We start from the raw sequence: 461,373 nt of genomic DNA on the forward strand, positions 1-461,373 counted from the left end.
AACTGGTGGGAGAGTAGGCCGCCGCCTTCTTCGAGGATCCCGATCATTCATTTGGTCGGGATCCTTTTTTTTGATCACATTGTGGGAGAGCCGCTGACTTTTTCGAAAGACCCCGAGAGAATTCTTGGTGTCTTTTTTGTTTGCAAAAACCAGTAATGTAGATCCACGCCTTTGGCGTGGTTCATTCCTGCAGCTGCTTATTCTGTACTGCGCTTGAATGCACAGGCAGTCATTGAATAGGCCGCCGCCTTCTTTAAAAGCACTTATCAATTCGTTGATAGGTGCTTTTTTTTTGTTTTTAAACATAGCTTGACCCTTACCTCGCAAGAAGTCAGTCGGGATTCTCTGAAAGCTATTTTTTTATTCAGCAGTAGCTTATAGACTTATACCCTAAACCAATACATTGCATGTAATTTTCTCATTTCGGAGCGTTGAAAGGGAAAAACAAGACGAATAAAAGACTGGCACTTTACATTATATGACTAAGGTCATAAATAACCAATACCGATTCGTTTAACTTAGATAAGTAATTCCAAAACTACTATACTACATGCGACTAGAAGTAAAACCTGAGGCTTTAAGACGAGTATTGGACCCATCGACCATCAATTGGAAAAAACTAAAACAAAAACGTACTTCAAGACCTTTAATAGGACAAGAAAGAGCACTAAAAGCATTGGAATTTGGAATAGGCAATAAAAGTGGAGGCTTTAATATCTATGTTTCCGGATATCCTGGAAGTGGTAAACTTAAAGCGGTAAATCACTATCTGGAAGAAAAAGCACAATTTGAGACCTCACCAGGGGATTGGTGTTATGTAAATAATTTTAAGGACTCCTACTATCCAAAAAAACTCAATCTCCCTAAAGGCGGGGCTCAAATTTTCAAAGCGGAAATAAATAACCTCATTGAAGAAGCACAAAAAGTTTTATTAAACGCCTTTGATAGTAAGGAGTATGCGGAAAAACGGCAAGATATAATAGACGCCTTTAAGAATGAAGAGAATGAGCTGTTTAAGGACCTTAACAAAAAGGCTCTTGCAAATAGATTCATGATAAGACGGACCCCTATAGAAATTCTGGTAATTCCTACAGATGAGAGCGGTCACCCTTTAAGTGATAAGAAATTTAATCAGCTCAATAAAAAAACACAAGATGAGTTGTTGGAAAAACAGGACAGATTTAAGGAGGAGTTGCTATCATTGCTTCGAAAAAACAGGGACCTGGAACGGGAAAGTAGGCGCAATTTAGGGGAATTAGATAAGAATGTTGCACTTTATGCCATAGACTCACTTCTCCATGAATTACTGGAGAAATACAATGCCTATAATGATGTCATAACTTATCTGGAAAATGTAAGGAACGATATTATAGAAAATTTACCTCTTTACCTGGATGCTTCATCAACTCAGGATACTTTCGACCTAAAGATGGATCCAAGATTCATTAAATACCAGGTAAATGTTATCACAGATAATACAAAACTTAAGGGCGCCCCTATAATAATGGAACTCAATCCCACCTATAATAACCTGTTCGGCAAAGTAGAACATGAATCGTATATGGGCAACCTTTTGACGAATTTTACATTAATAAGGGGAGGTTCTTTACATCGCGCTAACGGGGGCTACCTAATTGTACCGCTCAAGGAACTGCTTTTGAACTATTTTTCATGGGATAGCTTGAAAAGAGCTTTGAACAATAATGAGATAGTGATAGAGGATGCAGGAGAACGCTTTGGTTTTCAAAATACCAAAAGCCTGAAACCTGATCCAATTCCACTTGATGTGCAAATTATATTGATTGGGTCACCAAAATGGTACTATTTATTGTACGAATTGGATGAAGATTTTAAGGAGCTCTTTAAAGTTAAGGCGGAGTTCGATACAACTATGGAATATAATGCGGCTAATATTAAGGAATTCGCTTTGGTTACCTACAAGATTCAAAGAGAGAATAAGTTACTGCCGATAAGTGATAGCGCCTTAGCCTTTCTCATTGAGCAGGCATCAAGAATTGCACAGGACCGTAGTAAAATTTCAATCAAGTTCGGGGAGATAAAAGACCTGATGCACGAAGCGAATCATTACGCCCAGATAGGGAACGAATCAACCATAAGTGAAGAGCAAATCAATAAAGCTATTGATGCCCGGTATTATCGCTCTAATCTCATTCAGGAAAAAATAAATGAAATGATTCATAAAAAAACGCTGATGATAGCCCTTACAGGGTCTGAAATAGGTCAAATTAACGGGATTTCCGTAATTGACCTGGGAGATATTGTATTTGGAAGACCCAATAAAATAACAGCCAGTGTAGCCTCGGGCAAATCAGGGTTGGTAGATATTGAGAGAGAAGCCAAATTAGGCGGCCCTATTCATACAAAGGGGGTACTTATTTTACAGGGTTTTCTAAGGGAAATGTATGCACAGAATAAACCTATGAGCCTTTTTGGCAGTCTTGTCTTCGAGCAAAGTTATTCTGAAATTGAGGGTGATAGCGCCTCTAGTGCAGAGTTGTATGCGATTTTATCAAGTCTCTCTCAGATACCTATAAAGCAGGGTATTGCTGTTACTGGATCTATAAATCAGAAAGGAGAACTGCAAGCCGTTGGCGCCATAAACCAAAAAATTGAGGGTTTCTATGAGGTTTGCAGGCAAGCCGGATTTGATGGCGAACAAGGGGTACTCATTCCCAAAAATAATCTTGGGAATTTAATGCTAAAGAAAGAGATTCTGAGCAGTGTCAAAGAGGGCAAATTTCATATTTGGGCAATAAGTTCTATCGATCAGGGAATCGAAATTCTTATGGGTCTACGGGCAGGTAAACGACTTAAAGACGGGTCATTTTCAAAAGAGTCCTTACATTACCTGGTAGACCGGAGAATAACACAGCTCAATGAAAATATCCAAACAAATTCGGTGAGTGAGAGGAAGCGCTGATGCCGCGTTTATTTTAAGAACTTATTGTATTCATTGAGTTCATAAATACAATATGAATACTGCCGGTAATACCGGGGAAACTAAACCCTGGGAAGATCACCCTCGCCTTTTAACGGGAGATTAGAGTTCCCCATTAAATAGGTGTCCACATGATAAGCAGCCTGTCGCCCTTCTGAGATAGCCCATACTATTAAGGATTGTCCTCTGCGCTGGTCTCCGGCAACAAAAACTCCCGGAACATTGGTCTTATAGTTTTTTACTGAAGCTTTTATATTCGTTCTCGGGTCAGCCTCCAGGCCTAGTTGCTCGGCAATAGTCATTTCAGAACCGGTAAAGCCCATAGCCAGCAATGCCAACTCACAGGGCCATTCCTTTTCTGTACCTTCAATTTCTTTTAAAACAGGTCGCTGCCCAGGTACTTTCTCCCACGCTACATTTACAGTAATCAGGCTTTTTAAATTTCCATTTTTATCCCCAATAAACTCTTTGGTTGAAATACTGAAAAATCGTTCTGCTCCTTCCTTATGCGATGAGCTGGTACGCAGTCTCATGGGCCAGAAAGGCCATGGCTGGTCTTCAGGTCGTTCTGCAGTAGCTTTACCCATTATTTCAAAATTGGATACTGAAGTCGCTCCCTGTCTGAAAGAGGTACCTATACAATCAGAACCTGTATCACCTCCGCCAATAACAATAACATTTTTATTTGTAGCTTTTATTTCCTCCCCGGAGAATTTCAATCCATCAACTCTGCGGTTATTTTGTCCTAAAAAATCCATTGCCTGTACCACTCCTTTTAAATCAGCGCCTTTTATAGGTAAATTTCTTCGAACAGTGGCTCCGCCACATAATACGACCGCATCAAAATCATTTTGTATTACCTGGGCCTCAATATCAATTCCTATATGAATACCACATTCAAATTCAATACCTTCTTCTTTCAAAATTTCAAGCCTTCGGTCTATAACATGTTTCTCCATTTTAAAGTCGGGAATCCCATACCTTAACAAACCACCAGGTTTTTCATCCCGTTCAAAGACAGTAACAGAATGTCCGGCCCGGTTAAGTTGCTGAGCTGCCGCTAAACCGGAAGGTCCCGAACCTACAACGGCAACTTTTTTACCTGTTCTCGTTTCTGGAGGATTGGCCACAATCCACCCTTTTTTGAAAGCGGTCTCAACAATATTCTTTTCAATATTTTCAATAGACACCGGATCTTCATTGATTCCAAGTACACAGGCTTCCTCGCAGGGAGCCGGGCATAATCTTCCGGTAAACTCAGGAAAATTATTCGTCGCATGTAAAATTTCTGCAGCCTTTTCCCACTTGCCTTTATATACGGAATCATTAAAATCGGGAATTAAATTACCCAGTGGACAACCACTATGGCAAAACGGAATACCGCAATCCATACATCTGGCACCCTGATTTTTGAGTTCTTTTTCCTTCATAGGAAGTGTAAACTCTTTATAATTCTGAATGCGTTCATCTACCGGAGCATATTTCTCCACTTTTCTATCGAATTCCAAAAATCCTGTTATCTTTCCCATCTATCGATTATATTGTTTCTAATTTTTCTCTTTCCAGACGAATTAGTGCCTGCTTGTATTCTTCAGGAAATATTTTAATGAATTTGGGAAGGTTATCTTCCCAATTCTCAAGGATTCTCTGAGCGAGCGGACTTAAAGTCGCGTTGTAATGATTTTCAATTAATTCCCTAAGTTCCTTTATGTCATAATCTTCTTCAACCGCCAGGAGGTTTAATGCCTCCATATTACACCTTTTCTCAAAAGTCTTTTTCTCATTAAAAATGTAGGCGATACCCCCACTCATACCTGCTCCAAAGTTTCTGCCAACTTCCCCGAGTATTACAGCTACGCCACCTGTCATGTATTCGCATCCATGATCTCCAATACCTTCTACGACTGCATGCCCCCCGGAATTTCTTACGCAAAAACGTTCACCGGCTTTACCGTTTATATATGCTTCACCTGAAGTGGCACCATAAAGTGTTACATTTCCGGTTATGATATTATTTTCCGGTTGTAGTGTTGATTTATCCGGTACTTTTATGATCAACTTAGCGCCCGATAGTCCCTTCCCTAAATAGTCATTTGTATTTCCATTGACCACCATAGTAATTCCTTTGGTAGCAAAAGCCCCAAAACTTTGCCCTGCAGAACCTGTAAAATTCAGTTTCAAGGTGTTTTCAGGAAGTCCTTCAGCACCATATATTTTGGATATTTCATTACTGATTATTGCACCTACTGCCCTGTCTGTATTGTGAATTGGAAAATCTAAAGATATTTTTTCCTTTCTAAACAGTGCGGGATGTGCTTTCTCTATAATCTCAAACTCTATAGATTCATTAATATGATGTTGTTGTTTTTGGGTATTGTACAGTTTCGTGTTCTTTGGAACATCAATCTGATGAAGAATAGGCGTCAGGTCTATCCCAGCTGCTTTGTAATGATCAATTGCCGCATTTCTATCTAGTTTTTGTACCTGGCCTACCATTTCCTTAACGGTACGAAAGCCTAACTGAGCCATTATTTCTCTTAATTCCTCTGCTACAAAATACATGTAATTGACTACATGTTCCGGCTTGCCTTTAAACTTCTTTCTCAGCTCAGGATTTTGTGTTGCAATGCCCACAGGGCAGGTATTTAAATGGCAAACACGCATCATAATACATCCTGAGGCCACCAGAGGAGCTGTTGCAAATCCAAATTCTTCAGCTCCTAAAAGACAGGCAATTGCCACATCTCTTCCGGTTTTTAATTGTCCATCGCATTCCAGGACTATTCTGTTTCTCAGATCATTCAGTACCAGAGTCTGCTGTGCTTCGGCAATTCCCAATTCCCAGGGAAGGCCTGCATGTTTGAGTGAAGTCAATGGCGATGCCCCGGTTCCACCGTCAAATCCGGAAATAAGAATTACATCTGCTTTGGCTTTGGCAACTCCGGCAGCAACTGTTCCTACACCAACTTCCGAGACTAGTTTTACGTTGATCCTGGCCTTGCGATTTGCAGATTTAAGATCATAAATTAATTGTGATAAATCCTCTATGGAATAGATATCATGATGTGGTGGAGGTGAAATAAGACCTACATATGGGGTTGAATTTCGTGTTTTAGCGATTGCCGGGTTTACCTTTGGACCGGGTAGTTGGCCTCCTTCTCCCGGTTTGGCACCCTGCGCCATTTTAATCTGTATCTCCTGAGCATTAGTAAGATAATCTGAAGTAACACCAAACCTTCCGGAAGCAACTTGTTTAATTGCGCTGTTGCGCCAATCTCCTGTTTGGTTTTTATAGAATCTGTCGGCATCTTCTCCGCCTTCCCCTGAATTGCTTTTCCCCCCGATCCTGTTCATGGCAATTGCCAGATTTTCATGAGCCTCTTTACTAATGGAACCATAGGACATAGCACCAGTCTTAAATCTTTTAACTATATCCGTCCAGGGTTCTACTTCTTCAATAGGAATTGGGTCATAATTTGAAAATTCGAACAAACCGCGGATGGTCATTAAATATTTGGATTGTTCATTTACCATTTTGGCAAATTCTTTATAGGTGTCTGGCTCATTATTTCGAACAGACTTCTGAAGTTTGGCAATAGATAAAGGATTGAACATATGTTTTTCCCCATCACGCCTCCAACGGTATTCACCTCCTATTTCAAGATCTAAATTAGCAGCAACATGCTGATCCTGATAGGCCTTTTTATGTCTTTTGGATATCTCTTTTTCTATTTCATACAATCCAATACCCTGTATACGTGTTGGTGTATTCGGAAAATATTTATCCACAACTTTGGTGTTAATCCCAATACATTCAAAGAGTTGAGAACCCCGGTATGAATTTAGAGTAGAGATACCAATTTTATTCATAACTTTTAAAATACCCTTGCCAATGGCCTTATTGTAGTTTTTAATGGCCTCATCAAAAGAGTATTCCGTAATATCATGTTCTTCAATTTGTTCTGCAATTATCTCATTTACCAGATAGGGATTAATTGCACTTGCTCCAAACCCGAACAACAATGCAAAATGATGGACTTCCCTTGGCTCTGCAGATTCTATAATGATGCTTAATTTGGAACGTTTCCCCAATCGCTGAAGTCCGCTGTTTACATAAGAACAGGCAAGTAATGCAGGAATAGGCGCCTTGTCTTTGTTGGAGTTTCTATCAGATAAAATAATAATGTTTGTTCCTTTATCTATGGCTTTCTCTGCTTCTCCTAAAATGTTTTCAAGAGCTTCCTCCAAACCATTATGTCCCCTGGAAATATTATAGAGAATAGGAATGGAAACGACTTTATAGTCAGGGCTGGCATCGTAGTTTTTGATTTTATCAAGATCTTCTTTGGAAATAACAGGATTTTGGATTTTTAACTTTCGACAACTCAATTCAGTAATGTCAAAAATATTATAATCACTTCCCAACGTAAGCGAAATATCTGTTATTAATTCTTCGCGAATACCATCTAATGGTGGATTAGTTACTTGTGCGAAAAGCTGTTTAAAATAATTATACAAAAGCTGAGGCCGCTCAGATAATACTGCGATAGGGGTGTCTGACCCCATTGAACCTATGGGTTCTTTTGCATGTTGCCCCATAGGAAGAATGATTGTATTTATGTCCTCCAGGGTATAGCCAAATACTGCTTTTCTTTTCTCCAGAGAAGCTTCATTTAGAAAAAGAGGGCAATCATTATAGGGGATATTTTTCAGGTGAACCAAATTGGCGTCCAACCACTTATTATAAGGATGCTTCTTTGCTATTTTTTCTTTGATCTCTTCATCATTTATAATTCTTCCGGCTTCCATATCAACCAGAAACATTTTTCCCGGTTCAAGTCGGCCGTGATATTCAATATTCTCAGGTGCTATTTCTACCACTCCTGTTTCAGAAGACATAATTACATAACCATCTTTTGTAACCGAGTAACGTGATGGTCTGAGGCCATTTCTGTCTAATACAGCACCTATGTAACTACCATCTGTGAAGGGGATAGATGCAGGGCCATCCCAGGGTTCCATCACACAGGAATTGTATTCATAAAAGCCGCGCTTCGCTACGGACATTTCCTGGTTCTTTTCCCAGGCTTCGGGAACAAGCATCATCATTACTTCAGGAAGAGACCGCCCGGTCATTAGCAACAATTCTACTACCATATCCATAGAAGCAGAGTCAGATTTTCCGGGTAATATTATAGGGAGGATATTTTTTATTTCTTCTCCAAACAGATTGCTTTTTAATAGGCTTTCCCGGGATCGCATGCGCATAACATTACCTCTTAGCGTGTTGATCTCCCCGTTATGACACATATACCTGAAGGGTTGGGCCAGATCCCAGGTGGGAAAAGTATTGGTGGAAAAACGTTGATGAACCAGGGCTAATCTTGTAACCACCCTCGTATCCATTAAATCTTTAAAGTAGAGCTTAATATCATTAGGCATTAACAGCCCTTTGAAGATGATTATTTTTGTTGAAAGACTGGGAACATAGAAAAATTTACTTTCTGATAATTTTGAGTTTATAAGGGTATGTTCCGTTACTTTACGAGCGATATACAGTTTAAGGTTAAAATCAAAATCCTTTTGATCCTTATTTTCTTTGCCAACAAAGATTTGCTTAACAAAAGGCTCTGTTTCAACAGCGATTCTTCCGGGAATAGCCTTGTTAACAGGAACATTTCGCCATCCTAATAATTGTAATCCCTGCTTTTTTATGTTTTCTTCGAAGACAGAGACGCAATAGTCTCTTTGATTTTCCTTTTTTGGTAAGAAAACATTACCCACGGCATAATCACCTGCTTTAGGAATTTTGAAATCACATTCATCCAGGAAGAACTGATGTGGAATATCAATCAGGATACCGGCACCATCTCCTGTTTTACCATCGGCACTGACAGCGCCCCTGTGCTCCAATTTATCCAGAATTTCGAGCGCCTTGTGAATGATATCATTCGACTTTTTTCCCTTTAGGCTGCAAATAAATCCAGCTCCACAGTTATCATGTTCAAATTCAGGTAGATACAAGCCTTGTCTTTTCATCATCTTTATTACGGTATTTATTCAAAAATATCATTTTTAACGAAATATATACATCATTTAATAAGATAGTGCGCAAAATATTTAACGTTTACAATAAAACGTTAAAAAATATTTAATTTGAAATATTTATGCCTCGTAAATTGAGATTATAATAAAAATGGAGGTAAGCAGGTCTTGAGATTACATAGCTAAGGGGTGACTCACCTTGGGTGAGTAATTATCCTAAGCCTAACCCCATCTTTAAGCATAAAACAGGAGTATAATTTTTTGAAATACAAAGGATACCCCTAAAAATATCAGGGCTTATGGGAAGTGTGCTGATAAATTGCTCTATTTTTTTAGAATACTTCTGGAGATTACTATTTTTTGAATCTCTGATGTCCCCTCGTATATTTGGGTGATTTTGGCATCTCTCATCATACGCTCAACATGGTATTCTTTAACGAATCCGTTTCCTCCAAATATTTGCACCGCCTCCACAGTAGTTTCCATGGCAACTTGTGAGGCATAAAGCTTGGCCATTGCACCAGAAATATCGTAATCATTATCCTGATCTTTGTCCCAGGCCGCTTTGTACACCAAATATCTGGCGGCTTGAATTTGCGTATGCATATCTGCCAGTTTAAAGGCAATAGCCTGATGGTTGGATATCTCCGTACCAAATGCTCTGCGTTCTTTTGAATAGTTTTTGGCAAGTTCATAGGCTCCGGCCGCAATTCCCAAAGCCTGTGCAGCAATACCAATTCTTCCACCGGCAAGGGTTTTCATGGCAAATTTAAAACCAAAACCATCCTCGCCAATTCTGTTTTCCTTGGGTACTTTTACATCGTTGAATAGTAAAGAATGAGTATCACTCCCTCGTATTCCTAATTTATTCTCTTTAGGCCCTATTTCAAATCCCGGCATTCCTTTTTCAACTATCAGGGCATTAATCCCCTTGTATCCTTTTTCAATATGGGTTTGAGCAATTACCAGGTAAACGGATGCGGAACTTCCATTAGTGATCCAATTTTTCGTCCCGTTCAGGACATAATGGTCCCCTTTATCAATCGCTGTGGTTTTTTGAGATGTGGCATCACTACCTGCTTCCGGTTCTGAAAGGCAGAAAGCACCAATAATTTCACCTGAGGCTAACTTTTTCAGGTATTTTTCTTTTTGCTCTTCGGAACCAAAAGTCTCTAAACCCCAACATACCAAAGAATTATTTACGGATACTACAACAGAGGAGGATGCGTCAACTTTGGAAAGTTCCTCCATGGTTAAAACGTAAGACAATGTATCTAAACCACTGCCGCCATATTCCGGATCTACCATCATCCCCATAAAACCAAGTTCCCCCATTTTTTTGACTTGCTCGGAAGGGAATTGCTGTGTTTCATCACGTTCAATTACACCCGGTAATAATTCGGCATGGGCAAAATCTCTGGCCGCCTGCCTAATCATTTCTTGTTCTTCGGTTAGTGTGAAATTCATTGCTGTAAGTTTGTTGAAAACATTACAAAGATACAAGACTGCTGGAAAATATGTATGGATACACAGGCTTATTTATAAAAGTGAAAGCCTTTACAAAAGAGATATCTTTTGCGACCAAGTATGATCTAAAAAGCTTTTAAAGTAGCACAATATTTTTATATTTGTCTAAGGTCTGCTTATTACCTAAACTATCATATAATTATGAGACAACACTAGCTTCATTTGAATTACTATTAGTACACATTTTTAATTCAGGTCACTTAATTAGTTAAAACACAAATGAAAAAGCTATTAAAAATATATGAAAACAAACCGCCAGAGATAGTCTTTAACTGGAAGGATTCGGAAACTGAAGCTGAAGGTTGGGCCGTTATAAATTCTCTGAGAGGTGGTGCAGCAGGTGGAGGCACCAGAATGCGCGAGGGATTGGATATGAACGAAGTGCTATCCCTGGCAAAAACCATGGAAGTTAAGTTCACGGTATCTGGTCCGCCAATTGGAGGAGCGAAGTCGGGAATAAATTTCAACCCTCATGATCCCAGAAAAAGGGGCGTTTTAGAAAGATGGTATGCAGCGGTTGCCCCCCTGCTTAAAAGTTACTATGGAACAGGCGGGGATTTAAATGTAGATGAAATTCATGAGGTGATACCAATTACAGAAGATGTTGGCGTATGGCACCCGCAGGAAGGTGTGTTTAACGGCCATTTCAAGCCTACAGAAGCCGATAAAATAAATAGGATAGGACAGCTAAGACTCGGAGTAATCAAGGTTTTGGAAAGTAATACCTATTCCCCTGATGTTAGCAAAAAATACACCATTGCCGATATGATAACAGGTTTTGGTGTAGCAGAAGCCATTAGGCACTACTATGATATCTTTGGAGGCACCGTGATAGGTAAGCGGGCTATTGTACAGGGATTTGGGAATGTTGGATCTGCGGCAGCTTTTTATTTGGCCCAAATGGGGGCTAGGATCGTGGGAATAATTGATCGTGTAGGCGGGGTTATTAATGAAGATGGTTTTTCATTCGAAGAAATAAAGACCTTCTTTTTACATAAAAAAGGAAATACATTAATTGCAGATGCAGATAAAATGATTCCTTTTGATGAAATGAATGAGCGTATCTGGAGTTTGCCTACAGAAATTTTTGCGCCATGTGCGGCTTCCAGATTGATCACCCAGGAGCAAATCGCTCAAATGATAGATACAGGCCTTGAGGTTATTTCATGTGGTGCAAATGTACCGTTTGCAGACCCTGAAATATTTTTTGGTTCAATTATGGAGTATACGGATGAAAGGGTAAGTCTTATCCCGGACTTTGTTTCAAACTGTGGAATGGCCAGATTATTTGCCTATTTCATGGAGCGAAGAGTGGGCATGGATGATGAATTGATTTTTAATGATACTTCAGATACCATTCGAAAAGCAATTTTGAATATCTTTAAGGAAAATGTAACAAAAAAGAACATGAGTAAGACGGCATTTGAAATTGCCCTTAAACAACTAATCTAAAACCAACCAGTATGGAGACCATTATTATTATTGTATTCTTAGCAGGCTATTTGGCTATTACCCTCGAGCATAATCTGAAAATAGACAAACTTATTCCCGCTTTGGCCATGATGGCAATCTTATGGGCCGTTATTGCATTGGCTCATATGCCTGTTTTTGAGGTTAATACCGACTTAAAGGAATTGGAGCCCTCACACATAGATGAAATGCTGTTGCACCATTTAGGTAAAACTGCCGAAATCCTTGTTTTCCTTTTAGGGGCAATGACTATTGTGGAGATTATAGATTATTTTGATGGATTTGCCACTATAAAAGGCTATATACGGACCAGGAAAAAATCAAAATTATTATGGCTTTTTTCTATTCTGGCCTTTATACTTTCTGCAATTATAGATAACCTTACAGCTACCATCGTTCTGGTGACTATATTACAAAAAGTGATCAAAGATCGGGAGGTAAGGCTTTGGTTTGCGGGGATGATAATAATAGCTGCGAATGCAGGAGGGGCATGGTCTCCTATTGGGGATGTTACGACAACAATGTTATGGATTGGCAATAAGGTGTCTGCACTACAACTTATTGAACATGTGCTGGTGCCGTCCATAGTTTGTATGGTTGTACCCGTTCTATTTGCTTTGAGGTACAAGGTATTTAAAGGAAATATTGATGCAGAATTGGAAGAAGAAAAAGCAAAATCCCCTTTTGGAGCTACTATGTTATATCTGGGGTTAGGTTCTATTGTATTTGTTCCTTTTTTTAAGACCATTACTCATTTACCACCTTATGTGGGGATGATGCTTTCACTGGCTGTTGTAGCTGCGTTTGCAGAAATATATACGAGCGCAAAGTTCAGTATTTCCAGTGTGGATGGAGCCGAGAGTCAGGAAGGAGCTCACCATAGCGCTGTGCATTCTTCCTTGTCAAAAATAGAACTTCCAAGTATACTTTTTTTCCTGGGGATACTTTTGGCGGTAGCCGCTCTGGAATCTTTAGGGATGCTATTTCATTTTGCAGGTGCACTAGATACTGCCATGCCCTTTCTTGGAACTGAAGCAGCAGACGGAACTGTTTCAGATTTAGTAATACTGATACTGGGGATTGGTTCCGCCGTCATAGACAACGTACCTTTGGTTGCTGCAAGTATGGGGATGTTTTCAATACCATTAGATGATTCTGTCTGGCATTTCATTGCCTATTCTGCAGGAACAGGTGGTAGTATGTTAATTATAGGATCTGCAGCGGGTGTTGTAGCCATGGGTATGGAAAAAATTGATTTTTTCTGGTATTTCAAAAAAATAGCATGGCTGGCGTTCCTTGGTTTTATTGGCGGCGCGGTCGCATTTGTACTAATGCGAAATTTAGTGTTAAACGCATAATTTAATCGATATTAAACCGTTATAAGGGCAACTTTTAATAGGGAAAAATATGGTATTGTTACAGGATCTTGTTGATGAGACACAAGTTGGGGAACTTGTTTCAGAAGAAAAAACGCTTTCAGTGATTGATCTCATCTTTAATGGGGGAGCAGGGAGTATTATAATTATCTCCGTTTTATTTGTGATGCTGGCGGTTGGATTATATATTTATTTTGAACGTTTATTAGCCATAAAAGCGGCTTCACAAATAGATAAGAATTTCATGAATCAAATACGTGATCATGTTATGAGCGGTAAACTGGAAGCGGCCAAAATATTATGTGCCCAAACAGATTCACCCGTGGCGAGGTTAACAGAAAAAGGAATATCCAGAATTGGCAAGCCCCTGGATGATATCAATACAGCCATTGAGAATGCGGGAACCCTGGAGGTTTACAAACTGGAGAAAAATGTAAATGTCCTTGCTACCATTGCAGGTGCAGGACCTATGATTGGGTTTTTAGGAACCGTTATTGGTATGATTTTAGCATTCCATCAAATGGCCAGCAGTGGGGGTCAGGCAGAAATGGGTGCTTTGGCATCTGGAATATACACAGCCATGACTACTACAGTTGCTGGCTTAATTGTTGGTATTGTGGCTTACATGGGCTACAACCATCTTGTAAATCGTACGGATAAAGTAGTGCACAAAATGGAGGCAAATGCTGTGGAATTTCTCGATTTACTCAACGAACCTGTTTAAGACAGTCTTATGAAATTTAAAGGAAGAAATAAGATCAGTCCGGAATTTAGCATGTCCTCAATGACGGACATTGTATTCCTGCTACTGATTTTCTTTATGTTGACAGCTAATTCACCTAATGCGCTGGATCTCCTTTTGCCCAAGGCGAAAGGAAAATCAACGAATACCCAAAATGTATCCGTCACGATTAATAAAAATCTGGAATATTTTGTGAACAGTGAGAGAATAAACGGAGAATATATAGAAATTGAACTAAAAAAAGCACTTGAGGGCCAGGAAAAGCCCACTATTATTCTAAGGGCAGAAGAAAGCGTTGCCATTAAAGAAGCGGTTAACGTGATGGATATTGCCAATAGGAATAGTTACAAGGTGATCCTGGCTGTGCGGCCCAATTAATGTCGTTTTTAGACACGAGACACAAGAAAAAATCATTTACGCTTACAACCATTTTGTTAAGCGTGCTCCTCCTTTTACTTTTTTATATTGGTCTTACTTATATGGATCCACCTATTGAGAACGGAATCACCGTAAATTTTGGGACGATGGAATTTGGTATGGGAGAAAAGCAACCCGTTAAGAAAATAAAGTCTCAGCCTGCGGAACCCGTGAAAGAGTTAGAGGAGGAAGTAGTAGAAGAAAAGCCTGCAGCTCAACCGGAAGAAGTAGCCGAGGAGGATGTTACGGAAAAAGCTACGGAGAAAGTACTTACACAGGAAGACGAAGAATCTATAAAAATTAAGCAACAGGCGGCTGCCAAGCGCGAGGCTGAAGAAGCGGCAAGAAAAGCCCAGGCCAAAGCCGAACAATTGGCCAGGGAACAAAAGGCAGCAGAGGAAAAAGCGCAACAGGAAAAAGAAGCCAAAAAGAAAAAGCTGGATGAACTTATGGGTGGCCTTAATGAATCTGATGGTGAGGTTCAGGGTAGCGAGGGTGATGATAACAGAGCAGGGGATAAAGGACAACCCGATGGGGATCCATATGGCACAAGCTATTATGGCAGCCCCGGTTCGGGAAGCGGGACAGGCGGATATGGACTTAATGGACGTTCCCTAGTGAGTAAGGGAAAGGTTCAACAGGAATGTAATGAAGAAGGAAGAGTAGTTGTTAAAATCACCGTAGATAGAAACGGTAAGGTGGTAAGTGCCACTCCGGGAGTAAAGGGTACTACCAATAGTCATCCTTGCTTATTGGAACCTGCGCAAAAAACGGCATTGCTGCACAAATGGAACCTGGATTCCAAAGCACCCAGCCAACAGATAGGGTTTGTCGTGGTCAATTTTAAATTGGGGGAATAATAAATGACCTACAAGGAGACCCTGGATTGGATGTTTGCTCAACTTCCAATGTACCAGCAAAAGGGGCCAAAAGCCTATAATGGTAAATTAGACAATAGCCTCTCTTTGGCTGCACATCTTAAAAACCCACATCTAACTTTTAAAAGTATTCATGTGGCGGGGACAAATGGCAAGGGCTCCAGCAGCCATATGCTGGCATCTGTCTTGCAGGAAGCAGGGTATAAAGTAGGTTTGTATACTTCTCCGCATATGAAGGATTTCAGGGAGCGGATTAAGATTAATGGAAAACCTATTAGTGAAAAGAGTGTCATAGAATTTATAGAAAAGAATAAGGCATTTCTGGAAAAGAATAAACTTTCTTTTTTTGAGATGAGCGTGGGGATGGCATTTGATTATTTTTCTAAGAAAAAGGTATCCATTGCGATTATAGAAGTAGGTCTGGGCGGACGTTTGGATTCTACTAATATTATAAAGCCTGAAGTTTCTTTGATTACCAACATTGGTTTAGACCATACAGACATACTGGGTGATACACTGGCAAAGATAACAAGGGAAAAGGCGGGCATTATAAAGCCTGGTATTCCCGTTGTGATTAGTGAATGTCAGGATGAGATTGCTCCTATTTTTGAAGAAATTGCGAAGGAGAGAAATTCAGATATAGTCTTTGCTGAAAAGGAAGATCTTAAGCTGTATAAAACGTCACTTTTAGGCAGCTATCAAAACAAGAATATGAAAGGGGTGTTGGCCGCCATTAAACGGCTTAAAGGGTTTGCTATTAGTGAGGAGCATATTAAAAGCGGACTTATGAAAGTGGTGGAGAATACCGGGCTTCTGGGAAGGTGGCAGGTACTTCAGGAAAATCCAAAAGTTGTGTGTGATACGGCTCATAATAGTGAAGGCCTTACTCTGGTGCTGGAACAGGTAAAACGGCAGGAATTTAAAACGTTACATATTGTTCTCGGTTTTGTAAAAGAGAAAAACCTGGATGTGATATTGCCTTTATTTCCTAAAGATGCCATCTATTATTTTGCCCGACCCGATATTCCAAGGGGTCTGGATGTAGAAATTTTAGGAAAGAAAGCCACTGAAGCCGGTTTAAAAGGGTCAATCTATGATTCCATACCGAATGCATATAAAGCAGCGCTAAGCAAAGCGGCTAAAGATGATTTTATCTATATAGGCGGGAGTACATTTACGGTTGCCGAGGTACTGTGATTTTTTCTTATTTTTTGTTTTAGGTAACAAAAAACTATTCTATATTTGCATCCCCTTAGGGGCTCTTAGCTCAGTTGGTTCAGAGCACCTGCCTTACAAGCAGGGGGTCACTGGTTCGAATCCAGTAGGGCCCACATCATTCAGAAAATCCGCACGGTACCGTGCGGATTTTTTATTTTCCGGAGAATGTCAAACTTGTTTGAACATTCGGAGGGAAATAAAAAATATCCGGCTGCGCAGTATGCCGGAATTTACTAACTGCAGGATTGGTTTCCCGATGGATCACCGAATAGAATGAGGTAATCCAGCTTTCGGAGGGAAATAAAAAATATCCGGCTGCGCAGTATGCCGGAATTTACTAACTGCAGGATTGGTTTCCCGATGGATCACCGAATAGAATGAGGTAATCCAGCTTTCGGAGGGAAATAAAAAATATCCGGCTGCGCAGTATGCCGGAATTTACTAACTGCAGGAGTGGTTTCCCGATGGATATGCAATCCAGTAGTTTTCACATAACTATCAACGAGTTACATGTTATTTTTATATAACTCTTTTTTTATTTGTACAAAATTTTAGAATTATTATAAAATATTCCAATTATGATCAAAAGATGGAAGGTTTGAATTGGGGCGACTTCACATTCAATATATAGGATTTAGTTAGATGGGATTCCTATTGAATATCAGTTATGCTTATATGATCATTAATGTTGATGTAATTATGCTCGTCTTTTTTGCACTTCACTTGGTAATTCACCAAATCTTTTTCTGAAATCCGCAGCAAATTGCCACATGTGCCAGAAGCCGTATTTTGCCGCAACACTGGAGATCAGTTGCTCCTTTGATTGTAAAAGTTCTTTTTTGACCTCATTTAGTTTTATGGCTTTGATATACTCAATAGGCGAGACCTGGTATTTCTCCTTAAATACATAATCAAGTGTCCTTTCGCTCACATGGGCATTTCTACATAATTGATCAATTCTAATAGCTTCTTCCAGATGATTCTGTATGTAGTCAATGGCCGAAGAAAGGGCGCGGTCTCTTTTTTATTTTTAATATATTAATAGTTATCATTTTACAAGTTCAACCTCTAATCTTCCAGCATCTGGGCTGTCTTTTCTGTTGGATACCCTGATGGAAATTCGAGTTTACCAATTTTAGATTTAATCAATGCTGCTATAAGGGGCTTTAGATTGATACTCATTTTGAGGTTAAAAGATTTGGGTTGAATAGTAAATTAAGCACGAAAGTATTGCTTTTGAATCTTTGACGGGCCCTATAGTCAAATCCATATTTGAAGTTGATCATCATTCGCTCACTAATGGGCCAATAGCTCACGTTGAAAAAGAGGACACTTTTTTTGTCGTGATAGCTTGGGTCCCAAAATACATCTTCACCCCTGTCATCACTTACCTGCCAGTTGTGTCCACCAAATATCCCGACTTCAAACTTTGTGGATAAAAACTGGCTGACTCCATATTCCAAAGTCAAACGATCCCCTGGCCTAAGGTCAGAATCCTTTGCCTTCGAGTTCTTTTCATAGGTCAGACCCAGCATGAAAGCAGTCGACTTGTTCTCAACAGGGTAATAATATCCAAATCCCTGGAATTGGTGAGTCCAGTAACCCAGGCCTATATTGTCATCTGCGCCTGTTTCGTATCGGCCTGTGGGCGCATATATGGTATAGGTGGTGGTGAAGTCCATTTTACTGCCTCCCCAGCTCAATCCGAGGGGTACGAAGATCAGGTCACCAAATCCCGAAACCCTTGTGGAGATTTCCCGGGTGTATGTGGTATCCAGCACAATTCCAGGCCTTTCTGTGACCATCGATACCTCGGCAGTAACGTAATTTGGAGCGATCCCAACGATGTATCTTGCGTTGCCAAGGAAGGAGATTTGAGGCGATGCCCAAGCGACAACGGGGGCACTACCGAAACCATTCAGACCGGGCTCAACTTCAACATCCGGAAGTGAAGGATGCAGATCACTCAAAGGAATGTTTTTAAATTCCTTTCCATCCCTGTCAACGTACGTGTTGCTGCTCACGGCAAAGTTATACCATAAAAAGAACAACCCCGAGGGAGGATGAGCCATGTCCCTTGTACTTAAAAGTCCCGGATAGTAATGACCGGACTGCATGGGTGATGCCTGCTGGGCGATAACATTTGTGCTCGATATGAAAATGAAAAGGACGCAACTCTTTAGTACTAGCCCTGACCATCGAAAAAAATTCTTTTTCATTCTGTATTGATTATACTCCTCTATGTGTATTTCGCAATCATATGGAATAATCCTTTTAGTACTTATTGATGATAGATCTATAGATCATCAATCTATTTGAAGACTATTCGGGAATACTGATTGTTACCTTGTTGACATGACCAGTGAATCTCGAGTCTTCCAAATCCTTAAAGACTTCATTCGCTACCTGTGTAGCATCATCCATTCCAACATCTGCAGTTTCATCTCCTGAGAAAACAGCAGGTTCGGTTTTATCGACACGACCTTCAGCAACTTTTTTACCATCTACATATAGTATAGCATTACCTCCTTTACCAGTCCCACCACCATCATAATCAAACTGTAGCTTGATTTCGGCTTTGGGGCCTGTTAATCTTGTGTCAGACTTGATTGTATAACTTTCCAAACCGAAATAATTGTACGTGTAGGTAGGTTTACCATTATCCATGTAAACAGCCCAGCCACCGAATTTACCTCCTTGACAGAGAATAATCCCTCGGTCATTGCCTTTAAGGTTTACATCAGCAACGATGGTTTTTGATTTGTTTTTCACATTCAAAAAGGCATTTTCCATGATACCTTCCATCCCATGAGACAAGGTAAGTGATTTACGGTCGCCCATTAGATCAGGTCTTCCGGCAAGTTCAGCATTGAATCTTTCATACAAGCGATCATCCAATGGATATACATTATTGGCAATAGCTTCTTTTTCAAACAACGCTTTCATTTCTTCCAGCTTCTCAGGATATTCCGCAGCCAGGTTATTGGTAAGGCTAAAGTCTTCTTTAACATTGTACAGATCCCAAACATCTTCCTGCAACGTATTGAGTGGCTTATTTTTCCATGCCGGTCTGTGAATCACGCGTGCCAGCCACCCCTCATGATAGATGCCTCTATTTCCTGCGATTTCAAAATATTGAGTGGTATGGCGCTCAGTAGCATTTGCATCTTCAATGGCATAAAGCATGCTTACACCATCCATTGGCTTTTGCTCCACCCCATTAATTGTTTTAGGAACTGGCAGCTTAGTTGCTTCCAATATTGTTGGAACTACATCATTTACATGGCTAAACTGGGTTCTGATTTCTCCTTTTGCACTGAAACCTTTTGGCCAGTGTATTACTACGCCATTTCGTGTACCTCCAAAATCACCAGCAATCTGCTTGGTCCATGAAAAAGGAGCGTTGGTTGCAACAGCCCAACCAGCAGACATATGAGGGAAAGAATTAGGTCCGCCCCAATCATCGCCGCGCTTCAACATCCCATCAATCGTTTCTGCACCAAATATTCCATTAAGGCTTACTAACTCGTTATAGGTTCCTTGCATACCGCCCTCAGCACTTGAGCCATTATCTCCCATGACATATACAAAGAGGGTATTATCTAATTCGCCTATCTCGTCAATGGCATTCACTAATCGCCCTACTTCAACATCGGTATGTTCAACAAAACCGGCAAAAACTTCCATTTGAATTGCAAATAACTTTTTCTCATTTGCACTTAACGATTCCCAGTCTTTAATGTCCTCGGGTATTGGAGCTAATTCGGCATCTTGAGGTATTATACCCAATTTTTTCTGTCGTGCAATGGTTTCTTCTCTTAGTTTTTGCCAACCATCATCAAATTTCCCATTGTATTTATCTATCCATTCTTTAGGAGCATGGTGAGGGGCATGAACAGCACCTGGTGCATAATAGATCATAAATGGTTTGTCAGGTGTTAAGGCTTGTTGGAATTTCACCCACTTAATTGCCTCATTTGTCATGTCAGTGGTAAAATGATAATCGGGATCATCTTTTTTATGAACCTTAGTAACACCGTCGAAAATTACGGGATCCCATTGATTGGTCTCACCGCCAATAAAACCATAAAATTTATCAAAGCCGGAGTTTGTCGGCCAACGAAAGTAAGGACCGGAAACAGAAACTTCCCAGGTAGCTGTTTCGTGCCATTTACCAAAGGCTGCTGTACTATAGCCATTTTGGCGTAATATCTCAGCGCCGTATTTTGCATTATCTGGTCGTATACCCTGGTTGCCAGGGAAACCAGTGGCTATTTCCATTACCGAACCAACATTCACATTGTGGTGATTTCGTCCCGCAAGCAATGCTGCTCTTGTAGGTGAACAGAGGGCGGTGGTATGAAACTGATTAAACCTGACACCATTATCGGCCAGACGATCAAACGTTGGTGTATTTATGGCTCCGCCGTAAGTAGAAGTTGCTCCAAAACCAATGTCATCAATTAAAACCACAACCACATTAGGGGCACCTTCTGGCGCCTTCACTTCAAAACGTTCAGGTTTGGTTGCATTCCTTGCATCCATTTCTGTAATGGCAGCCATAGCCGGAGGCTGGATAGGTAAATTGGTTCGGTCTAATTTGTCCTTTTCCCCTTTTGAAACATTTTCAGCTGTATTAGACTGATCGTTACAACCGGCTACTAACACCTGAAGTAAACCTGCTGTCAATAAGACAATTATTGAAGTTTTCATTTAAAAGATTTTTAAGTTAATGCTATTGCTTTAGTTAAAGATTCTATGTCCGATATTACATCATTGTTCAAAGTTTTATCTCCAAACGAACTTAAGTCCACCCTCGAAGTTCCAGTCGTATGGTCTGTCGCCTCCAAGACCGAGCCCTGGTCTCACATACACGCTGGCTCCGGGCAGGGGTTTTATCATATAACCCCATTCCAGTTCTATTAAGGTGGGGTAGGCGTCTCCCTTATGATCAATCACAACCTGGGGGTCAACGATAAGCCAATTTGAGCCTTTGCCGAGAATCCATACAAAGTACAAATCAATCTGACTGCGACTAATTTCATTATTCTCACCTCCATCGACATCAAACAAATACTGGTATCCGGGTGCGAATAGACTTCCCTTTCCTAATAAGCCGGGGAAAACAAAGAATAATGTAGGAGCAAGCACATTGGACCCGAATCCAAGTGCGTCATTGCTTGAGGTGTTAAAAGTAGCTTCCAGTCCCGGAACGATGATGAGGTTTTTGCTTCCATAGGCCATCCACAAAATACGAGCGTCTATGTCACCGATTCCAGAGACGTTTGAATTATTGAATAAGCCCTCTCCGGGAGTGTCCAAATTCAGGTCCCGGTAACGGAAACGCATCCTGGCTCCGAATTTTTTCCCAAGATCATGAACCAGACCTTCATTCTCAATGCCGGCAACTTTAGCCACATCTCTACCCAACGGCCAGCGAAATTCAAGGACATTTGTTAAATAGGACCCATTCGAATTTGGTAGTTTCGCCATTTCAAAATAGAATCTCGCATCGTAAGTGAAGTTAGCGGGATTGGTTCCGGTATTATCTTTTTCTTCCTGGGCATATCCAACACTGAATGTAAATAAACCAATCAGTAGAAGGATTGTAAACTTAATTAAATTCATTTCTAAGGATATAAATTAACGCATTAATTCTCCGGTTTATATGGATCTTTTTGTCCTGTCTTAATGCCGGGATATTTTTTTAAAGAAATTATATGTTCTGTTAGTTGACCAAGCGCAGCTTTAGGAACCCAGGTATGGGGAAAGAGTACATTGTTTTTTTCTTGCGGGTCGGTATAGAGATTGTAAACCCTTGGCATGGTGTAGGTATCTAATTTACCATTCCATGCACTTTGTTCTTTAAAATGAAGTTTCCAATTTTTCCATTTTACCGCAAAAATATCATTACCCATATAAACAATAAATCCATCACGCCCCGATTCCTTTCTCTCTCCCAAAAAGAAATCAGACATTTCAATGCCATCAATAACACGATCTTCCGGAATGCTACCTCCTGTTATTTTTGCTAATGTTGGAAATAAATCCATAGCATGCACTATTTCATCGCTCACAGAATTAGCCTGAACTTTATTAGGCCAGCGTATAACAAAGGGAACACGCAATGCGCCTTCAAAACTTGAAAACAAGGTGCTTCTCCATGGTCCAGCTGAACCGTTGATAGCGCCTTCAATAGTAATGCTGGTGTTTTGAAAATCAAGAGCTTCAGGTCCATTATCGGCAGTAAAAATAAATATGGTATTTTCAGCTATACCTAACTTATCAATTTTTGCGAGTAATTCACCTGTATAATCATCAATTTGTGTTAACAAGTCAGCCCAGGGGCCATTGCCGGTTTTGCCATCATAATCAGGATGTGGCATGGTTGGAAAGTGAGTGGCTGTATAGGGCAAATAAATAAAGAAGGGCTTTTCAGCTTTTGTCTGGCGCTCCATGAAATCCATTGCTTTATCTGTTAAATCCCTATCAATTAATGGTCTATAATCTAAACGATAAGGTCTTACTTTCTTAGGAGTTTCCCCTTTTTTAGCTTCCATTACATACGTTTCCGGTAGCCCACTTTCAGCAAAACCACCCAAAGAAGTATAAGCTGACTCATCAGTAGAATTTGGAATTCCATACCATTCATCAAAGCCCTGATCGGTTGGGAACCTGCCTTCTGTTCTACCCAGATGCCATTTACCATACATTCCGGTAGCATAACCTACATCTGAGAGCATTTCGGCCATAGTTATTTCCCATTTTACCAGACCATATATACCTTCTCCCAAAGGAACGGTTGCGTTTCCACTTCGGATAGCATATCGCCCCGTCATTATAGCGGACCGGGAAGGAGTACATTGTACTTCCACATTAAAATTAGTTAAGCGTAAACCTTCAGAGGCTAGTTTATCAAGTTTTGGTGTTGGTGCCCCGCGGGTTATACCTCCTCCATTAAAACCAGGCTCTCCATAACCAAAATTGTCAAGGAATACCAGAACAATATTCGGTTTTTCCTGCGCAAGAGAACTTATAGTACAAAAAAAAGTCAAAATTAAAGTTGCTAAAGTCTTCATGGGAATATGATTTTTATAAATACAAAGCTCAAGTTAACAAGTTCTTAACGAAGTAGGTATTTAAAAACCGAAAATAAGTATCAAAAAAACGAACGGATTATATGCTAAAATGTTTAAAGAAGAACTAATCAAAAGAAATTATTTTTGGTCAATTCAACTGTTGAGGATGGTAATTCTCCAAAAAGATTTCTATAATCTCTGCTGAAACTGCTCATATTTGTAAACCCGGCGTTAAAAGCAATCTTTTTAATCAAAGATTCACCCTTCGAGTTAAGAATAGCCAATCTTGCCCTATGCAGTTTTCTTTCTTTAAGAAACTGCATGGGTGTGTAATTCCGGTGTTTTCTAAAAATTAACTGCAGATTGCGGGGTGTAGTATTTACTTTTTCAGCAATTTCATGAATACTAAAATAAATTTCCGGATTTGCATCAATCAGCATCTCGACATTCTTCAAAAATTTTATGTCAGGAGACACTTTTTGTTTTATTTTAACCTGCATAAAATCCGCAATTATTTCAGTCAGAAACAATTTTGCTACTTCCTTTACACTTGACATGAAATGTAACGATTCTCCAAGATGAGGATAGCATTTTAAAGCACTCATTTTACTTAAAATAAGGTTGTAAATCAGCTTGACCTTACTATTTGATTTGTTCATTTCAATACTGGATATATCAACACTCTTAATATTATAATTTTTTAGCAAGAGGGATTCAATCTCATCATAGCTCATTGTAATGATTAAATCATTAACTAAACTGGTTTCAGTGGCATATTTTATGGAATCTGCGGGTAAGAATAGGCACCCTCTTTCAGGGGTGCATTCACTAAACAGTTTATTCGAAACATAAGTCGTATATTTCCCCTTAAAGGGGATGGAAAAGACACAGGATCTTAGGTTGATAATCTCTAACTCTGCCAGATTCTTAGTCTTATTATTGCCTAAATAAAATCCTTTGGATAGTACGCCATGACCCTCAGAACTAAAATTATTTGAAAGCACTCTTGACTTTACCAATGATCCCGGAAGCAAAAATTCCAAGGACTTGGAAAACTGCTCCGCAGAGTCTGTATATTCTGTCAAAATGTAATTTTCCATAAGAGCAAATCAACTTTCCCAAATTTAATAATTCTTAGAAACTTCAAATTATCGCATGATTCAACGTGATATGTCGCTGGTGTTGAATGGATCCTAATGAAATCAAATTATAATTGTTAGAAGTTGTTCAATTTTATTCATAAAAGAAGATACAAAAAAAATGACCACCGATAACTAAAATCTTATGAACTTGGGTTACTCGTAACTGAGATAGAAGTAAAAACGAAAAAAGTGTGTAAGTTACATTATTATGTCTGAACTATATGTTCACTTAAGGTTTGAAAATTATTCTAATAGTTATTTATTAAGACTTATTTATTAATTTGGTGAGTATATTCACCAAATAACCTTACTTATGGTGAATTAAAACACTAATAAGTCATGATAGAGCGGCCTTTAGAGCAGAAAATAGTTCAAAAAACAAATATGACGCGCATACGTCTTCTAATTTTCTACCATATCTAAGGCCTTCGTCCACCAAAATGGCTACATGAAAGCGAGGCAGGCAATCTAACATGATCAGTTTTCGGATGGGTATTTATATTTTATTCTTCCAGAGCAGCATTTGCAGCGGCATTCATTTCTTCTTCAGACAACCATCCGCCCCCTAATGCCTTGTAAAGATTAACATAAGAATTGAAAAGTTTTTGAGTGGTTTCAGACAGACTTAATTCTGCTTCAAAGGCTTGTCGCTGGCTTTCAATTAATTCTAAAAAACTGGTAACGCCTTTGTCGTACCTCTCTCCCGATAAATACTGGGCGTTCTGAGCTGCCGCAACATGATCTGTTCTGGCCTGTCTTTCTTCTTTTAAAGTGCTAATTGCAATAAGGGCATCCTCTACTTCCCGGAAGGCTGTAATCACAGTACGTTCGTATTCATAAAGGACCTGTTCGGTTATCTTACGTTCAATTTCTACGCGCCTTTTATTTTTACCGAATTCAAACAAGGGACCTAAAACACTTCCCCCAATAGCAAATGCCGCCGGATTGGAAGTCAACGTTGAGATATCATTGCTTGCTACTCCCAGCAGTCCCGTAAGACTGATTGAAGGAAATCTTCGGGCGACCGCTACACCAATACGAGCTGTCTGCGCATGCAACAAAGCTTCAACCTCTAGGATGTCAGGACGTCTTTCCATCAGCATCGAAGGGAGGCCCACGGGAATATCGGGGGGAAGTTGTTGCTCGCTTAACTCCACCCCTGTTGCAATGGGGCCTGGGCTTCTGCCTAATAAAATACCTAAAGCATTCTCTGTCTGGGCGACGGATCTTTGGAAAAGAGGAACAGCGGAGGCGGCAATGGCCCTTTGAATTTGCGCCTGGTTTAAATCAATTTCCGCGACAATACCGCTATTATATCTGGCCTGGATGATGTTTAATGAAGCTTGTCTTAATTCTAAGGTTTTTCTGGAAATATACTCCCGCCATTTAAAGTCCAGTAGCTGATAATAGGTGGTGGCAATAGCTGATATCAGGCCTATTTGTACCGTGCGCTGCCCGTATTCTGTAGCTACCAATTCTGCTTTTGCCGCTTCATTTGCCCGTCTGAATTTCCCCCAAAAATCCAGTTCCCAACTCAAGGTGCCAAATCCTGTAAAAATATTGCTGGCCCCAAAATCTTGTGTTGGAGCCCCAGCTATTACATTGCCTCTTTGGGCTCCTAAATTATAACCAATTTTTGGGCCAAGATCTGCTTTGGTAAAGCCCAATTGTGCCATGGCCTGATCTATCCTTGAAGAGGCGATAAGGGCATCTTTGTTTTCCTCTAAACCAATTTCAATTAAATCGGCCAAAACAGGATCATCAAACAATTCCCACCAACTGATATTGAGCACAGAATCGGTCATTGCCAATTGAATACTGTCATAGCGGTAAACTGCCGTGGAGTCTATTTCTGTTCTTTGCGTTTTAAAAGCTGGGCCTACCTTACAGGCATTAAATAAAAAGAGGGTACTTAAAGCAATAAGTATAAAGGAAATTTTGGTTTTCATTTCTTTTATCTTTTTCATCTTAGTCCTTGGTTACAGTTGAGGTTGCCAATTCTTTATCTCGCTTTTTCTCATATCCGGCAAGCTTGCCAATAAGAATATATAGCATAGGGTAGAAAAATACACCTAAGAGCGTGGCCAAAGACATACCCCCCAAGAGTGCCATTCCCATAACTTTTCTGGCTTCCGCTCCCGAACCAGAAGCAATAACCAGAGGAAAAACCCCTAAAATAAAAGAGAAGGCCGTCATTAGAATAGGTCTGAACCTGGATCTTGCTGCTTTTAGGGCAGCATCATAAAGACTCGCTCCGCTTTTAAATTCATCATGTGCAAATTCCACAATTAAGATGGCATTTTTCGCAGCCATACCAATAAGCATTACAAAGGAAACCTGGGCAAATATGTTATTTTCAAATGTGGGACTAAATAATCGTGCCACCCATAAGAAAATGAGGGCTCCAAAAATAGCGAAGGGCGTGCCAAGTAATATGGAAAATGGTAAAGACCAGCTTTCGTATTGTGCGGCCAGGATCAGAAATACAAATACTAAGGAAAAAGTAAGTATGATCATGAGAGATCCTGAAGACTTTTTCTCCTGATAGGACATGGCATTCCAACTATAGTTCATGTCCGGAGGAAGCACTTCATCGCCTACCTCTTCCAGGGCTGCCATTGCCTGGGCTGAGGTATAGCCAGGGGCAGGACTACCCGTGACCTCAACAGACCTGTATAAATTAAATCTGTTCGTATAATCCGGGCCAGAAACGGGCCTTACGCTGGCAATTGTAGCTAGGGGAACCATATTGCCCTCGTTGTTTTTAATAAAAAAATTATTTATCTGCTCTTCGTTTACCCGATACTCTGGTTCTGCCTGGATATAGGTTTTATAGAGTCTTCCAAATCTGGTAAAATTATTGACATAGGCACCTCCCATAAAAGCCCCAATAGTGGTGTAGAGATCATTTAGGGAAACGCCTAGTTTTAATGCTTTCTCTTTATTGATATCCAAAAATCTCTGTGGCACATTAGCCTGGAAGGTCGTAAAGGCAGTTCCTATTTCTGGTCTTTCATTGGCGGCCTTTATGAATTTCATGGTGTTTTGCCCCAGGTATTCCGGGGTATTACCCGCTCTATCCTGGATCATTAGGCTAAAACCAGAACCATTACCCAGGCCGGGTAAGGCCGGTGGGCCAAAGGCAAATACCTGGGCCCCTTTTATTTTTTGGGCAAACTCAATATTCAGATTATTAATTACCTCCTTGGCTGTTAAGTCCCTGTCGCCCCATTCTGTGAGGGTTACAAACATAAATCCATTATTAGGAACTGCGGAACCTGCCAATATACTATATCCTCCAAGGGTGGTTAAATACTCTATATCAGGATTATTTAGAATGATTTCTTCCGCTTGTTTTGCAATGACATCTGTTCTTTGAATAGATGCCGCATTGGGGAGTTGTATATTAACATAGAAAAACCCCATATCCTCTTCGGGTATAAATCCGCCAGGTACCAGACTTCCGAACAAACCTGCACCCAGGGTCATTACCAGAATAAAAATGACACCTCTTTTTAGTTTTCGGGAAACTACATTGGTAAAACTCATATAGGAATCGGTTGACTTGTCCATTCCCTGGTTGAATTTATGGAAGAATTTCCCCAACAATCCCTTATATGGCTTAGGTTCTTTTAACAGTAATGAACATAAGGCCGGACTTAGGGTCAAGGCATTTACAGAAGATACCAGTACTGAAACCACTATGGTAATAGCGAATTGCTGGTAAAGCAATCCGGTTATTCCTGCCATCCCGGCAACAGGGATAAAAACTGCTACCAATACTAAGGTAGTTGCAATAATGGGCGCCGTTACCTTACTCATGGCATCCAAAGTGGCTTGTTTGGCATTCATCCCCTTAGCAATATTTACCTGCACCGCCTCAACCACCACAATGGCATCATCTACGACAATGCCAATTGCCAGGACAAGTCCTAAAAGGGATAAGACATTTATTGTAAAACCCAGTATGGGAAAAAAGATAAAGGCCCCTATTAGGGAAACAGGAATGGCTAAAGTTGGAATTAGGGTAGCACGCCAATCTTGTATAAAGATAAATACTACCAATACAACCAGTAAAAGAGCAATAAACAGCGTTACTACAATATCTTTAATACCTGCTGTAATGGGTAAGGTGGAGTCAAGGGCTACATCATATTTAATGCCTTCCGGAAAATTCCTGGAAAGATCTTCCATCTCTACTAATAAATTCTCCGCCAATTCAACGGCATTAGATCCTGGAGCCTGGTAAACCGCTATAATGGCACAGGTTTCTTTATTCATTCTTGGGATCATCGCATAGGTTTCAACTCCAAGATTAACTGTGGCAATATCTTTTATTTTTACTTGAGATCCATCGGTATTTGTTCGTACCACGATATCCTCAAAAGCCTCAACCGAATTAAATCTTTCAGGCAAACGCACAGTATAGGTAAATTCGGTGCCAGGGGGTGCCGGCTCCGCTCCAAATTTGCCTCCCGGAACAATAACATTCTGTGCGTTTATGGCATTTAGAATTTCAGGAACCGTAATACCCATTTTAGAAAGTAAATCGGGTTTCACCCAAATTCTCATCGAATATTCAGAAGTTCCTAAAATATCAACCCGACCAATTCCTTTAATTCTTGATAACTGATCTTTTATATTTATCAAAGCATAATTACCCAGGAAATCCTGATCATAGCCACCGTCAGAAGTAAGTGTCATTGCCATCATAATATTTGGCAGGGACTTTTGGGTTGAAACCCCAAATTTCGTTACTTCCTGAGGAAGCTTTGCGGAAGCAGCAGAGACCCTGTTCTGTGCCAAAACGGTATTCATATCAGGGTCTGTACCTACATCAAATGAGATGTCAATAACCATAGAACCATCATTGGCGTTGGTAGATTTCATGTAGATCATGTTATCTACCCCATTGATTTGCTGTTCTAAAGGAGTAGCAACAGATTCTTCAACACTTATTGCATTGGCTCCTGTATAGTTGGCTCTTACCTGTACAATTGGAGGTGTAAGGTTGGGATATTGTTCTATGGGTAAACCTATCATGGACACACTACCCACGATGACAATAACAATGGCAATAACAATAGCCACAATGGGTCTCCGAACAAAGAAGTTACCTGAGTTTTCAGCCATAGTTTTCTTAATTTTCTGGAGTTTGACTTTTAAACTCTGTAACAACAGGTGAGATTACCATTCCCGTGGCCACTTTTTGTAATCCATCAATTACAATCATTTCATTTTCCTCAAGTCCTTCTGTAATCAACTGCAGATCACCTAGAGCCCCACCAATTTTTACCTGTCTGGATTTGACAACGTTACCTTCTTCGACAACGTATACGGAATATTGCCCCTGTAATTCAGTTACACATTTTTGTGGTACAAGAATTGCACCTTCAGCGACCTCAAATTCAACACGTACTTTTGCATACATTCCAGGTCTGAGCAGTCCTTTCTGATTATTAAATGATGCCTGAACCAAAATGGATCCTGTATTGGCATCAATGGCTCTGCCAAGGAATTCTACACTTCCTTTTTCTTCATAGGTCGTCCCATCGGCGAGGATCAATTCCAAATTATTGCTGTTTTTGGCATTTTTGCGGTCTATGGTTCCGTCTTCGGAGATTGTTTGATTAAATTCTCTTGCTATAGTTAGATACTCCGCCTCCGTGAGAAAAAATTCAACCCTTGTTTTATTGATATCGGAAACAACATTTAGTATAACAGGGTTGGGCTCACGTCCTACAAATTCACCCGTTCGAGCCTCTGTTTTGCCTATAAGGCCATTTATGGGAGAAAGTATTTTGGTATAACTCAGATTAATTTCGGCCATTCTTAAGTTGGCATTGGCGGCCTCTAAAGAAGCTACAGCTGCATCCCTGCTTGCCTGGGCAGCATCTAAATCACTTTTACTGACCGCATTGATCTCGGCCAAAGGTTTGTATCTGGCGAGTTCATTTTCTGCGTTTACCAGGTATGTTTGGGCTTCGGCAACCATACTTGCTTTGGAAGCAACGGCTTCAATATAAGGTTGAGCATCAATTGTATAAAGTAGTTGTCCCTTTTTTACAGGAAACCCTTCCTCGAAATGTACGCCTTCTAAGTAGCCTTCTGCTCTTGCTCTAATTGGAATATCCTGAAACCCGTAAATCTGTCCAACAAAATCTCTTTTAAGGGGAACATCTTTTTTTGCGGCTTTGATGACTTGGATTTCCGGTATGGGTGCAGTTTTTGCACTCTTTTCCTTACAGGAGGTAAATGAAAGAAAGCCTGCCATTGTAAAAACTGTAAGGAGAAAAAAGTATTTGCGGTTCATAGAAAAGCTGGTGTAAATTATAGTGTAAAATCAACTAAAATCGCGTTAAAATATAACTTCTTCTTGAAAACTAGTTGAAAATAAAGATATAAAGATATTCAATTTACATTCTTATACAATACGATAATTGGAAGCTTCCTTATCATTTAGGAAGACTTAATAAATAATAATCAACTGATTAATATCATACTAAACACTTTTATTACTCGGTAAATTTGGACTTTTGACAGAATACCGTATTTCCAACATTGTAAAGTTGCAACAGGGTATTATAAGCCTCCTGAAATAGAGAAAACCTTTTGAAGGCGCAGAGGGTTGGCATATGGAACAAAAATCAAGAGATGTTCAGAAAGCCTAAAATTAGGGTATATTTATATTGGAACACTTAAGATGGAATACTATATTTGATATAAATTAAGGGCTTCCTGAACCTTGAGAGATTTTATTGCGGGTCGGGATTTATTCTTACTATTTCTACTGCAATAGAGTTGTGAAATAGATTTTATTAATTAATATTAAAGTTGATAAAAATGAAAAGTATACTTCCCGTTATTGTTTTTTTAGTTGCTTTTGGTTCATTGTTTTCTCAGAATGAAGATAATAAGCACCCAATACTCAAGGATAGATTTTTTATTGGACCTGGCTGGTATTTCCCTGCCAGAGATGTGAAATTTGGAGTAGAGGGTAGTATCAATACAGATCAAATTGAAAATTTTGAAGACATTGACTTTGACGAGACCTTAGGTCTTGATAAGGGGGAGAATACCTTTAATTTAAATTTCACATGGAGGTTTTCCAGGAATAAATTTTGGTCTGTGCGAGGAGAATATTTTAAAGTTGGAACTTCAAGAAATGTGACTTTGGATGAAGAGATAGAATGGGATGATATTGTATATCCGGTAGGTGGTGAAGCCAAAGTGTCTTATGAGCTTGGCTTATACAGAGTCTTCTTCGGGAGGGTTATAAGTACCGGACAAAAGCATGAGTTAGGAGGTGGGCTTGGTATTCATGGGCTTAATGTCAAGGCTTCTGTAGAGGGAGAAGGCTTTATTGGCGATCAATCAGCGGGCGTCAGCAGAAGTGAAGTAAAGGCATTTCTTCCCTTGCCTAACATTGGATTCTGGTATATTTGGGCGCCTACGAACAGATGGGCATTTTCGGCTGGTGTAGACTGGTTTGGGATAAAAATTGATAATATATCCGGGGGTTTATGGAATATTAGTCCGGGAGTTACTTTCCAGATAATAAGGAATCTTGCAGTGACCGCAAATTATCAGTTTTTAAATTTTAATGCGAATATAGACGAGAGTGATTTTAAAGGCAGTTTTGATTTGACATTCAGTGGCCCATCCTTTCGTATTGTAGGTAACTTTTAAATCAAAACGGATTTAAATTTTAAGCATAAAGTTGAGGATGATGAAATATCATCCGATTTCCGTGGTGACGCAAAGCGCGACCATGATTTCATGCTTCTAATATTTGGTTTGGTAAGTTGAAGATTTTAATTAAAATGAAACCTTGACATTATGGTAATAGATGATAAAAAAAGAGTTTAACAGGTTCTCATTTTTTGTAATTTCGCACATTATATGAATTAAAATAAAAAATACTTAAAAATGAAAACAAAAACTATTTTACTCGTTATTGGAATGATTTTAATGATGAGTCCGGCATTTTCACAGTCTTTTGACGCCTATCTTGAGGTTGTAAGGGATGTGTTAAAAACCGAGAAGAAGGCTGCAGTAGCCGAAACCATGACACTTAGTGATGCTGAGAGTGGTCCTTTTTGGTCGCTATACAATGAATACAATGCGGAATTGTACAAGGTTCATACAGAACGAGTTAATATTATTAAGGATTTTGCCGCCAATTATGAGTCAATGACAGATGAAAAAGCCGATGCCCTTGTGAATCGTTCATTAGCTTACCAGACAAAATTGCTCAAACTGAATAAGAGTTATTACAAAAAGTTTAAAAAGATTCTACCGGCATCAAAAGCAGCCCTTTATTTTCAGGTCGAAAGTAAAATAGAGGCATTAATTGATGCAGAACTTGCGACTGAAATTCCACTTGTTAATACCAACTAAATTCATTGAAAGTAGTGTTCTATTTGTTATACGATTAATTGTATTCTGTTTAACGCAGCTATTTTAGCTGACTTATAACAAATAGTTCATTTAAAGGCGCTTGAACTGTGATCTTTAAAATCAATTTTCGTAGCCATAAATATCTCTTGGCTTAGCCTTATCGCTCAATTCACTTTCAAATTCCAAATCGTAGCGGATACTTATTGCAGTATCTGGCGGCGCATAATAATAAATGATCCAGGCATCGGATTCTCTGGTGCCAATACAACCGTTAGAACTGGCATTTCCAAGAGTTTTAGGATTGGTTGTTGGATGTATCATCTGCCCATTTCGAATTCCGTTTATCTCTGTCTCTATCCATGGTATTTGTGGCATTAGGGTGGTTTTATCATCATCTCTTTTGGTCAGATAAAAGCGTTTAAGGGTTACAGGGTTATAAAACTCCGGATTCCTTACAAGTCTGATGATCTTTCCTTTTCCGGTAATAGTTCTTAAGTCGGTAATTTTGTCACCCATGGCCAAATATTTTTTTGCATTTTTTCCTACTCTCACCGAAAAGGTATATAGAAGGCTGGTATCCTGATAAATTCGAAGTTTAAACTCCGGGATATTTACATCGAGATATGTTTTTTTAAAAGCATCCATAACGTAGGCCGCCGACAGGGAATCCGGGATCATTATAGAATCTGATGGCCGTAATACGAACAGCTTCCGCTGATCATAAACAAAGGAATCTCGTGCAGTCATTCGATAGTAATCTGTATTAGCCAGCGTGTCTATTATCCAGGGATTAGCGCGCACCAGCAGGTGTTCTGATAAAGGGTATGGGACCAAAGAGTCGTAGGCGTTCACCAAAGAGTCCATGTATTCAAAATACTCACTTATTTTAATATCACGGGTTATCCGGATCCAACGGGCTGCATTGAGCTTTTCGGTAGAATCTCGTGCATGTTCAACAATTCCGGTTTGGTAGGCTTCTGACCAATTATTTGAGCTGAAGGCAGGCTTGACTGAAACACTTATACATACCATAAAAATCCCAAATAGAACTACAGGTTTTAGAGTCATCGCTATTATGGTTTAATTTCTATTTCATTTTGTCTTAGAATTACCTGAGACATTGTAAAATTAGTGCACAACTGAGGATGCCCCTATGAGCAACATCAGTCCGTTCATATGACTTATATCATTTATAAGATATAGTATTAAGGGTATATTTGAAGTAAATAGTCCACAAGGTAAAAAGCACCTATGAGTACGGTAAAACCAATATCGGGTGGAATAAAGCAATTCTTCATAGAGATAGGGGAGCTGGCATATTTTGCCGGCCGCTTTTTTAAAGAATTGTTCAGGCCTCCTTTTGAGTTTAAGGAGTTACTCAGGCAATGTTATCATATGGGTAACCGCTCCCTGGTTCTGGTAATGGTTACAGGGTTCATTATTGGGCTGGTGCTTACCCTGCAATCCAGGCCTACCCTTATTGAATTTGGTGCAGAATCCTGGATGCCGAATATGGTCGGTATTTCTATTGTTCGTGAACTGGGACCTGTAATCACGGCACTGGTTTGTGCGGGGCGAATTGCTTCAGGTATTGGAGCTGAATTAGGTTCTATGCGTGTTACTGAACAAATAGATGCCATGGAAGTATCAGGAACAAATCCGTTTAAATATTTGGTTGTTACAAGAATCTTGGCAACTACGCTTATGCTGCCATTGCTTGTAATTATGGGAGACGCCATTGCGCTATACGGATCTGCACTGGTTGAAAATTTTAAGGGAAATGTCTCATTCCTGCTCTATTTTAATCGTGTTTTTGATGCATTGGATTATCGGGATTTGATTCCTGCAACTATAAAATCTTTCTTTTTTGGTTTTGCTATTGGCCTGGTGGGCTGTTTTAAGGGCTATTACAGTAAAAAGGGTACTGCCGGGGTAGGTCTAGCTGCCAACACGGCGGTAGTATTTACCTCCATGCTTTTGTTTGTGATTGATTTTATAGCCGTTTTTGTTTCTGACATTTTTTACGACCTGTGATGATAGAAGAAAAAGAAAGTTCCAATAATATCATGATGGACGACCGTGAAGTCATAATCCATATCAAAGATCTTTATAAGAGCTTTGGTAAGAACCATGTACTCAACGGCTTTAATATGAAACTGTACAAGGGGGAAAATTTGGTGGTCATGGGGAAATCGGGTTCAGGAAAATCTGTAATGATCAAATGCCTTGTAGGATTAATGCAACCCGATAGTGGTTATATCTCAGTTATGGGAAATGAGATAAAATTGTTGGATAGGCCCACACTTGATATTCTGCGTTCTGAAATTGGTTTTTTGTTTCAGGGGAGCGCTTTGTATGATTCTATGACAGTAAGGGAAAACTTGGAGTTTCCTATGCGCCGGCATAAAGAGAAACTGGGTAACATCTCAGATACAACACCTTTAGTAATTGAGGCTTTAGAGAGTGTGGGTCTTGCAGATGCCATTGATCTAATGCCGGAGGAACTTTCCGGTGGAATGAAAAGGCGGGTAGCTTTGGCTCGTACCCTGATTCTTAAACCTAAAATTATTTTGTACGACGAACCAACCAGTGGTTTAGATCCTATAACTGCGAAAGAGATTATTGAATTAATGCGAAGTATTCAAAAAAAATATGGCACATCCTCCTTGATTATTACACATGACGTGGACTGTGCACGTGTAATTTCAGAGCGTATGATTCTACTCGTAGATGGTATTAATTATGCTGAAGGTACTTATGATGAACTTGTTCAATCTAAAGACCCTAAGGTAGAAGCATTTTTTAAAAAATAACGACATGGAAAGAACAAACTTGGAAAAATTGAGATTGGGTGTTTTTGTTATCCTTGGGACCAGCTTTCTGGTTATAGCCGCCTATCTTATTGGAAACAGGCAAAATATGTTTGGCAATACCTTTATGATCCATGCAGTTTTTAAAAATGTAAATGGGTTAGAACCGGGGAACAATGTGCGTTACTCAGGGATAGGCGTTGGGACTGTGAAAGATATAAAAATGGAAAATGATTCTACGATAGATGTAGTAATGATCATTCAGGAAAATATGTTAAAGCATATTAAAAATGACGCTATAGCTACGATAGGATCTGATGGATTAGTGGGCAGTATGATCGTAAATATTGTTCCTGGAAGTGGATCGGGAGAAATGATAAAGTCTGGAGATGAAATTATTTCTTATAGTCGTATTGGGGCTGAAGATATGATGAGTACCTTAAATGTAACTTCTGAAAATGCTGCACTTCTTACTGCTGATTTGTTAAAAGTAACAGAGGCTTTAACAAAAGGTAAGGGAACTTTAGGTCGCCTCCTTAATGATACCCTTATGGCCAAAAATCTTGAGCAGACCATCTTGAATCTGAAACTGGCCAGTGCCCGTGCCAATAATACGCTGGAGGAAGTAAACAGATTTGTTAACGCAGCCAACTCTGAGAATTCTGTGGTTGGTGTTTTACTGCGCGACTCCCTGGCCGGACTCGAAATAAAACAAATTGTTCACAATCTTGAATCGGCCAGTGACAGGATGCAGAAGTTAACGGTTAATTTGGATAGTGTGGTTACCGGCATTTCGGAGGGGGAAGGAGCGTTAAATTACTTAACCAAAGACACCATTCTGGTTCAGCGACTGGAAGCGACCATGAAAAGTATAGAAGAAGGTACAGCCAGGTTTAACGAGAATATGGAGGCTTTTAAGCATAATTTTTTAACCCGGGGTTATTTTAAAAAAATGGCCAAAGAAGAACAAAAAAGAGCCAAAATGGAGGAGAAAAAAAATGAATAGAATTCATATTTTAGTTAGTATCAATTGCATGGCTGTCTTATTATAGTCTTCCATTTTTCAGGGGCGGCTCTTCTAATGTCGGAAAGGTAGATTTCATGATGTTTTCCCGAAAGCTTGTACCCATTATCGATAATGAAATCATGAACTTTTTTGATGGTGGGACCTTCTTCCGAAAATGGTCCTATATGTAATGTTTGTGCCGCTTTGCCCTCTGTAAAAGCTTCAAGACGAATTTTAGATAATGCTTTTGGATTCTTTTTCTTTCTAACCTCCTCAATGGCTCTAGTTACCATTTCACCCGTCACCACTTCTGGTTGCATCATCATAGCGGTCCATTTCCAATCTTCCTTTTTGTTTGGATCAAACTTTGACATATCGTCTACCCACCAAAGCCCCTCTAGTGGCATAACACCGTAATCAATACCTGACTCTCCTTTTTTAATCATGAATTTTAAGGTATAAGACAAGGAAAAGAGAGCCTCTATCGCTTCTTTATAGGCTAAAGAAGTATTTGGATCACCAGTTCCATCTATCATTAAAAAATTCATTTTAGGGATATCTCTAAATTCAATTTTGAGGGGAGATGGTTTGTAGAGATGTTTCAATTCTTTTTTGTAATCAACCTTATCCATCTAATGGCCGTTTGAAGTAAATATTCTATTAATTTTAAAAATAGTCAGGCTCCTAAAATCGAACCCTTTAATTCAAATGAGGTCTAAGAACCGTTTTGTTCAATATTAAGCCGTCTTTTGTCTTTTAAGGCCCAGTAGATGCCTTTAACGCCCGCAACCCATTTGTCATATAAATAAATGAGTGTTATTTCTTCAATTGTTTCTAAAACCCCTAAAATGATCATTACATAAAACAACCAATAAACGGGGCCAAAGAATAATAACCATAGTATAAATATCCCTTGAATAACAGCAGATAATTTTGCCAGATAGGTATGAAAGGCAGTGGCTTTTCCATATTTTCGAAAAGCAAGTATCATTTGTAAAATATAGGGCACAAAAGCAATTAAAATTAAGGGATAGTTCTCCCTCATAAAATTGGTTTCAAAAATTATCAACCCTATTAAACCAACCACTAGAGTCATTTGATCGCCGTAGGAGTCTAATTGAGAACCACGTGCACTTGTAATCTTAAGTTTTCTTGCTAAAAAACCATCAATAGCATCCGTAGAATAGCTAACCAGTAAAAGCCAGGTAAATATTTCGCGTTCATTCCACCATATTAAAATAAGCAGAAAAGGTACCGCAGCTATGCGGTAAAATGAAAACCAATCTGCGATATTAAATTCTTTAAATTTTGGCATTACCCAGTATTTAATTTTTTTAAAAGCACTTTAAAAGATTTGTATAAAAACTTAAATCTAGTGCCTATAAATTATATCTTAAGGATATCCGTTGGAGTTTCTATCAATATGGTAATATTTCCACGGAGCGCTATAGGCTGTTTCATTATTTCGGGGTTGTGTCTAATCATTTTTATCCAATCACGAGATGAAAATTCATGAGCTTCAAATTTAGAGGTATAGGCCGGATGATTTTGGTTAACCAAATCTTTTATTTCCATTCCTAAACGATCTGCTAATTCGGCGATTTGAGTCCCGGTGGGTGGGTTTTTTAAGATATCTATCTCATGTATAGGCCAACCTTCTGATTTAGCATAGGCCAAAGTTTGCTTGGCCCTTTTGGACCTGGAACTATAAAACAGGGTGATTTGCCTGTCTGAAGTAGCTATTTCGCCCATAATATGATTCTTTGTTGAGTTATATAAAATTAGTTCATTTGGCTAATAGCGCGCATGACAATTGTCATATTGTGGTTTTCTTACAGGATATGACTTAGGTCATTTTTAGTTGTTTTTCTTTTTTATAGATTCATCTTGTTATTTCAATTAATTCTAAATGCATATCCTATGAAAACTATACTCTGTGCCACGGATTATTCAGATAATTCAATTTCAGCACTCAAGTTGGCCAATGTGTTTTGTAAAAAACTAAAAGCCGAGCTTCATGTTGTTCATGTATTTGATATTTCAGCTACTTTTATTAGTACAGTCAGTTTGGCATATGCCCGCTTGGAAGAAGCAGCCTTTAATAATCACCGGGAAAAGCTGGATGCTTTTTGCTGGAAGCATTTAAATTTGAAAGATGCTGACAAGAGCCCTGTTATTTCTGTGGTTGAGAATAGTATTGAGTCAGATGGGATTATGGGAAAGGCTGAAGAAATAAAAGCGGATCTGATAGTAGTTGGGATGACCGGAAGTAATATTGTAAAAGACCTGATTATTGGCAGCACAGCGACTGCATTGATAGAAAAATCCTCTGTTCCTGTACTATCTGTTCCTAAAAATGCACGGATTACTGAAATAAATACCATTGTATACGCAACGGCCTTTGAGGAAGCAGATGTCCCGGCTATTGCAAAGATTACTGAGTTTGCATCTGCCTTCAATACCGAAATTAAATTAATTCATGTTTCAACCAAAAAAGAATATGCTGCCGAAGATCAAATGCTTTGGTTTAAGGAAATGCTTAAAGAAAAGGTTACGTATAAAAAGATCAGTTTTGAATTTAGATTATCAGATGATATTTTCAGTACCTTAAAAGACTATTTAAAAGAGGTAGATGCAGATATTCTTGTAATGCTGGAAAGGGAGGGTCATGCCTTAATTCCGAATCTTTGGCATTTTGATTTGGTAAAACGCATGAAATTGGAGCGACTTGTTCCATTGTTAAGCTACCAAAAAACAGTATTGGAAATTCATGATCATTGACCGCGAATCATCTTATTTGTAATCGTATAAAAGAAAAGTATAGGCAATACTTCTCAAAAAAGGTTAGCGGAGAATCAATGCTAAACATTTGGTTCGGTCAAAACCTAAACAAGGCATTCATAGGGGTATTTTTAACAGGCATTTCCTCGGCCTCCAGAAAGTAGACATTTCCACCTTGGAGAAAAGTATATATGGCAGCCATATTTAATAAGGAGATATTTCGCATTTCTTTACGGGAATCAATAATTAAGCATCCTTTAGCACTGTTATAGGTGCCAAAAACATCTTCTTTTTGCTGCACAAAGAGGGTATCTATTTTTCCTTTGACAGCTGCCGAAAAAATTTCCGAGGGGCGAAAGGAAGTTTTAGAAGTATGAATTTTGGCGATAAACTTTGCCAGTTTTACACGCTTTGTATTTTCAAAATAATATTGAACGAGACCCCAGGATTCTTTGTGCAACTCATTCGTACCTTTAAATTCAGGATCACCACTTAGATGGGTATCCCATAAATTAGGGTGTGAATTTATTTTCTTGTAAATAGGATACAATTCATCGGTACATGCCAAAATCAATGGAGCCTTTTTATTTGACAGCATTTCAGTAACACTTTGATTTATTTGTCTAAAGAAGCTAACCAGTTCTTTTTTTTGGTCTTCCTTGCCTTCTCCCTGGCCATGAAATGACCCGGCCGGATACATCATATGACCTGTTCTGTTTTGTAACATCTTTTGCTCAAAATCATATCCCACAACTTCTTCTAATTGTTTGGGAATTATTTTATTAATTTGAAGTTCCCGGAAGTTATTTCTGGAACCCTTGTATAATTTCACATAGTCGCGGCTTAATTCCAGAAGATAGTAAATACCGTTGTTGTGAAACAAAGGAAGTAACGGGATTAAGTAAAAATGATCGGCAACATAGGTTTTTATATCAAAAGGGAAAGGTAATTTATAGTACCTGAATCCGAGATCTTTATCTAAAAATATTGCCAGACCTTCTGAGGGATTTCTCCAGAGACTTAGATCGAAAATAAGATTCCGGATTGGTTCAAGATATGAATTTATTTTAGTTTCATGATACCCGTATTCAACCAATACTGCATGTACTTTTTTCAGACAAGATTTTAAATTAGATTGCCCTAAGTCTTCATTCTGTTCTTTACCTTTTTTATACATTGGCAAGTAAATAGAAACGCAATGCTGATTCCTTATTGCAGCTAGCTGTTCAAAAGCTTTTTTTGTAAATGTGTGTGCTAAAAAATTAACCATGACCCTAATTTTTCTCAATTTATTAAATCATGCTGAAGTACGAAATGACAAGGATCAGGGAAGTTGAGTTAATTCATGATTTTGAATGCAAATTTGTCTTAAGCATAAGAAATTCGCTTACGTTATTTACATCAATTGCACCAATTAGTTTGTTGGTTTTGTCTGTAACAGGAAAGAAACGTTGCTGCTCATTGTTGATCATAGCAAAGAATTCTTTTAACTCATCCAAAGCGCTCATAGTATTATATTTTGTGTTCATAATTGTCCTTACTTTAATTGAACCATTTTGAGCATTTTTAATAATGTCTTTATGATTTAAAATGCCAACTATTTCCCCATTTTCTGTAACTACAAAATCTTTTTCTGTACCGGTTAATAGTATTTCAAAAACATCTTCAAGACTATTTTCGGGATGTAATAGCGTAATATTAGTCAACAAGGCTTCCTTTACAAAATGCCCTTCGACCAGGGATTTCTGTTTGACCATTTGATTTTCACTATAGGCAGCTAAATAAATGAAGAGCGCAATTAATATCAGGAAGGGATTGAAAAACAGACCCAGCATGAAAAAAATTACAGCTAAAGCCTGCCCCAATCCTGCTGCTATTTGGGTAGCTCTGGTCCTATCCATGGTAAAAGTCAGCAAAGCCCGAAACACACGACCGCCGTCCATAGGAAAAGCGGGGATTAAATTAAAGACCACCAGCATCACATTGGCTATAAAAAGATAAAATAAAAGAGTCTCCATACTAGGTGCTGATAATAACTGTATCAAACTATCGGCATCCAGGCCAAAATAATTTTTCATAGGTACCACCAGAAAGAGCAATATTGCAATTATCACATTTACAGCGGGCCCCGCTAAAGCTACAATCAATTCCTGCCCTGGCTTTTCAGGCATTTTTTCTAAAGATGCCACACCACCAATGGGTAACAATGTAATTTTTTTGGTATCTATATTAAATCGCTTCGCAGTTAGTGCATGTCCTAATTCATGCAGTACTACGCAAAAGAAGAGCAAAAAGATTAAAATAATATTCATCAAGGCGGTATTCGTAGTTCCGCCGCGTTGTATATCAAGGAAAACTACCCAGATCAATAAAAGCGTAAAGGTCCAATGCACCTCTATTCTAATTCCGGCAATTTTCCCGAGTTTTAATGCACCTTTCATCTTTTGGTTTTTCATGAAATTATTCAGATACAGGATTTTTAACAATGACCATGGTCATTACTTACTTATTATTTGAATTGTAATTTTAAGGATAGTACTCTTCAAATCATCTCTTATGGACACATTACAGCAAGATAATTATGTACTCCTGGACAATTTAACTTCAATCTGGGATCAAATTTTCACTGTAGCTCCTTTGGTCGTAATTGGGACAAAGGAAAAGCAAGGTTATGATCTAGCCCCAAAACATATGGCTATGCCCTTGGGTTTTGGCAATTATTTTGGATTTGTCTGTACGCCAAGGCACAATACATTTAGCAATGTGTTGGCCACAGGTGAATTTACCGTGAGTTTTCCAAAACCCGATCAAATAATCACAACTTCGTTGAGTGCCAGTCCACGATTGGATTGTATTTCAAAATCAGAAGGGATAGTTGAAGCGTTGCCTGTTTTAAAGGCCCCTTCAATGGATGCACCGATATTAGCTGACGCCTATTTTTATTTGGAGTGTGGGTTACATAAAATTATTGATGGCTTTGATGATTATAGTATTATAACTGGAAAAATTAAGTCGGCTTATGCCCATAGAAATTATATAAAAGCTTCGGAAATGGATGAGCAGGATCAAATTTCAAAAAACCCCTTACTTGTATATATTGCCCCGGGCAGGTTTGCTAAGATCACGGAAACAATTGCTTTCCCCTTTCCAAAAAATTTTAAGCGATGAAAACCCCGGAGAAAATAGCGGGCCATACCAAGGAGTATCTTTTGACTAATAAAGAACAAATGATTCTCTTTTTAAAAGAATTGGTTAGTATTGAATCGCCCACGGACAAAATTAATTCCCAGCACCAAATATTGGCTTATCTAAGAGATAGATTTATTGCTATGGGTTATTTGGTAATTCATATGTCAGGCAAAAATACCGGCGGTTATTTGTATGCAAGACCCAAAAATAGAAAGAAAGGTTTACCCCTTCAGCTTTTGATAGGTCATTGCGATACTGTTTGGCCCTTAGGAACAATAAAAAATATGCCCCTAACTTACATTAGAGGTAAGATAAAAGGGCCTGGTGTTTATGATATGAAAGCTGGTATTACCCAGATGGTTTTTTCCCTAATGGCGATCAGGGAGATGAACATAACAGCAAAAGTGGAACCTGTAATATTCATAAATTCTGATGAAGAAACAGGAAGCAGAGAGTCTACTAATGCGCTTAAAAGATTGGCAAAACTTGCAAACCGGGCCTATGTTTTGGAACCCCCTTTAGGATTGAATGGAAAATTAAAAACAGCAAGAAAAGGATTAGGTCGCTTTACTATTACCGTTCGCGGCAAGGCAGCGCATGCCGGATTAGACCCTGCCAAAGGCGTGAGTGCCATAGTAGAATTATCCCAGCAAGTCCAGAGGCTTTACGCTATGAATGATCTGGATAGAGGGATCTCTGTAAATATAGGAATGATTGAAGGGGGTATCTCACCCAATGTGATTGCACCTTTAAGTAAAGCTGTTATTGATGTTAGAGTCCTTAAAGAAGCAGATGGGGATATGATTACAAAAAAAATAAAAGCCCTAAAGCCAATACATAAAGATGTTGTAATGGAAATAGAAGGGGGTATTGGCAGACCGCCTATGGAAAAAACTCCTCGTAACCAGCTTTTATGGGAAATGGCAAAGAAACAAGGACAACAATTGGGGCTGGATCTGGAAGAAGCAACTGCCGGGGGAGGTTCAGATGCCAATACAACAAGCCTTTATACTGCCACTCTCGATGGTCTTGGAACCCCCGGAGATGGAGCACACGCAGCGCACGAGTATATTTTACAGAACAAGCTTATTGAAAGGACATCCCTTTTAACGCTCTTGTTATTATTAGAACCTTTAAATGAAAAAACATGAACCATCAATTCATTTATACATCACTAACTAGAATTTCCGATTTGGCTGAAATCGAATTCAATTTAGAAAAACTTGATAGGGCCCAATGGGCAACCGGCGATTATGTTGTGAGTAAGATTCTGGACCCGGGAAGTAACACACTAAATTTAGAGCTTACTACGGGCAGAATGCGGGGAGTAATTGGAGGAGAATCAATCGTAGGTGCATTGGGGGAGCGTTATGCAACTCTTGAAGCGACAGGGACATGGCGCAAAGTTAAAGCCGACCTTAAGATGCATGTTTTGACCGGAGCTGGTCTTATGGGAAAATTAACCTCAAAATCTATTTTTTTGCCAAATATGATGGAAGTAAATTATACAGGCCATGCATTCAGAAATGGTAAAAAACTTACCATGAACGATTTTGTGGAATCAGGTGAGCCAATTCCATTTAATACACCCGTGATCCTATTTGTAGGGACTTCCATGTCTGCAGGTAAAACAACTTCTGCCAGAATAGTAGCCAATCTTTTTAAAGTTGCCGGATACAACGTAGTTGGTGCTAAGCTCACCGGTGCCGGACGTTATAAAGATATTCTGGCCATTAAGGACGTGGGCGCAAATGCGGTTATGGATTTTGTGGATGTTGGACTGCCATCTTCAATTTGTCCGGTAGACATTTACAGGACAAAGTTAGATCAGCTATTGAGCAGAATTCAGCATCAAAATGCCGATGTAGCCATTATTGAGATAGGCGCATCGCCTTTGGAGCCCTATAATGGTGATCTGGCTATTAACGCTTTGAGAGACCATATAAAATGTATTGTTCTTTGTGCTTCGGATCCATACGCTGTATACGGATTAATGGCAGCGTTCGAAATTATTCCGGACATTGTGACCGGGATTACATCTAATACGTTGGCAGGAGTTAATATGGTTAAAAAACTTTGTAATGTTAATGCTCTGAATTTGATTGATTCTTCAACTTCTGAGGAGTTAAAGGAAGTGCTGTCTGCAAAGACCGGTTTTGATTTATCAGAAAATACAATGGCTTATAGTAATTAAGGCCTTTGACTGACAAATATCATACTGTACTAATCACTTAGTTTTTATCTTAGAAATGAAAATTAAAATTGAATAAACCATGAAAGCTTCAGAAAAGAATATTTGTCAGAGTTGTGGAATGCCAATGAAAAATATGACAGATTTTGGGACCGATAGCGATGGAAGTATAAATTCAGAGTATTGCCACTATTGTTATGAAGAGGGAGAGTTTACCGATAAGGGGATTAGCCTTGAAGAAAAAATGGCAAAGAATATGAATATTGCCATTAAAATGGGAATGTCAGAAGTTGATGCAGCCAAATTGGCAAGTAGAACACTTCCTGCCCTTAGGCGCTGGCGGAAATCAAACAAAGCTAAACAAGTAGAAAAATAACACTGCGCAGATATCAATGGAAACGGTTTCACTTAATGAACAGCGAAGAACACGCTTCACATTCCTTCAAATTCTGGAAGGAGTAGAGGGTATTCTTATTATTACTGCAGCCTACTTAACCTTGTTTTTTAAACCATTAAGGGACCGATGGGGTATGAATAGTAAGGAGGCAAGCGCTTCATTTCCGGGAGATCATCTCGTGCCGCAACCACGCTCAGAGTTTGTTCATGCGATAGAAATAAATGCCCCGGCGAGTTTTGTATGGCCATGGGTTGCCCAACTAGGGCAGGGTAAGGGTGGTTTTTACAGTTATGAGGCATTAGAAAACATACTGGGTTTACACATCTATAATGCCGATCAAATCTTACCGGAATTTCAACAACCTAAAATAGGGGATTTAATACCCTTTGGCCCAAAGGATGCTTATCCACTTGTAATTTGTGAACATGGCAAAGCTATGGCGATTGAAAATTGGTACGATTTAAATAAAAATTCCGTCTACAATCAGGCATTAGAATCTCCTATGAATTATTTGCATCTCAGTTGGTTGTGGATGGTTGAACCAATTGATGAACATAGGTCAAAGTTTATCTCTAGAAATAGAGTAGATTTCAAACCTACCTTTAAAAACAGTTTGCTATTTGGGCCTTTGGGCGAACCTGTTGTATTTGCCATGGACAGGAAAATGTGTTATGGGATAAAAAGAAGAGCGGAGAATTTATATAGGAATTCTTCACGATAGCCATTCTCTCTCTCAGGTTTTTTATAAACTCGGAATATGATAGGCTTATGAAAATAGATATACTTCCGGTAGTTCCTAAACCTTCTGTATTGCTCTTGCCACTTGTAGGAATGGGTATATTTGTTGTTTTATATGTTTTGGCGGCCATTAATTATCCCGGGGGTTCATGGATGGTATTGGATCAGGAAGGATTCAGTTTTTGGAACAACTACCTATGTGATTTATTGGACTTATATGCCATAAACGGGGATTTAAATCCTGCGCGGTTTTTTGCCAGGGGTTCACTGGCAGTGCTTTGTGTAAGTCTGATTTTATTGTGGTATTATTTACCAGGACTTTTTTCAAATAAAAGCACCAATCTCATTGTCATGTGGCTTGCAGGGATTCTGGCTTTAGCAATTACTATGTCTCTCACATCAGGAACTCATGATATTACAGTTCGTATCGCGGGTTTTTTTGGGGTAATTGCCTTTATCAGCTGTTTTGTTGAATTATACAAGGCGAAATATTTCTCACTTTTGATTTTGGGTATTATATGTCTGCTGATTTTCTTGGGAAACTATTATATATATGAAACCGGGGCTATGATAAGAAGCCTACCGGTTATCCAAAAAGTAACCTTTATCTGCTATATTCTGTGGTTTGCCTTTCTGGATATATCCTACTACAAATTTTTAAAACTTAAACAAGATAAAATTAAGGTAAACCATTAATAAAACCCTGATATCCAGAGCTTTTATTAAATTAATTAGTGTATTTGTATCAATATCTTTTGACGCTTATATGTTTTGTTTCGGGCCATATATTTTGTAACTTTAAAAGGGTCTCGTTTTAACCTGAAGGTGAACTCCATCTTGCATTAATAATCGGAGGATCAAGCTTTAATTGGATTAGAAAAACAAACGAAGAGTAGATATAAGGTATTATTTACGGGAAAATAAAAATAATTTAAAACTATCGGTATGAGCGCACTATTTGTTTTCACCATTGTATTCCTGTTGTTTCTATTTGCAGGAATAAGAATTGTCTTTGAGTATAAAAGAGCATTAAAATTTCGATTCGGAAAGTATGTGAAGACCTTACAGCCTGGCTTCAGGTGGATAATACCCATAGTGGATACAGTTCAGACTGTGGATATTAGGGTTATTACCATAAATATTGTATCCCAGGAAGTAATGACGGAAGATAATGTGCCCTGCAGCATAGACGGAGTGGTTTTCTTTAAGATTAATGATCCGGAAAAGGCGGTCCTGGAAGTCGAGGAATTTTCCTTTGCAATTACACAGCTTTCTCAGGCAGCATTAAGGGATGTATGTGGAAAAGTAGAGCTGGATACCATTTTATCAAAACGTGAAGAAATGGGCAAAAATATTAAGAGTATCGTTGAACAGGAAACTCATCAATGGGGTATTGAGATCATAGATGTAAAAATCAAAGATATTCAGTTGCCTGAAAACATGAGACGAATGATGGCCAACCAGGCAGAAGCTGAAAGATCAAGAAGAGCCAGGATAATTCTTGCGCAGGCCGAAGAGCAGGCTGCAGGCAAATTACTGGAAGCAGGATTACAAATAGATAAATCGCCTTCTGCAATTAAGCTGAGGTTATATCAGACATTATCCAATATTGCTGCAGAGAAAAATTCTACCATACTCTTTCCGTTTCCTGAAGAAGTATTGCCCAGAACACCCAAAAAAGAAGATTCCTAGAAAAATTTCTTGGAAATATGGAATGTGATTTAGTAATATGAGTTCTAATTGACATTCTCTGTAGTATAATCTCTTTTTGTGGCCGGGAATTGACTAAGTATTATGATTAACACTCCCAGAATTGTATAGGAGAAGTGTAGATTATTATAAACAATCCCAAAGTAGAGTTGCATATTAATCCACAGAATAAGTAATATCCCAATGTAAAAGGAAAAGGCGTTGGACCAATGAAATTTCTTATCCCAATTGATCTTCCGGGCCCAATTCAGCCATTTCCTGGTTAGTAATCCGTACAAAGTAATTAAGGGTATCAGGCCTAAAACTACTAACAGGAATAATCCGGGAATCAAAAAATTCTTAAATGGTGTATTTTTGAGTACATCTATAGAAAGACCAATACCATTGCCTGAAGGATCATTTAAAAGACTCAAGCCCGAAGGAATTGCACTAATAGCTTGAAAAAAAATTAATAAAATAAGAAGATTAGAAGAGATTGATCTTTTCATTATTAATATGTGCGATTCTTATACAAATAAATCATCCCCCATAAACCATAAACGGTTATTAATGTTAATATGATAGGAAAGGAAATGTATTTATCAGGATTCAATACAATTGCGTCTGTTTCGATAGAAATAGTATATAGGTGCACTATGGGCCAATAAACCGAGATGGCCAAACCTCCAAACATAATAAAAGCTCCCCATTTTTTTTCTTTAATTAGTCCCAGTACTCCAAGAACCAGCATGGGGATATAGAATATGGTATCTCCAAAGGCGAAACCCTTGGCAAAAGCTATTCCAACGTTACCAATTTCATTTTCTGATTCTTGTAATCCCAGGTCTATGGCCAAATTATAATCTATTAATGATAAAGTTTGGCCTGCAGTCAAAAAGAGAATTAAAACAAGTGTCGTTGAAATTAAAATCCAAAATCCGACACCTTTTTTAGTATTCATAACTGGATTTATAATCGTTGCTGCAATCTCTTATTTTTCTAATTGGGCAAATAGTACCATGTAGTTATGACCAGCTTCTTTAGCACATTTGGGGCAGTAGGCATAATGCACATAATATCTTTCAGCTTTTTCTTTGCGCTTCTGCAAATAAGAATCCATCTGCTTTATGAATTTTGGGATATCATTATAGGCACCATCAAATACCTTACCCCTGAATGTTCCGGAAAGTGTTGTGTTAACGGCGTTTGGCACATTGTCGGTTACGGAGAGATAGATTTCTGACATAAAAGCATGTGGGTCCGTAAATAATACCAGGATATTTTCTTTATCGGCTGCTAGTTTTTTAGAATCCTCCGCCAGTTTCATCATTTTGGTAATTCTATTTCCTATCATTGGAGGCAATGGAATATGAAAAAAAGTAGGCACGGTAGCCTTAATAAACTTTTTATCATCCCAAGCGAATGTCTTTTCATTCCATTTTTCAGGATGAAATTTTGGGCAACATTCTTGTTTTTCCACTTCCATAACGTATAATTTTAAAAGTACCGGTCAAGGGCTAACAGATTAGTTTTCCTGGAGCAGTTCTTTTTTTAATATATTTCTAAAACGCACAATACTTAAATCCAGGATGCAAAAAGCGGTATCTTAAGCTATAATTTTCAGTTATTAGATCAATAGGATTTATTGTTCCCTCGTACTGAGGGACCTCAATTAGGTTTGGGGATATTCCAAAAGTCTTCGGCTTCCTTTTCCATTTTTTCAAGCCTGGTGTAATAATCCGGGAATTCTTTTAAATGTGCCCAGGCAATTTTTCCGGTAAGGTACTTGTCGTCATTAGTGACATTGGTTTCAGGAAACCTTGTTCCATGTTCAAATTCTACATTAATTCCATCAGTAAATTCATCCAAGCTTACTTCTTCCCAATTGATTCCAAGAGATTGTCCTATCTCTTTGGCATCTTTTCTATTCATTTTTTTCATTTTCATTGTAGTTTTAATTTCAGTTTTTATATTTCCCATGGGATATATTTTACACATCAAAGCAACCTGTCTTTATTTTTTGCTATTAGTGATATTATCGGTTTCTAATTGGACTAATGGCTGCTTCAGGTAGTTCCGATATTTTTGCAATCCTTGATTAATCATTTCTACCCCGGCTTTACTGGTTATTGTTGCTCCGGAGATACCATCAATCATGTTGACACCTTCAATTAATACCACACCGTTCTGTTTTAGCCCAAAGTCCTTTAAATCAGGGTCCAGTTCTATTCCAACAAATTGATTTTCAAAAGAGCTCTGCGTGATTGCGGCACCATATCCTTCCGATTCCGCCATATGTTCAAACTGGAGCTTCATAATTTCTTTCCTTTTATTGTCAATGATGATTTTCGCCCAGATGGCTCCGATATTTCCTCTGCTTTGGATAACCAGGATCACCTCATCAGATCCAAGAATTTCAAATAAGGGCAGCTTAGAAGTCGACCTGCCCTTTACAAGGTTTTTATAAATCTTCGTATTTTTTTCCGAATCGGAAATAACAACTTTGCCATTTTCATCAATAAACTTAAAACCCAATAAACTGGAAATATCAGAGGTATCAGTATAAGGTATATTTGCAAAAACCAGCAACTCCTTTACAACAGGAGAAATTTGCTCAGTAACATACACTGCTTTGACAGGCTGCTCCAACTCATGTTTTTCCCTGCAGTTCCAAATTAATGCAGGTATTAGTGCTAATGCTAATTTGATTCCGGTATCTTTTAGTATGGTGTTCATTTAGCTACTTTTAACCAGCCATCAATCCACCGTCTATCACATAAGTGCTTCCGTTTACATATTTGCTTTCATCTGAAGCAAGATAAAGCACCAGATTAGAAATTTCCAAAGCTTCTGCATATCGGCCATAAGGCACGATGGCTTCAAAACCTTTTTGAACCTCGGCTGAATTATCCGGAGAAATATCCGTTTCTATTCTTCGCATCATTTGGGTGTTAACTGGTCCCGGATGTATGGTATTTACTCGTATTTTTCTATCGGCAAATTCTAAGGCCGACACTCTCATTATACCAATAACGGCATGTTTACTTGTTACATAGGCTCCTAAACCCTTAAATCCTTTAAGTCCGGCTACCGAGGATGTGATAATCACAGATCCACCTTCAACCATCTTCGGAATTACATATTTACACCCATACCATATTCCCTTAAGGTTAACGGCTATTACCTTATCAAATACGTCATTGGGATAGTCTTCAATAGAACTGGAGGCTCCTTCGATTCCCGCATTATTAAAGAACAGATTTATTTTGCCAAATTTGGACAAGGTTTCAGCAGTATATCTTTCTACATCAGCAGGATTAGATACATCGGCGACACAATAGTCCAAATGAGAAGAATTTAGTTCTTTGGAAGTCGATTCCAGCTTTTCTTTATTTATATCCACGAGCATAACACTTGCCCCTTCCTTAAGAAACAACGCGGCAGTACTCTTGCCTATTCCGGCAGCTCCTCCGGTAATAATGGCGACTTTATCTTTTAATAGTTCCATCATTATATTTATAATTCAAGTTTTCGTATTTCCCATGTATTCGTTGAAGATTTTACGGCCAAAGTGTTAACCGATAGAAATTTTGCACGAAGTTCAGGCAATTCATAACGTCTTACGGACATCGAAATTCCATCTCTCTTATTAATAAGTAGCATAATATCGCCGGCAGTATCCAGGAGAACTTCACTAAATTTATAATCATAGATATTCAATTGAAAATTGTTTTTTCCTCTAAAGTCTTTGGTGACAAGAATGCCAACGGCATATCCTTCATTGAATTCAGTTAGATTCAGATATTCGGGTTCAATTACTATTTTGCCCTCGGTATTTATAAAGCCATAAGTAGGAATCTCCTCTTCTTCCATTATTTTTTTTATCATACATCTGCCATTTTTAAATTGAGGAAAACGGATTGAACTAACATCGTTTACTGAGGTAGCAGGTAAATTGTTCCAAACAAGATCGTCTCTAAATTCTATTGCTAATTGGCCTTCTTTATTAATAAACCCCCATTCATTACCTTTCCTTATTGCTGCTAATCCTTCACTAAATGGCGCTATTTCATCAATGCCTGTAAGCCCCTGTGCAAAAAGGAAAAAGGGTAGTATGAACAAAGCGAAAAGCGGGAATATTTTTTTCATAAGATTTTATATTAAAGTGTTAATATCAGCAGCAAAATTACGCTGCCCATAGCTGGTATAAAATGACCTTCGTCATCCCAAAAACCCAAGAATAGCTATCTGTGCCTGGTATGTTGAACAGCCATAGGAATGTATATCTCTTCTTATGTTTTAGAACATAATATTGGAATAAATCATACTCTTTAGGTCTTTTGGAAGGCCATCCCTAATATCTTCCATCTCGCCCAGGGAAATATATTTTCTCAAATAAATAAAGGTAGTATCTATATATTGCTCGGCCACTTCATCACTGTATTCAAAATCATTAACAGCTGAAGGACCGTCGTGTTTTCTTACCAGGTCTATAAATTCAGCCATATGCTTTATTTTCAACTTCTTTTTATTTCTAAGAGTCCAGCCGTTTACATAAACTGCTTTTAAGAACATGGGCAGTTGCGCAATTAATTGCAAAGATTCCTCGGTTGAAATTATATCGCGTAAGCTGTGAAGAATAGCAGATAATATTCTACCTGCTTTATCTCTATTGGTGCCAAGATTCATTTCCTTGGTGTATTCTTTAAGGAAGGTATTCCCTTCTGTAGCATATTGATTAAAATTTAGTGCCATGATTATAGTTTTTATAAGTGAACTATAAAGATGAGCAGTAGCAATGCCATTACAAATGATCTTGGTCACTTGAACCATAATTAGTAAGATTTTAATTCTAAATCAGCAAATGCATCTTTTCTAAAAGATTCTACTGATTAATATCATAGTTATCATCTCTGATGCTCAGTAAATTTGAGATTGAGATATAAATACCATTATTATGAACATACTTCTTCCTACAGATTTTTCTAAAAATTCCGGGAACGCCATTAGTTATGCCATGGAGTTATTTAAAAATGAAAAATGTAACTTTTTCTTCCTGCATACGTATACCCCCTCATTTTACCGGATGGATTATATGCTGGGGGGGCCTATGTTTAGTGCTATTCCCGATTCTGGCGTTGATATTTCACTGGCCGGTCTAGAAAAAACACTTAAAGATGTTAAGAAATCTTATAAAAATCCAAATCATAGCTATAATATCATTTCAGCCTTCAATACACTTACAGATGAAATCAATGAAGTGACTATAGAGAAGGAAATTGATATGGTGGTGATGGGAACTCAAGGTGCAACCGGGGCTAAAGAGATATTTCTTGGGTCAAATACGGTTTATGTTCTCCGAAAGGCTATTGCACCGGTTTTGGTAATACCGGAAAACTATACCTTCCAAAAAATTGAAAAAATATTGCTTCCATCAGACTATTTGACAAATTATAAGGATAACGAATTGAGTACTGCTATAAAAATGGTCAAAATGAATAAAGCAAAACTTATTGTTTTACATGTAAAAGAGGAGTACGATCTGACCGCCAGTCAGGAGGAAAATAAGATGGCGCTATATCGTCGTTTAGATGGTTTGTCAACGACCCTTACAGAATTAAAAGGTAGTTTAATGCCAAATGCAATTTTAAATTATGTCCAGAAGAATGGGATTGATCTCCTTATGATGATGAATAGAAAACATTCATTTTTTGAACGAATTTTTGAAAAACAAAATGTAGATCAAATAGGTTTTCATATAAAAATACCCTTCCTGGTCATTAGAGATACAGCCAAGGTGGTTAAATAACAGTTACAGATGAAAAATGTTTTATTGCTTACCGATTTTTCAAATAATGCATGGAATGCGATTTTCGCAGCTCTGAAAATGCACGAACATATAGAATGTCATTTTTTGCTTTTAAATACGTATGAACCCAGTTTTGCAAATATTCTTGGAGACAAGAGTAAGGAAAGATTGGGGGTAATCTACGACTCTCTTGCAAAAAATTCTTCAATTGAACTTGACAAGATATTACAATATTTAGAAAAAAATCATGTAAATAAAAACCACACTTTTGAAAAACGTTCTGTATCCAATGATATGGTAAATGCGGTAAAGGAAATTTGTAATGAAAAAGATATTGACCTAATTGTCATGGGAACTAAAGGGGCTACGGGAGCCAAAGAAATTTTTATGGGAAGCAATACAGTAGAGCTCATTAAAATGATAAACAGCTGCCCCATATTTGCCGTTCCAAGTAAACATGATTTTAAAGGCTTAAATAAGATTTTGTTTCCTACAGAGTATACAAGACCCTACACAAAATATGAACTGAAGCCGCTTATAGAACTGGCAACAACTTGGAATTCAGAAATATTAATAGTTCACATAGCACAGGAATTTTCGTTAAATGATGAGCAACTTTCTAATAAAAAAGTTTTGATCAAACGTTTGGGTAACGTTGAGCATTCCTTTCACAATATAGAGATTGAGGTGAGTGTGGCTGATTCAATTAGTAAGTTTGCGATAGAGAGCAGAGCAGATATTATTGTTTTAATTAATTATGAGCATACTTTTATAGAGAAACTAACCCGTGAAGCTGTGGTAAAAAAAGTGGGCTTTCATACACAAATACCATTGCTGGTTCTGCCGCAATGAGCAGGGTAATTTAGTGTCAGCTACAATATGATCAAATAATAATATAGTATAATGATTCGAATAGTTTTACCTACAGATTTTTCAAAAAACGCATGGCATGCAATAAAATATGCAACATTTCTTTTTGAACAATCACCTTGTACTTTCATTATAATTCATGCACACCAGGTTAGTCCATCGGGCTTAATAAGTGCAATAAACAAAGAACATGATACCAGACTTCATGAGATTACGGCCAAAGAATCTGAAAGAAAGCTTAATAAAATAGTAAATCATTTAAATAAAATAAATAAGGTTGCAGAACACCAATTTGAAGGTGTACTGGTTGCCGATTCTTTATTAAATGCTATTGGTCGTGAAGTAATAGACAAAGATGCCGACTATATTATTATGGGAACCCAGGGAGCTTCTGGTTTAGGTGAAATTTTTATGGGTAGTAATACAGTTAGTGTTATAAAGAATATTAACTTTTGTCCGGTTATTGCGGTTCCCAATTCTTATGATTTTAGCCCTTTTAATGAAATTTTATTTGCCACAAATTTTAAACACCTGTATCAACGTGTCGAATTACAGCCATTGCTGGATCTTGCCAAACTTCGTAAGGCCAGAATTAATGTTATTCATATCAATGAGGAAAAGGAATTAAACGAGGAACAACTACAATTAAAGAAATTGCTGCACAATTTATTAGGAGAGAAGGACAGTGTTTTTGAAGAATTTGACTATCATCCGAACATTGCTTTAAAAATCAACGATCTGACTGAAAAGAAAAACGCAGGGTTGATAGCAATGATAAATTCTCAGTATAGTTTTTTTAAAGGGTTAACGCACGAGCCAGTGGTCAAAAAAGTAGCGTTTAAAACAAAGATCCCCTTTTTGGTCCTTCCGGAAGTGGAGTAATTTCTTTTATTCAGCTTCGCAAATTCAAAAAATAAAAACCTTTTTAACTATTTATAAGCCTTAATCAATCCTTAAACTATTTATAAGGATAGATTATCGTTTGAGTAAACAGAATACCATAAATTTGCACTTTGAAAATTCTGGTATCAATGAGCAAAGCCATTTATGTAGCTACTACCGAGCCCAATAGCGGTAAATCGATAATATCCTTAGGACTGATGCATTTATTATTGGGGAAAGCTGCTAAAGTAGGGTACTTCAGGCCAATAATAGATGATTACGGACCCGGGGAGAAGGACAATCATATTAATACGGTGATTTCCTACTTTGGAATACAAATGGAATATAATGAAGCCTATGCTTGCACGAGAAGTGAGGTAATCCATAAATACAATCAGGATAAGAGTGATGAGGTATTAGACAAGATCATAGAAAAGTATAAAGCCATTGAATCTCGTTTTGATTTTGTATTGGTTGAGGGAACCGATTTTTCTGGGGAAGGATCAATTATAGAATGGGACATTAATGTTTACATGGCGAAAAACCTTGGAATCCCCACAGTTATTCTGGCAAGCGGTGTGGGCAAAACCTTGGAAGAATTGGTTGATAACCTTTACCTCGCTTATGATTCCTTTACCAATAAGGGTGTTGAAGTTTTGATGGTAGTTGCCAATAAAGTAGAACCTCAAAATGTAACCCTGGTAACCAATGGTCTTTTAAAAGCACTTCCGGCCGAAGTGCTAATTGGCACTATTCCTTTAAATCCGGCCCTGGGTAATCCCACCATGAAAGAGATTGTTAAAGAACTGGAAGGAGAGGTTCTTTTTGGTCATAACTTTTTAAATAATCAGGTGAGTAATTTTAGTGTGGGGGCGATGCAATTACGAAATTATCTCACTCATTTTAAGGAATATGGTTTGGTTATAACTCCAGGTGATAGATCTGATATTATTCTGGGAGCTTTGCAGGCCAACCTATCTTCAAATTACCCAACCGCTTCAGGAATTGTTCTTACGGGGGGACTTGTTCCTGAAGATCCGGTTATTCAGTTAATCGAAGGTCTCTCGGAAGTAGTTCCTATCATCTCGGTTCAGGGAGGTACTTTTTCTATTGCGAATAAGGTTGGTGCAATACGTCCTAAAATATACGCGGAGAATAAACAAAAAATAGAGGGATCAATTCAGGACTTTACAAGATTTCTGCCTATAAATGCTTTAGCTGAGCGTCTAATAACCTTTAAAGCAAACGGGATTACTCCACGAATGTTCCAGTATAATCTCCTTAAAAGGGCCCAAAGTGTCAAAAAGCATATTGTTTTGCCGGAAGGTACAGATGAACGCATACTTCGAGCAGCTAAGGAACTAATCGATGCAGATGCTGTTAAATTAACTCTTTTAGGCGATCCGGTACAGATAAAGGAAAAGGCAAGACAATTGGATTTGCTACTTGATTTTGAAAAAATTAGCATTATAGATCCTATAAATTCAATTTATTTTGAAGATTATACCAATACGCTGTACGAATTACGCAAGCATAAAAATGTAGATAAGGCCATGGCACAGGATCTTATGGCAGATATCTCTTATTTTGGAACAATGATGGTCTATAAAGGGAATGCAGACGGCATGGTTTCCGGGGCTGTTCATACCACCCAACACACTATTAGACCGGCGCTTCAGTTAATTAAGACCAAACCTAATGTATCTATCGTTTCTTCCGTGTTTTTTATGTGTCTGGAAGATAGGGTTTCGGTTTATGGCGACTGTGCAATAAATCCGAATCCGAATGCAGAACAATTGGCTGAAATTGCAATTACATCTGCCGCCACCAGTTTGGCATTCGAAATAGATCCCAAAATAGCCATGCTTTCCTATTCTTCCGGAACTTCAGGCTCAGGGGAAGATGTAGAAAGAGTGCGCGAAGCTACTCAGATTGTTAAAAAGAGAGCACCTTATCTTAAAGTTGAAGGCCCAATTCAATACGATGCCGCAGTAGATAAAATTGTAGGTAAAACAAAAATGCCTGACTCTGAAGTAGCCGGACAGGCAAGTGTTTTTATTTTTCCGGATCTTAACACGGGCAATAATACATACAAAGCAGTGCAGCGAGAAACCGGTGCCCTGGCTATTGGACCAATAATTCAGGGACTAAATAAACCTGTAAATGATCTGAGCAGGGGAAGTACAGTTAATGATATATTTAATACAGTTATTATAACTGCCATCCAGGCCCAGGCATTATAATTTAATTATTTCAATGAATATTCTAATTATTAATACAGGGAGTTCATCTATAAAGTTTCAGTTAATGCATATGCCATCAGAAAGCGTTTTGTGTTCTGGCATGGTAGATAGAATAGGACTGGAAAATGGAAATTTGAAGTATACAAAGGTTGATTACGAAACTAATGAAATACAGCAGTTTTCATCCCACAGAAAAGGGCTTAATCGGGTTATAGAACTACTTTTGGATCCTGCAAACGGAGCTATTACCGACGTAAATGAAATAGATGCCGTTGGGCACAGGGTAGTCCATGGGGGAACTGCTTTTTCTGAAACTACAATTATTACCCAGGAAGTAAAAGATAAGATTGGAGATTTGAGTCAGTTGGCTCCATTGCATAATCCACATAACCTGGAAGGGATATTGATTGCTGAAGAATTATTTCCAAATGCCAAACAGGTTGCGGTCTTTGATACCGCCTTTCATCAAACTATTCCCTTGAAGGCTCGTAAATATGCAATACCGGATGAATTATACACGAAACACGGAATACAGCTTTACGGCTTCCACGGCACTAGTCATAAATATGTTACAGAAAAGGCCATAAGCTTTTTAGATAAAAAAGTGGCTAAGATTATTAGCATTCATCTAGGTAATGGCTGCAGTATTACTGCCGTCTATAATGGAAAAAGTATGGACCATAGTTTGGGTTTTGCTCCCTCAAATGGACTTATTATGGGTTCCAGAAGTGGAGACATTGATCATTCTATGATTTTTTACCTTGTAGAATCGCTGGGCTATAGTTTGCGGGAAGTAAATGATTTGCTCAATAAGAAAAGTGGAATGCTAGGACTTACCGGGTATAGTGATTTACGTGAAATTCAGGCTAAAGCTAATGAAGGTGATGCCAAATGCCGGTTAGCCCTGGAAATGAATGCCTACAGGATCAAAAAATATATTGGAGCCTACAGTTCTGTCTTGAATGGACTGGATGTCTTAATTTTTACAGCGGGGATAGGTGAAAATTCCAGTTATCTTAGGGAACTTGTCTGTTCTGAGATGGACTTTCTTGGAATTGATTTGGACATGCAGAAGAATGCGCAAAAATCCCATGGAATTAGGGAAATACAAAATGACTCATCAAGAGTAAAAATTTTGGTCATTCCTACGAATGAGGAATTGGAAATTGCAAAGCAAACCTTTGACTTGCTCAAAACCTCCTGATATAAAAAAATACGCTAAAATTTCTATGTGAAATGATCTTAATCATTTCGTATAGAAAGTCTATGTCTTAACTTGATCCATTATTAATATTAACCTAAAAAAAATTTATCATGTCAGACAACAGTAGTAATGTTTTGTTAGCTCTTTTAACAGGGGCAGCAATAGGAGCAGGTATAGGAATTTTATATGCACCTGACGAAGGGATTAAAACCCGAAAAAAAATTAAGGATAAGGCACTTGAAACCAAGCACGATCTAACAGAACGAATTTCTCATGCCAAGGATGAACTCACCAAAGTAGCAGACGAGAAGAAAGAAGTTTTTGAACAAAAGTTAGAGGATACCATCTCTACAATGAGTTACAAAGCAGATGAAATTATTGTTCAATTAGAGCGTAAGCTTGAAGAGATCAGAAAGAAAAATGCACAATTACAGAAGTAGGCTATTATGGCTTTTGAAGGATTAAGACAAAATATTTCTGAATTAGACGAAAATGTCAGCTCCTATGTGGAGCATAGCATAGAATACGCCAAGCTTAAAAGTTTTAAGATATCCATGGTTTTGGTTACCTTTTTGGCCAAAGTGTTGTTGGTTGGTACAATAGTTATTTTGGCTTTGATATTTTTGAGCTTGGCGGCTTCTTTTGCCTTGGGTCACGCAATGGATAATACCATTTATGGATTCGCTATAATTGGGTTTTTATATCTGTTGTTTGCCATTATAGGTTATCTATTTCGCGATAGGTTAAATAAACCTTTACTGCAATTGTTTTCTAAATACTTTTTTGAAGGACCATGATAGGAAAATACAACTCGTTTAGGGAAATTGATGAAGATTTGAAAATCCTCGCTCTTGAAAGAGAGATCAACAAGGAGTATACGAAGTATAGTTTGCAAGAACTTAAAACGTATTTCTATCCCTTTAATTTAATTAGAAGTTTTGATGGTTTTGTTGCCAAAGTGATGATTCCCTTTATTTTAACTAGGGTTTTTAAGAAAAAAAGACTGTCAGAATAGCAATTTATAAAGATTTCTAAAAATGCCATAGGTGTTTAAACTAATACTTATGGTCATTTTTTTTTTGAAATTTATACTCTATTTATATCTTTTTGTTTTCTAAATTTCTTGTGAGTAAAAAGGTACCTTTACTGTTATTAAGTAAATTTCATGAATACGGGTTTAGTATTGTCTGGGGGAGGATTTAGGGGTATTGCTCACATAGGAGTAATAAAGGCTTTGGATGAATATGGCTTCGAGATTACTCATATTTCAGGAACCAGTGCTGGTGCGATAATTGGCGCATTATATTCAGGGGGTGTAGATTGGAAACAAATCCTCGAATTTATAAAGCAGATAAATATATTTAGTATTAACAATTATGCGGTTGGCAAACCCGGCTTTGTTGATACTGAAAAATTTTATAACAAGTTCTCTGAATTCTTTTCTGCCGATAATTTTGAGAGTCTGAAAATTCCTTTATTCATCACTGCAACTAACATTCTGGATGGTAGTTTAAAGGTTTTTTCTGAAGGAGAGCTTATTCGGCCATTATTGGCGTCAGCGGCATTTCCAGGGGTTTTTACGCCAATAAAAATAGCAGATTCGTATTATGTAGATGGAGGAGCGTTGAACAATTTCCCTGTAGATCTGATTAAAAACTATTGTGATCAGATCATTGGGGTTTATGTAAATCCCTTTCTTAAAATAGAGTTAGATGAATTAAAACATTCTTACAATGTCCTGGAGCGTGCTTATAAGATACGCTCAGCTATGGATGCACTTTCTAAATTTGGAGATTGTAATCTGGTAATTTCACCTAAGGATTTAATCAATCACAGTACATTTTCAATAAATGATGTGGATGCTGTTTTTGATTTGGGGTATCAGGCGGCTATAAAGGCTTTGAAAAATCCGGATAATCTTCAATTGCCAAAAGAAGATAGCTAAAAACGGTTTATGGAGTCTTTATTCTAAATTATGGAAAAAACAATGCCCTCATTCAAGACCTTATACTACATGGACGATTAAAAGATCTTAGAAAAAGGGCATTTTTACTAAAAAATGAAATTTTAACTAATTTCAATTACTTTTGGTTTTGGTTTTAGAGCCACTTCTTTTTTTGCTAGTTTAAAGCTTAGAATTCCGTCACTGTATTTGGCTTTAATTTCCTCTTCTTTTACATTTTCTGGTAAAAGCAAGGATCTTTCAAATGCATTATAACTAAATTCTTTTCTGGTGTAATCTTCATCCTTTTCTTCTTTACTAACCTCTTTTTTTGCAGAAATATTGAGGTATCCTTCATCAATGGTGATTTCAAAATCTTTCTTAGCGAAGCCAGGTGCTGCCAATTCAATTTCAAAGTGGTCTTCTTTTTCCATAATATTTAAAGCAGGTTCTCCGGATCTTGCATTCCAGAAACGATCGTTTACTAATCCACGATTCCAAAATTTGTCGTCAAAGAAATTCTCCATGTCAAAAAAATCGGAAGTAATTAGGTTTCCAAAAGGTCTTGTCCTTTTTTTAAATTTAACTAGTGACATAATATTAGATTTTAGGTTAAACATTAATTGAGACACGAATGTAAAGAGTACATCTAATTTTCGGAATGATATTGATCAGTTGCATGCCATTTTTTTCATTTTCTAAATAATCAAGGCCATAAAACTTTGAAATAAATTATCTGAGAACTTTTAAAATTATAAATGAATTTCTTAAAATATCATATTGCTGTTATCATGTAATATTTGCCTTCAGATTCAAAATTTCAGAGAATTTGAATATATTCGTAACCTATGGATTACTTTATCATTACCAGTATACTGGTATTTATATCTGCATTGTTTGGTTATCTCAACATAAGATACATTAAGCTGCCAAACACAATAGGGCTAACCGTAATTACTATATTTTTCACTCTTGGGATTTTTGCACTTAGCTATTTTGATGATACTTTATTAAACGCAGAACGCTACATCATAACACAAATAGATTTCAGGTCTGTACTGCTTGATATTATGCTTAGTTTTTTGCTTTTTGCCGGGGCTCTGCATACCGATTTACAAAAACTAAAGGAACTAAAATGGCCTATACTGTTTTTTGCAACTTTTGGTGTTCTGGCATCCACTTTGCTCATAGGTACTGTTGTATATTTTTTGCTACAGGGAATAGGATTAGAGGTGCAACTTATTAATTGTCTTCTTTTTGGAGCCCTTATATCTCCAACAGATCCAATTGCCGTTTTAGGGATATTAAAAAAAGCTGATGTGCCTAAAAAACTGGAAATTAAGATTGTAGGTGAATCGCTTTTCAATGATGGTGTTGGCGTAGTAATTTTTCTGACGATTTTCGGATTGGCTAATGGAACCGGTGGAGACTTTTCTTTTACGAGTGTTCTTACTCTTTTTGTACACGAGGTTGGGGGGGGATTACTTCTTGGGGCCTTATTGGGCTGGATTACATTTAAGCTAATGAGATCTATAGACGATTATAATATTGAAGTCATTATAACTTTGGCCACAGTTATGACAGGCACCGTTGTTGCACAATACCTGCACGTTTCTGCACCATTGGCTATGGTGGTTGCAGGATTAATCGTTGGTGGAAATGAAGCACGGCGACATGCAATGTCTGCAGTCACAGAAAATTATGTGGACAAGTTTTGGGAGCTGATAGATATTCTTTTAAACACCATACTCTTTGTCCTTATAGGAATGGAATTATTGGTTTTGGACCTTGAATTCGAATTTGTACTGGCAGGACTCCTTGCGATTCCTATTGCCTTAGTTTGCAGGTATGTCTCCCTGGTTATTCCGGTAAATTTGTTTAAGACACGTCTGGATTTTGTTCCCAATACCAACCTTATAATGACCTGGGGAGGGTTACGTGGTGCAATATCCATAGCACTCGCACTAGGCCTCACGGCAGAAATGCATAGAGAATTATTTTTGGTTATGACCTACACGGTAGTAATTTTCTCCATAGTTGTTCAAGGGCTTAGTGTTGGAAAATTGGTTAAAATACTCAGAAGAAAGAATGACGGGATTTAGCGGATTATAGGGCTATTTCCAATAGAATAGGGCAATGGTCAGAACCAAAGAATTCGGGAAGGATCTTTGAAGATTTTACTTTTGACATTAAAGAATTACTTACCAAAAAGTAATCTATTCGCCAACCATTATTCCGTTCACGTGCTTTAAAACGATAACTCCAATACGTATAGGCTACTTCATCAGGATTGAAATATCTGAATGAATCGACAAAACCTGACGTAATGAAATTGTCCATTCCATCAATTTCTATTTGCGTGTAACCTGCGGTTTTATTGTAGTTCGATTTATCATTTTTTAAATCGATAGCCCGATGGGCAACATTGAAATCCCCACATACAACTACCGGTTTTATTTTCTCCTTTTCTTTCAAATAATTGAGAAAGTCTGCATCCCACTGGTGGCGATAAGGCAATCGGTCTAATTGCTGGCCCGAATTGGGGACATAAACATTAATTAAATAAAAATCAGCATACTCAGCGCAGATTATTCTTCCTTCCGAATCATGTTCGGATACAGCCATATCAAAGCTGACCGCAATAGGTTTGTATTTACTTAAAATCGCGGTGCCGGAGTATCCCTTTTTTTCTGCCGAATTACAATAAAGATGATGATCTTTTAGGGGTAATAAAGCTTTTTCTACCTCAATATCCTGTGCCTTGGTTTCCTGAATACATAGGACATCAGGATCCAAGACATTTATAGACTCAAAAAATTCTTTTTTAATGATGGCCCGGATGCCATTTACATTCCAAGAAATGATCTTCATTTTACAAAATTTAATTTGAATAAAAATAACACACTTTAGTCATATAGAGGCATTTATTAGTTCTCCTTAAAAACCTGAAACTAAAATGGCTCTTAAAAATTCTTTTCTTAATGTTCTTGCTTTATAATTTATGATTGATCCCGATAATTTTACGATATTGCAGCCTCTTTTAGTAAGTGGTTTAATAACGAACCTTTATACTAATCCCAGGAGTGTTAGCTCAGTTGGTTTAGAGCACCGCCTTGACAGGGCGGGGGTCGTTGGTTCGAATCCAATACACTCCACACGCAAAAAGCCACGCCATAGGTGTGGTTTTGTCTTTGAGGGAAATTACGCCGAACTTGTTTGGCGGAAAATGACCGAAAATAGAAAACAGTTTTAAAGGTACTTTTTGCTTGAATACAGGTACACCAATCCTGGTTCATCTTTTTTAGATAATCCAATGCACTCCACAGAAATTACTGGTTTATAGATAATCCAGAATTCTTTCCAGGGCCATGCCCCGGGATCCCTTAATAAGGAGGTTCCCTTTTTTTAACTTATTACTTTTAAGGAAGCTGGATAAGTCATCAAAAGTTGCAAATTTTGTGAAGTCAGAATTCGTTTTGTAAAAATTCTTTCCTATCAAAAAAACCCTGTCGAATTTCATCCCTGCGACGAGATCAGCAATTTTTTGATGTTCCTCATTGGCTTTTTCACCTAGTTCAAACATATCACCCAGAAAAACAGTTTTTTCACTCCCTGGAAAATTCATAAAGTTTATCAGGGCCGCTTCCATACTATTCGGATTTGCATTATAAGCGTCAAGAATAATGTGATATTCCTTCTTATCTATAATCTGTGAACGATTGTTTTGCGGAAGGTAGGCTTCAAGCGCATTTTTTATATCCTCTAATGGAACATTAAAATATTTTCCCATAAGCACTGCAGCACAACAATTAGTAAAATTATAACTGCCTATCAGCTGAGTGTTAATTTCGGTTTTTTCTGCTTCCAGCTTAACAAAAGGATGTGCTCCCAAATAATTTATCCTATAATAATTAGCATCAGAAGTGCTAAAGCCAAATTTACCGGGGTAACTTCTTAATTTTTTTTCCTGAATTACATCATCTGCATTTAAAAAAATAAATTTTTTGTTCACAATAAGATGGTCGTAGAGTTCACTTTTACCTTTTATAACACCCTCTACACCTCCAAAGCCTTCCAGATGGGCTTTCCCAAAATTAGTGATATAGCCATAATCGGGTTGGGCAATATTGCATAAAAATTCAATCTCTTTTCTATGATTAGCACCCATTTCAATGATGGCGAATTCTGTATCTTTTTTAATGCTAAGTAGCGAAAGAGGAACTCCAATATGGTTATTTAAGTTACCCTTGGTTGCAATTGTCTTAAATTTTTTAGATAACACCGAGAATATCAATTCTTTAGTGGTGGTTTTTCCATTACTCCCGGTGAGTGCAATAAGCTTTGCATTACAATAATTTCTATGATAGCTTGCTAACTGCTGAAGGGATTTTAAGACATCATCTACTAGCACAAAAGCCTCGCCTTTTACATACTTTTCTTCGTCTATAACAGCATATGCCGCACCATTCCTTATGGCTTCAGACGCAAATTTATTACCGTTAAAATTTGGACCCTTAAGAGCGAAGAAAATACAATTATGTTGAATGTTACGGGTATCAGTGGAGACCTGAGGATACTTTAAAAAAAGTTGGTGCAATTTCTCAATTGTCATAAAACAAATATATAAAAAAGCCCCGATGCTAACATCAGGGCTCAATTCATATTTTATAGATAAAACTATTTGGCTTTTTTGCCTCTTACCGTTTTATTTTTGGTCTTTGCTTTAGAGCCAACTCTGGACATAGCACATCTGAATCCGATATAGTCCGTGGCCATATACTGAGGTAAAAATCTTCTTTGGGCGGGATCTAACCAGTATGCTCTATCTTTCCATGACCCACCTTTGTATATTCTCACTTCATCATTAATTAGTGTCGACCTATTATTGCTTTTGTCATACTGACGAACAATTAGTCCGGCAGAATCACGCTCTACTTTGTGTTTAGGAGAATCATACATCTTTCGAGCCGGATCCTCTTCATCATCCCCTGCAAAGCGGTCAAAGAATCTGGATGAAGCAGCATCACCATCCCTGTAGCCTCTGTTGTCACTATCTGAGAAATTGGTTCTCAAATAGGTTTCCTGTTCATCTACCGGTACCATTTTTATTTCTCCAGGTAGATTTACAGCTACGAGTTTGCCATTGGGTAAGGTGTCAAAAATTACACTGTCTCGAAGAATAGTTACTTTCCCATCTTCGCCAATGGCCGTTTTCATATAAATATTACCTCTGTAGTAATTGAAATCACTTATTTGATCATCCACAATTGGGCGATAAACATCGGCAACCCATTCCGCAACGTTACCTGCCATATCGTATAGGCCAAGATCATTGGGTTTGTAAGATTTTACCTGTGCGGTGATATCAGCACCGTCATCGGACCACCCTGCAATACCGCCATAGTCACCTTTTCCCTGCTTAAAGTTTGCTAACTGATCACCTCTGCCAACACGCTGGCCGTTTCTGGTATAGTCGCCTTCCCATGGATATTTTTTTCTACCCCTGTAATTATTGTATTCCCTTGTTCCTTGTAAGGCAGCAGCGGAATACTCCCATTCGGTTTCCGTGGGTAGCCTGTAAGCGGGCATAATAATACCAGTACTTCTTGTGGCAAAGTTAGAAACAGAATCTTTTTTCATTTTGCCTTGTAATGAATCTATTTGTCCATTATATACAGATTCGGGACGGTTTAGATAGGCTTCAGTACTAAAAGTACCTTCCACCTCACCGGACATTGCCTGGTATTTAGCATTCTGAGCCAAATAGCCTTCTTTTTCCAGCATTGCTTCATTTACCCTGTCTGTTCTCCATTCGGCAAACTGAACAGCTTGTATCCAATTTACACCAACTACCGGATATTCTGAATATGCCGGGTGTCTAAGGTAATTATTCGTCATGGTTTCATTAAAACCTAATCGGTTTCTCCATACTAAAGTATCCGGAAGAGCACCTTTGTAAATATTGGCATATTTAGGGTTTTCTGGTGGGTATACCGCTTTAAGATAATCGAGGTACTCCTTATACATTACATTGGTTACTTCAGTTTCATCCATATAAAATGATTGAACATGCTGTGAGCTAGGAGTATTATTCCAGTCATGCATTACATCATCCTGTACCTTTCCTTTTGTGAATGTACCTCCTTCTACAAAAACAAGTCCCGGACCTGTTTCTTGTTCTTTAAAGTCAGAATTGTACTGAAAACCACCCTCTTTGGAGTTTATTTTCCAGCCTGTAGCTCTTGAAACATTCTTTGATGATGAGGAAGACTTTTTACAACTATTAAATGTAAAACTTCCCATTATCACTGCACAAGAAAGTACAACTTTGATCAACTGTTTTTTCATCTGTATTTAGGACTTAAGTTCAATATCAAACAACATTTAGCGCAATTTGATAGCATATTTAAATAAAATTGTGTCGGTTTCGGCTTATAAAACGGTGATTATCACATAATATTTTATAGTTCCGAAAATATTTTTGCCCATTTGCACAGGCAAGATTTATTGGGACCTTGTCCATTTGGATAACGGCCCAAAACATAATATAGTATGGATGGAAACATTTCTTTTAAATTATTAGGGATAATCTCTGCTTCACTTCTTTTAATCTAATGAAGTTAGAATTAAATTGTAATCTAAATAAAGTACTGATATTCAGCTTTATTAGACCAAATTGAAAAATAAAACACCTCTAAATGCAAGATATTTTTGAAATGCTCGTTACTTAACAAGTAATAAGACAAAATATAGTAGATGATTAGTTAACAATGATTTACAATTTTGGACTAATTGAATGTTACATGACGAAAATGAGAAAATTAGTTGTTCTAGCCTTATTTGCCCTAGTTTTTAAGATATCTGCACAGGAGCAGAATAGGGTAATAACTACCGCAGTTCCGTTTTTAACTATAGCTGCAGACGCAAGGTCTGGTGGCTTGGGAGATATGGGCGTTTCCACGTCTGTCGATGCATTTTCGCAGCAGTGGAACCCTGCTAAGTTTGCATTTGCGGAAAGAAAAATGGGTATAGGTTTAGGTTACACTCCTTATCTGGAAAGCATTATTACAGATGTCTCCTTATTAAGCGGAAGTTTTTATAATAAAATAAACGATAGGAGCGCTTTTGCGTTCAGTTTGCGTTATTTTACTTTAGGTGAAATAGAATTAAGACAATTTGCCGGAGACCCGGGCACCATAGCCAAACCCAATGAATTGGCTTTAGATGGTTCATACGCATTAAAATTAAGCGATAAATTCTCTATGGCTATTGCAGGAAGATTTATTAATTCAAATCTTAAATTACCTGAAAATGGGGATGTAGATTCACAGGCAGCAAGTTCATTCGCAGTAGATGTTGCGGGTTACTTTCGCTCCAGGGAAATAGCTTATAATAGTTTTGATGGAAGATGGAAAGCTGGCTTTAATATCTCAAACCTTGGAGGTAAAATGCAATATGATGAAGGTGGTCAAACCAATTTTTTACCAACAAATTTAGGTATAGGCGGAGGTTTTGATTTTATTTTTGATCAGGATAATGTGCTGGGTTTAAATTTGGAATTCAACAAACTCTTAGTGCCTACGCCCCAGGATTTTAATGACGATGGGGTAATAGATTCTGCAGATAACGAGATATATCAGCAAATTGGATTTTTTGAAGGTGTGTTTAAGTCATTCGGAGATGCACCTGATGGGATTAAAGAAGAACTGCAGGAAGTAACCTGGGCATTAAGTGCCGAATACGCCTATCAGAATGCTTTTATGTTTAGAACAGGTTATTTTCACGAAAGTGAATTTAAAGGATCAAGACAATTCTTTACACTTGGAGCTGGATTTAAATTTAAATCAGTTCAGATAGATCTTTCATATCTCTTCTCGACTTCAAAAGTGAAGAACCCTCTTGAAAACACGTTGCGTTTTGCGCTCACATTTAATTTAGGGGAGGAATATTATAATGATTAATAAAAATTAGATAAATAAAAAAACCTGTCCCCCGGACAGGTTTTTTTATTTAGGCAAGAAGCAATTTTTGCACAGCTATCTAAAATAAAGTACATTTAATTTTAACTCCGGTTAGCCTGGATATTTATCTCATTTTATGGAAAAACGCAGGATTTCCTTTGATTTATTGGTTTTTGATACTTTGGATGAGCTTTCGAAAAGCGAAAAAGCACTCATGCAAATTGCAGTGGAAGCCAGAGAAAATGCCTATGCTCCATATTCACAATTCATGGTCGGAGCAGCTATTCTTCTGGCTAATGAGGAAATCGTAATAGGTAATAATCAGGAAAATGCCTCTTACCCTTCTGGCTTATGTGCAGAGCGGGTTGCTATTTTCCAGGCAGGTGCAAAATATCCCAAAGTTGAAATAAAAACAATTGCCATTAGTGTATCATCTAAAACCCATATTGTAGACAGGCCTGCAGCGCCTTGTGGAAATTGCAGGCAAGCCATTGCTGAATATGAGCAAAAACAAAATTCACCAATAGCTATTATAATGATGGGGGCTTCAGGTAAAATATTTAAATGCGAATCCCTGGAAGATATCCTTCCTTTGGCATTTGGAAGTTCCTATCTAAAATAATCTTTATTTATTCTCGTGAAGAACTTAGATTTAACCACAAGTTCTTTTTTTATACTTCATTTATACCTTTTTTATCATTTTTTTTTCACTATTGATTTAATGTGTATTTTTGTTTTCCCTTGATATTCCTGAACTATTCACATCTGAATTTTTCAGCAAAAAACAAGTACACTAAAAAGAAAATTATTTGATGAAAAAAGCCACCAAAGAGGTATACCTAAAATGGTACGAAGAAATGTTGTTCTGGAGAAAGTTTGAAGATAAACTGGCTGCCGTATATATTCAACAAAAAGTTCGTGGATTTTTGCACCTGTATAATGGTCAGGAAGCTGTTTTAGCAGGAGCCTTACATGCAATGGACCTTACGAAAGATAGAATGATTACAGCCTACAGGAACCATGTTCAGCCGATAGGAATGGGTGTAGACCCCAGAAAAGTAATGGCGGAATTATATGGAAAAGTAACTGGTACTTCTAAAGGAATGGGTGGTTCTATGCATATTTTTTCAAAAGAACATAGGTTCTATGGAGGTCATGGTATAGTTGGAGGGCAAATACCTTTGGGTGCCGGATTGGCTTTTGCCGATAAGTATTTTAAAAGAGATTCAGTAACTCTCTGCTATATGGGTGATGGTGCTGTAAGACAAGGCTCACTGCATGAGACCTTTAATTTGGCAATGCTCTGGCAATTACCGGTCGTATTTGTTTGTGAGAATAACGGTTATGCGATGGGAACTTCTGTGGCAAGAACTGCTCACACTACAGATATTTGGAAACTTGGATTAGGATATGAAATGCCTAGTGCCCCTGTTGATGGTATGGATCCATTAACGGTAGCTGAGGAAATGAGTAAGGCAATAGAAAGAGCAAGAAGTGGTGGAGGACCTACATTCCTGGAAATGAAAACATATCGTTACAGAGGACATTCCATGTCCGATGCTCAACACTATAGGACAAAGGATGAGGTTGAAGAATATAAGAAGATAGATCCTATTACCCAGGTTCTTGATGTTATTAAAGAGAAGAAATACGCCTCTGAAGAGGAAATTAAAGCGATTAATGATAGGGTGAAAAATCTTGTGAAAGAGTGTGAGAAATTTGCAGAAGAGTCTGAATATCCTCCGGTAGAACAGCTTTACGATATGGTTTATGAACAAGAAGACTATCCCTTTGTACAACACAAATTATAACTAAATGGCTGAAGTAATAAATATGCCCAGATTAAGCGATACCATGGAAGAGGGTACCGTTGCAAAATGGTTAAAAAATGTTGGCGATAAGATTGAAGAGGGAGATATCTTGGCTGAGATAGAAACAGATAAGGCCACCATGGAATTTGAATCCTTTCACGAAGGCACCTTACTGCATATTGGCATTGCTGAAGGAGATGGCGCGCCGGTTGATACATTATTGGCAATAATAGGGGACGAAGGAGAAGATATTTCGTCTCTATTAAACGGTAACCAGGGAATATCAAATAATAAAGTTGAAACTGTTGAGGAGACAATGACCTCAGAAAAAACAGAAGATCCTTCAGTAAAAGCAGAAAGTAATATTTCAAGTGAAATTCCGGAAGGCGTTGAGATTATTAAAATGCCACGTCTCAGTGATACTATGGAAGAAGGTACTGTTGCCACTTGGTTAAAAAAGGTAGGAGATGAAGTGGAAGAAGGCGATATACTGGCCGAGATTGAAACAGATAAGGCAACCATGGAATTTGAATCCTTTTACTCAGGGCAACTTCTTTATATAGGAATTAAGGAAGGTGAATCGGCACCTGTTGATGAAGTATTGGCCATAATTGGTCCGGCCGGAACAAATGTTGAGGCAGTATTGCAGTCCAAACCTTCTTCAAAGACGGAAACAACTGCGGATACCGAGACAAAGAAAATAGCTCCTCAGGAAGCAACAAATGAAGAGAACAAAGAGGAACAACCATTAAATTCAGGACAGCGGGTATTTGTTTCTCCATTAGCGAGAAAGATTGCTACGGAAAAGGGAATAGATCTTATGGCTGTTAAGGGTAGCGGAGATCATGGAAGGATTGTTAAGCGAGATATAGAAAATTTTGTACCGTCTAAGGAAGTAATTGCTCCTGCTGCGGTAGCTGAAACCAAAACAACTCCGGAGAGTCAAGTAACTGTACCGCAAATCCTTCCAACCGGTGAAGAACATTTTGAAGAGGTGAAAAACTCTCAAATGCGTAAGGTAATAGCCAAACGATTGAGTGAATCTAAGTTTACGGCTCCTCATTATTACTTAATGATTGAGGTTGACATGGATAATGCCAAGGCTTCCAGGGAAAAGATCAATAGTCTTCCGGACACCAAAGTTTCGTTTAATGATATGGTGGTCAAGGCCTGTGCCATGGCGCTTAAAAAACATCCTCAGGTTAATACATCCTGGAATGGAGATACTACCCGATATAATCAGCACATTCATGTGGGTGTGGCTGTGGCAGTAGACGACGGTTTGGTAGTGCCTGTATTAAAATTTACAGATCAGATGAGCTTAACGCAGATTGGAACTTCGGTTAAAGATTTGGCGGGTAGAGCTAGAATTAAAAAATTAACTCCTGCCGAAATGGAAGGAAGTACTTTTACGGTTTCTAACCTGGGTATGTTTGGTATTCTTGAGTTTACATCAATTATAAATCAACCTAATTCTGCCATTCTCTCAGTAGGCGCTATCGTTGAAAAGCCTGTTGTTAAAAGCGGACAAATAGTCGTAGGAAATACCATGAAGATTAGTCTGGCTTGTGATCATAGAACGGTTGATGGCGCAACAGGTGCACAGTTTTTAGAGACCCTAAGGGCTTATCTGGAGAATCCTGTTACCATGTTAGCTTGATAAAATAAAATCTATTTCTTGAAAAAACGTTTGACTTTGCATAGTATAAGGTATCCCAAATACTTAGGGTACCTTTTATTATTTAGAATACAATTAAAGCATGTAATTTTACTTTTAGTGCTATCTTTTTTAACGGCCTGTGGTTCTTTAAAAAAGGCCCAATCCACTAATGCCCCTGCTGGCCCGGACGGGCTTAAAGGAAATTTGGGAAATACTTTAGCGGAGAACAATGCTAAGGAAACCGAGACTGCTACTGTAAAGAAAATTCCAAAAAGTAAATTTTCAGATAGCACCAGAGTGCTCGGAATAATGAACTTTTTGGCATCTGATGCCTTAAAAGGTCGGGATTCAGGAAGTGAAGGGATAGAAAAAGCTGCGGAATTTATAGAAGGTATTTTTGTTCAAAATGGATTAAAGCCTTATTTCCGGACATTTAAGGACACCTTAACCAATTTTGAAAAGCCGGCTTATAATATTGTTGGCGTTCTGAAAGGAACCGATAAGCAACTTCAAAATGAATATATTATTATTGGGGCGCACTATGATCATATTGGAGAACTAATAGCCGAAAACGGTGATGCTATTGCCAATGGTGCTAATGACAATGCCTCCGGGACAACTACAGTACTGGAGCTGGCAAGGTATTTTGGGAATTCTAAAAGTAATAAAAGAAGCCTAATCTTTGCCCTGTTTAGTGCCGAGGAGAAGGGTTTACTTGGATCCAATCATCTGGCCAAAAAATTGAAGGAAGAAGGGCTTAACCTCTATCTGATGCTTAATTTCGAGATGACAGGTGTTCCCATGGTAGATAAGGACTATATGATGTATGTTACAGGTTATGATAAATCCAATCTGGCAGAGGAAACTAATAAATATGCCAATAAAAATTTAGTTGGTTTTTTACCCACGGCAAAAGAATTTGGCCTTTTTCAAAGATCGGATAATTATCCTTTTCACAACGAGTTTAATATTCCTTCACAGACCTACTGCACTTTTGATTTCACCAATTTTAATTTCTACCACAAGGTGGGTGATGAGGTAGACCAAATGGATTTTGAACATATGGCCCAGCTCATAAATAATATGATACCTGTGTTGGAAGGATTTTCAAATTCCCCCGAACAAGAAATAAAGTATTATTAAATGGCAAATGTTATAATTACAGGATGTAGCAGGGGTATTGGATACGAATTGGCCCGCCTTTTTGCCCAAAGTGGACATAAGGTTTTGGCCCTTTCCAGAAACGATAAGCCTGTTAAGGAATTAAATGAAGTCAATATTACTGCATTTCCTTTTGATATTTGCAAAGACAAAGATTTTGTAAAGCTTGAATATTTTTTAAAAGATAATTGGAAAACAGTAGATATCCTCATTAACAATGCCGGACAATTATTAAACAAGCCTTTTCTTCAAACAACCAGAAAGGAATTTGAAGAAATATATAAAGTAAATGTATTCGGTGTTGCGGAACTTACCAGACTGCTCATTCCGAAAATGACCAAAGGTGGGCATGTTATAACCATTAGTTCAATGGGTGGTGTACAGGGTAGCGTTAAATTCCCCGGGCTTGCGGCCTATAGTTCCAGTAAAGCCGCAGTTATTACACTAACCGAATTATGGGCTGAAGAATTTAAAGAAACTGGACCTTCGTTTAATGTGCTTGCCATTGGAGCAGTCCAGACAGAAATGTTGGAAGAGGCTTTTCCGGGGTATAAAGCACCTATAACGGCAAAGGATATGGCAGATTATATTATGGATTTTGCATTAAAAGGTCAGCGCTATTACAATGGGAAACTATTACAGGTAAGTAGTACTACCCCTTGATTTAGGGAATATTTTACTTTCTTAAATTTATTTTGTCTCTTTTGCTTTACAAAAAAGATCTTTATTGCAGGGCTAAAAACAATAAAAACTATTTTTACTTCAATGAACGCAACATTGTTAAAATACCTTCCTGAGAATGCGGTCACGCCTTGTCTTGAACTTATAAAGGCAAATGATGTAAACCTAAAAATAGTTAACCAGAGGGTAACCCGCCATGGAGATTATCGCCTCATGCCCGATGGTTCGCATCAAATTACCGTTAATGCAACTTCTAATAAATATCGTTTTTTAATAACACTTATTCATGAAATTGGACATTTGGTAGCTTTTGAAAAATTTGGAAGAAGAATAAAACCTCATGGCATGGAATGGAAGCAGACTTTTCAGTACCTCATGCTTCCATTTATTAGACCGGAAATATTTCCTTCCTCACTTTTACCAATCCTTGCAAAACATTTTAGAAACCCCAAAGCCAGCAGCACTACAGATGCTCATTTGTCCATAGCTTTGAAAGCTTATGATATTCCTACTGATAAAATTCAAGTTTTTGAATTACCTTCCGGAAGTGTTTTTAAGTTGTATAACGGGAAGTTATTTAAGAAGGGGCAAAGAAAAGTAAAAAGATACGAGTGTGTTGAAATCTCATCGGGAAGGGTATACCTGTTTCAACCCCATGCGGAAGTTGAGGTTGTAATTAATAAATAAGAAATGAAAAAAAATAAAAACTACTATGCGGTTTTAATGGCTGGGGGAGTAGGTTCGCGGTTTTGGCCGGTTAGCACATCTGCATACCCAAAACAATTCCATGACATGTTGGGTGCCGGTGATACGCTTTTACAGAAAACCTTTAGTCGTCTCAACAACTTTATACCTGCAGAAAACATTCTTATTCTTACTAATGAAAGGTATAATGAGCTTGTTTTGAGTCAGCTTCCTATGATAAGCTCTAATCAGGTGATTTTGGAACCTGTAATGCGCAATACAGCCCCTTGTATTTTATATGCAGCTTTAAAAATAAAAAAAATGAATCCTGAGGGATTAATGATTGTGGCTCCCAGTGACCATTGGATAGAAGATGAAAAGGCATTTGAGCTCAATGTTAAGAGTTGTTTTGATAAATGTGAAAGGGAGGAAGTAATATGCACCCTTGGTATAAAGCCTACTTTCCCTAATACGGGATTTGGTTATATTGAATTTGAACAAATAGGATCGCAAGAATCAAGTTCAGGCTTATTTGCAGTCAATCAATTTAGAGAGAAACCGGATTATGAGACAGCTCAGTCATTTTTAAAACAAGGGAATTTTCTTTGGAATGCCGGCATTTTTATCTGGAGCGTCAGAACTATTTTAGAGGCGTTCAAGGAATTTCAATTGGAGCAATATGAGTTGTTCAATTCCGGATATGAGATTTTTAATACTTCAGGAGAAAAAGATTTTATCGATAAAAATTATCCAAAAGCAGATAATATTTCAATCGATTATGCCATCCTTGAAAAAGCCAGGGAAATATTTGTTCTTCCCGCTACTTTTGATTGGAATGACCTGGGTACCTGGGGTTCGTTATATCATAAACTCGGGAAAGATGAAGATGACAATGCTATTGTTAGCGGTAAAGTTTTAAGTGAGGATGCTTCGGGAAATATGATTCGATTACCAAAAGATAAAATTGCGGTTATTGATGGATTAAAGGATTATATAATTGTCGATAAAGAAGGAGTTTTAATGATTTACCCCAAGTCAAAGGAACAATCTATAAAAAGTGTTTTGGCAGAAGTAAAAAAGCGATTTGGAGACCAATACATATAATTATGAATGAAGATTATGATAATAAAAACCCATTATCCGATACTGATGAGAATCTTAGCGGAGAACAAGCGAAAAAGGATTTTCAGGGATTTTTAGGAAGTACCAAAAAATTTCTTACGGACCTTTTAAACATACGTAAGGATACCGATCAGGAGGCCACAAAGGAAGCTATTATTGCCGACATACCTTTTAAAGGGCATACGATTTGGATATTGATATGTTCAATATTCATAGCTTCTATTGGTCTAAATGCTAATTCTACGGCTGTTGTAATTGGAGCTATGCTTATTTCTCCTCTGATGGGTCCTATTTTAGGGGTGGGCATGTCCATTGCCATAAATGACATTGATACGCTTAGGCGTTCTTTGAAGAATTTTACGGTAATGGTCGTCATTAGTATACTTACAGCATATTTATTTTTTGAATTTTTTCCGTTAAGAGATGAATCCTCTGAGTTATTAGCCAGGACAGAGCCGGATATAAGAGATGTACTAATCGCATTTTTTGGCGGTTTCGCTTTGGTTATAGCCAGAGCAAAAAGGGGAACGGTAGCTACCGTAATTTTTGGGGTGGCTATTGCAACGGCTCTAATGCCACCTTTATGTACGGTGGGATTCGGACTGGCAATTGGTAATTGGGAGTATGCAACCGGGGCTATTTACCTTTTTATCATCAACACTATTTTCATTGCCGTTGCCACAGTTATTGTTCTTAAGCTCCTCCGTTTTCCAATGGTTAAATACATTAATTCGAAAAAGAGACGATTTTTAGCCAGGATCACTACTTTAATAGCTCTATTGGTTATGATTCCGGCCATAATTACCTTTTATAACGTATGGCAGAAATCGCGATATATGAGCCAGGCACAGGATTTAATTCAACAGACTATTGAAGTATATAAATTTAAGGATAGGGGAAGGTATTTAGATAACCTTACAGAAATTAACTATAACAGGAATGGCGAATCTACAATTGAATTAGTTTGTATGGGAGATGAGCTTATACCTGACAATGTTATTACCAGCTGGATAGCGCAAAAAAACACATTTTCCAGACTGGAAAATACGGAATTAAAAATTGTTCAGGGAGGCAGGGATGATTCTGAAATTAAGTTCAATTATATTAACGAATTATACGAATCCAAAAAGGCGGAACTATTAAATAAAGATGAACGCATAAATCTTCTGGAATCTGAATTAGCTAAAATGAGTAAGCTTACCACAAAGCAAATTCCATTTCAACAGATCAGTGCCGAAGCTAAAACTAATTTTGAAAATCTGGATAGCCTGGGGTTTGCTTATAAAATAACAACCGACTTTACCAAGATTGATACAATACCAATTTTCGATGTAGTATGGAAAAAAGACGCAAAGCGGAGAGATATTAAAGAGGATACTCAAAAACTAAGTAAATGGTTAAAGTTGCGATTGAATGATAATAGTGTCCAGGTAAAGCAATAAGCAGGTTAGTTTCGCTCTTCTATATACATTTGCCTGACCTTTTTAAATAACTCTGAAGAATAGACAAAATTAGTAACCGCCTTATTGTCGGTTTTAAAAATTTCATCCTTTGTACCTTCCCATTCTTTGATACCATGCTGAAGGAAGATTATTTTTTCACCAATTTCCATAACAGAATTCATGTCATGGCTATTAATCACAGTAATAATGTCAAATTCTTTTGTGATCTCATTAATTAGGTTATCTATTAAAATAGCGGTTTTAGGATCCAGGCCTGAGTTTGGCTCATCGCAAAATAAATACTTCGGATTCATAACTATTGCCCTGGCTATAGCGACTCTTTTTTGCATGCCTCCTGAAATTTCAGCCGGGTATTTCTTATGGGCATCTATGAGGTTTACCCTCTTAAGTACAATATTTACTCTGTCTTCCATTTCAGATCGGGACTGCTGGGTAAACATATCCATTGGGAACATTACATTTTCTTCAACCGTCATCGAATCAAATAATGCACTTCCCTGGAATACCATTCCCATATCCTGCCTTAAATCTCGTTTTTCTCTTCCAGACAACTTCGAAAACATTCGGCCGTCATAACTAATTGTTCCTTCATCTGGTACAACTAAACCCAAAAGACACTTCATAAATACTGTCTTACCAGAGCCACTTTGTCCTATAATAAGATTGGTTTTTCCTTTTTCAAAAGAAGTAGTAATGCCCTTTAATACATGGGCATCTCCAAACGATTTATGCAGGTTTTCTACTTCTATCATCAGCCTAGTAATAGTTGGGTAAGAACAAAGTTGGTTATAATAATGACCACACTGGTCCAAACAAAAGAGGTTGTACTCGCTTTTCCAACATCCAGGGCCCCTCCTTTCATATAATAGCCGTGAAAGGATGGAACAGTAGCAATTATAAATGCAAAAACCACAGATTTAATAAAGGAATAGGTTACATGGAAAGGGATAAAATCTAATTGTATTCCTTGAATAAATTCTGTAGAAGTGCTGTGATTTCCCAATATATTGGCAATTAGCCCTCCAAAGATTCCCAGGTACATAGCAATAGCCACTACAAAAGGATAAAGAAACATGGCTATTATTTTAGGGAACACCAAATAATTAAGAGAATTTACCCCCATAACTTCCAAAGCATCTATCTGTTCGGTTACACGCATTGTCCCTATACTGGAGGTGATATAAGAGCCCACTTTCCCTGCCATTATGATAGATGTGAATGTTGGGGCAAACTCAAGAATTACAGATTGTCTGGTAGCAAATCCAATCAAGTCTTTCGGAATAAATGGATTTGTAAGATTTAAGGCCGTTTGGATAGCAACAACTCCTCCCATAAAAATGGAAATGAAGATAACGATCCCCATTGAACCATATATTAGTTCATCAATTTCCTTTAAAATTAAAGATTTCATTATTGACCACTTTGTAGGTTTTTTAAAAACCTCGCGAACCATAAGGGAATAGCTGCCAATTGATGAGATATAATTCATAAAACTATGCGATACGTCTAGCTGTAAAAATAGTAATATTAGGCTTCATTTAACCTTCATTTAAAATTTTAAAACTTAATTTAGGGATTTTTAAAACCAGAATTTATATATAATGTTTTTCAAAAGCTATTTCACCTCGATTTTATTAATTGGGTTCTTTTTAAATTCTTCAGTAGTAACAAGTCAAAGAAGAGCTAAAGAATCTGCTAAAATAGAAGATTCTGCTCCCCTAAAAACCACTCCGAAATTAATTGTGGGTATTGTCGTGGATCAAATGCGTTATGACTACCTGACACGTTTTTGGAACCATTATGGCGATGATGGGTTTAAACGCCTGGTTAATGAGGGTTTTAATTGTAAAAACAACCACTTTAATTATGCACCTACCAGTACCGGCCCGGGACACGCATCTGTGTACACAGGTGCTACTCCGTCAATACATGGAATTATTGGAAATAACTGGTATGATAAAGAAACTGATAAACCGGTCTATTGTGCAGCCGACGATTCTTACGAGACAGTTGGAGCCACTACAGCTGCAGGAAAGATGTCGCCACATAGGATGACCGTTACTACTATTACGGATCAATTGCGCCTGCACACACAAATGAAAGGTAAAGTTGTTGCCATTGCGCTGAAAGACAGAGGCGCTGTACTTCCCGGTGGTCATACGGCAAATGCCGCTTACTGGTTCCTCGGTGGAGGAGAAGGGAAATGGATCAGTAGTAACTATTATATGCAGAACTTACCTAAGTGGGTCGTAGATTTTAATTCTTCTAAGGTAGTAGAGAAATATAAGAAGCCCTGGAATACTATTGAGGATATTACTTCTTATGAGGAAAGCGGTCCTGATAATAATACTTATGAGGGTTTGTACACAGGAGAAAGCACTCCTACTTTTCCACATGACCTTCCCGGTTTATGGGATAAGAATAGTAAATATGAACTGCTAAAGGTTACACCTTTTGGAAACAGTATTACTACTGATTTTGCAATAGATGCAATCAAAGGGGAGCAGCTGGGTACAGACAATATAACAGACTTTTTGGCTATTAGTTTTTCAAGTACAGATTATGTAGGACATTGGTTTGGTGTAAATTCGAAAGAAATACAGGATACTTACATACGTTTAGACCGTGATTTGGAACGACTATTAAAGTATTTGGATTCCAAAGTGGGAGCCGGGGAATATACCGTTTTTCTTACTGCGGATCATGGGGCAATTAATGTTCCGGCCTATTTGAAAGATCAAAGAATACCATCGGGATATATTAATAGGGCTGAAATACAATCAGAATTGGGAGAATTTATCAAATATAAGTATGGTTCCACAGCGTTAATTAAAAATTATTCTAACAACCAGCTTTTTCTTGACCATAAGATTATTCAAAATTTAGACCTAAATCCAAAGGAAGTCCAGGAGACATTGGCCAATGAATTACTATCGTACAATACCTTTGAAAAGGTATACACCGCCTATCAAATGCGAAATAATGAGTACACCACCGGAATTCCATACATTATTCAAAACGGATACAATATGAAACGCTCTGGTGATATTTTAGTGGTGCCTAAACCTGGAATTATTGATTATAGTAAAACGGGATCCACACACGGATCTGCTCAGATTTATGATACCCATACACCACTTCTTTTTTATGGAAAAGGAATTATACCGGGATCAACGGCTCTTAGAACAGAAATCCCGGATATTGCACCTACCATAGCTACTTTATTAGGGATTGCATTTCCTAACGGGACTACTGGTAAGCCTATTACACAGGTATTAGAATAATTTATTAAAAATATTTTGCCACCTTAGTTTACGAATAAATTCGCCTTCTTTTTTGGAAACCAAAAAGGGAAGATTCTTTTTTTTGGCTTTGTTATACCCTTTTATGGTATCTATAAATAATATCGTCTTTTTTCTTTTTAAAGCAATCTTTAGTGAGGCAATCAAACTAATCCAATAACCATAACGCATCCGATACATAGCTTCACCTTGCAGATAACGCGCCTGTTTGTTGTAGGATGCTCCCAGAGGTCGCAAATGCTTTATTTTTAAGGAATCATCTGTAATCACCTTAAAATCATTGTACTGTGCCAAAAGTTCATCAACAGTATCCCAGCCTATGGAATTTTTTAAGCCACCTATTGCATTAAAACACTCTTTGGTATAGCTTTTAAAAGCACCCCGAACATGATCTTTGTTCATTGGGTGATTTAGTTTCCACACTCCTTTGGTATCTTGTTCATAAGCAAATCCACCTAATATCCCGGCTCTTGGATCTGAAATTATTAGTTCAGATATTTTTTCAAAGTAGTTTTCCGGGAGTATAATGTCAGCGTCCAGTTTTACAATAAAATCGTATTGGTCGTCTAACAGTGCAAATCCTTCATTAAAAGCTTCCACAACTTTAGCCCCGGGCATATGAAGGGTAGAAGAGGATCTGTTAACTTTTATAATATGGTTGTTTCGGGAGACAAATTCATCTATAATAATCTCGGTTTTGTCTGTAGAATTATCATTGACAACCAAAACTCTCTTTGGTTGAATGGTTTGCGATAGAACAGCATTGAGTGTGTCAGCTATGTATGATTCTTCATTATGTGCACAGATTACAATATAATAATTCACAATAGTAAGTTATAATTATTTCGGCGCAATATTTCCAGTGCTTTCGGGTAGGCTTTTTCGCTCGGCATAAACAATATAATAACGAGGAGTAAAAGTGCGTAATAAAGGTCTAATTCCTAATTTCTTTACAGGATTAGTCCAGCTAAATGTGTCTTTTATCTCCCAACCGGCTTTTTCAAGCAACCAATTAAACTGCCAGGCCTCAAATTCATGATAGTGTCTGTCCCAGGGGTCAGTTTTACTCCTGTACGCTGGGGCAAACCAAAGGCGCAATGGGACACTGGCTATAATTTTATCTGCCTTAATTGCTCTCAAAATATTGTAAGGCGCTAACAGGTGTTCAAAGATTTCGAATGCTGTAACTACATTGGCATTCGAATTCTGTACGAAGTTAAAATCCAAATCCAGGTCTTCACCGTTTGTATTTTCCACCTTATAGCCATGCTGCTTCATTATTTCAGAAAATGGGTTAGTAACCCCTAAATCTAATATGGCTTCCTGAGTAGTTATGTGTTTTTGAAGAAAGGCAAGTGTATTCTTATACCTTTTTCCAGGAAAAGTTTTTTCATACATATTTTCAGCATCTATGAACTATGGCGTTGATATTCATGCCTGCGCCAACACTGGCAAAGATAACAACATCTCCTTTTTCTATTTGCTGATTTTCTATTTTTCCGGTTTTAACCATATGAAACAAGGTTGGAACGGTTGCCACGGAACTATTTCCCATTTCATGAATATTCATTGGCATAACTCCTTCAGGCATTTCCAAATTATAAGACTTGTAAAATCGTTTGACGATCGCCTCGTCCATTTTTTCATTGGCCTGATGAATAAATATTTTTTTTACATTTTCAATGGGTATTCCGCTTTTTTCCAAAGAATTCCTCATGGCATTTGGAACATGATTTAGCGCAAATTCATAAATTTTACGCCCATACATTTTAATATATTGAGTTTTGCTGGTACAAGCTTTATTATGCGATTCGCCAAAAAATAGATAAAAGGCTTCTTCATTGGTATATGTAGCGGAAGTATGTGCAAGGATCTCACCGGAATCTTCCGAGTCTTCAATAATACATGCTCCCGCTCCATCTGAATAAATCATGGAATCCCGATCGTGCTGATCAATTACCCTGGAAAGTGTTTCCGCTCCAATTACGAGACATTTTTTTGCTATTCCACTTTTGATAAAAGCATTTGCCTGAATTACTCCTTCAATCCAGCCCGGACAACCAAATAGCATATCATATGCAACACATTTGGGATTTTTAATTTTTAGGAGATGCTTTACTCTTGTAGCTAAACTGGGTACGGTGTCACTCTGGGATTGCCCATAGCTTACGTCTCCAAAATTATGTGCAAAAATGATATAATCCAGTTCTTCCGCATCAATTCCGGCATCTTCAATAGCATCACGGGCTGCAAAGAATCCCAAATCTGAAGTATTCAGTTCTTTTTTGGCATAGCGCCTTTCAGCAATACCGGTTATTGCCTTAAATTTTTCGATAATAACCTCGTTTGTATAATCAAAAGGAATGCCTTCACTGGTAAGAAAATTGTGGTGCTCAAAATCTTTATTTTGAGTAGTGATAGACGGTATATAACAACCTGTTCCGCTAATTCCAATACTCATGTTTAATGGAGTTGTATAAGTTTTTGCCAAACTACTAAAAAATAGTGTTCTACTATGCGCGCATAGTACTTAATTACGATGTTCAGAACAAACAAACAATATGAAATTAATTCTTAAGCTTTTATGTAGCCTTTAAAATCCCTGATTATTGGCAAAACTAGGCTTCCATATATGCTTCAATTGGAGCACAGGTACATATTAAATTACGATCTCCATAAGCATCATCAACTCTTCGAACGCTGGGCCAAAATTTATTTTCATTAACAAAGGGCAGTGGAAATGCTGCTTCTTGTCTTGAATATGGGAAATCCCATGAATCATTGGTCACCATATGCAACGTATGTGGTGCATTTTTTAATAGATTGTTTGTATCATTTGCAGAGGCCTGATCAATTTCTGCCCGGATTGATATCATAGCATCACAAAATCGATCTAATTCATCAAGATTTTCACTTTCCGTAGGTTCTATCATAAGGGTTCCGGCTACAGGAAAAGATACTGTTGGAGCATGAAAACCATAGTCCATCAATCGTTTGGCGATATCAGCAACCTCTATTCCGTTTTGTTTAAATGGTCTGCAGTCTATTATCATTTCATGTGCTGCCCGCCCTTGTTCCCCGGTGTAAAGAACATCGAATTTTCCACTCAACCTGTTCTTTATATAGTTTGCATTAAGAATAGCAATCTTTGTAGATTCGGTTAAGCCGGCTTCTCCAAGCATCTTTATATAACCATAAGAAATTAAACAAACCAATGAACTGCCCCAGGGAGCCCCTGAAATTGCCGTAATGGCTTTTTCACCACCAGTTTTTATTACCGGATTGCCAGGGAGGAAAGGAACCAATTGCGCGGCAACACAAATAGGCCCTACTCCGGGTCCTCCGCCTCCATGTGGGATGGCAAAAGTTTTGTGTAGGTTGAGATGGCAAACATCAGCTCCAATAGTTGCTGGATTTGTTAATCCTACCTGAGCATTCATATTGGCACCATCCATATAAACCTGTCCCCCATGGTCGTGAATAAGCTGTGTTATTTTTTTAATGGAGGATTCAAAAACTCCATGTGTTGAAGGATAGGTAATCATTAATGCAGCCAAATTTTCTGAATGCATTTCTACTTTCTCCTCAAGGTCAACCATATCTATATTTCCCCGATCATCTGTTTTAGTTACAACAACCTTCATTCCGGCCATTACCGCCGAAGCCGGATTAGTCCCATGTGCCGAAGCCGGGATTATACAAATATTTCTATGAGTTTCGCCTCTGGATTCATGATATGCTCTTATGGTCATTAATCCCGCATACTCGCCTTGTGCGCCGGAATTGGGTTGCAGAGAAGTACCCGCGAAACCCGTTATTTCAGTTAAATCGTTTTCTAAATCCCGGAGGATTATTTGGTAACCCTCTGCCTGCTCAACCGGGACAAATGGATGAATGTTTCCCCATGCAGGCATACTCAAAGGAAGCATTTGACTTGCAGCATTCAATTTCATAGTGCAAGAACCCAGTGAGATCATAGAATGATTTAGTGCCAGGTCCTTCCGTTCTAATTTTTTAAGATAACGCATTAATTCCGTCTCTGAATGATGTGAATTGAAGACCTCGTTTTCCAGGAAGGGGGTGTTGCGTGTTAACGAATTTGGAATAACATCCTTTGTTTTCTCATCAAAAGAATTAATTTCTTTGGATCCAGTGAATTCACTAAAGCAATTGTAAATTAGTTTAATATCGTCTTTGCTCGTTACCTCATTGACCGATATGGAAACGGTATTATTATCAATATAATTAAAATTAATACCATTTTTTTCCGCTATCAATTTTAAGGACTTGGCATCAGGGACCCGCACCCTGATGGTGTCGAAAAAGGCGGTGTTCAATTGTTTAAGTCCTTGTTGTTCAAGTAACTGACCTAAAAGTTTTGCATTATGATGGACTTTATTTGCAATGTATTTTAATCCTTTTGGCCCGTGATAAACCGCATAAGCCCCTGCCATCACTGCAAGTAAAACCTGGGCTGTACAAATGTTAGATGTGGCTTTATCTCTTTTAATATGCTGTTCTCTTGTCTGTAAAGCCATGCGCAAAGCCTGATTGCCGTCTGTATCTCTGGTAAGCCCTATGATTCTTCCAGGGATATTTCTTTTATAAGCTTCCCTGGTGGCAAAAAAAGCAGCATGTGGGCCCCCATAGCCCAAAGGGATTCCAAATCGTTGCGTGGTTCCAACAACTACATCTACTCCAATTTCACCAGGCGGGGTTAATAAAACCAAACTGAGTATATCTGCCGCTACAGCAACTTTTATCTCTTTATCCCTGGCTTTTTGAACAAAACTTTTATAATCATTTACCTGGCCATATTTCCCGGGGTATTGCAACAAAGCGCCGTAAAAACTCTCACTAAACTCGAATGTTTCATGATCTCCGGTTACCAATTCAATTCCAAGGGGTTTTGATCTGGTTTGCAATAGTGAGAGGGTCTGCGGGAATACTTCATTAGAAACAAAAAATTTAACCACCTCATTTTTCTTTTGTTCCCTGGTCCTCAAATCAAAAAGCATGGTCATCGCTTCGGCAGCTGCAGTACTTTCATCTAAAAGCGAAGCATTGGATAGCTCCATCCCGGTAAGATCGCATATCATGGTTTGGAAGTTTAATAAGGCTTCCAAGCGCCCTTGTGCAATTTCTGCCTGATATGGCGTATAAGCTGTATACCATCCTGGGTTTTCAAGAATATTCCTTTTAATAACAGATGGGGTAATACATTCGTTATATCCCAGACCGATATAAGTTTTGTATACCTTGTTTTTTAGAGAAAGGGAATTAATATGTGACAGGAATTCATGTTCACTCATTTCCCTATTGAGGTCTAAAGGTTTTTTAAGTCTTATTTCACTGGGAATAGTTTCATTTATAAGCTGGTCTATACTTTCTACGCCAATGGTTTCAAGCATTTTGGGCAGATCTTCTTTTCGTATACCTATATGTCTTGAAGCAAACAGGTCTGTCGTCATAATTCCGGATTTTATAGCTAAAATAATAGTGAACAAAATTAGGGATTAATTCTTGTAAAATAATCTATTTCAAAGCGCAGTGGCCTAAAGTTTTTAACTAAAAAGATACGTTATGAACAGTTTGGCTATTTTTGTTTAATGGGGTGGTTGAACCGTATTTTTAATTTTTATCTGGATGCCAGTATTCATGTGGCGCTTGCGGTAATAAGCCTGGTATTGATCACAAACCTGTACTTAAACATTATACCCGGGCAGCATCTAATTCTTTTCGTTTTTTTTGGAACTATACCGAGTTATAATTTTATTAAATACGGGGTTGAAGCCAAAAAATATATTCTGGTAAAGAATAGCTATCACAGGCAAATACAAATTTTCAGTTTTATATTTTTGACGCTTGCGGGGTATCATTTCTTTTTTTTGAGTTATGCGGTATGGTTCATTTGTTTTGTATTGGCCCTACTTGTAGGATTGTATGCCTTGCCGGTTTCTTCAAAGCACAAGAATTTAAGGAATTCGGGCATCTTAAAAGTATTGCTGGTGGCGTTGGTTTGGACAGGCACTACGGTCGTAATTCCTGTAATATCTTCGACTATTTCTTTTTCATGGGATATTGGACTTCTAATACTCCAACAGTTTATTTTAATTCTCATATTGTTAATTCCATTTGAGATAAGGGATCTTGAATATGATGAATTGAATCTTAAGACAATACCGCAGCGCATCGGAGTATCTCAAACCAAAAATCTTGGTCTTTTCTTGTCTCTTATTTTCTATTTGATAACATTTCTTAAGGACGATTTAAGTCGGTTAGAAATTATTGGAAAGACAATACTCTTTTTGATTTTAATAATTATGCTGCTTATGACGCGCAGAAATCAATCAAAATATTTTGCCTCTTTTTTTGTAGAAAGCATTCCGATATGTTGGTTGGGGATCCTAATAGTCCTGGAAAATTATCTTTAGATATTATGTTCAAGCTTTTCTTTCATTTTTTCCTTTTCCAGATCAGAAAGGTTATGCAAATTGGCTTTATCACAAAGTATAGTTAGTTTTTTGTTCTTCCTGGAAAATGCAGCGCAGGTTTTACAGTATAAAAGGTGAAAACCTAACTTGATTTGTTCAAGAAGTGTCGCTTCTTTGTATTGTTTTTTATTGCAAATTGTACTTGCTTTCTCGCAACTAATCATAATTTAAACCAATTTTCACTCAGGCAACCCATAAGATTCGTTCTCGCTCTGTGTACCATTACCCAAAGGTTAGACGGATTTATACCAAGTTCATTACAGATATCTTCCGTGCTTAATCCTCGGATAGTTTTCATGACAAATACGGCAGATTGCTTTTTTGGTAGCTTAGAAATACATTCCTGTATGGCTAGTCCCAATTCTTCATTTTCTATAGCATCATTTTCAAGTGTACTAAAGGGATCTGCCACATTTTCTTCCAGCCAATCTCCCGCTGAATCACTTTGACTGCTATAATTAATTCGTACTTCGGCCTTACCTTTTTTCGAATTAATTTTTCTATAATAATCTATGACCTTTCGTTTTAAAATAGCAATAAGCCAGGTGCGTTCCGTTGCGGCTCCCTGAAAATTTTTAGCCGATTTTAAACCGGCCAGGAATGTTTCCTGTACCAAATCCTTAGCGATCTCTGCATCGCTCACCCGCGCCACGGCATAGTTGAAGAGATAGTCAGCGTAATTGTCTACCCATGAAGTAGGATTTAAATAATTTTCTGTCATTTTGATACTTGTGGAACCCAAAAATAAATTAATTTTAATGAAAATATTAATTTAAAGTGTAATACACCCAATTATGAAAAATATCGGCTATCTCATTCTTTTGTTATTTACTCAAATAAGCTGCACTCAAACTAAGTCCATGTCAATCACAGAATTGACACCGGAAGATGTTGAAAATGCCGTACTAGTTGATGTTCGTACCCCGGAAGAGTATGCAGAGGGGCATCTTGATAATGCAATCAATATTAATTGGTATGATGAGAATTTTATGGATGAATTCAAGGCCATAGAAAAGGGAAAAACCATTTATGTCTACTGTAAAAAAGGGGGACGCAGTGCGAGTGCCGCCGAAATGCTCAACTCATCCGGGTATAAAGATGTAATAGACTTGTTGGGCGGCTATGATGCATTGGAAGAAAACAAATAACCTAAGCCGTCTTTTTTATTAATCCGGCACGCTCTAAAAGAGCTTCAATTTCAGGCTCTCTGCCCCTAAAGCGCTTATAAAGGACCATTGGCTTTTCAGTTCCTCCTTTGGAAAGAATGTCAGCTCTAAATTTTTCAGCTACCTCTCTGTTGAAAAGTCCTTTTTCTTTAAAATAATCAAACGCGTCGGCATCCAATACTTCGGCCCATTTATAGCTGTAATAGCCTGCGGAATAACCACCCTGAAAAATGTGGGCGAAAGATACACTCATGCACGTCTCCGGGTTATTAGGGTAAAGTAAAGTATCTTCGAAAGCTTTAACTTCATGTTGCTTCACATCTGAGATACCGGAGGGATCAGATGCATGCCAGGACATATCCAGGAAACCAAAACTCAATTGGCGCATCGTGGCCATTCCCTCCTGAAATGTTGCAGATTTCTTTATGCTTTCAACGAATGACATAGGAATAGGTTCTTCTGTCTCATAGTGCCTTGCAAATACTTCCAAAGCTTCTTTTTCATAACACCAATTTTCCAATATCTGACTGGGTAACTCAACAAAATCCCAGTATACGGAAGTACCCGATAAGCTTGGATAGATCGTATTGGCAAGAATGCCGTGCAGTGCATGTCCGAATTCATGAAAGAGCGTAGTAACTTCATTAAAAGTTAAAAGGGACGGTTTATTTTCCGTTGGTTTGGTAAAATTGCAAACGATGGAAATCTGAGGTCTTTCATTTTTGTTATTCAATATGAATTGTGGCTTAAATGAAGTCATCCAGGCACCAGCACGCTTCCCTTCCCTTGGATGAAAATCGGCATAGAAGAGGGATACAAATTTATTGTCACTATCATAAATTTTATAAGTTTTAACTTCGGGATGATACTTGTCTACATCAAATACTTCTTCAAATGACAATCCGTATAGTCTTTTGGTTATCATAAATACTCCTTGAATAACATTTTCCAGCTTAAAGTATGGTTTCAGTTTTTCATCGTCAAGGTTAAAGCGTTTTTGCTTTAATTTTTCAGAGTAAAAAGATCCATCCCAGGACTGTAGCTGCTCAATGCCATCCAGTGCTTTTGCAAACTCTGATAGTTCTTTGAATTCCTGTTTAGCTGCTGGCTTTGCCTTAATCAACAATTCCTTTAAAAATTCGTATACTTTTTCCGGGGTCTCTGCCATTCGCTCTTCTAAAATGAAATTCGCGTGGCTTTTATAGCCTAATAAATTGGCTCTTTCATGTCGAAGATTGGCAATTTGGAGAACATTAGCCTGATTGTCAAGTTCATCGTTGTGGAACCCTTTGCTCCCAAATGCCATTGACAACTCTTTTCTGAGTTCCCTGTTGCGTGCATATTTCATAAATGGAATATAGCTTGGATAATCCAAAGTAATAAGCCATCCTTTTTTGCCTTTATTTTTTGCTAACTGCGCCGCAGCATCTTTTGCACTTTCCGGAAGCCCGTCAAGGTCATCTTCGTTTGTGAGGTGCATTTCATATTTATTTGTCTCTTTTAAAAGGTTTTCGCCAAATTTTAATTTTAGAGTTGCAAGTGCTGCATCAATTTCCCGAAGGCGTTTCTTTTCTTCTTCATTGAGGTTTGCGCCATTTCTGCTAAAATTTTTATACTTTTTATCAAGCAAGGTGTATTGTTCTGCTGTAAGCGGGTATTTGTCTTTATTCTCAAAGACTTTTTTTACTCTTCTGAATAATTTTTCATTTAGGGTAATGTCATTATTAAACTCGGACAGCAAAGGAGATACTTCCTGGGCAATCTTCTGGATAGTGTCATTTGTTTCTGCAGAATTCAGGTTAAAAAACAGACTGGCAATACGTTCCAAATGTTGCCCTGTGAATTCCAAAGCCTCAATAGTATTCTCAAAGGTGGGTTCTTCTTCAGAATTGGTAATCTTATCAACTTCTTTACGAGCATTTTCGATGGCCTGATTAAAAGCCGGCATAAAATGTTCATTTTTAATACGAGAAAAGGGTGCGGTATCAAATGGGGTTAATAAAGGATTCATATATAGACCGATGTTTATTACTTTATTTATGAAGAGGTTTTAATCTGCAGAGGACAAAAAGGCTTAAATTTCCTATTTAGGTTTATTTATTTCCTGAGCACCTTTAATTACTTTGTCCTTTAGACCTTCTTTGTATAAAAGAATTTTATCCAGTACACACTGATCACTGCTGCCTATGATTTGGGCTGCAAGTATACCTGCATTTTTTGCGCCATTAAGAGCAACGGTAGCCACCGGAACGCCCCCGGGCATCTGTAAAATAGACAAAACCGAATCCCAGCCATCAATGGAGTTACGGCTTTTAACCGGAACCCCTATTACCGGCAGAGGAGAAAGTGAAGCTACCATTCCAGGTAAGTGGGCAGCTCCACCGGCACCTGCTATGATAACCGAATATCCATTTTTATGAGCTTGTTTGCTAAATTCATATAATTTATCCGGCGTTCTGTGGGCAGATACAATATCAACTTCAACTTCAATATCAAATCCCTTTAAAATATCAACGGCTTCCTGCATAATGGGCAGGTCACTTAAGCTACCCATAATTACTGCTACTTTGCTCATATTTTTATTATTTGCTTATTACTCTAATCGTTTTTTTTACTTTTTCGGCTATTTTACGAGCCTCATTTATATCGTCATGTATAATAGTTACATGTCCCATTTTCCTAAACGGTCGTGTTTCCTTTTTACCGTAAATATGAGGTGTAACGCCGCTAAGTTTAAAAACCTCTTCAATATTTTGATAAACGACTTTTCCGGTATACTTTTCTTCACCAACCAAATTAACCATAACCCCGGCCAATTTACTTTCTGAACTTCCCAGAGGAAATCCCAGAATGGCTCTAAGGTGCTGTTCAAATTGATTTGTATAGCTGGCCTCTATACTGTAATGACCGCTATTATGGGGTCTGGGAGCTACCTCATTGACTAAAATTTCATCCTCTGAGGTTTGAAACATTTCAACTGCCAGAAGGCCTACATGCTGTAATTTTTCAGACAGCATTAAAGCAATCTTCCTTGCTTTAAGAGCAACTTTATGGTCAATTCTAGCCGGGCATAAAACATATTCAACCTGATTGGCTTCCGGATGAAACTCCATTTCCACTACCGGATAATCGATTACTTCACCCTGGACATTTCTTGATACTATAACGGCCAGTTCATTTTTAAATGGAATAAGATCCTCAGCAATACATTCTACATTAGGAAGGTTTTCAAGATCATTTAAGGAACGCACAATTTTTACCCCTTGCCCGTCATATCCAAATTGGGCACTTTTCCATACAAAAGGAAATGCAATACCTCCATGAGCAACACTATCCTTTATTTCACTTGTATATGCAAATCTGGAAAAAGGTGCCGTAGGAATTTGATTGTCAATATAGAATAACTTCTGTTTGGCTTTATTTTGAATCGTGCGAAGGACCCTTGTAGAAGGATAAACCGTTTTACCTATTCCTTCCAACTTTTCAAGGGCATCTAAATTTACATTTTCAATTTCAATAGTAAGTAAATCTACGTCTTTTCCAAAATTGTAAACTACATCGAAATCCATCAGGCTGCCCTGGACAAATTCGTTACATGCAATTTTGCACGGTGCCTCAGGTGATGGATCAAGTACTTTGGTATAAATGTCAAACTTCCTTGTTTCGTACAGGAGCATTTTGCCCAACTGACCTCCTCCAAGAATGCCCAGCTTAAAATCAGAAGAAAAGAAATTCATGAACTTATACTTTCTCAGGTGAATAAGATTATTTTGACTGGCTACAAAAATACATCTAAATGTTAGAATCTGCCGCCCTAAGCCTAAAAAAGAGAAAGCAAAATGCTATCTTTGCCATCCTATAAAACCTATACCATTGATAAAGCTGCATGACAAATTGTTTAAGCCATTTCTTAAGGAAGAAGAAATACAACTTGCAATTAAAAGAATTGCCGCTGAAATTGCCAGGGACTATAAAGATGAGGTGCCCATATTTGTGGGGGTTCTTAACGGGGCCTTTATGTTTATTTCCGATTTATTGAAGTATTATCCCTATCCATGTGAGGTTTCATTTGTAAAATTAGCTTCATACAGGGGGCTGATATCTACAGGGATTGTAGAAACACTTTTAGATCTTCCCGAAAATTTACAGGGGAGAAGTGTGGTTATTGTGGAGGACATTATTGACACCGGGAGGACCCTTCAGGAATTAGTCCATTTATTTTCAAAGACCAATGTCAAGGAGTTTAAAATCGCAAGCCTGTTTTATAAACATGAAATTTACAACGGAGAATACCCTATTGACTACATTGGAATAGATATTCCTGATAAGTTTATTGTGGGTTATGGGTTAGATTATAAAGAACAGGGAAGAAATTTAAGAGATGTATACCAACTAAACCAAAACCATATGATTAATCTTGTACTTTTTGGAAAACCTGGAGCAGGTAAGGGAACACAAGCTGCTTTTTTGAAGGATCAATATAATTTAATGCATATTTCTACCGGAGATGTTTTTAGATATAATATTAAGAACAATACCGAGCTGGGTAAATTAGCACAAACCTATATGGATAAGGGCGATCTTGTTCCAGATGAGGTTACTATTAAGATGTTAAGGGATGAAGTAGAAAAACATCCAGAAGCTAACGGATTTATTTTTGACGGTTTTCCCAGAACCGTGGCCCAGGCAAAAGCACTGGATAATTTGATGGATTCAAAGGAAATGCAAATTGACGCAACTATTGCCCTAGATGCCAATGATGAAGAGCTTATACAACGCTTATTGGAAAGGGGTAAAATAAGCGGCAGAACTGACGATCAGGACGAGGATAAGATTAGAAATCGCTTTGAAGAATACAATCAAAAAACAGCTCCTCTTAAAGAGTATTATCAATCTCAGGATAAATTCTATAGTGTAAACGGTATTGGAGCTATAGAAGAGATTACAGAGCGCCTTAGTAGTGTAATACAGGCACTACAGGTCGAAGGGTGATCTGAACACGAATATAGACCAGATTATACTGCTGCTTTTTTTATTTTAAAATGAATCTTGACCGATGACCGAAGGGAATTTTGTGGACTATGTAAAGATGTATGTTACCTCAGGTAATGGGGGTAAAGGATCCATGCATTTGCACAGGGAAAAATTTATAACCAAAGGCGGGCCCGATGGAGGTGATGGTGGTAGAGGTGGTCATATCATTATTCGTGGCAATGAAAACCTTTGGACACTTATTGGGTTCAAATTTAAACGGCACTATAAGGCCGGGCATGGTGAACATGGAAGTAAAAACAGAAGTACGGGTGCTGATGGAGAGGATGTATATTTGGACGTACCTTTAGGAACGGTTGTGCGCGATTTGGAAACCAATGAAGTGCTATTTGAGATTACAGCACACGGAGAAGAAAAAATTGCGGCTGAAGGAGGTAAAGGAGGTCTTGGGAATTGGCACTTCAGAACAGCTACAAACCAAACCCCCAGGTATGCACAACCTGGGATTCCCGGGCAAGAAAAACAATTTACCCTTGAACTTAAAGTTTTGGCAGACGTAGGGCTGGTTGGATTTCCCAATGCGGGAAAATCTACACTGCTGTCGGTAGTAACATCCGCAAAACCTAAAATAGCCGATTATGAATTTACAACACTAAAACCTAACTTGGGAATTGTCAAATACCGGGATTTCAGGAGTTTCGTAATGGCAGATATTCCGGGTATAATAGAGGGTGCTGCCGAAGGTAAAGGATTAGGACATTATTTTCTAAGACATATTGAACGTAATTCCATCCTGCTGTTTTTGATACCTGCAGATAGCAAAGATATCAGCAAAGAGTATGAAATTCTTTTAAATGAACTAAAAAGGTACAATCCTGAACTTTTGGATAAAAACAGATTGGTAGCCATCTCCAAGTCAGATATGCTGGATGATGAGTTGATTGCGGAAATGAAAATTGAATTGGATAAAGATTTGAAAGAGACCCCTTATATTTTCATCTCCTCGGTATCAGAAATGGGTCTTAATGACCTAAAAGATAAGCTTTGGGAGCTGTTAAACGATTAAACGATGCAATTTTAAACTTCCCTGTTTTTTTTCTTTATTTTTATATAAAATCGCCTATGAGAAATATTTGGATCTTGTTGGTTGTTCTATGCGCTATTTCCTGCAGTACGGTAAGGGTAAACTATGATTTTGACAAATCTGTAGATTTTACCAATTACAGCACTTATAATTATTATCCTGAAATGGAGACCGGCCTAAGTGATTTGGATTCAAAGCGACTTTTTAATGCGATTGATTCAACTATGCAATTGCGTGGAATTTTGTTATCCGAAGAACCGGATTTTTATATCAATATTCAAAGCAAATCTTTTATAACTTCTAATAATAGTACAGTAGGGGTTGGAATAGGCGGTACAAGTGGTAATGTAGGAGGAGGTGTATCTTTAGGAGTTCCATTAGGGGGCTCTAATCTGGAACGAGAGCTAATTTTTGATCTGGTGGATAGCCAAAAGGATGCCTTGTTTTGGCAAGCAATAAGTCTCAGTAATTTTAATGAGAATAGTTCACCGAGTACCAGGGAAAAGAAGCTTTATGAAATAGTCGCCAAAGTATTTTCAAAGTATCCCCCGGTCATAAAAAAGGCCAAAAAAAAATAGCATAAACTTCCTTGTTTAAGCACACATACTATTCTATATTTTTAAGGATCGTATGAGTATATGAAAAACTTCTGTCCTAACAGTACTCTGTCAAATGGTATGTCTGAAACAACGGTGCGATTTATCTTTTTAGCTATAAATAACGGCCGGATTTAAAAGAATTAGTAAAAGTGCAGGCACTATACCTTAGGTAGTCACAGCGACATTGGAGCTACCAATTTACCTCAATCTCGCATAATTTTTTAAGGATTCAAATTTGTTTACGACATAATAGCTGAGTAAAAATAAATAATGTGAGACCCTTCATATTCCTTTTCATTTTTATGTATTCTATTGGTTTAGATGCGCAAATAGTTCCCGCTGAAATAACCTATTCAATAGGTGCCGGGAAATATAAGCGCGCCACTGAATTATTGTTACAACAGCCCAACCTGTATTCTAATCCTGTTCTATTGGATAAGCTGGGTGAAACTTATGCATATCAGGAAGAATGGGACAAGGCTATCGAGATTTATAAAGAACTTACCATCTTAGTTACGGATAACCCTGCCTACTTTTTTAAGTATGGTGGTGTTTTAGCGAAAAAAGCACAAAGTAGTAATCTCTTTGTTGGACTTACTCTTTTAGCGCGTATAAAATCGAGCTTTAATAAAACCCTTGCTCTAGACCCATATCATATTGGAGCGCACTGGGCTATGATAGATCTTTATGTGTCATTGCCCGGAATAGTAGGCGGAAGCTATAACAAGGCTTATGAATTGGCGCAAGAACTCAAAAAGATTTCACCTATCGACAGCTATTTGGCCCTTGGTTATGTCTATGAATATGACGATGAACCAGCTAAGGCCAAGACAAGTTATCTTGAAGCGTTGGCTTTGGTAAAAGAGGATAAGGAATTTGAAAGAAATCAATTAAATTATCAGCTAGGTAAGGTGTGCAGTGATTATGGCATTCAATTGGATACAGGAATTGAATTTATGACCAGATATATTGAGAACCATTCCATTAAAGATGGCGTTCCTTTGGAGTGGGCTTATTTTCGAATGGCACGTTTGTACCGGAAAAAAGGGAACAAACAGAATTCTTTATCTTGGATAAATAAGGCCCTTGAAAAACGAACTGGTTTTAAAAGAGCACAGGAAGAAAAACAAATAATTCTTGCCTTAAAAGGATAAATCTTTTGCTTTAATATAATGAATAGGGCTGTATTTTAAAGTGATTTTAATAAACCCCCATCTATAGGAATATTTGTTCCTGTTATATATGATGCTTTTTCCGAAGCCAGAAAAGCTACCAAATATCCATATTCATTGGGATCTCCTATGCGTTTCATAGGTACCTGATCTTCCATAGCCTTGCGGACTTTATCTACAGGGATCCCCATTTGTTCCGCTTTCTTTTTATTCAAATCTGTGATCCGCTCCGTGTCAAAATAGCCCGTTAAAATATTGTTTACCGTAATTTTATCTGAAGCAACCTCATTGGCTAATGATTTTGCCCATGTAACCACTGCGGCCCGGATAGTGTTTGAAAGCGCCAAATAACCCAATGGTTCCTTTACAGATATAGAGGCCACGTTAATTATACGCCCCCATTTATTTTCCATCATGTGTTTTAAAGCCAGTTGAGTAGTATATACAACAGATTTAAACAGCAGATCAAAGGCCTCCTGATAATCAGAAATATTCTTCTCTAAAGCACTGCCGGAAGAGGGTCCCTGCGTATTATTTACCAGGATGTCTATCTTATGATTTTCAAAATATTCAGAGATTTTTTTTTGGTAACTATCAAAATCCGTAAAATCTACAACCAGATAGTTATGAGGAGGGCCTTCATTATGCGTAAGCCCTCTTACAATAGATTTTAATTGATCTTCACTTCTGGCCATAAGCGTAACACTGGCACCACTTTCCGCCAACTGCTCGGCAATTGCTTTACCTATGCCACGGCTGCTGCCACCAATTAAAGCTCTTTTACCCTGTAAAGAAATCTGCATAAAACTACTTTTTGAAAATCTTTAAACCTGAATGTTATTTAAATATTTATATGTATTCCTCCCTAACCGGGCTAAAGATATCCATTAACTTACATGGTGTTAAAGCCTTACCGCTATGCGGGGCAAAGGGAGGTATAACCACAAGATCATCCGGTTTGTAGAGTTTGGTAAGTCCATTGACTGTAAACTCAAAAGTACCTTCTAAGACTTGCATTATTTGTTCATTTTTATGAGAATGCTCCGGTACTGAGGCACCCTCTTCCACATCCCAATAGGCGAGAGTCATATTTTTTGTATGTATCATTTTACCATGATAACCAGGCATAATTTCCTGAAATGTAACTTCTGAGAGTTTTATAGTCATAATTGTCTGGACCAAATATTTTCAACAACTGGCTTAGGAAGCTGCTTCGATTCCTTTACGAAGATAAAAATAATAACATGTTTAAAGAAGGTTTGAGATGCTCTTTTCAATTCCTATCTTTAGCATCTAATTTTGTTGTAAATGCGCATACATTTTATTGCTATTGGGGGAAGTGCCATGCATAACCTGGCCCTGGCCCTGTATCAGAAAGGATATATTGTTACCGGCAGTGATGATGTAATTTTTGAACCCTCTAAAAGCAGATTGGCAAAACAAGGAATCCTCCCTTCTGAGTTTGGATGGTTTCCCGATAAAATAGATGCTTCTTTGGATGCTGTTATCCTTGGAATGCATGCCAAGGCGGACAATCCTGAATTGTTAAAAGCCAAACAGCTAGAACTAAAAATCTACTCATATCCGGAATTTCTCTATGAACAATCTAAACATAAAACACGTGTTGTAATTGGAGGAAGTCATGGCAAGACTACCATTACTTCGATGATCCTTCATGTAATGAATTATCATGGGAAGGAGGTAGATTATATGGTTGGTGCTCAATTGGAAGGATTTGACCGCATGGTGCATCTTACCGAGGAAAACGATTTTATAGTTTTAGAAGGGGATGAGTATCTTTCCTCACCTATAGACAGGCGGCCAAAGTTTCATTTGTACAGGCCCAATATTGCCCTGCTAAGTGGCATAGCCTGGGACCATGTCAACGTTTTCCCCACTTTCGAAAATTATCTGGAGCAATTTCGGATTTTTGTGGATAGCATAGTTAAAGGGGGGAGCATTACCTATAATGAGGAAGATGTAAATGTTAAAAGTATCGTTGAAGCCTCTGCAAATTCCATACGGAAACTTCCCTATTCTACCCCAGATTTTTTTGTTGAACACGGAAAGACTTTTTTAAATACCGGGGAAGGCCCAATGCCCCTCGAGATTTTTGGCCGGCATAATTTAAATAACCTGGCAGGGGCAAAGTGGATTTGTCAGAACATGGGGATTGATGAGGAGGATTTTTATGAGGCCATCACTTCATTTAAAGGTGCTTCAAAGCGGCTCGAAAAGATAGGCGAAAGGGATAATACTATAATCTTCAAAGATTATGCTCATTCCCCGAGTAAAGTGGCAGCAACCACAAAGGCGGTAAAAGAACAATTCCCGGATCGAAAACTGATTGCTTGTTTAGAACTACATACCTATAGCAGTTTAAATGCCGAATTTTTAAAGGAATATAGAGGGGCTTTAAAAGAAGCGGATGTATCTGCGGTATTTTATATTCCTGAATCAGTCAAAATAAAGGGTTTAGAGGAAATAACAAAAGATCAGATAGCGCAGGCATTTCAGCAGCAAGACATTAATATTTTTACCAATAGTGCTGCTTTTAAAGAATTTCTTTTTCAACAGGATGTTACGAATAGTATCCTATTATTCATGAGCTCCGGAAACTATGGTGGCCTGGATTTGAATGAGGTCGTAAGCATCATTAAAACTAGCTAAGCCTGTTTATTCAATTATCAACCTCCTTTAAGTACGTCTGTTAGACCCCAAATTGCCTGAGATGGTGATCTAAATGCTTGTATTCCAGTTTTCCCCATTGCTCGGGGGTGAAATCACCAAAAATTGGATGTGCATTCCAGTCTGTTCTATCGCGCAGGGCATATAACTCATTAATTAGTTCGAGCAATTTTTTATGTTCCACCTCAAATTCTTTTTCTTCTTTAGCCTTGGCAAAAGGGGTGGTCGGTAAGTTTTTTCGCCAGGGTTTATCGCTGTACATAGACTTTTTAAAAAACCAGCGAATAATAGGATTTCCCCGTTTGTCATATTTTTTATTCTTAATTGCCGCTTTTACGAATATTTGGCAATGCCATAGCATTTGACCAACGCTCATTTTACCCCATGAACCTTCTGATTCAGGACTTAGTTGATTAAAGCGCTCTACAACTTCTTTATATGTAAATTCATCAAAAATTGATTTCATGAATTCTTATTTAGGATTTTATGAATGAAATTTACAATAATTTTTTTTGTTGATTATCTTTAGGGCATGCAACAAAAATCTTCTTCTTTTTCCATTAAGAATTGGTCTGACGATGACAAACCAAGGGAGAAATTAGTGCATAAGGGGCGTTCAGTTCTTTCTAATGCCGAGCTTATTGCCATTTTAATTGGTTCGGGGACCAAAAATGAAACTGCCGTCGCTCTTTCCAAAAGAATTTTGGCCTCAACAAATAATAGCCTAAACGAATTAGGTACGGTATCCATAAAGCAATTAATGAAGTTTAAAGGCATTGGCGAGGCCAAGGCGGTATCTATTGCAGCGGCATTGGAGATAGGTAGAAGGAGGCAAAATGAGAAGGTAAAAGAGAAGGCGCAGATCTCCAGTAGTAAGGCAGTTTTTGAACTTCTGCAACCTTTGGTTGCCGACCTTCCTCATGAAGAGTTCTGGATTGTTTATTTAAATAACTCAAATAAGGTTATTCATACGGCTCAATTGAGTAAGGGAGGTATAACCGGTACCTTGGTGGACGTTCGTTTGGTAATGAAACAAGCACTGGAAATCGGGGCAGTGTCCTTAATATTAGCCCATAATCATCCTTCAGGGACGCTTAAAGCGAGTGAGGCCGACAAAAAAATTACTAATAAACTACAGAAAGCTTCTGAAGCCATGGATATCAGGGTACTGGATCATGTAATTATTACCCAAAACAAATACTATAGCTTTGCTGACAATAATTTGATATAATTATGCTTTTGATATATACCCATAAAATTACTCCGCGTTTCAGTTATACTATGAAGCAGGTTTTCACCAGGATACTTGGGATAGATATCATTTTCACTACAAAGGTTGAGGATTTTATTAAACATACTGGCCCTAAGATCACTTATAGCAAACAGCCATTACAGAATGAGTTTTTTGTCAGAAGTAATGAATTGCTATTTGTACATGGGATAAATGATTTGCAAATAACGGTTGAAGACTGGGAGGGTACCCCATGTTTTTTCAGGACAAAAGAGCCTAGTGTTATTCCTTATGATATTTTTTCGGCAAGCTTTTATCTTTTAGCGAGATATGAAGAATATTTACCATACTTAAAAGATACACATGGCAGGTTTCCGCCATTAGAAAGTATAGCTTCTACTAATAATTTTTTACAATTGCCGGTTGTAGATATTTGGGCATACAGATTTCTTGATAAGCTTAAAGAACGTTTTCCTGCTATAGTTAGTAAAAAACGAAAGTTTCAACATACTTCAATAATTGATGTTACTTCGTCACACTGTTTTGCGCACAGAGGCCCCGTCAGAAGCATAGCGGGCTTGTTGTATGACCTGGGAACTTTAAAATGGAAACGTGTAGTACAGCGCACATCTGTATGGCTAAAGATCATAAAAGATCCTTATAATAATTACGAAGACTTAATAGAAATTCAGAAAAAATATCAAATAAAAAGTATCTTCTTTTTTCAGTTCGCAAATTATTCAACCTATGATAAAAATGTTTCCCCCGAAAACAACAATTTTAAATACCTAATCAAATCTGTGGCAGACTATAGTGTAGTAGCTTTGGCAGCTTCTTATAGTTCTTTTAGGGATGTTAAATTATTAAAGGAAGAAAAAAAGAGGTTATCTAACGTTGTAAACAGGCCAATAAATTATTCAAGGATGAGATATAACAGGGTAGATGTTCCTCATACCTACAGAAACCTTGTAGAAGCAGAATTTACAGATGATTACACCATGGGATATACTCATGAAATGGGCTTTAAAGCAGGTACATGTACGCCTTTTTACTTCTATGATATTGCCATTGAAGAAAAGCAACCCATTAAAATTCACCCATTCGCTGTTCATGACTATGCTTTACGTAATTCCAATTCTGAAGAAGAAGCACTAGAGAAGATCCGTATGTATTATGATCAGGTAAAAAAGGTTAATGGACACTTTATAACTATTTTTTCTAACGAATTATTGGGTGGAGACCAGGCGATTAACTGGTTAGATTTATACAATAAAGTAATACAGAAGTATCATGTATAGCCAAAGTATTTCGGATATATTTTTTGATTTAGACCATACACTTTGGGATTTTGAAAAGAATTCGGCATTGACATTCCAAAAAATCTTTACTGAAGTAGAAATAGATGTCAATCTCTCTGAATTCTTAGAAGTTTACATACCTGTGAATCTCGCATTCTGGAAATTATATCGCGATGATAAAATTAAGAAACCGGAATTGCGTTTTCAAAGGCTAAAAACAACTTTTGATGCCATAGGCTACGACATTGAAGATGAAGTTATAGATATATTATCGACGGAATATATCACGAACCTGGCCACATACAATAACCTGTTGCCATATACAGTTGAAATACTAAATTATCTGAAACCCAAATACAAGCTACACATTATTACCAATGGATTTGAAGAAGTACAGACCAGAAAATTGGTAAACTCAAATATTTTCGGATATTTTGACCAGGTTATTAATTCTGAAATGGCAGGAGTAAAAAAACCGAATCCCGAAATTTTTGAACTCGCATTAAAAAAGGCTAATACTGCACCTGATAAGTCCCTAATGGTTGGCGATAATATAGAGGCAGACATACTTGGGGCGAAAGCTGTAGGATTCCATGCCTTACATTTTAACGCTCATAATGATCTGAAACATGAACATTGCGTTATGATCCATAGTTTGCGTGAAATAAAAAACTATTTATAGAGTTATATAAGGGAGAATAATATAGGAGGCAATACCTATTTAGGTGGTTTCAATAAATAATTAACCATTATAAAACTGGTATATAGCAATGAAATATATCCCAAAATATCTACTTCCCATTCTTTTTTGTGCTGGAATATTAAGTTCCTGTGCGGAGAAACAGGATTTTGATCAAGTTGATAATCTCGATATCACCCCAACCGCAGAAGCTAGTATTCTTTATGTAGAAACTCCTGAGAGCATTATTAATGAGGTGAACGGAATAAATATTTTCTCCCAAATATTTAATTTCGACGCATTTAACGAACAGTTTTTCGCTGATAATGTCTTAGATGGTGTTGTAACGTATGAAGTGGAAAATACAACAAGTAAACCTCTGGATATCACTTTTGAATTTTTGGATGATGCAGGGAATTCTTTGGATTCTGAAAATTTTAGTGTTAATGCCGCTCCAACTGCAATATTACGACGTGAAATTGCTTATGGACCCGCAGGCAGAAGCCTCGATATTATTAGAAATACCTCTGCAATTAGAGTTAGTGCCATAAATTTAGGTGATAACACCAGTGTTTCTGCTTTGCCTAACCCAACCGTTTTCTTAAGATCAAGCGCTAAATTCAGGATTGGACTAAAATGAAAAGTAGTCTATTTCCCTTAATTATCCTTTTTACGGGGTATATCTCCTCCTATGCACAAAATAAAGCGGTATTGTATGATTTTCAGGAGATTCCACAGGCTTTGATGGTTAATCCGGGGATGAATACATTTTATAATTGGTATGCCGGGGTCCCTTTTATATCGGGTATTTATGCGGCGGGAGCCACCAGCGGGCTTACGGTAAATGATATTTTTGCTGCTGATGGGCTGGATATTAATCAGAAAGTAAGGGATCGTGCAGTAAATGCATTAAGTAAACGCGATGAAGTAAATGGAATCTTTCAGGTGGATATATTAAACGGTGGATTCCGTGGACAAAAAGACCCGGCTAATTTCTACTCATTTGGAATGTATGTTGAAGGCTACGCCCTTAATTATTGGCCAAAAGATCTCGCAATTTTAGCTTACGAAGGTAATGCCGACAGATTGGGACAAAGATTTGATCTAAATGATCTCAATGCCAGTGGGCAATTTATAAATGTCTTTCATTTCGGAATTAATAGACAGATAAAAAATAATCTCACTTTGGGTGCCCGGATCAAATTGTATTCAGGAATTTTGGATTTTAATTCCACAAATAATAGCGGTTATTTCGAGACCATAGTGGGTGAGAATAATTTGTTGAGGAACACTTTGGTTTCAGATATGCGATTAAGAAGTTCTGGCCTTGATGCGCTCTTAGATGCCAGTGATAATGGTGGGGGGATAGGAAGTTTACTAACTAAAAGAGGATTTTTTGGCGGTGATCCCGGACTTGGTTTTGATTTAGGAGTCACTTATAATCTTAATAAACAAACAGTAATCACCGGCAGTATTTTGGATATCGGATTATTATATCACACCTCTGACGTAACAAATTATACGCTTGAAGGGGCTGCCTCAGTTGAAGGGGTAGAAATTATTTTGCCAGAAGCGCTTAGCGATCCCAATGCTGATTTTTGGGAAGATCTGGTGAATGAAATTGAAGAATTAATACCGTTTGAAGAGAACAGTAAGAACTATGTAACTTTAAGGCCGATAAAATTTTATTCATCCATACGTTATAATTTTGGGAAACAAGGCGAGCCAACTGCGGCTTGCGATTGTGATAATCAGCCTGATAGTGGTGATAGATCTTTATATTACCTCAATAGTTTAGGAGGGCAATTGTATGTGATAAACAGACCAAGGGGACCGCAGTTTGCGGTAACGGCATTTTATCAGAGAAGATTTGCTAAAGTCCTGGCGCTAAAAGCAACGTATACGGTTGATAAGTTCACCGCTTCCAATATAGGTTTGGGCATGAGCCTCCAGGCCGGACCTGTGAACCTCTATATTATGGGTGATAATTTATTGTCTTACGGCAATATAGCTGACAGCAACTACGCTTCTTTACAATTAGGATTAAATATCATATCTTGGGAGAGAAACTGATATATAATTTAAATGAAGAATATTTTTTCCTGCCTGTTTTTAGTTTTTACATTTTCATATGGACTGCAAGCGCAATTAAATGACTATAAATATATAATTGTACCAAAAATATTTAAGGGTTTTAAGGATGAAAACCAATACAAAACAAGTACTCTTTTAAAACATCTTTTCACAAAAAAAGGATTTGAGGCCTACTATGAAGATGAATTGCCATCAGACCTTAATGCTAACAGGTGTCTTGGTCTCCTGGTACAATTGAATCATAAAACCAGTATGTTCTTAACTAAAGCTTCCATTACGCTCGAGGATTGTAATTCCAATGAAATCTATACAAGCCTGGAAGGAAGGAGTAAAGAAAAAGATTACATATCGAGCTATAAAGAGTCGATTGAGCTGGCTTTTGCATCAATCAGTGCCCTTCCTTACACCTATAACCCTGTTCAGAACAAAAGTGTCACTGCCAATGCCACAATACCCAAGGCAGAGGAAAAAAGTGCGCCGCCGGTGACTACAGCGGAACCGACACCTATCCCTGTCAAGGAGAATTTAAAGCAATCTGAAATAGCCGCAAATCCAAAAACTGTGGCGGTTGAAAATACAGCGGTCGCGGCAGCGACCTTAAGTACTCTTACCGAAACTTCAGCGCCACCAGTATTGTATGCGCAACAAATTCCCAATGGTTATCAACTGGTTGATAGTACTCCAAAAATTCGTTTGAAAATATACAGTACCTCCGTGCCGGAGGTCTATATTGGCGCAAATGATAAAGGAAATGGCATTGTGTATAAGCGTGGATCCCAATGGTATTTTGAATACTACGTTTCCGACAAATTAGAAGTTGAAGAATTTGCCATCAAATTCTAGTACTTCTTTCCCCATCGTTTTTCGAGAAATTCTTTGAGCGCTATCTCTCTTTTATTATTTCCGGGAATATAAAAGGAAGTCCCTTTTATTTGTTCAGGTAAGAATTCAAGATCCGTAAAATTATCCTCAAAGTCATGAGCGTATTTATAGTTTTCACCATAACCCAAATCTTTCATTAACTTGGTAGGCGCATTCCTCAATGGTAGTGGAACGGAAAGGTCTCCGGTTTCCTTAACATACTCCTGTGCCTTTTTGATAGCCATATAACTCGTATTGCTTTTTGGAGAAGTTGCCAGATAAATGGCACATTGGCTTAGCAGTATTCGGGCCTCAGGATACCCTATAGTGTTAACTGCCTGAAAAGTTGAATTGGCGATAACCAATGCGGTAGGATTGGCCATACCAATGTCTTCAGACGCCGATATTAATAAACGTCGCGCTATAAACTTCACATCTTCACCACCTTCAATCATTCTGGCAAGCCAATAGACGGTGCCATTCGGATCACTACCGCGGATAGATTTAATAAAAGCGGAAACTATATCGTAATGTTGTTCTCCTGTTTTATCATATAATACGGTGTTTTTCTGAACCTTTTGCATCACCAGTTTATCTGTGATAATAATATCTGTTTTATCTTCAGAGGAGACGACCAATTCAAATATATTAAGCAGTTTTCTGCCATCACCACCTGAAAGGCGCAAAAGTGCTTCTGTTTCTTCAAGCTTAATATTTTTTGACTTTAGCATGATATCTTCAGCCATGGCTCTTTGTAATAATGCTTCTAAGTCTTCTTTCCCAAAAGAATTAAGTATATAAACCTGGCAACGCGACAAAAGAGCAGGAATTACTTCAAAACTTGGATTTTCTGTAGTTGCCCCAATAAGCGTAATCCATCCTTTTTCTACTGCACCCAGTAAAGAATCCTGCTGCGATTTACTAAAACGATGGATTTCATCAATAAACAGAATTGGATTTTTAGAAGTGAATAAGCCTCCACTTTGCTTTGCTTTATCTATTACTTCCCGGATATCCTTAACACCGCTGTTTATGGCGCTCAATGTATAAAAGGGTCTTTCACTTTCATTGGCAATTATATGCGCCAAAGTGGTTTTCCCGGTTCCTGGCGGTCCCCAAAGAATTAGTGAGGGAATATTTCCTTTTTTTATTTGGAGGGTCAAAGAACCATCCGCACCAACTAAATGACGCTGACTAATATAATCCTCTAGAGTTTTTGGGCGTACCCGTTCTGCAAGTGGTTCGTTCATATGATAAATGTAATAAATACGTTTTTACCTTGTACGATAACTTAATTTATAATAAAGTTGGTTATTCTATAAACAAAAAGATTGCCCTGACAATTTATCATGTTTTGTATATGTGGCCAATAATTTGAAGAAATAAAATGTAATTTAAGCATATGTCGGAGGAAACCTATTTTAAATTTTCGAATAAAGTACTTCTTGTACCCATGATTGCGGTACTATTAATATGGACCGTTTTTTGGGTGGAGATTCGATTTCAGATTAATTTAAATCAGTACGGTATATTTCCAAGAACTTTAATCGGATTAAGAGGAATGCTTTTTAGTCCTTTTTTGCACGGTTCAATAGAACATCTTTACAATAATACCATACCTATTGCTATTCTAACCGCTTCATTGGTCTATTTTTACAGAGGTATCTCCTTTAAAGTACTGTTGTGGGGAGTACTACTTTCCGGTTTGTTAACCTGGATTATTGGTAGACCGTCCTATCATATTGGCGCTAGTGGCGTAATATATGTATTGGCTAGTTTTATTTTTTTCAAAGGGATATTTACCAAACATTACAGGCTTGTGGCCCTTTCATTGATGGTTGTATTTATTTATGGAAGTTTATTGTGGTTTATATTTCCACTGAAGGATAATATTTCCTGGGAAGGTCATTTGTCCGGGTTTATTACAGGTTTAGCCCTTGCTCTTTTTGTGAAGGCTAAAATACCCACAACCAAAAAGTATGCCTGGGAATTGGAAAGTTATAATGAAGAGGAGGATGAGTTTTTAAGACACTTTGATGAACATGGAAATTTTATTGAAAGTAAAGATGAGGTTTTAGAATCAGAGGAAAAACCCTTTAAAATAACGTACCATTTCAGAGAAAATAAAACTAAAGACAAGCCCAATTAACTTACATTGTCCTTTGTCTTACTGCTTCATACAAAAAAACACCACAGGCCACAGATACATTTAGAGAGGCAATTTCACCCATAAGAGGCAGCTTTGCTTTTTGATCCACAGTTTTAAGAATTGAAGGAGATATCCCAGTATCCTCGGAGCCCATAATAATGGCACAAGGAACCTTAAAATTTACGTTGTAAATACTGTTTTCCGTTTTTTCAGTAGCGGCAATTACCTGAATTCCTGATGCTTGAAGATAAAAGACTGCGTCTTTCAGATGATCAATTTTGGCAATAGGAACCTTAAAGGCAGCCCCTGCCGAGGTTTTTATCGTGTCATCAGTTACAGGTGCGGCTCCTTTTTTTTGAATGACAATTCCATCTACACCGGTACATTCAGCAGTTCGTATAATAGCACCAAAATTTCTGACGTCCGAAAGTTGGTCTAAAAGAAGAAACAAAGGAGCTTCCTTCTTTTGCACAACCTCTTCAACAAGAGTTTCAAAGTTGTAAAATTCAATCGGCGAAATATTGGCAATAACGCCCTGGTGGTTATTTCTGGTAAGTCTGTTGAGTTTTTCAATAGGGACATAGGAAAAACTAATTCCATTTTCCCGGATCAAGGCTTCTAATTCTTTATAAAGACTACCGCCAAGCCCTTTTTGAATAAATATTTTATCTATAGAGCTTTTAGAATTAATAGCTTCAATAACGGCCCTTATGCCGTAAATACGAGAAGTTTTTTGCATGTCTTAAAGTTAGCTGAATACAATCCATTTTTATAGACTGTTTTGACTTATTCAAAGGATATTTCCCTGATAATATTACTGATATCGATTCAAAACTCGGTGGTAATAATTTAGAAGTTTTGGTAATTAAAACCCAAGCGCTTCAATTTCCGGGGCATCTTTATTGTAATGATAGCCTCTCCAGAAAAAACCCTCCGAGCGTAGTTTCCAAACAACTTCACCATCTTCTGTGACTTCCCAAAAACCAAAATCTCCTTCGGTGATTAATCTATTCCCATTAGGTAGTGTCACTGCTCCGGAAACTTTTGGCGAATACAATTCGGGATCTGTAAAACTCCAGACTATCTCGGGTTCATTGTTCATATTGGGTAGTAATTCAAAGGTATTGGGAAATTGCAGTTCATAAACCACAGATTGTTCGGTATTGTTCATATTGTTGACAAAAATCAACATATTCTTTTTTCCTGAAACTTCAGTATCTATTAAATTAGGAAAATGGTTGTTAAAGAACAATCGATCACCCATAGAATTATTGTAAGCTAAAGGATTGCCAAAACGGTAGACCAAATCGCCACCTTTTTGATAATTCCCTCCTGCAGAAGAGGCGGCTTCAGAAGTATTTGTGCTATGATCTATGACCCAAACTTCATGAAAAAAGTTGACACTCATAAAAATCAGATCATTAACTTCATCATAGGCTATGCCGTTAGAATGCATAATATCACCGTCTTCCTGTTGTTGGGTATAATTAAAATTTATCAATTGAGGATTATCTGATATGATTCCAAAGTTTTCCTTGGTATCATCATAGTCCTGAACGAGATGGTCCCATGAATGCCATTCCCATACAATCTGATCTGTCTTAGGATCTATTTCAATAATTGCCTCAGTATAAAGGTCGCGGTTATGGACCGAACCATTTTCAATGGCTTCCTGAACGGGCATTCGTTCCCAGACCAGGGCAATTACATTGCCATTTGGCAGTAATTCCACATCATGGTGGGTAATGTAGTCTTCCGTAGAATATTCGAAGTTCCAGTCTATTGAGCCATCTCTATTAATAAACTGAATCTTTCCTCCTTTGCCTCCGTAGGTAATCAAAGGCGTATCAGCCTCAAGTATCGCAAGTAATCTGTTATCTGGCAAAAGGAAGACATCATTCCCAATATTATTACCCAATGGCCACTCAAACAATAAATTGGCATTTTTGTCAATTAGGAATGCCCTGTTACTATTAGCGTCATTAACAAGTATATAGCTATCAAAAACAAGATCTGGATTTATAAAATCTGTACTAGCGTCAAAACCTGTCGCGGTATCCTCGTCTTCTGCTGAATTTGAATCGTCTGTTGAATCCGGATCTTCCGTAGTTTCGGGTTCAATACTAAATGAGTCATCATTTTTACAAGAAAAGACGCCTAAAGTCAGAAAAATGAGCAATATAAGTGATGTAAGTTGCTTCATAAAAATAAAATGTGCTCTAATTTAAGTCATATAAATGAAAATGTGATCCTAATTAACAAAAGAAAAAGCTATAGTAAATTATTTGCATAATTTACTATAGCTTTTAAAACATAAATCTGGAAGTATTTTCGGAATAACCGAAATACTTCCAGATTATAAAATTAAATTAGTTAACACATGGCGCGGGAGCGGGTCCGTAACTACCATAAGGTCCATCAGGGGATGTAAGGTCAAAGGTATGTTCTCCCTCGAAAGATCCACTTGTATATGAAATTATCAATTCTGCTCCATCCGGAACATCAATTTCATAAATAGCTTCAAAACCCTGTCCTCCAGAAACTGTATAGTCAGTACCACTTCCATCAATTTCAAAAGTAAGGAAAGCGCCATCCCAACCGTCTCCATAGCTATCCTGTAAATTAGCTATCCAGGTTCCGCCAACAGTGGCATCCGTAATTGGGGCGCACTTTATCAAAACCACAAAATTAAATGCCTGTAGCTGTTCGGGCTGCCCTGTAATACTGGCACTAAAATTTTCAAAAGTCCAAACTTTGCCATCCTTTCCTGTAGCAGTACCCAAAAATCGAACGAAATCGCCGGCAGAAATATCTGCTGTAGTTAGTCCTAACGCTGTGGCAATTTCATCATAGGTAATGGATATATCAGTCGGAAAACTGCTTAAAGAAACCAAATCTGCAGGACCTGCTATAATATCTCCTCCGCGTTCAAGCTGAACCGTAAGGTCCCAGGAAGCTACATTACCGAGCCGATCATTGACGGTCGCGCTGAAAACAGCTTCGGGTACATCAGTAACCGGAACAATGCTCTGATAACCATTAATTCTGACATAGGCCGCTTTGTTGGCATCCCCTATATGGACGGTAAGCGGGTCTTTATCCTCATCCTCGCAGGAAATAAATGCAAGGGAAACTGCAAGTAAACCTAAAATGATTTTATTTATATTTTTCATATTTTTCATTTTTTAAAAGATATATTAATTTACAAAACCTGGAGGATTAGTATCCCAAAATACAGGGGTATCCGGATTGGCTTTCTGCTTAATGTTGGTATTATTATCAGAAGCACCCTGTGGATACCACATAGATCGTAAAAATGGACCTGGATTTTCTACAACAAAGGCAGGAGTAAGGTTATCTGGTTGTCCTGTCCTTCTGTATGTATTGTAGGCTTCCATACCATTACACCAGGAAGCAATAAACACCTGTTCTGCAATGATTCGTAATTTTCCGGTGGCATCAGCCGTATCATAAGCACTTAGGATATTTGCAATGTGGGCATCTATTATGGCAGGAGTAGCTTCAAATCCGCTACCTACCGCTAAAGAGGCGCCAAAGGCTGCTACTTTTTCTATAGACTGTCTCACACCGGCTTCCAAATAGGTCCTGGCGTCACCTGCTGTTGACAAAGTCAAGGCAGCTTCGGCCAGCATTAAATTTGTATTTGCAGCAAGGAGGAAAGGCGAAATTCCAGCGCCAGCCAGACCCTCACTTACCGCTGCAGAACCTGATACGAGCCTAAAAGAATCATCATCAAAAGGACCACCAATAGGATATACCCCATGGAGTGTACGGAAAGCGTCATCTGGTGGAATTCCGTCATCATCCAGGTGATTTCTACCCCACAAGCCATTATAACCATTAGTAGCTGGTACTAAACAGTATTGTGGAAAATCAGCCCACCAGGATGGTATACTTACATCAGTAACACATTCCTTTGTGATAACATCGGCTCCGGAATAATCACTTTGCTGTCTGTAAAAGTAATACCTGATTCGCGGATCTACATTATTGTATTGATTCGCCATTAAATCCATAAAATAGTTACAGGTGTAGAAATCGGAAGAAGGACCTGCACCATCGTAATTGGCATCAAAATAAGGATGTCTACTATCTGGAGCTGCATTATTTGTGCCCCACTGAAACTGCATGTCGTCAGCAAAATCCAATATTAACTGTCCTCCACCTACAAGGCTGTTTATTGTGGCAGCAGATTCTGCTGTATTAACAAGTCTGCTTTGTACTGCCAGTTTCAACCTCATGGTATTAGCTGCCTTTATCCATTTTTCTTCGTCACCACCGTAGAACAAGTCATTGGTAGGCAAAGCTATTTCTGATTTCTGCAAATTGCCGATAGCAGTCACTAAAAGTTGGTCTGCAGCTTCATAAATAGAAGCTCCGGAATCTACAATAGGATTGAAAATTCCTTCTTCACCTCGCGCTGCTTCAGAATAAGGAACGTCTCCAAATAAATCAACTAGGTTGGTAATCACATAAGCTTCCAGGATCTGACCTATTGCAATATGTGTAAAGCGTCCGCCTTCTTCCGCTACGGGATTCATGGTTCTTATATCTATTAAAACCCCGGAATAAGCATCATCCCAAATCTGATCAAAATCACCCGGGTCATAATTTTCCCGGTAAGTTGGCCCAAATCCGTGTTGAATACGAACCGGCTCCATCCCAAACTGTGCCAAACCATTTTCGGCACGTCCTTCGGTACCAGAATGAAGGTTTGCAACTTTAATCTGAATAGCATTCAGGAAAAAGTCAACATCTGCCTGAGCTGGGTTTAAAAAGTTTGGATCCGGTTGAACGCTAAGATCAGTGGTTTCGCATCCATTTATTAGTAACATTGATGTGGCAACAAATGCCAAACCAATAAACTTATACCTATTTCTCATAATATTCTTTATATTTTTCATTTCTTATCTATTAGAAAGTAGCTCTTACAGTTAATCCCAATCGTCTTGAAGAAGGACCGGTAAAGAAATCAATACCTTGTCCGTTACCTACACCTGTACTTGAGGAGTTCGTATCATATCTTACATTTTTTGGCATATTTACAGCTTTAAACCATAAATTTTGGCCTGAAAGTGAGAAAGATAAACTTCCAAAAAATGTATCTCTCAACCAATCTGATGGTACACTATAAGCTAAAGAAGCTTCCTGTAGTCTTATAGTAGTTCCGTCAAAAACAGATAAATTGTTTGCACCCCCTCCAAAATAAGTATTGAAGCCTAATTCTGTGGCGCTAATTGCCGTTTGATTAGGTTGGCCATCGGATTGTCTGACAGCAGGTAAAACATACTGAGATTCTCTGTCTATAGGATCGTTAGCATCAACAGTTCCCCGGCCTATCAATGCTGCTGAGGTTACTGAATATATATCTCCACCATGTCTGTATTGTAAATTAGCAGACAGTGTGAAATTTTTGAATGATACGGTAGGTATTAATGCTGCTGTCCAATCCGGGTTAGGATCACCTATTTCAGAAATAGTATTTTCAACAAGGTAGCGACCGGCATCATTAACCAAATCGTTTCCATCAGCATCTTGAAGAATTGTCGTTCCTAAAAACACACCAAATGGTCTTCCTTCTACTGCGTAGTTAGATGCTTCTCCTGCAATGCCCGAGGTTAGAAGAATATTGGCGGTACCTTCAGCCAATTTCGTAACCGTGGTTTCTATGGCAGAAAAGTTACCCGCTATATTAAATCCAACTGCGTGTTCAAATGGTTTAATAATATCAATGTTCGTGTCTATTTCAAGACCTTTAGATTGAATTTCACCAATGTTAACTGTGGTACCTGTAAAACCAGTAGAAGTATCTAGTGGGCGACTTGTGATCAAATCTGTGGTCTTCTTGTCGAAGAGACTCACATTTAAGTTCCAGATGTTAAAAAGGCGAGTGTCTATTCCTATTTCAAGTTCCGACACACGTTCAGGTTTTAGAGCAGCGTTACCCAAAGAATTGTCTACCGTATTTGAAGAAACAATATTTCCATTTAAGTCTACAAGGTTTCTTGCATTGAGTCCTAATACACTTCTTGTATTATATGGTGTAGGGAATCCTGCTGAGGAACCGTAACCAAATCGAAATTTCATATAAGAAAGTGCTTTTCCTTGCATTGAATCCCACAGGGATGTTGGAATAAAAGAAACACTGGCTCCCGGATAGAACAAGGAATTATTTCCCGATTCCAGGGTAGAAGACCAATCGTTTCTTCCAACGAGGTTCACATACATCCAGTCCTGATACCCGAATGTTAAATCCAGATATGCACCAACCAAATTTTCCTCAGCACTTTGACTTAAACTTGGATTACCGGTCCTTACAAATGAGTTTTGCGATGAAGGAGTGGTAAAGTTAAAATGCTCCAGTACACCAAAAACAAGCTGTCCTGTACTTTCAATACCATCTGATGTAAATTCATCACGTCTGGCATTTAAACCAAAGATTGCCTTAAGATTAAGGTCATCAGTAATGTTTTTATCAGCAGAAAGGATAATATCATGGTTCCAAACCGTATTCCTAATTGTACGGGTCCTTAGCAAACCTAAAGGTTGACCATCAACACCCCCTTTATTTTGGCCATAGGAATTCAATTCTGTATAGGTATCTAATCCCAATCTATAGGAAAGATTCATCCAATCGTTAATTTCATATGCAATGCCTGCATTCCCTATAAAACGGTCTGTGTCCTGACTGGTTTTAACATTATCAACAGTCCAATAAGGGTTTTGGATATCATTTCCAGATCTGTAGTATACACTTCTGCCATCAGCTGCCTGATAAGGAAGGTTGGTAAGGTCTACACTACGAGGAGTATATAAAATATCCCCGAAGACGGAACCACCATTAAAGGCGGCGCCACTACCTGTACTTGGTGCTACCGGAGGTGATCTATAACCTGTACGCACAAAGTTAAATACTCCGTTGACACTGAATTTGTTATTTAATTTGGCATTTCCACCTAAGCTGAAGTTATTTCTTAATACGCCGTTTCCGGGTGTAATCCCTTTATCTTCTGTTCTTCCATAGTTAGCATTAAAATTAACTTTTTCACTACCACCTCTAAGATTCACCGAGAGAGAGCTTACAAAACCAGTTCTGAAAAAATCCTGAACACCATTATATGGCTTATAAGGGTATTCACTGGCAAGAAGATCTTCATAACCAGCTGCCAATGTAGGATCAGCCAGGAAATTTAAAGGATGTCTAAGTAAAGCATCGCCAGAAGGATTTCCCAAAAACTGACCTGCTTGAGAGATAGCGTCATCATCCGTTCTATCGAACCTTGGACCCCAGTTACTAAAAAAGAAACCGAATCCCTGATGGAAACCACCACCGTAATTATCCTGATATTTAGGAAGGACGGCCTCCGAATAGAACATTGAAGAACTTACCGTAACTTCTGTTTTACTTGGTGCATCACCCCGAGCAGAACTTTTGGTAGTAATCAATATTACCCCGTTACGTCCTCTGTTACCATATAGTACTGTAGCACTTAGGCCTTTAAGAACACTCACTTGTTCAATAGTGTTTGGATCTATATCTAAAAACCTACTGGAGGCAGTATTGCCATCCAGGATAGATCCCTGGTTATTGGTACCTGAATCAATTGGCACACCGTCAACAACAAAAAGTGGCTGGTTAGACTGTGTTACCGAAGAATATCCCCGAATAATGATGTTAGTACCGGAACCGGAAAGACCATTACTTGCAGTAATATTAACACCCGCAACTTTACCTTGAAGAATCCTACCTAAGTCTGATTCGGGTCTTGCTGCTACTTGTTCCTCACTTACGGTTGAAACAGAATAACCCAACGACCTTTCTTCCCTTTCAATACCTTGAGCAGTTACTACAACTTCTTCAAGAGCCTGGGCATCTTCTTCCATCTGTACATTAATACTGTTACTTGCACCAACGACAATTCTTACATCTCTTTGTCCAATGTAGGAGAAGAGTAACGCCTGGCCTTCACTGGCTCTGATTGCGTAATTACCATCGAAATCGGTCTGGGTACCAGTTGTTGTACCTTCAACAAGGATGTTTACACCAGGTAACGGTAAACCTTCAAAGTCAGTAACCGTACCTGAAATCGCCTTGTCTTGCGCAAATGATAAATGCACAACAAACGCCAAAAGCAGCGTCAAGATTCCATTTAAATTTGTTCTCATTTTTTAATTATTTGAATTAGCTAACCACGAAAATCCAAATTTCATGTTAATAAACCAAACTTATTTTAATAAAACTTTAAGAAGAGAGACAGAAAAAAAACAATTCAACATCCTATTGTTAAAAATATATGTTAAAAAAATAAATAATAAAGCCTATAACTCTTAATAAAACAATAATCAAGTGAATTCTTTAGAAAAGTATTGTCAACTTGACAATTATATGGTGTGTTGAAATTAAATTTAATACTTTATATAATAAGGTATAGGGCGTAGTAAAATTAAATACTAAAAAGGCTTCTTTTCATCAATTTAACCCGCCAATAAAAGGAACTAAAAAAAATTCAGAGAAAATTGTGAGATAGCATTTGAATTATAATGAATAATTACTACATTTGCCAGCCCTTAAATGAGGGTAGTATTTATACATATATATTAGTATGCCAACAATTTCACAATTAGTACGAAAAGGAAGGGCCACAATTACCAAGAAGAGTAAATCGGCTGCTTTGGATTCGTGTCCCCAGCGAAGAGGGGTTTGTACGCGGGTTTATACCACGACACCTAAGAAACCAAATTCTGCAATGCGTAAGGTTGCAAGGGTAAGGTTAACCAATGGTAAGGAGGTAAACGCTTACATTCCCGGCGAAGGTCACAATCTCCAGGAGCACTCGATAGTATTGGTTAGAGGCGGAAGGGTGAAAGATTTGCCAGGAGTTAGATATCATATTGTCCGAGGGGCTTTAGATACAGCAGGAGTTGCTGGAAGGACCCAAAGAAGATCTAAATACGGAGCAAAACGCCCTAAAAAGTAATCTAAACTTGTAAGAAGAAGAGATGAGAAAAAGACAGGCGAAAAAAAGACCACTATTACCGGATCCAAGGTTTAATGACCAACTGGTAACACGTTTTGTGAATATGTTAATGTGGGATGGAAAGAAATCAGTTGCCTTTAAAGTTTTCTACGATGCGATGGATATCGTAGAAGAAAAGAAAACTGATGAAGAAAAATCTGCACTGGAGTTATGGAAAGAAGCTCTTTCCAATGTAATGCCACACGTAGAAGTTAGGAGTAGAAGAGTAGGTGGTGCAACATTTCAGATCCCTATGCAAATAAGACCAGATAGAAAAATTTCAACTTCTATGAAATGGCTTATAAGCTTCGCTCGAAAGCGTAATGAAAAGTCTATGGCTCAAAAATTGGCCGGAGAAGTATTGGCAGCTGCCAAAGAAGAAGGTGCTGCTGTTAAAAGAAGAGTAGATACTCATAAAATGGCGGAAGCTAATAAGGCGTTTTCCCACTTTAGATTCTGATAGATAAAATGGCAAGAGATTTAAAATATACAAGAAATATAGGTATTGCAGCGCATATTGATGCAGGTAAGACCACCACTACCGAACGTATTTTATTTTATACAGGCGTAAGTCATAAAATAGGTGAAGTGCATGATGGTGCTGCTACTATGGACTGGATGGCACAGGAGCAGGAACGTGGAATCACAATTACATCTGCTGCTACCACATGTACATGGAATTTCCCACTAAGGAACGGACAAATACTTCCTGAAACTAAACCGTACCATTTTAATATTATTGACACCCCCGGACACGTTGATTTTACTGTTGAAGTGAATCGTTCCCTGAGGGTGTTAGATGGTCTGGTTTTTCTTTTTAGCGCTGTTGATGGAGTTGAACCTCAGTCTGAAACCAACTGGAGATTAGCGGACAATTACAAAGTGCCGCGTATTGCCTTTGTAAATAAAATGGACAGACAGGGAGCCAACTTTATGATGGTTTGCAATCAGGTAAAGGAAATGTTGAAATCCAATGCTGTTCCTATTGTTTTGCCAATAGGTGATGAGGCAGATTTTAGAGGTATAGTTGACCTGGTTAAGAACCGTGCCGTAATCTGGCATGATGAAGATTTTGGCGCTACTTTTGATGTCGTTGATATTCCTGAAGAAATGAAGGAGGAAGTTCACGAACACCGCGCTGCCTTAATTGAAGCGGTTGCGGAATACGATGAAAGTTTGATGGAGAAATTCTTTGAAGATGAAGACTCTATTACAGAAGATGAGGTACATGCGGCTTTGAGAGCAGCAGTTATGGATATGAGTATTATTCCAATGGTCTGCGGTTCTTCCTTTAAGAATAAAGGAGTACAGTTTTTGTTGGATGCAGTATGTCGTTACCTTCCTTCACCAATGGATAAAGAAGGAATTATAGGGATAAATCCGGATACCGGAAAAGAAGTCTTGAGAAAACCGGATACCAATGAACCCTTTGCAGCTTTGGCATTTAAAATTGCAACGGATCCGTTTGTCGGACGTTTGGCTTTCTTCAGGGCATACTCTGGTAAATTAAATGCCGGATCGTACGTGCTTAACAATCGTTCCGGGAATAAGGAAAGGATATCCAGGATTTATCAGATGCATTCCAATAAGCAGAATGCCGTAGATTCTATAGCGGCTGGTGATATTGGTGCGGCTGTTGGTTTTAAAGATATTAAAACAGGGGATACGCTTTCTGATGAAAAACATCCAATTATTCTGGAAAGCATGAATTTTCCTGATCCTGTTATCGGGATTGCAGTAGAACCAAAGACCAAAGCTGATGTTGACAGATTGGGAATGTCATTGGCTAAATTGGCCGAAGAGGATCCGACTTTTGTCGTAAAAACGGATGAAGCTTCGGGCCAGACCATTATTTCTGGTATGGGCGAGCTACATCTTGATATTATTGTGGATCGATTAAGAAGGGAGTTTAAAGTTGATGTCAACCAGGGAAAACCTCAGGTTGAATACAAAGAAGCGATTACTCGAAGCGCTGATCACAGGGAAACCTATAAAAAGCAAACAGGAGGTCGCGGTAAATTTGCAGATATCGTATTTACAATGGAACCAAGGGAGGATGGAAAATCCGGATTGGAATTTGTAAATGTGATCAAAGGGGGTAATATTCCCAAGGAATATATTCCTTCTATAGAAAAAGGATTTAAAGAGGCTATGAAGAATGGTCCTTTAGCCGGATTTGAAATGGATAGTATGAAAATTACACTTAAGGATGGTTCTTTTCACCCTGTGGATTCTGATTCGCTATCTTTTGAACTGGCTGCTAAAATTGGATATAAAGGAGCGGCCAAGGCTGCGAGAGCGGTACTTATGGAACCCATAATGAAGTTAGAGGCACTTACGCCCGAAGAGAATATGGGAGATATTGTAGGAGACCTTAATCGCAGGAGAGGGCATGTTACTAATATGGACGATAGAGCAGGCGCTAAGGTTATAAAGGCTGAGGTACCTCTTTCGGAGATGTTTGGTTATGTAACTGCGCTTAGGACACTGTCTTCTGGTAGGGCAACTTCAACCATGGAATTTTCACATTATGCAGAAACCCCTTCTGGTTTGGCTGAAGAGGTAATAAAAGCAGCAACAGGTGTAACCGCCTAAATTTTAGTATTATGAGTCAGAAAATTAGAATAAAACTAAAATCGTACGATCATAATCTGGTAGACAAATCTGCCGAGAAGATTGTGAAAACGGTAAAATCGACTGGTGCTGTTGTTACAGGGCCAATTCCTTTACCAACACATAAAAAGATATTTACGGTTTTGCGCTCACCTCATGTGAACAAAAAATCTAGAGAGCAATTCCAGTTAAGTTCATATAAAAGACTTCTGGATATTTATAGTTCCTCATCGAAAACAATTGACGCACTAATGAAGCTGGAGCTTCCAAGTGGTGTTGAGGTGGAGATAAAAGTGTGATAGACCATTCCGTTTCGGTTTGAAACGGTTAACATGTCCGGAGCGTTTCGCAAAGGAAAAACGGCAACAAAAATATATTCGGGATCGAATTGTTTTTGATCCTGTTTTTTTTGGAGAAAAAAATAGTGTAATAGTAATTAATAATTAATAGTAATAATATGTCTGGGTTAATAGGAAAAAAAGTAGGCATGACCAGCATTTTTGACGACAACGGGAAAAATATTCCCTGCACCGTCATAGAGGCTGGACCTTGCGTAGTTACCCAAGTCAGAACCGAAGAGGTAGACGGGTACAATGCCCTTCAGCTTGGTTTCGATGACAAGGCAGAAAAGCGTGCTAATAAGGCCGAAATGGGCCATTTTAAAAAAGCAGGTTCTTCCACCAAAAAGAAAGTCGTTGAATTCCGGGATTTTGAAGGAGATTTTAAATTAGGTGAGACCGTTGGTGTCGATGTATTTGTTGAAGGCGAATTTGTTGATGTATCGGCCACATCGAAAGGGAAAGGATTCCAAGGAGTGGTAAAGAGACACGGTTTTGCAGGGGTTGGACAAGCAACTCACGGTCAGCATAACAGACTGAGAGCTCCTGGTTCAATTGGTGCTGCTTCATATCCCGCAAGAGTGTTTAAGGGAATGAAAATGGCAGGAAGAATGGGCGGTGGTAAAGTTACCGTTCAAAACCTTAGAGTTTTAAAAGTTGTTCCGGAAAAGAATCTTTTAGTTTTAAAAGGTTGTGTACCCGGTCATAAAAATGCTTACTTAACTATAGAGAAGTAATGAAGGTAGCAGTTTTAGATGTTAAAGGAAAAGAAACTGGACGAAAGGTAGACCTGTCGGACGCAGTTTATAAAATAGAACCCAACAAACATGCAATTTATTTGGATGTTAAGCAGTACATGGCTCATCAAAGGCAAGGTACCCATAGCGCTAAAGAAAGAGCGGATATAGTTGGAAGTACGAGAAAGATTAAGAAACAAAAGGGAACCGGTACCGCGCGGGCGGGAAGTATTAAATCCCCGATATTTCGTGGTGGTGGAAGGATTTTTGGGCCTAGACCAAAAGATTATAGTCAAAAACTCAATAAGAATGTTAAGAGGCTGGCGCGAAAATCTGCTTTAAGTCTTAAGGGTCAGGATGAGGCGATTATGGTTGTAGAAGACTTCAATTTTGATTCTCCAAAGACCAAAGATTTCATTCAGGTTTTGAAATCCTTAGGATTAGAAAACAAAAAGTCTTTGTTTGTGTTGGGTGATTCAAATAATAATGTATATTTGTCGTCGCGTAATTTAAAAGGTTATGAAGTCGTAACTAATTCAGAATTAAGCACTTACAAAATTCTTAATGCAAATCAAATCGTTCTTCTCGAAGGTTCTTTAGAAGGAATTGAAGCGAACTTAAATAAATAGGTTAGACATGAGTGTGTTGATAAAGCCAATTATAACGGAAAAAATGACAGCGGATAGCGAGTTGTATAATCGCTATGGTTTTGTTGTGAATCCTAAGGCCAATAAACTACAGATCAAAGATGCCGTTGAAGCGGCTTATGGCGTTTCAGTGAAAAAAGTTCGAACAATGAATTATGGACCTTCACGCAAAACCCGTTTTACAAAAACCGGGGTTCAGCACGGGAAATCTAATGCATTTAAGAAAGCCATTGTTGATGTGGAAGAAGGAGAAGTAATCGATTTTTACAGTAATCTATAAAGACACCAAATGTCAGTTAGAAAATTAAAACCGATCACTCCAGGACAGCGTTTTAAAGTAGTAAACGGGTTTGACGCCATTACTGCTGATAAGCCGGAGAAAAGCTTGCTTGCTCCGATAAAAAGGTCTGGAGGTAGAAACAGTCAAGGAAAAATGACCATACGCCATAGAGGTGGTGGGCATAAAAGAAGGTATCGAATTATTGATTTCAAACGGGATAAGCAGGACGTTGCTGCAGAAGTAAAGTCTATCCAGTATGATCCAAATAGAACCGCTTTTATTGCCTTAGTGGAATACGCAGATGGTGATAAGAGATATATTATTGCCCAAAACGGTTTACAGGTAGGACAGAAAATTTCCTCCGGAGAAAATGCAGCTCCAGAGATAGGTAATGCTCTTCCCTTAAGTAAAATTCCATTGGGAACTATTATTTCTTGTATTGAATTACGTCCTGGTCAGGGTGCGATAATGGCGAGAAGTGCTGGAACTTTTGCTCAATTAATGGCAAGAGAAGGAAAGTATGCCACTATAAAATTGCCATCTGGCGAAACAAGATTAGTACTTGCAAATTGCTTAGGTACTATTGGGGCAGTCTCAAATTCAGACCAACAGTTGATTGTTTCAGGTAAAGCTGGAAGAAGCAGATGGCTGGGCAGGAGACCAAGAACAAGACCGGTTGCTATGAACCCTGTAGATCATCCAATGGGTGGTGGTGAAGGTAGAGCCTCCGGGGGACATCCAAGATCTAAAAACGGAATTCCTGCTAAAGGGTTCAGGACTAGATCCAAGAACAAGGATACAAATAGGTATATATTAGAACGTAGAAAGAAATAAAAAGTAGAAAGAAATGGCACGTTCACTAAAAAAAGGACCATACATACATCACAGTTTGGATAAAAAAGTCCAGATGAATATAGATTCTGGTAAGAAGTCTGTAATAAAAACCTGGTCCAGGGCATCGACAATTAGTCCTGACTTCGTAGGTCAGACCATTGCAGTTCACAACGGAAGACAATTTGTTCCCGTATATGTAACTGAAAATATGGTGGGACATAAATTAGGCGAATTTTCTCCAACAAGATCTTTCCGAGGTCATGCGGGTGCAAAAAATAAAGGTAAAAAGTAAGTAAGCTATGGGAGTTCGAAAAAAACAAATGGCCGAAAGACTAAAGGCTGAAAAACAAAAAATGGCATTTGCTAAATTAAATAACTGTCCTACTTCACCAAGAAAAATGCGATTAGTTGCAGATTTGGTACGTGGAGCAGAAGTAGAAAAGGCACTTGCTATTCTTAGATTCAGTCCTAAAGAAGCCTCCCGTAGGTTAGAGAAGTTATTGCTTTCAGCAATCGCTAACTGGCAGGCAAAAAATGAAGAGGTAAATATTGAAGAAGTCGAGTTATTTGTTAAAGAAATAACAGTAGACAGCGGACGTATGTTAAAAAGATTAAGGCCGGCCCCTCAGGGCAGGGCTCATAGAATAAGAAAACGTTCCAACCATGTAACCTTGGTATTGGGATCTAACAATAATACACAAAGCTAGAATTTTTAGTATGGGACAAAAAACAAATCCAATCGGAAATCGCCTAGGAATAATAAGAGGTTGGGAATCCAACTGGTATGGAGGAAACGATTATGGCGATAAACTAGCCGAAGACGATAAGATAAGAAAGTATGTTCATGCACGTTTGGTGAAGGCTAGTGTATCCAGGGTAATAATTGAGAGAACTTTAAAGCTTATAACCGTGACCATTACAACAGCCAGACCTGGTATTATTATTGGGAAAGGTGGTCAGGAAGTGGATAAACTGAAAGAAGAGCTTAAAAAAATTACAGATAAAGAAGTACAGATTAATATTTTCGAGATAAAGAGGCCTGAAGTTGATGCAAATCTTGTAGCGGCAAGTGTGGCGCGACAGATCGAAAATAGAATTTCATACAGGAGAGCTATTAAAATGGCAATTGCGGCGGCAATGAGAATGAATGCTGAAGGAATTAAAATTCAGATAGCCGGAAGGTTGAATGGAGCGGAAATGGCAAGGTCAGAATCTTACAAAGATGGTAGAATTCCTTTATCGACATTTAGAGCCGATATAGACTATGCAATTCACGAGGCTCATACAACTTATGGTAGATTGGGTATTAAAGTTTGGATCATGAAGGGCGAAGTATTTGGAAAAAGAGAACTTTCTCCGCTAATTGGGATGTCAAAAGGACAGTCTAAAGGAAAGCAGCATGATGCAGGCAAAAAACAACGTCGCAGAAAGTAATAATTAAAGAAGAAGTTAGAGATTATGTTACAGCCAAAAAGAACGAAGTTTCGCAAAGCGCAGAAAGGACGTATGAAAGGGAATTCCGGTAGAGGAAATCAACTTTCTAATGGGATGTTCGGGATTAAATCTTTGGATTCCTGCTTTCTTACTTCCCGCCAGATAGAGGCGGCTCGTATTGCTGCGACCAGGTATATGAAAAGACAAGGGCAATTATGGATTAAAATATTCCCGGACAAGCCTATTACCAAAAAGCCTTTAGAGGTTCGTATGGGTAAAGGTAAAGGAGCCCCGGAATATTTTGTAGCCGTAGTTAAGCCGGGAAGAATAATGTTCGAGGTTGCTGGTGTGCCCATGGACATAGCTAAGGAAGCTTTAAGGCTTGCAGCACAAAAATTACCAGTAAAGACAAAATTTGTAGTGGCCAGGGATTACGAAGCGGCATAATTTTTATAATTAGGATGATGAAACAATCAGAAATAAAAGAATTATCGGTAGAAGAATTGAAGGAAAAAATGGCTCATTTTAAGAAGCAACACGCAGATCTTAAAATAGCCCACGCTGTCACTCCACTGGAAAACCCCCTTCAAATTAGGAAGGCAAGAAGAACTGTGGCGCAATTAGCTACTGAATTAACAAAAAGGGATAACCAATAATTGGTTCTGCTTTATGGAAAAAAGAAATTTAAGAAAGGAAAGAGTAGGCGTTGTAACTAGCAACAAAATGGAGAAATCTATTGTGGTTTCTGAAGTTAAGCGCGTTAAGCATCCTATGTATGGTAAGTTCGTACTGCGAACAAAAAAGTATGTTGCACATGATGAGACCAATGACTGCAATATTGGGGATACTGTTAAGATAATGGAGACACGTCCATTGAGTAGAACCAAATGTTGGAGACTGGTTGAAGTCTTAGAAAGAGCCAAATAATTATGTTACAGCAAGAATCGAGATTAAAAGTAGCAGACAATACAGGTGCCAAAGAGGTGTTAACCATACGGGTACTTGGTGGTACAAAGAGGAGATATGCATCGGTTGGTGACAAAATTGTTGTTACTGTTAAAGAGGCTACCCCAAACGGTGGTATAAAGAAAGGTACAGTTTCAACGGCCGTTGTTGTAAGAACAAAAAAAGAAGTAAGGAGACCGGATGGTTCTTATATTCGTTTTGATGATAATGCCTGTGTTTTGTTAAACCCTACGGGTGAAATGAGAGGAACCCGAGTTTTCGGACCTGTTGCCAGGGAGTTGCGTGATAAGCAATTCATGAAAATTGTTTCATTAGCTCCTGAGGTGCTTTAAAATATTGTAAGATGAAGTTAAGAATAAAAACGGGAGATACAGTTAGGATAATTGCAGGTGACCATAAAGGAACCGAAGGCAAAGTTACTGTTGTAGACCGTGAAAAGAATAAGGCGATTATAGAAGGTGCCAATATGGTATCTAAACACGAAAAACCGAGCGCACAAAACCCTCAGGGAGGAATAGTGAAAAAAGAAGCTCCTATACATTTATCTAACTTATCACTTATTGATTCCAAATCTGGTGAAACAACAAGAGTGGGCTATGAGGTAAGAGATGGTAAGAAAGTACGTTTTTCTAAAAAATCTAACGAAGTAATTTAGTTATGGCTTACGTTCCAAGATTAAAGCAAGAATATGGAGAGCGCATTGTTAAGGCTCTCAAAGAAGAATTTGGTTACAAAAATGTAATGCAAGTACCTAAGCTACAAAAAATTGTGCTCAGCAGGGGTATTGGTGCAGCAGTAGCCGATAAAAAATTGGTAGATCATGCCTTAGATGAGTTAGCCCTAATCACTGGTCAAAAGGCTATAGCAACGATTTCAAAAAAGGATGTTGCAGCTTTTAAACTCAGAAAGGGTATGCCGATAGGGGCTAAAGTCACTCTTAGAGGTGAGCGCATGTATGAATTTTTAGACAGATTAGTTACTACTGCGTTGCCAAGGGAAAGGGATTTTCAGGGAATTAGAGCTACAGGTTTTGATGGAAGAGGAAATTACAATCTTGGTATAACAGAGCAGATTATATTTCCAGAAATTAATATTGATAAGATCAATAGGATTAATGGCATGGATATCACTTTTGTAACTAGCGCTGATACAGATAAAGAAGCAAAATCATTGTTAACCGAATTGGGATTACCTTTTAAAAAGAATTAGTATGGCTAAAGAATCAATGAAAGCCCGTGAAAGAAAAAGGGCGAAGGTTGTAGCAAAATATGCGGAGAAGAGAAAGGCTTTAAAAGAAGCCGGCGACTATGAGGCTTTGCAAAAACTGCCAAAAAATGCTTCTCCTGTTCGTATGCACAATAGATGTAAACTGACAGGCAGGCCTAAAGGGTATATGAGAACTTTTGGTATTTCTCGTGTAATGTTTAGAGAAATGGCTAATCAAGGATTGATTCCCGGTGTTAAAAAAGCAAGTTGGTAACCCAATATAAAAGTTAAGAAGATGTTTACAGATCCATTAGCAGATTATTTAACAAGAATTAGAAACGCCAGTAGTGCGGGTCATCGGGTAGTTGAAATTCCGGCTTCTAATTTGAAAAAAGAGGTAACTAAAATATTATTCGATCAAGGATATATTTTGAGTTATAAATTCGAGGAGAATGAGGTACAGGGAATTATTAAAATTGCCTTAAAGTATGATAGGCTGACCAAAGAACCGGTGATTAGAAAGATTCAGCGTATAAGTACGCCAGGCCTTAGAAAATATGCCAGTTCCGGAGATATGCCAAGAGTGCTTAATGGCTTGGGAGTTGCTATTGTTTCTACTTCTCATGGAGTTATGACAAGTAAGCAGGCTAAGCGAGATAATGTTGGCGGAGAAGTTTTATGCTACGTTTATTAAGAAATAAAGAGATAGGAAAATGTCTAGAATAGGTAACAATCCAATAGAAATTCCGGAAGGAGCCACAGTTGAACTGCAGGATAATATTATTACTGTAAAGGGGAAATTGGGCGAACTAACTCAGGAATATTCATCGGTTTCCATAAAAGTTGAAGATGGTCAGGTTTGGGTAACAAGACCTTCTGAATCAAAAGAACATAAAGCCAAACACGGCCTGTACAGATCCTTGATTTCCAATATGATTTTGGGAGTGACCAATGGATGGACTAAAGAGCTTGAATTGGTGGGTGTAGGTTACCGCGCAGGTAATCAAGGTCAAAAGTTAGATTTGGCTTTGGGTTTCTCTCATAATATTGTTTTGGATTTAGCTGCTGAAGTTAAAGTTGAGACTATTTCTGAGAAGGGTAAAAACCCAATTATAAAGCTTACCTCACATGACAAACAATTGGTAGGCCAAATTGCGGCTAAAATAAGATCATTCCGCAAACCTGAACCTTACAAAGGAAAAGGTATAAAATTTGTCGGAGAACAATTAAGAAGAAAAGCAGGTAAATCCGCTTAAGAATTGAATTATGGGATTATCAAAAACTGAAAGAAGAGCGCGCATTAGAAAAAGGATAAGAAAAGTATCCATTGGCACAGCTGAGAGGCCTAGATTGTCTGTTTTTAGAAGCAACAAAGAGATTTATGCTCAAATAATTGACGATAATAATGGAACTACTTTAGCTTCCGCTTCTTCTAGGGATAAGGAACTGAGTAAGGCAAAAGGTACCAAAGTTGAGATTGCCAACCTGGTAGGTAAGGCAGTAGCTGAAAAAGCGAAGAAAGTCGGTATAGAAGCTGTTGCTTTTGATCGTGGCGGTAATTTGTATCATGGCAGAGTAAAATCATTGGCCGAAGGTGCCAGAGAGGCCGGTCTAAAATTTTAATAGGAAATATGTTCGGGAATTACAAAAATGTAGAAATTGTTAAACCGGGAGGTCTTGAACTAAAAGACAGATTGGTTGGTGTTCAAAGAGTTACTAAAGTAACTAAAGGGGGTAGAGCTTTTGGTTTTTCTGCGATCGTGGTTGTAGGTGATGAGAATGGTGTAGTAGGTCATGGTCTTGGGAAGTCTAAAGAAGTAGCTACCGCTATAGCTAAGGCTATTGAGGATGCTAAAAAGAACTTAATTAGAATACCACTGAGTAAAGGCACTTTACCGCATGAGCAAAAAGGAAAGTTTGGCGGAGCACGGGTGTTTGTTAAACCTGCTTCACATGGTACAGGAGTAATTGCCGGAGGGGCGGTTAGAGCCGTATTGGAATCAGTTGGCGTACAGGACGTTTTGTCCAAGTCTCAGGGATCCTCTAACCCGCATAATGTCGTAAAAGCTACATTTGATGCTTTACTGCAATTGAGGGATGCCAGAACTGTAGCAAAACAAAGAGGTGTTTCGTTGGAAAAAGTCTTTAAAGGATAAGTAGCAAGAGTATGGCAAAGATTAGAGTTAAGCAGGTAAGAAGTAGCATTAAAAGGCCACAAAATCAGAAAAGAACACTGGAGGCACTTGGATTGCGTAAGATTGGCCATGTTGTGGAACATGAAACCACACCCAATATTATGGGAATGATCAATAAGGTTAAACACTTAGTTTCTACGGAAGAAGCATAAAATATATTTGTAATGAATTTAGGGAATTTAAAACCAGCCAAAGGGTCTGTTCACAAAGCCGGGAAAACCATAGGCCGAGGCCAGGGTTCTGGCAAAGGAGGTACTGCAACAAGAGGACATAAAGGTGCTAAATCAAGATCCGGGTATTCCAGGAAGATTGGTTTTGAAGGAGGTCAAATGCCTTTGCAAAGACGTGTGCCCAAGTTTGGTTTTACCAACATTAACAGAAAAGATTATCAGGGTATAAATCTGAATAAACTTCAGGAGCTTGCAGATAAAGGATTGGTTAAAAAAACAGTCACTGTTAAAGATCTTGTAGATAACGGAATGGCTCATAAAAACGATTTGGTTAAGATATTAGGCGGTGGTGAACTAAAAGCGTCTCTTAAAATAACCGTACATAAATTTACTGCAACTGCGAAAGCTGCGATTGAAGCTGCTGGTGGTGAAGCAATAAATTTATAAGTAAAGAAGATTATGAAGAAATTTTTTGAGGTTATATCAAATATCTGGAAAATAGACGAACTGAGGGGCAGAATTATTGTAACCTTAGGTCTGCTGCTTGTGTATCGTTTTGGTGCTCAGGTTGTTCTTCCCGGTATTGATACTTCTCAATTAGCAGAATTATCTTCAAATACAGAACAAGGTATTTTAGGTATTTTAAATGCTTTTACCGGTGGTGCATTTGCCAATGCTTCTGTATTTGCTCTTGGTATTATGCCCTATATCTCTGCATCTATTGTAGTTCAATTAATGGGAATCGCGGTGCCTTATCTTCAAAAACTGGATAAGGAAGGTGAAAGTGGAAGAAAAACAAAAAATCAGATAACGAGATGGCTTACCATTGGTATCTGTATTGTTCAGGCTCCCGCGTACCTTTATAGTCTGAGCGCCCTGGGTGTTCCGGATAGTGCATTTCTTTTAGGTAAAGGCTTGAATTTTATCGTGCCTTCGGTAATTATTCTGGTAACAGGTTGTGTTTTTGCTATGTGGTTAGGAGAAAAAATTACAGATAAAGGAATTGGAAATGGTATTTCTCTTCTTATTATGGTAGGGATTATTGCCACTATGCCGCAATCTTTTGTTCAGGAGTTTATTTCCAGAACCGCTAATAATACTGGTGGACTGATGTTTATGCTTATAGAAATTATTCTTTGGTTTCTTGTTATTCTGGCCAGTGTTCTGTTGGTTATGGCAACGAGGAGAATACCGGTTCAATATGCAAGGAGGTCAGCCTCCGGTGGATATGAAAAAAACATTGCCGGTTCCAGACAATACATTCCCTTGAAATTGAACGCTTCAGGAGTAATGCCCATAATTTTTGCGCAGGCTATTATGTTCGCGCCGGGCTTATTAGGAAGAACTTTTAATAATACGGCAGTTGGCCAATGGATGGAAGTACAGTTCCAGGATATTTTTGGATTGGCCTATAATATTTTATTTGCATTATTGATTATAATTTTTACATATTTCTATACGGCCATTACAGTTCCAACGAATAAAATGGCCGATGATTTGAAACGCAGTGGTGGTTTTATACCAGGCATTAGACCAGGTAAAGAAACAGGAGATTTTCTTGATAAAATAATGTCATTAATTACCTTGCCGGGATCCGTTTTCCTTGCCTTATTGGCAGTTTTACCTGCCTTAGTGGTTAAGTTAATGGATATTCAGGCGGGATGGGCCTTGTTTTATGGAGGTACATCACTTTTAATTATGGTAGGGGTAGCTATTGATACTGTACAGCAAGTTAATTCTTACTTGTTGAACAGGCATTATGATGGATTGATGAAATCAGGTAAAAACCGAAAAGTTGCATAAGTTATGGCCAAACAAGCACCCATAGAACAAGACGGTAGTATTATAGAGGCTTTGTCCAATGCAATGTTTCGTGTGGAACTTGAAAACGGTCATGTAGTTACTGCTCATATTTCCGGGAAGATGCGTATGCATTATATAAAATTGTTACCCGGAGATAAAGTAAAACTGGAAATGAGCCCATACGATTTAACAAAGGCTAGAATTACATATAGATACTAACAAAGACGAAATGAAAGTTAGAGCATCCATAAAGAAAAGAAGTGCTGACTGCAAAATAGTACGCAGAAAAGGCACATTGTACGTAATTAATAAAAAGAATCCTAGATTCAAACAAAGACAAGGGTAATTATGGCAAGAATTGCAGGTGTAGATATACCAAAACAAAAAAGAGGTGTCATAGCACTTACCTATATTTTTGGTATCGGTAAAAGCAGGGCACAGGAGATATTAGAGAAAGCTCAGGTAAATCTGGATAGCAAAGTATCAGACTGGAACGATGATGAAATTGGTCGTATTCGTGATGCTGTTTCCTCCTATAAAATAGAAGGGGAACTTCGTTCTGAAAATCAGTTGAATATTAAGCGTCTGATGGATATTGGCTGTTACAGGGGAATCCGCCACAGATCTGGACTTCCACTTAGAGGACAGAGAACCAAGAATAATTCCAGGACCAGGAAAGGGAAAAGAAAAACGGTTGCAAATAAGAAAAAAGCAACTAAATAAATAGCATAATATGGCAAAGACAAGTACCAAAGCAGCTAAAAAGCGCAAGGTAATCGTTGAATCGGTTGGTGAAGCCCATGTAACGGCTTCCTTTAATAATATAATAATTTCTTTGACCAACAAAAAAGGCGATGTTATTTCATGGTCTTCTGCTGGTAAGATGGGATTTAGAGGTTCCAAAAAGAATACTCCTTATGCCGCTCAGGTGGCCGCTGAAGAATGCTGTAAAGTAGCTCATGAAGCGGGATTGAGAAAGGTGAAAGTTTATGTAAAAGGACCGGGTAACGGAAGAGAATCTGCAATTCGTTCTATTCACAATGCCGGTATTGAAGTTACCGAGATTGTGGATGTAACACCATTACCCCATAACGGTTGTAGACCACCTAAAAGAAGAAGAGTTTAATTAAGTAACATATTTATAAAAGGTTAATTCACAGGAAGTGCAATTACGATTATCGAAGGATAAGCCTTAATTCATAATCACATTTCCAAATTAAAAGAAGATGGCAAGATATACAGGACCTAAATCAAAGATCGCACGTAAATTCGGCGAAGCAATTTTCGGAGACGACAAAGCCTTCGAGAAAAAGAACTATCCCCCGGGACAACACGGTAATAACAGACGTCGAGGTAAAAAATCCGAGTATGCTATCCAGTTGATGGAAAAGCAGAAAGCAAAATATACCTATGGAATATTGGAGAGACAATTCAGGAACCTCTTTGCAAAAGCTAACAGGAGTAAAGGCGTAACTGGTGAAGTACTGCTCCAATTATGTGAAGCACGTCTTGATAATGTAGTTTACAGGATGGGGATTGCAAATTCCAGAAGAGGTGCAAGACAACTAGTTTCCCACAGGCACATTACTGTTAATGGTGAATTGGTAAATATTCCTTCTTATTCCTTAAAAGCTGGTGATGTCGTAGGGGTTAGAGAAAAATCAAAATCACTTCAGGCCATACAAGATGCACTTTCTGCAAATAGCAGTGTGTATGAATGGATGACATGGAACAATGATAAAATGGAAGGGAATTTTGTTTCCATTCCAGAAAGAATTCAGATTCCGGAGAATATCAAAGAACAATTAATCGTGGAGTTATACTCTAAATAAAAACAACACAAATCCGACTATGGCATTATTAAATTTTCAGAAGCCCGATAAAGTTATAATGATAGATTCTTCAGATTTCGAAGGCAAATTTGAATTTCGCCCTTTGGAACCTGGTTATGGTTTGACTGTTGGGAACGCCTTGCGAAGGGTATTGCTTTCTTCTTTGGAAGGATTTGCAATTACATCCGTAAGAATTGATAAAGTAGAGCATGAATTTTCGGTTATTGAAGGTGTTGTAGAAGATGTCACCGAGATCATTCTAAACCTTAAACAAGTTCGATTTAAAAGACAAATTGAAGATGTTAATGAGGAAACCGTTTCCATATCTGTAAGTGGTAAGGAACAACTTACTGCAGGAGATTTTCAAAAATTTATCTCTGGTTATCAGGTGTTAAACCCGGACCTTGTTATTTGCAACATGGATCCGAAGGTGAGCATAAATATGGAGATAATCATTGAAAAAGGTCGTGGTTATGTACCTGCGGAAGAAAATAAAAAGTCTAATGCACCTTTGGGAAGTATAGCTGTCGATTCAATTTTTACTCCGGTAAAAAATGTAAAATACAGCATTGAAAACTTCCGTGTTGAGCAAAAAACGGATTATGAGAAATTGGTATTTGAGATCGTTACCGATGGTTCTATTCATCCAAAAGATGCATTGACGGAAGCGGCTAAAGTACTCATACACCATTTCATGTTGTTTTCTGATGAGCGTATTACTCTTGAAGCTGATGAAATAGCGCAAACAGAGACCTATGATGAAGAATCTCTGCATATGCGTCAGCTTTTAAAGACCAAACTTGTGGATATGGATCTTTCTGTCAGGGCATTAAATTGTTTAAAAGCTGCGGAAGTTGATACATTAGGAGATTTGGTTTCGTTCAATAAAAACGATTTAATGAAATTCAGGAACTTTGGTAAAAAATCATTGACAGAATTGGAAGAGCTGGTTATAAACAAAGGCCTCAATTTTGGAATGGATCTTTCAAAGTACAAATTAGATAAGGATTAATTTATCAATAAAGACGGGGCTTTTCCTGTTTTTAGTAAGCATTTATATAAGTAACGATGAGACACGGTAAAAAAGTCAATCACTTAGGTAGAAAGTCAGCTCATAGAAAAGCTATGTTGGCTAACATGGCTTGTTCTTTGATTGAACATAAAAGAATTAATACAACTGTGGCAAAGGCTAAAGCCTTAAAGCAGTTTATAGAGCCATTAATAACTAAATCAAAGGCGGAGAATAATCAGACTACAGAAAAAGGAACACACAACAGACGTATCGCATTTAAAAACCTTAGGGATAAGTATGCGGTTACAGAATTATTTGGAAGTGTTTCTGATAAGGTAGGTGAGCGACCAGGAGGTTATACCCGAATTATTAAATTAGGAAATAGGCTTGGCGATAACGCAGATATGGCAATGATAGAACTTGTAGACTATAATGAGATTTACAATTCTGAAAAAATTGCTAAAAAGAAAACTACAAGAAGAAGTAGAAGAGGAAAAAAGGCCGATGAGGTGGCAGTTGAAACTGCTAAGGAAACAACAGTAGCTGAAACCGCTAAGGAAACAGCAGTAGCTGAAGAGACTGCAGAAGCAGCAGTAGTTGAAGAGACTGTGGAAACAGTAGCGGAAGAAATAAAGGAGACAGAGTCTGTAGAAACCGAGGAGGCGACTCAAGAAATTGAGGAGGTTAAAAAACCAAAGGCAGCTAAAGAAGAAGCGTCAGAACCTGAAACAACTGAGCCAGAAGATTCCGAAGAAGAAAAAAATGATTCAAAAGCATAAATTGTTTATAAAATCATTAATATTTAATAAAGGATAGACCTAAAAGTCTATCCTTTTTTTATGTTTATTTGTGAAATGTAATCTTATTTAACACTATGAAGTATCAATCAAAAAAAAGAGCACTATTATTATTGGAAGACGGCACTATTTTCTTTGGTAAGGCAGTAGGCAACAAAGAAGGAACTGCTTATGGAGAAGTTTGTTTTAATACCGGGATGACTGGATATCAGGAAATATTTACAGATCCTTCTTATTTCGGTCAACTCATGGTTACTACAAACGCACACATAGGTAATTATGGGACCAACAGGGATGAGGTTGAATCCGGTTCGGTAAAAATAGCGGGATTGATATGTAAGAATTTCAGCTATGAGTATTCAAGACCGATTGCAGACCAAAGTCTGGAGGATTTTTTGGAAGCAAGCAACCTGTTTGCTATTTCCGATGTAGATACCAGAGCCCTGGTAAGCCATATACGAGATCAGGGTGCTATGAATGCGGTGATCTCAACCGAAGTTGAAGACATAGACAGCTTGAGGGAATCCTTAAAAAAAGTACCCAATATGGAAGGATTAGAGCTTGCTTCGAAAGTATCAACCACAGAACCTTATTTTTATGGAAATGAGAATGCTCAATACAAAATAGCAGCCTTGGATATTGGAATAAAAAATAATATTTTACGTAATCTGGCTAAAAGAGATGCTTATATAAAAATATTTCCCTACAATGCTACCTATGAAGAAATGAACGACTGGCAACCTGATGGGTTTTTTATTTCCAACGGGCCCGGGGACCCGGAACCTTTGCATGAAGCTGTCGAGGTAGCTCGTAAGATCATGGCTAATGATAAACCTTTATTTGGAATTTGCCTCGGTCACCAGGTTATCGCATTGGCTAATGGTATATCTACTTATAAAATGCATAATGGGCATAGAGGGATAAACCATCCGGTACTGAACCTTTTAACAGGCAAAGGTGAAATTACCTCTCAAAATCATGGGTTTGCCATAAGCAGGGATGAAACGGAGTCTAATCCGGAAATTGAAATTACCCATGTCCATCTAAACGACAAAACAGTGGCAGGTATCAGGGTAAAAAATAAAAATGTTTTTTCTGTTCAATATCATCCTGAAGCTAGTCCGGGACCTCATGATGCAGAATATCTTTTTGATCAATTTTTTGAAATGATCACTTCCAATGTTAATAAAGATACATTGGTTTAAGGAATTGTTATATTCCGGTCTTTGTGAGGCCCGATATAGCATTGGGTCCATACTCCTTTTGTATCTTTGTCAAATAATTCAACCTTAAAATTTAACAATATGAGTACCATAATTGATGTGCATGCAAGGCAGATTCTCGATTCCAGAGGAAATCCGACCGTAGAAGTAGATGTTATAACCGAAAATGGCGTTTTAGGACGCGCAGCAGTTCCTTCCGGTGCTTCTACCGGTGAACATGAAGCTGTTGAATTACGTGATGGAGGGAAGGCCTTTATGGGTAAGGGAGTAACGAAAGCTGTGGAAAATGTAAATAATATATTAGCCAAAAAAATAATTGGGATGTTGGTTTTTGATCAAAACCTAATAGACCATACCATGATAGAACTTGATGGTACTCCGAATAAATCTAAATTAGGAGCCAATGCAATCTTAGGAGTGTCTTTAGCAGTTGCCAAAGCAGCTGCTAATGAGCTGGGAATGTCTTTGTACAGATATGTAGGTGGTGTTAGTGCTAACACTTTGCCGGTGCCTATGATGAATATAATTAATGGTGGCTCGCATTCAGATGCGCCCATAGCCTTCCAGGAATTTATGATTATGCCAATCAAAGCAAAGAGCTTTTCGCATGCTATGCAAATGGGGACGGAAATATTTCATAATCTTAAAAAAGTATTGCACGATAGAGGCTTAAGCACTGCGGTAGGTGATGAAGGTGGGTTTGCGCCTACATTGGATGGTACCGAAGATGCGATAGAGACTATTGGACTGGCTGTTAAAAATGCGGGATATTCTTTTGGTGATGAGGTTATGATTGCACTTGATTGTGCAGCAGCAGAATTCTATGAGAATGGGAAGTATGATTATACCAAATTTGAAGGAGATTCTGGTGCCATTCGGACCTCAGAAGAACAGGCAGCTTATTTAGCTGATCTCAGTAAAAAATACCCTATTATATCCATTGAAGACGGGATGGATGAAAACGACTGGGATGGCTGGAAGACATTAACTGATATGATTGGTGATAGCGTTCAATTAGTTGGAGACGATTTGTATGTTACTAATGTTGAGAGATTATCAAGGGGAATCAAGAATGGCATTGCCAATTCAATACTAATAAAAGTTAATCAGATTGGCACACTTACAGAAACTATTGCCGCTGTGAATATGGCTAAAAATGCGGGATATACTTCCGTAATGTCTCACAGGTCAGGTGAAACTGAAGATAATACTATTGCAGATTTAGCCGTAGCACTTAACACCGGTCAGATAAAAACAGGTTCGGCTTCCAGAAGTGATCGTATGGCTAAATATAACCAATTGTTGCGGATAGAAGAAGAACTGGGTGATGTGGCCTATTATCCGCAGGAAAAAGCATTTAAGTTAGGATAGAGATAATCCTCAATATTATAAAAGCCTTTCTTAGATAGAAAGGCTTTTTTTTTATAAAATGAATACATCAAAGTAATTCTATAACATATCTTGAATTAGAAGACTATTTTAATGAGAAATATTCTGTGTGGAAGTACTAAGGGAATCTAAATAAAAATAGTTATTTGAACATAGAAGCAGCTATTATTTAGATCAATTATTTTTCTTCAAGTTTTACACTTCTTATTCCCCTCAGTAATTGTTAACGTCCTTCCTTTTTCTTAAATTTACAACACCGTTCTATTAATCAAAATCAAGCATATGTCCGAAAAAGCTACATTGCAAGTTAATGGGGAAAAGTATGAATTTCCTGTTGTCGAAGGTACTGAAAATGAATTAGCCATTGATATTAAAACCTTACGTTCGTCTAGTGGTATTATCACCCTGGATCCCGGATATAAGAATACGGGTTCCTGTGAAAGTGCCATTACTTTTTTAGATGGGGAGAAAGGTATTCTAAGGTATCGTGGCTATGCTATTGAAGAATTGGCGGAGAAAGCAGATTTTCTTGAAGTTGCATACCTGCTCATTTTTGGAGAATTACCAAACGAGGAGCAACTAATAAAATTTGATAAGGATATTAAAGCAGAGTCACATGTAGATGAGGAAATGAAAAAAATCCTTGATGGATTTCCAAAATCGGCGCATCCAATGGGTGTTTTATCATCTTTGACCAGTGCTCTGATCGCTTTTAATCCAAGTTCTGTAAACGTCACTTCAGAAGAGGATATGTATCATGCAATAGTTCGGATTTTAGCTAAATTTCCTGTCCTGGTTGCCTGGACACTCCGCAAGAAAAAAGGTCTGCCACTGGAATATGGAAGTAGTTCATTGGGTTATGTGGAAAATATTCATAAAATGATGTTTAGAAGGCCTGATCAGGATTATCATAAGAATGAAATCGTAATTGAAGCTTTGGACAAACTATTAATTCTTCATGCAGATCATGAGCAGAATTGTTCTACATCTACTGTTAGAATAGTTGGTTCTTCTCATGCAGGATTATTTGCTTCCCTGTCTGCTGGCATATCTGCACTTTGGGGCCCTTTACATGGGGGTGCTAATCAGGCCGTGCTGGAAATGCTTCAAGCTATTGATGAGGATGGAGGTGACACCAGAAAATATATGGCCAAGGCCAAGGACAAAAACGACCCGTTCAGACTTATGGGATTTGGACACAGGGTGTATAAGAATTTCGACCCCAGGGCTAAAATTCTTAAAAAAGCGGCTGATGAGGTTTTGGGAGATCTTGGTATTGAGGATCCCATATTGGATATTGCCAAGGGTCTGGAGAAAGAAGCTTTGGAAGACCAGTACTTTGTAGATCGGAAGTTGTATCCCAATGTAGATTTCTATTCTGGAATTATCTACCGGGCTTTAGGAATACCTGTAGATATGTTCACGGTAATGTTTGCTTTGGGCCGTCTTCCGGGATGGATAGCCCAATATAGAGAAATGAGGCTAAGAGGTGAACCAATTGGAAGACCACGGCAGATATATATCGGAGAAAATTTAAGACCTTTTAAAGAAGTTAACAAAAGATAGACTTACATAGACAATACAAATGCTGCATTTAAACGTCTATGATGAGACATCCAGGTTAAGATCTGTTTTATTGGGAACAGCTCAAAGTAGTGGTCCTGTTCCAAAGCCGGAAGACGCTTATGATCCTAAATCTCTGGAGCATATCCTGGCAGGTACATATCCCCTTGAGAAAGATATGATTACTGAAATGGAGGCATTTGCCGCTGTTTTAATGAAATATGGTGTAGAAGTTTACAGGCCCGAGATAATAGCTGATTGTAACCAGATTTTTTCTAGGGATATTGCATTTGTTATAGAAGATAAACTCATCAAAGCAAATATACTTCCACATAGGGAGGAGGAATTTCAGGCCATTCTTCATGTTCTTGAATTTATTGCCCTGGAAAACATATTATATCCACCGAAGGAAGTTCATATAGAAGGCGGGGATGTAATGCCATGGAAGGATTACATTTTTATTGGCACCTATACCGGTCATGATTACCCGGATTATATTACGGCAAGAACCAATTGGGAAGGTGTGGAATACATCAGAAAGATGTTTCCTCACAAAAAGGTTAAATCCTTTGAATTGCGCAAATCAATCAGTAATCCAAAAGAAAACGCCCTGCATCTCGATTGCTGTTTTCAACCCATTGGACATGATAAGGCCATCATTCATAAAAATGGATTCCTGATCGAAGAAGAATATGAATGGCTGGTTTCACATTTTGGCAGGGAAAATATCTTTGAAATCACCGGCGATGAAATGTATCACATGTTTAGCAATGTATTTTCCATAAGTCCGGATGTTATTGTCTCCGAGAGAAATTTTACAAGGCTGAATAATTGGCTTAGAGATCAGGGTTTTACTGTGGAGGAAATACCATATGCCGAGGTCTCTAAACAAGGCGGGTTGTTAAGATGCAGTACCATGCCTTTAGTCCGGGACTAATACTTTTGTTCTGCACATTCTTATAATTCTTAATGTACTACAAGAATTGATCGGTTAAATTTGCCCATTAAAAATTACTTTTACCTCTTTTTAATTTTTGGCACTTCTGTTTAAGAATTTGATTAATGATTAATATCTTTTGCCAAACAGTACTGCTATACCATAAGTTGAAATTTGTAGCAAAATGATTTGCGAATTGGTTACTTTTATCCAGAATTTTTAAGAAGCTAATGGAACAGATTACCAACACCATTTTGATGATTCGCCCGGTACAATTTCGTATGAACGAACAGACCGCGGTGAATAACTATTTTATGGAAGATATCGACATCAAAAACAGTACAATTAACCTAAAGGCACAGCAGGAGTTTGATACCTTTGTTGATGTTTTAAGGGCTAAAGGAATTGAGGTAATAGTAGTTGAGGATACGCCTGAGCCTGATACACCCGATTCAATTTTTCCAAACAACTGGATTTCTTTTCATTCAAATGGTACGGTAGTCATTTATCCGATGTTCGCCGAAAATCGCAGAAAGGAGCGAAGAGAAGATATACTTGATATTCTTGAAGCCAATGGTTTCCGGATAGAGCATATAATAGACTATACTTCTGCGGAAAAAGAAGGACTTTTTTTGGAAGGTACAGGAAGCATTTTAATGGACCGTGTAAATCAAAAAGCGTATTGTGCACTTTCTGACCGGGCGCATGAAGAATTGGTAATTGAGTTTTGTGAAGACTTCGAATGTACTCCTGTTATTTTTACTGCAAATCAATCTGTTAATGGAGAGCGATTACCTATATACCATACCAATGTTATGATGTGTTTGGGAGAGTCCTACGCCGTAATTTGTTTAGAATCTATAGATGATAAGAATGAAAGGAAAAACGTTGTAGATCATCTTAAACAAGACGGGAAAGAGATTATCAGCATCACTGAGGAACAAATGCATCACTTCGCAGGAAATATGCTCCAGGTAGCCGGAGCGTCAGATCAACGATATCTGGTAATGAGTTCTGCGGCTTATAACAGCCTCCGACCGGATCAGATTAGTATTTTGGAAAAGTATAACCCTATAGTGCATAGCACTTTAGACACCATTGAGACCTGCGGTGGCGGTAGTGCACGTTGTATGATGGCAGAGGTATTTTTACCAAGACCTTAATGTTAAAACGCTTTAGCCTCACGAATTCTTATTTATTACATCTTTCATAAATAAGGTTATCCTAATTACCATAAAAAGGGCAAAGATGTTATAAGAGTAATTTTTGAACTGCCACAAGGACATCAATATGTGGTTTGGAATGACCTAATAAAATGTCCAGTCTGTCAGGAATATTTATCCGGGATCCTATTCGCCCAATTCTACCAGGTCTGATTATTTTAACAAATACAGCTTATTTATCAGAAACTGTAAATTCTCGAATAGCTTTATTGGGTTCCATAATATCATATCCTTCCCAGAATTCAGGATTGTAACTGGAAAGGTATGTGGCTTTAACAGCTTCATTTTCAACCGAATTGGAAAATTCCCCAGTGCTAATTAGCTTGGAATCAAAGACTACTAATTCGTATTTTTCGGTATTGAAATTAATAATATCCAGCTCCATAGACAATTCATTTTGCTTCCTTCTTCCCTTTACATACTTGTTTTTCTCTATTACACTCAAAGGCCTTCTTACACCCATTTTACGCCCGAATACCTTATCAATAAATCTTAAATCGTACTTATTATTACTTCCCTTACTGAAAATAGTGGTTCCTTTATAGGTGATTTCTTCATAGGAGAACCCCAATAATTTTATTCTTTTCAATGAATTTACGTTCTCATAGTCTATTCGCATTATTGCAAAATCTTCTATGTTTACATAGATTGTTCCTCTAAAGTCTTCAGACCTTTTTGGATCAAATGCTATCACATATACGCCCTCGTCTTCTATGGCTGTATATCCTTTTAGTCTAAATTCATAGCGGTTAGATTTGTCAATAAAATTTAGCTTGGTCTTATCATTGTAGAAGAGTTCAGAATATAGATCGTGCAGTTGATTTTTTTTGGATGACAGAAAATGTTTATTGCCCTCATCTTTGAGTTCATCTTCTATCTCAGCAGTCTCGTCTGAAGAATCGAATATTGAATCTAACTCGACTTTTTGACCAAACCAGCCCGATTTAATTTTTAGATAGGAATCGGGTTTTACATTTTCTTTAAAAATACGCTCTAATTTAGCCGAAAGAGCTTCCATAGACCCTTCATTATTTTTATCGTATAATTCAGCGGCCTTTTCTATATATAAGCGGTGCTCGTCTGGTTTTCTGTAAAAATCACACAGACTTTCTGTATAGTAGGACGCATTTCTTGGCAAAATGGAGATCACACTATCCAGAAATTTTTTATTAAGCTCTTCAATGGTCGATTTTTCAAACTCAATATCTAGCTTAGTCATGGTATTTAGGCTGGATTGCCTAAAGAACAAGCGCTGTTTTATGGGTTCTCTATTGTAGTTTATCGGTAAATTTTCTTTTACTTTTTCAATGATTTCATCAACACTGAGATCATTGTTAAATAGATATACTTCATTTAGTTCAATAGCCTTTGGTTCTATATATATAACACTATCCAAAGCAGCCTTGAAGTGGATTGCTGTTTTTTTATAACCCATACTGGATATATAGATGGAATCTTGCTGTTCCAGCCTGGAGCTCAGATTTATACTGAACCTGCCTTCCTCATTCGTGATAATACCGCGATTTTCGGCAAATTGTACCGTTGCATATGGAATGCCTTCGTTTGTTTTGGTGTCTACTACCCTGGAGGAAATAGATTGGCCATATATTGATATAGAAGCAAGTAGGAATATGTGAATAAAAATGTTAGATATGGGTTTGCTCATAAGTAATATTCTTGATTAATATTTCAACTAAGACGAAGTAACCTTATAAAACGTTACTAACTTTTATAATTAATTATGCTTTTGCCAGATTTTTTATCATTCCTCCAAAAATGAAATAATGAAAAGGTAGTACACTATACCAGTATAGCCTGCCTTTTAGCCCTCTTGGCCTAAAGGTAGCCGTCTGATGCAATACATTGTCTTCATCAATTCTAAATTCTAACCAGGCTTCCCCGGGCAAACGCATTTCCGCAAATAACAGAAGTCGTTTGTTTTTTTTATCGGCTAATAGAACTCGCCAAAAATCCAGGGCATCTCCTGGAAAGATTTTATCAGGATGTGTACGCCCGCGTCTTAGTCCAACACCACCTGTAAGTTTATCTATAAACCCCCTGAACCTCCATAACCAATTGGCATAGTACCAACCATTATCTCCGCCAATCTTCCATATATTCTTTAAAACCGCTTCCGTATCCTGCACTTTTAGTTTTTTCTCGTCTTTAAGAACACCGTATTTAGGTACCTGGATAAACTTGCCCAGATTTTGATTTAACCTTCCGCTAATCATACTATCCTTCCAGCTACTTACAACCTGGTTTTGTTCAATTTTTATAAAGGCCATATCTATCGCCTCCTCATAAGTATGGGTTTTTATCCCCAATAATTGTTCCAGTTGGTTGTCCTTTGCCACTACTTCAATTTTCATGCTGTCTACAAGGTTTAAAGCCAATTTATAAGAAGTTGAAGTAATAAAATACAACCAATAAGAAGATAACTTAGGGGTCATTACGGGAACAGTAATAATCCAGTTTTTAAAGCCCCTTTTCCGAGCGTAACGCTGTAGCATTTGCTTGTAGGTAAGGACATCCGGGCCGGCAATGTCAAAAGATCGATTGTATGTTTTTCTGTTACCCAGCACACCGGTCAGAAAAAGCATGACATCCCTAATAGCAATAGGCTGGGTTTTTGTGAGGACCCATTTAGGTGTAATCATAACCGGTAACTTTTCACAGAGGTCACGAAGTATTTCAAAAGATGAGCTCCCGGATCCTATAATAATCCCTGCTCTGAGTACAGTAAGGTTATATTCACCTTTAGATAATATCTCCTCAACATTTTTCCTGGACCAAAGGTGTTTTGACAGATTCTCATCATTTACGATACCGCTTAGGTAAATGACCTGTTCTACCTTGGTTTTATTTATATAGCTGTTAAAATTATGCGCTGTCCTGGCTTCCATTTCATCAAAATCGCGGATGGATGAGCTCATGGAATGAATTAGAAAATAAGCAACATCAATATCTACCGGTATTTTTCCTTCCTCAACAGCGTCTAAAAAATCGATTTCAATAATTGTAACCTTAGCGCGCGTCTCAGCATCTATGGAAAGGCGTTCCTTGTTGCGGACGGCACAAATTAATTCATGTCCCTCATTCAGAAGCAGCGGCAATAAACGCATTCCAATATATCCGTTAGCTCCGGTTATTAGTATTTTCATAGGTTATAAATCTTCAATAGAGGTTGGTAGGTTGTCCGCTTTAAAATCCAGTATTTTTTTAAAGAACTTCTGAATAGCTTTGGTATCTGATTTCACTTTTATAAAGTAATGGTCGCGAAAGATTGAATATATAGCAAAATCACCTTTATAGATGGTAAGTTTATAATATGGAATTACCAGTGCATAGGTCTCTAAAAGGGATCGAAATCGCACAATTATCCCTTTTGGACGCATTTCCACGTTACAACTATTCAAATTATTATCTAAAAGAAGGAGATTTCCAATTTCTATACTGGTTTCGGTTATAAATAGTTTGGGAGATCCTATTCCATTCATCGCCCACCGTTCTTTTAATGTAAAGGGTTTACCTACTTCACTATCAATTCTCCTTGTAAGATCGCTGTTATTATAAGATACGTTTACCAGCATGGTTTTAATTTATTCTATATTCTATTCAATGACAGTACTTCCTGAATGTAGCAATTTTCAACAAAGTTGACGAAAACTCCATATTTTTGTAAACACCAAAGGCTACGAGCTATAAAAGTCTAAAAATTCATTAGTTTTGCAGCCTTAATTGGGGAAATTTTATGAATATTCAGGAGGTTATCGAGAATAAGGTGATAGAGGCAGTAGCTTCTATGTATGATATGACATTACCCTCTGTTGAATTTCAACCTACCAGAAAAGATTTTGAGGGAGATATTACCGTAGTTGTTTTTCCCATGCTTCGCTATATAAAGGGTAATCCCGAGCAAATTGGAATTCAAATAGGCACCTATTTGGAGAAGGAACTAAATGAGGTTAAGGAATTTAATGTAATTAAGGGATTTTTGAACTTAGTGATTACTGATAATTACTTCAAGAAATTTTTTAATTCCATAAAAAATGAGGAAAGTTATGGACGCAAGCCGGAGCAGGATAGAAATGCGATCTTAGTAGAATATTCTTCACCCAACACCAATAAACCGCTGCATCTTGGTCATATCCGGAATAATTTACTTGGTTATTCTGTGGCAGAAATTCTAAAAGCTGACGGGAATAGGGTATATAAAACACAGATCATTAATGACAGGGGTATACATATCTGTAAAAGTATGCTTGCCTGGCAAATGTTTGGAAATGGGGAAACTCCTGAGAGTACAGGATTAAAGGGCGATAAATTGGCCGGCTTGTATTACGTAAAATTTGACAAGGTCTATAAGGAAGAAGTGGAGAAGCTTGTGGCAGCCGGAAAGGATAAAATAAAGGCCGAACGCGAAGCTCCAATGCTTCTAAAAGCCCAGGAAATGCTTCGCAAGTGGGAAGCCGGAGATGCTGAAGTAGTGAAGCTTTGGAAGAAAATGAATAGCTGGGTGTATGCAGGCTTTGATGAGACTTACGCAAATTTGGGAGTAAATTTTGATAAACTCTATTACGAGAGTGAGACTTATTTGTTGGGGAAAGATGTTATTGCCGAAGGGATAGAGAATGGAATATTTTACACGAAGGAAGACGGGAGTGTATGGATAGACCTCACCGATGAGGGACTGGATGAGAAAATTGTTCTTAGGGCAGACGGTACAGCTGTGTATATGACACAGGATATTGGCACCGCTATTCAGCGTGTAAAAGATTTTCCGGATATTGGAGGAATGGTATATACCGTGGGCAATGAACAAGATTATCATTTTAAGGTATTGTTCCTGATCCTAAAGAAGCTCGGTTATTCCTGGGCGCAACATTTATACCATCTGAGTTATGGGATGGTTGACTTGCCGGAGGGAAAAATGAAAAGCAGGGAAGGTACTGTGGTTGATGCGGATGATCTGATTGACGAAATGACCAATACTGCTGCCCAAATCTCTGAGGAATTGGGGAAACTGGATGATTACTCTGAAGAAGAAAGAAAAAAACTATATCGCATCATTGGCCTGGGAGCATTAAAGTATTATATATTAAAGGTTGATCCAAAAAAGAGAATTTTATTTAACCCTGAGGAATCGGTGGATTTTCAGGGAAATACGGGCCCCTTTATTCAATATACTTATGCCAGGATTCAATCTATTCTTCGCAAAGCAAACCTGAGTGCAGATGATCTTGTAAAAAAACTAGGTGAGAGTGTTGGGCTACATCCAAAAGAAAAGGAATTAATAAAACTACTGGAAATCTATCCTGATACTGTAAAACTTGCCGCTGAAAATTACAGCCCGGCCTTAATTGCCAACTATACGTATGATCTGGTTAAGGAGTTCAATTCATTTTATCAACAGGTCTCTATATTAGGTGAATCGGAGGAAGAGATAAGGGTATTTAGAGTACAGCTTGCAAAGAAAGTGGGAGAGGTAATTAAATCTGCTTTTAAGCTGCTTGGTATTGAAGTTCCTGTTAGAATGTGAAACACCGAAACTAAAGTGATATATACCGGTAGTTGTAAAAACCTTCTTGCATTTTTATTAATAATTTGAACCGTAAAGGCTCAAAAGGATACCCTAAAACTGACATTGGGCGTGAATCCTAAGGAAACACTTTCAATGGTCACTATTTCGTCCTGATCGTTTAGTCTGTAGTAGGTATTTAAAATGTTTTCCTTATTCAGAATATTTAAGATGGATACACCTGCTGTGGCCTTTACCCTTTGTGAAATACCAAAGTTGTAAATAGCGGAGGCATCAGCCCTTAAGTAATCAGGTAGCCTGCTGCTGTTTGGTTCCTGATAATTAATAGATACTGGAAAAGTTGTAAAATCAATTCCGTCTGCTCCTTCCTGGGGCTTTGTAAAAGGTTTACCCGTTCTGTAATTAATTCCTATTCCAATTTTTAGATTTTCATAGGTATAGGTACTTGCAAAGGTTAGTGTATGCCGTATATCCAGATTATTAGGAAAAACATTAGGTACGATATCCTCGAAGGTATAATTATTTAAATTATAGGCATAGCTCAACCACGTACTGAAAAGATTGTTTTTGTGGTTTATTAAAAATTCCAACCCTTTCACATCGTACTTTCCAATTTCACCATTGAACTGATTTTGGTTCTGAAATCCCTGTGTTACCGTACTGATTCCATTTACTTCTTTATAATACCCTTCCAGGCCAACAAACCATTCTCCCTTATCATAATTTATACCCATAGAGCCTTGTTTACTTTTTACAATGGGCAAATTTGGATTTCCCGGAACCGTATCATTCTTATTGTTTGATAACATCCAGCGCCTTTTTTCTATCCCAAGAAAATTCTGTTCCAAATCAATTATTTGATTTGTGGTCTGGTTCTTAAATTCCCCTTTTACTTCCAATTGAAGATTTGGGTAGAGCGAATAACTTAGGTTTAAACGGGGTTCAGCAATAAATTCATCAAAATATTTCACATTTGCTATATAATTTAATCTGCCTCCACCTCTTGCAATTAATCTCTTATTGGGTGAAGCATATGAAATTTCACTGTACAAAGAATTTGTGCGTATGACGCCCTTAATGTTGCTTTCATAAGGAGGTTGTGTGACATCGGTAAAGTTGGTGATGCCAACTTCTGAAAATTGATATCCATTGAGCCAGTTTAAAGTAGGGGTGAGTTCGTAATTTGTATTTAATTTTATAGAGGTCTCTATTACCTCATTTCTTTGATCAAGAATTTGTTGTCCATTGTTTATCCGGTTCTCAGAATCAAGGTTATAGTTAGAATAATAAGCATTTAACTTTGTTGAGAACCTGTCTGTCCATTTACTTTCAAGATTTCCTCCAAAAGAAAGATTGGTTTGATTCAGATTGCTCTGGTCTGTTCTTGATGAACTTACAGTCGTTTCCGTGTATTCAAGATTGTTGTTGATATTAATAAAACTAAAGCGTGCCTTATGTTGATCGTTGATATCATATAATACTTTAGCGGTAAAATCATAGAAATAGAATGTTTCATCCTGATTTATATCAACATCGCTGTTTGGGTTAGGACTCCCTTCAACTTCGGTATCCTGAAAGGCTCTTTTAGAAAACTGCTTATAGGTTGGGGTGTTTAATATATCAGTAATGGAACGCCTCGCTGAAATTTGCAGCGCTAATTTATTTGAGATTGGAATCTGACCAAAGAGGTCTCCGCTGATCATGTTAATGCCCGCTCCACCAAAGAAATTACCTGCAATTTTATTTTTCGATTGCATATTAATGATTCCGCTAACCCCGTCTCCATATTCAGCGCTCGTCCCATCTTTTATTATGGTTACATGTTCGGTTAAATAGGGGTTAAAGGCAGAAATTAATCCGAAAAAATGACCGGATTGATACATTTTAATATCATCCCAAAGAATAAGATTTTGATCGTTTGTCCCTCCTCTGATATTAATATCTGATACGGTCTCATCTATACTTTTTATTCCAGGAAGGGCTTGCACGGTTTGAAGAACGTCGGGTTCTAAAAGTCCCGGGAGGATACCAAAGTCTTCAGTGTTGAGGGTAATACTGCCATCCGTTTGTTTGGTAAGTCCTGTGGTCAAAAATTTATAGACCACAACCTCATCCAGCTGTTGGTAGTTTAGGCTGAATAATAGGGTAGTACAGGGGTTTTTACTTACCAGATCCTCGGCAGTTACGTATTTTGGTTTAAAACCTATATGTTTTATTAGAATAGAGGCTTTCCTGGGGATGTTATTTAGAGAAAACCGGCCGTTTATGTCCGTTACCGTAGAAATGCTGCTGCCCAATACTTCTACAGATGCTCCTGAAGTGGTATTCTCACTGTAATTATCCAGGACAAATGCACAGATATCCACCGTAGTACTTTTGGAGAGCGTATAGTAGCGTTCACTGAGCTTCTTAATGATTAATTGAGTCTGATTCTGAATATCATTTAAAATATCCTGAAGAGAATTACCTTCAGGGGTATCTACAAGTAAAGGCTGAAGGTCCTCATCAACGTAAGAAAATTTTACATCAAAATCTTCCTCTAACTGACGGATATAGGAAACCAGACTAATATTTTTTGGGAAGGTGGCTACCTGTGCCCTGCCTGAAAAAAAGGCAAACAAAAGTATTAGGTATAAAAGTAGTATACTATTATGGCGCGTTTTCGGCATAGAATAGCACGTTGTTCCCCTCTAATTCATACTTTATCTGAGAAGGAGTACTGATACTCTGTAACGCCAAATTTATGTTTGTGTTGCTAAAAGAGCCTGTAAATAATTGCTCAAGATTAACATTTTGAGTTTTAATCTTAACGTCGTATTGTCTTTCAAACTCATCAAGGACATAATTCAACGGTATACTTTTAAAAGTACTTTCATTACTCATCCAAGAAGGAGTAGTGTTTACGGGGGATTCTGTTTTCAATACACTACCGTTAATTGCTATAAAAGAATTCCCGGCAGGAAGTTTTGTTTCTTCACCATTAAAAATGACGCTTACCAGGCCTTCATAACAGGTAACCTCAAAAAATCCTTTTCTGTTTTCAACATTAAATTGAGTACCCAATACGGTAACTAAACCATCATTGGTAGCAACCGTAAATTTTTGACCTTTAGCAACCTTAAAAAAAGCTTCCCCTCGCAGGGAGATATTTCGTTCTTTATCCCAGTTCTTTTCACTATAGGTTATCCTGGAATCGGCATTTAAGATAATCTCAGAATTATCCGGAAGCCTTACTTCACTGCGTTCTGCATATTGAGTAGAAACAGATTCATCTAAAGTTGATATATAAAAGTAAGACGCTATAAAAATAACTGCTATGGCAGCTGCAAGGCGCCATAACTTCCTTAAAGGATTCAACGTAATTACTTTAACATCTTTATTAAGCTTATTATTGTTGAGATCATTCAAGGCCTTATCCATATCAAAATCCGGTGCTTCCAAAGTACCACTGACCTCCATTAACTTCTCATAAGAAGCATACTCTGCAGATTTTTTAAATACTGCGAGTTCGTCCTCTGAGAGGTCATTATTCAGCCATTTTGCTAAGTAATTTTCTTGCATGATTTCTAGCTTTATAACATTAAAACAATTAATTCTTAAAAAACCCTACCCTCAAGGTTAAAAAAATTCTATATCACCTGGATTTTAGTCCCGGATATGACCGCTAAATACCTTCTATTTGATCTCTTAGTGCTTTTAAGGCCAGATGCATGCGCTTTTCAATAGCTTTTACACTTACACCCTCCATCTCTGCTATTTCTGCATATTTTTTGCCATCAATCCTATTTAATAAAAAAGTGGTTCTCTGATTTTCAGGAAGATTATTTAAGGCTCGATCCAGCTTTTCTTTATACTCTTTTTCTTCCAGCAAGAATTCCGGCGATTCATAAGAGGTGTTATTTGACCGGTCGGCATACTTTAAACGGACCTTTTCCGCTTTGATAACATTTAAATAAAGATTATTAGCGATCGTATACACATAAGACTTTGCTTTTTCAGGACTTACTTTAGCACAATTCTCCCATAACTTAACAAAAGCTTCCTGAACTACATCATATGCTTTCTCTTCGTTTCCGAATTTATAATATATATAGTTAAAAACCGTTTTGGAATTGGTTTTGAAAAGGCTGCTGAACACTTCCTCTTCACATACATTGTCCATAATTTTTAAAGTTCTTACAAATGGTTCTATTCCAAAGATATTTTAAAAAAAATTAAAAATGGAGTAGGGTATTTCAAATTCTAATTGTTTTAAAGTTGTACGAACAACAAAAAAATCCAAATCGTTATGAAAAAGTTTTTTAAATATTCATTGCAAACCCTACTTCTTGTAATGGCATTTTCATTTAATGCCTGTCAGGAAGCATTTGAAGAATTACCGCAACCAGATGAACAGCAGACTATAATTGCTAGTTCCTCTACAGCGAAGCTTATAGAAAATACTGCTTCCAATGACGGCTCCTTCGATAATATTGTAGATGGTGCAAGCTGTTTCGCTCTTGAATTTCCATATACCGTCAAGGCAAATGGAGTTACGATTACCATTGAATCTGAAGAAGGACTGCGCTTAATTGAAGAAATATTTGACGAATTAGAAGGTGATGAAGATATTCTTGAGATTATTTTCCCAATAGTCATTAAGCTTGCTGATTTTACCGTTATGGAAATTGAGGGTATAGATCAATTACGCGATTTAGCCAAGGACTGTATTGAAGGCGGACAGGATGATGACATAGAATGTATAGATTTTGTATACCCAATTACCATATACACTTTTGATCTCAATGAGGTTGAAACAGGTTCAGTTACTGTAGAGTCTGATAAAGACCTTAGAACATTTTTTGCCGGCCTGGACGAAAATGACCTGATCGGAATCGACTTTCCAATAGCCATGGAGCTTTACGATGGTACAAAGATTGAAGTGCGGAGTAATGCTGAACTGGCCAATGCACTTGAAATGGCTAAAGATGCATGTGATGAGGATGACGATAATGATTATAACGATGATGACTTTACTCAGGCGCGTTTGGAAAATCTATTGGTAGAATGTCCATGGTTGATTCATGAGGTGGAAAGAGATGAAGTAAATCAGACAGATCAGTACTTTGAATACTTAATGAATTTTACTGAAGATGGTGGTGTTACGGTTAAAGATAGAATGGGTAACAACATGATGGGAACCTGGAGTACACGAGTTACAGATTATGGAGTACTTATTAAACTTGAGTTTGATGTATTGGTCGATTTTAACCTTGAATGGTTCGTATACGAACTAGGAGAAGGTAAGATTAAACTCTATGCCGAAGGTGGAAACAGGATTATAATGAATATAGCTTGTGATCTTTTTAATACCGAGCCTACTACCTTAAGAGAGATCCTGAAAGAATGCAGCTGGGTTATAAAAAAGGTAAAAAACCAGGGTGAGGAAATTGACAGATTACTGGGTTATGAGTTTAACTTTTTACCAGAAGGTGTAATAACACTTGGTAACGGCGAAAACATATCTGAAGGGACATGGGAAATTACCACAAATGAACAAGGAAGGCTTGTGATGGCAATTACCATGGGATCAGAACCAGGAGTAAGTTTTGAATGGCCATTAGCTGACCTGAGAAATGACAGATTGAAGTTTGAAGTTGAAGATATAGGTTATGAATTGGTATTGCAGAGAGTTTGTGATGACAATAATAATGATGGTGATGTTCTTGAGATCAGAAACTTTATGATGGGCGGTGACTGGGTGGTTACCCTTTATGAAGACGGTGATATGATTGAAACGGGAAATTATGCCGGATATACCTTCAATTTCATGGCGAATCATCTAATAACTTCAACACTTTCAGAAACGGGTGTCTCGTATCCGGGTCTGTGGCGAGTGCTTAGAAATAGCGATTATGAACTTAAAGTATACCTGAACTTCGGCGATGTAGATCCTCTTGCTGAGCTTACAGAAGATTGGGAATTGGTTTCTATTACAAATACTCAAATAGTACTTAAGGATGTTAGCGGTGATAATGCCGGTATAGCTGAAAAAGTGAGTAAGTTGGTTTTTGAAAGACAATAGACAAATCCTTAACGGGAAAAATATTTAAAATACCTTATTTGCCCCCCTATTTTGCTGAAAAGGGTAACTTCTAACTGAAGTTACCCTTTTCTCTTTTATATTTCTTTCTTCAGTCTTCCATCATCCCATTGTTATTATTAAATTTGCACTTCGCCATAATTGACATAAAAAGATGTTTGATAATTTAAGTGATAAGCTGGATAAAGCGTTACATGTCCTGAAAGGGCATGGACAGATTACCGAAATAAATGTTGCAGAGACCACCAAAGAAGTAAGAAGGGCTCTCCTCGATGCGGATGTTAATTTTAAAATTGCTAAGGAATTTACGAATAGAGTAAAAGAAAAAGCCTTAGGTCAGAATGTTTTAACAAGCTTGCAACCTGGGCAGTTGATGGTCAAAATTGTTAAGGATGAACTTACCCAATTAATGGGTGGGGATGCAGAAGGCATTAATCTTTCAGGTAATCCATCAGTTATACTTATGGCAGGTCTTCAGGGATCTGGTAAGACTACTTTTTCCGGTAAACTTGCGAATTATTTAAAACAGAAAAAATCTAAAAATCCTTTATTAGTAGCCTGTGATGTTTACAGGCCGGCGGCCATTGATCAGCTGCATATTGTAGGAGATCAGATAGGAGTGGAGGTGTTTTCAGATAAGGAAAATTCGGACCCGGTAGCCCTTGCAAAGGCCGGAATGGCGCATGCTAAAAGCAATGGCTTCAATGTTGTAATTATTGATACCGCAGGACGTTTGGCCGTAGATGAGCAGATGATGACTGAAATTGCCAACATCCGCGATGCCGTAGATCCGCAGGAAACCCTCTTTGTCGTTGATTCCATGACAGGTCAGGATGCGGTGAATACAGCAAAGGCATTTAATGATGTGCTAAATTTTGATGGTGTTATTCTAACCAAACTGGATGGAGACACACGTGGTGGTGCGGCTATTTCTATAAAATCTGTCGTTGATAAACCCATTAAATTTATTGGTACAGGGGAGAAAATGGATGCTATAGATGTCTTCCACCCTTCGCGTATGGCCGATCGAATACTGGGAATGGGTGATGTTATTTCTTTGGTAGAAAGAGCCCAGGAGCAATTTGATGAGGAAGAAGCTCGTAAAATTCAGAAAAAAATTGCCAAGAATAAGTTTGGTTTTGATGATTTCCTCAAACAGATACAACAGATCAAGAAGATGGGTAGCATGAAGGATCTCATGGGGATGATACCAGGTGCAGGTAAGGCGCTAAAAGGAATGGATATAGATGATGATGCATTTAAACATGTTGAAGCCATTATTCACTCAATGACTCCTGATGAAAGATCCAATCCATCTAAACTTGATGCCAACAGGAAAAAGAGAATCGCCAAAGGCAGTGGTCGAACTATACAGGAAGTAAATCAATTGCTGAAGCAATTTGACCAAATGAGTAAAATGATGAAAATGATGCAAGGCGGTGGTGGCAAAAAAATGATGCAGATGATGCAAAATATGAAATAACAGGTTTAAACCAATAACTATTAAGTAAATGACCCTTCTCAACGGAAAAGAAATTGCAAATCAAATTAAAGACGAAATTGCCGCTGAGGTAGGCAAAATTAAATTACGGGGGGAAAAAGTGCCCCATTTAGCTGCGGTACTTGTTGGAAATGACGGTGCGAGCCTCACCTATGTAGGAAGCAAGGTACGCTCCTGTAATCGTATAGGTTTTGAATCTACTCTTAAACATTTACCTGAAGACACTTCAGAAGAGGAATTATTAAAGCTGGTAAATGAACTCAATAACGATCCGGAAATAGATGGCTATATAGTCCAATTGCCTTTGCCTAAACACATTGATGAACAAAAAGTGTTAATGGCAGTAGATCCCGATAAGGATGTAGATGGTTTTCATCCCGCAAATTTTGGTAAAATGGCCCTGGATATGGAATCCTTTATACCTGCTACTCCATTTGGGATCATGGAATTATTAAAAAGGTATGAGGTCGCTGTTGAGGGGAAACATGCCGTTATTATCGGTCGCAGCCATATTGTTGGCAGGCCTATTAGTATATTGCTTAGCCAGAAAGGTAAATTTGCGAATGCCACAGTAACCTTAACCCATAGCAGGACTAAAGATATTAAGGCCTTAACATTACAGGCAGATATTATCGTTTCTGCCCTGGGAGTACCTGGTTTTCTAACTGAAGATATGGTACGTGAAGGAGCGGTAATTATTGATGTTGGCATCACCAGGGTTCCAGATGAGAGCAAGGAGAGAGGTTATTATATAACAGGTGATGTTGATTTTGAGGCTGTTAGTAAAAAAGCATCTTATATTACACCCGTTCCCGGCGGAGTGGGGCCTATGACTATTGCAATGCTTCTGCAAAACACACTTTTGGCCCGTAAAAGGCGTACTCAAAAAAAATAATAAAAATTCTTTTGTTCTGGCCAGAATAATGGGAAGAGAAATTTGATGATTTAAGGGAAATGAGTACCTTTTGTCGCAAATCCAACTTCTATGTTCAAACCTGTTTTTTTTCTTAGTTTTCTAATTATTTGTTTGTCGGGATGTCAATCGGCTGAAGAAAAAACATCCGATATCGCTATTAAAGTTTCATTCTCTGATAATGTCAGTTCCAGAGCACAAGATGGTCGATTATTGCTTATGCTATCTACAAATGATGAAGCTGAACCGCGTTTCCAGATAAATAGCGGACTTAAGACTCAAGTGGTATTTGGGATGAATGTAGACGGAATGGCACCAAATGTGGAACAGACTTTTGATGCTTCAAACTTTGGATTTCCTTACACTAGTTTAGCAGAATTACCAGCGGGTGAGTATTGGGTACAGGCCTTATTACATACCTATGAAACATTTAATTTAAGTACTGGTCATACAGTAAAATTACCCATGGATAATGGAGAAGGGCAGAAATGGAACAGGTCTCCCGGTAATTTGTACAGCAAACCATTTAAAGTTACTATCCCGGAAAATGGAGATCTGGAAATAGCGGTAGTCATGGATCAGGTGATTCCACCCATTGAAGAACCTGAAGATACCGAATGGATAAAACACATTAAGATGCGTTCCGAAAAACTTTCGGAGTTCTGGGGAAGGGATATCTATTTAGGTGCTCATATCCTGCTTCCAAAGGGTTTTGATGAGCATCCGGAAGCAAAGTATCCGCTTATGATATTCCACGGACATTTTCCAAATGATTTTGGGGGATTCAGAACTGTTCCGCCAGATCCAAACCTTGAACCGGATTATGCGGAGCGCTTTAAGGTTTCAGGTTATAATATCATACAGCAACAAGAAGCCTACGATTTTTATAAAAGATGGAACGAACCCGATTTTCCGAGGTTCCTGGTCATTGAAATACAACATCCAACTCCTTACTATGACGATTCATATGCCGTGAATTCTGCAAGCCAGGGTCCTTATGGCGACGCCATTACCCATGAGCTCATTCCATATATTGAAAAAGAGTTTCGGGGCTTAGGAGAAGGCTGGTCACGTTTTTTATACGGAGGATCTACTGGTGGCTGGGAAGCGCTGGCGGTTCAGGTTAAGTATCCGGAAGAATATAACGGGTGTTTTGCTGCTTGTCCGGATCCAATTGATTTTAGTGCCTATGTCCTTACAAATATATATGAAGATGAAAATGCATATTATTACAAGAGTGACCATAAAATGCTGGAAGTACCTGCCCATAGAGACTATTTAGGTCAGATTCAGTCTACTGTGCGTGACGAGAATCATCTGGAATTGGTTTTGGGAGATAAATCGCGCTCCGGTCAGCAATGGGATATTTGGGAAGCCACTTATTCCCCTCAGGGAAAAGAGGGATATCCTGAACGTATATGGGACAAAAAGACTGGTCTTATAAATCCTGAAGTAGCAAATTACTGGAAAGAGAATTATGACCTCCGCCATATTCTGGAGCGAGACTGGGATAAGCTGGGTGATAAGTTAAAAGGTAAGATTAATATTTACTGTGGGGATATGGATAACTATTATTTAAACAACGCAGTTTATAAAATGGAGGAATTCCTTGAAAATACGTCAGATCCATATTATGATGGGGAAGTTTTATATGGTGACAGGGCAGAACACTGCTGGAATGGGGACCCAAAGGAACCCAACCATATTTCCAGGCTAAGATACAACAGCATGTATGTTCCTAAGATCATGAAAAGAATTGCAGAAAGTGCTCCCCCGGGAGCTGATCTGAAAAGCTGGAGGTATAAATAATATAAAGTATAAAAACACTATTAAAAGCCTTAAGAATCATTATGAATACTAGAAAATTTGGAAGAATAAACTGGACAGTTAGTGAGATTGGTTACGGAATGTGGGGAATGGGAGGATGGACTGAATCTGATGATATCCTTTCTGCAAAATCTTTGGATCTTGCCGTTGAACATGGAGTTAACTTTTTTGACACCGCATGGGGCTATGGAGAGGGGCATAGTGAAAAACTGCTTGGTCAACTCCTTCGCAGACATCAAAACACCAAACTTTATACAGCAAGTAAAATACCTCCAAAAAACTTTAAATGGCCGGCAAAACCCGAGTATTCATTTGAAGAATCATATCCAACAGAACACGTTTTTGACTATACTCATAAAACACTGAAAAATTTGGGATTAGAACAGATAGACCTTATGCAGTTTCACACATGGGACGATGGTTGGACAGACAGGGAAGAGTGGAAAAGAGCGGTGGAGGATTTAAAAAAACAGGGTAAAATTGCGGCTATGGGAATAAGTGTAAACAGATGGGAGCCTGAGAATGGAATAGAGGCTTTAAAAACCGGATTGATTGATGCAGTACAGGTGATTTATAATATTTTTGACCAGGCTCCGGAGGATGTCTTATTTCCCTTATGTAAAGACCTTGATATAGCTGTGATTGCAAGGGTCCCCTTTGACGAGGGCACCTTAACAGGTAATATTACCAGGGAAACTACCTTTCCTGAAGGCGACTGGCGTGGAACCTATTTTGTGCCTGAAAATTTAAATGCCAGCGCAGACAAGGCAGATTTACTGAGGCCGCTCATTCCTGAAGGTATGAGCATGGCCGAAATGGCATTGCGATTTATTTTAATGAATTCTGATGTGAGCACTATTATACCTGGTATGCGAAAGCAAAGAAATGTATTGTCCAATGTTAGAACCAGTGATGGGATTGGGCTGCCAAAAGGACTTTACGAAGAACTAAGAAAGCACAGATGGGACAGAATACCCACGGCATGGTCACAATAAAAAGGTTGGAGATGGATAAAAAGAAATTTACCAGCCAGGTACTGGCCGCCATTTTTTTCTATACGTTATTTTCTGTGATTTTAGGAAAAGACTATTCTATGGATGCCATTTTTAATGAATTTAAAGGAGGCGTAGTCTTTGGGGTTATATACGCGCTCATCATCTGGTTGTGGTACAGGTATAAAAAAAAGTAATAGGAAAGCAGGCCTATTTAGCGAACAATTGCCCCATATCTTTAAATGCCTTAAACTCCAGAGCATTACCCGCGGGGTCTAAAAAAAACATGGTGGCTTGTTCTCCAACCTGGCCTTCAAAACGTATGTAAGGTTCAATAATAAACTGTATTCCCTTAGCTTCTAATTCTTTGGCAAAAGTTTGAAAAGTATCCCAGGGTAATACCACCCCGTAATGAGGTACCGGAACATCTTTACCATCCACCGGATTGGAATGTAACGAATCTTTAGACTTTGGCTTGTAATGAATTACTAACTGATGTCCAAAAAGATTAAAGTCAACCCAATGGTCGCTGCTGCGGCCCTCCTCGCAATTAAGGACTTCTCTGTAAAAAGTTCGGCATTCGTCCAGGTTATGCACAGGAATCGCGATGTGAAATGGTGAAATAGTAGCCATAGGAAGTGATTTAAGCGGTAAAATTAGCCCTTTTCTTTGATTTCAAAAAATCTATAATTTGTTTATTTATATTGTCCTGATGCATGGAATGACCTAATCCACGGGTACTGATTAGTTTGCTGTTCTTCCAGTTAGCATGTACTTTTTCTGAGTTGTGATATGGAGTTATCGGATCCTCTATATCATGTACTAGCAATCCTTCAATTTGAATCTTTTGTACAAATTGGGAAATGGAAAAATCTTGAATTTCAAATCCAAAATGTGCCTGAAAATAATCGTCCAGGGCGGAAAGTACCTTGTTGTTGAAACCTAACAGATTTTGATAGTACTCCATAAGTTCAGAAAGTTCAGATGGGGAGCCGATGGTTACGATCTTTTGAATGGAATTACGTGGATAAATGTATTGGTGATACAGGGCCGTCATACCTCCAACGGAATGCCCAATTATAAAAGTGGGTTTATAATGTTTTACGATATGTTGCGCACATTCCGCATATAACGGGACATTGAATATTCCACCCGATGAATTCCCGTGGGCAGGTGCATCAAACGCAACTATAGCAAAATCTTCGTCACTCAGAAAACTTATCAGGTTACGCCAGCGAAATGAATTACTCTCCCAACCATGAAGTAATAAAACGGTTTCTTTAGTTCCTGCCCAGGAATAAGTTTGTATTTGTTTACCACCCACTTCAATCATTATATCCTCCGCTTTTTTTAAAAAGGAGGCTTGTAAGGGAAGCACTTTGCCTTTTCGGGGTGAACTAAATAGCGTGAATGCCTTTTCTCCTACCAGTTTTTTTGAGAAAAAAGCAAGGATATTAAAATAGGCGCCATAAGATAGGGCAAGAAGGCGATTTATTAGTTTTTTCATTTTTAGTATCAAATTAACCGGATGGGTGCAAAAATACTGAGATACCCTTATTGCTAACCTGGCCAATTATCAAAATTCTTGACGTTTAGATAATATTCAGTACAATAACTATTATTTAATATCCAGGATAAGGAAACACGGGTAAATATTAATCCCAACTAATCATCAAATATTTGATTTTCGCATCATCGGGTATTTGCACCTCTTCAATATTAATACTGGTATCATAGCGCAGACTTGCAGGTAATTCTTCTTTATCTATGGTGAAATACACATCGCTATTCTCAATAAATATAATTACGTTATTTAAGGAGGTTACTATTTTCTTTATGACGCATTTATCTTTAATTTCCTTAAATGTGCTTTGTAGCCCAATTCCTTTTTCTGTTTTAAATCTGGGGTCTAATACACGTATTATCCCAATTTTTGGAATACTATCCCCATTTGGGGTTAAGGTCAGCAAGTGCTGTCCCCCTTTTTCAAAGACTTTTATAGTGTTAGCATTGGATACTAAAGTGGGCAGTGAAGTATCCCTGACTATTGAATCATTGCTATAAATAGTTTCCAGATCACTTACAGGACTTGTTCGCATTAGTTTTCCAACTTGCAAATTGTTAATCAAAAAGTCTGGATCACTTTCATTTTTACAATTTATTAAGATCAGTGCTATTACTAAAACAGATATATGTTGAAGTTTTTTCATATTTTACTATCGCATAACTTTTTTTAAAACGCCCAGAACCCCACGAATGAAGGTTGCACTGGTCAATACTTTTATAATTGGATTTTGACGTGTGCTTCTTCGGGTTGTTGTTCTTCTTGTGGATGTTCTTCGGGTTTGATATTCTTTTTCTTTTTCTGCTTCTTTTTCTGCTTCTTTTTCTGCCCTTTCTATTTTTTCATTTAAGATCTCATAGGCACTTTCTCTATCAATAACATCATTGTATTTTTTTACCAGTTTCGATTGATTAATTACAGAATCCAATTCACCATCAGATAAAATATCCATTCGACTCATAGGGGCACGTAGCATTGTAGCTGCAAGGGGGGTGGGCCTTCCTTTTTCATCTAAAGCGGTAATAAGCGCCTCCCCGATGCCAAGTGAAGTTAGTACCTCTTTGGTGTCATAATACGCTGAGATAGGATAGTTCTCTGCCGTTAGTTTAATGGCCTTGCGATCTCTTGCGGTAAAGGCTCTCAGTGCATGTTGTACTTTCAGGCCTAATTGAGCGAGCACTGCATTAGGCACATCTGTAGGATTTTGTGTAACAAAATAAAGCCCAATACCTTTAGAACGAATTAGTTTTACAATACTTTCAATCTGGTCCAATAAGGCATCTGAAGCTTCTTTAAAAATTAAATGCGCCTCGTCTATAAAGAAAATCAGTTCGGGTCTGTCACTGTCTCCCTGTTCCGGGAATGTGGAATATATTTCAGCTAATAAACTCAGCATAAATGTGCTGAATAATTTAGGTCTGTCCTGTATATCTGTTAAGCGAACAATATTTATATAACCTCTTCCATTTTCATCAATGCGCGTAAGGTCTTCCACGTCAAAGGATTTCTCGCCAAAAAACAAATCGGCACCCTGTTGTTCCAATTCTATAATTTTCCTTAGTATAGTTCCTGTTGAGCTCGTTGATATTCTTCCATATTCCTTTGCAAACTCTTTTTTGCCAGTGCCTGTAGCGTATTGCAAAACCTTTTTGAAGTCTTTCAGATCTAATAAAGGCAGTTTGTTATCATCACAATATTTAAAAATAACAGCTACAATTCCTTCTTGGGTTTCAGATAAATCCAGAATACGGGAAAGTAAAATAGGTCCAAATTCAGAAACTGTCGCTCGGAGTTTTACACCATCTTGTTCTGAAAGAGATAGAATTTCAACCGGAAAGCTTTTGGGTTCAAAAGGCAATCCAATCTTCTCATGTCTTTCATCTATTTTAGGGTGTCCGGGGCTTGGCTGCGCTATCCCGCTGAGGTCGCCCTTTAAATCCATCAAAAGTACCGGTATTCCTTTATCAGATAGGTTTTCCGCAATTACCTGCAGTGTTTTCGTTTTCCCTGTTCCGGTGGCACCAGCTATGAGTCCATGTCTGTTCAAGGTCTTTAACGGAATTTTTACGTGGGCCCCGGTAACTGTTTCTCCATCTAACATCGCCGCACCCATTGTTATAAAATCGCCCTTCGTCGTATACCCCTTTTCTATATGTGCATAGAATTCTTCTTTGGTACCCATTTGGTATATTTTTTGATAAAAATAGGGTAATTTTAACCAACAATAAAACCAAAATCGAATGAAAAAATATTTACAATTAATTACTATTCTCTCTTTAGTTTGGTGTTCAGCGGTAAGTGGGCAGGAAGATTCAGGTATTACTTTTCACCAATCCCATGAAGAAAAGAAACGGAGTGCACCATATAGTGATGCAGTGGAATCCGGAAATCTTTTTTTTCTAGCCGGTCAAATAGGAATGGACCATTCTACAAGAACTATGGTTGTGCCCGGAATTAAAACGGAAACGGAACAGGCAATTAAGAATATACAGGCAGTATTAGAGCATCATGGACTAACTTTAAACAATGTTGTTAAATGCACGGTAATATTGAGTACTATGGATGATTTCTCGGCATTTAATGAAGTTTATTCCAAATATTTCACAAAGAAACCTGCACGAACAACTTTTGCCGCCAGCGGCCTGGCCAGAAATGCGAAGGTCGAGATAGATGTAATAGCCGTTAAAAATTGAATTTATTCCGGAAATTACACTCAAAATACCATCTTGTATATGTTATCTTTGCGGGATGATGAATAAGGAGGTTTTAGAATTGGTAAACACAGGGGTAATGCTCCCTCTCATGGAAGAATTCTATACTATTCAGGGAGAAGGCTTTCACAAAGGTACTGCTGCTTACTTTATACGTGTTGGTGGTTGTGATGTAGGTTGCCATTGGTGTGATGTAAAAGAAAGCTGGAATGCCGAGACCCATCCACCAACGGCAATAGAAAGCATTGTTCATAATGCTGCACGTTTTTCTGATACCATAGTGGTAACCGGTGGGGAGCCCTTAATGTGGGATATGGGACCTTTAACCGAAGCCCTGAAAAATAAAGGACTCAATACACATATAGAAACTTCAGGAGCATACCCCTTGTCGGGAAAGTGGGACTGGATATGTTTGTCGCCTAAAAAAAACAAGCTGCCTGTAGCCCCAATTTACGAGCGGGCTCACGAGTTAAAAGTAATTGTCTACAACAGGAATGATCTGGTTTTTGCAGAAGAGCAGGCAAAAAAGGTTGGTAATAGCTGTATTTTGTACTTGCAGCCAGAGTGGAGTGTAAGGGATAAGGTAACTCCTATGATTGTAGATTATGTAATGAAAAATCCAAAATGGAAAGTATCCTTACAAACTCATAAATATCTGAATATTCCCTAAGTTTTAAGATGTATGCTAAGGATAGCGGCTTTTAGCCGGCTTAGTAAATACTAAAGAATTAAGCCAATATTTATAAAGAGAAGAGAATTATCTTCCCCCGTTATTTTGAAGATCAAGGATACACTCAGCATCCAAAGTGGGAACCGCTGCACCTTTGGAGATTTTGCTTTTTTCCAAAATACTCATCATACCTCCGCCAAATTGCAATTCACCTCGCATAAGGCATCCCGATACATCGCAATGATTTTCAAAATCTGGGTCCTCATGAGGATTCACCATTTCAGTTCCAAGATCAACAAGACCAAAAAGATGTCCAAATTCATGGTTAAGGGTAGATGTTTCCACATCAGACACCGTAATAAGTGAACTCTGATTTGCAAGTTTACGCACCACACCTTCATGGATAACCATTGAAGTGTTTCTATATACGGCACCAAGAGTTACAATTCCTTCATCTTCATTATCGGAATCAGACGGAGCATCAGCAAAATAAATATAAATAGCAAGTGTCTCTCCTTCATTATATTCTGTCCTGTTCTCACTTTCAAGATTGGCTATCTCCTGTAATGTTAGCGTTTCTTCGTTAGGCGAAGGCAATTGCCGGTATATTACCTGAATATTTTCCTTAAAAGTCCGATTTCTAAGATAGACTTCAAAATTATTCATGGTCTCCGTTGTAGGCCTGAAACCATCAACGTAGGCGGCTTCTATTAACAAAGTTGTGAATTTGGTATTGGAGAGAATATCATTGGCAGAAGCTCCGGTGGCCAGTAAATTGGCTGATTTGTCAATGCCACCGGTTGGCGTATCGTCACTGTCTTTTGAACAATTTAAGAATAAACCAATGGTCAGCAATATAATTAGTATTCGAAATTTTTTCATAGCAAATTTAATTTTCCTTCAGGACAAAATTACGTATAAAATACAACGTTAATTTCAAGTTTCTATTATGGTTGTGTTCCAAGCCTGGCTAAATAGTCGTAATGGGTACCTTCACAAAGAAGCTCATAGCTCAAATTTTGTTGTTCAGCAACCTGCTGAAGCCGCTTATAATCTATATACAACCAATTAAAAGGGGCGCTTTTTAACCCCTTGTACTCCATTGTAAATTGGACTTCACCATAATATTTCCCATTATCCGGGATCCAGTAACCACCATCATCATCTGCTTCAAACATGTAAATTATATCACTGGAATCCACCAAAATCTGACCTCCGGGATTCAATAATCCTTTTAAATGACCTAATAAACGGGCTAACTCATTTAACGACCCCGCTATTCCTACCCCATTCATCAACAGAAGAATAGTATCAAATTTCATACCAGAGTAATCATAAATATTTGAGTGTATGACATTGTTTACTCCCCGCGACTTTGCTGTGATTACAGCCCCTTCAGATTCATCAAGGCCGGTAACTTCAACACCTTTATTTTGCAAATAGAGACTGTGGCTGCCAGACCCACATCCCACATCCAATACGTTTCCCCGGCAGAGATCTAAAGCTTTTTGTTCTATCAAGGGCATAGCCTCATAATCCCGGAATAAATAAGGCAGCGGAAGTATGTCTTTCTCGTCCAGTGAGGAGTAAGTTATAATATCTTCAGAATAATTGCCATTCTGAAAATCAATCAGAGCCCTGCCAAAAATATCCCTGGTCATTTAAATTTGTAATTTTACCTGCAAAAGTGAACTTTTTGAGTGGAAAGTAAAAAAACTCAACGAATTAATCTATGGAATTTAAAGAGCCTGATGGAAGAACAACTTAAAAACTTACCCTAAAGGGCAAAAGAAAAGCAAACGGAAAACAAAAGGTTCTTTGCGAAACTAAAAAAGAGGCCACCGCGCAATTTGGACTATATTATGCAGGAGTTACACCAGGCAGAATTTAAAAAAACAAAGTGCCTGGATTGTGCTAATTGTTGTAAGACTACCGGACCACTTTTTACAAATACAGATATTGTCCGAATAGCTAAAAGTCTTAAGCAAAAACCTCAAAAATTCATAGATACTTATTTAAGAATTGATGAAGACAATGATTTTGTACTTAAGCAAGTTCCTTGTGCATTTCTTGGTGAGGATAACTATTGTTCCATATATGCTGTAAGACCAAAAGCCTGTCAGGAATTCCCCCATACCGATCGGAAAAAATTTCAACAGATTACAAATCTTACACTTAAAAATGTAGCCATATGTCCGGCTGCGTATAACATTGTGGAAGACATGAAAAGGAGAATTAAGATGTAGGCAAATACCGGAATAGTTCGTATTACAAGACTGTTCTCCCGAAAAAAATTAATCTGAAAATAAGTAACTTTACATTTATGGAGGTTTTATTAAGCTATTTTGAAAACATACCGTCTTCGCACAGGAGTCTTATTCTGGTTTTAGGAATAACCTTTTTTTGGCTTCTTGAAGGTGCATTGCCGCTTTTTAATTTCAAGTATAAGAAATGGAGGCATGCTCTTCCTAATTTCTTCTTTACACTCACCACAATTGTTATCAATTTTACGCTGGCCTTTGTGTTGTTGAAATCCAGCGATTGGGTCACTGCTAATAAATTTGGTATTATAAATTGGTTGCCCGAAATTCCTTTATGGCTCTATGTCATTTTAGGCGTTTTACTCCTGGATTTTTTTGGGGCCTATCTGGCACACTATGTTGAACACAAGGTGAAACCCCTATGGATGATTCATTTGGTTCATCATACAGATCATGAAGTAGATACAACCACGGCCAACAGACATCACCCACTGGAGAGTCTTATCCGTTTTACATTCACATTAATGGGAGTATTTATAGTGGGTACGCCTATAGGAATAGTAATGCTTTATCAATCTTTGTCTCTTGTTGCTACTCAATTTAGTCATGCTAATATCCGCTTACCAAAAAAAGTGGACGATATTCTTAGTTGGGTGGTTGTATCTCCTGACATGCATAAGGTGCATCACCATTACAGACTGCCTTATACAGATTCCAATTACGGTAATATTTTCTCTGTCTGGGATCACATCTTCGGGACTTTCATGAAACTAGACCGGGGTAATATTGTCTATGGTGTGGATACTTTTCCTGACAAAAAGGAAAATGGAAGTGTAACCGGTCTGCTTAAGCAACCTTTCCACAAGTATAGGAAGCCAACCACTATGCCAGCAGATAAGTAGAGATTATTTGTAAAGGAGATATTTACTGCGTATTTGTTTAAATTTTTCCAGGTCACTCTGCCAGCTGTTTTTTATCTCTTTTTCGCTTAAACCTGCTTCAATTTGTTGCTGTAGTTTTTCCGTGCCGGCGTGTTTGGTAAATCCGCTGCGGTTAAAGACCAATTTTTTATCTGTTGCATTATTATATGCGTCAATTAACCATTGCAAAGATACTTCGCTCATTCCGGGCCAAGCAGACAGGTCCTTACCAAAGCATTTTTTTCCTGTATGCTTGGGGTTTTTAGAACCAAAATTGGGTTTTGGAACATAGCTAAAATCATAGGCAGAACTGTCCAGAAAAGGGGCTCCATATCTTTGAAATTGACTTTCTGTACCACGGCCGGCATTAACATTCGTCCCTTCAAAAAGTCCCAGACTGGGATAAAGGTTAATGGCTGTCTGGTTAGGAAGATTGGGTGAAGGTCTGACAGGAATACTATAACTTGAATTATGTTTATAATTTCTGAGAGGTATGACTGTTAAATCAGCCTTGATGCCTTTTTCCAGCCATCCTTCTTTATTAATCATATGGGCATATTCCCCTATGGTCATGCCATAGACCAGGGGAATGGGGGTGAGGCCCAGAAACCCCTTATGTTCAATTTCCATTGTTGGCCCGTCAACATAATGACCATTAGGATTGGGCCGATCAAGGATTAAAACAGGAATACCATTTTCTGCACAGGCTTCCATTACTAATTGCATAGTGGCTATATATGTATAAAATCTAACCCCCACATCTTGAATATCAAAAACCACAATATCTAATTTGTCTAATTGTGATGAAGTGGGTTTTCTGTTTTTACCGTAAAGGGAGATAATGGGAAGCCCGGTTTTTGTGTCTGTACCATCTTTTACATGTTCTCCGGCATCTGCCATTCCGCGAAACCCGTGCTCAGGAGCAAAAACTCTTTTTATATCAATATCCAGGGATAATAACGAATCTACAAGGTGTGTAAAGGACTCATTCTCTCTATTTTCTGAATCGTAGTTCTTAAAAATAATACTGGTCTGATTGGCGACTACCCCCACCTTTTTTTTACGCAAGTATGGAAGGTAATCTTCGGTAGAATTGGCACCAACAATAATGACTGAATCTTGCAGTTTTTTGGTAACCGGGAATTCCAAAGCTGCCGAATCCGTATCTTTTTTTACCGGGTTTCCACAGGCAGTTAGTATCAAAAGCCACAATAAAAATGTATTTTTGAACCTGGATAAAAAAGCCATCTATTGAATTTAGAATTTTTTATAGCAAAACGCCTTATTAAAGGTAAGGAGCATAAAATTAGTATATCCGCGCCAATAATAAAAATAGCCATTGCCGCAATTGCATTAGGGATCATGATGATGCTTATTGCTATTGCCACCGGAGTAGGATTAAAACACAAGATTCGGGAGAAGGTTGCTGCTTTTAATGGCCATATTCAAATCTATAATTACGATAATAATGTTTCTGATGTTTCCGTGGTTCCGGTATCGGTGAATCAGGAATTTTATCCGGAATTTACATCTGTGGATGGAATTTCACATATACAGGCCGTTGCAAGTAAGGCGGGGATCATAAGGACCGAGGATACATTTGAAGGAATTATTGCCAAAGGAGTTGGGAAAGATTATAACTGGGAAGTGTTTAGTGAATATTTACAGGAAGGGCGACTGCCGGACTTTAAGGGAGAACTAAATACCGAGGTGCTAATGTCATCTTTGATGGCGAGAAGGCTTCAATTGAAAACAGGCGATGAATTCTTTACATTCTTTTTAAAGGATGAGGACCCATCCAAAACTCCGAATCAAAGAAAATTTAAAATCGTAGGAATCTATGATAGCGGATTTGAAGAGTTTGACGCCAAGTATGTTTTTACAGACATCCGTCACATTCAAAGGGTTAACAAATGGCAGGAAGATCAGGTAGGTAACTTTGAAATTTTCCTTTACAACTTTGAAGATATTGATGCTAAAACCAAAGAAATATACGGTAAAACACTCAGTGATCTGGATACGCAAAATATTAAGAATAAGTATTTCAAAATTTTTGAATGGATTGGTTTGTTTGATTTTAATATCGCCCTTATCATTGGAATAATGATTATAGTTGGCGGGATAAATATGATCACAGCACTGCTGGTGTTAATATTGGAAAGAACACAGATGATAGGAATTCTTAAAGCCTTGGGTTCGGCAAATTGGAGTATTCGTAAAGTGTTTTTATATAATGCAACTTATCTGATAACCATTGGTTTACTTTGGGGCAACCTATTTGGTCTTGGGCTTATCTGGTTTCAGGAGACATACAGGGTTTTTAAATTTCCTAATCCCAAAGAGTATTATATCGACTATATTCCGGTGCACATAGATTTCCCCACAGTTTTAATTTTAAATCTAGGCGTACTTGTGTTATGTCTTCTGATGCTTTTAATACCATCTTTTATTATAACAAAAATCACACCTGTAAAAGCTATTAAATTTGAATAGTAAAGCCAGGTTTTTGTTTTCCTTTAACAGGAGCCCGTATCTATGGACTAATTTAAAAAATATCTGAATCTCAAACCATTCCTAAAAGCAATTGCTGAAATCTACTTCTTGAAAATACTATCTTTACATAGCCTATGAATTATGCCAAAAATATCCTGGAAACCATTGGAAACACCCCTTTGGTAAAAATAAATAAATTAACAGCGGAGTTGCCATGCCTGGTTTTGGCTAAGTATGAAACATTTAATCCGGGAAACTCGGTAAAGGACCGGATGGCCGTTCAAATGGTCGAAGATGCCGAAGCCGAAGGGAAATTAAAGCCGGGAGGCACTATTATTGAAGGAACCTCTGGTAATACTGGAATGGGCCTGGCCCTTGTTGCGGTAGTAAAAGGGTATAAAATGATCTGTGTGATTAGTGATAAACAATCCAAGGAAAAAGTAGATATTCTAAGAGCAATGGGTAGCGAAGTTTATGTATGTCCCACAGACGTGGCCCCCGAAGACCCACAAAGTTATTATTCTACCGCCAGAAGACTTTCGGAAGAGATTCCAAATTCATGGTATGTAAACCAGTATGATAATCCATCCAATACTAAAGCCCACTTTTTGACTACGGGGCCGGAGATCTGGGAGCAGACTAACGGTAAAGTAACCCATTTTGTGGTAGGGGTGGGTACCGGAGGCACCATTTCCGGAGTAGGTACCTTTTTAAAGTCAAAAAATCCAAATATTAAAATTTGGGGAGTAGATACTTATGGCTCAGTATTTAAAAAATATCACGAAACAGGCATATTTGATCAAAATGAGATATACCCTTATATAACGGAAGGTATTGGAGAGGACATTTTGCCAAAAAATGTAAATTTTGATATCATAGACGGATTTACCAAAGTAACAGACAAAGATGCAGCTGTATACACACAGCGTTTGGCAAAAGAAGAGGGGATGTTTCTTGGTAATTCTGCAGGTGCCGCGATTAAAGGTGTTCTCCAGCTAAAGGAAAAATTTAACAAAGACGATGTAGTGGTGGTTCTTTTTCACGATCATGGTAGTAGATACGTGGGTAAGATTTTTAATGATGACTGGATGAAAGAACAAGGCTTTTTAGACAAATGATTTTAATTTAACTAGATATGAATTTTAGAAGATTAACAAGCGTACTGGTATTTCTCTTTTTTTGCGTTCAATTAACCGCCCAGAAGCTTTCGAAAGTTGAAAGAAAATTGGTTAAAACGGTTGAAGTCAATAATACTGAAGCCATCAATTTTTTGGAAAATGTTGTTAATATTAACAGCGGAACTTTAAATGCAAAAGGCGTAAAGGAAGTAGGGATGGTTTTTAAGAATGCCTTTGAAGACCTGAATTTTAGCACCAAATGGATTGAGATGCCTCAGGAAATGAATAGGGCCGGTCACTTTTTTGCGGAAACAGAGGGTACAAAGGGTAAAAAATTATTGCTGATTGGCCATCTTGATACCGTATTTGAAGAAAACAGCCCTTTTCAGGAATTTACACGGGTCAATGACAGTACAGCACATGCACCTGGGGGCAATGACATGAAAGGAGGAGATGTAATAGTCCTTTATGCTTTAAAAGCGCTGCATGCAAATGGTTTGCTGAATGATGCTCAGATTATAGTAGCATTTACCGGTGATGAAGAAAGTACGGGAAAACCTCTGGAAATAAGTAGAAAAGATTTGATTGATGCGGCAAAGCGAAGCGATATTGCACTCGGATTTGAGACTTCTACGGGGTTCAATTATGCCACTGTAGCAAGGAGAGGGTCTTCCGGATGGGAACTGGAGGTTGAAGGAAAACGCGCCCATAGCTCTGGAATATTTAATGAGCGCGTCGGGGCCGGTGCCATTTTTGAAATGTCAAGAATATTAAATGCATTTTATGAAGAAGTTCGTGGAGAGGAATACCTGACTTTTAACCCCGGGATACTTATGGGGGGTACTTTTGTTGATTATGATGAGTCTACCGGCAAGGGAGAGGTCTTCGGGAAAAGTAATGTAGTCTCTCAAACCGCTATGGTAAAGGGAGGCTTGCGTTTTATTTCTGAAGAACAAAAGGAAGAGGCGAGAAATAAGATGAGGGAAATTGTGGCAAACAACCTGCCTCAGACATCGGCAACAGTAAGTTTTACAGATAGTTACCCGGCAATGGTACCTACTGAGGGAAATAACAGGCTCCTGGCAGAGCTAAATCAGGTAAGCCAGGATCTGAATCAGGGTGAGGTAATAGGCTATGATCCGGGTAAAAGGGGAGCGGCTGATACTTCTTTTGTGGCCAATTATGTCGATTGTCTTGATGGTTTAGGTACTATGGGAAGCGGAGCTCATACACCTGAAGAGACGGTAAATTTGAACACCATTGAAGCTCTTACAAAAAGAACCGCGGTACTTATTTATAGATTGATCAATCAATAGTACATGGTAAATCTTGGTTCAGGAAACGCAAAAGCTTGCATAGAGGGAGGTGAATTAGTAAGTTACAAGTTCAACGACTTTGAGTATATTCATCAAAAAAGAAGTCCGGGTTGGCGCAACTCGGATACTGAAATGTTTCCTGTCATCGGCCCGACCGCTGATGCTGGTTTCAGGGTTCATGTTCCAAGGGGGAATGCTATTCAGGACCAGCATGGATTATTGCGTGAATTGGATTACGAGCTTTTTTCGGGTACAGAAACAACGGCTCAATTTGTAAAATCTTATAAAGCCGGGACGGTTGTCAAAAATTCCAAATTTCCCGACAAATCCACTGCTCAGTTACTTATCTGGCCCTTTAGTTTTGAATTCTACAAGAGTTATAAACTCTCTGAAAATAGTCTTGAGATTAGTTTTAGGATTTCCGGCGAAAAAGATATGCCCTTTATGCTGGGGTATCATCCTGCATTTAAACTTTATACAGATAATCCCACTGTAATTGCCAAGGATCAGACAATTACATTGGATACTGTTATAGAGGCCGGGAACAAGGCCCTTGAAGTGGCTGATTGCCAAAGTGTTATTTTAAAGGATCAAAAAAAGTTAAACATAAAAACCGAAGGCTTCAAACATTTTATGTTGTGGACTGAGGTGCCGAATATGATATGTATTGAGCCGATAACCTTTTACCCTTATGCCGTAGATCAAATGCAGCTACATGATGGTTTTGACTACCTGACTGAAGAAGATCGTAATTTTAAAGTCACTTTAATTCCATAATTTAATAACCTGTTTATAAAAATTAAGAATCTGTATTAATCCAAATAATCTGAAAAAAAATGAGAGTACTGCTGGAACGTCACTACGGTTATCTTTTTGAACCGGAATTGTTAGATGAGATCGAAGCTAATGGGAAATGTAAACTCATAAAACAAGGGGAACGATTATTGGATATTGGACAGGAAATAACTGTTATGCCTTTAATTTTTAGTGGAGCTATAAAGATTCTAAGAGAAGACGATCAGGGTGATGAATTGCTTCTTTATTTTATTGAAAAAGGGGATACCTGTGCAATGACATTTTCCTGTTGCCTGGGGAGCGGTAAAAGTGAGATAAGAGCGATAGCTGAATCAGATACGGAGTTATTAATGATTCCTATAGAAAAAATGGATGAGTGGATGGCCAAATACCAAAGCTGGAGAGAATTCATTTTGGATAGTTACCATACCAGAATGTCGGAATTGCTGGAAACGATAGATACTTTGGCATTTATGAAAATGGATGAGCGCATAATGAAGTATCTTAAAGACAGAGCAATGGTAACCAATGATGATATTATATATTCCACACATCAGGATGTTGCCCGGGATTTGCACACTTCACGAGTAGTCGTGTCAAGGCTGTTGAAAAGCCTGGAGAGAGAAGGTAAAATAGAACTCAGCCGAAACCATATAAAAGTACTGGCGTTATAGACTTAGACCTTCATTAAATCTGTAACAAGTTGCAGGAAAGTTCATCTTTAATAGTATTAAATAAATAAACGAAAAGATGAAAATATCATTAATCCTGACTGCAATTCTGGTATTAATAATAACAAGTGAGGGCAATGCACAAATTGAATTGATTTTTAATGGGGTTCAATTAGAGGAATCTCTCCAAAGTGCAAAGGACAAAATTGAACCATTTACCGAAAAAATGGTATTATTTGAAGTAGAAAATCCCACCTTTCCCTTATCCAAAGACCTTGAAGCCCATCTGGTTTGTAGTAATTACAAATCAAGTTACGGTACTATTTCCGAGTTGGTATTTACATTTGCTGATGATAAACTGGTATATATTCAGGCCCATGGAAATGCGATTGAGGCTATAACCGCTATAACAAAAGATACGGTTCAGAACTATATGGATTATAGATTCTATCCAAAAGATCATATGGTTACCAAACCTTCAGAGGACAAAGTTTGGATTTTAACGGAGGATGCTATGCATCCAAATTTATTCACCTGGGATAACCCTTATTTGCCTTCCAACAAAGAGCCAAAAAAAATCACATACACTTCTGGGAGAATTCCCGATGTTATAAAATTGGGGGGTAATTTAGATCAATTAAAAACCAATTTAGAAAGAGCATCTGATTTCACCTTTACTATGGAATTGGACGGGAGTGATCCTAATGCACAATTGCAGATAGATTGTTTTGGAATTGAATATGCCGGTTTCCCCAGAAAATTTGAGGCGCGTTTCGGGGATGGTAAACTCAATGTTTTGTGGATACTAACCGGTAAGGGGGAGGAAGATCGCATTAGACAGAAACTTATATCTGAATATGGGCCGGTAATTTTTAAAGATGACAACTGGGAGGTTTTTGATAACTGGCAGGTAATACTGCGTAAAGACAAACCGGAGGTCCTTGTGCTTACAGAAGAACTGGCTGTTTTCTACAAAAGAGATTACTTTAAACAATAACAATTATTATCTTTTGGTTTCCACTTATACGTAATTGCAATTGGTAAGTCTTTCATTTATTGATTAAATAGTACTTTTGATTAATGCGAAAATTTTTCCCAATTCTGCAAACGCTGCGAAGCTATAAAAGGAAAGAACTTCCAAAAGATATCCTCGCGGGTTTTAATGTAGCTATAGTGCTTATTCCACAAGGAATGGCGTATGCTATGATAGCCGGTTTGCCTCCGGTATACGGCTTGTATGCCTCCTTAATGCCGGTATTGGTGTATGTGTTGTTCGGTACTTCGAGAGCTCTTGCAATTGGACCTGTAGCCATGGATTCCTTGCTCGTAGCGGCAGGTTTGGGGACCCTGGCAATCGTGGGATTGGAGAACTATATTGCTCTTGCAATTTTGCTCGCCTTTATGGTGGGCGTTATTCAATTTGTTTTAGGCATTTTTCGAATGGGATACCTGGTTACCTTTTTGGCTAAACCGGTAATCAGCGGATTCACATCTGCGGCTGCCGTGATTATAATTTTTAGTCAGTTAAAGCACTTGCTTGGCGTGGAGATGGCGGGGAGTAATCAGTTTCACCGAATTTTTCTAAATGCTATTCAAAAAATTCCGGAAACGAATTTTTATGATTTGGCCATAGGTTTAACGGGTATTTTGCTACTTATCGGCTTAAAGAAATGGAGTAGACATATCCCCGCAATTCTTATTATCGTTGTTCTTGGAATTTTATCCGTGTATTTTTTAAATATGGAATCTCTGGGTATTAAGATTGTTGGTACAATTCCAAAAGGGTTACCTGGTTTTGTTTTACCGGTAATTGAAATGGACAATATAATGCAACTTTGGCCTATTGCAGTAACACTTGCTCTGATTGGATATCTTGAAGCTATTTCAATTGGCAAAGGTATTGAAGAGAAGAATGACGAAGATCGGATTGATGCCAATCAGGAATTAGTGGCATTAGGTTCTGCCAATATGTTAGGATCCTTTTTGCAGTCCTACCCTGTTTCAGCAAGCTTTTCCAGATCTGCGATAAATGATGAATCCGGATCAAAAAGCACACTATCCGGATTGTTTACGGTACTTCTGGTTTTGGTAACGCTCATGTTTCTTACGCCGCTTTTTTATTATTTACCAAATGCAATTCTTGCAAGTATTATTATGGTATCTGTTTATGGTTTGATCGATTTGGAATATGCAAAACGGTTGTGGATCTATAGAAAAGATGAATTTATTGTTTTGATACTCACATTTTTGATAACCCTGTTTATCGGAATTACTCAGGGCATTCTTACAGGGGTCCTAATCTCTCTTTTGTTAATGGTTTACAGAACTTCCAAGCCTCATTTCGCAGTATTAAGTAAAATAAAAGATTCAGACTACTACAAAAATATTTCACGCTTTGGAGATGAAGTTATTTTACGGGATGATCTGCTCATTGTGCGTTTTGATTCCCAGTTATACTTTGGAAATTCGGATTATTTCAAAAATCAGCTTTTTAAGTATATGAGTAAAAAAGGGGATAATTTGAAAGGAGTAATATTAAATGCTGAGGCGATTAATTATATAGATTCCACAGCTACCAGAATGTTAACTAAAGTCATTAAAAAAATCAGGAATGATGGAATTGAGTTCTATATTGCCGGTGCCATAGGTCCGACAAGGGATATTATTTTCAGGAGCGGTATAAGTGATGTACTGCCCAAAGAATTCCTATTCGTTAAAATAAAAGAGGCGGTGGCCCACTTTGATCATACAGATAATCCCACCGGCGAACATGAAAGAGTGGCTTATCAGCGGAATGAACCCCGTAACTAATGTTACTCATTTTAGAGCTAGAAGCAGTATTTTTGAAAAAAATTAAGAACAAAAGCTATGATCATAGAACAGATTTATACCGGATGCCTTGCACAGGGAGCGTATTATATTGAAAGCAACGGCGAAGTTGCTATCATTGATCCCTTACGCGAAGTAATTCCTTATATAGACAGGGCGAAAAAAAATAAGGCTGAAATAAAATATATTTTTGAGACCCATTTCCATGCCGACTTCGTTAGTGGGCACGTTACATTAGCCAAGGAAACCGGGGCGCCTATTGTTTTCGGTCCCAATGCAAATCCTGCTTTTGAAGCAATCATAGCTAAAGATGGTCAGGAATTTCCACTTGGAGAAATTACCATAAAAGTATTGCATACTCCTGGACATACTATGGAAAGTACCACTTATCTGCTGAGGGACAAGACAGGTAAGGACTATGCTATTTTTTCAGGAGACACTTTGTTCCTGGGTGATGTAGGAAGACCAGATCTTGCCCAGAAAGCGGCGGATATGACGAAAGAAGACCTTGCCGGACTTTTGTTTGATAGTTTAAGGAGTAAAATTATGCCACTGGCAGACGATGTTATTGTTTATCCTGCGCACGGTGCCGGTTCAGCTTGCGGTAAGAACATGATGAAGGAAACTGTGGATACCCTGGGAAACCAAAAACAAATGAACTACGCGCTGCGGGCTAATATGACGCGAGAGGAATTTATAAATGAAGTTACCGATGGCCTGCTTCCACCACCTAAATATTTTCCTTTAAATGTAAAAATGAATAAGGAGGGATATGAAGATATAGGTGATGTGTTAAAACGCGGTATGGCAGCACTTTCGCCAGATGCTTTTGAATTGGCAGCGAATGAAACCGGGGCTCTTGTATTGGATGTGCGGAACCAGGATGAATTTGTAAAAGGACATATCCCACGTTCTATTTTTATTGGTTTGAACGGCGATTTTGCCCCATGGGTGGGTGCTTTGATTGCCGATGTTAAACAACCCTTATTATTGGTGACCCCGAGAGGAAAGGAAGAGGAGACAGTAACACGTTTGTCCAGGGTAGGATTTGATAACACCTTAGGTATCCTAAATGGTGGTTTTGATGCATGGGAAAAAGCGGGTAAAGATATAGACAAGATCATCGCATTATCCGCAGAAGAAGCCAAAGTTGTATTGAAAGATAAGCATTTACCCATTTTTGATGTTCGGAAGGAAAGCGAATTTAAAGCAGAACATCTGGTTGATGCAAATAATGCCCCATTGGATATATTAAACGATCATTTGGCTGAATTTCCTAAAAACGAAACCTTTTATCTGCATTGTGCGGGGGGGTATAGATCCGTTATTGCTGCCTCTATTCTCAAGGGCAGAGGAATACACAATTTGGTAGACATTACAGGAGGCATTGCCGAGCTGAAAAAGGCGGGAATGGAGGTAACTAATTATATCTGCCCCACTACGCAGTAATATGATTAAGATCATGGTTTGTGTTAGTTACCCATCTTACTTTTAAAGACGGAATATAAAGGTAAAAGTGCTTTTTTACCTTTTTAAAAGTTTGGGATTATGAAACGAAACATGGGAAGAATCGATAAGATTATTCGCTTTACCGTTGCCGTTATTATTGCCTTATTGGTATACTACGAGGTAGTTGAGGGGGCGATTTCTTATATTTTATTAGCGGTTGCCGCTGTTTTTGTATTGACCAGTCTAACAGGCTTTTGTCCGCTTTATGGTGTTTTTGGTTTAAATTCATGCAAGGTGAAAAAAGTGGATAAACCTTAAAATTTCCATTAAAAACTTGATTGAATTAATAAATAATTAGTCTTCTGCGATATGAAGTTAATAAGTATTCCTTTGGTTGATTGGAGTAATGGCATAATAATGATTGCTGTTTTTGCCTTTGTTGTGATTGCAATGATTGCTGTTTTGGTAAGTCTTATGAATAGTGGCAAAAGGAGATAAGTAAATTGAGTTTACAAGTATTTCCGGCAGATTATTGAGTGCTTTTTCTTGAGATCCTTATTTTTTAGGTGTCTGATGATATTTTATTCTTCATATTTACTCATATTGATAAAAAGTTTATAGTTTTAGATCTTTATAAAGCAACTCTTTATATATAAACCATCTCATAGTTACTATTTGCTACAGGAAATGATTAAAAACTTTATTGAAAGGATTGGAGCAATGAATGTATTATTACTTCTGGTTGTTCTGTCCATAATTGTTGTTTCAGAATATATGTTTCTATCCGGAAACAAATTAGATGCCATCTTTGTTGCCTTTTGGGCTCCAACTATTTTGGGCTTTATGAACTATTTAAAGTATAGAAAATAATGGATTTTATCTTGATTTACTCCATTATTGTAGCTATCATCTTTGTGATTTGGTTATTTTTTGTGGTTCGGATGTACAATGAAATGGATAAATATAAATAGATTCACTTACACATCTGCTTTTTGCGGAAGTCGCTCCTCAGACCTTTTGCACAGATTTAAGGATACCTGAAGAAAAGTCCAGTATTGAGTTTGGGTTTTTTACCCTGTGCGTTTGAATAAGTCGGGTTGTTTCCAGATTGTCTTTTTGCGGCGTAATATATGCTAATATATCTTCAATAGAATTAACAGGAGCACTTTGGGGAACAAATCCGTAACCGGAATATACACCTTCCTGTACAAGCACTAATGCGTCTTCATCAATAGTTCTTCCTTTGTCTTTTATGATATACGTTTGTTTTTCCGACAACATATTATCAATTGCAGCCTGTACCCTTTTATTATAGGCTGCCGCCGCTTCTTTACCACGGCAAATACCTTTGCAGTTAGCTACCCTGAAATGTGAACATGAATCTACGTTTTCCTGTAAATGGCAATATTTAGGGCATAGATTATAGGCGATACACATTTGTTCTATAAAAAGGCGGCAGTCTGTGGTATTGTAAAAAGTAATCAAGGATCGCGGTACCTGGCTTAATTTGTTAAATGCAAGGTGCATTATCCCTTGCCGGTCTTCATAGGAGAAAACCCCATAAGGAACCACATTTCTTTTTTGCGCCCTGTTGTATAAGGGGTAATGATGTTTTATGGCGGCAGATTCCATTAAAAGCGCTAACAGCTCATTGCCTGAAAGTTCAAAATCTATATTAGAAGTCTCTCTGCACATTTGCACTTCTTTGGTAGACTTATCGTAAAAGTGGCTTAGGACCCTTTTCTTAATGTTTTTGGCTTTTCCAACATAAATGTTCTCCCCTTTACTGTTTTTAAAGTAGTAGATACCCGGTTTTGAGGGTAGCCTTTCATATACTTCCCGTTGTAGGGAAGGAGGCAGTGTTGCCTCTTGAGAACGGGCATTTAAAAATGAACTAAAAACAGTCTCGGAATTTTCTGTTTCCAATAATTTTCTAAACAAAATGACGGTAGCATGTGCATCACCCCGGGCCCGGTGCCTGTCTGTAATAGGTATATCTAATGAAGTACACAATTTACCCAGGCTGTATGAAGAAAATCCCGGAATCAACCTTCTGGATAAACGTACGGTACAGAGTTTTTTTCTGACGAAGGAAATACCAATAGTTCTGAATTCTTCTTTAATTACGTTGTAATCGAAATTAACACTGTGGGCCACAAAAATTGTGTCCTGTGTTATTTCCAAAATCTGGGGAGCAATCTCCATAAGTGTTGGTGCATCGCGCACCATATGGTTGTCAATTCCTGTTAGGCCGGTAATAAAATAAGGAATTTCACATTCAGGATTTACCAGTGAGGTGAATTCATCCACCACCTTTTGACCATCAAACTTAAAGATGGCTATCTCTGTTATTTTATTGCCCTTTATACCGTTTCCGGTAGTTTCTATATCTACGATGGAATACAATACTTCTATTTAATGGAATTTGAAGAGGTAAGTTAATAAGAAAAATCAAGCCGCTCAAAAACCTTTTCCGGCAGTCATCTGCAACTCAATCAGTTTCTGTTGATGAAATGGAAAAATATGATTAGTTTTAAGTGCCCTTCCCGTTGAATAATGAAATATGAAACTGACATTATTTTTTAAGGTCCTTTATAGAAGTGTCTTCGGTTTTCTTATTATTATTTCTATTTCATGTAAAGAAAACCAGGAGATAAAAACAACTTCTAATTTTAAGATCTTACCGGAAATAAAAACTTCATTAGCTGATTTGGTCAGGGTATGGTATCCCATCTCCATTGATAGTATAAACGGTGGATTTTATCCGGATTTTAACTATAAATGGGAGAAAGAAGGTGAACAAAAAAAGATGCTGGTAACTCAGGCCCGTCATATCTGGACCGCTTCAGCACTCGCCGATTTCTATGGGGATAGTACTTATAACAAAATTGCGGCCCATGGCTATCACTTTTTAAGGGATCAGATGTGGGATACAAAATACGGCGGATTCCACACACTTTTGGTAAATGTTGGGGACTCCTTCAAACCTTCGGCAAGTACAAAAAGTTCCTACGGCAATGCCTTTGCTATTTATGGATTGGCAGCCTTCTATGGTATATCTAAAGATTCAACAGCACTCAATTTGGCGAAGAAAACCTTCTATTGGTTAGAAGAACATGCACATGATCCTATGTATAAAGGCTATTTTGATGTTCTGCATCTGGATGGTTCCTGGATGCTCGATGTTGAAGAAAACGATAAGGAGTACGACAACTTTATCCGCAAGGACTGGAAGGATCAAAACTCTTCCATACATCTTATGGAAGCATTTACAGCACTTTACGAGGTATGGCCCAACCCCTTGTTAAAAGAACGTTTGGAAGAACTTTTAATGCTGATAAGAGATACAATCACTACTCAGAAGGGATTTCTCACCTTACATTTAGAACGAGATTGGACGCCTGTTTCTTTTAAGGATTCAACGGAAACTTACAGAACAGAAAATTTTTGGCTGGATCACGTTTCATTCGGACACGATGTGGAGACAGGATTTCTTCTCCTGGAAGCTGCTCAGGCACTCTATCACCAAAAAGACAGCATTACAATGATCATCGCTAAAAGGATGGTAGATCATGGAATAGACCGTGGATGGGACCTGGAGAGAGGAGGTTTTTTTGATGGAGGATATTATTTGGATGACTCGGATGTCTGTACTATCTTGAATCCGGCAAAAATCTGGTGGTCTCAGGCTGAAGGGCTGAATGCTTTACTGCTAATGTCGCAATTGTATCCCGATGAAAAGGAATACTATGAATTATTTGAAAAACAATGGCAGTATATAAATGAACATATGATAGACCATACCTATGGCGGATGGTATGACGAAGGACTCGATTCAAATCCCGAAGCCGTTCAACATGTTAAGGCCCAGATCTGGAAGGTTAATTATCATAATATCAGGGCATTGATTAATGTAATACAGATGCTCGAAGGAAGGTTTAAACTTACTAATAACGAGCCTTAGGCAACTATAAAATAAACGATGTGAAATTTGATTTGACAAATAAAAAAGCCATTGTTACAGGAGGTGGTAGTGGTATTGGAAGGGCAATTGCCATGGCACTGGCCGAGCAGGGGGCTGAGGTACATATTCTCGAAATAAATGCGAAACCGGCTAAAGAAACAGCAGCTGAAATAAAGGCTACAGGAGGTGATGCCCAGGCTCATACCTGTGATATTTCTAACCAAAAGGATGTTATTAAAACGGTTGAGGCCATAAAAGCAGACGGAGCAATAGACATTCTGATCAACAATGCGGGTATTGCCCATATTGGGAATGTCGAGTTAACTACCGAAGCGGATATCGACAGGGTATATCAGGTAAATATTAAAGGGGTCTATAATTGCATCTATGCCTGCATCAAAAACATGAAAGAAAGGGGAGGAGTGATTATAAATATGGCATCCGTTGCAGCAACGGTGGGAATATCAGACAGGTTTGCCTATTCTATGACCAAAGGTGCTGTACTTACAATGACCTATTCTGTGGCTAAAGATTACCTCTCCTATGGAATACGATGTAATAGCATCTCACCGGCAAGAGTACATACCCCTTTTGTTGATGGTTACCTCAAACAAAATTATCCGGGTATGGAAAAGGAAATGTTTAAAAGATTGTCCGAAACACAACCAATAGGGAGAATGGGCAGGCCCGAAGAAATAGCCAACCTGGCCGTGTATCTATGTTCTGATGAAGCCTCTTTTATTACGGGTACGGATTTTCCAATAGACGGCGGTTTTATTAAACTGAACGGATAAATTTATGCAACTGGGATTGTGCGTCGGAATGAAGGTTATAACTAAAATTTATCTCTATGGTCATTGACAGCCATCAGCATTTTTGGGAATATGACCCCGTTCGGTATGCCTGGATTGATGATTCTATGAAAGTCCTTCAGAAAGATTTTCTTCCTGCAGATCTGGGTCCAATATTAAAAGATAATAAAGTGGATGGCTGTGTTGCGGTTCAGGCAGATCAGTCTGAAGCAGAGACAGAATTCCTGCTCCGGATGGCGGAGGAAAATGATTTTATCAAAGGAGTAGTTGGATGGGTAGACCTAAGAGCAGATAATATAGCAGACAGATTAGCGTATTTTTCACAGGATAAAAAGCTTAAAGGGGTAAGGCATATTGTACAGGAAGAACCGGATCCTGAGTTTATGCTACGAAAAGATTTTCAAAATGGCATAGGGCATTTGGCCCGGTTTGGCCTTACCTATGATATTCTGGTATATCCTAATCAGCTGGCTGCGGCAGTTTTATTGACAAGGGCATTTCCCGATCAGAAATTTGTGCTGGACCATATCGCCAAACCGCGGATCTCTGAAGGACTGGACAACCAATGGGTTCACTATATTAAGGAATTAGCCTTAAACCCGAATGTAAGTTGTAAAGTATCGGGGATGGTTACAGAGACCAGGAATTTTAAATGGCAGCAGGAGGATTTTTCTCCATTTATAAAGGTTGTCCTGGATACCTTTGGTTGGCAACGCCTTCTTTATGGATCGGACTGGCCGGTATGTCTTCTGGGTGGAAGTTATATGGAGGTATTAACTATAATGACCGATTATATCAATAAATTACCTGAAAAGGAAAAAGCCGGGATCATGGGGTTAAACGCAATAAATTTTTACGCCCTTTAACTTGAAAGAGATAGTGTATAGATGAGAAATAAAAAAGCGATAAAGTTCAATTCCAGATACCCTTCTATTGAAGATCTCCGCGAAAAGGCCAAAAAGCGGATCCCAAAATTTGCCTTTGAATACCTGGATGGTGGTTGCAATGAAGAGGTGAACCTGCGCAAAAACACCTCAGAGATCAGGGAAGTGGAGTTAAAACCCGATTATTTAACAGAGTACAAGGGGTACAACATGGAAACTGAACTTTTTGGTCATACTTACAGCGCCCCATTTGGAATTGCTCCTGTAGGGCTGCAAGGTCTTATGTGGCCCAATGCTTCGGAAATACTGGCAAAGGCCTCGTTGGATTATAATATTCCTTTTATCCTTAGTACGGTGACTACTACCAATATAGAACGTGCCAGTGAACTCACAGAAGGCCGGGCCTGGTTTCAGCTTTATCACCCCGCAGAGAATTCCGTGCGCGATAATATCCTGTCAAGGGCAGAAGCTGCTGCCTGTCCGGTACTGGTCCTGCTCTGTGATGTACCTACCTTTGGTTTTCGGCCAAAAGAGATTCGCAATGGCCTGTCTATGCCTCCCAAAATGACGCTTAATAATGTGATGCAAATCCTGGGAAAACCAAATTGGGCACTTCAGACCTTAAAACACGGGCAACCCAATTTTGAAACGTTAAGGCCCTATATGCCAAAAAACCTCAACCTGAAACATCTTGGTTTATTTATGGATAAGATGTTTTCGAAAAGGATGAATGAGGAAAAAATAGCTCCTATCAGGGATAAATGGAAAGGCAAAATAGTATTGAAGGGCGTTGCAACGGAAGCAGATGCAGAAAAGGCCATAAAATTGGGACTGGATGGGATTATCGTATCTAACCATGGTGGCCGTCAATTAGATGCCGGTGAATCTACCATAAAGCCCATGACCCGTATTGCCAATAAGTACGGGGACCAGATTACGGTGATGATTGACAGCGGGCTTCGCTCCGGACCGGATGTGGCCCGGGCACTTGCCAGTGGGGCTGCTTTTACCTTTATGGGCCGTTCTTTTATGTATGGGGTTTCTGCACTGGGCAAAGAAGGAGGAGTCCATACCATTTCATTGCTGCAAACCCAGCTGCAGCAGGTAATGGAGCAACTAGGTTGTAATAAGACAAGTGATTTTCCTCGGCATTTAGTTTAGGTTTATAGTTGTTGACAAATAAATATGCACCGTGGACTACATAATACCTTAGAACCCCAAAGAAACATTCCATAGCGCATTATTATATTCACAGTTTCACTACTCTTAAATTATCATTTTAAAAGTTAAAATAGGGATATATATTCTTTTGATAAATTGTGTATATAAGTTGGTAATACAGTTTGTTTGGAATAAAAAAATTGATAATTTTTCCCAGTGAATGTGAGAAAAGAACACATTCAATGATAGCGGATAGATGTTAAAAGGATTAAAAAGGTTATTGATCGGTTTTATAGGTTCTTTTGCGGTTTTATAGCTTATATTTAATATAATTGCACTAGTTTTTGCCGCTTTCAGTTTGCCGTCAAATTATTTTAAGATTTGTTCAAGAAGAGAGGATATTAATTTATGACGGCCGAAAGAATACTAATTAGGAGAGATTAAAATATAAATAGTTCCCCAACATGCGATTACGTGCAAAGTTGTACATGCGCTTTTTATTATAATAGAAACTATTTTATACCCCACTATGACGTATTTCTACGATTATATTTCGAACACTTACATACTTGCCTTTTTGGGAGGGTTAATGGCCTTTGTTTTGGCCAATAGGATTATCCCCGTAATTATCCACACGGTACGCTCAAAGAACCTGATGGACGAGCCCGGCGATCGCAGTGCGCATTCAACAAAAACCCCAACCTTAGGCGGAGTTGGAATGTTTGTAGCATTTGCCGTATCCTTAATTCTTTTTGGAATACTGGCGGGTTTGGAACGGCCGGATTTGGTTAAACTTTTGTCGCTGGTACTCGCTACGATAATCCTAATTTTTCTAGGGATCAAAGATGACCTTATTGCCCTTGCTGCCAGGAAAAAGTTTCTTGGCCAACTAATTTCCACGGGGATAGTTATTTTCCTGACCGATGTCAGAATTACAAGTTTTGAAGGACTATTAGGCATTGGGGAGTTACCTTACTTGGTTTCGGTATTGTTTACGGTTTTTGTTTTTATTCTGGTCATCAATTCCTTTAACCTTATTGATGGAATAGATGGTTTAGCAGGTACCATTAGTATTATAACGAGTTTGTCTTTCGGGTTGTTCTTTCTCTTAAATAGGGATTTTTTAATGGTGTTGGTTTCTTTTAGTTTAATTGGCGCCATTGGTGCGTTTTTACGGTATAACCTGTCCGGTACCAGAAAATTATTTATGGGAGATTCAGGCTCTATGGTTATCGGCTATTTATTGGCGTATCAGGGGATTCGTTTTCTGGAATTAAATTTAAGCGCGTCTTCCACTTTTACCATTTCAAACGGACCTATACTGCTGTTGGCCATTTTATCATTTCCCTTACTGGATACGCTTAGGATTTTTATTATCCGGGCAAGAGAAAGGCGCAGCCCTTTTGATGCAGACCAGAATCATATCCACCACCGTTTACTGGAGAGGGGATTAAGTCATAAACAAGCTACAATATTGCTGGCTATTGTAAATATTCTGGTAATAGAGTTGGCTGTTCTGCTTAAAGATCTGGAAATAAACGTCCAATTAGTCGCTGTTACGCTACTGGGATCCTTACTTTATACCTTGCTTTTTAGTCTTAACAGGCTACGTGAAAAAGTCATAAAATTTAATGATCTCAGAAGGGTAAAAAAACAAGGAAGAGTGATAAGAATGGGAATTCAGGACGGGTTTGTTTCTCAAAGGATAGTGTCTTCTCCTTTTAATAAAAGGGTAAGCAAAAAAACCGGAGTAAACAGTTCAGATGCTTCTAAAGATAAAGAATGGCTTATAGGTGAAAAGCGGATTAAAGAATGGGAAAAATCCAAAAAACAAAATCTAAGCACTAATAAGTGGAAAGAAAATAGAAAATCGGCTATAACGAAATAAGCGAAGATGTTTATTTGCGTCCGGTAATTAATCATAAATTTTAGAGATAGATAATATTAACGTGTCTTCTGTTTATATTGGAGGAAGCGAAAGGAGGCCTCACCTTTGGCCGTAGTATCTCAATAATTAAATTTGGATAGGGAACTATGAATTGGTACGTAATCTACACCAGGCCCAGATGGGAATTAAAAATATATACCGCGCTTTTAGAACAGGGCATAGAGGCCTATTGCCCTAGCTATAGTGTGGTACGCCAATGGAGTGACCGGAAGAAAAAAATAAGACTGCCTTATTTCAAGGGCTATGTATTTGTGCGACTGCAGGAAGCAGACCGAAACCGGGTATTCCGGATCCCCGGCGTGATGAGGTATTTAATGTGGCAGGGCATGGTTGCAAGGGTGCGGGATAAGGAAATAGGATTGATGAAGGAATATCTGGACGGCGAACAGCAGGAGGCTCCCAGAGTAGAGCGTTTGTCGGTTGGGGAGAAGGTCACCTTTACCCGTGGGGCACTAAAAGACCGGGATGCTGTGGTGGAAGAAATAGGGCAACAATGTGTTCGGTTGGTACTGCCGGTTCTCGGTTACCGGATCACGGCACGTATGGCAGACCTGGTGCCATAGTGTACCATGGCATCTCCTTAGGCTTGCCGGAGTGGTGCCATTGTACCTCTTAGGCTTGCCGGAGAGGTATCTTTTTTATCTATTCACTATGAACTATTTTTGCGGAAACCAAGCCTTTTGGTTCAATTTAAAATGGGACTCATAGCGGCGGAGCCGTGGGATAAAGTAGTGATGCCCTCAGTAAAAAGATGGAACTTTAGACCATAGCACAATACCAAAAGTAAATCTGGTAGGCGATAAAACTCACAGAGAAATCGTTACATTTAATAAATTAATTAGCTTAGACATGGAATTCAGAAGATTGGAAATACCTGAAGTAGTCTTATGTGAGCCGAATATTATTGGGGACGATCGGGGTTATTTTACAGAAACCTACAGACTAGACAAACTCAATGAATTTTTAGGGTATCCCATTCATTTTTGTCAGGATAATGAATCCATGTCCTCTTATGGCATTTTAAGGGGCTTGCATTATCAACTACCCCCATACGCTCAAACAAAACTCGTACGGGTGCTTAAAGGAAGTGTGCTCGATGTTGCTGTTGATATCAGAAAAGGTTCCCCAACCTTCGGACAGCATGTTGCTGTGGAATTAAGTGGAGAAAACAAGAAGCAATTATTGATCCCCAGGGGTTTTGCACACGGCTTTTTGGTAATGAGTAAGGAGGCTCTTTTTGCCTATAAAGTAGATAATTATTACAGCAGGGATTGGGACCGGGGAATTGCCTATAATGATCCTGCGCTCGGGATTGACTGGAAACTGGCAGAAAACAAGGTAGAATGCTCTGTGAAAGATTCCCACCTCCCTTTATTAAAGGATGTTCAATATTTTGAACATAACATGAATTTATATGCATAATATTTTAGTTACCGGAGCGAATGGGCAACTGGGTTCTGAATTGCGAGCTCTGGAGTTCCATTATCCTTCCTATAATTTCATTTTTACAGATTCGAAGCAACTGGATATTACCACTTATAGAGCGGTGGAAAAATACATAGAACAAAATGCCATTACGGCGATCATCAACTGTGCGGCCTATACGGCCGTAGATAAGGCAGAAACGGATTCCACCAAGGCCAATGCATTAAATCATCTGGCCGTTGAAAACCTTGCAAAGATTTCAAAAGCCAGGGGTATTACGCTGATACATATTTCAACAGATTATGTGTTCGACGGTACGTCTGACAGGCCTTATACAGAAGAAGATGTTCCTAACCCACAAAGTGTTTATGGCAAAACAAAGCTGGCGGGTGAAAAAGCCATGCAACGCGTAAATCCACCTAATTCCATAATTATAAGGACCTCCTGGCTCTATTCCAACTATGGGACAAATTTTGTAAAAACCATGTTGAGACTGGGCAAGGAAAAAAACGAGATCAGTGTTATCGCTGATCAGAAAGGGACACCCACCTATGCCGGGGACCTGGCAAAAACCATTTTGGAAATACTGCCTAAAATAAAAAATGATAAGGTGGAAGTTTACCATTATTCTAATGAGGGTGTCTGTAGTTGGTACGATTTTGCCAAAGCCATCTTTGCGTTAAAAAAAATGTTCATAAAAGTAGATCCCATCAAATCTACTGAATTTCCCACCCCGGCAAAAAGGCCCCATTACAGTATTTTGAACAAAAGGAAGATCATAGAAGCCTTTCAACTAAAAATTCCGACCTGGGAAGATTCCCTGGCACGATGCTTGCGAAAACCTGAACCCAAAATTCTTAAACTTCCAAAAATACTCGATATTAGAGGAAACTTAAGTTGGTTTGAAAACAGCAATCAAATTCCATTTGATATAAAAAGGACCTATTTTATAAATGATGTCCCTGGCGGTGAGATTAGAGGGGGCCATGCTTTTAGAAAATCAACTGAGTTTATTGTTGCGCTTTCCGGAAGTCTTGATGTTGTCCTGAATGATGGTAATAAGGAAATAAAATATAGTTTAAACAGATCTGATTATGGATTATATATCCCAAATTTAATTTGGAGGAAAATGGAGAATTTTTCAGCTAATGCATTTGCTTTAATTGTTTCATCCATTTCATATAATACAGCAGATTATATTAGAGACTTTGAAAATTTTCAAATAATAAGAAATGAAGCTAAAGGATAATACCGTCAATATGTGCTTTACTATTGAAGTTTCAAAAGTCCATAATATTGTTGGAGATAATACTTCAGTTAAAAATGACCTTAACATTCCATTTGAAGTAAAAAGGATTTATTATTTGTACGATGTGCCTGGAGGTGAGAAACGAGGTGGGCATGCCCATTATGAACTCGAACAATATATTTTGGCCGTCAGTGGAAGTTTTGATGTAATCATTGATGACGGAACAGATAGAAGAATAGTAACTTTAAATAGTCCCAATTTGGCACTTCACATTGTACCGGGACTTTGGAGGGAATTGGAAAATTTTTCTCATGATGCAATTTGTTTGGTTATCGCCTCACATAAATATGACGAAGGGGATTATATACGAGATTACTATTCATTTTTAGAATTAAGCAGGCGCAAAAAAATTGACAGAGAAGACGAGTAGGTTACTTCGTAAGTGAAGGAACTTTAGAAATACGTTATCATTTATTGACAGGGTGACCAATAATTGTGGGAGTTTTTTAATGATTGAAATCAGAAAATACAAAAAAGAGGACAAAGAGGTTTGGGATGATTTTATTAAAAACTCTAAGAATGGAATTTTTCTATTTTATAGGGATTATATGGATTATCATAAAGAGAGATTCGTGGATCACTCTTTGATTGTTTCTGATGAAACAAGAATTATTGCCCTTTTCCCTGCCAATGAGAAAGAAGTAACCCTTGTATCTCATGGGGGTTTAACCTTTGGTTCGTTGATCATGAGCCATGGGATTAAAGCTGTGCAAGTCCTTGAAGTATTTCAGTTAATTAAGGAATATTATACGAAATTGGGGTTTAAAAAAATCGTACTCAAAATATCTCCGCATATATTTCATCGCTATCCTTCTCAGGAAGACCTGTACGCCTTATTCAGATTGAATGCAACCCTCATAAGAAGAGATATTTCATCTGTAATTAAAATGGATGGCAGGGTTCCATTTTCCAAACCTAAAAGACGCGCTGTAGAAAAATGCATTCGGGATGGTATGGTCTTTTCGGAGAATAAGGACTTTACCGAATATTGGAATTTGTTAACAGAAGTCGTGTCAAAATTCAATGTAAAACCCGTTCATTCCCTGGAGGAAATAGTTTATTTGAATAAACGCTTTCCGGAAAAAATCAGATTATTTGAAGCCAGAAAAGAGGGTATGCTGTTAGCGGGATTAGTAATTTATGATTATGATACCGTTGTTCATGTTCAATATCAGGCAAATTCCCCGGAAGGAAGAAAAATGGGTGCTTTGGAATTTTTGAATCATAATTTGATCAATGAAACTTTTAAAGATCGGGAATATTATAGTTTTGGTATTTCAACGGAAAATGAAGGCAAAAAGTTAAACAGGGGTCTAATTCAACAAAAAGAAAGGATGGGCGCCAGGGGCATTGCCTTGGATTTTTATTCAATTCCTTTAGATGTATCCTTTCAAAATGCCGTTTATGGGTAGAAATTTAACCGGTTAAGTAGAGCATAAGTAGAATTAACATGGATGTGATCAAATTTTTGGATCTGCAAAAAATTAACGCACAGTACAGCAAAGAATTAAAGGAAGCTGCGAACAGGGTTATAGATTCCGGTTGGTATGTATTGGGCAAGGAACTGGAAGCGTTTGAAAGAAACTATGCTTCTTTTTGCGGAACAAATAGTACCCTGGGTGTTGCCAATGGCTTGGATGCTTTACGTTTAATATTTAAAGCCTACATTGAATTGGGGGTTATGCAGAAAGGCGATGAAGTTATTGTTCCTGCCAACACTTTTATCGCCTCAGTTTTGGCAATCTCAGACAATGGTCTTATTCCGGTATTTGCAGAACCGGATGCAAAGACGTTTAATTTGGATTCTTCAAAGCTTGAAGCGGCCATTACCAAAAAAACAAAGGCCATATTAACGGTACATTTGTATGGTCAGATTTCCATAGATCAACGAATGATGGAGATATGTAATGAGTACAACTTAAAGTTGATCGAGGATGCCGCGCAATCGCATGGGGCACAATGGAACGGTAAAGTATCAGGTGCCATTGGGGACGCAGCCGGACATAGTTTTTACCCGGCTAAAAACCTTGGAGCCCTGGGTGATGCAGGAGCCGTTACTACGAATGATGAACCATTAGCAAATACGATTGCTGCTTTGCGTAATTATGGTTCCCATAAAAAATATGAAAACCGATACCAGGGCCTTAATTCTCGTTTAGACGAACTACAAGCCGCTTTTTTAAATGTAAAACTAAAGCACCTACAAGGGGATATTGCAGGCAGAAGAAAAGTAGCCAAATACTATTTGGAACACATTACCAACCCATCAATACTTTTGCCGGAAGTAGTACATAACAAGGGACATGTATGGCATCTATTTGTGATTCGCACCGCAAACAGGGATAAATTACAAGAATACCTCTATCAGCATGGCATACAGACCCTGATTCATTATCCTGTTCCTCCTCATAAACAAAGAGCTTACAGGTCTTTTAACCATATGAGTTTTCCAATAGCTGAACAAATACATAAAGAAGTATTGAGCTTGCCAGTAAGCAACTTGGAGGATATGGAGGTAATTAAGAGAATAGTGCTAATTATTAATAATTATGATAATTAGAAACACCAAAATAAAAAATACCTTAAATAAAGCATTGCCAGAGAGCATATTTAACCTTTTATATAATGCTTATAAGGGTATAAGAGACTATTCGTTTTATAGGAATATCCGGAAAATCAGGAAACAACAACATGAAATTGTCGCCTCATTGCAAAAAAAAGAGATTATCAACGTAATCTTCTTAATAATGGTTGAAGCAATATGGAAATACGAAGAACTGTATAAATTGCTATCCAAAAATCCAAGATTCAAAATTACAGTTGTCCCTATACCATTGACGAGAGAAGGGTTAGCACAAATGGATGGATATGAACAAACATTAAATTATTTTAACAATAACGGATATAATACCTTCAAATCCTTTGATCAGAATAGTGGCACCTGGTTGGATATTAAAGATATTCTAAGGCCAGACCTGGTGTTTTTTGCCAATCCCTACCCATGGATGACTTTTGATAAATATGCAATTGATCACTTTACAAATTCCCTTACTTGTTATGTGCCATATTGTTTTCAGGTATCAAAATTGTTTAAAATGCAAAGAGACGGTCCTTTTCACTCCAAATTATGGAAACAGTTTTATGAAACTAAAATTCATGAAGAGGAAAGTAAAAATAATTCCAGAACAAAAGGCGATAATGTAATGATGTCTGGATTTCCCGGAGTGGATTCTGTGTTTAATAAAAATTATAACCCAAAAGATCCCTGGAAGAAAAGTAAACATGGTAAAACCGTCAAAATTATTTGGGCCCCACATCATACTATAGCGGGACATGGATGTGGCTTGGATTGGTCAAATTTTATGGATTATCATGAGTATTTTTTAAACTTAATTCAAACCAACGAGAATATTCAAATAGCGTTTAAACCACATCCTATGCTAAGGGAAAATCTATCTAAAGAAGAAGTATGGGGTAAAGAAAGAACAGACCAGTACTACGAAAAATGGAATTCCTTGCCCAACGGACAGTTAGAGCAAAGCTATTACGCCGAACTTTTTTATTTCTCCGATGCTTTAATTACAGACAGTGGAGGATTTATTGTTGAATATCTCTATGTTGACAAACCAATTTTATTCGCAAAAAGTCACAATAACATATTAGAAACCTTTAATTCGTTTGGGCAGGAAGTATTTAATGTTTTATACCAGGCAAATAATAAAACAGAAGTTGGAAATTTTATTGCCGAAGTGGTTTTAAAAAATCAGGATTCCTTAAATAAAAAGAGGAATCAATTTTTGAAAGAAGCTGTTCTTCCTCCAAATGGAATAACGGCTAGTGAAAATATCTATAATGAGTTAATAAAAGAGTTAGGGTAGACAAGCCTTTACTCGTTTTCATATTGAAAGACACTCCATCTGAAAGCCTATTATGAATATCCAGGTAGGTTTGGAGAGATACACTCCGATTCTTTAGATCTTATGGACCCTGTGGTAAAAATGAAGTTTGATAAAACTTAATAATCAACCTTCTATTTAGGTAATGATATATCTTTTATTAGTAGACAAGACTAAATAGTATAAAAAAAATAGAATAATAAGGTAGGATGACCGATAAGCCTTCGTTAAAAGAAAAAACATATAAAGGAATTCTATGGAATGCAGTTGAGAAGTTTTCAGTCAAGGGCATTAAATTTATCATTGGAATAATATTAGCACGTTTATTAATACCCGAAGATTTTGGTCTTATTGGCATGATAGCTGTATTTATTGCCATATCCCAAACTTTTATTGATAGTGGAATGATGTCCGGATTGATTCAAAAGCAAGGTAGATCCAATAAGGATTTTTCCACAGTTTTTGTATTTAATTTTGGTCTAAGTGTATTGGCTTACATATTGTTATACGTTTCAGCTAAGTACATTGCGTTGTTTTACAATACACCTGTATTAATACCAATTATAAAGGTTGTTGGGATAAATATTATTATTAACGCACTTGCAATTGTCCAAAGAGCCAGATTAATAATTAATATGGATTTTAGAACCCTTGCAAAAGTGACTATTTCATCAGAGATTATTAGCGGGTTCATTGCCATATATTTAGCATATAATGGGTATGGCGTCTGGTCTTTGGTGATTAAACAAATAATTGTTTCGATAATAACCTTACTACTATTGTGGTACCTCAGCAGATGGAAACCTTCACTATTATTTTCAAAACAATCTTTTAAAAATTTATTTGGGTTTGGTTCCAAATTATTGATAGCGGGGATTTATGCCCAAGTAATGCACCAAATCTATAATGTTTTTATTGGCAAATATTATTCAGCCGGTCAATTGGGAAATTATACCCAGGGTAAGCAATTGGCAGTACTGCCTGCAGAAACTATTTCAGGTATAATTTATCAGGTTACTTTTCCATTATTATCAGGTCTCCAGAACGACACAACAAAAATGATATCCGTTTTTCGGAGCCTTCTTAAAATGAGTGCGTTTGTAATGTTTCCATGCATGACAGGAATTGCAATATTGGCAGAACCATTTATTACACTTTTTTTAGGACAGAAATGGTTAATGGCAATACCATTAATGCAATGGATGTGCTTTGCCCGGATCTTTTACGCCCAAAGTGTTTTAAACCTAAATATTCTTAATGCAATCGGAAGATCGGATCTATTTTTAAAAGTAGATTTGTCAAAAGCTCCTATAGGGATTATTATATTGCTTTTTACATTACCAATAAGTGTTGAAGCAATGGTTATTGGGCAAGTAATTAGCTCTACTATAAATTTTTATATTAATACCTATTTGCCAGGAAAACTTTTTGGGCATGGAGTATTATCACAGCTAAAAGATATTTGGCCAACAATGGCACTGACGGTAGTGATGTCCATAATAATTCTTTTAAGTATTAGTTTAGTAGAAACCAATATTCTAAGGCTAATAGTGGGGGTGGTTGCAGGCTTAATTTCATATATAGGAATCAGTCATTTGTTAAAATTGGAGGAATTGAAAGAAGTTAAAAAGTTATTGAGAACAATTGGAAAATAAGCTAAATGTCAAAGTCTAAGCAGATAATGGAACAAGACAAATTTAGCCAAATTGATGATCCGGTAAATCCGTTAGTCTCTGTCATTGTCGTTACCTACAATTCATCTAAATATGTTCTGGAAACTTTACAGAGTGCCAAAGCACAAACCTATAAAAACATAGAACTTATCATTAGTGATGATGGCTCAACGGATAGTACGGTTCAGATTTGCAAAGCATGGGTAAGCGAACATAAGGGGCGATTTATTGATGCAAAATGTATTACTATCCAAAATAATTCAGGGATTGCACAAAATTGTAATCGTGGTCTAAAAGAGGCCAAAGGGGAGTGGATAAAGCTTATCGCTGGCGATGATATCTTGATGGATTCCTGTATAGACAGGAATATGGATTTTGTTAAGAATAGTCCCCACTCGTTCTTCTTTAGCAAAATGACGTTTACTAAAAAAAATGACAAGCTTGTAGATCATTTCAACAAGGGATTTCAATTATTGAATACTAAAAAGAATCAGTTAAAAGTATTATTAAGGAGTAACTATGTAACAGCAGCCACTTCATTTATCAGACGGGAAGCATTGGTTCATTTGGGTGGCTTTGATGAACGTTTTCCAATGCTTGAAGATTATCCCCTATGGGTAAAGGCGTCCCAAAATAAATATAAGCTAATATTTAAGGACGAACCAACGGTCATTTACAGAATTCATGATGAAGGGATCTCTCAAAATCAAGTTTTAGGTACTAAAAAAGAATTTTATGCCGGTCTGCCCTTCAGGCGATCGTGGTTTTATTTTATGCGAAAAGTAATGCTTAAAGAACAACTAAAGCACTATATGTTTTTAAAAGCTTGGGGCACTAGTATATCGATTGTACAATTCAATGTCCTGGTCAAACTCTTTAATAATAAGAGGAATACAATCTCTAAAGTAGTATATACGATATTCCAACTGTGCAGACCTTCATTTTATTCCAGGCTTATAAAGAATCAATAATTAACCTTCTGAATTGGTATCTGCGGAACAATAGAAAATGATACAAAAATTTAAGTCCAAATTAGACATACATACCCTTGAGGTAGTGGTCAAATCTTCCAAAACCATGCTTGTTAAGGTAGCCGGCCTGATCGTTGGTTTACTCATTAGCATCTTTTTAGGACGCACACTTGGGCCCGAAGGCTTAGGAATTATCAATTTCGCGAATAAGTTAGGGATGATTTTGTTGATCCTCACCATGTTTGGATTTTCAAATGTCATCTTAAAATTTATTGCAATAGCTAAAAGCAAACAGGATGATGCAAGCATAGCCACCTCGTTAAAAACAAGTCTCATTTTTAATGGGTTGCTTTCTATGGGTATTGCAGGTATTGCGGCTATACTATTGCCTGTAATTCTAAAGTGGTGGTCTGGAAATCAGGAGTTGTATATCCCCTTATTAATAGCCTTTGTTATGCTTATTCCCCAAACGTTTTCCAGGGTGTTTGCTGCAGCATTAATCGGTTATGGTAAAATATGGCAGGCAAATCTGGTAAACCAAACCTTGAGTACCATACTCGTAGGGCTTGGGTTATTACTGTATTGGGTATTTGATATTGGCTATACCCCTGTAAGCGTTCTACTGTTATATGCGGTGAGTCGTGTATTACTGGCATTTGTAGTGATGGTGTTATGGGGCCATACCTTTAAAAGTAACAGTAAAGGGGAGTTTAATTTGAAGCCCATGTTTAAAATGGCACTACCCATGTTATTAATTACGGGAACGGGAGTGATTGCCAGCAATGCAGATGTTATCATGTTAGGTACCTTAGGCACACTTGAAGATGTGGGTATCTACAGTGTAGCAGCAAGACTGGCATTGCTTACCTCGCTGTTTTTACAGGTCACCAATGCAGCTGTTGCTCCAAAATTAGCAAGTTTGTTTAGTGATACTAAAATTGAGGAAATGGGGATTATGGTTCAAAGGGTGACCAAAGGCTTAACCATTATTGCTTTCAGTTTTGTAATGGTATTTGTTGTTTTTGGACAATTGATGCTAGGGCTTTGGGGCGCAGAATTCCAGGAAGCGTATTGGGTTTTAGTTATATTGGCCATTGGTCAGTTTTTTAATATTACTACCGGTTGTGCTGGATTGTTACTAATGATGTGTGGGTACGAAAAAGTACATGGTTATATTTCGGCTATAGCCGTACTCTTAAATATTATCTTGAATATCGTTTTAATTAAAACGTACGGTGCCTTAGGCGCCGCAATCGCAACGGCTATAACTGTAATGATTTCAAATGTTACAAAAGTGATATTTGCCAAACGAAATACAGGTATTCTAACTATACCAATTTTTAAATTATGATTAAAAAATGACTAAAAGAAGAAACTTGATTTAATCTTCACAAGTCATATCAGATTAATAGGAGTTGCTTTTATATCTAAGCCAGGAATTACAATATTAAATCTTAGTTTGGTTATATATGTTGTTAGAATAATAGGAATAAAAACGTACTATTTACCAGGATTTAAAATATGAAAAACAGATGTAAAGCTCCTGTAATAATTATTGGAATGCACCGATCGGGAACTTCTATGCTAACGAGGTTTATGGAAGAATCGGGAATTTTCATGGGAAGTAAAAAAAGTATGGGAAAAAATGAAGAATCATTTTTTTTTCAAAGAATTAATGAATGGATTCTGTATCAAAAGAATGTAACATGGGATAACCCTTACAATCTTCAATTCTCGAATGAACATATTAATAAGAACATTGTTAAGGTAATTCAAAAAAGAATCGCCTCAAATGCAAGTAGAATATATTTTGGAGGAAAGTACAGACTATGGGGAAATAATTTACTAAACTATTCAAAGCGTTGGGGTTGGAAAGACCCTAAAAACACACTTACAATGGATATATGGTCATCCATATTTCCCAATGCTAAAGTTATACATATATATAGGAACCCAATCGATGTGGCAAATAGTTTACATATAAGAGAATTAAAAATAGAATCTGAATTCAAGACTACCTTAAAGACTAAAATAAAAGAAAAATACTTAGTTAAAAAGCCAATATATTCACAATCTTTAAGAGTTAATAATATTGAAGAAGGGATTAAGTTATGGGAAGAATACATTGCTGAAGCATTAAAAGCTGAAACTTATTTTAAGAATGTAATACACCTTGGTTATGAAGAATTTCTGACTAAACCAGTAGAGAATTTAAAAAAACTATCGATTTTTCTTGGTATAGAAGTAGACGCTGATTTAATAAGATCTATTTCTTCCAAGATAAATAAAGACAGAATATTTGCATTTACAGAAAATGAAGAGTTGCGAAAAATATATACAAGGCATAAAAATAACTCACTATTCAATAAACTTAACTATTCTAAAATAATATGATTATTAGCCATAAATATAAATATATTTTTATTGGACTACCATTTTCGGGTTCTTCAGCGATTTCCAAGGAATTAATTGAGCAATATGAAGGGGAGCCATTATTTCATAAACATGCTAATATACCTTTGCTACATAAAATAATGCCCTCATTAAATTTAGAGGAATACTATATTTTTGTAGTTGTTAGAGATCCATTAGAAATGTGTTTTAGTGTTTATAATAAACATTTAGCTAATCCCTACAATACGTTTACAGATTCTCAATATTTTATTGAAAATGGAGGATTTGTTTCTCAGAAAGCAAGAAAATTTTACAAAAGAGTTCAAGCTCAAAAAATGACTTTTGAGGATTTTTTGAAAGCTAAATATCACTTAGCTCCCTATGATGACAACCTAACAATAAACAGTAAATATTTAGACGGTGTTCTCCGCTTTGATCAGCTGACATCTGATTTTGAAAATTTACTTTTAAAATTAGGAATTACCCCTCAAAGAGAGTTGCCCGTATATAACAAGACAAACAAAAAAACTAAAGATTATATTATTTCTGAAAAAACATTTCAAAATATTTTTTCTGCTTTCATATTACAACACAAAGCCTTATTTAATGAAATGCAATATCCTAAACCAACGATAATGAATATTGTAAGATTTAAAATAAAGTCATATTTGAGGTTTTATAAGGTTTTAAAATATGATCTCAAACAGATGAACAATTCCTTTTCTATAAAAGATTTAAATAATGAAAGGTAAATTACCTAATTTATTTATTGTTGGTGCTGCAAAGGCGGGAACAACATCATTATACAACTATTTAAAACAGCACCCGGATGTCTATGTTTCTCCAATTAAAGAACCTAATTATTTTGGTTCAGATATAAATTGGCATAATTTCAGAGAGGACTACAAAATAAGTACAATGATAGACTTTCAAAAATACTTCTCCCACCATGATCTGGATGAAAAACATAATGCATTTTTGGATAGTAAAGAGAATTATTTAAAACTATTCAGAAACGAAAGGGGTGAAAAAGTTTTAGCAGAATTCAGTACATCCTACCTATACTCAAAATATGCGGCAAGTGAGTTACATACATTTAATCCCGATGCAAAAATTATAATTCTGGTTAGAGAGCCTGTATCCAGGACTTTCAGCCATTTCTTTATGGATGTTATGGGAGGGCGTCAAAACACAAAATGTATTTTACAGTCTTTAAAAGAAGATTTTGAAAATGAATCTAAAGGATATGGCATTACTAATCTATATATAGATATGAGCTTATATCATGATCAGATTGAACGCTATCTTAATGTTTTTCCGAGAGATCAGATCTTAATAACTTCATTTGAGCAATTGTCAAAGAATCCGACTACTTTTATGAATCAAGTCTTTGAATTTGCCGAACTTAACCCAAAGGATTGTCACTTAAATTTCGATACGAAATTTAATCAAACGGTATTACCTAAAAACAAATTAATTGAATTCCTACTCCAATATAAAAATCAAATTCCCAAACCACTTAATAAACTGGGAAAAAAATACAAATCAGTATTTTTTAAAAAGAAAAGGAACAAAATAATTCCGAAAGATGCTAATGAATATGTCGAGAAAATTGTGATAGAGGACTGGATCAAAACAAATGAACTAATTAAAGAAAGGAGATGAGTTCCAAAAAAAATTATAATAAAATAGGAATTGGTACTTTTGGTGGCGGTGGTACTAGAGTTGTTGCTAGAAATATTAGTTAATTGATATTAATTTTGATGATAATTTCAACAATGCTTTAGATAATTTAATATTTACAAAATTGTCTAAAGATCCTGAATGGAATAAATCTATTTACATTTCTAAGGTCGGTTTAATCTGGTATTTATGGTAAATAAAAAAAAGTGGGTTTTAATACTATTACTTTTACTGGTAATTTGTGTTTTTGGAACTTTTGGACTTACACCAGGGGCTAGATTATCTACCTATTTCCTATTGTTTTTAAGTACAGTTGGGCATTTTCTTTTCTTTCGATATCGAAAAGTCATTTCAAAAAAAATTAAATATTGGTATTGGATTGGACTTTTTTTGATGTTCATTTCTATAGTAACAACCCATATTTATTATGGTCAGTCTTTGGTATCCGGTTTTGTTGCCAATGTGGATTTTTACAATATTGGGAGTATAATATTGTTTGTCTATTTATTTCAAAAATACAACATTACATTTCCTGATTTATTTGGCATACTAACTAAATCCGGTTGGGTTGTTTTGGTAATCATAGCCTTTATGGCCATTACTGATTTTGCCTTTATTAACGAATCTGAATTAACCGGAAAGATTGTTGTGGTAAGTGCGGGGAAAGTAAGTAAAGGGTTCATCAATTTTATTGCGATTTATTGGTTTTCCTTATTCCTGTTTAAAAGCAATTATAAATATCTGTTCTATTCCCTGCTGTTTTTTAGTGCAAATCATTTTTTAGAGATACAGCGCTTTAGTTTCCTAATAACTTTATTTGTAATGGGAGTCGGGTTATTTAAATATAGAAATTTAAAATCAAGATTTAAACTTATAGTACCTGCATTATTTTCAATAATATTTCTAGGGATCTTCCTTTTCAATTCCGATGATGGCACAGCTGTTTTAGATAGATTTTATGAGGCTTCAAAAATTGTTACCGGTAATGCGGATATTATTAGTGATAGCTCAACATCTATCAGGATTTTTCAAACCGAATTCGCTCTAGAGCGGTTTAAGATAAATCCTTTTTTCGGAAATGGTTTGGCACGAGCCAGTGAGGTGGCTAAGGTAATTGGTGAAGATGTTTATTTTTATGTTTCAGATATAGGATTATTTGGAGTCTTGTACGCTTTTGGGTTATTTGGAATATATGTGTTTTTAAAACAAATAAAAGTACTTTGGCAACATCTTTTTGTTAAACGATCGAATCAATTTTATACTTGTGTGGTTTTAGCTTTATTATTGCTTATGGTATCTACTTTATTGACGGGTTCGAGTATTTTGGGTTATACTACCTTTTTTCTATACGTGTGTATGCTTCAATTATCCTCTTCATTGATACAAAGGATTAATTAATTATGGTTAAGAAGTATAAAACTGTAATAATATTAGTCAATTATAACGGTTTTGAAGATACCGAGGCTTGTATAAAAAGTATCGCAGATGTTAATGGAGAATTGCCTTTTATTATAGTGGTCGATAATAACTCTAAAGACCAAGCGAGTCTTAAAATATTACACCAAATTTATGATCCATTACATATTATTATGAATGATAACAATATTGGTTTTGGCAGGGCCAATAATGTAGGTATTCAATGGACTCAGAAAAATCTGGAATTTGAATATTTGTTATTATTAAATAATGATACACTTATAGAGCAAAATACTATTGAGCAGTTGATCAAACCATTTTTGCAAGATCCTAAAATTGGGATAACCACAGGGAAGATTATGTATGAAGCCGATAGGGAATTGGTTTGGTATGGTGGAGGAGATATAAACTACTTCAAAGGATGGCCATTAATTGCTGATTTAAATAGGCAAGCTACTCCTAATGGAGCAAATATGTCCCGCTACATTTCTTTTGCATCCGGGTGTCTAATGATGTTTACGTGGGATTCACTTGTAAAACTAAAGGGATTTAACGATAACTTTTTTATGTATTGCGAAGATTTAGAATTATCAATTAGGGCAAGGAAGTTAAACGTTAAAATATATTATGAATCTGAAGCCAAAATATTTCACAAAGTAAATGCCAGTATGTCAAATAGATCCAATATTACTGGAATAAAAATTAATAATCCAAATCTTGATTTTCAATTTTATAATAAAAAAGTAAATCAATTTTATGCTATGAAGATTCATCTGAAAACTGTTGATTTTTTATTGTTTAATATTTATTTCTGGTTCAAATATATTACTCAGTCGATACTCTTCATTTTAGGAGGAAGGGTATCTTTTATTAAAACTTCGTATAAAACATTAGTAAAAATAATAATTACATGATTGGAAATTTAATTATAGGAGGAGTCCATAAGGCAGGAACGACATCTTTATTTTCCTACTTAATGGACCATCCTGAAATTTGTGGATCTACTAAAAAAGAAATTCATCATTATACACCTTTAAGATATAAGGGCAATACAAAAAGTTTAGATCATTATAATAGTTTTTTCTCTCATTGTCCAGTTAATGCTAAATACATGCTAGACGCCTCCCCTAGCTATTTATATGGAAATGAGAAGATAGCTGAAAGATTATTTGGTGAATTAGAAAATCCTAAAATATTATTTGTTTTACGTGATCCGGTAAAACGATTTATTTCATACTATAAACATTGTGAAGGAAAGTTTATAATTCCGAGAAATACCACTTTTAAAGAGTTTTATTCTAAGAATTTGAAAAATTATAAATTACAGGACATAGACGATCCATTTTTTAGGGGTTTACGGGAAGGAATTTATATAGACTATTTGAGGTATTGGATAGCTAATCATAAAAGTAATATTAAGGTGCTTTTTTTTGAAGATTTAATTGATCGCCCAAAGGAATCGTTGAATACCATATGTGAGTGGATAAATATAGAAGCTAATTTTTATGAAAATTACAATTTTAAGGTTGAGAATAAAACCAGTAGATATGGTAATAAATATTTACATCAAATAGGAATTTTTATTAACGGCAAATTTGAATATTTCTTTAGAATTAATAGAACGCTTAAAACATTCTTAAAAAAATGGTATTCCAAGATTAATGTTGTTCAAGACATTTATATAGATGACGATACAAAAGATGACCTTAGAATATTTTATAGTCAAAAAAACAATGAATTAAAGGATTATTTAATCGAAAATGGATATTTGGATCTGCCGAGATGGCTTACTAAAAAAAGAATCGAATAACTAATTAAAATTTTGAAAAAACCGAATTTATTTATTTTAGGTGCTCCAAAATGTGGCACAACCTTTTTATTTGAAACATTCAAAAGGCATCCAAGGATATTTTTACCTCGAATTAAGGAGCTCAATTATTTTTCATTTTATCAGTTAAAAATACATTCGTATTATAAAGATTTAAAGACAAAAAGTCTAAATAAGTATTTGAGGTATTATAAGAAAGCAAAATCTGAAACTTATTTAGTTGATGCTAGTGTGTCCTATTTTACTTTTGATGAAGTTCCCAAAGCAATTAAAGAATTTAATTCTGAAGCAAAAATAATATTCATGGTAAGGAATCCTTATAAGAGGGCTTTTTCTCACTACTTAATGGACAAGAGAATGGGCTATGCTCCTAAACCATTTTCAGAATATCTGAATGATGAAAGTACTTTCCATTTCAGGCAGTATGTTCATAATAGTCTTTATTATAAAGAGATTTCTAAGTATTTTGAACACTTTGATAGAAGCAATATTCTTATTTTGGAATTAGAATCCTTAAAGGAAAATTACACTTCTATTTTTCAATTTCTGAATATAGCCCCTATTGAAATTAATTTTGAGGAAAAAGTTAATGAAAATAAGAATTCAAGGAATTGGATTGGCAGAATTGTTCAAAAGAACAGAGGATTTACTGAAAGAACAAAACTGCTGTTTCCGGATTCATTCTCAAATAAATTTAAAAGCTTGCTTTACAAAAAAGCTGAAAAATGCGAGCTGAGCTCAAATGACTTTATTTCGTTACAATCATTTATTGAAGAGGATTATATGAAGTTTAAATCCTTAAATAATGACCATTAGCATTATAGATCCAGTTGGGGGTCATGGCGGTATGGATTATTATGATTACGGACTGGCATCCGGTCTGGGAAGTAATGAAGTAGTAGTGCTGTATTTTACCTGTGCGAATACCAAAGAGCGGGAATACCCTAATGTAAGCACACAAACTACTTTTCACAATATTTGGAAGTTTACAGGATTTATCAGATTATATTATTTTTTAATGGGTTACTTAAAGTCGTTTAGACTTTCAAATAAGGAAAAAACAAAAATATTTCATTTTCATTTCTTCGACCTTGGCACATTAAATTTTATAGTATTGCTGATGGCATTTTTTTTTAGACAAAAAAAGGTGGTCACCCTGCACGATGTTGAATCATTTTATAAAAGATCTAATAAGATTGTTTCTAACCTATGTTTACAACTTATTGATGGTATTATAGTGCATAATCATTTTTCAAAAAATGAATTTGAAAAATCCTTTAAATATACCAAAGAAATTACCATTATTCCCCATGGGAATTACCTGCCATTTGTATCTGTTTTACAGGAACCAACTATTGATAAGATAATTAAATTATTGTTTTTTGGACAGATCAAAGAAGTAAAAGGATTGGATATCTTATTGAATGCCATGGCGATAGTAGTTAGGGAGAATCCATATTTTAAACTTACCATTGCCGGTAGGCCCTGGAAAACGGATTTTGGCCAATATAAAAAAATGATTGTGAATTTAGATTTGGTCAATTTTGTGGAGAGTCATATTCGGTTTATTGAAGATGATGAAGTTGCTTCCTTTTACGAAAATGCTGATGTTGTAGTATTGCCCTATAAGCACATTTACCAAAGTGGTGTCCTATTTTTGACACTGTCCTATGGAAGAACTGTTATTACATCGGATCTTGAACCATTTAAAGAGGTGATAAGACATAATGAAAATGGATTCAATTTTCAATCTGAAAATCCGGAAGCGCTTGCCAGTTGCATTCTGAATCTAAACCAGGAAAATATTTTGGAGACAACACACAATGCAGCTAAGTTGATCAAAGATAAGTTTGATTGGATCAAAATTGGCCAACAAACAATAAATTTTTATAACACCTTATGAAAATTGCAATTATTGGAACCAGAGGAATCCCTAATTACCATGGTGGCTTTGAACAGTTTGCAGAATACTTTTCTGTTTATTTAGTGAAAAAGAACCATGAGGTCTGCGTGTATAACTCCTCTGACCATCCATACCAAAAACCCACCTGGAAAGGTGTAAACATCATCCATAAAATGGATCCTGAAAAACAGATTGGTACCGCAGGTCAGTTTATTTATGACTTACATTGCATAATAGATTGCAGGAAACGAGGCTTTGATGTGATATTGCAATTGGGCTATACCAGCAGTTCAATCTGGGGATGGTTATTACCAAAAAAGGCCATAGTTATTACCAATATGGATGGTCTTGAGTGGAAACGAAGTAAGTACTCCAGGCCCGTACGAAGATTTTTGAAATTTGCGGAGAAGTTGGCCGTAAAGACAAGTGATTATTTAATTTCAGATTCAATAGGAATAAAGGAACATCTTAAAACATCCTATAAAGTAGATTCCGAATATATCGCATATGGCGCTGATTTATTCAGTACTCCATCGGAGCAGCTGCTTGTTGAATATGGAGTTGACAAATTTAATTACAACATGCTCATTGCCAGATTGGAACCAGAGAACAATATAGAAGTTATTCTTGATGGCGTTGTGAAAAGCACCTCTGATCAAATTTTTCTGGTAATAGGTAAGCACGAAACTAAATTTGGGAATTATTTAAAAAATAAGTTTAAAAATTATAGCACCATTAGATTTTTAGGCGGTATCTACAATTTAGAACACCTGAATAATTTAAGACATTGGTCTAATCTTTATTTTCACGGTCATTCCGTGGGGGGAACAAATCCATCCTTACTGGAAGCTATGGCTTCCAGTTGTTTTGTAATAGCACATGATAATGTATTTAACAGGAGTATATTAAGAGAGAACGCTTTTTATTTTAATAATGAAAATGATATTGTTGAAAGAATGGGGTTAACAAAGAAAGATCATATTGGATTAGTCCAAAAGAATATGGATAAAATTCAAAATGAATTTAATTGGCAACGTATAAACCAGCAATATGAGCAGTTTATTATTGATTCTTGCAAAGTTAGAAAAAGTGAAATATTAAAATGAATTATTATTGGCTAATAATTTCCGTAAAAAAGAGTGAGTTAATATAGATCATTTTAAATATTCCATTATATCCATTCGATTTGAACTAATTAGTATTATTTAAATGAATAAATTAGAACCGAAAGAGGCATTTCCTTATAAGAAACCCGGCAAAGAGATAAAAACTAAATATGAACATATTTTTCTTATCAAGGAACCTTTAAAAGACAGATTGCCAAAATTATTATTTGATAAAGTTTTGTCTTTTACTTTTTTATTGTGTGCCACACCAATACTAATTTTATTGAAAATAGCCTATACAATTGAAGGTATACTAATACCGGAAAACAGGGGTGATATGCTTTTTAGTTATAAGGCAATAAGCAGAGGGGAAGTAATTGATAAGTACAAAATACGGTTAATTAAGAATAAATATATAGATCAGGAAGGAGCGAAACGTGGCGACTGGCATGCGTTTTCAGCTGAATGGGATGAAGACAGCAGAACGTATGTTGGGCGGTTTGTTAAAAAATTCTATTTAGATGAGATCCCTCAATTTTATTCTGTTTTAAAAGGAGACATGAGTATCGTGGGGCCCAGGCCACTGGCCATTCATCATTATGAAAGGGATTTAGCTCAGGGCAATGTAACACGCACTCTATTAAAAGGCGGTTTACTGGGATTGGGGCATGTAATGAAGGGAACGCCGGAGATGGGAAATCCCAAATATGAATATGAATATATCGATCAATATTTAAAACGCTCCCCAATGGGATTATTGCAATTGGATCTGAAAATAATCAGTAGAGGAGTGAAAGTGATATTGAAAGGTAAAGGTTTATAATCCTGGGAACTTTACACAACAAGTATAATTGAACAAACAATTTTGATTCTTCCGAACCGGAATAAATTATTTATGGTGATATAAGCAGAATTCTTCATGAAATGAATCTAGTGGCTAAATGGACAAAAGAATATAATAAATGGGTATATGTTGGAAAGTGGAAACAAATAGACTGATTATATTAAAATACACCTATATCATTTTACTAGACTAAAATGCCCACTGATATTTTATTTAATTCGCATTTGAAATGATGTATAGAAATCGTTCAATGCGTTAACAATGTCCAGTAGTTGATGCTTATTAGTATAAAAATCAGCCCCATTGCAAATACTATGAACTACTTGAAAAGTATTATTGAGCAAAATGCATTCCTGTTTTGTCCCTTCTACATCGATTTACGGATATACTAAGTAAGAAATATGAGTTGCAGACATCTTTATAAAAAAAAATTTCGTAAATAGTCTTTGAAGGTATGTAAGCGTTGTACATTTAAAAAGGCATAAAACGAAAACAACTGTTTGCCTCCCTATCATATCAACCAGGTTTTTAATGATCATATATGAGTAATATGAAAACACTATTAATACTACTTTTTGCTTTATCCGTAGGTCAATGTAATGAGGATGAAGAATTACTTTTAGTACAAGAAGATAAAAAATTGATCGAGAATATAGAAGAAGGGGATCTCCTTGAAAACGATAAGCCTTTGAATTGGCCCTGGCGTGGAATAGTTTCTTCGCCCCGTGATACCTCCGTTATAAATGAGCGCATCATAAAAGAATTAAAGACCCAGGGAATAGACGCAATAAGATTGGTTGTCGAAGTAAAACGTTTTAGCATCAAAAATAATGTATCCGTTGAAGTGGGTATGGACCAACATTTGCAATGGGTAGAGAAGGTAATTCAATGGTGCGCTAAGGAGGATATTGTTGTTATTTTGCACTCAAAGGACTTCCCGCTTGACCCCTTGAAAAATTTTAATCATACGTCTTCTGAATTTTGGGAATCGGAAATTGAACTGAACGCTGCCATAAGCTATATTAATGATCTGGTCCTAAAGTTTGATAAGTATCCAAATGTAGTGGCGTATGATTTTTTTTCCGAACCAGTTGTTAAATCTATATTTGGTCCTAAAAGGCCTGAGATCTGGTTCGATTTTTTTAATAGAATATTAAATACAATTAGAGTGCATTCTAATAAGTACGTTGTTTTTTCCCCCGGTCCTTGGGGTATGGCAAAAGGTTATTCCGATTTCAAAGAACCCTTTGATGATAATAAAATTATTTATGGTTTTCATTTTTATAATCCTGATGCCTATACGCATCAAGGAATAAAAAAAAGGACAGAAGTTTTTAATTATCCCGGCCAGATAGGCAAAATTTATTGGGATAAAAATAGAATACGTGATAATATGAATGTAGCAGTTAATTGGGCAAAGGAACATAATAAATTGCTCTATGTTGGAGAATTTAGTGTAGTGCGATGGGCAGAAGGGAAAGATCAATATCTTGAAGATGTTCTCAATGTATTGGAGGAAAATAAATTAGGATATACATATCACAGTTTGAATAATTGGAAAGGTTGGGATATGAATTATGAAGAAGTTATTAAGGGAAGCAAAAAACTAATAAAAATCACTGAGAAAACGAGAACAAGGCAAATCCTGGAAAATTTCTGGAAGCTAAATGGACAGTGATAAAAGAATCGTCTAATTTATGAATCTATTCTTAATGAAAAGAATTTATAGGTAATTTTAAACAAAAATAAATAGCTAGCCAGATCTCTAAAATTTACTTTAGGAAAAGCATTTGTCTTTAACGGGTTTAACCTTAGAAATAAACCGGATCAAATTTCATTTTTAGTAGGAAATCTTTTACTTATAAGTTCTTAAACCCAAATTTAGCAATTTCGGAAGGGTCTTATCCAAGTCGAAGCTCCCACTGCTTTTAAAATCGCAAATAAAAACTTAAACAAAATATCATATTTGGCATAAAGTTAAAGGATAAGGCGTTTCGCAAATCTTTCCTTATTTTTACATGCTAGAGTTGAAATTTGAATAAAAAAATGAAAGAAGCCCCATTTAGTTTAGATTTTAATGACGAGGAAGAGTCATTTGCACTTAAAGAAATTATTTTAAAATACCTGCGCCATTGGCCCTGGTTTTTAGGGGTAACTTTGGTAAGCATGGCATTGGCCTATGTGTACACAATTTACGTGCCTAACACCTACGAAACGGTGGCAAAAATTAAAATGGTAGATGAATCCATGGAGTTAAATGTGGCTTCCAATGGCATGGCCATGTTGGGACGGAATAGCAACATAAATTTGGACAATGAAATTGAAGTCCTCAGATCGTACCGCTTGTTAAGCCAGGTAGGGTCGGACCTGAATTTGAATATAAATACCTACCGGGTAGAAACCATTAAAACAATACAGATCTGGGATCCTCCCTTTGTGATCACAGCCGTCAGGGAGGAAGCTTTATTGGGTATTCCCAGGGCCTATACGATAAGCCTGAGCCCTTCCAAAATCACGATTAGCGATGAAGAAGACGGGATTTTTAATGTTAGTCCGGACGCGACAGACATCCCTCCGGAGGGCTTACCTTTCAATATAGCACTCAACGAAAACACAGATGCGGATTACGAAGGCACGGAATTTAAAGTAGTGATAAGGCCCATGAAAGATGCTATAATGGGTCTTGCTGAGGCGTTGGAGATCGATGTCACCAATAGGGAGAGTGATATTGTATCGCTAACCCTCAAAGGGCAAAGCCCGGAACGCTCGGAGGCCATATTAAATGCCATCATCGCTAAATTTAATGAAGATGGGATCCTGGACCGGCAACTGGTTTCCAGGCGCACCATGGAGGTGATAGACAAGAGATTTGTAAACCTTGCCTCGGAACTGGATTCTATAGAAGTTGGGAAACAGGATTTTAAACAAAGCAACAGACTCTCCTATATTGAAGCCGATGCCGGGATAACCCTGCAGCGGAAATCGGAAGCAGAAGATCAAGTAACAGTATTGGAAAACCAGATATCCCTATCTAAATTATTAAAGGAAACGGTAATTAACCAGGCGGAATACAGTTTATTACCAGCCGATATTGGGTTGGAGAATTCGAGTTTAAACAGTCTGGTTGCCAATTATAATGAACTGGCCCTGGAGCGGGATAAGCTGTTACCCAATGTAGGGGTAAACCATCCTACATTACGGTCCATTTCCGGGCAGTTGGAACGGGGTAAGGTAAATATTATTAAATCTGTAAATGTCTACCAGGCCCAGTTAAGAACTTCCCTGAGTCAGTTAAGACGTGAGAGTAGTCGTGCGGGTGCCGTATTCTCGGAACTTCCTGAGCAGGAAAAAATGCTTCGCGGCATTGAACGGCAACAAAGCATTAAAGAACAACTCTTTCTTTTATTGCTTCAAAAACGCGAAGAGGCGGCCATTAATATGGCAACGACCACCCCATCCATAAAAGTGGTAGATTACGGTTTAACTAATAGTAAACCAGTATTCCCAAAGAAAATAATAATTTACCCTTTGTCTTTGGCGTTAGGGATGTTTCTGCCTTTTCTGGTACTGTTTATTAAGTTTTCATTAGATACCAAAATCCATGATCGCACCGATTTGGAAAAGTTATGTCCGGATATTCCTGTACTGGCAGAAATTCCATTTTTAAAGGGAGCTAAAAGTATTAAAGGTTTGCATGACCGCTCTATCCTGGCAGAATCGTTCAGGATGTTAAGTACCAGTATTAATCATCACCTGCCTGAAAAAGAAAAGGATATAGGGCAGGTACTTTATGTAACCTCTGCCATAAAAGGGGAGGGAAAAACATTGGTGGCATTTAATCTGGCATTGGCTTATGCCAGTTTAAAAAAACGGGTACTGCTCGTTGGGGCCGATCTCAGGAACCCCCAGCTTCATACCTATTTGGATATTCTTAAAAAGGCGAAAGGACTTTCTGAATATCTTTCAAACCCTTCTATGAACTGGCAGGATGTCATCAATGAAGGATTTAGTGACGAACTAAACATTAAGGTATGTTATAGTCGCCAAATGCCCCCAAATGCCCCGGAACTACTTTCGGGCAAAGGCTTTGAAAAGTTTATCAATGCTGCTAAAGAGGAATTTGACTATATTATCGTGGACACCGCTCCCACCTTATTGGTAACAGATACCATGCTGATCTCTAAAGCTGCAGACCTAACGCTCTTTGTTACCCGTGCAGGGTTTACAGACAAGAAATTGCTGGAGTATTCCAAAAACCTGAACAAGAGCAAAAAGCTGCAGAATATGGCTTACGCCCTGAATGACGTAGGCTTTGGAAAAGCAAGGCATTATAATTACGGGTATGGGTATGGGTATGGTTCGGAGAAAAAATAATCTAAGCAGAATTAGCTAAGGCTATTACAGGTCAATACTTCGTGCTGCTTTCCACTCCTAAAACTCAGACTAATTTGGTTAATTGCAGTCTCAAACTTCTATATCCGGGAATATAGAATCACCTTTTAAAACTAGAAATTAAAATGTGGTGTCTATTCCTCCTCTCTTACATCTACAATCTCATACATATTTTCCCCATCCAGTTGTATAGGCTGGTAGTAGGTCTCCCCAAATTTTACATAGGTCTGATCCCCTATTTTTACATCTTCACCACCTTCCGGTAGATTAGGAACAATTGTACATGCCGTGGCAGGAACTACCGTATAACCCTCGTCTGACTTTTCATAATACGCCCCACCATAGTAGTACTTATTGGTGGTCTCATTCACTTGCACCACTTCGGATTCTTTGGGAATTGTCTCAACGGTTGCCCCAACAGGAGCCTGCACCACCGTATATCGGCCGCTGGATGACACATAGTAAACCCCCTGATTATAATGATATTGCTGACTCTCAATACTTATGATAATTGCCGTAGTTGCGATTGTAGCTACAAAAAAGCCCCAGGGATGCCAAACCGGCCCCCAGTAAAACCGACGATAAGGATGATGATAATAGGGCCTGTGGCAATAGTAAATACGACCCCCATACCTGTAAGGAGGTCTTACATACGCACGCCCACCGGCTCGTACATAGGTATTACCCCTGTTAATATTTACGTTTCTACTGTTATCTATGTTTATATTTCTATTACCACTATTAGTTCGGTTTCCACTATTGCTTTTAATTTCTGAAGTTCTTTTTCTTTCATTAGAAGTATTTGGTCTTGTTGTAGTCCCGGTTCCTGATCTATCTGATGTCCTTTGTCTGGGAGTAACATCCCTTTGCTGCGTACTTGGGGTTCTGGTATAACTTCGATCATTTGTTCTGTTCCCCCGTTAATAGACCTGGACGGTGTGTTGTTGGACGTAGAAGGTCTTGAAGTAGATGAACGCTTGATCGAGTTCTCAAAAGGCTTGTACAGCACCAAGAAATTATTTAATATGGCCTATGTGCTTAACGGCACGGGGAAAGGTAAAAAACAGGGCTATAATTATGACTATGGCTATGGAGCTCAGGAATGATTCGACCAATTTTGTGGCGGTACTAAATCCTAATCACTTTATTTAGACGTTTTCCGTATTTCGACCAAGCTAATTTATATATTCGTAATCCGATTAATAAAGATTTAAAAATTATTTCATGATTATATTAGGATTGAATTATTATTTCCACGATTCATCGGCATGTATAGTAGTTAATGGTAAATTAATAGCAGCTATAGAGGAAGAACGCCTAAGCAGAGTTAAGCATACACAGGAGTTTCCACATAATGCTATTGAACGCTGTCTTAAAATTTCAAAATTGAGTTATAGCGATATTGATCATATTGCCGTATCTATTAAACCATCGCATAATTCCTTCAAAAAACTCATTTATTGGGTATCCAATATAAAAACTAAAAAAACACTTAAGTCTTTTCTAAGGTTTGAAATTATTCGCGGCTTTAGAAATCAAAGAAGCTTTTGGAATTGGTTTAAACATCATTGGGAAAGCAAAAAGAAGGGTCCAGAGGTACATTTTATTCCACATCATTATTGTCACGCCCCGGGATCTTTTTATATTTCTCCATACAAGAAGGCTGCTCTATTAGGTATCGATGGTTCAGGTGAATGGGCTACCACCTGGTTAGGGTATGGTATAGATAATACAGTGGAGTGTTTAGGTGAAAGTTTCTTTCCACATTCCCTCGGTTCATTTTATGAATCGGTGACTCAATACTGTGGTTTCAAAACTGCATACGACGAAGGTAAAACAATGGGGTTAGCACCAATGGGAGATGCTGATGTCTATAAAGAGCAAGTGGGCAAAATGGTTCGCGTAGATAAGAATGGGAAATTGCATGTCGATCTCAGTTATTTTAATTTTCAAAATTTGGAATGGCAGCGACTTTCCCCTAAATTCTTTAATGAGTTTGGAGAAGGTCGAAAACAAGGAGAAGAATTTACGCAACGTCATATGAACATGGCTGCAACCTTCCAAGAAGTGTTGGAAGATAGGGTATTGGAAATTTGTGATATATTATATAAAAAAACAAAGGCAGACCACCTTGTTATCTCTGGAGGTGTTTCCTTAAATAGTGTCATGAATGGAAGGATTGTACGTGAGAGTAAGTTTAAAGACGTATATGTAATGCCTGCGGCTGGTGATAATGGTACCTCCATAGGAGCTGCCTACTACTTATATAATGGTATCTTTAAAAAACCCAGAGATTTTGTTCATCTAGATCCCTATGTAGGTACCTGTTATACCAACGAAGAAATAGAAATGGTATTAAAAGGCGCAAAATTAAATTATGAGTATTTTGAGGACATTGCGGAAAAGGCTTCTTCATTACTAGAAAAGGGCAAAATAATAGGATGGTTCCAGGGAAAGATGGAAATTGGACCAAGAGCCTTGGGCAGCCGGAGCATTTTGGCAAACCCTACCTTTCCTGATATGAAGGACAAAATTAATTCTGAAGTTAAGTTCAGGGAAGCCTATCGTCCTTTCGCTCCTTCTATTATTTTGGAAGCTAAAAATGATTATTTTGATATAGAAGTTGAAGCCCCTTTTATGCTAAAAGTCTGTAGTGTTTTAAAGGATAAACAAACCATCATTCCGGCAGTGACCCATGTAGATGGTAGTGCTCGCTTACAAACAGTAAATAGGGAATTACATCCCAGATATTACGATGTGATTAAAAAACTTGGAGATAAAACCGGTGTTCCGGTAGTTTTGAATACTAGTTTCAATATTCAGGGTGAGCCCATGGTTGAATCCCCAAAAGATGCAATTCGCTGTTTTTTTTCAACAGGATTGGATGCACTAGTAATAGGTAATTACTTTTTAACTAAATAACAATTGAAGAACAATATATTGGAAATAAAGCATCAGTTACAAAATTGACATTGGCGGCCAATTCAATGTTCATAGTCGTAGGTCTTAATGTTAGAGGTTGTTATTGTTCTTCTTGTCATCATTGATACTGTCATTACTATTACTATCAGTCCTAGTATAGCAGCTTGATAAGGGGTTCTGGCATCTACTCTATATGAATTTATAAAGAATGGCGATGACCATCTATATCAGGCAAAACTTATAGAAACTTTTAGTAATGGTCCCAGTTCTCATTTTATGTGGAAATTAGATGCATCCATAAAAAAAGCTGAACAATTATTACTAGATCTTAACTACGAGGCAGTAGAGATGGCCTATAATAAATATCCAGACAGCTCTACTGGGCTTTTGAAGGAATCTTAAAACTCTCCAAACAAACCGATCACCGGAAGTTTATCAAGGCTTGTGAAATCGCTATCAAATGTACGAAGTACTCCTAATGGATTTTTAAAGCGGATCTTGGAGAACAAAATGGTAGAGGTTACCGATGATTGCGAAGTAGCCCAAAGTTCATTGCCAAAACCAAGAAATTGAGGAATATGGCCTATGTCCTTAATTGATGTAGGTTTTGGGAAAGCAAGGCATTATAATTACGGTTATGGTTATGGTTCTGAGAAAAAATAATCTAGGCAGAATTAGCTAAGGCTATTACAGATCAATACTTCGTGCTGCTTTCCACTCCTAAAACTAAGACTAATTTAGTTAATTGGACTCTTAACAATTAATATAAAGGGAATAAAGAATCAACTTTTAAAACTTGAAATTAAAAATGAGGATTTTATTCCTCCTTTTTTACATCTACAATCTCATACATATCTTCCCCATCCAGTTGTATAGGCTGGTAATAAGTTTCTCCAAACTGTACATAGGTCTGATCTCCAATTTTCACTTCTTCACCACCTTCCGGCAAATGTGGGACAATAGTGCCTGCCGTGGCAGGGACCACCGTATAACCCTCTTCTGATTTTTCGTAATAGGCACCCCCATAGTAATAATTATTGGTGGTTTCATTTACCTGAACCACTTCGGCTTCTTTTGGAATAGTCGCGACTGTTGCCCCAATAGGCGCCTGCACCACCGTATAGCCTCCACTTGATGAAACATAGTATACGCCTGTATCATAATAGTATTGCTGACTCTGAATGCTTACAATGATAGCTGTAGTAGCGATAGAGGCCACAAAAAAGCCCCAGGGATGCCAAACTGGCCCCCAGTAAAACGGACGATAAGGATGATAATAATAAGGCCTGTGGCAATAATAGCCAAAACCGCCATATCTGTAGGGAGGTCTGACATATGCACGTCCACCGGCTCGTACATAGGTATTCCCCCTGTTAATATTTACATTTCTGCTATTATCTATATTAATATTTCTGTTTCTGTTTCCACTATTGTTTTTAATCTCTGAAGTTCTTTTTCTTTCATTCGCAGTATTCGGTCTGTTGGCATTACCAGCATTAGGACGGGTTGCGTTGCCTGCATTAGACCTGTCAGATGTCTTTTGCCTTGGAGCAACATCCCTTTGCCGGGTACTTGGCGTTCTGCTATAACTGCGATCATTAGATCTCGTATGCCCTCCATTAATAGACCGGGAAGGTGCGTTTGATGTGGAAGGTCTGGTTGTAGATGAGCGTTGAGTGCTTTGACGCGGCGCGGTGGATCTGGAGGGTGCTGAGCGCTGAGTGCTTGGGCGGGACATACTTCTGCCGCCGCCTCTGGATGCTCCATGACCCATTCTTTGAGCATTTATTGCTTCCATAGGTGCTATGAGGAAAAGTAATATTATCAGTATTCCGAAACTCTTATTTACTATTGTTTTGTCTTCGAACATAATTTATTTTTTTAATGTAACTGGCTTATGATTTTTCCATTATGTCAATAAGCCTCGCATTGGGAGGTGGTAAGAATTCAAATACAGTATTGGGGAGCTTTGGGTTAATGTCCCAATCTTTAAATACAGATTCGAAACGTAAATTTTGATTCCCCTTTTGAATTATTATAAAGCGTTTTGGTAAATTCCACTTGCTGCTTGAAATCCATACCTGAAAATGCATGGTTTCATTGGTGGCTCTAATGTAAAAACAGTCTTCGCCGTCTACTACCGTTTTTCCTAAATACTCCAGTGTATTGAAATCTGCCAAAATATCATCGGTAAAAGAAGGATAGAAAAAATCGGCTGCAGGAAACTGAAAATCAAACCTGCTGTGTAAGCTGTCTATCATTGCAATTATATTTCCGGGAGCCTCAAGAGTAACATAGTTGTTTTCTTTATAAGAGTACATCGAAGCAAATGCCCCATTGTACCAAAAACCATGCTTTCCTTTATTTCCGGATCTTTGGTAAACCATTTTATCGGGACCTGCCATACTAACATGGCTTGTACTGTAATGGGTTTCTATTTTTTGTTTATCATCCAACCGGTCTGTAGCAGTTTCTATAGTAAAACTCACTGCCTCAAGTTCACCGATAATATCTGCCATCCTATCCAGGATATAAACCGCTGCCGAATCTATCTCCCGGGCATCCTGGCTTTGGCCAAAAAGGGGAAGTGCTAAAAAAGCAAGTGTTAGTACGTATTTTTTCATAGGCCTAATATACTTTTTTTTTGAATTTTTAGCTCGAAGAATATCGATATAAGCGCTTAAATAAGCGAATGATGAAATAGTTTAGATTCTGTCATTCTAAGTTTTAACTACAAATACAAATGGATAAACCATACAATAACAATGATTATTATAAAGATAAAGCTCAGCGCAAAGTATTTGATGGCATTTTCTACATGTTGGAATTTCTTATCAATAATCATGCTTTCTATATAAATTTGCTGACCTAATTGGGTGTAAAATTCCTCTTCTTCACCAAATATTTCAATTAGATTTTTGGTGTATTTCTCTATACTTCCGAAGGAGTATACCGCATCTCTGAAGAAAAGCACATTTTTTTCATATTTCTTAGTAATCTGAGGTTTAAAACACTTAAAACAAAAGTATATAGAAATCAATGAGCTGATCATCCAGAAACAAGCCAAGATAATAAATACGGCACCTCCTTGGAAAAGAGGGCTAAGCTGTTCTAATCTGTCAAAAAACACCCCCAAAATTAACCCATGAAAAGAAAATATAACACCTGCTTTCAACTCTGATGCCCGGATTAGTTTTTCTAATCGTTCCAATTGCTCCCAATAATTATTAGGGTCTTGTTTCGGGATTAAATTTTCTTTTTCTGACATTCCTTATTGGATTTTTTTTAATTAATCAACGATTTAAATATACAATAAATCCAATTATGTTAAATAATTAAAGGCCGAAGGAATTAGATATTCTATTATCTTTATCCCAGGACCAACCAATTTGAGTTATGAAATTAACCATTACCAGCCAGCGCCTTTATTCATTAGATGCACTTCGGGGATTTGACATGTTCTGGATCATTGGTGCAGAAGAAATATTTCATAAAATGGCAGAAATTACGGAATCGCCATTTTGGAATACGCTATCTGTTCAGTTTAATCACCCGGCATGGCACGGTTTTGCTTTTTACGATTTGATCTTTCCTTTGTTCCTTTTTCTAGCCGGAGTTGCCACTCCATATTCTGTAGGGAAACAATTAGAAAAAGGGGTAAGCAGGAAATCCCTCTTATACCGTGTCATTAAAAGAGGCCTGATTCTGGTTCTCCTCGGGGTCATTTATAATAATGGCCTTGAAATTCGCCCCTTGGAAGAAATTCGCTTTGGAAGTGTTTTGGGGCGTATTGGACTGGCTTATATGTTTGCCAACATCATATACCTGTATACCAAACAGCGCGGCCAAATCATTTGGTTCAGCGCATTGCTTCTGGGCTACTGGTTCCTTTTAATGTTCAATTCTGCTCCCGGTTATCCTATCGGAGATCTTACTATGGAAGGTAATTTTGTCTCCTATCTGGACACCCTGATTATGCCTGGTAAATTATATTTGGGTATACATGACCCTGAAGGTTTTGTATCCACAATTCCTGCCATCCCAACCTGTCTGCTGGGTATTTTTGCGGGAAATTTATTAAAAAAAACAGCTGTGGAGAAGCAAAAAGAAACGGCTGTTCGGTTGGTAGTTATAGGTATTATTCTGATTATCGTAGCACAATTGTGGAATTTGGTTTTACCAATCAATAAAAATTTATGGACTAGTTCATTCACCTTGCAATGTGGGGGTATAAGCATGCTATTGATGGCTGTCTTTTATTACATCATAGATATCCTGGGGCATAAAAAATGGGCATTTTTCTTTAAAGTAATCGGAATGAACTCTATTTTGATCTATATGGCAGGGTCATTTATAGATTGGCCCTATACGACTTCAGCTCTTTTCATATGGCTGGGTCAGCTTGTTGGGGATCCTTATAATGCTGTGGTTATGGTTTTTTGTTATATCGCGGTACAATGGGCATTTTTATATGTGCTTTATAAAAAAAAGATATTTCTGCGTGTATGAAAATGGTACTGTACTATAGGAAGTAAAATTATAATCTTAAATTGATCAATTAGAAGATAAGGGTGATGGATAAAATTGATAAATCAAAACGAGCTGATATATCTGGCTCTCTAAAGCAACAACCAATAAACTGGCAACAGGTACTTTCAACTATTATTTCCTGTTTCGATTGCACAACCGGGACAATTCATTTTCTGGATGAGACTAATTCAATCTTAAAGTTGCAGGCTCAACAAGGAATCCCTACTTTTTTATTACCTAAAATTGCTGAGATACCCATAGGAAAGGGCATGGCCGGGATTGCAGCTGAGCGCCGGGAGCCCGTGGAAATATGTAACCTGCAAACAGATGATTCCGGAGTTGCCCGTCCGGCAGCCAGGGAAACAAAAGTTGAGGGTTCAATTGCAGTACCTATGCTATTAAATGGGGTTTTGTATGGGACATTCGGTATTGCAAAGCCAGTTGCCTATGATTTTACAAAAGAAGAGATTAGCGAACTTCTTGAGCTTGGGGCAGAAATGAGTCGGGCATTAACCTCTCTTTAGAATTAAAAGGCGGCCATGTTTCAGCTTTTATTTTGCCATACCATCGGATACCTAAAGCTTATTTCAGCTTATAACTTAAATCCTGAGGGAATTACCGCTTCTTTTTTTAATACCACAATACCATCCTTAATGACATAGGTATCGGTTGCAATGTCTTCCAGATGAGGACCTCCGTCAATGGTTACATCATCACCTATACGGCAATTTTTATCAATGATGGCATTTTTAATAAAGCATCGTTCCCCGATTCCCATGAGCACTTTAATATTTTTGTTTTCTATTTCGTCTAAAGATTCATAGTAATCGCAACCCATCATATATGCATTGATAACAGTAGAGTCTGCACCTATTCTGGAGCGTATTCCAATTACTGAACGCTCTATTTTGGTGGCATGGATTATGCATCCGTCGGCAATTACCGTTTTGTCCATCTGGGTGCCTGTAATCTTGGAAGTTGGCAACACTCTGGCCCTGGTATGAATAACCCGTTGTGTGTCATAGAGGTTAAACTTTGGAATGTTGTCTGTTAATCCCAGATTGGCTTCAAAGAAAGAATCGATATTTCCAATATCCGTCCAGTAGCCTTCGAATTGATAACTGATGACCTTATGTTTTCCAATGGATTGCGGGATGATCTCTTTTCCAAAATCCATGGTATCAGGATTATTCATAAGTTCTATCAAAAGGTCCCTGTTAAATATATAAATACCCATGGATGCCAAATAGTAACGCTCTTCCTGCTTCATTTCTTCACTCACTTCTGATTGCCAATCCGGCAACAAATCAGATGATGGTTTTTCAATAAAGGAGGTGATATTATCTTCATTATCATTTTTTAATATTCCAAAAGAAGGCGCATCATTGGCATGAACAGGAATAGTTCCTATGGTTATTTGGGCATTACTCTCGATATGTCTATCGATCATTACATTAAAATCCATTTGATATAACTGATCCCCGGACAGGATTAAAGCGTATTCAAATTCGTGCTGCAAAAAATGATGCATGCTTTGTCTTACGGCATCAGCCGTGCCCTGAAACCAATCCCCGCTGGTCATCGTTAGTTCGGCGGCCAGAACATCCACAAAAGCTTTACTGAAGAAACTAAAATGATACGTGTTCTTAATATGCCTGTTTAAGGATGCAGAATTAAACTGTGTTAATACATACATTCTCTTAATTTCTGAATTGATGCAATTGGAAATTGGAATATCTACCAATCGATATTTTCCTGCGATAGGTACTGCCGGTTTTGACCTCTTTTCGGTCAATGGAAACAGGCGTGACCCCTGGCCTCCACCTAATATGATAGCTAATACGGAATTACTGAACATGTTTTAATGCTTTAAAGATTTGTATAAGGTTTCAATTTGTTTGGCTATAGCCGACCAGTCGAAAGTTTCTTCCACTCTTTTTCTGCCCTTATTGGCCATAGACTCCTGTAATTCTTTATTGTTTATTACGATATTTATGCCATTTGCAAGATTCCGGGCAAATTTATCCGGATCTACCGGTTCAAAAGGTGCAACATTTTGTTGTTCCAAGGGCACCAGGATACCCGTTTCACCGTCCACCACCACTTCTTTTATTCCTCCTACGGCACTGGCAACAACTGCTGTTTTACATGCCATAGCTTCAATATTGATTATTCCGAAAGGTTCGTAGATTGAAGGACAACAAAAAACATCTGCATGTGAATAAAGTTGTATCACGGATTTTTTATCGAGCATTTCAGCTATCCAGATAACATTATCCCTTAATTTTTTTACTTCATTAACGCTGTCTTCCATTTCTTTGGCAATTTCAGGAGTATCCGGGGCCCCAGCACATAAAACTATCTGAGTATCCGGGTCAATATATTTTATGGCATTCACCAAATGTATGATCCCTTTCTGCTTTGTGATTCTGCCCACGAAAAGCACATAGGGTTTGGACTTATCGATATTGTATTTATCTAAGGCAGCAGTTTCTTTGGTAACTATATACTCCTCAAGATTTATTCCGTTATATATTACCTTAATTTTTTCCTTATCAACATTAAAATATTTCAGGACATCATCTCTTGTTTCATTCGATACGGCAATAACGGCATCTGCCATTTCTATTGCTGTTTTTTCAATCCATAAGGATGCATCATAACCCCTTCCCAATTGTTCTCTTTTCCAGGGTCTTAATGGCTCCAATGAATGTGTGGTTACCACCAATGGAATGCCATAAAGTAGTTTAGCAGTAATGCCGGCAAAGTGCGAATACCAGGTATGGCAATGTACTATATCGGCATCTATGTCATCAGCATTCATATGAACACAGGTGCTTAATGTTTTTAATACTGCTTTAAGTTTATCATTGGAATTATTAAAAACAGGATTGTCATATGGATATCCTTTGACCGATAGATTATCGGTTTTTTCATCCTGATCCCCAAAACATCGCACTTCCAGCTCCATAAGTTTGGCTAATTCGGCGGCCAAATACTCCACATGGACCCCTGCTCCCCCGTAGACGTAGGGAGGAAATTCTCTAGTATAAAAAAGTGCTTTCATATAATTTCTTTAATGCCCGGTTTCCACTCCAATATGCATATAATTTAATCTATTTTTTAATAGCAAACTAACCTGGATTATTTTTCATAAAGGTATTTATAAAATTCGTTTTCTTTTAATAGATAGGCATATAAAACAAGGTTAAATGGATTGATCTGAAGAGATTTCTTGCATAGGCCTCACAAAGAAGTCCGGGGCATACGAATTTCTAATTTAAAACCGTTAAATTTTCATTCTCATCTTGCAAGTAATCAAATGTTTAACCTAACTTTATCCTAACTCAGTTGGCTTTCAGTTGACCGGAAAATATATAATATGGGAAAAGCAGTTTTACCCCTTTTAATGGTTCTTCTTCTAACAAATTGTAAAAGTGAGAATTCCGAATGGAAATCTTTGATTGTAGATAATTCCCTGGAAGGCTGGCACACTTTTCAGAATGCAGAATCAACAAAAGGATGGATTGTAGAAAATAATACCCTGATTTTTAACGGGATTTCAGATATGGAATCGGGAGAAGGAGATGCTAGCCTTCTATCTGACAAAGAATACGGAAATTTTGAAATAAAATTTGATTGGAAAATTATACCGGGGGGCAATAGCGGTTTTATGTGGGGGGTAAACGAAGATGAAAAATATAATTATCCCTATCAAACAGGTCCGGAAATTCAAATTTTAGACCCTGCAATTTATGACGATCCCAAAATTGCTCTGGGTGGAGAAATGGAAATAAATAATGCCGCAGAAGATTTGGAAGCCCACAAGCATTTTGTTGGGGCATTATATGATCTGTCTCCTCCTACTGAATTAAATGCGGCCAAACCTGCCAGTGAATGGAACTCCTATCACATCAAAATAGATTATAAAGCCAATCGCGGCGAGGTTATCCTCAATGACGTTCTAATTAATACATTTCCACTTCAGGGACCCGAATGGGATGCCATGCTTCAAAATAGCAAGTTTAGTAAGTCTGAGTCGGAAGATTCAGCATATTTGGGCGATGCACGGTGGTATGATTTTGGAAAATTCTCAAAAGGTCATATTTGTTTTCAGGATCATCCGGGCGAGGTCTCCTTTAGAAATATTATGATTAGAGAGCTGGATTGAAAGCGCTGTTAAATTGGCGGAATAGATAAATACAATATTATACTCTCCTTTTGTTACTAAATGCAATCCCGGAACCTGACTTTGCTCCTTCGCCGAAGCTATGGAGCAAGTTTATATTGGTATTATACAAACCTTTTATTTCTAAAAGCAATTCCAGAACCGGACTTCAAATAGCGTTCAAAGTCGTAGGCTTTTTGTTTATTAGAAAATAGGGATACATGGACTACTTCAAATGGTAGTTTATTTTTGGTGAAACGGACTTCTCCATTCCTATGTTCTTTAAGTCGTCTTTTTATATTTCGTGTAAAACCGGTATAGTATTGTCCGTTAGAACACTTAAGGATATAAACAGCGTATGGAAGTTCCATAAAGATTTATAAAAGATGCAAAAATTAACATCTGACACTGTAAAAACCCTGCATCCTCTTTTGCAAAAGGCTACAGAGAATAAAAACCAAAATTGGATCGGCATCCACCGAAGCCCTCTAGGGAAAAACTTTTAGAAGATTTAATAAGTACTAAAAATTAAAAAGCCCTCCTACACTTTCGCTATGCAAAAGTTTCGGTGAATAAATAAGTGCAATAAAAATTGGATCGGCATCCACCGAAGCCCTCTAGGGAAAAACTTTTAGAAGATTTAATAAGTGCTAAAAATTAAAAAGCCCTCCTACACTTTCGCTATGCAAAAGTTTCGGAGGGCGAAGGTGGAGCCGGGGAGAATCGAACTCCCGTCCAAACAAGCAATTACAATGCTTTCTACATGCTTAGTTTTTGTTCGATTTTCGATGTGTAGCTGACCAAAAACCGCCTATTACACACTTAGCTTCTTAAGATTTTGGTGATACTAACAAAGCAATAGTACCCTTGTGTTGACTTTTATGGTGCCCCTAAATGAATCGCCGTCAACAAGGGCTATCCTGGGACATCTCGCTTCTCTACCTGGTAGAGACGAGGCTAAATCCTACTATAATTCGGATTAAGCGGCAAGAGCGTAATTATTATCGCCAACTAAAAGTTTGAAATATGAGATTTACGAGCTATATCCCAGCGCTCGACATGCTTACATCGCCATTGGTCTCGCTGTCAAAACCAGTCGGCCCCATATTATAAAGAACGTATGCCTTAAAAAGGTTTGCGAAGTTAGCAAAAATACAACTCCTTATTCATATTCATGATTAAGGAATTTGCCTAACATTGCAAATCCATGTACTTTAACGCAAAATTTATACCAAATTGTAACTATGCATTTCGGAATCATCAGAGAGCGCAAAAACCCACCAGACAGGAGGGTAGTGCTATCACCGCGGGCCTGCCAAAAAGTCGTTGAGAATCATGAACAGGCTCAGATTACTGTAGAATCTTCCCCGGTTCGTGTTTTTACCGATGAGGAGTACCAAAAAGCGGGCATTGCGGTAGCCTCTACCGTAGCAGGCTGTGACATATTACTGGGTGTAAAGGAAGTACCTGTAGAAGCCTTAATTCCAAATAAAAAATACTTTTTCTTTTCCCATACTATTAAAAAACAGCCCTATAACCGGAAATTATTGCGAGCTGTACTTGAGAATAATATAGAACTTTATGATCATGAGGTAATTACCAATACGAATGGAGTTCGTCTTGTCGCGTTTGGAAGGTATGCCGGAATTGTGGGTGCCTATAACGGATTTCGTGCTTATGGTTTAAAGACCAATTTATTTCAGTTACCGAAAGCAGAGGATATTGCAGACCAGCAGGCATTGATTGCAGAACTCAAAAAATTGCAATTACCACAAATAAAAATTCTTCTTACCGGAAAGGGTAGGGTAGGAAACGGAGCCCGGGAAATGTTGGTAGGTATGGGCCTTAAGGAAACAACAGTAAAGGAATATTTGGAAGAGTCTTTTGAGGTTCCGGTCTTTTGCCAGATTGATGTGCTGGATTACAATCTTAGAAAAGATGGGTTGGTGAAAGATGAAACGGACTTTTTTAAAAACCCTTCGGAATATGAATCTAACTTTATGCGCTTTGCTCCTGTAACAGATCTTTATATGGCCGGACACTTTTACGGAAATGGAGCTCCGTACCTGTTTACAAAGGAGGATGCAAAACAACCTCAATTTAAGATTAAAGTAGTAGCTGATATCAGCTGTGATGTGAATGGGCCTGTGGCTTCCACCATAAGGTCTTCTACCATAGCAGATCCTATATATGGCTATGACCCGCAGACCGAAAGTGAAGTAGATTATAGGCTACCTCACGCCATAGCCGTAATGGCAGTTGATAACCTTCCTGCAGAATTGCCCAGAGATTCCAGTGAGGGATTTGGACAGGCTTTTGTTGACAGCGTCATCCCCGCCTTTTTTAATGGGGATGCAGACGGGATTTTAGAAAGGGCTTTAATGACTAAAGACGGGAAACTTACCCCACGTTATAGCTATTTACAGGATTATGTTGACGGGAAGGAATAGTTCCTACTCTACCTTGATTTCCCAGTTAATCACGGGCTGCTCTTTCGGCGCGGTATAGGCGCCTAATGCTTTAAGAGCTAGCATAATTGACTCCTTTTTTTCCAGGGTTTTGATCTGAAGTGTAACCACTTCTCCTGCAGGGATCTCAAAAACAGGCGGTTTGCTGTAAAGTGTGTAGGCCATTTGATTTTCAAACATCAGGTCGCTACTTGAAATGTTTTCAAGTTCAACCTTCAACACCTGAGTTTCGGGAATATAGGTGACTTCATTAATTTTTATACTTGCTTTTATTAATGGGATAAGAAATTCAGCTTTACCAACTAATAACGAGTTATAAACGGCCACGGTTCGTCCTGCAAACAAAGCTTCCCGCATGCTTTCAAGGCTTTTGTTTTTGGCAAAGACCAAAGTTATAGGCCTGTGCATACCTTTTTCAATGTAATCCCAATCAATTAATCCATGAATATCGCTTGTGCCCATTATGGTCAGGTTGTACTTTAATGCCAGAGCCAAAGATTCCTGGGCATAATCCAAAGAATTAATGACTTCAATACCATGTAACTCTCCATTTTTAATTCGTTCTTCCTGGAAATCACTTAAAACAGGATTTCCGCTGGGACTTTGAGCATACCAGGCCGGATGGTTCCAGAACACAAAGGCATTTTGTTTTTTGGCTTCCTGAAAAGGAATAGCAGGATCGTCTGCCATTAGTTTATTCGCATCTGAAATAAAAACGGCATTACTGTGTCCTACAGGTTCGGAACGGGTAATTTCTGAACCATGAACAATAAGAAGACCATGTTCCTTCGCTTCTTCCAGGGCCAAATGGTAAGATCTGTTACGGTCCGGATGAGGAATATCGTCTTTATGTGGCTGGTATTCCAAATGCTCGGTTAGTGAAATGGCATCTAAATTTTCCCTAAGAGCTTCCTGTACCCGGATAGTGGGCCAAACATTACCATCTGAAAAAACCGTGTGTTGGTGCAAGTCGGTTTTAAGTGTAAGGTATCCCTCAATATTGGGATAGGTCAAAGCCAATTTACCGCTATGGGAATGAGATTGAGAATTTATTGTTTGTAAGGTGGAAAAAATTGCAAGTATTAAGAGTATTCTTTTCATCCGGTGTTTGTTATAATGATCTTCTTTAGTTATTGAGTTCTTCTACAATTTTAAAATTTAAAATGGGCTTGTCATCCATAAATACAGTTAGCGAATTATGATTTTTATGTAAATTTTTGTTTAGCCGGATTTTTGAAATAAAGGATTTGTCCTTCCCTTTTTTAAATCCCATTCTCCGAATTTCTGGCCTGCCATGCACCCAATAATACATTCCATGATCGCGGGGCAATTGATCAAAATAGATATAGTTGGCATCTTCAGATGAAATGCTAAGTATTCCTTTTGTCTTGGGCGATAACTCAATACCCTTTCCAAAAAAATCAGTTAAGTAGATGGGTGCGCTAAAAAAGTGTTCCATATCCACAGGATTATCCAATAACTGCCATTCTTCATTAGTTGGGAAATGATGCTTGACAAATTCGTCAGGTTTTGTAAAAAAATAGTGGTCCAATTGTTTCCGTATAAATTTATTGCTTATCAAATCTAAATGACCTGAAGCCCAGGTGGGATCCATTAGTTTCCAAACACCATTTAATTGTACTGCATTCCAGGTATGATTTTTAAACGTCTGATCTCCTTTTATAAATCGGATATCCGTCTTGGCAACACCGACAATTACTTTAGACGGCAGGCCAAATTGCTGGCAGAGCTCATTAAGAATCAGCGAATACTCCAAACAGACTCCTTTGCGGGCTCTGAATGCCTTTTCGCTCCAGCCTAAAACCACTCTCCTTATCTGGTTTTGTTTCCCATATTCGGATTGGTAAGAGATTATTTGCCCGGTCTTAAATATGTCATCATATGTTTTTTCGTATACCATATTTTGGGTAAGCCAAACAAAAGCAGCACGTACCCTCTCTTCGTCAGTACTAAAATCGTTTTGAATTCTGTATCCCAGGTCATGGATTTTTTTAAAATTTGGGTAAGCTCTTACTTTCTGATCCACCCTTGCATACTCATTGGAAAAGGCAAGGGAAGAAACCAGGAATAAAAGAGAAAATAATACCTTAGACATTTCAACTTTTTCCTTAAAGATATGAATCCTGCGGAAAATTACATACTAAGTCAGCCAGAACCATATAGAAGTATTCTTTTACATTTACAATCTGTTATTGAACATACAGTACCTGAAGTGGATTTGAAGTTTAAATACAGCATTCCTTTTTACTACCTCGAAGGAAAGCCTTATTGCTATTTGAACCAAAGCAAAAACTACGTAGACCTCGGATTTTGGAATGCCGCTCATCTTACGATTCATTTAGAACACATGACAATAGCTGGCCGCAAAATAATGCGGTCACTCAGGTATATTTCCCTCGAAGAAATTGATCATACAATATTGGTAGAAGTATTAACAGATGCCTATAGCGTAAAGGATAAAAAGTTTTGGAACAAATAGCTTATTCTTCTATCCAACCTTTCTCTTTGTATAAATTAATATATTGATTACTAAGTGAATCACTGTCCTTGTACTTTAATCTGACTTCCTTAAGTTTTTGCTTCATTTTACTGACTACATTGGAATATTTCGGGTCTTGATACACATTATTCACTTCAAGCCTGTCATTCTTTCGATCGTATAATTCCCATTCATCCACATCGTAGTAAAAATGAATCAGTTTATAGTCTTTGGTAGCAATACCATAATGCCTTTTTACGGCATGTTCTGCAGGGTATTCGTAGTAATGGTAGTATACCGCTTCACGTTCCCATTTCTCTTTTTCGCCCTTGAGCAAGGGCACTAGACTTTCCCCTTGCATGTCCGAGGGGGGTAAAGCGCCCGCCACTTGCAAAAATGTCTGGGCAAAGTCTAGATTCTGCACCATTTCGTCTTCTGTAGTTCCTTCATTTATAACATGTGGCCATTTAATTAATAATGGGGTTTTAAAAGACTCCTCATACATAAATCGTTTATCGAACCAACCGTGTTCTCCTAAATAAAACCCCTGATCTGAAGTATATACAACCAGGGTATTTTCACTAAGTCCTTCCTTATCTAAATAATCCAGCAGCCTCCCCACATTCTCGTCCACTGCAGCAATAGTTCCAAGATAATCCTGTAAGTATCGCTGGTATTTCCAAACCATAAGGGTAGAATCATTCATTGAAGGGTATCGTTTTCTAAAATCTTCATTTATCGGTGAGTAAACTGAATCCCATGCTAACTTTTGTTCAGGCGTCATTTTTTCCAGGGGATCAAAAAGTTTTCTATCCTCAATGCCCAATTCTTCTATAATTTCGGGGGTTACTTTATTATCATAGTTAAGAACCATATGTTTAAGGATATTCATTTCTGCACTCCTGGCCGCTTCACCTCTTGTGGCATAGTCATCAAAAAGCGTTTCGGGTAAAGGAAAAGTCTTTTTGGTAAATTCCTTGTAATGCCTTTCCGCAGGAAGCCAGGATCTATGAGGGGCCTTGTGAAGGTGCATTAAAAGAAAAGGTCGTGCAGTATCTCGTCGCTTTTCTAACCAGTCTATGGTTAGGTCTGTAATGATGTCTGTTACATAGCCAACAATTGTGGTATCTCCCTGTTTGGTGTTGAATGTAGGATTATAGTAATCTCCCTGGCCAGGTAGAATTTTGAATTCATCAAAACCTTTAGGATTATTGCCAAAATGAAGTTTTCCAAACATAGCAGTTTGGTAGCCAGCGCTTTGTAAAAGCTGAGGAAAAGTGATATTGGTAGTGTCAAAAGGGGAGAGGTTATCAATTTTTCCATTAATATGGCTGTGCTTTCCGGTTAGGATTACAGCTCTGGATGGCGCGCAAATAGAATTTGTAACACTGGCATTGGTAAAAAGCATGCCCTCATGGGCAATCCTGTCAATGTTAGGGGTTTGAATTAATTTATCGTTGTAAGCGCTGATAGCCTGATAAGCGTGATCATCAGACATGATAAAGACAATATTTGGCCTTTTTGCTGACTTCTTTTCTTTGGTTTCGGACTTACATGAATTAAAAATGATCAAAGTGCTGCCCAAAATTAGTGATAAACACCAGGTTCTTTTCATAAGTATTTAAAGGAATTAATCAATTCCAATGTACTGATTTTTAGGTAATATATCCGAATCACTGAAGACTATTGACTGTTTTACGAAGAGCCGTTAAATTGGTTAGAAGTTTTTCCAGTTGATCTAAATGCAACATATTGGCCCCGTCGCTTTTGGCATTGGAAGGATCAAAATGGGTTTCGATAAAGATTCCATCAACCCCTGTGGCTATTCCGGCACGAGCTATTGTACTTATTAATTCAGGTCTCCCCCCGGTAACTCCTGAAGACTGATTGGGTTGCTGCAAAGAGTGGGTGACATCTAATACTACCGGGGCGTATTGTTTCATGACGGGTATGCCTCTAAAATCGACCACCATGTCCTGGTAGCCAAACATAGTGCCTCGGTCTGTAATCATAACCTGGTCATTATTGGAGTCAATTATTTTATTTACAGCGTGCTTCATGCTTTCCGGGCTCATGAATTGTCCCTTTTTAAGGTTAACGGTTTTTCCGGTATTTGCTGCCGCTACCAGCAAATCGGTTTGACGTACAAGGAAGGCAGGAATTTGAAGGACGTCCACATATTCAGCGGCAAGTTTAGCATCGGCTATTTCATGTATGTCGGTAACTGTGGGTACGTGAAAAGTTTCAGAAACTTTTTTCAATATTTTTAGCGCTTTCTCGTCTCCAATACCTGTAAAAGAGTCAACCCGGCTGCGATTTGCTTTCTTAAAACTCCCTTTAAAAATGTAGGGAATCTCCAATTTATCTGTGATTTCCACAATTCTTTCTGCGATGCGCAATGCCATTTCCTCACCTTCTATGGCACACGGTCCGGCGAGCAGGAAAAAATTGTTGCTATGGGCATATTTTAGTTGGGGTATGGAGTCAAGTTTCATATACAAAAGTTAGATTACAAAGATAATTGTTTTTTAAAGCTATTAGCGGTACCGCTAATCCCTCAAAATCAATACAATAAAAATAACAGAACTTTATAACAGTAAGCAAAAAATAGGAGTATCTTTGCAGCCTCAAAACAAGAAGATGTCTAATACGAAAAACATTGCCATAATTGCCCACGTTGACCACGGTAAAACAACCCTGGTAGATAAGATATTACATTATTGCCAGTTATTCCGGGAAAATGAGAAAACCGGAGATCTTATTTTGGATAATAATGACCTGGAGCGTGAAAGAGGTATTACTATTACTTCAAAGAACGTATCCGTATTATATAAAGATACCAAGATCAATATTATTGATACTCCTGGCCACGCCGACTTTGGTGGTGAGGTAGAACGTGTATTAAATATGGCTGATGGGGTTTTGCTATTAGTAGATGCCTTTGAAGGTCCAATGCCCCAAACCCGATTTGTATTACAAAAAGCAATCGACATGGGTTTAAAACCCTGTGTAGTAATAAATAAAGTAGATAAGGAAAATTGTACCCCGGAAGAAGTGCATGAAAAGGTCTTTGATCTGATGTATGAACTTGGTGCGGAGGAATGGCAGTTAGACTTTCCAACAGTCTATGGTTCAGCCAAAAACAACTGGATGAGTGATGACTGGCAGAACGAAACAACAACTATAGAGCCTTTATTGGAAATGGTTGTTGAGCACATCCCAACTTTTGAACCTCAGGAGGGTACCACACAAATGTTGATTACGTCTTTAGATTACTCTTCATTTACTGGTAGAATCGCCATTGGACGCTTACAGCGGGGTTCTTTAAAGGAAGGACAGCAAATCTCTTTGGTAAAACGAGATGGCAGTATTGTAAAGTCTAAGGTAAAAGAACTATTTACTTTTGAAGGCCTGGGCCGTATAAAAGTGAAGGAAGTAGTCACCGGCGATATTTGCGCTATAGTAGGACTTGAAGGTTTTGATATTGGAGATACCATCGCTGATCTTGAAAACCCGGAAGGACTTAAGACTATTGCTATAGATGAACCAACTATGAGTATGTTATTCACTATTAACGATAGCCCGTTTTTTGGCAAGGACGGCAAATTTGTTACTTCAAGGCATATAAAGGAAAGGTTAGAGAAAGAACTGGAAAAGAACCTGGCACTACGTGTGGAAGAGACGGATAGCGCAGAAAAATTCATGGTTTTTGGAAGGGGAGTTTTGCACTTATCTGTGCTTATAGAAACTATGCGAAGAGAGGGATATGAATTACAGATAGGGCAGCCTCAGGTTATTATCCGAACCATTGACGGAGTAAAGTGTGAACCGATAGAACAGCTGACCATAGATTTACCAGAAGAAGTATCCGGGAAAGCTGTAGAAATGGTCTCTATCCGAAAGGGTGAAATGACCAGTATGGAAGCTAAAGGAGACAGAATGGTATGTGAATTCCTTATCCCTTCACGTGGTATTATCGGATTGCGAAATCAACTTTTAACTGCAACAGCCGGTGAGGCAATTATGGCCCATCGTTTTCTGGAATACCAGCCAATGAAAGGAGATGTCCCACAAAGGCAAAATGGTTCATTGGTTTCTATGGAAAATGGAAAGGCAATTCCTTATTCAATTGATAAATTACAGGAAAGAGGAAGATTTTTTGTAGATCCGGGTGAGGATATTTATGAAGGTCAGGTTATTGGTGAAAATACCAGAGGTGATGATATGACAATAAATATTACTAAAACCAAGAAGCTTTCTAATGTGCGTTCTTCAGGAGCAGATGACAAGGCAAAAATAGTACCGGCCATCAAATTTTCTTTGGAGGAAGCCCTTGAGTATATTCAAAAAGATGAATATGTGGAGGTTACACCAAAACATATACGCCTTCGTAAAGTCTTTCTAAAAGAAGTAGACCGAAAAAGAAATAAGATTTCTTAAATTATTGGTAATTATTCGGGCCTAATCTCTTGGTGCCTCGTGCAGCGCCGCGGCTGCTGCGCCGACTATTCCGGCCTGGTTTCTTAGTTCCGCCGGTATTACAGGAGTTTCAATGGTGATATAATCTTTGTATTCATCAAAATTTTTGGAAGTCCCACCTCCCAGAATAATATAGTCGGGGGAAATTAGAAGTTCCACATATTTCAAAAATATATTAAACCTCTTGCCCCATTGTTTATAGCTCAGGCCTTCGTTTTCCTTTGCAGATGCTGCTGCCCAGGTTTCAATTTTTTTATATTTCTTATAAGGTATTTGGCCAAGTTCAAAGTTGGGAATTAATTCACCATTAAAAAAAGCACCGCTTCCTAAACCAGTACCAATGGTAATCATTACAACAAGGCCTTTCTTGCCTTTACCTATCCCATAATTCATGGTGGCATAGCCAGCCGCATCTGCATCATTGATAACCGTTACCGGAAGTCCTGTAGCCTTACTGAAAAGCTCTCTTACGTTTACATTTACCCAGGATTTATGTAAATTTCCTTTGGATTTGCATATCCCATGCCTGATAATTGTTGGAAATCCACATCCTACGGGTCCTTTATGATTAAAGTGTTCTACAATTTTTTTAACCACTTCAGCCATTTCTTGTGGTTTTCTGGATTCAGGAGTAGGAATTCTGAAACGTTCGGTCAACATTTCTCCTGTTAGTGAATTTACCAGTGCGCCTTTCATTCCGGAGCCACCAATATCAATGCCCAATACTACCATTTGTGGTTTTTAAATTAATATATAGGTTTGTAAAATCGGAGCTAAAAGTAACAAAAAACTTTTTGGGGTTTACTGGATTTTTATATTAGATATCCTTTCTTATTAAGAAAATCAAAAATAAGTTTGTCTACTTCAGACACCATATTTCTGTCGCTGTAACTGAGCCATACCATTTCAGAAATTTCAGAATCGGGGCACAACTCGCCTGTATACCCGCCTGTATAACACCTCATTCGGACCATGACGCCGGGTTGAACCCCATGAGCGCGTGCCTCAAAAATCCCCATAAATTTCAATGAAGAAATGTCTAAAGTTACCTGTAGTTCCTCCTTTATTTCTCTGGAAAGAGCTTGCGTATCAGATTCTCCGGGCTCTCTTTTCCCCCCGGGGATATAATAGACATCCTTATCTGAACTTCTTGTGCATAAGATTTGGTTGTCTGCAATATGAATCCATGCAAGTACATCCAGGATTTCCTGCGATGGCTCAATATAATAATCTATGGAGTTAAGGGAATGGTTTGGGTCCAGTATGTCCAGTATTTTATCAATTGCAATCCCAAAACGGGTTAGTGTACCTAGTCTTTTGTTCCTGCCAAGGGCACTGGAGATTGTCTCATCCCTATTGCCAAATTTGTAACCTCCTCTTTTTACCCAAAGAGAATTCAGTAAAAACTGCATCAATACATTGCCCAATTGGTCTATAGATACCGCAATCTTTAATAGATATTCTCCTATCCCTCTAAAACCTTTTGTGAATAAGGAATATAGAATGCCGTATAAAAAGCCGAGAGGGCCGGTAAGAATAAGTAAAATTAAGGACACTATAAAAAGGAGTATCCCAACAAAGGGGCTAGATTTTTTATTGGGCAGATTTTGCTGTTTTTTTAGTATCACATCGGCATAAGTTGCTCAACCACGAAGTTAATGGATATTTGGAAAACATCATTTAATCTATACTGACAGCTACTTTTGGAGAATTATTTTTTAGTCTTTAAGCCCCGCCGGTTGCCTTTTTATTAAGAATACCATAAAAGAAGAAACCAATACTTATGCTTAATATTATATAAGTCAGTATTACAAATAACTGAGATTGCGAGATTATATTTAAAAACGGAAGTAAAATGATTGGGGACAAAAACTGACCCATAAACCAGAAGGTAGTCAGCCTTCCAATTTCCTGACCCCTTATTTGTTCCGGGGCTAATTGCATCACCCAGACATTTGCATTTGGGATCATTAATCCCATTCCTAATCCGGCCAGTAACATTCCCAACATGACCATAGCATATGAACCACCATAGGCGATACTTGCATAGGAAAGAGCCATAAATAAATAGCCTATTCCAAATACCTGCTGATAGCTCAATCTGTCCTTAATCCGGGAAAAAGAAAGCGAGGAAAGTACCGAGAAAAAAGTACTAGAGGCAATAGCAATACCAATCAATGTATTTTTTTCAATACCAATTGATTTTAGATAAAATGGTATCTGTACAGGGATTATAAAAAACAGAATCCACATAATCATGACGTTAATAAAGATTAACCAAATTACTTTTGGTGATTTAACAGAAGTATCCTTACTTTTTACCACATGTAAAGTCTTAGGTTCTTTAAGAAATAAATTGGTCATGGGTAAGATTATCAGAGGAAATAAATAAAGTAAAAAAGGAACCCGCCATGATATATCTGCTAAAACGCCTGCAATTGTAACGAATAATATACCTCCCAGAGACATTACTGCGATTTGCAACCCGGCAAACTTTTGCCTGGATTTACCCTGATAATAATCTGCAATGAGTGTTGTAGCAACTGTCATTGTAATTCCAACACAGATACCTAACAAAGCCCTTCCAGCAAGGATGAGGTAAATATTATCCAGCCAGTAACCAGAACTGCCGCCTATGGCATAGAGTATAAGTGCTGTATTTAAAAGTCGCAATCTTCCAAATTTATCAATGAACTTTCCTGCGATTATTGCCGTTAAGGCAATAAAAAGAGCGGGAAATGAAAGCGTTAGCTTTACAAGGTTTTCAGCGTTTGGTAAAGTTGAAAATGCCTTGGTCATATCGGGCAATGAAGCAGATATGGTAATCATAGACATAATGGTAAGGCTACTTACCAGTAAAAGGGTAACTTTTACCTGCCAGCTTTCAGTATTCATAGTGGAATATATTTATAATTAACCCCCGGTAGGCAAAAGCCACCGAGGGAGATTGTAATGTTTAGTTTTTATTCATTTCTGGCTTTAGACCATTTCCCCTTTCATAAGTTTGGGAAGCATTGCCTTAAAATTCTCCTTTTTATTTAAATGTGGCAAAGGTTCAGCTGGTTCTTCTACACCTAAAAACTTACAAAGTGGTCCCCATCCTTCCCGCACGTCATAGACCAATAGTTTGTCTGCAGGTACGTTGGCTTTTACTTCAGCTATGTGATCTTCCCAGAATTTTTTCGCAAATTCTTTATCGCCAAACTTTCCCTGAAGTCTTTCAGCAAAAAAGACTTTCTTGAACCATTTAATGCATTTAACAACATTACGTGCCCGGGCACTGAAAAGTAATTTTCCCATCATTTTCATCTTTTCTCCGGGTGTTTGAGGTCCGGCTCTGAAAACTGTACTGTCTACGCTTTTATACCATGCTTCAAAATCCCGAACGGTCAGGATAACTTTTGCATCCGGGTATCTTTTCATATGTTCCTTGTACCAGGGATAACCAGGAAAATCTACTGTGCCATCATACCCTTCGTAAAGTGCATCCCAGTCTGTATCACCAGTTTCATCCAGTGTCTTCCAATAATGAAGTTTTTCCGGGTTTACCAGCAATTCCTTCATATGGTAAACGTGTTTATGACCTAATTGTTCCAGGCTCTGCTTTAGTGTGTTTGTGCCGGTCCTTGGTAATCCGGCTCCTATGATTTTAATTGACATTTGTATAGTTTTATGTTAGTTAATAATTGATTTATAATTTAGTGTACACTATCCTGTGTTACAGGTGGTGGAGGCATTTCAAAGACAAAAGGTTCAGGTTGTTCTGCAAGGGGAGTCAGGTCTTTGCCTGCAAAGGCAGGAAAGTCTTCTGTGAAATGTGTTGCTCTGAATAGCATATATTTAAATGGTCCTATAGGAGATGCCACAGTACCGTCAGGCATTCTGTAATTCTCATTATAAGGATTCCAATATTCCCATACAATTTGTCCATTAGGGGTAACTTCCATAATACGTCCTCTAGCTCCAGATGTGATTAGGGTATTTCCATTTTTCATACGATGGGCACCTGAAACAAAAGCTGAATAAAAAGAGTATTTGTCCGGCGCTGTATAGGACCAATGAGGCCCTTCTGGTCCGAATGCTTCATTCTCAGCCAAAATATAATCCCCATCAGAATTAGTTGGAGGTATAAATTCAAAAACTGCACTATGATTGCCAAGTACCCCTACCGGGGTTACAACTTCCGGAGATTTGCTGGTCATTAATACGGCCCACATAGAAGGTACCTTATTGTCAGGGTGTTCAATATCATTGTTAAAAACCATTAGATGGCCTTCACCGGGATATCCCTTTGGAATCCATTTTATATCGTGTTCAAAAAAGAGTTTGCGATCTGCTTTTGATCCTCTTCCGTAATTGGCAGGGTTACCCCAACGATACAAAAGATCTCCCCCATGGCCCCATCTGCCACCAGTACTTCCTCTGGCTTCTTCAATGGTTGTGCCATGGTCTATGATCATTATTTCATTGTAAGCAGGAACACTGATGGCTATCTGATCTAATTCTGCATTATAGGCAATAGCATTGGTATGAGTAAAATCGGAATGTTGGTTATCTACGGTGGCATTTCCCGTCATCATACCCATTTTTATCCCTTGTTGAACCTGTTCTTCAGTCATTGGAGGATATATATCCCCGTGTACATTAAAGTTAATTTTTCTGGGATTTTCTGCAAGAACCCCATAATTATTTTTGGTACTGTCTATATCCTGTATTAAATGATCCCACATATGCCATTCCCAAACAATTTCTCCACCAGTGGATCCTGATGGTTTTATTTCTATAATCTTGTCTGGCCAAAGTCCGGCTTTAGTCACATGTTTCGGATCTCTGCCAGCCTCCAGAACATCTTTCTGTGATTTGGCTTCGTAGGAAATCGCCAGAATATTCCCGTTTGGTAATAACTCAATATCATGGTGTATCAACTCATCTTCATCTGCCCATTCAAAATCCCATAAGATATTGCCATCCCAGTCGTATTCGCGAATCCGGCCGGCTTGTCCTCCCGCTGCAAAAGTGGGAAAGTCAGTGTCTACTTCTAATCTGACCAGATTGCCATTCTCTTTTAAATATTGGTTAACTACCGCTAATTCCCCTTCCCAGGTATGAATCACTTCCCCATCCAGATTAATAAGATGTGTTATAGTGCTTTCCGTGGGTTGGAACATCACATAACCAGGAGTGGCAAGTTCTGTTTTTTCTTTAAGTCCCCGCTTAACCGTAAGACCCGTTAAACTTCTGGTATCCTCAGGTTTCCATTCACGGATTTCAACTTTTTTTGCAACTTCTGGTGTGGGTTTTTCTTCTTTACACGAAAAGAAAAACAATAGGATAAAACTAAAAATTAAAGACTTGTAGATCTTCATGGTTTGTTGGTTTGGTTAATAAAAAAATTGGTTTTAATTCAATCTAATTTGCTTTCGATAATTTAAATCATAATGTAATAGACAAGGAGGCTTTGAAAGATAATTAATTTTTTAGAATAATTGCATTTTGAAATCACCAATTATTTCTTATGTAGTTTAGTTAATGACCGCTCCGGAAAGATTGAAGGTGGCTCACCAAGGTTATTAAACTGCTTTTTGGACCACCTCGAATACTTTGGCGCCTTCGCATTTTAGGGTTTTTGAGGGATATTTTAAAAGCAAGGCATAATCATGGGTGGCCATTAGGATGGTTCTTCCCGCTTTATTAATTTCCTGCAGGACCTTCATGACTTCAACACTTGTTTGTGGATCCAGGTTACCTGTTGGCTCATCGGCCAGAATAATTTCCGGATCATTTAATAATGCCCTTGCTATGGCAATCCGCTGCTGTTCCCCTCCGGACAACTCATGAGGAAATTTAAAACCTTTGGTCTTCATGCCCACCTTATCCAATACCTCTTCAATTTTTGTATCCATTTTAACCGGATCTTTCCAGCCGGTTGCCTTAAGAACAAACATTAGATTCTTATTGATATTTCTGTCGGGGAGCAATTTAAAATCCTGGAAGACAATGCCCAGTTTTCGCCTTAAAAAAGGGATATCCTTTTCTTCAAGGGTTTTTAGGTTGAATCCTACAATTCGGCCATGTCCCTCCAAAAGTGGAAGATCTGCGTAAAGGGTTTTCATCAGGCTGCTTTTTCCGCTTCCCGTCTTTCCTATCAGATATACAAACTCTCCTTTTTTTACCTCCAGAGTAATATCATTCAGCACCATACTATCTTTTTGGAAAACGGCAACTTCATTCAGATTCAGTATGCTTTCACTCATAATTTAAATGTTGATATAAAAGTAATAAGTTCCTTCCTAATTCGGGCTCACATGAAGTAAAAATCTATTATTTAGTTGTTGAACATACTTAGTAACAATATTTGACGTTATTATGGGAAATTACGGTACTTCTTAACAGCTAGAGAACATTATGCGAAAGAAAAAAACCGCGCTACTTCTATATTTCATTGGGATAATTATTTCTGGCTACGCCCAGGAATCAAAAATTTACACCCATCCTCAAAAACAGTATCAGGATGCGCTGGCACTGTACAATAGTAAACAATATCAGGCGGCTCAGACCATTTTTGAAAAAGTGCAGACGAGTACCAAGGATTTTGAAACGGAAGCTAATAGTGCTTATTATGTAGCCAATGCGGCAGTAAGATTAAATCAGCTTGGTGCGGACAGGTTGATGGAAAATTTTGTAGCCAACTACCCAACTTCTACTAAACGAAATTCCGCTTTTATGGATGTAGCCGATTATTATTTCGAAAACGGCAAATATCCTTATGCCCTTACGTGGTATAGAAAGGTAGACCAAAATTCTATGTCGGCTCTGGAAAAGGAGCGGTTTAATTTTAATATGGGTTATTCCTTATTCAGTTCCAAAAAACCGAAGGAAGCTGAACGTTATTTAAGCAAAGTAACCACATCAGCCACTTATGGTTCTCAAGCCAAATATTACCTTGGGTATATTGCCTATCAACAAGATGATTATGAGGGGGCTAACGAACGTTTCGATCAGATAGCAGATCAGGAAGTGTTAAGTGATAAGCTTTCCTATTATCAGGCCGATATGAATTTTAAGCTGGGTAAATTTGAAGAGGCTATTGAGCTGGCCAAATCACAGTTGACAAAATCTGACAGACAGGAAGTATCTGAACTAAATAAAATAATTGGAGAGAGCTATTTCAATTTAGAACAGTATTCAAATGCTATACCCTATTTGGAAGCTTATAAAGGGAAACGTGGTAAATGGAGCAATACAGATCACTACTTATTAGGTTATTGCTACTATAAACAGGAAGACTACGCCAATGCTATTAACCAATTCAATAAAATAATCGAAGGTAACAACGGAGTTGCTCAAAATGCGTATTACCATTTGGCGGAGTGTTATTTAAACCTCGGTAAAAAGCAAGAAGCGTTAAATGCTTTTAGGAATGCTTCACAAATGGAATTTAATACTGAGATACAAAAGGATGCGTATCTTAATTATACTCGATTGAGTTATGAAATAGGTAATCCTTATGAACCTGTGCCAAAGGTCTTAACTGGCTATCTTGAAACCTATCCCAACGATTCTCATTCTAAGGAAATCCAGGAATTATTGGTTGACTCCTATATTACCTCCAAAAATTTTGAAGGCGCACTCGCCCTATTGGAGGAAAACAGCAGTTTCGCCAGTAAAGCAACCTATCAGAAGGTAGCCTTCTATCGTGGAGTTGAATTGTTCATTGAAACAGATTACGCCTCCGCACATATGTTGTTTGCTAAATCACTCAATAACGCACCTGATGAACTGTTCAAAGCACGCGCCAGATATTGGAAGGCGGAATCTCAATATATGCTAAATGCTTTTGAGGAGGCACTTTCAGACTATCTTCAATTTAAAAATAACCCGGCGGCATCGCGCACAGAGGAAACCAAGGATCTGAATTATAACCTGGGGTATACCTATTTTAAACTAAAAGATTACAACAACGCAATTTCCTATTATCAGGCTTATGCTGATAAGGGAACAGATACTGATAAAAAAAATGATGCCAATGTGCGCCTGGGCGATTGTTTTTTCGTCACCAGTAAATACTGGCCTGCGATTGAATCTTATACTAAAGTTTTGCAGTCAAGTAGTCCGGAGAAGGACTACGCGGCATTCCAAAAAGCTATTAGCTATGGTTTTATTGATAGGAGTGCTACAAAAATTGAGGAACTCAATGCTTTTATCTCAAAGTATCCCAAATCCAGTTTAAAGGATGATGCACTTTTTGAATTGGGCAATTCATATATAAAAGAAAACCAGGAGGCAATTGGGTTGGAAACCTATGACCGGCTAATTAGTGATTATCCCGGTAGTACTTTGGTCCCCCGGGCATTGCTCAGGCAGGGACTCGTATTTTATAATTCTAATAAAAATGATCTTGCTTTAAGTAAGTTTAAAACGGTTGTTCGAGATTATCCAAACTCCCAGGAGGCAATCCAGGCGGTGGCAACAGCTAAACTTATTTATGTAGATACAGGTCAGGTTAGCGAGTACGCAAAGTGGGTTGAAGGATTAGATTTTGTTGAGGTATCCGATGCCGAATTAGATAATGCCAGTTATGAATCTGCTGAGAAGCAGAACCTTCAGGGTAAGAAAGAAGCTGCAATTAAAGGATATGAAAGCTATATAAGGGATTTTCCAAATGGATTACATACTATTAATGCCAACTTTAAACTTGCCCAATTATATTTTGCGAAAGGGGATAAAGACAGGGCACTTCCTGCTTATACCTTCGTTGCCAACAGTGGCGCGAGTGAATATTCAGAACAATCCCTTACCAGGGTTTGTGAGATTTATGTTGGAAATAAAAACTATACCTCCGCACTTCCATTCCTTCAAAGATTGGAATCAATTGCTGATATTCAACAAAACAGAACATTTGCCCGATCTAACCTAATGAAAGGTTTTTATGAACAAAAGAATTATGACCAGACCATAGCTTACGCTGAAAAAGTTTTGGAAACAGATAATATTGACGATAGAATTAAGAGTGATGCACAAATAATGATTGCAAGATCTGCTATAGCCACTGGTAATGAAGAAAGAGCAGAGAAGGCTTATGCAGAAGTTTTGAAAATCGCTAGCGGTGCATTGGCAGCAGAAGCTTGGTATTATGACGCCTACTTTAAGCAAAAAGGGGGGGCCTTTGAGGCATCAAATAGTTCAGTGCAAAAATTAGCAAGAGATTATGCTGCCTACAAGGAATGGGGGGGTAAAGGGCTGATTCTAATGGCTAAGAATTATTATGAACTGGATGACGCATATCAGGCTACATATATTCTCGAAAGCGTAATTGCAAATTTTGGCGATTATGAGCAGATCGTTACTGAGGCAAAAGGGGAATTAGCTATTATAAAATCCAAAGAAGCACAACGAAATTCATCCATTGTTCCCGAAGGAAATTAAATAGTCCAAAAACACAATATGCAAAAGGAACTAAAAATTACATTAATCGCTTTAATAGGTCTGGTACATCTTTTATCGGCACAAGACGAAAAAGACATTGGAACTGAAACTGTTAATGTGGTAAGGCCATATTCACCAACTGTATCAGATGCTTTCAAGGTAAAATCAATTCCAAATCTCAATGATTCTATTGTACTTCAAAAAAAGAAGATTGAGTACAGTATTTTCTCAATACCCGTGGCTTCAACCTTTACTCCGACCAAAGGGAAGGCATCTGTTGTGCAAAAAGCCAAACCGGAAAAACTGTATAATTCCTATGCTTCTGTCAGCCTTGGAAATTTTAGTAATGCCCTTGCGGATTTTTATACCAGCAGAGATATTGACCGGGGTAACAAAAGAGTAGATTTTGGACTTAACCATCATTCCTCACGCGGGGACCTGGAAGATGTGTTGCTTGACACCGATTTTTACAATACAAAATTGAATGCTTCTTATAACCAAAAAGAAAGAGATTTGAATTGGCGTGCCGATATTGGATTTCAACATCAGAAATACAATTGGTATGGCCTTCCTGAAGGGATATTTGATGATGCCACCATTAGTACAATTAACGAAGGTCAAAATTATTTTGGCCTTGAGGCTGGTGCGCAGTTACAAATGGAGGAGTCTGTTTTTACAGGGGGTGAAGCATTGTATCGAAGGTTTTGGGATGCGGTTGATTCCGGGGAGAATAGATTTTTAGTGAAGCCCGAATTTCAGTTTCCGGTCTCGTCAGAATTATTGACCTTAAAAGTTGCTTTTGATTATGTAGGGGGGAGTTTTAAAAATGCCAGTATAAATAGCTCTACCAATACAACGGGTATAGATTACGGGCAAATGCAAATTGGTGCAAATCCAAATTTGGTATTATCCGGAGATAAATACACCTTAAATTTGGGGGCCTCACTAGTATATGGTACGGATACAGAACAAAGTGACAGCAATTTTTATATTTATCCGGAAATATCGGCCTCATACAGATTGTTAGATGATACGTTAATTGCCTATGGAGGAGTAGAAGGGGGCTTAGATCAAAATTCTTATTATAGTTTTGTTGGCGAAAACCCGTTTGTGTCACCCACTTTGACTATACTACCCACAGACAGGCAGTATGATGGATTCCTGGGTATAAAAGGTCAATTAATTTCTAGTCTGAGCTATAACGTAAAAGCATTTTATAGAGCTGAAAACAGAAAACCCCTATATAAATTAAATCCTCAAAATGATTTTAGGGATGATGAGAAAGGATATTATTACGGAAATTCATTCGAAGTATTTTATGATGATATTAAAACCCTTGGATTGTTTGCCGAATTAAATGTGGATATAAGCAGAGATTTCACTCTTGGAGCAAACGTAGAACTATTTGATTACAACACGGAGACCGATAATCCTGCATGGAACCTTCCTGATGTTAAGGGGTCATTACTTTTGGATTACCAGATTGGAGAAAAATGGTTCCTGGGTGCTAATTTATTTTATGTAGGTGAGCGCCAGGATTTAAGTGCGCAAGTGGTAGAAAATATTCCACCTGCAGATTTCCCTTCCACAATAATCAGTTTAGATAGTTTTTTTGATGTAAATGCCCATGTGGGATACCATTTCAACGAGCAACTTTCCATTTTTGCGAAAGCAAATAATATTGCAAATAATGCATATCAGCGCTGGGCCAATTTTAGAGTTCAGAGTTTACAGGTATTAGCCGGTGTATCTTACAAGTTTGATTTTTAAATGACTTTGTAAAGAATAAAGTTAAAATTTAGCTCAATCATCTGTAAAAGAAACTGTTAAACGGCATTAACTTCATGCTTGAAGATTAATTCTTATTTTAGGTTGAGGCAATAGCCCCTTATTATTTTGATTGTAAAGTATACATACAGCTTGTTGTTCACCTTCTTTTGGTGTAATACAATACTCCTGTCTCAAAACCTGATTCAAAATCCAAGTTTTGAGCAATACGATGCATGCCCGGCACGTCTCGGTAATTTTGAAACCGATGTCACCCATTGGAGTACGCCGACAAAAGGATCTACCGACTATTTTAATAGTTGTAGTACGATTATGGGGACCCCTGAAAATTTTAACGGGACACAACCTTCAGATTTTGGCAAGGGTTATGCAGGCCTTTATCTTTATGCGCCTAATGATTACAGGGAATATATACAGGTACCTCTTTCTCAAACCCTGGAGATAGGTAAAACCTATCAAGTCTCCTTCTATGTTAGTCTTGCCGAACGTTCGGACTTCGCTGTAAAGGATTTTGGGGTGTTGTTTTCAAAGGATAAACTAGCCTTGAATATAAAAAAGGAACTCTCAAAAATGCATATGTACAAAATTGAGGGAAATAGCTATAATTTCATGGAGATTGGATATACAAATTTTTATAGAGACACCAGAGATTGGGTTGTAGTAAGCACCAGATTCGTGGCCAAAGGCACAGAAAATTATATGATAATCGGCAATTTTAAGAATAATGCCGGTACGAGAAAATTTAAAACAAAAAAAGGAGCCAAACAGGGAGCTTATTATTACCTGGATATGGTTGCATTAAATCTGACACAGTCTAACAGTCCTGTTGTAAATTCAACTCCTGATACAGATCCAATAACCGAAAATTACGAACTCGATAAAATTCATATTTTTAAAAGTGTCCTATTCAATTTTGATGAATTTAAGCTATTGGATTCCGCCAAAACAGATGTTCAAAAGATATACAACTATCTGGAAGCAAACAAGTCGCTTCAGATAACTGTTGACGGACATACAGATAATATTGGAACTGCATCTTATAACCAGTATTTATCAGATAGACGTTGTTCTGCTGTTGCTGAATATTTAATGGAACTGGGACTCTCAGCGGATAGGATAAGTTGGAAAGGGCATGGTGGAATAGCACCTATAGCCAGTAATGAAACGGAAGAAGGCAGGCAGAAGAATAGGCGCGTAGCATTTGTGATTTCGGAAAAAGACTGATCTTTACATTAAAAAATTACTGTACATTTAGGCATAAACTTAATAACATTTCGAATGAAAATAACTTTTAAAAATTTCAACCTGATATTATTATTCCTGATTTTTTCTAACGGATATTCGCTTGAATTGTGCGATGCTTTTAATGGGGTTGAGAGATCTGATATTCTTGTTAAAAAGAAGCGATGGACCGGTAGTTGGGACTATTCAGTTCAGGATGTACCTTTAGAATATAGTTCCGGGGTAATGCATATTTCCAAAAAAAAGAAGGTATACACGGTGGAGCTGGAGTTGCCCGGGGGCAAGCTGCCTGGGGATAATGTAAAAGTTAATAAAAATAAACTGACTTTCTCTGTGGATATAGAAGGTAGTATGGTGGAAGTTGCCCTTATCATGGATGAAGATTCTTTTGAAGGCACAAGCAATACCCCTGACGGTACTTTTATGCTTGTAGGGATTCGTCGAATCTGAGGTTTTGCAAAATAATTAAAAACCTGCTATTTACTTTTCCTTTCTGGTAATAAGCCTTTAAGGAAATATTTTCCTCAAACTTTAATATATAAAAGTTTACATCAGAACCTTATATTCATATTAACTCTTATGTTCCCTGCTTGTGAAGTTCCAAAAGATAAAGCAGATCTATTGGTGCTGAATGCAAATGTCTATATAGTTGATGATATTTTTTCTAGATCTACCACCTTTGCTGTGCATGATGGAATATTGTAGCGTCAGGAAGTTCAGAAGATTTGAAATCGAAGTTTAATGCCACTCAAATAGTTGATGCTGGCGGAAGTGCATTTAAAGGATATCCCTGAAACTATGGCCGAGCAGGGATAAATAGACGGGATACTTCAGATTGGCAACCAAACAGATTAATTTTTCTTAAGTATGAAACAAAAAAAGCCGAAGTATAGTACTTCGGCTTTTCAATCTATTAAAATTTTAATACATACTTAAACTAAAAGGAACTGCAACTCTGGTAGTACCCCATCCCAATATCATATGAACTCCGCTATCAACTTCTTTGAATGCAATTGAGAATGCTTCCAGTGATTCATCTCCCGTACTTGAAGAAGCTTTAATACGTGCAACATCAGCAGACTCATCATAGGAATAAGCTCCCCACTGATTTAATTTGCTATTTAAAATCACGGTCCATTCTGAGCCCTCTGGTATAGTGAACAGAGAATAAGTCCCTGCTTTTACAGAAGTTTCTCCGAACATCATGTCTTTATAAAGCGTAATCTCGGCAGCTTCATTGGCCCCTGTTCTCCAAACTTTTCCTTCTGGTGCAAGTTCAGAAAGTGATCTGCCTTTTAGTTGTGGCCTGCTGTATACAACCTTTATCAACTTATCGGAAACTTTGTAACTGGAGGGATATGTGGCAATATCTGCCGGGCTTTTATCCATCCCGCTAAACTCCTGCGCTGTAATTTCATTTGTAAAAACTATGGCTAACGCCATGATTGTTAGTGTCAATACTTTTTTCATAATTGTGCTTGTTTTTATATATGTCAAATCTAATTAGTAAACCTTTTAAGGTCTTATAAAAAGTCGTTAAAATTTCAACTGCTTACAAAATGTTTGTTAAATACTCCTATTTTTTAATTTTTGATTACTAATTATATCAATTATTGATTATATAATAACAATATGTAATAAATATAGTAGTTTGTGTTTCAATTTAATAATGAATCAAGCATCTTTGCCTAATAACTTATTAAATTAAAAAGAATGTGTGGAATAGTATGTGCGTTTGATGTAAAGGAAAGTACAGAAACCCTGAGACCTCAATTATTGGAAATGTCTAAGAAAGTAAGACACAGAGGTCCGGATTGGAGTGGGATTTATTCAAATGAGAAGGCTATATTGGCTCATGAACGTCTTGCAATTGTGGATCCCGCATCAGGAAAACAACCCCTATTTAGTGAAGATCAGAAACTTATTTTAGCTGCCAATGGGGAAATATACAACCATAAAGAATTAAGAAAGCAATTTGAAGGATCTTACACCTTCAGCACACAATCTGACTGTGAAGTAATTCTGGCCTTATATCAGAAAAAAGGGCCTGACTTTTTAGATGATATGAATGGAATTTTTGGATTTGCCATTTATGACTCTGAAAAGGATGAATATTTTGTAGCCAGAGACCATATGGGGATAATTCCATTATATATGGGCTGGGATAAAAATGGGACCTTCTACGTTGCTTCTGAACTTAAAGCTTTGGAAGGGACGTGTACCAAAATAGAACTTTTTCCACCGGGACATTATTTGCACAGTAGTGACGGGGAACTAAAAAGATGGTATAACAGGGATTGGATGGATTATGAAGCAGTAAAAGAAAATCAAACAAGTATTGACGAAATAAGAGATGCCCTGGAAGCTGCTGTTCACAGACAACTGATGTCTGATGTACCCTATGGTGTTCTGTTATCAGGAGGTCTTGATTCTTCTGTTACCTCCGCTATAGCCAAAAAATATTCTCAGAAGCGAATAGAGTCTGATGATACCAAGGATGCCTGGTGGCCGCAATTACATTCATTTTCTGTAGGATTAGAAGGATCACCAGATCTTGCAGCCGCTCAAATAGTCGCAGACCATATAGGAACTATCCATCATGAAATTAAGTTTACTATCCAGGAAGGCCTTGATGCTATTAAGGATGTAATTTATAACCTGGAAACCTATGATATTACGACGATTAGGGCATCAACACCAATGTATCTCATGGCTCGCGTAATAAAGTCCATGGGTATTAAGATGGTGCTTTCAGGTGAAGGAGCTGATGAATTATTTGGTGGTTATCTATATTTTCACAAGGCACCCAGTCCTAAGGAGTTCCACGAAGAGACCGTGAGGAAATTGAGCAAGTTACATATGTATGATTGCTTAAGAGCCAATAAATCTTTAGCAGCCTGGGGAATTGAAGGTAGAGTTCCATTTCTGGACAAAGAGTTTATTGATGTGGCTATGCGGATTAATCCAAAAGACAAGATGATAAATGGGGAACGAATGGAAAAATGGGTGGTGCGTAAAGCCTTTGAATCTGTATTGCCGGAAAGTGTGGCCTGGAGGCAAAAAGAACAATTTTCAGATGGGGTAGGGTATAGTTGGATAGATACCTTGAAGGAAGTTGTAGAAAAGGAAGTTTCTGACGAACAATTGGCTAATGCCAAATTCAGATACCCCATTCAAACTCCGACCACAAAGGAAGAATTTTATTACAGGTCTATATTTGAGGGTCATTTCCCAAGTGATGCGGCTGCATGGTCTGTACCACAGGAGCCTTCGGTAGCCTGTAGCACTAAAATCGCACTGGAATGGGATGAAGCTTTTAAAAACATGAATGATCCTTCAGGACGTGCTGTAGCCAATGTTCATGAAGATGCTTATGAAAAATAAATCCGTTATTTCAGGAGTACGGTAATTCTGTTTAGTACATCTTCCTTTTTAGGAAGTAGCTCTTGAATTTTTAATTAGTCCTTTAGAAGCACCACTACATTGGTGCTTCTTTTGTTAAATAAAACAACTAGTAGACCTTATATAGTACCATAAAAATAAGAATCACTACTGTGGTAATAAATAATGGTCCAACAATACCAAGTGCAATACCACCAGATCTAAAATCCTTTTGTTCTAATTTCCCCGTGCTGTAGGCTATAGCATTAGGCGGAGTAGAAATTGGTAAAAACAAAGCCGCAGACGCACTTAAACCAATTACAAGGGGTAACACCACAGGGTTATTAAAAGTAAGAATTATACTTATAGGAATTAAGATGGTAGCTGTTGCCGTATTACTCATAATATTAGACATAACTACTGTTAAAAAAGCAAAACTAATAGCCATGACATAAAAATTAAGATCGTACTGCTGTATTTTTTCAACATAAAAGCTGGCCAACCCTGTTTCTTTTATTGCAAGACCCAAGGCAAGTCCACCTGCAACAAGCATCAAAGTATCCCAAGGTAGTTTACGAACATCATCACCATTTATTATTCCAAACATAGTAAGAAGAATAATGGGGAGCAGGGATACCACTGAGGCAGGAATTCCATGCAGCTTTTCAGTAAGCCATAATAGTAAAGTAATGAACAGCACAGCTAAAACAACCTGTTTTTTGATTCGGTCAAATTTGTAGGTGGAGCTGGTTAAATCGACGGTTTCTTCTTCCAATTCTATTTTAATGCTCTTTTTTCTTGCAAGATATTTTTTGGACAGGATAAACCAGAACATCACGGTTAATATCAAGGCAATGGGAAAGCCTACCATCATCCACTCCAAAAAGCCAATATCTATCCCGTTGTTATTTAATGCTTCTACGGCAATGGCATTGGGGGGTGAACCAATTAGTGTTCCCATTCCCCCAATAGATGCTGAGCCGGCAATCCCGATCAGAATAGCTTTGGAGAAAGGAGAGTCCTTATCAAGGGTATTAATAAAAGGTAATACAGATGCGATCATCATGGCAGTTGTAGCTGTATTGGACATGATCATAGAGAAAAGTGCCGTAGTAAGCATTATGCCTAACAAAACATACTTGGGAGAAGTGCCAAACCTGGAAATAGAAATTTTAAAAACTTCGCGATCCAATTTAGTTTTACTCATAGCTTCGGCCATAAAAAAACCTCCGAGCATAAGCCAGATGACACTACTGGACCATGAATTTATGTACTCTACGTAATGAGACCTTACATTCTCGGGGTCTATTTGCGAATAATAACTATTCATCGCAAAAATTAAAAATCCGAATACCAATAGGCCTACTGCAAATGGAGGTATGGCTTCTGTAACCCAAAGACCAATCGACAGGAACAAAAGAAAAAGCACATAGATCTGGGCCTGATCCATGGCAGGTTCATAAAGAGCGTAAGTAATGGCGAAAGAAAAAATAATACTCAACAGAAAGTAGATAACCCTGCTTTGTACATCAACTACTTTCTGAATATGAGACATTAGATTTAATGAAACTCCCCTGGAATCTGCCATGTTTATCTGAATTTATTTTAGATGGCACAAAAATACATAGTAAAGGATCTAAAAAACCTAATAAATGTCATGATAATTTGCAAAACCCTTTCAATGGTTAAGTACATCACAAATTGTTGTTAAATTGTTGATAACTTAAGGGCTTGGTATATGCACAAACACTACATTCTATAGGGGATTGCCTATATTTGTAAGATTGCTAAAAATTAAATAAAACACTTAAATTGTTCTATGAGCGAAGAAGCTAAAAACAAAGAATATTCCGCTGACAGTATTCAGGCATTAGAGGGTATTGAGCATGTGCGTATGAGGCCGTCTATGTATATTGGAGATATAGGAGTCAGAGGGTTACATCATTTGGTTTATGAAGTAGTAGATAATTCAATTGATGAAGCAATGGGAGGCCATTGCGATGCTATTGAAGTTGTCATTAATGAGGATAATTCAATTACCACAAAAGATAATGGCAGGGGAATACCGGTGGATCTCCATAAGAAAGAAGGGATATCTGCCCTTGAAGTAGTAATGACCAAAATTGGAGCTGGAGGAAAATTTGACAAAGATTCTTATAAGGTTTCAGGTGGTTTGCACGGGGTAGGCGTTTCCGTTGTAAATGCTCTTTCAGATCATTTAAAGGCATCTGTTCACAGAGATGGCAAAGTATGGGAACAAGAATACGAAAGAGGAAAATCACTATATCCCGTTAAAAGTGTTGGAGAATCAAACGAAACGGGCACTATTGTAACCTTTCACCCGGATGCCGAAATTTTTACCCAAACTATAGAATATAGTTACGAAACCCTGTCCAACCGCATGAGGGAACTTTCTTATTTGAATAAGGGAGTTACAATTAGTATTACGGATAGACGTCAAAAAGACGAAGAAGGTAATTTTGTGTCTGACACCTTTTATTCAGATCAGGGTTTAAAAGAATTTGTTCGTTTTTTAGATAGTAATAGGGAACCCTTGATCAAGGATGTTATAGCCATGGAGGGCGAAAAAAATGGTATTCCTGTTGAGGTAGCTATGATCTATAACAATAGTTATACTGAAAACTTACACTCATATGTAAACAACATCAATACACACGAAGGCGGAACACATCTTTCGGGATTCAGAAGGGGGCTTACCACAACTTTGAAGAAATATGCCGATAGTTCAGGGATGTTAGATAAAGTGAAATTTGAGGTTGCGGGAGATGATTTCAGAGAAGGCTTAACAGCGATTATTTCGGTAAAAGTTGGAGAGCCTCAGTTTGAAGGACAAACCAAGACAAAACTTGGGAACAGAGAAGTTTCTTCTGCTGTGAGCCAGTCGGTTTCAGAGATGCTTACTAATTATCTGGAGGAACATCCGGACGATGCGAAAATTATTGTTCAAAAGGTTATACTTGCTGCTCAGGCACGCCATGCTGCGACAAAAGCACGGGAAATGGTACAACGAAAAACGGTAATGAGTATTGGAGGTTTACCAGGGAAATTGTCTGACTGTTCTGAGCAGGATCCAACCTTATGTGAAGTTTTTCTGGTAGAGGGAGATTCCGCAGGCGGAACTGCGAAACAGGGACGCGATAGAAATTTTCAGGCAATATTGCCACTTCGTGGTAAAATCTTGAATGTTGAAAAAGCAATGCAACATAAGGTGTTTGAAAATGAAGAAATAAAGAATATATATACAGCGCTTGGCGTAACCATAGGTACTGAGGAAGATAGTAAAGCCTTGAATCTTGAGAAACTGCGATATCATAAAGTAGTGATCATGTGTGATGCGGATGTAGATGGAAGTCATATTGAAACATTAATACTAACTTTTTTCTTTCGATATATGCGGGAATTAATAGAAGGTGGTCATGTTTATATTGCAACTCCACCTCTTTATCTCGTTAAAAAGGGCAGTAAAAAACGTTATGCCTGGAATGATAAGGAACGAGATGAAATTGTTGAAAGTTTTGGAGGTAGCGCCCCAATACAGCGCTATAAAGGTTTGGGTGAAATGAATGCGGAGCAGCTTTGGGATACCACTATGAATCCGTCGTTCAGGACCTTAAGACAGGTTACTATTGATAACGCTACTGAAGCTGACAGAATATTCTCCATGTTAATGGGAGACGAAGTTCCACCAAGGAGGGAGTTTATTGAGAAAAATGCTGTTTATGCGAATATTGATGTATAACCCGTAATAATTAAAAGTAAAAATCCCGATGTGAAAGCTTCGGGATTTTTTTTAGGTATAAGTTTCCATTCTATTCCTGAGAGGTATTTAGTTTAAATAAAAAAGCAGCCTTTTAAAAAGACTGCTTTTAGTAACTATATGGAAAAAAATTGGGGAATTATTCTCGTTTTGCAAGGATAGCACCTTTTACATCCTCCAGTAACATTCCTTCCGGAGACTCCTTCATGCTAACAATATCATTAATCATATCTGTTCCGGGATAGGAAATAGTATAAACGCCATCATCCTCTATCCAACTAAAATCGGTTTTAAAGTCCAGGTGAGACCCATTGTATTTTTGGTACCTTCCTAAATACACGTCATTGAAAATCCATTCTTGTCGGATTGTTTGTTTATTAGTTTCACTGGAATTAATAACGTCTACCCTGTACCAAATACCGATGACCGGATCATTATTTTCCGGGATTCTGGAACAGTTACTGGCCAATACAATAGCAATTATCGCCAGAAATGAGAAAAGCTTTTTCAATTTAAGTAGGTTTTAGATTTGGGATCTAATAGTATTTCTAACGCTAATACTAAAATAGGTATTGTTAAAAATCGATGTAATACATAAGAATTTGTGTTTCTTCGTTGAATTGCATTTTATTTTAACATATTTATAAAAGAATACACCTGTAAATTAAAACTTCTAGGGAAAATATATGTTGGTAATGAGTTCTTAAATCTGTTAAATTTCTGTAATTTGCCAGTCTTATCAATCACTTTAAAATATAGTATATCATGAAAGTTACAGTAGTTGGTGCGGGTGCTGTTGGTGCTAGTTGTGCCGAGTATATCGCCATTAAAAATTTTGCTTCGGAAGTTGTTTTACTCGATATTAAAGAAGGTTATGCCGAAGGAAAGGCGATGGACCTTATGCAGACGGCTTCTTTGAACGGTTTTGATACCACCATAACAGGTACGACAGGAGATTATTCGAGAACCGCTGATAGCGATATTGCAGTAATTACATCCGGGATTCCCAGAAAACCAGGTATGACTCGTGAGGAACTGATTGGCATCAATGCTGGGATTGTAAAGACCGTTGCTTCAAATCTTTTAGAACATTCACCAAATGTAACTTTGATTGTAGTAAGTAATCCAATGGATACCATGACCTACCTGGTACATAAGACCACAAATCTTCCCAAAAATAAAATTATTGGTATGGGCGGGGCATTAGATAGTGCAAGGTTTAAATATCGTTTGGCAGAGGCTCTTGATGCTCCTATCTCAGATATTGATGGAATGGTCATTGGTGGACATAGCGATACCGGGATGGTACCCCTGGCCAGTCAGGCGGCACGAAACAGTATAAAGGTTTCTGAATTTTTATCTGAGGACCGCCTCCAGCAGGTAGTGGAAGACACTAAAGTGGGTGGTGCAACACTTACTAAACTTCTTGGTACAAGTGCATGGTATGCACCTGGTGCTGCGGTATCAGCTTTGGTACAGGCCATTGCCTGTGATCAAAAAAAGATGTTTCCTTGTTCCACTTTCCTTGAGGGGGAATATGGCTTAAATGACATTTGTATAGGTGTTCCTGTATTACTCGGCAAAAACGGTATTGAAAGTATAGTAGAGATTTCCCTGAGTGATGCTGAAAAAACTAAAATGCAGGAGAGTGCTGTAGGGGTTAGAAATACAAATGGTTTGCTCGACGTGTAGCATTGACCATTTTTTGATTTATAGGAAGCATCACCTAGGTGATGCTTCTTTTTTTAGGATGATTTTGGGCTGTAAAAAGTGTATTTATATTATACCTGGGCTTCGGTATTTTTAAGGATATGATTGTTTTAAGAATGTATTTTGAGAAGATTGGTTAAAAAAAAGCTCTAAGGACAAAGGTCTTATCAGTTCTATGCCTTCTACAAATAACATAAATAAATTGTCAGTTCTTAAGGGAAATGATATATTTGCACGCTGTTTACAAATTCCATCAAAAAATCAATTAAACCATGCAGAATAAAGGACTTATAAAGCTATTTGCTTTCTTGTTCGGACTGGTAAGTATCTATCAACTTTCCTATACATTCATTACCGCTAAGGTAGAAAAAGATGCAGCATTGTTTGCGACATCTGCCGTTTCACCCTCTGAGGAGGATTACGTAGCTAAAAGGGAAGCTGTTGAAGCTATTTATTTAGATTCCATTGGAGGAAATCCTATTTTGGGTTATACTAGTTATGACGATGCAAAGAAAAAGGAACTAAATAAAGGTCTGGATCTTAAGGGAGGTATTAATGTTACACTACAGATATCGGTAAAAGATATTTTAAAGGGCCTTGCGGACAATACCAAAAACCCAATCTTTAATAAGGCACTGGCCGACGCTGATGCAGCTTCTAAAGATAGCGACGAAACTTATATTGATCTGTTCTTTGAAGCATTTGACAATATAAAAGGAGATGCTAAATTGGCTTCCCCGGATATTTTTGCAAATAAAGGTCTGAGTGATGAGATCAATTTTCAAATGACTGATGATGAGGTTAAGCCTATAATCCGTCGAAAAATTGATGAATCTGTTGTGTCGGCATTTGAAGTTTTACGCGAACGAATTGATGGTTTTGGGGTTACACAGCCCAACATTCAGCGTGAAGGTAAATCCGGAAGAATTTTAGTTGAATTACCCGGAGCACGAGACATTGCAAGAGCACAGGACTTACTGTCAAGTACTGCGCAATTGGAGTTTTGGGAAACCTATGAACCCGGAAATCAAAGCCTTATAAATTTCTTTATTCAGGCCAATGACCGTCTGAAAACCTTGGTAGAGGACACCGAGGAGGATGCTGTGGTTAAGGAAGAATCTGAGATTGATTCCTTGCTCTCTGATGTAACTCAGGATTCTTTGGATGTAGCTACTGAGAGAAATCCGTTATTTGAAAAATTACAGTTAAGTGGTCCCGGTTTTGCTGTTGGGATAGCTGCCATTAAGGATACAGCCGAAATAGGCTCATACCTTCGGATGCCCGAGGTGAGACGTCTTTTGCCTGCTGATGTACAATTCACTAAGTTTCTATGGGAACGGCCAACAAAGGATTCCGAAGTAGCGTCTTTATATGCCTTGAAATCTAACCGTGACAACACCCCCAGAATTAGTGGTGATGTAGTAAGTGATGCCAGAGACCAATTCGACCAGTTTAACAGGCCGGCAGTGGGTATGGATATGAACGTAAAAGGTGCTAAGCTCTGGGAAAAACTAACAAGTGAAGCAAACCTTAATAATACAGGAATAGCAATTGTCCTTGATAATAAAGTATATACCGCACCAGGGGTTTCTCAGGTAGGTGGAATATCCGGGGGAAGCTCCGAAATTACAGGAACTTTTACAGTAAATGAAACCAAAGATATTGCCAACGTGCTAAGGGCGGGTAAATTGCCAGCTTCTGCAGAGATTATTGATTCTTTTGTGGTTGGACCTTCTTTAGGGCAGGAAGCTATAGACAGCGGCTTTATGTCCTTTCTAATTGCCATGGTTTTTGTTTTATTATGGATGGTCTTCTATTATGGTAAAGCAGGTATTTTTGCCGATGTCGCCTTAAGTTTCAACATTGTTCTCATTTTTGGCGTATTAGCCAGTTTGGGCGCAGTGCTTACATTACCGGGTATTGCTGGTATTGTATTGACCATAGGAATGTCTGTTGATGCCAATGTTTTAATATTTGAACGGATTAAGGAAGAATTGGCGAAAGGGAAAGGTAAAGGGCAGGCCATCTCAGATGGTTTTTCAAATGCATTATCGTCCATTCTGGATGCAAACATAACAACAGGACTTACGGCAATTATATTATTGATTTTTGGTAGTGGTCCTATTAAGGGTTTTGCCACCACCTTAATTATTGGTATTCTAACTTCATTGTTTACGGCAATTTTTGTTACAAGATTATTAGTGGATTGGTATTTATCAGGAAAAGGAAGAACTCTGGACTTTTCTACTGCAATCACTAAAAACCTGTTTAAGAATTTAAACATCAATTTCCTAAGTAAGCGAAAAATATCCTATGTTCTTTCATTTATTTTAGTTGCTGTAGGATTATTCTCTTTATTTACTCAAGGCCTGGACGAAGGTGTCGACTTTGTGGGAGGGCGAAATTACCAGATTCGTTTTGTAAACCCGGTTAGTCCTTCAGAAATAACCAATGAGTTATCTGATGCCCTGGGAAGTGCCAGCGCCAAGACTTTTGGCGACGCAAACCAGATCATGGTTACAACCAAGTATAAGGTAGATGTTCAGGGCACTGAAGTAGATGATGAAATATTAGGAATTTTATATACATCTCTGCAAAAATATTTACTTGATGGAGCTACATATGAGGATTTTATCCCGGGTGGAACTAATGGTGATATTGGCGTACTTAAGTACCGAAAGGTTGGCCCAACCATCGCAGATGATATCAAGAAAAATGCTCTTTGGGCTATTTTCGGGTCTTTGGCAATAGTCTTTCTATATATTTTGCTTCGCTTCCGTAAATGGCAGTATTCCCTGGGTGCTGTTGTAGCGGTATTCCATGATGTATTGATAGTTTTGGGGATCTTCTCTTTGACCAGTAAAGTAATGCCTTTTAGCATGGAAGTAGACCAGGCATTTATAGCGGCCATTTTGACCGTAATCGGTTATTCCCTGAATGATACCGTGGTGGTTTTCGACCGTATTAGGGAAATGGTAAGCGAACATGGCTGGAAAGGCGGGGATAATATCAACAACGCCTTAAATAGTACATTAAGCCGAACCTTAAATACGTCACTTACCACTCTTGTAGTATTATTGTCCATTTTTGTTTTTGGCGGAGAGTCCTTAAGAGGATTTATGTTCGCTATGATCATTGGAGTAATAGTAGGTACGTATTCTTCGCTGTTTATAGCAACACCAGTAATGTTTGATACGCTTCGCAGTAAAATATCAGGCGGGAAAAAGGATTAAGTTTTATTAAAAAGTATTAATAGCCGCAAAACTCATTAAGAAGTTTTGCGGTTTTTTTTTGACTTATATGCCAAAAAAAAGCCCGTCATTTAAGACGGGCTTTTTAAAAAATCGCTAAATATTAAGGATTAAACTACCTCAACATTTATTGCGTTTAAACCTTTAGGGCTTTCTTCTAGATCGTAGCTAACTTTATCTCCCTCTGAAATCTCTTCGGTTAATCCACTAGCATGGACAAATACGTCTTTGTCTCCTTCATCCGGAGTGATAAATCCAAAACCTTTGGCGTTGTTGAAAAATTTTACTGTACCGTTACTCATGATTATATATTAAATTAGCCGCAAAGGTAAGTTAATATCCTTCAAATTAAGTATATAAGACAATAATTTTCCATCTAGCCATTGTTTTTTCACTTTTCCTTAAGAAATAGCAGATTCCTAACCCTACCTGATGATACTTTACAGCCGCTTATTTTATCATCTGCCTCCTTAATAAATTCAATCTTGTTAAAAAACCATTCACTTCCGGAAAACATATCTTTTTTAATAGGATCCAATGTAATGTCGCCATGCCTGCTATGTCTGGCTATTAATTTATCTCCTTCTATCATGAATTCGTATGCTGTGGATAGTTCTTCACTGTAAAATTTCCCTGTGTATTTTGATAAATCAACAGACGATTTATCAAATTCAATGATTCTTGACGCATTCATGATCTGGCCTCCCTGTTCCAGCTTAAAACTCTCAACTTTTTCATCCTCAGCGGGAATAAACGTAATTTCAGCTTCCACTTCTGCAATTTTAAATTTAGTTTGTGATACTGGGATTAAGGTTACCATTTCTTGCCCGGTTGCCTGTGCTAATAATTGACCACGATCTTCAGTTATACTTATGTTAAATCCTGGTTGCAATTCATAGTCACCCATATAGGATTTTATAGTCTTTTGATCTATGGTAATTTTATCATCACCTGCACCTGAGGCGGCTATATCATTCTTAGGCTTTGTTTTTATAAGTTCTCTTAGATAAATATCCGTTATTTTATGTGCCATTGAACCTGATCCAAAAGAGGCATCATTACTAAAGACTACCACTGAAAAATTCTGATCAGGAAAGCGGGTTAGGTATGACCGGTATCCTGCATCTGCTCCTCCATGTTGAATCTCATTCAATCCTTTATACTCTCCGACAAATTGCCCGAGTGCTCCCCCAAATGTCTTGCCGTTATTCAGAACGGCAGGAGTATTCATTTTCATAATCAATTCAGGACTTCCTATTTTTGGAGATGAAAAGTTTAATGCCCACAGACTTAGATCTTCAACGGTGGTGAAAAGACTAGTTGCTCCAACGTTAGCATAACTCAATACACTTTTTTTATAGCCGCTGCTGTCTGAATGATAGGAATACGCCCTGTTTTTTACAATTTTTTCATGATCATCGTAGAACAATGTATTATTCATTTTTAAAGGTTTAAAAATGCGCTCCTTTGTAAATGTTGCAAAGGAAACTCCAGACACCCGCGCAACCACTTCAGCTAAAAGGGTAAAACCGGTATTGCAATACATATACTCCTCTCCCGGATCAAAATTAAGTTCCTGTTGTTTACTTATTAGTTTAAGTACATGCTCCTTTGTTATAACATCGTCAAGTCGCCAACCTGCCATGGCTAATAAATTCCATTGATCCCTTAAACCGCTGGTGTGACTGGCTAAATGCCTCAGAGTGATGGTTTTACCGAAATCAGGTACTTCCGGGATATACTTTCTTATATCGTCATCGAGTGTTAATTTTCCTTCACTTTCTAACAATAATATGGAGAAAACTGTAAACTGTTTGGAAACAGAGGCAATATGAAATATGGTTGAAGGAACTATTGGTATATCATATTCCAAATTTGATATCCCGTACCCTTTTTTATAAACAATTGCACCGTTTTGGACTATGGCAACCGCTGCTCCCGGCGTTTCCTTGTTGTCCCAGACTGTAAACAATTCATCAACCTGCCCATTTAAAGTAACCGCCCGGGGCTTTATTTTTTCAAGGGATATTTGATATTTTCCCATAGGTTGATTCTCATCCAGCGGATAAACTTCCACAACATATTCACCATCGGTGGTGGAAGTTAATGTTATGTATTCATATCCATTTTTACCATTGGGACTATCAAAGTCCTTAATTTTATTACCACTTACATCATAAGTAGTTATTTTGAGATCAACACCCTGTTGCATCAGCTTAAAAAAGGCAAACTGATCCCTAGCCATCACCACCTTATATTGATGTGTTTCTTTCGCTAATATTTCTGCAGAAATTGGAGTTCCTTCGCTTAACTCCCCTTTAAGAAATTGAGCATTTAATGATACGGATAGAAAAATAATGAAAAGGGTAACTTTCGATTTAACCATGCAATAATTCATATTTTAATTTTACTTTTTCCTGTTGAGTTGATACATATAAAAAACGACTGTATTGCTAAATTTTAACTCGGGTACTTCATTTTATTTATCCATCACTTTACCAATAGAGCCTTCGGGGGTCAATTCTAATTGATATACAAAATGTGATTTCAATTCCGGTTCCTTCCTGTGCGAGACAAAAACTATTGTTGTCTGGCTTTCATCCGCCATTTTATTTACGAGGGCAACTACAAGAGCAGCGCTGGCATCGTCTAAACCGGCAGTTGGTTCATCCAATATTAAAAGAAGAGGATGTTTAATCATCGCCCTAATGCACATAATAAGTCGTTGCTGGCCAAGACTTAGGTCGTGAAAATAACAATCTTTTTTGTCTTCCATATTTACTAAAGCCAGCCATTCCCTGGCTACCCTCAGTTGAGCCTGACTGGGCTTGATATACAAGCCAATAGAATCTAAAAGTCCTGAAATAAGCATATTTTCAAGGCTGTGATAGCCCCTGAACCGGTCTACCATTGCAGGGGTAAAGTAGCCTATATTTTTTTTGATATCCCAAACGCTTTCCCCGCTCCCTTTCCGGGTGCCAAACAGAAATATATCCTGCCCGTAAGCCTTGGGGTTATCACCTGTAACCATGGAAAGGAGTGTTGTTTTGCCACTTCCATTTTTACCAGACAACTCCCAAAATTCTCCTTTGCGGATCAGCCAGTTAATATTTTTGAGAATTGGTTTCTCTTCATAGTGTACAGAAACATTTTTAAATCTAATTAAATGCTCATGTGAATAATTAAAGCGATTCAACGCTTGAGGAACATCTCTATAAAAAACCTTATTTATTTTGTTTTCTATTAATGATAGGTCACTGATAACCAAAAAGTCATTTAAGTCCAAACGTGAATAATTTGTAACAAAAGGAAGCAGGTCAGCCGACCTGCTGATAAGTTGAATAATGACTGTGTGGCTTGATATGTTTGTCAAAACTCCTTTGATCTGTTGTTGTGAATCCTGATCCAGATTATCAAACGGATTGTCCAGAATCAGAAAGTTTGGCTTTGTTTCTAAAATATAATTTAAAAGCGCTTTTTTGCGTTCCCCACTGCTCATAGATTGAAGGCTTTGTGAAGTCGCAGGTGTAAGGAACTTTTGGTCGTGTCTTACTTCTTCTTCAATAAAATCGTCCAGGGCCAGTTTAGAGAATAATGCCCCTCTCAAACCTTTTAAGGCCTCTAAGCCCTGTGGTGGTTTAGCTTCTGCCAACAACTGCTGAATTAAGCCTTGCTTATTGGATTGATTATCTATAAAGACAGCCCAGTGTTGTTTTTGGGTCATAATATCCTGGATACTGGTTTTAAACAAATATAGCAGATAGCCATTTAATGTTTAATGACTTTATATTTATTAATTAAAATAAATAGGTTAAAGAATTTTAACTTTATATTTTATATATTTAGGATCCCCTATGTTGTTTATAATGCACTATGAGTAAAAAGGCAATAAAGCTAATACAAGCTTGTACAATTTGTTTGGGCTTAATAACGGGGCTAGTTTTCTTCCTAGATTTTATATTTAACTAAAATTAAATAATATGAAAAAGAATATGGGTTCAACTGATCGTTTTATACGGTTTATTGTAGCGGCTATTTTCATCGCACTCTATTTTACTAATACTGTAACAGGTATATGGGGTATAGTTTTATTAGTACTGGCAGGCGTATTTATCCTTACTAGTTTTGTTAGTTTTTGTCCTCTTTATGCTCCTTTCGGATTAAGTACATGTCCAAATAAGAAGTAGTTTGCATCAGTGACTTTTAAAGACCGAAAATTCAGGAATGGTTTTGTTGCGACCCTATGGAACAAGGCTCAACTGCAGCTGAAAATTAAATTTGGGATAACACTTCAACAATGTGATTTACCAACTTAAGATTTTAGACTAATTTAATTTTAACCCTTTTCGTATACTGAATAAAAACCTCCTTCGTTTGAAGTTAATTGAAAACTACTAACTTTGAAAAGTAGCCCAAACTATATAAATGAAAAATTTTCTATCGAGAGCATCCAGAATTCTATTGCCATTATTTAACACCAGAGCCGCCGGACTGTATTTACTGCTATTTGCAGGTGCAATTGGTGTAGCCACCTTTATTGAAAATGATTATGGCACCTCTGCGGCACAAAAAGTGGTATATAAGGCCTGGTGGTTTGAACTCTTACTCATTCTTTTTAGTATTACCATAATAGTGAATATCATTAAATTCCGGATGGTACAACAAAAGAAATGGCCATTGGTATTATTTCATACGGCTATTATCATCATTATTATTGGTGCGGGTATTACAAGATATATTGGTTTTGAAGGTATTATGCACATCCGGGAGAACGATAGCGCTGATAGTTTTATCTCTTCCAATACCTTTCTCAAGTTTAAGGTAACTAAGGATGATCAGACTTATGAATTTGATGAACCTGTTTTGTTTGCTTCACTTGGCAATAATAGATGGGAAGAATCCTATCTCATTGGCTCAGATTTAATCAATATAAGAGTTAAGGAGTTTATACCTAATCCGAAAAAGAGTTTATCAGAGTCTATTGATGGCATTCCAACTTTGCAACTTGTAATTGGAGGTCTTAACGGGAGGGAAGAGTATTATATAAGTCTGGGCGAAACCAAACGCATTGGTAATGTGATTTATAATTTTAAAGACACCCCATTTCCCGATGCATTTAATATTGCGGTTCGAAATGAATCTCTCGTGTTTACAAGCAGCAAAGTACTTACACAGACTGTAATGGCTACCCAGAAAAAGGACACTATTTATCCATCGGATACGGATTCTCCCCTAAAATTAAGTGCTTTGTATACAGATGGGGTCAATAGTGTGGTTTTTTCCGATTACAATAAAAAAGGGTCGGTACAAATTGAATCTGCAGACCCTAAAGTAAAGAATGAAAGCCTAACCGCACTTTTAATGGAAGTCGCAGTTAACGGAGAATCAAAGGAAACCTATGTGTATAGTAGTAAGGGAAATGAGGGACGGCCTGAACTACTGACTTTTAATAATCTGAATGCATCCATTTCTTATGGTGCAAAAGAAATGAAAGTCCCGTTTAATATAAAATTAAACAAATTTATTCTTGACAAATATCCCGGTACGAATAGCGCTTCTTCTTATGCAAGTGAAGTTACTCTTGTAGACGAACAGGAAAATATAATTATGGACTATCGCATATTTATGAATAATATCCTCAATTATAAGGGGTATCGGTTTTTTCAGTCCTCGTTTGACAGGGACGAGAGAGGTACTTATTTAAGTGTTAATAGTGATTTTTGGGGCACCTTAATATCCTATATTGGATATGGCCTGCTCACTTTAGGTATGCTGCTAACCTTGTTCAGTAAAAAAACAAGATTTCACCAACTTACCCAAAAAATTAAAAAATTGCGTTCAAAAGGAGCGGCAGTTATTCTCTTTTTCCTTTTATCAAGCTATTCGCTGACGGCTCAGTCAACCCCAATTAACACGCATACTGAATATACTGTTAATATGGATCATGCGGATAAATTCAGTAAGCTGGTAGTACAGGATTTTAAGGGACGTATGAAACCAGTGCATACCCTTTCAAGGGAATTGATGCGAAAATTGGCCCGTAAGGAAAGTTTATTTGGATTAACGGCAGACCAGATATTACTGAGCATGTTTGTTAATAAGCAGGAATGGTATGACGCAGGCATTATTAAATTAGGAAAGCATAAGGACATTCATGAAAAACTGGGGGTTCCGGGAGACTATGCTTCCTATGCTGATTTTTTCTTGACTAATGGCAATTATAAACTACAGGAAGAAGTAAGAAGAGTATATGGCCTTGAACCTATTGACAGAGGTGTCTTTGAAAAGGAATTGATAAAAATTGACGAGAGAGTGAATATTTTGAGCATGATCTTCTCGGGTACATTATTAAAAATAATTCCTACCCCTAATGATCCTAATAATACCTGGGTTGCATATAGTGGGCATGCCCACGAAGAGAGCGATGGTCATAACCACTCAGAAATAGCAGAAAATTTTTTTAACAGCTATACAAATACCCTGAAGGAGGCTATCAATTCAGGGAATTACCTGCAAGCCGATCAGCTCGTGGAAGAAATAAAAACATACCAAATTAAAAACGGTGGTTCCATAATGCCTTCAGAATCAAAGATCAATGCTGAAATATTATTAAATCAGCTAAATGTCTTTACCCGCTTGGCAATATTTTACATTTTCCTTGGTATAGCTTTATTGTTCTTTTTATTTTACTCGGTTTTCAAACCCAACGCAACTCTGAAAAAAGTATATCTGGTGTTATTTTCATTAATAGTTTTCGGTTTTGTATTGCACACCATAGGACTTGGTTTGCGTTGGTATGTTTCCGGCAGGGCGCCCTGGAGTAACGGATATGAATCTATGATCTATATTGCGTGGACCTCAACTTTGGCTGGTATATTATTTACAAGAAAATCATTTGGTGGCCTTGCGGCAACCATGGTTTTGGCGGCAACTATTTTATTTGTTTCAACATTGAGTTTCCTTGACCCGGAGATTACCCCTTTGGTGCCTGTATTAAAATCGTACTGGCTTACCATCCATGTCTCTCTGGTAGCGGGCAGTTATGGCTTTTTAATGTTAGGAGCAATTATTGGCCTCATTAATCTGATACTTATGATTTTCCTCAGGGAATCTAACAAAACCAGGATAAAACGAATTGTTCAGGAAATGTCCTATATCAGTGAATTGACCTTAATAGGAGGCTTGTTTATGGTAAGTGTTGGCACCTATTTGGGTGGTATATGGGCCAACGAATCCTGGGGGCGTTATTGGGGCTGGGATGCAAAAGAAACCTGGGCTCTTGTTACCATACTTGTTTATGCGTTTATTCTACATATGCGATTGATTCCTAAATTAACCGGACTTTTTGCTTACAATGTTGCCACTATTTTTGGATTGGCCTCGGTAATCATGACCTATTACGGTGTCAACTATTACCTCTCAGGTTTGCATTCTTATGCTACCGGAGATCCAGTACCAATACCAAGTTGGGTTTATATGGTAGTTATAGCGATTATTATAATAAGTACGCTCGCCTATTTTAAAAAGAGGAAATATGCTGTTATTTCTTAATCCCGGATAATTACTGCACCAGAGTGCCATTTTCAAGGATCAGGTCGTATTTATAACCTGCTCCGAAATCGCGATTGAGACTAACAACAGCGCGGATTGTAATCATTTCACCCTCGGGAACAAAGGTATTTGAGGTAATTACCATATCAAAATCGTCCTTACTGCCATCCTGAAGATGAATCCAATTGCGATCCATGATATTGGGGTTTACTTTTACACATTTACCACTAAGCTGAACAGTATGACCCTCATACTTTTTAGGATCACTTACCAGCTCTGAAATTTTAATTGTTCCCTTGTGAACCACAGTTTTTTCGGTATGGGTAGGGATATCTTCTTTAACCACTATTTCTTTTTTGGCGGTACTGCCAGAAGCAGCAGAAGCCGTATCATGTTGGGAATGGTCTTCTGAAACAAGACTTGATATAAGATAAATCTCATCGAAAATTCGGTTGTATTCTTTACTCTCAAAATTTGTTTTTAGCAGACCACCTCTGTAAAAATATACTTCACCTTTCTTTATTTCTGCTTTCCTGGTAGCTATCCAAAATTCTTCTTCCCCCTCTTTAACCCTGAGATAGACATATCTGGCAGTAGGGAGTACCTCTTCTACCAAAACTTTATGCAGCTCATTGCCAACCTCGGCTGTTGGATTTGGAATTACGCGCGTTGCGGGATCTGGTGTAAAAATACCATTGCCCTCCGTATTTCCTTTATCTGAGGATGGTGTAATTACCTTTGGACCATTATTGCAGGCCATAGTGCATGCTAATAAGGTTATGATTAAAAAGTAAGAGTTAAATTTTTGGTTCATCGCCTGTTTTTTTGTGTGCTATTAAATCGTTGGACTATTCTTGCGTATATTCTATAATTATTATCAATTTCAGAAATGGCCATCTCACCTGAGACACTGAATAACAAATTCCTGCTGATGTTATAGGATAGATTTGTGCCTATATAGTGTTGAAGGAATGTGTCTATCATACTGTAATAGTTATAATCTACAAATCTATAATAAAAGTCGGCAAATAACTTGTTTTTAACAAGATCCCTTGAATATCTTATGGAGCCAATATTGCTTAACAGATAATTAGATTCATTTCTGTTATAAGATAGTGATAATCTGCCTTCAATGCTTGGGATACGCGTCCAGGTCAAATATCCGTATAGGTTGTCTGATTTGTTCTGTTCATCGCTTCGGAACCGTCTGGCATAACTGAAACCGGCCGAGATATACTTAAAAGGCCTAATATTTAGTCTTGCTCTTAACCCTTGACGGGCCAGATCATCATCGAGGAGTCGATCAATTTCTGATTGAAAAGTTTGGTAGTAGAGAATACGTTTTCGGGAATCATAAGAAAGCATCAGATTAACCTTTCTGCTTATTCTATAGCGTGCAGAGATATATAAATTGGTAAGCCTGATATCATTAGCAGTCACTCCGTTTACTTTGCTGTATAAATCCAGTTCCAATGAAGAGAACAGATTAAGATTTTTAAAAATAGTGCTGTTGTGCTGAAAATAGGCAAATCGGCGATCTGTTTCACCTGCATTTTGTTGTTCCACAAATCCCAGCGTTGTCTGGGAATAAAACTTTTTGGCATCTGACATTACGCCGGCATAACCTCCGTATTGCAGTAAATCTGAATTAAATCCATAATCAAATGTATCCGGACGAAAACCACCTATTGCACCAATATAAAATTTACCAAAGTATTTTTCAAGCTGTAGCCCGTCAATCGCTCCCAGGGACGAGATTTTCGGGTTTATATTTCTTCCTGCGATCACAGAAAGAGAAGGTAAAGCATCATAACGCACAGACAAATTATATACCCTAAAAAAACTATTCTGCGGAAGTGAGGTACTATCTGCCTGTTCAAAAAAATACCTGTAATTTAAATAGGCGTTAAAGGAGAATTTAGAATTGTTTATATGCGAGGCATTAAGGGCGAGCCGTGTCATTACGGGGGTCCTGTTTTCCCTTTGACTATTAATGTTACTATAGCCAGACACCGAAACCCTGGCCATATATGCCACTTGGTTTAAACCAATTATGTCTGGGGTGATAAAACCGCTCTTCCAATGGAGTGCCATAGTAGGTATAACCCGTATAAAATAAATATAAGGTAACTACTAAAACTATTATAGCCATAGTAGTGAGGTAGGTAATGTGAACAGTTTTTTTCAAACCAATATCAATTAATACTTTGGAGGATCTATTTAGTAATGATCGAATAAAATAAAAATTGGATGGTTTAGGTCAAAAATTAGGAATCCTTGGGGAATACTCTGAAAATATGAACGGGGATGCCCTTATATGTGGTAGTTTTATCTAAGTGCATTCCATTGTTAAGAGCAACTTTTTGCGACCCAATATTGTCTATGTGTATGATAGAAATTATGGACTCTGCCAATTTACGGTCAAAGGCGTATGACTTACACTTTTTTGCCGCCTCTGTAGCGTATCCTTTTCTCCAATACTCGGGTAAAATAGAATACCCAATTTCTAATTCCTGAATTTCATCAACGGTTTGAATCAGTAGGCCGCACATCCCTATTAGTTGACCACTATCTTTACTTATTAATGCATTAAGTCCACCTAAATTATTTTCATAGCGGGTGAAAACTTTGGTAAACCAATTTTGGCATGCCTCTTCCGGCTCCAAAATTTCTCCTGCAAAATATTGTGAACTTAAGGGTTCCTGGTGAAATGGTAACCAGGCATTAAAATCTGATTTTGATACTTTGCGGAAAATAAGCCGTTTACTTTTCTCCCCTTCCAGAAGTAAGTTCATTTAGTAACTTTTTGCATTCTAATATACTCTATGCGATCGCCAACTTCCAAAGCATATTGTTTGCGTTGACCGGCATTAAGTTCCAGGACATATTGAACCGGGACTTCAGACGACAGGCCGGTCTCATCCATAGGTTGGGCATTTTCCTTATAGCTTGCAATCTTCAATTCCTCATCTATAAAAATAAGATCGAGCGGTATTTTGGTATTTTTCATATAAAAAGAATGGAAGACCACATCCGGAAAGATAAACAACATCCCCTGATTTAATTCCATAGACTCCCTGTACATAAGGCCTGTCTGGGTCTCATAATCAGATTCCGCGATTTCTATATTGTATTTTACAATAACAGAGTCTGATTGTTGTCTGAAGATGGTAAGTTCTCCCTCTTTTGTAAATGTTATGGGCTCTGTTTTGACTGCTTTTTTCTCGTCCTCCTTGCAGCCACTAAGGGTTAAAAGGGCAATAACCAACCAAATACCAATCAATTTTAGCATTTTCATCTTACCATATACCAACTGGAAGTTCATCAGGCCGTAATACTTTTTCTTCTGAACATAAAATACAACCCAACAAGAATAAAAGGAATACTTAACCATTGGCCGGTTGATAATAATCCTAATGATTCTTCAAATCCACCCTGACTTTTCTTTACAAATTCTACAAAGAACCGAATGGTCCAAAGCAGTACCAGGAATAAACCAAATAAAAATCCGGCCTGATTTTTTTTATCAGTCTTCCAGTAGAAGTAATACAGGATCAGAAAAACAAATATATAAGCGACACCTTCATACAATTGTGCGGGATGTCTAAAAGGGATTGCGCTAAAATATTCCGCAAATTTTGGATTATTTTCCAGGGCAGCATAGGCCGCATTAACAGTCTCTTCTTTGGTAATCTGTAATGCGGATGCTGCTGGCATATCATCTGAATCGCGCACAAATTTAGTCGCAAAGGCAAAATTTTCATCTGTTATTTTACCATTTATTTCAGAGTTAAAGAAATTACCTAATCTTACGAAAAATGCCCCTATGGCAACAGTAATCACCACCCGGTCTAAAACCCATAACATTTTAAGGTCTTTGTATTTTCTGCTCAAAAGATACATACCGATAATAATACCGATAGCTGCACCATGGCTGGCCAGACCGGTAAAACCGGTAAACTCATAACCATTTATAATGCCGAATAATGTACTTCCAACACGCTCTTTTATAGGAAGCAGAATCTCCACAAGATGGTTTTTATAATAGGGCCAGTCATAAAAAAAGACATGTCCCAGGCGTGCACCAAGCATTGTTGAAAGTACCGTGTAAATAAAAAGGGAATCTAGTTGTTCGATAGATTTTTTTTCGTTTAAAAAAATCTTTTTCATAATATACCAACCCAGAGCAAAGGCTACTATCCAAGAAAGATTGTAGTATTTAATTTGTAAAACACCAATTTTGAAAAGGGTATCATCCGGATTCCAAATAAAACCTAAAAAATACATAGTGAAGCTATTAAGCGGCTAAGATAAGAAAATTGAACAGAGGCCAAAGGCAAAAAGCAGCTTAACTTTCAAGGACCTTTTTGGCCTTTTTATGTTGATATAAGAAATAAACAATAGCCTAATTATATCTGAGTTTAAAAGGTCAGGGTACGGGATCATAACCTTGTCCACCCCAGGGATTACAACTGAAAATACGTTTTATGGCCAACCAACCTCCTTTAAAAAGGCCGTGTTTTTTTAGGGCCTCAAGCGTATATTGAGAGCAAGTTGGGGTATATCGGCATGTAGCAGGGGTTAAAGGTGAAATTACCAACTGGTAGAACCTTACAAGAAAAATAAAGGGCGCGATTAGAATTTTTTTCACCTTGAGGAATATTTTTAAAGACTAGTTTCTAGTGCCATTAGTAATAGGAATTTCATAAAAAACAGCTCGTAAGGATTTATCCCTGGGATACTGCAATTTATGAGGAGACACTAAAAGTTGTGCCCTCTTTGCTGTCTTTTAGCTGAACACCTAGGGCTGCTAGCTGGTCCCTTATCTTATCAGATGTACCAAAATCTTTATTGGCACGGGCTTCATTGCGCAATTCAATGAGTAATTCTACCACACCCGATAACTTTTCTGAATCCTTTCCACTATCATTTTTGTTCTCCAGGCCAAGTACGTCAAATACAAAACTATTCATGGTCTCAATGAGAATTTTTTTATCCTCTTCAGAAAGCTGTTCTTTTCCTTCTTTTATAAGGTTGATATGTTTAACTCCTTCAAAAAGGTTTGCAATTAGAATGGGGGTATTAAAATCGTCATTCATTGCATCATAACACTTTTGCCTCCATTCCTTAATATCAAAATCTGAATTAGCACCGGTATTTAAACCGTCCAGACCCGTAATTGCTTCCATAAGCCTTTGATACCCTTTTTCTGAGGCAAGCAGGGCTTCATTGCTTAAATCGAGAATACTGGTATAATGTGCCTGCATCATAAAAAAGCGCACGACAGAAGGAGAAAATGCTTTGCTAAGTATGCTATTATTGCCGGTAAAGATCTCATTCGGGAGAATATTATTCCCGGTAGATTTTGCCATTTTTTTACCATTTAAGGTAAGCATATTGGCATGCAACCAATATTTTACAGGAGAATGACCATTACTGGCCTCTGCCTGGGCTATTTCGCATTCGTGATGAGGAAATTTAAGATCCATCCCACCGCCGTGAATGTCAAAATTCTCACCAAGATATTTTGTGCTCATCGCCGTGCATTCAAGATGCCATCCCGGAAAACCATCTCCCCATGGAGAAGGCCATCGCATAATATGTTGTGGTTCAGCCTTTTTCCATAAAGCAAAATCCTGAGGGTTTTTCTTTTCGTCCTGAGCCGCGAGTTCCCGTGTATTTGAGATCATGTCTTCCAGCTTTCTGCCACTCAGTTTGCCGTATTCATAATCTTCATTAAACTTCTTAACATCAAAGTAGACAGAATCGTTAATTTCGTAGGCATAGCCTTTGTCCAGGATCTCCTTAATGATCTCTATTTGCTCAATAATATGACCTGTTGCTGTTGGTTCAATACTGGGAGGTAAAAAGTTGAATTTTTGAAGGATATTGTGAAAATCAACAGTATAGCGCTGGACGACTTCCATGGGCTCTATTTGTTCCAACCGTGCTTTTTTTGCAATTTTATCTTCCCCTTGATCAGCATCGTCTTCCAAATGACCGGCATCTGTAATATTCCTTACATAACGCACCTTGTACCCCAAATGCCTGAGGTATCGAAAGATCATATCAAACGACATAAAAGTTCTGCAGTTTCCCAGATGTACATTACTGTATACCGTGGGACCGCATACATACATACCTACATGCCCTTCATTAATTGGTTCAAATAGTTCTTTGGTACTGGAAAGGGAATTGTAGACTTTAAGGTGTTGAGTTTTATACAATTGCATTGTTGCTATATACAATTAGAAATTTGTCTCCATGTTGATGTAATCCAAAAACTCGCGTCTGGTGGCCTCTTCTTTAAATTTACCACCGTATTCTGCAGTTACAGTGCTACTATCCACATCGCGTATTCCACGAGAATTTACACACAAATGTTTAGCGTCTATAACGCAGGCAACATCTTTGGTGCCTAATACAGCCTGAAGTTCTTTTACGATTTGAATATTAAGTCGTTCCTGTACTTGTGGCCTTTTGGCAAAATAATCAACTATCCTGTTCATCTTGGAAAGTCCAACTACCGTGCCTTTTGAAATGTAAGCTATATGTGCCCTGCCAACAATTGGAAGTAGATGGTGCTCACAGGTAGAATAAACTGTTATATTTTTTTCCACCAACATTTCCCCGTATTTGTATTTATTCTCAAACGTAGAAGATTTCGGTTTTTTCTTTGGCTCTAAGCCTCCAAAGAGTTCTTTCACATACATTTTAGCCACCCTGTCCGGTGTGCCACTTAAACTATCGTCTTCCATGTCGAGGCCCAGCGTAAGCATAATTTCCCTGACGTTTTCACGAATGCGCTCAATTTTTTCTTCCTCACTTAAAACAAACGCATCTTTTCTCATTGGGGTTTGTTCAGACGAGGATTCATGATCGTTTCCTAAGTCTTCAAAATGTTCTTCCAATGTACTGTCTAATTTCATCCGGATACCTCTTTTTGGAAAGGCAAAGATATACATAATATGCCACTTTATAGCCTGTTTAGGGCGATACACAACATAAATTAGTGTTAAGGGGATGGACAAGGTATTTTTATAAATTCCAAATCGTATGCCTGTTTATGAAAGGTAAAAGCTTAATATTCTGTTTTTTAACAATTCTTGGGACCTGTTCACTTATGGCCCAGGTAGCGGCTGATTGCAGCAATGCTGTGCCTATATGCAATAATACTCCGGTTAATGGGGGTACACAAGGATATGGCGTAGATGATTTTAATGGAGCGGCAAGGAGTGGCTGTCTGGAACAGGCAATAACTGGGACGATAGAGTCTAATTCTGCCTGGTATCGTTTTCGAACATCGGCATCCGGACAATTAGGGTTTAATATAGGTTTTGATGCCTCCGAGGACTGGGATTTTGCCTTATACCGGGCAACAGACTGCAGCAGTTTGGGAGACCCCGTCCGTTGTAACTTCTTTGATAACAGTGATGCGGAAACATTTATGGGAGTAGGGGAAGACCCTACGGGAAATACAACCACGGTGCTTTATGAAGATTGGTTACAGGTAATGCCCGGAGAGGATTACTATTTAATGATCAATAACTATAGCAACATTAATTCGGGTTTTTCAATACAGTTTTCTGGAGATATTTTTATTACTAACCCTTACGATGCGCTGGATTGCGCCATTATAAATAACCTTCTGGGACCTCCCCTGGCAGCATGTGATAATGAGAACGTTATTCTCGATGCAACCACGACCAATGCTTTAAGCTATACCTGGTATAGTGACACAGGATCAGGTTTTCAAATAATTGCAGGTGAAACAGGTCCAACGCTGCAGGTGCTCGTTTCTGCGATGTACAGGGTGGAAGTGATTACTACAACCATGACAAATATAATAAGCGATGTTCAGGTGGCTTTTAATGCATCACCTATAACAAATCCTGTCTCAGATGAAATAGTTTGTTCAGAATCTGCGGAATTTGATTTAACTCAAAAGGATAGTCAGGCCCTCGGTACTCAGGATCCTACCGCTTTCATGGTTACCTACCATAGTTCACTAAATGACGCTATTCTTGGTGTAAATTCATTAATATCACCATATCCGTTAAGTATAGGAACTGAATCCGTTTATGTTCGTACCACCTCATTAGCCAATCCGGTATGTTATGATGCTTCTGAGCAGTTTCAGTTGAGTGTTGTAGCGACTCCTGTTTTAAGCTTTGCTACAGAGGTTTTTATATGCGAAGATTCGGCAGGTGTAATTATAGGTGAAACTATCCCTAACTCTCAATACACATATTCCTGGGACACAGGAGAATCAACTCCCAGCATCACGATCTCTCAGGCAGGAACTTATTCCTTAACGGTGACTAATAATCAATTGGGCGAATCCTGTTCGGCCACCAGTATTATCACAGTTGTTGTTTCCGAAACTCCGGAAATTACGGACGTTATTATAGATGACCTGCAAAACAACAATACTGTTGAAATCGTTACAGATGTGGTAGGCAGCTTTGAATATCAACTGGACAATGGTGTATTTCAGGCAAGTAATATCTTCACAAATGTCCCACCAGGAGTGCATACGGTTACCATTAATGATCTGAATGGTTGTGGTTCTGTAACGGAGACCATTACCGTAGTTGGATTTCCTAGTTTTTTTACGCCTAATGGTGACGGAACTAACGATTATTGGCATATTTTGGGAGTTTCCAATCTGGAAGACCCAATGGTTTATGTATATGACAGATACGGGAAACTCTTAAAACAGTTAGATGACAGCACACTGGGTTGGGACGGTACCTTTAATGGCAGGGAATTACCATCTTCAGATTATTGGTTTAAACTTACCTATACGGACATACAAGGCCAGCGTGTTGAAGCCAGGTATATAAATAATCATTTTGCATTAAAAAGATAATTTTTTTTCTTTTTTAGGTTGCTGTCCGTTCGTCAATAAAGTATAGAAAAACTTCGGCAAAACATACTAAAATTTAGACCATGGAGTTATAGTATTGATTATATGTATAAAATTAGCCCCATAATCTATGCGAACACTTGTTAGCTTCCTGTGCTGTATGCTCCTTTTCTCTATTGGAGTTAAAGCACAGAACTCAGCAGATTGCCGCAATGCTATTCCTGTTTGTGCCGATGCGCCTATTCTATCCTTGACGGATGGTCTTGGCGATATTGAAGATTTTGATCCTGATGTTATCAGGCAGACCGGTTGCCTGGAAAAAGGAAGTGTAAGTTCTGCCAATATTGAAAACAACACATCCTGGTATGTATTCAGGGCAGGAACAGACGGTCAGATTGGTTTTGATATAGAAGCGTTACCTGCACTTGGTACTACAATAACCTCAGAATATGATTTTGCTTTATACGGACCAGACACAGATTGTGCAGATATAAGTAATGGAACGGCACAACCCATTAGATGCAATTACGAAGTAAATAGCACAAACTTTACCGGGGTAGGAGTTAATCCGGAAAATGGTCAGGAAGGAGCACCACCTTTAACCGCCAACCAAAATACCTATGATGAATGGATAGATGTTACTGCCGGAGAAGTCTATTACCTTCTGATCAACAATTTCAATACTAACTTTGATGGAAATCCTGAGCCTTTTTCTTTGACCTTTACAGGTAGTTCTGTTGACGCAGATCAGAATACAGCGCTTGACTGTACGCTTAGGGATGAATTTTTAGGACTCGATATTATTGCCTGCGAAGGTGATCCTGATATAACTTTAACCGCTTTAAATTCGCCGGCGGGCCCCGATATTGACACAGTCACGTGGACGGTCGATTACGATGATGACGGTACTATAGATGCAACCCTGCCAGGCACAGGCCCACTTGGCGCAGAGTTGATAGTAAGCAGCCCAACCTCAGGGAGGTACTTTGTTTCAATATTAACTACACTTGCCACTACTATAACAGATGATATTTTAATTACATATTATGGAATTCCGGTTTTGTTACCGGACCCGGATGGGATAGTCATTTTAGACGACTTATCTGACAGTAATAATGTGGAGTTTTTTGTTGATGGCGATGGAGATTATGAGTATGCCATAAACGGTGGGGAATTTCAGGATGAATCTGTATTTCTGGATGTCCCTCCAGGATTTAATACTGTAATAATAAATGATAAAAATGGATGTGGAACCACAGAGCCCATTGAATTTTTAGTAGTGGGATACCCTAAGTTTTTTACACCCAACGGAGATGGTATCCACGATGCATGGAATATTAGGGGAATTGAGACACTTACAAATCCCGTAGTTTTTATTTTTGACCGCTATGGCAAATTATTAAAACAACTAGACCAAAGTACAATAGGGTGGGACGGTACTTTTAACGGCCGGCCCATGCCCTCATCCGATTATTGGTTCCGCCTTGAGTATGCCCGCGATGAAGACGGGGTGCAGGTGGCCAATACGATAAGGACTCATTTTTCACTTGTGAGATAAAAAAAAGCCCTGAGATATCTCAGGGCTTTTTTTTATCTATTTAAGCTTAGAAATTAATGGTGTATCCGAAGCTATAATTATTCATAATTCCATTGACACTTGCCGGTGTCGATATTCCTACATCAGCAAGTTGAACATTAGCATCTCTCTCAGATCTGCTATAGGTAAAGTCTATTCTACTGCCTCCGAAGTTATAACCTAAACCTGCCGAAAATCCATTTAAATCGCTTATAGTGATTTTATTTGCATAAGGACTTTGTTCATAACGATAACCGCCACGCAGACTTAATTGTTTTATACGGTATTCGCCTCCAATTCTAAAAGTAGATACCGCAGTAAGTTCTCTGCCAATCTGTGAATTAACTGTAGAAAAACTAGCATCTGATGTAGGGCGTAATTCGGCATTAGACATATCCTGATAACTGTAATCAAAACTTAAAAGGCCATTGGGGCCAAATACAAGAGCCATACTTCCATTAAACTTGCCGGGAGTCTTTACTTTATACCTTGGGAAAAGATTTACAATGTTGAAATCTATAAATCTTATATCCGGATTTTTTACAGGAGAATCCGAATTAATTCTTTGTGAAAAATCATCTGTTAAATCATACCATGTAGCGGATTGATAACTTCCTCCCAGTCTTATATATTTATTCAATTTTGCGATGACCCCCAAGTTGAAGGAAAATGCCTGACCCCTTGAGACAAGTAGGTTGTCAAAATTTATAGATTGAATTTCTGAAGCTGTATCAAAACCGCTCTCGCTTAACTGAGTGTATTTCTCATAATAAATACTATGAAAATTCAGAGAAGCGCCCATATATAGAAAATCCTTGTATTGAGTGCCAAAATTCATAGTGAACTTGCTGTTATACCCTCTTGTCGACTGTAAAAATTCCTGATTTACGGTGTTGTATTGAGCATTAGATATGTATTCGGTATTATTGTCATCATCAAAATCTACCGGATCAATTACCCCAGCCTGAAAACCTAAAAACGCCTGCTGTGATCCAAAACCAAGACTACTCCCTATATCAAGGTAGGCCTCTTCAATTAACTCACCATCCTGAACAAATAAAGGGCCCAACGGCTGGCCCTGAGCATAAGCAAGAAAGTAATTGTCTATACCTTCATTACCATTCCCGGAGGCAAAAAACTGATTGCTAAAATTATTTACCAGATCATAGTTAAAAGCTAAGGAGTATTTCCTCCAATCAGAATTTTTATCGTAATTTTTAAATACCATAACACCCCCTACCTGATTAATTTTGAATGAATTAAGTCGGGTGCCACTTGTTCTCCCAAAGTAGGTTGCATCGTTATTACGATTGTAGTTTGTTCCGGTCATCGTAAACTGACTATTATTGAAAACCGCTGATCCGGCGGGATTGATATTCAATGCCGAAAGATCACCCCCAAGAGCTCCAAAAGCGCCACTTAAGCCCTGAAAGCGTGTTGTTCCATGAGTGTTTTCAATACTATATCTGAGTACGTCATCAATATTCTGTGCACTTGCAGCCCCACATATCAATACCAGGATGAAAAATATATTTCTTTTCATTTTATAAAAATTTAATTCTACTGATTTTTGGAATTATTGTCTGCTGCCCCTGCTTCCTGAAGATCTTGAAGATCCGCCTGAACTTCTACCGCCTCCGCCTGAACTTCTCATACTGCCACCGGAACTTCTCATGCTTCCTGAAGATCGTGAAGATCCGCCTGAACTTCTATAGCCAGATGAGCTTCCGGAACTTCTGGACCCCGAACTTCTATAGCCAGATGAGCTTCCAGAACTTCTGGACCCTGAACTTCTATAGCTACCTGAGCTTCTAGATCCAGAACTTCTTCCGGAACTATAGCCGGAGGTTCTTGGCATAGAGGAAGACGACCTGGAATAACCAGAACTTCTTTGAGTGGAATTTCCATAAGCCCTTCTTGCTGTATTTGATCTACTGGTAGCGCCTCTGCTATAGGTGTTGTTGCCTTGAGAATATCTTCGGTAAGTATTGCTGTTTCGTGCGCTACTTGAATATCCCGGAACAGATCGGGTACTTCTGCTGGATCTGTATGCCCTGTTTCTATTTATGGCATCAGCACTAACTGTTCTTCTTACCGTTGTGCCTGATCTATTTGCACTGGAACTTCGTGCTGAGGAAGCAGCTCTGCTTTTGCCTGTTCTTGAAATATTAGACCTGGAACTTGAAGCTGTTCTTCCATTTCCGCTGGTCAAACTAGACCTTCCTCTGCCTGATGTGAGATTAGATCTTCCTCTTAATGAATTTGAAGTTAAAGCATTCGTATAATTATTGCTGTAATAACCTCTCCTGCTACTGTTGTATGAATATCTTCCATAACCATAGTAAGGATAGCCCCAACCATAGCCTGGATAGCCCCAACCATAACCAGGATAGCCCCAACCATAGCCAGGATAGCCCCAGCCCCAGCCCCAGCCCCAGGAAGGACCCCAATAACCACCCCAGCCCCAACCAGGATAGCCCCAGCCCCAGGCAGGATAGCCCCAGCCCCAGCCGGAATAGCCCCAGCCAAAGCCTATACCAACACCACCCCAACCCCAACCGGCGCCGTTGTAGTTATTAATAGTGACATTGGATGGATTATCACCCCATCCGGCGTATCCTTCGTAATCATTATAACCTTGATAATAATTTCCTTCCGGTACAACTGCAAGACTATCATTTACTACATCTCCTCCGTAATAGTCATCTACATCAGTAAAGACTTCGTCTTCCATGAATTCATCTATTTGATCCGCCTTCTGGCCAAAATAATCACCATAAATACCATCACCCTGCTGTTGTGCGGGCTGTTGTTTTTTCTTTGTATAGACCTGTTGGGTCCCTTCAGCATAGATACCATCATTATCATAATAGGAAGCCTCCTGATAGGAACCACAGGAAACCAATAATATGCCTGCAAAAAGGAGCGTTGCAGCCATTATTACTTTAGGGAGGGGTAGAGATTGTATCATCGCTTTAAATTTATATTGTTGAACATTCTAAAAATAGTTAGTTTTACCGAACTATTTCGATAATAAGGACACAAGATTTGTGCCAAAGTATATTTGATGGGAAAAAATTTGACTAAAAGAAGCGAGGATTATTCCAAATGGTATAATGAGCTCGTGATCAAGGCTGATATGGCCGAAAACTCAGGCGTTAGGGGATGTATGGTGATAAAACCTTATGGTTTTGCCATTTGGGAGAAAATACAGGCGGGCCTGGATAAGATGTTCAAGGATACGGGGCATCAGAATGCCTATTTTCCATTGTTTATTCCAAAATCATATCTGAATAAAGAAGCCAGTCACGTTGAAGGATTTGCAAAGGAATGCGCGGTAGTTACCCACTACAGGCTAAAAAATGCAGAGGACGGCAGTGGTCTTGTAGTAGACGAAGACGCTAAGCTGGAAGAAGAACTTATTGTAAGGCCAACCTCTGAGACTATTATCTGGGACACTTATAGAAAGTGGATTCAGTCTTACAGAGATCTTCCGCTCTTAATAAACCAATGGGCCAATGTGGTACGATGGGAAATGAGAACACGCTTGTTCCTGCGTACGACTGAATTCCTTTGGCAGGAAGGGCACACGGCTCATGAGACCGAACAGGAGGCCATAGAAGAGGCCGAATTGATCCTGAATATTTATGCAGATTTTGCAGAAAATCATATGGCTGTCCCGGTGATCAAGGGAACAAAAACCGAAAGTGAACGCTTTGCAGGGGCGATAGAAACCTATTGCATAGAAGCCCTGATGCAGGATGGAAAGGCATTACAGGCCGGAACATCCCATTTTTTGGGTCAGAACTTTGCCAAAGCTTTTGATGTAAAATTTGCAACCAGAGAAGGAAAACAAGAATATGTCTGGGCCACGTCCTGGGGTGTTTCTACCCGCCTAATGGGTGCTCTTATTATGACACATAGTGATGATAATGGGTTGGTTTTACCTCCTAAACTGGCCCCTATACAGGTGGTTATCGTACCCATATACAAAGGTTTAGAACAATTAGATGCAATCTCCGAAAGGATAAACCCTTTGGTAAAAGAATTGCAAAATAAAGGTATTTCAGTTAAATACGATAAGCGCGATACCCATAAACCCGGATTTAAATTTAATGAATATGAATTAAAAGGAGTTCCCGTTAGAATTGCTATTGGGCAGCGTGATATGGAGAATGGAACCTATGAATTGGCACGCAGAGATACTCTGGAAAAACAAGTTGTGCAAGCCGATGAGGTAGTTGCTAAAATTGAGTTTTTACTCGAGGACATACAGCGAAATATATTCGAAAAAGCCAGAAATTATAGGGAGGAACACATTACTGAAGTTGATGGGTATGAAGAATTTAAAAAAGTTTTAGACCAGAAAGGAGGCTTCATTTCAGCACATTGGGATGGTACTTCGGCTACAGAAGATAAGATAAAAGAAGAAACTAAAGCAACAATTAGATGTATTCCATTAGACTCCAATGATGAAGTTGGTAGCTGTATGGTTACCGGAAAACCTTCTGCAAAAAGGGTACTCTTTGCCAAGGCGTATTAAGAGTAGTCAAAAAAAAATATAATGGAGTTGGTATAGTAAAAAATAATTGTATTTTTGCATCCGCATTTATGCGCTCTAAAGGCCCGTTCGTCTAGGGGTTAGGACGCCAGGTTTTCATCCTGGTAACAGGGGTTCGATTCCCCTACGGGCTACGAAGAACAATGAAATATTGAAATGTGATTAATGAGGACATGTTGAATAATGCATGTTTCATTTATTACTTGAACGTTTAAAAAAAAATAATGGCCCGTTCGTCTAGGGGTTAGGACGCCAGGTTTTCATCCTGGTAACAGGGGTTCGATTCCCCTACGGGCTACAAAAAAAACAGGAAGCCCGAATAAATAAAATTTAAAAAAAGATGGCAAATCACAAGTCGGCATTAAAGAGAATCAGAAGAAATGAAGTTGTGCGATTACGTAACAGATATCAGCACAAAACCACAAGAAACGCAATTAAAAAATTGAGGGGTGAAACCGACAAAAAAGCGGCGGAATCACTTTTGCCAACTGTGGTGAGCATGATAGATAAGCTTGCTAAACGCAATATTATACATGCAAATAAGGCGGCTAATTTAAAAAGTAAACTTACAAAGCATATTGCAGCCATATAAGTATTGGAAAAACCTATTAAAGCCCTTGCCTAATGGTTAGGGCTTTTTTTATGGTTTTTTTTATGGTGTAATTGTTATTTATAAAGTGATTGTTTTTCCTGGTAATTATAAAGGGTAGTGGTAATAATGAAATAGAAATCTGCTAAGAAATGATCCCTTTTTATCTTTGCGTTACTTATTCCAAATAAAAAATCCCAATGATCAAGAACCATTGGGATTTACTGTATTATGTGATATTTATTACTGACTCATAGTCAACAAAAACTCCTCATTATTTTTCGTCTGCTTTATGCGTTGCTCCATGAATTCCATAGCCTCAACCGGATTCATGTCAGCAAGATATTTCCGCATTATCCACATACGTTGAATTGTATTTTCATCCAATAAAAGATCATCTCTTCTTGTAGAAGAAGTTACAAGGTCTATAGCAGGGAAGATTCTCCGGTTACTTATTCGTCTGTCTAATTGTAATTCCATATTACCGGTACCTTTGAATTCCTCAAAAATAACCTCATCCATCTTAGATCCGGTTTCCGTAAGGGCTGTTGCAATGATAGATAAAGAACCACCGTTTTCAATATTACGCGCTGCTCCAAAAAAGCGTTTTGGTTTGTGCAGGGCATTCGCATCCACACCACCACTGAGAACTTTACCGGAAGCAGGTTGAACAGTATTGTATGCTCTTGCAAGACGTGTAATGGAATCTAAAAGTATTACTACATCATGTCCGCATTCTACCAGTCTTTTTGCCTTTTCCAATACTATATTGGCCACACGAACATGTTCGGTAGCTTCCTTATCGAAAGTGGAGGCAACAACTTCACCACTTACATTGCGCTGCATATCCGTTACTTCCTCCGGACGTTCATCTATCAAAAGAATAATCTGATAAACTTCAGGATGATTGGCTGCAATAGCATTCGCAATATCTTTCAAGAGCATCGTTTTCCCTGTTTTTGGCTGGGAAACAATCATACCACGTTGTCCTTTTCCAATAGGGGAAAACAAGTCAATAATTCTTGTAGAAATGGTACTTTGGCGTTCTGCCAATTTAAATTTTTCCTGTGGGAACAATGGAGTCAGGTGCTCAAAAGAAACTCTGTCCCTTACTACCTGAGGGTCCATTCCATTAATTTTATTCACCTTTATTAAGGGAAAATATTTTTCTCCTTCTTTAGGCGGACGTACATTTCCTAAAACAGTATCACCCGTTTTCAGGCCAAACAGCCTTATTTGTGATTGGGATACATAAATATCATCGGGTGAAGAGAGGTAATTATAATCTGAAGATCTAAGAAATCCATAACCATCCTGCATGATATCAAGAACGCCTTCGCTTTCTATAATACTGTCAAATTCATATTCAGGTTGCTTGTATTTATTTTTTAGGTCTTTATCAAAATTACTTGTCTTGCTATCCTGCCCGTTTTTATGATGCTGAATCTTTTTGCTATGAGGGCCTTTGCTGTGTTGAGGATTGCTTTTTGGTTGTTCTTTATTACCCTGATATGCAGGGCTTTTTTGCTGTGAACCTTCTTTTTTTGGTTCATGCTTGACTACCTTATCTGCGGAAATGGGGTTTTTCTTGGGAACAGGCTTAAAACTTTCCTTCGGAACATGAGTTTTGTCCTGTTTTTCCGGTGCTTTTTCCTTTACCGCCACTGCTGTCGCTTGCACAGCTTTGGGATTACTAGCCTGTAAATCAAGGATTTGGTATACCAAATCGAGTTTTTTTAAGGTCTTGTATTTGGGGACGCTTAAATCTTTAGCAATATCCTGTAGCTCAGGCAGCTTTTTTGCTTTTAAATCTGAAATCTCAAACATTGAGTATAAAATAAATTATAGTATATAAAAATTGGAGTATATTCTTTTTTTTTGGGTATTACATGGGATTGAGACCCCAATAGGTAAGTGTTATAAATACTAACGCCACAATATTACAAATTATTTTAAACAAATCATCTCTTATTACTTATTAATTTATTTCTTCCTCTTTTCGTTTTAGCATATGATTTGCACAAATAGATGGTATCTAAACCGCTTAGTCATAGCTGATGCCATAATCTTACACAACTGCGAAGCTATTTTTTATTTTAAATTTTATGGTAATGTTTTAAAAGACATGTACTTTTGCACTTCTATTTTTACATTAATTATGATTCAGCGCATACAAACCGTTTATTTAATTTTGGTCGCTCTCTTTACCGGAGCCTTACCTTTTTATTTAAGTCTTTGGACTGGAAGTGAAGGAAATACTATTTTTGCGATGGATATTAGTTGGGTTGCCGTTATTTTTGGAGCCTCTTCAGCCTTGGCGCTTATCACTATCTTTTTATTCAAGAACCGCAAAAACCAATTTGTTTTTAACAGATTGAACATGATATTAAATCTTTTTTTACTGGGATTTTTCGTTTACCGATCACTAAACTTATCCGGAGAGACCTTGGTCTCTGAGAAGGGTATTGGGATGCTGATTCCTGTATTTTCTATCGTTTTTTTAGTCCTGGCTAACAGGGCCATAAAAAAGGATGAAGATCTTGTAAAATCTGTTGATCGCTTACGTTAAACCTAACATCTTAGTAGTATTAGTGCGCAAGACCCAGGGGTAGTTCCCTGGGTTTTTTGTATATATTTTGGCGCTTCCTCCTTAGCCCTCATTAAATTCGGGCTGCGGATGACCGGGCTTTTCGCTGTATCTTTTTTGCTTTTCTCCCGATTGTGCTTTAGAGGATTGCAAAAAAGGATGCCGCTACTATCCCTAGCGCTTTCCCAATTCTATTACCTCCAGATTCTTTATCTCTTTGTTGTCTATATCAAACCTGAGCATAGTCCTGACTTGATGAAAACCGTTCTTCCCGCAAGAACCAGGATTCATGTGTAAAAGATTTAGTTTTTTGTCCCACATTACCTTAAGAATATGGGAATGGCCTGAGATAAATAGTTTAGGCGGATGCTGTTTGATTTCTTCCCTGATTCTCCTGTCATACCTGTTGGGATAGCCCCCAATATGGGTAATCCAAACGGGTACCTGCTCGCATGTAAACCGGTTGTCCAATGGAAATTCCTTTTGTATTTTATGATCATCAATATTTCCATAGACCGCGCGAACAGGTTTTATTTCAGCTAGCGCATCAGTAACTTCAAAGGAACCAATATCACCTGCATGCCAAATTTCATCGGCCTGTTTGGCATACTTAAGGATAGTATCATCAATATAGCCATGGGTATCGGATAGAAGTAAGATGTGGGTCATTTCTGTAAGAATTTAAAACCGCGTACAAGTGTCAAATAGCTCTGTTTCGCGTTTATAAAGCTATTGTTCAGATTAAGGCAACCCTGAAGCTCCTTAATACTAATAGTTAACTTCGTTATCTTTGCCTTTTACAAAAATAGATAATAGCTTGAGATATTTTGTCGCTTTTTCATACTTCGGACTGGCCTATCACGGATGGCAGCGACAGCCAAACGCTTCTACTGTTCAGCAGATACTAGAAGAATCATTAAGTACATTACTGAAATCGCCCATAAACCTTGTTGGTGCCGGCAGGACAGATGCCGGAGTCCATGCAAAAAATATGTATGCACATTTTGATTTTCAGGAAATCAATAGTCTGACAGACCTTACTTACAGATTAAATGCCTTTTTGCCGGAGGATATTGCCATCCAAAAGATTAGCGTAGTCCCGGGGGATGCACATGCTCGTTTTGATGCTGTGCAACGAACCTATGAGTATTGGATAGTACAAGAAAAGAATCCATTTTATAAGGATGCTGCACATTATGTAAAACACAGATTGGATATTCCGGCAATGAATAAAGCAGCCGCCCTTTTGTTGGAGTATGATGACTTTGAATGCTTTTCTAAATCAAATACAGATGTTAAAACATATCTGTGCAAAATTAAATCTGCGACCTGGAATTTAAAAGGGGAAAAGCTTGTTTTTACAATTACAGCAGACCGGTTTCTAAGGAATATGGTGCGCGCTATAGTTGGAACCTTTCTGGATGTTGGTCTTGGAAAAATGGCTCCGGAAGATGTTAAGACTATTATAAAAAGCAAGGATCGACGCACCGCTGGTGCCTCCGTCCCGGCAAAAGGCTTATATTTGACGAAAGTTTCATACCCTTCAACCATTCTGGATTTTAATGGAGAAAGACACCGGAAAAGCATTTGATTTTAGACTCTTCAAACGAGTTATAGCCCATACTAAACCCTATAGACTTACATTTTATGGAGTGGCCCTGGCTGCCATTTTTCTTTCAGGTTTTGCGGTTTTAACTCCCCTTATAGTCGGTGAAATTATTGATGGTGCAGTTAAACAGGGTGATTCTGAAAAGCTTTTATTTCTTATCCTGGCAATGGCTGCCGTACTTTTCGGACAGGTGCTCAGCCAGCTTAGTTTTAATTATTATGCAAATTGGCTTGGCGAATCGGTTATTAGAGATATCCGGATTAACCTTTTTAAAAAAATGATTGGGTTCAAAATGAAGTATTTTGATAATTCTTCAATTGGATTGCTCGTTACCCGTGCTGTAGCTGATTTGCAGCGTATTGGTGAGATTTTTAGTCAGGGATTTTTTGTTATCGTATCGGATCTTCTTAAAATGATCGTTGTGGCCATAGTTATGTTGATCATCAATTGGAAATTGGCGCTGATCGTGTTTGCAGTTCTTCCGTTAATTTTATATGCTACCAGACTATTCCAACGCGCAATGAAGAAAGCTTTTATAGATGTAAGGGCTGAGGTTTCCAACCTGAATTCCTTTGTACAGGAGCGTTTAACAGGCATGAAAATTGTTCAGCTGTTTACCAGAGAAAAAATTGAAAGTGAGAAGTTTCGGGAAATTAATGAAAAACATATGAATGCCTGGCTAAAAACAGTTTGGTATAATTCTTTCTTCTTCCCTATTGCAGATATCGTATCATCTATTACGGTAGGATTAATAGTTTGGTATGGAGGCCTTCAGAACGTCACCAATATTCAATTAGATGAATACGGGACAATTTTTGCCTTTATCCTATTATCCAGCATGTTATTTCAACCCTTAAGACAGATTGCTGATAAATTCAATACACTTCAAATGGGGATGGTGGCAGCAAACAGGGTTTTTAAAATTTTGGATACAAGTAGTCATATTGAAGATATTGGGACTATTGAAAAAGATCATGTACTCGGAAATATTAAATTTTCAAATGTTCATTTCGGCTACCTTGAAGATGAAGAAGTATTGCACGGGATTTCCTTTGACGTTCAGGTGGGTCAGACCGTGGCCATAGTTGGTGCTACAGGTGCCGGAAAATCAACAATTATCAATCTCTTAAATCGTTTTTATGAGATTAATTCAGGTGAGATCCTGGTAGATAATGTAAATATTACGAATTATAGGTTAGCTTCACTACGCAGGAACATAGCTGTTGTACTACAAGATGTCTTTCTTTTTGCAGATACCATAGCCAACAATATTTCCCTCAGGGATAAAACGATTTCTTTGGAGAATATTGAGGAGGCTGCAAAGCAAATAGGTGTTCATGAGTTCATCAGCAGTTTACCCGGTGGATACCAATACAATGTAAAAGAAAGGGGAACCATGCTTTCCAGCGGTCAGAGGCAGCTAATTGCTTTCTTGCGGGCTTATGTAAGTAATCCCAGTATCCTGGTCCTGGATGAAGCTACTTCCTCCGTAGATACGTATTCTGAACAGCTGATCCAAAAGGCGACAGAAAAGATTACCGACGGCAGAACTTCTATTATTATTGCGCACCGTCTCGCCACTGTGAAAAAAGCGGACAAAATCCTGGTAATGGATGCTGGTAGAATTGTGGAGAGTGGCACACACAAGGAGTTACTCAAAAAAGGAGGCTATTACAATAAGCTCTATGAGGCGCAGTTTATGGCTGAGGAAGTAGCCTAGGTAATTAATTTCTTCTAATTCTTTACAGGTTTAAAATCTTCTATTGTAATTGTTCCAGTTGCGAAAAGTATAACATAAAAAGCTAAAATTAATCCAAAATACCCAATCATTCCTAAAGCCAGGAATAAACACGTTCTAAGTATAAATTGGGCTGGGGAGTATTTATTAAGCCTCTGTATTACATAGACTGAGTAAGCTATCATTAGTGGAAGCATAATTATTGACATCCCCATATAATGCTGAGGGGCAAAGAATAATACAATTAGGCCAATAGGGAATGATACGATACTAAATTGGGCTAAAGTATAGAGAAAAGCTACCAGGTATTCGGAGAATACATATCCTCGCTTATTAAAAGTTAGCCAACCGGCAATTGCAAAGATTGGTATAAATAAAATAAATACTAAGGACGAAAAATCATTTATAATGGGCATTATTTTATCATACAGTTTAGGATTTAGCCCTTGATTAAAGACATCCATGTCCATCTTTATCACAAAAACTTTTTGCATCAGAAAGATAAGCAGACCAGAAAGGGTTAGCGCAATCCCTAAATAACTTATCGGGTTTAGGTATTTTTTTCTAATTCCCGAAATATGGCCATCAATTACCAGCTCGGGTTTTGTAAACAAATTTATAAAGGTTCTAAGAAAAGTATTATCTAAATCAAAATAGCGCTCGGTAACATCATGCGACAGGTTTTTAAAAGTCAACCTGTTGCGTATTATTCTGGCCCCGCAATCAGGACAGTAGTTAAAATCTTCGTTTAGAATGGCACTGCAGTTTTTGCAATCCATAGTTAGAGTAAATCTAATTTAATCCTGTTAGCCAATTCAGATAAGTCTTTATACGGTACAAATTCGCCATTGTTTATATAAGAGATCAATCCGGTTTCTTCACTAAGCACTAAGGCAAGCGCGTCTGTACGCTCCGTAATTCCCACCGCTGCCCGGTGTCTCAAACCAAAACGCAAAGGAATATTACGTTCATTGGATAAAGGTAATATGACTCTGGTAGCTGTAATATAATTATTCTCTATTATGGCTGCCCCATCATGTAATGGACTATTCTTATAAAAGATGCTTTCCAGGATAGGTTGATTAACTTCCACATTCATAGCATCTCCTGAAGATTTTACAAAATCCAGAGAATTACTTCGTTTGATTACCAAAATGGCCCCCGTCCTGCTTCTGCTCATTTTGTCGCAAGCCTTGAGAACTGCATCAACATCCAGTTTGGAAGCAATACCTTCCTGTCTTAAAAATTTAAATCGTTTTACGAAATTCCGTTTATTGGCAAAATTGGTAGAACCAATCATAAGCAGGAATTTCCGTATTTCCTGCTGGAAAACAACAATTAATGCAATTAAACCAACCGACATAAAACCACCAACCACACTACTGATCATTTTCATATCCAGTAATTGGGTCAATTTCCAAAATCCCCAAACGATAACAATTCCAATAAAGATATTGATAGCGACAGTGCCTCGTACCAGTTTGTAGATATAATATAGAAGTATAGCCACAAGGAGGATGTCTATGATGTCCGTGATTCTAAAATCCAGAAAGTTAAAAAAGTCCAATCCTTGTCGTTTTTGTAAAATTAGAAAAAATAGGGGAACAAAAAATTAATCTTCAGTTTGCTTTAAAGCTTCCAATAATTCAATGCACTCCACTGCTTCTTTAACGTCATGAACTCTCAAAATATTGGCCCCTTTGGTTAATGCATAGGTGTTTAGGGCAGTGGTGCCATTCAGCGCCTGATCTGGATTAGTACCTAAGGTCTTATAGATCATGGACTTTCTGCTTAAACCAACAAGAATTGGAAGTTCAAAAGTTTTAAAGAGATTCAGATGTTGTAACAAAGAAAAGTTCTGAAAAGTATTCTTGGCAAACCCAAAACCCGGATCCAGGATTATGTCATTAATGCCCAAAGATTTGGCAACCGCTACTTTTTCTGAAAAATAATAGAGGATTTCTTCCAACAGATTGCTGTAATTGGTTTGTTGTGACATGTTCTGTGGATTTCCTTTCATGTGCATCATTACATATGGGACTTTAAATTCCGATATGGTTTGCATCATTTTAGCATCCATATTTCCGGCAGAGATATCATTGATCATTGCAGCTCCGTTTTCAAGGCAACGCCGGGCTACAACACTTCTGAAGGTATCTATAGACAAAAAGATATCCGGAAAATTCGTAATCAGCAGATTTACAACGGGCAAAATCCTTTTTATTTCTTCTTCTTCAGAAATATTGGTTGCACCCGGTTTTGAACTATAGGCTCCCACGTCTACAAAAGTGGCTCCTGCTTCCAGTATTTTTTCTACCTTTTTTAAAATGGAGACTTCATCCTCGTGTTTTCCTCCATCATAAAAAGAATCGGGGGTAATATTTAAAACCCCCATAACTTTAGGCTTTTTTAAATCAATCAATGTGCCCTTGCAATTTATTGTCATAGGATTTTTTTAAACCATTTGGAGTGCAAATTATTTTGAAGACCAAGATTAATCTACGAACTTTGATGTTTCCATTATTTTGGGTGAAATTTACGCAAATTAGAACAATTTACATGCAGCAAACCTCGGAACAATACGATGCCATAATAACTACTTGCAGGGACTTATTTTCAAAGAAGATGAAGGATTATGGAAGTGCCTGGCGAATATTGAGGCTCCCTTCTTTAACAGATCAAATTTATATTAAGGCTCAGCGCATTAGAAGTTTACAGGAAAACGAGGTCCGAAAAGTAGACGAAGGCGAAAAATCTGAATTTATTGGGATTATCAATTACTCCATAATGGCACTCATACAATTGGAAAAGGGAGTTGCACAGGAACCCGATTTACCTCCGGCAGAAGCCATTAGTTTATACAACAAGCATGTGGGGGCTACCAAATCGCTTATGGAAAATAAGAATCATGACTATGGGGAAGCCTGGCGCGATATGCGGGTAAGTTCATTGACTGATCTTATTATTCAAAAATTATTAAGAGTTAAACAAATTGAGGATAATAAAGGAAAAACTTTGGTTAGTGAAGGAATTGAAGCGAACTATCAGGATATCATCAATTATTCTGTCTTTGCACTGATTCATATGAACGAAGCTAATAATCAAAAAAAGCAATAAACAGTATGAAACACCTGGTTGGCTTTTCACGAGTTTTTGTTGGAATACTCTTTATTATCAGCGGTTTTATTAAGCTTAATGATCCGGTTGGCTTTTCGTTCAAACTGGAAGAATATTTTAGTCAGGGAGTACTCGATTTGCCATTTTTAATGCCTTATGCTCTGGCAATATCAATTTTTGTAGTTATTTTTGAAGTGGTATTAGGTGTATTCCTCCTAATAGGCTATCGCAAGAGTTTTACACTCTGGAGTCTTTTACTCATGATTGTGTTTTTTACTTTTCTTACCTTTTATTCTGCTTATTTCAATAAGGTAACAGATTGCGGTTGTTTTGGAGACGCAATTAAATTGACCCCATGGGAGTCATTCACAAAAGATGTGGTCCTGCTGGTGCTTATCTTAATTTTATACTTTGGCAGGCAACATATCAAGCCACTTTTTAATCAGGGGGTCAGACAAATAATAGCTTTGGTAGCTGTAGTTATATGTATTATTTATGGAAACTATGTGCTTAACCATTTGCCTGTAATCGACTTCAGGCCCTATGAGATTGGGGCCAATATAGAAGATGGCATGGAATTTCCCGAAGACGCTCCCAACGCCATATTTGAATATGCATGGAAATTCAATGTAAACGGAAAGGAACAAGTTTTGGTTACGCAAGGAGAATACCCTGAGGTTGATGGTGAATTTATAGGTGTAGAGACCGAAGAAATACAGAAGGGGTATGAGCCTCCAATACATGATTTTACAATAGAGCAACAAGGCGAAGATTTTACGGCTTTATTAATGCAGGAACCTAAATTACTGATAGTAATCGCCTATGATTTGGCTAAAAGCGAATATGAAGCCTTTGAAAAAATAAAAATAGTTTCCGATAAAGCTGATGGACTGGGGTATAAAGTTATAGGAATGTCTGCCTCGAATGAGGATTGGACACGAAAAATAATAGAAGAATATCAACTGGGATTTGAATTTTATTTTACCGATGAGACAACACTGAAGACCATTGTTCGGTCTAACCCCGGGCTTTTAATCCTGGAACGGGGCACTATTACTCAAAAGGTACACTTTAATGATATTGAAGATTTGGAGCTTGAATAATTTATGGAGTCCTCACCATGCAGCAATCGGTAATGAATAACTAGAAACAAACAACACTTATTGTAAACATAAAAAAACTAGAAATGAGAAGTAAAATAGTAGCCGGGAATTGGAAAATGAACAAGAACTTAAGTGAAACCAAGGCTTTGTTGAGTGAATTATTAGAAAAATTACCGAAGACAGAGGCAAAGGTTATTGTGGCCCCTACATATGTTAATCTGGAAAGTGCGGCCCGTATTTTGCAATCATCAGACATAAAAGTCGCTGCCCAGAATATGCATTTTGCCAAAAGTGGGGCTTATACCGGTGAAATTTCTGCGGATATGCTTCTAAACATCAATGTGGATACCGTAATTATTGGGCATTCAGAGCGCAGGGCATATTTTGGAGAAACAGATGATCTACTGGCCAAAAAAGTGGAAGCTGCATTGGCAAATAACATGCAGGTAATATTTTGCTTTGGAGAAGAATTGGAAGAGCGAAAGTCGGGCAATCATTTCAATGTCGTAGAATCACAGCTAAAAAACGGTCTTTTTAACTTACCAGCTGAGGCGTGGCAACATATAGTTCTTGCCTATGAACCTGTCTGGGCCATAGGTACAGGAGAAACTGCCTCTCCCGAACAGGCTCAGGAAATGCACGCCTTTATCCGTAAGACGATTACAGAAGCCTATGATTCGTCAATAGCGAATGAAGTATCCATTTTGTATGGAGGAAGTGTAAAACCTTCGAATGCCCAGGAGATTTTCTCAAAACCCGATGTGGATGGGGGATTAATAGGCGGGGCAGCTTTGGTAGCAGATGACTTCATTGCCATTATTAAGGCCATCTGAACTTTTATGCAAGAACTCTTTCTGGAATATCGATTTTCGATAAATCCATTGCAACCTGCTGTGGATATCTTAATAGCTGAACTGGCCGAACTGGGTTTTGACAGTTTTTTGGAAACCCGGGATGGTTTGCTCGCTTATGTCAAAAAGGAGTTATGGAACCCCGCGGACTTGCGAAATGTACACATCCTTGCCAATGAAGATTTTGATATTGATTATGAAGTATCTGAAATAGTACAGGAAAACTGGAATGAACAATGGGAAAAGAATTTTGAACCTATTAATGTAGATAATCAATGTGTTGTAAGAGCCCCATTTCATGAAAAGCAGGATGTTGCCTATGATATAGTTATAACTCCTAAGATGAGTTTTGGTACCGGGCACCATGAAACTACACATATGATGCTTGAAATGGTTTTGGCATTAGATTTCAAGGATAAGTCTGTATTGGATATGGGCTGTGGAACCGGTGTTTTGGCCATTCTGGCCGCAATGAAAGGAGCCCGTTCTGTGGATGCAATTGATATAGATAACTGGAGTTATCTGAATGCTATGGAAAATGTTTCTGGTAATGGCTGTGAACAGATTAAGGTGTTTGAAGGTGATGTTAGTTTATTGACAAACCAAAGCTATGATATCATCTTAGCGAATATAAACCGCAATATTTTGCTGTCAGATATCTCAGTTTATGCAGGGCATCTGAAAAAAGATGGGGTATTACTTTTAAGTGGTTTTTATAAAGAAGATATTGCTCTTATTTCAAAGGAATGTGCCGCCCACGGACTTTCATTTCAAGAAAATCTGGAAAAAAATAACTGGGTTGCTTCAAAATATGTATTTTAGTTAATACAAAAACCTATCTGTATGAGTACTAAGGAAAAAGTCTCCGAAGAACTACTTTTGGATGAGGAGACGTTAAAACAAAATGAAATAGTATTGTTCAATGATGAAGTAAATACCTTTGAGCATGTTATTCATACGTTAATTAATGTTTGTGAACATACCGCAGAGCAGGCAGAACAATGTTCATTAATAGTTCATTATAAAGGCAAATGCACGGTCAAAACAGGGGAATATAAGGAATTAGAACCCCGTTGCAGCAAATTATTGCAAGCAGGATTGAGTGCTGAGATTGTTTAAGTTTTTAATGTTCTGTATGTTTAATAAGAGAGATAATATTCTTTTCTTACCTTTAAAAGAATAGTTCCTCTTTATACGCTTAATTTGAGAATAGCCTTTATTCTTCTGTTATTATTTTGCAATTTCTTGGGTTATACTCAGGAATTACCTCCTATTCAAAATTACGCTCCCGTTGATTACGGGGCAGGAACACAAAATTGGACAATTTCCCAGTCCGGGGAAAAGTTTATTTATGTAGCCAATAATGCCGGGTTGCTTGAATTTAATGGAGCTCAATGGAAATTGTACCCTTCTCCAAATGGCACTTATATAAGATCTGTTAATGTAGTTGGAGATTTAATTTACACCGGATGCTATATGGAGTTTGGGTATTGGGAGAGAAATGAACACGGAATTTTGAATTATGTTTCCCTGACTAATAAACTTGAGGAAGATTTAATTGAAGATGAACAATTCTGGAATATCCTGGAATTTGAAAAATGGCTATTGTTTCAGTCATTAGATCGTATATATATTTATGATACAACCGATAAGACCTTTGATATTCTGGAGGCTAAAAGTATCAGGGCGAAAATTTTTAATGTTGATGATACCATCTATTTTCAAAATGTAAACGAGGGTATTTTTAAGATAGAAAATGGGAAATCGGTATTAGTTTCCAATGATGAGGTAATTAAGAAAAACGTCGTTGTAGGGGTGTTTTCTATTAATAATCGGTTATTAATACTTACGGAACGCAGTGAGTTTTATTTCCTCACGCCAAAAGGTCTTGAAAGTTGGAATATTGAAGGAAGTAAAGAATTGTCCTCGGTTAATGTATATAGCAGTTTACGCCTGGAGGACGGTAGTTTCATTTTGGGAACAATTTCAAAGGGTATTTATCATCTGGATACCAATGGACGGATTATTAGAAAAATTAACCAGGCTAAAGGATTAAATAACAATACGGTACTTTCAATATTTGAGGATGTTGAAAACAATCTTTGGTTGGGATTGGATAACGGGATAAGTACCATAAATTTAAATTCTCCATTTAATGAATATATTGATAAAATCGGAAGATTAGGTGCTGTCTATGCCTCAATTATTTTTGATAATATTCTTTATCTGGGAACAAATCAGGGCTTATTTTATAAGAGGCTGAATGAGGAAGGGGATTTTGAGTTTGTTGAAAAAACCAACGGCCAGGTCTGGTGCCTTAAATCTATCGACAATACATTATTCTGTGGTCATAATGCGGGAACTTTTGTTATTGAGGATAATTTGGCAAAGCAAATATCAGAATTTCCAGGGACCTGGAATTTTAAGGCCATTTCAGATAATCCTAATCTAATTCTGCAAGGTAATTACTCCGGGTTGAGTATTATTGAGAAATTAAATGAGGAATGGCGATTTAGAAACAAAATAGAAGGTTTTGACATTTCCAGTCGTTTTATAGAATTCATAGGGCAAAATCAAATTTTAGTGAATCATGAAAACAAAGGAATTTTTAATATTTCCGTAGATAAGGATTTTAAGCGAGTATTAAATATTGAAGAAGAAACATCAAAAGGTATTGGTTCCAGCCTTATTTCCTATAATAACAATCCCCTGTACACTACTAATAATGGGGTTTTTAAATATGACAGAGAACATAAGAAGTTTACATTAGATTCTTTATTAACCGGTAAATTATTTAATAAAGATGAGGGTATAATAGGGGTTTTGAATGCGGATAATAATGCAAATAGGCTTTGGGGGTTCACAGAATCTAATATTGTATATGTATCTCCTGGTAAATTTAATAATGAGCCTCAAGCGGTTAGAATACCGGTTCCATCATACTTTAGGAGAATTCTGGGAGTCCCGGGATTTGAATCGATTACACCTTTAAATAAACGACTATACTTAATCGGAATTTCCAATGGATATATAACATTGGATTTAGAAAAGTTGAAGCCCAAAGAATACATAATTAGTATAAATGGAATTTCGAAGGAATTTCATGATGCACCAGGTGACAGAATCTCTTTTAATGGTCCAAGCGAACTTGATTTTAAAGAAAATAATCTAAATTTTTCATTTGGGGTAGCGGAGTATGATAAATACTCGGAGGTAAATTATCAGTACAAGTTGGATGGCGCTTATGACAATTGGAGTAATTGGTCTTTAATTCCGGAAATATCCTTTAAGAATTTACCCTATGGAGATTATAAATTTAATGTTAGAGCCCGTGTGGGTAATACATTAACAAAAAATACGGCAACTTATGAGTTTGTTATCCTTCGCCCCTGGTACGCATCTGTTTGGGCAATTATCGCATATGTCTTAGCCGCACTATTTCTCGCTGTGCTAACCCATAAAATATACCGGGGATATTATAAAAAGCAACAAAAAAGACTTTTAAGTGAGAACAAAAGGAAGCTTAAGCAGAAAAAATTGAAGGCTCAAAAGGAAATTATTCAAATTAGAAATGAACAACTACAAAATGAGATAGAAAGTAAGAATAGGGAACTTGCCATCTCCACCATGAGCATTATACGAAAAAATGAATTTCTAAACGCTATCAAGGACCAGTTAAAAGATAGTGAATCTGATCTTCAGGTGCGTAATGTAATCAATATTATAGACCGGAATATTAATAATTCAGATGATTGGAAATTTTTCGAAGAAGCCTTCAATAATGCGGATAAAGGATTCTTAAAGAAAATCAGGAAACTACACCCTGAATTAACACCGAATGATCTTCGTTTGAGTGCTTACCTGAGACTAAACCTTTCATCAAAGGAGATAGCACCCCTGTTAAACATATCCGTTCGAAGTGTAGAGGTCAAACGATATCGATTGCGTAAAAAAATCAACCTTTTGCACGAAGAGAGTCTTACGGACTACATTTTAGGACTCTAGTAAAGTACTACATTAAGTTATTTTACCACAACATTACCTATACAGGGTTTTTTATCTTAAGGTTCTGTTAATTTTTCTAATCCTTTATAAAATATGAAACCCTTAATATTTTAGGGGTTTTTTTGACTAAATGACAAAAACACTACATTATATTTATCATGTATGTTTTTTGTAGTGGTAGTATTTATAAATACCTAACACCAAAATTATATATTGCCAGTTCAAAATATACTACACATGAAGTACTTTGTTTTATTTCTTACACTCCTATGTTGTATGTCTGGACTATGGAGTCAGGACCTGACGATAAGCGGAAATGTTAAGGACGCATCATTTGATCAGCCCTTACCCGGTGTTAATGTTATAGTTAAGAACGAAACAAGAGGAACGACCACAGATTTTGATGGAAATTTTATTATGGATAATATGAGTGTAGGTGATATACTCGTGTTCTCATATCTTGGTTTTATTACACAAGAAATAACTATTCAAAATTCCAATCTGCTATCTGTTGTCATGCAAGATGACGTAAGTGCATTGGATGAGGTAATTGTAGTGGGCTATGGGACACAAACTAAAAAAGAAATTACAGGAGCCGTTGCTGTTGTAGGGGCAGAAAGTATTGAAGAATTAAATCCAACACGTATTGAACAAGCCCTACAAGGTCAGGTAGCCGGGGTACAGGTAACCGCAGAATCGGGCTCACCGGGTAGTGCCTCAAATATCCGTATAAGGGGTATTTCTACGAATGGGGATAACCGACCTCTGATTTTAGTAGATGGAAATGTTATAGAGGATCTAAGTGTTATTAATCCAAGTGATATTGAAAGTATAAATATTCTTAAGGATGCCACAGCAGGTATTTATGGTGTAAGGGCTGCGAATGGTGTAATCTTGATAACTACTAAAACAGGTAAGCGAAATACCGAATTAAAGTTTAATTATGATGCCTGGGGAGGCTTTCAACAAACTTCAAGGCAAATCCCTGTTTTGAATGCAACAGAATATGGCATCATTGTTAATGAAGCCTTTTCGGCAGGGGGAGGCAGTTTGCCTTATCCGGATGTTTCCTCTTTAGGGCGAGGCACAGACTGGCAAGATGAAGTATTCCAAACTGCACCGATAATTAACCAGAATATTACAGTAACAGGAGGCGGTGAAAAAACAACATTCTCTGTAGCATCTTCTTATTTAACTCAGGATGGTATAGTTGGTGGACCTAAGGCTAATTTCAGAAGATATACGAACAGAGTTAACTTAAATTCTGAAATTTTTGAAGATTTCAACGTAGTGGCCAACCTTTTATACACAGGTACAAATCGTAAAACACTTCCTGAAAATTCCTTGGGATCGGTATTGTTTAATGCACTTAATAATGCACCTACTTTTGCTGTAAAGGAAAGAAATGGTGAATATACCCTCGCCGAAGGCTTGGGAAATGAAGTAATTAACCCACTTGCTCAGGTTGAGAATAATTTTAATCAGATTGATGTAAATAAAATAAGCGGAAAATTAGGAGCAAGTTATGTTTTCCTGAATGATTTTACAGCCGAGACCAGCTTTCAGTTTAACTACGCAGAGGTTAAAGGAAAGATATTTATCCCTACGGTATTTTATGGTTCGGGTAAAGTATTTAATAATACGGGGAGGCCAACGCTTTTAGTAAATAAGGATATATTCAGGGATTATACTTTTGACGCGTTTATTAATTATGATAAAACCCTGGGTGAAGATCATAATATTAAAGGTACCCTGGGAACATCTATTTTTGAAACCAGTGGTGTGTTCTCGGGAACTACGCAGGGATTTTTTGAATCGGATGTAGACTTCGCAAATGCCGAAATTGAGGATACAGTAGATAGAAGAAATGGCTTGCAGGATAGTGGATTAAGCGGCAAGTTTAGAGACAGGCTTTTATCTTACTTCCTTAGAGCCCAGTATAACTATAAAGGCAAATACTTGATATCAGCAATAATCAGACGGGATGGATCTTCAAAGTTTGGACCCAATAATAAGTTTGGTTATTTTCCTTCAGGATCCGTTGGGTGGGTAGCTTCTGATGAAGCCTTTTTAGAAGATAGTAAGGTGTTTGATTTTATGAAATTCAGGGGAAGTTACGGTATTGTCGGGAATGACAGAATTCCAAGTAATGCCTTTAGATCTGTTTTGTCAGGTGAAGCTGCTTATGTTTTCTCCAATCAACTTGTTTTTGGTAAAGCGATAGGGGTGCTTTCAAATCCGGAAATTCAATGGGAAGAACAAAAAACCTTAGATGTTGGGGTAGATATGAGATTGTTGGGCAATAGGGTTGATATCACAGCAGATTATTTTAATAAAAGAACAGACGGACTCTTATTACAACCTCCGGTTTCCGGAATATTGGGAGCTGCTGCTCCCGGATCCCAACCCCCTGTTGTAAATGCAGGAATCGTTGAAAATAGTGGATTCGAATTTGCTATAGGATACAGTAATGACTCTTCCAATGATTTCACTTTTGGAATAAATTATAATGTTACTTTTTTAAATAACAATGTAGTCTCTGTAAATAATGGAGTCGGGTTTATTGCTGCCGGTTCTTTTGGTGTAGGCCAGGACCCGCCATCCAGAATGGAAGCAGGAAAACCTATTGGATATTTTTATGGGTTACAAACCGATGGTATTTTTCAGAATCAGGCAGAAGTTGATGCTCATGCCACTCAGCAAGATGCTGCTCCCGGAGATTTGAGATTTGTGGATATAAATGGAGATGGCGAGATAGATTCAGACGACAGAACAGATCTTGGAAACCCAATACCCAATGCAACTATGGGGCTAAACTTTTCATCCAAATACAAGGACTTCGATTTTACCGCTTATGCCTTTGCGTCCATAGGAAACGACATTGTAAGAAATTATGAACGAAATCAACCCCTTGTAAATAAATCGGTTTATACTTTGAACAGGTGGACGGGTGAGGGATCTACTAATTCTTTTCCGAGGGTGACTACGGGAGCAACACAAAATACACTGTTTTCAGATTTCTATGTCGAAGATGGTTCGTTTGTTAGATTACAAAATGTACAATTAGGGTATACATTACCGGCCGATGTAATTGAAAAAGTGGGGATAGATAAACTTCGATTTTATATTTCAGTGAATAACCTGTTTACCCTAACTAAATATAAAGGTTATGACCCAAGTGCCTCTTCCGGAGACCCTATAGGCGCCGGAATTGACCAGGGATTTTATCCGGTACCCCGAACCTTTCTATTAGGACTAAATCTTAAATTTTAAAAGTAGTAAAGATGAAAAATAACATAACTAAATATTCATTGATCGCCTTTATTTCTGCTTTTGTTGCTTTCTCTTGCAGTGACAGTTTTGTGGACGTTGATTCATTTAACGAAGATTCTGAAAGTTTCTTTAACTCTGAAGAAGACTATGAGGATGCCCTTATTGGCGCTTATGATTTGCTGCAGTCAAGCTATTTAAATGTTTTATTAGGTGAAATTGCTTCAGATAATACGGTTGCCGGTGGTGAGAGTGCCACAGATGTTCCCGGAATACAGGAAGTTGATAAAATGGCACATACCCCGGTAAATGCACAATTGAGAGATATTTGGACCTGGATGTTTGCAGGAGTAAACAGGGCTAATTACATTTTAGAATTTAAGGATAAGACGGATTTTCCGGATAGAGATAAGATTATTGCGGAAGCTACTTTCCTTAGAGCGTATTTCTATTTTGAACTTGTAAAATGGTTTGGTGATGTTCCTCTTGCTGTAGATCAAAGATTGCTTTTCGGAGACCAGGATGTAGTTGACAGAACTCCTAAAGCAGAGGTTTATTTTCAGATTGAACAGGATTTAATATTTGCTGTGGCGAATCTTCCTGTAACACAAGATAAAATAGGCAGGGCCACAAAAGGAGCTGCTCAGGCACTTTTAGGAAAGGTTTATTTGTATCAGGACAAGTTTCCTGAAGCCTCTGTAGTCCTGGAAGAGGTAATAAATAACGGGCCTTATGATTTATTGGCAGATTATAGCACGATGTTCGAAAATGACAATGAGAATAATATTGAATCTGTCTTTGAAGTACAATATACTGATGAAGAAGGAGCAGGATTTGATTGCCTTCAATGTAGTGAGGGTAATGTGGCTGTAGGTTTTAACGGCATTAGAAACTACACCGGACCTTTATTTGAATCTGGATTTAGCTTTAATGTTCCCAGGCAGGAAGTGGTAGATGAATTTGAACCGGGGGATACAAGAAAAGAAGTGGCTATTTTGGATATTGAAGCATGGGCAGCACAAAATAGTGATGTATCCTATACCGAAGGATTTGAGCATACAGGATATTACAATAGGAAGTATATAGCCCGTCAGGGAGGTTTAAATACTGCTGATGCGAATCTAACGCGTCCTAATAATTACCGGGCAATTCGTTTTGCGGATGTCTTATTAATGGCAGCCGAAGCATTTAACAGGGGAGGTATTGATGACAATAAAGCCCAACAATTTCTGAATAGGGTTAGAAATAGAGCCGCTCTGGACGATGTAACCGTAACAGGGGGCGAATTAACAACGGCAATATATAAAGAGAGAAGGGTTGAACTGGTAGGTGAAGGTCATCACTTTTTTGATCTGGTAAGAACCGGCCGCGCAGCCCAGCAAATTGATGGATTTACATCCGGGAAAAATGAAATATTCCCAATTCCATCAATAGAAATAGAATTAGCAGGTAACCGATGGGCACAAAACCCGGGTTATTAATAAAAAAAATAAACTTTGATAAAATGAAAATTATAAAGCAATTATCGGTACTATTTTTAGTAATCAACTTATTTAATGCCTGTACAAAGAAGGAGACCTCATATGCATTACAGGAAATTTCCGCACCTACAGCTGTTAGTGCAGAATTTAATATAGCACAGGATGAATCTGGTGAAGTTAGTGTTACACCATCTGCAGTTGGTGCATCTGCCTTTGAGGTTTATTTCGGCGATGTAGAAAATGAGGAACCTACACTGGTAGCCCTTGGTGAAACCGCTGTTCATGTATATGCAGAAGGCGAATTTACTTTAAGAATTGTAGCGGTTGGATTAACCGGGTTAAAAAGTGAGTTAAGCCGAATAGTAACTATTTCATTTGCTGCCCCAACCGATTTGGAATTGAATATCACCGCTTCAGAAACGAATCCTTTTGAGATATCTGTGGCACCAACAGCAACCAATGCAACGGTCTTTGATATATATTTTGGGGAGGTTGAAAATGAAGAGCCTACGACTATAATGGCGGGAGAAACTTCTACTTATGTCTATTCAGAGATTGGGGAGTATACGGTCAGGGTTGTGGCCAGGGGAGCAGGAGCAGCTTCTATTGAGGCTTCTGAGGTAGTAACTGTGGAAGATTCCACATTAACTTTGGCTGAAAGTTTCCCGATCGATTTTGAATCTAATGAAACCTTGTCTGGTGTGTTTGAGGAAGGTGACGGTGTTACCGGGGGTCCCATAGCTAATCCGGATGTATCAGGGATAAATACTTCTGCAACAGTCTATGAATTTAATAAAGCAGCTGGTGCCGCCTGGTATTCCGGTTTATTCCATATATTCCCTCAGGATATTGATCTAAATGCAAGCCAGGAATTTACCATAAAGATATGGTCGCCTAAAGCAGGTATAAATGTAAGATTTCAACTTGAGAAAGAAGGCGGCGGAGGCGGTCCTACGGTAACCGTAGATCAAACGCTTGCAACGGCAAACGAATGGGTTTCTTTAACTTACGACTTCTCAAGCCTTGTAAATGTGGGGGATGCTTATGATAAATTCGTGATCTTTCCAGATTTTGATGACGTGGGTCAGCCTGCAGGAGATGGTTCCGTCTATTATGTAGACGATGTTATTCAAGGTTCTGGAAGTCCGGAAGTAGCTACAAGTTTCCCAATTTCTTTTGAAATGAACGAAACCCTATCCGGGGTGTTCGAGGATTCTCAGGGAGTAACTGGTGCACCTGTAGCTAATCCTGATCAATCAGGTATTAATGTGTCTTCAACAGTATTTGAATTTAATAAAGCAGCTGGTGCTGCATGGTATTCTGGATTATTCCAGATCTTCCCAGCTGATTATGATATTAGCACAACACAACAGTTTACCTTTAAGATCTGGTCACCCAAAGCAGGTATCAATGTACGCTTCCAGATCGAGAAAGAAGGCGGCGGAGGCGGTCCTACAGTTTTCATAGACCAAACGCTTGCTACGGCAAACGAGTGGGTATCTTTAACTTATGATTTCTCAGGCCTTGTAAATGTGGCAGATGCTTATGATAAATTCGTCATCTTCCCGGATTTTGATGACGTTGGGCAGCCTGCTGGTGATGGTTCTGTTTATTATGTGGATGACATACAGCAAGGTGTTCCTCCTCCAACTGTGGCGACAAGTTTTCCGATTGGCTTTGAGTTGAACGAAACACTGACTGGTGTATTCGAAGACTCACAGGGGGTAACCGGAGTGCCGATTGCTAATCCGGATCAAACAGGTATAAATACTTCGGCTACGGTCTTTGAATTTAACAAAGCAGCTGGTGCTGCCTGGTATTCCGGGATGTTTCAGATCTTCCCTGCGGATATGGATATAAGTACAAGTCAGTCATTTACTATTAAAATTTGGTCACCTAAAGCAGGTATCAATGTACGCTTCCAGATCGAGAAAGAAGGCGGCGGAGGCGGTCCTACTGTTTTCATAGACCAAACGCTTGCAACGGCAAACGAGTGGGTATCTTTAACTTATGACTTCTCAGGCCTTGTAAATGTGGCAGATGCTTATGATAAATTCGTCATCTTCCCGGAATTTGATGATGTTGGACAGCCTGCAGGAGATGGATCTATCTATTATATAGATGATATAACACAAGACTAAAAATATTAAATATGAAGAAGGTAATGAAAAAATATGGTTCATTTTTATTGATTTGTCTGGCCTTCATGGCTTGTCAGGAAGATGAGCCTGGTTTGTCAACGTTATTAACTCCCGCTAATTTGAGTATTACCACAGATATTGCCAGTGACCAGTCCGGTAATGTTTCGGTAACCACAACTGCAGACAATGCTCTTAATATTCATGTAATATTTAAAGAAAATAATGATCCTGTGGTAGTAAAGCCGGGTGAACCGGCAACATTCCAATATACCCAATCTGGTCAGTACTCGCAGATAATTACAGTAGTAGCCTATGGTACAGGCGGAACAGCCTCTTCAAAAACCATAACTATTGATCTGGATGTACGACTCTTGATAGATCCGGCCATTTTGCAAAAATTGGCAGGTGATGGCACAAAGCGATGGGTATGGAACAAAGAAGAGCTAGGACATTGGGGCGCAGATGCGGCCTTTAATGATCAGAATGATGGTTTTCCGGCACCGCCGAACAGTATGAATCCATGTCTTTATGATGATGTTTTGGTATTTTCCTATGATGAAAACGATAGCTACGGCTATCAGTTAGAAACAGGAGTTAATGATGAAACCCTGGTTGGTTGGGCAGACGTTCAATATTTTTTCCCTAATGCTACGCCTCAGCAATTTGTAGACGAATGTCACGATATTTCAACCGCCAACAGTACGGCGGTAAAAAGCATTGATACAGATACCAGCTTTCTGGTTGTGGAAGAGGATGGTGAATTATATTTGGAAGTGGAAAACAGTACGCTTTCCTTCTGGTCCGGCGCTTCCAGGTATAAAATTATTGAACTCACGGACGACTTTTTACACGTACGCGGAGACCATCAACCCATACTGGAAACTATAGAGATTGCATATTACCATCAGTTCAGACCCGAAGATTATGATCCTAATGCGGGCTTCGAATCCGAATTTAACACACTTTTTTGGTCCGAAGAATTTAGTGTTGCAGGTACTCCTGATCCGGCTGTCTGGAATATTGATACGGGCGTTTTGGGAGTAGCCGGGACCCCTACCGGTAATAATGAAGCACAGGTATATACCAATGACCCTAACAATATCAAAGTTGAAAATGATGTTCTTAAGATTACTGCAATAGCAGATGGCAGTGGCGGTTACACTTCTGGAAGAATTAATTCTTTAGGAAATTTTGAATTTCAATACGGCAGGGTAGAGATAAGGGCCAAACTGCCTACAGGTGGCGGTACCTGGCCGGCACTCTGGATGCTTGGAGGAGACCTTTTATCCAATCCATGGCCTGGAGCGGGTGAAATTGACATCATGGAACATGTTGGCAACAACCAGGATAACATAATCGCGGCGCTGCATGATCCCATAAATTTTGGGGCAACTCCACGTACGGTTACAACAACGGTGACAGGCGTATCTGATGATTTTCACCTATATTCAATGGAATGGACGGCTTCCGGAATTACCTTCCTGGTCGATAATGTAGAATTTGGAACCATAGCTAACGATGGAACACGTCCGTTTGATAAAGATTTCTTCTTTATTTTAAATGTAGCCATGGGTGGTAATTTGGGAGGAACTATAGACCCTGCTTTCACTCAATCTACGATGGAAGTAGATTACATAAGGGTATATAAATAATTTTCTTTAGTTAATTTGTTTAGCGAAAAAAAGGGTTGGGCCGTTCTTCCTGCCCTTTTTTTTATTACTTTAAAAGCTGAAAATTTTTAAAATAGTTCGTGGTCACCATATTATGATCTATAAGAACCTTTTAGATTTTAAAACTAAATGTCTGGTAAAATGAGTAAACTTAGCGTTAAGCCCTTTTTAAAAGGAAGGTTTGGATTTTTCATTGGTTTGTTGTTCTTAATTAGTTGTTCTCCTGATAAGAAGAAGGATGCAGAAGAATTAAAACCTGAATCAGAACCCGGAATAGTTTTAGTTAAAACACCTAAAGCCGAAGTTTATACTACAGCCCATAAAACCGATCTAAAACTTTCAAAGTCTTCAGGTTTAAATTTTGGCGACTTTAAACAGCCTTTGGAAACTGAAATTGACGTACTCGTTGATCCTACCAAACAATTTCAAACGTTTATGGGAATTGGTGCGGCTTTAACCGATGCTGCAGCTGAAACTTTTTACAAGCTCTCCGAAGAAAATCAGGAAAGATTTTTAGAAGCTTACTATAGTGAGGAAAACGGTATAGGGTATTCTTTGGGAAGAACCATAATCCATAGCTGTGATTTCTCTAGTGGTAGCTATACCTATATAGAAGAAGGAGATGCGGAATTAAAAACATTCAATATTGATCACGATCGCCAATACCGACTGCCATTTACCAAAAAAGCGATCGCAGCAGCAGGTGGTGAATTACTCATGTATGCCAGTCCTTGGAGTCCGCCTGCGTTTATGAAAACGAATAACAATATGTTGCAGGGCGGCAAGCTTAAACCCGAATTTTATCAGTCCTGGGCCAACTATTATGTGAAATTTATTGAGGCCTATGAAGCAGAGGGAATCCCATTATGGGGACTTACCATTCAAAATGAACCCATGGCCGTTCAACGCTGGGAATCTTGTATCTATACCGCAGAGGAAGAACGCGATTTTTTAAAAAATTATTTGGGACCTACCCTGGAAAAAGCGGGTATGGGGGATAAAAATATAATTGTTTGGGATCACAACAGGGATCTGTTATTTCAAAGGGCCAGCGTTATTTTAAATGACCCTGAAGCCGCAAAATATGTTTGGGGTACTGGATTTCACTGGTATGAAGACTGGAAAGACGGCATTCCTATGTTTAACAATGTTAAAAATGTAAATGAAACTTTTCCTGATAAGAATTTAATTTTTACAGAAGGCTGTAACGAAGGTTATGATATTGCCAAAATTGAGGAAGAACGACTTGCAGAACGCTATGGAAGGTCTATGATAAATGATTTTAACAATGGAACGGTAGCATGGACAGACTGGAATATTCTACTGGATGAAACAGGCGGCCCCAACCATGTGGGTAATTTATGTTTTGCTCCGGCACATGGAGACACCAAAACAGGAGAACTAACATTAACGTATTCCTACTATTACATAGGGCATTTTTCTAAATTTATTCGCCCCGGCGCAAAAAGGATCAGTAGCGTTTCGAGCTCAAATTCTTTATTGTCAACTGCATTTGTAAATGTAGATGGTAGTCTGGTGATCGTTGCAATGAATCAAAGCAATGCGCCCTTAGAATATGGTATTACTATGAATTCAAAAACTGCAAAAATTGAAATCCCGGCTCATGGAATACAAACCATTGTGATGTCTGAAGAGTAAATTCCCTTTTTATAAGAAGTACCAAAACAAAAATATAACCAAACCAAGAACCAATACCATGGAAGAATCAGATAAAGTTATAAAAATGAATAAATCCTATACCATTCTCATAAGCCTGATAGTTGCTTTGGGAGGGTTTTTACTGGGATTTGATAGCGCCGTTATTTCCGGTGCGGTTAAAGGAATTACTATCTATTTTGAAATGACAGAATGGATGCTGGGATTTTCTGTGGGCTGTGTCGTTTTTGGTGCCATGGCGGGCAATTTAATGGCCGGGCCTTTGAGCGATAAGTACGGCCGGAAAAATGTCTTGATTTTTGTCGCCGCACTTTTTACAATATCTGCTACCTGGTCTGCCTTAGCTACAGGATATACAGAATTTATCATTGCCCGAATTATTGGAGGCATTGGAATTGGTGGTGCCATACTAATTGCACCCATCTATATTGCAGAAATAGCACCTCCCAAGCTTAGGGGTAGTCTGGTTTCATTTAACCAGTTGAATATCGTTATCGGGATATCCGTTGCCTATTTCTCCAATTACTTTCTCGTAGACATGGGTGAAAATAGCTGGAGATATATGTTGGGGGTCGAAGCTATCCCGGCAGCCATCTATTTTTTGGCCCTTTTTACGGTACCAAGAAGCCCACGCTGGTTGATTACAAAATTAAACCAGGTTGCACTGGCAAGAAAGATCCTCGCAAAGATAGGGGGAGAGGAATATGCTGAGGTGACTATCGCCGAGATTCAACGCGGGGTTGCGAAAAAGGAGGAAAAAGGCAAATTAGCCGATCTGTTTAGTAACAGAAACCGTACGATAATGATCATTGCCCTGGGGATTGCCTTTTTTCAACAAATCACCGGTATAAATGCGGTATTCTATTATGCGCCCACCATATTTGAACAGGCTGGGGGAAGCACAGATTCCTCTTTTCTGCAAGCTATTGTCGTAGGACTCACCAACCTGGTATTTACCTTAGTTGCCATCTGGTTAATTGATAAGTTGGGTAGAAAACCCCTTTTGTTAATAGGTACTACTTTTATGACTATTGCCCTTTTAATGGCGGCATTTGCATTTAATAATGCCACCTATGATTTTAATGACGATACCCTAGCTAAAATAAGTAATGAGGAAATTAGAACAGCATTGACAGATTTCAACGGAAAGTCGTTTGATAGCCAGGCCGCCCTTTTCGAGGAGGTAGAACCTGCAATGGATCAGGACCTTTTCCTTAAGTTTAAACGTAATGAAATAACGAATTTTATTCAGATCAATGCAACCTTAGTGCTTATAGCTATCCTCCTTTATGTGGCATCTTTTGCCATTTCGCTCGGACCGGTTATGTGGACCCTGATTTCAGAAATATTCCCGACCAAAGTAAAAGGAATTGCCATTTCTGTGGTGGGCTTCTTTAACTCATTGGTCAGTTTTTCTGTAACTCAGGTATTCCCCTGGGAATTATCCAACCTGGGTCCAACAGCTACGTTTGCCATTTACGCTTTATTATCCTTCTGTGCGATTTTCTTCGTTTATAAATTCGTTATCGAAACAAAAGGAAAAACCTTAGAAGAAGTTCAGGAAGTATTAATTAGAAAATAGATTTTAAAATGAGAAGTATTGTATGTATAGTTTGTTTGTTCTTGCTCTTGTCCTGCAAGGATAAATCAGAGAAAAAAGAAGTTGAGGTAACTGCTGCTGCGGTTGAAATGCCGGCCAAAGTAGTCGTAAATAAGGAGGCAGGTAAATATGTGTTAAGGGTAAATAATGAACCTTTTTATATTAAAGGGGCAGGCCTGGAGTTTGGTAATGTTCCTGCACTTGCAAGCCATAATGCGAATTCTTTCAGAACCTGGCGAACAGAAAATGGTCAGAAATCCGGAAAGGAAGTACTTGATGAAGCTTACGAAAATGGCATTATGGTAACCATGGGGATTGAAGTTGGCAGGGAAAGACATGGTTTTGATTATGATGATCCGGAAGCAGTAAACAAACAGTTATTAGACATAAAGCAACAGGTTATGGCCTTAAAAGATCATCCGGCGCTGTTAATATGGGGTATAGGAAATGAGCTAAACCTGCATTATGAGAATCCGAAAGTCTGGGATGCGGTCAATGAAATTTCAGAAATGATCCACGAAGTAGATCCAAACCACCTTACTACTACAAGTTTGGCGGGTATTGGCGAAAAGGAAGTTAAGTATATCAAAGAGCGGTGTCCGGATTTGGATATTTTGTCTGTACAGATGTATGGCGATTTACCAATGGTACCCCGGTTAATAAGAGAATACGGTTGGGAAGGACCTTACATGGTAACAGAATGGGGAGCAACCGGTCATTGGGAGGTGCCTAAAACTGCCTGGGAAGCACCCATCGAGCAAAACAGCACGGTAAAGGCGGCAAATTATTTACAACGATATAAAGCCGGAATTGCTTCAGATTCTACCCAGTGCATAGGCTCCTATGTTTTTCTATGGGGTAATAAACAAGAGAGAACCCCCACCTGGTACGGGATCTTTTTAGAAGATGGCAAGGAAACAGAGTCCGTGGATGTCATGCATTATATTTGGAATGGTCAATGGCCGGAAAACAGGACACCCGTTATAGAAAACTACACTTTGGACGGGAAGGTAGCCTTAGACAATGTTTATTTAGAAGAAGAAGGAGAATATAGTGCTACCATAGAAATTATGGATTATGAGAATGATCCCTTAACCTATAGCTGGGAGATTTTACCGGAAAGTACGGACCTGCAGGATGGAGGAGATGAAGAGTCAAGGCCGGAAGCCATTGAAGGACTAGTGGTTTCGCAGGAAGAAGGAACAGTAGTATTTAAGGCTCCGGGGAAAGGGCCGTACCGCTTGTTCGTTTATGTGAATGATGGTCAAAACCATTCGGCAACAGCCAATATTCCTTTTATGGTTAAATAAGATTAAATAATTGATGGCTTGACTGAGAATACATCAGATAGTTATGTAACACTTGAGCTTCCTGTACAATGGGGTAATATGGATGCTGCACAACACGTGAACAACACGGTTTACCTGCGTTGGATGGAATCTGCAAGGATTGAGATGTTTAAAAAAATGCATGGAGGAGATTTCAAGTTTAGGAAAATAGTTCCTATTCTGGCCTGGCAGGATTGTAAATATATCTTTCCGGTGACCTACCCGGACACCGTTGTGATTAGTTTGGATATCATTGAATTGATGGAAGACCGGGTGCTTTGTGAAGGCAAAATCTATAGCAAAAATCACGATCGGCTCGCAGCCATCTCCAAGACCTTGTTAATGGCTTATGACATGGAGGAATTAAAAAAACACCCTTTTCCTGAAGCCTGGAGAAAAACGTTCATCGATTATTACGGAGAATCCATTTTAAAGTAACTTATGCAGTTGTATTAATTTTCTAAAAGCTCAAAAAAAATACCAGATATAAAACCTCTTTAAGTCATTTATTTCTTAGGAGGTTTTTATTTTCAAAAAAAAACGAATCGACTATGAAACCAGAGCAACAATACCTTGGAGCAGCCTTAGCTCATTTAGAAACCCACGAAGTAAATGGGGAATATGTGAATTTTGAAAATGAGGATTATTACAAAATCTCCAACAGTAATAATTTAAGGCCCTTTTTTATGAGCATAGTAAGTGATTCCAATCACTGGATGTTTATATCAAGCAATGGCGCCCTAACCGCAGGAAGAAAAGATAGTGAATCTTCCCTTTTCCCGTATTATACAGATGATAAAATAACCGAATCTCTGGAGGTAACCGGCAGTAAAACCTTGTTGCAGGTTCATTTGGAGGGCAAGTCCCTTTTATGGGAACCTTTTTCTGACAGGTATGAAGGCCTTTATACCATCAGCAGAAATCTCTACAAGAACAATACAGGCAATAAGATCATCTTTGAAGAAATTAACAAGGATCTGGGCCTAACCTTCCGGTACCAATGGAATTCCAGCAATAAATTCGGATTTGTCAGAAAAGCCAGCCTGATCAACAATACCAAAAAAGACCTGAAGCTCACCCTCCTGGACGGTTTGCAGAACATACTGCCCTATGGCGTAAACACCGATTTGCAAAATGGCAGGAGTAACCTGGTGGATGCCTATAAAAAGAGCGAATTAGAGTCGGATACCGGCCTGGGCATCTTTGCCCTGAGTGCCATTATTGTCGACAAGGCAGAGCCTAGCGAAGCCCTTAAGGCTACCATTGCATGGTCTGTGGGTTTAGAGAAGCCAACGTATCTGGTCTCTTCCCTGCAACTTAATGATTTTAGACGAGGCGAGTCACTCAAGAACGAAACCGATATCAAGGCCGAAAAAGGGGCCTATTTCATTAGTTCAGATTTAAATTTGGCCAGGGAATCTCAAAAACAATGGATGCTGGTTGCTAATGTAAACCAGGGACCCGCCCAGGTGATTGACATTAAAGAAAAATTAAAAAGCCCTAAAGATCTCGCTCAGGCAATAGACCAGGATATAGCCCTGGGTACCCAAAACCTGATTGATTTGGCTGCCGCAGCAGATGGTTTACAGCTAACCAGTGATAAGCTGCGTACCGCCAGGCACTATTCCAACGTGCTGTACAACATCATGCGTGGGGGTATTTTTGATAAGAATTATGAGATTCAAAAAAAGGATTTCACCACCTATCTGCAAAAGGCCAACAAAAAAGTCTGGAAAGACAATAAGGCGGAGATAAACGCTTTGCCTGTTGCCTTCTCGCTTAAAACCTTGCACCAACTCGCTTTAGAGAACACAGATAACGATTTCAAAAGGTTGTGTTTTGAGTATATGCCTCTAAAATTCAGTCGCCGGCATGGAGACCCCAGCAGGCCCTGGAACAAGTTTTCCATAAATACCCAAAGTGAGGTAGACGGGTCTAATATTCTGGATTATCAGGGGAACTGGCGGGATATTTTCCAAAACTGGGAAGCCCTGGCACATTCCTATCCGGAATTTATAGACAGTATGATCCATAAGTTCTTAAATGCCACCACCTTTGAAGGCTACAACCCCTACCGGGTGACCAAAGATGGGTTTGACTGGGAGATCATAGAACCGGACGATCCCTGGTCCTATATAGGGTACTGGGGTGATCATCAGATCATTTACCTTCTAAAATTTCTGGAGTTCATACAAGACTATTACCCCGCCAGACTGGAAGGCTATTTTAATCAGGACTTGTTTGTGTATGCGAATGTTCCTTACAAGATTAAAAGCTATCAGGATACCCTGAAAAACCCCAAGGATACAATTGATTTTGATCATAAGCTGAGCGAAGAGATCATCAAAAGAAAAGAGGAAATGGGCGCAGACGGAGCCTTATTGACCGATAAGAACGGGGAGATCTATAGGGTAAATCTGTTGGAAAAATTACTGGTCACCCTAATGGCAAAATGCTCCAACTTTATTCCGGAAGCCGGGATCTGGCTCAATACCCAAAGGCCGGAATGGAATGATGCCAATAATGCCCTGGTAGGGAATGGGGTTTCTATGGTGACCCTCTACTATATAAGACGGTTTTTAAGTTTTTTTCAAAATACGCTAAAAAAAGCCTCTTTTACCCAGCTAGCCTTGTCTGAGGAATTGATTACCTTTTTTGAGGGGCTTAGCACCACTTTGGAAAAATATGAGAACACCTTAAAAGGAAAAATATCAGATAGCGACAGAAAGTTAATTTTAGATGGCCTGGGGCAGGCGGGGAGCAACTATAGAGCCACTATTTACGCAAAGGGCTTTAGCGGGTCAAGGAAAAATGTTTCCAAAGCCGATATGCTGAATTTTGTAGAAGTGGCCTTAAAGTATATGGATCATTCTATAGACGCCAATAAAAGGGCAGACAAGATGTACCATGCCTATAACCTGATGTCTGTGGAGAATGACAAGGAGATTGCTGTTTCCTATCTAAGTGAAATGCTGGAAGGGCAGGTGGCGGTGTTGAGCTCCGGCTACCTCTCCTCAGAAGCCTGCCTGGAAGTGCTCGATGCTTTAAAAGCCAGCAGCCTGTTTAGGGAAGATCAATACAGTTATATCTTATATCCGGACAAGGATTTGCCACGCTTTGTAGATAAGAACAAGATTCCTGCAGAAAAAGTAGCCCAGTCTAAGCTGATGCAGCAATTGTTGAAGGATGGGAATACTACAGTCTTGGAACAGGATGTGGCCGGGGACTACCATTTTAACGGGTCTTTTAATAATGCCGACAGCCTTAAAAAAGCACTGGCGGAACTGCCTGAGGGGCCATACAAAAAGCTCATTGAGGAGGAACAGCATTTACTCTTAGACACTTTTGAAGAGGTGTTTGATCACAAATCTTTTACAGGCAGATCAGGAACCTTCTTTGGCTATGAGGGCCTTGGGTCTATATACTGGCATATGGTGTCCAAATTGCTACTGGCGGTGATGGAATACTGTTTAAAAGCCATAGAAGAAGGCGAGGACGAAGCCATCATTGGAAGATTAATAGATCATTATTACGAAATAAATGCGGGCATAGGGGTGCATAAATCTCCAGAGCTGTATGGGGCCTTCCCAACAGATCCTTATTCCCATACACCGGCCGGGAAGGGCGCCCAGCAACCCGGGATGACCGGCCAGGTAAAAGAGGATATTCTGAGCAGGATGGGAGAATTGGGTGTAGCGGTTAAGGAGGGCAAAATTACCTTTAGCCCCGGGTTTTTTAACAAAGCCGAGTTTTTAAAAGCCCCTGCTATTTTTTCTTATGTGGATGTTGATTTTAAGCCTCAGCAAATAGCCATGGAAAAAGAGTGTATTTGCTTTACCTATTGCCAGGTACCAGTGGTCTATAAACTTGCCGAACAGGAGGACCTTGAAGTATTTTATGCGAATAAAACCTCAAAGAATTTCGAAACCTTAGAACTAGACCGGGACACCAGCAAGCAGCTCTTTGAAAGGACAGGGGAGGTATCACAGATTGTAGTTTCCTTGAGGAAATAAAAGCGGAAGTAAGAGGTACGAGCTATGAAGGGTGGTATATAAGAAGTTGACAGCCTTCATTTTAAAGCAAATTCTACTTCACGGTCTTTCCCGTTTTCTCGCCATAGCGACGCAAAGACCTGAAAGAAGCGTAATATTTGTAGATGTTGCTGACATACTGCACCGGCTCCCGGCCTATCTCCCGCGCTACCAGCAGCTCCATCTGCCCAAACCAAATATTGGGATTCACTCCCTGCGCATCGGCTTTCCTACGAATCCCGTTAATCCGTGCCGGACCCATGTTGTAAGCAGCCATACTAAACAAAATGGCATTCAAGGGATCGATTTTCGGGTCTGTAAAGTACCTTTCCCGTATAAAGGCAAGGTATTTGGTACCTGCATGAATGTTGTTCTCCATATCATAGACATTGTCAATCCCTACATTCGGGTCAGCAGCAGTACTGGGTTTTATCTGCATTATCCCAACTGCTCCTGCTGAACTTTGCTTGCTATTATCGAGCTGAGATTCCTGATATCCCTGAGCCGCCAACAGCATCCAATCAATATCGTATTGCTTACCGTATTTGACAAACAGATCCCGTACCATGATAAATCGGTTAAGGGTTTCCCGGGAACCGGCTTTTTCGGCATAACTTAAATTGTCTAGGTATCGTTTCAACAAGATATTTCCCATAAGAGTGCCTTGTTTGTTTTCCTGTACAAAGGCATCCACGACCGCTTTCAGCTTAGGACTGTTTTTGCGCATGGCCCAGGCCACTTCTCCGTCGGTTTTTAACATAAGATTTCGCTGAACACGGATATCCTTAAGAACGGGTTCCCACAATTTCACGGTGAACTCATTCACAATAGTCAATGGAATCAACCCGGCATTGACCATCTCTAGAATATCATCGTCTTCCAGAAACTCGTCTATGGGCTCTATGTGGATTATCGGTTTTCCTGCGGTACGAAGCGAATCATTTAGCATTACCAAATGTTCGAAATAACTGCTTGAACGACGCACATGTACTGTATCTCCCAACAAATCTTCCAGGTTTGACAGGGGCGGTACCTCAGGGCCCGAAACAACAAGTTCGTTCCAGTTACTGAGAAGAGGTACGGAAAAATCAATCAAATCTTTGCGATTATCTGTAATCACAAGATTTGCTGCGGCGATATCCCCATATCCTTCCTGCAAGGACGGTAATATTCGGTCACGCGTCATCGGGATGAAAATCACCTGAACATATCCGGGGTTCCCTGATTTTTTTTCCAACTTTTCGTTGAACTTCTGTTCAAACAGATTGAGCGCCTCATAGGTAATCCCACTCCGTTTCATGCCGTCTATAAAATAGCTGGTACGGTTATAGGGTACCAGGGCCCGGATGCGTCCACGTTCAATCATACCATCCAGGTCGCCCGTCCATTTTTCACTGAGTCCAAGTATCTCATCCGAAGCATTAAATTCGGGTTCGGCCAAAGACTCCATGGATTCTGTTTTAGAGGACTTATCAGTCTTATTATCCTGACAGGAAAACATGCCAGTCAACAGTATCAGAAAAATGAACATAGTCCTACCACTTTGATTGATAACTTTTGTTTTCATTTTTCTTCCTTAGGTTATAAAGTGCTAAACTCCTTTAAAATTAGCACTAATTTACGTCATTTCCTATATGGCTAATATGATCGAAATCAACAGTAATTCGTGCTTTTTTGTTTGGACAGGATTCCATTTTATATAGTGATTTAGAAGGGTAATATTTTTACATTTTAGTATAATATCAATGGCTACATACTCAATATCGTTTTACCCGGACTTTGCATCGCGGGCGCGAGTATCTCGCTCGTGCCTTTTCCCAACCACCACCAAAATCAATAGTTGTGATTCAGTACCAGGGTAACCTAAAAAGCATAAACTACAATATAACTTGGAACCACGAATTATCTTGGGTATCCTCTAAATACATTATCTTAGTTATATGAGTGGAGTTCATCAATAACGATATTCCATCGTTAACCTTAATTAAGATACAATCTTACTTAGTTGGCAAAGCATCAGAAACAATAAATTTTAATATGGAGTTTTTCCGAATTATCAAAATAAAAACCCAAGTCAAAGACATACAGGATACATTAACTATAGAAAATCTGGAATTGATGAGCAATGAGATTTTTGTTATTGGTGATCAAAATAAAACTGAAGCCAATATTGGGGGTATTTGGGGAGAATTCACTTTAACCAGAAATTTAATTAGAGGAGGACTGCGCTTTGCATTGGTAGAATGTCCTAATGCATTAACCTGGACTATTACAACTGGGTTTAATCCAGATCCGGACGCTTTAATTATTCATCTAACAATAAATCGTCAACAACAAAAAAAGGTATTTATTGAAGAAATTGAAGAGTTTTTAGATGATCAAAGTAATTGCTTGCAACAAATTTTCTCGGGAAATATAATGTTAAAGACCAAAATATCGAAAGGCTAACATTAGCAATAATTAATTGTGGTCCCGTAAGTTATCCGGATAAGTCGCACCAATACCTGGTATACGATTTAAATAATTTCAGCTGGTTTGTATTTTTAAAACCAGATAGCGTTTGCCCTGAGCGCTCATCTTTCAAGACGTTTTTAGCTTAGTAAAAGCTAAAATTTGCTCAAAATTTCTAAAAGCATTTGTTTACTTTTAATCTGTATTTAGCCCTGGTAAAAAACGCATTTCCGGGGCTATCAGATTAATGGAAACCACTATGAAATACGGCTATTTTGATGACGAAAACAGGGAATATGTAATTACAAATCCTAAGACGCCCTATCCCTGGATCAATTACCTGGGGAATGAGGATTTCTTCTCTCTTACCTCCAATACCGGTGGGGGGTATACTTTTTATAAAGACGCAAAATTCCGAAGGTTAACCCGTTACAGATATAATAATATTCCTGTAGATAATGGTGGTAAATATTTTTATATCAAAGATGGAGATACTACCTGGTCTCCCGGCTGGAAACCCGTCAAAACCGAATTGGACCAATATGAATGCCGCCATGGTATGAGCTATACCAAATTCAAGGGTTCTAAAAATAAACTGGAGGTAGAAGTACTGCAATTTATCCCACTTGGATTCTGGGGGGAAATTCAGAAAGTAAGCCTAAAGAATGCTTCCTCCGACAATAAAAAAATAAAGTTGTTTTCTTTTATTGAATGGTGTCTGTGGAATGCTGAGGATGATATGACTAATTTTCAGCGGAACTTTTCCACCGGAGAAGTAGAAGTAAAGGACTCCGTAATTTACCATAAGACAGAGTTTAAAGAACGCCGTAATCATTATGCTTTTTATTCAGTAAACAGCCCCATTGATGGTTATGATACAGACAGGGAAACCTTTATTGGTCTTTACAATGGTTTAGATTCCCCGGATGTTGTGGGTGAAGGACAGTCAAGAAACTCTGTTGCCCATGGCTGGTCCCCAATTGCCTCACATTATATGGAAATGGAACTCAAACCCGGAGAGGAAAAAGAATTGATATTTATGCTGGGTTATGTGGAGGTGGAGAAAGGTAATAAATGGGAAAGCAAGTCGGTCATTAACAAACAACCTGCGCAAGACATGATCTCTGCCTATGACACTTCTGAAAAAGTAAATAAAGCCCTTGAAGAGTTAAGAACCTACTGGGATAATCTTCTGGGTAAGATCTCCATTGAATCTGAAGACCCCCGTTTAGACAGGATGGTAAATATCTGGAATCAATACCAGTGTATGGTCACCTTTAATATGTCTCGCTCGGCATCCTTCTTTGAATCTGGCATTGGTCGAGGCATGGGGTTCCGCGATTCCAATCAGGATCTTATTGGTTTTGTACATCAAATTCCTGAAAGGGCAAGGGAACGTATTTATGACATTGCCTCTACCCAATTTGAAGATGGTTCCTGTTATCATCAGTATCAGCCACTCACTAAAAAAGGCAATGCTGCTGTGGGTGGAAACTTTAATGATGATCCCCTTTGGTTAATTCTCTCTACTACGGCTTATATAAAAGAAACAGGCGACTTTTCCCTATTGGATGAAATGGTGCCTTTTGATAATGATGCAAGTCGGGCAAAATCGCACTTTGAACACTTAAAGGCTTCTTTTTACCATGTGGTACATAATTTAGGCCCGCATAAACTCCCTCTGATTGGAAGGGCAGATTGGAATGACTGCCTTAATTTAAACTGCTTCTCCGAGGATCCCAACGAGTCTTTTCAAACCACCGAGAACCAAAAGGGCGGAACTGCAGAATCTTTGATGATTGCCGGACTTTTTGTGGTATACGGAAAAGAATATGTAAAGCTGTGTAAGCAGATTGGGAAAGAAAAAGAGGCAGAAGAGGCCCAGTTACATGTAGATGCAATGGTTGAAGCAGTAAAAGAACACGGCTGGGATGGGGAATGGTACTTGCGTGCATACGATCATTTTGGTAAAAAAATTGGATCTTCAGAAAATGAAGAAGGAAAGATTTTTATTGAATCTCAGGGTTGGTGTACTATGGCCGAAATTGGTAAAGAAGATGGCATGGTAGAAAAATCATTAAACGCCGTTAAGGAATATTTGGATTGCGACTATGGGATAGTGCTAAATTACCCGGCCTTTACAAAGTATTATATAGAGTACGGTGAGATTTCAACTTATCCGGCGGGCTATAAGGAAAATGGGGGTATCTTTTGCCATAACAACCCCTGGATTATGATTGGAGAAACAATGCTGGGGCGTGGCGAGCAGGCCTATCATTATTACACAAAAATAGCACCTAGTTTCCTGGAAGATTTGTCGGAACTGCACAAAGTGGAGCCCTATGTCTATTGCCAGATGATTGCGGGGAAAGAAGCACATAAGCCGGGGGAGGCAAAAAATTCATGGCTGTCAGGTACGGCCTCCTGGAACTTCTATGCAATTACGCAGCATATTTTGGGGATCAGCCCTGAATACGACGGCTTGGCCATTAACCCCTGTATCCCCTCTAAATGGGATGGGTTTAAGATGAAAAGGGTGTTTAGGGATGTTATATATAATATCCATGTTAAGAACCCGGATCATATAAGTAAAGGGATAAAAAAGATACTGGTAAATGGCACAGCCATTAATTCAAATATTGTTCCCATTCTGGAAAAGGGTAAGGAACATTCTGTGGAAGTGATAATGGGATAATGAATTTAAACAGCCGCATTAATTAATGAGGAAGTTTGTTTTTTAGTACACCGTAAACAAATGTTCCAAATACAGCCGCTGCAATAACAATCAGCATACTTATTACCCCCGTGCCAAACAGCACATACAAAGGCCCGGGGCATGCACCTGCAAGTGCCCAACCCAAACCGAAAACAGTGCCACCTACAATATAACGAATAAAGCCACTGTCTTTTGGAATCAGATATATTTGATTCCCTTCAATATTTTTCACGCCAAATACTTTAAATAACCAAACAAATAAAGCGCCCAAAAAAACGGCAGAACCAATGATACCGTACATATGAAACGACTGAAATTTAAACATTTCATAAATCCTGTACCAGGAAACGGCCTCAGATTTTACGAGGACAATCCCAAAGAAAATGCCTACTAAAAAGAATTTTATAACTTTCATTGTCCGAATATTATGGGTAAAAGAAAATGGGTCATTATTAAACCCCCTATAAAAAAACCAACCACTGCAACTAGTGAAGGCCATTGAAGATTACTGAGCCCTGTAATAGCATGGCCCGAAGTACAACCACCAGCGTAGCGTGTTCCAAAACCAACCAGGAAACCTGCAATAATAAGAATGGCCATGCCTTTAACGGTTAAAACATTATCCCATGCATAGATTTCAGCAGGTAAAAGTGCTTCACCTGCATTGACAAATCCAAGTTGACTAAGATCTGCAACGGTTTGAGAATTTAGGGCGATGGCGGAACCATCAGACAGAAAATTAACAGCTATATAGCCGCCAATAATAGCACCCAGAACTACAATAAGGTTCCAACGATACGCTTTCCAGTCGAAGCGGAAGAAATCTGAATATTTTCCGGCACCACCAATACTGCATAGGGTTCTCAGGGTAGTTGACATGCCAAATGTTTTGCCGAAATAAATCAGCAATAACATTATTAGTGTTATTAAAGGGCCCGAAACATACCAGGGCCAGGGTTTAAGCAGATACTCCATTTCCTTTATTTAAAATAAATATAACTCAATAATTGTCGGATTTTTGAAATATAAATTACACCGAAACGACTTATAAGACATGCCTTACGCCTTTAATCATTTAGAAAGAAGACAGATTGGATTATTGTTTTTCGTAAACTTCGCTCATAAAACCCGGCAGGTCCTCGTTAGTAGTATTGGTTAACCTATTATCATTAAAGTTATATAAAAACAAGGTGCTATTTAAAAATAAGGACAGTTGCGAATTTTGAAATTGCCAGACTCCTGAAGAGTTATTACTTGTATTACTGCACCTAATATCGAAAAGCCCGCCTGTTATGGTAGTAATTTCTAAATTAACAACAGTAGAACTCCAGGTACCGTCACTATTTATTTCTAGTGTTCCTGTCGCGCAGGGTAATTCTGTCAAAATATTCGAAGTCGAATTCCCATCTCCGTTAATATCCTGAGGTGGATTAATATTTAGTTCGGCCAAATCCCAGGTACCCACAACAGCATCATTGTTATCCACAACAGGTGCATTATCGTCTGATGAGCAAGCCTGAAAAATAAACATAAAGACAATTAGGGGTATTAAAACCTTGATCTTTTTCATCACTTTACTATTTTTTGTAATTATTCAAAAGTAAATGTTTTTGATGATAATAGATTAGTTTTTGTAATTGGAATAGCGCAACCAATAGGAATAGCGGTTTTATATTATGCGCGCAGCAGTAAATAATAATAATTGAATAGCAGAAAAACTATTAGATTTGGATAAATGTATTTTAAACAGTGCATATAATTTTATCTTATACCCTTGAATTATGAATAAAAGTAATTATCCCAGGTCATTTTCACATATTGGTATTACGGTACCGGATATTAAAAAGGCGGTTGAGTTCTATGAGGAAGTAATGGGCTGGTATGTTATCATGCCACCTTCAAAAGTCACAAAAGAAAGAGATACTGCTATTGGCCAAATGTGTATAGATGTTTTTGGAGAGCATTGGGAAACTTTTGATATTGCACACTTGTCTACTTCAGATGGGATAGGAATTGAGTTGTTTTCATTTCCTGATATGGGTAACAAGAAACCGGAATTTTCCCCTTTTAGGACAGGACTTTTTCATTTTTGTGTCCAGGACCCGGAAATAGAGGCTTTAACAAATAAAATTGTTGAATACGGTGGAAAACAGCGTATGCCAATTCGAGAGTACTACCCAAATGAAAAGCCATACAAAATGGTTTATGTGGAAGATCCTTTTGGCGTAGTATTCGAGATATATACCCATAGTTATGAATTAACGTATTCTTCCGGAGCCTATCAGGACTAAAAAACGGATGCTGTTTGGTTCTTAATCCAAATGGATGTATGGGTACAATGCATGGAACCTATTCCTGAGGAGTAAAATTAATCGAAGATGAAAAAATTAAAATCAATACTGTTCATTGCGGCTATTTTAAGTACCATATCTTGTGTGGTTGTAAACACTGCAAAGGGCGGCAAGGCCTCAGGAGATTGGTACTACCTTTTTAATGGAAAGAACCTGGAGGGTTGGGTAGTTAAAGTGCATCACCATGAATTGGGTGATAACTATGCAAATACTTTTCGGGTAAGCGATGGGAAAATTCAAATTAACTATGATGATTATGAAGTATTTGATGAACGATTTGCCCATTTGTTTTATAATGAATCATTCTCGTCGTATCACTTGAAATTTGAGTATAAATTTACAGACCAATGGCTAAAGGATGCTCCTGTTTATACCTATAGGAATAGTGGTGTTATGTTTCATTCTCAGGATCCCAAAACCATTTTAAAAGAGCAGAACTGGCCTGTTTCTGTGGAATACCAAATATTAGCCGATGAAGGGAATGGTGTTCCGCGCCCAACTGGTAATATGTGCTCACCGGGAACAGATGTACTGTATAATACTAAAATTGATCCAAGACATTGTATCAATTCTTCATCCAAAACATATAAATGGGACCAGTGGGTAAGCGGAGAATTAATGGTTTACGGAGATTCCCTTGTGATACATATTGTCGATGGTGAAGAAGTATTGCGGTATAGCAAGCCTCAAATAGGAGGAGGGGTGGCAGACGGATTTGACCCTGCTATCAAAATTGATGGTAAACTACTAAAAGAAGGGTACATAGGACTGCAATCTGAAGGACAGGGCATCGAATTCAGGGAAATAAAAATTAGAAAATTAGATTAATCAATCGGGCATTATCCACCTTTGTAATGCTTATAAAGAAGAATATTAATTACTATGAAATCTTATAGATTATTTTTAATCCTCCTGGGTTTGTTCCTGGTAAACTGTAAAACGAATCAGGAACCCACGCCAAAATTTCAACATGATATTAAAATGGGGCCAACCCCGTGGACCAGTGAATCGTTTGAATTAGGGGAGGAGGATTTTACATTTGCAATCATCTCAGATTTAAATGGAGGTGAACGGGAAGGGGTTTACAGTACAGCTGTATCCCAATTAAACAGATTGGATCCTACTTTTGTGCTTAGTGTGGGCGATTTAATTGATGGAGGCACCGAAGACTCTTTACAACTGGCCAAAGAGTGGGATTCTTTTGATACCCGAACGTCAAAACTAAATATGCCTTTTTTTTATTTAGGGGGGAACCACGATCTGACCAATCCAAGGATGAGGGAATTCTGGAAAAATAGATTTGGGCCACGTTATTATCATTTCGTATACGAAGATGTTTTATTTCTAATGATGGACTCTGAGGACTATACTGAAAAACGGATGTTAGAGATTTATCATGCACGGGCTGAAGCCCTTAAAATTATAAAGGGTGATATTGAGGGAGTTTATGAAGAGTCTGAATATTTCAATATGCCCGAGCGTCGACTTGGAGGTATGAGTGAGGATCAATTGCTCTATTTTAAGAATGTCCTCAATCAATATCCCAGCGTAAAATGGACTTTTGTTTTAATGCACAAGCCACTTTGGAGGAGAGAAGATGATAAAGGTTTGGGGCAATTGGAAACAGTTTTATCTAATCGAAATTATACCGTAATTAACGGTCACTTGCATTCCTTTTCACACAGGATAAGAAACAAAATGGATTATATGATCCTGGGTACCACCGGTGGAAGCCAGGAGTTGGGTGATTCTCTTGCTTTTGATCATGTAACCCTGGTGAGAATGGCACAAAAACCAATAATTACACATTTAAAAATGGATGGTATTTTAAATGAAACTGGTAAAGTTCCCGATTAGGCTCTAGCCTGCTTCCAGGAGTATGGTTTAAAAGAAAGCAACCTGGTTTCAGCACCATTATTTACCCGCGAATGTCATTCTAATTGATTATATTGAGGCTGATTACTACTGGCAATTTTCCTGGCTGATAATTGTTCTGTTATGCATGTAAATTCAATTTCCTATGGCAAGTCAATATTTAGATTTAGATACCCTTAAATTTTTACTTTACGAAGTACACGATCTTCAAAATGTTTTAGATCAGAGTCGTTTTAAGGACTATGATCAGGAATCCATAGGCCTTTTTATAAATGCGGTCAAGGATTTTTCAGACAGGGAGATGTTCCCATTTTTTCGTGAAATGGACGAACAGCCTGCCCGTTTTGAAGATGGAGAAATAATTGTCCATCCGCAGGTAAAAAATTACATCAAAAAAGGTGGGGAAATGGGACTTGTTTCCGGACTGTTTGACTATGAAATCGGTGGGATGCAGTTACCGGGTATGGTGGTTACTGCCTCGGCTTATATCCAGGAAACAGCTAATAATCATTTACCGGGTTACATTGGATTGACCCTTGGGGCAGCAGAGTTGATTGAAAAATTTGGCAGTAAAGAGCTTAATGATAAATTCGTTCCAAAAATGCTTACAGGCGATTGGACTGGAACCATGTGTCTTACTGAACCCCAGGCAGGAAGTTCTTTATCTGATATTGTGACTTCAGCTGAACCGACCGAAGACGGCTATAACATTTCAGGGCAGAAAATATTTATATCAGGGGGAGATTATAAAGGCGCTGAAAATATTGTTCACTTATTATTGGCCCGAATTAAAGGCGCTCCCGCCGGCACAAAGGGAATTTCTTTATTTGTTGTTCCTAAAAACAGGGAATCAGCCAATGGTGAACTTGTTTCTAATGATGTGACTACTTTTGCTGATTTTGAAAAAATGGGTCAAAAAGGTTATTGTACGACGCATCTTTTCTTTGGACATAATGACGATTGTAAGGGGTGGCTTGTTGGGGAACCCAATCAAGGATTAAAATATATGTTCATGATGATGAACGGCGCTCGGATTGCTGTAGGACGTGGCGCCGCTGCCATAAGCATGGCCGCTTTTCAGGCATCTTTGTCTTATGCAAGAGAAAGGCCTCAAGGCCGCAAGCTGACGAATACAGGTAAGAAAGACGTGAGTCAGGAACAAACCCTTATAATAAATCACCCGGATGTAAAACGAATGCTTATGCTGCAAAAAGTTGTCGCAGAAGGTTCATTGAGCTTGATATTACTTTCCTCTAAATACCATGATTTGTCTCAGACTCATTCAGATCCGGAAGAAAGGGAAAAATACTCCTATTTACTTGAAATGCTTACGCCAATTGCTAAAACCTATCCTTCGGAGATGGGTTTGCTCTCTGTAAGTAATGGCCTTCAGGTTCTTGGAGGTTATGGGTTTTGTTCAGATTTTATCCTGCAACAATATTATAGAGACATCCGAATTTTTTCAATTTACGAAGGAACTACAGGTATTCAATCATTGGATCTCCTGGGAAGAAAGATGACCATGAATAATGGCAAAGGTGTTAAGTTGTTGTCTGATGAAATCATGAATAGTATACAGGATGCTTCTAAAATCGAAGATCTGAAACCCTATGCCCAAAAACTGGGTGAAACACTAAAACTGGCTCAGGAAGTGCTTCAATTTCTAATGCAATTTGCTAAAAAAGGAGATTATGAACGGTTTTTATCAGATGCCACAGTTTTCATGGAATTTTTTGGAAATATTGTGGTAGGCTGGTTGTGGTTGGAAATTGCTGTTAAATCTCAAAATGCTATGGTTTTGAATGATACCAAATATTCTTCTGCATTCTATGAAAGTAAGATCTCTGCAATGAAATTTTATTTTAAATATGAAATTCCCAAAACAAAGGCATTGGCTGAAGTTTTAATGGATAAAAATGTGTTGACTACAGCTAATGAAAATCAGTTGTTTACCTAAAGGAAGTCAATAGGCATTAAGGGTCGAAGAAATACCAATTTGAATAAAATAAGCTAAAATAAACGATGGGTAGTATAAAATCTAAATTTGACCTGAGTGGTAAAGTCGCTATTGTCACCGGATCAAGTAAAGGAATAGGAAAGTCTATTGCCAGGGGGCTGGCTGAAAGTGGCGCCAAAGTGGTAGTTAGCAGTCGGAAACAGGCTGCAGTTGACGAAGTTGCCACTGAATTTAAGGAAGACGGCTTTGAGGCGATTGGAATACAATGCCATATTGGCGATTCTGAACAACGTAAAACACTTATCGCCAAGACTATAGAGCATTTTGGAGGCATAGACATCTTAGTGAACAATGCAGCCATAAACCCGTATTATGGGCCACTGGAGGGCTCAGACGAAGCCGTCTTTGACAAGATAATGAATGTGAATGTGAAGGCGCCCTGGATTCTTTCTAATCTGGTCCTGCCTCACATGAAGGAAAAGGGTAGTGGCAGTATCATTAATATTTCATCGGTTGAAGGAATAACCCCAGGATTTGGATTAGGATTGTACAGCGCCACCAAATCTGCTTTGATAATGCTAACGAAGAATCAGGCTAAAGAATGGGGCCGCTATGGGGTTCGGGCAAACGTACTTTGTCCTGGCCTGATCAAGACCAAATTTAGCGAAGGATTATGGACAAATGACAAATTGGTTGCCGGATTAACGAAGGCTTTACCGCTGGGTCGGATAGCTGCTCCCGATGAAATGGCCGGTATGGTCATGTTGCTGGCATCTGATGCAGGATCTTATATGACCGGTGGCGTATATGTAGCAGACGGAGGGTATTTAATTTCCGGTTAAAGTTTGATTACTGATTAAAATTAAAACTATGAATTTTGAATACAGCGAAAAATCCGTTGCTTTCCAGGAAAAACTTAAGCTATTTATAGCTACGCATTTAATACCTGTACAGAAGGAAGTGGAAACTTTTCATAGGGACCCAGCCAATATTTGGAAAAAATGGCCGGGCCTTGAGGCATTGAAAGAAAAAGCCAAAGCTCAGGGACTTTGGAATTTGTTTTTACCCGTGGGTTATAGAGCCTTAAGTCCGGGATTGACAAATTTGGAATATGCCCCATTGGCCGAGATCATGGGAAGGATACTATGGTCTTCAGAAGTATTTAATTGCAGTCCCCCCGATACGGGTAATATGGAGGTCTTGGCGAAATACGGGACTTCTGAACAGAAGGAAACATGGTTGCAGCCTTTAATGCAGGGCGAAATAAGATCTTCATTTTTGATGACAGAACCAGACGTGGCTTCTTCCGATGCCACAAATATTGAGACGTCTATTGTAGCCGATGGAGATGAATATGTAGTAACAGGCAAAAAATGGTGGTCTTCAGGCGCCATGGACCCCAATTGCAGGATCACCATAGTAATGGGTAAGACCAGTTTTGATGCACCCCGCCACCTGCAACACAGTATGATTTTGATTCCGATGGATGCTCCCGGCCTTGAAGTTATAAGACCTCTTAGTGTTTTTGGATACCATGATACTCCGGAAGGACATGCAGAAATTGTATTAAACAAAGTACGTGTACCAAAGAGCAATCTTATTCTAGGTGAAGGCAGAGGATTTGAAATAGCCCAGGGCCGTTTGGGTCCCGGAAGAATACACCATTGCATGCGCTTAATAGGAATGGCGCAACGTTCCCTGGAGTTAATGTCTCAAAGGGCCTCTGAACGAAGTCCGTTTGGCAGAACTTTAGATACCTATAGCAGTATTCGTCAGGAAATTGCACATTCTCGTTGTGAAATAGAACAAACACGTCTGCTGGTTCTCTCAGCAGCAGATAAAATGGATAAGGTTGGAAACAAGGAGGCAAAAGACCTGATCGCCATGATTAAGATAGTAGCTCCAAATATGGCCTTAAAAGTGATTGATAGGGCCATTCAGATAATGGGGGGAAAGGGTGTTTGTGGAGATACCCCATTGGCGCATTTTTATGCCTCTGCCAGGACCTTGAGGCTGGCCGATGGCCCGGATGAGGTTCACTTAAGTCAATTGGGAAAAAACACAATAAAAAAATACACATAAGTCTGGCGATGCGGGAAAAGGAACTGACCAAAACTGTGAGAAAAGGAGAAGAGCTTCATGAGAAGAACTTGAAAAAGTTCCTGTTGGAATGCAATTTGATCAATGATGAAAAAAGTGATTTGATCATCAGACAATTTTATAATGGTTATTCCAATCTCACTTATCTCTTAAAAATAGAGGAAAAGGAATACGTTCTTCGCCGTCCGCCGTTTGCGGCGCCAAAACGCGGTCATAATATGGGTAGGGAATTTAAGGTGCTAAACAATCTTCATAAAGTATTCGATAAAACCCCTGAACCTTATGCGTTTTCAGAAGATGTGGAGATATTAGGAGCCCCTTTTTATATCATGAATAAAGTTGACGGAATAATTCTGACTGCCAATGAGGCCAAAGAGCGCCAACTGGCTCCTGATGCATTTAAAACGATAGCAGATACCTGGTTGGATACCTTTGTTGAACTGCATAATGTAGACTATAAGGCTGCCGGACTTGAATCGCTGGGAAATCCGGAAGGCTATGTTGAGCGACAAGTTAATAACTGGGGCAGGCAGTATCTTGCTGCGGCAACAGAAGAAGTTCCCTCTGCCCAAAAGGTAATGTCATGGATGGAAAAAAATCAACCTGAAAACTATGAGTTCAGCCTTATCCACAATGACTATAAGTACGATAATGTGGTATTTGTTGATGACCAATGGAAAAAAATAGCCGCCATCCTGGATTGGGAAATGTGCACTTTAGGTGATCCATTGATGGATTTGGGGACTTCCCTTGGATATTGGACCACAGCTTCAGATGCTGATTTTTTGCAACAAGGACTTCCGTCTCCAACAACTATGGCAGGCAATCCTTCACGCACAGAAATCGTACAGCAATATGCGCTCAAAAGTGGCAGGGATATAAATAATCTCACCTTCTATTTTGCGTATGGACTTTTTAAAATTGCGGTAATCGCCCAACAGATATATTATAGATTTAAGCACGGACATACGTCAGATCCCCGTTTCGCGAATCTGAATAAAGTTTCCGCCTTATGTTGTAATACGGCGTGGAACGCCATTCAGAAGGACAAGATTGACGGGATATATTAATGGTTATGATTTTTAATAAGTATTGGTGAGGAAAATAAATTTTTTATAGAAGTGAATAAGGAACAATTAAATGCACTTCGGGAAGTGCCGGAAGATCAGGAGGTGGTGATGCTTAACCTTCTAAAATATAAAGACAAGGTGGAAGAAACCGGATTGACGGGTGAGGCTTCCTATAAACAGTATATGAAAGCGGCCAAACCTTTTTTTGAAAAGATAGATGCGGAAATTATCTTTTTTGGCAGACCACATCTAATGCTTATAGGTCCGGAAGATGAAACTTTATGGGATGATATGCTATTGGTAAAATATAAAAACCAGGGTGAATTTTTTAAAATGGTTAGCGCAGAGGACTATCCGGCAAAATTAAGGGAACGCTCCCTACAGGATTCGCGATTGATATATTGTAGATCGCATACCAAATAATGTTTAGGCGTTTTGTTTAATTAATTAAAGCGATATGCAATTAGAAAATAAAATTGTAATCATTACAGGAGCAGGAAGTGGAATAGGAGCCGCATCGGCTTCTTTGTTGGCTAAACATAAGGCATTAGTCATTATATCTGATATCAATATTGATAGCGCCCAAAAGGTGGCTGATCAAATTAAAATATCTGGAGGCAAAGCATTTGCGTTCAAGGCAGATGTCTCTAAGTTTGAAGAAGTAGAGTTGTTAATAGCCCATACCGTTAAGGATCATGGTAAGATAGACGTCCTGGTTAATAATGCCGGTATAGGCGGTGAAAATCAAAAAAGGACCGCTGAGCATACCCTTGCCGATTGGGACAATGTTATTGCCGTGAATCAGACGGGGGTTTTCTATTGCATGAAAGTGGCTTTGCAGCAAATGATGAAGCAGGGACATGGAAACATTGTAAATATCGCTTCACTGGCCGGTTTAAAACCCTCAGGCTACAACCTCTCTTATAGTGCAAGTAAGTATGCGGTTGTAGGTATGACCAAATCGGCTGCTCTGGAATACGGTCGTAAGAATATCAGAATCAATGCGGTATGCCCGGGGTATACGGAGTCAGCGCTTTTAGACAAACTGCTGGCCAGCAGGCCCGATATGCGAGAAACCCTTAAAAGACTGATTCCTATGGATAGGTTTGGCGAGGCAACTGAAATTGCAGAAGCGGTAGCATGGCTTGCATCAGATAACTCAAAATATATGACCGGCCAAACCTTAACATTGGATGGAGGCACATCATTATTATAGCATAATTAAGACAACTTAATAGGTAAACAAATCAAAAAGACTACCCTAATGAATACAATAAAGATTATAAAGAAAGCGGGGTATACCGTTGTTCAGATGAACCGTGGTAAGGTAAATGCCATTAATTACGAGATGGTTCAGGAGCTTAGGGAAGCCTTCCGGGATATTGAAAATGACAAAGAAGTTAAAGGCGCAATACTTACCGGACAGCCACACTATTTTTCCGCAGGCCTGGATTTAATTGAATTATTTCAGTACGACAAAAAACAGATCCAGGACTTTTTTCATGTTTTCGGTGCGCTCTTTATAGAACTCATGCATATCACCAAACCTGTCATATCGGCTATTACAGGTCATTCCCCGGCGGGAGGCTGCGTGCTTGCAGTGGCAAGTGATAACCGAATTATGGCAGATGGGGAACAATATATTATTGGACTGAATGAGGTTGCTGTAAATATTCAAATTTCTCAGAACCTCGTAGAAACCTATGCCTTTTGGATAGGTCAGGGTTTGGCTAGCAGATATATTATGGAAGGGAAGCTGCTTAATGGAAAAGAAGCCCTGTCTGCCGGTTTAGTGGATGAATTGGTTCCTTTGGAGCAGGTATTGCCAAAGGCCGAAGCCAGGATGCAGCAGTATTTGCAAGCAGATCAGGAGATACTTGTTAATACTAAAAGTAAACTTCGCAAAGATTTACTCAGCAAACTTGATTTAAATGCTAAAAATTCCCTCAAAGAAGCGTCAACTTTATGGTGGAAACCTGAAATTCGAACCAAAATGGAAGCATACGTAAAGAGTTTCTCAAATAAAAAGAAAGGATAAAACCGAAATGAAAAATATGAACAAACAATTGAAATTTGTAAAGAGACCCATAGGTGAGGCAGATGCTTCAACCTGGTCATTAGAGACCAATCCTATTCCTGAATTGCAGGAAGGGGAAATTCTGGTGAAACAACATTATGTTTCCCTTGACCCGGCTATGCGGGGGTGGATGAATGATTCCAAATCCTATATAGAACCAATGGCTATTGGATCGGTTATGCGCTCGGGTGCTGTTGGTGAGGTGGTGGCAGTTAATAAAAATCCCAACTTTAAAGTAGGGGACTATGTAGCCGGATTTGGGGGTGTTCAGCAATATGCAATTTCAGATGGAAAGGATTTGCGTATTATAGACCCTAAACTAGCTCCGCTCCCAACATATTTAAGCACCTTGGGAATGACAGGCATGACAGCCTATTTTGGTATTCTTGAGGTAGGGAAAATAAAAGAAGGTGATATTGTGGTTGTTTCAGGAGCAGCAGGAGCGGTGGGAAGCATCGTAGGTCAAATTGCTAAAATTAAAGGATGCCGGGTCGTCGGCATTGCCGGGGGTAAGGAGAAATGTAAATATATTTTAGAGGAGTTGGGTTTTGACGCTGCTATTGATTATAAGAACGAGAATGTTGCAACCAGGTTGAAGGAAGAATGTCCAAAAGGCCTGGATGTTTATTTTGACAACGTAGGTGGTGAAATTCTTGATATTGCCCTGAGTAAACTTAGAATGCATGCCCGAATAGTGATATGTGGAGCCATTTCGCAATACAACAATAAAACGGCCATAAAAGGACCCAGTAATTACCTTTCACTCCTGGTAAACCGTGCTACAATGCAGGGAATGGTGGTATTTGATTATGCCAAAAGGTATGGTGAAGCTGCAAAGGCCATGGGTGCGTGGCTGGCAGAGGGAAAATTGAAAGGCAAAGAAGATATATATGAGGGAATTGAGAACTTTCCGCAAACCTATAAAAGGTTATTTACAGGTGAAAAATTAGGCAAACTGGTGCTAAAAGTAGTAGAAGATGAAGGCCATACGATGTAAAGAATTCGGACCGCCATCTGCTCTGGTTTTAGAAGAAATGCCTGGTTTAAAACCCAAAGCAAAAGAGGTGGTGGTGCAAGTAAAAGCCTGTGGAATAAATTTTCCTGACACATTAATTATCCAGGGTTTATACCAGTTTAAGCCAGAGCTTCCTTTCACTCCGGGCAGCGATATTGCCGGGGTCGTAAAAGAGATTGGCGATAAGGTAAAACACCTGGCGGTTGGTGATGAAGTATTCGGATTTGTCTTTAGCGGAGGTTTTGCAGAGGAAGTAGTGGTGCCATCCAATACGTGTTTCCTGAAATCAAAAAAAATGGATTTCCCAATTGCGGCTTCTTTTATGGTGGCATATGGGACCTCATATCATGCGCTGAAAGACAGGGCGAAGCTGGCAAAAGGCGAGACATTACTTGTGCTTGGCGCCTCAGGAGGTGTTGGTTTGGCAGCGGTGGAATTAGGTAAATTAATGGGGGCCAAGGTTATTGCAGCAGCATCCACAGAAGAAAAATTGCAATTATGCAGGGAATATGGTGCTGATCAAACCATCAACTATTCCAAAGAAGATTTGAAGTCTGAAATAAAAAAATTGACGGAGAACAAAGGGGTAGATGTTATATACGATCCTGTTGGAGGGGAATATTCTGAGGCTGCATTCAGGGGAATTGCATGGGAGGGGAGATATTTGGTAGTAGGATTTGCTACCGGTACTATTCCAAAAATGCCTTTAAACCTGCCTTTGCTTAAGACTGCTTCTATTGTTGGGGTATTTTGGGGCGATTTTGCCATGAGAAACCCAAAAGTAAATATGGAGAACACAAGGACGTTGATGAAATGGTATGATGAGGGCAGGATAAAACCCCATATCCATAAGACTTATGAATTGAAGGAAACCCCCATGGCGTTACAGGAAATAATGGACAGAAAAGTCATGGGTAAATTGGTAATAGAAGTTTAAGGTTATCATCTTCCTGAATATTTTGCTTTAGATTAAAGTTCTGCTTAGTTTAAAGGATCAAATTTCCCAAGGACAGATAGTAAAAGACATAATTAAAGAACGATACGAAATGAGACTAAAAGACAAAATAGCCATAGTTACCGGTGGTTCCCGTGGAATAGGGAAGGCCATATCCGAGCTTTTTGCAAAAGAAGGTGCAACGGTAATAGTTATGGACGTGTTACCCAAAGGGCAGAATGTATCGGATGGCATAAATGAATCCGGCGGAAAAGCGGAGTATCATCAGGTTTCTGTAACCGATAAACCTGCAGTGGAAAGGCTTTTCAAAAAAGTAAATAACAAATATGGTAAAATAGATATCCTTATTAATAATGCAGGAATCACAAGAGACAGAACGCTCGAAAAAATGAGTGAGGAGGAGTGGGACGCTGTTATAGAGGTTAATCTGAAAGGGGTTTTTATCTGTACTCAGGCTGTTGTACCTTATATGAAGGCCAATACGTATGGAAGGATCGTAAGTGCGGCCTCAAATGTAGGTTTAAGGGGTAATTTTGGACAGACAAATTATGCGGCTACCAAAGCAGGTGTTATTGCCATGGCAAAAACCTGGACCATGGAATTTGGCAAGTATGGCATAACGGCCAATGCCATAGCACCCGGTTTCACCATGACCGATATGGTAGACAAGATTCCGGAAGAACATTTTGCTAAAATCAAAGATAGTATTCCACTGCGTACAGTAGCACAGCCCATAGATATCGCCTATGGCTACCTGTATCTGGCTTCAGATGAGGCTCGTTTTGTTTCAGGGATATGCCTTACTATAGATGGTGGAACTTCAAGATAATTAATATGGCCAAATTAGAACTAGAGAATTTTGCGGACTTTCGAGAAATAGAAGGTCAAACTTTGCCTGCGGGAGATTGGCTTACAGTGACCCAGGAAATGATTAATGACTTTGCCAAAGCCACCATGGATTTCCAGTGGATACATATAGATGTTGAAAAGGCGGAAAAATACTCACCTTTTAAAAAGCCGGTGGCGCACGGTTTTATGTCACTTGCACTTTTAGCTAAACTTTTAAAAGATGTTTTGTTAGTTAAATCTGCCAAAATGGGTATAAATTATGGGTTGAATAAAGTACGCTTTCCAAGCCCTGTTTTAGTAGATAGTCAGCTGAGGTTGATCTGTACTATTCAAAAAATTGAAAATTACGGGGATACGGGTCTGAAAATTACCTGGAATTGTGTGGTGGAGCTAGACGGTTCTGATAAACCAGCCTGTGTGGCCGAATTTATTAGTTTGATGTTCGAGTAATTTTTTTAATTTTAAAGTTGACCAGTGATCCACCGGTAAGGGCGGATTTAATAAATAAACCAATACCAAACCTAAAAGACGAAACTAATGACCAGACTTTTTGATCTTCTTTACAGGCAACTAGACACCAATCCGCTTGAAGCTTCTTTAAGTGCCCGTGATGCGGATGGCAATTGGAAATCCTATAGCACAGAGGAAGTAAAAAATTATTCGGAACAAGCTGCTTATGGTTTGTTAAAATCAGGCCTGAAGCCCGGAGATAAGGTAGCTATGGTAATCTATAAAAACAGGCCCGAATGGGTAATTATGGATTTTGCGCTACAAATGGCCGGACTTATAAGTATTCCATTATACCCAACCATTAGTATTTCGGAGTATGAATATATCTTGAATGAAGCGGAAGTAAAGGCAGCATTTTGCGGAGGTCTCGATCTTTACGACAAACTGTCCTTGGCAGGCAAGAATATTCCGAGTTTAGAAAATATCTACACTTTTGACAAAGCTGAAGGAAGGCCCTATTGGGAAGAAATTTTGGACAAGGAAGGACATACAGAAATAGAGGGAATTAAGAAAAAAATTACCGGAGAAGATTTGGTGACTATTATTTATACCTCCGGGACTACCGGTAATCCCAAAGGTGTTATGCTAACCCATAGCAATATCATGCATGTTATTGTAGAGACCTCAAAATTTTTAGAAGTGGATGCAGGTGAAAAGGTTCTGAGTTTTCTGCCGCTTTGCCATATTTATGAAAGAGCGGTTTCCTTCGCATGGTTCCATGAAGGAACTTCCATATATTTTTGTGGTACGGACAACCTGAGTGGACCGGACGGTGATTTGGCATCCGTGAAACCCATTGCTTTTACAACGGTTCCAAGACTACTTGAAAAGATATACGAGGCGATCTATAATAAAGGCCTGGCTTTAACAGGAGTAAAAAAGGCACTATTCTTTTGGGCACTTCGCTTAACAGATAATTTTGAACTGGATCAAAATCTATCTCCTTTCAGTAAGATAAAATGGGGAATTGCAGATAAATTAATTTTTAGCAAATGGCGTTCGGCCTTAGGAGGCAATGTTCGATTGATAGTTACGGGTTCTGCTCCCTGTCCTATAAAAATAATCCGCGTATTTTGCGCTTCAGGAATCAACGTACGCGAGGCCTACGGTTTAACAGAAACCTCCCCAACCTTGACAGTCAATAGCGTTAAGCCTGGAGGATCAGTTATAGGTACTGTTGGTTATGCTATCAATGGTGTAGAATTATTTATAGATAAGACCTCTGGTGATTACAAAGAAGACGAAGGTGAAATACTTGCTATTGGGCCTAATGTTATGTCGGGCTATTATAAAAAACCTGAGATAAATGCTCAGGTATTTAAAGAAATTGATGGCAGAAAATGGTTCTGCACTGGTGATATTGGAAAATTGATTCAAGGTCCGAATGGAAAGGAATTTTTAAAAATAACAGACAGGAAGAAGGAGTTGTTAAAAACTTCAGGTGGAAAGTACGTCGCACCTGCACCTATTGAAAACAGGATAAAGGAAAATTTTGTTATTGATCAGATCATGGTTATTGGGGATAAACAAAAATTTGTTTCCGCCCTCATTGTTCCGTCTGAGGATGGGTTAAAGAACTGGTGTGTGCATAAAAATATTGAGTGGACCAATCTGGAGGACATGCTAAAGCAGGATAGAATTATTGCAAAATTTCAAAAAGTGATTGACAAATACAATCCGGAATTCAGTCATATAGAACAAATAAAAAAGTTTCGGTTGGTCCCGGCCGTTTGGCTGCCTGTTCACGAAGATGATTCTGTGGCCGAGCTAACGCCAACATTAAAGCTGAAAAGACGTGTGATTAGGGAGAAATACAAAAAGGAAATTCAGGAAATATATGCTTAATGCTGTGCTTTGAATTGCTTAAGAATCTATGAGGCCCTTATGGATTTTGGTTCTTTAATGCGTTGAGGCTATCCATTTCCTTCCTGAATCTTAGGATCACCAATGAGTCTAATTGCTGTGAAATGCTATCTTTCATTGCTGCCCAGTTGGCCATATTCATATCTGAATTATATCGCAGTATCCTGTGGAATTTTGCTACATTAAATCTGTTGGCTTCCCAGGCTGCAGCCGTACTTTCCTGATGTTTTAAGTCTTGCAGGTATATTCCCATACCAAACCCCAGGATAACAACAACTAAAACAATGGCTAAAATTTTGGTGGATTTTGGCATTTTTTAGGTTTTAAGATCATGATATTAATAAGAACACCATGACGGATTTGGAGTTTAATCGTAAAGCAAAGATACAAATCAGAATGATCCGACTATAGTAAGGTCTAAATAAATCTGGATATTACCATGAATACCATAAATAGGACAAAAGCACTACCAAAAGTCAGTACAAATTTGATAATTTTAGATTTTATTTTCATGTGCGTGAAATTAGATTTGTCTGCTCTAATTACAAAAGATATCCGTTTTAAGTATAATTTAGTTGGATAAAATGCATTTAGATTCCTATTTATCCAAAGAAATGAAAGCCTATCCATTTGGATTGCCGATCATGGATATTATTAAAGTGACCTTGGAAACAATTTCATTAAATTTAGTGAGATTAACACATATGTGTATGGTGCAATAAAAAAGTTTGTTATTATTGCTTGCAACTCTTCGTTTACGTTAATAAAATTTATAAGATGTATTTATCAAAAAAATCAACCCGACTTTTAGCGTTCATCGTCCTGATGTCCTTTAATTTTAATAGTTTTTCTCAAAAACAGATTCAGAATGTTCAGGACAGAACAACATTAAGCCTGAACGGAGATTGGCAGTTTATCATTGACCCCTACAAAATGGGGTATCTGGATTACAGACAAAAACCATTCGATGAAAGTGCATCAGGTAAAGGAGGTTTTTATGACAACATTACCAATCCGGGTAAAACCAAAAGGGCAGAATACAACTTCGATTACGAGCCATCATTGACTGTGCCCGGGGATTGGAATTCCCAATATGAAAAATTGGAGTTCTATGAAGGGGTACTGTGGTACAGGAGAAATTTTAAGGTATCTTTAAAAGAAGACAAAAGATACTTTATTCATTTTGGTGCGGTAAATTATGAAAGCCATATCTATTTGAACGGCAAAAAATTGGGCGTGAATAAAGGAGGCTTTACGCCTTTTCAATTTGAGGTTGGCGACAAATTGCTTGATGGAGATAATTTTCTTGTTGTAATGGTAGACAATACCCGCAAAAAGGATGAGGTGCCCACCATAAATACAGATTGGTGGAATTACGGGGGGATCACAAGAGATGTGAACCTTGTTGAAACCCCGGAATCCTTCATTAACGACTACAAAGTTCAATTGGCTAAAAATGATGCTACTAAAATAAAAGGCTATATAGAGCTCGACGGATCGGAAGGGGAGGAGTCGGTAGTAGTGCAAATACCGGAATTAAAAATAAACCAGAGTTATACCACGGATGCAAGCGGAAAGGTTTCTTTTGAAATCCCTGTAAAAAAGATACAACTCTGGAATCCGGAATCCCCAAAATTATATGAAGTTAAGATCAGTTCTTCACAAGATGCTGTTACCGATAAGATTGGTTTCAGAACCATTGCCACAGAGGGTAAAAATATACTCCTTAATGGAGAATCTATTTTTATGAAAGGTATTGCAATGCACGAAGAAAACCCACTCCTTGGAGGCCGTCTGCGATCGGACGGAGATATGCGAATGATGCTTAGGTGGGCGAAGGAATTAGGGTGCAATTATGTGAGGTTGGCCCATTATACGCATAATGAGACCATGCTGCGGCTGGCAGATGAAATGGGTTTGTTGGTATGGTCCGAGGTGCCGGTTTATTGGACTATTTCATGGGAAAATGAAGAAACCTACAGGAATGCGGAAAATCAGTTGCGTGTTTCCATTGAACGCGATAAAAACAGAGCAAGTATTATTATATGGTCGGTAGGGAATGAAACCCCGGTGACAGAAGCGAGAAATGTTTTTATGGGCAAGCTGGTAGATAAGACGAGGTCTTTGGATGATACGCGTTTGGTGGCTGCTGCATTGGAAGTCGAACGTGAGGGTTATACCATTACGGTGGATGATACGCTGGGAGAAAAACTAGATTTGGCCAGTTTTAATCAATACGGTGGATGGTATTGGTCAGAGCCCAAGGAACTTCCTAAATACGCGTTTGATATTAAATTTAACAAGCCTGTGGTCATCACCGAATTTGGTGGTGGTGCACTTGCGGGTTTTCATGCGGATGATGATACCATGTGGAGTGAGGAATATCAGGAGTTGATATATATCAACCAGCTAAAAATGATGGATAAGATAGACGGCCTCAGGGGGATAACTCCCTGGATACTGGTCGATTTTAAATCTCCCCGGAGACAAAATCCGGTATATCAGCAATTTTGGAACCGAAAAGGGTTAATTTCCAATACGGGTGTTAAAAAGAAAGCCTATTTTATTGTTCAGGATTATTACAGGAACAAATCGGTAAAGTAACGGAAAGTTATACTGATTATTAAGATGAAAATGTATGGATGTTTTTTGCTCCGGAAGTAGTTTACTTTGTTTGTTTTTTATGATAATTTTCCGGCACTTTTAAGTCCTTCTGCTTCTTATAATGGCACCAGTTCAACTCATTATTCTAATTCCCTGACTAATCCTCTGGATTTCACCGTATCATATATAATTTTGAGCTTACTGATCATGTTTGAGGCATCAAATTCTATAATGTCAACAACATCAAATGCTACTTTTTGCCTATTTTTCAGGGTCCATTTATAATGAAAATAAAGCGCCAGTTTGTTTGAATTAGTTTCCTCAAAAATTCCTTTTAAATGCAGTTCAGAATTTGTGGTATCGCTGCTCAATTCACGATAGAAGGCATCCGCTTTCTTAATTCCGTAAATAGGTGAGTCAACAATTCCTTGGTCATTAAATAAATTTATGATTTGCTCAATATCACCTTTCTCCAGGTAATCCAAATATTTAATTGCGATTTCTTTTTTTGTTGGCATTTAAATTATTCGTTTATGTTTAAGTCGGCATACAGCTGTGATCCAAAAAATCAATTTCAAAGGTATTTTTAATGCTACCCATTTTTAATGGTAACCAAAATGTTTTGCATGATTTGTTCCAAATACCCTTAATTGACAAACACTTACTACATTAAGATAGTTGTTTTCAGGATATTGAATCGCAGCCTGCATGGCTTTAACTTTCGCTACCGGTAACCGGATACTTTAATACAAACTACTTTTTGAGTTGTGAAAAAGCAAAAGCATAAAAAATTAATCCTCGTTTATTTCATTTCTTCAAGAGGGCTGGCCCCTGCCTTTTCTAAAACAGAATTTATCTTGGACAAATCATTTGACATTACTTTATTTAAATCTCCCAGATGCTGTTCGAGTTCAGCGGAGAGTTCTTCATATACCTTGTAGGCCCCATCAGTAGGTTTTGCCTCCCCGTTTTCTATGCTCCTCCTCAAAGAAGCAAGTCTGTTATTTAGTTTTATAGGAAAATTTAAGGGGTCTTGCCCAGATTGGTTTTTAACCTGATAAAGTTTTTGCTCTATAGCTGAGGTTTTATCTAAAAAAGGCATCATAGTTTTTTTGTAATCGGCGCTGGAAACTTTTTCCTTGTTCTCCTCAATCTGATTTCGCATTTTTCGAATATGAATCACAGCCTCATTAGCCATACTGGTTTTTTGCATGATCTTATTAGCCAGTTTAAATTGCTCCATAAGATCGGCCTCAGTTATTCCTTTAAGATTGGGATCCATTAAGATGGCAAAGGGATAGGTCTTTTCATAATCTTTTGTTTTCATTTTAACTTTATAGTTTCCTAAGGGGGCCTTGGGGCCTCTCTGAGGGCGGGCACTCCAGATAATCATCCCTTCAAATTCTGTTGCTCCGGGATATCTTAAATCCCAGCTAAAAGTATTAATGCCTTTGGCAGTAGTGGGCTTAGAGGAACCTCCTTTTAGCCAATAGGGTAAATCGGGATCTTCCTCATATTTAGGCTTGCTCCCGGTAAACGTGTTTATCAATTTATCATTGGCATCCAATATTTCAAAGGTGATGGTATCCATTTGATCTTTTAGGTAGTACTGTATAGAAGCCTTTTGAATACCCCTAATCACATCTGAAGGCTCGTAAAGAATAGCCTCCTGATCCTTCATGTTCTCCTGATACTGTCTCAAGGGTTGTATGTCGTCCAGGATCCAAAATCCGCGTCCGTGGGAACCTATGACCACATCATTGTCTTTAATAACAAGATCTCGAATAGGGGTATCGGGCAGCTTTAATTGTAAACTTTGCCATAATTCCCCATCATTCATGGAGAAATAGACCCCATGTTCGGTAGCTAAAAACAATAGGCCTTGTCTAACAGGGTCTTCTCTTACGGCTCTTGCGAAGTGACCGTCTTTTATTCCCGTTATAATTTTTGTCCACGTTTTTCCAAAGTCATGCGTTTTAAAGACATAAGGTTGTCTGTCGTCTACCTGGTAACGATTTGCCGCCAAATATAAAGTGCCAGGCTTGTGTTTAGACTCATCAATAATACTCACCCGTGAAAATTTAGGGAGATCTTTTGGGGTAATGTCTTCCCAGTTAGCACCCCCATCTCTGGTAATATGAACTTTTCCGTCGTCAGAACCTGCCCAGATGGTATTTATATCGTGATAGGAGGGAGCTAAGGCAAAGACCGTAGCATATATTTCAGGGCCATTCATATCCATGGTAATGACACCGCCTGTTTTGCCAAGAGTACTGGGATCTGCATAGGTAAGATCCGGACTTATTTTCTCCCAGGATTGTCCGTCGTTGGTGGTTTTCCACACATGCTGCGAACAAGTGTACATTACTTTGGAGTCCTGTGGGGCGAACATAATGGGAAAAGTCCATTGCCAGCGCTCCGGAAGGGCATCCGCAGGTTCCCCTGAGAAAAAGCGCGGATAGACCTGAATATCTCTGGTTTGTCCATTACTTCTATCGTATCTGGTTAAGAGGGCCCCCTGACTTCCGGCATAAAAAATGTCCAGATTGTCCGGGTGTTGGGTAATCCATCCACTCTCACCACCCCCAACAGCGTAATACCATCCATGATTAGGACCTCTTGCCTGCATATGCTCCCAGCCATCACTGGGCATTGCCAGGGTGCTGTTGTCCTGTTGTGCTCCAGCCACATGATAGGGCACGTCATTGGTGGCCATTACGTGATAAAATTGTGTGGTAATATAATCTTGTTCTGTCCAGCTTTCTCCCCCGTTGATACTCACATTGCCACCGCCATCATTAGAATTGATCATCCGTTTTGGGTTGTTAGGATCAATCCACAAATCATGATTGTCCCCATGTGGTACTTTAATGGTCACGTCGAAGGTTTTTCCGCCATCGGTGGACTTATAAAAGCCTGTGTTTAGGCAGTAGACCGTTTCCTTATCCCAGGGGTCAGCGTAAATTCTGGAATAGTAAAAGGCACGCTGTCTTAGTTTACGCTCATCATTTGTGCGTTCCCAGGTAAGGCCGGCATCCTCAGATCTAAAAACCCCTCCTTCATTAGCCTCTATAATGGCCCATACTCTGTTGGAATCTACCGGAGAAACGGTAACCCCAATTTTTCCGATAGGTCCTGCAGGCATCCCAGGATTACTACTAAGTTCTGTCCAGGTGTCTCCGCTATCGACGGATTTCCATAGTTTGCTTTCGCCACCGCCACCCCACATTTTCCAGGCTTTGCGATATACCTGCCAGGTGCTGGCATATAATACTTTGGGATTATTTCGATCAATTATTAAGTCTACGGCACCCGCCTTTGGGCCTGCATATAAGACTTTTTCCCAGCTATTTCCGCCATTGGTAGAACGAAATACGCCCCGCTCTTCATTGTCTCCATAAGGATGTCCAAGGGCGGCCACATAAACGATGTCCGGGTTGGTTGGGTGAATTCTGATCCGGGCTACCGCCTGTGTTTCTTTTAAGCCCAGATGTCTCCAGGTTTTACCGCCATCCACGGTTTTATAAACGCCATCCCCTTGAGTAATACTTCCTCGCAATTGTACTTCTCCCATCCCAATATAGACGATATCAGGGTTAGTTTCGGCTATGGCAACCGCTCCCACCGAGGAACTGGTCACTTGTCCGTCGGTAACTGCCTTCCATTCATTTCCCCCGTCTGTAGTTTTCCATAGACCTCCCCCGGTGGCCCCAAAATAGTATTCATTGGGTCTTCCCGGGCTACCCGCACTACCTAGAGACCTACCACCACGATTAGGTCCAATATTTCGCCATTCCAATCCCTCATAGAAAGAAGGGTCCAAGGGTGTGTTTTGTGAAGATGAAGTATTGTTTTGTGCGAAGCTGCTTATTGAAATAGTTAGTAAAGCAAACAGAAAGGTTTTTAGAATGTTTTGATGCATTTGGTCGATTTATGAGATAGTCAATGATTTGTAAGTCAGCAGTTGAATAAGTTGAGGTGCTTTGAGCACCCCATCGGAAAGATAATAAATTCAAATGAAAATCGATTGCTTAAAAGGTTATGGAGTATTTAGAATTAGTAACGGGCTAACCTTATAAACGTTTAATTGGAATAAAGGTTAAAAAATTGTTCGGTATCCTTTATTTCCTTTAGTCCTAAAATCCAACAAACTTCCGAAAGGTCTGAGAAGTCCAATCCGCCTGCGGCAATTGCTTCATTAAGATAGCGCCCCTCTTTTCCATTATATCTGTTTGATAATTCAATAGCCAGATTCCATGTTTCAATCAATTTAGGATTCCTGATTTGCTCTTGCCATTTGGGAACTTTGGATGATCGGAATCCGGGTGTGCCATTCCCAACCTGATTGCCATCGGGTATTTTCTGATAATCAGTATTTTTCTTCACGTAATCCAGACTGGCGGGTGAGGTAACCTCTTCATTCCAATTACTGTGCTGTACTATATGAATGCGCTGCGAGATATTAATAGCTGGTAAATCGGCTTGAATAGCTTTAACCAGTTCGGCGGAAAAATCAGATTGGCCAGCTTCAGCAATCCAAATATCACCCTGATTCTCCAGGGTTACTTTGGCTATCACTTTAACCTGCTCAACAGCGCTTGCTATATTTTCATGTGCATCTGTCCAGTTGTCTCCAAATGCGAGCTGAAATAAATCATTAGGCGGTACATATAGTCCATCCTGAATACCGTAGGTGCCGGCAACTGCATGATACTTAATTTTTGAAAATTTCTTGTCAGACATTAGTGTAACCAATGCCGCTGCAGTCTGCAGGTCATCTACATCGGTTTTACAATCAAAGTGTCCTAATAGCAGATCTTTATCCAGGTTGAAGTCACCTGCCTTTAAAGTACTCATATCCTGAGCAAGGCATTTAAAGGAAATTAACAGGAAAGTAATTACAATGAAAAGTATTGTTTTTGATTTCATGAGTTCTCTGGTTTTAGTATTCTATGCGTTTTGACAAATTTTGATATTGTTGTTTAAAAAGTTGAGGCCGGCTAACGCCCTTAAAAATACCATTTTCAAGATTAAAATGTAGCAACTATGCAAGTGTTTTTAATTTTTTTTCATCGCGTTTTTGCGGGGGGATAGTGTCCTAATTGACCAGGTAATGATAGGTCATCTCAACGCACCCAGGTCTACGATTTTTTTCTGTTTTGACTTTTACCTTGGGATTAAGAAGGACGATTTAAGGCTCTTGCTAAAAAACTCAAAAAGGAGCACATATCCCAAAATATTGCGGGATATTAAGGTATATTAGTCCATATATAACAAGTTAGCGACAATTGGAGAATAAATCAATAATTATGAAAATAAAAACAATACTTGCCGGATTAAGTTTTTTACTGACTACTAGTCTTATTATTGCTCAAAGTGAGCTTCATATTCCAAAAGAAATTCAGAAAGCCTATAAAAACGATACAAGATCGAAAGATGGTAAGCCTGGAGTTAACTATTGGCAAAATAGCGTAGCTTATAATATAGATGTCGTGGTTACCCCCGAAACAAGAAAAATCGATGGAAAAGAAACAATCGTTTTTAAAAACAATAGCCCAGACTTATTACCAGAAATAGTTATCCGTCTGTATTATGATGTTTTCAAAAAGGGAAACCAAAGGGGAATGCAAGTGAACGAAGAAGATATTGGAGAAGGAGTCAATATAAAAGAACTTACTGTTAATGGTGAGAAATATGATCTAACTAACAAAGATAGAGTTAGAAGATCTGGTACGAATCTAACCATAATATTAACAGAGCCTTTAAAACCTAGAGGGGAGGTGACTTTAGGTTTTCAATGGGACCAAAAAGTACCGCTTACGGTAAGACGAACAGGAGCCATAGATAGCACTTCTTTCTTTGTTGCCTATTGGTATCCGCAAGTGGCTGTTTATGATGATGTGTTTGGATGGGATAGAATCAACTATACCTTCGATACGGAGTTTTATAATAACCTGGCGAATTTTGAGGTAAACATAACCGCACCCGATAATTTTCTGGTTTGGGCTACAGGTACTCTAGAGAACAGCTCTGCCGTGCTCCCTTCAAAAATCCACGAGCGATACGCAAGAGCAAAGACTTCAACCGAGCTTGTTAAGGTGGTTACAAAAGAGGATATTTCCAATTTAAAGTTAAAAAGTAATACCTGGAATTATAAGGCTGTCGAAGTTTCAGATTTTGCCTTTGCCATGAGTGACCATTTTCTCTGGGATGCCTTATCTCAAGAAGTATCTGGCAATGATGTGCTTATTAGTACTGCCTATCCTATGGCGAAAGAAGAAGATTATTCCCAAATAACTCTAGTTCAACAAAAGACAATGAAACACTTCTCAGAAGATATTCCTGGTATCCCTTATCCATATCCAACATTCACCACATTTATTGGTCTTAAAGGTGGAGGTATGGAATTTCCAATGATGGCTAATAATGATGGCCCCGGCGAAGGCGTGACTATCCACGAGATGTTCCATACCTATTTCCCTATGTATGTAAGAATTAATGAAAGACGATTCGCCTGGATGGATGAAGGCTGGGCCGATTTTGTTACTGCCTTAGTTACACACAAATATTTTTCAGAAGAGGACAATACTTCTTCACTTTACTCCAATTTTAAGCTTGGCATGCAAAATACAATTGGTACTATTGGTGATTTACCAACGGTAACCTCTTCTCAGTATATGGGTAACAATTATGGATATCACTCTTACACCTTGCCGTCATTTACCTATTCGCTTCTTTATCAGCATCTAGGTGAAGAAATATTTCTAAAAGTATTTAGAGAATATATTCGCCGATGGGCTAAGAAATCACCCACACCCTATGACTTTTTCTACACCTTCGAGGATGTGAGTGGAGAGGATCTTAACTGGCTTTGGGAATCTTGGTATTTTAAAATGGGCTATCCAGATGTAGCTATCGAGTTGTATAAGAATGGTAAACTTGTGGTTAAGAAGATCGGAGAAAGACCTGTACCCCTTAGTGTGAATGTTGAATACCAAACTAATGACCATGGTAAACCAAAAACCTATACTACCATGGTTAGTCCATCTGTATGGCAAGATGACAACAAGAGTTTGAGCCTAAAAATCCCGGATGGAAAACAAGTAGAGTCTATTATCGTGAATGCTGACATGCCCGATTTTAATGAGCTGGACAATTTTTTTCCTCCTCTGGCCGAGCGTTATAAAAAGCTTGATTTAAATAAAGGAGTTTTAGGTGTGTATAAGCTAAATGAATATCCTGTGGATGCTATTATTACTGAAAAAGAAGGGGTTTTCTTTTATGAGGTAACGAACACGTCCTCATCTGGATATTTATTACCGGTCGATAAAAATAATTTTATTACAACAGACGGTACGGTAGAATTAAGTTTTAAGGCGGAAGCGGGAAAAGTAGTTGGGATTGTAATCAAAATAGAGGCCTATGGAATTTCAGCCACTGGGCAGAAAAAATAGTTTTATTGAAAAATTAGCTTTGCAAAAGTCGCTAACAGCGTATATAAAAAATAGCGAGAGATGTTTAAGAGAATTGAAATTCTTACTTTTAATCAACATTAACCAATTCTGAAAAATTCGTAGCAAAAACCCGCTACTTTTCATATACAAAACCGTTAGGAAACATTAAATAAATTTTCATTTCCAAAATAAAATACTTATCTTTAACGTTAGTAACGTGAAGCGTAATGATAGTATCTTTTGGAGCCAAAGAAACCGAATCAATTTGGAATGGTATTCGCATAAAAAAAATGCCTTTGGACGTCCAAAAAATTGGGAGAAGAAAACTTAGAATGTTGAACAACTCCCAAGATATTGCTGATTTAAGAATCCCTCCTTCCAATCGCCTGGAAAAGCTCTCAGGCAATTTGAAAGGTTTCTATAGTATTAGAATCAATAGGCAATGGAGAATCATTTTTAAATGGAGCAAAGGAAATGCAAGTCACGTTGAAATAATAGATTATCATTAATTAATAGATCATGCAAAAGTTAGCAAACATACATCCAGGTGAAGTCCTGCTATATGAATTTCTACAGCCGCTAGAAATTACGGCCTATAGATTATCTAAGGACTTAAGTATACCACAAACCAGGGTTTCACAAATCATCAAAGGCAATAGAAGAATAACTGCCGATACTGCGCTGCGGCTCAGTATTTATTTTGGAAATTCTGCCAAGTTTTGGCTCGGCTTACAAGATGACTACGATATCGAAGAAGAAAAAGAAAATAAAGAAGCAGATCTAAAGGAAATAAAAAAATTTAATCAAAAAAACGTTGCCTAACATCGGCTATAATTCAACGCTACTTTTCATATCATTTTTCTTATCCTATTTATACTGGTTATCGTATTGTTTTCTAAAAAGTTAGCAATTATTGTTGATTTTTCATTTTAATTCACTTACAAAAACCTTTAGTTTTTGACGTTTCTAAAATAAAAAAAGCCATTACTCGCGTAATCGACTTTCTGCTTTCAGTGACCTCGACGAGATTACCTTCGGTTTTCCTTAGAACTCCTTTTTGAAAATAGAAAGACCAGCTGCTGCGTTGGCATCCTGTCGCACAGGATTACGCTCCGCCAGTTGGCGGATCATGATCCTGACAAAGCTCCGCTTTGAAAAGATTGCAGGATTGGCTAACGCCTTTCCTGACAAAGCTCCGCTTTGAAAACCACAAAAGGAACCCCTTCGCTTTATTTCAAAAAAGAAGCGAGCTCCTTTTTGAAACTCGCTTGTATTTCCACCTTTTTGTGGTTTATTCGTGACCTCGACAGGATTCAAACCTGTAATCTCTTGAGCCGTAATCAAGTGCATTATTCAGTTATGCTACGAGGCCAAATATATTATGTTCCCCAACGGGGCTGCAAATATATTTCTTTTTACATTTAGGGCAAAATTACTAGCTATCAAATAAATGGATTTTAAAAATTACATCAGAGATATTCATGATTTCCCCGAAAAGGGGGTGACGTTTAAGGATATTACCCCCCTTTTAAAGGATGCAGATGCCCTGCAGGCTGCAGCAGCCGCCATGCTAAAAATGATTGGTGATGTGAAAGTAGATAAGGTTGTTGGAATGGAAAGCAGGGGATTTTTCTTTGCTCCTATCCTCGCATCGCGATTAAATGCCGGATTCGTTCCGGTGCGAAAAGTGGGTAAATTACCGTCGGATAAGATCAGCAGAACCTATTCACTTGAATATGGGGAAGATACCCTTGAAATTCACGCAGATAGCATTTCACCGGGAGAAATTGTGATCATTCATGATGACGTCTTGGCAACGGGGGGCACTGCAAAAGCAACTTGTCAATTGGTGGAAGCATTAGGGGGAAAAGTAATACAGTGTAATTTTTTACTGGAGTTGCTGAATCTTAATGGCGTAACTAAATTAAATGGTTACCAGATTAAATCCCTGGTAAGTTTTTAATCCAGCGCATTGGTAGTAACAAAGTAACGCCAGCCAATAATAGCCATTTGGTACTTGGAGGCTTTGGAAAGGTCTAATCTCTTTTTAGTAAAGGAAGGAAATATTAGTTTGTTAATCCTGGCAAGAAGCTTAAAGAGTCTTTTTTTCATACTTTGCTTTTTGCAAAGATAGTACCTAAAAAATAAAAAAAATGAACACATAAAGCGCTCATTTTTTTATAAAAGATACCCTCTTAATTCTGTTTAGGATATTATAAGAATCAAGGATACTATGACAAATATTATAATTTTGGCAATTGTAATCATAACTGGTTTTATACGTTTAAAAATTATTTCCTTTTAATTATAGCTCGAAGATATTGCAATCCCATCCACCTCTCCAAGGAAATCAGCAATAATTAATGCAATTGCATGCAGTATTGTAAGTAAAATAATGGAATGTATTATAAAGTGTTTGTTGGTGCCTTGCTCGAAGTTTTAGTTTGTAATAAAATATTATCTTTATTGTGTTTAAATGTAAGATTTGTAGGGAGTATATTCGATGTTTTTTGAAATGCAAGGGGTTTTTATAGGTAAAAAACACTTTTTTTGGCTATTCCGTTGTGAAATAAAAAAATACCGGTCAGAAATGTGATCGGTATTTTAAGAATATAAATATTTAATTTAGGTACTTTCAGAAGCTAGTTCTCCTTTTTGGTTTTAATTTCTATAACGCCGTCTTTTGCTTTTTTTCCATACTGTTCAACAGCCTTATCACCTTTGTAAACCTTTATGGTTTCAATCTTTTCCGGTGATAGCGACTTAACATCTTCTTTGCTGCCTTCTTTGCCATCAATAATATAGAGCTGATCTTTATCATCAGCTGTATCAATAAAGAAGAATCCGTTACCTTTTTTACTTATCACTTCAATATCTTCATCGTCATCCGAATCCTTTATTATAAATACTTTGGTTTGTCCACCAGTTGAAATCTTTTTCTCTATCCTTACATGCTTTCCGTGCATCTTGTCTTCTTCCTCCATTTCGTCAAAGGCTTCGCGAGAAACGTCATTGCCATTTACAATAATTATTTCCTTGCCATCATCCATTTTTATTTCAACATGCTTGTGCTCCTGATCGTCACTAAACACCCAGGTGTTAACATCAGTTTCCTTATGGATAACCTTGTGTTTTGACTTAGGATCACCCATAAAAAAGGAGTTGTTATCTTCATCATAAACTATAGTTACGGGATCAATGGGATTTCCATCATTTTCGAATGAAGAGGAACCCCTGAATTTTTTCCCATCTTTGCTATCAGATCGCATGTCAATTTCTAGTTCTATAATCTCTTTATTCTCATTGTGTACAACTGTGTAGGAGAAATCTATACCCTTGGCGGAAAGCTCTTTTTTAAGATCCTCCAGTTCTTCATCTGTGGTATCCTTATTTATTAAGATCTTAATGGTTTTTTGACTTTCTGCGGATATAAGTACAGAACTGGTATCAGCTTTTGTCTTTGGCACGTAGATCGTATGCGTATTAAAACTTAAGAGAAAAACTGCTAAAGCGGGCAGGATTAATACCATTTTAAGTGCGTTTCTTTTGTGTGATTTTGATTTGTGTAACATGATTATTCGTTTTTTGATTAATGAACTGTAAAAATTATTGGTGATTGGTGTAAAAAATTGATTTCCGGATACTTTAAGCAAAGCGTATTTATATGCCCTGCCCGATGCAACACTTTGTATGGCCGTGTCGTCTGCTAAAAACTCAAGATTTTGTTCAATATTTTTCTTGTATAGCCAACTAAAAGGATTTGCCCACATAACTATGGTAACCATATGGGCCAATAGTAAGTCAAGGGAATGTTGCTGGGAACTATGCGCGCGTTCATGTTTTAAGATTGCTTCAAGTTCCAGGGCATTGAATTTGCCCGGATTGTAAAAAATATATCTGAAAAATGAAAAAGGGGCAATGTCCTTATCGGTTTCTACATAAACGTAGCCCTCCTTTTTAATTATTTTATTTGAAGCTATTACTTTCCTAATGGCAAGGATTTGCAGAATAAACTTAAGTCCAAGTATAAGCATACCTATACCATAAACTGTATAAATTAAATCCAACCAATTAAATAAGGGCTGATTTATTTCAAAAGAGGCATTTACAGCAGAGGAATTAGCTGTAGTAAAAGGTATGGCTGTAATTTCCACATAATTATTAATAACGATAAAAGGGCAAGCAAAGGCAGCAATAACCCCCACCAGTAAAAATTGGCGGTTGACCCGGAAAAATGTCTCCTTTTTTAGAAATACCTGGTAGACTAAATAAAATAGAATGAGTATTCCCGAGGCTTTTAAAAGGTAAATCATTAATGCTTCCATCTAGTTTTCTTTTTCAATCAGTTTTATAATTTCCCTGAGTTCTTCAATGGATATCTTTTGCTCCTTTGCAAAAAAAGACACCATGCTCTTATAGGAATTGTCATAATAATCGGCAAGGGTGTTGGAGATAAAGCGTTTTCTGTAATCTTCTTTGCTGACCAAAGGGTAATAGCGATGTGTATTTCCAAATGCTTCGTGCGAAACGTAATTTTTCTCCTCCAGGTTACGCACTATTGTTGATAAGGTATTGTAATGAGGCTTGTCTCCCTTTAATTCGGCCCTGATCTCCTTTACAAATGCCTTTTCTAATCTCCAGAGAATTTTCATTATTTCCTCTTCCTTATTGGTGAGTTTATGCATGATATAATTAATTTTAATCAAACATATTACTAATAATCTAGTTAAACAACTGCTTTTATAGTTATTTAACTATTTTTTTGGTTTTTATAGGCTCGTAATACAAGTTAAAGTCATCGTTCACAGGTAAAAAATCATCTCGAATTTATCTGAAAAGGGGTGTTAATTTAATGATACGCACGGCCTTGTTCCGGCTTCATTCTGCTATATTTGCTAAAATCTTTCTGATGTTGAATTTTTTGTTTATCGCAGTTGGTTTGATTCTATTAATACTTGGAGGAAACTGGTTATTAAAGTCGGCTGTAGCCTTTTCATTACGACTGAACATACCCAGGATCATTATTGGGATGACCATAGTATCATTTGCAACTTCTGCCCCGGAGCTTATAGTAAGTATAAATGCCGCCTTAGATGGTTTTCCGGATCTTGCACTTGGTAATGTCGTTGGATCAAATATTGCAAACCTTGGATTGGTGTTGGCAATAGTTATTTTATTAGGAAACATTGATGTCCGTAAGGCCTTTTATATAACAGACTGGCCGGTTATGATGGCTGCTTCGCTGTTATTTTTTGGTTTTATATATTTTGACGGTATTCTTCAAGCCTACGAAGGTGCAATTATGGTACTTTTTCTATTTCTGTTTTTGATTTTTTTACTTCGCTTCCAGAAAACAGCCGTTGTAGAGGATGTTCTTGAGGATGATGAACCATTACCGTTGTATAAGGCATTGCTTTTCCTGGGATTAGGAGGGGGAGCCCTTTGGGGAGGAGCTGAATTACTCATAAGGGGTGCTGTAGGAATGGCAACTTTTTATGAAATCAGTGAAAGAATTATAGGAATTACTGTGGTTTCTGTGGGGACTAGTATCCCGGAACTTGCTGCTTCTCTTATAGCTATAATTAAAAAGGAAAAATCCATTTCTTTGGGAAACCTTATTGGATCTAATATTTTTAATTTATTGGCAGTATTGGGCATTACATCAATGATAAAGCCAATTTATTTAATAGATCAGGGCCTCTTAAATAATGATATCTGGTGGATGCTTGGGTTTTCATTTCTTATACTACCTCTGGTGTTCTTTCCAAAAGGTCTCCGGCTTGGATGGCGCGATGGAATTATTTTACTAACAGTCTATATTTTGTTTTTGTATTTTACATTATTCTGAGTTGAAACGCATTTAGGAAATTAATTTTCATGGGGTTAAGAACACTTTTAGTCTTTTTCGTACTAATAGGTCTTAGTATATCCGTTGTTTGGGCACAGCAATCAGAATTTATATATGGAAAGATCATAGATGCTGAAACTAAAGAACCTGTCTCTTTTGCCACGATACGCATTCAGAACAAAGCCATAGGTGTGATCTCAAATGATGATGGTGGGTTTGCAATACCCTTTGAATTTAAAGAAATTGGCGAAATACTAGAGATTACCTCCATGGGCTTCATGGAACAGAAGATTCTGATTTCGGAATTTGCTTCGGATGGAGTAAACATAATAATGCTGTATCCCAGAACTATAGAACTTCAGGAAGTAATAGTCACAAATAGGAAAAAAAAGCAGCTTTCTGCAAAAAGGATTGTTAAGAATGCCATAGAAGCAATTCTTGAGAATTACCCTGTGAATTCTTTTTCAACAGTAGGTTATTATCGTGATTATCAAAAAAAACAAAATCAATATATCAACCTTAATGAAGCTATATTAGGAGTTTTTGATGAAGGTTTTGATGAGTATGATAATGAATCCACTTCCGTACGCATATATGATTACCGGGAAAACATAGATTTTGAAAGGGATACTATAGCCGAAAAGCCCTATAATTATACAAGTGGTGTAAAGGTCATAGATAAAGCATTTTTAAGGAACTATGGGGGTAATGAATTTACTATTTTGCGAATCCATGATGCCTTGCGAAATTATGACATTGATTCGTACTCTTTTGTGCATCGCTTAAAATATGATTTCATTAAAAACCACAGTTTTTCAAAAGGTCCGGATACCTATTTGACCAATGAAAGCCTTTATGTCATTAGATTTAGAAAAGAGGACATGCGCTATTTGGCCTATGGTACATTATACATTTCCCAAAGAGATTTCGCCATTCATAAAATGGAGTATGCTCTTTATGATAAACTAAAAATGACACCTTCTATAAATGGAAATAAAAATGGGACTACAGGCCGTCTGATTTTTGAAGTCAGCACCGAGTATCAAAGAGTTGATTATAAAATGTTTTTAAACTACATATCTTTTAATAATTCTTTCAAATTAAGGGAACCTCCTAAATTTAAAGTGGAGGACATGCTGATGGATTTAAAAAGACTATGTTTTGTAGTGGAGTTTAACAAGGAACCTGAAAAGCAATCAGCCCTCATAAAGAACAATTATTCTTTAATCTATAAGGGTAAAAAGTTGAAGTTAAAGGAGATTATAATGAAAAAAAATCAGGCATACATATACCCTAATTTTAGTAATGTTGATGAAAGGTTGTCTTTCTTTAAAGAATTGAATACTTCACGGAATAAAGACAATATGATAGATGCTGAGTTATTTTCCTTTGATGCCAGGAATATTGTTGATGAAGAGGGTAACGAAATAAATGTACCAACTTACATTTATTTAAATCAGTTTAGGGAATTTTTCGTCCAGCAGGTAAAACCAAATACCACAGGTCCTTTAGACAATCTGTATATGAAAAAAGATAAACCTATTTTTAAAAACCAGCCTATTGTTAAACCAGACGATTTCTCCGAATTATGGATGAATACCCCTTTAAAGACTATAGATAATTAAAAAACCGCCTTTAATTACTCAAAGGCGGCTTTATAAAAATAATTCTGAAAATTAGTTAGCTACGGCTTCTATATTTGCTGATTTTACAGTTTTAATAATTCTGCCTGCAATTTTATAGGGATCTCCGTTAGAAGCTGGTCTTCTGTCTTCCAGCCATCCTTTCCAACCTTTTTCAACGGTTATAATCGGAATTCTGATTGAAGCACCTCTGTCTGATACGCCATAACTGAAATCCTTAATAGATGCTGTTTCGTGCAAGCCCGTAAGTCTTTCGTCATTAAACGCACCATAAACGTCTATATGATCAGAAGTCACTGGCCTGAAAGCCTCACAAATTCTTTCATATATTTCTTTAGAACCACATGTTCTTAAAGTAGTATTGGAAAAGTTTGCGTGCATTCCAGAACCATTCCAATCCCCTTTAACAGGTTTTGGATGTAATTCAATATAATAGCCATATTTTTCAGTGAGACGATTCAATAGATAACGAGCAATCCAGATCTCATCGCCCGCTTTTTTAGCGCCTTTGGCAAAACACTGAAATTCCCATTGTCCCGGAGCAACCTCCTGATTAATACCTTCTATATTAATTCCGGCAGCAATACATATATCCATATGTTCCTCTACAAAATCTCGTCCCCAGGTGTACCTTCCACCTACGGAACAGTAATATTTACCCTGTGGACCTGGAAATCCACCACGTGGAAACCCAAGAGGTAAATCCGTTTCGGTATCCATTAAAAAGTATTCCTGTTCAAATCCGAACCAGAAGTCATCATCATCATCATCAATTTGAGCACGATGATTCGATGTATGCGGTGTTCCGTCAGCATTTAACACTTCTGCCATTACTAAAAATCCATTAGTTCTTTCCGGATCCGGATAAATAGCGACCGGTTTCAACAGACAATCTGAAGAACCGCCTTCAGCCTGTTCTGTGGAACTACCGTCAAAAGACCATAATGGGCAGTCCTCTAATTTACCACTAAAATCTTCTTCAATCTTTGTTTTGCTTCTTAGTTCCTGAGTTGGTTCGTGGCCATCCAACCAAATGTATTCCAGTTTTGTCTTGCTCATAATCTTCGATGTTAATTTTTCAATTTACGATTTCCAAAAATAGAATATTTTAAATACATCTATTAAAAAATAGGGGGTATTTATCAAAAATTTCGACATAATTATTAACACCCCCGAATTTTTGAGGGGATTTTGCAATATTTTTATATTTCAGCGATTATTCTATGAATTGTTTAATTTTGCTTTAATCAATTAATAAAATCCAGTATATGTCCAAACTAAGATTCAATGCAATCAAAGAAAGTTACCAACATAATCCGCTTCCCATTGCAGAAACGGGGAGACGATCAGAATTGTTCGGAACCCATGTTTTTAATGAAGAAAGAATGCTTCAGTATCTTACGAAGGATGCTTATTTAAGTGTAAAAGGGGCTATTTTCTCTGGCTCGAAAATTGATAGAAAAATTGCCGATCAGGTAGCGGAAGCAATGAAAGCCTGGGCTATTTCTATGGGTGCAACGCACTATACCCATTGGTTTCAGCCTTTAACAGGGTCTACAGCGGAGAAGCATGATGCTTTTTTTGATCTGTTAGCAGATGGAAGAGCGGTTGAAAAATTTGGAGGTGCTCAACTTGTACAACAAGAACCAGATGCTTCCAGTTTTCCAAGCGGAGGTATACGAAATACCTTTGAGGCAAGGGGGTACACCGCCTGGGATCCAACATCTCCGGCATTTATTTATGGAACAACACTGTGTATCCCTACAATTTTTGTGTCCTATACCGGAGAGGCGCTGGATAATAAAGCACCACTTTTGAGGGCCTTACATGCCGTAGATTTAGCAGCTACTGCAGTGGCTAAATATTTTGATAAAAATGTATCTAAGGTCCACGCAACACTTGGATGGGAACAGGAGTATTTTCTAATTGATAAAGCATTGGCCAGTTCACGCCCGGATATTGTTCTTACCGGTAGGTCATTAGTTGGACATCTTGCAGCTAAAGGACAACAACTGGATGACCATTATTTTGGGGTAATACCTTTAAGGGCGATTAATTTTATGAGAGAGCTGGAAAAAGAATGTACCCGGCTTGGGATTCCTGTTAAAACCAGACATAATGAAGTAGCACCAAATCAATTTGAGCTGGCTCCGGTTTTTGAAGAAGCCAATCTGGCGGTTGATCATAATTTGCTTCTTATGGATGTTATGGAAAAAGTAGCCGACAGGCATAACTTTAAAGTTCTTTTTCATGAAAAGCCCTTTGCTGGTATTAACGGTTCCGGAAAACACAACAATTGGTCTCTCGCAACAGATACGGGGGTTAATCTTCTAAGCCCGGGTTCTACACCTATGAAAAACCTTCAATTCCTAACCTTTTTTGTGAATACAATTAAAGCCGTTGATACTTATGAGGAACTGCTGAGATCTTCAATTGCCTCTGCCAGTAATGATTACAGGTTGGGTGCAAATGAAGCTCCACCGGCAATTTTTTCAATCTTTGTAGGCACGCAACTAAGTAATGTCCTGGATGAATTGGAAGGGGTTTCCAAAGGAAAGCTTTCCCCGGAAGAGAAAACAGAATTAAAACTCAATGTGGTAGGAAAGATTCCTGAGATTTTACTCGATAATACAGATAGAAATAGAACTTCGCCATTTGCTTTTACCGGTAATAAATTTGAAATGAGAGGAGTTGGCTCAAAAACCAATTGCGCAAAACCAATGACCATACTAAATGCCATAGTTGCACATCAATTAAAGGCGTTTAAAAAGGAAGTAGATCTTTTAATTGATAAAAAGAAATTAAAAAAGGACGAGGCCGTTTTTAATGTTTTAAGAGAATATATCAAGTCTTCAAAAAGAATTCGTTTCGACGGGGATGGTTATAGTGCTGATTGGGAAAAAGAAGCTAAAAAAAGGAAGTTGAGTAATAATAAAACTACGCCTTCTGCAGTTCAGGTAATGACTTCCAAAGAAAGCCTGGAGCTTTTTAACAGTCTGGAAGTAATGAGTACCGTTGAAGTTGAAGCAAGGCAGGAAGTTGAATTAGAGACATATATTCTTCACACCCAAATTGAAGGCAGGGTCTTTAATGATTTGGTTTATAGCCATATTATTCCTTCGGCTATTGAATACCAAAATAAATTAATTAAAAATGTTCTGGGCTTAAAAGAAATTTATGGAGCGGCACATAAAAAATTATCTGAAGGGCATCTCACTCTTATTGAACAGATTGCTGAGCATATGGTGGAACTAAAAAAGAATACCGATGATATGACCAATGCCAGAAAGATTGCCAACAAATTAAATGACCTGAACAAGAAGGCTTTCGCTTACTGCGATAATGTTCGGCCCTATTTTGATAAAATCAGATATCACAGTGATAAGCTGGAGCAACTAATCGATGATAAGTCCTGGCCACTTACCAAGTACCGGGAATTATTGTTTATTAGATAAGCTAATAATTAAAGCTCACATTTTGTGGGCTTTTTTTTATGGTTTATCCTATTTTTGCGGAAACCAAAAGCCATGGATCCGTCTACTAGCAAACGTTATGATCAAAGAGGAGTCTCTGCCTCAAAGGAAGACGTGCATAATGCCATAAAAAATATTGACAAAGGTTTATTTCCAAAGGCATTTTGCAAGATTGTAGAGGATTACCTTACCAAGGATGAGGAATACTGTTTGGTAATGCATGCAGATGGTGCCGGTACAAAATCTTCACTCGCTTATATGTATTGGAAAGAGACAGGAGATATGTCTGTTTGGAAAGGTATTGCCCAGGATGCGCTAATCATGAACCTGGATGATCTTTTATGTGTAGGGGTAACAGATAATATTCTTTTATCCTCTACAATTGGAAGAAATAAAAACCTAATTCCGGGAGAAGTCATTTCGGCGATAATTAATGGTACTCAGGAATTAATTGAGGATTTGGCTAAACACGGGATAGTTATTTATAGTACCGGTGGAGAAACCGCAGACGTTGGAGATCTGGTACGTACTATAATTGTTGATTCTACGGTAACAGCAAGACTAAAAAGGGCTAATGTTATAGATAATGCGAATATCTGTCCGGGGGATGTAATTGTTGGTTTGGCTTCTTATGGAAAAGCAACCTATGAGTCGGAATATAATGGAGGGATGGGTAGTAATGGACTTACATCAGCAAGGCACGATGTTTTTTCAAAATATTTGAGCACGAAGTATCCGGAGAGCTATGACTCCCATGTTCCCGAGGCATTGGTGTATTCAGGAGGGGTAAAACTTACCGATTCTGTCCAGGATTCTCCGCTGGATGCCGGTAAACTTGTATTGTCCCCTACAAGAACCTACGCTCCGATAATTAAAAAAATTCTTCAGAAATACGATTCTAAAGATATTCATGGTATGGTGCATTGCAGTGGCGGGGCTCAGACCAAGATTCTTCACTTCATAGATAACCTCCATATTGTTAAAGATTCTATGTTTGCCGTACCGCCATTGTTTAAATTAATACAGGAACAATCTGGTACTGATTGGAAAGAAATGTATCAGGTCTTTAATTGTGGTCATCGCATGGAACTTTATGTGAATGAAAGCATTGCAAAAGACCTAATAGCAATTTCCCGCGAGTTTGACGTAGATGCCCGGATTGTGGGCTATGTAGAGCCATTTACTTCAAAAAAGCTGACAATTAAAAGCGAATACGGAACGTTTGTCTATTAAGGTATACGAATCCCTCTTTTAAAGCGTTCTTTTTATAGTAGTTTTTAGCCCGATTCCTGGGTTGAAATTGTATGTATACATTAAAAAAAAATAAATGTTATGGAGAGAAAGGAATTTTTAAGAAGCCTCGGAGCGGGGGCGGCCTTTGCGCTTACTTTCCCGTGTATTAATGGTTGTTCAAATGATGATGGAGAACTGGAAACGAAACCAGTACCTACTGGTGTTGACTTTACTATTGATCTTAATTCGCAGGAAGGTTCAGGATTGCAAAATAACGGTGATTTTATTTTAAAGAATGACGTAGTTGTGGTTAAGAACCTTGAAGGTAATTTTATAGCGGCAAGTCAGATATGTAGTCATCAGCAAACAGATCAGGTGAGATTTTTAGATGATAATGGAGGAATTTTTCGTTGCTCCACCCATGGATCAGAATTTGATCAAAACGGGGCTCCTTTAAACACAATTACGAACAATCCGCTTAAAACGTTTAACACAGAACTAAACGGTAATATACTTCGGGTTTTTGAGTAGTTACGGATTAGTCACATTTTTATATTTACGTGAAAAGTTTGGCCCTGAATCTTTTCGTTTTTTCTTGTACTTTTTTTTCTAATGATAAGAATTATACAACTGTACGCCCAATATTTTCACAACTAAAAAAAACATAGTAAGTGAAGAGTTTGGTGGCATTACTTTTTGGTATTCTTACCATGACTTCAGTCTGTGGTCAGGCGAAGAAGTATGTCACTGTTAAGAGAGCTGTTAGATTAATGGGCAGTCCCTTTGAATTAACTGTGGTAGCACAAAATGAAGAAATTGGATATATCAATCTGCAAGAGGCCATTGCGGAAGTCAAACGCGTAGAAAAATTGATTTCTTCCTGGGATCCTGAATCAGAGACTTCAGAAATTAACCGGAATGCCGGCCTAAAGCCTGTTAAGGTAAGCTATGAGCTTTACAAATTAATCGAACGTTCTATTCAGATTTCTGAAATTACCTATGGCGCTTTTGATATTACCGTTGCGGCAATGGAGGGGGTCTGGAAATTTGATGGTTCAATGTCTATGTTTCCTACTCCGGAACAGATCAGTCGGGCAGTTTCCAAAGTAGGTTATAAAAAAATCATTCTGAATAGGGTTGAAAACACTGTATTTCTAAAAGATAAAGGAATGAAGATTGGCTTTGGGGCAATTGGAAAGGGTTATGCTGCAGATAAGGTTAAGGAACTATTAGTATCCAAACAGGTTCCTGCCGGAATGATTAATGCTTCAGGAGATATAGCTACCTGGGGGACAAAGGCTACTGGTGAGAAATGGTTAATAGGTGTGGATCACCCAAGAAGTAATGGGAAAATATTTACCTGGCTGCCACTAATAGAATCATCCGTGTCAATTACAGGTAATCTGGATAGGTATGTTACTTTTAACGGTAAGAAATACGCACATTACATCGATCCAAAATCCGGGTATCCGACCACCGGAATAAGCAAGGTAACCATACTTGCCAAAAGCGCGGAACTATGTGACGCTCTGGCTACTGCGGTCTATGTTTTAGGTAAGGAGAAAGGAATTTCTTTAATAAATCAGTTGGGTGATACCGAAGTAGTAATTGTGGACAGCTATAACCAGATGTTTAAAAGCAATGGGATAATTCTGGACACAGAAGAATAAATTTTCATATTCCATTTTTTATAAAAACTCTTCCTATCTTACTTATGAAGAGGGTAAAATACCTTTAAAAATTTGTAAATTCGCATTCCTAAGAGATGATTGCATGTTAGATAAATTAAATATTGTTAAACAGCGCTTTGATGAGGTATCAGACCTTATAATTCAACCTGATATAATTTCAGATCAAAAACGCTATGTAAAGCTTAATAAAGAATACAAGGATTTACGCTTGCTCATGGATAAAAGAGAGCGTTATATTGAGCTGACCAATAATATGAACGAAGCTGAGGAAATCATTAATGATGGCAGTGACGCAGAGATGGTTGAGATGGCAAAAATGCAATTGGATGAGGCTAAAGAGGCATTCCCCGCATTGGAGGAGGAAATAAAGTTATTATTAATTCCAAAAGATCCTGAAGATGCTAAAGATGTAGTGATGGAAATACGCGCTGGGACAGGAGGAGATGAAGCCAGTATTTTTGCAGGAGACCTTTACCGAATGTATTCCAAGTATTGCGAGTCTAAAGGTTGGAGAACGAATATCATTGATTTGAGTGAAGGTACCAGCGGAGGTTATAAAGAAATTCAATTTGAAGTTAGTGGAGAAGATGTCTACGGGACACTAAAATTTGAAGCCGGGGTCCATCGTGTACAACGGGTGCCTCAGACAGAAACACAAGGCCGTGTTCACACCAGTGCCGCAACAGTGATGGTCTTACCTGAGGCCGAAGATTTTGATGTGCAAATAGATCCTAAGGATGTGCGTATAGATTTCTTCTGTTCATCAGGTCCGGGAGGCCAATCGGTGAACACAACTTACTCTGCCGTTAGGTTAACACATATTCCCACTGGTTTGGTGGCTCAGTGTCAGGATGAAAAATCGCAACATAAGAACAAGGATAAAGCCTTCAAAGTTTTGCGATCCCGACTTTACGACATGGAACTGGCTAAAAGACAAGAGGAGGATGCCGCAAAACGGAATTCACAGGTTAGTAGCGGAGATCGTTCCGCTAAGATTCGCACCTACAATTATCCGCAGGGAAGGGTTACCGATCATAGGATAGGCCTCACGCTTTACGATCTTCAGAATATAATCAACGGAGATATTCAAAAGATTATTGACGAGTTGATGTTGGTTGATAATACCGAAAAACTAAAAGAAGCCTCAGAGATTTTTTAGAATTCAGGATGAAAATTGAACACTTAGTTGAGCAAATCCACAAAAAAGAATCCTTTCTCTGTATAGGTCTGGATACGGATCTGGAAAGAATACCAGCGCATCTCCTGAATGAAGAGTCGCCAATATTTTCATTTAATAAGGCTATTATTGATGCGACCCATCACCTTTGTGTCGCCTATAAACCAAATATTGCTTTTTACGAGGCTTATGGCTCAGTGGGTTGGGAAGCCCTGGGTAAAACTATTGAATACCTCAATGAATATTACCCTGAACTTTTTACCATTGCGGATGCAAAACGAGGCGATATCGGGAATACCTCATATCGATACGCAAAAGCATTTTTTGAAGATTTGAATTTTGACTCTATTACCGTTGCTCCCTATATGGGGAGGGATTCTGTTGAGCCATTTTTATCGTTTGAGAATAAGCATACCATTCTCCTTGCACTGACCTCAAATGAGGGGGCCTTTGATTTTCAAACAAAAAAAATTGGGGAAAAGACGCTGTATGAACAAGTTCTGGAAACATCAAGGTCATACAAAAATGCTCAAAACCTAATGTATGTAGTTGGAGCTACAAAGGCGAGTCATTTAGTTGAAATCCGAAGAATAATTCCGGATAGTTTTCTTTTAGTGCCCGGGGTAGGAGCACAGGGTGGAAGCCTGGAAGAAGTGTGTAAATATGGTTTGAATAAAAATGTTGGGTTATTGGTTAATTCATCAAGAGGTATTATCTACGCATCAACCGAAAAGGATTTTGCAATTGTGGCTGCACAAAAAGCGGCAGAATTACAGAATAAAATGGCAAAGGAACTCAGAAAGAATTAAGTATTACTGCACAAAATTCTCCAATAGTTTTTTAAGCTTTCGTGCCTTTAGTTCAAAAAATGCGGCAAGCTTATCATCCGTAGTTTTAAAGTCTGATGCCTTGCTTAAAAAATTCTGATATTGAAATTCTATTAGGGCTAAGGCCTTTTGTCCGCTTGTTATTGGAGTAATGGCTCCAACTTTACAATATTGATTATCCATGGTCACATTCTTTGTTCTTACAAATATACGACCAAAATGAGGGTTTGGATGTTTGGTAGTGCGTGTATTCACCTAAAAATCAGGTGATTTGTCTAATTTTTAACTAATTTGTTGAATATATACCCAATATGCCTTCAAAAAGATAAGAATAGGCAGGTAATTTGGTTTAGTTATAAATGCAGAAAACGAATCACAAATAAGACCTTATTTAATTTACTATAGCAAACAATCCATACTCAATTTTTTAAGCATGAAATATTCAATATTAATAGTCATTTTTCTTACAGCGGTGTTTGGCAGCTTGGCACAATCTTCAGAGTGTAATTGTTGTTCCGAAAACCATGACGATTTCGATTTTTGGGAAGGCAAGTGGGAAGTTTCCAATAAAGATGGAACCTTTGCCGGTAAGAATACAATAGTAAAAATGCAGGGCGGCTGCGTGCTAACGGAAAATTGGATTGGAGCCAAAGGACAATACACGGGTACCAGTTTAAATTTTTATAACGATAAAATGGGGCAATGGGAGCAACTTTGGGTTGATAATTCCGGAAGTCATTTAAAGCTTACAGGAAATAGAATAGAGAATCAAATGATAATGAAATCTTTACCTTTTGAGCATAAGGATGGCAAGAAATATGTCAATAAAATTACCTGGACCCTAAATAAAGATGGAACAGTAAGACAACTCTGGGAAATCATGAATAATGGTACGGCTGTAAATGTTGCTTTTGACGGATTGTATAAGAAATTAGAGTAATTAATCCAATAAGGTTTTTTTGAAATAAAAAAACCGGTGCTTCCACCGGTTTAAACTAACTAACTCAAAAAATACTAACTCAAAAAATTCGTTCAAGGATATCTGCTTTATAAGTTAACAGAACTACAAAAATTTGGAAATTGTAGTGATTCACCTTCAAAATTTTAACGTTAATATTTTCTGTTTATTGCAAGGATTTTAAGAAAAATTCAACGAATACTCAAAATTAAACCCAATTCATTGTAAAAGCAGCTGATAATTCGATGAATTGGTCCTTGTTAAGGATGCCAGGTAGCACTTCAATAATGATCTGAAATTAATTTGTTGGTTTCTGTCTTGTTTTTAAAAACCTCAAAAGTCTTCCCTTGTGTCCGCAAGGCACCAAGGGTATTTGCATATTGCGCGGCTTTAATAGGGTCCTTGTACAAAGAAAACCCATAAGCCAAACCTCCTGCAAAAGAATCTCCGCATCCTGTAGTATCTATAACATCTTTCATAAAAACAGATTTTATAAATTTTTTCACAGTAGTGTTATCTTCCCGGTAATACACAACACAACCTCTTGAATCCAGCGTAACATAAAAATATGTGACCCCTTTAGACAGTACATGTTCAGCCATTGCATCTAAATGATCGGTTTTGTCCTCTTCATAGCTCGTCATTTCCTCATATTCGTATTCGTTTTTAAACCAACATGCCTGAGATTCTTCAAGATTCATTTTAAGAACATCAATATAGGGAAGCCATTCATCCATATCCACCCAGAACTTTCGGTACCGATCTCCGGTCATACTCATTGTGGTAGTTGGCCCATGAGCATCAAAGATTATCAATCCTTTTTTATGCTTTTTAATATACCTCAGGGTGCTAAGTGAAATCTCAAAGTCTGTAATGGGAACAAAAACATAGGCATCAATATCATCCAAATCTGAGATATCTTCCGGCAAAATGGGTTTCATACAAGCCGTTTGCTTCTCCAATCGATTATTTTGATCCAAAAACCTCAGTTCTATAACAGTTCCTTTATCTTCCTTATTTCCAATATGGGTAGTTTCAATATTTGAATAAGGTTCAAAGACTTCCAAAATAGGATCAAAATCTCTTTGATGAACATGAGAGACTGGAATAACACTTCCTTCCTCACCCAATAGTTTGGATAAAGCAATTACCGGGTGGGTTACACAACCGTATTTCTGTATTACCTCGTCCTGGTGCGTATAAATAGTATCTCTTGGTATTGGCCCTAAAACCGCTATTTTAACCATAAGCCTGAATCTTTGTAAAATATAATTCTGTTAATATACTAAATAATTTGCGGTGTAAAAAGGGCTGCTTCCCAATGATTTTAAGAGAAAATAACAGTTTTATTATTGTATACCATGGTTTTTCTGTTTACATGAAGTTGAACGGCCCTGGAAAGTACAATTTTTTCCAGATCGCGTCCTTTGGCAATAAAATCTTTCACTCGATGTGAGTGAGATACCATGGTGACATCTTGCTCAATTATGGGTCCTGCATCCAGGGCTTCGGTAACATAATGGCTTGTTGCACCAATGATTTTCACACCGCGTTCAAACGCAGCATGATAAGGTTTAGCTCCGGCAAAGGCAGGAAGAAAAGAATGGTGTATGTTGATTATTTTATTTGGAAAATGGTCTATAATTTTACTGCTTAATATTTGCATATATCTGGCCAGTACTATGAAATCTGTCTTATGCGATTTTAAAAGTTCTAATTGTTCCTTCTCGGCCGCAGCTTTGGATTCTTTGGTTACAGGGACAAAGTAGAAAGGAATTTCAAATTGTTCAGCGATATGTTTAGCATCTGCGTGATTGCTTAAGATGAAGGGGATCTCCACGTCTAATTCACCCGATTTATATCTGCTGAGCAGATCATAAAGGCAATGGTTGTATTTCGAGACAAAAATGGCCATTCTTGGTTTCAGGTTTCCAGGATGTATGCTCCATATCATCTCATATGGAAGTGCCAATTTCGTCTCGAACTCCTCTTTGAATTTAGAAAATTCAATCGTTTTGTCGGAAAATTCACTTTCCAAACGCATAAAAAAAACACTGAGCTCCTCATCAACATGCTGGTCCAGATAAACGATATTTCCTCCTTTATTATGGATAAACCCGGTTATTGCACTTATTATTCCCGATTGATCCGGACAGTGGATAAGAATTGTGTTTCTCAAAATGATATATTTAAGCCTATAAAATTATAATATTAGGAACAGAGGCTTGGTGAAACTAATGATTTTTATAAAATTCTGATTACAAGGTAATTTTTTTTGCATTTTCCGTAAATTGCTAACCTAATGAAGCCCAAAAATTATCAATGGAACAAAATAAAGTCTATAAACCAAAAAATAAAATAAGAGTAGTTACTGCGGCTTCGCTGTTTGATGGTCATGATGCAGCGATTAACATCATGCGGCGCATTATTCAATCTACGGGAGTAGAGGTCATTCATTTAGGCCATGACAAAAGTGTTGATGAGGTTGTAAATTGCGCTATACAGGAAGATGTCAATGCCATAGCAATGACTTCTTATCAAGGTGGTCATAATGAGTATTTTAGATATATGCACGACCTTTTAAAAGATCGTGGAGCTGGTCATATTAAGATATTTGGCGGTGGCGGAGGTGTAATTCTGCCAAAGGAAATAGAGACCTTGATGAAATATGGGATTACCAGGATTTATTCACCTGATGATGGTCGGACAATGGGATTACAGGGAATGATAAATGATCTTGTGGAAAAAAGTGATACCCCGGTTCCCGACCTAAAACTGGATAGTGGAACTACGCTGATCAAAGCATTAAAGGAAAAACAACCAAAGACTATTGCACGGCTAATAAGTCTTGCAGAAAACAGACCTTCTGAATTTGAAAAACTCTTTTCAGGAATTCGTAAGGATAACAATAACGTCCCGGTGTTGGGAATTACAGGTACGGGAGGTTCGGGGAAATCTAGTTTAGTTGATGAGCTGGTCAGACGATTTTTAAGAGACTTTCCGGAGAAATCTATTGGTTTGATATCTGTTGATCCTTCTAAAAGAAAAACAGGAGGAGCTCTTCTTGGAGACAGGATCAGAATGAATGCAATTAATGATGATCGGGTGTATATGCGATCCCTGGCAACACGACAATCTAATTTGGCACTATCTAAATATGTGAATGAGGCTGTTGAAGTATTAAAAACAGCTGCCTTTGATCTTATTATTCTTGAAACCTCGGGGATTGGCCAATCCGACACGGAAATAATTGAACATAGTGATGTTTCGCTTTATGTTATGACTCCGGAATTTGGTGCTGCTACTCAGCTTGAGAAAATTGACATGCTCGATTTTGCTGATCTGGTGGCTATAAATAAATTTGATAAAAGGGGAGCGCCGGATGCGTTAAGGGATGTAAAGAAGCAATATGTGCGAAATCATGGTCTATGGGAAGCAGATGAAGAAACATTACCTGTATTTGGAACAATAGCTTCACAATTTAATGACCCCGGCATGAATCGTTTATACAAGGCGATTATGCAACAATTAACCGAAAAGGCAAATGCAGATCTTGTTTCGACCCTGGTAGTCAGCCAGGAAATGGATAAAAAGGTATTTGTTGTACCCCCAGCCAGGACAAGATATCTTTCAGAGATTGTGGAAAGCATTAAATCTTATGATACTAAAGTTTCACATCAGGCAGAAGTTGCCCAGCAACTATATGGAATTTACAAAACGATAGCAGGCCTTTCCAAGACTCCACCAGAGTTGACCAGTGCCGGAATAGAAGTTTCCGGTTTGGATAGTTCCGGGGAAGGTGAAAAAGATAATTTAATTCAACTTTTATTAATTGAATTTGACCGGGTAAAACTCAATTTTGACCCCTATAACTGGGAGATTATACTCAACTGGGATGGTCTGGTAAACAGGTATAAAGACCCTGCCTATGTTTTTAAAGTTAGAGATAAAGAAATACGAATAGATACACATGTGGAGTCACTTTCAGGCCTGGCTATTCCCAAAGTGGTTTTACCAAGGTATAAAGCATGGGGCGACCTGCTTCAATGGCGATTACAGGAGAATGTACCGGGGGAATTTCCATATACTTCCGGACTTTACCCTTTTAAAAGGACAGGTGAAGATCCCACACGAATGTTTGCTGGTGAAGGAGGACCTGAACGCACAAACAGAAGGTTTCATTATGTAAGCCTGGATATGCCTGCCAAGAGATTGTCCACTGCATTTGATTCTGTGACACTCTATGGTAATGATCCTGATCACAGACCCGATATTTATGGAAAGATAGGAAATGCTGGCGTATCTGTTTGCTGTCTGGATGATGCCAAGAAGTTGTATTCCGGTTTTGACCTGAGTGATCCTATGACATCAGTTAGTATGACCATAAATGGACCTGCACCAATGCTATTGGGTTACTTTATTAATGCTGCAATTGATCAAAACTGCGAGAAGTATATCCATCAAAATGGCCTTGAAAAGGAGGTAGAATCAAAAATCAAAACATTTTATAAAGGAGATTCAAAAAACAGGCCAAAATATCAGGGCTCTCTACCGGCGGGAAATAACGGGCTTGGTCTTTTTTTACTGGGTATAACCGGAGATAAGGTACTTGCCCCTGAAGTTTACAAAACCATTAAACAAGAGACTTTAAAAACAATACGGGGAACAGTGCAGGCAGATATCCTGAAAGAGGATCAGGCTCAGAATACCTGTATTTTTTCAACAGAATTTGCACTTAGACTTATGGGTGACGTTCAGGAATATTTTATTCTTAATGACGTAAGGAATTTTTATTCTGTATCGATTTCGGGTTACCACATTGCAGAGGCCGGGGCAAATCCTATTACACAATTAGCTTTTACGCTGTCAAATGGTTTTACCTATGTTGAATACTACCTTAGCCGGGGGATGGATATTGACAAATTTGGGCCCAACTTGTCGTTTTTCTTTTCCAATGGATTAGATCCTGAATATGCAGTAATAGGAAGAGTTGCCAGGCGTATTTGGGCCAAGGCCATGAAAGACAAATATGGCGCAGATTCCAGGGCACAAATGTTAAAATATCATATACAAACATCGGGTCGAAGTTTGCATGCCCAGGAGATTGATTTTAATGACATTAGAACCACTTTGCAGGCCCTATATGCTATATATGACAATTGTAACTCATTGCATACCAATGCATACGATGAGGCTATTACTACCCCAACGGAAGAATCAGTCAGAAGGGCAATGGCGATTCAATTGATTATTAACAAGGAATTAGGTCTTTCCAAAAATGAAAATCCGCTACAAGGATCCTTTATTATTGAAGAACTTACAGATCTTGTAGAGGAGGCTGTTTTGCTTGAATTTGATAGAATTACCGAGCGTGGAGGTGTATTGGGTGCCATGGAAACTATGTATCAAAGATCCAAAATACAGGAAGAAAGTATGCATTACGAGACATTGAAACATACGGGTGAATATCCAATAATTGGTGTAAATACTTTTTTAAGCTCTTCAGGATCTCCTACCATACTCCCTGCTGAGGTTATTAGAGCTACTGACGAGGAAAAACAGCAACAAATCAATACTTTACAGGCTTTGCAAATACGAAATAAATCAATTGCTCAAAAACAGTTGAAAGAGCTACAGGAAGCAGCCATTAGGAACGAAAATATATTTGAAAAACTAATGGAGGTCACTAAAGTTTGTTCGTTAGGACAAATCACACATGCATTGTTTGAAGTAGGAGGACAGTATAGAAGAAATATGTAAAGTTTATTCAGGAATTATTAGGAATTCAAATTCAGTAAACCAATGTATTGCACCTTATGGAAGTTGTTTAGTAGCCCATATAATCATTGAACCCCCAGTTTGAACCGCCACTATTTTTACCAATAGATTTTCTCCATTTCTTAAAAGATCTTCTAAAACTATGGATTTCTTTCCGAAGTAATTCCACATATTCCCTTTCCTTTAAGCCATCATTTTCCAGTCCGTTACAATAGGAAATAATATTCCTAATCATAATATTTATAAATGAAGCACTTTTCATTCGAACGGCATATGATTCAGTGGATTCTGCCTGGGCTATCTGTTGTGGGATCAAAATGGCATCAGTAAGTAAAGAGTCCGCAATATGATCTCTTAGACTGTTAGACTGATACAATTTCAGTAAATCCTTGTTCTGGGAAACAAACGAGGCAATTTCTCTGCTCATACTGCAGAGTTCCATTGCTTTTCTGTAAACCGGTAAGGTTCTTAAGTTTTTGTAGGGCATTTTCTCTTTTAGCAAAAATTCTACAATAAAGTTACGTTCAAATTTTAGATATCATCTTTAAAATACAAAGCAATTTCGTATTTTAGCTTTATAAATTAATTAATTAATCATAATTTACTTTGAATAACAAAATAGATGACTTAAACTGGCACATCCTTAAACTCCTTCAGGAGAATTCAAGGCTGTCCTTGTCAAATATTGGAAGAAAAGTGGGGTTAACTCCACCGGCAGTGGCGGAGCGTGTCAAAAAAATGGAAGACCTTGGAATTCTTGAAGGTTTTAATGCAAAAGTATCCTATACCCTCGCAGGGTATCAGCTAAAAGCCATTATTACCTTAAGAGCTTTTATGGGTAAATTGAAACCTTTTCTGGAGATGGTTCAGAAGCTGGAGGAAGTTATTAATTGTTACCGGATTACAGGTGATGAGAATATAATAATGGAGGTAGTTCTTAAGGATCAGGCTCATTTGGAAAGATTTATCGATGAACTCATTAGATATGGCGAAACACGGACACATATAATACTGTCTGATGTGGTTTCTGATGCGCCAATAAAGCGGCTTAAATAAAGTTAGTTAATTGAGTTTTGAATATTGTAAAAGAGTCATCTCTATTGCTGACTGAATTAGATTTAATAAAGTATTTTAATTAAGAATTTATATCTTTTTTGAGAAATTATATTAAAAATTTTCGATTCAGCAGTATTTTATTACCGGACATCCGGGTGCCGGAAATAAATAGTTTTGAATATTTGTTCTTGAAGGATTTAATTGCTTAATTTAACTATAGGATGTAAATAGGATGTATTATCTATTAGTACTCCGTCATTCACTCTAAGAAAGGTTTATCAGTATAACTTTGAGCATTTGTAGAATTCTCAACTATTTTGGCCGGGTTTTTGATCATTTCAGAAATATGAAGCAAGTTTTATTTCTTCTTTTATTTGTAGGCTTAGCTTATACGGGCAGTTCGCAAACAAGACAAGTAGTATTTACAAAGGGAAGGATTATAGATTCTATCCCCATCAACGATTCAATTTCCGAAACATATAAATTATATCTTCCTAAAAAGTTTGATGGCAAGGGTACATGGCCCATCATATTTGTATTTGACTTGGAAGGCAAAAATAGCCAGGCATTAAACATATTTAAGGTCGCAGCAGAAGAACAAGGATTTCTACTTGCTTCGTCTAATGATATTAGTGATACGCTTTCAATCACCAAAAATGTTCTAATTACCAGCAGGCTTTTTCAGGAGGTTGGAACACTTTTCCCTTTGAACAGCAATCGAGTATATACTGCAGGTTTTTCATCCGGAGCTAAGTTTGCCGCGCTTGTACCTTCTTTTATAAAAGTGGTTGATGGTGTAATTTCTTGTGGATCATTTGTCCCAAGTATTGAATTATTGGATGAGAAAAAACCTTTTTACTTTGTTGGAATTGTAGGGAATGAGGATTTTAATTATCCGCAAATGTTACAGGGCCGGGAATTGTTGAGCAAATTGAAATTTCCCAATGACCTATTGGTGTTTGATGGCGGTGAACAATGGTCAGATTACAGTCTTATCGACAAGGCGTTAAAGATACTTACACTTTCCGCTATGGCTAAAGGGAATGTAGGTAAAGACGATGAATTTGTCATGAATAGTTATCGCCAAAATTTAGAAGAACTTAAACTACTAATTAATTCAGGTCAGTTATTAAAAGCATATAATTTACAAAGTGAAATGATCTCCATTTACAGGCCCCACCTGGAAGTTGATTCCTTGAGGGAGCAACTTAAAATTCTGAAAAAAGAAAATATATACAGAGCTCAAAGACGAAATTTGAATAATGTTCTTCTTCGGGAAACCTTTATAAAGGATGATTATGATTATAATTTATTTGAAGATTTGTCTGCCCTGAATTACAATAATCTGGGATGGTGGAATTATCAGATGGGGGAACTCAAAAAATATGATAATAAGCCGGATCCTTTCGAACAACAAATGGGAAAACGATTATTGGGATATCTCAATGCACTTATTGAAGATAATATAGATATTGAAAAGGAGCAGCCAGTAGTTAATGACGAAGCGCTAAGTTTTCTATGGATGTTGAAAACTATTACCGAACCTATGGCTTATTCTTATTACTTAAAAATTATATCTGATAGTTCTAAATATGAAGATTTTGGCACGGCCTTATTTTATCTGGAAGAATTGTTAAAAAATGGCTATGAGGACAAGAACCGCCTTTATTCATTAGAGCATACAGCCCTATTGAGAATTATGCCCGAGTTCAATGCCATAGTTAATAAATACCTGAAGGGATCTCGTTATGATGCCATTATTGAGGAATAAATTTTTCAATTAAATCAAGGTCCCAATCGATTACTAATCCTTTGGCCAGAGACTTAGTCACTTCTTTCCCATAAAGGTGCTCGCAAAGATATAAAGAGGCCTCGAAGCTTTTCGCTCCACCTGCAGAGGTAATGTATTTACCATCGTGAACAAACAGTACGCTGTCCTTTACTTTTAGAAGAGGAAACATCTGTTTGTATTTTGAAATGTCGCTGGGAAAAGTGGTAGAGGTAACCTTGTCTAACAAACCTGCTTTAGCCAGAATAAACGCACCATCACAATGTGAAGTCATAAATAACGCATTCTTGTCCACCCTTTTTACAAAATTAAGCATGGCGGTATCTTTTAAATCTGAATCCAGATGGTGTTCTGCACTTGGAATTACAAGTATATCTATAGGTGGAAGGGAATCCCTTAAGTAATCAAAATCGGGTAAAATGCGAAGTCCCTCAAAAGTAGTAATTGGGTCTAAAGTATTAGCCACAGTAAAGGTATTCATGGCCTTAATACCTTCTCTGTATTTTGTGTGCTGAAAAATGTCATATGGGGCAGTAAATTCTGTATTATAGGTTCCATCCATAATTAAGAAGGCAACATTATAATTACCGGGATGTAATTTAATTGTTCTTTTAAGTATGTTTCCTGAAGGTTTGGAATCATCCTTTTTTTTGGAGCAACCCGAAACCAAACCTAAAAGTAACAAGAGGGAGAGAAATTTTTTCATAGCTTTTACTTTCGGGAATTTCTTAGAAGTACTTTTTTCAACAACAAAAGTAGCAAAATGCCAATTAAACCTACAAAAGTTGCCAAATACCAGGTGGTTTGATAACCAAGCCTGGCAATAGATATCATCCCGGAATTATGTGCGAAAATGTGAGAGATTGAAAAGGCAATACTGTAAAGGGCCATATACTCTCCTTGCCTGCCCCTTTTTGCCCTATCCATGGCAAACGCATTTGAGAATGGGAACGCTACCATTTCTCCGAGAGTCATCAATAACATCCCTATAACAAGGACACCAATCCACGTGGTAAAATTTAGTATCAGAAGACTCAAAGTAACAAGCATTAAACCAATTATCATATTGGATATTTTGGATAAAGACCTTGTTTCCAAAAACTTTATAAGGGGCATTTCAAAGACAAATATTATGAAGCCATTCATTGCTAAAAGCAAACCTATTTGAGTTTCATTTAATGCGTGTTCATCGTTATAATAAATAGGGATTGTGGAAAAGTACTGCACAAACACGAATCCGAACAGGACCATTGAAATAATAAACACCAAATATGGCACATCTTTATATGCAGACAACGGCATTTTATTTTCGACGCTATCAAGCACTTTTACCTTCTTAGGATTCAGGAGGACTAATAACAATATGCCGGCTGCCATACAGGTAAGGCCATCTACCCAAAATAACCCGCTGTAACCTAAAGTGCCTATAATTAAACCGCCAAGAGCAGGTCCGGCAGAAAATCCAAGATTTATGGCAAGACGAATAAGTGTTACTGATCTTGTTTTGTTTTCAGGTTTACTATATGCGCTAAGGGCCACAAATGTCGCGGGTCTGAATGCATCCGCGATTATCATTAATACAAAGATGCCTCCACAAATTGACCAAAACGAAACAAGATATTGAAGGGTAATAAAAAGTATCCCGGTCAATATAAGACTTACCAGCATAACCTGATATGCACCAAAAAGATCAGTTAATTTTCCTCCCAGCCAGGAGCCAATTAGCGATCCTAACCCAAAGCAACTCATAATAATACCTACATTCTCCAGGGTGAAACCGAGATCCTGGGTAAGATAAAGTGACAAAAAGGGGATGACCATTGTCCCCGCTCTGTTTATAAGGGTTATTAAAGAAAGCCACCAAACCTCTTTGGACAATCCCTTAAATGAATTTATATAGCTGTTATATACTGATCTCATTCTGTATAAATCATAAAAAAGCCTGACATATCTGCCAGGCTACCCACTATTAAATAGCATTGATTCTAAAGCCAGAAGCGCTGATTCCTTCGGTTAGGATAAACTATTACCGCCCTTTGAATCAATGATATGTTCATATTTTAAGTCTTAAAGGATAAAAATATGTAAAAAAAAGAGATGTTGTATTTTTGAACGAAATATGTATCTATGAAAAAAAATCTTTTGCTGGGAATCATGTGTTTATATGTGGGCATTTCGGGATGTGCAGATAAACGCAAATATCACGATACCATAAAGTCCGAAATAGCATCGGATAACTCAGAGATGGTTAAGGAGATTTTATTATTTCAAAAGGAACTCAATGAAGAATTTAAGAACCCGGAAACTTCCCCTTTGCCGGACAGGTATCGAAAGGATTTTGAGGGTTTGGATTTCTTTCAGCCGGATACTTCATTTAGAGTAATAGGTTCTCTGGAGCGGACGGCAGATCCAATTCCTTTTATGATGCCTACTACCACTGATCGCCTTTCTGAAGAGGTAGTATTCGGGGTGGTAAATTTTAGTATAAAGGGGGAAAACTATAGTCTTGAAGTTTATCAAAACCTGGAGTTGAAAGAAACAGAAGGATATGAAGATTACCTCTTTCTGCCTTTTTTAGATAATACAAACGGGGAAGAGACTTACACCGGAGGCCGCTATCTGGATTTGGCTATTCCTGAAGGGAATTCTATTATACTTGATTTTAACAGGGCTTACAATCCTTATTGCGCATATAATAAAAAATATTCCTGCCCTATTGTCCCAAAACGAAATAACCTGGATACCAAAATTAAAGCAGGGGTGAAAAGCTTTAAACCTAAGTCAAATAAATAGGCCCCGATGTATTACCATCAGGGCCGGCATTTATTTAACTAAACAAAACAAACTAAACTAATTTTTCTATCTAGAAAGCAAATACAGCTGCCAATAGGAAAGAGGATAGGCTTTTAGACGTTTCTAAATCCTTATTTAAAAAGGCATCATCTGAAGCGTTGTCTAATCTTATTTCTGGAATTATTTTAAGGTAATTACCTATGGTCACATTTCCAGAAAGGGTGACAGCGAATACGTTAGAATCTTCAACTCCGGTTCCAATGGCTCCAAAATCACCTACTTCTTCAAAATATTCACCTCTTAAACCAAGTGTAAAGACCTCAGAAAAAGTGTATTGTGGATATAATGCAACACCGTAGAACCCAAGATCATCTGGTGTATCTTCATCAAATCCAACATCTCCGGTATCCTGGTATGTGGCATTTATGCCGAGGAAGAAATCTTCACCAATGTTAAATCCTCCAGTGTAATCTATCTGGAAAAGACTGTTAATGTCTGGTTCTTCAATGGTGCCATCATTGACAATTTTGTCGATCCCCTGTTTACCGTACAAGAAGTTAAGGAATTGACCTGCATAACCGAGCTGAGCTCCAAAACTAAAATCGCTTTGCCGGGCAGCAGATGTAAAATCGGTCTGATTCAAAATGGCTACCATAGCCGACCAGTCGTTTCCTAAATCAAAATCTGCTTTCAGACCAGTATGGGAAAAGGGGCCGTAGGAAAACATATAGGAAGTACTATAGTTAAAGTTCGCAACTGGTGAGATTACCTCATATCCCAAAAATGTGTTGAAATTTCCTAAGGTAAGTGTCACCTTATCGCTGACATTCCAATAAACATACAACTGGTTTACGATGCTGGTAGGTCCTGAATCATTAAATACCGCATCTTCACCTCTGGGTCCAAATACCAGATCAGCTACAAAACCAACTTTCTCGCCTTCGTATCCTGCTATTAGATTTACCATACCTATCGCAAAACCGTTATCATTGGCGAATGATGTGCCGGGTGCACTTGGAGATATTTCGCCTATCTCCTCACCACCTTCTACAATTGGCACTACGCTGTTTAATCCGTTGAAATTTGTACGATAATACGCGTCTACCGAACCGCTAAAAGAGATTTTCTTTTTTTCTTCTTCCTCTTCTTCTTCCTGCGCAAATCCAGCTGATCCGAGCAATAACAATGCTAAAAGGAATAAATTTTTTATGTAACTTGTATTTGTAAATAATTTCATAATTCAATGTTTTTGGGATTCCCGTTTAGGGAACGTATTAAATGATTTAAATTGATTTATTTGAAAACTTTACATAACGGAGCGTTCTGCCAAACGCTCCGTTAATTTTTTCATCTTATTACTGCTCACTCATTCTAAAGTCGGCGTAGGCATCCATTCCGTGTTCAGCTAAGTCCAACCCGTCTATTTCTTCTTCTTTAGGGACTCTTATTCCTACTGTTTTCTTAAGTGCAAAAATGATTATGAAAGCCGAGATACAGCAGAATACTCCTACTGAAGCAACTCCGGTTAATTGATATATTAACTGTTGCCCTCCGGCCAAATCTCCAAATATACCTACTGCAAGAGTTCCCCAGATTCCGCATATGAGGTGTACGGTAACTGCTCCAACAGGGTCATCTAATCGAATCCTGTCAATTAGAGCTACGCCAAGTACGATTATCACACCAGCTATAAGACCTATAACGACTGCCTCGTTCGGCGACATTAGGTCAGCACCAGCCGTAATACCTACCAGGCCTCCCAATATGCCGTTTAGGAACATAGTTAGGTCCATATTCTTATACATAATGGTAGACAAAACTGCGGCTCCAACACCACCGGCAGCTGCGGCCAAACAGGTAGTTACAAGTACAAGTGATGTAGTAGCCGGGTCTGCAGATAAAACAGAGCCACCGTTAAAACCAAACCAACCCAACCATAGGATTAAAACACCCGCTGTCGCCATGGGAATGCTATGGCCCGGGATAGCATTCGGTTTCCCATCCTTGCCAAATTTGCCTATTCTGGCTCCCAAAAGGTAAATAGCTATTAAAGCGCCCCATCCACCAACGGAATGTACCAGAGTTGAACCTGCAAAATCATAAAAACCTCCGTCTTCTCCACCTAATGTAGACAGGAATCCGCCACCCCATTGCCATGAACCGGCTATAGGATATATAAGACCTACATAAATGATTGTAAAAATCATAAAAGGACCTATTTTAATACGCTCGGCAACCGCTCCTGAGACAATTGTTGCGGCTGTGGCTGCAAACATTCCCTGGAACAGAAAATCTGTCCACCAGGTATAACCTCCATCGGCGTATTCAGCCGTCATGCCATTTTCAGGGGCGTCAATACCAAAACCTGCAAATTCGAAAATACCCATCGAACCTTCTTCAAATCCGGGGTACATTAAATTAAAGCCACCTATATAGTACAATAGCAGTCCTACTGTAATAATAAAGATGTTTTTAAAAAGTATATTAATTGTGTTTTTTTGTCTGGTGAGGCCAATTTCTAAAAAGGCAAACCCTGTATGCATAAAAAATACAAGGGCGGTACATACCATCATCCAAACATTATTAGCTGTAAATAATCCTGCTTCCATTTCTTTTAAGTATTAGTTAGTTACTTTTTAGTTAATTCCGGCCTGGCCGTTTTCCTTGGTTCTTATTCGAAAAGCTTGCAGGACATCGGAAACAAAGATCTTACCATCACCCACATTTCCTGTGTAAGCGGCTTCCAGTACAGTGTTTACAGTTCTTTCAAGAAATTCGTCAGACACTACTATTTCCAGATACCTTCTTTGGATGTCTGTAGTACTGTATGAAATACCACGATAGACATGACCTTGTTTTTCATTTCCTACTCCAGTTACGTCCCAGTAACTAAAGAAATTTACCTCAATCTCATGAAGTGCATTTTTCACATCATCAAATTTGGATTTTCTAATAATTGCTTCAACTTTTTTCATTTGTTAGTTTTATTGTTGATCGCCGCAAATATATATTAAATAAATTAACACCCTAAAAAAATTGGGGGTAGGGTTGTTATTTTTATAATAATTATAATTTGACCCCATTAATTTTAAGGGTATACTATTAAAAACAATAAAAAATGTTTATTTGATGATTTTGTGAGGCAGTATTAACTAAACTTGTAGGAAAGTAAAAAAGCCTGATCATTTTTAATAAAACGGTGAGGCAATAAGAATGCTATTCTAAGGATAAAAAAGTGTTTGAATTACTGAGACGATTATACTAACCTGGAAAGCCAAAGTCCCAATGCAATCGCCAGAACACCTACTGTTATGCTGGTTATAGTATAAAAAGAAAAATGCAGTAATTGGCCGGATTGTAGCAATCCATGATTCTCAAGCGTAAATGCAGAAAAAGTAGTAAATCCTCCGCAGAATCCTGTAGACAGGATGAGGATTTGATCTTTTGAAAGCAGGTTTCCTTTCATTGAAGTGCCCAGTAGAAAACCAATTATCAGGCAACCAATGATATTAACCAGGAATGTGCCAAGGTAAAAATTTTGAAAATAATCGTTGAAAGTTTTGCCAATAATAAAACGAAGAAAGCTACCAAACCCACCTCCGATAAAAACAAGTAAAAATTGTTTCATACCCTAAAGGTAAAAAACTAAATGGCTTTTTTGTACTTGGTTGGATTTAAATCCAGAGGATAAATTTTAGTCAGGGATTGATCTGAAATACTTTTTCGCAACTTACTTACTCTCTGTCTTGCGTTTGTTACGCTAAAGAATAAAAGTGCCGCATTAAAAAATACTAGAACAAAAAATATAGTTAAAAAAGTGGTCATTTGAAAATAATGATATAATTGGTTAACGCAAAATTACTTCTTTTCTTGTATTTTACGAATGAAAAGCTATAATTGTTGTGATTTACCTAATTTTTGTGGTGTTCTCAGTAATTGCGTTAATTTTTGAGGATGTACTTAATTGCAAATAAGAATATTACGAATATTACAAAGACAATTCCCACCCATTTTACACCACGGTAATTTTTTGCATGTAGTTTTTTGTCTTTTCGATAAGAAAATATCAGGATCAATGTGAATAACAAAATGAAAAATACCGCAAATGCCACTTGTCCTGTGCTAAACATATTTATTATTTTTACGCAAAACTAAAACAAAAAATCCATGAAAAAGAAAATTGCTTCTGTTGAGCTTTTTCATAAATCTTTTGGCCTTGGAGTGTCTCACTCTATGAAAGCAGATCTGGGCGCAGCAAAGAACAAGTTGCGATTCAACCTAATGGATGAGGAAAATAGGGAATATTTTGAGGCAGCCCAAAATAATGATTTGGCTGAGGTAGCCGATGCTTTAGGGGATATGCTTTATATTCTTTGTGGAACTATCCTTGAACACGGTATGCAACATAAAATTGAGGAAGTGTTTGAAGAAATACAGCGCAGCAATATGAGTAAATTGGGAAAAGATGGTAAGCCTATTTACAGGGAAGATGGTAAAGTGCTTAAAGGGCCAAAATATTTTAAACCAAATATTCAGGCTATTCTTGATAAATAAAATGGACACTAATTTTAAGTGCCCATTTCTTTTTGTTTTATTGGATTATTGTACTTTATACCTCCAGCCAAATTTATCCTCAATCTTATTGTATTGTATATCCAATAATTGTTGCTTGAGTATTGATGCGTACGAATTTTCAATTTTTGGTAATTCATAGCGTTCATCTTTATAACCAAAGCCCAGAATTGGATTAATCACCGCCGCTGTTCCACTGCCAAACATTTCTTTTAATGTATTATTCTTTATGCCATTAACCAACTCAGATACTTTTATAGGTCTTACTTCTACTTCAATTCCTCTGTCTTTTGCTAATTCAATGATACTTTTTCTGGTTATACCATCCAAAATTCTATCCCCGGTAGGACAGGTAATGAGTTTGTTATCCAGTCGAATAAAAATATTCATTGTGCCTGCCTCTTCAATATACTCATGCGTGCTGGCATCTGTCCAAACCACTTGTTGAAACCCTTCTTCCTTTGCCAGGTTTGTTGGATAAAATTGTCCTGCATAGTTACCCGCTGCTTTGGTAAAACCAAATCCACCATCCGCGGCCCGGCTAAATTTTTCGGCAATCTTAACTCTTACTTCACCTCCATAGTAGGATTGTGCAGGAGAGCAAATAATAATAAATTTATATTCCTCAGAAGGAGAAGCAATAATGCCCGCTTGTGTAGCTATAACAAAAGGACGGATATACAATGAATTACCTACACCTGGCTTAATCCACTTTTCATCTATTTGTAAAAGCTTTTTAAGACCATCAAAAAAATACTCTTCAGGAAATTCAGGCATTGCAAGTCGGACACTTGACTTATTTATGCGCCTGTAGTTTTCATCCGGTCTGAATAACCAAACACCACCTTCATCATCCCTGTAGGCTTTCATCCCTTCAAAAACTGCCTGACCGTAGTGAAATACCCTGGAGGAAGGTTCCATTTGCAAGGGCTGATAAGGAATTATTTTGGGCGTTTCCCATGCACCATTCTTATAATCACAGACGAACATATGATCTGTGAAATAGGCACCAAAAGGAAGCTGATCAAAATTAACCTTACTAATCTTAGATGTTTCAGCCTTCTGAACAATCAGGTTTTTTGCTACTGTATCCATTGAAATCTCATTTTCTAAGATTAAAATTAAACAATTATCACCTTTCATGTCTTCTTTTTTCTAGGAAAAATCACCAGTTTTGCAGATGGATCATAAATATTATTAATAATGAAAAGTTTTAACATATTACTTGTGTTTTTAGTACTCTTAGTGGGATGTAAGAATAAACACAAGCCATCTGAAGTAAGTGAAAATGCCCAAAGTGAAAGGAATTTTGCTTCATTTGGTAAATTAATTGACTATAAAGGGGCTATTGGCAGCGAAGTAATGCTAGATCAATTCCAGTCGCTTAGGAAAGCAGATACTCTGGAAACAAAATTTTCAGCCATAGTTACTGATGTCTGTAAATCTAAAGGATGCTGGATGAAACTGAATTTGAAAAATGGAGAAGAGGTAATGGTGAAATTTAAAGATTATGGCTTTTTTGTTCCTATGGATATAGAGGGCCGGGAAGTTGTTGTAAATGGAATTGCTTTTGTTGATAACATGAGTGTTGAAGACCAAAGGCATTATGCCAAAGATGCCGGGGAATCACCAGAAGATATCAAGCAGATTAAACTACCTAAAAAAACCTTTGAGTTTGAGGCAGATGGAGTGCTAATAGGGCAATAAGTTGATAAGAAAGATAATTACCACCGGAGATGGTTCTAAAACCATCCAAATAGAGGATTGGAACGAGCAATATCATTCCATACATGGTGCCGTAAATGAGGCATATCACGTTTTTATTGATAAAGGCTTTTCATATTTGGCCAATGAGGCCATAAGTATTTTGGAGATTGGTTTTGGCACAGGTCTTAACGCCCTCATTACATTGATTGAGGCTGAAAAGAGTAACAGACAAGTTGATTATACGGGCATAGAGGCATATCCCATAACTAATGAGGAAATAACACAATTAGATTATATTGAAACTTTAAAAGCATCCCCTTTTAAAGAGGCCTTTTTTGAAATGCATAAAAGTGACTGGGAGAGCAAAATAGAGCTTACTTCATATTTTTCGTTTAACAAACAAAAAAAGAATTTCCAGGAAATTTCAGACCGTAATCTTTACGACCTTATTTATTTCGATGCTTTTGGAGCAAGGGTACAACCGGAACTATGGACCGAAATAATTTTTGATAAGATGTACAATGCGCTAACTGAAAATGGAATTTTAGTAACCTATTCGGCCAAAGGAAGTGTGAGAAGAGCCATGCAAGCCGTTGGTTTTGTCGTTGAAAGGTTACCCGGACCACCTGGTAAAAGGGAAATGCTGAGAGCCCTAAAAGTATCCGGATAAACCAATTTCGGCAATAATTCATACACGATACTGTTAAATCCAAATTAAACCTGATTGTTACAGGTATAAAAACCAATATCTTTAGCCAAAATTATGCGATGAAAGTTTTAATCACTGGGGCCACTGGATTAATAGGGGGTGCGATAACCGATTTATGTCGTGAAAAAGGGTATTCGGTAAATTATCTTACTACTGATAAGTCCAAAATAAAAAACGAACTAAATTATAAGGGATTTTATTGGGAACCAAAGACATACGACATTGATGTAAATTGTTTTGAAGGAGTCACGGCAATCATCAATTTGGCTGGGGCTAATATTGCCAAAAGATGGTCTAAATCTTATAAAAAGGAAATCCTGTCGAGCAGAGTAGATAGCTTAAAGACACTTTATATTGCTCTTAAAAGTCTTAATCTGGAAGAAAGTATTTCACTTATTTCGGCATCTGCCATAGGTATCTACCCAAATTCCTTATCTAATTTTTATACAGAAGAATCAACAAACCGGGATTCTAGTTTTTTAGGGGACGTAACTGAGATTTGGGAAAAAGAAATTGATAAATTTCAGGCACTTAACTGCACTGTCACTAAAATACGAATAGGTCTTGTTCTGTCATCGGAAGGTGGGGCTTTGCCAAATATGGCCAATGCAGTGAGAAGATATATAGGAGCCTCATTTGGTTCAGGTGAACAATGGCAATCTTGGATTCATGTAAACGATCTTGCCCGAATGTTCCTATTTATAGTCGAAAACAGATTGTCTGGTGTTTATAACGGGGTTGCACCAAACCCGGTTACCAATTCAAAAATGGTTAAAGAACTGGCTAAAGTTCTTGAGAGACCCTTGTTTTTGCCTAATATTCCTCAATTTGCAATGAGACTTATTCTGGGTGAGATGTCTTATCTTTTATTTGTTAGTCAGCGTGTAAGCAGTAAAAAAATAGAAAAAAAAGGCTTTATTTTTAAATTTAATAATATTTGCAGAGCGCTGGAAAACATATACTTAGAGGAAGTTAATGAGGATAATACAGATGATGTGTTGGCCAAAGAATATATATAGATTTTAACAAAAATAAAGGCAGTGGCCTTTTGAACATCCTTCAATCAGGATGTTTTTTTTTGTGACATTTTGACATTTTTGAAGAATTGGCAGTACTTTTGCCATCCTTAATTGAGTTTTATAAAGCTATATCCAATGAACACAGAAGATAAGTCAGAAGAGATAAATGAAATGATTCCCGAGGAGCAGGAAGAGCTGGATTTGGAATCAGATGATAATGAGCACCAAGAGGAGATAAAATCCATTGAAGAGCAATTACAGGAAGATCTGAATAAAGAAAAAGATAAGTTTTTAAGACTTTTTGCGGAGTTTGAAAATTATAAAAAACGTACTTCGAAAGAACGTATGGATCTTTTTAAAACTGCGGGTCAGGAGGTCATAGTAGCCCTTTTGCCTATTATGGACGATTTTGACAGGGCTTTAAAGGAAATATCTAAGTCTACGGATAAAGAATTGTTTAAAGGGGTTGATCTTATTAGCAATAAATTTAAAGAAACGCTTAAATCCAAGGGCTTGCAGGAGATAACAACCAAAGAAGGCGATGCTTTTGACGCTGAAGTGCACGATGCAATTACTCAGATTCCTGCCCCTAGCAAAAAGTTAAAAGGTAAAATTATAGATGTTGTTGAGAAGGGATTTAAACTTGGAGATAAAATAATCCGACATCCAAAAGTAGTTGTTGGCAATTAAATTTACAAAAGACTTATGAAGCAGGATTTCTACGAAATATTGGGTATTTCCAAAAATGCCACGGCAGCCGAGATCAAAAAAGCATATCGCAAGAAAGCCATAGAATTTCACCCGGATAAAAACCCCGGAGATGACAAGGCAGAAGAAATGTTTAAAAAGGCAGCTGAGGCTTATGAAGTTTTGAGTGATCCTGATAAGAAAGCCAGGTATGATCAATATGGGCATGCTGCATTTGAAGGAGGCGGTTTTGGCGGTGGAGGTATGAATATGGAGGATATCTTTAGTCAATTTGGTGATATTTTTGGCAGTGCATTTGGGGGTGGATTTGGAGGATTTGGAGGATTTAGTGGCGGTCAGCGAAGGATGAAAGGCAGTAATTTGAGAATTCACGTCAGCTTAACCCTTGAAGAGATTGCTCACGGTGTAGAGAAAAAGGTTAAAGTAAAGCGCAAAAAGCAGGCGGCCGGTGTGACCTATAAAACGTGTGCTACATGCAATGGTGCAGGGCAGGTAACAAAAATAACCAATACAATTCTGGGAAGGATGCAAACGGCAGCTACCTGCAGCAGTTGTGGCGGAAGTGGCCAAATAATAGATAATAGACCAAATGATGCTGACGCTCAGGGCTTGAAAATAGTTGAAGAGACAGTTTCTATAAAAATACCTCCAGGTGTGGAGCAGGGCATGCAGTTAAAGGTATCCGGAAAGGGTAACGAAGCTCCTGGTAATGGAATATCGGGAGATTTGCTGGTTGCAATAGAGACCTTGGAACATGGAACCTTAAAAAGGGAAGGTGATAATTTGCATTATGATTTATACATAAGTATTTCGGATGCCGTTTTGGGTACAACAAAGGAGATTGATACCGTAACCGGTCAGGTTCGTATTAAATTAGAATCCGGGATTCAATCGGGCAAGATTTTAAGATTAAGGGGAAAAGGTATTACCAGTATTAATGGTTATGGAACAGGGGATCTTTTAGTACACGTGAATGTCTGGACCCCAAAGGAACTAAATAAGGAACAACGCGAATTTTTTGAGAAGATGCAGAATAATGAGAACTTTGAACCTAAACCTGAAAAATCGGATAAATCCTTTTTTGAAAAAGTAAAAGATATGTTCTCTTAACGAATTAAAGTTTTCTTTTTAAATAAAAAACGTATATTTGAATCAATATTGGGAAACCAATATTAATTTTCTTTTTCATAGCAATTTTTTTCCCATCCTTAATCCTTTTAAGGGTGGGTTTTGTTATTTATGGGGTTAGACGACATAAAACACAGCTCTTTTATTTAATATAAAATTGATTTTGAGTCGATTAATTCTCCAGATGAAATATTGATGATCTTTGATCTTATCAGAAATTTTAGATCTATTATCATTACTCATGTGCACTATTGGATGGCATAATAGGAATGATTGCTATAAGCTTTTATCCGCTCTTCAATGGCGCTAAAAACAAAATACTATGAATTTCAAAACCATTTTAATGCATTTCTATATCTTTGAATCCTATTAAGAGCCAATAATAGTATATGATAAATTCTAAGCTTAGTAATATCCTATAAGCTGTAATTGTAGTTTGTTCTATTTGATCTTTCTTAATTCAATACTCATTTTGAACAATTTACAGATACAATCAAAATGTAAAAAAAAATTGCTTGAATGAATGATATCCTTGTTGCTAATAATGTTACTAAAAAATTCGGCAACCAAATCGCGCTAAATAATGTTTCTCTGGCAATACCAAAGAATAGTATTTACGGGCTCTTAGGTCCAAATGGCGCTGGTAAGACTACCTTAATAAGGATAATAAATCAAATTACCTTTCCAGATTCCGGTGAAGTTATTTTTGATGGAGAATTACTGCAGCCCCATCATATTGCAAGTATTGGTTATCTTCCGGAAGAGAGGGGTCTTTATAAAAGCATGAAAGTTGGCGAGCAGGCGCTATATCTTGCACAGCTTAAGGGATTGAGCAAATCCGATGCAAAACAGAAGCTCAAGTATTGGTTTGATAAGTTCGAGATAGGTGATTGGTGGAATAGAAAAATTCAGGAACTTTCAAAAGGTATGGCGCAAAAAATTCAGTTTATTGTAACAGTTTTGCATGAGCCTAAACTCCTTATTTTTGATGAGCCTTTTAGCGGTTTCGATCCAATAAATGCCAATATTATAAAGGATGAGATTATTAAGCTAAAAGAAAAAGGGACATCTATTATTTTTTCAACTCACAGAATGGAATCTGTTGAAGAATTATGTGAATATATTGCCCTGTTGCACAATGCGGAAAAGATTTTGGACGGGAGGCTTGTTGATATCAAAAAACAGTACAAAAACAATATGTTTAGGGTTGGGCTGGAATTGGAAAATGGAGAAAATTTTTTAAAACTGATTTCGGATAAATTTGATATTTCCTCTTCACACTATGATGTAAACAGCAAACAATTAGATTTTACGGTTCAATTGCCTACAGATGATACCAGATCTTTTTTGGCATTGCTGTCTTCAAAGTCAAGCATAAATAATTTTGTAGAGACGATCCCTACGGCTAATGATATTTTTATTCAAACAGTACAACGCAAAACTGACCATGAATAAATTATTTCTTATCATTAGGCGCGAATATCTTGCCAAAGTTCGAAACAAATCATTTGTGATCATGACTTTTCTAAGTCCTATTCTGATGGTGGGAATGATTGTACTTATTGCTTATCTCACCAAGATAAACGATAGTCAGAAAAGAATAATTGCGGTATTTAATGAAAGTAATTATTTCTCTACTGACTTCAATACTACTGAAAGAACTTCCTATATTTTTTTTAAAGATATATCATTGCAAGCCGCTAAGGATTCTACATTAAGTCTTGGTTTTTCCGGTCTACTGCATATTCCTAAACGGAGCGACCTCGAAGAGGTAGCCCAAAATTCCTACTTTTATTCAAAAGATGCGCCAAGTAATATCGTTCTGGATCCTTTAGAAGATATATTTGAGGAACGCTTAAGACAAAGAAAACTTATAGATATTGGAGTTTCTACAGAGGAATTTACTACAATAAATGACAGATTCGAAATTAATATAGCCACCTTTACCGGGGAGCAGAATATAAAGGGAATAAATGAAATGAAAGCCTTTATAGGCGGCGGTTTTGGTTATTTGATAATGATGTTCATTATAATTTATGGTGGTTTTGTGATGCGCAGTGTTATTGAAGAGAAAACGAGTCGTATTATTGAAGTAATAATCTCATCCGTAAAACCATTTCAATTAATGTTAGGTAAAATTATCGGGACTTCCCTGGCGGGAATAACACAATTTGCAATCTGGATAATATCTGCATCCTTATTACTGTTTGGGGTATTTTTGGTTTTTGGAATAGATCTGACTGGGCTTAGTGATCCGTCAGCCATAACTACGAATCCTATGAGCAGTATGTCTCCCATGCCAACGACAACAAATGCGATGCAATTGTATGCACTTGAATTTCTGCAGATACCTTGGTTTATGCTTATTTCTCTGTTTTTGGTGTATTTTATTCTCGGTTATTTAATTTATAGCTCTATTTACGCGGCTATAGGGGCTGCAGTGGATAACGAGACTGATACTCAGCAATTTATTTTTCCAATTATACTGCCTTTAATGTTAGCCATATATGTTGGATTCTTTTCTGTATTTAGTAACCCCAATGGTCCTATTGCTGTTGGGTTTTCTCTATTTCCATTAACCTCACCAATTGTTATGCTCATGCGCTTACCCGGGGGGATTGGAGAAGGTGGAGTTCCATTGTGGCAGGTAATTTTATCCATTGTATTTTTAATTGTAACTTTTATTGGTATCGTATGGCTTGCAGCTAAAATCTACCGGGTGGGAATTTTAATGTATGGTAAAAAACCTACCTATAAAGAGCTATATAAATGGCTGAAATACTAAACATGCAAGATCCCTTGCCCGCTCAATATGTTCATTTACTTAAACATTAAACACTTTAAATTAAATGATAAATTTATATAGTAAGTCTGGAATAATAAAATGGTAAAACGTATTGGTTTATTCTGGTGTTTACTTATAGTAAGTGGAATTTGTTTTGCGCAAAGTACAGATATTTTGAGGGTGGAATATACTTCGCTCCCGAGAGAAGAAACGGGTAATACCGCATCACGTTACCGATTTTTACTAAATGTTCCAGTTAAAGTTGGTTTCGATAAGTATCTGGTGCTTGGTGGTGAGTTTAATCTTATTGATTTTGAAATTACTAAGGAATATCCATTCGACTCCAGTGAGTTGAATACCCTTTATGTCATTGATCTCAATGTCGGTTATATTTTTAAGCTGAATGAAGATTGGCGATTTGTGGGTATTGTAACTCCAAGAATAGCATCCAATTTGGTTAATGGCCTTCAGGGAGATGACTTTTTATTAAATCTTACTGCAACTATATGGAAGGAAGAGAAGGATATTGATAAACCTTATAGATTAATTTTGGGGCTTACTTATAATAGTACTACCGGTCTTCCTTTTCCCCTGCCACTTATAAATTATCACAGACGGTTTCACAGGTCCTGGTCGTACTCCCTCGGAATTCCCAGGACAGATTTCAGATATCACTTTAAAGATAGACACACCTTACAAATGGCATTATTTTTGGACGGATACTTTGTAAATGTCCAAAATGACATTCTTTTACCTGACGGTGAATTCGGATCCTCCGTTTCGCTTTCGGCCATAGTTAGTGCCATAGGCTACCAGTATAATATTAATAGACGAATGTCTTTTTATGGGATTGCCGGGGTTACGCTAAACCAGCAAGGGTTGCTGAGAAATGCGAAGAGGAAAAAAGTTTATACTTTAAATGAAAAAAACGCTGGAGGATTTTACTGGAAAGCAGGATTTAAAATTTCAATTTTTTAATAATAAAAACATGTCAAAAATACTGGTTATAGAAGATGAAGCAGCTATCCGTAGGGTTTTAGTTAAGATTTTATCTGAAGAAAGCGAAATGTATGAAGTGGATGAGGCAGAAGATGGTTCAATTGGTCTGGAGATGATTAAAAAAACAGACTATGACCTTGCCCTTTGTGATATAAAAATGCCTAAAATGGATGGTGTTGAAGTCTTGCAGGCAGCCAAAAAAATAAGACCGGAGATACCATTTATTATGATTTCAGGACATGGGGATTTGGATACTGCTGTAAATACAATGAGGTTAGGGGCTTTTGACTACATTTCCAAACCACCTGATTTAAACAGACTTCTAACAACTGTGCGGAATGCGCTGGATAAGAAAGAACTTGTTCAGGAAAACAAGAGCTTAAAGAAAAGAGTTAGTAAAGGTTATGAAATGATTGGGAAAAGTAAGGAGATTACCACGATCAAGGATATGATAGATAAGGTTGCTCCAACAGATGCAAGAGTTTTAATCACCGGATCAAATGGTACCGGTAAGGAACTTGTTGCCCATTGGCTGCATGAAAAAAGTGAGCGCAGTGGAGGGCCATTTATTGAAGTAAATTGTGCGGCAATCCCTTCAGAATTGATTGAAAGTGAATTATTTGGTCACGTAAAAGGGGCCTTTACTTCGGCAGTCAGGGATAGAGCCGGTAAATTTGAGGCCGCTAACAAAGGCACCATCTTTTTGGATGAGATAGGAGATATGAGCCTTTCGGCTCAGGCTAAAGTACTTAGGGCTTTACAAGAGAGTAAAATCTCCAGGGTTGGCACGGACAAAGATATTAAGGTCGATGTTCGTGTAATTGCGGCGACCAACAAGGATCTTCAGCATGAAATTGCCGAAGGAAAATTTAGGGAAGATCTATATCATCGTCTGGCTGTTATACTCATCAATGTACCATCATTGAATGATAGGAGGGAAGATATTCCACTCCTAATAGATCATTTTGCCGCCAAAATTGCCTCTGAACAAGGGGTAGTGACCAAAAAGTTTACCAAAAAAGCGCTTGAGCTTTTAAAAAGTTATGATTGGACTGGTAATATTCGCGAATTAAGAAACGTGGTGGAACGCTTAATCATACTTGGTGGTACAGAAATTACTGAAGAAGACGTTAACCTGTTTGCAAGTAAATAGTTGATTTAGGAATAGGTGAATAAAGTACTCTCAGGAAACCCTTCAGCGCATTATTTATTGCAATCCTTTAATTTATCAAGTGCAAGTGCTGTAATTTGTTTTGTTCTTAAATTGTAATACTTTTTGGCTTCGGTAAGTTTCGGTTTTAGAAGTTCCTGTTCACAATGGGCGTAAATTTTACTGGCAAACTCATAGGCCTCTTTGCATTCTACGCTGTTGACGACTTCGTTAAGAGAATTTTGGTAATTTACAAGCGACAGATCAATTTTTCTTTCCAATTCCTTGCCCACAGGCATAACCATACTTAATTTTTCTTTTTCTGCGGTTTTTGTGTTCATTGCCAGCATATCATTGTCATAAAGACTTTCCCCGTGTTCATCGTGTTCTCTAATGGCCTCAAGGCTTCCTAAAGAGTTATCCAAAGCTCGTGTTAAAAGTATTTTAGCGCTGTTTAAAGAAGAAACTCTTGTAGCTTTCTTTAGGTTATCCAAGCCTTCATAAATACTCTCTTTAGCATAATCGCAACCGCAAGCTTCAATTTGCTCTTTCGATTTTTCAATGGCATTAAGGGCTTTGTAAGCAAAGAAACGCGAAGAATTAAGGTCTTCTGCAGCAAGAGCTCGTTCTGTCTGGGATTTGATGTACCCAATATTTGATCCCGCATATTCACATGCCTTGGTCATATCAAAAGAAGACATGCTGAAAAGCACAAGGAACATCAGAATGGCACACAGTACCTTCATAGTTTAAAGTATTGGTTATGTAAGATTTAGGCATTGTAAAGATAAAGAGAGTCATCCCCGGCACCTTATTTATTCGTTTAATTAACCGGTCTTTCCTGATTAAAGGTCGAATGGCACATTATTGAGGATAAAAGGTTATTTTTAAATTTGGGCCTTTATTAGGACCACAAAATATTATATATTCAACCCATGAAGAAAATCAATATAGCCTCCTATAAAGTAGTTTCTGATATTAAATTGGAAGATCTCAGTACTTCGGAGAATCTTGACAGCACAGACAGGGAACTCAAAAAAAACCTGGAAAAATTACGTGAAGATTTAGGCGATTTTCAAAATACATTATACGCCCATGGCAAATACGCGGTCCTGATTTGTTTTCAGGGGATGGATACTTCTGGTAAGGACAGCCTGATTCGTGAAGTGTTTAAAGATTGCAATGTTAGAGGAGTGGTTGTGCATAGCTTTAAAGTGCCAACAGAACTTGAGCTGGATCATGATTATATTTGGAGACACTATATTGCGCTCCCACCAAAAGGAAAATTTGGGGTATTTAACAGAACCCATTATGAAAATGTGTTGGTAACCAAGGTCCATCCGGAGTATATTTTAAGCGAGAATATTCCAAACATAAATACGGTGGCAGATATTGATGAATCATTCTGGGATAAACGGTATAGGCAGATTAATGATTTTGAACGCCATATCACAGAAAATGGCACCCTTGTTTTTAAATTCTTTTTAAACATTTCTAAAGAAGAACAAAGACAGCGATTATTAAGGAGATTACGTCTGCAAGAAAAAAATTGGAAATTCTCACCTGGTGATCTTAAAGAGCGCAATCTTTGGGATAAATATCAGCAGTGCTATGAGGAAGCGATTAACAGAACGTCCAAAACCAATGCACCGTGGTTTGTGATTCCTGCAGATAATAAGAGTGCCTCGAGATTAATTGTAGCCACTATTTTGCTGGAATCGTTAAAAAAATACAAAGATATTAAGGAACCAGAGCTTGATGATAAAATAAAGGCTAATATTGAAACCTATAAATCCCAATTAGAAAAAGAACAATGAAAAATTTAGGCCTACTACTTCTATTAATGGTTGGACCTATTTGGTCGCAAACGGATGACAAAGAACAGTTAAAAGCACTTTATAATGCATCACTTACTCAAGGAAAGGCCTATGATTGGCTGAATTATTTATCCAATCAGATTGGGGGTCGACTTACAGGTTCGGTGCAGGCAGAACAAGCTGTTGAGTATACCAAACAAAAATTGGATTCCCTTGGACTGGATCGGGTGTGGTTGCAACCCGTAATGGTTCCTAAATGGGTAAGAGGAGTACCAGAATTCGCCTATATTGAAAGTAAACCGGGAATTACGAATAACGTACCTATTTGTGCGTTGGGCGGGTCTGTTGCCACCCCTGCCGGAGGTATCAAGGCAAATGTTATTGAAGTAAGAGGTATTGAAGAATTAGAAGAGCTCGGTCGCAGTAAAATTGAAGGTAAAATTGTCTTTTTCAATCGACCTATGGATCCAACGAATATTGATACACATAAATCCTATTCAGCTGCTGTGGATCAAAGGTCTTCCGGAGCTAAAGAAGCTTCAAAATATGGAGCTGTAGGAGTTATTGTTCGTTCTATGAGCCTTCGCCTGGATGATTATCCGCATACGGGAGCGATGCGTTATGGAGAAATCCCTTTAAATAATAGAATTCCTGCAGCTGCCATAAGTACAAATGGTGCTGAATTGCTAAGCACTACATTGAAACTTAATCCGGATATAAAATTTTATTTTAAACAAAATTGCAGGCAACTTCAGGATGTTCAATCTTACAATGTTATTGGAGAGATAAAGGGTAGTACATATCCTGAAGAAATAATAGTAGTTGGCGGCCACCTGGATTCCTGGGATCTTGGAGATGGTTCCCATGATGATGGCGCAGGCTGTGTTCAGAGTATGGAAGTTCTTCGGTTACTAAGAATAACCGGATATATCCCTAAGCGAACAATCCGTGTTGTACTTTTTATGAATGAAGAAAACGGCTTAAGAGGCGGAAATACCTATGCAGAGATTGCATTAAATAAAAAAGAGAAACATGTATTTGCTTTAGAAAGTGATTCTGGGGGCTTTACCCCTAGAGGTTTTTCTTTTGATTGCCAGGAAACCGATTTTGCCAAAATTTTACAGTGGAAACCTCTTTTTGAGCCATATCTAATTCATTTGTTTGAGAAAGGAGAGAGTGGTGCTGATATTGGTCCTTTAAAAAATGACCAAATTGTACTTGCGGGATTAAGTCCGGATCCGCAGCGGTATTTTGACCTTCACCATACGGAGATTGATACCTTTGAACATATTAATAGACGTGAACTGGAACTTGGTGCAGCCGCAATGGCCAGTTTAGTATATCTATTTGATAAATATGGAACAAGTACATCAAATCTGGAAGGCGGCAAATAATACCTCCCCTCTAATTCTATGTTACTTTAAATTACGGGTTGTAAGAAGGATAAAATACACACCTGTCTATTAAAATTTATTACCTTTGCAGCTTATTAAAAAAATGAGATATGCAAGACGGAATTTACGCAAAATTCAATACTTCAAAAGGAGAAATTACAGTAAAATTAGCCTACGATAAGACCCCTGGTACTGTGGGTAATTTTGTAGCACTGGCGGAAGGAAAACTGGAAAATAGTGCCAAACCAAAAAACACACCTTATTATGACGGACTCAGCTTTCACAGGGTAATCCCGGATTTTATGATTCAAGGTGGATGTCCTCAGGGGACCGGGACAGGAGATCCCGGTTATAAATTTGATGACGAGTTTCACCCGGACCTGAAACATTCAGGACCTGGAGTACTTTCTATGGCAAATGCAGGGCCTGGCACCAATGGAAGTCAGTTCTTTATTACACATGTGGCTACTCCATGGTTAGATAATAAGCACACAGTTTTTGGTAATGTTATTGAGGGACAGAAGATTGTTGATGAAATTGCTCAGGGAGATTCAATTGAAAGCCTTGAGATTGTTCGAATTGGAACTGAAGCAGAATCCTGGAATGCCGTTGAAGCCTTTAAATCCTTTGAAAGTTCACGGGAACTAAGACTTCAGGAAGAAAAGAGTAAAGCAGAGGCTGAATTAGACAAAGTTGCTTCTGGATTTGATAAAACAAACAGTGGACTTCGTTACAAGATTCTTAAAAAGGGAGATGGTAATAAAGCAGCTAAAGGAAATACGGTTTCTGTACATTATGAAGGTTCATTGACTAACGGGCAAGTATTTGATTCATCATACCAGCGAAATCAACCTATTGATTTTCAATTGGGGATAGGACAAGTAATTCCGGGATGGGATGAAGGAATTAGTTTATTAAAAGTAGGTGATAAGGCACGTTTTGTAATCCCATCTGAACTTGGTTACGGAAGTGCTGGTGCTGGTGGTGTGATACCTCCAAACGCTACCCTGGTTTTTGATGTTGAACTTATGGAAGTTAAATAAACGGACATATCCAATAAAATTAATAGAGCAGGGGAGGCATTAAAAGCTACCTGTTAAATACTGTAAACTTCTTTCATTTATTTGAAAGAAGTTTTTTATTTAGACCTATTAATACTAAAAACAATAAGAATTAAATTGATGGCCAACAAAAAGAAGACAATCACAAAAAAAACAGACATAACATCTTAATTAGGTTATTTGGTGGGGGATTTTCTTTTTTATATAACACCTTTGCAGTTGTAAACCCTACTTATTATCTCTTAAAAAGAGTAATTCTTGAAGCTGTTTACAAAAAGGGGGAATATTTCTTTATTCAAGACAATGATAAAGTTAAAGCAGTTTGGTAATAAGATCAAGTTTAAGGCTGTTAAAATATTAAATTTTATTAACCAAGTTCTTTATCTGTCTTTCATGATCCAACACCGGAAAACCTGTTTTTGGTATCAATTAATAGTATAGCCATATACAAGACACAAAAAAAAGTCTCCTGAGATAAGGAGACTTTTATTCATGCTAAAATTCTGTTATACCGTTGAAGGATCGGGAGTCATACGGAGGTAAGGTTTAATTTCTTCTACACCTTTGGTAAAGATATTACGTGCTTCATCAGTGGGTATAGATGGACTTACCACTACATCCTCGCCATGGTTCCAGTTGGCCGGAGTAGCTACCTTGTGATAGGCAGTTAGTTGGAGAGAATCAATAACCCTTAATAATTCGTGAAAATTACGTCCGGTAGAAGCAGGATAGGTAATAATTAGTTTAACTGTCTTATCCGGTGCAATTATGTATACTGAACGAACCGTAAGATTATTATCGGCATTAGGATGTATCATATCGTATAAGGAGGAAACCTTCTTATCCTCATCAGCAATTATCGGAAAGTTGACCGTTGTATGTTGTGTCTCATTAATATCTTTTATCCATTCATGGTGAGAAGCTATACCATCAACACTAAGAGCTAACATCTTTACATTTCGTTTGTCAAATTCTTCCTTAAATTTAGAAGCTGTCCCAAGTTCAGTGGTACATACAGGGGTGAAGTCTGCTGGATGTGAAAAAAGAATACCCCATCCATCACCTAAATAATCATAAAGATTAATCTTTCCTAAAGAGCTTTCAGCGGTAAAATCAGGGGCGATGTCGCCCAATCGAATTGTTGCCATATTTAATTTTTTTAAGTTAGAATTTAAAACTCTATAAAATTAGTAGTTAATGAAATGATTTTGATCAATACCAGGTTAAATCTCTATTAAAGTTTAATAGATTAAACTGTCCTGACTACTGAAAATAAAAAGTACTGCAAGGGTTTTGTTTTGGCTTCAGGATCTCAAAATCACTATTTTTGAATATGGAAAAAACAAAACTAGAAGAGTTGCGGTATCCCATCGGTAAATATGAGGTGCCTTCTACCATTTCAGAAGATCAAGTTTTAGAATGGATTCGTATTTTAGAACATTACCCGAATAAATTGGAGCTGCTGGTAAAAGAATTGTCAACGACTCAATTAGAGACCCCCTATCGACCGGACGGCTGGACTGTACGCCAGGTTATTCATCATGTTGCCGATAGCCATCACCATAGCTATATTCGTTTTAAGTGGGCGTTAACAGAAGAAACTCCTGTAATAAAACCCTATCTTGAAAAGAAATGGGCAGCGCTTTTTGACTCAAGGACCGCCCCTATTGAATTATCACTGAAACATCTCAGTGCAGTACATGCTAAATTAGTGTATTTACTTAAAGGGCTTTCTTCTTCAGATTTGAAACGCAGTTTTGTTCATCCTGAGAGTCAAGAATCAACTACAATTATAGAAAATATAGGTCGATATGTCTGGCATGGCAACCATCATTACAATCATATTAAAAACCTTTTAAAAAGAGAGGGTTGGATTTGACAGGGCAGGTTAAATAAATGTCAACTAAAAAACTAAGGTCAATTTATTTTTTTCAAAAGCACATACATTGGCTTTTGTTTATCCAAAACCAGATCAAATTTCAATTGTTTCTCTTTTAGTATTTGATATCCGTTTTTAAGATAGAAATTCAATGCGGGTCCTTTTTGCATGGTTTCCAACCATAACACCTGTTTGTCAGAGTTCTGGCAGTATGTTTCAACCCAACTAAGCGCAAGGCTCCCTATACCTTTACCGGAGAATTTATTTAGGATGTATATTTTTTCAAGTAAGGTAGCTTCCTTTGAATTATAGGGTCCTATTGGAGCATCTTTGATGAGTTTAAGAATACCAACCGCTGTATCTCCCATATACAATAACCAAAGAGATGATAAATTATCTTTCAATTCATTTACGACAACATCTAAAGTAAAGCTTTCTTCAATGTAAGGGGTGGGATCATTATTTTTCCATAAGTGCAAATAGTGCTCTTTGTAAGCCTTTATTCCGAGTTTACAATAGAGCTCACAGGTTTTACTTGCTACTGCCTCAAATTTTACTTCCATTTTATATTGCAACCAATGCTCGGTTTTTGAACCGGATCTATTGGTTCATTATTTAGCAGCGCCTCAAAAGCATTACGTAAATCCAATCCGGTTGAAGGTATTCCATTTCCTGGCCTGGAATCGTCTATTTGGCCTCTATAAACAAGTCTTAGGTTTTTGTCAAAAAGATAAAAATCCGGAGTACATGCGGCCTCATATGACTTGGCTACGGCCTGCGTTTCATCGAATAAATATGGAAAGCTATATCTTTCCAGCAATGCTGTTTGTTTCATGAGTTCCGGGGCATCCTGAGGATAATTTACCACATCATTACTGGAGATTGCAATAAAAGCTATTCCTTGGGTTTGGTAATTAGTTGCCAGTTGTGTTATGGTAGAATTTACGTGTTTAACAAATGGACAATGATTGCAAATAAACATAATCAGGGTACCATTTACACCTTTAACTTGATCAAGACTGACTATTTTGTCTGTTACGGTATCTGGTAAATTAAAACCAGGGGCAATTGTTCCTAAAGGCAACATATTACTTGGTGTTCTTGACATCTTTTAAAGCTTCATTTTAAACAGGATTAAAGTTAGTAGTTATAAGCTAAAAAAACGAAACTTCATAAACTCTAATTTCACCGCCTATTAACTGCTTAGTCGTAATTTAGATTAAATTTTTGGAATTATAAATTGGAGGTTTTTACATTATTTTTCCAAAGAAAATAGCGTTCATAAGAAATTTATTTGTTCCATACCAAAAGGCCCTGAAGTTAGTGTTATCTGTAAATAAAATAACGCGGCCCTTGCCAAGTCTTTCTACCTTAAATGGAACACTGCCTTTAATCATTTCCAAATTTTCTTCCGAAATATAGCCGCTTTGTAAAGGTTGATTGGTATACCTAATAGGATTGTTATAACTATCCTTATCTGGTTCAATATAAACGTTTGTATTTCTAAACAAGGATACTTTATCGTTTTTGTATCCAAAATTAATGGGGTGAGAGCGATCTTGTTTAGCCTCAAATATTGCACCGCCTGTAACCTGAGCCCCGAGAAAATCAGACTTCTGTTCGAATGATATATCCCTGGCTTCCAGGGTATCCTTTCTGAATTTTAAGTTCATGAACTCATGTTTATTAAACCAATCCGCCATATTTCCATAACCAATAAGCGTTCCACCTTCTTTCACCCAATCATTTAACTTTTTAGCCAGAATTTTATCATTTGCATTTTTACCTGATGACCTGGGTATTATAATATCTGTGTAAGAACTCAAATCAACAGAATTAATATATTCCTTATCAATTTTGGTAATCTCCATATTATAACGGGTGTCAAATAAATGCCAAATTTCTCCCGCATCATAAGATCGTATCCCGCTACCTACCACTATGGCAACTTTTTGTTTTTTAACCGGATCAAATTCGTTACTACCCAGGTCAATTCCCTTTGATAAACCTGTATTTACACCCCTTATCATTATCTTACTGTCTTCAGCTACTTCTTTTAGAAAAATATGCAAATCATTGCTGTTTAATACTTGATTTTGAACCGGAATCATTATTGTTCCGTAATCATATGTGTTATTTTCCAGGGTAAACCGCGACTTTGCTACTTTGGCCCTAAGTCCTTTGGATAAAATTTGATTTAGTGCTCTGGGCGTATAGTATTCATGCCATTCAAATAAATACGCATAACTACTTTGTTGACTCACACTCCCGGTTAACGGTTTAAAGTCGGTTATTTGTGGTCCTGCATTCGTCAGGGATTCCAATTCTGCATAATCAACATTAAAGGCAAGGGGAAATGTCCATGCTGAAATATCATAAAACAAACTATCTGTAAATGTTGTTCGCTTCTCAAACATAGCTTTTATTAACCTATGATTTTTCTGATTCATAGGAACTACATAGCTATGATCTTTTTTAAATGACTTACCGGTCAAAGAAACATCGGCAGCAAGTTCATGGAAGTTTATTTTGTGTCTGCTAAGTATTTCTGCAAGATGCCAGGTTTTGGCGGCATCCTTGCTATCTCCAAAAACTATGGCCTTAGTCCTGCTTTTGGTTGCTTCGTTTCTCATGTTTCGGTAAAATTCCTGCTGATAGGAAAGAATCTTTACACGCATATTTTTAGCAGCTTCTATAGTTGATAATGCGGTTGTAAATTGATTTCTGATTGTAAATGGAAAAGTAAGAATGCCGTTTTCAGTGTCTTGAATATGACCCCTTGAACTGGCTTGTTCAAACAATATTCCAATACCACCGTTGACATCGGGAAAAGTAGATCCCTTGCCATAATAGTAGTCATCATATCTTTCCTCCGAAAAATAAAGAGAACCTATTTTGTCCAATGCTTTGGCATGGTAGCTTCCAATTTGTGCTGTTAATTCCTGGTTCATGGCAGGAGTTAAAGGATGAACTCTTGTTGGTTCGCCGGGTTGAAAAAAGAAAGTGGCATTAGTAACCATTTCGTGATGGTCTGTTAGAATATTTGGCAACCATTTATGGAATGTTTTTATTCTGGCGCGGCTTTCCGGTAGTTGCACTGGAAGCCAATCCCGATTTATGTCAAACCAGTAATGATTAGTCCGGCCACCAGGCCAAACTTCATGATACTCTCTTTCATTATTATCCGAATTTAGGTTGATGCTTCTATTGGTATTAGCCCAATATGCAAAACGCTGAAGCCCATCCGGATTGAAAGACGGATCCATAAGAATTACTAAATTGTCCAGTAAATTCTCAATTTCGGGGCCCTGAGCTGCTGCCAGGTAGTAAGCGTAAGCTAAACCAGCATTTGCTCCACTGGGTTCGTTGCCGTGAACAGAGAATCCCTGGTAAACTATAATGGGCATATTTTCTATGGAAACTGAGGTGTCTCCATTCTCTGTAAGTGCTATATGATCTTCTCGAATTTGTTCGAGGTTTTTATGATTTTCAGGGGAAGTGATAGTAAGTAATAAGATAGGCCTGCCTTCAAAGGTAGATCCGCGGTTTTCAATACTTATGCGATTACTTTTCTCGGCTAATGTTTGCATATAAAACATCAACTTGTCATGCGTAACATGCCATTCACCTACTTCATGACCAATTATATCGGCCGGTCTGGGAATGTTATTATCATAGGTGATATTCTGTGGTAAATAATAGTCAAGATCAACTGAATTCTGAGCAATGCCTGTAAAGGAGAAGAAAAGGAGTAATGTTGTGATTGTTTTTCTCATTTGTTATGCAGATATTGATAAGTTAAGGTATAAAAACAAAAAACGACCTTTGAATACAAAGATCGTTTAGTTATTTAAGTGATATGAGGTTAGATATCATCAAAATCTAAATCTGTAAAATTATCTGTGGATGAAATCTCTCCGTTCTGACTCGGCTCTTCCTTTTTGAAGTCCTTTTGATGTCTTTCTGAGATGACTTCATGTCCTTTCTCGTCAATAATATAGTCCATCATTTCTTCCATGATTTCTCTAAATGATTGAAAGTCTTCTTTATAGAGATATATTTTGTGTTTCTTATAATGAAAAGAGCCATCATCATGCGTAAATTTTTTACTCTCTGTAATGGTCAGATAATAATCTCCTGCCTTTGTACTCCTTACATCAAAAAAATACGTCCTCCTCCCAGCTCTTAAAACTTTTGAGAAAATTTCTTCCTGATCCATTAAATCTTTATCGCTCATTTGTTAAATATATAGTTAGTATTTATACCTAAAATATATTCAAAAATGAAAAAAAAAAGCGTATCCAGCAACATTTTTCTAGATTTCTTTCCCTGATAGTTGATTGATATATAGCTCCTTGTAATAGCCGTTTATTTCTATCAACTCATTGTGAGTACCCTCCTGGAGTACCTTTCCGTCTTCCAGGACTATAATTTTATCTGCATTTTTAGCCGAAGAAACACGATGACTCACTATTAGGGTGGTCCTTAGATGTGAAGCTTGTTTTAGGTTGTGTAAAATTTCTTCTTCAGTCTCTGTGTCCACAGCAGACAGGCAATCATCGAAAAGATATATCCTGGGGTCTTTTAGTAGAGCCCTGGCTATTGAAACCCGCTGTTTTTGACCTCCACTAAGGGTTATGCCCCTTTCGCCCAGAATTGTATCATACTTTTTAGAAAAGCCCATGATGTTTTCATGCACAGCTGCCTTTTTCGCAACTTCCAGGATTTCATTTTCCGTTGCGGACTCCTTACCGAATTTAATGTTATTTTTAATAGTGTCAGAAAATAGAAATGCATCTTGCGGAACGGCACCAATAGATTCTCTCAGGCTGTGTAAATTTAATCTTTGAACAGGGACATTATCAATTAAAATTTCTCCTGAAGAGGTGTCATATAGCCGGGCAATAAGATCCAGAATAGTGGATTTCCCTGAACCGGTTTTTCCTATTATAGCAACCGTTTCTCCTTCATTTATAATAAAAGATATATCATTGAGTGCGGTAATATTAGTGTCGTCATAAGTAAACGTGACATTCCTGAATTCTATGGTTCCCTTAATTGGAGTGTCTTCTAAAACTTCATTTCTTATCTCGGGTTGTTCTTTCAAGAACTCATTTATTCTCTTTTGTGAAGCTTCTGCACGCTGCACAATAGAAGTTAGCCAACCTACAACAGCTACCGGCCATGTTAACATATTCACATAAAGTATGAATTCAGCAATGGTACCAATAGATGAGATTTCACCATTTATATATTGTTTACCCCCTACATAAATAACAAAAATATTGCTGATTCCAATTAACAGAATCATTAATGGAAAAAACCAGGCGTTTACTTTGGCCAGATCCATACTTTTCTCTTTTCCTTCATTGGCCAGTATGATTACCTCATTGTTTATCTGAGGCTCCAGACTATATGCCTTTATAACTGATACTCCGGAAAAGGTTTCCTGGGCAAAGGTTGACAAAGTTGACAGGTATTCCTGGACTTTAGTACTGCGCTTATGAATTATTTTACTTATCTGATATATTAAAACGGATAGTATGGGTAATGGTAATAAAGAATAAAATGCAATGGTTGGAGCCTTAATAAACATTAGGGGTATCAGGCAAACGAATAAGGTGAGTGTCTGAATTCCATACATTATTGCTGGTCCGGTATAAAGCCTTACCTGACCAACATCCTCACTTATCCTGTTCATTAAGTCACCAGTACGGTTCTTTTTATAAAAATTCAGACTTAAAAGCTGGTAATGATCGAAAACTTCGTTTTTTAAATCATATTCAATATATCGTGAAACATTTATAATGGTCTGTCGCATTAAGAAGGTAAAGAATCCCGAAAGTAAAGCTGCCCCAACGATGATCAGGATATATTCCAGAAGTAGATCTCTTGCCTGGGGTTCTGTAATTTGTGAAGCCACGTAATTTTCAACAACTTCTATAGATTTTTTTACAAAAGAAGGCATTACCAATTGAAATATTCTGGCAATAATGGTGATGATAATACCGATGAGTAATTTAAAACCGTATTTTTTGAAGTATTTGTCTAAGTGCCTGAGTTCTTTCATTAAAATGGCTGGTAATGCAAATAGGATTTATCTAATGGACAAATATAGCTGATTGGTCCCAAAGCAAATGTTATAAAACTTATAAGATAAACTGAGAATTAGTTTTGGATTTAAAATAGATTAGTATTTTTGCTGCGTTTTGTATTTCTAATTTAACACAAGGTTCTTTAAAATGCTTACACGAAGGCAAATCAGGGTAAAAGTGATGCAATGCATTTATGCCTTAACCTTATCGCACGATGAATCATTAGAAAAGCAGAAAAAATTTCTCCGAATAAGCATTGACAACACCTATATCCTCTATTTACTTGTTTTAAGTCTTCTCATGGAACTCCATAAAATGGAGGAAAATTTCATCAGATTATCTTTCAAGAAATATATACATGAAAATGACGAAAAATATCCTAATAAAGAAAAATTTCTGAATAATGCAGTGCTTAATCAAATTGTTAACAATTCCCTGTTGCAAAATGAATTGGTTAAACGGAAATTGAATAATTGGGATCTGCACCAGGATTATGTTAAAATAGTATTTAATGAAATAAAAAAGAGTGAACTCTTTGAGCAATATATGCTTTTGGGTGAACAAAGCTATGAAGATGATAAAAATCTAATTGCAAATCTCTTTAAGGAGGTTATAGCTCCAAATGAAAGGATTTATGAATATTTTGAGGATGATAAATTAACCTGGGTAGACGACATTCCCCTGGTAAATACCTTTGTTCTGAAACAATTGAGGAAAGTGAATGAAGAATATAGTCAATCCTTCTTTTTACCAAAGCTTTTAAAAGACTCGGATGATATGGTTTTTGCTGATCAATTATTAACAAAAACCCTATTAAATAATAAAAAATTTGAAGAAGAAATTCAAATAAAAACACCAAACTGGGATAAGGATAGAATTGCAGATATAGATGCAATACTTTTAAAAATGGCCATTTGTGAGCTTACTGGTTTTTCTTCCATACCCGAACGAGTCACTATTAATGAGTATTTAGAAATTGCTAAAGAGTATTCTACACCTAAGAGCAGCATCTTTATAAATGGGATTTTGGATAAATTGGTAAAGGAATATAGAATTAATGGAAAATTGAAAAAAACGGGGAGAGGCTTATTATAAACAAATATTCCTTAATTTTGCATGCAAATCTTAAACTTAAATTACAATGAAAAGATTATTTATTGCCCTCGGTTTAGCCGCTGTGTTAGTACTTAGCTCATGTAAGGAGAATGCTTCCAGCAAGGTAAATACTGAAAACGTTGAAGTAGCAGCCGAAAGAGACTTGCAGGCCAAAAACCTGCCTGTAATGAATTTTGAAAAAACGGAACACGATTTCGGAACCATCACACAAGGTACTCCACAGGAGACTATCTTTAAATTCACAAACGCAGGTAATGCGCCCTTAATAATTACCAATGCAACCAGTAGTTGCGGGTGTACAGTTCCTAATCCTCCTAAAGATCCTATTGCACCAGGTGAAACAGGCGAACTTATTGTGAAGTTTAATGGTTCTGGTCAAAATCAGGTTACCAAGACCATTACCGTAACAGCGAATACGGAAAAAGGAAAGGAAATTTTAAGAATTAAAGCATTTGTTAACCCTAAAGACGCGGGACCCTCAGCAGCATTGGGGCCTGTTAAATAGGTAGGACAAAACTTAACAAAAAACTATGGGTGATATAGGACAATTTCTTCCGATGATACTCATCTTTGCCGTGGCATATTTTTTTATGATACGTCCTCAGATGAAACGTCAAAAAGATGAAAAGAAATTTGCGCAAGCATTAAAGAAAGGTGATAAAATAGTAACTAAAAGTGGCTTGCATGGCAAAGTTGTGGATTTGAACGATAAGGATTTTTCCTGTATAATCGAGACCATGGCCGGAAGACTAAAATTTGACAGATCAGCCATTTCCATGGAAATGAGCTCCAAGTTAAATGTTGTTCCGAAGGAAAAATAGGAATAAAAACAATTTTATTAAAAAACACCGGCCACTGCCGGTGTTTTTTTTTGATCGATTAATTGGTTGAATTTTTTTATATTAAGCTTTTCAATAAAACAATTGTATGTACACGAACAGAAGAAGATTTATTAAGAAAAGCTCATTATATCTTTTAGGATCAGCAACTTCGTTTCTATTTCCTGTTGAACTTTTAGCTTCAATGCGCAAAAAAGTTGGCCCGAACGATCAGATTAATATGGGATTAATTGGGTGTAATGGAATGGGATTTAGTAATCTGCTTTCTCTTTTAAAAATAAACGAAGTCAACGTCATAGCACTTTGTGATGTAGATGAAAACGTACTTTCTCGACGTACTTCTGAGCTTGAAAAAGCCGGTATTAAGAAACCCCAATGGTATAAGGATTATCGGAAAATGTTGGATAATAAGGATATTGATTTTGTGGTTATTGGGACCCCTGATCACTGGCATTGCCTGCAATTGACAGATGCTTTAAATGCTGGAAAAGATGTGTATTGTGAAAAACCAATTGCTAATTCAATGCAGGAATGTGAAATTATGCTGAATACTGTTCAGAATAGTAAAAGAATTGTACAGATTGGGCAATGGCAACGCAGTCAACCTCATTTTGTAGATGCAATTAATTTTGTACATTCTGGAAAACTGGGCGAAATAAGACTGGCAAAAGCCTGGGCATATCAGGGATGGATGAAGCCGGTTCCTATACAGGCAGACGCGAATGCTCCTGCCGGTGTTGATTACAAAATGTGGTTGGGACCTGCACCGGAACGTTTATTTAATCCTAACAGGTTTCATTTTAATTTCAGGTGGTTTTGGGATTATGCAGGTGGACTTATGACAGATTGGGGTGTTCATCTTATTGATTATGCTTTATACGGAATGAAGGCCGGAACGCCTAAATCTGTTATGGCTCTGGGAGGTAAGTTCGCCTATCCGAATGATGCTTCAGAAACACCAGATTCATTACAAGCGGTTTTTGAATATGATGATTTTTCCATACTATGGGAGCATGCTACAGGTATCGACGGCGGAAATTATGGAAGAAATCACGGGATAGCCTTTATTGGGAATAATGGCACCTTGGTTTTAGATAGAAGCGGCTGGGAAGTAATTCCGGAAAAGGAATTTCAGGGCTGGGGCAAAGAAGGCACCCCAAGAATGGAATCACTGCCGCTGCAACAGAATCAGGGAAATGGTCTGGATCTTCATACTAAGAATTTTATAGAGGCGGTAATGAGCAGAGACCCAAAGAACCTTAATGCCCCGATTAAAGTAGGTTACGATGCAGCCATGGTGTCTCATATGGGAAATGTTGCATATAAATCCGGGAATCGAATATATTGGGATACAGATAAAGGCAGATTTACTGATAAAACATCTAATGATATTATGATGGCTTCATATCATAATGGCTGGAAATTGCCTCAATAAAGACAAAAATAAACTTAGCTTATTAGGAATTTACACCCATAAGTTTTAATAGTAAGTTGCTGATTTATTTGTATTTATCATTCAACCCCAGGCCCCTTAAGATCATAGGAATTATCTTTTCTAGTCGTGATTCCTTTGTTTTTTGTTGTTTCGCCCCTTCAATATATTCACTATAATCCTTTTGCTTATAGGGGCTTAGAGCCTTAAATTGTTCGTTAAGCCTAGTGTTTGCTAATAAAGATTCCCTTAAAAGTTCAGGGATGATGATTTCTGTCTTACGCGATGGTTTTAGCTCCAGTCCTTTCTTTTGATTTGCTATTGCTTCTTCTATATAGTTGAGAACATCTACGTTGTCTATATCGCTAACGGCCTTAAATTTCCAATGTCTCATCGATTTTGTTTTGCCTTCCTGAGCATTTTGCAGAACCCCCTTAGGATCACTGAGGAATACCCCATTAAAAAACCAAAGGCCAAAATGATTTTTAAAAGCCATTATTCCCAACACGTTTTTATTTTCGAAAGTATATACGGGAGAACCCCATTTCAGAGTTTCTGCCAATTGGGTTTTCAAGGCAATTTCCCTTAGTTGTGCAATTCCCTCTTTATATTTATGATTTTTGGAATAGTAGGCATCTATTTTTTCTTCAATATCCATAGCCCCATCTATTTGCTGGCTACAATTTCGCAAATTTTCACGATAACCTCAACAGACTTTTGCATACTTTCAACTGGTATGTATTCGTACTTTCCATGAAAATTATGCCCCCCCGCAAAAATATTTGGACAAGGTAGTCCCATATAACTGAGTTGTGAACCATCTGTGCCACCCCTAATAGGTTTTATAATTGGTTCTATGCCCAGTACCTGCATGGCTTCTTTTGCAATTTCAACGACATGAAAAACTGGTTCTATCTTTTCCCGCATATTGAAGTACTGATCTTTTATCTCTACAGTGAAGAAATCTCCGTGTTTTACATTCAGATCATTAACAATATCCTTTAGCAATTTTTTCCTCTTCTCAAATAAAGTCCTGTCGTGATCTCTGATTATAAGTTCCAATTCTGCTTTTTCAATTTCACCTCGGAGGTGATTTATATGAAAAAATCCTTCCCGGCCTTCTGTTTGTTCCGGCACTTCTTTGTTTGGCAATAAATTCATTAACTCATTAATAAGGCCAATGGCATTTACCATTTTTCCTTTTGCATATCCAGGATGTACACTTTTACCTATAACGGTAATTTTTGCTCCGGCAGCATTAAAATTCTCATATTCCAATTCCCCTATCTGGCTCCCGTCTATAGTATATGCCCAATCTGCACTAAATTTTTTAACATCAAATTTATGGGCTCCACGTCCTATCTCTTCATCCGGAGTAAACCCAATACGGATAGGGCCGTGTTTAATTTCCGGGTGCTGAATAAGATACTCCATCGCTGTCATTATTTCAGTAATACCGGCTTTATCGTCTGCTCCCAGGAGTGTAGTGCCATCTGTAACAATGAGGGTTTGTCCTTTGTAAAGCAGTAAATCATCAAAATAATCCGGTGAGAGTACAATGTTGTTTTCTTTATTCAGGACGATATCCCTTCCGTCATAATTATGAATCAAACGGGGTTTTACATTGGTTCCTGTAAAATCCGGGGTTGTATCAAAATGCGAAATAAAGCCAACAGTAGGCACCACTTTTTTAATATTTGAAGGAAGGGTAGCCATGATGTAGCTGTTCTTATCAATAGATACATCTTCCAAACCAATTTGTTTTAGTTCCTCAGTAAGTTTATGGGCCAGGACCCATTGTTTTTCTGTACTCGGGGTACTATTTGAATTTGGATCACTCTGGGTATCTATAGTTACATAGCTAATAAACCGGTCGATAATTTTTTGCATACTACTAAGTTTGTATCAAAATTACAATATTATTTAAAGCCTCAAACAGCGCAATAATAGCATATTGTGCAAGATCCAAATGAAAAAAGAATAATATAACGGACGGTTTAAAATAAGTTTTGTCTACCTTATGAGGATATTAACTCAAATTAGATAACATATGAAACAATATTACTTAGTTATTTTGGTCCTTGTTTTCGGTGCTATTTGCGCTGCAAATGGGCAGATAAGTGGAACGGTTACAGATGATCAGGGGGTTCCGCTTGTTGGAGCTTCAGTTGTAAAAAAGGGTACGACCATTGGTACTACAACAGATTTTGATGGAAATTACAGTATAGATGCTATCCTTGGCGACAGGTTAACGGTTTCTTTTATAGGGTACGAACCTCAAGAAGTTTTAGTAAATAGTACTATTCTAAACATCACACTGGTTTCCGGTTTGGCGTTGAGTGAGGTTATTATTACAGGTTCACGAAACCCTAACAGAGTTGCTACAGAGAGCACGGTTCCTGTAGATGTTATAGATGTTAAGGAACTATCAAGTGTTGGGCCTCAGGTAAATTTAAATCAGATTTTAAATTATGTAGCCCCCTCGTTTACTTCCAATACACAAACCATTTCAGATGGAACGGATCATATAGACCCTGCCTCACTTAGAGGATTAGGACCTGATCAGGTATTGGTTTTGATTAATGGAAAAAGAAGACATACATCTTCGCTGGTAAATGTGAATGGCACATTTGGTAGAGGAAGTGTTGGGACAGATTTAAATTCTATTCCAGCAGCTTCAATAGAACGTGTTGAGGTACTTAGAGATGGAGCTGCGGCACAATATGGGTCGGATGCAATTGCAGGCGTAATCAATATTATTCTAAATAAAGATTCAGGTGAATTAAACCTTACGGTAACTTCAGGTGCGAATTTTTCAAAGAATGCCAATGGGCAAACAGGTGGCTCAGATGGTGAAGCTACTAATATAGCTGGTAGTTATGGAGTTTCTTTGGGCGAAAGAGGAGGCTATATAAACTTTTCCGGAGATTTTGATGTTCGTCAGGACTATAGTCGAATGAAAGAATGGGAAGGCGATGTATTTAATCAATACAATACTGTTGAACGATTTGCAAACGCTGATGGATACGATGTTGCTGCCTTATTAGATGACGATGTAACCGATGTAATTCAATATGCAAATGCAGCAGGGATTGATACAGGGGGAGCAACAACTAAAGCAGAATTGCAGCCTATTCTCTCTGCTGATAATACAGAATCTGAATTAACAGCCAGGGGATTGGTAAGAAGTGATTTTAATATGAGAGTAGGTCAGTCCGCCTTAAGAGGGGGTCGTTTTTTCGCTAATTTTGCACTTCCTTTAGACGACTATGGAACAGAACTGTATTCTTTTGCCGGGATTAGTTCAAGAACGGGTAATTCTGCAGGTTTTTACAGGCTTCCTAATCAGAGTAGAACATATACACCGGCATATCTTAACGGATTTCTGCCAGAAATAAATTCTAATATTAAAGATCAGTCTATAGCAGTAGGTATCAAGGGCAAAATAGGAGATTGGAGTGTCGATTTCAGTAATACGTATGGAAAGAATGCGTTTCTTTATACTATAGGAAATACCTATAATGCTTCCCTGCAAAGTGCATCACCTACAATCTTTGATGCTGGTGGGTTTTCCTTTTCACAAAATACAACCAACCTGGATATTACCCAGTTTTATGATGATATCTTTAGTGGTTTTAATGTCGCTTTCGGTGGGGAATACCGTTTGGAGAACTATGAAATTGTTGCCGGGCAAGAATCCTCTTATGCTCAATATACTGACGCGGGAGAAGTAATCACACTTGCTACTCAGGAACCGTCACAGGATTTCTTTGGAAGTTCAAGACCCGGGGGATCGCAGGTATTTCCTGGATTTAGTCCTAATAATGAATTATCCAGGGGCCGTAGTAGTGTTGCAGGATATGTTGATTTAGAAGCTGATTTTTCTGAAAGTGTTCTTGTGAGTTTTGCAACCCGCTTCGAAAATTACAGTGATTTTGGATCAACCATAAATTTCAAAGTTTCATCACGTGTTAAAATTACCGATAATTTTAATCTTCGGGGAGCATTAAATACTGGATTTAGGGCACCATCCCTGCATCAGATTTATTTTAATTCAACTTCCACGATTTTTGATCAGGATGGGAACCCGCAAGAGGTAGGTACTTTTTCCAACGACAGTAAAGCTGCAAAACTTTTAGGGATACCTGAATTAAAGGAAGAAACATCAAGTAGTGTTAGTTTGGGTTTAACGGGTAAAATACCTGATGCTAATCTTACGGTTACTGTGGACGGTTATTTTGTTAAAATTGATGACAGGGTCGTGTATACAGGACAGTTCGCAGGTCCCGGTACCGGATCGGAATTGGATAATCTTCTTAGACAGGCAAATGCTTCGGCAGCTTCGTTTTTTGCCAACGCAATTGACACAGAATCAAGAGGTATTGATTTAGTTCTTACTCAAAGGGCTAATGTGTGGGACGGATGGATGCTCAATTCAACTTTGGCAGCTACTTTTTCTAAGACCCAGCAGGTAGGAGAGATAAAGGCATCTCAGGTACTTGAAGACGCAGGGCTGGTAGACACGTACTTCCCTGAAGATAGCAGGGTTTACCTCGAAGAAGCAGTGCCAAGAACAAAAGTGAATTTGACTTTTAATCTGTCTTCAGATAAATTAATATTCTTTTTAAGAGGTGTATATTTCGGAAAAGTTACCGAAGCAACTACAAATATTGATAGACAACAGGTTTTTAGTTCCAAGTTTGTAACAGATCTCTCTGTGGGCTATAAGGCAACGCCTTCTCTAACTTTTACAGTTGGGGCAAACAATTTGTTTGACACTTATCCGGACAGAGCGGCAGAGGCTTTGGCCGACGGCGGAAATAACCGAAGTAGCGGTCGTTTTGATTGGTCCCGTAGAGCGCAGCAGTTTGGTATTGGAGGTAGATTCTTATTTGCAAGAGTAAATTTCATTTTAAGATAAACCACAGATTGAAAATTATATAAAAAGCTACCAAATTTGGTAGCTTTTTATATTCATAGCCTTAAATTGGCGGCCTGGATACTTTTTGTCAAAAAACACAGTTTTATGATAAGTTTATTTGATAAATTCTTAAAAAGATTTGAGATTATGAAATTGAAATATATTAATTCTATTCTCCTGTTTTTTATCTTCTTCACAGTCTTGGGTCAAACAGAAGATTGTACCTTAGGTATTGGGGGTAAGGATACTGAAACCATTATAAAAGTATTTCAACTTAATGATGAACAGAGAGTTCAAATGGAATCCTGGATTCAGGAATTGAACAAAGCCAATGAAGTAATTGAGGAACAAATTGATGTTCTTTTGGAAAAACATCCTCAAAGTAACAAAGAGGAATTGCAGGCCATGGCAGAAAAATTTAAACCACTTCGTGCACAGATTATTGCCAATTCTAAAATATACGACCAAAAACTAGTGGGTATACTTAACGAAAATCAATACTTGCGGTATATTAATTTATGTAACGAGGCGTTGCGTGTACCACTCAAGAGATTATCCTCTAAGGAGGATCTGCTGCCGGAGTGATTATTAACACTTCAGGAAAGACGAATTAGTTGGTAATGGTGCGCTAACCTAATGGAAGTTTGTATTTTTGAACAAAGTTTTTTTAGATTATGTACAAGCTCCTGATTAGACCTATTCTGTTTCTTTTGGACCCGGAAAAAGTGCACCACCTGTCATTTACCTTTGTTAAATTGCTATCTAAAATGGGATTTTCAGGTCTCTTTAGGTCTTTGTATCTCGTAAATGATAAACGGTTGGAAAGAGAGGTTTTTGGAATAAAATTTAAAAACCCCGTTGGCCTTGCAGCCGGATTTGATAAGGATGCTAAATTATATAATGAACTCTCTAATTTTGGATTTGGTTTTATTGAAATTGGTACGGTAACACCTAAACCACAAGATGGTAATCCGAAAAAAAGACTTTTCAGATTAAAAGCAGATCACGCAATAATAAACAGAATGGGCTTTAATAACCTTGGTGTTTATGAAGCCGTTGAAAACTTAAAGAAAAATCATAATGTTATAATAGGCGGCAATATTGGTAAGAACAAAATCACACCAAATCATCTTGCGACCAAAGATTATTTAATATGTTTTGATGCCCTTTTTGATCATGTTGATTATTTTGTGGTGAATGTAAGTTCTCCAAACACCCCGGGCCTTAGAGAATTACAGGATAAGGAGCCTCTTACGGCACTCCTGATGGCTTTAAAACGTGAAAACCATAAATACGCACAAAATAAACAAGTAATTGAGAAACCAATTCTTCTAAAAATAGCTCCCGACCTTACGAATGATCAGTTATCAGATATAATTCAAATTGTTGAAGACACCAGAATTTCAGGTATAATTGCTACTAATACTACTATAGCCAGAGAAAATCTAAAATCAGATTATGATCTCGTGGAAGAAAAAGGTGGATTAAGTGGAAAACCCCTTTCGAAAAGAAGTACTGAGGTAATTAGATTCTTGTCTGAAAAAAGTAATAAGGCTTTTCCAATTATTGGGGTTGGGGGAATTCATTCTGCGGAAGATGCCCTTGAAAAACTGGAAGCAGGTGCAGATTTGATTCAGTTATGGACAGGATTTGTCTATGAAGGACCAGCATTGGTAAAAAGGATAAATAAAGCCATTCTAGACCAAACCTAATCGCGACCAATTTATTTCACTGGAGTACTATTTGCATTCTGTTACTTCAAAAATGGCAATATATTCTATTGTTCCGTCCAATAATCAACAACCAATACGTCATCTACGGACGGACCAATAAGACTGACAAACGCCTTATGATCGGGATGCGGCAAATATATGGCACGATCTTCTTCACTTTTAAAACTGACAAAAAAGCAATGTGTAAATCCTTTATCCAGTCCTTCCGGACTATTGTTTAAACCCCATTCGAAAGCAAAGATCTCTGGTATTTTACCCGCTAAAGCGCCAAAGGCCTCTTCATACGAAACTATTTGATCCTCTGATGTTTCTTCTTTAAACTTAAAAAGGACCACATGTCGTAAAACGCTGTCCTTCGAATTTTGTAATTCCGTTTTTGTCTGATTTATTTTATTATCCATTTTTATAGAAGTAAAGCTAAGTGAGACTAGGCCAAGGACCGCCGTGATAAGAAGTATTTTAGTTTTCATAAATAAAATTTTTGTAAGATAAAGAAAAGCAGGAAACTTTTGTATTTTGAGCTATAATTCATATAAATTCTAAGCTTGAATTACGAAATACTTTCCGCCTTTATCCTGGCAACGGCTGCCCTGGCAATAGCACCGGGACCCGATAATATTTATGTCTTAACACAAAGCATATCCAATGGTATAAAATATGGCCTTTCAACCACCGCCGGACTAATTACAGGATGTATTGTCCATACTACTTTCCTGGCATTTGGTGTCTCAGTACTAATTAAGGAAAACGATCAGATATTTTTCGTCGTTAAACTATTTGGAGCGTTTTATTTGTTTTACCTGGCTTATAAGGTATACCGTAATAGGGCGCATATTACTTTAGATAATACAGAGATTCCTAAAAAGTCCTTAAGTCAATTATTCAGACAGGGTTTTATTATGAATGTGCTCAATCCGAAGGTTACTATTTTCTTTCTTGCTTTTTTCCCCGGATTCCTTTTTAGCGAAGATTTGAATACAGTAATTCAATTTTATGTACTTGGTTTGTTATTTATGATTGTTACATTCATCATTTTTTCTTCGATTGCAATACTTTCCGGGGCTATTGCAGAACAAATAAAAAAGCATTCTGGTATTGAATTATTTCTAAGGTGGTTACAAATTGTTGTCTTTTCCGGCATCGGAATCTTCCTGTTGTTTTCGGATAATTAATGCTAATTTTGGTAAATACTAGATTCAGCGTATGCCCGAAAAAGTGAAGATTATTGAATGCCCAAGAGATGCTATGCAAGGCATTAAAAGCTTTATTCCTACAGAAAGGAAAATAGCTTACATTCAGTCACTACTGGGTTGTGGCTTTGACACCATAGATTTTGGTAGTTTTGTATCTCCAAGGGCCATACCCCAAATGGCCGATACTGCTGAGGTGCTTTCAAGATTAGATCTTTCCAAATCAAAGAGCAAGTTATTGGCCATTGTGGCTAATGTTCGCGGTGCAAATGAAGCAAGTATACACCCGGCAATTGATTATTTGGGATATCCTTTTTCTATTTCTGAAAACTTTCAAATGCGGAACACGCATAAAACCATTGCACAATCCATAGATGTTCTGAGTGAGATTCTTGAAATAGCCAATGCAACTAACAAAGAAGTAGTTACTTATCTCTCCATGGGATTCGGGAATCCATATGGTGATCCATGGAGTGTAGAAGTTGTTGGAGAATGGGCAGAAAAATTGGCAACTATGGGAGCTCGGATACTTTCTTTGTCTGATACGGTTGGGACCTCTACCCCTGAGGATATTAACTATTTATTTTCACATTTAATTCCTAAATACCCCAATGTTGAATTTGGAGCCCATTTGCATACAACACCAGGCAGATGGTATGAAAAAGTAAATGCTGCATATAAAGCAGGTTGTCGAAGGTTTGATGGCGCAATACAGGGGTTTGGGGGTTGTCCAATGGCAAAAGATGAATTAACCGGAAATATGCCAACTGAAAAAATGTTGTCTTATTTTACCGAAAACAAAGTAGATACCGGAGTCCAATGGATGGTTTTCGAAGCAGCACATAATAAGGCCTCCGAGCTGTTTTCCAACTATCAATAAAGGTGTGCACAAGAATTGCCTATTGCTAGTATAACTCTCTTTATAAACCCTTATTTAATATCTCAAGAAGATCCCAATAAAAGCTCCAAAAGGATGGCCGGGGCGCAAACCTGCAGGAACGCGGGATACAGCATATGTCTCATCCAATAGATTAATGATTCTTCCATTAATACTGAAATGATCATTAAGATGATACTTTGCTGAAAAATCTACTACAAAACTAGATGGTACTAATTCATTGGCAGGAATACTGCCACTTCCGGCTTTGGTTCTAAAGGCGCCATTGTATCTTCCGCTGAGATTTAATTCATAGGAAGGGTGCTCCAAAGAAATCAAGACATTAAACTGATGTTTGGGGATATAAGGCATTTCATCACCCTTAGTAACTTCTCCCCAGATATCATTGGGACTATCAAAACTGCTTCTGAATTCTGCATTAGTGAGAGTATAAGCAACAGTTATGGGAAGCCTTAGCTTTTTGTGGTTATTTAAGGCATTGTAATTTAATAAGACTTCTAACCCTGTCACATTTACTTCTCCGGCATTGAACTGTTCCAAACTACCAGTACCTCCTGTAGCAGCCAGGTCACTTCCTAAAAGATTGCTATAGTCATTAAAAAACCCTACAAGTTCCCCTGAAAAGTTTCCCAGTGTAAACCGGGATCCTAGTTCATAATTGACACTTTCTTCCGGCTGTTCACCTTCTTTGCTTGTTGGAGGTGAAAACCCTTTGTGAATACCACCAAAAATAGATATCCGGTTGAAATTATAATTCAAACCCATTCCTGGAATCCAGACGTTGACCTGGTTTTCACGGGTAGAGAGGTCAATGCCTTCACGTGAGACATCATTCTTACCATAGTCTTTTCGTCCCAAGGAAATAGACTCATACCTTAATCCTGGGGTAATGGTAAGGTTTCTGTATTTAAGTTTATATAACAAATAACTGGAGAAGGCATTAGCATCGCTAATCCGATTGGCATCAGTACCTGGGGTTCCCGCGGTAGTTAGGTTCATAATACCATTGTTAATCCCATAGCCATCAACCCATTGAAATCTGTCTTCTTGGTCATAATGAAAACGAGCGCCCAATTCCAGATCATGAAAAGTATTATCACCACTCCAATGGTAGTCAAACTTCGTCTGAATACCTTGGGAAACATATTTTCTGTTATTGGCTTTTACTAATAAGGCATCGGCTCCCGCATCCTGATTACCGGAGATAACGTTGTAATATTCCTGATTAGTTATGGGGTTTTCAAGAATATTTGCAATACCCTTGCGGTCTCCATTCAGTGTTACGGCGTCTAGTTTATACCAGTTTCGGCTAAATCCATTGTAATAGGCTGTAGTAGTGATATGGAAATAATCGCTGAAATCCAACGCATAGGTGGTCGACACCTGAATATGATCATTGACCATTTCATCTTCCTGAGACCCGGCATATCTCCTAAATGGCGTATTTTCAAAATCATTATCTGTAAGACCAATATAAGTTTCATTGGACTCCTCATCAGAATATTGGAATTTCATGTCCAGAATATGCTTTACATTGGCTTCGGGGGCAGAATTTAATCTAAATTTTGCAACAAGATCATTTTTATCAAAACCTGTATTTCCGCCATTATCCAGATCTTTGAAACCATCAGAATTAAAGTTTAAATATTCAATGCTATATCCAAAATGCTTTTTGTAATCCCCTAATTTTACATGTAGTTCTCCGCTGTTATAACTACCATAACTGGCCAGCAGTGAGGCTTGAAAAGTATTGGGAATTGTTGAAGAAATCATATTTATGGCCCCACCGGTAGTAAAGGGGCCGTATTGAACCTGGCTACTTCCCTTAAGAATTTCTACGGCCTGCATCCGGGCAACTGATGGGAAATAATAAGCAGCCGGAGCACTGTACGGTGCAGGAGCAATTAGTACACCATCTTCCATCAAAGTTATTTTTGCACTCCTTTCCGGAGAAGTACCCCTTAAACTAATATTTGGACGTAAGCCAAAACCGTCTTCTTCAACAAGGGTTACTCCAGGTACAGATCGCAATACCCGATTAATATCCGTATAGTTATACTTAAGTAATTCAGGTTGTGCGGCATAGTAGGCAGAACCAGTTCTGTTCTTCGCCTGGAATTTGCTTCCCAGGATGACATTGGCAGATAATACTACTTCCTCCAGTTTTATAAGGTTGGAATCCTGGGCTTTAGTAATAAGGCGGGTTGATTGTCCATAGGAAAAATTCAAAGCAAAACCGGTTAAGAGAAAGGCAAGAAAAGACTTCATTTAATTTAGACTAATTATAAATAGTGTTAAATGTAGATGTCAAAATTAGCAACTAAATTTAAAATAAAAAAGCTTATTTAGATTAAATAAAAATAAATTTATTCAATATTTTCATTTTGAGAGGGTTGCATCTTACAAAGAAAAAAGGTCTGCAGCTAAAATGATTTTTTCCAAAAAAATCTTCTGGTAAAAAAGTGTATATTTGCACGCAATTAATCCTTAATTGCCATGGAAGCTCACCTTAAAAAAATTCTCGGAGAAGGCCTCACATACGATGACGTCCTTTTAGTACCTGCTTATTCCGAAATTCTCCCCAGAGAAGTAAGTATTCAGACAAAGTTTACCAAGAACATTACTATAAATATTCCTATTGTTTCGGCGGCTATGGATACAGTTACCGAATCACAAATGGCCATTGCTATGGCCAGGGAAGGAGGTATTGGGGTATTACATAAGAATATGTCAATTGAGCAGCAGGCAATAAAGGTGCGAAAAGTAAAAAGAGCTGAAAGCGGGATGATTTTGGATCCGGTGACATTACATCTTGATGCATTGGTCGGCGACGCCAAAGCAAATATGCGGGAACATAGTATAGGGGGCATACCTATTGTTGATGAAAATCAAAAACTTATCGGTATTGTAACCAATAGAGACCTTAGGTTTGAAAAGGACAATAGCCGTCCTATTTCTGAGGTAATGACAAAATCCAATCTTATCACAGTCGCAGAAGGGACTTCCCTGGAGCAGGCAGAGGGTATCCTTCAGACCAATAAAATTGAAAAACTTCCGGTTGTAGATAGTACAAATAAACTTGTTGGACTTATCACATTCCGAGATATTACAAAACTAACCCAAAAACCAATATCAAATAAAGATCAATATGGAAGGCTAAGAGTGGCAGCGGCTATAGGTGTAACTCCCGATGCCTTGAAAAGGACAGAGGCCTTGGTTGCAGCCGGCGTTGATGCGGTTGTTATAGATACAGCCCACGGCCATACAAAGGGTGTAGTTAATGTACTTAAGGAAGTAAAGAAAAAATTCCCGGAGCTGGATGTTATAGTAGGTAATATTGCCACAGCAGCTGCCGCAAAATATCTGGTAGAGGCCGGAGCTGATGCGGTTAAAGTGGGGATAGGACCTGGGTCAATTTGCACGACAAGAGTAGTGGCTGGTGTCGGATTTCCGCAATTCTCAGCGGTATTGGAGGTTGCTGCAGCTATTAAGGGCAGTGGGATTCCTGTTATTGCCGATGGTGGAATACGTTATACGGGAGATATCCCAAAAGCCATTGCGGCAGGAGCAGATTGCGTTATGCTGGGATCTTTATTAGCTGGAACAAAAGAATCTCCGGGAGAGACAATAATCTACGAAGGTCGAAAATTTAAGTCCTACAGAGGAATGGGATCTGTGGAGGCCATGAAGGAGGGAAGTAAGGACCGTTATTTCCAGGACGTGGAAGATGATATTAATAAATTGGTTCCTGAAGGCATTGTAGGTCGTGTTCCTTATAAAGGAGAGCTATATGAAAGTATACATCAATTTGTTGGCGGTCTCAGGGCTGGTATGGGTTATTGCGGTTCCAAAGATATTGCCACTTTAAAAGAAATAGGAAGATTTATTAAGATTACTGCCAGCGGTATTAATGAAGGCCATCCTCATGATGTAACAATTACCAAGGAATCTCCCAACTACAGCAGGTAATCTATTTCACATTACCACTATAGGTTTTCCAGTCTTTTTCCAGGTAGATATTATCTCCAAAGTATCGGGCAATATTTAAAAAGGGATCTGGTTTTTGATATCCGGGAACAGGAGAGAGCATATTAAGTTGCTCATCCATAAATACAACAGTCGGGTAGCTCAAACGACCTTGCAACAATGCCGCAGCTAACTCGTGGTAGCCTCTTTTACCTGATGGAACATATTTATAAGTCTTGCCTTTAAAATCAATAGGTTCTTTCCCTTCTCCATCCATTTTAACCATATAAAAGTTATTGGTCATATATTCTGCCACTTCCGCATTTTGAAAAGTATCCTTATCCATTTTTTTACACCAGCCGCACCAATCGGTATAGACGTCAATAAATATTTTCTTTGGATTCTTGTCTGTTGCCGCCAGGGCTGTAGCTTCATTCCAGCTAAGCCAATTAACTTCCTGAGCATTTGACGTAAAGGTTAAAAAACCGAGAATGACTACAAGTGTAGTTTTAGAAATTGCCGGGGCCTTAATTTTCATAAGATTTGATTTGAGTTATCAGTCCAATTACTGTACCAAAACTAACGAAAATTTAGCTGCTTTATTTTATCGAGGCTTTTTGATTCTTCGCGGCGAACAAATCTTTTACATCAATTTGGTTTCTGATGAGATCATCAAATGATTCTCTTTCCCGTATAAGTACAGATTTACCCTCGTACCATAGGACTTCGGCCGGCCTGTATCTGGAATTATAATTACTGGCCATAGTAAAGCAATAAGCCCCTGCATTTTTAAAACATAGGATATCACCTTCAGAAATTTCATTGATTCTCCTGTTATTTGCAAAAGTATCGGTTTCACAGATATAACCAACTACGGAATAATAGCGTTCCCTTCCTTCCGGATTAGAGATGTTAAAAATTTGATGATTGGCACCATATAACATGGGCCGAATTAAATGGTTAAAGCCCGAATCTACACTGGCAAAAACAGTAGAAGTAGTTTGTTTTACAACATTTACTTTTGCAAGAAAGTAACCGGCTTCACTTACAAGAAATTTTCCTGGTTCAAATGCCAAAGTCAGGTCTTTTCCATACTCTTCACAAAACTCATTGAACCTGCTACTTAATTTTTCGCCCAATTCCTCAATATTGGTCTCTATATCTCCATCTTTATAGGGAACTTTAAATCCACTTCCGAAATCTATAAACTCCAGTTCTCTAAAATTTTTGGCAGTTTCAAAGAGAATTTCAGAGGCATATAAAAACACATCAATATCCAAAATGTCACTCCCGGTATGCATATGTATGCCATTAATTTTCATTTTGGTTAATTCAACAATCCTCAATAAATGAGGAATTTGATGGATGCTAACGCCAAATTTTGAATCAATGTGGCCTACGGATATATTCGAATTGCCACCAGCCATTACATGTGGGTTTATTCTAATACATACAGGTATATCGGGGTGTGTGCTCCCAAATTGCTCCAGGATAGAAAGATTGTCAATGTTTATTCGCACACCTAAAGCTGCAGCTTCTTCTATTTCTTCTAAAGAGACGCCGTTGGGTGTAAAAATGATTGATTCAGGTTTAAAACCAGCAAGTAGACCTAGTTTTACTTCTTGTATTGATACGGTGTCTAAACCACTTCCAAGGTCATTCATTAACCTCAGAATGGTAAGATTAGAAAGTGCTTTGGCCGCGTAATTTAATTTTAAATTTTTAACCGTTTTAAAGGCGTTGGTCAGCCTGTTGAACTGAGATTTTATCTTTCCAGCGTCGTAAACATATACAGGATTTCCGAATTCTTTTGTAATGTTTAATAGATCGGTATACTTCATCTTTAACCTAACTTTTAAACAAAACTAAAATACTTGGAGATGTTACGCAAAATAAAACGCAGAATAATTATAAATAAAACAAATAGTTACAAATATAACAATCTAAATTAATGTGCCATTTGCGACTATGTAGTTCACTTTGTATTTTTAGAAAAAATATTTACTATGAAACTCCCTTTTTTTCCTTTGCAATCTGTTTTCTTTCCCGGTGAAAAGGTGCCTTTACACATTTTTGAAGAAAGGTATAAACAACTAATCCAGGATTGTCGGAGAGAGGCTATTACTTTTGGCATACCGGTGTATATAAATGACAATATTGCTTATGGAACGGAGGTTCAGTTGATGGAAGTTGTAAATACCTATGAGAGTGGGGCTATGGATGTAGTATGTGTTGCGAGACAGATATTTAGAGTGATTACCTTTGATAACACTCTGGAAAATAGGTTATATGCGGGTGGTGAGGTACAATTCATAGATAATATTAATGATAGTGAATTATCTGCGAAACAAGAAGTATTTCAGAAACTTAAAGAGTTATATCAACTAATGGAAGTTCCTTTTGCACCCATTGAAATAGAAATGTTTAATAGCTATACCCTTGCCCACAAAATGGGCCTTTCATTTGAACAGGAATACCAGCTATTACAGTTAGCAAGTGAAAAGGAACGTTTACAATTTATATTAAATCATTTATTGACAACCATTCAGGTTCTAAATGAAGTTAATAGAACTAAGGTACTTATAGAATTGAATGGTCATTTCAGAAATTTTGATCCATTAGATTTTAAAGCTTTTAAGATTTAGGAATAAATACTGATTGTTCGTCTGTTTGTTTTCCTTTTAAAACAAACCAATTCCAAAGTTTGTGGATTCTTAAAAAGATTAAACCCTATTTATCGTTTTATTAGGGTAAATGCAGTCCGTTTCCTATTTTTGCTTCTTAACGAACACAAATTTTAATATGAATCTTCACGAATACCAGGGAAAAGAAATTTTAGCAAGTTTTGGAGTACGAATCCAACGGGGTCTTGTCGCCCACAATCCGCAGGAAGCCGTAGATGCAGCAAAACAACTTACACAGGAGACCGGAACTAAATGGTTTGTGATAAAAGCACAAGTGCATGCAGGAGGAAGAGGTAAAGGAGGAGGCGTAAAGCTGGCTAAAAATTTAACAGAAGTAGAGGAGATAGCAGGTAATATTATAGGAATGAATTTGATTACTCCTCAAACTTCAGCAGAGGGTAAAAAAGTGCATCAGGTATTGATCGCGGAAGATGTCTATTATCCGGGAGAAAGTGAAACCAGTGAGTTTTATATGTCTGTTTTACTGAATAGGGCTAGTGGAAGAAATATGATAATGTACTCAACAGAAGGGGGTATGGATATTGAAGAAGTAGCGGATAAAACCCCACATCTTATTTTTACAGAGGAAATTGATCCGGCGGTGGGATTATTGCCATTCCAGGCCAGAAAAATTGCTTTCAATCTGGGTTTATCCGGAATTGCTTTTAAAGAAATGACCAAATTTGTAACTGCACTTTACAAGGCCTATGATCAAAGTGATTCGAATTTGTTTGAAATAAATCCGGTATTGAAGACTTCAGATAATTTAATAATGGCTGTTGATGCCAAGGTTTCTATAGATGATAATTCACTTTACAGAAGAAAGCAATATTCTGAAATGAGGGATTTACGTGAAGAAAGCCCTATTGAAGTAGAAGCACGTGCTGTAGGATTGAATTACGTGGATCTTGATGGAAACGTCGGATGTATGGTTAATGGAGCTGGATTGGCAATGGCTACAATGGATCTGATCAAAATGGCTGGTGGTGAACCGGCTAATTTTCTGGATGTTGGTGGTACTGCTGATGCAAAAAGGGTAGAAGAAGCTTTTCGTATTATATTAAAAGATACTGCAGTCAAGGCTATCCTTATAAATATTTTTGGTGGTATCGTAAGATGCGACCGGGTAGCACAGGGGGTAGTAGATGCATATAAAAATATGGGAGATGCTATTAAAATTCCTATTATTGTTAGATTGCAAGGCACTAATGCCGAATTGGCCAAGGAGATAATTGATAATTCCGGATTGGCCGTACATTCAGCTGTTCAATTCCAGGAAGCCGCAGATAAAGTAAAAGAAGTTTTAGCGGATATATAGGTTAACTAAGATTCTATAATTAAGGGCGATGTTATAAACATTGCCCTTTTTTATTTGGGAATAATTCTTTAATTGAAATGAAAATTCTTTATTAAAATAATGTTAAAAAAGTTTAATAACTGTAACATATTTAATCTGGGGCCGTCTATTAATGCATATTCCTCAATTAATCATTAATCATTAAACAAACAAATCATGAGAAAATTCAGTTTAATTTTAGTGGCTGCAACGCTGCTTGTATCAGGAAGTATTTTTGCAAATGACTCGGACACAAAAGATCCTCAAAAAAGTCTGGCGACCCAAATCGGGGAAATTTTAAAAGAAAACCAATTAGTAGTTGACAATTATGAATTGACAGCTGAAGTCCTTTTTACTGTAAATAGTGAAGCGGAAATTGTTGTCATTTCTGTAGATACAGGGGATTCAGATTTGGAATCATTTGTCAAAGGCAAACTTAATTACAAAAAAGTTCAATTGGAAGAAGTAGTAGTAGGAAGAATGTATAGACTGCCTGTGCGCATTAAAGCATAATGAAGTTAAGTGAAAAAAAGTCCTGAAGAAATTCAGGACTTTTTTTTGTTTTTGTATTTGACATAACTAAGATCCGGCTTTTTCTTTGGTTTTTCGTATTTCCTTGCAGGACTACTTACCGGGGATTTAGTTTGCTTTAATACTTCTTTTGGGATTTTTGGATTTTCTTTTGTGCCTCTTAAATGAATGACTAAACCATTGAGGAAATTACGTAATACCTGATCGCCGCATTCGCGGTATTTAGGATGCCCTTCTTTTCGGCAAAAGGCACCGATTTCACTTTTTGAAATTCTAAAATCAACTAATTCAAGAATTTCAACAATTTCATCATCCCGAAGCATTAATGCCACCCGAAGTTTTTTTAATATATCATTATTGGTCATATCAAGCATTTTATGCAAGTTATTATAAATAAACCAAGCTATTGGCGTTTTTAGGTCATTTTGGGCTATTTTTTATACGAAATTAGGCGTTTTGATGTTATACATATGAGTAAATTAAGGGAAGGATTAACAAATATGGCAATGAGTACTTATAAAGAAAAACTTAGCATCTTATCCGAAATGATTGCTTTTGCAAAGGCCGATCATGCTTTAAAAGATACTGAATATAATTTCCTATTCGGTGTTGCCGTTAGTTTAGGTATTAATAAGGAAATATTTGATTCTCTGCTCGACAAACAGGTAAAAATAATAGTACCTAAAACACAGGCCGATCGTATTCTGCAATTCCATAGACTCGTGCTCCTAATGAATATTGACCAGGAACGAAATAAAATTGAAATTAGTAAATTACACAATATTGGATTGGGTATGGGTCTACCTCCATCCGCTATAGAACAGGTTCTTACTGTTATGCACGATTATCCTGATATGATAATACCCCCTGAGGTGCTTATTAATATTTTTAAAGCACATTACAACTAATTTCAAGCATCAATATTCCATTAAACTCTTTCTTCTGAGTAGCTAATCCATGGTTTTCAAAAATCATTATAGCGACTAAAGGATGTTCCTTTATGATTAAGTAATTGCGCCATAATGGCACTAAGAGAGCCTATTAATAAGCCAAAAAGGCAGTTAATTAAGCTTGGTATATGATTTGTCTATTCTTAGGCAGGTATATAAGTTTAATTAAAAATATAACACCATGAGTATAGTTAAAAGAAATAATTTGGTTTTTCCAGCCCTAATGAATGAAATCCTTAAACCAGATTGGTTTGGTGGATTGGAAAATTATAAGGACACATTTCCTACAGTATACAAGGACACATTTCCTCCGGTAAACATTCAGGAGAATGAAACAAGTTTTGAATTGGAGTTATCAGTTCCCGGAAGAAAAAAAGAAGATTTCAATATCGAGATTGATGAGCAGGTTTTGACAATTACCAGTGAAACGAAAAAAGAAGAAGAAGTTAAAGACGCGAGATACACTCGGAAAGAATTTACTTATTCTTCATTTAAAAGATCGTTTACGCTTCCAGAAACAGTTAGTGAGGAGGGTATTAAAGCTTCCTACGAAAACGGGATTTTAAGATTCACCCTACCTAAGAAAGAAGAAGCGCTACCTAAACCCAAAAGATTAATTGAGATTGGGAAATAGGTATAAGAATTACTATGTGGTGCCCTTTTAAGAGCATTCATAATGGTTGGTTTGTTTTAGTTGGTTAGGAAGAGCGTCTTGTTTATTCAGGGCGCTCTTTTTTAGCTCTGGTACTGCAGCATTTTTATTTCATCTCTGAGTTTTGCAGCATGCATAAAATCTAATTCCTTTGCTGCTTTTTCCATTGCTTTTCTCTTGTCGCGGATAAGCTTTTCCCTTTGCTCTTTCGTAATATATTGTAAGTCAGGTTCGGCAGCTCTAATTTCTTCTTTGATAAAGTGGTAGGTGGAAACAGAATTTTTGGCTAGTGCATTGTCCAGACTTTTGTTAAGTGCCTTGGGAATAATATTATTTGAAATATTATACGCTGTTTGTTTTTCCCTTCGGTAATTCGTCTCATCAATTGTTTTTTGCATGCTTGCTGTAATTCTGTCGGCGTACATTATTGCTTTACCGTTTAAATGACGAGCTGCTCTTCCTACAGTTTGAGTTAATGAGCGGTTACTTCTCAGAAATCCTTCTTTGTCTGCGTCCAATATAGCCACAAGAGATACCTCTGGCAAGTCCAACCCTTCTCTTAATAAATTAACTCCAATTAAGACGTCAAATATACCTTTTCGTAAATCCTGCATTATTTCAACCCTTTCCAAAGTGTCCACGTCACTATGTATATATCTACACCGAACATTGATCCTTGTAAGGTATTTAGCGAGCTCCTCCGCCATTCTTTTGGTAAGAGTGGTTACAAGGGTGCGTTCGTCTAATTCTACCCGTTGTTGTATTTCCTCTACCAGATCATCAATTTGATTTAAACTTGGCCGGATATCTATTTCCGGATCTAAAAGACCTGTAGGTCGTATTACTTGTTCCACAAAAACACCCTGACTGTTCTGCAATTCGTAATCTGCGGGGGTAGCACTAGCATAGATTACCTGATTCTGAAGGGCTTCAAATTCTTCAAATTTTAAAGGACGGTTGTCCATTGCAGCCGGTAAGCGAAATCCATACTCCACAAGATTTTCTTTTCTAGACCTGTCACCACCATACATTGCATGCACCTGAGGTATAGTAACATGACTTTCGTCAACAACCATTAAGTAGTCATCCGGGAAGTAGTCCAGCAAACAGAATGGCCTGGTACCGGGTTCACGACCATCCAGATACCTCGAATAATTTTCGATACCTGAGCAGTAACCTAATTCACGAATCATTTCCAAATCAAAATTGGTCCGCTCTTCCAGTCGTTTGGCTTCAAGAGGTTTAGAAATACTTCTAAAGTATTCTACCTGATTTACAAGATCTTCCTGTATCTGATGTATGGCCCCCTGAAGGATGTCTGGAGAGGTAACAAACATATTTGCAGGATATATGTTTAGGTTTTCATAGCGCTCCAATGCCTTATTCTTATAAGGATCAAATGCTTCAATTTCTTCTATCTCATCCCCGAAGAAATGGATTCTGTAGGCGTGATCGGCATAGCTTGGAAATACATCTACGACATCCCCTTTTACTCTGAAATTCCCATTTCGGAAATCTGCTGTCGTTCTTGAATAAAGACTTTGTACAAGTTGATGAAGGAATTTCGTTCGGGAAATAACCTGATCTTTCTGCACTGAGATTACATTTTTTTGAAACTCCACCGGGTTCCCGATACCGTATAAACAGGAAACTGAAGCCACTACAATAACATCTCTTCTTCCGGATAATAGAGACGATGTAGCACTTAGTCGCAGTTTCTCTATGTCCTCATTTATCGAAAGATCTTTTTCAATATATAATCCCGAGGTAGGAATATAAGCTTCAGGTTGATAGTAATCATAATAGGAGACAAAATATTCTACGGCATTTTCAGGAAAAAACTGTTTGAATTCAGAATAAAGTTGGGCTGCTAATGTTTTATTATGTGCCAAAACCAGTGTTGGCCGCTGTACTTCTTCAATTACCTTGGCCACAGTAAACGTTTTACCGGATCCGGTAACTCCCAATAATGTTTGATAACGTTCACCAGATTCTATACCTTCTGTCAGCTGTTTAATTGCTTCAGGCTGGTCTCCTGTTGGATCAAATTCCGATACTACCTTAAATTTCATTTAACAAAGTTACAAAAGGGTGAATATTATTATTGGAAGAATATTTGTTATCTGTGTTTTACCTTTTTAAGGCAAAAAATCCCATGATTTCGTTATTTAAGTTATCCCTTGCCTTAAACCAATAACTGGACGCCGGTAGTGGCTGTCCGTTAAATGTGCCATCCCATCCCTTTGAAGTAGGCAAAATCTGGGTTAATAACATCCCGTACCTATCAAAAACCTGAATATAGGAAAGCTGAATTTCATTGCTTTCACGAGGGGCAATATATTGCCAAAAGTCGTTTATGCCATCCCCGTTGGGAGTGAAAAACTTTGGAAAATCATCAGGGCGCAATTCCCTTTCAATGATCCGCTCTGCAATTCCGCAACCATTCTTATCGTTGACATAAATAGTATGGGTGCCTTCAGTAATCCCGTTAAAGATGGCTCTATCCTGAAATGGACCCTCAATATTGTCCAGTGCGTACTCATAATCTCCAAGTCCGCTGACTTCAATCTGAATTTGTCTTCCATCTACTTCCTGCGAGGTGCTAACCGAAGTAATCTGCGCTATTTCAGATAATACTACATTAAAATCCTTAAATGTACTGCACTCAAATGTTTCCCCTCCCTGAACAACTAAATTATATGCCTCGTAGCGATAAGGCCCTACCTCAGAAAGTGAGACTTCTGAGGATGAAGAAAGTAAAGACTCAGTACCGTCTTCATTGATTTTAAACCATCTAAAACCATCCGCGGTATCATCGCTTTTAATCAGAGTCGGGATTTCATTTTTACAGATTCCGATCTGACCTGGAAAATTGGTTTCTGGTTTTCTTGGGACAATTTCGCCACTTACAGAATCAAAATAGGCATTACAATCAACAACAGTATTCCCTGTTGTAAAACTTTCTTCTGTGCAAGATCCGGCATCCCCATTTTCATTATATGGGGTAATGGTTACAAAAACAGTACTCTCTTGTGGAAAATCATCCAAAGGATTAAAGGTTAATACATTCCCCACATCTAAATTATTCAGTAAATCGGTAGCTCCGGCCGAAGTGCCAATAGATAATCTATAGCCTGTTGCAGTCGGAGCATAGGCCCATCGGATTTCGGTCTTAACGGATACATTTCCCTCGTTATTTAAAGGTTCCTCTAATGAGGTACAGGGTGGTGGGGTGGTTACCTCTTCAGTTGTAAATGATTCACTACCACAAATTACAAGTTGTTGATTAGGGAAAAATATGCTTATAGTTACATAAATTAGAGTGTTTTCGGGGAGCCCAACTTCCGGGGTATAGCTATTAGTCTGGCCAGCTGAACGACCATTCAGAATATTCACGCGTTCAGGTAAGTCAGGGCCGGTTCCCAGTGATATCAAATATCCTACTGAGCCCGGGACAGAAGGCCATGTTATAGTCGTATTTACGGGTACTGACAAAGAGCCATTGGAAGGACTGGTTATATTGGGGCAAACCTGTCCCATGGCCAATGCTGCATGACCTATGAATAATATACTTAGTACTAACTTTTTCATTTGATAAAAACTATCAATCGGAACATTTTTCATTACCATTATCTTTTTAATGCAAAATGTCCTTGAATTTGACCGCTGCTGTCAGAAATTGCCCGGAACCAATAATCATTAGAAGGCAAGGGTCTGCCATTAAAATTTCCATCCCAGCCGTTAGAGTTTGGTTCTATTTGCGCCAGAAGTCTTCCATACCGATCAAAAATATGTATTATGTCTATATTTATTTCACCTGTCATAAGCGTTGGAATAAACTGCCAGAAGTCATTAACCCCGTCACCGTTGGGTGTAAAGAATTTAGGAAATCCTTCCAGCGTTAAATCCTGTTCTACTCGTTCCTGAGCAATTCCGCAACCGTTTTTATCCTTCACATATACGGTATATGAACCAACGGAAACAGTATTAAAAACATTACTATCCTGATATGGTCCGTTTATATCGTTTAGTGCATATTCGTAGTCGCCAATACCACTTGCATCTATCGTAATTCTTATCTCCTCTCCTTGGTCGGTTATATTTACAGAATTAATCGTTGCTATTTCCGAAGATACCACATTAAAAAATTTAGATGTGGGACATTCAAAGGTGCCACTTGCCTGCAAAACAGTATTATAGGCTTCATAACGGTACTCACCTGCCTCCATGAGGGCTACTTCAGAAGTATCTGAGATCAGGGTTTCATTCCCAAATTGATCTATCTGAAACCACCTGAAGCCATCTGCTGTATCTGTTGAGGATACTAAAAATGGCAGTTCGTCCTGACAAAAGGAAATAGTGTCGGGAAAAGATATTTCAGGATTTATGGTGATAAGTTCTCCTGTAACTGAATCAAAATAGGGACCGCAACCGATTATCGTGGAGAAAGATTCTTGAGTGCAACCAATAGCATCCCCAGCTGCATTAAATGGGATAATGGTTACAAAGAAAGTACGATTTGGTGCAAAATCTATCACAAAGGTTGAATTCGATGTAAATACAGTATTGTCCAGTACTTCCGCTGAAAAAGGGGAACTTCCTATGGTCACTCTATATCCGGCAGCTCCTGCCACGGCTGTCCATTCTATCAAAGGGGTAAGCGGTACATTAATTTCGCCATTCAAAGGGTTAACTAGTGATGTGCATCCCGGAAGGCTTGCTACAGCACCGGTAGTAAAACTTTGTTCCGGACAGGGTGAAAGATCCCCATTTTCATTAAAAGGGGTAATTTGAACAAATATCAGTGTACTTGGTGGCAGGTCGAGAATTGGACTATAAGACAAAACATTACCGACGATCTCATTATTTACAATATTACCCGTGCCAGAGACGGTACTCACAGAGATTCGATAGCTAGTTGCTGTAGGCGAATAATTCCATGAAATATTTGAGGCAACATTTACATTTATAGCTCCATTAACAGGGTTTGACATTATGGTACAGGCTGGAGGATTAGTAACATTCTCAGTCCGAAAAGTTGAGCTTGGGCATACCACATCGGCAATCGCGGGGTCAAAAAAGAAAAGTGATATGGTCACATATATCTGAGTATTCTCAGGGAAACCTAAAGGTGGTGTGTAAGAATCGGTATTTCCAACATTCCTTCGATTTACAATATCCACTCCACCCGGAGTTGTTCCTATAGATATAATATAACCAGGAACGCCTACTACAGTATTCCAGGTAATGGTGGAATTGACAGGAATATTAGTGGCGTTGTTCAAGGGATATGTCAACACAGGAGAATTACATACCTGTGCCGATAAATAAAATGACCAGCATAGTAATAAATAAAAGACGGTATATTTCTTGTCTATTCCCAATTTGTATTTTCTATATCCAAGTTCACAACAATTTTTAATTACTTTCTATTTACCTTTTTAGGGTAAAGTGACCCTTAATTTCTCTGCCATCCTGCAATCTTAGCTTAAACCAATAATCAGAGGCAGGCAGTATGTTAGAACTTGATGTGCCGTTCCAACCTTGTTCTTCGGGATTGATTTGTGTAACAAATTTTCCATAACGATCAAAAATAGCGATCAAGGCATTAGGTTGAAACTGTTCATTTATTCCTGTAATTTGCCAGTAGTCATTTACTCCATCTCCGTTTGGAGTGAAAAATTTGGGATAGCCCATAACAGATATATCTTTTGCCACTTCTCCACAACCATTAGTATCCCTTATTGTCAGGGTTAAAAAACCCGGCTCAATATTGTTAAAAATATTCTCTGTTTGATAGGTAATTCCGTCAAGTGAATATTCATAAATACCTTCTCCTTCCACCTCAATCTCCACGGAATTATTATTCGAAAAATCAGTAATATTGATATTCTGAATTATGGGTTTGCCCGAAGAAATTACGGTGAATTTCGTACTATTTTCACAGCGTACTTCCGAACCTCCTATCTCATAAATGAAAGTTGTTTCAAGAATATAATCCCCAGCTTCTGTTATGTTAACCCCCGGCTTTTCGGATATAAGTTCTTCCCGGTTGTTTATTTGCTGTGACCATCGGTAAGTACTAAAACCTTCCGGGCCATTTATAAAAAGCTCCTTGCCCTCACATATTGTATATTTCTCTGTTAAGAATAATTTGGGAGATTCAGTAACCACTAATTCTATAACATCCACGCCCAAACACTGTCCGGAACTTTCCCGTAAACCGTAGATAGTCGATGTTTCGGAAATGTAGAGATTGTTTACTTCGTTCTTTTCTAATGCCACGTCCTCAATCGTTTCATAAAATCTAATTTCTTCATTTGTATATTTTTCGGCAATAGCTTCAAGGTCAAAGCTGCTTAATAGAATATCGTCTTTCGAAATTTCATCGCAACTGTAAAATGGACCATATGGACTTGCCCCAATACTGACCGGGGATATTTCAAGCAGTAATTCCCCTAAGTATGTGCATCCCAGAATATTGACAGCTTTGTAATACAGCATTTGGTTAAATGCGGAAGTGTTTTGGTACCCGGTAGTATTGGGAATTCTGATGTCATTATCTCTGTTTGATATACTTTCATAGAAATAAAAAAGGATATCCGGATCAGTATTGATTTTTTCCAAATTAATAGTGGTTATACCATCCATTGAATTGGCAACATCAAGATCACACTTGGTTCGCGAAATTATGGGGTCCGGAACAGTATGTATTTTCACCAGGGCCTCACCAAGAATAGGACATTCAGAAGGATTAGAGGGCATAATGTCCACACTGTAACGCCCGGAATCATCACTATCTGAATTTATTATTTCCAAATAATAACCAGTTGGGACAACAATTGGCAATCCATTTTTAAACCAGGAATAAGTTGCCCCCGGAATTTCTTCGGCTTCCAGTCTAAAAGCTTCCCCTGAACATCTTGACAGGGTACTGCTTCTGGTTCCATCATTGTTTAGGACCAATTGCATTTTACCAAAAAACGACTGAATAAAAGGGGGTAACCCCTGGGTAGCATTCCTTTCCAAAAAAACAGCATTATGTTCATAATTGGCAGCTGCTCCCTTTTCATCCGGATTATTGATTACACCTAAATATGGCGTACCCTGATTATAGCTCTTTGCTATCGTTCGGTATATTTTTCCATTATTTGCTAATTGCAACGCCCCGCGAAAGATTGCCCTTGAATCTAGTATTACCTCCGAAGCAGCAATATCAGGGGCATTCAAGTCAAATTGCAGTAAGTTGGATTTATGCCCTGAGTCTTGAAGATTATCATTTGAAGTATGCACATAAAGATAATCTCCTTCTGGGGAAAACTCCACCCCATAGGGAAATTGGTTTTGTTCAGATATGGTTATTTGTTGTTGATTGGTGAGTATTCCAGTTGATGCATCAAAATTATATAGATAAAGCCCATCTCTAACATTTGCACTTGCTATTTTCGTGCCGTCTGAAGAAAATTTTAAATAACCTCTTGGATCAGTAATGGCTAAATTATCAAATGCTGTTTTGACGGGGTCATTCAGCACACCTGCAGCATTTATTTCGTAGGAGTAATAGGTGTTTAATGTGCCTGAACCTCCTCTGGTCGAGCCAAGTGTTAGTACCCATACTGAATTATCTGAGCAATCCTTTAGTACGGCTGTTATTTTTTCTGAACTGTCTTTGAGTAATTTAACATTTTTCTGAATTACGGATCCACTGCCGTTGTTCAGAGAAATATCAACTACGGTATAATTAAATCCAAAATCGGGATCAATTTCCGCTATTGATGTGTCTACAGTAAATATGTAGAATTGATTTGGGTCCTCAGGTTTAGGAACGATAAGTGCGGATTGGGTGCTGGTAGGGTCCCCGAGCAGGCCTTCGCCATTTTCCATTATTTCATCCGTGCGGTCGTAAACGGTAATCCCATCCGTATAGAAAAGTAGATTACCGAAAGTATCAGAAATGGCTGCACAACCTTCAAAGGTATTTAGTTTACCATTTTTAAGTGCGGTGACACTGCCGTCATTATTAAACCTTAACCCGGCTTCATTCCCAAAATACCAATTAGACGCTTCGCCCTGGCCAGAGACAAAAACGGGGCAAAGAATCAGAAAGAGCAATAATGTCCCAATCTTTTTCATAGTGTTCTTCCAAACACCACAAGATACTATAAATCCCTCTTTTTTAGTAATGCATACGATAAATAGACAAAAATGGCAGTCCAACCAATGACAATAAGTATTTCATAGAGTTGAACATGGTAGTCCAGTGCAAGTTCCTCACCAATTTGATCTGCTACTGTTTGTACTGCGCTCAATCTTGAAAAAGGCTCTTTAATCAGATTAAACATGGAGTTTAATGGAAAAAAGCCCATGATAGCATCAGTAGTTTCACCATCAAATAATTTCCATCGGATCATACCCCGTACAAATCCTTCTAAAACCTGCCATAAAATTAGAAAACCTAATGCAAATGCGGAGCGCTTAACAAGAATTCCAAGAAACAGGCAAAATGAAAAGAATCCAACGAGTTTTATAAAAAATGCCAAGAGGAATTCCATATCTGAAAAAATAATGGAAATTTCATTATAATCTGAATAGATAAGCCCAAGTATCATTGACACCACAAATACAAATACTGTCGAAATTAATGCAAATGAAATGACCGTAAGGAATTTTGAAAGAATGAATTCCTTTTTGGAAAGTCCATCAATCAGGTTCTGTTTTATTGTTTTGTTGCTGTATTCATTCGCCATCATAGAAACTATGACTATGGCCAAGAAAAGTTTAAAAAAAGCAGTAATAAATGTGTTGAAATGCCAGATATAAGGGAAATTAAATATTCCCTGTTCTGCTAAATGAAATTTCACCGGTCCAATATCAAACTTTATGGCTGCAACAAGCGCAATGGAAGTAAGAAGCACAAAATAGGATAAGATAAGTGCTCTACTTGCCTTATTATTCCAAAGCTTTATAAATTCTATCTGCAATAACCTTTTCATTAGTATTTAGTTTTGGAGATTTTATATTTGTGAATTTTCTGTAAGTGTCAGGAATTGTTCTTCCAGGCTTTCTCTTCTTTTGACCAAATGTGAGAGGACAATACCTTCTTTAAACAGCATATAATTTAATTCACGGGCATTCATCTCCTTTTTTAGAAAGGCGGTAGTAAGTCCGTTCTCTGTTTTGATTTCGCCAAAATTTGGATGCTCCTTCAGAAAATTTATCAATAATTCGTTATTATCTGATTTTAATTCAAAGAATCCAAAACTCGCTAACATACCGTCCACACTACCAGAATAAAGTTTTTTACCCTTTCTGAGAATGACTACATGACTGCATACTTTTTCAACCTCGTCTAATAAATGCGATGCTAAAAGAATAGTCGTGCCTTGTGAAGCAATTTTTTTTATGATTTCCCGAATTTGATGAATGCCCTGAGGATCCAAACCATTGGTTGGTTCATCTAAAATGAGAATTTCCGGATCATTTAACAAAGCAGAAGCAATTGCAAGACGTTGTTTCATCCCGAGGGAATATGTCCTGAACTTACTGTCTTTCCTTTCCCATAATCCGACGAGTTGCAATTTGTCTTTTATTTTCTCTTCGGGGACTTCTTTAATTTTACAGACCAATTTTAAATTTTGAATTGCGGTCATATAAGGGTAGAAGTTGGGCCGCTCTATTATTGCTCCCACCTTTTTTAAGGCTTCATGGGTTGAAGTATTTCCATCAAACCAGGAAAAACTTCCGTTTGTACTATTGACCACATTCAAAACAATTCCAAGGGTGGTTGATTTTCCACTTCCATTGGGTCCCAGAATACCATAAACGTTGCCTTTTTCAATAGAAAAAGACAGATCCTGAACAGCCGTAAGGTATCCGAATTTCTTTGTAAGATTGTTAACCGTTAGAATTGTTTCCAAATTAAAAGGAGTTTTTAGGTGGTGTCTAGTATACTTGACGAAGAAATCGTTATTTTGTTACAGAAGCAATTAAAAAATAATTTTACTTATGTCAGGAGAGCGATTAATGTCGAAGAAAAAACCTGCTTATCCAGTAAGCCCTAAGTTGGATGCTTATTTGGACCAGTATAACCGAAAAATTGATTTACCAATTTTTTATGAGGACTTATTGCGTTTCGCTGGTTCAGTTGTGGTGTATGATGATGATGGTAATGATACTTTATGGGTTAGAGCTTATTATTCGGATTCTGAAAGACTTGAGATTGATCAAAGCCTGAAACAGGTATACTCTATTTTACATTCTGATGGCAGTGATAGGATATTTCAATATTTGAATATTGATGCTGTTGATTATTGCACTTTTGGTAATTCCAAACCCTTTCGTATCAAGGTCAGGAATATTCTTAACGATAACTTTTTGTATTTCTACGTAAAAAAAACGGATGCATCCCGTATTTACGGCTTGGAATTAGAGCATCTGTTATCCCCTTATCACATAAATTTTCTGGTACATGAGGATACCCTGATAGAGGAGCATATTGCCGGAATTCCCGGGGATGTATTTATTAAAAATATGTTACCTAATTGTTCAGAATCTGAAAAAGCTCAGCTTGCAAAGGAGTTTGTGAAATTTAATGAACGATGTATGATCAGGCTTTTGGGGGATATGAGATCTTATAATTATGTAATTGTACCCATGCACGATTTTGATCATGTGGTATATAAAATAAGGGCTATTGATTTTGATCAGCAGAGTTTTGAGGGTAAACTCAAAGTTTACCGACCCCAGTTTTTTAAAGAGAACTACATAATGGTTCAAATGGTTCAGAACAAATTACAACGTGATTCTGTTGATCAATATAAGATTGAAGAGCGCTCCATTGTCGCCAAAAGAATTATCAGTTCCGGAGATCGAATTAACAGATTAGTAAATATTTGTAAAGCTGATAATATATCGCTACCAGAAAATATTGAAGCGTTAAGCAAGCAGATTTATGAACTTACATTAGATGTTAACTTTAAGAAGTGCAAAACCATGGGACAATTATTGGACCTGGCCCTTGATTTTGTAAAGCGCAATTACGAGGACGTGAGTATGAAGCAAATTATTGAGAAGAAAATCAAAATTCAATAAGCATTATGATTTTTGTTCTTTATTAAAATATAACAGGTAGTAATACATTTGCTTTTCCTCATCCCAACCCTTTTCCACAAATTTTTCTGCTGATTCAGGATTTATAAAATCCATTTTTATTTGAATATTGGTGTCGAGCTGAATGATATTTTTTATTTTTTTACGGGTGTCGGACACAGCTTTATTCGCAATATCAAAACTGGAAACATCTTCAATGCTGTATTTTGGTCCTTTTTCTGTTTTATAGTGCTTAAATTCAGGGATCAAATCAGGGTTCTCCATGACCTCATTCAGGAAATTATTTTCTTCAAAAGCATCATTTTTTGCAAAATGGTTTACAGCCCTGTTCATGAACATAACTTCCTGTTTTTTGTCCTCTGCAGGCAGTACGACGTCTTTAGCAAAATTTTGACAGAATTTCAAATAGTTTTTGGTGTAAAAATTATCATCTGCCAGGGCATCTACTCCAAGAAAACTCTCCAACCAGTATTTAGTATCATATCTATTGCTGTCAACAGACAATACTTTGTAACCATCGGACTTATTTACGTTAAATATCAGGCAGCCTTTATCCAGTTTATTAAGATTAATTCCTTGTTGGACAAGTAAATCCAGATTGGTTCCATTTTCCGAGAATTGCAGAAAATCCTGTTTTATTTCACTTTTAAAGATTCCGATCGCATCTGTTTTCTCATTGTCGAGAAGTATATCTGTGAGATAAGTAATATAAACCTCTCCACTTTTAATATGTGGGTGGTTGGATTGCTCATACAAATGTTTGGTCAGATTTAGCGATATTTCGTGAGACCGCTCTGGCTTTTCAAAAATTTCAGAAACAAGCTTGTACACTTCGTTAAATTCAACATCAATCTCATGGGTAAGATGATAATAATTCTCCTCTTTTTCTCGAAAGGGTTTTAAGAAGAATTCCTTTAATAAACCATTAGTTTCATCATCCGGCATAAATGGTTTTTTAGAGAGAAATAGTGGTTCTGCTTTACTTTTATTTCCTATACGGTGCACTGATACACCTTCAATTTGGGTAGCATAGAGATTGATCATAGTCTTTATCGGGGATTAGTCTTTTAGTTTGTTTAATGTTTTTTGTGGGGTACGGATTTGGTAGTGATGATATAAGGATCTGCCTGTTTTTGATTAAAGTCCAGGTAGCTTAATTCCAATTTTCATCAAAATCCATATCATCATAGTTTTCCAGAGGTTCATCAAAATCAAAGGATGGGTCCGATTCAAATTTCTTTTCCGGAGGAGCTTCCGGCAATTCACCAAAGCTGAATAGGACATTTGGATATGGCCTTCCATCTTCTTTTTCAACTACATCTGCCAATTCAACAAAGAATGTCCACATACTTAAAAAATCATATACATAAATGAGCTTAGGAGTTTGTTCGGTCAGAATATTCTCCAATGAAATCTCATTCATTAAGCGAACATTGGAACCATTTTCACTGGTGTCAAAAAGAGGAATTTCTTCATCCTGGTTCCACAATTCATCACAGGTGTAAAAAGAGGCCATCTCATTACCTAAAAAACCAAAGGCCTGAGTAATGGTATTGTGAAAGTCCTCCAATGTCACATGGTGTTCTATTTCAATATCCCTAAAGATGTCTTCTTGAGTATCCAGGATTATCCTGATTTTATAGATCATTAACTCTAATTTATGAGTAGGGGCAAAGTTACAAAGTTTTCTGACTTATTATTCCTTTAGTGGCTTCCAAAACTAAATAGAATTGTATCCCAAATAGAAATGCTGCCAATATCAAATGCAGTGGTTGACTTGCAAACGGGAAATCGAAATAATACATTACAATCCCGGTAATTACTTCAATTAGTAGAAGACCTAGAACCCATTGGATTTTTGAATATCCCAAGCTTTTTTGAGATATAGCATATGCTAGGTAGAGATTAATTAATACTACCAAAATTGAAAAAGAACGATGGATGTAAAATTGTAATGAGGGATTAACGAGCCAAATATCTTTGGCGTTTTCTCCAAATAAATCTATTTGATGGTCTATGAACTGTCTTACTTGTGTGCCTAAAATAATTTGTATTAGGGTAAGACCTAATGCGACCCATAAGATTAATGCTACCTTTTTATCATATTTCCTATTTTGGGAAATAGAATCTGTTTTATAAATGAGATAGACCAGTAAAGCTACAATGACAAGGGCCATAACCATATGCATTGTTATTTTAACAGGTTCAAGGACGGAATAAACAACCGTTGCCCCCAACCATGCCTGAAAGCCCATTCCAAATACAATAAGCCAGGAAATCAAGGTAACTTTTTTATCCTTTCGCCAAAAAGAAGTTGATGCCAGGGCTAAAAAAAGTGTTGCAATTCCGGCCAGTGCTCCAAAAAGACGGTTTATAAATTCGACCCATGTATGAAAGGCATTAAAAACGGCATAGTCATGTCTTTGATATGGCTCCCAATTAACTTTATTGTATTTACTCCCTGTTGTAAAATCTGCTTTGGCCACCCATAGGGACTCTTCCCGAATAATCACCTGTCCGTCATTATAAGTAAACTCTGGTTGCCATTGTAACTGAGAAATATCTGTGGGGGGTATATAATAACCAAAACACTTTGGCCAATCCGGACAACCCATTCCGCTCCCTGTCATACGAACGACAGCTCCTGCTATGATTACCATATAAACCAGTACCAATGAAGTTTTGGCAATTTTTCTAAAATTCTTTTGCATAGGAGCTTAAAATTCGAATCAAAATTACTATTCTTTTATTCAAATACTTGCATAATTCTTTTTATGAGAAATAATAAAGAGCAGTAATAAAACTAATTCGATTAAAACTAAAGTGCTTATCTGCGCTTCCATCAACTTTCCCAAAAATTTGCCCAGTTACTTTTCATGTAGCCCCAATTCTTTGCCCTTTTTGATCATAAATTTGTAAGCCGGCTCATATTCATTTAGAATCTCACCTTCAAGAATTGCCTCTTTAATTGAATCTTTGATGATGCCGATTTCTTTCGAGGGTTTGAGATTAAACGTTTTCATAATTTCTTCACCACTTATTGGGGGTTGAAAGTTTCTTAAATGATCACGTTCTTCTACTTCAAGGATTTTTTGTCTTACAACTTTAAAATTGTTCTTATACTTATTCTGTTTTTTAGGATTTTTTGTGGTAATATCTGCTTCGCAAAGGGTCATAAGATCGTCTACATTCTCCCCCGCATCAAATACTAACCTTCTAACTGCTGCATCCGTTACATTATCCTGTGAAAGAATTATAGGTCTTGAACTCATTCGTACCATTTTCTGAACAAATTTCATTTTTTCGTTTAATGGCATATGCAATCTCTTAAATAATTTATAGACCATTTTAGAACCCACAAATTCATGTGCGTGAAAGGTCCAACCTATCTTATTATCATACCTTTTGGTCGGGGCCTTACCTATATCGTGTAATAATGCTGCCCACCGTAACCATAAATTGTCGGTTGTCTTAGCAATATTATCAACAACTTCAAGAGTGTGCCAAAAATTGTCTTTATGGCGTTGCCCCTCAATTTCTTCAATACCTTCCAAAGCAGTTAATTCGGGCAGTAAAAATGGCAATAACTCGGTGCTATGTAAAAGTTTTAGACCTATAGATGGCTGATCACATGCCAGAATTTTGTTTAGTTCATCAACAATTCGTTCTTGCGATATTATTTCTATTCGCTCCTTATTTTCTAAAATAGCTTGAAGCGATTTTAATTCGATGTTAAAACGCAGCTGAGTAGCAAAACGAATAGCTCTCATCATTCTCAACGGATCATCAGAATAGGTTATGGAAGGAGCTAATGGGGTTCGAATTAGTTTATTTTTCAGGTCTTTAACCCCGTCAAATGGATCCAGTAGTTGGCCGAAATCTGATTCATTAAGTGATATGGCCATGGTATTTATTGTAAAGTCGCGTCTTTTCTGGTCATCTAAAAGTGTTCCATCCTCGACAACGGGCTTTCGGCTATCTCTTGTATAACTTTCTGTTCTGGCACCCACAAATTCTATTTCCCAGTTATGATGTTTAATCATGGCGGTCCCAAAATTTTTGAAGACTGAAACTTTGGGTTTGCCATCAAGTTTTGAAGCTACTATTTTGGCGAGTTTTATTCCACTACCAACGGCAACAACATCTATATCTTTAGATTTACCCCGTTCCAATAGAAGATCCCTAACATAGCCGCCTATAACATAACTGTTAATCGAAAGTTCCTTTGCAGCGGCTGCAATAATTTGGAAAATGGGGTCCTGTAAGCTTTTTTTATAATTTGTCAGCGTCATAATTTAGATCACTTCTGAATTGAGTTGCCAGGGTGGGTAGAAATCCGGAATAATAAAACTAGAATTTTTTATTGTTCTACTTGCGGATAATTTTCACAGTTCCATCATTACCCAATTTAATAATGGAAGAAGGTAAACTATTGGTTGTTTTAGACTCCAAATTTACCACATAGTCCACACCTTTTAAAATCAAATCACTTATTTCTGAAAAATTTCCCGGAGTAGGTTCACCACCGATATTTGCAGATGTAGAAACAATGGGTTTTTTAAAATTTTGAATTAACCGTTGGCAGAACTGATCAGATGCTACCCGTATGGCAAGTGTGTTATCTTCGGCAATAAGATTCTGAGCCACACCTTTTGGGTTGTCGTAAATAATGGTAACCGGTCTTTCAGATAAATCCATGATATCATAAGCCGGTTCAGGAACTTTTTCTACATATTGTTCCAGCATTAACTGATTAGATACCAGACAAATCATTGTCTTTTTATCGGACCTTCTTTTGAGTTGGTATATCTTATCTACTGCACTCTTATTTGTTGCATCACAGCCAATACCCCATACCGTATCGGTCGGATAAAGTATAATTCCTCCCTTTTTTAAAATTTCTATTGCTGCCGCTATTTCTTCTTTGACCATTATTGTTTAAAATAAGATAAGGTTGTATTACGACTTAGTTCAGGTCTAACCTATGGCAAAATAGGCTGTTCTTGTTTTAACGATTTTCCAATGGGAAGTCCAATTAATATACCATAGAATAATTTAAAATATTTTGGTTTTATAATAGAAACCAGACCATAACGCAAAATAAAAAATATTCTTAGAATTTGATAATGCAAATACCCGTAATTCTTTCTAATAACATAAAACATGGACGTTTTAAGCTCAATTTTTGTTCGAATATTCCATGTGGTCTTTTGTACACTTATTCCTTGATAATGAAGATAAGATGCAGTGGGAATAAAATATGTTTTTCTGTTTTTCTTTTTTAGCCTATAGCAGATATCACTCTCCTCAAAGTACAAGAAAATTGTTGTATCAAATCCCCCCACGGAATCAAAATCCTTAGCCCTAAAGAACATAAAGCTACCATTTACATAATCAACTGTTAATGGCATTGTATACTCCTTTCGCCTATTAGGCTTCGTTCTTGGATAAACAATTTCAAGCATTTTTTTACCAAAAATTTCCCTTCCAATAGAAGTGAAATGATCAAAACTTACCTCTTTTTTTTGGTGTTCATTAAAAATTTGAGGCCCGCATACTGCTGCATCCTCCGTTTTTTCCATAAAATCAAAGCATATTTTTATTGGATCTTTTATAAGTAAAGTGTCGTTGTTTAAGAACAGGTAATAGTTTGCATTGGCAAACTGAATCCCATACATATTACCACCACCAAAACCAGTATTTATCCTGCTTCTGTAAAGACTTATATTGGTTTTTTTTAGCCCGGAAATATGGTTTTTCAAAGCTTCATAATCTTTACTGTTGGAGGCATTGTCTACAATAATAATTTCGTAGGAAATTGTACTTGTCGTATTGTCCAAAACACTTTGAATACACTGCTTGGTGTACTTGGCAGAATTATAATTTATTATGATTATGGCTAAATCCAATCTAATATCTTTCATTCAAAGAATTATCTATGATTGCTCTATTATTGCAATACTTATTTAGAAAAAGAAGTAATTGTTCTTCAAAAAGAATGGGTTTAAAATAATCGTAAAGGGATTGTATTTCTTTTTTAATTTTCTTTTTGTTCATATTTACAAATAATTCCGGGTGATAGTCATTTAAATGGATGCCAGTATTCGATGCAGATGAACTATCATGCCATGCCTCCTTAACGATAAAAGGGCTAAATAGACAAAATGTGGGTATCCCTAAGGCTTTGGCCATATTAGCTGCCCCTCCTTCATTCCCAATTAGGGCATCACACTGTGAAAGTATCAGAATAAACTCCCTTAAAGAATTTGCGTAAAAGTCAAAATTTATCAATGATTTAGAGGCTTCGTTACACTTGTCATATATGGCCCTGGCCTCATCTCTTTGATTTGGTAAATAATTAAAAAGTATCATGCCATCAGTATTTGAACAAATTATGTCAACAACCTTGGACATATATTCAGAGGGGTAAGTTTTTAAGGCACTACTTCCCAAAATACTTATCATGATCAGTTTCTGATCAGAATTGCTTTTTAATTCCCCAACTTTGTGTTTGGCCAGAGCAATTTCTTCCTCGCTAAGATATAATTTAGGAGAGATAGAATAATCATCAAATTCAGATGCAACAGGATTAAGTAGTTGCAATCTGATTTTATTGGCAAGTGAATTCTTGTTATCCGCTATTTGGCTTTCTATTACGGTATCAGTATATATCCAGGAAGTGTACCACCTGTGGTGAGCAATTTTGCGTTGTGATCGGGCAAAAATAGAAATCAGGTTACTTTCCAATTTCCCATAAGCATCTATGACTACGTCGTAAGATTGCGTTCGAATCGATTTTAAAAATGAATAAAGGGCCTTTTTATTTTCGCTATATTCTTGTTTAAAAACGATGATATGATCAATATGTGGATTATTATTCAATACTGCTAAGGTATTTTCATTTGCGACATAATGGATGGTACATTCAGGGTACAAATGTTTTAAAGTACGGCATATAATCGTACTTGCTAATACATCCCCAATCATTTTTTGTTGGATAACAAGAAATTTCTTTTTGACCTCATTCTTATTAAAAACAACAGGCGACTTGGAAACGCTTTTACGATCTAAATGTACACAGACGGCGCTATATCGAAGTTGCTTAAACTTAATCCCATAATTATGTAAACGTTCTCTAAATTCCCTTTCCTCACCTTCATATGGCATACCTGTATCAAAACCAATAACTTTAAGAATATCTTTTTTCCATCCCGAAGAATTGTACCTGTTCCAACTGTATTTTGTGGGTCTTAAAGTATTGCGGACTTTTGAAACAAATCCTCTTGAAGCAGTCCTTGCATTTTTAAATGATTTTTTTATTCCTTTCTCTTCAAGCCATTTGATTTTGAAGCAATTTTGCTCTTCAATGTCCTTTAGCGATAATGCCCTTGAAATATTGAAAGGCAACAAATAAGAAACTCCTGAAATAAATGTTGCAGGTTCCTTATTTAAATAGTGAACCTGTACAAAATCCTCTCTGGGAATACAGTCGCCTTCTGTTATAATTATGTAATCCGTATTGGATGATAAAATGGCCCTGGTTAATATTTTACTTTTCTGAAAGCCATCATTCTCTTCCCAAATATGACTTATGGGAAAGGATACCCGGGTCTTTATTTTATTGATCAATTCTTTAGTTTGGGAACCCGACCCATCCTCGGCAATGATCAATTCGAAATCCATGTAAGTTTGGCAATTGAATCCCCATAGAACCTTTTCCAACATTTCAGGTTGGTTGCAAGTACTAACTACTACACTTACCGAACTCATTTAAAAGTATTTATTTTCACAATTATTACAAATGTAGTTTTTTGCATAGCATATGCAATATGCTTATCAAATTAATACAGGATTAACAAGCTTAACAGGTCCATTAAATTCAATGAATCATGCATATTTGCAGAGTAATTAAAATGCAAATATGATATTATAAATGTAAAGGAGTTTTAATGTGTATTTGGGATAAAATAAGTGAGCATAACACCTGAAATTGGCAAAAAAAAACAAAGCTGTTTGCCTGGTTCAGAATTAACCTTTTCCGGTACTAAGTAATGAAGTATGAATAAATCAGATTATCCAGAGTTATTCTGGCATAACCAAATAATAGGCCAGGTCATTCCTGTTTTCCAATCTCTTTAATTCCCGATAACGCTCTAGAACTCCAAGTGCATCAAGATAACAGATAATAATTCCTTTTTGGCCATCAAGTATACCTAATCGAAGGAAATAACGATGTAAAAATTTCCAAGCTGGCTTGACGACCAGGGAAACGTAATTGAATTTATTCTCTTTAAAAAATGATTCTTTAGCCTTTAATCGACCATAACTTATCATTTTCTCCTTATACTCATTGAAATTTTTGTAGCAATAATGAACTAGTTTTTCATTTAAGATTCCTGAAGACCCATTAACTATCAAGGTTTCATGTACCAATTTTTCTTCGGAAAATTTAGCTCTACTTTTTCTAAACAGCCGATAGTTCTTATCTGTTTGCCATCCGCTAAATAGTAAGGATTTATTCTGGAACATAAACTTCCGGTAAAACCAATAAGCCGAATGTTCCGGATTGGAACTAATTGTCTCTATGATTTCAGATTTCAGATTTTCAGAAACAACCTCATCTGCATCTAAAAAAAGAACCCAATCATTTGAAGCCTGCTTTAAGGCAAATGATTTTTGTAAGGTAAAGTTATCAAAAGGATGTTGAATTACCTTTACCTTATCAAGATTGGCTAAATATTCATAAGTTCCATCTGTGCTAAAAGAATCAACTACGATTATTTCATCTGCAAAATTTATAGATTGGATGCACTTTTCTATGTAGCCAATTTCATTATAAGTAATAATTAAAGCTGATATTTTCTCCCTGGAACTATTCATTTGATAAATGGTAAGTAGGCATTATTCCTAAACAATTAACAAAGTTATAACTTTAAATAAGAGAAAATATTATACCGCACAATTTTATTAAAAAAATTATACGGCTACATTATACTCCCGGAGAGCTTCATTTAAGGATGTTTTTTTGTTTGTGCTGGCTTTGCGAACACCTATAATAAGAGCACAGGGAACCTGAAATTCTCCTGCTGGAAATTTCTTAGTATAACTGCCGGGGATTACTACAGATCTTGCAGGCACCAAACCTTTTCGCTCTACGGGAGTGTCACCAGTGACATCAATAATTTTTGTAGAAGCAGTCAACACAACGTTTGCTCCTAAAACAGCCTCCTGCTCAACTCTTACACCTTCAACGACAATACATCTGCTACCAATAAAGGCATTGTCTTCAATTATAACCGGGGCAGCCTGTAAGGGCTCTAAAACCCCTCCTATACCAACACCACCGCTTAGATGTACGTTTTTACCAATTTGCGCACAGCTCCCAACGGTAGCCCAGGTATCAACCATGGTACCCTCATCCACGTAGGCGCCTATATTTACATAACTAGGCATTAGTATTGTACCTTTTGAAATGTAGGCACCATGTCTGGCTACAGCATGAGGGACAACACGAATCCCCTTTTCCTTATAGCCTCTCTTAAGCGGAATCTTATCGTGGTATTCAAAAATCCCAGCTTCCAGAGTTTCCATTTTTTGAATTGGGAAGTAAAGTACAACGGCCTTTTTCACCCATTCATTTATTTGCCAATCTCCCTTCACAGGTTCTGCACATCGTAATTTTCCATCATCTATTAATTGAATTACCTCTCTTATAGCATCTTGTGTTTTGGTTTCTTTCAGGAGTTCTCGATTTTCCCAGGCATTTTCAATTATATTTCGTAGTACATTCATAATGTCAGAATAATTTGCGCAAAGATAGGCCCTAACTATTAATAAATCTTTAATTTTTATAGGCGTAACAAATTATCCCTTATTTTTGCAAAAAAATTGATTTGGCGAGAATTATTGCACTGGATTTTGGTAAACAACGAACAGGAATAGCAGTTACAGACGAGCTGCAGCTTATTGCATCTGGCTTGGTTACCGTAAATACCAAAGAACTTTTAAAGTATTTGCAAGATTATATTGCAAAGGAAAATATTGCAAGGATAGTTGTGGGTGAGCCTAAGCAATGGGACAATACACCATCTGAATCAGAAGCATTAATTCAGCCATTTTTAAAAAAATTAAAAGAAACTTTTCCATCAATTCCAATAGATCGGCAGGATGAACGATTTACATCAAAAGTGGCTTTTCAGACCATGGTCGAAGCAGGACTTAAAAAAAAGCAACGCAGGAATAAAGAATTGATAGATGAAATAAGTGCAACCCTTATTTTACAGTCTTATTTAAACAGAAAATAGCAGAATGACTTTATCTATTTTAGCATACGGGGATCCTGTTTTAAGAAAAACAGGGCAATCTATAAACAAAGACTACCCCCAATTAAATGAACTAATTGCCAATATGTGGGAAACTATGTATAAAGCAAATGGCGTAGGATTAGCTGCTCCACAAATAGGACTGCCAATTAGACTATTTTTGGTAGATACAGGACCTTTTGCAGATGATGAAGAATTGGCTCCGGAAGAACAGGAGGCTCTTAAAAATTTTAAAAAAGTATTTATTAATGCCAAAATTGAGGAGGAATCCGGCACTAATTGGGCTTTTAATGAAGGTTGTCTTAGTATTCCTGATATCCGCGAGGATGTTACCCGAAAAGATACTATTGAAATTAGCTATTTGGATGAGAATTTCAAGCCACATAAGGAGACTTATGATGGAATTTTAGCCAGAGTTATACAACATGAATACGACCATATTGAAGGAATTCTTTTTACAGATAAACTCTCCAGCCTTAAAAAAAGGTTGCTGAAAGGCAAACTTGTTAATATTTCAAAAGGTAAAATAGACGTGGAGTATAAAATGCGTTTTCCTGACTTAAAAAAAGTACGCTAAAACAGCGGATTAATTATATAGAGTTTAATATTTATTTTTTTAAAAATATTTATGAGTTTAGACAAAATACTATCAATTGGAGGGAGGCCCGGACTTTATAGATTGCTTACCCAAACAAGAACAGGGCTCGTCGCGGAATCCCTGTTAGATAATAAAAAAGTTACTGTGGGTATGAGCAGTAATGTAAGCGTACTATCTGAAATTGCGATTTATACTTTGGAAGAAGAACTTCCACTAAGAGCAGTATTTCAAAAAATCCAAACCAAGGAAAAAGGGGGTAAAACCTCCGTTAAGCATAAAGAGGACAAATTAAGTCTTGAGGAATATTTTTTTGAAGTATTGCCTAATTACGATGAAGACAAGGTCTATGTAAGTGATATCAAAAAAGTCATACAATGGTATAATATTTTACACGATCATGGAATTACAGATTTTACTGAAACTTCTGCAGATACCGATAAGGCAGACGAAGAAGAATAGGTTACTGTAAGAATTAGTCTTTTTGAATGGTTTTATATGTAAATCTACTTTCCTTCCAATCGATTAATTTGGAAGGGTAAAATTTCACATTCATTCGGTCCAAATATGGTGCCTGGTTTGCTAGGCGTACCTTGAAGTTTTCCCAATTTCGGTTTTCTTCCGTACTCCAGCTCAGTTCAGAATATCCTATAACTCTTGGAAAGGCCAGATATTCTAATTCATCAATATTGCTAATAGTTTCTGACCAAAGAGGAGCCTCAACACCTAAAATGTTTTCTTTTGGAATTCCTGCATAACTCTCCGGAGACCATACATATGCCGTATCAACAGGAATATATGCTGCCCAATGGAGTCCATGTTTGGAAAGGGTATCATATTGCATATCCAAATACGCTTTTTTTGCAGGTGAAATAATTACCTTCATTCCTTTACGAGACGCTTCTATTGCATTTTTCTCGCTGTCCCAGAACTGTGCAATCGACGAATTATCAATATCTGCCTGGGCAACTTCATCCCATCCAATCATTCGTTTACCATACTTTTGTACAATTTTTTCTACTTTATTGACAAAGAAGATATAGTCATTTTTTTTGGTCACATGACTTTCATCTCCGCCAATATGGAAATAAGGACCGGGTGTCATAGCAGAGATCTCACGTACCACATCATCAATAAAGGCATAAACCGTATCCTTTCTGGTGTCAAATGTGCTAAATCCCACCGAAGTTCCCTCATACAATTTCGGAGTTTTGCCATTTCCATTTAGAATGGGATAGGAGACCGAAGCCGCATTGGTATGTCCGGGCATATCAATTTCAGGAATTATAATCATATATCTTTGCTGTGCATAGGCCACAATATCTTTATAATCTTCCTGTGTAAAGAAACCGCCTGCTTCGCCACCAACTTCTGTACTACCACCAACCTCGGTTAGCTTCGGCCAAGATTTGATTTCTATCCGCCAGCCCTGGTCATCCGTAAGATGCAGGTGCAGCACATTTATCTTATAATAAGCGAGGAGATCAATATATTTTTTTACATCATCAACACTAAAGAAATGACGTGCAACATCTAACATGGAACCCCTGTATTCAAAATTAGGTTTATCTAAAATTTTTCCTGTGGCGATTGGCCATAATGGCATTTCGGCAAGTGTATCATTGCTGGTTTCAGGGATGAGCTGTCGTAGGGTCTGTACTCCGCGAAACGCCCCTTCAGATGTTTTTGCATTGAGTATAATTGAATCTTTAGAAATATATAATTGGTAAGCTTCCGGGCCTTCAAGTTCTTCACTGTCAGATTGATTTATAAAGATCATTCGATTAACCTGTCCGGCGTCTGTTTTGTTTACGGCAAGCCTTAAATTCGTTTTCGATTTTATTTTATCGGCTAGAAAAGAACCTACTTCTTCAAAACTTTTGTCGGTTTGTGATGTGTAGATCGCGGTGGTATGATCTAATCCAAAGGCGTTATGGGTAGGAATTATCCTTAACGGTTTTGGAATAAGATTTTCTGAACTCAGGTCTGTTGAAGGAAATATTATTTCTTTCATTTTACCCTTTTGACATGCATAGAATAAAGTTATACCAAAAAGTAAAACAAGCGATTTTGAAAGTATTGATTTTATCATGATTAAATTTTTATTGAACATAATTACTAATTATCTGATACCATAACTGATACCCCTTTGAATTCATATGCAGGCCGTCTTCAATGAAAATGTCTCTTTTCAATTTCTTTCCATTAAGCATAATATCCCATATATGAGCATAATCCAGGTTCTCTTCTTCTTTGCATAAATTTTTAAACTTACGATTGAGTCTTTTATATTTTCCTTTTAAATGCCATCGCGCCAAACTGGGTTTGGCAGATATAATAACAATTCGGATATCTGGAATAGTACTCTTAATTTTCGTAATGATTTCTTTAGTAACGGAAATAATCTCCCGGGGTTTTTTACGATCATTTAAATCATTATCTCCCTCATAAATAAACACTTTCTTCGGATTGTATTGCAATATCAATTCATTCGTATACGAAAGTAAATCAATTGTCTGGGAGCCTCCGAAACCTGAATTGACAATTTGGTAATCGGGAAAAAGTTCCTGCAGGTTTTTCCATGTTCGTATACTGGAACTACCTGTAAACACTATAGTTTCTTTGGAATTATCCCATAACGTATCGTATTTTTTCTGAATGGCAAGAACTTCTTTCTGAAAACGAAAGGTATCCTGAGCAACAGCTTTCAGGCTAATAAAAATGATTAATAGAACTAAGCGAATTTGCATACGGTAAAAAAGAAAACAAGATACTTTTTATTTTAATTAGTTTTTATCTAACAAAGCTTGATAGACAAATTGTGGAAGTTTGGCACCATAATAGTTGCTATATGGCTGAACCTGGGTCATTAAGATGGCTATTAAATCTTCCTTTGGATCTATAAAGAAGTAGGTGCTATAGGCACCGCTCCAATAAAATGACCCTTCTGAACCAAGAGCTTTGCTTTTAGCTACATCTGTCGTAATTCCAAAACCAAGGCCAAACCCTTGTCCATTATATAAGTCTCCCACCTGATTCATAGTCATTAATTCAACGGTCTTAGGGCTTAAAAATCGTTTTCCATTTCCCGTACCGCCATTGAGCATCATTTGACAAAATTTCATATAATCGTCTGCTGTAGAAAAAAGTCCATGAGTTCCTCCGTACACCATATTCCCTTCAATAGGGAGTTGTTGTTCTGAGTTTACTAATTTACCTTCCTTGTTTATATTATGAACAGGAACCCATCTATCCTGGTCATTAGTTGGAATATTATAACCCGTGTCTTTCATTTCCAAAGGATCAAAAATCCTAATTTGCAGAAATTCAGCGGTAGTCATTCCGGAAAAATGTTCAATTAATAGCGATAGTACGTCTGGGGAGGCGCTATAATGCCATTGCTCCCCAGGATGACCTATAAGGGGTAAACCTATAAGAGTGTTTACCCTGCTTTCGATGGAAGATTGCGGTTCAAAATATATGGCCTGAGCAATTTCATTGTCCAACGTTGTGCCTCCAATGCCATGGGTAAAGCCGGCCGTATGTGTTAACAGTTGATGAATAGTTATTTCAGATTTTGCAGGTTCGGTAGCACCATCTATTCCTTTATTTACATCAAGAGATACCTTAAAGTCTTTAAACTGTGGGAGATATTTGGAAACAGGGTCTGTAAGAAAAAAATACCCTTCCTCATACAACATTAAAAAGGCAGCGGAGATTATTGGTTTGGTCATAGACATAATATGAAAAATATTGTCTTGTTGCATTGGTTTCTTTGCTTCCCAACTGCTATATCCATAAGCTGCTTTGTGCACTATCTGTCCATTCCGATAAATATAGGAAACGGCACCGGGTATTCGTCCTTCAGTTATTTCAGTATTCAAAAATTTTGAATACCTATCAAGGCGTGTTTCTGAGAATCCAGAGATTACTTCATTAGAGGCCGTTGAGGATTGCCCGTAAGTGAAAACGAGTGAAAATAAAAGAAATAGAAATGGAAACAGAGGGTAAAATTGTTTTTTCATGATTAATGTAATACGTGTCCATAAATATAAAGATTTTAAACTGGTTTACTTTTTTAATACAGTGTTTTTGTCTGCTTTAATAAAAATATATTAATGACGAATAATACTTAAAATAGGACTCATTTATTTGCTAAAATATGGTTACTTTTAATACACTTGACTAAATACCAGCTAATGCGGGTAGCCTACGTTTTATTTGTTATTTTATGTGTTTTCTGCAATACAACCTACCTATATTGTCAGGTTGCCGAGTCTACCTATGACACTGCAGATCGTCCTGTTGCCAGAGCGATACCTGTTAAAAAGGGACCAGTAATAGATGGTGAAGTAATGGATGATGAAATTTGGAAGGAAATAACTCCCTTTGGCAACCTATATCAAGTTCAACCTAATTTTGGAAATCCTGCATCTGAGAAAACTGAAATTCGAATAGCCTATACCGATGAAATATTTTATCTCTCTGTTATTTGCTATGATGCACAGCCCGACAAGCTGGTAGTCTCTGATCCGCGAAGAGATGCAAATTTAGATAACACCGATGCCTTTATATTTATTTTAGACACTTATAAAGATGGACAGAATGGTTTTGTTTTTGGAACAAACTCACTCGGAATTGAATATGACGCGCAGGTAGATAATGAAGGACAAGGCAATAGAAATGTAAACAGACAACAATCAGGTACTATAGGAGGTTTTAACCTTAATTGGGATGCCTCTTATACCGTAAAGGCACAGGTCAAAGAATATGGATGGAGTGCTGAGTTTGCCATTCCCTTGCGAACAATTCGATTTCAAGCTGGTAAAGACTGGGGAATAAACTTTCGAAGAAATATTCGCAAGACGAATGAAATTGTTTATTGGGCACCGATGCCTATCGGATTTACATTGTATCGTCTTTCGCTTGCCGGGACCTTAACCGGCTTGGAACTTAGAAGCCCCGGTAACCTTAAAATAATCCCTTATGTTTTAGGTAGGCTAGACAAGGACTACACTTCCAGTGAACCAAAAAATGAATTTACACCCGAAATTGGCGGGGATATAAAATACAGCATTACACCAAGTCTCACCCTTGATCTCACTTATAATACGGATTTTGCTCAGGTTGAGGTCGATGATCAGCAGGTGAACCTTGATAGGTTTAACTTGTTTTTTCCTGAAAAACGACCTTTCTTTTTGGAAAATGCCGGGTTATTTACCGTAGGTAGCCCGGGGGAGGTAGATCTGTTTTTTAGTCGGCGAATAGGCATAGGAGACGACGGAAATATAGTCCCAATCATTGGTGGTGCAAGAGTATCCGGTAAATTAAACAGAACTAATGTTGGTTTACTTACCATGTTTACAGATGACGTGGAACAGGAAGGTATAGAAAAAAATAATTTTACGGTAGCCAGAGTTAATTATGAATTTAAAGGAAGAACTGCTTTAGGCGCTATTTTTGTAAATCGTTCCGGCCTGGAATCCTCAGATGATTATAACCGGACTTATTCTATTGACGGGAAATTTGGCTTGGGTAAAAAGGCAAGATTATCCGGTTTTTACTCTCAAACTTCAGGTTCGTACGACACCATCAATGAACATGCCTTTAAATTGCAGGCAGACTATAATTGGGATAATTGGGAAATGCGTGCAGCATATACAGAAGTTGGCCAGGGTTTTAATCCGGAAGTAGGGTTTCTTTTGCGTTCAGCATTCAGAAAGCCAGAGGGCCTGGTGCTCTATCATCTCAGGCCTAAAAATGAAAATTCAAAGATTTTGGAATTAAGGCCACATGTATCCTACAGAGGATATTGGGATTTTGATGGATTTCAGGAAACCGGTTTTTTACATATAGATAATCACTGGGCGTTTAAAAGTGGTACGGAAATACATACTGGAATTAATTTAACTACAGAGGGTCTCCTTGAACCATTTGAAATTTATGAAGGAGTTATTGTAGAGCCCGGAACATATAAACATGCGGAAGGACAACTGGTTTTTTTTACGAATGGTTCTAAACCAGTATCCGTTAATATCCGGTCTGTATTTGGAGGTTCTTTTGGTGGTACGCGATACCTCAATACGGCGGATATGCAATTTAGAGCAGGTGAAAAATTTAATGCAAATCTTTCTTATCAATACAATAAATTTGAACTTCCCGGTGGGGATTTTACAGCAAATGTTTTTCAAACCCGATTGACCTATGCTTTTAAGTCAAACATATTAATTCAGGGTCTTGTACAAAACAATACAGTGAACAAACTTTGGGCGTTCAATTTTAGATTTAGCTGGCTACAACGAGCAAATACGGGACTATTTGTTGTGTATAATCATAATTTAGAGAATAACGATCCATTAAACAACAGCATAATTGTAAAATATACCCGAATGTTTGATTTGGTCAAATAGAAATTCTTATGTTTATTTCATTGAGTCACTATTTAATCCTTGAAATGATATTTATAGTCTCGACTTTCTCATACAAGATCAAACTTCTTTAATTTGTAATATTAATTTCAATTTTATATAATTAGATCAACTTAATACTGTTAGTTATGATTAAAAGTTTGACAAGTTTTTGGTTATTTGGATTAGTCCTCTTATTTAATTCCTGCGGCCTAAGTAACGATGCTGAGAAGGTTATTTTCGTTAAGGATTCAAATGAATGGTTTCAGGAAGGAAGGGCGTCCTGGAAATTTGATGGCGATCTGTTGGTAGGAACCTCATTAGGTGGATCGGGATTTGCTATGACGAATAAAAAATATCAAAATTTTACACTTTCACTTGAGTTTTATCCGGATACAGGGATAAATTCGGGAATATTTGTGAGATGTAAAAACAAAGATATCTCAAACACTGATTGTTATGAGATGAATATTTGGGATTTCCATCCAGACCAGGAATCAAGAACCGGATCTATTGTTACCAGGTCAAAACCACTGGTAAATGTAGAAACTGTAGGAAAGTGGAATAGCTATAAAATTACTTGTAAAAGCAATCATATCCGTACCTGGATCAATGGTGAACTCACAGCGGATATTTACGACGATGATTTATCTGAGGGTTATATAGCACTCCAGGCTGCAGAACCTGGCATAATCAAATTTAGAAATGTAAAAATAAAAGAGTTTTAAATTATTTGCCCTCGAAGTTAAATAATGAACTTTGTTAATCTTTATTTTTTTCGCAATTAATAAAGAGAAATTATAAGAAGGAAATTTTAAACAATTGTTTTATTCCTCTTCTGAACTATCGGAATCCTCACTTTCCTGAATTTCTTCTTTGTTAAGATTATGTTGCATAATGTTCAGATTTTTCAACTTGGCCTTCCACGTTGCCAGGGTTTCTTTCTGACGGTTAATGTTCTTTACAACATCTTTTACAAGAGGATTGTCACCTGAAGTATCTGAGAAGAATAGTAAATTGTTTTCTAATTGGCGAATTTCATTTAAGCTTTCATCTATCTTTCTTCGAATAAATGTTCGCTCATTGAGTAAGGCTCTTTCATTATCTGCGTTTGCAAGTTTTTTAAGCTTATCCCCATATTTCATTAGCTCCGATTCTTGTTTGCTAACATCCAGTTTTTTGAAAATAGCATCCAGAATAGTGTTAAACTTGACGTTTATATTCTTTTTATTAAATGGAACCCTGCCATAAGACTTCCATTCATCTATAAAAGACTTCACTGTGGCCAAATCTTTTTCTTTATCTCCGCACAGTTCAAAGGCTTTCAGTTTTTCCAGGCAGGCGAATTTCTTATCAAAATTTGCAGACTCTTCAGTATGAGCTTTATTTTTTGTAGCGTGCAGTCTGTCAAAATAATGATTGCAAGCATTTTTAAAATCATTCCAAATCTTATCGGAGTATTTTCGGGGCACATGCCCAATAGTTTTCCATTCCCTCTGAATTCTTTTCATTTCGGAGGTTGTGGTATCCCAGTCTTCACTATCTTTTAAAGATTGTGCTAAGCTGAGAAGATCTCTTTTCTTGTCGAGATTATCCTGCTGATCTTTTTTAAGTTTTTTGTAATAGGCGTTTTTATTTCTGTTAAATCCTCTAACAGCTTCTTTAAAATCTGCCCAGGTTTTTTCATTTACATTCTGTGGCACTTTACCCGCCTTAAAGAAAGCTTCTCTTTGCTCTTCTATATCTCTTATTTGTTGTTGCAAGTCTTTATGGTGGCTGGCAACATGAGACCCTATTTCGATAATCTTTTGAATAATGCTTTTTTTCTTTTCTAAATTTTGCTCATACACTTTGTCCAGATCCTTAAAATAATCCTGTCTCCTTTGGTGCATGGCTTTGGTGGCATTGCTAAATCGCTCCCAAATTTCTTCTCGATGTTCCTTATCAACTGGTCCTATATCTTCTTTCCAAACCTTATGAAGTGTTTGCAATTCCCTAAATGCTTTATTAAGGTCTTCTTCTTCTGCTAAGGCTTCAGCCCTTTCAACCAGTTTAATCTTTTCCTCTAAATTATGCTTAAAATCCAGGTCCCTTAATTCCCTGTTAAGATGCAGAAAGTCGTAAAAGATCTCAACATGGTGATGGTATGTTCTCCATACATCATTGTAGTTATTTCTCGGGATTGGTCCCGCATGTCGCCATCTTTCCAGAATGTCTTTAAAACTTTTGTAAGTAGTGTTTATGTCTTCTTCAACATTAACGAGTCCCTTAAGCTGAGCAATAATTTCCAGTCTGGTTGCAAGGTTTTCGTTAAGATTTTGCTCGAGACTTTTATAATACGCATTTCTTTTATCACGGTATTCAGAATAGACCTCGTTGAATTGCCGTTTGGTGACAGAATTATATCTGAAGTCAATTTCGTTACCGCCCTTGGCTATGAAATCTTCTTTCTTATGTTCTAAAAAATCAAGGAATTTTAAATCAAACTCGTGTTTTATGCCATCAACATGTTTTTTAATGGCCTGCACTTTCTCATTTTTAACCAATCTCTGTAATTCCCCAACCAGGTTTTCCATAGACATGGCGTGATAGTCAAGGATTGGAATATGATGCCTCCGATGATTGTCTTTGTCTTCTGCGTCTTCCGCATTAGAGTCATTTATTTCTTCATGGACGTCATCTTTAACAGTTTCCGTTTTATCGGCTGTTATTACTTCATGGGATTTATCTTCTGGTTCAGTGCTTTTCTCTGATTCCTGTTTAGATTCAGTAGTTTCTGAATTTTCTTCTCCCTCTACAATTTCCTGTAGTTTATGGTCTTTATTTTCCAACATTTTATTTAATGTTTCTGTGGATTTGCTAAATCCTGCATTGCAGGATACATACAGCATATATAACTGCAAAGGTAATCAAACTACTTTTATGCATCAATTAATACCTTAAGTGTTATGAGGTTTGCCTTATTACAAAACTTCAGGAATAGAATATTAGGAATTCCATATTCGCCAGGCTTTTTCGGCTTGCAGCTCCAGCATCTTTGCGCCATTACAAATAATTGCCCCTTTGCGTTCTCCTGATAAGAGAAATGCAGTTTTTACGGGGTTATAGATAAGATCAAAAAGTAAATGGTTTGAAGTAAGAAATTCATATGGAATATTTGGTTTGGCTTCAGTATCAGGGAAAGTACCCAAAGGTGTGCAATTAATAATCACATTGTGCGATCTAATAATTTTCTTATTTAATTCGGTATAACCAATCTGATCTCCTGTTGGGTTTCTTGAAACGTATTTGAACGAAATACCTAATTCTTTTAAAACAAATGCAACAGCTTTAGAGGCCCCGCCCGTACCGAGAATCAAGGCTTTGTTATGCCACTTTTTTAAAAATGGCTGGAAAGATTTTTTGAAACCATAAACATCTGTGTTATATCCTTTAAGACCGTCCTTTGTAAATTTTATGGTGTTAACAGCTCCGATGCGCTCCGCCTTTTTATTTAAACTATCCAAATAGGGAATTATGGCTTCTTTATATGGGATTGTGACATTTAGGCCTTTCAGTGTATTATGCCTTTTTATAAGAGCAGGAAATTCTTCTATTTTGGAGAGATCAAAATTTACATAGCTATAGTTCACGAGGTTCATTGAAGTGAACTTATTGTTAAAATACGCTTTAGAGAAAGAGTACGATATATTCTTTCCAATTAGTCCAAAACTAGCTATTTCCTGCTCTGTTTTTGCCATACCTTTCCAATCCTATTAACAATGCAATTCCCAATATTACGAACATGATTGCCCACCAAGTTTCACTATTATTAAAATCCGGAATATATCTTTCATAGTTCATTACTACTTTATCTCCATTTGAATCAATAGCGATGTTTCCGGCTTCATCCTTTATGTAAATTGGATTTTTCCAGGGCCATACTACACCCAGAGAACCGGTGATAAAGCCAATTATAACAGCGGAAGTAATATATTTATAGTGTTTTAATACATATCCAAGCAGATGGGACAAGGTAACCAGTCCAGTGGCAGATCCAGCCGTAAACACAGCAAGAATTTTCAATGTTCTTAGACGTGCCTGATTTTCTATGAAACTAAAATCGCCTATTACCAATTCGGAAATCGTATCGTACAGGGAGTTTACAGAATCTACCAATAACAAGACGTAATTACCCAAAAGTATAAGTATAAATGATCCTGATAAGCCCGGTAGGGTCATGCCCGAAACGCTTATAATACCGCAGAGAAAGATAAAGAACAAATTGTCATTTTCCTTTGCCGGGCTTAAAAAACTGATCGAAATTCCAACAATAAGCCCAATTAAACCCGATGTGATGGTTCCTTTATTCCAATGTTTAAAATCATTGGCAATGTAATAAATGGAACCAATTATCATCCCAAAGAAAGTAGCCCAAACAAACAACTCTTGTCGGTCAAGAAAATAATCAAGTATTTTGGAAACGCTAAAATAGCTAACCAACATTCCAAATATTAGTAGCGATAAAAATTGTCCGTTTACGTATCGGTAAAAACTTTTAAATCTGCCATTCAAAAGCAACTTAAGGGCTTTTAGATTTATTTTTTGAAGTGAATAAATAAACTCTACATAAAAGCCGGCGACAAATGCTACAATACCTCCTGAGACACCGGGAACTTTATTCGCGGCACCCATTCCTAAACCCTTTATGATCAGAAATAGTTTATCAAGAAAAGTTCTTGGCTTCTGCATTGGATTTATTTTTTACTTTTTGTTGCTAGTTTTTCAAGTATAAAAATAACGCAAAATCCAAGCAATGCTAAAAGAACGGCGTAGAGTAATTGGTTATCACCCTCATATTGAAAGGGGGATATGTTTACTTCACTGACAGGAATAACTTTCTTACCAAATATTTTTGTTTCCAGGACTTTTTTCCAGGGCCATATTTTGTTAAGTGAACCTAAAATAAATCCGGTTAAAAGAGCCAAGGTACTGTTCCTATAATTTTCGAACATCCATTTTAAAAGTCTGGCAAAGCTTAAAAGGCCAAACACCGCACCCATAGCAACCGTCGCAACAGTGTATAGTTCCTGCTCGTGAACAGCATCCAAAATGGTTTTATATGATCCGAGAAGCACCAAAATGAATGCTCCCGATATTCCCGGTAAGATCATAGCACACACTGCAAGAGCTCCTGAAAGGAATAGGAAAGGTAAACTTCCAGTATTTTCTGAAGGTGGCAGGGTTGTTATATAATACGCTAGTAGAGCTCCTAAAACAAATGCCGAAATAGTGCCTAAATTCCATTTTTCAATAACCCGGGCGATAAAAAAAATACTGGCAAATACCAGTCCAAAAAAGAAGGACCATAGCAATATAGGTTGGTTAACCAAGAGCCAGCTTATCATCTTGGCCAAAGAAAAAACACTTATGAAAATTCCTGAAAAAAGAGCAAGTAAAAAATTCCCATTGATAGCCTTCCAGAAACTTTTAAATCCCTCTTTTTTTAAGACTTTGAATTTGGAAAAATTTATACTATTTATGGAGGTTATAAGTTCCTCATAAATTCCCGAAATAAATGCTATGGTACCACCAGAAACTCCCGGCACTACGTCTGCAGCTCCCATGGCGAATCCTTTCAGAGAAATAATGATGTAACTTAATAAATTGCGACGACCCATTAAAAAAATAAAAAAACAAAAATAGTTCTTTTATTCGGAAGCCTTTTTAATATTACTAATTATGTTTTGGGTCCATATGGAGTTGTAATACTCAGGGAATGCATCTTCAAAAATAGTAAGTTTAGAGATATCTAATTTTAGTGCATTAATAAATCTAAATCTTGCTTGTTCAGAATCACTTAACATAAGATATAACCCGGTCATTCTATATTCTATTTCAGCTTCTTCCGGGTAAAATTGGAGTCCCTGTATCAGAATTTCAACAGCAGAATCAATATCACTGTTTTTTGTAACGACTTCTGCCCAATTTAACCAGGTATCTAACTCATAGTTTCCAAGATCTACGGCTTGTTTATATGAAAAATCTGCTTCATCCAGGTTTTCAAGGACGTAATGAATTTTAGCACATTTTTTCCAGTATAAGGCATTCTCACCATCAATATTAATGGCCTTATTTACATAATACAAGGCTCTTTCATAATTTTCCTTACGAAAGTAGAAATCGGTAATTGCTAGCCAACCTTTGTCCAGCAGTGGATCCTCATGTACGGTCTGGTAGAAATAGAATTTTGCAAGCTCGTCGTTGTTTAGTTTTTCATGACATTTTCCAATTCTCAAGTAAGCATGCGAGGTAGGATCTTCTATTTTTATAGTTGTTTCGTAATTTTCAATTGCCTCGTTGTGTTTTCCCATTTTTTCCAGAACCTTTCCCTTTTCAAAATAAGCTCCTATAAAAGAATCGTCGGCAATTATGGCAAAATCAAATGCAGCTAAAGCCTCGGGAAGCATCTCTTTAGTATAATATTGTTTTCCCAATTGATGCCAGGCCACCTGGCAATATGGATTTCGTTCTAGAAAATCGTTTAAAAAAGTTATGGCACCTTCATAATCCTCCATAAATTCAAAACAGTAGACCACATTGTAAAGGGAAGAATAATCCTGTTCATCAAAAGAGACACATTTTATAAAATTATCTTTTGCTTTCTCAAAATTATCCATGAACAAGTATTCCATGCCTAATAATGAATAAATGTCAAAACTTTCATCGGATAGAGCCAAAGCTTTTTTTAGCATGTCTACTGCCGCCTCATGATTGTCTTTTTTTGAATAGATATTGGCGCGCTGAATATAAATTTCCTCATTGGCGCTATCCATCAATTGAAGTTCATCTAAAAGCTTTTCAGCAACTTCCAGATTATTTTCAAATACAAGAACTTCTATATCCAAAAGCCTTAAATCCATGGCTCCCGGATGTTGTTTAAGTCCAATTTTAATAGCCTTTTTTGCTAAGGATATTTTGCCATTGTTCAAGTAGTGGTGAATTATGTCTTCAAAATCTTCCGCGTCAAAAAAATAAATGTCATCCGTCTTCAACATGGATTCAAACTTCGCGATTGGTTGATTTTGACTTTCGTTAGGATCTAACGCCATAAGAACGAGCTTGGTTAATCTATGGATTTAAAAATAGTCTTTTTGGTACTACCCTTAATTCCACTTTAGGGCTATATTATTAACAAAATAGTTAACAAATTATTGCTCCAACTCATTTAAAGTTTGCAATATTATGTCGCAGCCTAGGTCAATTTCCTCAGTGTTTATCGTCAGTGGAGGGGAAATACGAACAGCTTTTGATTCAAAAAGCAGCCAAAAAAGAATTAGATTTTTTTTTGCACAAGAAAGTATTAGATTATTGGCAATCTCTTCATTTTTCATAATAAGAGACAGCATTAGCCCTTTACCTCTTATCTCTTTTATGTATGGGTGCTTTAACCTTGACCTGAAATGTTTTTCCTTTTCAAGAGTTTCCGGAATGAGATTACTATTGGTTAATTCCTTTAGTGTTGCCATAGCGGCCGCCGCTATAACCGGGTTACCTCCAAAGGTCGTTATATGGCCTAATTTGGGAGAATCACTTAAAGAATTCATCATTTCACGCGAAGCCGTAAACCCGCCAACAGGTAGCCCTGAAGCCATACCCTTGCCCATTACGAGTATGTCTGGTATGCATTGATAGTGCTCAAAGGCAAATAAATTACCGGTACGCCCAAATCCAGGTTGTATTTCATCAAGGATTAATAAGGCACCCACTTCTGCGCAACGATCCTTCACCTTTTTAAGATACCCTTCTTTTGGCATAATAAATCCGGCACCTCCTTGAATTGTTTCTAGTATGACCGCTGCTGTGTCTTTAGAGATTTTACAAAGATCTTGCTCGGAATTAAATTCCAAGAAAGAGATATCCGGAATTAATGGCCTGAAAGGAGCTTTTCGTTCTTCAAAATTCATTAAACTAAGACTACCTAAAGTATTTCCGTGATAAGCATTCTTGGCGGCTATGAGTTTGGAACGACCTGTATAGCGCCTTGCCAGTTTTATCGCTCCTTCAATTGCCTCGGTCCCCGAATTTACCAGATATGTTGTTTCGAGATTACCCGGTAAAAGCGAGGCTAAATATTTGCTAAATTCCACGGCTGGTTGCTGTATGAATTCACCATATACCATAACATGCATGTATTTCCTGGTTTGCTCAATTACCGCCCCTACTACTTTTGGATGGCAATGACCTAAACTACATACAGATACCCCAGCAACAAAATCCAAGTGACCATTTCCCTGCATATCGTAAATATAGCTTCCCTTAGCATGTGAGATTTCTAATGCAAGAGGATGGGGAGTGGTTTGAGCCTGATATGTAAAAAAATCTTTTTTCATAGCTGCTTCATTCGTCCCTTACCCGAAAAATCCATGTTTCATCCGTGTATTGACCATTAAGCTGGTTATCTATGGCCTTTTTAGCTTCTTCTAATGTGTCAAAACGCTCCAGGTACACATATGTATACTGGTTCAGCTTTCTAAAGAAAGATTTAGGCTGTAGACCGTGATCAGATAAAATGCCCATGAACCTGTCAAAGTTAAGCTGGTCTTCAAATACATTGGCAATAAGATAATAGCCGGGAATAAGATCTTCTTCCCCTTGGCTTTCTTCAAATCGTTGTTTGGGTTCGGGATCCCCGGTCTTTTCCAATGACTTATCCAAGGGTGCTTTTTTATATTGTGTTTTCTCTCCTGTACCATTGGAAGAATTAACAAAATCCCGTGCTTTTTTTTCTACCAATGAAGTAGCCAAGTCAATATCCGTATCAATAGGATTATCAACTCCTCTTATTTTTACTAATTCAATATTGTTGTCATCTTCATCAAAAAGATCATCCTTACTGCGGATGCGTTCATCACCTCGCCAGATAAATCCCTTTAACTTTCTACTGCTTATTGGAAGATCCTTTTCCGGAAAAATGTCCCCATCCGGATTGGTGAAAAAAGTAATATCCTCAATATCATTTTCAGCTAAGGTCAACCGAATTTCACTGCAAATTGTTTTATTAATGCCAATGAGTTCATTATCATCATTATACATATAGTAAATTACTTCAGTGTTTTTAACCAGGTCTACAATCTTTAATGAATTATCAATAAACTTTCCGAAGAGGTCTTTGCCTTTGGCCTGGTTATAACCTTCCATACTTATGCTATCCAGAGAGATAATAAAGGCGTTGTTTATTACTTTTAATGAATCCAATTTTTCGGTTTCCATATCAGAAATCAGATGTATGCTATCACCGGTCATTTGGTTTTCTACATTCCATAAAACAGGTTCTTTTATAAGCTGAGTTATTCCCGTTGATTGATCAAAGTGAATAGAATCACATTTACCACTTAAATCAGTTTTATAGAATTTGGCATTTCTGAAAGCCCTTAAAATTCGTTTTTCCGGTTTTCCCGTGAGTAATAGGGTATCCCCGTGCATATAGAGTGAGTCCTGTTCTACCAAACTTATGGAAACAGCCCTTTTAGTAGCAAATACAGAATCTTTGGCCTTATATACTTCTGCGTAGTGAGCTCTAATTACTCCTTTATTGATGGTATCTGTGACCGTAATATTATTGGTAGCTGAAGCAAATTCCGAAGCTTTGTCGAAATAAACACTATCCCCTTCAATAATTCGATTATTGTAATCAATCCTTGTATTTTTTATCCCGTAACCACTTTCTATCCTGGTGTCGTAGTATCCACGTTCACAGTATATTTTATAGGTCTCACCTGTTATAGTGGAAGGGCCGTACATATAGGCATTTTTAGAAGTAGTATAATAATCTAATTGTGCTGATTCTAAAGTGTAATCCGGATTACGAATGAATACATTTTTTACAAACTGATATTTTTTGGGGACCATAAAGTATCTCCCAATTTCACTCGTAAGGGTATTGGCAGAATCCACTATGGTACCAAAACTTGTGTAATAAGATTCCTGTTTTTCACGGTCAAAGTACAGAGTGTCCGTACGCAGGGTCATATCGGTGTTTTTTAGGACTACCTTATCCCAGGCCTTGGCAATTTTGGTATTTCCATCATAATTAATTTTTCCACCGGTCATTTCAATGGAATCACCCTGTTTTAGGCTTATGTTACCAATGGCCCTTAATTTATTTTCTTTTTGATAGAATATGGCTATATCGCACCACAGATCTGCCCCCTGGTGTTCAAACTGAACTTGCCTCTCATCTTTACTAAATATAGATGCACCCGGAAATTGAGCTTCGTCTTTTGTAAAATTTGCACCATATACGATATTAATCTGTTTAACTTCTTCTTCAGGCTGGTCCTGAGCAGAAGCTAAGCAAAATGAAAAAAGAAATATATTAAGCAGTACAAATCTGATCAAGACCCAAATTTTTGTTCAAAAATAGGATAAATTAAAAGACAAGCGCAAGTATTGGCACGGTTTTAGGATTTCATTTAAACGAAACTCCAATTTCTACTTCGAGGTCCGGATTACCTTCCTGCAAGGCTCTGGCTCTATCAAAACTTACCTTGGAATTCCACAAGTAAACCCTCTTTAATTCGGGGAAATCTCTAATTACAGATAGGCAAGAATCCGTAACATTGGTTCCATATAAATTTAAAGATTCCAGATGTTCCAACTCTCTGAGGAATTGTACAGAATCATCTGATACTGATGTTTTTTGAAGTTCTAGTCTGGTCAAATTAGGAAATTCAGAAATTACAGAAACCCATTCATCCTCTACATTGGTTCCGGCAAGGGAAAGCCAGGTTATGTACTCCTTTACATCTACTAGTTTCGAAAGTTTTTCTATGTTTAAGGAATTACCGGTAAATGCTATATCTAAAAATGAATTTTCGGATCCTAGACTTTTTATTATAAACCCTTCATCTCGCAGATTATTTAACAGCAGAGAATCTACCTGTTTTAAACTAACTGTTTCATACCACGGTTTCGGTTCTAAATCGAGTTTATATACCCGTTTTACTACCGGTTTTATTTTTTCAGTTACCGTTAAATCAGAAATCAATTTATTTATTTCAGCCCCTTGATCAATCCACCATTCTATCACTTGAATTTCATCATAGGTCAATGGCTCGCCTCTGGGTGGCATAAACTTGCTGTTTTTACTAGGAAGTGTCACCCTTTTGAATAACTCACTTTCCAAGGGAATGCCTGAATTGATTATAGGGCCGTTTTCTCCGCCGTCAAATAAAAGAGTTATGTCTTCCATATTTAGGCCTCCTCTTTGAGTTTCATCATTATGACAGGCAAAACATTTGGACTCCAAAATGGGAAGGACCATATTTTCAAATACCAGGACAGAGTCCTTTTGACTCAAGTCTGGCGCTGAATTATGCTGAGTGGAAGTGAAAAATAGCTGATTTAACGGCTTTGGAGCGTATTCAGCTAGGTAACCTGCTCCATGAGTTATATTTCCCCCTAAATGTCCTTCAAGAAGGAGCAGTGTCATCACCAGAAAAGAGATCGAATTTCGAATTGATTTTTTGTATTTACTGGGTTCCTTTTTTATAAACCAGCCCAAACTTGCAATAATTGCTAAACTAATTCCCAGCCATCTGTGCCAGAAAAGTTCATTTTCCGGGTAAATACCCGTATTTGCTAGTAACCAACCACATAAGGCTGCGATTATGGCGCTTATGGCACCTAACATCCAGGTCAAACTAATAATATGCTTCCAAGTACCTGCCTGTTTTTTATTTTGAATCCATTCCATTAAGAGTGCTAATATCAGAAATCCAATAGGGAGATGAACAAGCAGGGGATGGAATCGGCCAAGAAATACGGAGAAGTCTAATGCAATCATTAAATATTTCGGTTATTTTGGGAATTATACTTAAACCCTATGGAGTTTCACCGGTAATGTTTTCCCGGAATACCATTGAGGTACATAAAGGTTTTCATCATTATCCACCAACACATCATGTGGATTTAGAAATGTCCTTTCATCATATATTGGTTCCACTAATTTTCCATTCTGATATTTTGGTTCACTGCCTCCTGGAAAGGATATTACTCTGTTAGATTTATCTAATATGGCCAACATACCGTCATAAGCCCCCCAACTTTTGGTTACAATAACTGCAAAAAACAAATTATCCCCATGCAACACTGGCCTGCAAATGGAACAGCCAGGTAATTGAATAGTCTCAAGGTGTTTACCATCTAATGTAAATCGTTTGAATTCCTGTTTGGCTCGAGAAGTAATAAGCAATGTCTGGTTTTTAGGGTTCCGGGTATCTAAGGTTATTCCATGACAACAGTCAAATTCTGTTTCCTCCGTTCCTTTACCGCCAAAATGTCGGACGTACTCTCCTTTTTCTGTGTATTGAATGATGTAATTTTCTCCATAGCCATCTGCAATATAGATATCTCCATTAGGGCCTATAGCCGTTTCTGTTGGTTTAAACAGATCGTCGCTTGTATATCCTTTAATTTCTTTCGGAGTATTGAATGTCATAAGAATATCCCCGTTCAAGGTAGTTTTGAAAACCTTGTGGGTTTCAGGATCTGTAATCAAAAGAAATTGCTCTTCAGCTCCATTACTTATGGTTAATCCATGAGCCCCCGGAAAGTTCTTACCCCATGAATCCAAGACTTTTCCACTCCGATCATAAATAATTATATTATTATTTTGAACACCTGTTGTCGTCATAAATATTCTCCCCGTTTTGTCCAAAACCATCTCATGGCAGTGATGGACCGGAATTCTTGACGGGTCTTGATTTGCCCAATTTTTATCTACCTTATATTTGTAGTCCCCATGCCCAACAACAGCCCCTGATTTAATCCGAGAATTGTTATTTTTTGCTAAAGACAATCCCGGTGTAATAACACCTGCCCCTGCAAATAGCATTGATTTTTTTATAAATTCCCGGCGCTTACTGTTCTTATATTTCATATCTGAATCACCCTAATTACTAAGCTAATATTTCTTTAATGACTTCCCCGTGTACATCGGTAAGTCGGAACCTTCTTCCCTGAAATTTAAAGGTAAGTTTTTCATGATTTACTCCTAACAAATGCATTAAAGTAGCTTGAAAATCATGTACATGAACTGGTCTTTGTACCACATTGTAACCAAAATCATCTGTGGCGCCCAAAGTAATTCCTTTTTTTATTCCTGCTCCAGCCATAAAAATTGTAAAACATTTGGGATGATGGTCTCTTCCAAAATTATCTGGGGTTAGTTGCCCCTGTGAATAATTGGTGCGCCCAAATTCTCCACCCCATATTACCAGGGTATCCTCTAACATACCCCTTTGTTTAAGGTCCGTAATTAGGGCCGCTGTAGCCTGGTCAGTATCCTTACATTGAACTTTTATTGCGTTAGGTAAATTTCCGTGCTGGTCCCAACCCTGATGGTACAACTGAATAAACTTAACATCCTTTTCAGCCATTCTTCTCGCCAGGAGACAATTGGCGGCAAAGGTGCCTGGTTTTTTGCTGTCTTCTCCGTACATGTCGTAAATGTATTCCGGTTCCTTTGAAGTATCCATGATTTCCGGTACTGATGTTTGCATCCGATAGGCCATTTCGTACTGAGCCATCCGGGCTAATATTTCCGGATCACCTATGTCCTGATGATTCAATTTTTCAAGTTGTTGTAAATGATCTAATTGATCTCTTCTCAATATTCCATCAACTCCAGGAGGATTGGTTAAATACAGTACCGGGTCCTT

417 protein-coding genes, 5 tRNA genes, 1 other RNA gene and 3 pseudogenes (1 of these 426 only partly in view) are annotated in these 461,373 nt (G+C 37.8%); 254 read left to right on the forward strand and 172 right to left on the reverse strand.

Annotation, left to right across the window (positions count from 1 at the left end; all coding sequences use genetic code 11):
* Positions 1-306: hypothetical protein (locus tag Q0874_RS04845; protein WP_299160134.1), on the reverse strand; the 306-nt coding region annotated here is incomplete at its 3' end.
* A 244-nt stretch (positions 307-550) separates the two neighbouring features.
* Here Q0874_RS04845 and Q0874_RS04850 point away from each other — a divergent pair.
* Positions 551-2,941, forward strand: a complete 2,391-nt coding sequence (locus tag Q0874_RS04850; RefSeq protein WP_299160137.1) for an AAA family ATPase — start codon at positions 551-553, stop codon at positions 2,939-2,941.
* A gap of 80 nt (positions 2,942-3,021) precedes the next feature.
* On the opposite strand, the gene Q0874_RS04855 is transcribed toward Q0874_RS04850, so the two are convergent.
* The 3 genes from Q0874_RS04855 to Q0874_RS04865 all read right to left on the reverse strand — a co-directional run bounded on the left by Q0874_RS04855 (position 3,022) and on the right by Q0874_RS04865 (position 10,471).
* On the reverse strand, positions 3,022-4,488 hold the full coding sequence (locus Q0874_RS04855) for a glutamate synthase subunit beta (protein ID WP_299160140.1): 1,467 nt from the start codon (positions 4,486-4,488) through the stop codon (positions 3,022-3,024).
* A 7-nt stretch (positions 4,489-4,495) separates the two neighbouring features.
* Complete coding sequence (gene gltB / locus Q0874_RS04860; protein ID WP_299161691.1) at positions 4,496-8,998, reverse strand: glutamate synthase large subunit; 4,503 nt, start codon at positions 8,996-8,998, stop codon at positions 4,496-4,498.
* Positions 8,999-9,328: 330 nt separating this feature from the next.
* On the reverse strand, positions 9,329-10,471 hold the full coding sequence (locus Q0874_RS04865; protein ID WP_299160142.1) for an acyl-CoA dehydrogenase family protein: 1,143 nt from the start codon (positions 10,469-10,471) through the stop codon (positions 9,329-9,331).
* A gap of 279 nt (positions 10,472-10,750) precedes the next feature.
* On the opposite strand from Q0874_RS04865, the gene Q0874_RS04870 reads away from it, so the two are divergent.
* The 7 genes from Q0874_RS04870 (at position 10,751) to Q0874_RS04900 (ending at position 16,745) form a co-directional block, all read left to right on the forward strand.
* Entirely contained in the window at positions 10,751-11,983 is a 1,233-nt protein-coding gene (locus Q0874_RS04870; protein ID WP_299160144.1) for a Glu/Leu/Phe/Val dehydrogenase dimerization domain-containing protein, read from the forward strand.
* Positions 11,984-11,994: 11 nt separating this feature from the next.
* Entirely contained in the window at positions 11,995-13,359 is a 1,365-nt protein-coding gene (nhaD, locus tag Q0874_RS04875; protein ID WP_299160146.1) for a sodium:proton antiporter NhaD, read from the forward strand.
* A 49-nt stretch (positions 13,360-13,408) separates the two neighbouring features.
* Positions 13,409-14,101, forward strand: a complete 693-nt coding sequence (locus Q0874_RS04880; RefSeq protein WP_299160148.1) for a MotA/TolQ/ExbB proton channel family protein — start codon at positions 13,409-13,411, stop codon at positions 14,099-14,101.
* 9 nt (positions 14,102-14,110) lie between these two features.
* Positions 14,111-14,497, forward strand: coding sequence for a biopolymer transporter ExbD (locus tag Q0874_RS04885; protein WP_299160151.1), 387 nt, complete (start codon positions 14,111-14,113; stop codon positions 14,495-14,497).
* Positions 14,497-15,396, forward strand: a complete 900-nt coding sequence (locus tag Q0874_RS04890; RefSeq protein ID WP_299160153.1) for an energy transducer TonB — start codon at positions 14,497-14,499, stop codon at positions 15,394-15,396. The genes Q0874_RS04885 and Q0874_RS04890 overlap by 1 nt, the downstream gene beginning before the upstream one ends.
* Positions 15,397-15,399: 3 nt before the next feature.
* The gene (locus tag Q0874_RS04895; protein WP_299160155.1) at positions 15,400-16,611 is read left to right on the forward strand and encodes a folylpolyglutamate synthase/dihydrofolate synthase family protein; all 1,212 of its coding nucleotides are present in this window, start codon (positions 15,400-15,402) and stop codon (positions 16,609-16,611) included.
* A 59-nt stretch (positions 16,612-16,670) separates the two neighbouring features.
* A tRNA-Val gene (locus tag Q0874_RS04900) sits at positions 16,671-16,745 on the forward strand.
* A gap of 584 nt (positions 16,746-17,329) precedes the next feature.
* On the opposite strand, the gene Q0874_RS04905 is transcribed toward Q0874_RS04900, so the two are convergent.
* The 9 genes from Q0874_RS04905 to Q0874_RS04945 all read right to left on the reverse strand — a co-directional run bounded on the left by Q0874_RS04905 (position 17,330) and on the right by Q0874_RS04945 (position 31,127).
* A complete protein-coding gene (locus tag Q0874_RS04905; protein WP_367275419.1) occupies positions 17,330-17,629 on the reverse strand; it encodes a helix-turn-helix domain-containing protein in 300 nt (99 codons plus the stop codon).
* A gap of 181 nt (positions 17,630-17,810) precedes the next feature.
* Positions 17,811-18,704: a transporter gene (locus tag Q0874_RS04910; RefSeq protein WP_299160158.1), complete on the reverse strand. Its 894-nt coding sequence runs from the start codon at positions 18,702-18,704 to the stop codon at positions 17,811-17,813.
* A 250-nt stretch (positions 18,705-18,954) separates the two neighbouring features.
* Complete coding sequence (locus Q0874_RS04915) at positions 18,955-21,345, reverse strand: arylsulfatase (protein ID WP_299160160.1); 2,391 nt, start codon at positions 21,343-21,345, stop codon at positions 18,955-18,957.
* Positions 21,346-21,420: 75 nt separating this feature from the next.
* Complete coding sequence (locus Q0874_RS04920) at positions 21,421-22,260, reverse strand: hypothetical protein (protein ID WP_299160163.1); 840 nt, start codon at positions 22,258-22,260, stop codon at positions 21,421-21,423.
* Positions 22,261-22,283: 23 nt separating this feature from the next.
* Positions 22,284-23,711, reverse strand: a complete 1,428-nt coding sequence (locus tag Q0874_RS04925) for an arylsulfatase (protein ID WP_299160164.1) — start codon at positions 23,709-23,711, stop codon at positions 22,284-22,286.
* Between the two features lie 128 nt (positions 23,712-23,839).
* Positions 23,840-24,811, reverse strand: coding sequence for a helix-turn-helix domain-containing protein (locus Q0874_RS04930; RefSeq protein WP_299160166.1), 972 nt, complete (start codon positions 24,809-24,811; stop codon positions 23,840-23,842).
* A gap of 545 nt (positions 24,812-25,356) precedes the next feature.
* A complete protein-coding gene (locus Q0874_RS04935; RefSeq protein WP_299160169.1) occupies positions 25,357-26,820 on the reverse strand; it encodes an efflux transporter outer membrane subunit in 1,464 nt (487 codons plus the stop codon).
* Between the two features lies 1 nt (position 26,821).
* Entirely contained in the window at positions 26,822-29,986 is a 3,165-nt protein-coding gene (locus Q0874_RS04940) for an efflux RND transporter permease subunit (protein WP_299160172.1), read from the reverse strand.
* A gap of 7 nt (positions 29,987-29,993) precedes the next feature.
* A complete protein-coding gene (locus Q0874_RS04945) occupies positions 29,994-31,127 on the reverse strand; it encodes an efflux RND transporter periplasmic adaptor subunit (RefSeq protein WP_299160174.1) in 1,134 nt (377 codons plus the stop codon).
* 569 nt (positions 31,128-31,696) lie between these two features.
* Here Q0874_RS04945 and Q0874_RS04950 point away from each other — a divergent pair.
* On the forward strand, positions 31,697-32,542 hold the full coding sequence (locus tag Q0874_RS04950; protein WP_299160177.1) for a hypothetical protein: 846 nt from the start codon (positions 31,697-31,699) through the stop codon (positions 32,540-32,542).
* A gap of 240 nt (positions 32,543-32,782) precedes the next feature.
* Positions 32,783-33,253 (forward strand): hypothetical protein, encoded by a 471-nt coding sequence (locus Q0874_RS04955; protein ID WP_299160180.1) that lies wholly within the window; start codon positions 32,783-32,785, stop codon positions 33,251-33,253.
* A gap of 120 nt (positions 33,254-33,373) precedes the next feature.
* On the opposite strand, the gene Q0874_RS04960 is transcribed toward Q0874_RS04955, so the two are convergent.
* Positions 33,374-34,321 carry a L,D-transpeptidase gene (locus Q0874_RS04960; protein ID WP_299160182.1) on the reverse strand — a complete coding sequence of 316 codons (948 nt, stop codon included), beginning with the start codon at positions 34,319-34,321 and terminating at the stop codon, positions 33,374-33,376.
* A 183-nt stretch (positions 34,322-34,504) separates the two neighbouring features.
* Between Q0874_RS04960 and Q0874_RS04965 the strand changes: the two genes are divergently transcribed.
* Genes Q0874_RS04965 through Q0874_RS04975 form a run of 3 tightly spaced genes read left to right on the forward strand, consistent with a single transcriptional unit; the run spans position 34,505 to position 37,069 of the window.
* The gene (locus tag Q0874_RS04965) at positions 34,505-35,287 is read left to right on the forward strand and encodes an ABC transporter permease (protein ID WP_299160185.1); all 783 of its coding nucleotides are present in this window, start codon (positions 34,505-34,507) and stop codon (positions 35,285-35,287) included.
* Positions 35,287-36,066, forward strand: a complete 780-nt coding sequence (locus Q0874_RS04970) for an ABC transporter ATP-binding protein (RefSeq protein ID WP_299160188.1) — start codon at positions 35,287-35,289, stop codon at positions 36,064-36,066. Before Q0874_RS04965 ends, Q0874_RS04970 begins: the two co-directional genes overlap by 1 nt.
* A 4-nt stretch (positions 36,067-36,070) precedes the next feature.
* Positions 36,071-37,069 carry an MlaD family protein gene (locus Q0874_RS04975; RefSeq protein WP_299160190.1) on the forward strand — a complete coding sequence of 333 codons (999 nt, stop codon included), beginning with the start codon at positions 36,071-36,073 and terminating at the stop codon, positions 37,067-37,069.
* A 20-nt stretch (positions 37,070-37,089) separates the two neighbouring features.
* Here the strand turns inward: Q0874_RS04975 and Q0874_RS04980 are convergent, their stop codons facing one another.
* From Q0874_RS04980 to Q0874_RS04990, 3 genes are all read right to left on the reverse strand, one after another.
* Positions 37,090-37,701, reverse strand: a complete 612-nt coding sequence (locus Q0874_RS04980) for a GyrI-like domain-containing protein (RefSeq protein ID WP_299160192.1) — start codon at positions 37,699-37,701, stop codon at positions 37,090-37,092.
* Positions 37,702-37,784: 83 nt separating this feature from the next.
* Positions 37,785-38,384 carry a CDP-alcohol phosphatidyltransferase family protein gene (locus Q0874_RS04985; protein ID WP_299160194.1) on the reverse strand — a complete coding sequence of 200 codons (600 nt, stop codon included), beginning with the start codon at positions 38,382-38,384 and terminating at the stop codon, positions 37,785-37,787.
* 71 nt (positions 38,385-38,455) lie between these two features.
* Positions 38,456-38,821, reverse strand: a complete 366-nt coding sequence (locus Q0874_RS04990) for a hypothetical protein (protein WP_299160197.1) — start codon at positions 38,819-38,821, stop codon at positions 38,456-38,458.
* A 168-nt stretch (positions 38,822-38,989) separates the two neighbouring features.
* On the opposite strand from Q0874_RS04990, the gene Q0874_RS04995 reads away from it, so the two are divergent.
* A complete protein-coding gene (locus Q0874_RS04995; protein WP_299160199.1) occupies positions 38,990-39,850 on the forward strand; it encodes a universal stress protein in 861 nt (286 codons plus the stop codon).
* 97 nt (positions 39,851-39,947) lie between these two features.
* On the opposite strand, the gene Q0874_RS05000 is transcribed toward Q0874_RS04995, so the two are convergent.
* A complete protein-coding gene (locus tag Q0874_RS05000; RefSeq protein WP_299160201.1) occupies positions 39,948-41,120 on the reverse strand; it encodes a hypothetical protein in 1,173 nt (390 codons plus the stop codon).
* Positions 41,121-41,193: 73 nt separating this feature from the next.
* A complete protein-coding gene (locus Q0874_RS05005; protein ID WP_299160204.1) occupies positions 41,194-42,291 on the reverse strand; it encodes a site-2 protease family protein in 1,098 nt (365 codons plus the stop codon).
* A 115-nt stretch (positions 42,292-42,406) separates the two neighbouring features.
* Here Q0874_RS05005 and Q0874_RS05010 point away from each other — a divergent pair, with 115 nt between their 5' ends.
* The 7 genes from Q0874_RS05010 (at position 42,407) to Q0874_RS05040 (ending at position 48,057) form a co-directional block, all read left to right on the forward strand.
* Positions 42,407-43,018 (forward strand): flavin reductase, encoded by a 612-nt coding sequence (locus tag Q0874_RS05010; protein WP_299160206.1) that lies wholly within the window; start codon positions 42,407-42,409, stop codon positions 43,016-43,018.
* Entirely contained in the window at positions 43,015-44,190 is a 1,176-nt protein-coding gene (locus tag Q0874_RS05015) for a M20 family metallopeptidase (RefSeq protein WP_299160209.1), read from the forward strand. Before Q0874_RS05010 ends, Q0874_RS05015 begins: the two co-directional genes overlap by 4 nt.
* Positions 44,187-45,233, forward strand: a complete 1,047-nt coding sequence (locus Q0874_RS05020; RefSeq protein WP_299160211.1) for a hypothetical protein — start codon at positions 44,187-44,189, stop codon at positions 45,231-45,233. Before Q0874_RS05015 ends, Q0874_RS05020 begins: the two co-directional genes overlap by 4 nt.
* A gap of 79 nt (positions 45,234-45,312) precedes the next feature.
* Complete coding sequence (locus tag Q0874_RS05025) at positions 45,313-45,606, forward strand: zinc ribbon domain-containing protein (RefSeq protein WP_299160214.1); 294 nt, start codon at positions 45,313-45,315, stop codon at positions 45,604-45,606.
* 16 nt (positions 45,607-45,622) lie between these two features.
* Positions 45,623-46,348, forward strand: a complete 726-nt coding sequence (locus Q0874_RS05030) for a hypothetical protein (RefSeq protein WP_299160216.1) — start codon at positions 45,623-45,625, stop codon at positions 46,346-46,348.
* A 47-nt stretch (positions 46,349-46,395) separates the two neighbouring features.
* Positions 46,396-47,061, forward strand: coding sequence for a hypothetical protein (locus Q0874_RS05035; protein WP_299160218.1), 666 nt, complete (start codon positions 46,396-46,398; stop codon positions 47,059-47,061).
* A 249-nt stretch (positions 47,062-47,310) separates the two neighbouring features.
* Positions 47,311-48,057, forward strand: coding sequence for a slipin family protein (locus Q0874_RS05040; protein ID WP_299160220.1), 747 nt, complete (start codon positions 47,311-47,313; stop codon positions 48,055-48,057).
* 44 nt (positions 48,058-48,101) lie between these two features.
* Here the strand turns inward: Q0874_RS05040 and Q0874_RS05045 are convergent, their stop codons facing one another.
* From Q0874_RS05045 to Q0874_RS05080, 8 genes are all read right to left on the reverse strand, one after another.
* The gene (locus Q0874_RS05045) at positions 48,102-48,563 is read right to left on the reverse strand and encodes a hypothetical protein (protein WP_299160222.1); all 462 of its coding nucleotides are present in this window, start codon (positions 48,561-48,563) and stop codon (positions 48,102-48,104) included.
* A gap of 2 nt (positions 48,564-48,565) precedes the next feature.
* A complete protein-coding gene (locus tag Q0874_RS05050; RefSeq protein WP_299160224.1) occupies positions 48,566-49,015 on the reverse strand; it encodes a hypothetical protein in 450 nt (149 codons plus the stop codon).
* A 30-nt stretch (positions 49,016-49,045) separates the two neighbouring features.
* Positions 49,046-49,540, reverse strand: a complete 495-nt coding sequence (locus Q0874_RS05055) for a hydrolase (protein ID WP_299160226.1) — start codon at positions 49,538-49,540, stop codon at positions 49,046-49,048.
* A gap of 182 nt (positions 49,541-49,722) precedes the next feature.
* Positions 49,723-50,034 carry a DUF5661 family protein gene (locus tag Q0874_RS05060; RefSeq protein ID WP_299160228.1) on the reverse strand — a complete coding sequence of 104 codons (312 nt, stop codon included), beginning with the start codon at positions 50,032-50,034 and terminating at the stop codon, positions 49,723-49,725.
* Between the two features lie 33 nt (positions 50,035-50,067).
* A complete protein-coding gene (locus Q0874_RS05065) occupies positions 50,068-50,790 on the reverse strand; it encodes an FMN-binding protein (protein WP_299160230.1) in 723 nt (240 codons plus the stop codon).
* Positions 50,791-50,800: 10 nt separating this feature from the next.
* A complete protein-coding gene (locus Q0874_RS05070; protein ID WP_367275403.1) occupies positions 50,801-51,565 on the reverse strand; it encodes an SDR family NAD(P)-dependent oxidoreductase in 765 nt (254 codons plus the stop codon).
* A 5-nt stretch (positions 51,566-51,570) separates the two neighbouring features.
* Positions 51,571-52,203 (reverse strand): WG repeat-containing protein, encoded by a 633-nt coding sequence (locus Q0874_RS05075; protein WP_299160232.1) that lies wholly within the window; start codon positions 52,201-52,203, stop codon positions 51,571-51,573.
* 150 nt (positions 52,204-52,353) lie between these two features.
* Positions 52,354-52,809 (reverse strand): DUF2267 domain-containing protein, encoded by a 456-nt coding sequence (locus tag Q0874_RS05080; RefSeq protein ID WP_299160234.1) that lies wholly within the window; start codon positions 52,807-52,809, stop codon positions 52,354-52,356.
* 202 nt (positions 52,810-53,011) lie between these two features.
* On the opposite strand from Q0874_RS05080, the gene Q0874_RS05085 reads away from it, so the two are divergent.
* The 9 genes from Q0874_RS05085 to Q0874_RS05125 all read left to right on the forward strand — a co-directional run bounded on the left by Q0874_RS05085 (position 53,012) and on the right by Q0874_RS05125 (position 61,007).
* On the forward strand, positions 53,012-53,863 hold the full coding sequence (locus Q0874_RS05085; protein ID WP_299160236.1) for a universal stress protein: 852 nt from the start codon (positions 53,012-53,014) through the stop codon (positions 53,861-53,863).
* 9 nt (positions 53,864-53,872) lie between these two features.
* Entirely contained in the window at positions 53,873-54,715 is an 843-nt protein-coding gene (locus Q0874_RS05090; protein ID WP_299160238.1) for a universal stress protein, read from the forward strand.
* Positions 54,716-54,766: 51 nt separating this feature from the next.
* Complete coding sequence (locus tag Q0874_RS05095; RefSeq protein WP_299160240.1) at positions 54,767-55,615, forward strand: universal stress protein; 849 nt, start codon at positions 54,767-54,769, stop codon at positions 55,613-55,615.
* A 149-nt stretch (positions 55,616-55,764) separates the two neighbouring features.
* Complete coding sequence (gene pta, locus Q0874_RS05100; RefSeq protein WP_299160242.1) at positions 55,765-57,858, forward strand: phosphate acetyltransferase; 2,094 nt, start codon at positions 55,765-55,767, stop codon at positions 57,856-57,858.
* A 13-nt stretch (positions 57,859-57,871) separates the two neighbouring features.
* On the forward strand, positions 57,872-59,062 hold the full coding sequence (locus tag Q0874_RS05105; RefSeq protein ID WP_299160244.1) for an acetate/propionate family kinase: 1,191 nt from the start codon (positions 57,872-57,874) through the stop codon (positions 59,060-59,062).
* Between the two features lie 110 nt (positions 59,063-59,172).
* The gene (locus Q0874_RS05110) at positions 59,173-59,502 is read left to right on the forward strand and encodes a YtxH domain-containing protein (RefSeq protein ID WP_299160246.1); all 330 of its coding nucleotides are present in this window, start codon (positions 59,173-59,175) and stop codon (positions 59,500-59,502) included.
* A 6-nt stretch (positions 59,503-59,508) separates the two neighbouring features.
* The gene (locus Q0874_RS05115) at positions 59,509-59,859 is read left to right on the forward strand and encodes a hypothetical protein (protein WP_299160248.1); all 351 of its coding nucleotides are present in this window, start codon (positions 59,509-59,511) and stop codon (positions 59,857-59,859) included.
* Positions 59,856-60,077, forward strand: a complete 222-nt coding sequence (locus Q0874_RS05120; RefSeq protein ID WP_299160250.1) for a DUF6327 family protein — start codon at positions 59,856-59,858, stop codon at positions 60,075-60,077. The genes Q0874_RS05115 and Q0874_RS05120 overlap by 4 nt, the downstream gene beginning before the upstream one ends.
* Positions 60,078-60,227: 150 nt before the next feature.
* Positions 60,228-61,007, forward strand: coding sequence for a patatin-like phospholipase family protein (locus tag Q0874_RS05125; RefSeq protein WP_299160252.1), 780 nt, complete (start codon positions 60,228-60,230; stop codon positions 61,005-61,007).
* A gap of 122 nt (positions 61,008-61,129) precedes the next feature.
* On the opposite strand, the gene Q0874_RS05130 is transcribed toward Q0874_RS05125, so the two are convergent.
* Positions 61,130-61,600, reverse strand: a complete 471-nt coding sequence (locus tag Q0874_RS05130; protein WP_299160254.1) for an Hsp20/alpha crystallin family protein — start codon at positions 61,598-61,600, stop codon at positions 61,130-61,132.
* A 252-nt stretch (positions 61,601-61,852) separates the two neighbouring features.
* On the opposite strand from Q0874_RS05130, the gene Q0874_RS05135 reads away from it, so the two are divergent.
* Positions 61,853-63,106 carry a sodium:proton antiporter gene (locus Q0874_RS05135; protein ID WP_299160256.1) on the forward strand — a complete coding sequence of 418 codons (1,254 nt, stop codon included), beginning with the start codon at positions 61,853-61,855 and terminating at the stop codon, positions 63,104-63,106.
* 4 nt (positions 63,107-63,110) lie between these two features.
* Here the strand turns inward: Q0874_RS05135 and Q0874_RS05140 are convergent, their stop codons facing one another.
* Positions 63,111-63,875: an exodeoxyribonuclease III gene (locus Q0874_RS05140; protein ID WP_299160258.1), complete on the reverse strand. Its 765-nt coding sequence runs from the start codon at positions 63,873-63,875 to the stop codon at positions 63,111-63,113.
* A gap of 209 nt (positions 63,876-64,084) precedes the next feature.
* Here Q0874_RS05140 and Q0874_RS05145 point away from each other — a divergent pair.
* Positions 64,085-64,159: transfer RNA gene (locus tag Q0874_RS05145), tRNA-Val, on the forward strand.
* A gap of 182 nt (positions 64,160-64,341) precedes the next feature.
* On the opposite strand, the gene murF is transcribed toward Q0874_RS05145, so the two are convergent.
* On the reverse strand, positions 64,342-65,616 hold the full coding sequence (murF, locus tag Q0874_RS05150) for a UDP-N-acetylmuramoyl-tripeptide--D-alanyl-D-alanine ligase (protein ID WP_299160260.1): 1,275 nt from the start codon (positions 65,614-65,616) through the stop codon (positions 64,342-64,344).
* A gap of 65 nt (positions 65,617-65,681) precedes the next feature.
* On the reverse strand, positions 65,682-67,352 hold the full coding sequence (gene gldJ / locus Q0874_RS05155; RefSeq protein ID WP_299160262.1) for a gliding motility lipoprotein GldJ: 1,671 nt from the start codon (positions 67,350-67,352) through the stop codon (positions 65,682-65,684).
* A gap of 464 nt (positions 67,353-67,816) precedes the next feature.
* Here gldJ and porV point away from each other — a divergent pair, with 464 nt between their 5' ends.
* The 9 genes from porV to Q0874_RS05200 all read left to right on the forward strand — a co-directional run bounded on the left by porV (position 67,817) and on the right by Q0874_RS05200 (position 77,526).
* Positions 67,817-68,965, forward strand: a complete 1,149-nt coding sequence (gene porV / locus Q0874_RS05160; protein ID WP_299160264.1) for a type IX secretion system outer membrane channel protein PorV — start codon at positions 67,817-67,819, stop codon at positions 68,963-68,965.
* Positions 68,966-69,101: 136 nt separating this feature from the next.
* The gene (cdd, locus tag Q0874_RS05165) at positions 69,102-69,587 is read left to right on the forward strand and encodes a cytidine deaminase (protein WP_299160266.1); all 486 of its coding nucleotides are present in this window, start codon (positions 69,102-69,104) and stop codon (positions 69,585-69,587) included.
* Positions 69,588-69,777: 190 nt separating this feature from the next.
* Positions 69,778-70,776, forward strand: coding sequence for a pyruvate dehydrogenase (acetyl-transferring) E1 component subunit alpha (gene pdhA, locus Q0874_RS05170; protein ID WP_299160268.1), 999 nt, complete (start codon positions 69,778-69,780; stop codon positions 70,774-70,776).
* A gap of 4 nt (positions 70,777-70,780) precedes the next feature.
* A complete protein-coding gene (locus tag Q0874_RS05175) occupies positions 70,781-72,436 on the forward strand; it encodes a pyruvate dehydrogenase complex dihydrolipoamide acetyltransferase (RefSeq protein WP_299160270.1) in 1,656 nt (551 codons plus the stop codon).
* 117 nt (positions 72,437-72,553) lie between these two features.
* Complete coding sequence (locus Q0874_RS05180; protein WP_299160272.1) at positions 72,554-73,579, forward strand: M28 family peptidase; 1,026 nt, start codon at positions 72,554-72,556, stop codon at positions 73,577-73,579.
* Positions 73,580-74,260, forward strand: coding sequence for an SDR family oxidoreductase (locus Q0874_RS05185; protein ID WP_299160275.1), 681 nt, complete (start codon positions 73,580-73,582; stop codon positions 74,258-74,260).
* Between the two features lie 102 nt (positions 74,261-74,362).
* Positions 74,363-74,965, forward strand: a complete 603-nt coding sequence (locus Q0874_RS05190) for a SprT-like domain-containing protein (protein ID WP_299160278.1) — start codon at positions 74,363-74,365, stop codon at positions 74,963-74,965.
* A 3-nt stretch (positions 74,966-74,968) separates the two neighbouring features.
* Positions 74,969-76,066, forward strand: coding sequence for a mannose-1-phosphate guanylyltransferase (locus tag Q0874_RS05195; RefSeq protein WP_299160281.1), 1,098 nt, complete (start codon positions 74,969-74,971; stop codon positions 76,064-76,066).
* A gap of 2 nt (positions 76,067-76,068) precedes the next feature.
* On the forward strand, positions 76,069-77,526 hold the full coding sequence (locus tag Q0874_RS05200) for a DUF389 domain-containing protein (RefSeq protein WP_299160283.1): 1,458 nt from the start codon (positions 76,069-76,071) through the stop codon (positions 77,524-77,526).
* Between the two features lie 5 nt (positions 77,527-77,531).
* Here the strand turns inward: Q0874_RS05200 and Q0874_RS05205 are convergent, their stop codons facing one another.
* Both Q0874_RS05205 and Q0874_RS05210 read right to left on the reverse strand, forming a co-directional pair.
* A complete protein-coding gene (locus Q0874_RS05205) occupies positions 77,532-78,299 on the reverse strand; it encodes an ABC transporter ATP-binding protein (RefSeq protein WP_299160285.1) in 768 nt (255 codons plus the stop codon).
* A complete protein-coding gene (locus Q0874_RS05210) occupies positions 78,299-79,036 on the reverse strand; it encodes an ABC transporter permease (protein WP_299160287.1) in 738 nt (245 codons plus the stop codon). Before Q0874_RS05210 ends, Q0874_RS05205 begins: the two co-directional genes overlap by 1 nt.
* 112 nt (positions 79,037-79,148) lie before the next feature.
* On the opposite strand from Q0874_RS05210, the gene pafA reads away from it, so the two are divergent.
* Positions 79,149-80,831, forward strand: a complete 1,683-nt coding sequence (gene pafA, locus Q0874_RS05215; protein WP_299160290.1) for an alkaline phosphatase PafA — start codon at positions 79,149-79,151, stop codon at positions 80,829-80,831.
* Here the strand turns inward: pafA and Q0874_RS05220 are convergent.
* From Q0874_RS05220 to gcvP, 4 genes are all read right to left on the reverse strand, one after another.
* Positions 80,823-81,674, reverse strand: a complete 852-nt coding sequence (locus Q0874_RS05220) for a glycosyltransferase family 2 protein (RefSeq protein WP_299160293.1) — start codon at positions 81,672-81,674, stop codon at positions 80,823-80,825. The two genes, pafA and Q0874_RS05220, sit on opposite strands and share 9 nt — an antisense overlap.
* 15 nt (positions 81,675-81,689) lie before the next feature.
* A complete protein-coding gene (locus tag Q0874_RS05225; RefSeq protein ID WP_299160296.1) occupies positions 81,690-82,247 on the reverse strand; it encodes a methyltransferase in 558 nt (185 codons plus the stop codon).
* Between the two features lie 4 nt (positions 82,248-82,251).
* Complete coding sequence (locus Q0874_RS05230; RefSeq protein WP_299160299.1) at positions 82,252-83,310, reverse strand: 3-oxoacyl-ACP synthase III family protein; 1,059 nt, start codon at positions 83,308-83,310, stop codon at positions 82,252-82,254.
* A 157-nt stretch (positions 83,311-83,467) separates the two neighbouring features.
* Positions 83,468-86,320, reverse strand: coding sequence for an aminomethyl-transferring glycine dehydrogenase (gcvP, locus tag Q0874_RS05235; RefSeq protein WP_299160302.1), 2,853 nt, complete (start codon positions 86,318-86,320; stop codon positions 83,468-83,470).
* 138 nt (positions 86,321-86,458) lie between these two features.
* On the opposite strand from gcvP, the gene Q0874_RS05240 reads away from it, so the two are divergent.
* Positions 86,459-87,283 (forward strand): hypothetical protein, encoded by an 825-nt coding sequence (locus tag Q0874_RS05240; RefSeq protein WP_299160305.1) that lies wholly within the window; start codon positions 86,459-86,461, stop codon positions 87,281-87,283.
* A gap of 220 nt (positions 87,284-87,503) precedes the next feature.
* On the opposite strand, the gene Q0874_RS05250 is transcribed toward Q0874_RS05240, so the two are convergent.
* Positions 87,504-88,064, reverse strand: coding sequence for a sigma-70 family RNA polymerase sigma factor (locus Q0874_RS05250; protein ID WP_299160309.1), 561 nt, complete (start codon positions 88,062-88,064; stop codon positions 87,504-87,506).
* A gap of 139 nt (positions 88,065-88,203) precedes the next feature.
* Between Q0874_RS05250 and Q0874_RS05255 the strand changes: the two genes are divergently transcribed.
* Positions 88,204-88,491 (forward strand): rhodanese-like domain-containing protein, encoded by a 288-nt coding sequence (locus Q0874_RS05255; protein ID WP_299160312.1) that lies wholly within the window; start codon positions 88,204-88,206, stop codon positions 88,489-88,491.
* A 1-nt stretch (position 88,492) separates the two neighbouring features.
* Here the strand turns inward: Q0874_RS05255 and Q0874_RS05260 are convergent, their stop codons facing one another.
* The 3 genes from Q0874_RS05260 to Q0874_RS05270 form a co-directional block, all read right to left on the reverse strand.
* Entirely contained in the window at positions 88,493-90,520 is a 2,028-nt protein-coding gene (locus Q0874_RS05260) for a M3 family metallopeptidase (RefSeq protein WP_299160315.1), read from the reverse strand.
* Positions 90,521-90,592: 72 nt separating this feature from the next.
* Complete coding sequence (gene purE / locus Q0874_RS05265) at positions 90,593-91,084, reverse strand: 5-(carboxyamino)imidazole ribonucleotide mutase (protein ID WP_299160324.1); 492 nt, start codon at positions 91,082-91,084, stop codon at positions 90,593-90,595.
* Between the two features lie 7 nt (positions 91,085-91,091).
* Entirely contained in the window at positions 91,092-92,246 is a 1,155-nt protein-coding gene (locus Q0874_RS05270; protein WP_299160329.1) for a 5-(carboxyamino)imidazole ribonucleotide synthase, read from the reverse strand.
* Positions 92,247-92,382: 136 nt separating this feature from the next.
* Here Q0874_RS05270 and Q0874_RS05275 point away from each other — a divergent pair, with 136 nt between their 5' ends.
* The 4 genes from Q0874_RS05275 to Q0874_RS05290 all read left to right on the forward strand — a co-directional run bounded on the left by Q0874_RS05275 (position 92,383) and on the right by Q0874_RS05290 (position 96,338).
* Positions 92,383-93,501, forward strand: a complete 1,119-nt coding sequence (locus Q0874_RS05275; protein WP_299160334.1) for an adenylate kinase — start codon at positions 92,383-92,385, stop codon at positions 93,499-93,501.
* A gap of 64 nt (positions 93,502-93,565) precedes the next feature.
* Positions 93,566-94,567 (forward strand): GTPase ObgE, encoded by a 1,002-nt coding sequence (gene obgE, locus Q0874_RS05280; protein ID WP_299160340.1) that lies wholly within the window; start codon positions 93,566-93,568, stop codon positions 94,565-94,567.
* 56 nt (positions 94,568-94,623) lie between these two features.
* Positions 94,624-95,163 (forward strand): DUF4136 domain-containing protein, encoded by a 540-nt coding sequence (locus Q0874_RS05285; protein ID WP_299160344.1) that lies wholly within the window; start codon positions 94,624-94,626, stop codon positions 95,161-95,163.
* Between the two features lie 293 nt (positions 95,164-95,456).
* Positions 95,457-96,338, forward strand: a complete 882-nt coding sequence (locus Q0874_RS05290; protein ID WP_299160348.1) for a tetratricopeptide repeat protein — start codon at positions 95,457-95,459, stop codon at positions 96,336-96,338.
* Between the two features lie 35 nt (positions 96,339-96,373).
* Here Q0874_RS05290 and Q0874_RS05295 read toward each other — a convergent pair whose 3' ends face one another.
* A complete protein-coding gene (locus tag Q0874_RS05295) occupies positions 96,374-97,159 on the reverse strand; it encodes an SDR family oxidoreductase (RefSeq protein WP_299160352.1) in 786 nt (261 codons plus the stop codon).
* A gap of 46 nt (positions 97,160-97,205) precedes the next feature.
* Positions 97,206-97,523, reverse strand: a complete 318-nt coding sequence (locus tag Q0874_RS05300; protein WP_299160356.1) for a cupin domain-containing protein — start codon at positions 97,521-97,523, stop codon at positions 97,206-97,208.
* A 141-nt stretch (positions 97,524-97,664) separates the two neighbouring features.
* On the opposite strand from Q0874_RS05300, the gene murC reads away from it, so the two are divergent.
* Positions 97,665-99,026, forward strand: coding sequence for a Mur ligase family protein (murC, locus tag Q0874_RS05305; protein ID WP_299160358.1), 1,362 nt, complete (start codon positions 97,665-97,667; stop codon positions 99,024-99,026).
* A 40-nt stretch (positions 99,027-99,066) separates the two neighbouring features.
* Here the strand turns inward: murC and Q0874_RS05310 are convergent, their stop codons facing one another.
* Positions 99,067-99,510 carry a DUF1569 domain-containing protein gene (locus tag Q0874_RS05310; protein ID WP_299160361.1) on the reverse strand — a complete coding sequence of 148 codons (444 nt, stop codon included), beginning with the start codon at positions 99,508-99,510 and terminating at the stop codon, positions 99,067-99,069.
* Positions 99,511-99,576: 66 nt separating this feature from the next.
* Between Q0874_RS05310 and radC the strand changes: the two genes are divergently transcribed.
* The 6 genes from radC (at position 99,577) to Q0874_RS05340 (ending at position 105,189) form a co-directional block, all read left to right on the forward strand.
* Complete coding sequence (gene radC / locus Q0874_RS05315) at positions 99,577-100,275, forward strand: DNA repair protein RadC (RefSeq protein ID WP_299160363.1); 699 nt, start codon at positions 99,577-99,579, stop codon at positions 100,273-100,275.
* 2 nt (positions 100,276-100,277) lie between these two features.
* Positions 100,278-101,573, forward strand: a complete 1,296-nt coding sequence (locus tag Q0874_RS05320; RefSeq protein ID WP_299160365.1) for a polysaccharide deacetylase family protein — start codon at positions 100,278-100,280, stop codon at positions 101,571-101,573.
* Positions 101,566-102,255, forward strand: coding sequence for a YjjG family noncanonical pyrimidine nucleotidase (locus Q0874_RS05325; protein WP_299160367.1), 690 nt, complete (start codon positions 101,566-101,568; stop codon positions 102,253-102,255). The genes Q0874_RS05320 and Q0874_RS05325 overlap by 8 nt, the downstream gene beginning before the upstream one ends.
* An 88-nt stretch (positions 102,256-102,343) precedes the next feature.
* Positions 102,344-102,892, forward strand: a complete 549-nt coding sequence (locus Q0874_RS05330; RefSeq protein WP_299160369.1) for a hypothetical protein — start codon at positions 102,344-102,346, stop codon at positions 102,890-102,892.
* Positions 102,889-104,325 carry a DUF5723 family protein gene (locus tag Q0874_RS05335; protein ID WP_299160371.1) on the forward strand — a complete coding sequence of 479 codons (1,437 nt, stop codon included), beginning with the start codon at positions 102,889-102,891 and terminating at the stop codon, positions 104,323-104,325. Before Q0874_RS05330 ends, Q0874_RS05335 begins: the two co-directional genes overlap by 4 nt.
* 12 nt (positions 104,326-104,337) lie before the next feature.
* Positions 104,338-105,189: a hypothetical protein gene (locus tag Q0874_RS05340; protein ID WP_299160375.1), complete on the forward strand. Its 852-nt coding sequence runs from the start codon at positions 104,338-104,340 to the stop codon at positions 105,187-105,189.
* Here the strand turns inward: Q0874_RS05340 and Q0874_RS05345 are convergent.
* Positions 105,186-106,457, reverse strand: a complete 1,272-nt coding sequence (locus tag Q0874_RS05345; RefSeq protein WP_299160378.1) for a replication-associated recombination protein A — start codon at positions 106,455-106,457, stop codon at positions 105,186-105,188. The two genes, Q0874_RS05340 and Q0874_RS05345, sit on opposite strands and share 4 nt — an antisense overlap.
* Before the next feature lie 152 nt (positions 106,458-106,609).
* Here Q0874_RS05345 and Q0874_RS05350 point away from each other — a divergent pair, with 152 nt between their 5' ends.
* Positions 106,610-107,356, forward strand: a complete 747-nt coding sequence (locus Q0874_RS05350) for a rhomboid family intramembrane serine protease (RefSeq protein WP_299160380.1) — start codon at positions 106,610-106,612, stop codon at positions 107,354-107,356.
* A gap of 1 nt (position 107,357) precedes the next feature.
* On the opposite strand, the gene rlmB is transcribed toward Q0874_RS05350, so the two are convergent.
* The 5 genes from rlmB to Q0874_RS05375 all read right to left on the reverse strand — a co-directional run bounded on the left by rlmB (position 107,358) and on the right by Q0874_RS05375 (position 115,543).
* Positions 107,358-108,095: a 23S rRNA (guanosine(2251)-2'-O)-methyltransferase RlmB gene (gene rlmB / locus Q0874_RS05355; protein ID WP_299160382.1), complete on the reverse strand. Its 738-nt coding sequence runs from the start codon at positions 108,093-108,095 to the stop codon at positions 107,358-107,360.
* 126 nt (positions 108,096-108,221) lie between these two features.
* Positions 108,222-109,559, reverse strand: coding sequence for an aryl-sulfate sulfotransferase (locus tag Q0874_RS05360; protein WP_299160384.1), 1,338 nt, complete (start codon positions 109,557-109,559; stop codon positions 108,222-108,224).
* Positions 109,560-109,725: 166 nt separating this feature from the next.
* A complete protein-coding gene (locus Q0874_RS05365) occupies positions 109,726-110,529 on the reverse strand; it encodes a hypothetical protein (RefSeq protein ID WP_299160386.1) in 804 nt (267 codons plus the stop codon).
* A 24-nt stretch (positions 110,530-110,553) separates the two neighbouring features.
* On the reverse strand, positions 110,554-112,281 hold the full coding sequence (locus tag Q0874_RS05370) for a SusD/RagB family nutrient-binding outer membrane lipoprotein (protein ID WP_299160388.1): 1,728 nt from the start codon (positions 112,279-112,281) through the stop codon (positions 110,554-110,556).
* 10 nt (positions 112,282-112,291) lie between these two features.
* Positions 112,292-115,543, reverse strand: a complete 3,252-nt coding sequence (locus tag Q0874_RS05375; protein WP_299160390.1) for a SusC/RagA family TonB-linked outer membrane protein — start codon at positions 115,541-115,543, stop codon at positions 112,292-112,294.
* A 437-nt stretch (positions 115,544-115,980) separates the two neighbouring features.
* Here Q0874_RS05375 and rpsL point away from each other — a divergent pair, with 437 nt between their 5' ends.
* From rpsL to ctlX, 37 genes and pseudogenes are all read left to right on the forward strand, one after another.
* Positions 115,981-116,355 (forward strand): 30S ribosomal protein S12, encoded by a 375-nt coding sequence (gene rpsL / locus Q0874_RS05380; protein ID WP_013305196.1) that lies wholly within the window; start codon positions 115,981-115,983, stop codon positions 116,353-116,355.
* A gap of 22 nt (positions 116,356-116,377) precedes the next feature.
* Positions 116,378-116,854: a 30S ribosomal protein S7 gene (gene rpsG / locus Q0874_RS05385; RefSeq protein WP_299160393.1), complete on the forward strand. Its 477-nt coding sequence runs from the start codon at positions 116,378-116,380 to the stop codon at positions 116,852-116,854.
* Between the two features lie 8 nt (positions 116,855-116,862).
* On the forward strand, positions 116,863-118,989 hold the full coding sequence (gene fusA / locus Q0874_RS05390) for an elongation factor G (RefSeq protein ID WP_299160395.1): 2,127 nt from the start codon (positions 116,863-116,865) through the stop codon (positions 118,987-118,989).
* Positions 118,990-119,000: 11 nt separating this feature from the next.
* Positions 119,001-119,306 (forward strand): 30S ribosomal protein S10, encoded by a 306-nt coding sequence (gene rpsJ / locus Q0874_RS05395; RefSeq protein ID WP_010181931.1) that lies wholly within the window; start codon positions 119,001-119,003, stop codon positions 119,304-119,306.
* A 158-nt stretch (positions 119,307-119,464) separates the two neighbouring features.
* Entirely contained in the window at positions 119,465-120,082 is a 618-nt protein-coding gene (gene rplC, locus Q0874_RS05400; RefSeq protein WP_299160398.1) for a 50S ribosomal protein L3, read from the forward strand.
* Complete coding sequence (gene rplD, locus Q0874_RS05405) at positions 120,082-120,711, forward strand: 50S ribosomal protein L4 (RefSeq protein ID WP_299160400.1); 630 nt, start codon at positions 120,082-120,084, stop codon at positions 120,709-120,711. The genes rplC and rplD overlap by 1 nt, the downstream gene beginning before the upstream one ends.
* A 7-nt stretch (positions 120,712-120,718) precedes the next feature.
* Positions 120,719-121,009 carry a 50S ribosomal protein L23 gene (rplW, locus tag Q0874_RS05410; protein ID WP_019668206.1) on the forward strand — a complete coding sequence of 97 codons (291 nt, stop codon included), beginning with the start codon at positions 120,719-120,721 and terminating at the stop codon, positions 121,007-121,009.
* A gap of 9 nt (positions 121,010-121,018) precedes the next feature.
* Entirely contained in the window at positions 121,019-121,843 is an 825-nt protein-coding gene (gene rplB / locus Q0874_RS05415; protein WP_299160404.1) for a 50S ribosomal protein L2, read from the forward strand.
* Between the two features lie 13 nt (positions 121,844-121,856).
* The gene (gene rpsS / locus Q0874_RS05420) at positions 121,857-122,135 is read left to right on the forward strand and encodes a 30S ribosomal protein S19 (RefSeq protein ID WP_299160406.1); all 279 of its coding nucleotides are present in this window, start codon (positions 121,857-121,859) and stop codon (positions 122,133-122,135) included.
* Between the two features lie 7 nt (positions 122,136-122,142).
* Entirely contained in the window at positions 122,143-122,550 is a 408-nt protein-coding gene (gene rplV, locus Q0874_RS05425; protein ID WP_299160408.1) for a 50S ribosomal protein L22, read from the forward strand.
* Positions 122,551-122,560: 10 nt separating this feature from the next.
* A complete protein-coding gene (gene rpsC / locus Q0874_RS05430) occupies positions 122,561-123,277 on the forward strand; it encodes a 30S ribosomal protein S3 (RefSeq protein WP_299160410.1) in 717 nt (238 codons plus the stop codon).
* A 24-nt stretch (positions 123,278-123,301) separates the two neighbouring features.
* Positions 123,302-123,724, forward strand: coding sequence for a 50S ribosomal protein L16 (rplP, locus tag Q0874_RS05435; protein ID WP_299160412.1), 423 nt, complete (start codon positions 123,302-123,304; stop codon positions 123,722-123,724).
* 17 nt (positions 123,725-123,741) lie between these two features.
* Positions 123,742-123,933, forward strand: a complete 192-nt coding sequence (gene rpmC, locus Q0874_RS05440) for a 50S ribosomal protein L29 (protein WP_299160415.1) — start codon at positions 123,742-123,744, stop codon at positions 123,931-123,933.
* 13 nt (positions 123,934-123,946) lie between these two features.
* On the forward strand, positions 123,947-124,204 hold the full coding sequence (gene rpsQ, locus Q0874_RS05445) for a 30S ribosomal protein S17 (RefSeq protein WP_299160418.1): 258 nt from the start codon (positions 123,947-123,949) through the stop codon (positions 124,202-124,204).
* Between the two features lie 2 nt (positions 124,205-124,206).
* Complete coding sequence (gene rplN / locus Q0874_RS05450) at positions 124,207-124,575, forward strand: 50S ribosomal protein L14 (protein ID WP_299160421.1); 369 nt, start codon at positions 124,207-124,209, stop codon at positions 124,573-124,575.
* 11 nt (positions 124,576-124,586) lie between these two features.
* A complete protein-coding gene (gene rplX / locus Q0874_RS05455; RefSeq protein ID WP_299160424.1) occupies positions 124,587-124,898 on the forward strand; it encodes a 50S ribosomal protein L24 in 312 nt (103 codons plus the stop codon).
* A 2-nt stretch (positions 124,899-124,900) separates the two neighbouring features.
* Positions 124,901-125,452 (forward strand): 50S ribosomal protein L5, encoded by a 552-nt coding sequence (gene rplE / locus Q0874_RS05460; protein WP_299160427.1) that lies wholly within the window; start codon positions 124,901-124,903, stop codon positions 125,450-125,452.
* A gap of 1 nt (position 125,453) precedes the next feature.
* On the forward strand, positions 125,454-125,723 hold the full coding sequence (rpsN, locus tag Q0874_RS05465) for a 30S ribosomal protein S14 (RefSeq protein ID WP_299160430.1): 270 nt from the start codon (positions 125,454-125,456) through the stop codon (positions 125,721-125,723).
* A gap of 21 nt (positions 125,724-125,744) precedes the next feature.
* The gene (gene rpsH / locus Q0874_RS05470; protein ID WP_299160433.1) at positions 125,745-126,143 is read left to right on the forward strand and encodes a 30S ribosomal protein S8; all 399 of its coding nucleotides are present in this window, start codon (positions 125,745-125,747) and stop codon (positions 126,141-126,143) included.
* A gap of 19 nt (positions 126,144-126,162) precedes the next feature.
* Positions 126,163-126,705 (forward strand): 50S ribosomal protein L6, encoded by a 543-nt coding sequence (gene rplF, locus Q0874_RS05475; RefSeq protein ID WP_299160436.1) that lies wholly within the window; start codon positions 126,163-126,165, stop codon positions 126,703-126,705.
* A 10-nt stretch (positions 126,706-126,715) separates the two neighbouring features.
* The gene (rplR, locus tag Q0874_RS05480; protein WP_299160439.1) at positions 126,716-127,072 is read left to right on the forward strand and encodes a 50S ribosomal protein L18; all 357 of its coding nucleotides are present in this window, start codon (positions 126,716-126,718) and stop codon (positions 127,070-127,072) included.
* An 8-nt stretch (positions 127,073-127,080) separates the two neighbouring features.
* Positions 127,081-127,605: a 30S ribosomal protein S5 gene (gene rpsE, locus Q0874_RS05485; protein ID WP_299160442.1), complete on the forward strand. Its 525-nt coding sequence runs from the start codon at positions 127,081-127,083 to the stop codon at positions 127,603-127,605.
* 11 nt (positions 127,606-127,616) lie between these two features.
* On the forward strand, positions 127,617-127,796 hold the full coding sequence (gene rpmD, locus Q0874_RS05490) for a 50S ribosomal protein L30 (protein ID WP_299160445.1): 180 nt from the start codon (positions 127,617-127,619) through the stop codon (positions 127,794-127,796).
* 12 nt (positions 127,797-127,808) lie between these two features.
* Entirely contained in the window at positions 127,809-128,261 is a 453-nt protein-coding gene (gene rplO / locus Q0874_RS05495) for a 50S ribosomal protein L15 (protein WP_299160446.1), read from the forward strand.
* A gap of 12 nt (positions 128,262-128,273) precedes the next feature.
* Positions 128,274-129,617: a preprotein translocase subunit SecY gene (gene secY / locus Q0874_RS05500; RefSeq protein WP_299160448.1), complete on the forward strand. Its 1,344-nt coding sequence runs from the start codon at positions 128,274-128,276 to the stop codon at positions 129,615-129,617.
* Between the two features lie 3 nt (positions 129,618-129,620).
* The gene (gene infA / locus Q0874_RS05505; protein ID WP_015753973.1) at positions 129,621-129,836 is read left to right on the forward strand and encodes a translation initiation factor IF-1; all 216 of its coding nucleotides are present in this window, start codon (positions 129,621-129,623) and stop codon (positions 129,834-129,836) included.
* Positions 129,837-129,846: 10 nt separating this feature from the next.
* Positions 129,847-129,963 carry a type B 50S ribosomal protein L36 gene (gene ykgO / locus Q0874_RS05510; RefSeq protein ID WP_122514977.1) on the forward strand — a complete coding sequence of 39 codons (117 nt, stop codon included), beginning with the start codon at positions 129,847-129,849 and terminating at the stop codon, positions 129,961-129,963.
* Between the two features lie 2 nt (positions 129,964-129,965).
* Entirely contained in the window at positions 129,966-130,340 is a 375-nt protein-coding gene (gene rpsM / locus Q0874_RS05515) for a 30S ribosomal protein S13 (protein ID WP_299160449.1), read from the forward strand.
* A 10-nt stretch (positions 130,341-130,350) separates the two neighbouring features.
* Entirely contained in the window at positions 130,351-130,743 is a 393-nt protein-coding gene (gene rpsK, locus Q0874_RS05520; RefSeq protein ID WP_299160450.1) for a 30S ribosomal protein S11, read from the forward strand.
* Positions 130,744-130,843: 100 nt separating this feature from the next.
* On the forward strand, positions 130,844-131,449 hold the full coding sequence (rpsD, locus tag Q0874_RS05525; RefSeq protein WP_299160451.1) for a 30S ribosomal protein S4: 606 nt from the start codon (positions 130,844-130,846) through the stop codon (positions 131,447-131,449).
* 19 nt (positions 131,450-131,468) lie between these two features.
* Positions 131,469-132,461 carry a DNA-directed RNA polymerase subunit alpha gene (locus Q0874_RS05530; protein ID WP_299160454.1) on the forward strand — a complete coding sequence of 331 codons (993 nt, stop codon included), beginning with the start codon at positions 131,469-131,471 and terminating at the stop codon, positions 132,459-132,461.
* Between the two features lie 56 nt (positions 132,462-132,517).
* Positions 132,518-132,967: pseudogene (rplQ, locus tag Q0874_RS05535) on the forward strand (50S ribosomal protein L17); the annotation flags it as partial.
* Positions 132,968-133,335: 368 nt separating this feature from the next.
* Positions 133,336-134,463 carry a glutamine-hydrolyzing carbamoyl-phosphate synthase small subunit gene (gene carA / locus Q0874_RS05540; RefSeq protein WP_299160456.1) on the forward strand — a complete coding sequence of 376 codons (1,128 nt, stop codon included), beginning with the start codon at positions 133,336-133,338 and terminating at the stop codon, positions 134,461-134,463.
* A 99-nt stretch (positions 134,464-134,562) separates the two neighbouring features.
* A complete protein-coding gene (gene eno, locus Q0874_RS05545) occupies positions 134,563-135,852 on the forward strand; it encodes a phosphopyruvate hydratase (RefSeq protein ID WP_299160459.1) in 1,290 nt (429 codons plus the stop codon).
* Between the two features lie 300 nt (positions 135,853-136,152).
* Positions 136,153-137,436 carry a citrate synthase gene (locus Q0874_RS05550; RefSeq protein WP_299160462.1) on the forward strand — a complete coding sequence of 428 codons (1,284 nt, stop codon included), beginning with the start codon at positions 136,153-136,155 and terminating at the stop codon, positions 137,434-137,436.
* Positions 137,437-137,455: 19 nt separating this feature from the next.
* Positions 137,456-138,370, forward strand: a complete 915-nt coding sequence (locus tag Q0874_RS05555) for a dimethylarginine dimethylaminohydrolase family protein (RefSeq protein ID WP_299160464.1) — start codon at positions 137,456-137,458, stop codon at positions 138,368-138,370.
* A gap of 230 nt (positions 138,371-138,600) precedes the next feature.
* A complete protein-coding gene (ctlX, locus tag Q0874_RS05560) occupies positions 138,601-139,533 on the forward strand; it encodes a citrulline utilization hydrolase CtlX (RefSeq protein ID WP_299160468.1) in 933 nt (310 codons plus the stop codon).
* Positions 139,534-139,765: 232 nt separating this feature from the next.
* On the opposite strand, the gene Q0874_RS05565 is transcribed toward ctlX, so the two are convergent.
* From Q0874_RS05565 to Q0874_RS05575, 3 genes are all read right to left on the reverse strand, one after another.
* Positions 139,766-141,259: a carboxypeptidase-like regulatory domain-containing protein gene (locus tag Q0874_RS05565; RefSeq protein WP_299160471.1), complete on the reverse strand. Its 1,494-nt coding sequence runs from the start codon at positions 141,257-141,259 to the stop codon at positions 139,766-139,768.
* 73 nt (positions 141,260-141,332) lie between these two features.
* Entirely contained in the window at positions 141,333-142,757 is a 1,425-nt protein-coding gene (locus Q0874_RS05570) for an SDR family oxidoreductase (RefSeq protein ID WP_299160474.1), read from the reverse strand.
* Positions 142,758-142,760: 3 nt separating this feature from the next.
* Entirely contained in the window at positions 142,761-143,186 is a 426-nt protein-coding gene (locus Q0874_RS05575) for a hypothetical protein (RefSeq protein ID WP_299160476.1), read from the reverse strand.
* A 161-nt stretch (positions 143,187-143,347) separates the two neighbouring features.
* On the opposite strand from Q0874_RS05575, the gene argS reads away from it, so the two are divergent.
* Entirely contained in the window at positions 143,348-145,135 is a 1,788-nt protein-coding gene (argS, locus tag Q0874_RS05580; protein ID WP_299160479.1) for an arginine--tRNA ligase, read from the forward strand.
* A gap of 80 nt (positions 145,136-145,215) precedes the next feature.
* Here the strand turns inward: argS and Q0874_RS05585 are convergent, their stop codons facing one another.
* The 3 genes from Q0874_RS05585 to Q0874_RS05595 form a co-directional block, all read right to left on the reverse strand.
* Entirely contained in the window at positions 145,216-147,804 is a 2,589-nt protein-coding gene (locus Q0874_RS05585) for a carboxypeptidase-like regulatory domain-containing protein (protein WP_299160482.1), read from the reverse strand.
* Complete coding sequence (locus Q0874_RS05590) at positions 147,785-148,696, reverse strand: FecR family protein (RefSeq protein WP_299160484.1); 912 nt, start codon at positions 148,694-148,696, stop codon at positions 147,785-147,787. Before Q0874_RS05590 ends, Q0874_RS05585 begins: the two co-directional genes overlap by 20 nt.
* 103 nt (positions 148,697-148,799) lie before the next feature.
* Complete coding sequence (locus tag Q0874_RS05595) at positions 148,800-149,297, reverse strand: sigma-70 family RNA polymerase sigma factor (RefSeq protein WP_299160486.1); 498 nt, start codon at positions 149,295-149,297, stop codon at positions 148,800-148,802.
* A gap of 126 nt (positions 149,298-149,423) precedes the next feature.
* Here Q0874_RS05595 and Q0874_RS05600 point away from each other — a divergent pair, with 126 nt between their 5' ends.
* The 6 genes from Q0874_RS05600 to Q0874_RS05625 all read left to right on the forward strand — a co-directional run bounded on the left by Q0874_RS05600 (position 149,424) and on the right by Q0874_RS05625 (position 156,647).
* Positions 149,424-151,199 carry a hypothetical protein gene (locus tag Q0874_RS05600; RefSeq protein ID WP_299160488.1) on the forward strand — a complete coding sequence of 592 codons (1,776 nt, stop codon included), beginning with the start codon at positions 149,424-149,426 and terminating at the stop codon, positions 151,197-151,199.
* Positions 151,200-151,371: 172 nt separating this feature from the next.
* Positions 151,372-152,700 carry a signal recognition particle protein gene (gene ffh, locus Q0874_RS05605; RefSeq protein ID WP_299160491.1) on the forward strand — a complete coding sequence of 443 codons (1,329 nt, stop codon included), beginning with the start codon at positions 151,372-151,374 and terminating at the stop codon, positions 152,698-152,700.
* A gap of 28 nt (positions 152,701-152,728) precedes the next feature.
* Positions 152,729-153,613, forward strand: a complete 885-nt coding sequence (folD, locus tag Q0874_RS05610) for a bifunctional methylenetetrahydrofolate dehydrogenase/methenyltetrahydrofolate cyclohydrolase FolD (RefSeq protein WP_299160493.1) — start codon at positions 152,729-152,731, stop codon at positions 153,611-153,613.
* 90 nt (positions 153,614-153,703) lie between these two features.
* Complete coding sequence (locus Q0874_RS05615; RefSeq protein ID WP_299160495.1) at positions 153,704-155,440, forward strand: alpha/beta hydrolase-fold protein; 1,737 nt, start codon at positions 153,704-153,706, stop codon at positions 155,438-155,440.
* Positions 155,441-155,481: 41 nt separating this feature from the next.
* Positions 155,482-156,453 (forward strand): aldo/keto reductase, encoded by a 972-nt coding sequence (locus Q0874_RS05620; RefSeq protein WP_299160497.1) that lies wholly within the window; start codon positions 155,482-155,484, stop codon positions 156,451-156,453.
* A gap of 11 nt (positions 156,454-156,464) precedes the next feature.
* On the forward strand, positions 156,465-156,647 hold the full coding sequence (locus Q0874_RS05625) for a hypothetical protein (RefSeq protein WP_299160499.1): 183 nt from the start codon (positions 156,465-156,467) through the stop codon (positions 156,645-156,647).
* A 13-nt stretch (positions 156,648-156,660) separates the two neighbouring features.
* On the opposite strand, the gene Q0874_RS05630 is transcribed toward Q0874_RS05625, so the two are convergent.
* From Q0874_RS05630 to Q0874_RS05645, 4 genes are all read right to left on the reverse strand, one after another.
* Positions 156,661-157,083 carry a VOC family protein gene (locus tag Q0874_RS05630; protein WP_299160501.1) on the reverse strand — a complete coding sequence of 141 codons (423 nt, stop codon included), beginning with the start codon at positions 157,081-157,083 and terminating at the stop codon, positions 156,661-156,663.
* 10 nt (positions 157,084-157,093) lie between these two features.
* A complete protein-coding gene (locus Q0874_RS05635; protein WP_299160503.1) occupies positions 157,094-157,957 on the reverse strand; it encodes an alpha/beta hydrolase in 864 nt (287 codons plus the stop codon).
* A gap of 148 nt (positions 157,958-158,105) precedes the next feature.
* Entirely contained in the window at positions 158,106-158,660 is a 555-nt protein-coding gene (locus Q0874_RS05640; protein ID WP_299160505.1) for a hypothetical protein, read from the reverse strand.
* Between the two features lie 6 nt (positions 158,661-158,666).
* On the reverse strand, positions 158,667-160,196 hold the full coding sequence (locus Q0874_RS05645) for a helicase HerA-like domain-containing protein (protein ID WP_299160507.1): 1,530 nt from the start codon (positions 160,194-160,196) through the stop codon (positions 158,667-158,669).
* A gap of 58 nt (positions 160,197-160,254) precedes the next feature.
* On the opposite strand from Q0874_RS05645, the gene Q0874_RS05650 reads away from it, so the two are divergent.
* Together Q0874_RS05650 and Q0874_RS05655 are read left to right on the forward strand one after the other, a co-directional pair.
* Positions 160,255-160,707, forward strand: a complete 453-nt coding sequence (locus Q0874_RS05650; RefSeq protein WP_299160509.1) for a Rid family detoxifying hydrolase — start codon at positions 160,255-160,257, stop codon at positions 160,705-160,707.
* A gap of 55 nt (positions 160,708-160,762) precedes the next feature.
* On the forward strand, positions 160,763-161,395 hold the full coding sequence (locus tag Q0874_RS05655; protein WP_299160511.1) for a 7-carboxy-7-deazaguanine synthase QueE: 633 nt from the start codon (positions 160,763-160,765) through the stop codon (positions 161,393-161,395).
* Positions 161,396-161,482: 87 nt separating this feature from the next.
* On the opposite strand, the gene Q0874_RS05660 is transcribed toward Q0874_RS05655, so the two are convergent.
* Both Q0874_RS05660 and Q0874_RS05665 read right to left on the reverse strand, forming a co-directional pair.
* Positions 161,483-162,277 carry a hypothetical protein gene (locus Q0874_RS05660; RefSeq protein WP_299160513.1) on the reverse strand — a complete coding sequence of 265 codons (795 nt, stop codon included), beginning with the start codon at positions 162,275-162,277 and terminating at the stop codon, positions 161,483-161,485.
* 65 nt (positions 162,278-162,342) lie between these two features.
* Positions 162,343-163,056 (reverse strand): bifunctional 2-polyprenyl-6-hydroxyphenol methylase/3-demethylubiquinol 3-O-methyltransferase UbiG, encoded by a 714-nt coding sequence (locus Q0874_RS05665; RefSeq protein ID WP_299160515.1) that lies wholly within the window; start codon positions 163,054-163,056, stop codon positions 162,343-162,345.
* 90 nt (positions 163,057-163,146) lie between these two features.
* Between Q0874_RS05665 and Q0874_RS05670 the strand changes: the two are divergent.
* Together Q0874_RS05670 and Q0874_RS05675 are read left to right on the forward strand one after the other, a co-directional pair.
* Positions 163,147-163,641 (forward strand): annotated as a pseudogene (locus tag Q0874_RS05670) (YkgJ family cysteine cluster protein).
* 77 nt (positions 163,642-163,718) lie between these two features.
* On the forward strand, positions 163,719-164,558 hold the full coding sequence (locus Q0874_RS05675; protein WP_299160517.1) for a sterol desaturase family protein: 840 nt from the start codon (positions 163,719-163,721) through the stop codon (positions 164,556-164,558).
* A 3-nt stretch (positions 164,559-164,561) separates the two neighbouring features.
* Here the strand turns inward: Q0874_RS05675 and Q0874_RS05680 are convergent, their stop codons facing one another.
* On the reverse strand, positions 164,562-165,824 hold the full coding sequence (locus tag Q0874_RS05680; protein WP_299160519.1) for a DUF1343 domain-containing protein: 1,263 nt from the start codon (positions 165,822-165,824) through the stop codon (positions 164,562-164,564).
* 3 nt (positions 165,825-165,827) lie between these two features.
* On the opposite strand from Q0874_RS05680, the gene Q0874_RS05685 reads away from it, so the two are divergent.
* From Q0874_RS05685 to Q0874_RS05735, 11 genes are all read left to right on the forward strand, one after another.
* A complete protein-coding gene (locus tag Q0874_RS05685) occupies positions 165,828-167,069 on the forward strand; it encodes an FtsX-like permease family protein (RefSeq protein ID WP_299160521.1) in 1,242 nt (413 codons plus the stop codon).
* Positions 167,070-167,203: 134 nt separating this feature from the next.
* Positions 167,204-168,187 carry a PLP-dependent cysteine synthase family protein gene (locus Q0874_RS05690; protein WP_299160523.1) on the forward strand — a complete coding sequence of 328 codons (984 nt, stop codon included), beginning with the start codon at positions 167,204-167,206 and terminating at the stop codon, positions 168,185-168,187.
* Positions 168,188-168,204: 17 nt separating this feature from the next.
* Complete coding sequence (locus tag Q0874_RS05695; RefSeq protein ID WP_299160526.1) at positions 168,205-169,503, forward strand: M20/M25/M40 family metallo-hydrolase; 1,299 nt, start codon at positions 168,205-168,207, stop codon at positions 169,501-169,503.
* Between the two features lie 3 nt (positions 169,504-169,506).
* Positions 169,507-170,280: an aldose 1-epimerase gene (locus tag Q0874_RS05700; protein ID WP_299160528.1), complete on the forward strand. Its 774-nt coding sequence runs from the start codon at positions 169,507-169,509 to the stop codon at positions 170,278-170,280.
* A gap of 59 nt (positions 170,281-170,339) precedes the next feature.
* Entirely contained in the window at positions 170,340-170,972 is a 633-nt protein-coding gene (locus Q0874_RS05705; RefSeq protein WP_299160530.1) for a Crp/Fnr family transcriptional regulator, read from the forward strand.
* A 76-nt stretch (positions 170,973-171,048) separates the two neighbouring features.
* Positions 171,049-171,966, forward strand: a complete 918-nt coding sequence (locus tag Q0874_RS05710) for a hypothetical protein (RefSeq protein WP_299160531.1) — start codon at positions 171,049-171,051, stop codon at positions 171,964-171,966.
* An 83-nt stretch (positions 171,967-172,049) separates the two neighbouring features.
* On the forward strand, positions 172,050-173,780 hold the full coding sequence (locus Q0874_RS05715; protein WP_299160533.1) for a SulP family inorganic anion transporter: 1,731 nt from the start codon (positions 172,050-172,052) through the stop codon (positions 173,778-173,780).
* Positions 173,781-173,837: 57 nt separating this feature from the next.
* On the forward strand, positions 173,838-175,247 hold the full coding sequence (locus tag Q0874_RS05720) for a rhodanese-like domain-containing protein (RefSeq protein ID WP_299160534.1): 1,410 nt from the start codon (positions 173,838-173,840) through the stop codon (positions 175,245-175,247).
* Between the two features lie 99 nt (positions 175,248-175,346).
* On the forward strand, positions 175,347-175,565 hold the full coding sequence (locus Q0874_RS05725) for a DUF2892 domain-containing protein (RefSeq protein WP_299160536.1): 219 nt from the start codon (positions 175,347-175,349) through the stop codon (positions 175,563-175,565).
* Between the two features lie 51 nt (positions 175,566-175,616).
* Positions 175,617-175,745: a hypothetical protein gene (locus Q0874_RS05730; RefSeq protein ID WP_299160538.1), complete on the forward strand. Its 129-nt coding sequence runs from the start codon at positions 175,617-175,619 to the stop codon at positions 175,743-175,745.
* Positions 175,746-175,934: 189 nt separating this feature from the next.
* Complete coding sequence (locus Q0874_RS05735) at positions 175,935-176,117, forward strand: hypothetical protein (protein ID WP_299160539.1); 183 nt, start codon at positions 175,935-175,937, stop codon at positions 176,115-176,117.
* 138 nt (positions 176,118-176,255) lie between these two features.
* On the opposite strand, the gene Q0874_RS05740 is transcribed toward Q0874_RS05735, so the two are convergent.
* Positions 176,256-177,653 carry an exonuclease domain-containing protein gene (locus Q0874_RS05740; RefSeq protein ID WP_299160541.1) on the reverse strand — a complete coding sequence of 466 codons (1,398 nt, stop codon included), beginning with the start codon at positions 177,651-177,653 and terminating at the stop codon, positions 176,256-176,258.
* Between the two features lie 157 nt (positions 177,654-177,810).
* Between Q0874_RS05740 and Q0874_RS05745 the strand changes: the two genes are divergently transcribed.
* The 27 genes from Q0874_RS05745 to Q0874_RS05880 all read left to right on the forward strand — a co-directional run bounded on the left by Q0874_RS05745 (position 177,811) and on the right by Q0874_RS05880 (position 208,838).
* Entirely contained in the window at positions 177,811-179,211 is a 1,401-nt protein-coding gene (locus Q0874_RS05745; RefSeq protein ID WP_299160542.1) for an AGE family epimerase/isomerase, read from the forward strand.
* Between the two features lie 20 nt (positions 179,212-179,231).
* Positions 179,232-180,005 carry an SDR family NAD(P)-dependent oxidoreductase gene (locus tag Q0874_RS05750; RefSeq protein WP_299160543.1) on the forward strand — a complete coding sequence of 258 codons (774 nt, stop codon included), beginning with the start codon at positions 179,232-179,234 and terminating at the stop codon, positions 180,003-180,005.
* A 56-nt stretch (positions 180,006-180,061) separates the two neighbouring features.
* A complete protein-coding gene (locus tag Q0874_RS05755; RefSeq protein WP_299160545.1) occupies positions 180,062-180,889 on the forward strand; it encodes an amidohydrolase in 828 nt (275 codons plus the stop codon).
* 21 nt (positions 180,890-180,910) lie between these two features.
* Positions 180,911-182,068 carry an alpha-hydroxy acid oxidase gene (locus tag Q0874_RS05760; protein WP_299160546.1) on the forward strand — a complete coding sequence of 386 codons (1,158 nt, stop codon included), beginning with the start codon at positions 180,911-180,913 and terminating at the stop codon, positions 182,066-182,068.
* 529 nt (positions 182,069-182,597) lie between these two features.
* The gene (locus Q0874_RS05765; RefSeq protein WP_299160548.1) at positions 182,598-183,956 is read left to right on the forward strand and encodes an MraY family glycosyltransferase; all 1,359 of its coding nucleotides are present in this window, start codon (positions 182,598-182,600) and stop codon (positions 183,954-183,956) included.
* Positions 183,957-184,102: 146 nt separating this feature from the next.
* Positions 184,103-184,579 carry a transcription termination/antitermination protein NusG gene (locus Q0874_RS05770; RefSeq protein ID WP_299160550.1) on the forward strand — a complete coding sequence of 159 codons (477 nt, stop codon included), beginning with the start codon at positions 184,103-184,105 and terminating at the stop codon, positions 184,577-184,579.
* A gap of 286 nt (positions 184,580-184,865) precedes the next feature.
* Positions 184,866-185,438: a dTDP-4-dehydrorhamnose 3,5-epimerase gene (rfbC, locus tag Q0874_RS05775; protein ID WP_299160552.1), complete on the forward strand. Its 573-nt coding sequence runs from the start codon at positions 184,866-184,868 to the stop codon at positions 185,436-185,438.
* The gene (rfbD, locus tag Q0874_RS05780; protein WP_367275407.1) at positions 185,431-186,690 is read left to right on the forward strand and encodes a dTDP-4-dehydrorhamnose reductase; all 1,260 of its coding nucleotides are present in this window, start codon (positions 185,431-185,433) and stop codon (positions 186,688-186,690) included. Before rfbC ends, rfbD begins: the two co-directional genes overlap by 8 nt.
* Positions 186,674-187,120 (forward strand): FdtA/QdtA family cupin domain-containing protein, encoded by a 447-nt coding sequence (locus Q0874_RS05790; RefSeq protein WP_299160554.1) that lies wholly within the window; start codon positions 186,674-186,676, stop codon positions 187,118-187,120. The genes rfbD and Q0874_RS05790 overlap by 17 nt, the downstream gene beginning before the upstream one ends.
* Positions 187,121-187,199: 79 nt before the next feature.
* Positions 187,200-188,162: a GNAT family N-acetyltransferase gene (locus Q0874_RS05795; RefSeq protein WP_299160556.1), complete on the forward strand. Its 963-nt coding sequence runs from the start codon at positions 187,200-187,202 to the stop codon at positions 188,160-188,162.
* 44 nt (positions 188,163-188,206) lie between these two features.
* Positions 188,207-189,310 (forward strand): DegT/DnrJ/EryC1/StrS aminotransferase family protein, encoded by a 1,104-nt coding sequence (locus tag Q0874_RS05800; protein ID WP_299161702.1) that lies wholly within the window; start codon positions 188,207-188,209, stop codon positions 189,308-189,310.
* Positions 189,300-190,628 (forward strand): CDP-glycerol glycerophosphotransferase family protein, encoded by a 1,329-nt coding sequence (locus Q0874_RS05805; protein ID WP_299160558.1) that lies wholly within the window; start codon positions 189,300-189,302, stop codon positions 190,626-190,628. Before Q0874_RS05800 ends, Q0874_RS05805 begins: the two co-directional genes overlap by 11 nt.
* Before the next feature lie 227 nt (positions 190,629-190,855).
* A complete protein-coding gene (locus tag Q0874_RS05810; RefSeq protein WP_299160560.1) occupies positions 190,856-192,301 on the forward strand; it encodes a lipopolysaccharide biosynthesis protein in 1,446 nt (481 codons plus the stop codon).
* A gap of 5 nt (positions 192,302-192,306) precedes the next feature.
* Complete coding sequence (locus Q0874_RS05815; RefSeq protein WP_299160561.1) at positions 192,307-193,290, forward strand: glycosyltransferase; 984 nt, start codon at positions 192,307-192,309, stop codon at positions 193,288-193,290.
* Between the two features lie 37 nt (positions 193,291-193,327).
* Positions 193,328-194,641 (forward strand): flippase, encoded by a 1,314-nt coding sequence (locus Q0874_RS05820; RefSeq protein ID WP_299160563.1) that lies wholly within the window; start codon positions 193,328-193,330, stop codon positions 194,639-194,641.
* Between the two features lie 170 nt (positions 194,642-194,811).
* Positions 194,812-195,684 (forward strand): sulfotransferase, encoded by an 873-nt coding sequence (locus tag Q0874_RS05825; RefSeq protein WP_299160565.1) that lies wholly within the window; start codon positions 194,812-194,814, stop codon positions 195,682-195,684.
* The gene (locus tag Q0874_RS05830; protein ID WP_299160567.1) at positions 195,681-196,436 is read left to right on the forward strand and encodes a sulfotransferase family 2 domain-containing protein; all 756 of its coding nucleotides are present in this window, start codon (positions 195,681-195,683) and stop codon (positions 196,434-196,436) included. The genes Q0874_RS05825 and Q0874_RS05830 overlap by 4 nt, the downstream gene beginning before the upstream one ends.
* Entirely contained in the window at positions 196,426-197,349 is a 924-nt protein-coding gene (locus tag Q0874_RS05835) for a sulfotransferase (protein WP_299160569.1), read from the forward strand. The genes Q0874_RS05830 and Q0874_RS05835 overlap by 11 nt, the downstream gene beginning before the upstream one ends.
* Before the next feature lie 207 nt (positions 197,350-197,556).
* Positions 197,557-198,765, forward strand: coding sequence for a hypothetical protein (locus Q0874_RS05840; protein WP_299160571.1), 1,209 nt, complete (start codon positions 197,557-197,559; stop codon positions 198,763-198,765).
* 2 nt (positions 198,766-198,767) lie between these two features.
* Positions 198,768-199,697: a glycosyltransferase family 2 protein gene (locus Q0874_RS05845; RefSeq protein WP_299160573.1), complete on the forward strand. Its 930-nt coding sequence runs from the start codon at positions 198,768-198,770 to the stop codon at positions 199,695-199,697.
* Positions 199,694-200,593 carry a sulfotransferase gene (locus Q0874_RS05850; RefSeq protein ID WP_299160575.1) on the forward strand — a complete coding sequence of 300 codons (900 nt, stop codon included), beginning with the start codon at positions 199,694-199,696 and terminating at the stop codon, positions 200,591-200,593. Before Q0874_RS05845 ends, Q0874_RS05850 begins: the two co-directional genes overlap by 4 nt.
* A gap of 12 nt (positions 200,594-200,605) precedes the next feature.
* Positions 200,606-201,427, forward strand: coding sequence for a sulfotransferase domain-containing protein (locus Q0874_RS05855; protein ID WP_299160577.1), 822 nt, complete (start codon positions 200,606-200,608; stop codon positions 201,425-201,427).
* On the forward strand, positions 201,417-202,514 hold the full coding sequence (locus Q0874_RS05860; RefSeq protein ID WP_299160579.1) for a glycosyltransferase family 4 protein: 1,098 nt from the start codon (positions 201,417-201,419) through the stop codon (positions 202,512-202,514). Before Q0874_RS05855 ends, Q0874_RS05860 begins: the two co-directional genes overlap by 11 nt.
* Positions 202,511-203,620, forward strand: coding sequence for a DUF1972 domain-containing protein (locus tag Q0874_RS05865; RefSeq protein WP_299160581.1), 1,110 nt, complete (start codon positions 202,511-202,513; stop codon positions 203,618-203,620). Before Q0874_RS05860 ends, Q0874_RS05865 begins: the two co-directional genes overlap by 4 nt.
* A gap of 103 nt (positions 203,621-203,723) precedes the next feature.
* The gene (locus Q0874_RS05870) at positions 203,724-204,443 is read left to right on the forward strand and encodes a sugar transferase (RefSeq protein WP_299160583.1); all 720 of its coding nucleotides are present in this window, start codon (positions 203,724-203,726) and stop codon (positions 204,441-204,443) included.
* 571 nt (positions 204,444-205,014) lie between these two features.
* Positions 205,015-206,142, forward strand: coding sequence for a cellulase family glycosylhydrolase (locus Q0874_RS05875; RefSeq protein ID WP_299160585.1), 1,128 nt, complete (start codon positions 205,015-205,017; stop codon positions 206,140-206,142).
* 368 nt (positions 206,143-206,510) lie between these two features.
* Positions 206,511-208,838, forward strand: a complete 2,328-nt coding sequence (locus tag Q0874_RS05880; protein WP_299160586.1) for a tyrosine-protein kinase family protein — start codon at positions 206,511-206,513, stop codon at positions 208,836-208,838.
* A 152-nt stretch (positions 208,839-208,990) separates the two neighbouring features.
* On the opposite strand, the gene Q0874_RS05885 is transcribed toward Q0874_RS05880, so the two are convergent.
* Positions 208,991-209,626, reverse strand: coding sequence for a DUF6515 family protein (locus tag Q0874_RS05885; protein ID WP_299161705.1), 636 nt, complete (start codon positions 209,624-209,626; stop codon positions 208,991-208,993).
* Entirely contained in the window at positions 209,578-209,760 is a 183-nt protein-coding gene (locus tag Q0874_RS05890) for a hypothetical protein (protein WP_299160591.1), read from the reverse strand. Before Q0874_RS05890 ends, Q0874_RS05885 begins: the two co-directional genes overlap by 49 nt.
* Before the next feature lie 34 nt (positions 209,761-209,794).
* On the opposite strand from Q0874_RS05890, the gene Q0874_RS05895 reads away from it, so the two are divergent.
* Positions 209,795-209,962, forward strand: coding sequence for a hypothetical protein (locus Q0874_RS05895; RefSeq protein WP_299160593.1), 168 nt, complete (start codon positions 209,795-209,797; stop codon positions 209,960-209,962).
* 118 nt (positions 209,963-210,080) lie between these two features.
* Positions 210,081-211,778, forward strand: coding sequence for a carbamoyltransferase C-terminal domain-containing protein (locus tag Q0874_RS05900; protein WP_299160595.1), 1,698 nt, complete (start codon positions 210,081-210,083; stop codon positions 211,776-211,778).
* Between the two features lie 817 nt (positions 211,779-212,595).
* Here Q0874_RS05900 and Q0874_RS05905 read toward each other — a convergent pair.
* The 3 genes from Q0874_RS05905 to Q0874_RS05915 form a co-directional block, all read right to left on the reverse strand.
* Complete coding sequence (locus Q0874_RS05905) at positions 212,596-213,648, reverse strand: DUF6515 family protein (protein WP_299160597.1); 1,053 nt, start codon at positions 213,646-213,648, stop codon at positions 212,596-212,598.
* A gap of 25 nt (positions 213,649-213,673) precedes the next feature.
* A complete protein-coding gene (locus tag Q0874_RS05910) occupies positions 213,674-214,402 on the reverse strand; it encodes a DUF2092 domain-containing protein (RefSeq protein WP_299160600.1) in 729 nt (242 codons plus the stop codon).
* Positions 214,403-214,509: 107 nt separating this feature from the next.
* Positions 214,510-215,046, reverse strand: coding sequence for a Pycsar system effector family protein (locus Q0874_RS05915; RefSeq protein WP_299160602.1), 537 nt, complete (start codon positions 215,044-215,046; stop codon positions 214,510-214,512).
* 128 nt (positions 215,047-215,174) lie between these two features.
* On the opposite strand from Q0874_RS05915, the gene Q0874_RS05920 reads away from it, so the two are divergent.
* On the forward strand, positions 215,175-216,287 hold the full coding sequence (locus Q0874_RS05920) for a DUF5009 domain-containing protein (protein WP_299160604.1): 1,113 nt from the start codon (positions 215,175-215,177) through the stop codon (positions 216,285-216,287).
* A gap of 65 nt (positions 216,288-216,352) precedes the next feature.
* Complete coding sequence (locus tag Q0874_RS05925; protein ID WP_299160606.1) at positions 216,353-216,832, forward strand: GAF domain-containing protein; 480 nt, start codon at positions 216,353-216,355, stop codon at positions 216,830-216,832.
* Positions 216,833-216,900: 68 nt separating this feature from the next.
* Here Q0874_RS05925 and Q0874_RS05930 read toward each other — a convergent pair whose 3' ends face one another.
* Together Q0874_RS05930 and glgA are read right to left on the reverse strand one after the other, a co-directional pair.
* Positions 216,901-218,166 (reverse strand): glucose-1-phosphate adenylyltransferase, encoded by a 1,266-nt coding sequence (locus tag Q0874_RS05930; protein ID WP_299160608.1) that lies wholly within the window; start codon positions 218,164-218,166, stop codon positions 216,901-216,903.
* A 3-nt stretch (positions 218,167-218,169) separates the two neighbouring features.
* Positions 218,170-219,375 (reverse strand): glycogen synthase, encoded by a 1,206-nt coding sequence (gene glgA / locus Q0874_RS05935; protein ID WP_299160610.1) that lies wholly within the window; start codon positions 219,373-219,375, stop codon positions 218,170-218,172.
* Positions 219,376-219,690: 315 nt separating this feature from the next.
* Between glgA and Q0874_RS05940 the strand changes: the two genes are divergently transcribed.
* Complete coding sequence (locus Q0874_RS05940; protein WP_299160612.1) at positions 219,691-220,479, forward strand: DUF1080 domain-containing protein; 789 nt, start codon at positions 219,691-219,693, stop codon at positions 220,477-220,479.
* Positions 220,480-220,601: 122 nt separating this feature from the next.
* On the opposite strand, the gene Q0874_RS05945 is transcribed toward Q0874_RS05940, so the two are convergent.
* Both Q0874_RS05945 and ssrA read right to left on the reverse strand, forming a co-directional pair.
* Complete coding sequence (locus Q0874_RS05945; protein WP_299160614.1) at positions 220,602-220,847, reverse strand: GIY-YIG nuclease family protein; 246 nt, start codon at positions 220,845-220,847, stop codon at positions 220,602-220,604.
* A gap of 334 nt (positions 220,848-221,181) precedes the next feature.
* Positions 221,182-221,580, reverse strand: a transfer-messenger RNA (tmRNA) gene (ssrA, locus tag Q0874_RS05950).
* A gap of 140 nt (positions 221,581-221,720) precedes the next feature.
* On the opposite strand from ssrA, the gene Q0874_RS05955 reads away from it, so the two are divergent.
* Positions 221,721-222,926, forward strand: coding sequence for an NAD(P)-dependent oxidoreductase (locus Q0874_RS05955; protein WP_299160616.1), 1,206 nt, complete (start codon positions 221,721-221,723; stop codon positions 222,924-222,926).
* Positions 222,927-222,929: 3 nt separating this feature from the next.
* Here Q0874_RS05955 and Q0874_RS05960 read toward each other — a convergent pair whose 3' ends face one another.
* Together Q0874_RS05960 and Q0874_RS05965 are read right to left on the reverse strand one after the other, a co-directional pair.
* Positions 222,930-224,045, reverse strand: a complete 1,116-nt coding sequence (locus Q0874_RS05960; RefSeq protein ID WP_299160618.1) for an Sb-PDE family phosphodiesterase — start codon at positions 224,043-224,045, stop codon at positions 222,930-222,932.
* Between the two features lie 25 nt (positions 224,046-224,070).
* Positions 224,071-225,060 (reverse strand): transglutaminase domain-containing protein, encoded by a 990-nt coding sequence (locus Q0874_RS05965; protein ID WP_299160622.1) that lies wholly within the window; start codon positions 225,058-225,060, stop codon positions 224,071-224,073.
* A gap of 21 nt (positions 225,061-225,081) precedes the next feature.
* Between Q0874_RS05965 and Q0874_RS05970 the strand changes: the two genes are divergently transcribed.
* Complete coding sequence (locus Q0874_RS05970; protein WP_299160625.1) at positions 225,082-225,444, forward strand: DUF1801 domain-containing protein; 363 nt, start codon at positions 225,082-225,084, stop codon at positions 225,442-225,444.
* A gap of 1 nt (position 225,445) precedes the next feature.
* On the opposite strand, the gene Q0874_RS05975 is transcribed toward Q0874_RS05970, so the two are convergent.
* Both Q0874_RS05975 and kdsA read right to left on the reverse strand, forming a co-directional pair.
* Positions 225,446-227,059 (reverse strand): sulfatase, encoded by a 1,614-nt coding sequence (locus Q0874_RS05975; protein WP_299160627.1) that lies wholly within the window; start codon positions 227,057-227,059, stop codon positions 225,446-225,448.
* A 58-nt stretch (positions 227,060-227,117) separates the two neighbouring features.
* Positions 227,118-227,939: a 3-deoxy-8-phosphooctulonate synthase gene (kdsA, locus tag Q0874_RS05980; RefSeq protein WP_299160630.1), complete on the reverse strand. Its 822-nt coding sequence runs from the start codon at positions 227,937-227,939 to the stop codon at positions 227,118-227,120.
* A 145-nt stretch (positions 227,940-228,084) separates the two neighbouring features.
* Here kdsA and typA point away from each other — a divergent pair, with 145 nt between their 5' ends.
* Positions 228,085-229,884, forward strand: a complete 1,800-nt coding sequence (typA, locus tag Q0874_RS05985) for a translational GTPase TypA (protein ID WP_299160633.1) — start codon at positions 228,085-228,087, stop codon at positions 229,882-229,884.
* A 21-nt stretch (positions 229,885-229,905) separates the two neighbouring features.
* Here typA and ppgK read toward each other — a convergent pair whose 3' ends face one another.
* The 6 genes from ppgK to Q0874_RS06015 all read right to left on the reverse strand — a co-directional run bounded on the left by ppgK (position 229,906) and on the right by Q0874_RS06015 (position 236,177).
* Positions 229,906-230,655, reverse strand: a complete 750-nt coding sequence (gene ppgK, locus Q0874_RS05990) for a polyphosphate--glucose phosphotransferase (RefSeq protein ID WP_299160636.1) — start codon at positions 230,653-230,655, stop codon at positions 229,906-229,908.
* 80 nt (positions 230,656-230,735) lie between these two features.
* A complete protein-coding gene (locus Q0874_RS05995; RefSeq protein WP_299160639.1) occupies positions 230,736-231,551 on the reverse strand; it encodes an NUDIX domain-containing protein in 816 nt (271 codons plus the stop codon).
* Between the two features lie 97 nt (positions 231,552-231,648).
* The gene (locus Q0874_RS06000) at positions 231,649-232,818 is read right to left on the reverse strand and encodes an MFS transporter (RefSeq protein ID WP_299160641.1); all 1,170 of its coding nucleotides are present in this window, start codon (positions 232,816-232,818) and stop codon (positions 231,649-231,651) included.
* A gap of 84 nt (positions 232,819-232,902) precedes the next feature.
* Positions 232,903-233,583 carry a sulfotransferase family protein gene (locus tag Q0874_RS06005; RefSeq protein WP_299160643.1) on the reverse strand — a complete coding sequence of 227 codons (681 nt, stop codon included), beginning with the start codon at positions 233,581-233,583 and terminating at the stop codon, positions 232,903-232,905.
* Between the two features lie 38 nt (positions 233,584-233,621).
* Positions 233,622-235,289, reverse strand: coding sequence for an aryl-sulfate sulfotransferase (locus tag Q0874_RS06010; RefSeq protein WP_299160645.1), 1,668 nt, complete (start codon positions 235,287-235,289; stop codon positions 233,622-233,624).
* Positions 235,290-235,493: 204 nt separating this feature from the next.
* Positions 235,494-236,177: a cell division ATP-binding protein FtsE gene (locus Q0874_RS06015; RefSeq protein ID WP_299160646.1), complete on the reverse strand. Its 684-nt coding sequence runs from the start codon at positions 236,175-236,177 to the stop codon at positions 235,494-235,496.
* Positions 236,178-236,328: 151 nt separating this feature from the next.
* On the opposite strand from Q0874_RS06015, the gene Q0874_RS06020 reads away from it, so the two are divergent.
* The 4 genes from Q0874_RS06020 to Q0874_RS06035 all read left to right on the forward strand — a co-directional run bounded on the left by Q0874_RS06020 (position 236,329) and on the right by Q0874_RS06035 (position 242,829).
* The gene (locus Q0874_RS06020) at positions 236,329-239,349 is read left to right on the forward strand and encodes a tetratricopeptide repeat protein (RefSeq protein ID WP_299160648.1); all 3,021 of its coding nucleotides are present in this window, start codon (positions 236,329-236,331) and stop codon (positions 239,347-239,349) included.
* 18 nt (positions 239,350-239,367) lie between these two features.
* Positions 239,368-241,119 carry a TonB-dependent receptor gene (locus tag Q0874_RS06025; protein ID WP_299160651.1) on the forward strand — a complete coding sequence of 584 codons (1,752 nt, stop codon included), beginning with the start codon at positions 239,368-239,370 and terminating at the stop codon, positions 241,117-241,119.
* A 153-nt stretch (positions 241,120-241,272) separates the two neighbouring features.
* Entirely contained in the window at positions 241,273-242,361 is a 1,089-nt protein-coding gene (locus Q0874_RS06030) for an OmpA family protein (protein WP_299160653.1), read from the forward strand.
* 54 nt (positions 242,362-242,415) lie between these two features.
* Positions 242,416-242,829 (forward strand): hypothetical protein, encoded by a 414-nt coding sequence (locus tag Q0874_RS06035; RefSeq protein ID WP_299160656.1) that lies wholly within the window; start codon positions 242,416-242,418, stop codon positions 242,827-242,829.
* Between the two features lie 471 nt (positions 242,830-243,300).
* On the opposite strand, the gene Q0874_RS06040 is transcribed toward Q0874_RS06035, so the two are convergent.
* Complete coding sequence (locus tag Q0874_RS06040; protein WP_299160658.1) at positions 243,301-243,849, reverse strand: DUF2911 domain-containing protein; 549 nt, start codon at positions 243,847-243,849, stop codon at positions 243,301-243,303.
* Positions 243,850-244,092: 243 nt separating this feature from the next.
* Between Q0874_RS06040 and asnB the strand changes: the two genes are divergently transcribed.
* Complete coding sequence (gene asnB / locus Q0874_RS06045) at positions 244,093-245,763, forward strand: asparagine synthase B (protein WP_299160661.1); 1,671 nt, start codon at positions 244,093-244,095, stop codon at positions 245,761-245,763.
* A 127-nt stretch (positions 245,764-245,890) separates the two neighbouring features.
* On the opposite strand, the gene Q0874_RS06050 is transcribed toward asnB, so the two are convergent.
* On the reverse strand, positions 245,891-247,348 hold the full coding sequence (locus tag Q0874_RS06050) for a DASS family sodium-coupled anion symporter (RefSeq protein WP_299160664.1): 1,458 nt from the start codon (positions 247,346-247,348) through the stop codon (positions 245,891-245,893).
* 231 nt (positions 247,349-247,579) lie between these two features.
* Between Q0874_RS06050 and gyrB the strand changes: the two genes are divergently transcribed.
* A complete protein-coding gene (gyrB, locus tag Q0874_RS06055) occupies positions 247,580-249,520 on the forward strand; it encodes a DNA topoisomerase (ATP-hydrolyzing) subunit B (protein WP_299160666.1) in 1,941 nt (646 codons plus the stop codon).
* 157 nt (positions 249,521-249,677) lie between these two features.
* Here gyrB and Q0874_RS06060 read toward each other — a convergent pair whose 3' ends face one another.
* Positions 249,678-250,049: a hypothetical protein gene (locus Q0874_RS06060; protein WP_299160669.1), complete on the reverse strand. Its 372-nt coding sequence runs from the start codon at positions 250,047-250,049 to the stop codon at positions 249,678-249,680.
* A gap of 254 nt (positions 250,050-250,303) precedes the next feature.
* On the opposite strand from Q0874_RS06060, the gene Q0874_RS06065 reads away from it, so the two are divergent.
* Entirely contained in the window at positions 250,304-251,230 is a 927-nt protein-coding gene (locus tag Q0874_RS06065; protein ID WP_299160671.1) for a malate dehydrogenase, read from the forward strand.
* A 290-nt stretch (positions 251,231-251,520) separates the two neighbouring features.
* Positions 251,521-254,481 carry a protein translocase subunit SecDF gene (gene secDF, locus Q0874_RS06070; RefSeq protein WP_299160674.1) on the forward strand — a complete coding sequence of 987 codons (2,961 nt, stop codon included), beginning with the start codon at positions 251,521-251,523 and terminating at the stop codon, positions 254,479-254,481.
* Positions 254,482-254,609: 128 nt separating this feature from the next.
* On the opposite strand, the gene Q0874_RS06075 is transcribed toward secDF, so the two are convergent.
* The 3 genes from Q0874_RS06075 to Q0874_RS06085 form a co-directional block, all read right to left on the reverse strand.
* Positions 254,610-254,801 (reverse strand): cold-shock protein, encoded by a 192-nt coding sequence (locus tag Q0874_RS06075; RefSeq protein WP_299160677.1) that lies wholly within the window; start codon positions 254,799-254,801, stop codon positions 254,610-254,612.
* An 89-nt stretch (positions 254,802-254,890) separates the two neighbouring features.
* Positions 254,891-256,885 (reverse strand): serine hydrolase, encoded by a 1,995-nt coding sequence (locus Q0874_RS06080; RefSeq protein WP_299160680.1) that lies wholly within the window; start codon positions 256,883-256,885, stop codon positions 254,891-254,893.
* A 93-nt stretch (positions 256,886-256,978) separates the two neighbouring features.
* Positions 256,979-258,223 (reverse strand): ATP-binding cassette domain-containing protein, encoded by a 1,245-nt coding sequence (locus Q0874_RS06085; protein ID WP_299160683.1) that lies wholly within the window; start codon positions 258,221-258,223, stop codon positions 256,979-256,981.
* A gap of 256 nt (positions 258,224-258,479) precedes the next feature.
* Here Q0874_RS06085 and Q0874_RS06090 point away from each other — a divergent pair, with 256 nt between their 5' ends.
* The gene (locus tag Q0874_RS06090) at positions 258,480-258,686 is read left to right on the forward strand and encodes a DUF2892 domain-containing protein (protein ID WP_299160686.1); all 207 of its coding nucleotides are present in this window, start codon (positions 258,480-258,482) and stop codon (positions 258,684-258,686) included.
* Positions 258,687-258,924: 238 nt separating this feature from the next.
* Positions 258,925-262,050, forward strand: a complete 3,126-nt coding sequence (gene ccsA, locus Q0874_RS06095) for a cytochrome c biogenesis protein CcsA (protein WP_299160688.1) — start codon at positions 258,925-258,927, stop codon at positions 262,048-262,050.
* A gap of 10 nt (positions 262,051-262,060) precedes the next feature.
* On the opposite strand, the gene Q0874_RS06100 is transcribed toward ccsA, so the two are convergent.
* From Q0874_RS06100 to folE, 9 genes are all read right to left on the reverse strand, one after another.
* Positions 262,061-262,864: a hypothetical protein gene (locus Q0874_RS06100; RefSeq protein ID WP_299160691.1), complete on the reverse strand. Its 804-nt coding sequence runs from the start codon at positions 262,862-262,864 to the stop codon at positions 262,061-262,063.
* Positions 262,861-264,078, reverse strand: coding sequence for a hypothetical protein (locus tag Q0874_RS06105; RefSeq protein WP_299160694.1), 1,218 nt, complete (start codon positions 264,076-264,078; stop codon positions 262,861-262,863). Before Q0874_RS06105 ends, Q0874_RS06100 begins: the two co-directional genes overlap by 4 nt.
* A complete protein-coding gene (locus Q0874_RS06110) occupies positions 264,050-264,238 on the reverse strand; it encodes a hypothetical protein (RefSeq protein ID WP_299160697.1) in 189 nt (62 codons plus the stop codon). Before Q0874_RS06110 ends, Q0874_RS06105 begins: the two co-directional genes overlap by 29 nt.
* A 79-nt stretch (positions 264,239-264,317) precedes the next feature.
* The gene (locus tag Q0874_RS06115) at positions 264,318-264,845 is read right to left on the reverse strand and encodes a GNAT family N-acetyltransferase (RefSeq protein WP_299160700.1); all 528 of its coding nucleotides are present in this window, start codon (positions 264,843-264,845) and stop codon (positions 264,318-264,320) included.
* Positions 264,842-265,375: a DUF192 domain-containing protein gene (locus Q0874_RS06120; protein WP_299160702.1), complete on the reverse strand. Its 534-nt coding sequence runs from the start codon at positions 265,373-265,375 to the stop codon at positions 264,842-264,844. The genes Q0874_RS06115 and Q0874_RS06120 overlap by 4 nt, the downstream gene beginning before the upstream one ends.
* Positions 265,375-266,337 carry a prolipoprotein diacylglyceryl transferase gene (lgt, locus tag Q0874_RS06125; protein WP_299160705.1) on the reverse strand — a complete coding sequence of 321 codons (963 nt, stop codon included), beginning with the start codon at positions 266,335-266,337 and terminating at the stop codon, positions 265,375-265,377. Before lgt ends, Q0874_RS06120 begins: the two co-directional genes overlap by 1 nt.
* Positions 266,338-266,479: 142 nt before the next feature.
* Positions 266,480-266,701 (reverse strand): membrane protein insertion efficiency factor YidD, encoded by a 222-nt coding sequence (gene yidD / locus Q0874_RS06130; RefSeq protein ID WP_299160708.1) that lies wholly within the window; start codon positions 266,699-266,701, stop codon positions 266,480-266,482.
* A gap of 97 nt (positions 266,702-266,798) precedes the next feature.
* Positions 266,799-268,283, reverse strand: a complete 1,485-nt coding sequence (gene cysS, locus Q0874_RS06135; protein WP_299160710.1) for a cysteine--tRNA ligase — start codon at positions 268,281-268,283, stop codon at positions 266,799-266,801.
* Between the two features lie 15 nt (positions 268,284-268,298).
* Positions 268,299-268,979 (reverse strand): GTP cyclohydrolase I FolE, encoded by a 681-nt coding sequence (gene folE / locus Q0874_RS06140; RefSeq protein ID WP_299161708.1) that lies wholly within the window; start codon positions 268,977-268,979, stop codon positions 268,299-268,301.
* Positions 268,980-269,116: 137 nt separating this feature from the next.
* On the opposite strand from folE, the gene Q0874_RS06145 reads away from it, so the two are divergent.
* Complete coding sequence (locus Q0874_RS06145; RefSeq protein WP_299160712.1) at positions 269,117-270,922, forward strand: T9SS type B sorting domain-containing protein; 1,806 nt, start codon at positions 269,117-269,119, stop codon at positions 270,920-270,922.
* 127 nt (positions 270,923-271,049) lie between these two features.
* Positions 271,050-272,477: a T9SS type B sorting domain-containing protein gene (locus tag Q0874_RS06150; RefSeq protein ID WP_299160714.1), complete on the forward strand. Its 1,428-nt coding sequence runs from the start codon at positions 271,050-271,052 to the stop codon at positions 272,475-272,477.
* A gap of 46 nt (positions 272,478-272,523) precedes the next feature.
* Here Q0874_RS06150 and Q0874_RS06155 read toward each other — a convergent pair whose 3' ends face one another.
* Complete coding sequence (locus Q0874_RS06155) at positions 272,524-274,038, reverse strand: OmpP1/FadL family transporter (RefSeq protein ID WP_299160716.1); 1,515 nt, start codon at positions 274,036-274,038, stop codon at positions 272,524-272,526.
* Between the two features lie 33 nt (positions 274,039-274,071).
* The gene (locus Q0874_RS06160) at positions 274,072-275,466 is read right to left on the reverse strand and encodes a hypothetical protein (protein WP_299160718.1); all 1,395 of its coding nucleotides are present in this window, start codon (positions 275,464-275,466) and stop codon (positions 274,072-274,074) included.
* Positions 275,467-275,562: 96 nt separating this feature from the next.
* Between Q0874_RS06160 and proS the strand changes: the two genes are divergently transcribed.
* The 4 genes from proS to rpsT all read left to right on the forward strand — a co-directional run bounded on the left by proS (position 275,563) and on the right by rpsT (position 277,648).
* A complete protein-coding gene (gene proS / locus Q0874_RS06165; protein WP_299160721.1) occupies positions 275,563-277,038 on the forward strand; it encodes a proline--tRNA ligase in 1,476 nt (491 codons plus the stop codon).
* 80 nt (positions 277,039-277,118) lie between these two features.
* Positions 277,119-277,190, forward strand: a tRNA-Glu gene (locus tag Q0874_RS06170).
* A gap of 92 nt (positions 277,191-277,282) precedes the next feature.
* Positions 277,283-277,354, forward strand: a tRNA-Glu gene (locus Q0874_RS06175).
* 42 nt (positions 277,355-277,396) lie between these two features.
* The gene (gene rpsT / locus Q0874_RS06180) at positions 277,397-277,648 is read left to right on the forward strand and encodes a 30S ribosomal protein S20 (protein WP_299160723.1); all 252 of its coding nucleotides are present in this window, start codon (positions 277,397-277,399) and stop codon (positions 277,646-277,648) included.
* A 240-nt stretch (positions 277,649-277,888) separates the two neighbouring features.
* On the opposite strand, the gene rho is transcribed toward rpsT, so the two are convergent.
* Positions 277,889-279,472, reverse strand: a complete 1,584-nt coding sequence (gene rho, locus Q0874_RS06185) for a transcription termination factor Rho (protein WP_299160724.1) — start codon at positions 279,470-279,472, stop codon at positions 277,889-277,891.
* Between the two features lie 331 nt (positions 279,473-279,803).
* On the opposite strand from rho, the gene Q0874_RS06190 reads away from it, so the two are divergent.
* Complete coding sequence (locus tag Q0874_RS06190; RefSeq protein WP_299160726.1) at positions 279,804-280,214, forward strand: DUF4293 domain-containing protein; 411 nt, start codon at positions 279,804-279,806, stop codon at positions 280,212-280,214.
* Positions 280,215-280,406: 192 nt separating this feature from the next.
* Here the strand turns inward: Q0874_RS06190 and Q0874_RS06195 are convergent, their stop codons facing one another.
* Complete coding sequence (locus Q0874_RS06195) at positions 280,407-280,901, reverse strand: metallophosphoesterase family protein (RefSeq protein ID WP_299160728.1); 495 nt, start codon at positions 280,899-280,901, stop codon at positions 280,407-280,409.
* 148 nt (positions 280,902-281,049) lie between these two features.
* On the opposite strand from Q0874_RS06195, the gene truA reads away from it, so the two are divergent.
* Positions 281,050-281,823, forward strand: a complete 774-nt coding sequence (gene truA, locus Q0874_RS06200; RefSeq protein WP_299160730.1) for a tRNA pseudouridine(38-40) synthase TruA — start codon at positions 281,050-281,052, stop codon at positions 281,821-281,823.
* Complete coding sequence (locus tag Q0874_RS06205; RefSeq protein ID WP_299160732.1) at positions 281,795-283,561, forward strand: ABC transporter ATP-binding protein; 1,767 nt, start codon at positions 281,795-281,797, stop codon at positions 283,559-283,561. Before truA ends, Q0874_RS06205 begins: the two co-directional genes overlap by 29 nt.
* 14 nt (positions 283,562-283,575) lie before the next feature.
* On the opposite strand, the gene Q0874_RS06210 is transcribed toward Q0874_RS06205, so the two are convergent.
* The 3 genes from Q0874_RS06210 to folP are packed head-to-tail and all read right to left on the reverse strand — an operon-like array spanning position 283,576 to position 286,025.
* A complete protein-coding gene (locus Q0874_RS06210; protein WP_299160733.1) occupies positions 283,576-284,358 on the reverse strand; it encodes a DUF3667 domain-containing protein in 783 nt (260 codons plus the stop codon).
* A gap of 2 nt (positions 284,359-284,360) precedes the next feature.
* Positions 284,361-285,146, reverse strand: a complete 786-nt coding sequence (locus tag Q0874_RS06215; RefSeq protein WP_299160735.1) for a diadenylate cyclase — start codon at positions 285,144-285,146, stop codon at positions 284,361-284,363.
* Between the two features lie 45 nt (positions 285,147-285,191).
* Entirely contained in the window at positions 285,192-286,025 is an 834-nt protein-coding gene (gene folP, locus Q0874_RS06220; protein ID WP_299160738.1) for a dihydropteroate synthase, read from the reverse strand.
* 113 nt (positions 286,026-286,138) lie between these two features.
* On the opposite strand from folP, the gene Q0874_RS06225 reads away from it, so the two are divergent.
* From Q0874_RS06225 to Q0874_RS06295, 15 genes are all read left to right on the forward strand, one after another.
* Positions 286,139-286,696 carry a DUF1599 domain-containing protein gene (locus Q0874_RS06225; protein WP_299160740.1) on the forward strand — a complete coding sequence of 186 codons (558 nt, stop codon included), beginning with the start codon at positions 286,139-286,141 and terminating at the stop codon, positions 286,694-286,696.
* 5 nt (positions 286,697-286,701) lie between these two features.
* On the forward strand, positions 286,702-287,799 hold the full coding sequence (locus Q0874_RS06230) for a BT_3928 family protein (RefSeq protein WP_299160742.1): 1,098 nt from the start codon (positions 286,702-286,704) through the stop codon (positions 287,797-287,799).
* 83 nt (positions 287,800-287,882) lie between these two features.
* Entirely contained in the window at positions 287,883-288,632 is a 750-nt protein-coding gene (gene tpiA / locus Q0874_RS06235) for a triose-phosphate isomerase (RefSeq protein WP_299160744.1), read from the forward strand.
* Between the two features lie 6 nt (positions 288,633-288,638).
* The gene (gene prmA, locus Q0874_RS06240) at positions 288,639-289,472 is read left to right on the forward strand and encodes a 50S ribosomal protein L11 methyltransferase (protein ID WP_299160747.1); all 834 of its coding nucleotides are present in this window, start codon (positions 288,639-288,641) and stop codon (positions 289,470-289,472) included.
* A 21-nt stretch (positions 289,473-289,493) separates the two neighbouring features.
* Positions 289,494-289,769, forward strand: coding sequence for an ATP-dependent Clp protease adaptor ClpS (locus Q0874_RS06245; protein WP_299160749.1), 276 nt, complete (start codon positions 289,494-289,496; stop codon positions 289,767-289,769).
* Between the two features lie 84 nt (positions 289,770-289,853).
* The gene (locus tag Q0874_RS06250) at positions 289,854-292,655 is read left to right on the forward strand and encodes a triple tyrosine motif-containing protein (protein WP_299160751.1); all 2,802 of its coding nucleotides are present in this window, start codon (positions 289,854-289,856) and stop codon (positions 292,653-292,655) included.
* Positions 292,656-292,892: 237 nt separating this feature from the next.
* Complete coding sequence (locus Q0874_RS06255; RefSeq protein WP_299160754.1) at positions 292,893-295,928, forward strand: TonB-dependent receptor; 3,036 nt, start codon at positions 292,893-292,895, stop codon at positions 295,926-295,928.
* Between the two features lie 11 nt (positions 295,929-295,939).
* Positions 295,940-297,406, forward strand: a complete 1,467-nt coding sequence (locus tag Q0874_RS06260; RefSeq protein WP_299160756.1) for a RagB/SusD family nutrient uptake outer membrane protein — start codon at positions 295,940-295,942, stop codon at positions 297,404-297,406.
* A gap of 23 nt (positions 297,407-297,429) precedes the next feature.
* The gene (locus tag Q0874_RS06265; protein ID WP_299160759.1) at positions 297,430-299,547 is read left to right on the forward strand and encodes a hypothetical protein; all 2,118 of its coding nucleotides are present in this window, start codon (positions 297,430-297,432) and stop codon (positions 299,545-299,547) included.
* An 11-nt stretch (positions 299,548-299,558) separates the two neighbouring features.
* Complete coding sequence (locus Q0874_RS06270) at positions 299,559-301,199, forward strand: glycoside hydrolase family 16 protein (RefSeq protein WP_299160761.1); 1,641 nt, start codon at positions 299,559-299,561, stop codon at positions 301,197-301,199.
* A gap of 159 nt (positions 301,200-301,358) precedes the next feature.
* Complete coding sequence (locus Q0874_RS06275; RefSeq protein ID WP_299160763.1) at positions 301,359-302,876, forward strand: glycoside hydrolase family 30 beta sandwich domain-containing protein; 1,518 nt, start codon at positions 301,359-301,361, stop codon at positions 302,874-302,876.
* A 58-nt stretch (positions 302,877-302,934) separates the two neighbouring features.
* Positions 302,935-304,476 carry a sugar porter family MFS transporter gene (locus Q0874_RS06280; protein WP_299160765.1) on the forward strand — a complete coding sequence of 514 codons (1,542 nt, stop codon included), beginning with the start codon at positions 302,935-302,937 and terminating at the stop codon, positions 304,474-304,476.
* 8 nt (positions 304,477-304,484) lie between these two features.
* Positions 304,485-305,804 carry a glycoside hydrolase family 2 TIM barrel-domain containing protein gene (locus tag Q0874_RS06285; RefSeq protein WP_299160767.1) on the forward strand — a complete coding sequence of 440 codons (1,320 nt, stop codon included), beginning with the start codon at positions 304,485-304,487 and terminating at the stop codon, positions 305,802-305,804.
* 18 nt (positions 305,805-305,822) lie between these two features.
* Complete coding sequence (locus Q0874_RS06290) at positions 305,823-306,260, forward strand: thioesterase family protein (RefSeq protein WP_299160770.1); 438 nt, start codon at positions 305,823-305,825, stop codon at positions 306,258-306,260.
* Positions 306,261-306,373: 113 nt separating this feature from the next.
* Positions 306,374-309,835 carry a hypothetical protein gene (locus Q0874_RS06295; protein WP_299160773.1) on the forward strand — a complete coding sequence of 1,154 codons (3,462 nt, stop codon included), beginning with the start codon at positions 306,374-306,376 and terminating at the stop codon, positions 309,833-309,835.
* Positions 309,836-309,908: 73 nt separating this feature from the next.
* Here Q0874_RS06295 and Q0874_RS06300 read toward each other — a convergent pair whose 3' ends face one another.
* On the reverse strand, positions 309,909-311,354 hold the full coding sequence (locus Q0874_RS06300; RefSeq protein WP_299160776.1) for a transglycosylase SLT domain-containing protein: 1,446 nt from the start codon (positions 311,352-311,354) through the stop codon (positions 309,909-309,911).
* A 536-nt stretch (positions 311,355-311,890) separates the two neighbouring features.
* Between Q0874_RS06300 and Q0874_RS06305 the strand changes: the two genes are divergently transcribed.
* Together Q0874_RS06305 and Q0874_RS06310 are read left to right on the forward strand one after the other, a co-directional pair.
* A complete protein-coding gene (locus Q0874_RS06305; protein ID WP_299160779.1) occupies positions 311,891-312,301 on the forward strand; it encodes a hypothetical protein in 411 nt (136 codons plus the stop codon).
* A 262-nt stretch (positions 312,302-312,563) separates the two neighbouring features.
* The gene (locus tag Q0874_RS06310) at positions 312,564-314,999 is read left to right on the forward strand and encodes a glycosyl transferase (RefSeq protein WP_299160781.1); all 2,436 of its coding nucleotides are present in this window, start codon (positions 312,564-312,566) and stop codon (positions 314,997-314,999) included.
* 22 nt (positions 315,000-315,021) lie between these two features.
* Here the strand turns inward: Q0874_RS06310 and Q0874_RS06315 are convergent, their stop codons facing one another.
* The 3 genes from Q0874_RS06315 to Q0874_RS06325 all read right to left on the reverse strand — a co-directional run bounded on the left by Q0874_RS06315 (position 315,022) and on the right by Q0874_RS06325 (position 316,590).
* Complete coding sequence (locus tag Q0874_RS06315) at positions 315,022-315,435, reverse strand: DUF6691 family protein (RefSeq protein ID WP_299160784.1); 414 nt, start codon at positions 315,433-315,435, stop codon at positions 315,022-315,024.
* Entirely contained in the window at positions 315,432-315,995 is a 564-nt protein-coding gene (locus Q0874_RS06320) for a YeeE/YedE thiosulfate transporter family protein (RefSeq protein ID WP_299160787.1), read from the reverse strand. The genes Q0874_RS06315 and Q0874_RS06320 overlap by 4 nt, the downstream gene beginning before the upstream one ends.
* 121 nt (positions 315,996-316,116) lie before the next feature.
* The gene (locus Q0874_RS06325; RefSeq protein ID WP_299160790.1) at positions 316,117-316,590 is read right to left on the reverse strand and encodes a hypothetical protein; all 474 of its coding nucleotides are present in this window, start codon (positions 316,588-316,590) and stop codon (positions 316,117-316,119) included.
* Positions 316,591-316,801: 211 nt separating this feature from the next.
* On the opposite strand from Q0874_RS06325, the gene Q0874_RS06330 reads away from it, so the two are divergent.
* The 15 genes from Q0874_RS06330 (at position 316,802) to Q0874_RS06400 (ending at position 331,624) form a co-directional block, all read left to right on the forward strand.
* A complete protein-coding gene (locus Q0874_RS06330) occupies positions 316,802-317,311 on the forward strand; it encodes a lactoylglutathione lyase family protein (protein ID WP_299160792.1) in 510 nt (169 codons plus the stop codon).
* Positions 317,312-317,398: 87 nt separating this feature from the next.
* Positions 317,399-318,199, forward strand: a complete 801-nt coding sequence (locus tag Q0874_RS06335) for a DUF1080 domain-containing protein (protein WP_299160793.1) — start codon at positions 317,399-317,401, stop codon at positions 318,197-318,199.
* 54 nt (positions 318,200-318,253) lie between these two features.
* Complete coding sequence (locus Q0874_RS06340; protein ID WP_299160795.1) at positions 318,254-319,228, forward strand: metallophosphoesterase; 975 nt, start codon at positions 318,254-318,256, stop codon at positions 319,226-319,228.
* A 163-nt stretch (positions 319,229-319,391) separates the two neighbouring features.
* Positions 319,392-321,203: an acyl-CoA dehydrogenase gene (locus tag Q0874_RS06345; RefSeq protein WP_299160797.1), complete on the forward strand. Its 1,812-nt coding sequence runs from the start codon at positions 319,392-319,394 to the stop codon at positions 321,201-321,203.
* 65 nt (positions 321,204-321,268) lie between these two features.
* The gene (locus tag Q0874_RS06350; protein ID WP_299160799.1) at positions 321,269-322,045 is read left to right on the forward strand and encodes an SDR family NAD(P)-dependent oxidoreductase; all 777 of its coding nucleotides are present in this window, start codon (positions 321,269-321,271) and stop codon (positions 322,043-322,045) included.
* Positions 322,046-322,073: 28 nt separating this feature from the next.
* Positions 322,074-323,285, forward strand: a complete 1,212-nt coding sequence (locus Q0874_RS06355; protein ID WP_299160801.1) for an acyl-CoA dehydrogenase family protein — start codon at positions 322,074-322,076, stop codon at positions 323,283-323,285.
* A gap of 8 nt (positions 323,286-323,293) precedes the next feature.
* Positions 323,294-324,373 (forward strand): phosphotransferase family protein, encoded by a 1,080-nt coding sequence (locus Q0874_RS06360; RefSeq protein ID WP_299160803.1) that lies wholly within the window; start codon positions 323,294-323,296, stop codon positions 324,371-324,373.
* 51 nt (positions 324,374-324,424) lie between these two features.
* A complete protein-coding gene (locus tag Q0874_RS06365) occupies positions 324,425-324,796 on the forward strand; it encodes a hypothetical protein (protein WP_299160805.1) in 372 nt (123 codons plus the stop codon).
* A 34-nt stretch (positions 324,797-324,830) separates the two neighbouring features.
* Complete coding sequence (locus Q0874_RS06370) at positions 324,831-325,589, forward strand: SDR family NAD(P)-dependent oxidoreductase (RefSeq protein ID WP_299160808.1); 759 nt, start codon at positions 324,831-324,833, stop codon at positions 325,587-325,589.
* 48 nt (positions 325,590-325,637) lie between these two features.
* Positions 325,638-326,411 (forward strand): enoyl-CoA hydratase/isomerase family protein, encoded by a 774-nt coding sequence (locus Q0874_RS06375; protein WP_299160810.1) that lies wholly within the window; start codon positions 325,638-325,640, stop codon positions 326,409-326,411.
* 7 nt (positions 326,412-326,418) lie between these two features.
* On the forward strand, positions 326,419-327,447 hold the full coding sequence (locus Q0874_RS06380) for an NADP-dependent oxidoreductase (protein ID WP_299160812.1): 1,029 nt from the start codon (positions 326,419-326,421) through the stop codon (positions 327,445-327,447).
* Positions 327,428-328,402, forward strand: coding sequence for an NADPH:quinone oxidoreductase family protein (locus tag Q0874_RS06385; protein WP_299160815.1), 975 nt, complete (start codon positions 327,428-327,430; stop codon positions 328,400-328,402). The genes Q0874_RS06380 and Q0874_RS06385 overlap by 20 nt, the downstream gene beginning before the upstream one ends.
* A 109-nt stretch (positions 328,403-328,511) precedes the next feature.
* Entirely contained in the window at positions 328,512-329,249 is a 738-nt protein-coding gene (locus Q0874_RS06390; protein ID WP_299160817.1) for an SDR family NAD(P)-dependent oxidoreductase, read from the forward strand.
* A gap of 5 nt (positions 329,250-329,254) precedes the next feature.
* The gene (locus tag Q0874_RS06395; protein WP_299160820.1) at positions 329,255-329,719 is read left to right on the forward strand and encodes a MaoC family dehydratase; all 465 of its coding nucleotides are present in this window, start codon (positions 329,255-329,257) and stop codon (positions 329,717-329,719) included.
* An 87-nt stretch (positions 329,720-329,806) separates the two neighbouring features.
* The gene (locus tag Q0874_RS06400; protein WP_299160822.1) at positions 329,807-331,624 is read left to right on the forward strand and encodes a long-chain fatty acid--CoA ligase; all 1,818 of its coding nucleotides are present in this window, start codon (positions 329,807-329,809) and stop codon (positions 331,622-331,624) included.
* Between the two features lie 37 nt (positions 331,625-331,661).
* Here Q0874_RS06400 and Q0874_RS06405 read toward each other — a convergent pair whose 3' ends face one another.
* A complete protein-coding gene (locus tag Q0874_RS06405; RefSeq protein ID WP_299160824.1) occupies positions 331,662-331,955 on the reverse strand; it encodes a hypothetical protein in 294 nt (97 codons plus the stop codon).
* 464 nt (positions 331,956-332,419) lie between these two features.
* Here Q0874_RS06405 and Q0874_RS06410 point away from each other — a divergent pair, with 464 nt between their 5' ends.
* Entirely contained in the window at positions 332,420-334,246 is a 1,827-nt protein-coding gene (locus Q0874_RS06410) for a glycoside hydrolase family 2 protein (RefSeq protein WP_299160826.1), read from the forward strand.
* 140 nt (positions 334,247-334,386) lie between these two features.
* Here Q0874_RS06410 and Q0874_RS06415 read toward each other — a convergent pair whose 3' ends face one another.
* The 3 genes from Q0874_RS06415 to Q0874_RS06425 all read right to left on the reverse strand — a co-directional run bounded on the left by Q0874_RS06415 (position 334,387) and on the right by Q0874_RS06425 (position 339,175).
* Entirely contained in the window at positions 334,387-334,764 is a 378-nt protein-coding gene (locus Q0874_RS06415; protein ID WP_299160827.1) for a nuclear transport factor 2 family protein, read from the reverse strand.
* A 284-nt stretch (positions 334,765-335,048) separates the two neighbouring features.
* Entirely contained in the window at positions 335,049-338,168 is a 3,120-nt protein-coding gene (locus Q0874_RS06420; RefSeq protein ID WP_299160829.1) for a glycosyl hydrolase, read from the reverse strand.
* 161 nt (positions 338,169-338,329) lie between these two features.
* Positions 338,330-339,175, reverse strand: a complete 846-nt coding sequence (locus tag Q0874_RS06425; protein WP_299160832.1) for a hypothetical protein — start codon at positions 339,173-339,175, stop codon at positions 338,330-338,332.
* Between the two features lie 380 nt (positions 339,176-339,555).
* Here Q0874_RS06425 and Q0874_RS06430 point away from each other — a divergent pair, with 380 nt between their 5' ends.
* The 3 genes from Q0874_RS06430 to Q0874_RS06440 all read left to right on the forward strand — a co-directional run bounded on the left by Q0874_RS06430 (position 339,556) and on the right by Q0874_RS06440 (position 342,522).
* The gene (locus tag Q0874_RS06430) at positions 339,556-341,700 is read left to right on the forward strand and encodes a M1 family metallopeptidase (protein ID WP_299160834.1); all 2,145 of its coding nucleotides are present in this window, start codon (positions 339,556-339,558) and stop codon (positions 341,698-341,700) included.
* A gap of 227 nt (positions 341,701-341,927) precedes the next feature.
* Entirely contained in the window at positions 341,928-342,209 is a 282-nt protein-coding gene (locus Q0874_RS06435) for a type II toxin-antitoxin system RelE/ParE family toxin (protein WP_299160837.1), read from the forward strand.
* Between the two features lie 10 nt (positions 342,210-342,219).
* Entirely contained in the window at positions 342,220-342,522 is a 303-nt protein-coding gene (locus Q0874_RS06440; RefSeq protein ID WP_299160840.1) for a HigA family addiction module antitoxin, read from the forward strand.
* A gap of 222 nt (positions 342,523-342,744) precedes the next feature.
* Here the strand turns inward: Q0874_RS06440 and Q0874_RS06445 are convergent, their stop codons facing one another.
* Both Q0874_RS06445 and Q0874_RS06450 read right to left on the reverse strand, forming a co-directional pair.
* A complete protein-coding gene (locus tag Q0874_RS06445; protein WP_299160843.1) occupies positions 342,745-343,017 on the reverse strand; it encodes a hypothetical protein in 273 nt (90 codons plus the stop codon).
* A tRNA-Arg gene (locus tag Q0874_RS06450) sits at positions 342,999-343,072 on the reverse strand. The genes Q0874_RS06445 and Q0874_RS06450 overlap by 19 nt, the downstream gene beginning before the upstream one ends.
* Positions 343,073-343,150: 78 nt before the next feature.
* On the opposite strand from Q0874_RS06450, the gene Q0874_RS06455 reads away from it, so the two are divergent.
* Entirely contained in the window at positions 343,151-343,663 is a 513-nt protein-coding gene (locus Q0874_RS06455; protein WP_299160847.1) for an adenine phosphoribosyltransferase, read from the forward strand.
* Here the strand turns inward: Q0874_RS06455 and Q0874_RS06460 are convergent.
* From Q0874_RS06460 to Q0874_RS06470, 3 genes are all read right to left on the reverse strand, one after another.
* Complete coding sequence (locus Q0874_RS06460) at positions 343,660-343,812, reverse strand: SsrA-binding protein (RefSeq protein ID WP_299160850.1); 153 nt, start codon at positions 343,810-343,812, stop codon at positions 343,660-343,662. The genes Q0874_RS06455 and Q0874_RS06460 overlap by 4 nt on opposite strands.
* A 530-nt stretch (positions 343,813-344,342) precedes the next feature.
* Entirely contained in the window at positions 344,343-346,025 is a 1,683-nt protein-coding gene (locus tag Q0874_RS06465; RefSeq protein ID WP_299160853.1) for a M56 family metallopeptidase, read from the reverse strand.
* Positions 346,026-346,385 (reverse strand): BlaI/MecI/CopY family transcriptional regulator, encoded by a 360-nt coding sequence (locus tag Q0874_RS06470; protein ID WP_299160855.1) that lies wholly within the window; start codon positions 346,383-346,385, stop codon positions 346,026-346,028.
* Between the two features lie 224 nt (positions 346,386-346,609).
* Between Q0874_RS06470 and Q0874_RS06475 the strand changes: the two genes are divergently transcribed.
* Together Q0874_RS06475 and Q0874_RS06480 are read left to right on the forward strand one after the other, a co-directional pair.
* Entirely contained in the window at positions 346,610-347,548 is a 939-nt protein-coding gene (locus Q0874_RS06475; RefSeq protein WP_299160857.1) for a calcium/sodium antiporter, read from the forward strand.
* Positions 347,549-347,577: 29 nt separating this feature from the next.
* Positions 347,578-349,173: a carboxypeptidase-like regulatory domain-containing protein gene (locus Q0874_RS06480; RefSeq protein ID WP_299160860.1), complete on the forward strand. Its 1,596-nt coding sequence runs from the start codon at positions 347,578-347,580 to the stop codon at positions 349,171-349,173.
* Between the two features lie 51 nt (positions 349,174-349,224).
* Here the strand turns inward: Q0874_RS06480 and Q0874_RS06485 are convergent, their stop codons facing one another.
* The gene (locus Q0874_RS06485) at positions 349,225-350,250 is read right to left on the reverse strand and encodes a glutamine synthetase beta-grasp domain-containing protein (RefSeq protein WP_299160862.1); all 1,026 of its coding nucleotides are present in this window, start codon (positions 350,248-350,250) and stop codon (positions 349,225-349,227) included.
* 209 nt (positions 350,251-350,459) lie between these two features.
* On the opposite strand from Q0874_RS06485, the gene Q0874_RS06490 reads away from it, so the two are divergent.
* The 6 genes from Q0874_RS06490 to pyrF all read left to right on the forward strand — a co-directional run bounded on the left by Q0874_RS06490 (position 350,460) and on the right by pyrF (position 357,574).
* Entirely contained in the window at positions 350,460-352,646 is a 2,187-nt protein-coding gene (locus tag Q0874_RS06490; protein ID WP_299160865.1) for a glutamine synthetase III, read from the forward strand.
* A 72-nt stretch (positions 352,647-352,718) separates the two neighbouring features.
* Complete coding sequence (locus tag Q0874_RS06495) at positions 352,719-353,897, forward strand: AIR synthase related protein (protein ID WP_299160868.1); 1,179 nt, start codon at positions 352,719-352,721, stop codon at positions 353,895-353,897.
* Positions 353,898-353,996: 99 nt separating this feature from the next.
* Positions 353,997-354,428: a ubiquinol-cytochrome c reductase iron-sulfur subunit gene (locus Q0874_RS06500; RefSeq protein ID WP_299160871.1), complete on the forward strand. Its 432-nt coding sequence runs from the start codon at positions 353,997-353,999 to the stop codon at positions 354,426-354,428.
* A 140-nt stretch (positions 354,429-354,568) separates the two neighbouring features.
* Positions 354,569-355,567: an FAD:protein FMN transferase gene (locus Q0874_RS06505; protein ID WP_299160874.1), complete on the forward strand. Its 999-nt coding sequence runs from the start codon at positions 354,569-354,571 to the stop codon at positions 355,565-355,567.
* Between the two features lie 103 nt (positions 355,568-355,670).
* Positions 355,671-356,747 carry a peptide chain release factor 1 gene (gene prfA / locus Q0874_RS06510; RefSeq protein WP_299160877.1) on the forward strand — a complete coding sequence of 359 codons (1,077 nt, stop codon included), beginning with the start codon at positions 355,671-355,673 and terminating at the stop codon, positions 356,745-356,747.
* A gap of 8 nt (positions 356,748-356,755) precedes the next feature.
* Positions 356,756-357,574, forward strand: a complete 819-nt coding sequence (gene pyrF, locus Q0874_RS06515; protein WP_299160879.1) for an orotidine-5'-phosphate decarboxylase — start codon at positions 356,756-356,758, stop codon at positions 357,572-357,574.
* Between the two features lie 3 nt (positions 357,575-357,577).
* Here pyrF and Q0874_RS06520 read toward each other — a convergent pair whose 3' ends face one another.
* Positions 357,578-357,847, reverse strand: coding sequence for a hypothetical protein (locus Q0874_RS06520; RefSeq protein ID WP_299160881.1), 270 nt, complete (start codon positions 357,845-357,847; stop codon positions 357,578-357,580).
* Between the two features lie 178 nt (positions 357,848-358,025).
* On the opposite strand from Q0874_RS06520, the gene Q0874_RS06525 reads away from it, so the two are divergent.
* On the forward strand, positions 358,026-358,532 hold the full coding sequence (locus Q0874_RS06525; RefSeq protein ID WP_299160882.1) for a hypothetical protein: 507 nt from the start codon (positions 358,026-358,028) through the stop codon (positions 358,530-358,532).
* 299 nt (positions 358,533-358,831) lie between these two features.
* Here Q0874_RS06525 and Q0874_RS06530 read toward each other — a convergent pair whose 3' ends face one another.
* Together Q0874_RS06530 and purU are read right to left on the reverse strand one after the other, a co-directional pair.
* Positions 358,832-359,797: a carbohydrate kinase family protein gene (locus Q0874_RS06530; RefSeq protein WP_299160884.1), complete on the reverse strand. Its 966-nt coding sequence runs from the start codon at positions 359,795-359,797 to the stop codon at positions 358,832-358,834.
* Positions 359,798-359,877: 80 nt separating this feature from the next.
* Positions 359,878-360,729 carry a formyltetrahydrofolate deformylase gene (gene purU / locus Q0874_RS06535; RefSeq protein ID WP_299160886.1) on the reverse strand — a complete coding sequence of 284 codons (852 nt, stop codon included), beginning with the start codon at positions 360,727-360,729 and terminating at the stop codon, positions 359,878-359,880.
* Positions 360,730-360,872: 143 nt separating this feature from the next.
* On the opposite strand from purU, the gene Q0874_RS06540 reads away from it, so the two are divergent.
* Positions 360,873-364,310: a methylmalonyl-CoA mutase family protein gene (locus Q0874_RS06540; RefSeq protein WP_299160889.1), complete on the forward strand. Its 3,438-nt coding sequence runs from the start codon at positions 360,873-360,875 to the stop codon at positions 364,308-364,310.
* Between the two features lie 67 nt (positions 364,311-364,377).
* On the opposite strand, the gene Q0874_RS06545 is transcribed toward Q0874_RS06540, so the two are convergent.
* Positions 364,378-364,815: a hypothetical protein gene (locus Q0874_RS06545; RefSeq protein WP_299160891.1), complete on the reverse strand. Its 438-nt coding sequence runs from the start codon at positions 364,813-364,815 to the stop codon at positions 364,378-364,380.
* A 119-nt stretch (positions 364,816-364,934) separates the two neighbouring features.
* Between Q0874_RS06545 and Q0874_RS06550 the strand changes: the two genes are divergently transcribed.
* Both Q0874_RS06550 and Q0874_RS06555 read left to right on the forward strand, forming a co-directional pair.
* Positions 364,935-365,384 (forward strand): Lrp/AsnC family transcriptional regulator, encoded by a 450-nt coding sequence (locus tag Q0874_RS06550; protein ID WP_299160893.1) that lies wholly within the window; start codon positions 364,935-364,937, stop codon positions 365,382-365,384.
* Positions 365,385-365,730: 346 nt separating this feature from the next.
* Positions 365,731-367,155: an alpha/beta hydrolase gene (locus Q0874_RS06555; protein ID WP_299160895.1), complete on the forward strand. Its 1,425-nt coding sequence runs from the start codon at positions 365,731-365,733 to the stop codon at positions 367,153-367,155.
* On the opposite strand, the gene Q0874_RS06560 is transcribed toward Q0874_RS06555, so the two are convergent.
* Both Q0874_RS06560 and Q0874_RS06565 read right to left on the reverse strand, forming a co-directional pair.
* Positions 367,142-367,879 (reverse strand): DJ-1/PfpI family protein, encoded by a 738-nt coding sequence (locus tag Q0874_RS06560; protein WP_299160897.1) that lies wholly within the window; start codon positions 367,877-367,879, stop codon positions 367,142-367,144. The genes Q0874_RS06555 and Q0874_RS06560 overlap by 14 nt on opposite strands.
* A 5-nt stretch (positions 367,880-367,884) precedes the next feature.
* Positions 367,885-369,093 (reverse strand): MFS transporter, encoded by a 1,209-nt coding sequence (locus tag Q0874_RS06565; protein WP_299160898.1) that lies wholly within the window; start codon positions 369,091-369,093, stop codon positions 367,885-367,887.
* Positions 369,094-369,300: 207 nt separating this feature from the next.
* Here Q0874_RS06565 and Q0874_RS06570 point away from each other — a divergent pair, with 207 nt between their 5' ends.
* A complete protein-coding gene (locus tag Q0874_RS06570; RefSeq protein WP_299160900.1) occupies positions 369,301-369,966 on the forward strand; it encodes a DUF1684 domain-containing protein in 666 nt (221 codons plus the stop codon).
* A gap of 70 nt (positions 369,967-370,036) precedes the next feature.
* On the opposite strand, the gene Q0874_RS06575 is transcribed toward Q0874_RS06570, so the two are convergent.
* The 4 genes from Q0874_RS06575 to crcB form a co-directional block, all read right to left on the reverse strand.
* Entirely contained in the window at positions 370,037-371,203 is a 1,167-nt protein-coding gene (locus Q0874_RS06575) for an outer membrane beta-barrel protein (RefSeq protein ID WP_299160902.1), read from the reverse strand.
* Positions 371,204-371,321: 118 nt separating this feature from the next.
* Positions 371,322-372,575, reverse strand: coding sequence for an ammonium transporter (locus Q0874_RS06580; protein ID WP_299160904.1), 1,254 nt, complete (start codon positions 372,573-372,575; stop codon positions 371,322-371,324).
* A gap of 27 nt (positions 372,576-372,602) precedes the next feature.
* Entirely contained in the window at positions 372,603-372,941 is a 339-nt protein-coding gene (locus Q0874_RS06585; RefSeq protein WP_299160906.1) for a P-II family nitrogen regulator, read from the reverse strand.
* 281 nt (positions 372,942-373,222) lie between these two features.
* On the reverse strand, positions 373,223-373,594 hold the full coding sequence (gene crcB / locus Q0874_RS06590) for a fluoride efflux transporter CrcB (RefSeq protein WP_299160908.1): 372 nt from the start codon (positions 373,592-373,594) through the stop codon (positions 373,223-373,225).
* Between the two features lie 539 nt (positions 373,595-374,133).
* Here crcB and Q0874_RS06600 point away from each other — a divergent pair.
* Entirely contained in the window at positions 374,134-374,520 is a 387-nt protein-coding gene (locus Q0874_RS06600) for a nucleoside triphosphate pyrophosphohydrolase family protein (protein WP_299160913.1), read from the forward strand.
* A 45-nt stretch (positions 374,521-374,565) separates the two neighbouring features.
* Here Q0874_RS06600 and Q0874_RS06605 read toward each other — a convergent pair whose 3' ends face one another.
* Positions 374,566-375,633, reverse strand: coding sequence for a branched-chain amino acid aminotransferase (locus Q0874_RS06605; RefSeq protein WP_299160916.1), 1,068 nt, complete (start codon positions 375,631-375,633; stop codon positions 374,566-374,568).
* A 108-nt stretch (positions 375,634-375,741) separates the two neighbouring features.
* Here Q0874_RS06605 and Q0874_RS06610 point away from each other — a divergent pair, with 108 nt between their 5' ends.
* The 9 genes from Q0874_RS06610 to Q0874_RS06650 all read left to right on the forward strand — a co-directional run bounded on the left by Q0874_RS06610 (position 375,742) and on the right by Q0874_RS06650 (position 384,746).
* The gene (locus Q0874_RS06610; RefSeq protein WP_299160919.1) at positions 375,742-376,245 is read left to right on the forward strand and encodes a DUF4920 domain-containing protein; all 504 of its coding nucleotides are present in this window, start codon (positions 375,742-375,744) and stop codon (positions 376,243-376,245) included.
* Position 376,246: 1 nt separating this feature from the next.
* Positions 376,247-376,915: a tRNA (5-methylaminomethyl-2-thiouridine)(34)-methyltransferase MnmD gene (gene mnmD, locus Q0874_RS06615; protein ID WP_299160921.1), complete on the forward strand. Its 669-nt coding sequence runs from the start codon at positions 376,247-376,249 to the stop codon at positions 376,913-376,915.
* A gap of 98 nt (positions 376,916-377,013) precedes the next feature.
* The gene (locus Q0874_RS06620) at positions 377,014-377,973 is read left to right on the forward strand and encodes a TIGR01777 family oxidoreductase (RefSeq protein WP_299160923.1); all 960 of its coding nucleotides are present in this window, start codon (positions 377,014-377,016) and stop codon (positions 377,971-377,973) included.
* A gap of 135 nt (positions 377,974-378,108) precedes the next feature.
* A complete protein-coding gene (locus Q0874_RS06625) occupies positions 378,109-378,663 on the forward strand; it encodes a nucleotide exchange factor GrpE (protein ID WP_299160926.1) in 555 nt (184 codons plus the stop codon).
* Between the two features lie 15 nt (positions 378,664-378,678).
* On the forward strand, positions 378,679-379,791 hold the full coding sequence (dnaJ, locus tag Q0874_RS06630) for a molecular chaperone DnaJ (protein ID WP_299160928.1): 1,113 nt from the start codon (positions 378,679-378,681) through the stop codon (positions 379,789-379,791).
* A 537-nt stretch (positions 379,792-380,328) separates the two neighbouring features.
* Positions 380,329-381,264, forward strand: coding sequence for an ABC transporter ATP-binding protein (locus Q0874_RS06635; protein ID WP_299160931.1), 936 nt, complete (start codon positions 380,329-380,331; stop codon positions 381,262-381,264).
* Entirely contained in the window at positions 381,257-382,594 is a 1,338-nt protein-coding gene (locus Q0874_RS06640; RefSeq protein ID WP_299160933.1) for an ABC transporter permease, read from the forward strand. Before Q0874_RS06635 ends, Q0874_RS06640 begins: the two co-directional genes overlap by 8 nt.
* Positions 382,595-382,693: 99 nt before the next feature.
* Complete coding sequence (locus Q0874_RS06645; protein WP_299160936.1) at positions 382,694-383,572, forward strand: DUF6268 family outer membrane beta-barrel protein; 879 nt, start codon at positions 382,694-382,696, stop codon at positions 383,570-383,572.
* Positions 383,573-383,582: 10 nt separating this feature from the next.
* Positions 383,583-384,746 carry a sigma-54 dependent transcriptional regulator gene (locus Q0874_RS06650; protein ID WP_299161711.1) on the forward strand — a complete coding sequence of 388 codons (1,164 nt, stop codon included), beginning with the start codon at positions 383,583-383,585 and terminating at the stop codon, positions 384,744-384,746.
* A gap of 50 nt (positions 384,747-384,796) precedes the next feature.
* Here the strand turns inward: Q0874_RS06650 and Q0874_RS06655 are convergent, their stop codons facing one another.
* Positions 384,797-385,489 carry a hypothetical protein gene (locus tag Q0874_RS06655; RefSeq protein WP_299160939.1) on the reverse strand — a complete coding sequence of 231 codons (693 nt, stop codon included), beginning with the start codon at positions 385,487-385,489 and terminating at the stop codon, positions 384,797-384,799.
* 189 nt (positions 385,490-385,678) lie between these two features.
* Between Q0874_RS06655 and Q0874_RS06660 the strand changes: the two genes are divergently transcribed.
* The 3 genes from Q0874_RS06660 to Q0874_RS06670 all read left to right on the forward strand — a co-directional run bounded on the left by Q0874_RS06660 (position 385,679) and on the right by Q0874_RS06670 (position 388,997).
* Positions 385,679-386,560 carry a PPK2 family polyphosphate kinase gene (locus tag Q0874_RS06660; protein WP_299160942.1) on the forward strand — a complete coding sequence of 294 codons (882 nt, stop codon included), beginning with the start codon at positions 385,679-385,681 and terminating at the stop codon, positions 386,558-386,560.
* Positions 386,557-387,954 carry a M28 family peptidase gene (locus Q0874_RS06665; RefSeq protein WP_299160945.1) on the forward strand — a complete coding sequence of 466 codons (1,398 nt, stop codon included), beginning with the start codon at positions 386,557-386,559 and terminating at the stop codon, positions 387,952-387,954. The genes Q0874_RS06660 and Q0874_RS06665 overlap by 4 nt, the downstream gene beginning before the upstream one ends.
* A gap of 110 nt (positions 387,955-388,064) precedes the next feature.
* On the forward strand, positions 388,065-388,997 hold the full coding sequence (locus Q0874_RS06670) for a peptidylprolyl isomerase (protein ID WP_299160948.1): 933 nt from the start codon (positions 388,065-388,067) through the stop codon (positions 388,995-388,997).
* 524 nt (positions 388,998-389,521) lie between these two features.
* Here Q0874_RS06670 and Q0874_RS06675 read toward each other — a convergent pair.
* Positions 389,522-390,163, reverse strand: coding sequence for a peroxiredoxin (locus Q0874_RS06675; protein ID WP_299160952.1), 642 nt, complete (start codon positions 390,161-390,163; stop codon positions 389,522-389,524).
* 185 nt (positions 390,164-390,348) lie between these two features.
* Here Q0874_RS06675 and Q0874_RS06680 point away from each other — a divergent pair, with 185 nt between their 5' ends.
* Positions 390,349-390,894, forward strand: a complete 546-nt coding sequence (locus tag Q0874_RS06680) for a YfiT family bacillithiol transferase (RefSeq protein WP_299160957.1) — start codon at positions 390,349-390,351, stop codon at positions 390,892-390,894.
* Positions 390,895-390,932: 38 nt separating this feature from the next.
* Here the strand turns inward: Q0874_RS06680 and Q0874_RS06685 are convergent, their stop codons facing one another.
* The 5 genes from Q0874_RS06685 to Q0874_RS06705 form a co-directional block, all read right to left on the reverse strand.
* Positions 390,933-391,457: a GNAT family N-acetyltransferase gene (locus Q0874_RS06685; protein WP_299160960.1), complete on the reverse strand. Its 525-nt coding sequence runs from the start codon at positions 391,455-391,457 to the stop codon at positions 390,933-390,935.
* The gene (locus Q0874_RS06690; RefSeq protein WP_299160964.1) at positions 391,448-392,002 is read right to left on the reverse strand and encodes a thioredoxin family protein; all 555 of its coding nucleotides are present in this window, start codon (positions 392,000-392,002) and stop codon (positions 391,448-391,450) included. Before Q0874_RS06690 ends, Q0874_RS06685 begins: the two co-directional genes overlap by 10 nt.
* A 142-nt stretch (positions 392,003-392,144) precedes the next feature.
* Positions 392,145-394,670 (reverse strand): M14 family zinc carboxypeptidase, encoded by a 2,526-nt coding sequence (locus Q0874_RS06695; RefSeq protein ID WP_299160967.1) that lies wholly within the window; start codon positions 394,668-394,670, stop codon positions 392,145-392,147.
* A gap of 89 nt (positions 394,671-394,759) precedes the next feature.
* On the reverse strand, positions 394,760-395,131 hold the full coding sequence (locus Q0874_RS06700) for a PUR family DNA/RNA-binding protein (protein WP_299160970.1): 372 nt from the start codon (positions 395,129-395,131) through the stop codon (positions 394,760-394,762).
* A gap of 78 nt (positions 395,132-395,209) precedes the next feature.
* Entirely contained in the window at positions 395,210-396,964 is a 1,755-nt protein-coding gene (locus Q0874_RS06705; RefSeq protein ID WP_299160973.1) for an ABC transporter ATP-binding protein, read from the reverse strand.
* A gap of 172 nt (positions 396,965-397,136) precedes the next feature.
* On the opposite strand from Q0874_RS06705, the gene nusB reads away from it, so the two are divergent.
* The 4 genes from nusB (at position 397,137) to Q0874_RS06725 (ending at position 400,379) form a co-directional block, all read left to right on the forward strand.
* Entirely contained in the window at positions 397,137-398,084 is a 948-nt protein-coding gene (gene nusB / locus Q0874_RS06710) for a transcription antitermination factor NusB (protein WP_299160976.1), read from the forward strand.
* Between the two features lie 46 nt (positions 398,085-398,130).
* The gene (locus Q0874_RS06715) at positions 398,131-398,610 is read left to right on the forward strand and encodes a DUF1573 domain-containing protein (protein WP_299160980.1); all 480 of its coding nucleotides are present in this window, start codon (positions 398,131-398,133) and stop codon (positions 398,608-398,610) included.
* A 25-nt stretch (positions 398,611-398,635) separates the two neighbouring features.
* Positions 398,636-398,926 (forward strand): preprotein translocase subunit YajC, encoded by a 291-nt coding sequence (gene yajC, locus Q0874_RS06720; protein WP_299160982.1) that lies wholly within the window; start codon positions 398,636-398,638, stop codon positions 398,924-398,926.
* A gap of 106 nt (positions 398,927-399,032) precedes the next feature.
* Entirely contained in the window at positions 399,033-400,379 is a 1,347-nt protein-coding gene (locus Q0874_RS06725; protein ID WP_299160985.1) for a Gfo/Idh/MocA family oxidoreductase, read from the forward strand.
* Positions 400,380-400,443: 64 nt separating this feature from the next.
* Here the strand turns inward: Q0874_RS06725 and Q0874_RS06730 are convergent, their stop codons facing one another.
* Positions 400,444-401,034, reverse strand: coding sequence for a DUF1801 domain-containing protein (locus Q0874_RS06730; RefSeq protein WP_299160987.1), 591 nt, complete (start codon positions 401,032-401,034; stop codon positions 400,444-400,446).
* An 8-nt stretch (positions 401,035-401,042) separates the two neighbouring features.
* Positions 401,043-402,266, reverse strand: a complete 1,224-nt coding sequence (gene pepT / locus Q0874_RS06735) for a peptidase T (protein WP_299160989.1) — start codon at positions 402,264-402,266, stop codon at positions 401,043-401,045.
* Between the two features lie 160 nt (positions 402,267-402,426).
* Between pepT and Q0874_RS06740 the strand changes: the two genes are divergently transcribed.
* The 3 genes from Q0874_RS06740 to Q0874_RS06750 all read left to right on the forward strand — a co-directional run bounded on the left by Q0874_RS06740 (position 402,427) and on the right by Q0874_RS06750 (position 407,009).
* Complete coding sequence (locus Q0874_RS06740) at positions 402,427-405,297, forward strand: TonB-dependent receptor (RefSeq protein WP_299160992.1); 2,871 nt, start codon at positions 402,427-402,429, stop codon at positions 405,295-405,297.
* A gap of 105 nt (positions 405,298-405,402) precedes the next feature.
* Entirely contained in the window at positions 405,403-405,882 is a 480-nt protein-coding gene (locus Q0874_RS06745; RefSeq protein WP_299160994.1) for a hypothetical protein, read from the forward strand.
* Positions 405,883-405,971: 89 nt separating this feature from the next.
* The gene (locus Q0874_RS06750) at positions 405,972-407,009 is read left to right on the forward strand and encodes a quinone-dependent dihydroorotate dehydrogenase (protein ID WP_299160996.1); all 1,038 of its coding nucleotides are present in this window, start codon (positions 405,972-405,974) and stop codon (positions 407,007-407,009) included.
* A gap of 65 nt (positions 407,010-407,074) precedes the next feature.
* Here the strand turns inward: Q0874_RS06750 and Q0874_RS06755 are convergent, their stop codons facing one another.
* The gene (locus Q0874_RS06755) at positions 407,075-407,500 is read right to left on the reverse strand and encodes a Dabb family protein (protein WP_299160998.1); all 426 of its coding nucleotides are present in this window, start codon (positions 407,498-407,500) and stop codon (positions 407,075-407,077) included.
* A 75-nt stretch (positions 407,501-407,575) separates the two neighbouring features.
* On the opposite strand from Q0874_RS06755, the gene Q0874_RS06760 reads away from it, so the two are divergent.
* Together Q0874_RS06760 and Q0874_RS06765 are read left to right on the forward strand one after the other, a co-directional pair.
* Complete coding sequence (locus tag Q0874_RS06760; protein WP_299161000.1) at positions 407,576-408,202, forward strand: LysE family translocator; 627 nt, start codon at positions 407,576-407,578, stop codon at positions 408,200-408,202.
* A gap of 31 nt (positions 408,203-408,233) precedes the next feature.
* The gene (locus tag Q0874_RS06765; RefSeq protein WP_299161002.1) at positions 408,234-409,100 is read left to right on the forward strand and encodes a hydroxymethylglutaryl-CoA lyase; all 867 of its coding nucleotides are present in this window, start codon (positions 408,234-408,236) and stop codon (positions 409,098-409,100) included.
* A gap of 54 nt (positions 409,101-409,154) precedes the next feature.
* Here the strand turns inward: Q0874_RS06765 and Q0874_RS06770 are convergent, their stop codons facing one another.
* Positions 409,155-411,386, reverse strand: a complete 2,232-nt coding sequence (locus tag Q0874_RS06770) for a TonB-dependent receptor (RefSeq protein ID WP_299161005.1) — start codon at positions 411,384-411,386, stop codon at positions 409,155-409,157.
* Between the two features lie 228 nt (positions 411,387-411,614).
* Here Q0874_RS06770 and guaB point away from each other — a divergent pair, with 228 nt between their 5' ends.
* Positions 411,615-413,087, forward strand: a complete 1,473-nt coding sequence (guaB, locus tag Q0874_RS06775; RefSeq protein ID WP_299161006.1) for an IMP dehydrogenase — start codon at positions 411,615-411,617, stop codon at positions 413,085-413,087.
* Position 413,088: 1 nt separating this feature from the next.
* Here guaB and Q0874_RS06780 read toward each other — a convergent pair whose 3' ends face one another.
* Positions 413,089-413,622, reverse strand: a complete 534-nt coding sequence (locus tag Q0874_RS06780; protein ID WP_299161009.1) for a DUF255 domain-containing protein — start codon at positions 413,620-413,622, stop codon at positions 413,089-413,091.
* Positions 413,623-413,683: 61 nt separating this feature from the next.
* Positions 413,684-414,925, reverse strand: coding sequence for a diaminopimelate decarboxylase (gene lysA, locus Q0874_RS06785; RefSeq protein ID WP_299161011.1), 1,242 nt, complete (start codon positions 414,923-414,925; stop codon positions 413,684-413,686).
* A gap of 165 nt (positions 414,926-415,090) precedes the next feature.
* Here lysA and Q0874_RS06790 point away from each other — a divergent pair, with 165 nt between their 5' ends.
* From Q0874_RS06790 to Q0874_RS06800, 3 genes are all read left to right on the forward strand, one after another.
* Positions 415,091-415,729 carry an LON peptidase substrate-binding domain-containing protein gene (locus tag Q0874_RS06790; protein WP_299161014.1) on the forward strand — a complete coding sequence of 213 codons (639 nt, stop codon included), beginning with the start codon at positions 415,091-415,093 and terminating at the stop codon, positions 415,727-415,729.
* A gap of 157 nt (positions 415,730-415,886) precedes the next feature.
* Complete coding sequence (gene sucC / locus Q0874_RS06795; protein ID WP_299161017.1) at positions 415,887-417,086, forward strand: ADP-forming succinate--CoA ligase subunit beta; 1,200 nt, start codon at positions 415,887-415,889, stop codon at positions 417,084-417,086.
* A gap of 195 nt (positions 417,087-417,281) precedes the next feature.
* Positions 417,282-417,617, forward strand: coding sequence for a hypothetical protein (locus Q0874_RS06800; RefSeq protein WP_299161020.1), 336 nt, complete (start codon positions 417,282-417,284; stop codon positions 417,615-417,617).
* A 32-nt stretch (positions 417,618-417,649) separates the two neighbouring features.
* On the opposite strand, the gene Q0874_RS06805 is transcribed toward Q0874_RS06800, so the two are convergent.
* On the reverse strand, positions 417,650-418,000 hold the full coding sequence (locus Q0874_RS06805) for a DUF1456 family protein (RefSeq protein WP_299161023.1): 351 nt from the start codon (positions 417,998-418,000) through the stop codon (positions 417,650-417,652).
* A 141-nt stretch (positions 418,001-418,141) separates the two neighbouring features.
* Between Q0874_RS06805 and Q0874_RS06810 the strand changes: the two genes are divergently transcribed.
* Together Q0874_RS06810 and Q0874_RS06815 are read left to right on the forward strand one after the other, a co-directional pair.
* Entirely contained in the window at positions 418,142-418,543 is a 402-nt protein-coding gene (locus Q0874_RS06810) for a TerB family tellurite resistance protein (RefSeq protein ID WP_299161714.1), read from the forward strand.
* Positions 418,544-418,766: 223 nt separating this feature from the next.
* Positions 418,767-419,219 carry an Hsp20/alpha crystallin family protein gene (locus tag Q0874_RS06815; protein ID WP_299161026.1) on the forward strand — a complete coding sequence of 151 codons (453 nt, stop codon included), beginning with the start codon at positions 418,767-418,769 and terminating at the stop codon, positions 419,217-419,219.
* A 101-nt stretch (positions 419,220-419,320) separates the two neighbouring features.
* Here Q0874_RS06815 and uvrB read toward each other — a convergent pair whose 3' ends face one another.
* The 6 genes from uvrB to Q0874_RS06845 all read right to left on the reverse strand — a co-directional run bounded on the left by uvrB (position 419,321) and on the right by Q0874_RS06845 (position 429,154).
* Positions 419,321-421,309: an excinuclease ABC subunit UvrB gene (gene uvrB / locus Q0874_RS06820; RefSeq protein ID WP_299161029.1), complete on the reverse strand. Its 1,989-nt coding sequence runs from the start codon at positions 421,307-421,309 to the stop codon at positions 419,321-419,323.
* A 58-nt stretch (positions 421,310-421,367) separates the two neighbouring features.
* Positions 421,368-422,828, reverse strand: a complete 1,461-nt coding sequence (locus Q0874_RS06825; protein ID WP_299161032.1) for a T9SS type B sorting domain-containing protein — start codon at positions 422,826-422,828, stop codon at positions 421,368-421,370.
* A gap of 38 nt (positions 422,829-422,866) precedes the next feature.
* Complete coding sequence (locus Q0874_RS06830) at positions 422,867-424,534, reverse strand: T9SS type B sorting domain-containing protein (protein ID WP_299161035.1); 1,668 nt, start codon at positions 424,532-424,534, stop codon at positions 422,867-422,869.
* A 136-nt stretch (positions 424,535-424,670) separates the two neighbouring features.
* The gene (locus tag Q0874_RS06835; protein WP_299161038.1) at positions 424,671-427,370 is read right to left on the reverse strand and encodes a T9SS type B sorting domain-containing protein; all 2,700 of its coding nucleotides are present in this window, start codon (positions 427,368-427,370) and stop codon (positions 424,671-424,673) included.
* A gap of 26 nt (positions 427,371-427,396) precedes the next feature.
* Positions 427,397-428,230, reverse strand: a complete 834-nt coding sequence (locus tag Q0874_RS06840) for an ABC transporter permease subunit (protein ID WP_299161041.1) — start codon at positions 428,228-428,230, stop codon at positions 427,397-427,399.
* 21 nt (positions 428,231-428,251) lie between these two features.
* Positions 428,252-429,154 carry an ABC transporter ATP-binding protein gene (locus tag Q0874_RS06845; protein ID WP_299161044.1) on the reverse strand — a complete coding sequence of 301 codons (903 nt, stop codon included), beginning with the start codon at positions 429,152-429,154 and terminating at the stop codon, positions 428,252-428,254.
* Between the two features lie 88 nt (positions 429,155-429,242).
* Here Q0874_RS06845 and Q0874_RS06850 point away from each other — a divergent pair, with 88 nt between their 5' ends.
* A complete protein-coding gene (locus Q0874_RS06850; protein WP_299161046.1) occupies positions 429,243-430,328 on the forward strand; it encodes a hypothetical protein in 1,086 nt (361 codons plus the stop codon).
* A gap of 3 nt (positions 430,329-430,331) precedes the next feature.
* Here the strand turns inward: Q0874_RS06850 and Q0874_RS06855 are convergent, their stop codons facing one another.
* The 9 genes from Q0874_RS06855 to Q0874_RS06895 form a co-directional block, all read right to left on the reverse strand.
* The gene (locus tag Q0874_RS06855; RefSeq protein WP_299161049.1) at positions 430,332-431,390 is read right to left on the reverse strand and encodes a nucleoid-associated protein; all 1,059 of its coding nucleotides are present in this window, start codon (positions 431,388-431,390) and stop codon (positions 430,332-430,334) included.
* Between the two features lie 109 nt (positions 431,391-431,499).
* Positions 431,500-431,994: a hypothetical protein gene (locus tag Q0874_RS06860; RefSeq protein ID WP_299161052.1), complete on the reverse strand. Its 495-nt coding sequence runs from the start codon at positions 431,992-431,994 to the stop codon at positions 431,500-431,502.
* Between the two features lie 28 nt (positions 431,995-432,022).
* The gene (locus tag Q0874_RS06865) at positions 432,023-433,057 is read right to left on the reverse strand and encodes a heme A synthase (protein ID WP_299161054.1); all 1,035 of its coding nucleotides are present in this window, start codon (positions 433,055-433,057) and stop codon (positions 432,023-432,025) included.
* Between the two features lie 156 nt (positions 433,058-433,213).
* Positions 433,214-434,638 (reverse strand): HD domain-containing protein, encoded by a 1,425-nt coding sequence (locus Q0874_RS06870; protein WP_299161056.1) that lies wholly within the window; start codon positions 434,636-434,638, stop codon positions 433,214-433,216.
* Between the two features lie 76 nt (positions 434,639-434,714).
* Positions 434,715-435,278, reverse strand: a complete 564-nt coding sequence (locus tag Q0874_RS06875) for an L-threonylcarbamoyladenylate synthase (RefSeq protein WP_299161058.1) — start codon at positions 435,276-435,278, stop codon at positions 434,715-434,717.
* Positions 435,279-435,328: 50 nt separating this feature from the next.
* A complete protein-coding gene (locus tag Q0874_RS06880) occupies positions 435,329-436,270 on the reverse strand; it encodes a glycosyltransferase family 2 protein (protein ID WP_299161060.1) in 942 nt (313 codons plus the stop codon).
* Positions 436,257-438,116 carry a glycosyltransferase family 9 protein gene (locus Q0874_RS06885; protein ID WP_299161062.1) on the reverse strand — a complete coding sequence of 620 codons (1,860 nt, stop codon included), beginning with the start codon at positions 438,114-438,116 and terminating at the stop codon, positions 436,257-436,259. The genes Q0874_RS06880 and Q0874_RS06885 overlap by 14 nt, the downstream gene beginning before the upstream one ends.
* Positions 438,117-438,428: 312 nt before the next feature.
* On the reverse strand, positions 438,429-439,226 hold the full coding sequence (locus tag Q0874_RS06890; RefSeq protein ID WP_299161065.1) for a glycosyltransferase family 2 protein: 798 nt from the start codon (positions 439,224-439,226) through the stop codon (positions 438,429-438,431).
* Between the two features lie 96 nt (positions 439,227-439,322).
* On the reverse strand, positions 439,323-440,138 hold the full coding sequence (locus tag Q0874_RS06895; protein WP_299161068.1) for a 2,3,4,5-tetrahydropyridine-2,6-dicarboxylate N-succinyltransferase: 816 nt from the start codon (positions 440,136-440,138) through the stop codon (positions 439,323-439,325).
* 101 nt (positions 440,139-440,239) lie between these two features.
* Between Q0874_RS06895 and ruvX the strand changes: the two genes are divergently transcribed.
* Genes ruvX through Q0874_RS06910 form a run of 3 tightly spaced genes read left to right on the forward strand, consistent with a single transcriptional unit; the run spans position 440,240 to position 441,725 of the window.
* The gene (gene ruvX, locus Q0874_RS06900; protein ID WP_299161071.1) at positions 440,240-440,650 is read left to right on the forward strand and encodes a Holliday junction resolvase RuvX; all 411 of its coding nucleotides are present in this window, start codon (positions 440,240-440,242) and stop codon (positions 440,648-440,650) included.
* Between the two features lie 4 nt (positions 440,651-440,654).
* A complete protein-coding gene (gene def, locus Q0874_RS06905; protein ID WP_299161073.1) occupies positions 440,655-441,245 on the forward strand; it encodes a peptide deformylase in 591 nt (196 codons plus the stop codon).
* Between the two features lie 51 nt (positions 441,246-441,296).
* On the forward strand, positions 441,297-441,725 hold the full coding sequence (locus Q0874_RS06910; protein WP_299161075.1) for a DUF5606 domain-containing protein: 429 nt from the start codon (positions 441,297-441,299) through the stop codon (positions 441,723-441,725).
* 13 nt (positions 441,726-441,738) lie between these two features.
* Here Q0874_RS06910 and Q0874_RS06915 read toward each other — a convergent pair whose 3' ends face one another.
* From Q0874_RS06915 to Q0874_RS06925, 3 genes are read right to left on the reverse strand one after another with little or no spacing between them, the layout of a single operon-like run.
* Positions 441,739-443,355, reverse strand: coding sequence for a family 20 glycosylhydrolase (locus tag Q0874_RS06915; RefSeq protein ID WP_299161078.1), 1,617 nt, complete (start codon positions 443,353-443,355; stop codon positions 441,739-441,741).
* A 10-nt stretch (positions 443,356-443,365) separates the two neighbouring features.
* Entirely contained in the window at positions 443,366-444,013 is a 648-nt protein-coding gene (locus tag Q0874_RS06920) for a GDSL-type esterase/lipase family protein (protein WP_299161081.1), read from the reverse strand.
* A gap of 36 nt (positions 444,014-444,049) precedes the next feature.
* Positions 444,050-445,288, reverse strand: coding sequence for a serine hydrolase (locus Q0874_RS06925; protein ID WP_299161084.1), 1,239 nt, complete (start codon positions 445,286-445,288; stop codon positions 444,050-444,052).
* A gap of 174 nt (positions 445,289-445,462) precedes the next feature.
* On the opposite strand from Q0874_RS06925, the gene Q0874_RS06930 reads away from it, so the two are divergent.
* Together Q0874_RS06930 and Q0874_RS06935 are read left to right on the forward strand one after the other, a co-directional pair.
* On the forward strand, positions 445,463-447,673 hold the full coding sequence (locus Q0874_RS06930; RefSeq protein WP_299161087.1) for a DUF5916 domain-containing protein: 2,211 nt from the start codon (positions 445,463-445,465) through the stop codon (positions 447,671-447,673).
* Between the two features lie 146 nt (positions 447,674-447,819).
* Complete coding sequence (locus Q0874_RS06935) at positions 447,820-448,398, forward strand: DUF1080 domain-containing protein (protein WP_299161090.1); 579 nt, start codon at positions 447,820-447,822, stop codon at positions 448,396-448,398.
* Positions 448,399-448,497: 99 nt separating this feature from the next.
* Here the strand turns inward: Q0874_RS06935 and Q0874_RS06940 are convergent, their stop codons facing one another.
* The 10 genes and pseudogenes from Q0874_RS06940 to Q0874_RS06985 all read right to left on the reverse strand — a co-directional run.
* Positions 448,498-450,504 (reverse strand): DUF349 domain-containing protein, encoded by a 2,007-nt coding sequence (locus Q0874_RS06940; RefSeq protein WP_299161093.1) that lies wholly within the window; start codon positions 450,502-450,504, stop codon positions 448,498-448,500.
* A gap of 153 nt (positions 450,505-450,657) precedes the next feature.
* The gene (locus Q0874_RS06945; protein ID WP_299161095.1) at positions 450,658-451,410 is read right to left on the reverse strand and encodes a shikimate dehydrogenase; all 753 of its coding nucleotides are present in this window, start codon (positions 451,408-451,410) and stop codon (positions 450,658-450,660) included.
* Positions 451,382-452,401, reverse strand: coding sequence for a DUF368 domain-containing protein (locus Q0874_RS06950; RefSeq protein ID WP_299161098.1), 1,020 nt, complete (start codon positions 452,399-452,401; stop codon positions 451,382-451,384). Before Q0874_RS06950 ends, Q0874_RS06945 begins: the two co-directional genes overlap by 29 nt.
* A gap of 5 nt (positions 452,402-452,406) precedes the next feature.
* The gene (locus tag Q0874_RS06955) at positions 452,407-453,330 is read right to left on the reverse strand and encodes a DUF368 domain-containing protein (RefSeq protein ID WP_299161102.1); all 924 of its coding nucleotides are present in this window, start codon (positions 453,328-453,330) and stop codon (positions 452,407-452,409) included.
* 30 nt (positions 453,331-453,360) lie between these two features.
* Positions 453,361-454,761, reverse strand: coding sequence for a tetratricopeptide repeat protein (locus Q0874_RS06960; RefSeq protein WP_299161104.1), 1,401 nt, complete (start codon positions 454,759-454,761; stop codon positions 453,361-453,363).
* Between the two features lie 99 nt (positions 454,762-454,860).
* The gene (locus Q0874_RS06965) at positions 454,861-456,042 is read right to left on the reverse strand and encodes an aspartate aminotransferase family protein (RefSeq protein WP_299161106.1); all 1,182 of its coding nucleotides are present in this window, start codon (positions 456,040-456,042) and stop codon (positions 454,861-454,863) included.
* A 421-nt stretch (positions 456,043-456,463) separates the two neighbouring features.
* Positions 456,464-458,026: pseudogene (locus Q0874_RS06970) on the reverse strand (OstA-like protein); the annotation flags it as partial.
* 94 nt (positions 458,027-458,120) lie between these two features.
* Positions 458,121-459,497, reverse strand: coding sequence for a DUF2231 domain-containing protein (locus tag Q0874_RS06975; RefSeq protein WP_299161108.1), 1,377 nt, complete (start codon positions 459,495-459,497; stop codon positions 458,121-458,123).
* 30 nt (positions 459,498-459,527) lie between these two features.
* On the reverse strand, positions 459,528-460,592 hold the full coding sequence (locus Q0874_RS06980) for a 6-bladed beta-propeller (RefSeq protein ID WP_299161110.1): 1,065 nt from the start codon (positions 460,590-460,592) through the stop codon (positions 459,528-459,530).
* 19 nt (positions 460,593-460,611) lie between these two features.
* On the reverse strand, positions 460,612-461,373 hold the 3' portion of the coding sequence (locus Q0874_RS06985) for a DUF1501 domain-containing protein (RefSeq protein ID WP_299161112.1). Its footprint extends 705 nt past the window's final position; the window shows 762 of its 1,467 coding nt (coding positions 706-1,467); its start codon lies beyond the right edge, outside the window — the gene reads right to left on this strand; it ends in the stop codon at positions 460,612-460,614.

The organism is uncultured Eudoraea sp., assembly GCF_947490415.1.
Taxonomy (GTDB): domain Bacteria; phylum Bacteroidota; class Bacteroidia; order Flavobacteriales; family Flavobacteriaceae; genus Eudoraea.

Excerpts from the sequence above, each read along its gene's own strand:
- Q0874_RS04850 (WP_299160137.1), top strand. The coding sequence starts at position 551 with ATGCGACTAGAAGTAAAACCTGAGGCTTTAAGACGAGTATTGGACCCA.
- Q0874_RS04855 (WP_299160140.1), bottom strand. The coding sequence starts at position 4,488 with ATGGGAAAGATAACAGGATTTTTGGAATTCGATAGAAAAGTGGAGAAA.
- gltB (WP_299161691.1), bottom strand. The coding sequence starts at position 8,998 with ATGAAAAGACAAGGCTTGTATCTACCTGAATTTGAACATGATAACTGT.
- Q0874_RS04865 (WP_299160142.1), bottom strand. The coding sequence starts at position 10,471 with ATGAATTTCACACTAACCGAAGAACAAGAAATGATTAGGCAGGCGGCC.
- Q0874_RS04870 (WP_299160144.1), top strand. The coding sequence starts at position 10,751 with ATGAAAAAGCTATTAAAAATATATGAAAACAAACCGCCAGAGATAGTC.
- nhaD (WP_299160146.1), top strand. The coding sequence starts at position 11,995 with ATGGAGACCATTATTATTATTGTATTCTTAGCAGGCTATTTGGCTATT.
- Q0874_RS04880 (WP_299160148.1), top strand. The coding sequence starts at position 13,409 with ATGGTATTGTTACAGGATCTTGTTGATGAGACACAAGTTGGGGAACTT.
- Q0874_RS04885 (WP_299160151.1), top strand. The coding sequence starts at position 14,111 with ATGAAATTTAAAGGAAGAAATAAGATCAGTCCGGAATTTAGCATGTCC.
- Q0874_RS04890 (WP_299160153.1), top strand. The coding sequence starts at position 14,497 with ATGTCGTTTTTAGACACGAGACACAAGAAAAAATCATTTACGCTTACA.
- Q0874_RS04895 (WP_299160155.1), top strand. The coding sequence starts at position 15,400 with ATGACCTACAAGGAGACCCTGGATTGGATGTTTGCTCAACTTCCAATG.
- Q0874_RS04910 (WP_299160158.1), bottom strand. The coding sequence starts at position 18,704 with ATGGCTCATCCTCCCTCGGGGTTGTTCTTTTTATGGTATAACTTTGCC.
- Q0874_RS04915 (WP_299160160.1), bottom strand. The coding sequence starts at position 21,345 with ATGAAAACTTCAATAATTGTCTTATTGACAGCAGGTTTACTTCAGGTG.
- Q0874_RS04920 (WP_299160163.1), bottom strand. The coding sequence starts at position 22,260 with ATGAATTTAATTAAGTTTACAATCCTTCTACTGATTGGTTTATTTACA.
- Q0874_RS04925 (WP_299160164.1), bottom strand. The coding sequence starts at position 23,711 with ATGAAGACTTTAGCAACTTTAATTTTGACTTTTTTTTGTACTATAAGT.
- Q0874_RS04930 (WP_299160166.1), bottom strand. The coding sequence starts at position 24,811 with ATGGAAAATTACATTTTGACAGAATATACAGACTCTGCGGAGCAGTTT.
- Q0874_RS04935 (WP_299160169.1), bottom strand. The coding sequence starts at position 26,820 with ATGAAAAAGATAAAAGAAATGAAAACCAAAATTTCCTTTATACTTATT.
- Q0874_RS04940 (WP_299160172.1), bottom strand. The coding sequence starts at position 29,986 with ATGGCTGAAAACTCAGGTAACTTCTTTGTTCGGAGACCCATTGTGGCT.
- Q0874_RS04945 (WP_299160174.1), bottom strand. The coding sequence starts at position 31,127 with ATGGCAGGCTTTCTTTCATTTACCTCCTGTAAGGAAAAGAGTGCAAAA.
- Q0874_RS04950 (WP_299160177.1), top strand. The coding sequence starts at position 31,697 with ATGAAAAGTATACTTCCCGTTATTGTTTTTTTAGTTGCTTTTGGTTCA.
- Q0874_RS04955 (WP_299160180.1), top strand. The coding sequence starts at position 32,783 with ATGAAAACAAAAACTATTTTACTCGTTATTGGAATGATTTTAATGATG.
- Q0874_RS04960 (WP_299160182.1), bottom strand. The coding sequence starts at position 34,321 with ATGACTCTAAAACCTGTAGTTCTATTTGGGATTTTTATGGTATGTATA.
- Q0874_RS04965 (WP_299160185.1), top strand. The coding sequence starts at position 34,505 with ATGAGTACGGTAAAACCAATATCGGGTGGAATAAAGCAATTCTTCATA.
- Q0874_RS04970 (WP_299160188.1), top strand. The coding sequence starts at position 35,287 with ATGATAGAAGAAAAAGAAAGTTCCAATAATATCATGATGGACGACCGT.
- Q0874_RS04975 (WP_299160190.1), top strand. The coding sequence starts at position 36,071 with ATGGAAAGAACAAACTTGGAAAAATTGAGATTGGGTGTTTTTGTTATC.
- Q0874_RS04980 (WP_299160192.1), bottom strand. The coding sequence starts at position 37,701 with ATGGATAAGGTTGATTACAAAAAAGAATTGAAACATCTCTACAAACCA.
- Q0874_RS04985 (WP_299160194.1), bottom strand. The coding sequence starts at position 38,384 with ATGCCAAAATTTAAAGAATTTAATATCGCAGATTGGTTTTCATTTTAC.
- Q0874_RS04990 (WP_299160197.1), bottom strand. The coding sequence starts at position 38,821 with ATGGGCGAAATAGCTACTTCAGACAGGCAAATCACCCTGTTTTATAGT.
- Q0874_RS04995 (WP_299160199.1), top strand. The coding sequence starts at position 38,990 with ATGAAAACTATACTCTGTGCCACGGATTATTCAGATAATTCAATTTCA.
- Q0874_RS05000 (WP_299160201.1), bottom strand. The coding sequence starts at position 41,120 with ATGGTTAATTTTTTAGCACACACATTTACAAAAAAAGCTTTTGAACAG.
- Q0874_RS05005 (WP_299160204.1), bottom strand. The coding sequence starts at position 42,291 with ATGAAAGGTGCATTAAAACTCGGGAAAATTGCCGGAATTAGAATAGAG.
- Q0874_RS05010 (WP_299160206.1), top strand. The coding sequence starts at position 42,407 with ATGGACACATTACAGCAAGATAATTATGTACTCCTGGACAATTTAACT.
- Q0874_RS05015 (WP_299160209.1), top strand. The coding sequence starts at position 43,015 with ATGAAAACCCCGGAGAAAATAGCGGGCCATACCAAGGAGTATCTTTTG.
- Q0874_RS05020 (WP_299160211.1), top strand. The coding sequence starts at position 44,187 with ATGAACCATCAATTCATTTATACATCACTAACTAGAATTTCCGATTTG.
- Q0874_RS05025 (WP_299160214.1), top strand. The coding sequence starts at position 45,313 with ATGAAAGCTTCAGAAAAGAATATTTGTCAGAGTTGTGGAATGCCAATG.
- Q0874_RS05030 (WP_299160216.1), top strand. The coding sequence starts at position 45,623 with ATGGAAACGGTTTCACTTAATGAACAGCGAAGAACACGCTTCACATTC.
- Q0874_RS05035 (WP_299160218.1), top strand. The coding sequence starts at position 46,396 with ATGAAAATAGATATACTTCCGGTAGTTCCTAAACCTTCTGTATTGCTC.
- Q0874_RS05040 (WP_299160220.1), top strand. The coding sequence starts at position 47,311 with ATGAGCGCACTATTTGTTTTCACCATTGTATTCCTGTTGTTTCTATTT.
- Q0874_RS05045 (WP_299160222.1), bottom strand. The coding sequence starts at position 48,563 with ATGAAAAGATCAATCTCTTCTAATCTTCTTATTTTATTAATTTTTTTT.
- Q0874_RS05050 (WP_299160224.1), bottom strand. The coding sequence starts at position 49,015 with ATGAATACTAAAAAAGGTGTCGGATTTTGGATTTTAATTTCAACGACA.
- Q0874_RS05055 (WP_299160226.1), bottom strand. The coding sequence starts at position 49,540 with ATGGAAGTGGAAAAACAAGAATGTTGCCCAAAATTTCATCCTGAAAAA.
- Q0874_RS05060 (WP_299160228.1), bottom strand. The coding sequence starts at position 50,034 with ATGGGAAATATAAAAACTGAAATTAAAACTACAATGAAAATGAAAAAA.
- Q0874_RS05065 (WP_299160230.1), bottom strand. The coding sequence starts at position 50,790 with ATGAACACCATACTAAAAGATACCGGAATCAAATTAGCATTAGCACTA.
- Q0874_RS05070 (WP_367275403.1), bottom strand. The coding sequence starts at position 51,565 with ATGATGGAACTATTAAAAGATAAAGTCGCCATTATTACCGGAGGAGCT.
- Q0874_RS05075 (WP_299160232.1), bottom strand. The coding sequence starts at position 52,203 with ATGAAAAAAATATTCCCGCTTTTCGCTTTGTTCATACTACCCTTTTTC.
- Q0874_RS05080 (WP_299160234.1), bottom strand. The coding sequence starts at position 52,809 with ATGGCACTAAATTTTAATCAATATGCTACAGAAGGGAATACCTTCCTT.
- Q0874_RS05085 (WP_299160236.1), top strand. The coding sequence starts at position 53,012 with ATGAACATACTTCTTCCTACAGATTTTTCTAAAAATTCCGGGAACGCC.
- Q0874_RS05090 (WP_299160238.1), top strand. The coding sequence starts at position 53,873 with ATGAAAAATGTTTTATTGCTTACCGATTTTTCAAATAATGCATGGAAT.
- Q0874_RS05095 (WP_299160240.1), top strand. The coding sequence starts at position 54,767 with ATGATTCGAATAGTTTTACCTACAGATTTTTCAAAAAACGCATGGCAT.
- pta (WP_299160242.1), top strand. The coding sequence starts at position 55,765 with ATGAGCAAAGCCATTTATGTAGCTACTACCGAGCCCAATAGCGGTAAA.
- Q0874_RS05105 (WP_299160244.1), top strand. The coding sequence starts at position 57,872 with ATGAATATTCTAATTATTAATACAGGGAGTTCATCTATAAAGTTTCAG.
- Q0874_RS05110 (WP_299160246.1), top strand. The coding sequence starts at position 59,173 with ATGTCAGACAACAGTAGTAATGTTTTGTTAGCTCTTTTAACAGGGGCA.
- Q0874_RS05115 (WP_299160248.1), top strand. The coding sequence starts at position 59,509 with ATGGCTTTTGAAGGATTAAGACAAAATATTTCTGAATTAGACGAAAAT.
- Q0874_RS05120 (WP_299160250.1), top strand. The coding sequence starts at position 59,856 with ATGATAGGAAAATACAACTCGTTTAGGGAAATTGATGAAGATTTGAAA.
- Q0874_RS05125 (WP_299160252.1), top strand. The coding sequence starts at position 60,228 with ATGAATACGGGTTTAGTATTGTCTGGGGGAGGATTTAGGGGTATTGCT.
- Q0874_RS05130 (WP_299160254.1), bottom strand. The coding sequence starts at position 61,600 with ATGTCACTAGTTAAATTTAAAAAAAGGACAAGACCTTTTGGAAACCTA.
- Q0874_RS05135 (WP_299160256.1), top strand. The coding sequence starts at position 61,853 with ATGGATTACTTTATCATTACCAGTATACTGGTATTTATATCTGCATTG.
- Q0874_RS05140 (WP_299160258.1), bottom strand. The coding sequence starts at position 63,875 with ATGAAGATCATTTCTTGGAATGTAAATGGCATCCGGGCCATCATTAAA.
- murF (WP_299160260.1), bottom strand. The coding sequence starts at position 65,616 with ATGACAATTGAGAAATTGCACCAACTTTTTTTAAAGTATCCTCAGGTC.
- gldJ (WP_299160262.1), bottom strand. The coding sequence starts at position 67,352 with ATGAAAAAACAGTTGATCAAAGTTGTACTTTCTTGTGCAGTGATAATG.
- porV (WP_299160264.1), top strand. The coding sequence starts at position 67,817 with ATGAGAAAATTAGTTGTTCTAGCCTTATTTGCCCTAGTTTTTAAGATA.
- cdd (WP_299160266.1), top strand. The coding sequence starts at position 69,102 with ATGGAAAAACGCAGGATTTCCTTTGATTTATTGGTTTTTGATACTTTG.
- pdhA (WP_299160268.1), top strand. The coding sequence starts at position 69,778 with ATGAAAAAAGCCACCAAAGAGGTATACCTAAAATGGTACGAAGAAATG.
- Q0874_RS05175 (WP_299160270.1), top strand. The coding sequence starts at position 70,781 with ATGGCTGAAGTAATAAATATGCCCAGATTAAGCGATACCATGGAAGAG.
- Q0874_RS05185 (WP_299160275.1), top strand. The coding sequence starts at position 73,580 with ATGGCAAATGTTATAATTACAGGATGTAGCAGGGGTATTGGATACGAA.
- Q0874_RS05190 (WP_299160278.1), top strand. The coding sequence starts at position 74,363 with ATGAACGCAACATTGTTAAAATACCTTCCTGAGAATGCGGTCACGCCT.
- Q0874_RS05195 (WP_299160281.1), top strand. The coding sequence starts at position 74,969 with ATGAAAAAAAATAAAAACTACTATGCGGTTTTAATGGCTGGGGGAGTA.
- Q0874_RS05200 (WP_299160283.1), top strand. The coding sequence starts at position 76,069 with ATGAATGAAGATTATGATAATAAAAACCCATTATCCGATACTGATGAG.
- Q0874_RS05205 (WP_299160285.1), bottom strand. The coding sequence starts at position 78,299 with ATGATAGAAGTAGAAAACCTGCATAAATCGTTTGGAGATGCCCATGTA.
- Q0874_RS05210 (WP_299160287.1), bottom strand. The coding sequence starts at position 79,036 with ATGAATTATATCTCATCAATTGGCAGCTATTCCCTTATGGTTCGCGAG.
- pafA (WP_299160290.1), top strand. The coding sequence starts at position 79,149 with ATGTTTTTCAAAAGCTATTTCACCTCGATTTTATTAATTGGGTTCTTT.
- Q0874_RS05225 (WP_299160296.1), bottom strand. The coding sequence starts at position 82,247 with ATGTATGAAAAAACTTTTCCTGGAAAAAGGTATAAGAATACACTTGCC.
- Q0874_RS05230 (WP_299160299.1), bottom strand. The coding sequence starts at position 83,310 with ATGAGTATTGGAATTAGCGGAACAGGTTGTTATATACCGTCTATCACT.
- gcvP (WP_299160302.1), bottom strand. The coding sequence starts at position 86,320 with ATGACGACAGACCTGTTTGCTTCAAGACATATAGGTATACGAAAAGAA.
- Q0874_RS05240 (WP_299160305.1), top strand. The coding sequence starts at position 86,459 with ATGGGGTGGTTGAACCGTATTTTTAATTTTTATCTGGATGCCAGTATT.
- Q0874_RS05250 (WP_299160309.1), bottom strand. The coding sequence starts at position 88,064 with ATGACAGAAAATTATTTAAATCCTACTTCATGGGTAGACAATTACGCT.
- Q0874_RS05255 (WP_299160312.1), top strand. The coding sequence starts at position 88,204 with ATGTCAATCACAGAATTGACACCGGAAGATGTTGAAAATGCCGTACTA.
- Q0874_RS05260 (WP_299160315.1), bottom strand. The coding sequence starts at position 90,520 with ATGAATCCTTTATTAACCCCATTTGATACCGCACCCTTTTCTCGTATT.
- purE (WP_299160324.1), bottom strand. The coding sequence starts at position 91,084 with ATGAGCAAAGTAGCAGTAATTATGGGTAGCTTAAGTGACCTGCCCATT.
- Q0874_RS05270 (WP_299160329.1), bottom strand. The coding sequence starts at position 92,246 with ATGAATTTCTTTTCTTCTGATTTTAAGCTGGGCATTCTTGGAGGAGGT.
- obgE (WP_299160340.1), top strand. The coding sequence starts at position 93,566 with ATGACCGAAGGGAATTTTGTGGACTATGTAAAGATGTATGTTACCTCA.
- Q0874_RS05285 (WP_299160344.1), top strand. The coding sequence starts at position 94,624 with ATGAGAAATATTTGGATCTTGTTGGTTGTTCTATGCGCTATTTCCTGC.
- Q0874_RS05295 (WP_299160352.1), bottom strand. The coding sequence starts at position 97,159 with ATGCAGATTTCTTTACAGGGTAAAAGAGCTTTAATTGGTGGCAGCAGC.
- Q0874_RS05300 (WP_299160356.1), bottom strand. The coding sequence starts at position 97,523 with ATGACTATAAAACTCTCAGAAGTTACATTTCAGGAAATTATGCCTGGT.
- murC (WP_299160358.1), top strand. The coding sequence starts at position 97,665 with ATGCGCATACATTTTATTGCTATTGGGGGAAGTGCCATGCATAACCTG.
- Q0874_RS05310 (WP_299160361.1), bottom strand. The coding sequence starts at position 99,510 with ATGAAATCAATTTTTGATGAATTTACATATAAAGAAGTTGTAGAGCGC.
- radC (WP_299160363.1), top strand. The coding sequence starts at position 99,577 with ATGCAACAAAAATCTTCTTCTTTTTCCATTAAGAATTGGTCTGACGAT.
- Q0874_RS05320 (WP_299160365.1), top strand. The coding sequence starts at position 100,278 with ATGCTTTTGATATATACCCATAAAATTACTCCGCGTTTCAGTTATACT.
- Q0874_RS05325 (WP_299160367.1), top strand. The coding sequence starts at position 101,566 with ATGTATAGCCAAAGTATTTCGGATATATTTTTTGATTTAGACCATACA.
- Q0874_RS05330 (WP_299160369.1), top strand. The coding sequence starts at position 102,344 with ATGAAATATATCCCAAAATATCTACTTCCCATTCTTTTTTGTGCTGGA.
- Q0874_RS05335 (WP_299160371.1), top strand. The coding sequence starts at position 102,889 with ATGAAAAGTAGTCTATTTCCCTTAATTATCCTTTTTACGGGGTATATC.
- Q0874_RS05340 (WP_299160375.1), top strand. The coding sequence starts at position 104,338 with ATGAAGAATATTTTTTCCTGCCTGTTTTTAGTTTTTACATTTTCATAT.
- Q0874_RS05345 (WP_299160378.1), bottom strand. The coding sequence starts at position 106,457 with ATGAACGAACCACTTGCAGAACGGGTACGCCCAAAAACTCTAGAGGAT.
- Q0874_RS05350 (WP_299160380.1), top strand. The coding sequence starts at position 106,610 with ATGTCGGAGGAAACCTATTTTAAATTTTCGAATAAAGTACTTCTTGTA.
- rlmB (WP_299160382.1), bottom strand. The coding sequence starts at position 108,095 with ATGCAAAAAACTTCTCGTATTTACGGCATAAGGGCCGTTATTGAAGCT.
- Q0874_RS05360 (WP_299160384.1), bottom strand. The coding sequence starts at position 109,559 with ATGAAGCAACTTACATCACTTATATTGCTCATTTTTCTGACTTTAGGC.
- Q0874_RS05365 (WP_299160386.1), bottom strand. The coding sequence starts at position 110,529 with ATGAAAAATATAAATAAAATCATTTTAGGTTTACTTGCAGTTTCCCTT.
- Q0874_RS05370 (WP_299160388.1), bottom strand. The coding sequence starts at position 112,281 with ATGAAAAATATAAAGAATATTATGAGAAATAGGTATAAGTTTATTGGT.
- Q0874_RS05375 (WP_299160390.1), bottom strand. The coding sequence starts at position 115,543 with ATGAGAACAAATTTAAATGGAATCTTGACGCTGCTTTTGGCGTTTGTT.
- rpsL (WP_013305196.1), top strand. The coding sequence starts at position 115,981 with ATGCCAACAATTTCACAATTAGTACGAAAAGGAAGGGCCACAATTACC.
- rpsG (WP_299160393.1), top strand. The coding sequence starts at position 116,378 with ATGAGAAAAAGACAGGCGAAAAAAAGACCACTATTACCGGATCCAAGG.
- fusA (WP_299160395.1), top strand. The coding sequence starts at position 116,863 with ATGGCAAGAGATTTAAAATATACAAGAAATATAGGTATTGCAGCGCAT.
- rpsJ (WP_010181931.1), top strand. The coding sequence starts at position 119,001 with ATGAGTCAGAAAATTAGAATAAAACTAAAATCGTACGATCATAATCTG.
- rplC (WP_299160398.1), top strand. The coding sequence starts at position 119,465 with ATGTCTGGGTTAATAGGAAAAAAAGTAGGCATGACCAGCATTTTTGAC.
- rplD (WP_299160400.1), top strand. The coding sequence starts at position 120,082 with ATGAAGGTAGCAGTTTTAGATGTTAAAGGAAAAGAAACTGGACGAAAG.
- rplW (WP_019668206.1), top strand. The coding sequence starts at position 120,719 with ATGAGTGTGTTGATAAAGCCAATTATAACGGAAAAAATGACAGCGGAT.
- rplB (WP_299160404.1), top strand. The coding sequence starts at position 121,019 with ATGTCAGTTAGAAAATTAAAACCGATCACTCCAGGACAGCGTTTTAAA.
- rpsS (WP_299160406.1), top strand. The coding sequence starts at position 121,857 with ATGGCACGTTCACTAAAAAAAGGACCATACATACATCACAGTTTGGAT.
- rplV (WP_299160408.1), top strand. The coding sequence starts at position 122,143 with ATGGGAGTTCGAAAAAAACAAATGGCCGAAAGACTAAAGGCTGAAAAA.
- rpsC (WP_299160410.1), top strand. The coding sequence starts at position 122,561 with ATGGGACAAAAAACAAATCCAATCGGAAATCGCCTAGGAATAATAAGA.
- rplP (WP_299160412.1), top strand. The coding sequence starts at position 123,302 with ATGTTACAGCCAAAAAGAACGAAGTTTCGCAAAGCGCAGAAAGGACGT.
- rpmC (WP_299160415.1), top strand. The coding sequence starts at position 123,742 with ATGAAACAATCAGAAATAAAAGAATTATCGGTAGAAGAATTGAAGGAA.
- rpsQ (WP_299160418.1), top strand. The coding sequence starts at position 123,947 with ATGGAAAAAAGAAATTTAAGAAAGGAAAGAGTAGGCGTTGTAACTAGC.
- rplN (WP_299160421.1), top strand. The coding sequence starts at position 124,207 with ATGTTACAGCAAGAATCGAGATTAAAAGTAGCAGACAATACAGGTGCC.
- rplX (WP_299160424.1), top strand. The coding sequence starts at position 124,587 with ATGAAGTTAAGAATAAAAACGGGAGATACAGTTAGGATAATTGCAGGT.
- rplE (WP_299160427.1), top strand. The coding sequence starts at position 124,901 with ATGGCTTACGTTCCAAGATTAAAGCAAGAATATGGAGAGCGCATTGTT.
- rpsN (WP_299160430.1), top strand. The coding sequence starts at position 125,454 with ATGGCTAAAGAATCAATGAAAGCCCGTGAAAGAAAAAGGGCGAAGGTT.
- rpsH (WP_299160433.1), top strand. The coding sequence starts at position 125,745 with ATGTTTACAGATCCATTAGCAGATTATTTAACAAGAATTAGAAACGCC.
- rplF (WP_299160436.1), top strand. The coding sequence starts at position 126,163 with ATGTCTAGAATAGGTAACAATCCAATAGAAATTCCGGAAGGAGCCACA.
- rplR (WP_299160439.1), top strand. The coding sequence starts at position 126,716 with ATGGGATTATCAAAAACTGAAAGAAGAGCGCGCATTAGAAAAAGGATA.
- rpsE (WP_299160442.1), top strand. The coding sequence starts at position 127,081 with ATGTTCGGGAATTACAAAAATGTAGAAATTGTTAAACCGGGAGGTCTT.
- rpmD (WP_299160445.1), top strand. The coding sequence starts at position 127,617 with ATGGCAAAGATTAGAGTTAAGCAGGTAAGAAGTAGCATTAAAAGGCCA.
- rplO (WP_299160446.1), top strand. The coding sequence starts at position 127,809 with ATGAATTTAGGGAATTTAAAACCAGCCAAAGGGTCTGTTCACAAAGCC.
- secY (WP_299160448.1), top strand. The coding sequence starts at position 128,274 with ATGAAGAAATTTTTTGAGGTTATATCAAATATCTGGAAAATAGACGAA.
- infA (WP_015753973.1), top strand. The coding sequence starts at position 129,621 with ATGGCCAAACAAGCACCCATAGAACAAGACGGTAGTATTATAGAGGCT.
- ykgO (WP_122514977.1), top strand. The coding sequence starts at position 129,847 with ATGAAAGTTAGAGCATCCATAAAGAAAAGAAGTGCTGACTGCAAAATA.
- rpsM (WP_299160449.1), top strand. The coding sequence starts at position 129,966 with ATGGCAAGAATTGCAGGTGTAGATATACCAAAACAAAAAAGAGGTGTC.
- rpsK (WP_299160450.1), top strand. The coding sequence starts at position 130,351 with ATGGCAAAGACAAGTACCAAAGCAGCTAAAAAGCGCAAGGTAATCGTT.
- rpsD (WP_299160451.1), top strand. The coding sequence starts at position 130,844 with ATGGCAAGATATACAGGACCTAAATCAAAGATCGCACGTAAATTCGGC.
- Q0874_RS05530 (WP_299160454.1), top strand. The coding sequence starts at position 131,469 with ATGGCATTATTAAATTTTCAGAAGCCCGATAAAGTTATAATGATAGAT.
- carA (WP_299160456.1), top strand. The coding sequence starts at position 133,336 with ATGAAGTATCAATCAAAAAAAAGAGCACTATTATTATTGGAAGACGGC.
- eno (WP_299160459.1), top strand. The coding sequence starts at position 134,563 with ATGAGTACCATAATTGATGTGCATGCAAGGCAGATTCTCGATTCCAGA.
- Q0874_RS05550 (WP_299160462.1), top strand. The coding sequence starts at position 136,153 with ATGTCCGAAAAAGCTACATTGCAAGTTAATGGGGAAAAGTATGAATTT.
- Q0874_RS05555 (WP_299160464.1), top strand. The coding sequence starts at position 137,456 with ATGCTGCATTTAAACGTCTATGATGAGACATCCAGGTTAAGATCTGTT.
- ctlX (WP_299160468.1), top strand. The coding sequence starts at position 138,601 with ATGGAACAGATTACCAACACCATTTTGATGATTCGCCCGGTACAATTT.
- Q0874_RS05565 (WP_299160471.1), bottom strand. The coding sequence starts at position 141,259 with ATGAGCAAACCCATATCTAACATTTTTATTCACATATTCCTACTTGCT.
- Q0874_RS05570 (WP_299160474.1), bottom strand. The coding sequence starts at position 142,757 with ATGAAAATACTAATAACCGGAGCTAACGGATATATTGGAATGCGTTTA.
- Q0874_RS05575 (WP_299160476.1), bottom strand. The coding sequence starts at position 143,186 with ATGCTGGTAAACGTATCTTATAATAACAGCGATCTTACAAGGAGAATT.
- argS (WP_299160479.1), top strand. The coding sequence starts at position 143,348 with ATGAATATTCAGGAGGTTATCGAGAATAAGGTGATAGAGGCAGTAGCT.
- Q0874_RS05585 (WP_299160482.1), bottom strand. The coding sequence starts at position 147,804 with ATGCCGAAAACGCGCCATAATAGTATACTACTTTTATACCTAATACTT.
- Q0874_RS05590 (WP_299160484.1), bottom strand. The coding sequence starts at position 148,696 with ATGCAAGAAAATTACTTAGCAAAATGGCTGAATAATGACCTCTCAGAG.
- Q0874_RS05595 (WP_299160486.1), bottom strand. The coding sequence starts at position 149,297 with ATGGACAATGTATGTGAAGAGGAAGTGTTCAGCAGCCTTTTCAAAACC.
- Q0874_RS05600 (WP_299160488.1), top strand. The coding sequence starts at position 149,424 with ATGAAAAAGTTTTTTAAATATTCATTGCAAACCCTACTTCTTGTAATG.
- ffh (WP_299160491.1), top strand. The coding sequence starts at position 151,372 with ATGTTTGATAATTTAAGTGATAAGCTGGATAAAGCGTTACATGTCCTG.
- folD (WP_299160493.1), top strand. The coding sequence starts at position 152,729 with ATGACCCTTCTCAACGGAAAAGAAATTGCAAATCAAATTAAAGACGAA.
- Q0874_RS05615 (WP_299160495.1), top strand. The coding sequence starts at position 153,704 with ATGTTCAAACCTGTTTTTTTTCTTAGTTTTCTAATTATTTGTTTGTCG.
- Q0874_RS05620 (WP_299160497.1), top strand. The coding sequence starts at position 155,482 with ATGAATACTAGAAAATTTGGAAGAATAAACTGGACAGTTAGTGAGATT.
- Q0874_RS05625 (WP_299160499.1), top strand. The coding sequence starts at position 156,465 with ATGGATAAAAAGAAATTTACCAGCCAGGTACTGGCCGCCATTTTTTTC.
- Q0874_RS05630 (WP_299160501.1), bottom strand. The coding sequence starts at position 157,083 with ATGGCTACTATTTCACCATTTCACATCGCGATTCCTGTGCATAACCTG.
- Q0874_RS05635 (WP_299160503.1), bottom strand. The coding sequence starts at position 157,957 with ATGAAAAAACTAATAAATCGCCTTCTTGCCCTATCTTATGGCGCCTAT.
- Q0874_RS05640 (WP_299160505.1), bottom strand. The coding sequence starts at position 158,660 with ATGAAAAAACTTCAACATATATCTGTTTTAGTAATAGCACTGATCTTA.
- Q0874_RS05645 (WP_299160507.1), bottom strand. The coding sequence starts at position 160,196 with ATGGGTACCAAAGAAGAATTCTATGCACATATAGAAAAGGGGTATACG.
- Q0874_RS05650 (WP_299160509.1), top strand. The coding sequence starts at position 160,255 with ATGAAAAAATATTTACAATTAATTACTATTCTCTCTTTAGTTTGGTGT.
- Q0874_RS05655 (WP_299160511.1), top strand. The coding sequence starts at position 160,763 with ATGATGAATAAGGAGGTTTTAGAATTGGTAAACACAGGGGTAATGCTC.
- Q0874_RS05660 (WP_299160513.1), bottom strand. The coding sequence starts at position 162,277 with ATGAAAAAATTTCGAATACTAATTATATTGCTGACCATTGGTTTATTC.
- Q0874_RS05665 (WP_299160515.1), bottom strand. The coding sequence starts at position 163,056 with ATGACCAGGGATATTTTTGGCAGGGCTCTGATTGATTTTCAGAATGGC.
- Q0874_RS05675 (WP_299160517.1), top strand. The coding sequence starts at position 163,719 with ATGGAGGTTTTATTAAGCTATTTTGAAAACATACCGTCTTCGCACAGG.
- Q0874_RS05680 (WP_299160519.1), bottom strand. The coding sequence starts at position 165,824 with ATGGCTTTTTTATCCAGGTTCAAAAATACATTTTTATTGTGGCTTTTG.
- Q0874_RS05690 (WP_299160523.1), top strand. The coding sequence starts at position 167,204 with ATGAATTATGCCAAAAATATCCTGGAAACCATTGGAAACACCCCTTTG.
- Q0874_RS05695 (WP_299160526.1), top strand. The coding sequence starts at position 168,205 with ATGAATTTTAGAAGATTAACAAGCGTACTGGTATTTCTCTTTTTTTGC.
- Q0874_RS05700 (WP_299160528.1), top strand. The coding sequence starts at position 169,507 with ATGGTAAATCTTGGTTCAGGAAACGCAAAAGCTTGCATAGAGGGAGGT.
- Q0874_RS05705 (WP_299160530.1), top strand. The coding sequence starts at position 170,340 with ATGAGAGTACTGCTGGAACGTCACTACGGTTATCTTTTTGAACCGGAA.
- Q0874_RS05710 (WP_299160531.1), top strand. The coding sequence starts at position 171,049 with ATGAAAATATCATTAATCCTGACTGCAATTCTGGTATTAATAATAACA.
- Q0874_RS05715 (WP_299160533.1), top strand. The coding sequence starts at position 172,050 with ATGCGAAAATTTTTCCCAATTCTGCAAACGCTGCGAAGCTATAAAAGG.
- Q0874_RS05720 (WP_299160534.1), top strand. The coding sequence starts at position 173,838 with ATGATCATAGAACAGATTTATACCGGATGCCTTGCACAGGGAGCGTAT.
- Q0874_RS05725 (WP_299160536.1), top strand. The coding sequence starts at position 175,347 with ATGAAACGAAACATGGGAAGAATCGATAAGATTATTCGCTTTACCGTT.
- Q0874_RS05730 (WP_299160538.1), top strand. The coding sequence starts at position 175,617 with ATGAAGTTAATAAGTATTCCTTTGGTTGATTGGAGTAATGGCATAATA.
- Q0874_RS05735 (WP_299160539.1), top strand. The coding sequence starts at position 175,935 with ATGATTAAAAACTTTATTGAAAGGATTGGAGCAATGAATGTATTATTA.
- Q0874_RS05745 (WP_299160542.1), top strand. The coding sequence starts at position 177,811 with ATGAAACTGACATTATTTTTTAAGGTCCTTTATAGAAGTGTCTTCGGT.
- Q0874_RS05755 (WP_299160545.1), top strand. The coding sequence starts at position 180,062 with ATGGTCATTGACAGCCATCAGCATTTTTGGGAATATGACCCCGTTCGG.
- Q0874_RS05760 (WP_299160546.1), top strand. The coding sequence starts at position 180,911 with ATGAGAAATAAAAAAGCGATAAAGTTCAATTCCAGATACCCTTCTATT.
- Q0874_RS05765 (WP_299160548.1), top strand. The coding sequence starts at position 182,598 with ATGACGTATTTCTACGATTATATTTCGAACACTTACATACTTGCCTTT.
- Q0874_RS05770 (WP_299160550.1), top strand. The coding sequence starts at position 184,103 with ATGAATTGGTACGTAATCTACACCAGGCCCAGATGGGAATTAAAAATA.
- rfbC (WP_299160552.1), top strand. The coding sequence starts at position 184,866 with ATGGAATTCAGAAGATTGGAAATACCTGAAGTAGTCTTATGTGAGCCG.
- rfbD (WP_367275407.1), top strand. The coding sequence starts at position 185,431 with ATGCATAATATTTTAGTTACCGGAGCGAATGGGCAACTGGGTTCTGAA.
- Q0874_RS05790 (WP_299160554.1), top strand. The coding sequence starts at position 186,674 with ATGAAGCTAAAGGATAATACCGTCAATATGTGCTTTACTATTGAAGTT.
- Q0874_RS05795 (WP_299160556.1), top strand. The coding sequence starts at position 187,200 with ATGATTGAAATCAGAAAATACAAAAAAGAGGACAAAGAGGTTTGGGAT.
- Q0874_RS05805 (WP_299160558.1), top strand. The coding sequence starts at position 189,300 with ATGATAATTAGAAACACCAAAATAAAAAATACCTTAAATAAAGCATTG.
- Q0874_RS05810 (WP_299160560.1), top strand. The coding sequence starts at position 190,856 with ATGACCGATAAGCCTTCGTTAAAAGAAAAAACATATAAAGGAATTCTA.
- Q0874_RS05815 (WP_299160561.1), top strand. The coding sequence starts at position 192,307 with ATGTCAAAGTCTAAGCAGATAATGGAACAAGACAAATTTAGCCAAATT.
- Q0874_RS05820 (WP_299160563.1), top strand. The coding sequence starts at position 193,328 with ATGATACAAAAATTTAAGTCCAAATTAGACATACATACCCTTGAGGTA.
- Q0874_RS05825 (WP_299160565.1), top strand. The coding sequence starts at position 194,812 with ATGAAAAACAGATGTAAAGCTCCTGTAATAATTATTGGAATGCACCGA.
- Q0874_RS05830 (WP_299160567.1), top strand. The coding sequence starts at position 195,681 with ATGATTATTAGCCATAAATATAAATATATTTTTATTGGACTACCATTT.
- Q0874_RS05835 (WP_299160569.1), top strand. The coding sequence starts at position 196,426 with ATGAAAGGTAAATTACCTAATTTATTTATTGTTGGTGCTGCAAAGGCG.
- Q0874_RS05840 (WP_299160571.1), top strand. The coding sequence starts at position 197,557 with ATGGTAAATAAAAAAAAGTGGGTTTTAATACTATTACTTTTACTGGTA.
- Q0874_RS05845 (WP_299160573.1), top strand. The coding sequence starts at position 198,768 with ATGGTTAAGAAGTATAAAACTGTAATAATATTAGTCAATTATAACGGT.
- Q0874_RS05850 (WP_299160575.1), top strand. The coding sequence starts at position 199,694 with ATGATTGGAAATTTAATTATAGGAGGAGTCCATAAGGCAGGAACGACA.
- Q0874_RS05860 (WP_299160579.1), top strand. The coding sequence starts at position 201,417 with ATGACCATTAGCATTATAGATCCAGTTGGGGGTCATGGCGGTATGGAT.
- Q0874_RS05865 (WP_299160581.1), top strand. The coding sequence starts at position 202,511 with ATGAAAATTGCAATTATTGGAACCAGAGGAATCCCTAATTACCATGGT.
- Q0874_RS05870 (WP_299160583.1), top strand. The coding sequence starts at position 203,724 with ATGAATAAATTAGAACCGAAAGAGGCATTTCCTTATAAGAAACCCGGC.
- Q0874_RS05875 (WP_299160585.1), top strand. The coding sequence starts at position 205,015 with ATGAAAACACTATTAATACTACTTTTTGCTTTATCCGTAGGTCAATGT.
- Q0874_RS05880 (WP_299160586.1), top strand. The coding sequence starts at position 206,511 with ATGAAAGAAGCCCCATTTAGTTTAGATTTTAATGACGAGGAAGAGTCA.
- Q0874_RS05890 (WP_299160591.1), bottom strand. The coding sequence starts at position 209,760 with ATGATCGAAGTTATACCAGAACCCCAAGTACGCAGCAAAGGGATGTTA.
- Q0874_RS05900 (WP_299160595.1), top strand. The coding sequence starts at position 210,081 with ATGATTATATTAGGATTGAATTATTATTTCCACGATTCATCGGCATGT.
- Q0874_RS05905 (WP_299160597.1), bottom strand. The coding sequence starts at position 213,648 with ATGTTCGAAGACAAAACAATAGTAAATAAGAGTTTCGGAATACTGATA.
- Q0874_RS05910 (WP_299160600.1), bottom strand. The coding sequence starts at position 214,402 with ATGAAAAAATACGTACTAACACTTGCTTTTTTAGCACTTCCCCTTTTT.
- Q0874_RS05915 (WP_299160602.1), bottom strand. The coding sequence starts at position 215,046 with ATGTCAGAAAAAGAAAATTTAATCCCGAAACAAGACCCTAATAATTAT.
- Q0874_RS05920 (WP_299160604.1), top strand. The coding sequence starts at position 215,175 with ATGAAATTAACCATTACCAGCCAGCGCCTTTATTCATTAGATGCACTT.
- Q0874_RS05925 (WP_299160606.1), top strand. The coding sequence starts at position 216,353 with ATGGATAAAATTGATAAATCAAAACGAGCTGATATATCTGGCTCTCTA.
- Q0874_RS05930 (WP_299160608.1), bottom strand. The coding sequence starts at position 218,166 with ATGTTCAGTAATTCCGTATTAGCTATCATATTAGGTGGAGGCCAGGGG.
- glgA (WP_299160610.1), bottom strand. The coding sequence starts at position 219,375 with ATGAAAGCACTTTTTTATACTAGAGAATTTCCTCCCTACGTCTACGGG.
- Q0874_RS05940 (WP_299160612.1), top strand. The coding sequence starts at position 219,691 with ATGGGAAAAGCAGTTTTACCCCTTTTAATGGTTCTTCTTCTAACAAAT.
- Q0874_RS05945 (WP_299160614.1), bottom strand. The coding sequence starts at position 220,847 with ATGGAACTTCCATACGCTGTTTATATCCTTAAGTGTTCTAACGGACAA.
- Q0874_RS05955 (WP_299160616.1), top strand. The coding sequence starts at position 221,721 with ATGCATTTCGGAATCATCAGAGAGCGCAAAAACCCACCAGACAGGAGG.
- Q0874_RS05960 (WP_299160618.1), bottom strand. The coding sequence starts at position 224,045 with ATGAAAAGAATACTCTTAATACTTGCAATTTTTTCCACCTTACAAACA.
- Q0874_RS05965 (WP_299160622.1), bottom strand. The coding sequence starts at position 225,060 with ATGTCTAAGGTATTATTTTCTCTTTTATTCCTGGTTTCTTCCCTTGCC.
- Q0874_RS05970 (WP_299160625.1), top strand. The coding sequence starts at position 225,082 with ATGAATCCTGCGGAAAATTACATACTAAGTCAGCCAGAACCATATAGA.
- Q0874_RS05975 (WP_299160627.1), bottom strand. The coding sequence starts at position 227,059 with ATGAAAAGAACCTGGTGTTTATCACTAATTTTGGGCAGCACTTTGATC.
- kdsA (WP_299160630.1), bottom strand. The coding sequence starts at position 227,939 with ATGAAACTTGACTCCATACCCCAACTAAAATATGCCCATAGCAACAAT.
- typA (WP_299160633.1), top strand. The coding sequence starts at position 228,085 with ATGTCTAATACGAAAAACATTGCCATAATTGCCCACGTTGACCACGGT.
- ppgK (WP_299160636.1), bottom strand. The coding sequence starts at position 230,655 with ATGGTAGTATTGGGCATTGATATTGGTGGCTCCGGAATGAAAGGCGCA.
- Q0874_RS06000 (WP_299160641.1), bottom strand. The coding sequence starts at position 232,818 with ATGAATACTGAAAGCTGGCAGGTAAAAGTTACCCTTTTACTGGTAAGT.
- Q0874_RS06005 (WP_299160643.1), bottom strand. The coding sequence starts at position 233,583 with ATGTCAATTAAAATCATAGGAGCCGGATTACCAAGGACCGGCACAAAC.
- Q0874_RS06010 (WP_299160645.1), bottom strand. The coding sequence starts at position 235,289 with ATGAAGATCTACAAGTCTTTAATTTTTAGTTTTATCCTATTGTTTTTC.
- Q0874_RS06015 (WP_299160646.1), bottom strand. The coding sequence starts at position 236,177 with ATGAGTGAAAGCATACTGAATCTGAATGAAGTTGCCGTTTTCCAAAAA.
- Q0874_RS06020 (WP_299160648.1), top strand. The coding sequence starts at position 236,329 with ATGCGAAAGAAAAAAACCGCGCTACTTCTATATTTCATTGGGATAATT.
- Q0874_RS06025 (WP_299160651.1), top strand. The coding sequence starts at position 239,368 with ATGCAAAAGGAACTAAAAATTACATTAATCGCTTTAATAGGTCTGGTA.
- Q0874_RS06035 (WP_299160656.1), top strand. The coding sequence starts at position 242,416 with ATGAAAATAACTTTTAAAAATTTCAACCTGATATTATTATTCCTGATT.
- Q0874_RS06040 (WP_299160658.1), bottom strand. The coding sequence starts at position 243,849 with ATGAAAAAAGTATTGACACTAACAATCATGGCGTTAGCCATAGTTTTT.
- asnB (WP_299160661.1), top strand. The coding sequence starts at position 244,093 with ATGTGTGGAATAGTATGTGCGTTTGATGTAAAGGAAAGTACAGAAACC.
- Q0874_RS06050 (WP_299160664.1), bottom strand. The coding sequence starts at position 247,348 with ATGGCAGATTCCAGGGGAGTTTCATTAAATCTAATGTCTCATATTCAG.
- gyrB (WP_299160666.1), top strand. The coding sequence starts at position 247,580 with ATGAGCGAAGAAGCTAAAAACAAAGAATATTCCGCTGACAGTATTCAG.
- Q0874_RS06065 (WP_299160671.1), top strand. The coding sequence starts at position 250,304 with ATGAAAGTTACAGTAGTTGGTGCGGGTGCTGTTGGTGCTAGTTGTGCC.
- secDF (WP_299160674.1), top strand. The coding sequence starts at position 251,521 with ATGCAGAATAAAGGACTTATAAAGCTATTTGCTTTCTTGTTCGGACTG.
- Q0874_RS06075 (WP_299160677.1), bottom strand. The coding sequence starts at position 254,801 with ATGAGTAACGGTACAGTAAAATTTTTCAACAACGCCAAAGGTTTTGGA.
- Q0874_RS06080 (WP_299160680.1), bottom strand. The coding sequence starts at position 256,885 with ATGGTTAAATCGAAAGTTACCCTTTTCATTATTTTTCTATCCGTATCA.
- Q0874_RS06085 (WP_299160683.1), bottom strand. The coding sequence starts at position 258,223 with ATGACCCAAAAACAACACTGGGCTGTCTTTATAGATAATCAATCCAAT.
- Q0874_RS06090 (WP_299160686.1), top strand. The coding sequence starts at position 258,480 with ATGAAAAAGAATATGGGTTCAACTGATCGTTTTATACGGTTTATTGTA.
- ccsA (WP_299160688.1), top strand. The coding sequence starts at position 258,925 with ATGAAAAATTTTCTATCGAGAGCATCCAGAATTCTATTGCCATTATTT.
- Q0874_RS06100 (WP_299160691.1), bottom strand. The coding sequence starts at position 262,864 with ATGAACCAAAAATTTAACTCTTACTTTTTAATCATAACCTTATTAGCA.
- Q0874_RS06105 (WP_299160694.1), bottom strand. The coding sequence starts at position 264,078 with ATGGCCAGGGTTTCGGTGTCTGGCTATAGTAACATTAATAGTCAAAGG.
- Q0874_RS06115 (WP_299160700.1), bottom strand. The coding sequence starts at position 264,845 with ATGAACTTACTTCTGGAAGGGGAGAAAAGTAAACGGCTTATTTTCCGC.
- Q0874_RS06120 (WP_299160702.1), bottom strand. The coding sequence starts at position 265,375 with ATGAACTTCCAGTTGGTATATGGTAAGATGAAAATGCTAAAATTGATT.
- lgt (WP_299160705.1), bottom strand. The coding sequence starts at position 266,337 with ATGTATTTTTTAGGTTTTATTTGGAATCCGGATGATACCCTTTTCAAA.
- cysS (WP_299160710.1), bottom strand. The coding sequence starts at position 268,283 with ATGCAATTGTATAAAACTCAACACCTTAAAGTCTACAATTCCCTTTCC.
- folE (WP_299161708.1), bottom strand. The coding sequence starts at position 268,979 with ATGAAATTAGACAGTACATTGGAAGAACATTTTGAAGACTTAGGAAAC.
- Q0874_RS06145 (WP_299160712.1), top strand. The coding sequence starts at position 269,117 with ATGAAAGGTAAAAGCTTAATATTCTGTTTTTTAACAATTCTTGGGACC.
- Q0874_RS06150 (WP_299160714.1), top strand. The coding sequence starts at position 271,050 with ATGCGAACACTTGTTAGCTTCCTGTGCTGTATGCTCCTTTTCTCTATT.
- Q0874_RS06155 (WP_299160716.1), bottom strand. The coding sequence starts at position 274,038 with ATGAAAAGAAATATATTTTTCATCCTGGTATTGATATGTGGGGCTGCA.
- Q0874_RS06160 (WP_299160718.1), bottom strand. The coding sequence starts at position 275,466 with ATGATACAATCTCTACCCCTCCCTAAAGTAATAATGGCTGCAACGCTC.
- proS (WP_299160721.1), top strand. The coding sequence starts at position 275,563 with ATGGGAAAAAATTTGACTAAAAGAAGCGAGGATTATTCCAAATGGTAT.
- rpsT (WP_299160723.1), top strand. The coding sequence starts at position 277,397 with ATGGCAAATCACAAGTCGGCATTAAAGAGAATCAGAAGAAATGAAGTT.
- rho (WP_299160724.1), bottom strand. The coding sequence starts at position 279,472 with ATGTTTGAGATTTCAGATTTAAAAGCAAAAAAGCTGCCTGAGCTACAG.
- Q0874_RS06190 (WP_299160726.1), top strand. The coding sequence starts at position 279,804 with ATGATTCAGCGCATACAAACCGTTTATTTAATTTTGGTCGCTCTCTTT.
- Q0874_RS06195 (WP_299160728.1), bottom strand. The coding sequence starts at position 280,901 with ATGACCCACATCTTACTTCTATCCGATACCCATGGCTATATTGATGAT.
- Q0874_RS06205 (WP_299160732.1), top strand. The coding sequence starts at position 281,795 with ATGGAGAAAGACACCGGAAAAGCATTTGATTTTAGACTCTTCAAACGA.
- Q0874_RS06210 (WP_299160733.1), bottom strand. The coding sequence starts at position 284,358 with ATGGATTGCAAAAACTGCAGTGCCATTCTAAACGAAGATTTTAACTAC.
- folP (WP_299160738.1), bottom strand. The coding sequence starts at position 286,025 with ATGACAATAAATTGCAAGGGCACATTGATTGATTTAAAAAAGCCTAAA.
- Q0874_RS06225 (WP_299160740.1), top strand. The coding sequence starts at position 286,139 with ATGCAGCAAACCTCGGAACAATACGATGCCATAATAACTACTTGCAGG.
- Q0874_RS06230 (WP_299160742.1), top strand. The coding sequence starts at position 286,702 with ATGAAACACCTGGTTGGCTTTTCACGAGTTTTTGTTGGAATACTCTTT.
- tpiA (WP_299160744.1), top strand. The coding sequence starts at position 287,883 with ATGAGAAGTAAAATAGTAGCCGGGAATTGGAAAATGAACAAGAACTTA.
- prmA (WP_299160747.1), top strand. The coding sequence starts at position 288,639 with ATGCAAGAACTCTTTCTGGAATATCGATTTTCGATAAATCCATTGCAA.
- Q0874_RS06245 (WP_299160749.1), top strand. The coding sequence starts at position 289,494 with ATGAGTACTAAGGAAAAAGTCTCCGAAGAACTACTTTTGGATGAGGAG.
- Q0874_RS06255 (WP_299160754.1), top strand. The coding sequence starts at position 292,893 with ATGAAGTACTTTGTTTTATTTCTTACACTCCTATGTTGTATGTCTGGA.
- Q0874_RS06260 (WP_299160756.1), top strand. The coding sequence starts at position 295,940 with ATGAAAAATAACATAACTAAATATTCATTGATCGCCTTTATTTCTGCT.
- Q0874_RS06265 (WP_299160759.1), top strand. The coding sequence starts at position 297,430 with ATGAAAATTATAAAGCAATTATCGGTACTATTTTTAGTAATCAACTTA.
- Q0874_RS06270 (WP_299160761.1), top strand. The coding sequence starts at position 299,559 with ATGAAGAAGGTAATGAAAAAATATGGTTCATTTTTATTGATTTGTCTG.
- Q0874_RS06275 (WP_299160763.1), top strand. The coding sequence starts at position 301,359 with ATGAGTAAACTTAGCGTTAAGCCCTTTTTAAAAGGAAGGTTTGGATTT.
- Q0874_RS06280 (WP_299160765.1), top strand. The coding sequence starts at position 302,935 with ATGGAAGAATCAGATAAAGTTATAAAAATGAATAAATCCTATACCATT.
- Q0874_RS06285 (WP_299160767.1), top strand. The coding sequence starts at position 304,485 with ATGAGAAGTATTGTATGTATAGTTTGTTTGTTCTTGCTCTTGTCCTGC.
- Q0874_RS06295 (WP_299160773.1), top strand. The coding sequence starts at position 306,374 with ATGAAACCAGAGCAACAATACCTTGGAGCAGCCTTAGCTCATTTAGAA.
- Q0874_RS06300 (WP_299160776.1), bottom strand. The coding sequence starts at position 311,354 with ATGTTTTCCTGTCAGGATAATAAGACTGATAAGTCCTCTAAAACAGAA.
- Q0874_RS06305 (WP_299160779.1), top strand. The coding sequence starts at position 311,891 with ATGGAGTTTTTCCGAATTATCAAAATAAAAACCCAAGTCAAAGACATA.
- Q0874_RS06310 (WP_299160781.1), top strand. The coding sequence starts at position 312,564 with ATGAAATACGGCTATTTTGATGACGAAAACAGGGAATATGTAATTACA.
- Q0874_RS06315 (WP_299160784.1), bottom strand. The coding sequence starts at position 315,435 with ATGAAAGTTATAAAATTCTTTTTAGTAGGCATTTTCTTTGGGATTGTC.
- Q0874_RS06320 (WP_299160787.1), bottom strand. The coding sequence starts at position 315,995 with ATGGAGTATCTGCTTAAACCCTGGCCCTGGTATGTTTCGGGCCCTTTA.
- Q0874_RS06325 (WP_299160790.1), bottom strand. The coding sequence starts at position 316,590 with ATGAAAAAGATCAAGGTTTTAATACCCCTAATTGTCTTTATGTTTATT.
- Q0874_RS06330 (WP_299160792.1), top strand. The coding sequence starts at position 316,802 with ATGAATAAAAGTAATTATCCCAGGTCATTTTCACATATTGGTATTACG.
- Q0874_RS06335 (WP_299160793.1), top strand. The coding sequence starts at position 317,399 with ATGAAAAAATTAAAATCAATACTGTTCATTGCGGCTATTTTAAGTACC.
- Q0874_RS06340 (WP_299160795.1), top strand. The coding sequence starts at position 318,254 with ATGAAATCTTATAGATTATTTTTAATCCTCCTGGGTTTGTTCCTGGTA.
- Q0874_RS06345 (WP_299160797.1), top strand. The coding sequence starts at position 319,392 with ATGGCAAGTCAATATTTAGATTTAGATACCCTTAAATTTTTACTTTAC.
- Q0874_RS06350 (WP_299160799.1), top strand. The coding sequence starts at position 321,269 with ATGGGTAGTATAAAATCTAAATTTGACCTGAGTGGTAAAGTCGCTATT.
- Q0874_RS06355 (WP_299160801.1), top strand. The coding sequence starts at position 322,074 with ATGAATTTTGAATACAGCGAAAAATCCGTTGCTTTCCAGGAAAAACTT.
- Q0874_RS06360 (WP_299160803.1), top strand. The coding sequence starts at position 323,294 with ATGCGGGAAAAGGAACTGACCAAAACTGTGAGAAAAGGAGAAGAGCTT.
- Q0874_RS06370 (WP_299160808.1), top strand. The coding sequence starts at position 324,831 with ATGCAATTAGAAAATAAAATTGTAATCATTACAGGAGCAGGAAGTGGA.
- Q0874_RS06375 (WP_299160810.1), top strand. The coding sequence starts at position 325,638 with ATGAATACAATAAAGATTATAAAGAAAGCGGGGTATACCGTTGTTCAG.
- Q0874_RS06380 (WP_299160812.1), top strand. The coding sequence starts at position 326,419 with ATGAAAAATATGAACAAACAATTGAAATTTGTAAAGAGACCCATAGGT.
- Q0874_RS06385 (WP_299160815.1), top strand. The coding sequence starts at position 327,428 with ATGAAGGCCATACGATGTAAAGAATTCGGACCGCCATCTGCTCTGGTT.
- Q0874_RS06390 (WP_299160817.1), top strand. The coding sequence starts at position 328,512 with ATGAGACTAAAAGACAAAATAGCCATAGTTACCGGTGGTTCCCGTGGA.
- Q0874_RS06395 (WP_299160820.1), top strand. The coding sequence starts at position 329,255 with ATGGCCAAATTAGAACTAGAGAATTTTGCGGACTTTCGAGAAATAGAA.
- Q0874_RS06400 (WP_299160822.1), top strand. The coding sequence starts at position 329,807 with ATGACCAGACTTTTTGATCTTCTTTACAGGCAACTAGACACCAATCCG.
- Q0874_RS06405 (WP_299160824.1), bottom strand. The coding sequence starts at position 331,955 with ATGCCAAAATCCACCAAAATTTTAGCCATTGTTTTAGTTGTTGTTATC.
- Q0874_RS06410 (WP_299160826.1), top strand. The coding sequence starts at position 332,420 with ATGTATTTATCAAAAAAATCAACCCGACTTTTAGCGTTCATCGTCCTG.
- Q0874_RS06415 (WP_299160827.1), bottom strand. The coding sequence starts at position 334,764 with ATGCCAACAAAAAAAGAAATCGCAATTAAATATTTGGATTACCTGGAG.
- Q0874_RS06420 (WP_299160829.1), bottom strand. The coding sequence starts at position 338,168 with ATGCATCAAAACATTCTAAAAACCTTTCTGTTTGCTTTACTAACTATT.
- Q0874_RS06425 (WP_299160832.1), bottom strand. The coding sequence starts at position 339,175 with ATGAAATCAAAAACAATACTTTTCATTGTAATTACTTTCCTGTTAATT.
- Q0874_RS06430 (WP_299160834.1), top strand. The coding sequence starts at position 339,556 with ATGAAAATAAAAACAATACTTGCCGGATTAAGTTTTTTACTGACTACT.
- Q0874_RS06435 (WP_299160837.1), top strand. The coding sequence starts at position 341,928 with ATGATAGTATCTTTTGGAGCCAAAGAAACCGAATCAATTTGGAATGGT.
- Q0874_RS06440 (WP_299160840.1), top strand. The coding sequence starts at position 342,220 with ATGCAAAAGTTAGCAAACATACATCCAGGTGAAGTCCTGCTATATGAA.
- Q0874_RS06455 (WP_299160847.1), top strand. The coding sequence starts at position 343,151 with ATGGATTTTAAAAATTACATCAGAGATATTCATGATTTCCCCGAAAAG.
- Q0874_RS06460 (WP_299160850.1), bottom strand. The coding sequence starts at position 343,812 with ATGAAAAAAAGACTCTTTAAGCTTCTTGCCAGGATTAACAAACTAATA.
- Q0874_RS06465 (WP_299160853.1), bottom strand. The coding sequence starts at position 346,025 with ATGGAAGCATTAATGATTTACCTTTTAAAAGCCTCGGGAATACTCATT.
- Q0874_RS06470 (WP_299160855.1), bottom strand. The coding sequence starts at position 346,385 with ATGCATAAACTCACCAATAAGGAAGAGGAAATAATGAAAATTCTCTGG.
- Q0874_RS06475 (WP_299160857.1), top strand. The coding sequence starts at position 346,610 with ATGTTGAATTTTTTGTTTATCGCAGTTGGTTTGATTCTATTAATACTT.
- Q0874_RS06480 (WP_299160860.1), top strand. The coding sequence starts at position 347,578 with ATGGGGTTAAGAACACTTTTAGTCTTTTTCGTACTAATAGGTCTTAGT.
- Q0874_RS06485 (WP_299160862.1), bottom strand. The coding sequence starts at position 350,250 with ATGAGCAAGACAAAACTGGAATACATTTGGTTGGATGGCCACGAACCA.
- Q0874_RS06490 (WP_299160865.1), top strand. The coding sequence starts at position 350,460 with ATGTCCAAACTAAGATTCAATGCAATCAAAGAAAGTTACCAACATAAT.
- Q0874_RS06495 (WP_299160868.1), top strand. The coding sequence starts at position 352,719 with ATGGATCCGTCTACTAGCAAACGTTATGATCAAAGAGGAGTCTCTGCC.
- Q0874_RS06500 (WP_299160871.1), top strand. The coding sequence starts at position 353,997 with ATGGAGAGAAAGGAATTTTTAAGAAGCCTCGGAGCGGGGGCGGCCTTT.
- prfA (WP_299160877.1), top strand. The coding sequence starts at position 355,671 with ATGTTAGATAAATTAAATATTGTTAAACAGCGCTTTGATGAGGTATCA.
- pyrF (WP_299160879.1), top strand. The coding sequence starts at position 356,756 with ATGAAAATTGAACACTTAGTTGAGCAAATCCACAAAAAAGAATCCTTT.
- Q0874_RS06525 (WP_299160882.1), top strand. The coding sequence starts at position 358,026 with ATGAAATATTCAATATTAATAGTCATTTTTCTTACAGCGGTGTTTGGC.
- Q0874_RS06530 (WP_299160884.1), bottom strand. The coding sequence starts at position 359,797 with ATGGTTAAAATAGCGGTTTTAGGGCCAATACCAAGAGATACTATTTAT.
- Q0874_RS06540 (WP_299160889.1), top strand. The coding sequence starts at position 360,873 with ATGGAACAAAATAAAGTCTATAAACCAAAAAATAAAATAAGAGTAGTT.
- Q0874_RS06545 (WP_299160891.1), bottom strand. The coding sequence starts at position 364,815 with ATGCCCTACAAAAACTTAAGAACCTTACCGGTTTACAGAAAAGCAATG.
- Q0874_RS06555 (WP_299160895.1), top strand. The coding sequence starts at position 365,731 with ATGAAGCAAGTTTTATTTCTTCTTTTATTTGTAGGCTTAGCTTATACG.
- Q0874_RS06560 (WP_299160897.1), bottom strand. The coding sequence starts at position 367,879 with ATGAAAAAATTTCTCTCCCTCTTGTTACTTTTAGGTTTGGTTTCGGGT.
- Q0874_RS06565 (WP_299160898.1), bottom strand. The coding sequence starts at position 369,093 with ATGAGATCAGTATATAACAGCTATATAAATTCATTTAAGGGATTGTCC.
- Q0874_RS06570 (WP_299160900.1), top strand. The coding sequence starts at position 369,301 with ATGAAAAAAAATCTTTTGCTGGGAATCATGTGTTTATATGTGGGCATT.
- Q0874_RS06575 (WP_299160902.1), bottom strand. The coding sequence starts at position 371,203 with ATGAAATTATTTACAAATACAAGTTACATAAAAAATTTATTCCTTTTA.
- Q0874_RS06580 (WP_299160904.1), bottom strand. The coding sequence starts at position 372,575 with ATGGAAGCAGGATTATTTACAGCTAATAATGTTTGGATGATGGTATGT.
- Q0874_RS06585 (WP_299160906.1), bottom strand. The coding sequence starts at position 372,941 with ATGAAAAAAGTTGAAGCAATTATTAGAAAATCCAAATTTGATGATGTG.
- crcB (WP_299160908.1), bottom strand. The coding sequence starts at position 373,594 with ATGAAACAATTTTTACTTGTTTTTATCGGAGGTGGGTTTGGTAGCTTT.
- Q0874_RS06600 (WP_299160913.1), top strand. The coding sequence starts at position 374,134 with ATGAAAAAGAAAATTGCTTCTGTTGAGCTTTTTCATAAATCTTTTGGC.
- Q0874_RS06605 (WP_299160916.1), bottom strand. The coding sequence starts at position 375,633 with ATGGATACAGTAGCAAAAAACCTGATTGTTCAGAAGGCTGAAACATCT.
- Q0874_RS06610 (WP_299160919.1), top strand. The coding sequence starts at position 375,742 with ATGAAAAGTTTTAACATATTACTTGTGTTTTTAGTACTCTTAGTGGGA.
- Q0874_RS06620 (WP_299160923.1), top strand. The coding sequence starts at position 377,014 with ATGAAAGTTTTAATCACTGGGGCCACTGGATTAATAGGGGGTGCGATA.
- Q0874_RS06625 (WP_299160926.1), top strand. The coding sequence starts at position 378,109 with ATGAACACAGAAGATAAGTCAGAAGAGATAAATGAAATGATTCCCGAG.
- dnaJ (WP_299160928.1), top strand. The coding sequence starts at position 378,679 with ATGAAGCAGGATTTCTACGAAATATTGGGTATTTCCAAAAATGCCACG.
- Q0874_RS06635 (WP_299160931.1), top strand. The coding sequence starts at position 380,329 with ATGAATGATATCCTTGTTGCTAATAATGTTACTAAAAAATTCGGCAAC.
- Q0874_RS06640 (WP_299160933.1), top strand. The coding sequence starts at position 381,257 with ATGAATAAATTATTTCTTATCATTAGGCGCGAATATCTTGCCAAAGTT.
- Q0874_RS06645 (WP_299160936.1), top strand. The coding sequence starts at position 382,694 with ATGGTAAAACGTATTGGTTTATTCTGGTGTTTACTTATAGTAAGTGGA.
- Q0874_RS06650 (WP_299161711.1), top strand. The coding sequence starts at position 383,583 with ATGTCAAAAATACTGGTTATAGAAGATGAAGCAGCTATCCGTAGGGTT.
- Q0874_RS06655 (WP_299160939.1), bottom strand. The coding sequence starts at position 385,489 with ATGAAGGTACTGTGTGCCATTCTGATGTTCCTTGTGCTTTTCAGCATG.
- Q0874_RS06660 (WP_299160942.1), top strand. The coding sequence starts at position 385,679 with ATGAAGAAAATCAATATAGCCTCCTATAAAGTAGTTTCTGATATTAAA.
- Q0874_RS06665 (WP_299160945.1), top strand. The coding sequence starts at position 386,557 with ATGAAAAATTTAGGCCTACTACTTCTATTAATGGTTGGACCTATTTGG.
- Q0874_RS06670 (WP_299160948.1), top strand. The coding sequence starts at position 388,065 with ATGCAAGACGGAATTTACGCAAAATTCAATACTTCAAAAGGAGAAATT.
- Q0874_RS06675 (WP_299160952.1), bottom strand. The coding sequence starts at position 390,163 with ATGGCAACAATTCGATTGGGCGACATCGCCCCTGATTTTACCGCTGAA.
- Q0874_RS06680 (WP_299160957.1), top strand. The coding sequence starts at position 390,349 with ATGGAAAAAACAAAACTAGAAGAGTTGCGGTATCCCATCGGTAAATAT.
- Q0874_RS06685 (WP_299160960.1), bottom strand. The coding sequence starts at position 391,457 with ATGGAAGTAAAATTTGAGGCAGTAGCAAGTAAAACCTGTGAGCTCTAT.
- Q0874_RS06690 (WP_299160964.1), bottom strand. The coding sequence starts at position 392,002 with ATGTCAAGAACACCAAGTAATATGTTGCCTTTAGGAACAATTGCCCCT.
- Q0874_RS06695 (WP_299160967.1), bottom strand. The coding sequence starts at position 394,670 with ATGAGAAAAACAATCACAACATTACTCCTTTTCTTCTCCTTTACAGGC.
- Q0874_RS06700 (WP_299160970.1), bottom strand. The coding sequence starts at position 395,131 with ATGAGCGATAAAGATTTAATGGATCAGGAAGAAATTTTCTCAAAAGTT.
- Q0874_RS06705 (WP_299160973.1), bottom strand. The coding sequence starts at position 396,964 with ATGAAAGAACTCAGGCACTTAGACAAATACTTCAAAAAATACGGTTTT.
- nusB (WP_299160976.1), top strand. The coding sequence starts at position 397,137 with ATGCTTACACGAAGGCAAATCAGGGTAAAAGTGATGCAATGCATTTAT.
- Q0874_RS06715 (WP_299160980.1), top strand. The coding sequence starts at position 398,131 with ATGAAAAGATTATTTATTGCCCTCGGTTTAGCCGCTGTGTTAGTACTT.
- yajC (WP_299160982.1), top strand. The coding sequence starts at position 398,636 with ATGGGTGATATAGGACAATTTCTTCCGATGATACTCATCTTTGCCGTG.
- Q0874_RS06725 (WP_299160985.1), top strand. The coding sequence starts at position 399,033 with ATGTACACGAACAGAAGAAGATTTATTAAGAAAAGCTCATTATATCTT.
- Q0874_RS06730 (WP_299160987.1), bottom strand. The coding sequence starts at position 401,034 with ATGGATATTGAAGAAAAAATAGATGCCTACTATTCCAAAAATCATAAA.
- pepT (WP_299160989.1), bottom strand. The coding sequence starts at position 402,266 with ATGCAAAAAATTATCGACCGGTTTATTAGCTATGTAACTATAGATACC.
- Q0874_RS06740 (WP_299160992.1), top strand. The coding sequence starts at position 402,427 with ATGAAACAATATTACTTAGTTATTTTGGTCCTTGTTTTCGGTGCTATT.
- Q0874_RS06745 (WP_299160994.1), top strand. The coding sequence starts at position 405,403 with ATGATAAGTTTATTTGATAAATTCTTAAAAAGATTTGAGATTATGAAA.
- Q0874_RS06750 (WP_299160996.1), top strand. The coding sequence starts at position 405,972 with ATGTACAAGCTCCTGATTAGACCTATTCTGTTTCTTTTGGACCCGGAA.
- Q0874_RS06755 (WP_299160998.1), bottom strand. The coding sequence starts at position 407,500 with ATGAAAACTAAAATACTTCTTATCACGGCGGTCCTTGGCCTAGTCTCA.
- Q0874_RS06765 (WP_299161002.1), top strand. The coding sequence starts at position 408,234 with ATGCCCGAAAAAGTGAAGATTATTGAATGCCCAAGAGATGCTATGCAA.
- Q0874_RS06770 (WP_299161005.1), bottom strand. The coding sequence starts at position 411,386 with ATGAAGTCTTTTCTTGCCTTTCTCTTAACCGGTTTTGCTTTGAATTTT.
- guaB (WP_299161006.1), top strand. The coding sequence starts at position 411,615 with ATGGAAGCTCACCTTAAAAAAATTCTCGGAGAAGGCCTCACATACGAT.
- Q0874_RS06780 (WP_299161009.1), bottom strand. The coding sequence starts at position 413,622 with ATGAAAATTAAGGCCCCGGCAATTTCTAAAACTACACTTGTAGTCATT.
- lysA (WP_299161011.1), bottom strand. The coding sequence starts at position 414,925 with ATGAAGTATACCGATCTATTAAACATTACAAAAGAATTCGGAAATCCT.
- Q0874_RS06790 (WP_299161014.1), top strand. The coding sequence starts at position 415,091 with ATGAAACTCCCTTTTTTTCCTTTGCAATCTGTTTTCTTTCCCGGTGAA.
- sucC (WP_299161017.1), top strand. The coding sequence starts at position 415,887 with ATGAATCTTCACGAATACCAGGGAAAAGAAATTTTAGCAAGTTTTGGA.
- Q0874_RS06800 (WP_299161020.1), top strand. The coding sequence starts at position 417,282 with ATGAGAAAATTCAGTTTAATTTTAGTGGCTGCAACGCTGCTTGTATCA.
- Q0874_RS06805 (WP_299161023.1), bottom strand. The coding sequence starts at position 418,000 with ATGACCAATAATGATATATTAAAAAAACTTCGGGTGGCATTAATGCTT.
- Q0874_RS06810 (WP_299161714.1), top strand. The coding sequence starts at position 418,142 with ATGAGTACTTATAAAGAAAAACTTAGCATCTTATCCGAAATGATTGCT.
- Q0874_RS06815 (WP_299161026.1), top strand. The coding sequence starts at position 418,767 with ATGAGTATAGTTAAAAGAAATAATTTGGTTTTTCCAGCCCTAATGAAT.
- uvrB (WP_299161029.1), bottom strand. The coding sequence starts at position 421,309 with ATGAAATTTAAGGTAGTATCGGAATTTGATCCAACAGGAGACCAGCCT.
- Q0874_RS06825 (WP_299161032.1), bottom strand. The coding sequence starts at position 422,828 with ATGAAAAAGTTAGTACTAAGTATATTATTCATAGGTCATGCAGCATTG.
- Q0874_RS06835 (WP_299161038.1), bottom strand. The coding sequence starts at position 427,370 with ATGAAAAAGATTGGGACATTATTGCTCTTTCTGATTCTTTGCCCCGTT.
- Q0874_RS06840 (WP_299161041.1), bottom strand. The coding sequence starts at position 428,230 with ATGAAAAGGTTATTGCAGATAGAATTTATAAAGCTTTGGAATAATAAG.
- Q0874_RS06850 (WP_299161046.1), top strand. The coding sequence starts at position 429,243 with ATGTCAGGAGAGCGATTAATGTCGAAGAAAAAACCTGCTTATCCAGTA.
- Q0874_RS06855 (WP_299161049.1), bottom strand. The coding sequence starts at position 431,390 with ATGATCAATCTCTATGCTACCCAAATTGAAGGTGTATCAGTGCACCGT.
- Q0874_RS06860 (WP_299161052.1), bottom strand. The coding sequence starts at position 431,994 with ATGATCTATAAAATCAGGATAATCCTGGATACTCAAGAAGACATCTTT.
- Q0874_RS06865 (WP_299161054.1), bottom strand. The coding sequence starts at position 433,057 with ATGCAAAAGAATTTTAGAAAAATTGCCAAAACTTCATTGGTACTGGTT.
- Q0874_RS06870 (WP_299161056.1), bottom strand. The coding sequence starts at position 434,638 with ATGACGCTGACAAATTATAAAAAAAGCTTACAGGACCCCATTTTCCAA.
- Q0874_RS06875 (WP_299161058.1), bottom strand. The coding sequence starts at position 435,278 with ATGGTCAAAGAAGAAATAGCGGCAGCAATAGAAATTTTAAAAAAGGGA.
- Q0874_RS06880 (WP_299161060.1), bottom strand. The coding sequence starts at position 436,270 with ATGAAAGATATTAGATTGGATTTAGCCATAATCATAATAAATTATAAT.
- Q0874_RS06885 (WP_299161062.1), bottom strand. The coding sequence starts at position 438,116 with ATGAGTTCGGTAAGTGTAGTAGTTAGTACTTGCAACCAACCTGAAATG.
- Q0874_RS06890 (WP_299161065.1), bottom strand. The coding sequence starts at position 439,226 with ATGAATAGTTCCAGGGAGAAAATATCAGCTTTAATTATTACTTATAAT.
- Q0874_RS06895 (WP_299161068.1), bottom strand. The coding sequence starts at position 440,138 with ATGAATGTACTACGAAATATAATTGAAAATGCCTGGGAAAATCGAGAA.
- def (WP_299161073.1), top strand. The coding sequence starts at position 440,655 with ATGACTTTATCTATTTTAGCATACGGGGATCCTGTTTTAAGAAAAACA.
- Q0874_RS06910 (WP_299161075.1), top strand. The coding sequence starts at position 441,297 with ATGAGTTTAGACAAAATACTATCAATTGGAGGGAGGCCCGGACTTTAT.
- Q0874_RS06915 (WP_299161078.1), bottom strand. The coding sequence starts at position 443,355 with ATGATAAAATCAATACTTTCAAAATCGCTTGTTTTACTTTTTGGTATA.
- Q0874_RS06920 (WP_299161081.1), bottom strand. The coding sequence starts at position 444,013 with ATGCAAATTCGCTTAGTTCTATTAATCATTTTTATTAGCCTGAAAGCT.
- Q0874_RS06925 (WP_299161084.1), bottom strand. The coding sequence starts at position 445,288 with ATGAAAAAACAATTTTACCCTCTGTTTCCATTTCTATTTCTTTTATTT.
- Q0874_RS06930 (WP_299161087.1), top strand. The coding sequence starts at position 445,463 with ATGCGGGTAGCCTACGTTTTATTTGTTATTTTATGTGTTTTCTGCAAT.
- Q0874_RS06935 (WP_299161090.1), top strand. The coding sequence starts at position 447,820 with ATGATTAAAAGTTTGACAAGTTTTTGGTTATTTGGATTAGTCCTCTTA.
- Q0874_RS06940 (WP_299161093.1), bottom strand. The coding sequence starts at position 450,504 with ATGTTGGAAAATAAAGACCATAAACTACAGGAAATTGTAGAGGGAGAA.
- Q0874_RS06945 (WP_299161095.1), bottom strand. The coding sequence starts at position 451,410 with ATGGCAAAAACAGAGCAGGAAATAGCTAGTTTTGGACTAATTGGAAAG.
- Q0874_RS06950 (WP_299161098.1), bottom strand. The coding sequence starts at position 452,401 with ATGCAGAAGCCAAGAACTTTTCTTGATAAACTATTTCTGATCATAAAG.
- Q0874_RS06955 (WP_299161102.1), bottom strand. The coding sequence starts at position 453,330 with ATGGGTCGTCGCAATTTATTAAGTTACATCATTATTTCTCTGAAAGGA.
- Q0874_RS06960 (WP_299161104.1), bottom strand. The coding sequence starts at position 454,761 with ATGGCGTTAGATCCTAACGAAAGTCAAAATCAACCAATCGCGAAGTTT.
- Q0874_RS06965 (WP_299161106.1), bottom strand. The coding sequence starts at position 456,042 with ATGAAAAAAGATTTTTTTACATATCAGGCTCAAACCACTCCCCATCCT.
- Q0874_RS06975 (WP_299161108.1), bottom strand. The coding sequence starts at position 459,497 with ATGATTGCATTAGACTTCTCCGTATTTCTTGGCCGATTCCATCCCCTG.
- Q0874_RS06980 (WP_299161110.1), bottom strand. The coding sequence starts at position 460,592 with ATGAAATATAAGAACAGTAAGCGCCGGGAATTTATAAAAAAATCAATG.